The sequence below is a fragment of the Eisenibacter elegans DSM 3317 genome (assembly GCF_000430505.1).
GTDB lineage: Bacteria > Bacteroidota > Bacteroidia > Cytophagales > Microscillaceae > Eisenibacter > Eisenibacter elegans.
Window position 1 is genome coordinate 199,413 of sequence record NZ_KE387152.1, and the last position, 461,373, is coordinate 660,785.

Here is a 461,373-nt window from a genome sequence, read left to right on the forward strand (position 1 = left end):
GAGAACTGTTTGGGGCGGTATTCACCAGACTGCTCACCGTCGCGGCGCTTTGGTCTGAAATTGCGCTCTCCTTTGTTGTCAAAGCTTTTGGAGAACTGCTTTTTTCCTTTCCCTTCAGAGGATTGTCTGCCCGAAGTATTGGCTTTAGCCGAACGGCTCGGACGTTTGCCTCCCCCTCGGTTCGGATTTTGTGTGCTCATAGAAAATCAAATTAGGGCACAAAGATACACCCTATTTTCGGGAAGGCCACTACTCCTGCGTACTTTCTTCGCTTTCAGGGGTTTGGCTTTGGGGATTTTCTTCACTGTCTGTTTGGCCAAAATCGCGGGGCATTGGGAGGTCATCAATGCTTTTGAGGCCGAAATGTTCCATAAACTTAGGGCCAGTACCATAGAGTAGGGGGCGGCCTACGGTTTCGGCCTTACCTTGGATGGTAATCAGCTCTTTTTCGAGTAGGCGTTGGATGCTGTAATCACAGTTGACCCCTCGGATTTGTTCTACCTCGGTTTTGGTAACGGGCTGTTTGTAGGCAATGATGGCCAAGGTTTCGAGCGCAGCCTTAGACAGGCGTTTTTGGGATTTGTGTTTGAGCAAAATCGCCACTACGGCCTGATAGTCCGATTTTGTCAAAAATTGATACCCTTCTGCTATAGGGTAAATCCTGAAAGCATAATCGCCACGTTCGTACTTATGTACCAGCCTATCAATGGCCTGTTGAACATCAGTAGTGGGGACTTCTGTGCCGAGCAGCTCGGAGATACAGGTTTGAATTTCCCCTAACTGTAATGGCTCATTGGCACAAAAAATAAGGGCTTCGATATGGCTTTGTAAAAAATCCACGAACGTAACGATTTTGTGTATGCTATTGATTTAAACACCCAGCGCTATTTGCGCGCCAGCTTGGCCTCGATAGAGTGTTGTGTATGAGGCACTAGGCGCAGGCGCTCTTTAGGAATCAGCTTTCCGGTATCAATACAGACCCCGTAAGTACCATTTTTGATACGTATTTGAGCGTGTTCGAGCTGGGTTACATATTTTTGTAGGCGAGCTGCCAGCTGATTGAGTTGTTCTTTTTCGGCAGTATCTGCGCCATCTTCTAGGGTTTTGCTATTGCCGCCGGTGGTATCATCCGTGCCTGAGTCATTACGTCGCGAGATACTATCCTTGATAAAGTCCAACTCCTTGCGCGCATCCATAAGCTTTTTGAGGATGATTTCTTCAAACTCCTTCAAGTCGGCTTCAGAGTACCTTAGATTATCTTGCTTTTCCATGATTTCTTGAGTATGAGATTTAGTGATGCTTAATACTGATTTTTTAGATACTTTGTTTTGCCAAAGGCTCATAGACTCAGGGTAGCCCAAGCCGCTGCAAAACTAATCATTCGTCGAAAAAACAAAAATTATTTGCAAAGCAAAAACCTCTTTGCCCTCAGTTTCGTAAGCATTCTTATACGCTTATGTGGTATATTCGTTTCGTGGTTTGCCTTTTTGTCGAGTTTTTGGTTATTTGCCTAACGGTTTAACCTTGTTTCTTCATTCATTATTAATACAACGTATAAAGCCCCACAGGGTTTGATAACGTACTTCTCTCGAAACGACTATGCAACTGAAAGTGATATATGAGCCGCCCTATTCGATTATCGAAATATATGGAGAGGTAGATGCCTCCTCTTCTATTCAACTAGATGAGCAAATGAAGGCGATGATGCAAGAAGAAATAGAGGCCTTGTTGGTAGATGGCACAAACATTCAGTATATCTCCTCGGCGGGTTTGGGAGTGTTTATGTCGTATATACAAGAAATGAAAGACCGAAACATCTTCTTTGCCATTTTCGGCTTGGATGAAAAAACACTCAACGTATTCGAAATCCTAGGGTTACACAAAGTAATGCCGCTCCCGCCTACTAAAGAATCAGCTAAAAAATTGAAAGAAGGATGATTCATACCTATAAAGTATCTTGCTTGAAGGATAACCTTCGTCTTATACGGGAGTTTGTCAATGTAGTATTACAAAACTTCCAGTTATCAGAACTAGAAACCAACCAGCTCGTCTTAGCCGTAGACGAGGTCTGCTCAAACCTTATCATCTACTCCCACCAATGTAACCCTAGCGTCCATATCGAAATCAATATCCGCCAAAGCCCTGATGGGCAGCTCGTCTTTGAGATTATTGATTATGATGGCGATAGTTTTGATTTTGCCCAATACCAAGAGCCTAACCTTGATAAAATCGTCAAGGAGCGCCGAAAAGGAGGTATGGGGCTGATGCTCGTCAACCGTATTATGGATACTGTAGAGGTCATTACGGGCAAACAATTCCATATGTGGCGGCTCTGTAAAAATATCGCCGCAGCTCCGCCCCAAGTTTAGACCCAAAAGCCCCAAAAAGTCGAAAAAATCCCGCGTGTCTTATGAGATAACGCGGGATTTTTGTAAATTTACAAGTTCGTAAAAACATAAAACATGAGTGAGTTAACAGCAAAGACAAGCCTTAGTGCCAATACTTATTCTGAAGACAGCATCCGCGCACTGGAAGGCCTTGAAGCCGTTCGTATGCGCCCCTCGATGTACATCGGCGATGTAGGAGCACGCGGCCTTCACCACCTGATTTGGGAGGTAGTCGATAACTCTATCGATGAAGCCTTGGGCGGGCACTGCGACCTCATCAAGGTTACTATCCACCCCAACAACGCTATTTCGGTAGAAGACAACGGGCGCGGAATCCCAACCGGGATGCACAGCCAGTTCAACAAGTCTGCCCTCGAAGTGGTGATGACCATCCTTCACGCAGGGGGTAAATTTGACAAAGACACCTACAAGGTATCCGGAGGCCTACACGGGGTAGGTGTATCTTGTGTGAATGCGCTCTCTAGCCTGCTCGTGGCTACTGTTCACCGCGAAGGCAAGGTATTCCAACAAAAATATAGCACCGGCAACCCTCAGGGAGCTGTAGAAGTAGTAGGCCAAAGCGACCGTACAGGAACTACGATTTATTTCGAGCCTGACGCGACCATCTTTGCCACTACCGAATACAAATACGAGACTGTTTCGAAACGCTTGCGCGAATTGTCCTACCTCAACAAGGGTATCCGCCTGACATTGACAGACTTGCGCGAGACTGATGAGCAAGGCCGGCACCTTTACGAAGAGTTTTTCTCTGAAGGAGGCCTCAAAGAGTTTGTAGAACACCTCGACTCTACCCGCCAGCCCCTGCTGCCAGCTCCGATACACGTAGAAAAAACCGACGGCGACATCCCCGTAGAAGTCGCCTTGATATACAACAACTCTTACAGCGAGAACGTCTTCTCGTATGTCAATAACATCAACACCCACGAAGGCGGCACCCACGTATCGGGCTTCCGCAGGGCGCTGACCCGTACACTCAAGAGCTATGCCGACAAAAGCGGGATGCTCGAAAAGGCCAAGGTCGAAATCACCGGCGATGACTTCCGCGAGGGTCTTACTGCCGTTATCTCTATCAAGGTAGCCGAACCTCAGTTTGAAGGCCAAACCAAGACCAAACTAGGCAATAGCGATGCTATCGGCGCGGTAGACAATGCCGTGAGCGAAATCTTGGGCTACTACCTAGAAGAAAACCCCCGTGAAGCCAAGCTCATCATCCAAAAGGTTATTCTAGCCGCCCAAGCCCGCCAAGCAGCCCGCAAAGCCCGCGAGATGGTACAGCGCAAAAATGTGATGGGCGGTACCTCCCTGCCCGGTAAGCTTGCCGACTGCTCCGACACCAACCCCGAACGATGCGAACTCTACCTTGTGGAAGGGGACTCAGCAGGTGGTAGTGCCAAGCAAGGTCGTGATCGCTCTTTCCAAGCCATCTTGCCCCTCAGAGGTAAAATCCTCAACGTAGAAAAAGCACAGGAGTACAAAATCTACGATAATGAGGAGATCAAGAACATGATTACGGCTATGGGCGTAACTTTTGGTACTGAAGAAGACAGCAAAGCGCTGAACTTGACCAAACTGCGCTACCACAAAATCATCATCATGACCGATGCCGACGTAGACGGTAGCCACATCCGAACGCTGATCCTGACCTTCTTCTTCCGCTATATGCGCGAATTGATAGAGCAGGGATACCTCTATGTGGCCTTGCCACCGCTCTACCTCGTCAAAAAAGGTAAAGAAGAACGCTATGCCTGGAGTGATGCGGAGCGTGATGCAATCATCCGAGAGATTGCGCCCGAAGGCAAAGAAGACAGCGTGGGCATCCAACGATACAAAGGTTTGGGTGAGATGAACCCCGAGCAACTTTGGGATACCACCATGAACCCCGATAACCGTAACCTCAAGCGCATTACCATCGAATCGGCAGCCAATGCCGACTATCTCTTCTCGATGTTGATGGGCGACGAAGTTCCCCCGCGTAGGGAGTTTATTGAAAAGAACGCCAAGTACGCCAATATCGATATCTAGGCGATGCTTTGATGAAAGGTATCACATCAACCATCCTGCAATTTGCCGGATGGTTTTTTTTGTGCCAATGTTTGTCCGAAGCTCTTGATTATCAATAGCCTATGCGAAGACGAGTTGTTGATGCGCCGCTTTGGTTTTAAGATGGAGTGAAAGCCCCTTTCAAAATAGGGGGAATGACATCCCACTGGACATTTCTGGAAAAGCAGCTCGGAACTCCAGCTCCGAGACAAGCTGAGGCCTCATTTGGGGATAAAATAAGACTTAGCCCACAGTTTTGACTATGGAAGTGAAAAATGCCCACTGGTGTAGAGGAATGATATGTCAAAAGCCCTTGAACATCGAGAAGGCCTAAGACAAAAACCTAGATTCCAGTATATTAGTGAGAAACTTTACACGACTTGTCAGTACATTGGCGGCTCATTCGCCAATTGACTACGTGTGCGGCGGCGATACTTAATGCGCCGGCACTCGAAAAAACTACTTCTCCATAAGGGTGGAGGTGTTCAAATACCCAAAGCCCCAACCCAATCAAGACAAAGCCCAAACCAGCCATCAAGAGGGCATTAAGGCGGTGATGAACCTTAATATAACTAGGCCATAAGACACTGACCGCCAGCACGGCGCTCAGCCCAAGCATCGAAGACTCGACCCACCAGTGATGCCCAATATACGCGGCTCCTACAGTAGAGAAAGTAAATATAAATGGGGTTGCGAGGCAATGAAGAGCGCACAAAAAAGAGGCAGCAAAGCCGGCAAAATCCCAGTGGAAGTCAAAAAAGTCTTTACGTATCATTTTGAGTGTACTTGCAATTTTGTTGCAAATAATAACAAGGCTTGTCTCAATAAAGTTGCAAATATACCAAAAACTCCCCCAAGGGTAGGGCTAGTCCGAAGGGATGGGACATACCATTACAATAACGAACATTTCGGTTTTTTCGTTGACGTACTCATTTTGCCCCTAGGGATATAACTTGCCCGCAAAGGATATGCAAAGGAGGAATTGCTTTGTGGATTTTCGGAAGTCTTTAAGCCATGTTGGAAAACCTCCGGTGGCTTGGTATACCACTGTATATTTCTACGAGGCGGCTCTTCGTTTTGCATCCAGATAGGACTTCTGATAGGCTGTTTGTGTAGGGTGAGCGCCGCCATAGCGCGGCGCTTGGGTATAGGTGTGTGAGGCGGCTATTGAGAGCTCCAGCCTCCGTCCATTGGCAGGGTAATACCAGTTGTTTCGGAAGAGTATTCGGAGGCAAAAAACAAGGCGGCCTGCCCCAAGCTTTCGAGATTGATAAACCGCTTGATTGCTTGTTTGTAGAGCATAATTTTCTCTACTACCTCTTGTTCGCTGAGCTTATGGGCCTTGGCTTGGTCTGCAATTTGTCCTTCTACCAAGGGTGTTTTGACATAACCCGGGGCAATGGCATTGCAGGTGATATTGAAGGGCGCTCCTTCCAAGCCCAGCACCTTGGTTAGGCCTGTTACCCCGTGTTTGGCTGCCACATAAGCCGATTTGTATTCGGAAGCACGAATACCGTGGGCAGAGGTGATATTGATGATACGGCCAAATTGGCGGGCTTTCATTCCCGGCCAAACAGCTTTAGTAGTGTGGAAAACGGAGTTGAGATTGACCCCAATAATAAGGTTCCAACGGTCTTCGGGGAACTCATCGATGGGCGCTACAAACTGCACGCCGGCATTGTTAATCAACACATCAATCCCATCGAAGGCCTCTTCAGCCTCTTTGACCATTGCCTGAATCTCCTCAGGCTTCAGCATATTGGCTCCTGCAAAGCGGGTTTTTACCCCAAACTCCTCAGCAACTTGGGCGGCAATTTCTGCACCATTCGACTCCAGACCATTAAACATAATATTATACCCTGCTTTGGCAAACACTTTGGCCAAGCCAAGGCCGATGCCGCTGGTGCTGCCAGTAATGATAGCGCTCTTGTTTCTGCTCATAGTTTTTTGGGAAATAGGTGATAAATGAGGTTTAAAGCTGCCTAAAAATAAGCATTTTTTGCCAAATGCTAGCGCTTCAAAGTGTGTGAGATTGAAGAGCAGCAACGAATAACAGCACAACCCAAGAAAAAGCGACAAATCTTACCAATAGAGCAATTAATTCAACGTGATTGGCCTATTTTTTAGCACATTCACTAGGCAAAGTCAATAATTTGCCTATTTTTGTAGGCAGGGTTCTTCAGCAGAGCCAATCACTAATCGCCTATTTCACTTCCTAACCCATATACTTATGACTGTAGTACCATCTCTACTCCTCAAGCAACTCTATACCCACGGCAGCCTCAAGAATACAGAGCAAGGCCTGTCTTTTTCTATCAAAAACCGCTTGAGCGATGCCACCCTTTCAGGCATTTTTAGTATCAAAATCAATGGGCAAGAAGTATCCCTACAAGATGTTAGTATAGATTTGCTTGACCGTGTGTTGCGTCCGGCAGACATCAACGCCCAAAACCCTGTAGATTTTCCATTACGCAAGACCTTTAATGTCTTGATTAAGGCTGAGGCCTTACCCGAAGGCAAACATAGTTTGGAAATAGGCTTTGAAGTAAGCCCTTTTGGTAAGCTGGAGTTACAGGTAGATGATTCTATCAAAAAAGAAGACCAAAACCGTATCAAAATACCTCGCGACGACAAGGACGACTACAGCCCGGAGGCTATCAAAGCCCGGCAAAAGTTTGTAGAGGAATTTGCCGGGGTCAAACTCCAACATATTCCCCAATATTCTTTTGACCCTCACACGACTCAGGGCAACTGTGAGCACTTTACCGGAGTAGCACAAGTGCCTCTAGGCTTCGCTGGACCGTTGCGTATCAATGGCGAACACGCTCAGGGTGATTTTTTGATTCCCTTGGCTACCTCCGAAGGTACGTTGGTAGCGTCTTATAACCGAGGCATACAGGTGCTCAACGCCAGCGGTGGGGCGAAGTGTACAGTCATTGGCGATGCAATGCAGCGTGCCCCAGTGTTTGTGTTTGAGGATGCACGCGGTGCGCGTGATTTTGCCAAGTGGGTACAGGCCAATTTCACCAAAATAGCCCAAGAAGCTGAGGCTACCTCTAGCGTAGCCAAACTTTCAGACATTGACACCTACTTATCCAATAAATTTGCCTTCTTACGCTTCAATTACACTACTGGCGACGCAGCAGGGCAGAATATGGTCGGCAGAGCCACATTTGCGGCTTGTAGCTGGATACTAGACCACTACGAAGGCCAGCGCATCGTCAACTTCTACTTAGAATCTAACTTTGCTACCGACAAAAAAGCCTCACAAATCAATGTGATGCGTACTCGTGGCAAAAGGGTAGTGGCAGAGGCCATCATCCCAAGGGATGTGTTGATTCAAAAAATGCGTGTAGAGCCAGAGAAACTGGCCTATCACGGACTTATCGCCAACGTAGGCGCTATTCTTTCTGGCGCCAACAACAACGGCCTACATTCGGCCAATGCCATTACGGCGATGTTTATCGCCACAGGTCAAGATGTGGCCAATGTGTCGGAGTCGTCAGCAGGGGTGATTTATTCGGAGCTTACCCCCGAAAGAGACCTCTACATCTCCATTACCATTCCTTCGCTTATTATCGCTACCCACGGTGGAGGTGTTGGCTTGGCCACACAGAATGAGTGTTTGCAAGTATTGGGCTGCACCGGCAGGGGCTCTGTCAATAAGTTGGCCGAAATCATTGCCGGAACAGTATTGGCCGGTGAAATCTCCTTGGCCTCGGCTATTTCTTCATCTGACTGGGTGTCGAGCCACGAAAAATACGGACGCAATCGCTAAATTATAGGCAAGGCTTTCTGGGCTTGATTGCTCAGAGAGCCTATTTCATAACACCCACAAAACAAGACATATTTATGAGTACAGCACCAAATCGAGTCCCTTTCACAAGCATCATGATTGTTTGGGGAGCACTTATGGCCTCACAGGTGGGGATAATTGCTTTTTTGCTTTTTGTAATGCCACCAGCTACCGATGGCTCAGGCAATGAAGCCCTACAAGGCACGCTAGACATAGCCGCTGCAGTTTATATCTTGATGTCGTTGCCCTTATCGGTGGCAGTATTTCGTAAACTCATCCGCAAAGCCGAAAACACCCCTGATATGGCCGGCAAACTGAGCGAATTTAGCAAGGCTACCATCCTCAAAGGAGCAATTCTGGAGGGAGGTACTATGCTGGGCATCGTATCTTGGTGGCTATCTGGCTCAGACTGGCTGCTAGGCTTTGTGGCTGCTGTTCTCCTACTGATGCTCTTACAATTTCCGACGCGCCGCCAAGCGGCAGCTCAGCTGGGTATATCCGAGGAGAAGATTCCTTAGCATTTGTAGGCTTTCGGCTTTTTTTCGTAATTTTGTAAGCCCGAACACTCCAAAATAAGGGGGGTATTTTATTGCTTCTATCTCATAACCCTCCTTATGGACGCGCACAAACATCAAAAAATCATTATTTTCTCTGCCCCCTCAGGCTCTGGCAAAACCACCATCGTACGCCACCTACTTACCCAATACCCCGATCGTTTGGGTTTTTCTATTTCGGCCTGTACCCGCAGCCAACGTCCCAACGAAATAGACGGCAAGGATTACTATTTTTTAACTCCGGAAGCTTTCAGAACCAAAATCCAAGAGGAGGCCTTTGTCGAATGGGAAGAGGTATACGAAAACTCTTTTTATGGAACACTCAAGGCCGAAGTAGAGCGCATTTGGGCGCAAGGCAAAGCGGTGTTGTTTGATGTGGATGTGAAAGGAGGGATTTCTCTCAAAAATTATTTTGGTGCACAAGCGCTCTCTATTTTTGTGAAAGTGCCTTCTGTGGAAGTGTTGGCTGCCCGCCTACAAGAGCGCAATACCGATTCTGCCGAAAGCCTACAAAAGCGCATCGATAAGTTTACGTACGAATTGGGGTTTGCAGATAATTTTGACAAAGTCATCATCAATGAACACCTTGATCAGATGCTGGAAGAGGTCAGTCAATTGGTGGTAGATTTCTTGAATCAATAGTAGCTTTAGCCTTAGGTATATACCCACAGGAAGTTGGTTAGGGCAATGTCTAGTGGGGGGGCAAGGTATGTGCTGAAAATCACTGAATATTGGGTATAATGATGCTTTTTGATGTGGATGAGCTAAAAATCAGCGCTGTTTACATTTTTTGACTATCTTTACCCACAGCATCATCTTGGTCTAACCCTACGGCTGTTATGAGTGAACCAATACTCAAAGCAATTATTCAGTTATTAGCCATTTCGGCTAGTGTAGACGGCACAGTAACGGAGTCGGAAAAGAAGGTAACCTATGACTTTATCAGCGAAAACCTTAATTATGACGACGTTCCCCGCTTTCAGCAGTTATTTGATGAATACGCCTCTATTGCCCTACAAACCCAGCTTCAGATTCATAATATCGCCAAAAAAATAAATCAAGAGCTAGACCAGAAACAGAAAGTAATTGTGTTGATGCACTTGCTGGAGCTGGTCAGTGCTGATGGAGGGATTCACGAAAGCGAAGAAGAACTGGTAGATGAGTTGGCACAAGAGTTTAACATAGACAGCCACGAATATAGCATCATCAAAGCCTTTGTTACTAATGATGATGTGGTCAACTTGGGGCTATCCAACATCTTGATAATCAGCGGCAAGGAATTACCTCAAGGATATAATCACCTTTTCCGCGAAGGCTTTGGTGATTTGGTAGCTGTTTTGCGCATCCCGAGTATGGAGATGTATTGGCTGAAATTTTTCCAGCAAGACCACCACAACACCTTCCTCAATGGCGTGGTGATGAAAGATCATCATATTTACAGTTTTTCAAATGGCGGCTCTATTCGTGGGGAGCATCTTTCGCCGGTGTATTACAGCGATGTAGTCGTAGCATTCCTCAAAGACGCGCAGTCCACCCAGCGCATTAGTTTTGAAGCCAAACACATCACCCTGACTTTCCCGGGAGGGGTCATCGGTCTGCGCGATATCAACATTGCCGAAGAGGGGGGGCGCTTGATAGGGCTGATGGGGGCAAGCGGCTCTGGCAAGTCTACCTTGCTCAATGTGCTCAATGGTACAGCTACCCCCGTCGAGGGGCAGGTATTGGTCAATGGGATTGACATCCACGACCCCGTAGACAAAGACCGTATCGAGGGGGTTATCGGGTATGTTCCTCAAGATGATTTGCTCATTGAGGAGCTGACTGTGTACCAAAACCTCTACTATGCAGCCAAGTTGTGTTTTGATAGCTATACAGCAGCCCAAATCGACGAGCGGGTCAATAAAATTCTCCAAAACTTGGGGCTGTTCCAAATCCGCCACCTTAAGGTGGGCAACCCCTTGCAAAAGACCATCAGCGGTGGGCAACGCAAGCGCCTCAACATAGGGCTGGAGCTATTGCGCGAGCCGGCACTGCTTTTTGTGGATGAGCCGACTTCGGGGCTTTCGTCCAATGACTCCGAAAACATCCTCGACCTGCTCAAAGAGCTTTCTCTAAAAGGAAAAATGGTCTTTGTGGTCATTCATCAGCCTTCTTCGGATATTTTTAAGATGTTTGATAAGCTGGTCATTCTGGATGTGGGCGGTTATCAGATTTATTATGGCGACCCTATCGAGGCCATCACCTATTTTCGCTCTAGGGCTGAGCTCATCAACAGCCACGCAGCGGCCTGTATGACCTGTGGCAATGTAAACCCAGAGCAGATTTTTAATATCATCGAAACCAAACTCATCGACGAGTATGGGCGCTATACTTCGGAGCGGAAGGTATCGCCGGCAGAGTGGCGGCGCTTGTTTGACGAACACATAGAGGTGCCCGAAGTCCACACAGCCACGCACTTACCACCTTCTTCTTTGGACATTCCGTCGCGGCTCAAGCAATTTTGGATTTTTGGCTTACGCGACCTGATGTCGAAGTTGGGCAATAGCCAATATATGAGTATCAGCTTGGGTGTAGCGCCCGCCTTGGCGCTGATTTTGGCCTACATTGTGCGCTATTATCACATAGACCACGACAGCGACACAGCCTCGGTGTATAGCTTCTACGAAAACCTCAACATCCCTGCGTATTTGTTTATGAGCATTATTGTAGCGCTCTTTGTGGGGCTGACTGTCAGTGCGGAGGAAATCATCCGAGATGCCAAAATTCGGCAGCGGGAGGCGTTCTTACACCTGAGCCGCACAAGCTACCTGTGCTCTAAGGTGGGGATTTTGTTTGGTTTTTCAGCGTTGCAGATGCTGATGTTTGTACTCATTGGCAACAGCATTCTCGAAATTAAGGCGATGGGTTTCCAATATTGGGCACTCTTGTTTTCTACGGCTTGTTTTGCCAATATGCTAGGTTTGAACATCTCGGCTTCGTTCAAATCTGTCGTAACGATTTACATTCTCATCCCGGTGATGCTCATTCCTCAGTTGATTTTGGGAGGTATTGTGGTGCGCTTCGATCATGTAAACCCACACTTGGGCTCCGATACCAAGGTGCCTTGGGTAAGTGAGTTGATGGTTTCGCGCTGGGCTTATGAGGCAATGATGGTTACTCAGTTCAAGGACAATCCTTTCCAGCGCAGGCTTTACCCATTAGACCAAACAATGGCCATGTCCGAATACAACAAGGTCTATTATGTACCCCGTTTGTTGACCAAGTTGGCCTACTGTCGTACATACTTCAGTCATAAAACCCCTGAAACAAGGGCTTCGGTGGCCAATGCCCTGCTCTTGCTCAACAATGAGGTCAATACCTCACAAGTACACGTGCCTCAATTGAGCTATCCGGGTAAGTTACCCATCGACACCACTACTTTTGACCTTCAGCAGGCCAAGCTGCTCGAAAAATATTTTGACGATTTACGCAAGCATTACATCCGCCAATACAACTGGGCTTCTGCGGAGCGAGACCGCCTCGTATCGGCCTTGGTACAGACCCCCGAAGACCGCGAGCGCTATCTGGCGCAGATGCGTAAGTACCACAACAAGAGTGTAGCCGAAATTGTACAAGACCTCAACGAAACCAATCATATTGCCGAGATAGATGGGCGGCTGGTACAGAAAATATACCCCATATTTCAGACACCAGCTCGTGAACTAGAGGACTTTCTGGCTTTTCGTACGCACTTCTTCGCGCCACAAAAGCATTTTGCAGGGCTGTATATCGATACCTTCTGGTTCAACCTCTTGGCTATCTGGACAATGACGGCGGTCTTGTATCTGGCCTTGTATTACAATGCCCTCCAAGCCTTATTAAGCTTGGTAGAGTTTGGAAAAAAAAGGCGATAACTTGTCAGCCCCAACCACGGAAGCACCAAAATTGGTAGGAAAACACCTTGGTTTCTGCGCTAGAGGCTTTGAAAAACCATTGATGCCAACCCTGTGTATAGCTGTTTTTGCTTATCTTTACTCCCATTGGTTGGCCTTTGATTTGTAATAGATATAGCGTCAGAAGCACCATAGCAGGGAGATTGATGCCCTAAGAATCAAGGGAGCACCAAGTATACCTTGGCACAAAAGCCGGAAACGCATACGCAATACAACAAGAGAGATAAATGAAAATACTACATACCGCAGACTGGCACTTAGACAAGCGGCTCTATGGTATTGCCAGGCTCGAAGAGCAAGCACAAGTGTTGGAAGAAATTATTATGATTGCCGATGCCGAAGAAGTTGATGTGGTCTTGGTCGCCGGCGATGTGTTTGATACTTTCAATCCGGGGAATGATGCTGTACGCTTGTTTTACAACACCCTCAAGCGTCTTACCCGCGAAGGACAAACGGCGGTAGTGGTGATTGCGGGCAATCATGACTCCCCCGAGCGCGTCGAAGTGGCTACTCAATTGGCCTATGAGTATGGGATTGTCTTGGCAGGATACCCCTTTACTACCCCTCCTTCATTTGACCTATCTACCGGTCTACGTACGCTCCGCCAAGACAGAGGTTTTCTTGAAATCCAACTCCCTGCCTACGACTACCCGCTGCGGCTGTTGCTCAGCCCTTACCCTAACGAAGCCCGGATACGCGAATACCTAGGCAACCAGATGCGCGAGCAAGTCTTGAATGAACGCATCGAAAATCACTGGTATGATTTGGCCGAGCGCTACTGTGATACTCAAGGGGTAAACCTGCTCGTAGCCCACCTCTTTATGGCTGAACGCGACAGCCCTGAGCCTGAGGAGGCCGAAGAAGAAGAAAACCCCATACGCTACTTGGGTGGCTCTCAGCTATTCTTTGCCGACCAAGTTCCTCCCCAAATCCAATATGCGGCCCTTGGGCATATCCACCGCACCCAGGTCTTGAGTTTCAGCCCTTGCCCTGTGGCCTATAGCGGCAGCTTGTTGCCTTATAGTTTTACCGACGACTCGCTGCTCAAACACGTCTATGTCGTAGAAGTAGCCCCCGGGCAGGCATTGCGTACTAAGAAAGATATCCGTGCTGTCTCTTATAAAGTGCCGCGCCCGCTGATGCGCTACCGTGCTGCTGGCGTAGCCAATGCGCTCGAATGGCTTCAGGTACACCAAGAGGCTTGGGTAGAGCTGACAATCTTGACCGACACTTACCTCACTGCCCAAGAGCGTCAAGCTTTGGCCGAAGCACACCCGCGCATCTTGAGCCTCATCCCCGAAATGCGCAACCTAGATAGCTGGGATATAGATAGCCGCCCTACTATTGACCTTAATCGCGATATCCGGTCTCTCTTTGCTGACTATTTTGAAAGCCGAAAAGGTACACGACCCAACGAAGAACTGCTGAAACTCTTTGAAGAAGTACTCGGACGAAGAGGATAGGTGATTGACGATTTGGGATTTTGATGATTGATGAACTTCAAGCCTTATACGCTATATTTTCCGCCTGATACTTTCTGCTTTATACCGCATACTTTACAAACCAAATGATTCCGCAAAAGCTCATTCTACAAGGCCTCTATTCTTATACCCAACTTACCGAAGTAGACTTTGCCTCGCTCAGTCAGGCGCGGCTATTTGGTATTTTTGGAGCAGTGGGAAGCGGCAAGTCTACATTGCTAGACGCAATCACATTGGCGCTTTTTGGTCAAGTAGACCGGATGACTAAAGCCAATATGGGGTATAACTTGATGAACCTCAAGTCCGACAGGCTCTATGTCTCCTTTGAGTTTATAGGCGGCAGAACATCGCAACGCTACAAGTTTGAGGTCAGCTACCGCCGCAATAGCCGCAACTTTGCCGATGTTACCAAGCAAGAGAGCACGCGCTACTGCTATGATGTAGAAAGCAAGAACTGGCTTCCGACTGATTTGGAAGCAGAGGATATTTTGGGCCTTTCGTATGAAAACTTCCGGCGAGTGATGATTATCCCACAAGGGAAGTTTCAGGAGTTTTTGCAAATCGGTCATACTGCCCGTACTCGGATGCTCAAAGAGCTTTTTGACCTCCATCGTTATGATTTGTATGATGAGGTAACGTCCCTTATCCAAGAGACAAAAGAAGCCATTGCCAAAAACGAAGGAGAGATGCAGGGGTTGCAAGAAGTAGACCTGCCGATGATGGAGAAAATTCAGGCCGAAATAGATAATCTGCAAGAAGAACAGCATATTACCCAAGACAAACTACAAAAGCTCCGTACGGAGTACGAACAGTGGCAACAAGCCCGCCAATGGGAGCAAGAGTACCGTCAAGCCAAGGCGACACTTGATGGGCTAGAGGCGCAGCGCTATCAGTGGGAAGCCCGCAAACAATCGCTGGAGCGCTACGAAATAGCCAAGACTCAACTGGCAGACCTGCTCGACACCGAAGCGCAATTGCAAGCGCAACTACAACAAACCCAAACCCAGCGCCAAACCCAAACCCAGGCGTTACAAACCTTAACCCAAAATCTTGCCCAACAACAAGCCGCCCTCCACGACGCTACCCAAGTCTATCAACAGCGCGACCTTTGGCGGATACAGCTAGAGGACTGGCAGCGAATCGTGGCCATACAACAAACCAAGACCGAAATCGCGGAGCAACAAGAGCGTCTTGCCAAAGGGCAGACCAAGCTACAGGCCAACCAACAACAACAAACACGATTGGCCGAAGAAGCTCAAAAGTTGGCGGCTCAATTGACCACCCAAAAACAAGGCTTGCTCGATGAGCAAATCCTGAGCGATTACCGGCGCTGGTTTGACCAGCAGCAACTCCTCGAAGAACAATGGCAACAATATCGGATTCAAAGCCAAAAACAAGGCCAACAGTATGCGCAGATTCAAGAAACGATTGAAGCTTGGGCAAATGCACATATCGCCCCGCTCAACAGCAGTCTACAACATACCCCCGATTCTTGGGAAGAGACGCTCGAAGCCGCCATACGGCAAACCCAACAAACACTCGAACAAGCTTCTCGACACCTAGAGCACCTCCGTGTGCAGGCAGGCCTGGTGGCCTATGCCGAAAGCCTACAACCGGGTCGCCCCTGTCCGCTTTGTGGCGCTACAGATCATCCACACCCAATGGATATTCGGGAGGAGTTTGGGCCTGTGGTTGAAGCACAGACAGCTGAGCGCGATAAACTCCAAGACAAGCACACTTACTTGCTCGAGCTACAAAAGGAACTACGCGAAAAACGGGCTATGTTGCGCGAAAAGCACTCGCTGCGGCAAGAAAACATTCGGCAAGAGGCTGCTGTGGAAGAGCGCCTCCGCACCCATGCAACGCAATTTCCCAAATACGGACAGTTTAGTTTACAAAACAAACAAGCCTTTGAACAGGCCGAACAACAACAACGACAACAGCGACAAGCCCTAGAGCAAATCCGACAAGCCCTCGAAGACAAACAGGCCGCCCAAAAAGCCGCACAGGAGGATGCCCAAAAGTTTCAGGATTTGTATAAAGAAATTGAAATCAAACTAGCCACACTACAAGGCCAACTAGCTGACAGGCTCGCCGCCATACAACAGCTTCACCAACCCGAACATCTCCAACATCCTGACCCCACACAGATGCAGGCCGAGCTAAACACCCGGCTACAACAGGCCGAACAGACGTATACCCGCCTGCAAACTGAAGTACAAAAACAACAACAAGCCGAAGCTCACCTCAAGGGGGTGCTCGAAAGCCTAGCGCAGGTCGAAGAGAAAGACCAACAAGCGCTTGCTAAAACGAGCGCCATCCTGCAAGATCGCCTCCAAATCCACCAGTTTGCTGATAAAGCTGCCGTGAGGGAGCTATTGGCACAAGCGCTCGATACGGCTCAAGAGCGAGCCGCCCTGCAGGCTTTTGAGGCTCAGCTAGCCCAAGCTGCCGAAAACCTACGCCAACGCAAGAGCAAGCTGGATACCCTGCCCTATGACCAACAAGCCGCCAAAAATACAGAAGACAGTCTCAAACGCACCGAAGAACGCCAAAGACACCTCATCGAGCAACTAGCCACCGCCAAACAGCGTCTCGAAAACGCACGCAAAGACTGGGAAATAAAACAGCGCCTCCAGACACAGCTCACAAAACTAGAAGAGCGCCGCACAAATCTCAACGACCTCAAAAAGCTCTTCACCGCTGAAGGGTTTGTCAATTATGTATCGACTACTTTTTTGCAGAATATCTGCGCCCTCGCCAACGAGCGCTTCAGCAAGCTCACCAAGCAGCAGCTACGCCTAGAATATTATTTTGACCCTGAAGACAATGCCAAGGGCGAAATCATCATCCGTGATATGCTCAACGAAGGCCGTACCCGCATTACCAACACCTTATCGGGTGGGCAGACCTTTCAGGCCTCGTTGTGTTTGGCGTTGGCCTTGGTCGATAGCATCCAAGAGAAGCTACAGAGCAATCAAAAGTTTTTCTTTATGGACGAAGGTTTCGGCTCTTTGGATGAGCAAGCCATCCAGACCGTGTTTGAGACCCTGCGTCAGCTCCAATACGAAAACCGTATCGTTGGCATCATTTCGCACGTAGAGCAGCTCAAACGCCAAATCCCGGTCTACTTAGATGTTACTCGCGATGCTGAAAACGGTAGCCTCTGCCACCCCAGTTGGTAATCTGCCAGTGGTAAAGATTGCCTCGGCTGCGAAATAGCACCCAAGGCAAGCGCCGGCTTTCGGGGGAATATATTCCAAAATACGAAAAAGCAGGGCACAAAAAACTCCCGACACAATGTGCGGGAGATTTTCACACTTAACACCTATGAATGTATAGGAATACAAATCCAATCAAAAAAGAAATTTATTGACCAGTACCAACAGCTTTGGTGGTGGTGCTTACCGTTACATTTAGGATAGCAGCACGGTTTTCGCGAAGACTTTTGCCTTGTATCATCACCGAATAAGTACCAGCAGGCACTTCAGCACCGGCAGTAATGATGACCTTGTATTGGTCGTCGCCTGTAGGCTCGAAGCTTACTTCAATTCCTTGTGGGAGTTTGTTGGTGCTTACCTCTACTTTGGCTTTTTGGTAAGACTTGCTTTTGCTGATGGTTAGATCTACTGTGCTGGTTTCACCTGCTTGGAGGCTTACATCAGTAGTGGAGAATACAAGTTGGAAGACGCCATCGGCGGCTACTACTACACTGGCTAGCGCTACAAGAGCTACTACAAATATGCTTGTGATTTTTTTCATGATTGTTTAAATGAGAAGAGTTGTTGTTTAAATCGGTAAACTTACTTTTTGACTAATTTGTTTGATTGGTCAAATGTTGAATCAACAAAAAGCACTCTAAAAGTGCTGCACCGCGTGAACCGTACTGAATGCTAAGTAGTTTGAAGATTTTGAGACCTTCCAAAAGCGCATTGTTTAGGAACAAATACGCTACTTAGCACCTTTAAAACAGCTCAAATTTAGACTGTAAATCTGACTATTTCAACAAACCGTTCAAAATTAATGAAACAATCCTTGTTATTTTATACTCTATCTCTGTAAAGTCTACTTTCCGTTGTTTTTTTTCTAAAGCTTGGGCCAAGGCCTTAGTCAAGAGAGCGTCTTTCAGGTCAGAGATATAGAGGCCAATCTCTTGGGTATCACAGGGGGTAAACTGCCCGGCGCGAATACCGGCGGAAAGCTGGAGGTGGTAAAGTCGTATTTCTTGGGCTTGTATTTCCTTGAAGCGCTCGCGCAAGAGCGCCCGTGTGTCAACCAAGATTTTGATAGAGATTTGGTGTGTGGTAACTACTTGGCGGAAATGCCCCAACGAGGCCTTTACATAATACATAATGGCCTGATAGGGGTCCTCTTGGCTGTTGGCTTCCATCCTAAACTCCGCAAAAGCAGCTTTCCATTGGCCATAAAAGGCATCCATAAACAGCTGTTCTTTGTTGGTGTAGTAGTAGTAGAGTGCCGATTTGGCCATACCGAGTGTGTCGGCTATCTCGTGCATGGTGGTTTTGCTGTAGCCAGCCTGACTGAAAAGGTCGCGGGCGGCTTCTAGAATCTGTTCTTTTTTAAGTTCGGTTTTGAGCATAGCATTGGTAATCAATCACAATCATCCTTGCCCTCGCAAGGCATACAAAGGTATTAAAATTAACAAAACAAGGGCATAAAGCCAAAAATCAAGTGTTTAAGCCAGCCCCAAGGCTTGTATAGCCGCTGATTTTTTCGTTATTTTAGGCGCTTCTTAGCGTTTGCCAGTGTTTTTGGGTGCTTGGGTCTAATTAGTTTGTATACGCAAGCAGAGCAGCCAAACACACCTTAGGCAAGCATTTACTACCCTACTGCCTTTCACTTCTATACTTCGCGCACCCTCATGAAACACCGTGAACGCATTCGGGCGGCCAAAAAGACCTCAGAACCTAGGGCCGGTTTTAAGTTCAAAACCAAACCTCAGAATACTTACCTACTTTTGGGGGCATTGGTGCTTATCTTTTTGGCTTTGGCCTACAGCTTTAGCCGGGGCAAATCTAGCACTACCGAAAATACGACCGAGGCTACAGAGGCCGCTGTTCCTGATAATGCCACAACGGCAGATAGCACCGAGAACGCGCTCACAACGGTCATCGATACCTCTTTTAAGGAAAAACAGATGCGCTTTCCTCGGGTCAGGGATGCTTTTCGAGCCAAACGCGCCAACTTGCTCAAGTTGCTAGAAGAAAAGGGCATCCTGACTTTTTCAATAGATATCTACCTGAGGGTCTTCAAACAAGAACAACTTGTAGAAGTATGGGTACGCGATCGCGCCGATGCCCAGTTTCAGCTACTCATCACCTATCCTTTTTGCGCTACTTCGGGTACGCTAGGCCCTAAAACTACCAAAGGAGATGAGCAAATACCCGAAGGTTTTTATATCATAGACCGCTTCAACCCATCCAGTAGCTTTCATCTTTCGCTGGGAATCAACTATCCTAATCGGGCTGACCAACTGCGGAGCGAAGAAGGTGCAGACCTAGGCGGGGATATTTTCCTCCTCGGAGGCTGTACTAGTGTGGGCAGCATTCCCCTTGGAGATGATAAAATCAAGGAGCTGTATGTGTTGGCTGTGGAGGCCAAATCTGACGGCCAGCCCAAAATCCCTATCACTATTTTCCCCGCCAAAATGGACAAGGAAAGCTATGAGAAGCTCCAAGAACAGGCCAAAGATAATGAGCTTTTGCAAACGCTGTGGGCTTCGCTCAAACAAGGTTATGATTACTTTGACCTCTGCCACGACCTGCCTCGTGTTACCATTACGCCAAAGGGTAAATATATCGTTCAAGAAAAATGTAAATAAGGGGGTATTCAATAAAATTACCCCATCAATCGACCCTGTGGGTGGCGCAGGCTCAATACCCTAATATGCTATAAACATTGTACCCTTCGGGATGTGGAATAGATACATCACTACTTGACCTTTTTTGGAAATGGGTAAGTTACTGGTTGAATGGTTCCTAACCTTATTGGCTTCGACACTACAACTTCCAGCGTTGGGGTAGTTGACTTGAGGATTGACAAGAATTAATTTTCTTGATTATCAAGGATTTCTGGTGTTACATATTTCCCAAACTAATTTTAACTGGGTATAAGTAGTTATGAATCTTTAGTTTTGAGTGCTTAGTTGATATACTGACTTGATTTTCAATATATTGTACAATGACTCAAACACAAGCTATTTTTGCATAGGTACTTAATAGACATCAACAAGCATTTAGGAATACCAAGCCCTAGAGACGCGAACTTTATTTTGCGCCTTCTTGCAGCATTGGCGTTTGGCTGCTTATATTTACCCTCAAACGATAACCTATGGCATTTTCTCTACAAAAATCACTACGCCGTTTGGCTTTGACCTTAATCGGTATTTTTTTACTCTTGCTTTTGGTAGCCAGTGTGGTGCTCTATGTATACAAAGAGTCTATTGCCAATCGTTTGGCCGATGAGTTGGAGCAGTACTTGTCCTCAGAGTTTTCGGTCGGTCGGGTTGATTTTTCGTTTTTTCGTACGCCTGCCCGATTGACATTGACTTTTCAGAACTTCAAGGTTTTGGGTGCACATCCACGCAACAAGCAGCTGCTACTCAGTGCCGAGCGGGTACATTTCACCCTACACATCACCAATGTATTACGGCGCAACTACCAAGTAGAGCGGCTCGAAGTCGAGAATGGCGACCTTTATCTGACCACCGACGCACGTGGAGCGGCTAATTTTGCTGATGCACTGCGCTGGCCTACCAACAAAGCTGGGGGGCAAGCAGCAAGCATTCAGGCCTTACAGCTCAAGAATGTGCATATCCGGTATCAAAATCGCCAACGCAACGAACAAATACACAGCTTGGTGGGGGCTGCCACCATCAGCCTAGGCCACAACAAGGCCGGCAAGATTGCGTACCGCATACAAGCAAGCACCCAAACACTCAGCGTCGAAGCTGCCAAACAAACCCTACTACAGTACGACCGTTTGGTCTGGGATATGGAAGGGACTCTAGACCTGAACAGTTTTCAGGTACTGCTGACCAAGGGGGAGGTCAGCTACAAGCAAAGTACCCTGGCCTACAGTGGCGTGTTGCGCTTTGCGCAACACGGGCGCACAGAGGTCAACCTTGTCTTCCAGTCTCCAAAAAGCGATTTACAGGCGCTCATTGCCTTGTTGCCGCTTGAATATTACGAACAACTGATCGACTATAAGGCCGAAGGCGAAGTGTATCTCAAAGGCGCAGCCAAGGGGATGTGGTCGGCGCAAAGTAGCCCTGCGATTAATTTTGAATTTGGCTGCGACAATGTAGTCATCCGCTCGCCCAATATCAATCAATCTATTCAGAATATGAGCTTTAAGGGGGTTTTTAGCAATGGCAGCGCTCAATCCTTGGCCACCACCTCGTTGCGTATCCAGCCCCTGACAGGCAGGCTCGACAACCGCAAGTTTAGCCTAGAGTTGTATGTGCTCAATTTTGCTGACCCTTTCTTGGAATTACAGCTGGATGCCGGGCTGAATATGGCCGCGTTGACAGAATTTTTTGCTTTCGACCATATCCGCCAAGCCGACGGCCTAGTTGGGCTGTCGCTTAGTCTCAATGGCCAACTCTCGCAATTGCGCAAAGCGCAAAACCCGCAAAATATCAATCTGAGCGGCAAAATAGACCTCAATAAGGTCAGCTTTCAGTGGAAAAACTACCCGGCTCCCTTCCGACAGTTGCAGGGCACGCTCACACTCGATAAAAATACGCTTCAGGTCGAAGGCCTGAGTGGTTTTATTGGGCGCTCTTCGTTGAATATCCGCCAACTCCAACTCATTGACCTGCCCGCATACCTGCTGGCTCAGCAGCCGCTGCGCTTCCGTGGGCAGCTCAAAGCAGGTTTGTTAGATTTTGAGGAATTGCTGCACAAGGAGAGCTTCAGCGCCAATGCAGACCTTACCAATCTCCAGTCGCATCCCTATCTTTTTGTATTGCCGCCTCGCTGGACAGGCAGCCTGCGTATAGAGGCCGATACCTTGCGGTTTGCAGGCTTTAGGGGGCAGGGCTTCAGCGCTGACCTAGCGCTGCGCGACCAAGTGCTGCGTTCTGGCAATGTATCGATGCGTCTTGCTGATGGGCCGGTGGGGGGCCTGTTTGTCCTCAACGCACAACAACCTCACTGGATACGCCTCGATAGCCGCTGGCAACTCAACGAAGTGCCGGCAGATCAACTCCTGAGGATGTTCAACAACTTCGGCCAACAAAGTATTCAATATACGCAGCTCCGTGGCCAGCTACAGGCCGATGTCCAGCTCTCGCTAGTGCTCGACAAATACCTCCGTATCCAATGGCCACAGGTCGTGGCCGATGCAGCGTTGCGGCTTCGTAATGGCCGATTTGTCAATTTTGACCCCATCCGCCGTATTGTCAACTCCCTTAGTACCAGAAAAATAAAACTCAATCCTGAGCTGCCTTTTCAGGAGCTGCGCCATATTCTCCAAATCCGAAATCAGACGATTTTTATTCCCGAGTTAGAGATTATTTCTCCCGAAGCCACACTTTCTATCTTGGGATATGCTACACCCGACTCCAAGATAGACTACCGCATCCGCCTCCCTATGCCCCAAGAACGCAGGGGAGCTTTTGCAGCACTCAGCCCTGAGGAGTTCCGAAAAACCAATTTCTATCTCAGCGCCCAAGGGGTTACGCTAGGCGATTTCAAAGCCGGATTTGTAGAGTTTGGCTCCGCCCAACAGCTAGACCAGCAGTGGAAGCGCGAAAAGCAAATCCTGCTCAATTTGTTTGATAAAATGGCGCTCGAAACCAAACCTTTTCGCCTCGATACACTGACAGCGCCCTTGTTAGACTAAGAGCTTGTCTAAATTTTCGGCGCGGCACTCAAAACAGCTGATTTTTGTGCTGATACTAGGCAAAAAACGCAGGCGCTGGTTTAGCCCACGATTTTATACCCAATCACAATTGGTTTGGGAAATTTGCGCTTTGAAAATCCTTGATAATCAAGGAGATAAAATCCTGTAAATCTTCAAAGCTTGTGAATCTTGGTATAATCGTGGGAGGGCTACGGCGGGCATTTTTAACGAAGTAGCAGCCAAAAGGCAGTGTTTTGGGGTCGATGAAGAGAATTTTAGACAAGCTCACGCCACTGGACATTTGAGTAACTCGGAGTTCCAGCTCCGAAACAAGCTGAGGCCTCATTTTGAGGGTACAATGAGACTTAGCCCACAGTGTGAACGGTGGGGTTTGAAAATATCCAGTGGCGTGAGACAAGTTCTAATACCCAACGTAACGTAGTTGTTCCTTAGTTGATATATAGTCAAAACAAAATAGTACAACACGGGTTTTGATAAATACAATCAAACCCTTGTTGTCTATGCCAACTATACCCCACACAGCGCCTTTGTATGAGGCTAGTCTTGCCATCGTAGGCGGCGGCGGCGCTGGGATGCACTTACTGTATGCGCTACACCAGTCGGGGTATTTGGCAACACATCGGGTGTTGGTGTTTGAACCAACCCAGAAATGGGGAGAAAACGACCGGACTTGGTGTTTTTGGGCAGCATCAACCGACAATATTATCCGCGATTTGGCGCCGGCCATCAGTTATTCTTGGGATGCCGTAGCGTTGAAAGACCAAGACCAGTCCATCGCGCCCTTTGGGTATTATCACATACGCAGTGCTGATTTTTATGCCCAAGTATATGCTGCTTGTTGTCAATATACGTCTCTAAGCTGGATTGAAGCGCGTGTGAATACTTTGCAGCCTTGTATGGGTGGGTGGCAAATCTGCACCGATTCGGGCGAGGTGTATACAGTGTCGCAGGTCTACAACAGTAGCATGTTGGTACCCAAAAATTGGAATGCCAACCAAGCCGTGAGAGATATTCCTCTTTGGCAGTCTTTTGTAGGCTGGCGCATTCGGCTAGACCAACCTCGCTGGAAGGATAACCCTCGGGTGTTTCAACTGATGAACTTTGAGGTGGCGCAACAGGAGCAGTGCCAGTTTGTGTATGTATTGCCTTTTTCGGCTACAGAGGCATTGGTAGAGCTGACGCGATTTGGGGCGGCATTTCTTGACAAGGAGGGCGCGCAGCCCGTCTTGGATACTTGGATTCGCACGCACCTAGGGCCATATACTATCCTTGAAACAGAACTTGGGCGCATCCCGATGAGTACGGCGTTGTATGCCGACAACCACACGCAGCCATTGCCGGGCTATCAGCCCCTTGGGACGGTAGCAGGAGCCGTAAAAAGCACGACCGGCTATGCTTTTCAGACGATGTATACACACGCACAAGCCATTGCGCGTGCCCTACAATCACCGCAGGCACAAAGTGTTGGTTATCAGGCAATTAATCGCAAAAAACGGTTTGTATTCTATGACCGCCTGTTGCTCCATCTCTTGCTTTGTTTTCCGTCGCTGGGCAAACCTATCTTCGAGCGTCTGTTTGCAGGCGTTCCAGTATGGATGGTACTCAAGTTTTTGGATGAAAAAACCACCTTGCTTCAAGAGCTCCGTATCTTTGCCAGCTTGCCGCTGCGGCCCTTTTTATGGGCGCTATGGCAAGACTTGCTCCGGCCTCGGAAATGGCCTTCAGAACTGTTTTCAGCCTCGACAGCAGCGGTGTTGTTGGCCTTATATTGGGGAGCATTTGCCGGAGTATATGCAGCCGCCTTGGTAGCCCTAGCTATTGGATTTTTATTATTGGGAATACCCCATGGCGCTGTAGACCATCACTTGGCGCAGCAGGCTTCGGGTTGGAGATTATTACGGTTTGTAGGGCATTATCTGGGGGTGATGGCTGTGGTAGGGCTTTTATGGTGGCTACACACAGGGCTGGCTTTAGGGTTGTTTATAGCCTATTCTGCTTGGCATTTTGGCGAAACAGATTTGCGAAGGTGGCAAGCTTTTCATCCTTTGACCGCAGGCATATATGGCACTGCACTCTTGGCCGCACTATTGCTGCCACATCCCGAAACTTTGGGGGCTATTTTGGCGGCAATGGGTATGCCCTTAGGGCTTTCGCCAATACAAGCTAGGTGGGGAAGCATGGCGGCTTTTATGTTCTTGGGGGTGTTGTGTTGGATGATTCCCGGCCAACATCGCAGTGGCTATATACTCTTGCTTGTCCAGTTGGTATTGTCCGCGTTTTTGCCTCTTTTGGTAGCTTTTATGCTCTATTTCACCTTCACACACAGCCTTACAGGCTGGAGAGACATTCGCCAAAAGCTACGGCTAAGCAACTTAGAACTAGCCTATAGGGCGATGCCTTTTTCTTTGGGAGCTTATTTGCTGATAGCGTTGTTGTTGTATTCGATACAAGGCCACATCATCTACTGGACAAGCTATGCGGCCTATGGTTTTATGGCGCTGGCTGCCATCAGCCTGCCGCATATTTATTTTATGGCGCGCTTTTATAAACAATCGGAGAGGAGAGCTTCTTAGCACGCGATACCCAGTCAAAATAGGGTTGGGAAATGTATGGCCAAAAATCCTTGGACATTAAGAAAGTCACACACTATGTAGCTTTTTTTAGCAAACAGTTGAGAGCCGCAGATAAGCCCTGTTAAATTCTGTTAAAAGCCCGCAGAGGTCGAAGCCATATTGTATATTTGTTGGTATATCCAATCTTTAGTGTGATGAATCAACGACAATTGTATACCGTCGTAGCATTGATGAGTGTGGCCTTGGTAGGGTTGACGGGCTTACAGTTTTACTGGTTGAGTGTCGCCATTCGTGCCAATGAGCAGCAATTTCGACAGAGTGTACACAAAGCCCTACAAGCTACCGTCCGCAAGCTGGAGGCACAGGAGGCCATAGAAGTAACCCAACAAACCTTTGAGCGCTTTGCTGCCGCCGACAGCCGCTATCTAATCGCCTTAGACTCGCTGGAAGAGGCTATCCAAAACCCCAGAGCAAGACGGGGGTTTCAGCTCATCCAGACCAACCCCGACACCTTCTTGTTGGAGGCTTTCAGCCAAGGCCTACAAAACCTACCAAGCCAAGCACACCGAAACCTCCAAGCAGAGCAGCTGATAAAAATTGCCCGTAAATCAGACCTAATCTCGATAGTAGTGAGTGAGTGGGTACGCAACGAGCCCAACATCCAGAAACGCCTACAAAGTAGTGCGCTGCACGAGGTGTTGTCCCAAGAGCTGGGCAACCGTGGAATCAATATTCCTTTTGAGTTTGCTATCACCAATGCAACACAGGTCTTGCTCTTGGCCAGCAGCCCAGCCGCCCAACGGGAGGAGGTCTATACGCAGGGCTTCAAAGTACAGCTTTTCCCCAATGACATCTTGGGCAGCCAGCATACCCTACATCTCCATTTCCCTACGCAAGGCTCCTTTATTTTAGGCAAAATGGCGACGGTATGGCTTTCGTCAGTACTCTTGATTGGGCTGGCCATTGGGAGTTTTGGGTATACCGTCAGGTTGATGCTCCGGCAGAAGAAGATGTCGGAAATGACCAAGGACTTTATCAATAATATGACCCACGAGCTAAAAACACCCATTGCCACTGTTTCTCTAGCTACAGAAGCTTTACTGGATCCTGATTTACAGCAAATTAGCAAGCATCGAAATCGCTACCTCAATGTTATCAAAGAAGAAAACCAACGTCTGGCCCAACAAGTAGAAAAGGTATTGCAAATGGCCCGACTGGAGCGACAAGATTTCAAACTTCAATATACTGAGACAGACCTGCACGCGCTAATCCAAAAAGCCGCCCAACACATTGCGCTACAAATAGAAGACCGACAAGGGCAACTGATCCTTGACCTCCAAGCCCCCAATCCCGTCATACAGGCCGATGAAGAGCAACTGCTACATGTCATCAACAACCTGCTTGATAACGCCAACAAATACTCCCCCGATGCGCCACAAATTACTATCCGAACAGAAAATATAGGCGAAGGCTTTTTCATTACAGTCAGTGATAAGGGGCAGGGCATCTCAAAGGAAAAATTGGACAAGGTTTTTGATAAGTTTTATAGAGTTTCTACCGGCAATCTGCACGATGTCAAAGGATTTGGCCTCGGCCTCAGCTTTGTCAAATCAATTGTAGAAGCCCACGGCGGGCGTGTTTCGGTCAAAAGCGAGCTCGGAAAGGGCAGCCACTTTATGATATTCCTGCCCTTGATAAAACCCTAAATCGCCTAAAAAATATAGCAAACGCCCAAAACGACTGTTTTTATGGATATCAAAATTTTATTGGTAGAAGATGACCACAATCTGGGGGAAGTCCTACAGGAGTACTTGGAGTTGAAGGGGTTCCATACCACACTCTGTCGTGATGGAGAGGAGGGCTGGCAAACATACCAAACCCAAAGCTTCGATATGTGTCTGATAGACATTATGTTGCCCAAAATGGATGGCTTCGCCCTCACAGAGCGCATCCGCAAACAAGATAACCATACCCCGATTATTTTCCTGACGGCCAAGTCTTTGATTGAAGATACGCTCAAGGGTTTGCGCCTTGGCGCAGATGATTACCTGACCAAGCCCTTCAGTATGGAAGAGCTGCTCTTGCGCATACAGGCGATTTTGAGACGCGCCCAAAGCAACACCCCAAGCCCCAAACTGGAGGCAGAGCAGTATGTATTGGGTAAATTTTTGTTTGACTATACCGCCCAAAAACTCTTTGACGGGGAGGCCGCCCAAAAACTCACCTCCAAAGAGGCGGCGCTACTCAAAATGTTGTGTGATTATCAAAATCAAACGCTTGCCCGCAGTGAAGCGCTCAAGGCCATTTGGCACGACGATACCTACTTCAATGCCCGAAGTATGGATGTGTACATTACTAAGCTCCGCAAATATCTTAAGGGCGACCCTAGGCTCGAAATACTTAATGTACATGGGCAGGGCTTCCGCTTGGTAGTACCACAAGATGTGATAGGATAGCGCTTGCTGGATGTGGGGGCTGATTGCCTCCGCTGGCTCTCGACATATATTTCCTCAACCAGCTTTGATTGGCTACAGAAAATATCCAGCGGCGTAAGCTAGCTACAGCTTTGCTACAAATCCCTAGTGATATGGTTGTTAAACCCATCGCTAGGGATTTTTGTAAAAAAACAGTCTGAATACCGGGTCTATCGCCCTAATTTTGTTTCAGCAATAACAGAAACACCTTGTCTATTTCTCCCTCACGCATCGCTGGGTTGAGAAAGGGCAGCGTTAGGGTAGAGATGTGAAATTTGTCATACTGTTTCAATACCTCAACACTTACATTGGGCATCGCTTCTACCTCTTTTTTGGCCTCTATATCAGCATAGAGCCAGCAATTTCCTTGTTTTAGCTGGGCTCTTATGGCAACAGTATCGGGTAGGTCAGGGATGACCTGTGTGCTATAAAAATCTAGTGAATGAAGTTCTATATCACGATCATCACCGAAAACCCTTCTAAAGACAAACAGACGGTCTGCGGAGATATCAGTTTGATAACGAACATATTTGGCCAATACGCTACTTATTTGGTACTGAAAAAGTCTAGGGTATACGTGTCCGTTGAGCAAGGTATTGATGGCAATGATGCTGACTAGAGAAGGCACTAACACCCGTGCAATGGCTGTTTGGCCTCTCAAAGTTTGGTGTAAGGTATAGCCTAGTCCACCCAAGGCCACCGGCCACAGCCACCAAGCCGGAAAAGGAAAAGCCCACACACAAAGCGCCGAGGCCAACAACCAAAGTACTGTCCAAGTGAATACCTGTAGTCCTTTGACCCAAACCGGCGAGCGCCCACTGTTGAGCAACGGAACTAGCCACCGAGCGGTCAAGATAGCCCCTAGAGGAAATACCACATAAGTGTAATGCGGTAGCTGGTACTTGGATAAGGAAAGCGCTATAAAAGGCAATACAAAGCCGCCCAATGTCAGCCCTTCCTGCTCTTGGCGCAGACGGAAGCCCTGTAGCCATATTTGCCGCAAAGCCGCCCATAGCGCAGGGGGGAAGAGCAGTGTCCACGGAAGGAAACTCCATAAAAAGTTTTGTGCCTGAAAAAACAAGCCGGGGTTGTTGTTCCATTCACTCTCCCCCGTAATGCGCCCAAAGCTTTGTGTCCAATAATAGAAACGCAAACCCGAAACGCCTTTTTCAGGCTGCGCATCAAATTGCCAATACAGCCCCAGAGACATTGGCAAGAGCATCAAGGCGATGATGAGTATTGCCACCAACCATTGCCATTGGAAAAACGAACGCCACTGGCGCTTCAGCGCCCAATCTACCACAAAAGCCGCCCCGGGTACAATCAGCCCGATGGGGCCTTTGGCCAACATCGCCAGAGCTACCCCCACACTCCCCAAGACCAGAGGCAAAAACCGCCTTGTCTCCTGAAAATCAACCAGTTGCCAAATAGCAAAAACCACCGAGGCCGTCAGCATAGTGTCGGTGCGGACATCGTGGTTCATCAAGAAAAAAGCCTGTGTAGAGGCTATAATGACTGCTGCCCAATAACCCACAGACTCGCCATAATAGCGCTTGGCTAGCCTGTAGGTGCTATAAATCCCTAGTGCGGAAAACAGCATTGCCGGTAGGCGGTATACAAAATTCGACACCCCAAAGACTTTGAAAAACAACGCTGCCATCCAAAACAGTAGGGGAGGCTTGTCGAGGTAGTCTTTGTGGCGATTTGTGATTTGGAGGTAGTTGCCTGTCTCCATCATTTCCTTAGAAATAGAGGCATACTGTGCTGCATCTATTTCCATCACATCGAGTTGTGCACCCAGCAAGTATACCAAGCCTATCCCCACAAAGGGTAAGGCCTTGGGCAATATCCCACCCCCGGCAGGGGTATTATCGGTAATTGTCATATTGTGTCAGAAGGTTCAAAAATACGGTGATGAGGTCTTCAAAAGCTATTTGACTTTTGTTGGGAGCAAAGATACAAAACCCTGCCAATTAGCCGCGCCGGTAGAGCCGTGCCACCCAAGTCTCGGCGCAGCGCTCTGTTACTTGCACAAGCCCGCTGTTCAGTGCTAACTGATGGATTTCGGCATCATCCGTATCCGTAACACCGCCAGTCAGCAAATATCCCCCCGGGGCTACCTGTAAAGCACAGGCCGGTAGCGCTGTCCTCAAAACTGAGGCATTGAGGTTGGCCAACACCCAGTCAAAACGCTGTGCCTGTAGCTCAGGAAAATCTTCCAAATGGCCGGTGTACAGTGCCTGAGCCGTTTGTTGGTTAAGCTGTAGGGTATCTTCGGTAGCGGCTATGGCCCAGGGGTTGTTGTCGATACCGACAATAGCCTCGGCTCCCAAGCGTGCTGCCAAGAGCATCAATACACCCGTACCACAGCCAATGTCTAAGGCATTCCCTCTGAGGGGTGCTTGTGCCAATAGTAGCTGCATACATAGGCGTGTGGAGGGGTGTTGGCCATCGCCAAAGGCCATCGTTGGGCGAATGTGCAACCAGTATGGATACCCTGCGGATGGCGGTATATCGGGCGGCGCTATCGCACAATAATCATCAATATATACCACTTCCGCCTCTTGGGCGTGGGTTGTTTGCCATTGGGTAATACTGGCCTCTTGTATCAGATAGTGCAACTGATGAGTGGCAGCCAGTTGGCGTACGAGCTCCTCATCAAAAAGTGTCGCCGGGACATAGGCCGAAAGTTGGGTCTCCTGCTCCCAAAAAGACTCATACTCAGCTTCGCTCAAAGCAGCTATCAACAACTCTTGGAGCGTTACATTATCCGTAAAAAAAGTAACTTCTAACAGCATCTGAAATATTGTCAAGAACATAAAACCACATACCGCCGGCGCTTGTCATCCATACAAGCACAACGGCGGTTAGTTTGGGCATCAGTGGGTACGGGTGTACACACTCAATAGTATCGACTACCAATACTTTATCCTGGTATTGGGCAAATAATCTTGGAGTTTGTTTTTCTCGGCTTCCGAGAGTTTTTCATCTATGCTGAGGCGCTTGAGGTGTTTGAGTTGCTCAAATTCTTCAACCACTCTGAGTCCACAGCCTACCAAGGCCAGTTCTTCCAAACCCTTGATATTGGCAATATAGCGCAGGGCTTCTACTGGGTTGGCAAGGCTGTTTTGCGAGATTTGTAAGCGTTTGAGCGCTCTAATATGGCTGATTTGCTCGGGCAAGCGGACGAGCTGCCCCTTGTCTTGCATCGATACCATACTCAAACCTTGGAGGCTAGATGCCTGACTTAGTTGGGTGATGGTAGGCTCCCACGACATCGGGTTTCTACTCAAATCCAAGTGGATAGACGTGCTGATCTTGGCAAAACTTTCGGGTAGGCTACCCAATTGATTGCCGCTAAGGTTGAGCGTAACCAAGTTTTGGAAGTGCGTAAAAAAGTCATCCGGCAGGCTTACTATCTGATTGCTAGATAGTGATAAGGTCTGTAAAGATTTGAGTGACAGCGACTTTATATCAGGGGTACTGATTTGGTTATTGTCAAGCGAAAGCTCTCGCAACTGTTTAAGTTGCCCTAGTGATTTGGGGAAATCTTTGAGTTGGTTTTGGTCAAGCTCTAAGCTGTAGAGCTGTGTCAATGCGCCGAGCGCATCGGGTAGGTCAGTCAATTCATTACCCGAAAGACGCAGGCTTTGCAAGTGGGTGAGCAGCCCCAAAGATGCTGGTATTTCTTTGAGAGCATTGTTGCGCAGGCTCAATCGCTCTAGCTGTGTCATCTGCCATATTACACCGGGAACGTCTTTGAAGCCACACTGATCTAGGTTGAGTTTTTGGAGCTTTGGAGCCAGCTGCCCCAGCTCGGCAGGCAAACTAGCCCAAGAGATATTGCCGGCATTGAGTTCGCGCAAGTTTTTGAGTTTGTGGATGGCCTCGGGAAATGTTTTGAACTTGTTGTGGCTGATATCCAAGATTTGTAACTTCTCCAACTCTCCAAAAGTTGCCGGTAGCGAATCAAGGGCATTGCGCGATAGGACAAGCTCCTGTAGGTTGTTGAGTTTGAATATTTCGGAGGGGAATGTGGTCAATTCTTGTTTGCTGAGGTCTAACCTGTATACTTCTCGTGGTTTTTGTAGAGCCTCTTCCAAACTTCTGAACACAGGTGCACGGTACAGCTCCAACATAGTGAGCAGCCCGTCGGGGTTGGCTGGGGCGGCGGCAGTATCTGTGCCATAGGTATAGTTATCGTTGGCGCTGCCTCCGTCGCAAGCAGTAAAGATGCTCAAGAGACCTCCTAGGCACGCCAGTAGGTAGATGTAATATTTTTTCATAGAAAAGCTAAAAGTAGCCTGCTTTTGGGTAATGTTTTGGCTCAAAATGGCCAATATGGTATTGAGGCTTTTTTTGCTGCAAATATAGGGGATGTATAGGGTCAGTAGGTAGTTGTAAGGCGAAATTATTTTTTGTCTTTTTCGCTCTTGTCTTTTCGCCCAAATACAGATACGTTAATGTAGCGTCGTGGGTTTTCGCGCAGATCCTCAGCGAGCTTGTCGAGGCTTTCGCTTAGGTTCTTGAGGTTGTCGTAGAGGGCGCGATCCTGCATCAGGGCGCCTATAGTTCCATCAGGGTTGTTGGCTTTTTGCAGGGTTTCGTTGAGGCTGGCTAAGGCCTTGTTGGCATTGGCCACCGACTCTTGGAGTTCCATCGCGTTGAGTTTGTCAGCAAAGTTATTTGATTTGACCATCAAGGCTTTGAGCTGCTTCTCGGTATCTACAAAAGAGCGAGAAAGCTCTTGAAAGTTCGCCAGCGTGGTTTTGAGTGCTACCCTGTTTTCGCCAATCATCCCATTGGTATTTTCGGCAAGCCCTGCAAGGCTGCCCAACATATCATTGATTTTGGTGCCTGCACCTTGCAGCTCATCCAGTAACTTGTTGAATTTCAGCGCAATAGAGTCTACCTTATTGGCCAAGGGTTCGGCCTTGGACATCAGCCCCCCTGCTTTGGCCGTACGCAAGCTGCTACCCGAAGTCAGCGGCTTCTCAGGGTTTGTGCGCCCTAGTGTCAATAAAATAGCTTTGCCCCCTAATAGACCATTGTCGCCAAGCGTAGCAACGCTTGAGTCGCCCAAGGTGATTTTTTTGTTTATCTCCATTTCTACACGCATTACATACCTACCCGAAGAGTCGGTCTGTAGTTTGATAGCACTGACCCTTCCCACAGAAAGCCCATTGAGTATCACAGGGTTAGAAATCGTCAATCCTTCTACATTGTCATAATCAGCATAAAAGCGATTGGTGCGTGTCAGAAAGTCGGCACCTTTGAGAAACTGAAAACCAAAGTAGAGCAACACCAAACTAACAATGGTAAAAAGGGCTACTTTGATCTCTTTGGATATTTTCATGGGGCTATAAGTTGGTTTATGGAGATGGGTTGGGCGCAAAAGCGCTGCAATATAAATAAAAAATACAGCCCCAAAAAGTTACGCTTGTTTTCCCAGTACAATCTGTTGGGATTTACGGTTTACGATTTGGGATTTATGGTTTGTCCCTCGTCAATCATCATTCGTAAATCATCTCTCGTCAATTGTAATTCATCAATCATAACTCGCAAAATGAACTCTCAAGGGTGCTGGATGGTTAGTGAGGTACATACAGTCTTAAACGGCCAGCTCTTTGAGGCGCGATAGCGCGAGGATGGTTCAATTTTACTTGGTTTCTGATATTTTTTCGATGATTACGCTCCAAGAGGTATCCAAAACTTTCCACAAAGACAGCCCCCAAGAAGTCAAAGCCTTACAAAGGGTTTCGCTACACATCCCTAGGGGGCAGTTTGTGATTTTGATAGGCTCCAATGGCTCGGGCAAGAGTACCTTACTCAATACCTTGGCTGGTAGTGTCCGCCCCGACAGCGGGCAGGTGTTGTTTGAGGGTAGAGACGTTACCCGGCACTCAGAGCACCAACGCGCCCGGTGGGTCAGTAGGGTGTTTCAGAATCCTTTGCAAGGTACTGCACCGGGTTTGAGTGTGTTAGACAATTTCAGGCTGGCAGCCTTACGCACCAAGGGCAAACATCTCCGCTTGGGTATTGACAGGGCTTTTGTCAATGTCGTCAAAGAAAAAATAGCCCTCCTTGGGATGGGCCTTGAAGACAAGGTATTGCAGCCAATGGGGCAGTTTTCCGGAGGCCAACGTCAAGCGCTTACACTCGCGATGGCGGTTATGGATGAGGCTAAACTCTTGCTGATGGACGAGCCCACGGCGGCCTTAGACCCTAAATCTGCTGAAAACCTGATGCGCAAGATTGATGAGATTGTCAAACAGTTTGACCTCACGGCAGTGTTGGTTACACACAACCTCAAATACGCCCATCAATATGGTCAGCGTCTCCTTCAGATGCAAGAAGGACAGCTCGTGCGCGACCTCCAGCCCGACAAAAAATCCACCCTCGAAATCGAAACCTATTTCCAATGGTTTACCGTCTGATTGTCTCTATACTGGTAGTGTGGGCGATTGTTCCACGCAGCCCAATAGCTGCCCAAGGATATCGTATGCTTTTTGAAGCAGCCTATCAAGAATGGCGTGTTGCGGTGTTGGCCCAAGACAGTACACGCCTCAAAACATATCTCCACCCCAAGCTGGAACCACACATCCAGCGTAGGCTCTTAGAACAGTGTTTACAGCCCGAAACGCAAACCTTGGCAGCACGCTATTTTTTGCCCCCTCTGGCGCAGGCGGCTAGCAGCCGAAAAGCAAGTATCCACTGGCTGAGTGATCAGTATGATGCTCAGACTTGGTGTTTCAAGTATTGCAAACAACCTGATGGCCGGCGGGCTTGGATGCTCTACAAGACAAAAGCGTTGGGGGCAAGTTAGCGTATCAAGCGCCCTAAAAAAAATACCCTACCGGGCATTTTTCAAACCCTTGTGGACTAAGCGCTTTTTTATACTCAACCAAAATTGGTTTGGGAAATGTGTGTGCGGAGAATCCTTGAGCATCAAGAAAATCAACTCCTGTAAATCCTCAAATCTTGTGAATTTCAGTATAAATTTTCAGCGCGGCACTCAAAGCAGCGTTTTGGTGTCGATGAAGAGAATTTTAAACAAGCTCTAAGTCTTATTTTACCTCCAAATGAAGCCTCAGCGTGTCTCGGAGCTGGAGCTCCGAGCTACTTTTTCAAACCTGTCCGGTGGGGTGTGCTTATACCCAATCAAAATGAGCTGGGAAAAGGTACATATTGAAAACCTTTGAGAGTTACGAAAATCAAATTCTGTGCACGCTCAAATCAAGTGAATCTTGGCATACATTTGCAAAAGTCCTGAGGAAACTGCTACTTTGAATAACGGTGGGTATTGTGTGCATTTCGCAACTATTATGCGCTTGAATGAGCCATACAACATCACCATACCAATCATGATGCTCTCCTGACTACTATCTTCTATTATGCAAGAGCCTACCTGTATCATCGCCCTCGACCAAGGCACTACCAGTGCGCGTGCGCTCGCTTTTGACAAGCAAGGCCGCCTTTTGGGTATCGCACAGCGCACTTTTACACAATATTTCCCAGCAGCCAACTGTGTAGAGCACGATGCGCTCGAAATCTGGGATACCCAATGGGCTGTGTTCCAACAGCTGATTCGCCAACTAGGGGTTGCTCCTAGCCAGATTGCAGCTCTCGGCATTACCAATCAGCGTGAAACAACCCTACTTTGGGACAAAAAAACCGGAGAGCCGCTACATCGTGCCTTAGTATGGCAAGACAAACGCACCGCCGAGCACTGTGAGCGCCTCAAAGCCCAAGGCCTGAACCCCTACATTCGAGAGAAAACCGGCCTTGTGTTGGATGCGTATTTCTCGGCTACCAAGCTTGCGTGGCTGCTCGACAATATCCCCAATGCGCGCTCTAGAGCCGAAAGAGGTGAGCTTTGTTTTGGAACTATCGATACTTGGTTGCTTTGGAAACTGACCAAGGGAGCCATACACGCCACCGACTACACCAATGCCTCCCGTACGATGCTGTTCGATATACATCAACTACAGTGGGATGCGCAATTGCTCGAAATTTTTCAAATCCCCCCCGAAGTCCTGCCACAGGTCTATACATCAATGCATCATTTTGGGGATTTGGCCTATGATGGAAGCAATATTCCCATTACGGGCATCGCCGGAGACCAGCAGGCGGCGCTCTTTGGGCAGGGCTGCTGGGAAGCCGGTACAGCCAAAAATACCTATGGCACTGGCTGTTTTATGCTGATGCATACCGGTGAGCAGGCTGTGCGCTCTACCCAAGGCCTGATTACGACCTTGGCTTGTAGTACGGGAGCCAAACCCCAATATGCACTAGAAGGGAGTATCTTTATCGCCGGCGCAGCCATACAGTGGTTGCGAGATGGCCTACACCTAATCGATGAGGCCGCCGACTCAGCCTATTTTGCCCACAAAGCCCCCGAAGACCACGGTGTCTATGTAGTACCGGCCTTTGCCGGCCTTGGCGCTCCCTATTGGGATAGCTATGCCAAAGGGGCAATCTTTGGCCTAGGACGCGAAACAGGCAAGGAGGTGCTCATTAGGGCTACACTCGAATCCTTGGCCTACCAAACCAAGGATGTGTTGTTGGCGATGGAAATAGACGCACACACCCCCCTGCAAATGCTTCGTGTAGACGGAGGGGCTTGTGCCAATGATCTCCTGATGCAGTTTCAAGCCGACTTGCTCAATACCCCTGTCGAGCGCCCCGCGATGATAGAGTCTACCGCTGCCGGAGCGGCTTATCTCGCCGGTCTCCAAGTGGGTTTCTGGAACCTAGCCCAACTACGTCAAAACCGCGATATTGACCGTATTTTCAGCCCTAAAATGAGCGAAGCCACCCGACACCAACGCTACCAAGGCTGGCAAGAGGCCATCCGACGAACAATGGGCTGGGCAAGCAAACGCTGAGCAACACGTTGGGGTTTTTAACACTCTTTCACAAAGACGGCAGACATCAAGCCAAATATTTTACTTACTTTTGCCCTAAGCAATCACTGATTTATCATCTATGGCAAAGCAACCGACTAAAAAAGAACAAAAAGCTTCTACCACTACTCCTCAAACCGATACCATAACACCCAATACCGCTATGCCCTTTGGGACGATGAACTATGTGTGGATGGTGGCAGGGGTTGTCGTGATTTTACTGGGTCTATACCTAATGGGCATCGACAAAGAAACTTTTGGCTGGGGATTCCTCGGGCTGACAATAGGGCCTATCGTGCTGATGGCGGGTTTCTTGTTACAATTTGTAGCCATATTTTACCCTCAAAAAAAAGCCTAAGCAGGCCTTTCTCATCACTCCCCCGTACAAAAGCTGTGTTGCGCGGCATCACTATTTCTGACACATACTTATGACTTTTTTCCAAGCCCTTGTCTTGGCCATTGTAGAGGGCCTGACGGAGTTTTTGCCTGTTTCGTCTACCGGGCATATGATTATCTTTTCACACCTGATGGGTATTCATAGCCTTGAGTTTACCAAGGTTTTTGAAGTACATATCCAGTTTGGAGCCATCCTTTCGGTCGTGGTGCTTTATTGGAAACGCTTCGTTCAGTCGCTCGACTTTTATGTGAAGCTTTTTGTGGCATTCTTACCGGCGGCGGCTATTGGATTTGCCCTCAAAAAACAAATTGATTTACTCCTCGAAAACATTGTCGTGGTGGCTAGCTCCCTGCTTTTGGGTGGTATAGTGTTGGTATTTGTAGACCGGTGGTTCAAACAAAACCCCGACGACAGCGCCCCCGACCAGCCCATCAGCTACCGAACGGCCATCGCCATCGGTTTTTTCCAGTGTCTGGCGATGGTACCCGGAGTGTCGCGCTCTGCCGCATCAATCATCGGCGGGATGACCCAGCAGCTCAGCCGCCGCCAAGCCGCCGAGTTTTCTTTTTTCTTGGCCGTCCCAACGATGTTTGCCGCCTCTGCGTATAAATTACTCAAGGACTTGGCCGTCGTCCAACAAAGCGAAAACCTCTCCTTACTCATTTGGGGCAATGTAATTGCTTTTGTCGTGGCGATGGTGGCCATCAAAACATTCATTGGCCTACTGACACGCTACGGGTTCAAAGTTTTTGGATATTACCGTATCGCCCTAGGCTTGCTGATTCTGGGGATGTTGGCCATGGGCTATCAATTCACGCTCTAATATTGGCACTACTTATGATTATCTGGCGCACTATCATTACCCTCAGCTTTTGTTGGCTACTTGTGCCGGGCTTGCTCTCTGCCCAAGAGGCCGCCTCGACCTACAACCCTGCCGAAGCTCTCCAACAAAACAAAGCACTGCAAACTGCCGAACTTTCATTGGTCAAAAAAGTCCTTAGCTTTGATACCGTCCGAAAAGGGGATATCGTTCGCCAACACTTTTATCTCAAAAACACAGGTACAGAGCCGTTGTTGATTTATGAAATTCACGGCGGCTGTGAGTGTGTTTGGATAGAATGGGATAAAGAGGCTATCGCTCCCAATGCTACCTCCAAAATCACGGTGCTCTATGATACAGCTCACCCCAAGGAACGGGTTGATTTCAAACGCAAGGTCTTTGTCGTATTTTCTAATGCGCGTAACCCCGAAGAAAAGCTGGTGTTAGAAGGGAGGGTCATACACTAATCGGCTCTGTAAGCGTTATTGGGATGTTGCTCGATAACGTTTATTTTTTTGCCCAAACCCTTAGCGCTATGCGTACTTTAGCTTATGTTCTTGTTTTGACCCTGATGAGTTGGCTTGCCCCAGAAGTGTTACAAGCCCAAACAGAGATCCAGACTCAGGCCGAAAAACAACGGCAGGCGATGCTCAAATCACACACCAAAGCGGTAAAAAAAGCCCGCAAAAACGGTGAGATGACCAAGGCCGAACAAAACAAACGCCGCCAACTATCCAATACCGAACAACGCCGCCAAAAACACAGCAAATCCATCAACCAACAAGTAACCAAAGCAGAGCTGAGGCGGAAAAAAGAAATGCAAAACCGGCAGAAAATGCTGCGTAAGAAAGGAATAAAATAAACTATTGAGGAATAATGTAGCAGCACAACACCGGATATTTTTGACTTTCGTTGTGGTTGGGCTTTTTTATAACAAGATTCACAAGATTTGGGGATTTGATTTTCTTGATACTCAAGGATTTTTAGTGGACACATTTCCCAAGCCAATTGTGGTTTGGCATAACTGCAAAGGCCGCTCAAAAAGCTAGTGTGGCTGTGGGGACACAGCCACTAGCTAGGTTTATTGTGCTTTGGCTTTGTCACCAAATACTTCTTTGAATTTCTTGAGTTTAGGGGTAATGATGTATGCACAATACCCTTGGTTAGGGTTATTGTTGTAATAGTTTTGGTGATAATCTTCGGCTACATAAAAAATGCTGGCCGGGGTGATTTCTGTAACAACAGGTTTCTTGAACACCCCCGATGCATCGAGCTTGGTTTTGTAGGTTTCGGCTACTTGGCGCTGTTGTTCGGTATGATAAAAAATAGCCGAGCGGTACTGTGTCCCTACGTCATTGCCTTGTCGGTTGAGGGTTGTGGGGTCGTGGGTTCCCCAGAAGACCTCCAGCACATCCACCAATGAGACTACCTTGGGGTCAAAGGTCAACTGACATACTTCGGCGTGTCCCGTAAGACCAGTACATATTTCTTTGTAGGTTGGATTTTTGACTTGCCCACCCATATAACCCGATACCACACTATGTACTCCTTCAACACGTTGAAAAACAGCTTCAACACACCAAAAACACCCAGCTCCTAACGTGATGGTTTCGAGGCTATCTGTTGGGTTGTCAGTATTTGCGTTAAGGTTGGCGGTGGTCATAATATTTGCTTGTTGAGCGTTAGAAGATTGAAAGGTACAGGCAGAGAAAGCCCAAAAGCAAAAAGCTATCAAGCTGCTGTACATCAGAGAGTTTTGATAATTCATAGCCCTGTTTGTTGTGCTTTATAAATTTATAAAGCATAACTCTCCATAGGCGGAAAAAGTTTTATGGTTGGGCTTGTGTTGTTGGCGGGCTTTGTTCAAACAAGCGGATATAAGCCAAGCCTTTGGCTACATAATCGGGATCGTGGGTATGGCCGTTCCACATCACTGGGTGTGGCTTGCCTGTGTTGTGATAGTGAAAAGCATTGCGGTAGTCGCGGCGGTCAAGGTAGCGGGCATAATTTTTCTTACACCAAAGCATGCCATAGTAGAGCGCCTTGTCGCCGGTGAGGTCTTGTAGGCTCCAGCCAAAATGCAGGGTATGATAGCCCATAATCTGTAATGGCCCCCAAGAGGTAGCCAATGCTTCTAGGCGTTTGTCGCTCATTCCTTTGACCATTGCCGTCGTAATGCCACTGTATTTTTCCTCTTTCCCGTCGCGCACGGCCTGTAGTTTTTCAAATACTTTGGGTTCAAAGCGTGGCGATGCCGGTTTTTTGGCCGAGCATTCCAAGATGATGAGCGCCTTGATATATACCGCCGGAATTTGGAGGGTATCCGCAATGTTTTCTACCTGCTCGCCGTAGTTTTCTTGACAACGTGTTACCAAACTCGCCGACACCAAGGCCGATGGCTTGTGGTTGTGGTTGCCAAGATTGGTATTGAACAAAAAAAATCCTACCCCTACTGCCCCTATCAAAAGCCAAAAATATTTACGCATTGCTTGTTTGGAATGGTTTGTGGCCGCTTCTACCACTTTGATAAAATCCTTTTAGCGATGCCTTTGGCACCTAAAATCGCAGAAGAGCCGCCTTGGTGATGGAGCAAAGATAATTTTTTTTGGCAACCATACCCCAACTTAGCACTACTGGTATAGCAAATATTTTTGTCTTACTTGTTGGTACTCGGCCAAGGGTTTTTGCCAAGATTCGCGAATGGCCTTGGCCGACATTCCGGCTTGGATTTGTTGACGCAACTTGGCTGTGCCGGCTAGGGTGTCGAAGTAATTGTTGAAAAAGCGCGAAGGCTCAGGGTATTTCTTATAAAAACTGATGAGGTAGTCCAAATCCAATGCTTTTTCGGGCTGTATATAACGCAAGTCTACCCCATAGCAGCGCTTGTCTTGGTGTTTGGGTTGTTTGGCCATCCCTTGGATGCTTTGAGGAACAAACTCAAAGCTGCCCATACCTGCCATAGGATAGCCTAGCACCTGAAAAGGGAAATAGGTTCCACGCCCTACACTCATCACTGTACCCTCAAACAAACATAGAGAGGGGTACCAGCGGATAGCGTGTTGGTTGGGTAAGTTGGGCGAAGGTTTCACAGGGAGGGTATAGGGCTGCCAGCGGGCATAGTGCTTGACAGGCACAACGTAAAGCTCGCAGGTTTTTTCGGTTTTGAGCCAGTTTTCGCCGTTAATCATCAGGGCTAGCTCACCCACAGTGAGTCCGTGGACAATGGGGATAGGGTGCATCCCGACAAAAGAGCGGAAGGCCGGCTCGCAGATAGGCCCGTCGATATAGTCGCCGTTGGGGTTGGGTCGATCAAAGACCAGTACAATTTTATCTTGTTCGGCGCAGGCTTCCATCACATAGTGCATCGTGCTGATATAGGTGTAGAAGCGTGTACCTACATCTTGGATATCAAAAATCATCAAGTCAATATCTTCGAGCTGAGCCGGGCTGGGCTTTTTGGTTTTGCCATACAGTGACACAATGGGCAGCCCTGTGCGGGAGTCTACCGTACTGCTGACACTTTCTCCAGCGTCGGCATCGCCCCTAAAGCCGTGTTCGGGAACAAATATCTTCTTCACTTCAACCTGTAGGCTTAGCAGCGTATCGACGAGGTGTGTTTGGTTAACCAAAGAGGTATGGTTGACTACCAAGCCCACTCGTTTGCCTTGTAGTAGGGGGAGGTACAAATCCATCCTTGCGGCTCCTATTTCGACCATAGAGGCTGCTACCACGCTGTCGGGCGTGGTTTGGAGTGCCGCAATGTTGAGAGCAGGCATTTCTAGGGCTTGGATGCCTAGTAACCAGAAGAGCATTTTATACAACATATTTTTAAAACGGGTCAGCTCAGAGTGAAGTTATGCAGAGGTTTGTACGCAGGCCATAGTGAAGTGTTTTATAAAAAAGGCTTATATCTCCGTATTTTCCAAAAATAGCGCCAATTTTGATAGGTGATTTGATCTTTGAGCCAACTAAACACGCTGGTAGCGAAGTTTTTATGCAATATTCTTGTTTATTCTTGTTTGCCGGTTGTTTTTCATCAACGACACAAACACAGCACTGAGCCAAGACCAATAAATATTCACATACTACTCTTTATCGGGTATAGCATACCACTTCCTTGAATACTTTTTCGGTAATACTCAAGTTTTCTGTCAATTTCTTCTTGGGTTTGGGCCAAAAGCAAGGGGCTTGTAAAAAACAGGATTTTTGCTAAGATGAGCAGGGTTTTCATCAATAAAAAACGGTTTGATATTGGGTAAGAAGGATGTATTGGGGCTCAAGGAAGCTGGGCTATTTTTCCAAAAATGTTCAGTAAGTTGAAACAAAGCGTTTACTCTTACATCAGGGTAACGCCGCTATCGAGTTGTAGCCCTTCGGTATTGCAACTATCTTGTTTGAAGATGACCTTGATGAAATAGCCCTCCATCTCGGCAATCTGCCCTTGGCCTATCAAATGGTCGAGTGTGGTCAACTTGCTGTTTGCATCTTTTTTGTGCAAAAATGCGCTGCAATGCTTGTTTTTGCTGAAATACTGGTCGGCATCTGAGAGTACCGCATTGGCCTCAGAGGTAATAAGGACTTGGTTGTCTACTTCGGCCATCACCACTACCGTAGCCGTTAGGTAGGTGGGCATGCTCACAATTACGGACTTGTTTTTGGCTTTGTTTTTTTGCTTTCCCTTTTGGGCGTAGGCGGGAGCACATACAGCCACCAAGAGCAGGAGGGTAGGGTTTGATGGTGAATGTAGGTGTTATTGGCTGAAAACGCAAACAGGTAGGCATCGGTTGTTGCACCCTATCAGGGGTGGGTGTTTTGTGTATGCGTTTGCGTAATCCAGTCTTTTATCTTTTCGTATACTTCTGGTTTAGTCTGTATTTTGAAGTGGTTGGTTTCGGCGAACTCATAACAGTTTTCGGGGGGGAAGGCATAGGTCTGGTCTTCGTGGGCGCTGGCACTGTGAGTATTGACCAAAATATCGCCAAATAGGGTACTTACCCAATGTTTTTGTTTTTGGGTGAGCCTTGCGGCAATGACGTAATAGGCGGCATTTTCGAGTTTTTGGATGTTGTTTTGGTGGCGTTCGAATGCGCCTTCGGGTGGGTTTTGCCAATCCTCTTCTCTGAGGTAGCCAAAGCGGAGGTCTTTGATACCATCGCTGCGCAAGTCGATGGCCTTGCCGACGAGGCGTGTCTGCCAGTTGGGCACGCGCGCCAAGATATGGGTGGTAAGGTGGGCAAACTGTTCGAGGAAGGAGCCAAGGTGCGGCGTAGCCAGTAAGAAGATGAAGCGCACTTTGTGAGGCCATTGGTGGCCTTGTTCTTGGGCGTAGTGGCAGGCGCTGTGTACCAACAAGCCCCCCATACTGTGTGCTAGGAGGCATATTTCTTCTAGCGCAACGGGGTACTGTGTGTGGAGCTGCTCTAGGAGTTGGGTCAGTTTTTGCCCGTTTTCCGAAATGTGTAGCCCGGTGTTGTAGCGCAAGTAGAAAGGCACATGGCCGAAGTCTCGCTCTAGGAAAGTGCCGTAATTGCTGTTGTCGGGGAAGTTCCAGGCCATTTCGTTGTGGGTGAGGCCGTGTATCAGGATACAGACTTTGGGGCTGATGGTGGACGCTGCTCGTTGGCAATGGGCGGCAATGGCTTGTGGCTCTAGGGGGAGCTGGCGGTTGTCGGCATAAAAGCCCATTGGTACTTCGAGGAGACTGTTTTGCAGCTTGTCGCCTACAGCACCGTTTAAGATGCTAAGGGTGTGGCTGCCTACTTTTGAGAGGTTTTTTAGAAACTTGTGCATTGGCAATGGGGTTGAGCCCTCTTTCGGACGGTTATGTATCTTTTTTCTAAGCCCTCCCACGGTTAAAATCGTGGGCTAAGCATCACGCCTACGTTTTTTGCCTAGTATCAGCACAAAAATCATTCGTTTTGAGGGCGTGTTGAAAATTTATATCAAGATTCACCATATTTAGAGCTTGTCTAAAACTCTCTTCATCGATACCAAAATACTGCTTTGTGGCTGCTATGTCGTCAATAATGCTCGCCGTAGCCCTTCCACAGCTAAAATCGTGGGCTAAGCATCACGCCTACGTTTTTTGCCTAGTATCAGCACAAAAATCAGCTGGTTTTGAGAGCTACATTGAAAGTTTAAACAAGCTCCTAATTTCTAGGATAGGGCTTCTGCACCAAAATCAGGGTTATAACAGTTGTTTGATAGACTTTATATCCATTCGTGTATCCGTGGCGAAAGCCTCTCAAATAAACCTTGGTATCACTGATGTATTGTATAGACGACAAGCAGTACCCCTGTAGCACAAGCCTCACAATGAGGTATATAGGGGACAAATGGAAGGCCGCCATCCTCATACACCTCCACACACCACTGCGCTACAACAAGCTGCGCAAGGCGCTGCCCACCGTTACGGAGCGGATTTTGAGCCTTCAGCTCAAGGAGTTGGAGGCCGACGGGCTGATTTCGCGGTCAGTCTTGACCGAGAAGCCCCCGCTCAAGGTAGAGTATGCCCTGACAAGCTTTGGCCAAACCCTGCTTCCGCTGCTTCGCGCTATCGCCCAATGGGGGCAAGAGGCTGCCCAACACGAGCCGCGCCTGCATCATACCTCGTGTGAGGGCTGAGGATTACACGGCAATATTATAGCCCCAGCAGCCCCAAAACCACACAAAAATCTAGCTACTGTCAGGTTTAGCCCCCATAATTGCGGTATTGGGCAATATTTTGGGCTAATTGTACTATCTTTGTGCCTAAAAATCACCCATAATTGTTGAGCTAATGGCAACAACTGCAGACCTTTCAAGAGGTGCTTTTATGCGCTTCAACGGAGAATTGGTACAAGTAACAGAATACGAACACCGCACTCCGGGCAACTTGCGCGCTTTTTATCAAGTAAAAATGCGCAACGTGCGTAACGGCAAAAACCTTGAGCACCGCTTCCGCTCTGGCGAATCTATCGAATTTGTTCGGGTAGAAGTACGTGGCTATCAATACCTTTACCTCGACGGCGAAATGCTGATGTGTATGGATCCTGAGAACTACGAGCAAATCCCCATCGACAAAGCCTTGGTAGGCGATGCATTCAAGTTCTTGAAAGAGGGGATGAACCTCATCATCTCTTTTGAAGACGGCACACAGCCCATCATGGTAGAGCCTCCCCAAAGTGTAGAGCTAGAAGTTACTTATACAGAGCCCGGCCTCAAAGGCGATACCGCTACCAACACCCTCAAGCCGGCTACCCTCGAAACCGGCGCAGAGGTGCGCGTACCGCTTTTTGTCAATACTGGCGACAAAATCAAGGTCGATACCCGCACCGGCGATTATATGGAGCGTGTGAAATCATAAGCCCTCCAAGATTGTTATGCTTAATAATCTTGGCTGCTTTGTGAAGCGTCTCTATATCCAAACCCTCTGATTGGCAAGCGCTGTGCAATGCAAACGCACGGCGCTTCTTTTGATAATGCCGCACAAACCCTCCTACGGTAGCGGACTGACCCTCTGTCTTATGAAAAGAGAAGAATCTATCGATTATAACATCAAGGCCTGCTGGCACGCCATTGCGCGGATGTACAACACCCAAGCCGCGCAGTATGGCGGCACTATTTCTATCGGCTATATCTTGCTCAATATCGACAACGAGCATGGCACTCCCGCCACCAAAATCGCTCCGCTGCTAGGCTTAGAAGCCCGCAGCATCACCCGTACGCTCAAAAGTATGGAAGAGGACGGCTTTATCTACAAAGTACAAGATGCCAAAGATCGCCGCTGCTTCCGTATTTTCCTGACCGACAGGGGGCGCGAGGTGCGCGAAATCTCACGCATCATCGTCAAAAACTTCAACCATCACGTGCGCGAGGCCGTCCCCGACGACAAGCTGCAAGTCTTTTTTGAAGTCATCAACAAGGTACAGTCTGTCGTCGAAAAACAACTACAGCAAGTACAAGACGGCCGTCAACTCATAGAACTAGAGCCACTTGTGGAGAAAAATAAGGGGTGAGCGTTGGTTTAGTGCGTTGTACCGCCAAATAAAAAAGCCCCTCACATCTGCTTTTGGCAGGGGAGGAGCTTCTTCAATCAACCAATAGTTGGAGGGGTTCGATTAGATATGTAGGGCGCGGTTTTCGGTAGCGGCCAAGCAAGCTTCCTTAAACGCCTCTGAGTAGGTAGGATGTGGATGCGACATACGGGAGATGTCTTCAGCAGTGGCGCGGTATTCCATCGCCACGACCCCTTCCATAATCAAATCGGCAGCGCGTGCGCCGATGATATGTACGCCCAGAATTTCATCTGTAGTTTTGTCGGCCAATATTTTGACCAAGCCTTCAATATCGGTACTGGCGCGGGCTCGGCCTAGGGCTTTGAAGGGAAACTCTCCCGACTTGTAGGCGCGGCCTGCGTCTTTCAGCTCTTGCTCGGTATAGCCTACGCCGGCTACTTCGGGCCAAGTATAGACTACGTTCGGGATGAGCAAGTAGTTGATGTGTGGCTTTTGCCCGGCAATGGTTTCGGCCACAAACACGCCTTCTTCTTCAGCCTTGTGGGCCAGCATCGCCCCTTTGACCACATCCCCGATGGCATAGATGCCCGGCACGCTGGTTTGCAGGTGTGCGTCTACCGGAATGCGTCCGCGCTCGTCTAGTTTCAGTCCGGCGGCTTCAACATTCAAGCCCTCTGTATAGGGGCGGCGACCGATAGACACCAAGCAGTATTCGGCTTCAAAGCTGACCGACTTGCCGCTTTTGTCTTCGGCAGTTACTTTCACGCCCTTGTCGTACACCTCTACGGCAGTTACTTTATGGCTGAAGTTGGTCTTGATTTTCAGTTTTTTGACAGATTTGAGCAGCTCCTTGCCCATTGTTTTGTCCATTGTCGGAATCATGCCATCCATAAACTCCAGCATCGTTACTTCAGTACCAATGCGTGCATAGACAGAGCCTAGCTCTGCGCCAATCACGCCGGCACCGATGACAATCATCGACTTGGGGATTTCTTTCAGGCTCAGGGCTTCGGTAGAGGAGATGATGCGCTTTTTGTCGAAGGGTGCAAAAGGCAGGGGTGTAGGCTTGGAGCCTGTCGCGATGATGATATTTTTGCCTTGGATGGTTTCTTGTTTGCCATCTTTTTGGCTGATGACAACGGTATTTTTATCTTTGAAAGCGCCCACGCCTTCATATACCGTAATTTTGTTTTTGTCCATCAGGTATTTTACCCCATCACAAGTTTGCTTGACCACCTCATCTTTGCGGGCAATCATTTGGGGCATATCTACCGATAGGTCTTTGAGGTTGATGCCGTGCTTGGCAAACATCTTGTCGGCATTGTGGTAATGTTCGGACGAGTCGAGCAGGGCTTTAGAAGGGATACAACCTACATTGAGGCAAGTTCCACCGAGGGTGGGGTATTTTTCAATAATGGCTGTTTTGAGTCCTAGCTGGGCTGCTCGAATGGCTGCCACATATCCGCCGGGGCCGGAGCCTATCACAATCACGTCGTAGTTCATATAATCAGGGATTTAGATAAAATTGATTGGATAATGATACAAAGCTAAACAACAAAGAGGCCAAGTGTGTCCCCTTGGCCTTTGCTGAATGTCATCACGAAGTATTAGACTTGTAGGGCGTATGCGATGAGGCTACCCAATATCGCCTGCCCATCGGTATTGCCTAGGTGGGTGTGGATGGCGCGCTCGGGGTGTGGCATCATCCCAAACACATTGCGTCCTTCGTTACAAATACCGGCGATGTTATGGAGAGAGCCATTAGGATTGGCCTCTTCGGTATATTGGCCTTGGGCATCGCAGTAGCGGAAAAGCACTTGGTCTTTGTCTTGGAGCTTGGCTAGGGTATCTGCCGGAGCAAAAAAGCGCCCGTCGCCGTGGGCAATGGGGATTTTGTAGACCTCCTCGGTCGAAAGCCCTGCTGTCAGCGCTGTGCTGGTGTTTTGGGCACGGAGGTAAATATTTTTGCAGATATATTTCTGGCTATTGTTTTTGAGCAGTGCGCCCTCCAACAAGCCGGCTTCGGTCAGGATTTGAAACCCATTGCAGATGCCCATCACATAGCCCCCGTGTGCGGCGTGTGTGGCCACGGCAGTCATAATGGGTGAAAATCGGGCGATTGCGCCGGAGCGCAGATAATCGCCATAAGAAAAACCTCCCGGAACGATGAGCACATCGCAGCCTTGGAGGTCGGTATCTTTGTGCCAAAGTTTGACAGTGGGCTGGCCTAATACTTCGCCTAAGGCGTAGACCATATCGTCGTCGCAGTTGGAGCCGGGGAAAACTATTACGCCAAATTTCATAAATTTCTGGGCAGGTAACGTCAGGGTGGTGAGAAATGCTTACTTTTGGAGAACTGACAGCAAAAGTACTTAATTCGTACGATATTTCTCACTTTTTACGTCTGCATTTATGGTTCTTTCTATGACCGGCTTCGGTGCTGCCACACACGAAAGCGACGCGCTATCTGTTACTGCCGAACTCAAATCGCTCAATAGCAAATACATCGATATATACCTGCGTCTGCCTAGAGCTTTAGGCGCTGAGCGGGAGTTGCAAATTCGTAACCTCCTGACCGAAAAGCTACAACGAGGCAAAATCAACCTTCATTTAGAGCTGAAAGACAAAAACAAGTCGCTCCAAAACCAACTTCAGACAGAGGTGATTGCGGCCTACTACCAAAAGCTCCAAGCCGTAGCCCAGCAGGTGGGTGCGCCTACCGATCAGTTGTTGGGGATTGTGATGCAGTTGCCCGATGTGGTTGCGCCCGATGCCCGTGACGAAGCCGCCGAGGCTGCCCAGTGGGAGGCTGTATTGGCTACTATTCATCAAGCCATTGCCCAATGTCTTGCCTTCCGCAAAGACGAAGGCCAAAAGCTTGCCCAAAGCTTTGAGAACGATGTGCGCCATATCCAACAAAATTTGGAACAAATCATCGCCTATGACCCCAAGCGTGTGGCCAATATCCGGGAGCGTATCCAACAGCGTATCCACGACCTCAAAAACGATGAGGCTTTCGACCCCAACCGCTTCGAAATGGAGATGGTCTATTATATCGAAAAGCTTGACATCTCCGAAGAGAAAGTCCGTCTTCAAAGTCATATAGATCACTTTTTGGAGGCTTTGCGCCACCCCGAGCCTTCGGGTAAGAAGCTCAACTTCATTGCGCAAGAGATGGGACGCGAAATCAATACCATAGGTTCTAAGGCCAACGATGCGCAGCTACAGCGCTGGGTAGTGGGAATGAAAGAAGCGCTTGAAAAAATCAAAGAACAGGCACTCAATATTTTATAAACAATCTACAAAAGGACACCTTACGCCTAGGGGTACAATAAGCTTCTAATCTCCGGTCAGGGCTGGCCTTAGCGGCTATGGCCTATCATAATGCCGATGATGGTGATGTCGTCGCGAGTTCTGTCGGAGATACGTTGTTGAGCATCCTGAATAGAGCGTGGCTGGCTGGCTGGCTTGCCTGCTTCGCTTGTAGTGTGGATGTACAATTCCCGAATAAGCGCATCGCGTTGTTCTTCTACGGGGAGGTGGGCGATATTTTCGAGGAAGTAAAGCAGCTTTTGTGTACCGTAGTTTTTGCGTTCTAAGTTAGGGGTATCTACATAGCCGTCTGTAGTGAGATAAATCATATCCGATGGTTCTAAGATAAACTCTTCATTGGCAAAATCCTTGCCTTCGATGACCATTCCACCAATAGAGCGGCGTGTTCCCTTGAATACTTGGGCTTTGTGTTCGCGCACCAAGATGAGCGGGCGTTTTGCGCCGGCAAATACTGCAACTGGCTGTTCGTTACGGTCTTCTATGCGCAGCAGGCAGAGATCCATCCCATCGTTGTTGGCATCGACATTGTATTGTTTGAGGCGTGTAAACACACGGGCGTGCAGCTCGGAGAGAATCTCGGAGGGATCATAAATTTTTTGCTCATTGACCAGCTCATTGAGCAAAGAATAGCCGATGAGACTCATAAAAGCCCCCGGTACGCCGTGCCCGGTACAGTCTACCACAGCGATGAAATGATAAAATTTACCTTCGGCCTGTACCCGTGATTCCCAGTAGAAATCACCCGATACGATGTCCTTGGGTTGATAATAGACAAACTGCCCTGCTATCCAGCCGAGCTTTCCTTTTCGGATGACGGGCAGGATGGCTTCCTGAATTTTTTGGGCATATCGTATACTGTCGCGCACTTTGAGGTATACCTCTTCTAGCTCCTGCATAGTATGTTGGAGTTGGCTGTTGGTATCTTCTACAGCGCGTTTGCTGGCTTCTATTTCTTGTTTTTGTTGTTCGAGAATGCGTTTTTGTGCTTCTATTTCCTGATTTTTGGCAATCAACTCATCACGTTGGGCTTTGCGCCTGCGGGCAATGAGATATAGGATATATCCCACAATAAGAAACAACAACAAGACGGCTGCCAGGCCATAGATAATGCGTTGGCTTTGTTTGAGGAAGGCGTTTGTCTTATCAAGATTATCCTTCATCGAGTCTATCTCGGTACGGGCAATGGCCTGTGCTTGTTTGAAGGCAAGGTTGTTGGCTTCGAGTTGTTGTTCGAGCTTTCTGATTTGGTCAATCAAGAAGTTACGCTCTTCGTCGCTGATGTCTGGAGTATCTTGTAGTTTGCGCGAGATTTCCCGAATTTCGTTGGCAATTCGTTGGTTGCGGTCAATCATCTTACGCTGCTCATCTTCGAGTTTTTCGGTCAGGCTACTGATGTCTTTTTTGAGTGTTTCGGCATTGGTAGGCTGGTTGCGGTCAACGTTGAGGGCATTGATATTGGTAATGGCGGCCAGCCCTTGGCTTTGCATCTTCTTTACTTTCCCTGTTTTGGGGAGCAGCTGTACGGCGGCGAGTGTTCCCGGAACGGGCATATAGGTCGTATCACGGCGTAGCTTTTCGGCAGGAGGGAGAGCCGCCGTGAGTGGAGGATTGGTAACATTGGCCGCCGCCAATACCACTTCCTTCTTGGTGGGTACATTGGCCGCAATAACCTGAGTTACGGGAACTTTGATAAATTTAATTTGATCGTTATATAGGTTGACGATGGTGGGATAAATCTCGTCTTGGGGCAGCACATAAAGCTTAAAGCGCGCATTTTGGGGAATCTCAGTGGGGATATTGATAGCAAAATTCCCCTCTGCGTCGCTCAATACAGTATTTTGCTCAAAACCTTTGATATACACTTTGGCTCCTACCAAGATACGCCCGTCGTGATAGCTATATATCGAGCCTTGCAATTGTTTTTGGGCTGTAAGTGGAGCCACAGCCAAAAACGCCAGACCAATCATCATCAAAACAAAACGGAGCAGATGTGTCATAAAATGTTAAACCAAGGGCTAAGGGCAAATTTAAGCGAGTAAGGTGCAAAATGTATGCAAAACCATTAGTATTTTGATATTTCCTATCAAAATACTGTTCTGTGAATGAATATTAACGCCCGGGGCTGACTAGAATCACTTCTACACGGCGTAGGCTTTCGGCACTTTCGCCTGGGGGTGCAAAGGTGGAGGGGGGCAATAGTTTGATTTTGTCGCGGGGAATGCCCATAGTGAGCAATTCACGCACCACCTCCTCTGCCCGCACACGAGCCAGCATCCCGCGAGTAGCGGTGTGCTCCTCTTGGTCGCTATAACCGATGACTTGCAACAACATTTGAGGATTGACTTCGAGCCAATCTTGCATGAGTCTAAGTTGTGCTTTGGCCCGGGGCAAGATAGTCGTTTGGTAGGAATCAAAGCGCAACTCTTCGCTGCGTATTTCTACATAGACTGTCGCAAAGACTGTATCGATTTTTAGGGTAGAATCAGGCTTGATTTCGATGAGCTCACGGGGGTTGTTGAGTAGGGTATCTATTTTGGGCAAGGTATCTTCTTTGAGGTACTTTTTCTCGACTATGATGAGGGTGTCTTCGAGCAAGTAACTGACGGTATCGCGGCGCACATAACTCACAGGTGCTTCTTTGGGTGCGCCGGCGAGGGTGTCGCGCGGCAAAAACACATAGGTATTGATATTGACAGGGCGCGGGGCAGCTTTGCGGCGTAGCTTCAGACCGAGGCCTAACTCCCAAATATTGCCCCCTATAGGGTTTTGGTTGCCCAAGGCCATATCATAGCTGATAGAGGCAAAGAAATTGTGTTGTTCATAACTGACGGCTACTGTTGCGGCGCCATTGTTCCACCACCAAGCCCCTATGCGAAAGAGACTTTGGTCGGCATTGCTCAGCTGTCCCCATAGCCCCGGCTGTAGGAGTAGTTGTTGGCCAATCATCAAGAGGCGCATATTGGGATAAAGCCCCCATTGTTGGCGCTGCCACAACAAGGCTCCTGCGCTCAGGTGCAGCTGAGTCGACAGAGGTACAGATTGGTTGGGGTCTAGGGCGATGTTGGGGTTGTTGAGCAAACGCCCGCCAATGCCTGCAAAATAGCTGGGGTGTAGTTGTTCGCTGCGGTGTCGGTAGCTCCACATCAGGCCTGCGTCAAAGCTAGGGTAGCTTGTACTGAGGTTGTCAAAACGCTCATTGGGGTCTGCGCTAAGGTTGAAAACGCCATCGGCTATCTGGCTGTCAGTGGTGATGTTGTTGAGGTTGATGCCACGTTGAAAAAAGCCTCCTTGAAGACCAACAGTCACTTGGTGTTTGTCAAAATAGGTATGGTAAGAAAAACTCAGGCTAGCACCATTGGTTTGGACAAACCCTGCGATATTTTCGTTCCACACCGCCCCACCGATGACAGCTCGGGTTGCTTGGCCGCTGCGATTGAACAAAGGGTAATACCCCGAAAGCACTGCCGTTTGGATAGACTCGCCCGAAGGCAGGCGCTGGTTGCGGTAATGCAGCCCAATCCGACTGTGCTCATACCAACTCTGTTGCGCCACATTGCCCGTGCTCGGAGTGGCTGTGTATTGTGCCCAGATGCCTTCTTGGGCATACACGGCTGTCCTTTGGCAAAACAATGCTAGCAGCGTCGTGAGAGCGTATATTGTCCGAAATATGTAGGGGTGATATGTCATTGATTTGCAGAAAAGCAGGAGTGGATTATCGTGCCAGTTTGACCTCCCCCGATTTACGAATTTGTTGTCCGTCGTTGAAAGTGATGGCTATAGACCAGACATAGACCCCATCGGGGCTGTCTTGTCCATCCCAGCCTTGTTCAGTAGCGAGGCTTACATCATTGGTATTGAAAACAAGGTTGCCGTAGCGGTCAAAGATACGCCAATCCAAGGCGCTGATATTGCGGCTGCGTAAGATAAAGCGGTCATTGCGCCCATCGCCATTAGGGGAAAAGAAGTTGGGCAAAATGACCTCTACCACTACCGGCTCTACAAAGCGCTGCAATCCCCCGGCTTGAAGGTTAAGTGTAGGCGTAACGCCGCTAAGGTTGATGTCATTTTGGCCAAAAGCCTCTGCGCGAATGGTATTGCCTACAATTGCACGCTCGCTCAGGTCTATCGTCAGCCAAAAGTGGGCTGTTTGGTTGGCCGCTAAAGGGAGAGAAAGATTCTCAAAGCGCAGGGGCTGCCCAATAGCCACCACAGACTGGCTGCCGATGAGCGTAGCCGTACCTAGGTTGTTAGTGGTATTGTACCAAAGCCTAAAGCCCTCTGGAGCAATGTCTTCGGCAATATAATTGCCTCCTAAGGGGATATTAAGCCGCTGTAGGGTAGTGGGTTGGAAGCGCACCTCAGCGGTAAACTGGTAGATGGGGTGTTTGAGTGTGCCTTGTAACACGTCTTGGGCGGCTATAGCAACACTATTGAGGACTACCTCTAGGGGCGGCGCGACAAATCGGTGGAAATTCCCGTCGCTTAGGTTGTTGCTCACATTGCCTGCGGCAAAGACAGCTGTTAGGTTGCCCAAATCAGCGACACGTATGCGGCGTTCGGGGGTAGCCGTAGATTGTAAGTTGATACTCAACCAAAAGTATCCACTACTATTGACAGCAATGCCCCGGTTGATATTCTCAAAACTGATATTTTGCCCATTACCTACAGGGTTGCGCTCGCCTATCCGTACAGCGCCGGCAAAGTTGTCGGTAGTATTGAAATACAACTCAAATCGACTCAAATCGGTATTGCTGAAGTCGCCCCTGAGCGGAAGGCTCAGAGAGATGATGGTAGCATTGGCAATCGTAACATCGGCGCGCAATTGGTAGATGACGTGCCGGTTGGTTCCGCCTACTACATCTGCTGCGGCTACAGGGAGGGTGTGTAGGCTGATGGCAGGGGTGAGGTCACCACCTTGTACAAAGGTACGTATGCCTGCATCGGTCAAGGTGCCTACTACGGTACCCGAGGCAAAGCTGAAATCGCTGAGCGCCGGCGCCGGCACTTGGATAGTGCGCCCGACGGTTGCGCTGCTAGCTACATCGGCAGTCAGCCAGATGAAATACTCTGTATTGCGTGCGATGGCCTGTGATAGCCCTCCAAAGAGCAATACCGCGCCAGAAGCGGTGATGGCTTGGCTGCTCAACTCGGTGGCTGTGCCGAAGTTGTCGATGGTATTGATAAACAACCGGAAGCTGCCTGATACCAAGTCAGCAGGCTGGTAAGTGCCCGTAGGGCGAAAACTGAGCGACTGAAGGGTAGTGTTGAAGTCTTGATTTTGGATGCGCACACGATACAAAATATCTTGAATCGTTCCGGTATTGACATTGGCCGCAGGCACACTCAGGGCGCTAAGCCTGATTTCGTCCGAAGGAGCAACGATAGTCGTCGTTGCCCCCGGATTGGTAGAGGCGTTTTTAGTGCCGAAGTCAAAGGTAACATTGGCCGCTGTCAGCGCCTGTAACCTGAGCGTGCGTCCTATGACTGCCGTGGGCGCTATATCTGCCGTAATCCAGAAATATGCTTGGGTATTGGCCGCCAAGCTGAAGGGGAGTGCGCTGCCGGTATTGAATACAATATTACTTCCTGAGCCTACAGACACGGCGCTCTGCAACAGGACTCGCTGGCCTGTGTCCGCAAAATTATTGACAGGGCTATACCACAGTTTGAACCCATTGGCTTTGAGGTCGCTGGTTTGATAAGTTCCTTCAGATGCTATCTGTAGTCCGGTAAGGTTGGTGGTTCCGCCCGAAGGGAAGATAACAAAGCTATAGAGCGGATGATTGTCAGTGTCTTGTGCTACGGTAGCCTCTGATAGATTGATAGAGGCGATGGCGATGGTTACAGGGTCGCTGACGATGGTATGGGTTCCTCCGTTGAGGATGCTGCCTAGGGTTGGGCTGCCAAATACAAACCCGATATCGGCCCCTGTTGGCGCCAGCAGCCGGATGGTACGGTTTGGAGTGGCTGCCGGAGATACATCTACCGTAATCCAGTAGTAATACTGATAACCGCCCATTTGGTAGCTAAGCGTAGGATCAACAAAATTGACCAAGCCCCCGCTAGCCGGAATAGCTGTTTCGGTGGCCAGCAATTGCGCATCATTAAAATTCGGGCTTAGGCCATACCATAGTTTGATACTCTGGAGGTCTTCAGGTTGGTAAGTGCCTGCCGTACGGAAACTCAACTGATTGACACGGCCATCGGAGGGATTTTGGGCGGCACGCAACTCATAAATAATGTGGTTGGTACTCCCTCGGAGTACGTTCTGATCCGCAAAGGAGGCAGGGCTGGTAAAAGTAGCGGATGGTATGGTTTCGATGATGTTGAGCGTTGTATTGCTAGATTGGTTGGCCAGGCGCTGTATGATGCCCGAAGGCCAATTGATGCGGATGGAGTCTATGGTTGTAGTGCTTCCTACCCCAAAATGGGTAACCATACTTTCTTGGGAAGAGGTGCTGGTCTTGGGCATAATTTGGCGCAACTGTGTTTGGCTGCCAGTGCGCACCCTTACCGCAGCCCCGATGGCATTGGTGTTGGACACAACCCCTGTCAGCTTACACTTGAGGTAACGGTTGCCACTCGAAGCATCATTGCGCAATAAAACATTGCGGGCTGCGATGGTGCTAGGTAGTGAGCCGTGATCAATGGTCGCAAAAATATCGACAAAACCATCATTGTTGTAGTCGGCAGCAACAATACCGCTGAATCGCATACTGCTGGCTAGGGGTGGGTTAGCTACTGTACCATAATTGAGCGGAACACCGGGCTGGAAGGTACCACCATTATTGCGAAACAACACCAACTGACCGTTGCCACTCCCTACGACCAAGTCTAAAAAACCGTCATTATCGTAATCTATCCAGGCAGATGCCATCGGGTTAGACATCGCGTAGGTGTTGACATTTGCCGTCTCCGTCGGCTTGCGCGTAAAGCTCTCCCCGCCATTATTACGACAGACAGAAATGCCGTTGGCAGCGCTTTCTAGCACACAGACATCCATGAGGCCATCATTGTTATAATCACCCCAACAGGCTCCAAATCCAGTAATGTTGAGAGTGGTCAAGCCTGTAATGTTGCGCCTACTAAAACTAGTACCGTTATTGTTCCGAAAAAGGTAGTGGGGATGTGCCCCGATTAGGCTAGTAGTAAAGAGATCCATCCAGCCGTCGTTATTGTAATCTACCCAAGAGGCGATGTTGGGCAGAGGTGCTGCGGGCATAGAGGTGTCCGCCAAAAGCCCCGGCAAGGCAGCCACTGCAACCGTACTGAAACTCCCATCGCCATTGTTGCGATGCATCCGGTGGTTGGCGCTTCCACCTTGCAAGAGGTGTGCGTCTAGGTGGCCGTCGTTGTCATAATCTATCCAAGCTACAGAGTAAATATTCAGTCCTTCACTGACAATAGGATTGGGGGGGACTTGCTCTGTAAAATTGGTATTTCCCGGGCTATTTTGGTACAGAAGCCGAGTGGAGGCTATGCCGGAGGTCGCTATCAAAACACCCCAGCGGTTATTATTGGCAAAATAGCCCACACTTCCGCTGACATTGTCGTTGGTGGCGCGGCCGGGATCTCCCTGAGTAGGAGACACATTGCTGAAGCCCAAAGCCCCGTTATTCAAGTAGAACTCGATAGGTACTCCCCGATAAAAAACCACTAAATCCTCCAGTCCGTCGCTGTTAAGGTCTAGCCACGCGGCTCCATTTGCATTGGCTGTGCGGTTGACAGGGCTGTGTGGGCGCAGCGCAACCATAGGAAAGTTGATTCCATCAGTAATGCTCGTAAACTGGGCATATACAGGTTGTTGGATGCCGGCTAACCATAGCCACAACCCGAGGAATGTTACTATAAAGTCCCGCTCACGCATACCTCTTGAGAGGTTATGTAAGTTACAAAATCGCATAAAGTTCTCCAATATTTCAGGTGAAATACCCCGCAAACATTGCGCCTCGCTTAGATAAAGCCATCTACACAATTACAGACGAAAATGCTTGTAAAAGGTAGCAACTTTTTCGACAATAGGCAATATCAAACCCATAACCGACCTAAACCCAGCAATAAGCTAGTATGACAACATTGGTTGTGGAGAGTTATCGATTGCTAAATTAAAACAAAAAACGCTAATTTTATTACAAGAGTTAGGTCTGATTGAAAAATACTTATTTTATACTGATTAGGTAGCTCAATTGGGGGACTTGTGTTGGTATAGCAGGCTTTGCGCATACGCCACCATAGAGGTATTGACAAACAACTGATGCTTCCTGTGTTGGACAAGTGTTGCCGGCATTTCATATCGTAGCCCATCTTGCTGTAGGAGTTTATGCAATACCGGAAGGTCGTTGCGCCTATCTAAATAGGCAATACCCAACAACAAGCCCAAACCAAACCGCAGAAACCACTGCTTTAGTGTTTGACGTAGCCCATACACTAGATACCCTAGATACTGTAGATTCATTTGGCAAAAGTAGGAATATGGATGCAAAACTGGATACACAATACGAATATAGTGATTAATATTGGTTTATCGTATCGAAATCAAGGTCAGAAGTTATTATCTGCTAAAATAGTATAGCTGATAATGGTTTTATTATATTTCAATCCGATAGCTGGTAGAAAATTAAAGCCTGATTCTTGTACTCGAAAAATACAAACAGCCCCTTTGTTAATCCAACTCAACTTGATTTCTTTGAACTATTATGGCTTTTTTGACCTTGAAAATTCATAACCCGATTTTTCTTTAATAACTTTGCAACAGCATTAACCCAAAACATCCTAAAATATGAATAATACAAAAAATGTCTTGGACACCTTGTTCCAAGCTCAAACCAAAGCCGTCGAAAACTTTTTTGACACTACTAAAAAGGCAAGCACTACCTTCAAAGAAGAAGGGCTTACATTTGAAAAATCTTCTGCTATCTTGAAAGAGTGGTTTCAGAAGCAGCAAGAGATTATGGAAACAGCAGTCACCTCTGTACGCGAGCAAGTGAATTTTGAAAGCTATACTCCAGAGGCATTCAAAAGTGTACTGGAAACACAACGTGAGAACGTCGAGCGTTTGTTTAGCTCTGTCAAAGGGTTTGCACCCAACTATAGCGCTGAGCAGGCCATCAACGAATACCAAACACAAACGGACAAGGTATATGCCGCTTGGAAAGATATGCACGAGCGTCTAGTAGGCCAGCTTGGTAAGCCTTTCTCTGATCTTACTAACCCTGCCGAGGTTGCTCAAGAGATGAACCACCGCCTCATCGAAACGGTACGTGGCTATATCGCAAAAGAAAAAGAAGAAGCACCAAAAAGCACTGCCAAAGCCAAAACTAGCGATGCAGCGACACCTGCCGCCAGCACTGCCGAGCCCGCCGCTCCTAAAAAAGCACCTGTACGCCGCACTAAAAAAACCAGCCCTGCTCAAGACGCTGAATAAACTGCCCTTCAAGGCGGAATAGGTAAACACATACTTAACATCTATCATACATCTTTCAACAAAACGCCTTACAGTCAGATGGTTGTAGGGCGTTTGGCTTGGTATCATACACTTCTTGAGAATAGATTGTACCGTTGAGTGTTTTTGATTTTTGTGGATACATTGCCTCTCTAGCGCTTGGCGTATATGAAGATGCAAGGGAAGCCATTGTCAAGTTAGAAAATATCCAGAATTGTGGGGAATTGATGATTTATTGGGCACAGATAAAGCAGTTTTAGAAATAGACAAAATTAGCTAGCTTTGCCTGCCCGAACATCTACCCCCAGTCCTATGGAGACCTCCTTACAAACACACCCTTGGCTTCAAGCTACCCAAGCGTATGTACAGCAAACCTTGTCTGCTGCCGATGCCTCCCACGATTGGGAGCACATCCGGCGGGTTTGGGCAATGGCGCAACGCCTCAGTACATACTACCCGCAGGCCGATGGGATGGTCGTCTCGCTGGCGGCACTCCTACACGACATCGCCGATGCCAAATTTCACCACGGGGATGAAACGCTAGGTGCGACCACAGCTCAAGCTTTTTTGCAAAACCTTGGCGTTCCCGAAGCACTGAGGGCGCATGTAGGGCAAATAATCCTACACCTCTCTTTCAAAGGAGGGCAGGTACAGGCAGGGTTTTATTCTCAAGAGTTTGCCATCGTACAAGATGCCGACCGCCTCGACGCGTTGGGCGCGATTGGCATTGCCCGCACCTTTCACTACGGTGGGATGCGCGGACAGGCACTGTATGACCCCCAAATCGCGCCACGCACCCAACTCGACCCACAAACTTACCGGCAGCAGTTGGCGCCCACACTCAATCACTTTTACGAAAAGCTGCTCTTGCTCCAAGAGCGCCTACATACGCCCGAGGCAAAGGCCATTGCTGCTGAGCGGCACCAGCTGATGCAAGATTTTGTGAAGGCTTTCCTCACTGAGTGGCATTTTCCCGAAACCCAATTCCCACCTGCATTTGAATTATGAGTACGTTTCAAGCTTTTTTCGACCTAGGGCTGACCCATATCTTGGCGCTCGATGGTTTTGACCACATTTTGTTCATCGTTGTGTTGTGTGCGGTATACCCTCCCAAGGCTTGGCGCAAGGTCGTGATCTTGGTAACGGCCTTTACCTTGGGGCATAGTGTTACCTTGGCCTTGGCAGCGCTGGATTATGTACAGGTCAACAAGCCGCTGATAGAGCTGTTGATTCCGATAACGATTTTGGCCACTGCCATCAGCAATATTTTTGAAGACCCTAGCGACCTCAACCGTCCCCAAGGCTTGCGCTATTTGTTTGCCAGCTTCTTTGGCTTGATTCACGGGCTGGCCTTTGCTTCCGACCTCAAGGCGATGTTTAGCCTGATGGATGAGCGCATTACGGACAAGCTGCTGGCTTTCAATATCGGCATCGAAGTGGGACAGTTGGTTGTGGTGGCCGTGGTGATGTTGCTAGCTTGGGCGCTGAGTCGTCTATTGGGCGAACGCTGGCAATGGTGGAACTATGGCCTCTCAGGCTTTAGCGCCTTAGCAGCTCTGGGGATGATTGTGGGGAAAATCTTACAGATGAGCGGAATGTTGGGCTAATGCCTCAGTACGTTGCTTGAGCGCCTCGTTCATTCGCACAAAACCAGCCCGGGTTTGTTTTCCTATTTTGCGTAAGACATAGCCTACAAGTAAGCCTGAAAATGATTCTCCGTGGATGAGATTGACCTGATTTGGGGCAATCTCTTCAATCTTAAAGTAGTGCCTGCCATCGAACAAGCCTTTGATACCCAAGGAGCCAAGCCATTCAAAATACTCATTTTCAACTACTTGTGTTACTTTTGGTTTGAAGGTGATGGGGCTATCGCCATTTTTCATGGTATTTTTGAGCCTAGCGCCCAGCATTACTTTGCCCTCGCTCCGAATAATAAAGGGGTTCCACTCTTGGTAAGCCTCTAGGTTTGTCAGTACGCTAAAGACTTGCTCTTTTGGAGCATTGATGACAATTTCGGTGATAATCTGAGCCTTCATATACAACAAGGGGTTAGGTGATTTTGATAAGACAAAGGTAGCCCCCCTGTTGTGGCTTTGCATTAACAATTGTTAAGGTTTTCACGCCACTGGATATTTTTGGAAAAGTAGCTCGCAGCTCCAGCTCCGAGGCAAGCTGAGGCCTCATTTTAGGAGTACCATGAGACTTAGCCCACAGCTTTAACTGTGTTGAAAAACGTCCGGTGGCGTGAAAGATTTATACCTTAGTCAAAATTGGTTGGGGAAAGGTGTGCGCCGAAAATTCTTTAGAGCTTGTTTAAATTTTCAGCGCGGCACTCAAAACAGTTGATTTTTGTGCCGATACTATACAAAAAGCGCAGGTATAGCAGCGCCACGACGAGTATTTTTAACGACTTAGCGACCAAAAAGTAGCGGTTTGGTGTTGATGCAGAGAGTTTTAAACAAGCTCTTAGAGTCAAGAAAATCAAACCCTACGCATCCTCAAATCTTGTGAATCTTGGTATCGCCTTGGGCTTTATCTTGTAGCCTCCGCCTGATGCGGCTCAAAGAAACGGGTGTGATGCCCAAGTAAGAAGCGATGATATGGTGTGGCACACGCAAAAACAGGTCTCCGTGCTGCTCGATAAAATGTTGACACCGCTGCTCAGGGCTATCCAATAGAAACGAAGACAGGATTCGCTGCGCATTGATAAAGCGTTGCTCGGCGAGGCGACGGGTAAAGACATTGATTTTGGGCAGCTGCTGGTAGAGTAGATCTATCCGGGCCTTGTTGATAGCCAATAGTTGGCAATCCTCTAAGGTTTCGAGGTATTGGATGCTGGGGCTTTGTTGTAAAAAGCTCTCATAACAGCTGGCAAACAAGTGCTCTCGAAAGATAAAGCCGGTGATATGCTCGCCGTCTTTGTCATAATAGAGCCTCAGCAGTCCTTCATTGATAAAATAGATTTCTTTGGCGACCTGCCCGGCAGCCACCAGTGTAAACCCCTTAGGTACTTGTCGGAGGCTGAAGGCGCTTTCAAACAGTCGCTTTTCGGCGGCATTGAGCTGTACAAGCTGCGCTGTTAGTTGGTGTAGCGCGTCAAACATTGGGACAAGTGTTTTTAGGGATTTTTTTGGGCCAAGGCTTCGGCCAAGGCTCGAATCTGTAGGCGAACTTCGTAACTCCAGTAGCGTTGTTCGGCTTGTAGGCGTGTGATGGCCGCTGCTACCTGTTCGAGGTTTTGACCTTCGGCCACGAGCTGGCCGGCCATCTGAAGCCAAGCCTTGAGTGCGTCCTCCTCTAAGGTGTAGGGAGTGAGGGCTTGGCTTATCTTTTGCCAAGCCTGACGGCGGTGTAGGTCTCTTCCGTTGCTCATTTGAGGGTAATTTGGATGTTTTTGGTACCACCTTGGCAAACCACCTTGGCATCTTCAAACGACGGAGGACCGAAGGTTCCTCGCGCATTGTTCGAAAATCCGTATGCCTCGGTAGGCACGCCCATCAGATTTTTGTCGAGTTTGCCATTGCTGTTTTTGTCGTGATAACTCGACACGGCATAGTTGCCATTGGGTACTTCAAAAGTACAGCTCACCTGTGCGCTGGTTACATCGACTACTTTCCCCTGAAATACCTTATCTTCTTTGGGGAAATCGGCCTTGCTATTATACAAGCCTACATATACTTTCCCCTGAACAGGTGAGATATTTTGAATAGTAATTGTTAATTTTGTTTGGTTATGGTTGGGGGCGCTGTAAAAGAACAGGCTCAGCCACAGCATTGTCCAATGAAGAAGTAGCATCTTTTTGAGGGTTACATATGGATAGTTTGATAAAGATACACAATTCTCCGCAGATACCGGAGATAGAAGCTCAGTTAAAGAAACGGTTGCGGCATCCTTATGTTTGGGGACGCACACAAAACAATCACTATGATACGCTGACCAACTTTGTATACCATACTTTTTATTGGGATGATTTGCTCCATAAAATAGAGCACGATTTTGGGAATCGTAGCGATTTCGACGCATTTATGAACTATGCGATGAACCGCTGGTTCAACTTTTGGTCGGCTTATGGGGTAGAGCAAGTCTTCCAGCAGCAGCCCGGCATTCGGGCAGCGGCCAATGACCGTGACCGGTTGGTAGATTTTGAGCTACACGGCATCCACTTTGACCACAAAACAACGGTTTTTCCCAAGGCTTTTCCGCACTCACTTGAGCAGGCTCGCCAAAACCCACGCCTGCTTATGGAGTGGCTCTACCAAAACCAAAGCCGCCAAGGGAGATTCCACTTGCGCAACCGGCTTTTTGTGGTATTACATGCCCAAGACGGCCAACATTGGCAGCTTAAAGCCCGACTTTCGTGGCTACAAACACTCGTAGCCCAGTATGTAACACAGTTTGAGACCCAACAGCTTTACGATTTTTATTTTGACCAAGACCATCGCCTTACACTCAGCGATATTATATGGGCCATTGCCTGATGCTAGCCCAATGATGCTCTTGGCCTCATTCTTACCTCATTACAGAAGCGCAGCATTTTGAGTCAACAGCCCTGATACTTGACAATATGTGCTGGCAATTTAAAAAAAACTAATTAGCTTTGGCCTTACTCACCAATGCTAAAAACTCGTCGATTGCTGTTATGCGCCTGATATTACTGCAAGCCTCCCCTAGGGCGGTATTGGATAACTTTACCATCAGTGTTCCTTTTTTATGGCCGGAGCTGTTGTTGGGCTTACTTTTTTTGCTCTATCTTCTAGTAGACCTCTGCCGTCCACAATTTAGCCAACGGTATGGGCGTTTATTGGCGCTGGCAGGCTTGGTAGCGGTGTTGATAGCAGATATTTGGCAGCTGTGGGTGTGTACTTGTCAGATGCCCCGTGAGTTGTTGGTAGGTGCTTTGATGCTTACGCGTGAGGCGATGTTTTTTAAGCTATTGTTTGTTGTTGTGGCGCTGTTGACGGTTTGGCTCAGCAAGCCACACACCTATGCAGCCAAGCGGGGCGGCGAATATTTTTCGCTTTTATTTGCCCTGCTGATGGGTTTACACCTGCTGACAATGGCTACCAACTGGCTCAGTTTGTATATTTCTTTGGAGTTGGTCTCAATCAGCTCTTATATCCTGACGGTCTTCCGTCTGAACAAACAAGGCGCAGAAGGCGGGCTGAAGTACCTGATTTTTGGGGCTTTTGCTTCCGCAGTGATGCTCTATGGGATGTCTTGGCTCTATGGTTTTTCGGGCAGCTTGCAGTTCGCACACCCTGAGTTTATTTATGGCCTTGTGCAAGGCAATCGGATAGTAGTTTCGGTGGCGCTGTTGTTGGCTTTGGGTGGATTGTTGTTCAAGATGGCCACAGTACCATTCCACTTCTGGACTCCTGATGCCTATGAAGCAGCACCCACCCCCATGGTTGCTTTTTTCTCGGTGGCTCCCAAGGCAGCTGCACTGGCTGTATTGATACAGCTACAAACACTTTTACAATTCCCTTGGGTACAGCAGGTATTGGTAGTACTGGCCATTAGCAGTATCTTTTTGGGGAATTTGGCCGCTTTGCGCCAAACCAATCTCAAGCGGATGTTGGCTTACTCCTCCATCGCACACACGGGCTACTTGCTCATTGGGGTGCTCATCCCTGTGACGAGCAATGCGTCTTTTGCCCAACAAGCAATGCTTTTTTATTTGGTAGTTTATTTGTTGATGAACGTGGGAGCCTTTGCCTTGGTCAGCTTATTGGGGGATGCCGACGAAGACGCACAGGCCTATGAGCTGGAACGCTACAGCGGCCTAGGTTTGCAAGCTCCGCTTTTGGGGGTGCTGATGTTGGTATTGATGATTGCCCTGACCGGCCTTCCGCCAACAGCAGGCTTTAGCGCCAAGCTATTTTTATTCTCTGCCCTTTGGGAAAACTACCAAAGCAGTGGGCAATCGCTCTTCTTGTGGTGGTTTGTGTTGGGGCTTTTCAATACAGTGCCGGCGCTGTTCTACTATTTGCGCGTGCCGTTTTATATGTTTTTCCGTCCGGCGGCGCAACCTCGCCAACTTTCTATCCAACCGCTCGACTGTGCATTGCTCTGTCTGCTGGTGTTTGGGCTGCTTTTGTTATTTGTATGGCCTCAAGGCCTGATGGATGCCATCAGGGTATTGCTGGGGCAATAGCCCCGCCGATGCGCTCTTCTAGTGTAGTAGCCCTAAGCTGCGCAACTCTGCCTCGTTAAAAACCCGTGATTGGGTCAGGAAGCGTAAACCCAGCGGAATTTCGAGCGAGAAGCTGGCACCGCGCCCCGGGGCTATATGGACGATGATTTGGGTGTGTTTCCAATACTCATATTGGTCGGCGGCAATGTAAAAGGGACAGCCTTCGATATCGCCCAAGTACACATCGCTGTCGCCGGTACGGAACTCGCCCTTGACATAACACATTGGTGCGGAGCCATCGCAGCAGCCACCACTTTGGTGAAACATCAGGTCGCCGTGTTCGGCCTGTAGTTGCCGGATTACCTCGGCGGCCTCCGGTGTGAGGGTTACTTTTTGAACGGTGAGTGTAGTCATTGTATTGAGAAATGAGGGGGTGGAAAATATCTAAATAACAGTAAAACAAGCGCTTAGCAAACAGTGCAAGGATCCAGCCTTGCGATGTAGCTTCGTCTCAACGGCGCAGTGAAAGACACCAAATACGAGTTGAGTCAAAACACATAGCCAACAACACACAAGGTGCTGCCGGCATATGTTATAAACCAACTGTCAATTAGGTGCGGAATCTCTTAAAAGAAACCCATTGGGTTTTTGTCATAAGAGATGAGCATATTCTTGGTTTGCTGATAATGGTCGAGCATCATCTTGTGGGTTTCGCGCCCAATACCCGACTTCTTGTAGCCACCAAAGGAGGCGTGTGCAGGGTAGAGGTGATAGCAATTGACCCATACGCGGCCTGCCTGTATTTCGCGTGCCATACGGTAGGCTTGGTGAGTGTCGCGTGTCCAAACGCCCGCGCCTAGTCCGTAGAGGGTATCGTTGGCGATGGCCAGCGCCTCGGCCTCGTCTTTAAAAGTTGTTACAGAGACCACCGGGCCGAAGATTTCTTCTTGGAAGATGCGCATCTTGTTAGTGCCCTTGAACATTGTGGGCTGGATGTAATAACCGCCGTTTTTGCCGTAGTCGTCAGAGCTGCCGCCTACCAACACTTCTGCACCCTCTTCCCTGCCGATGTTGAGGTAGCTCATGATTTTCTCGTATTGGTCGTTGGAGGCTTGCGCTCCCATCATTGTGTCAGTATCGAGGGGGTTGCCGACCTTAATCTTCTTCACACGGTCTACCACACGCTCGATGAACTTGTCATAAATGCTTTCCTGAATCAGCAGACGCGAAGGGCAAGTACAAACTTCCCCTTGGTTGAGGGCAAACATCACGGCTCCTTCTACACATTTATCCAAAAACTCATCGTCTTGATCCATAATATTGGCAAAGAATACATTGGGCGATTTACCACCTAGCTCAAGCGTTACAGGGATGATGTTTTCGGAGGCATACTGCATAATCAAGCGTCCGGTAGTGGTTTCGCCTGTAAAGGCCACCTTGGCTACTCTCGAAGAGGAGGCCAGTGGCTTGCCTGCTTCAATACCAAAACCATTGACGATATTCACTACTCCGGCAGGAATAAGGTGCTGCACCAACTCCATCAGTACCAATATCGATGAAGGGGTTTGCTCGGCAGGCTTGAGTACCACGCAGTTGCCGGCGGCCAATGCCGGAGCCAGCTTCCAAACGGCCATTAGGATGGGGAAATTCCAGGGGATGATTTGCCCTACTACGCCCAGAGGTTCTTTGAGTTGAATAGACACGGTGTTGGCATCTAGCTCGGAGATGCTGCCTTCGTCGGAGCGGATACAGCCGGCAAAGTAACGGAAGTGGTCGATGGCGAGCGGGATATCGGCGGCGAGGGTTTCGCGTATGGCCTTGCCATTTTCCCAAGTTTCGACCCGAGCCAGTAGTTCGAGGTTTTGCTCCATCACGTCCGCAATCTTGAGCAACATATTCGAGCGCTCCGTTACCGACGATTTTGTCCAAGTTTTGGCCGCTTCGTGAGCCGCATCTAGCGCCAGCTCTATGTCTTCTTTGGTAGAGCGAGGAATGCGGGTGAATACCTTGCCGTCTACCGGAGAAGGATTTTCAAAATACTGTCCTTTGACGGGGGCTGCCCATTTGCCGCCGATGAAGTTCTCGTACTGAGCTTTGAAAGTTGGTTTGTCGTAAATCATAATATCTTTTGGGTTAAGAGGTTTTGGTTAGAATAAAATTCTCCTTGAAACGCTCTGTAAAGTTGAAGATTATTAGTAACTTACGCTTGCACTATATTGTCAAAAAGTAGAACTATTCTATCACCTATGCAGCACACAACCAACATCCCTACAAGCCTGTACCATCCTAAGCAGAAGATAGACCGGTTGGTGGAGAATAAGACCACCTTCCATACCGCTCGCATTGAGCTGAACTTGTTTGAGACCTTTGAGGTTGCCGAGGCGGTAGCGTTGCGGTTTGACAGTCCGGTGTTTGTGGCGATGATTAGTGGCAAAAAAGTGATGCACTTCGACGAAGGCCGGCGCAGTTTTCCCTTTCTGCCCCATCAATCTTTTGTATTGCCGGCAGGCAAGTCTATGACCATCGACTTTCCGGAGGCATCTATTGAGCAGCCTACGCGTTGTTTGGCCTTGGCCATCAGCGATGAGATGATTCAAGATGCCCTACAAAAAATGGAGCGCTATTTCCCCAAAGCGTCGCAAGAAGATTGGCAAGTGGCACAAGACCATTTCAGCCTTATCCATTGCGCCGAAATCAGCGCTACTATCGAGCGCCTGATAGAGGTATTGCGCCAACCTCAGGCCAACGGCACGGGACGCGCCTTTGCAGACTTAATTACCGAAGAGCTGATTATCCGGCTGATGCAGACAGAGTCAAAGCATTTTCTGCTCCAAAACCACCAACAGCTCAGCGACGGCCACCGACTTGCCCGCTTGATTACTTACATCCGCGACAATCTACACCAAGCCCTCACCATCGACAGCCTCTGCGAGGCCGCCCACCTGAGCAAGCCCAGTTTGTTTCGGCACTTTAAGAACGAAATGGGGCTGACACCAGTAGAGTTTATTCAGCAGGAGCGCATCCGCCTTGCCCAAAAACTCTTGCGCCAACCCCTGATGACCGTTACCGACGCTTGCTACGAAGCCGGCTTCAATAGCCTGAATTACTTTATCAAGGTCTTCAAAAAAATGACGGGCAAAACCCCCAAAGAATACCAGCAAAGCTGTTATTAGGGGTTGAGCAAAGCTCGGAGCTTGTTAGTCAGTACTTCGTTGATACGTTGGTAAGATTCGTGTGTCCAACCGGCTACGTGTGGAGTCAGGATGACTCTTGGATGCTGGGCAAGGCTTTCAAAATCAGCCTGTTGTTCTTCACTCAAGGCCATTATTTTTTCATTCTCAAGTACATCAAGACAAGCACCCAATACCTGACCCTGTTCGAGCATTTGGACTAAATCTTTGAGTATCACTACTTCTCCCCTAGAAGTATTGATGAGGTATATCGGTTTTTGGAAGCGAGCCAGATAGGCCGCGTCTACCATTCGGTAAGTCTCGGCGGTCAGGGGTACGTGTAGACTCAGGATATCGGCCTCGGCAAAAACCTGTTCCATAGAAGCCTCTTGAACAAAATCATCACCAAAGGCGCGGTCGTATTTGTCATAAGCCAGAATCCGGCATTCAAAATGGCGCAGGCGTTGCGCCACCGCCTGCCCTACGTGTCCATAGCCGATGATGGCTACAGTTTTGCCCTTGATTTCTATCCCTCGGTTGCCTTCTCTATCCCATATTTTCTGTTGTACTTGAGCGTGTGCCAGATGTAGTCGGTTGAAGAGCATCAAGAGCATCCCAAGGGTATGTTCTGCGACGGCATCGCGGTTGCCTTCGGGGGCATTGAATACTTGGATTCCCAAGCGAGAAGCCGCATCCATATCAATGATGTCCATCCCTGAACCTGCTCTTGCGATGAAGCGCAGGTGTTTGGCCTGCTGTAGCAGGGCTTCGTCTACATCAAACTTACTCCGAATGACCAGACCTTCATAGGCTTCGATAGCGGCCAGAGTTTCTGTACGCGTCCATTGGGGCTGATAGTCTACCACACATCCCAGTGAGGCAAACAATGGAGTGATAGATGGATGCATTTTATCTACAATCAGCACGCGGAGTGGTGGCATAATCTATTAGGCGACAAAGAGTGTGAGTATATGGTAATAAAGGGCGCAAGGAAACCGGCCACAACAATGTGGTAGAGGTTGGGCTCCAAAGGCCGCTATCCCTACGATATTGGTTGGGGGCGCGGTCTCAACAATCAGCCAGCCTCTTATTTAAAACACCAAATGCATTAGAAATATAACCAATGTGCCACTAAAAAGTATACCGTCAAGCCGATAATATCATTCGTCGTGGTGATGAATGGCCCAGAAGCAAGCGCAGGGTTTATCTTAAAATGGCTGAGTACCAAGGGAGTGGCCGTACCCATAAACGAAGCCAACTGTACTACTACAAACAAGGCAATAGCTACTACTAAGGCGAGTTTGAGATTGGCATAAAAGATAAAGGTAAACAAAAATACCACTGACGAAATAACCAGTCCGTTGATGAACGCCACCCAAAAAGATTTGAGAAAGCGCGCAAATACGCCCATATCCTTGATATTGTCGGAGGCCAAAGATTGCAAAACAATAGACGAAGACTGAATGCCGACGTTTCCGCCCGTAGCCCCGATGAGGGGGATAAAAAAGGCCATAGCCGGAATGACAGACAGATCGGCTTCAAAAAGGCCGATAATACGCGCTCCGGCGAGCCCTCCGGCCATCCCAATCAGCAGCCAGGGGAGGCGTGCGCGGGCAATGGTCAGGGCAGTATCAGTTTCTTCGACATCTTCGCTTACCCCGGCCATCATTTGACGGTCTAGCTCGGCCTGCTCTGTGATTACGTCTACGATATCGTCGATGGTAATGCGGCCTACCAGTTGTCCTCTTGGGTTTACGACAGGGATGGCTTCGAGGTCATATTTACGCATCAGCTCCACAACCTCTTTTTGAGGCTGATAAGTATAGACCGACACGAGGTCTTCTTGGTAAATATCTTCGACGCGGGTGTCGTCGGCGGCGAGGATAATTTTTTTGAGCGACACACGCCCCAGCAGACGGTTTTCGTCGTCTACTACATAAACAGAGTATATTTTCTCGACATTTTCGGCCTGTTGCCTGATTTCTTCGATACAGCGCAACACCTTCCAGTTGAGGTTGGCCCTGATGAGCTCCTTGGCCATCAAGCCCCCTGCCACATCCTCTTCATAGTGTAGCAGCTCTATGAGGTCATCGGCCTGTTGTGGGTCTTGTAGCGCAGCCAAGACCTCCTCCCTAAGCTGCACCTCAAGCCCATTGAGCATATCGGCGGCATCGTCAGAGTCCATTTCCATCACCCAGTTGGCAATCTGAACGCCTGAGAAATTGAGCAAAAAAGCCGTCCGATCCTCATCATCCATATTAGAAATAATTTCGGCGGCAGTGGCTGTATCCAAACACTGAATAATGAACACCCCCTCTTGGACTTCCAGCTCTTCGAGAATCTGAGAAATATCTTGGGCATACAGGTCGTCCAGTAGGGCACGGATACGCTCTACAGCTTTGGTTTCAACGGCTTCTTTCAGCTCTTCAAAAAAGTATACTGGTAGTTCTAATGGCATAGTGCTTTAGTTTTCGGAGTATAATGAGGATAAGGCTTGGCAAGTTACCCACAAGCCTAGTTTGCCCAAATATTTCGACAAAATTACAACAAAATATCATTTACTACGTCCTTTCATTTTATCCTATTGTGATACTTTGGGATAAATATCTTTCGGATAAAACAGCTAGGTTTGGCGCTAATTTTGATACCTACAGCCGTTATGCACAGCTCTCTAAAGTTTCATTTTATACTCAAAACCTACACCCTAAGCATTTGTTTGTACTTGTTGGTGATGCCTTTGTGGGCACAGCAACAAATCCGCATTGACAGCCTGATGCGGGAACTGGAAGATGCTGCCAACGGCAAACAAGCCCAACTCTACAATGCCTTGGCAGCGGAGTATCAGGAGGTGCAGCCTGCCAAGGCCAAACAATATGCACTGGAAGCCTTCAAATTGGCCAAAAAGCGCCAAGACCGCCGCGCCTTGTCGGATGCTTGCCGCCTGATAGGCGTATCGGCGCTCAATACCCAAAATTACCTCGATGCGCTCAAGTATACCTATATGGCCTTGGGTTTGGAAGAGGAACTGCGCCGTGACGACAACCGCGCTGCCCTCTTGCTGACCATTGCCAAGGCATATAAGGGGCGTGAAATCTATGGCCAAGCCATTGATTATTACATTCGGGCGGTGGAGCTTTATGAAAAACTAGGGCACAAGAAGGGCACGGTCGAGGTGCTCAATGATCTTGCTGATACTTACCTCTTGGTGGCTCGCTACAACAACGCCATCTATTATGCCTATAAAAGCCTAGAAATTGCGACCTTACAAGAATATCCCGAAGAGGTAAAAAAGGCCAGTCTGACTCTCTCCAAGATTTATGCAAAAGTAGGGGCATACCAACAAGCCTACGACTACCACCAGCTCTATACAGAGCTAAAAGACAGCCTGCTCAAACAGGAACGCCTCCAAGAGTTGACCTTGTTGGAGCAGAACATCAGCCATACCCAAGAAAAACAGCGCGCTCTACAGACGGAGAAAGAGCGAAAGATTCGCAATAGTAACTTGCAGTACTTGCTGATTTTTATCGTGTTTACGGCATTGTTTGGGCTGTTATTTTTTGCCGGCAATTTTGGGATTCCGGCCAACGTCATCCGTACCTTGTTGTTTTTGGCGCTGTTTCTGTCGGCGCAGTTTATTCTGCTGCTTATCCGCCCCAGCATCGAGCAATATACCGGCGGCTTGCCGCTATTTATGTTGGGAGTCAATGGGTTTTTTGCCCTGCTCTTTCTCTACTTCAACCGCAGTATAGAGACAAGGCTCAAAAAGCGGGTATTGGAACGTGCCGCACGCGCCGAACGTGTACGTGTGTTGACACGCGTAAGGCAGCAAAAGCGCAAACGCAAGCAGAGGCTCAAGCCTTCGTCCTCTGATAGCTGAACCTTGGCCAAGAGCGAAGGGGGGGCTGTGCTTGCGTAGGTGATTGGATTAATGGCTGCGCAATAATAAACCCTAAGCGGTATAAATAGGCACATTTATCTGCTATCACAAAAAAACTTGCGCTAAAGCTTTCGTGTGCGAATATATCACTTTGCCTCCGGCACTTGTGGAGCAGGGGGTGTTTCGAGGCCGCGAATAACCATATAAATCAGGCCGGCCACAGGTACATAAAAAGGCAACACTTGTGGGTTGTTGGTAAATACTTGCCAGATTTTTTGTAGCGCATCCTTGAAGTTAGCATCATCATACTCCTTCCGCTCGGCCAAGGCCTGCTCAAACACCTTTCCGGCTTCGTGATACTCCTTATAAAACTTCTCGTGTTCGTGAAAAATAAACGGCCAAGCAAAGGGGGCAAAATAAGCCGACTGCTTCCAGTTCATCAGGGCTAGGGTAAAAAACTCTTCCCAATCGTAGGGCTTTTGTCCATACTTTTGTACCGCCTCATCGAGGCGCGCCTGCATTTCGGTGTGGATTTCGTCCCGAATCTTGTATAAGTCCTCTTGGGTGATGTCCTCATAAGGTTTGTCAATCATTTCATAGGGGCGGATACGTCGCCCGCGCACAAAGGTCAGCTTGGCCGGAAGCGCAAAATAAAACATCCAAGGCTGTAAAAGAACAGAGGGCAACATAGGGCCGATGGGCAAAAACGGAATCCCCAACTTCTTGACCAAGTTATCTATTTCTTTGATAGAATAGCTATAAGGGTTGATATATTCAGCGTTTACCGTAGCAAAAGGAATAATATCTGTGCGGTATTTGATACTCATCCGCAAGGCCGAAGTAGACAGGCGCTGGATTTCGTACTTGTGGTTGAAACCCTTGCCAATACCTTGTACTCCTTCGGGGTATATCAACAAATTGGACTCGCCGTAGTGCATCATCGTCTCGAAGTTGAGCATGGTTGCGTCAATGGCTCCTGCTTTTTTCCAAAAATTAGGAATCAAGAAGGGGTTCATTAGGTTGATTTTGGAAAGGTAGGGGGTTACGAAAGCGCGGGTGGCTTTTTGGATATCATAATTGTGTAAGTCTAACAAGCCAGAGGCAAACACGACCGCATCCCAAGGGAAGGCCATCCCGGAGTGATTGCTGGCAAAAATCAATGGAAATGCAGGATTGTTGCGCTCAGGATACTCTTCGTCATCAAAACCTACAAAGGTGGCGCGGAAATAAAACTTGTTGAGCGGCTCCAGTACAAATTTGGCAAGGCTTTTGGCATAATCTAGGTTAAAATGCTCATAAAAAATATGGGTGTTATTCTTGGCCTCTACACTAATAGGGATATCTACCGGTGAGGGTACAGCGGGCTTCTTTGCCCTAACACTTCGTTTGGGTTGTGATTTGACTGCTGTCTCAGCTTTGGGAGACGTACTTTTGAGGTTGCTGCTTCGTGGTTTATCGGCGGCTTTGTCGGTCTTGCCATTCGACTCATTGGGTTCAGCCGATTGAACTTTTTGGGTAGATACTTTGGGAGTACTGTTGCGTGTAGTCATTAGTCAGATGAGGTTTATAGAGAAAAATGCGAACAAACCTTTAGTTAAGGCGCAATATACGAAGTGTTAGCCCTGAAATTCGCACAATTTTGTTGTTTTTTATCGTGATGCTTACAAAAGTAAGAGATTTTCACGAAATTTGCACCCAATAAACCTAACCAAGCCTTAGCGGCAGAAAGCAACTGTGTTGAAGATGAGTAACCAATCACTACGACAAACCCACTGGGAGCAGATTTCCCAAACAACCTACGACCTCATCGTAGTAGGTGGCGGCATTACCGGCGCGGGCATCGCGCTCGATGCAGCGTCGCGGGGTTTGCTTGTGTTGCTCCTCGACAAACAAGATTTTGCAGCAGGTACTAGCAGCCGCTCCACCAAGCTAGTCCACGGCGGGCTGCGCTACCTCAAGCAAGGCGAGGTAAAACTTGTACAAGAGGTAGGGCGCGAACGTGCCACCGTTCACCGCTTAGCACCACACTTGGTCGTGCCTGAGAAAATGCTACTCCCCCTCATCAAAGGAGGGAACTATGGGTATTGGCTCACTTCTTTGGGGCTGAAGGTATATGACATCTTGGCCAAGGTCAAAGGCGATGATAAGCGACGAATGTTGGGCAAAACACAAGCCCTTGCCCACGAGCCGCTGCTCCGCAGCGATATCCTCAAGGGCGCAGGTTATTATGCCGAATACCGTACAGATGATGCACGCCTGACCATCGAAATCATCAAAACAGCCCAACGCTTTGGAGCGCTAGCCCTCAACTATGCTGCCGTCAGCGAATTGAGCTACGACGAACAAGGCAAGATAAACGGGGTCTATATTGAAGACCAACTCAGCCCACAAAAAACCAAGGCCCTAGGCCGCTATGTGGTCAATGCTACCGGCCCTTGGGTAGATGAGTTGCGCCAATGGGATGGCTCCCGCCACGGCAAACACCTTTTTCTAACCAAAGGGGTTCATTTGGTCGTAGCACACGCTAGGTTTCCTATCCAGCAAGCAGTCTATTTTGACGCACAAGACGGGCGGATGGTCTTTGCTATCCCTAGAGGCAAAGTTACCTATTTTGGCACTACTGACACGGCCTACCAAGGCCCGCTCGAAGAGCCGGAGGTTACTCCCGAAGATGTACAATACCTGCTCCACGCCGTCAGGCACGTATTCCCTACCGTACGCCTTACCAATGAAGACGTGATTTCGTCTTGGGCGGGGCTGCGCCCACTTATTTATCAGATGGGCAAATCGCCTTCGGAGCTTTCCCGGAAAGATGAAATTTTTTGGTCTGATACCGGGCTGATTTCTATTGCCGGAGGCAAACTGACAGGCTACCGCAAAATGGCTCAGCGGGTGGTAGACGCAGTAGCGCAGCGCCTCAAAACAGAGGCCGCTATGCTGATTCCCCCCTGCCATACAGACAAAATCCCGCTTACGCCCAAGCCCCTTGCCGACTACTATGAGGTACAACAATATATCACTCAGCAGGTAGGACGCTTGCGCAATTTACAGGCTGACCTCTATTACGCCCCCTATCTGGTACACCTCTACGGCACACAAACGGAGCTGATTTGGGAGTATTTTGAAGAGATATATCCAGCCCAAACCACAGACATAGATTTGGCCATTATCTTGGCCGAACTGCGCTTTGCCATCGAACACGAGATGGTACAACAACCTCTCGACTTCTTGCTGCGTCGTACAAGCCGCCTCTATTTTGATACCGATACATTGCCTAGACTCCTAAAGCCTCTCTTGCTGACGATGCACGAAGCCTTCGGCTGGGATGATGATACCCTGACCAAACACCACGATGAGCTGCTTCAAAGCCTGCGGACACACGCCCTTAAGTATATCAAAACCTTGATTAGCAGCTGATTCATAGAGCCAAGGCATTGCCCCATTGACAATATGCGAAGGTTTGGTGTGTTGTTGGTTTGGCTCAACCCTCTGAATATTACAGAAAAAACACAAGCCCCACACCACTTGGAGGAGTCACTTTGGCCTTGGCTCTATGGCTGTGTAATCATACAAGGCTTTCCCAAAAGCTTCCAAAGCCCCAATATGTACGCCCCTTGCGTGTGCTTTGTGGCTAAATGTGCATTAAGAGCTTTTCTAAAACTCTCTTTATCGACACCAAAATGCCGTTTTTTGGCTGCTACTTCGTTAAAAAAGCTCGCCGTAGCCTTCCTACGATTAAAATCGTGGGCTATATGTAAGGTCTACGCTTTTTGCCTAGTATCAGCGCAAAAATCAGCTGTTTTGAGTGTCGCGCTGAAAATTTAGACAAGCTCTAAGAACCGAAGGAGCAAACTCTTCTGGCCTTGTCCTGTGCTTTGTAGTGCAAGTGTTGGTATTTTGAAGGCTGAAAATTCCGATGATGGGAAACCATTCAGGGGGCTTATTGCTTATCTAACTGGTATCTACTTTTCCGTTTTTTTTATGAGCTACACCCAACTATCCACAGCAGAGCGGCTAACGCTCAAAACTGTCGGCCAACTGCGTGCCGCAGGCTATCAGCCACGCAGTATCAAACGAGAGCTTCGCGACAACCTCATCGCGGCTATCCGCAGCAAACAGCCCATTTTTGAAGGTATCTGGGGTTATGAGCATACCGTCATTCCTGACTTGCAGCGGGCAATCTTGTCCCAACATCATATCAACCTGTTGGGCTTGCGTGGGCAAGCCAAGACCCGCATCGCCCGCCTGATGATTCGTTTGCTCGACGATTACATCCCTGTCATTGCGGGCACTGAGCTCAACGACGACCCCTTAGCGCCCATCTCCCGACAGGGGCTGGATTTGCTCGCCGCCCACGGCGATGATACGCCCATTGCTTGGTGGGCACGCGAAGAGCGCTATACCGAAAAACTCGCCACTCCCGATGTATCGGTGGCCGACCTTATCGGTGATGTAGACCCTATCAAGGCCGCTGCGCTCAAGCTGCCTTATTCCGATGAGCGTGTCATTCATTATGGCCTCATTCCACGCTCACACCGGGGTATTTTTGTCATCAATGAGCTGCCCGACCTACAGCCCCGCATCCAAGTGGCGCTCTTCAACATTTTACAAGAGGGCGACATTCAAATCAGAGGTTTCAAGCTTCGCCTACCGCTCGATATGCAGTTTGTCTTTACGGCCAACCCCGAAGACTACACCAACCGAGGCAGCATCGTTACGCCGCTCAAAGACCGTATCGACAGCCAAATCATTACCCATTATCCCAAAAGCATCGATATCAGCCGCCGTATCACGGCTCAAGAGGCCAAGGTATTGCCTGAGCAACGCCAACGTGTGCTGATCAATGAGTTGATGGAAAATATCGTAGAGCTGGTGGCCGTAGAAGCCCGACAAAGCGAGTATGTAGACGTAAAAAGCGGGGTCTCTGCCCGTCTTACCATCTCGGCCTACGAAAACCTCATCAGTGCCGCTGAGCGCCGTGCGCTCATCCACGGCCAAGACCAGACCCATATCCGTGTGGGGGACTTGGTGGGCATCATCCCGGCTCTCACCGGCAAGGTAGAGTTGGTGTATGAAGGCGAACAAGAAGGGCCGCTGATTGTAGCCCAAAACCTCATCGGTCAAACGCTGCGGCAGCTTTTCCTCGACTATTTCCCCAACCCCGAAAAGCTCAAAAAAGACAAAAAAGCCACCAACCCTTACCAAACAATCACCCAGTGGTTTGGAGAAGGCAACACACTCGACCTCTTCCACGACCTCTCCGACCAAGAGTATGCAGCCGCCCTACATAAGGTCAGAGGACTGCCCGAACTCATCACACAGTACCATAGCAAGGAGAGCCTGCCGATGCAGTTGTTTTTGATGGAGTTTGCCCTCCACGGCTTAGCCGAACACTCGATGCTCAGCAAGGGCACAATCGACACCGGTTTGCAGTTCAAAGACTTACTCAGCAGTATGTTCAAACTCCCTGACTTCGGAGAGGATGACGAAGAGGATTTTGATGAATAATAAAACGCTCCGCCCCAACTTTTTGTGACCCCCCAAAGATTTTCACACCACTGGATATTATTTGGAAAAACAACCCCTGAGCTGGCAGCTGCCTTTGGCACTGTTTCGAAGTTGGGCTGTAATTCTAGAGTGTCCGGTGGTGTGGTGTTTGGGGGTATGTCAAGTGAGTATTTTTGTGTATTTTCGATTTTTTACGGCGCGGCTCAGAGCCTGCGCATAACCACCTAAAACCTGACCATATTGATATGAAAAAAATAGCTGTATTTACTTCTGGTGGCGACTCTCCCGGGATGAACGCCTGTGTGAGGGCGGTTGTTCGGGCGGCTATAGCCCAGCAAATCGAAGTCTTTGGCATCATCAGAGGCTATGATGGAATGATTCGCCAAGACATCATTCCTTTGCAGTCGCCTTCTGTCAGCAATATCATCCAGCGCGGCGGGACAATCCTCAAGTCTGCCCGTAGTAAGGATTTTATGACCTATGAGGGGCGCAAAAAAGCTTTTGAGTCCTTGCAAGCCAAAGGCATTGAGGGCATTGTTGCCATTGGTGGCGACGGGACATTCAAAGGAGCACAGGTATTCTTTGAGGAGTTTGGAATTCCTACTGTAGGCTGCCCCGGTACCATCGATAATGACCTCTATGGCACAGACTACACCATCGGCTTCGATACGGCCATCAACACCGCCCTAGAGGCTATCGACAAAATCAGGGATACGGCAGACTCTCACGACCGCGTCTTTTTTATCGAGGTGATGGGGCGCGATGCCGGATACATTGCCATCCAATCGGGGATTGCCGGAGGGGCAGAGTTGGTATTGGTACCCGAAACCGAAACCAAAATCGAGCATATCATCCATACGCTCGAACAAGGCAAAGCACGCAACAAGACTTCCGAAATCATCGTAGTAGCCGAGGGTGATGAAGCCGGAGATGCTACCACCATCGCTGCGCAAGTCAAAGAAAAGCTCCCACACCTCGATATTCGGGTTAGTGTCTTAGGCCATATCCAGCGGGGCGGCTCTCCTACAGCCCGCGATCGCATATTGGCCAGCAGATTGGGTATCGCTGCCGTACAGGGCTTGGTAGAAGGGCGCAGCAATGTCATGGCCGGCATCATCAACGACGAATTGGTGTACACCTCTTTCCACGATACCATCCACAAGGCCAAACCCATCAAAGCCGAACTGCTCCAATTAATTGATATTCTGAGTCTGTGATCAATGAATACCCCCCCCTCCTCCAAAAAGCGTACAGGCGTAGCCCTGAGCTTGGTTTTTGTTACTGCTTGCTTTTGCAGTCTGATTATTTTGCTGGCTGCGATGAACGGAAGCCCTGAGCCTTACCACTGGGTCAGTGCCTTGGTGATGGTGATGGTTACTGCCGCGCTGGGCGTATACCTCCGCTATCAACAACAACACGGAATCCGGGCACAAGAGCAACAACATACACAACTATTGAAGGAGGGGCTTAGGAGGCCACAAGGCTGGACAGTAGCCGAAGTAACGCAGTTTTTCCCCAAACTAAATGCTACCCGAGCTCAGCAAATACTCTATGAACTAGCGGCCTTAGACATTGCCTACGAAACCCCCGACCCCGAAGCTCAAACGGTGCGCTATCGGTTTGCCAAACCCAATATCGGCTATACCACCCTGCCCAAAGTAAAGGCCGGCTGGCAACTCACCGAAGTATTAGGCCTCTTGATAGCCCTCCCTTTTTTGTTTTTTGGGCTGTTGTTTTTGGGAATGAGCTTTATGTTTGTAACTGACCAAGGCTTTAACGGTGCGTCAGTGGTAACCATTATTTTTTTGGGGTTGTTTCCAACAGCGGTCGGATGGTGGATAAGTACCAGCATCCAACAGGCGCGCCAAATGCGCCGCAATCGCCAACACCTACAGCAAGTCTTGGGCTATTGCCTACAACAGCCCGTCCTCAGCCCGGTAGATTTGGTGTATATCTCTCATCTTACGCTCCAAGAGGCGCTGTATCTCCTCGATAAGCTACACTACAAACAGCTGGCCACCAAAACGGTCGACGCTAATGGCAGGCTTTGTTATGATTTGAGCACCATCGCCCAGTCGGCTCAAGAACGACAAGAAGCGCAGCGGCTGATAGAAGAAAACTATATGCTGGAGCGCCTGTGGGCCGGCAACCAATACAGCGGCCTATGGATGATTGGGCGCTTCGCAGGGCGCAGCTCGCTTTCGGCCTTGATATTGCTTTCGGCGGTAGCGCTGTTTTTTTTAGGCTTGGCATTTACAATTATGGGAACTTTTGAGCTTGTTGGGCTGCCTGTAGACGACAAACTAGACCGAGAGCCTGTAGCAGCGCATTATCTGTTGATGCTGATTGTAGTGGGTGGGGGTGGTTGCCTGTTTTTGGCCTATCTCTGTTGGCTATATATTCAGAAGATGTACCAGAAAAGCCTGCGAGAATATCTACACCAGAGCTTGCTCAACCTCTTACAAACCCAACCAAGTGTGTTGGCCACTGATGTAGCCGCTGCCCTGTATATCACCACCGGAGAGGCTGAGTACCGCCTAGATGAGCTGCATTTGGCTGGCTGGCTGGAGCTGAAAATATCTCCCGAAGGGCAAAAGGTATATACAGCCAAGGCGCTGGGTTGATTACACCGGAAGTTATGATGTTAGGGCATTTTTTGAGGGGAATTTAGGACACACAAGGTTCGTATTCGAAATTTTGAAGGTGTCCAGACCCTTTGGGGCCTTTGTGATTAATGCAGACAATAGCAACAAAAAACAAAAATGGCCAGTGGTGTAGCGCTGGAGTGTATTTTAGGCTTATGGTCTTGAGTTAGCCCTTCAAACAATTGATTTTTCCACAAACATTTAAGATTTTTGCGTTTTACATCGGCCTGAGTACAGGCTACAATTACGCCCAATTATGACCACAGACTTTATAGCGGCCTTGCAATGGCGCGGGATGATACACGATATGATGCCGGGCACAGAAGCCCAGCTTCAAAAAGAAATGACGACAGCCTATATTGGTTTTGACCCTACTGCCGATTCTTTACATATAGGCAACCTTGCCACAATGATGTTGCTAAAGCACTTCCAACTCAGCGGCCACAAACCGCTCATCTTAGTGGGAGGGGCCACCGGCCGTATCGGAGATCCATCAGGCAAAAAAGCCGAACGCACCTTACTCGAACCCGAAGAAGTAGAGCGAAACATAGCAGGCCAACTAAGCCAGATGCGTAAGTTTCTCAATTTTGATGAGGGGGACAACCGCGCCGAAATTGTCAACAACTATGACTGGTTCAAGGATATTGGTTTTATAGACTTCTTACGAGAGGCCGGAAAGCACCTGCCTGTCAACTATATGATGGCCAAAGACTCGGTCAAGACGCGCCTTGAGTCGGGAGGGCTTTCATTTGCCGAATTTTCTTACCAATTGCTCCAAGCGTACGATTTTTACCATCTGTACAGTACCCGCAACTGCCGCCTGCAAATGGGAGGCTCGGACCAATGGGGTAACATCACCAGCGGCACAGAACTCATCAGACGCAAATGTGGCGGAGAGGCTTTTGCCCTTACAACCCCTCTTGTTACTAAGGCCGACGGCACAAAGTTTGGCAAATCTGAGCAAGGAAACGTGTGGCTGGATGCAGCACGTACCTCTCCCTATAAGTTTTACCAGTTTTGGATCAATGTCAATGATGCGGACTTGCCCAAACTCTTGCGCGTATTCACCTTGATGAGCCGAGAAGAAATAGAAGCGCTAGAGGCCCAAAATAACCCGCAACATACCAAACAGGTGCTGGCTGAATATATGACCACCTTCATACATAGCGCCGAGGAAGCCCAGCAGGTACAACAAGCCTCCCGCTTATTGTTCGATAAGAAAGCCAGCATGGATGCCTTTGAGGCGCTGCCGGATGCCTTGTTTGCTGATGTGGTGGAGGTATTGCCTAGCCGTAGTTTCACAGTAGAGCAGTGGGCGGCTTGCACCAGCACGGTAGACCTTTTGGCCGAAGCCCTAGAGATTTCTAAGGGGGAGGTGCGCCGCAGCATTAAGGCCAATGCCTTGAGTATCAACAAACAAAAAGTATCTGAAGCTCAAAGCAACGATAGCCCGGATGTGTGGCCACTAATCAAGGGGAAATACTTACTCCTTCAGAATGGTAAAAAACAACACATCGCCCAAAAACTAGCCTAAAATACCTCAAAAAAGCTTCCTACCTATGTGGTCAGGAAGCTTCCTTTTTCATCATCTCCCACCATTTAGCCTCAAAATCTATGTCGTTTTTTGCTGTTATTGCTCCTGAGTGGATGCCTGTTTTTTTGACTGCACCTTTTTTTGTGCGCCTTGCGCTTGCGTTGTTTTTAGCCATTCTATTTTTACAATCAGGCTTAGACAAGGTATTCCAATGGCAGGGGAATTTGGGCTGGCTTAAAGGGCATTTTGCCAAGACTCCTTTCAAAAATCAAGTTCCGTTGTTGCTGGCCACTATTACCTTGTTTGAGGTGTTGGCAGGGCTTTGCAGCGCCTTGGGGGTATTAGAGTTATTTTACTTCCAAGACCTCAACCGCGTAACTTGGGCCTTGGTAGGCGCAGAACTATCCGCCGTCAGCCTTTTGATGCTTTTCTTCGGCCAACGTATTGCCCAAGACTACCCCGGCGCTGCCACGCTTGTGCCCTATTTCTTAGTCGCCATTGCGGCTGTATGGATGTTTGGGATGGGGGGTTAAGAAGAGGAGATACGGCACGCCACTGGATATTTTTGGAAAAGTAGCCCGAAGTTCCAGCTTCGAGATAAGCTGAGGCCTCATTTTGGAGTACAATGAGACTTAGCCCACAGTTCTAGCTGTGGGATTTGAAAAATGCCCAGTGGCGTGAGCCTAAACCCAACTCTCAGCTTAACGCATTAACCTTTGGTATTTTTCCGAATGACCTGCTCTATGGCATCCCACATCTCGTTGGGAATCATCCTGAGGTGGTTCATCGAGCTAGCATTTTGCAGCCATTCGCCTCCATCGAGCGTGATAACCTCTCCTGTGAGATAGCCCGCATAGTCCGACATCATATACGCAGCCAAGTTGGCTAGCTCTTGGTGTTCGCCGTAGCGTTGTAGGGGGATGGCATTTTCGGGTTTGGCTTTTTCTACAAACTCTGGCGGCAGCGCCTCTGTGGGGAAGAGCCTATCCCAAGCGCCCTTGGTAGGAAAAGGACCGGGAGCAATGGCATTACAGCGGATTTTATATTTGCCCCATTCTGTCGCTAGGGAGCGTGTCAGGCCCAACACGCCAGACTTGGCCGTAGCAGAGGGCACGGTGTAGGCCGACCCTGTCCAAGCCCAAGCCACAATGATGTTGAGCATCGTGCCGGGCTGCTGCTGTGCGATGCAGTGTTTGCCAAAAGCCAAGGAGAAGTTATACGTTCCCCGCAATACAATATCGACAATGGTATCAAAGGCTCGGTGTGATAGCCGTTCGGTAGGGCTGATGAAGTTGCCGGCGGCATTATTGACCAAGCCCGTAACCTTGCCAAAGCGGGCTACTGTTTCTGCAATCACTTGGTTTACTGCGTCATAATCGCGCACATCACACTGTAGCGGCAGGATTTGCCCGCCAGTCTCGGCGGTTAGCTCTTCTGCAGCTTGGGTAAGCACATCGAGCTTTCGGCTGGTAATAACCACATTAGCACCCAAAGTGGCAAAGTAGTGGCTCATAGAGCGGCCAAGACCTGTGCCTCCTCCTGTTACGATAATGGTGTGGTTCTTAAGTGCGCCTTCGCGCAGCATTGGTTCGGTATGTTGCATCCTATTGTTTGGTTAGTTGTTTGTTGATGATTCAACTTTCTCCAAAAGATAAGGATAAACCAAAGATTTCGCAAGTAATTTGTACGTATACAATACAAACCCAAGATTTAGGGCTTTGACAACAACATAATTGGCGACAGCCCCTATGTGTACATATTTTTCAGGAGAGGTATCAGCGGCTTTGTCTGGATAATAAGATGGTTTTGTGGGGGTATTGATTGTCAAGGATAAGATTTGGGTAGGTAACGAGCTTTCAGACCTAACTGGCTATACCTTCAAACGTGTAGAGCATTTAGAGAACAGCTCTCTACCTTGCTATCGGCGCTACTTGGGTGGCTCAGACTTATGACTAGGTGGTGTGTGTGCCTTATCCACCGGCTGAGGCAGTAGCCGCCAAGGGCTGGGCACAAGGCTTAGCGGGGGAGTGAAGCTTCCTCCGAAACCTTCTCCCCCTACGGCGTGTTTGTGGAATAGACTAATAAAAGCAAATGCCTTATGCCCGGTTACCGATTCACCCAATACATTCCCCCTCAGACCAAGGAAGGGGCTGATTTTGACCGCCTACTGCAAGTACTGATGCAATTGCTCAACATCACGGGCGGCGATGTGAGCGAAGCGCTCAACTGGCTCAATAACCTCGACCAACGCTATCAACTCACTACGGATGACTATGGCATCGGCGATTTTATAGAAGACCTCAAAGCCAAGGGATACCTCAAGGAAGACGAATCAGCAGCGCGCCTCATCATGACCCCCAAGAGCGAAATGACCATCCGACGAACGGCTTTTGAGGAGATTTTTGGGAAGCTGAAAAAAGCCCGCCCCGGCAACCACAAAACCGGACAATCTGGCCAAGGCGACGAACACGGCACGGATTTGCGCAGTTATCAGTTTGGCGATGCGCCCGAGCACATTGCCGTTACGGAGTCTATCCGAAATGCACACATCAACCACGGCATCAATGATTTTCAGCTACTTGATAGCGACCTAGAGGTGGTCGAAACAGAGTTCCGCGCTCAAACCTCTACCGTGCTGATGATTGACATTTCGCATTCGATGATTCTCTACGGCGAAGACCGCATTACACCTGCCAAAAAGGTAGCAATGGCGCTCTCGGAGTTTATCATGCGCCAATACCCCAAAGATACATTGGATGTGATTGTGTTTGGCAATGATGCCTGGCAAATCCAAATCAAAGATCTGCCCTACCTCCAAGTAGGCCCCTATCATACCAACACCATCGCAGGGCTGGAGCTGGCGATGGACTTGCTACGCCGCCGCAAAAACCCCAACAAGCAAATCTTGATGATTACAGATGGCAAACCAACATGTATGAAGGTGGGCATCAAGTATTACAAAAATAGCTTCGGGATTGACCGCAAAATCCTGCGCAAGACCTTGACCTTGGCCGTGCAGTGTCGCAAGCTCAAGATTCCGGTTACAACCTTTATGATTGCCTCTGACCCCTACTTGCAGGCTTTCGTGCGTGAATTTACCGAGGCCAACCAAGGCCGCGCTTACTATAGCAACATCGATGAGTTGGGCAGCTTTATTTTTGAAGACTTTCAACGCAACCGCCGCAAAACAGTACGTTAGATAAACGAAGCAGACACCACTGGACATCTTCTAAAAAAACCGAAATATGGAGCTCTTTTGCGCCCTTTGCGGCTAACTAGTGCCAAGATCAAGCGGATAAAATGAGTACACCAACAACGAAAACCCAAAATGTCTGGTGGTGTGAACAAAACAATGACCCCAGCAGTCGCTAAAAGAGCGTACCTTTGTGGCTTTTATTGATTGAACGCTCTTGTTATGAGTTTAGATATTTGTGTGATTGGTGGTGGAGCAGCAGGTTTTTTTGCCGCCCTACAGTGTGCTGCTCACTACCCCGAACACCGCCTGACCATCCTCGAAAAAAGCCCCAAACTGCTCTCCAAAGTGAAAGTGTCAGGCGGGGGGCGCTGTAATGTAACCCACGACTGCCACCAACGCAAGGCATTGTTGGCAAACTACCCTCGCGGCACAAGCGCCTTGCGTCAAGCTTTTGGGCGATATATGCCTGCTGATATGCAGCAATGGCTCGAAGCAAGGGGAGTAACCCTCAAAACAGAACCCGACGGTCGGATGTTTCCTACTACCGACGATTCACAGACTATCATAGACTGCTTCTTGGTCGAAGCCCGTAAACTCAACATCCGTATCCGCACCCGAACAGCAGTAACACAGCTGACACCCCAACCCGACGGGCGTTTTGGGCTTCACCTCCAAGGAGACAATACCCTCCTACAGGCCGACCGTGTGATTGTGTGTACGGGTGGCCGTCCTCAATTGAGTGATTTTGCCTGGCTCGCTGACTTAGGCCACCCGATTGTACCGCCAGTGCCCTCGCTCTTTACTTTCAACCTCCCCCAGCATCCTATCTGTACCTTACAAGGGCTTTCTGTTCCCAAGGCACGGGTGCGTGTGCCTCATGCGGGACTTGCTCACGAAGGGCCTCTGCTAATTACCCATTGGGGGCTGAGTGCGCCGGCTGTGTTGCTGACCTCTGCTTGGGGCGCACGCTTACTTCACCAATGCCATTATGACTTTGAAGCACACATCCACTGGCTACCGGAGTATCACGAGGAATCGCTCCGGCAAGCACTGCTGACACAGAAGCAGTTATTGGCCAAACGAGCCGTTCACAATCGAAACCCCTTTGGGCTGCCGGCAAGGCTCTGGGAGTTTCTGATGAGTCAGGCTGGTATTCCTGCCGACCAACGCTGGGCAGATCTTTCCAAAGCGCACCTACATACTATGGTACAACACCTCGCTGCCTATACCTTGCGGGTAAAGGGAAAAACGACTTTCAAAGAAGAGTTTGTAACTGCCGGAGGTGTAGACCTAGAAGGCATTCAGCTCAAAACAATGGAGAGCAAGTACCATAAAGGCTTGTTTTTTGCCGGAGAAGTACTTGATATTGATGGGGTTACGGGGGGATTCAATTTTCAGGCTGCATGGAGTACAGCCTATGTTGCGGCATTGGCTGCCGGAGTGGAATAACCCGTGAACGACATAGCAGGATTTAATGGATTTAAGGGGATATACAGGATCTGATTTTGCCGGCTCCTTGCCTGAGCCTTTGTCTCCACGGGCACGAGATGTACTGTATTTGATTTTCTGCCCTCAAGAAAGAGAATTTTAAAAATTAAATCGAATCCGTTTTTAGCGAGGAAGTCCAACTCTACAAAAAATCATTATCTTTGAAAAGTATGATGTTGAGCTTGGCAGTACAGCCCGAGTTAGGTCAAGGGTGTGGGAAGGTATCGGAGAAGTCTTCCTCTAAGGAGACGCATCAGCGTTCAGGAAGCCAAAAAATCAGACGACCTTGTTAACAATGTAAAAATTCGATTTAGCACATAAGATATGAAGCACCTATCCTTTTTACTATACCTATGGGCTATCGGCTTGGCGGCATCACAAGGCCTCTGGGCGCAAGCTACTACTGCCATCCATACAGAAATGCCCGCTACTTTGATTGAGAACCAAGGGCAGTGGCCTGAGGAGGTACGCTTCAGGGTATCCTTACCCGGAGGGTTTATTTTCTTGAAAAACAACAGTTTGCAATACAGTCTATACGACAGCCGCGCCTTAGAAGCCATGCACGCCCCCTCACAACCCAACCGTCAAGCCCCCACCTTGGTAGCTGATGCGGTCAATGTAGCCCCGGGGCAGATTCAGGCACACGGTGTCGTTGTTGTGTTTGAGGGAGCCTCTCCAACACCGCGCCTTGTGGCTAAAAACGCCCACACTGTGAGCCATCATTTTTTATTGGGTCAAAATGCCACTCAGGCCAAGAGCGCCAAAGCCTATCAGGCTGTCCGCTACGAAGCTATATACCCCGGCATCTCTCTTGACTTTGAGCTGTCTGAGCAAGGCACACCCAAGTATACTTGGATGGTAGCGGCGCAGGCCGACCCCTCCCAAATCATCTTGAACTACCAACACAGCCAAGGTATTTATATTGCTCCCGATGGCACACTCCGGATTCGCACCGGCGTGGGCGAAATCGTAGAGGCCGCGCCGCGTAGCTTCCAAACTATCAACGGGCAGCGCCAAGCAGTCTCAACGGCCTGGGTATTGCTCGATGGCCAACGCGCCACCCTACAGCTCGGCAGCTATGATGCTGAGCATCCGCTGGAAATAGACCCTGAGCTGATTTTCTCGACCTACTCTGGCTCCATCCCCGACAACTGGGGCTCTACAGCTACCTTCGACTTGGTCGACAATTTTTACTTGGGGGGAATCGTCTTTGGCACCAATTTCCCAGTTACGGTAGGCGCTTTTCGGGTTAGTTTTAGTGGAGAGATTGATGTGGTGGTGATGAAATTTGACCCTACAGGCAGAACACTCCTCTATGCCACCTACCTAGGTGGCTCACAGGCAGAGTTTCCACACAGCCTCGTCGTAAACCAACAAAATGAGTTGGTCATCTTTGGGACAACCTCCTCGCTCAACTTCCCTACGACAGCCACAGCTTTTTCGCGCAATTTCCAAACCGGCACTGTTGGTGCCAATTTCCCAGTGATGGGGGGGATTAACTACCTCAATGGCAGTGATTTGTTTGTGAGCATCTTGAGCAGCAATGGGGCTAATTTGCGTGCCTCTACCTATGTTGGGGGGAATGAGAATGACGGGCTGAACCTCTCGGCGCAGGTCAGCATCCGGAACTACGGCGACCAATTTCGGGGCGAAGTCATCGTGGATGAGCAAAACAATGTATACATCGCCTCTACAACCAATTCTTTTGATTTCCCTACTTTAGGGGCATTCAAAACAACCCGAGAAGGCTTGCAAGACGCTGTTTTGCTCAAGCTTAATCCCGACTTGAGCGCACTGCTCTGGAGTACGTATTTTGGGGGGAATGGCTTTGATGCTGCCTACTCCTTGCGGCTGAGCAGCAACGGTGAGCTTTATGTAGTAGGCGGAACGCGCAGCACCAACCTGCCCACCCAGCCGGGCGCTTGGTTAAGCAATGCCCTAGGCAATGATGATGGCTATGTGTTGAGACTCAGCAATACCGGCACACTCATCCAGTGCTCGTACTTGGGTACCTCCGAAGCAGACCAAGCTTTTTTGTTAGACCTCGATGCGCAAGACAATGTGTATGTCCTCGGGCAGACACTGGGCAACTACCCGCGTGTTGGTGAAGTGTATTTCAACCAAAGGGGCAAACAGTTTTTACATCAGCTGGATAAAAACCTACAAAACACTGGCTTCAGTACTGTTTTTGGCGCTGGCCGCGATGTTCCCGACATCACCTTTACGGCCTTCTTGGTCAATGAATGTGGCAATATCTACATCTCGGGCTGGGGAGGTGCAATCAATGACAATGGGCGCGTTTCGGGTGTCCGCACTAATGGCCTGCCCACAACTATCGATGCCTTCAGGCGAAATACAGATGGAAACGATTTTTATTTGCTCATCCTCAGCGCTCAGGCTCAGCGACTGCTGTATGGCAGCTTCTTTGGGAGCGTAGGCGGAAGAGGTAACCACGTCGATGGGGGTACTTGCCGTTTCAACAAACGCGGTGTAATCTTTCACGCTGCCTGCGCTTGTTCGCCCTCTGGCAGCGCCAATACCAATGAGTTTCCGACTACGCCGGGTGTATGGTCACGCTTCAACCGCAGCACCAACTGCAATGCGGTGGCCTTTAAGTTTGATACTCAGGCCTTGGTGCCTGATTTTCAGATTATCAACCCCAATACCCTCAACCCCATCACTGCCGGGTGTTTGCCCTTGAGCGTGATTTTACGGTATACCGGCACATCTGCCAGCAGGGTTGTCTGGCGTTTGTCAGATGGAACAAGCCTAGGCTCAGGCAATGAAATACGCTATACCTTTACCGACCCCGGCACCTTTACCATTCTCCTCGATGCCTTCAATGATGCGGCCTGTGTTACCAATGCGCGTATCGACAAACAGCTGGTAGTCTTGGGGGCTGCTGTCAGCATTAGCCCCGACCAGGACCTGTGCCGAGGAGAGTCTGTACAGTTGGAAGCTTTTTCGCCCAAAGCCCTGAGCTACCGTTGGTCTCCAACAACGGGCTTGAGCAATCCGAATATAGCCAACCCGGTAGCGTCTCCTACACAAGACACCCGCTATACCGTAACGGTGCAAGATACCGACGGCTGCGATATTAGCAATACGGTCAATATCAGACTGATAGCCCCGGTAAGTGCCGATTTTGCTATCGTGGCAGAGGGTGAATGCGCCCAACAAACTGCCGTAACATTCCAAAATAATACGGATGCCGACACGTTTTTTTGGGATATGGGCGATGGCACTGTACTCAATGGCGCTGCACCCGAACGCTATGTTTATGCCCAAGGGGGCAATTATCAAATCCGCTTTACAGCCATTCGGGGCAACTGCCAAGATAGCTTCACACAAGAGCTCCTGATAGAAGACAATCTCAGCGCCTTACCCAATGTAATTACTCCCAATGGTGACGGCAGAAATGATACTTTTGTCTTACCCAATCGTTCGGGGTATAGCATCAAAATCTATAACCGATGGGGGCAAGAAGTTTTTAGCAGTGATGCCTACAACAATGACTGGGGAACCAATGCCAATACGGGTACTTACTACTATGTACTCCGCTCTCCGCAAGGGGTTTCGTGTAAGGGCTGGATAGAGGTCGTCAAATGAAGAGCAGCTCAGCGGTGTGTTAGGGAATTATATCCAATCAAAATTAGTTTGGAAAATGTATGTGCCACACTACACCACTGGACATAATAAGCTGAGGCCTCATTTTGGAGGTAAAATGAGACTTAACCCATAGGTTTAACTATGGGGTTTGAAAAACGTCCAGTGGCGTGTGCTGAAAGGCCTTGGCTATCAAAAAATCAACGTCAGTGAAGCCCCAAACCAAGTACACCTTGGTATAATGGCACAAAATACCTGTTTAAACACATAATGAACTTCTGATTTTATGACTACACTTCCCAAACTCCGCATCGATATTGTCTCTGATGTGGTTTGTCCGTGGTGTTATGTAGGGCGCAGGCGTATGGCCAAGGCGCTGGCACAGATCCAAACACCTTACGAACTACAGATTCATTGGCGGCCTTTCGAACTCAATGGCCAGTTGCCGGCCACAGGCCTTCCATTCAAACCATATATGTTGCAGAAGTTTGGCAGTGAGGCACAGCTCGAAGCGATGCTTGCTCAGATGACCCAAGTGGGAGAAACAGAAGATATTGACTTCCGCTTCGACCTTGTGGGCTATGCCCCCAATACTTTTGAAGCACACCGCCTACTCTGGTGGGCGGCTACTCATAACCAACAAGAGGCCTTGGCCGAAGCGCTCTTTGCAGCATATTTCACCCAAGGGCAAGATGTGGGCAATCGTGATACCCTCATCAGCATTGCGGCTGGAGTAGGGCTGACTGAAGCTGAAGCTTTTCTACAAAGCACAGAAGGCCTGCGTGAAGTTCGACACGAGCAACAGGCTTACCAACGGGCCGGTATCCGAAGTGTGCCGGCTTATATCCTGAATGAAAAATACTTAATCCAAGGAGCACAACCACCAGCACTCTTCTTAGAGACCTTTGAGAAGGTTTTGGCAGAATAAACCGATTTACGATTTGGGATTTGGGATTTACGATTTACAATTCGTCCATCGTCCATCCCAAATCATCAATCGTCCGTCGTTAGATTAGTTTGATTTCGAACTCCACCCTTCGGTTGATGCGGCGGTCATCCTCATTATTTTCCTGTACAATAGGTCGGGAGCTGCCATACCCTTCGGCCTCTATCCTGTCTGGGCGGAGCTTACCGCGCTCTACGATATAATCTCGGATAGCTTGCGCACGCTTCTGTGAGAGGGCTAAGTTGGCGTTAGGGTCTCCTGTACCGTCAGTATGGCCAGAGATTTTCAGCCCTAGGCGCGGATGGTCTACCAAGAACGTAACCAATTTATCGAGGTCGCGTTTCATTTCGGGTGTTACATCCCATTTCCCCCCTTCAAACTTGACTGTACTAAACTCCCACTTCTTAAATTTCATCGAAGGGGTAGACACATTGATGACCGTATCGCCTTTGAGCAAAAACTCCCGTTCGACCCTGAAAAAGTCTTCTCCTGTGATGATGATAAGATAATTGTTATTCTTAATCAGGTCAAATTGGTAAGAGCCATCAGGTCGGAGGTATTTGGGAGCCACTTCTATGCCATTGTCAAGGTCTATGATGGAGACAATACCGGTGAAGGCCTCACCCGTGATCGAATCCGTAACCACTCCGGCGATGGTTACATCGGCCAGTGGCTGGGCTTCCATCGGGAGCGGAAAGGTGTAGAGATTCATTGAGTTGACCGTATCCTTAAGCTCTTCGACATAAAAAGTATCAAGCTTGGCAAAGTAGAGGTACTCCGACCGATCGTCTATCGTAAAATAATATTCGTTGGTGGCTTGGTTGATAAGCGGTCCAGTATTGCGTGGCTCGTTCCAGTAGTGTATGGTATCTTTTGGGGTAATGAGGGTCGCCCTTCGGGAGAGGTAGATATCAAAATTACCAAACCCAAAAAGCTGGCCATTGGAACTAAAATAGAGTACGTGGTGCTTGGGGTGATAAAAGGGGCTGATTTCGCTTTGGCGCGTATTGATGACCGGTCCCATATTGCGCGCCCGCGCCCAAGACTTCCCGTCCCAAGAGCCATCAACAGCCCGCTGTTTGAAGGTATAATAAATGTCCGACATCCCGAAGCCCCCTAGGCGATCAGAGGCAAAGTAGAGGGTATCTTCTGAGTGGGAGAGGCTTGGGTGAGAGTCCCAAGTCATACTATTGACATTGCTGCCTAGGTTTCGCACATTGACCCACTGCCCCTTATCATTCAGCTCAGCCATATACAAGTCGCAGTTGCCGAAGCCGTCGGGCGCTTCGCAGCGCGAGAAGTAGATGGTCTTGCCATCCTTTGAGAGGCAGGCCGAACCTTCGTTATAGTCGGAATTGAGCGCTGTCAGGGGCTCTGCCCGTGTCCATTTGACGGTGTCAATGACGGAGCCTTCATCCGTTTTGACGATATAGGCCGTATCAGCCTTGGAGGAGATATAGAGGTCCTCGTCCATCCGACGACGCATATTCTGACGGTTGTTAGAAGCCACATCCATCACAGAGCCTTTGCGCTGAGAGGTGAAAATCAGGATAACACGGCCATCGGAGCGGCGGGTGATGGTGGGGCCATAGTCGCTGTAAGGCGAATTGACTTCCTTGCCGATGGCGTTTTGAATGCCCACAGGCACAAAAAGCGTATCGATAGCCTTTCGGGCCTGAATCATTTCGTAATAGTGCTCCAAGGGCAGGTAGCGGTCGCGTTCGTTGGTCGTGAGCGAGTCATAAAAACGCATCAATTTCTCAGGGTCACGGCTGCGGTGATGCTTGAGCACGTACTGATAACAACCCTTGGCTTGGGCAGTATAGCCCAAGGCCTCGGCGGCCTTACCCAAACGCCATAGCAGGTAAGTGTCTTTGTAAAAATTTTCAATCCCAAAATTGGCTACATAATCATAAAGCGCTGCGTGCATATTGACCAAATCGTCGGCTTTCTCAAACTTTTCGATGCTTTGCAGGCCAGCAGCAGACTGGTAGTAGTTCACCCGATTGAGATTGGGAAAGTGTACCAAGGGTTTGGTACGGTCGGTCAAAGTGGCAGATTTTAAGTCTACATCATCAGGCTGGTTTTTGGTTTTTTTCTGGGCATAGCTTGTCCCCGCTACCCCTAAGGCATAAAAAAAACAAGGCATATAAGCCATAATCGCTTCATTTCCATAGCGTTTGTGTCTGCTTAGCTGTTTTGGGTTTTGGTTTATTCTCTTCAATTAACGTACTTTGCATGCTAAAGTATACACAAAGTATCCGACCAAGCTGGGCAACTGCCAAAAGTACACATTTTTGTCCGAACATTGCTTTGGCACATCACTTGAGAAAACCGAATATGTATCAGGTGGTTTTGCTAAATTTATGCCAAAACCCATTAACGGCACGCAAATACAATATGCACAATTCAAAGAATTCATATTTCAACACCCTGCTTTTGAACGAAGATAACGAAGACACCCTCGACAATGTAATGCCTTTGCTCTCTTTTGATGAAGAAGATAGCGCCGACGACGAAGCGCTCAATGGTCTAGATCATCTACCTATACTCCCCCTCAAAAATGCGGTGCTATTCCCCGGAGTAGTGTTGCCGGTAACGGTTACCCGCTCTCGCGCCATCAAACTTATCAAGCAAGTATATAAAGAAAGCCGTTATCTGGGCGTAATTGCACAGCAAAACCCCCAACTCGAAGATGAACCCAACGCCAAAGATTTGTACCAAGTAGGTACGATCGGCTATATCCTCAAGATGTTGGTGTTGCCCGACGGCAACATCACGGTCATCCTTCAAGGCAAGAACCGCTTTGAGGTAGCCAAATTTTATGATGAGGGTAAGTTTATTGAAGCCGATATAGAGGCGCTTTCGGAGCAGTTTCCGGCCAAAAGCAACAAGCAAAACAAGGCCCTGATGCGCTCGCTCAAAGAATCAGCGCTCAAAATCCTTAAACTCAACCCCGAAATTCCGCAAGAGGCACAGATAGCCATCGAGAATATCGAGAACCTCAATTTCTTGACACACTTCTTGGCCTCTAATGTCAATGCCGAAACAAGCGAAAAGCAGGATATCCTCGAAACAGATGACGGCACCGAGCGCGCTACCAAGCTCCTAGGCTTGATGATGCGCGATATCCAACTGCTCGAAATAAAACAGGATATTCAGAACAAGGTCAACTCTGACATTGATCAACAACAACGCGACTACTTCTTGCGCCAACAAATACGCGTGCTCCAAGAAGAACTAGGCGACGGTGTATCAGCAGATGAAGAGCTAGCCTCACTCCGCGAGAAAGCCCGCAAGAAAAAATGGCCACGAGAAGTAGCCTTACATTTTGAAAAGGAGCTGGACAAGGTGCAGCGTATGAGCCCTATGTCTGCGGAGTATCCCGTAGCCATCAACTATGTAGAGCTATTGGTAGAGCTGCCTTGGAATCAGTACACAGAGGACAACTTCGACCTTGACCGAGCCAAAAAAATTCTGGATAAAGACCACTACGGTCTCGAAAAAGTAAAAGAACGTATCATTGAGTATTTGGCCGTACTCAAACTCAAAAACGACCTACGCGGCCCTATCCTATGCCTCTACGGCCCTCCGGGCGTAGGCAAAACCTCCTTGGGGCGCTCTATCGCCACTGCCCTTGGACGGAAGTATACGCGCTTGTCTTTAGGGGGGCTACACGATGAGGCCGAAATACGCGGCCACCGCAAAACCTACATCGGCGCGATGCCCGGGAAGCTGATCCAGAACATCAAACGGGCGCAATCCTCAAATCCTGTATTCATCTTGGACGAAATCGACAAGGTTTCGTCAGATATGCGTGGAGATCCAGCATCGGCTCTGCTCGAAGTGCTTGACCCAGAGCAGAATAACAGCTTTATGGACAATTACCTCGACCTACCCTACGACTTGTCGAAGGTGCTCTTCATTGCTACGGCCAACAGCCTCGATACCATTCACCCAGCCCTGCGTGACCGAATGGAAATCATTGAAGTTACGGGCTATACCCTCGAAGAGAAAATCGAAATAGCCAAAAAACACCTTATCCCCAAGCAACGCAAAGAACACGGTCTTCATCCCAAAGATGTCAAAATAGACAACAAGGCCATCCGCAAGGTCATTGAGGGCTACACCCGTGAGTCGGGAGTCCGTAACTTAGAGCGCCAAATGGGGGCTTTGTTACGAAAAGCAGCCAAATCGATTGTGATGGGCGAGAAATATGAAAAAACCATCCGCGAGAAAGATGTTCCCGTGCTGTTGGGGGCTGAGATATTTGACAAAGAAATCTACGAGACCGAAACCGTCGCCGGAATTGTTACGGGGCTGGCTTGGACACCCGTGGGCGGGGAAATATTGGTCATCGAGTCGAACCTCAGCCGGGGCAAAGGCCGCCTGATTACCTCGGGCTACCTAGGAGAGGTGATGAAAGAATCTGCCACTACAGCGCTTTCTTTCCTCAAATCTATCGCCGAAGAGCTCTCGATTGATTACCGCGTTTTTGAGCATTTTGACTTACACATACACGTTCCCGCCGGTGCTGTACCCAAGGACGGCCCCTCTGCCGGTATTACTATTCTGGTGTCTTTGGCCTCGGTCTTTACCCAACGCAAAATCAAAGAGCGCCTCGCAATGACTGGTGAAATCACCCTGCGTGGCAGGGTATTGCCTGTGGGTGGTATCAAAGAGAAAATCTTGGCCGCACGCCGTGCCGGAATTACGGAGATTATCTTGTGTAGCAAAAATAAACGCGACATCGAAGAAATCAACGCCGACTACCTCAAAGAGCTGACCATCCACTACGTAGATTATGCTCACGAAGTCCTCGAAATAGCCCTGTTGCCCGAAAAGGTGCAGAAAACCATCAATCTCAGCATCATAGAGCCCAATGCGGCGCTAAGCAAAACAGAGTAAGCAACAACAGCCTTTCTAAGCTTCCAAACTTAGAAAGGCTGTTTTATTTGGGCATCCCCAATCAAAATTGGTTTGGGAAATGTATACCCTGAAAATCCTCGATAATCAAAAAAATCAAATCCTGTCCATCCTCAAACCAAGTGAATCTTGGTACAAATGTGTGTTGGCATCAAGCACCATATCCCCTCAATCAATTACTTCAAACGAGAGTACATCAAGCAGTACATCATTGAAGATCACCTCTACCTTCCACGAGCCTCTGGGGCTATCAGGTTTGAGGTCTAGGGTGCTGTGTGCTCTATACCAGCCAAGGGCGATGGTCGGTTCTATCTTTAGGACAGGGTTGCGCTCTAGGCTGCCATCGGGGCGGAGCCAACGCCACTGTATTTTACCTGAGCGCTCCTTGGCAATCAAATCCCAAAAAGAATAGCTGATTACCCGTGTGTCTCGACTGATAGAAAACTGGGTTTTATTATTTTGGGGTGTTTTGCGGTCGTCTTTACCAAGGAGGGTGGTCAGCTGTGTACGGAAATGCCCATAACTGACTTTGAGCGGGGTGCTTTGTTTTTTGACCTCATCGACCAAAACATCAACGCGCCACCCATCGCTCACCGACATAGTCAGGGGCAAGGGCAGGACGAGTTGTGCGTAGACTGTCGTGCGGCTTCCGTCTTTATTGATTTCGCATTCGTGTCTGGTATAAAGTTGGCCTTGGGGGTCGTATATTTCTAGCGCCAGCGTGTGTTGTCGCTGTACCTTGGTCAGGCTGACGGCAATGCCGATAGAAGTTTGGAGGAACAGGCGAACTTCTTTGACGCTGGCTGTCATCACATTTGCCCCGGCTAGCTCTAAAACACCGGAGGGGTTGCGCGGGCTGAGCTGGTCGTTGAGCGCTACCTGTATCTGCCCGGCATAGGGCACAGGCTTGGAAGGGTTCAATACCTGATAGGCAACGAAAAAAAATAAGGGCGCAGCAACGGCCAATACCAGCAATAGGTTACGGCGTTGTGTGGCCTTGAGGGCTTTTTGTTGGCGCTCTGTTTCTAAAATTCTGTAAGCATCTTCCACCTTGGAAGGTTCAATACCGAGACCATCGGCCATACGCTTGACATCAGAAAGGTTGAGTTTTTGTTGCTCGTCTTGAGAAAGTCGGTGCGCCAACTCGATGATGCGTTGCAGGTCTTTGTCGTTGATTTGTTGAGAAGAGGGCATAGGCTCGTACAGTTAGTAGGGAGGTGAAAATAGGGTAGATGGTCAATAAAATAACACAAAAACAAATCCAATCAACCAGCGCTATACGATGGAGGAAAAGAGGTGCGGCGTTGGTGGGGATGTTACTAGGACGTTTTTTTGCGTACCTTTGTTTTGTATTTGTCCAGCGCAAACCGTCGGGGACAATAAGACACCCATATCAAATATCGATTAGTTCAAAAAACAGCTATATGAGTCGTACAGAATTAGGACAACTTGGGGAGTTTGGCTTGATAGACCGCCTTACCCAACAGCTTTCGTTTACACATCCACACACCACCTTTGGCATTGGCGATGATGCCGCAGTGCTTCAAAACGGCAGCGACAAACAAACGCTGGTGTCGACGGATATGTTGGTAGAAGGCATCCATTTTGACCTAAGCTATGTTCCCCTACAACACCTAGGCTACAAGGCCGTGGCGGTCAATGTATCAGACATTGCCGCGATGAATGGCACTCCCAAGCACATCACCATCAGCCTTGCGCTCAGCAACCGCTTTTCGGTAGAGGCCGTAGAGGCGCTTTATGCCGGAATATCGGCGGCCTGTCAGGCATATAATGTAGACCTCGTGGGGGGCGATACGACCTCGTCGCGCTCCGGGCTGGTGATTTCGGTAACGGTACTGGGCGAAGCTCCCGCCGACAAAATCAGCTACCGCAAGGGAGCCAAGCCCAACGACATCCTTTGCGTAACGGGCGACCTAGGGGCGGCCTATCTTGGGCTACAGATTTTTGAACGGGAGAAGCGCGTTTTTCTCGAAGACCCCGAAATGCAGCCCCAACTCGAAGGCAAGGAGTATATACTGGGCAGACAGCTCAGACCCGAAGCCCGCACCAATATCATCTATGAAATGGCCGACCTAGGCCTAGTACCAACGGCTATGATTGACATCTCGGACGGGTTGGCCTCGGAGCTGCTCCATCTCTGCCGGCACTCTCAGCTGGGAGCCGTATTGTTTGCCGACAAAATTCCCCTACACCAACAAACGCTCGAAGTGGCCGAATCGCTCAACTTGCCTGCCCTAACGGCAGCGCTTTACGGAGGTGAAGATTATGAGCTGCTGTTTACGGTAGCTCAAGCAGATTTTGCCAAAATCGAAAAACACGATTTTATCACGCCCATCGGCTATATGACCGACCAACACTCACAAGCTATCTTGCGCAGCGACGAAGGCGATATCGACCTCCAAGCCCAAGGGTGGAATCATTTTGGTAGCTAGCCTTTGGTAGATGAAGCGCTCGAATCTGCCTGTGGGAACACAGGCGCGGGCGGGATGGCAACCCCCAGCTTTGTAAGGCAAGCATATCCCTTATTTCTGTGGGGACACAGGTAAGGGGCATTCTGCCAACGTCAAACGCTGTTAGGTCAATCGAACTGTTTTATAGGCGATTGCGGTGTTTATTTTAAATAATAGCACTAACTTCGCCACCATAATTAACCCACCACAGCGCCCTGTATTATGTCAAAGCTTTATGCCAATATTTTAGCTTTATTTGAACCCTCTTCTCATCTAAATCTACTGCCTGAAAACCGCAAAGACTTTGCTGTTACCGCCCTCGCAGCAGTGATTGGGGCGGTGGCGCACAGCATATTTTTGGCGCTTTTTTGGGCTTTTGAAGTATCTTTTATGGTCTACTTCAACGTCGGCAGCATCCTGATTTTTATATGTATGTTTTTCCTCAATCGCTACACGGTTGGCAATTGGGGCGCATTGGTCAATCTGGCATCGCTAGAAGTGATTGTACACGCCATTTGTGCTGTGGTGATTTTAGGCTGGGACTCCAATTTTCATCTTTATCTTTTTGCTCCTGTATTGTTGCTTTTTCTGATTCTTCGGAGAAGCATTTTCAACCTATCGTTATTGGTGTTTGCGGGCTCTTCTGTGGCGAGCTATATTACCTTGGCACTGTATACGCACTATCATCTTCCGCTACAGGTCATTTCGGATGTGGGGATGGATATTTTCTCAGTGATGAATATCGTGAATGTGATGTTCATTCTGGTAATCATCACCGCATACTACAATTATGCGGCCAACAAGGCTGCGCAAGAGGTGGCGGTGAAAAATGAGGAGCTGATGTCGCTCAACGAAGAACTATTACAACAGGCCGATATGTTGCAAATACAAACGCAAGAGCTTGAATTAGCCAATCAATATACCAATGAAAGCATTCAATATGCCCTTCGAATTCAGCAGGCAACCCTCCCTTCGGAAACCGGCCTGAGCCGCTTGTTTGGCCAAGACCGGGTGATGGTGTTGTATAAGCCCAAAGATGTGATTTCGGGCGATTTTTATTGGGTTGGCGAAAAAAATGCCCTCAAAATCATCGTGGTCGCTGATTGTACCGGGCACGGCGTACCCGGTGCAATGCTGACGATGATAGGCCGAAGCTTGCTCAACCATATCATTATGGAGAAGGGCATTACAGCTCCCAACCTGATTTTGGATGCACTACAAGCGTATTTTTCCGACCTCTTCAGTGATACGCATAACATACGCGACGGTATGGATGTGGGCGTGGTCTGTATCGATGCCGAGACCAAAAGGCTTTATTTTGCCGGTGCTCGAATCCCGCTGACATATCTTCAGAATGAACAAATACACACTATTAGGGGCGATAAAATGGCTATTGGTGATGCGGGGGGAAAGCTGACTACCGTCGATAAGTTTACAACACACCAAGTCGATATTGCCGAGCCTACTATGCTCTATCTCTATACTGATGGATATCAAGATCAGTTTGGAGGGCCTAAAGACCAAAAGTTCTATGCTACACAACTTAAAGACTTATTTGTACAACTACACAAAAAGCCTGTTGACCAACAATATACCGAGCTATATGCTATTTTTGAGCACTGGAAAAGAGGGAATACACAAACAGATGATGTTACCATTTTGGGAATCCGTGTGGGCTAACCTGTAAGCAAGATAGGGATACCGCAGTAACAGACTTCTCAAAAACTTGGCTTCGAACACGCTACTGGATATTTTTGGAAAAGTAGCTCGGAGCTCCAGCTCAGAGACAAGCTGAGGCCTCAAATAAGACTTAGCCCACAGTTTGAACTGTGAGATTTGAAAAATGTCCAGTAGCGTGGGCTTCGAATGTATTTTTGATGACGATAGCGCCCCCCAAATCTTGTGAACCTTGACATAAACAAGCGCTAAGGCCTGCTTCTGATAAGGCTGCCGGTGCAAAAAAACGCCCAAGGTATCGCCTTTTGCGCCAAGATATGTATTTTTGCAGGGTATAGACTCATTTGCTTACCCCTCCCCGTCTTTAGTATATGACAAGCGTAGATACTGCCAAAGAATTGGGCCTATTGCCCGAAGAGTTTGAAAAAATCAAAGATATTTTGGGACGTGTGCCCAATTTTACCGAGCTATCGGCCTATGCCGTGATGTGGTCGGAGCACTGCTCTTACAAAAACTCCATCGTATGGCTCAAGAAACTGCCCAAAAGCTCGCCCCGTATGTTGGCTGAAGCCGGGCAGGAAAACGCTGGCTTGGTAGATATTGGCGACGGGCTTGCCTGCGCTTTCAAAATCGAATCACACAACCACCCCTCAGCACTAGAGCCTTACCAAGGGGCCGCTACCGGCGTGGGAGGTATCAACCGCGATATTTTTACGATGGGCGCCAGGCCTATTGCCCAGCTCAATACCCTGCGCTTCGGAGAGCCACAGCTCGACCATACCAAGCACCTGCTGCGCGGCGTGGTCAAAGGAATCGGGGACTATGGCAACGCTTTTGGCGTACCTACAGTAGGTGGAGAGGTGTTTTTTGACAAATGCTACAACACCAACCCGCTGGTCAATGCCTTCTCGGCCGGTATTGTGGAAACAGATAAAATCGCCAGCGCTATTTCGTATGGTGTGGGCAACCCTGTCTTTATTGTGGGCTCAGCCACCGGCAAAGACGGCATCCACGGAGCGGCTTTTGCCTCCAAAGACATTACCGAAGATTCTATCAAAGACTTGCCCGCCGTACAAGTAGGCGACCCCTTCCAAGAAAAACTCCTGCTCGAAGCCACGCTCGAAGTCATCGCTACCGGGCACGTCATCGGGGTACAGGATATGGGCGCTGCCGGTGTGATTTGCTCTACTGCCGAAATGAGCGCCAAAGGCGAGCACGGGATGGACATCCAGCTCGACAAAGTGCCCCTACGCCAAGCCAATATGCTGCCCTTTGAGATTCTACTCTCTGAGTCGCAAGAGCGGATGCTCATTGTAGTCAAAAAAGGATACGAGGCCGATATTTTACGTATTTTTGACAAGTGGGACCTGAACTGTGTACAAATCGGTGAAGTTACGGCTTCCAAAGAACTGCGCTTTTTTATGAATGGCGAGCTGGCGGCTCAGATGCCCGCCGAGTCATTGGTCTTGGGCGGAGGCGCTCCCGTATACCACCGCGAGTACCAAGAGCCGGCGTATTTTAAAGCATACCAACAGTTTGACATCGCACAAGTACCCGAACCTAAGACACTTGCCGAATACCAAAACATTGCCCGGCACTTGCTCAGCCACCCCAATATTGCCTCCAAGCGTTGGGTATATGAACAATACGACTCGATGGTCGGTACGGCCAATATGAACTCTTGCGAGCCTGCCGATGCGGCAGTAGTACGGGTAAAGGGTACTGACAAGGCCATTGTCATTACAGTAGACTGTAACGCACGTTATGTACACGCCCATCCAGAGGTAGGGGCAATGATTGCGGTCTGCGAATCGGCACGCAATGTGGTATGCGCCGGAGGCGAGCCCGTAGCCATTACCAACAACCTCAACTTCGGCAACCCCTACAACCCAGAGGTATACTGGCAGTTTGTAGGCAGTGTGCAGGGCATTATCAATGCTTGCGAAAAGCTGGGCACGCCCGTAACCGGTGGCAATGTGAGTTTCTACAACCAGTCTGCTACGGTAGACAAAAACGGCGGAAACGTAACCAATGCTGTCTTCCCTACGCCTACTATCGGGATGCTGGGGCTGATGGAAAATCTAGCGCACCGCACCACGCTCGACTTCAAAGCCGAAGGCGATGCCATCTATCTACTTGGCACACTGCGCAACGACTTGGCCAGCGCCGAGTACCTCTACAGTTATCATAACATTGCGGCCTCGCCCGCCCCGTTTTTTGACCTCGACGAAGAGCACAAGCTACAAGCCACGTTGCTCAAAGCCATTCGCGCAGGCTTGGTAGCTTCCGCACACGATGTATCCGATGGAGGCCTGTTTGTAGCCCTCACAGAGTCGGCCCTGCCTCGTCAATTGGGCGTAGAGGTTAGCCTGTCCTTACCACAAGGTCTGCGTAAAGACGCTGCCCTCTTTGGCGAAAGCCAGAGCCGGGTGGTCGTTTCGGTGAAGCCCGAAAATACCGTTGCTTTCGAACAACTGATGCAAGCCCAAGGCCAAGCCGCTGCGCGCATCGGCACGGTAAGAGGGAAGGCCATCCGCATCGATGGTGATGTCCTCATCGAACTGAGCGAAGCCGCCGACCTTTATGATAACAGCCTAGGCCGCTTGATGGCTTAAGCAAGGAAGGCTTAGCGAAAAACTAGTAAAAGCCGCGTTGAATTTATTCAGCGCGGCTTTTAGGGGTTTTTTTGTACAAAAGAGCTTATCGGCGATGTCCTTTCCAGCCTGAGGCCTGTCTTCTGCCTGTGCCTATGTCCCCACAGCTACGATAGGGGTATGGCAAAAACTTAATACTTGATATCGCAGCTATTTAAGAAAGCCCGCAGTACTTGGATTTGCTCCAAATCTATCTCGTTGTTGCTCAAATTGAGTACACTGAGATTTGTTAGCGACTCAAGGGCACTGATGTTGCGCACCTTATTTCCACTGAGATTCAGCACCTTGAGTTGAGTAAGGTGATGTAGTGGGCTGAGGTCTGTGATTTGGTTGTTGCTCAAGTCTAGGCTCTCGATGTTTTTAATCATACTGAGACTATTGATATTGGTGAGGCGGTTCTCGCTCAAATCCAAGGTCTTGAGTCGGGTAAGATAAATAAGCGAACTTGTTTCGGTGAGTTTATTGGCGTTGAGGTTGAGGGTTTCGAGGTTGACCATCTTTTTAAACGCCTTGGTATCAGTGAGTTGATTATGGCTCAAGTCGATGTGTTTGAGCGAAGAGAGGTCTTCGATAGCCAACACATCCATCAGGTATTTGCGACTCAGGTTGAGGTCATTATCAGTTAGTAGGCGTTTGAGGCGCTCGCCCGCCAGATATTGCCTATTTGCAGGCGCTCCAAGTTGCGGAAGCCCCGCAAGACCTTGAGGTCTTGGTCGGTGATTTTTTTGAGCGAGATATAGCGTACTTTTTTGAGCTCGCGGGCTTCGATTTCGTTGAGGTCGCGGCTGTCATCGTTTTTGCTGATTTTAAACTTGCCTTTGAGTGTTTTGGCTTCTTCAAAATACATTTCATCCAGAAACAAGGCGGCCTGCTCCATATTGTCGAAATCCATCTGTTTTTCAAACTCTACATTGTTGAAGGCTTCGAGCGCCAAGAAATACTCCAAGATAGATTTGTGAGAGAACTTATACTGCCCCTTGGCGTTACGATTGAGCAGGGAGCGGCTTTTGAGCTCTAGGTCGTTGAGGGTGATGCCGTGAGTATCGGAGAGCGGCTTGATTTCGTGGGGGTGGATGATAAAACCATTGCGCTCGCGGCGTTTGAGGTAAATATCGATGGCTACCGTTTTAGAAAATTTGTACAGATCTTGCTTGTAGGCCTCTTTTCCGGCGCTTCGGCGGTTCACCTCGCGGTCTATCCACTTGTCTATCAGCTCTTCATAGATTTGGTAAGTATACTTGTAGCGGCGGTTGCTCTGAAGTAGGTCATCGATATAGCTCAAGAGCATTGGCCGCACCATCAGGCTTGGCGATTGACGCACAATCTGAGTGGCTTTTTTCTTTTTAGCAAACTGAAAAAAGCTGTATTTCTTATCAAGGTACTTTTTGATGTCTTTGTCATCAAAAGGGGAGAGGTAAAGCTTTCTGAAGACAAACTCCTTGCCCCGGTCATTGATACTGATAATGCCAGTTTCCTTGGGTTCTTCTTCTTCGGAGGGGAAAAATTGCGTCCTACAAGTCAATACAACCTCTCTAAATTTCCCTACTTTGTCGAGAATATCACGCAAGCGGTTACGATAATCTTTGATGGCCTCATTGTCTTCATCAAAAGCATCGAGCAGGAGAATGGTTCTTTTCTGTTCCTCTTCTGGTATTCGGGTAATATCGTCCAACACATTGGGGTATCCCAGCGGAAAAAGGCGGATGATATAATCTTTCTGTTCCTTCATAAAGTTGAGGTACAGATTGATCATAAAAGTTGTCTTTCCCATTCCGGAGTCGGCCAAGATGATATAGAATTTATCAGTTTCTTTCTTGCCGTTGGATCGAAAGGCGTGTTTGGTAAAAAAAGGAATGAGGAGTTGTTTGGTGGCAAATGCGTGTGTACGCCCTGGCTCGTCTTCTTTGGAAGGGGCAATATTTTGGCATTTGCTCGCTATGTAATATTGAGTCGCCTTTTCTATTTCTTGGTCGGTATAATAAGGATGCAAAGCTTCCTTTAATTTGCGTGTCATCGCGCTCATAGATGTTTGGAACTATAAAGTGTATGTCGTCTGAGGAATGTAGTTTGGAGGGGCTGAAATGTGTAATAATTATGCTTGTTATGCAGAGCTTACAAAATTTATGCCTAGTTCTATATTGCCTAATGGTCTGTACCAAACTAACCCCAAAATCAATTCCGAACAACCCTACCAAGCAAGCTCAAAAACCTATGTTTTGGTGCAAGGTTGATACATCTTCGTATCAAAACGCACAAGCATTACTACTGATTGATAATGAGTCAAAACTACGCAAAAATCACACAAAAGCCAAGGACAAGCTCAATAGGTTTGCAACTCTGCTACACTTGCCTTATCTTGCTGACTTAGTATGACCAAGTGTTATTGAAGATATGTATCCATTTCGACACATAAAATTTTGGCTTTTGGTGCTCTGCTGCTGGGGGAGTTGTGCCCTTATCCTGCAAGCGCAGGCCGTATTTGTTACGCCTTATCCACAAGAGGCGGATATTCGGGTGTTCGTAACCAATAATCAGTTTCAGGCTGATTTGGTGGTTTTTAAAGTTCCTTTTATTACCGACATCACGCAGCCCGGATATTGGTATTTTGCTGAATATGAGTTTGATGCGCAGCGAAAAATCTGTTTTGTCAAAAATGTTTATGAGGCGCACTTGATTATTTATTACACCAAACATCGGGTAGAAGCAGGTTGGCGCAGGCCAGACAAGAGCTATCTTTTCCGTTAGAGATGCCCTGCCGCGTTTGTAGCAAATCAAAAGTTTTGCCTATTTTTGGCAGTGGCTGATGTGTGCCTATTTTGGTGATCTGCCTTACTTCTCCAAACCAATTTGCTTTTCCAACCCTTGTCCTGAGTTTTTGTGTGCTTATGCCCCAACAATCGCCCTCACACCGCCCCAATCCTTGGATTCAAGCCATTTTTTTGACCCTTATTGTCGGTTTGGTGGTCTTGCTAGCTATCCGATGGTGGTATGGCAGCCCGCTCAAAGGAATGTTTCGATGGAGTGGCGAGCTAGTCGTGGATACCCGTGATACACAGGCAGATACCCAGCCCAAACCCGCGGATTCGCTTGGCTTGCCTGTTGACAAAGACAAGAAGGTGGCGATGCAAGTGGAAACTTTTTATGATGGCATTGCTCGTTTCGAACAAGGGGGCAAGTATGGGTATATCCGAAAAGACAAACAGGTGTTGATTCCGGCACAGTTTGACAATGCCGATGTCAAGTTTGTGGAAGGAATGGCTTGGGTACGAAAAAACGACAAATATGGGTATGTTAATCAAAATACTGGAAAAATAGAAATTCCACCGCTTTATGATGAGGCAGGGCGCTTCTACCAAGGCTTTGCTACCGTACGGCTAGGCTCGCGTACGGGCAAACTCAACCAACAGGGCCTAGCCTATGGGATAGATGCACCGGCAGAGGATATTCTCAAAGACCCCTACTTCCGAGAGCGTTTTGAATACATTGGGGCTTTTAGGGGAGAGGGCGCAGAGGCCAGAGCGCGCATCCGCGATTTTGAAGGGCTTTGGGGCTTTATGGACAAACAGGGCACGGTCGTAGTGCCTCCTCAATACGATGCCGCCGATGATTATAACGGACGCACTGCTTGGGTACAATACCAAGGCCGATGTGGTTTGATAAAGCTCGATGGAGAGCCACTGCTGCCAATAGAGTATGAGGAAATTGCACCACGCTATTTTGCCGAGGCCTTGGTGCGTGTCCGACAAAAAGGCAAGTATGGGTTTGCCAACCAAGAGGGCCGAGTCGTTGCCCCGCCTATCTACGAGCAAGCCGGCTATTTCAGAGAGGGGCTGGCCGCTGTCCGCAAAAACAACAAGTATGGCTTTATCGACGAAAAGGGAACGCTGGCTATCCCGCTGCGCTACGACGAAATCACCTTCTATGAAACACATTATGGGTTTTATAATGGTAAGGCCAAGATGAGGGTAGGCAATCGGCAGGGATATGTATACCGCGATGGCTCGGAGTGGTGGTTTGAGTAGGCCTAGTCTGATTGCGCCTAAACAGGAAAGTACTGTATTTTTTTGGGTTTTTGCCGAATAAGCAAAGGCTATTTTGTAAATAGGTGCAATTTTAGTTTGCGAACTTGTTTAAAATGCTCTTCATCGATACCAAAACGCTGTTTTTTGACTAGTATCAGCACAAGAATCAGCTGTTTTGAGTGCCGCACTGAAAATTTAAACAAGCTCTAAGCAAACCCATTTCTCATACTTATCTGTCAACAATATGCGCCAGACCTTGCTGCGAGAAGGAGCCAACGAACTGAGCTACGAAATCCGAGGAATCGTCAAAAAAGCCGAGCAGTTGCAAGCAATGGGCTTGCCAATTTATTGGGAGAATATCGGTGACCCTATCCAAAAAAACAACCAAGTCCCACAATGGATGAAGGACATCGTGATGGCCTTGTTGCAAGACAACAACACTTATGGCTATTGTCATTCCAAAGGGGTATTGGCGACAAGGGAGTTTTTGGCTGCCGAAACCAATGCCTTGGGGGGCGTGCAAATCACCCCCGATGATATTTTGTTTTTCAATGGGCTAGGGGATGCTATTGGCAAAATTTATCAATACCTCCGCCCTACAGCACGTATTATTGGCCCCTCACCGGCTTATTCTACACACTCTTCGGCGGAGGCTGCCCACGCCAACCATCACCCACTGACCTATAAACTCGACCCCGACAACCATTGGTATCCCGATATGGACGACCTCTACCAGAAGGTCAAGTATAATCCCAATATCGTCGGTATTCTGATTATCAACCCTGATAATCCAACAGGGATGGTCTACCCGCCCGAAATCTTACGGCGCTTTGTGGAGATTGCGCGCGAGTTTTCGCTCTTCCTCATCAGCGACGAAATCTACCTCAATATCCACTATAATGGCCAAACTCCTTTGGCCTTGGCCCAGTTTATCCAAGATGTACCCGGGATTGCGATGCGCGGTATTTCCAAAGAAATCCCTTGGCCTGGTGCGCGATGTGGGTGGGTCGAATATTATAACCGCCAAGTTGATGCACAGTTTGCCCAGCTTTGCAACACCCTCGACAACGCCAAGATGATAGAAGTTTGTGCGACCAAACTCCCCCAGCTGGCGCTGCCCCTGATCAAACAAGACCCGCGATATGCTCCCTATCGTATGGCTGAAAATGCCAAGATAGGCCGCCGCAGCAAGATTATCGCCGACATCTTGGGCGGAGTGCCTGCGATTAAGTTCAACGAGACTTTTGGAGCTTTTTACAACACCATCATTTTCCGCGAAGGAACGCTGCGCCCCAGCGGCCAACAAAGGATGCATATTGCCCACAAAGGCGCGGCTGATTTGCTCGGTCAGTGGCTTCAAGCCCCCAATCTCGCGCCCGACAAGGCTTTTGTATACAACTTGCTGGCAGCTAAAGGGGTGTGTGTAGTTCCGATATCGTCTTTTTGCTCTGATTTACAAGGGTTTAGAGTCACACTTTTGGAAGAAGACGAAGCCTTGCTAACCCATATCTTTACCTCTATTCGTGCAGGCATCGAAGAGTATATCTATGGGTAGGATTTATGATTTCAGATTTGGGATTCAGGAAGTAGAATCGTAAATTCAAAAAATGATTAGCACAGTCAAGTTGTCAATCTCAAATCGTCAGTCCCAAATCGTCAATCTGAAATCGTAAATGGCTAAACACAAACCAACACTCGCACTCATTACCGGCGCTACTTCGGGCATAGGCTTGGCCATAGCCGAGCTATTGGCTTCCGAAGGAGTGAGCTTAGTCCTCTGTGGTCGTCGTCAGGATCGGCTGAATGCACTGCGTACCAAGCTCTCCGACCAAGTGCCTGTCCATACTTGCAACTTCGACGTACGTGATGCGCAGGCCGTTCAGGCAGCCATTGACAGCCTACCGGCGGCTTTCTGCCATATCGATGTATTGGTCAACAATGCTGGCAACGCACACGGGTTGGCACCGGTAGAGCAAGCTGATATTGCTGATTGGGATGCCATGATAGACATCAATGTGAAGGGGCTGCTCTATGTATCTAAAGCAGTGATGCCCCTGATGTTGGCACAACAACGCGGCCACATTGTCAATATAGGCTCTATAGCAGGCAAGGAGGTATACCCCAACGGCAGCGTATACTGTGCGTCTAAGTTTGCAGTAGATGCCCTTACCCAAGGAATGCGGATGGACTTGTTCAAACAAGGCATTCGGGTATCAGCAGTCAACCCTGGTCTGGTAGAGACAGAATTTTCTTTGGTGCGTTTCAAAGGCGATGCCACACGTGCCAAGCAAGTATACCAGGGAATAAATCCCTTGGTGGCCGAAGACATTGCTGATACAGTGTGGTATGTCATCACCCGCCCACCACACGTCAATATTGCCGAAATGTTGGTATTGCCCAGCGACCAAGCTGCCTCTACCTTGGTCAATCGGCGCTAGGAGAAGGCGCTTCAGGCAGCGAGGGGAGCTGTAGCGCCAATACAGTGCCTTGGCCAAGCTGGCTATGGATGTGTATCTTGCCTTGCATTTTGGCCACGGTCTGCTTGACGATATACAGCCCCAGTCCGGAGCCATCAGACTTTTCGGTGGCTCTATAAAACATATCAAACACCTTGTCTATCAGGTCTGCCGCAATCCCGACTCCGTTGTCGCGGATACTGATATGGGCTTGTGTGTTTTCGATATTGACTTCTACCTTGATGTAGGGATGCTCTTCGTAGGGATTGTGGTATTTGAGTGCGTTGGAGAGCACATTACGCAGCACAATGTTGAGCTTTTCGAGGTCGGTACGGAAGATGGAGCCATCAGTGTTGAAATAAACCTGCTTGTCGATTTTGGAAAACTGCTCCATATACTGAAAATCCTCCCAACATTCTTCGATTACGGCCACCACATCGGCTACTTCGGGGAGGGGCAGGGCGCGGTTGGCCTTGGCATAGTCCAACATAGACTTGACAAACCTGTCGAGCTTCTGTACACTTTGGGTAATGTGATCGAGGTAGCCATCCAGTTTTTCGGGTGCTCGGTCGAGGCGCATCACACTTACCAAGCCCAATACAGAGGCCAGCGGAGAGCGGATGTCGTGTGAAGTTTTGTAGACGAGCTGATCAAGCTCAAAATTCTTTTCAGACAGTTCAAAAAGCAGGTCTTTCAGCTCCTGTTGTTGGCCTACAAGCAAGTCATTCATTTCGGCCAAAGCCTGCTCGCGGGTCAATAAGTCTTCATTTTGTTGGATGAGCTTGTCGTTGAGTGCATTTAGTTCATCATTGATAGAGATGATATGTTCTTCGGCACGCTTGCGCTCGGTAATATCCAACACCGACCCCAAAACTACCCAAGACTTGCCGGTAGCGGTTTGCCTGAAGGACATTAACTTGTCGTAGAGCCATCGCCAGCCACCGTTTTTATGACGGACACGGTATTCGATGCTTTCAAAAGATTTGCCCGAGAGGTGGTATGCTTGTTCGTAGAAATGTGCCACAGCTTCAGATTCTTCAGGGTGAACCAATTCCAAGAACTGCTGTAGGGTCATTTGGTACAGTTCGTTGGCATCAAAGCCCGTAATTTGCGCCAAAGAGGCATTGTTATACACAAAAGCCTCTTCTAGGGTATCGTATAGATAGATATAGTTGGGGATGGTATTGAGCATCCGGTCATTGAGATAGCGGCTGCTTTGTAGCTCTTCTTCAATGGTTTTTTGGTTGGTGATATCCATCAAAAAAATCGCTGCGGCATATACATTACCGTGTTGATTGACAACAGGGCTATATTTACCCCTTACCCAAACGGCCTGCCCTTTGCGGTTGTAAAATTTCATTTCCCGCTCAAGGGTCTTACCCCTGAAGGCGACCTGGATAGTATCTTTCAGGAGCTCGCGTTCTTGCTTGTTGCGTGCAAAATCAGTGATAAAATCACGGTACTGGAAGGAGCGCCCAAAGATATCGATGGCCAGCTGGTTCATCCGTTCATTGGCGCGTACCACACGATAGTCGGGCCCGACAATAACGATGCCCTCGCTCATACTATCAAACAAGGCCTCTAGACTCAGGCTTTCTTCATAGCGTTGGTTGTTGAGCTGGCGTGTTTGGAGTACTTGGGTCAGCTTTTGCTCTGCCAGCGGAAACCAAGCGGTATTCATTGGCTGTGCGCCAAGAAAGCCAATGGCGCCAATCGTTTGCTCTGTGGAAGTATAGAGCGGGGTAAGCGAGAAACACCGGAAATTTTTGGAAAAAGCCTGCGTTATTGCGCTATCGGCCTTGTTGAGCGAGATGTACTCAGAAGCGGGGCGCACCTCACGCTCAAAACGATGTAGCGGAAAATGAGCTTGCCAATATTTGTAAGCAGAGTGTTGTTGTAGGGTATTGAGGAGTATTTCGTAATGTTTGGCAGATTGGCTATGGATTTTGAAAGGCACTAAGCGGTAGTGGCTTCCTGCTGCTGGAAAATAGCAAATGAAAGCAGCTTGAGCCTCAGACAAATGGCAGGCTGTACGCAAAAACATCTCCATCAAAGCCTCGGCCTGTTCGGTAGAAGCTGCCGATAGTTTTTTTAGACAATAAGTAAGCGTTCTGATGGGTTCTTCTCCCGAAACAAGGTGTTCGTGTTGAGACATCTGATGATAAAATGCTGTTGCGTTAGCCCATTTACAACAAAATACTAAAAAGGCCAAGATTTTACAAAACAAAGATACACTCATTTTGTGAGCTTTAATAAAGCTAACAATCCACCCCGAGGTATTTTATTACAATAACGAAAACTAATATCCTGAAATACAGGAGTATAAATAAGCGCTTGGCCTTCAAACAAATCTATACCAATTCCCAGCCGGGCTAGCTAGACTTGAACGTAATGGGGAGAGTACACTGCACCCTTACCGGCTTGCCGTTTTGTTTGCCTGGCTCCCACGCGGGGGCGCTTTTGAGCAGCCTGATGGCCTCGTTATCGTAGGCCGGCCCTAGTCCTTTGATGATTTGGTGATTGGTGGTTTGCCCGTTTTTTTCGACAATAAACCGTACAAAGACCTTCCCAGAGGCATTGTGAGGGTTGGGATAGCGCATATTTGCCCCAATAAATTTGTAAAGCCCCGCAAACCCTCCGTTGGGAGTGGGGTTGACTTCCACATTTACCAAAACCTCTTCTTCTTGTTGGGCAAAGCTCCACTGTGGGCTAAGCCATAATACCATCCCCAAAAGAGTTAAAAATGCGAATTTGCCCATTAGTTTCATAGATATTGCTACAATTAGTGTCGATATTAGGTTTTTGGATGCTTCTACAAACACTATTCCGTTTTTGAAGCTTGCTTCAAATTCTCTTCACAGGTATTACACATCGAGCTATATTGAGTCGGTGTATCTCACAAAAGCATTGGCCATAGCCCCGCAAGGCTATGGTGTTGCTTCGTGTAGGGGCGTGTTAGGTACTTGTATGGAAGTGCTTATGGCACAATCAGGAGTTCCCGAGCGCTGAATAACTACCACCAACCCAAACACAGACCGTTCTCCTAATTAGCCTAGGCTTATTTCATCCAAACCTCCGGCGGTGGGGAAGCGCTTGCTGCTGATAGTACCAGTACGTAAAATCTGTGTTACCTGAAAGCCTGCATTGGCAGCAGCCTCTAACTCTGCTTCTACATCTGACAAAAACAAGATGGCCTGTGGAGCTATGCCGATTTCTTGCGCAATGTTATGATAAGATGCTGTCTCGCGCTTGTGCCCAATGCGGGTATCAAAATAATGCGAAAACAACGGAGTAAGATTGCCCGAAGCCGTATGGCCGAAGAGCAGCTTCTGTGCTTCTACAGAGCCAGACGAGTAAATACCCAAGCCAATCCCTTGGCTGTGCCAGCGCTTTAATACAGAAGCTACCTCGGGGTATAAGTGCCCCTTGAGCGCGCCCTGTGCATAGCCATCGCGCCAAACGATGCCCTGAAGGGTTTTGAGCGGTGTGTCTTTGCGGTCGGCAGAAGTCCAGTGTGTCAAAAATTTAATAGCCTCTTCAGTCGTAATAGGCTTGGCCAACTCTTGACTCAAGGTATCAGCAATTTGGCTGAGCGCCTCGTGTACCTCAGGCTCGGCAAGGTGCGATTGGGCATAAGCCACGGCGTGTTGTTTGAAATAAGGAAACAGCGTGTCATAAACAAAACTGATAGAAGTGGTAGTCCCCTCAATATCAGTCAATACAAATTGGGTGGGAGTAGGCATACGGCAAGGGGGTAAGCGTGAAAATCAAGCCTTATCGGCAAAACGACTTAGCAAAAAAACAAAATTTTGGGCAAAGATTGCATGTCAACGCCTAAAAACATATCTTTGCACTCATTTTCAGAAAAAGTAACTCAGCATTTTCTTAGAAACATAACAAGCTAGAGCAGTGGATACTTTAAGTTACAAAACAATTTCGGCCAACAAAGAAACTGCCAACAAGCAGTGGGTCATTGTAGATGCCGAAAATGCCGTTTTGGGTCGCTTGTCGAGCCAAATCGCCAAAGTGCTGTTGGGCAAGCATAAGCCCAACTTTACTCCTAACGTAGATTGTGGAGACAATGTCATCATCATCAATGCCGGTAAAATCAAATTGACCGGTAAGAAATGGGACGACAAAGTGTACGTTCGCCACACAGGATACCCCGGCGGTCAGCGTTTTGCTACCCCTCGCCAGGTCAAAGCCCGCAAATCAAGCGCAGCCTTGATTGAAATGGCCGTAAAAGGGATGTTGCCCAAAAACCGCCTCGGTCGCCGTTTGTTCCACAACATGTTCATTTATGAAGGTGCCGAGCACCCGCATGAAGCACAACAACCCCAACCCATTACTTTCAAACTCTAACACATGGCAGACAACGTAATCAATACCATTGGCCGCCGCAAAAACGCTATTGCACGTATCTATATGAAGCCCGGCAAAGGCGACATCCGCGTCAATAACCGTGAGCTGGCTGAGTATTTCCCCGTAGATACGCTACAAACTGTAGTAAAGCAGGCGCTCACTACTGTAGAGCAACAAGCCAACTACGACATCCAAGTCAATGTAAATGGTGGTGGTATCACCGGCCAAGCTGAGGCTATCCGCCTTGCTATCTCTCGTGCACTTTGCGAAATCGATGCCGAGACCAACCGCCCTCCTTTGAAAAAAGAAGGCTTCCTTACCCGTGACCCACGCATGGTTGAACGTAAGAAGTATGGCCGCCGCAAAGCACGCCGCCGCTTCCAGTTCAGCAAGCGTTAATCCAACTCCTTATTTCGATTATTCATTCACACAATGACTAAAGTAGCTTATAAAGACCTCTTGGATGCCGGCGTACACTTTGGGCACCTTACCCGCAAGTGGAACCCCAAAATGGCTCCCTATATCTTCATGGAGAAGAATGGCATCCATATCATTGACCTCAACAAAACGCAAGTCGCGCTCGACGAGGCTTGCCAGGCCATTAAAAACATCGTAAGGTCCGGTCGTAAAGTGATGTTTGTGGCCACTAAGAAACAAGCGCAAGAGATTGTCAGCGATCAAGCCAAGCGCCTCAAAATGCCTTACGTTACCCAACGTTGGCTTGGCGGTATGTTGACCAACTTCGTTACGGTTCGCAAGTCGCTCAAGAAGCTTTCTTCTATGGAAAAAATGATGAAGGAAGAGTCTTTCAAAAACTTGGCTAAGCGTGAGCGCCTCACTATCGAGCGCGAAAAAGACAAGCTCGAAAAAGTACTTGGTGGTATTGCTGATTTGACCCGCCTGCCTGCCGCTCTTTTTGTGGTAGACGTGTTGAAGGAGCACATCGCCGTTACCGAAGCTCACAAGCTCGGTATCCCTGTATTTGCTATCGTTGATACCAATGCCGACCCCGACAGCGTTAACTATGCTATCCCAGGCAATGACGATGCGTACAAGTCTATCGCTCTGATTACCAAAACTATCGCCGATGCCATCGAAGAAGGGCTCAGCGAGCGTAAGCGCGATAAAGACGACCAGAAGCTGTCTGAAGAGGAAAACGCCAAGCGTGAAGTCGACCTCAACGAGGAATAAACGCCTCTCCTAATCCCATAGGAACACCGTACGAAAGTTGAACTGCCTAGCGCGTTCAACTTTTTTTGTACCAATACTCCCGCAACCCACAGGATATTTTGCCCACAGGCTTGTAAGCCAAGCGGCTTTCTTGTAATTTTGCAAAAACATTTTTCATAACACTTCTAACAAGCATACAATGGCTATTTCTGCACAAGACGTAAACAAACTGCGCCAAATGACTGGCGCGGGTATGATGGATTGTAAAAAAGCCTTGCAAGAGGCCAATGGAGACTTCGATGAGGCCATCACTATCTTGCGTAAACAAGGACAAAAAGTATCTGAAAAGCGTGCCGACAGAGAGGCCAACGAAGGTGTGGTATTTGCCTACACTGCCCCCGATGCTACCGAAGGCGTAGTAATTGCCCTCAAATGCGAAACTGATTTTGTAGCCAAAAACGAAGAGTTTGTTGCTCTTGGAAACAATATCCTCAATACTGCCGTAGCCCAAAAGCCTGCCAACATCGAGGCTTTGCTCGACCTAGCCATCGACGGCCTCGCTATCCGCGAGCACCTCATCGCTATGGTAGGCAAAATCGGTGAAAAAATCGAAGTAGGCGCTTACGAATATGCCAAAGCCGATACTGTAGTAACTTACATCCACTATGGTGCGAAGCTCGGTGTGTTGCTTTCTCTCAACGGTGCCAAAGGCGAAGCCGTAGTAGAAGCCGGAAAAGATGTATGCCTCCAAATCGCTGCGATGAACCCTATCGCCATCGACAAAGACGGCGTAGATGCTGATACCATCGCCCGCGAAATCGAAATTGGCAAAGACCAAGCCCGCCAAGAAGGCAAGCCTGAAGCCATTATCGAGAAAATCGCTATGGGCAAGCTGGAGAAGTTCTACAAAGAGCGTACGCTCCTACACCAAGAGTTTGTAAAAGACAGCTCTATGACTATCGCCCAGATGTTGAAAAAAGTAGATGCCAACCTTAGTATCACCAACTTCAAGCGCGTAAGCGTAGCCTAAGCGCAAGCCGCCTAAGCCACTGAATAGAAGGTCATCCCAAATTTATCGGGGTGGCTTTTTTTATGATATGACAAAAAGAGCATTCGGGCCTCTTTGGCTCATATTCAGGCAATGAAAGTGCTGCGTTGTGTGTAGACTTCTACCATATATACCTACGCGCATCAAGCCACTTCTGTGCGCAAGATAGCCAAGGGGCTGCGTTGCAAAATCCCACGGGTATTGAGCAAGCCAATGCTCATAATCAGTATTACAAATCCTGCATATAACCACAAAAGTGGAAGCCACTGCCAGTTGAATGGTACGAGAAAGACAAATTTTGCCAAAAGCGCGCTAGCTCCCAACGCTAGTATCAGCCCGGTAAGTGTAGCCGCATTGCCCAATAAGAAAAACTCAACTGCATAAATACGCAACAAAGTAGGGCGGCTGGCTCCGAGGGTACGCAGCAAGACCGACTCCCGAATACGCTGTAAACGGCTCATCAACAAAGAGCTAACCAAGACCACCAAGCCCGTCAGGATGCTGAAAAAGGCCATAAACTGAATTACAAACGAAATCTGCCCCAAAACTTTATCAGCTGTTTGCAAAATTAGGTCAAGATCAACAATAGACACATTGGGAAACTTAGCCACCAGCGCCTGCTGAAAAGTGGCTGCGCTGCGCTTGTCCGGCACACGGGTGATGAGTACGTGAAACTGCGGGGCTTTGTCGAGTACTCCCGACGGAAACACTACCGTAAAGCTGGTCTCAATACGGGTTAGGTTGAGTTGACGCAGGCTGCCAACATAAGTCTTCATTTGCACGCCTTGCACATCAAAAACCAGCTCATCACCCAACTTTGCGCCCATGCGGCGGGCGTGCACATCCGATAGTGATACAAAGATGCTGTCCCCTGCCCCACGATAGGGGTGAAGCCTGCCCGCAACAAGGGCTTCGTTGCCAGCTAGGGTATCCCGGTGTGTTACGCGGTATTCTCGCACCAACACGTCGCGGGGGATGTCGGCGGTGCTGTCTTCGAGCCATTGATTACGCTTGCGCCCCTGAAACTCTTCCAAACGCATCGTTACAATGGGCACCAGTTGTAGGACAGGAAGTTGGTAACTCTCAGTAAACTCCCGTACTTCTTTGAGCTGGGTACTTTGAATGTCAAACAAGATCATATTCGGCTGGTTGTCGCGGTCGGCTAGGCTGACCTGCCCCAGCAGGAGCTGCTGGATAAGATAAAGCGTACTGATGAGGGCAGTGCCCAAGCCCAAGGTCAACATAAGGGTCTGGGTTTGGTTGTTGGGTCGATAAAGATTGGCCAAGCCCTGCCGCCATACAAAATAGCCTTCAGCAGGTACTATCAGCCGCACCAAACGCATTACTCCCCACGCCGTAAGGCTCAACAAACCCCACATAGCCCCCAAGCCCAAGACAAAAAACATTGTTTCGCGCCAACGGCCTAGCTGGCTGTAGGTAAATCCGCTCACAAATAAGACAATCAGGCCATAGACTACGACCTTGGTCAGGGGCGCGCTTTGGGCGAGCGATTCCACACCGGCGCGGATTGTTTGTAGGGGAGAAACTTTGCGGACGGCCAGCAGAGGTAGGGCTGCAAACAACACAGATACTCCCACCCCAATCAAAATGCCGAGTAGCCAAGCGCTCAATACCGGACGGTAACTGACCTCAACTGGCAAGAAAGATTGCAATACTTGGGGCAATACCCACTGAATAAGGCTGCCTAGACTTGCTCCCAAAATAGCCCCTATCAAGCCTAGACCGATAATTTGAATAAGGAAAATGCCGAATACCTGTTGGCTACTGGTTCCTACACAACGTAACACAGCGACAGTACTCATTTTTTCTTGTAAATACACGTGTACAGCACCAGCAACGCCCACACAACCCAACAAAAGAGCAATAAAGGCCACTAGATTCAAAAAATTGCCCAAGAAGGCAAACACATTACCCAAGGTTTGTTTGCGCATTGCGACAGTTTCATAGCTCTCGTTGGCCTCTCGTAGTGTTGGGCGAAGGCTTTTGCCAAGAGCGTCTGCATCAATATTGGCAGGAAGGGCAAAATAATACTGACGCACCAGACGGCTACCCCGGGTGAGCAAGCCGGTGGCCTCAATGTATTCTAATGGCACATATACCGCCGGTGCAACCGTTGCCGCAATGCCTGCTTGGCCGGGCACCTTAGTCAATGCGCCGGCAATCACAAAATGCAGCTTGCCTACTTGGATACTGTCGCCTACCTCTGCCCCAAACTGCAACAACACGGTCTGCTCTACCAAGGCATAAGGACCTTGTCGGAAGCGAGAGGCTGCCGTTGTTGGCTCAGTTTCTAGTTTTCCATAAAAAGGGAAATCTCCCCCCAAGCCCCGTATTTGTACCAAGCGAGTGCCATTGCTTTTAGGAAAAAGCACCATCGAAGCAAAGTTGATTTCAGAGGCACTGCGTACGCCCTCAAGACTGCGTATAGAGTCCAATACGGACTCAACAGCCCCCTGAGGCTCCTGCCTGCAATTGACCACCAAGTCAGCTCCCAACAACTCATTGGCTTCTTGTTCAATAGATTCAGCCAAGTTGACCCCGAAAGACCAAATCGCCACCAAGGCTGCAATACCAACTACGATGGACGTGATAAACAACAACATACGCGCACGGTGGCGGCGGCTGTCACGCCAAGCCATCTGGCATAACCACAAAAAATTATCCATAAAGTACAAAGCAAGAAAGCCAAGTGACTGAACACTATACTTTAACCAACAATTTGAGGCTTCGGTTCAATAAATCCAGCTTTTTGGCGTTGTAAACAAGGTTCTGCCAAAAGCACAGCAACCTATTTTACGTAAAAACGTATGCATACCTTACATTGTGGTATTGCAGACAAACGCCCGAAAATCATCATAAGAGCACTTTTTGCGAAAAACATCTAAAAAAGTTACACTCAGCTGGTTACTTATAGGTTCGATAACGTATCTTTGTAACAGAATTAGTGTTCAGGTCTGATAATGGCGCTGAACCTTACGAGCCAATCAACTAATTCAACTTATCACTTTTTACTCGATGAATGCACAAAAATTAATCAAAGCTGTTGCTACCATACTTGTGGCAGTATTTGTGGGGATAGGCGTACACGCCTCCGCCAAAAAGCTTGATAAAAGCACTTGGCTACGGGTGTGGGCCGACAAGGTAGAGGAGACTATCCCTCAACTACCGCAGGCGTATCAATTTGTACAGGCAGTCTTTACCCCCAATCCCACAGAGGATTGCCAAATCTATTTGGCCAATCATACTAGTGGCATAAACAGCAAAATCTACACACTGACACCTAACGTAGAGGGCGGACAAGCGAGAACAACATTTTTTGCTGACCTGCCTTTTACAGATGCACACATCGCTCTGACACTCGACGGCTCCAAGCTGTTTGCTGTAAAGGGGTTTGACAACAACGAAATAGGCTATCTAGACATTGCCACCAAAACATACCACAAGCTCGGAGAGCTTTATTTGGGCAAAATCACACAAGCTTCGTTCGACCCTTACGGGCGTTTATTTTTGGCCACTAATAACACCAACAAGATATATGTCATCGAAGACCTCGAAAATGTTACACCTATCGACTGGGGTAAAATCACTTTCGAGGGCAAGGTATTGAATATCAGTGGCGCAGACCTAGCTTTCAGCGCTGAGGGCGAATTCTTCTTGTCGTCGGCAAGCTACAACGGCCAAATTTTTAAAATTACGGGTACTCAAGGTGATTTGCAAGCTGCTCCGCTAGGCGCTGCCCGCGACCAACACCTGACTGGCTTGGCCGTTCTGGATAATGGGCAGGGCAACTTGATTTACTCTGGCCAAAACAAACGTGAGGTAGCCATTATCAATCGCGAAAGCGGCGACTTGGTTACCAAGCTCAATCTTGTAGGAGATCTGACCCGCACCAACTTTGGCGATATGAGCACTGCTTGTATGCCTATCAATACCAACAAGCCTCCAGTGGGCGGTTGTACTGCTGCTGAGGTAGTAGCGTTTAGCCAAGGGCTAACTAACCGTGGCCGCGCTGTAGCCGCTGACCGTAGCGATCCAAGCCGCGCTCTAGGCCAACCTATCGGAGGAGATGCCAAAAACTCTTTTGTTTCTCTAGGATTTGGCGGACATATTGTCCTCAAGTTTGAACAAGCTATCATCAATGGCCCAGGCAATGATATTTTAGTGGTAGAAACCTCTTTCGGAGCACCTACCTGCAACAAATACCCTGAAAAAGTAGAAGCTTTCGCTTCACAAGATGGTCAAAACTTTGTCTCTCTAGGCATTGGCTGCCTCGACAGTGAGTTTGACCTAGGTGATTTGGAATGGGCACAATACATCAAGTTAGTAGATGTGTCTAACCCTGCTGACTTCAGGGGAGAAGTAGATGGTTATGACTTGGACGGTGTCGTTTGTCTCAATGGCTCTATGCCCGTACCACCACCTGCCGACGATGAAGATCCTATTTTGCCGATTGCTTGTGAAGACATTCAAATCAATCGCGATGCACAAGGCAATATCAGCATTACCAATGTACACCCTGAGCGTGAAGCTTATGTGGCATACAGCCTCTACCAACAAAATGCCGCTGAGCCATTTGAAACAAACTTCATCTTGGTCGAACCTAATACTACAGTCTATTTTGAAGGCGTAATCCCGGCCAAAGGGAAAGTAGTCTTCAATATGGGTGCAGAAGACCTTGAAGAGAGCTACACAGGCGAAGCTTGTGTGGTCAAAACAGGTACTAAGGTAATCGAAGTAGGAACCCGCATCGAGCAGTACGAAGTCTTCGAAGACCGTGTGTATGATGCCCGTAGCTGGAACTGGTTTGTACCCAAAGAACGCCAAGTATTGCGCGACCTCAACGGCAACACCGTTCAAGAAACTGACAAAGGGGTAAGCTTGCGCGATTTGACGGTGGGTACCAACGAAACCAATCTCCGCGTTGAGCTACAAACACGCGAAATGGGCTATACCCACGCTGTAGGGGTGTTCTTCATTGGAGAAGACGGCCTACCACACAGCCCGCGTATCTTGACTCCAAGCATTGCCGCACGCTCATACCTGGATACATTTATCCCTGGTACTATCGCCAAAGATACTCGTATGGGCTTCTTCTTGGTGGCGACCAATGCTAGCCAAAACCCCATCGTACAGAACCCAACAGCGCAAGTCCGCTTCCAAGGCACTACATTACAGTATTCTACCGACGAAGGCGCTACTTGGATCAATATCTCTCAGAATATCTTCGTAAGCACCATCCGCGAGTGGAACAAAAACAATACGGAGCAAGCCATTGCCGGTATCGAAAAGAACGACGAAGGAAAAGATGTGCTTCATATCGGCTTTGAAGACATTGCCGGCGGCGGAGATTGGGACTACGAAGACATTGTCATCATTGTACACTATACCGGCGTATCACACCTCAAAACCAAGGAGGTCAAGGAAACCAAAGAAGTAGATGTATTGGTACAAATCCCTTGTGGCTCTTGCAGTGTCAGCTTTGATGGAGCCGGTGCCAATGACCCTGAGCCGCTTTCTTGTGATGTGGTAGACTATACACAAGACGGAGAGGAAGTTACACTGACCAATACCGCAGAGTTCCCTGTAATAGTAAGCTATGGTGCTGAAACGGTAATGTTGGATGCTGCCGAAACGAAAGTCCTCAACATCCCCATCGTCGAAGGCCAACAGCTGGTGTTCAATGTGAAGTACCGCGATATGTTGCCTGTGGTAGATGAAGATCGCTGTGTGGTCAAAGTAGGGACTAAAACCGTAACTACTTCTTCACAAGTACCTATCTTGGTAAAAGTAAATGATAAAGTATATGATGCCCGCAATTGGGACATCTTCGACCTAGCCGAGCGCAAGTTCGTCTCTTTTGTAGGCGGAATGCAGCTCAACCCACTAGACTATGGCGTAAGCTTGGCTGACTTGACAACCATCACTGATGAGGTAAACCTCCGTGTTGATGGGCGTGTAGGTGGCGTAAGTAGCACCAATGTCGCCGGATGGTTTGTATTTGATGCTCAAGGCCAACCAACTAATCCAGAGGTCTTGTTTGTCGCAGACCGTAACCGTACGACTACCCTCAACTCGGTAGTGCCTAAAGGTACACGCATCGGTTTCTTTGTCATCTCTTACAAAGACAAAAGCCTATACAAAGCCAATGACCTGAAGTACCTCCGGTTTGTACCCAATACAGGCAAATTACAACGCTCTGCCGACAACGACAATTGGACGGATGTAGAAAATGGTAGCCGTGCTATTCAGATACAATATACCTTGGCGCAGTATAACCAGTATGGCAAAGAAATGGCCATCGCCGGAGTAGAAGAAGTCAATGGACGTGATGTGCTCAATATCGGGTTTGAAAACAACTACTACGATGATTGGGACTATGAAGATGTTATCTTGACTGTACACTTCTCGCCTGAGATGGTTTACAAAACCAAGACCGTCACCGAAACACGTGAGGTAGACCTCTTTGCCGAAACACCTTGCGACGGATGCTCATTTGTACTCGAAGGTACGGTAGCCCCTGTGTTGTTGGGCAATGTAACCTGCGCAGACGTGAAAATCACCAAGGATAGCGACGGCAATATCATCATCGACAATACCTCGCCTATCACGGCCATCGTAGAGTATGACGCTCCGCCGAGTGGTGGTGATGATGGCGGAAACGTACCCCTGAGTATCTCACAGCCTACGGTCATTGAAGTACCGCCGTTGAGTTATTTGGTCTTGAGCGACCGAGTGCCTGCCAATGGACAAATTACCTTCTATGTCTTCTTCCCAGGAGCTACCGAAAACGAAGGTGTTTGTACACTCGAACAAGCCAATGCCCAAGGCAAGATAGTGACCTATACCGTCCCTTGTGAGCCTTGTCAAATCACACTTTATGGTGATTTTGATGACCATAGCCCGTTGGATTTAACGCTAGCCATGACCCTCAGCGCTTCACGTGTAGCCATTGGCAACCCTGTTACGCTTACAGTCAGTGCGCAAAGTCTTGAAGGAGATGGCGAGAATGTTACCGTAGACCTAACCCTGCCTTATGGCTTGCAGGTGGGCGCTGTCAATGGCGCTGCCTATAACAACGGCATGCTTGAGTTTGGTGCACTACCAGCAGGAACTACCCAGACCGCCACGCTGGTATTGGTACCCCAAATAGAAGGATACTACGCTATCGCCGGAATGATTGCCAGCAGTGCTCACGAGATTGATATGAGCAACAACGCCGCAATGCTTCAACTAGAGGCTTATGTCAATGGCAATGGTGGCGACAACACCGAGTCTGTTGTGAAGAATGTTTACCCCAACCCATTCTCCACCCAACTCAATGTAGCCTTCGAACAACCGGTACACAATGAAGTAAGCATCCGCCTCATCAATAGCTTTGGTGCAGTGGTGTATAGCAAAGTACAGGTACTCAAGGGCGAAAGCAATATCAATATTGCTACAGCGCAGTTCCCCAATGGCTTCTACCACTTAGAAGTGCTTGTCAGCGGGCAACAACCGCAAATATTTAGATTGGCTAAGTTTGAATAAACAATCATAAAACTCATAAAACACAAAGCCTGTGCCCTACAAAGCACAGGCTTTGGCGTTTTTTATGTGGCTAAATTTGAACATACAACCAAAATGCCTTTGTGAATCTGAAAAAATGTAGCTATTTTGCCCTTAGTTCAACCCTTTTGCTTATACAAATAGGTTTGTTGCATGCTTTTTGTGGAGATATAATCAATTTGGTACGCTAACAATGGCACCCATGTCTATGATTCCCCCGTTTCCTGATGACGAAATTGAAAAGAAATATTACAGCATTTCGGAGGTAGCCAAAATGCTGGATGTCAACCCTTCGCTTATTCGATTTTGGGAGTCAGAGTTTGATATTTTGCGCCCCGTAAAAAATAAAAACGGAGAAAGACGCTTTACCAAAAAAGATATAGAAGACTTACAAGTGATTTATCACCTTGTAAAAGAGAAAGGCTATACCCTCGAAGGTGCCAAGGAATATATCAAACACGAGGCCAGCCTCGTGCGTGATCGCCTGCAAACCATCGATAAGCTCCGCAAGCTTCGTGATTTTTTGCAAAACCTACGTGATACCCTTACCTAATACGACCTATGCGTGTTCTGAAAACAATTCCTACCGATAACTTTAATATTACGCTCTTTACTTGGAACGAGAAATACCTACTCAAATTTGAACAAGGTGATTTGGAGCAAACCTATAAAGTCAGTGCGATGGAAGTAGTAGGAGAGCAGGCTATAGACGAAGTATTGGCTGATGAGATTTTTCTGAAAGAGGTACAACAACGCTTTGATGCCATGCGCGAAAGCTGGTATCAGCGGATTTATTAACCCATATGCGCCTATGCTCTTCTTTTGGCTTTATTGTGCAGCGGCAGTGCTCAACTTGAGCGCCTTGGCAACGGCTCATCCCTTCTTGGAATATGTCAGTAAGCCTCTACTAATGGTTTTTTTGGGGATTCACTTTTATCAAGGCAACCCCTTCAAGGCTAACCCTACTGCCCGTTGGGTGATGTTGGCCTTGTTAGGTTCTTGGGGCGGCGATGTGTTGCTCTTATTTGCAAAACATGACAGTGCTTTTTTTATTGGAGGATTGTCCAGCTTTTTGTTTGCACACTTGGCCTATATTCAAGCCTATCGCTATGCCGTAGGACACAGCAGCGAGCCTAGTTTGCTGGGGCGCAAACCTTGGCTATATGTCCCGTTTATGTTGCTCTATCTGACGCTCTATGGCTACCTGTACCCGCACTTGGGCGCGATGCAAATCCCGGTGGCGGTCTATGCACTCGCCATTGTAGGGATGAGCCTTGCGGCACTCAATCGCTTCAGGCTGACTTCGCCCCAAAGCTTTCAACTAGTTTTTGGTGGAGCATTGCTGTTTATGTTGTCAGATACCTGTATTGCCCTCAATAAGTTTGTCCAACCTTTTGAGGCCGCCGGTATAGTGATTATGAGTACTTATATCATAGCACAGTACCTTATTGTAAGGGGTATTTTGATACATCTCAAAGCTCAGATGACTGAGGGATAAGCTACAATCCTCATATCTGCTGATTTTATACCCAGTCAAAATTGGTTTGGGAAATGTATGTATTGAAAAATGCTTGAGCATCAAGGAGAGCAATGCCGGTGGATATTGGCATAAAAACAAAAAAGCCGGTACTCAATAAGTACCGGCTTTTCACATACTAAACCTTTTTCAAAACTAAACCTCAAATGAAAACCTTATGCTTTTGTCGTAAAGCAAAAGACCTTGGTGTTGTAACACAAAACTCTTTTACTTACATGACAAAGTTAGGGACTAGATGCTTGCATTACTATCGGGCAAAGTATGTAATTTGATTCTCTAAACCACGGATTTGTGATAGGGTAAAACCCTGACATGTGGTGTATAGCGTTTGCCGAGCATCACTGGCGTGCGCGCTCGTGCTAGCATATCTTTTTTCCAAAGACGGCAGTAAATCGTGTATTATCGAACTTCAAGCCAAGTTGGTCTTGGGGCTAGGCTGCCAAGCCTGTCAAGGGTTTTGCTTGACTGCTTGGTGCCTAATCGCATACCTTGGACTATATCAGGCTGGCACGCTGACCTTGTTGGTTCGAGGAGCTTTGCCAGTACGGTGTTTACGCATCTCCGCCTTGATGAGATTGATGTAAGGCTGAAAATCAACCTGTATAGTATGTCGGGCAGCCTGCTTGTATTGTTTGTTTACTTTTTGTGCAGCCGCATCAATATCTTTGCGCATTTGGGCTTCGGAGGGCAAGGCCACCTCGCCGGTCATCACTCGGGCAATCCATTCTGATTGTATTTCGGCCAGTGGCATAATGGCTCCCAAGGGCTGCAACAAACCAATAAAGTAGAGGTTGGGATAGTCAGGATGTACCACACGTTTGTAGAGCTGAATGTTGTTGCTTATTTCGACTTGACGGAAGAAATCCTCCTTGAAAAACGGGAAAGCGATTTTGTATCCTGTAGCATAAATCAGCACATCGGCCTTGAGGGTAGTGCCATCTTCGAGCAAAATATGGTCGCCACGTAGTTCTTTGATATTGGTTTGACGTACTTTGATACGCCCGTGTCCTGCAAGGTGCAGCAAGTCTGGCGAGATAGTGGGGTGTTCGGACAAGAGTGGACGCTTGGGTTTAGGGATACCATAGTCCTCTTGTTTGCCTCGGGCAAGCCATAGGTTAAGGGCGATGAGTTGGCGCTTCCAAGCCAACGGCAGAAAGCTGACATTGAGTTTGCCGAGCATATCAAAAGGTTGTCCCCAGATATATTTAGGGAAAATGTAAGCGCCACTACGGCTGATAATGGTAATGTCGGCGCTACCTACGCGGGCGGCCTCACAGGCAATATCCACCCCTGAGTTGCCAATACCCAATACCACTACGTGCTTGCCCGGGCCGAAAATCCCCTCAGGTGTTTTATAGTCGTGGGAATGCATCACTGTACCGTCGAGTGTACCGGGGAAGCCCGGCTCAGGATAACGAGCGCACCAGTGATGCCCATTAGCCACCATCACTGCCGCATAGCGCTCGGTATTCCCTTTGTCGGTAGTGATGGTGTAACTATTGTCAGCTTCACGTTTTACGTCGGCTACGCCGGTGTTGAAGATGATTTTATCCCGAAAGCCAAAGCGGTCTACAAAGCTCTCGAAGTACTCAAGCATCTGGAAGTGGCTAGGATAGTCGGGGTAATCATCCGGCATAGGAAAGTCGGAATAGGCCATCATTGCTCGGGAAGTATTGATATGGAGCGAGCGGTAGGCCGAAGACATTCCGTTGTCATTCATATAGCGCCAATTGCCGCCTATACCCGAGCCTTTTTCATAACAATCAAAGGGAATACCCTTTTCGTGTAAGACCTTGGCCGCAGCAATCCCTGAAGAACCAGCACCGATGATGCAAACTTTTTGTGGTGTATCCATGGCAGTCGAGCAGTTATAGAAGTTAGTTGGGGTAGATTAATTGTCTATTTTGAGGCTAAGATAGTGATTTTTGATGAAATTAGGCACAATGCCCTAATTTATTTTCCTTGTCATTCATCACGCCACCGGGCATTTTTGGAAGAGTAGCTCGGAGCTCCAGCTCCGAAACAAGCTGAGGCCTCATTTTGGGGTACAATGAGACTTAGCCCACAGTTTTACCTGTGGTTTGAAAAATATCCAGTGGTGCGGTCATTCATCTAATTCAAACGAACGATATAGCACTATTGAGGGCTGATTTTGAGCAACATTCCGGGGGTTTCGGTCAAGACGTAGATCAACCCATCGGGGGCTTGCCCGACCCAACGTACGCGGCCAATGCCATCTAGTAGGCGCTCTTGGCTTTGAATCTTGCCTTGTGCGTTGAGCTTGAGATAGCGCAAGTGCCTTGCGACCAAAGAGCCTAGCAAGGCATCGCCCTGCCACCCGGGGTAGCGGTCGCCTTTGACAATCAGCAAGCCACAAGGGGCAATGGCCGGGCTCCAGTGGATGATGGGGGAGACCATCCCTTCGCGCTCGGTCTCTTCGCTGATGGTAGTACCGTTGTAATTGATGCCAAAGGTAACCTCAGGCCAGCCGTAGTTGCCTCCTCGCTCAATGCGGTTTAGCTCATCACCGCCTTGTGGGCCGTGTTCGTGTGCCCATAAAATGCGGCGTGTAGTATCAAAAAACAAGCCCTGTGGGTTGCGATGCCCATAAGACCATATTTCGGGTTGGGCGTTGGGTGTTTGCACAAACGGGTTGTTACTCGGAATGCGCCCGTCGTCGTGTAGGCGGACGATAGTACCAATATGATTATTGATGGATTGCGATTGTTGGGGGGTACCCCTATCGCCAATGCCCATGTAGATAAACCCCTGGTCGTCGAAGGTGAGCCTAGCGCCAAAGTGCTGCCCTGCCGTACTGGAAGGCACACCTTGGAAAAGCACCTGAGTATCCTGAAGCTGTGTGCCTTGTAGTTTGGTACGATAAATCGCCGTATTGCCTCCTTGGCTGCTCGTGCGGCGAGCGGCTACAAAATAAATCCAACCGTTTTGGGTATATTGTGGATGTAGCTGGATATCGAGCAAGCCTCCTTGCCCCTGAACATAGATGTCAGAAGGCAGACCTGAAATGGGCTGCGGTGTGCCACCAGTATTGGGATTCCACAGCAGCAAATTGCCGGCACGCTCTGTGATGAGCAGCGCTCCGGTGGGTAAAAAAGCAGCACCCCAAGGGTTTTGCAAGTTGGTAAGCAGGGTATCTACCTTGAGCGTCCAGTCGAGCTGGGGCTGAGGGTCGTCCGAAGAGCGGCATTGCCAACATACAGTAGCCAACCCAAGAGTACAATACATCAGAGAGGCAATAAGCGATTTTTTCATAGCAAAGCACTGGGTTATATAGGTTTTACATACTGGATATTGAACTTTTCAACGGGAGCGAATGTTAAAAAGTTATTCGAGTGCAAAAATCTCTTATGTACAGAAAACACCTCCATATTATCGCCCCTTTATTGGCACTACAAGTGCTCTTGGGGGCAGTAGGCTTGGGTATTTGGCAGCATCACTGCCTGATGCTGGAGCAGGGAGAGGCTATGTTGGAGTCTAAGAGCTGCTGCGAAATCCCCCCTCCACCCACGGCTTGCTGCGAGGCTAAGGCATCACTAGTGCAGCTGACCCCGCTGCCAGATGAAACATCCAAGTGGGAAACATCCCCTTGCTGCCATATCACCACTACGTATCACCAAGGCATTACAGAGGCGCTGACACAAGCGCCTGAGGTACATCAGCTATGGCCTATTTTGGCCTATTGCGGGACTATTTTTGACTGGGCTTGGCCGCAGGGGCTTACAGACACCCTGCTGCGTGGCTATATCGCTGATAGCTCGCCCCCGTGGCTCTATCAGGGGGCGGAGCTGATTTTATTGATTGGAGTTTTTAGATTGTAATCACAAACACAATAGTTGTGAGGGTGCAATGTATTGGCTACATTGTCAGACTTACAACCACAAACGATGCCTACATACAAACAAGGCATTATTTGTCAATCTGTGTTTTTAGAAGAACGATTACAATTATTGACTCATATATGAACTCTACGTCTTATTTCCGATTACACCTCACAATCTTGTTGCTAGGATGGGGACTGGCTTTGCCACTATACGCCCAAAAGACCCTGCAAGGCACCATCACTGAGCAAGACGACTCCGGCCAACCACAACCACTGGTAGGCGCTACAATCTTTTGGGAAAATACCAATACCGGAGCCATCACCGATGCCGATGGGCATTTTGAAATCCCTTTTCACCCAAGTACCCGCCGCCTGGTGATCAAGTATGTAGGCTATGAGACAGTCAGCCTTCTAATCAATGAGACCACCTTTTACTTGACACATACGCTCAAGAGTGATGCCCAAAGCTTGGACGCTGTAACGGTAAGTGCCAGCAAGAGCTTGGATGTACAAACAATTCAGAGTGAGGTGATTACCAAGCGTGATTTGCAAAAGGCGGCTTGCTGCAATTTGTCTGAAAGCTTTCAAAACAATATCGCGGTCGATGTATCGTTGACAGATGCCGTATCAGGTACCAAACAAATCAAAATGCTGGGGCTGGATGGGGTGTATGCCCAATTGATGACGGAGAACGTGCCGGCTATCAGAGGGTTGAATGCCAAACAAGGGCTAACGTTTTTGCCCGGAACTTGGATACAGTCTATCGACATCAACAAAGGTGCAGGCTCAGTAGCCAATGGGTATGAGTCGATTACTGGGCAAATCAATATCGAGTTGGCTAAGCCGGATGATAGCGAACGGATGCTGCTGAATCTGTATGGCAATCATTTTGGCCGCCTCGAAGCCAATATCAATACGGCCCATAAACTGACCAACCGCTGGAGTACGGCCTTGTTGATGCACGGCAGTACCCAACAGCTCCGGCAAGATATGAACGGTAATGGTTTTTTGGATATGCCCATCGGCACCACACTTACCGCGCTCAATCGATGGAAGTATAGCGGCAAAAAGCTTATTGTACAGGCGGGTATCCAAGCATTGTACGACGACCGCCAAGCCGGACAGGCCATCTTTCGACTTGGGCAGGAACGCCGCACCGACCTGCCCTACGGAGTCATGCAACGCAATGAGCGCTTACAAGGCTTTTTGAAAGCCGGATGGCTCAACCCCGAAAATCCTACGCAGAGCATCGCTTTGATTAACAACGCGACCTACCACCGCTTTGCTGGCAGTTGGGGAATGAATGTTTTTGAGGCGCAAGAACAATTGGCACAAGTACAGCTTATTTATCAAAATAACCTTGGCTATCGGCACGAGCTGCGCACAGGACTGAGCTATCTCTACAACCGATTCGACACACAGTATCAAGAGATTCAACCCAATCGTAACCGCTTGTGGCTCGATACCCGTGAGGAGTCCGTACCCGGAGCGTTTTTAGAGCACACATTCAAACCCTCAGAACGCTTCGCCGCAGTTTCGGGAGTAAGGATTGATTGGCACAACCTGTATGGTACGTTTTTTAGTCCGCGCCTGCATCTCAAATACGATTTGAGCGATGCACTTATTTGGCGTGCTTCGGGAGGAAGGGGATACCGTGTTGCCAACCCCATCATCGAAAATATGGGCTACCTTATCAGTGCCCGTAGGGTAGACTTTGAGGGGGAGCTACTACCAGAACAAGCCTGGAATTATGGCACTAGCCTCTCCTATGCTTTCAATATCAACAACCAGCCCGGCTTGCTCAGCATCGACTATTACCGGACTGATTTTGAAAACCAAGTAGTAGCAGACCTCGACAGCGACCCACAACGTCTACGGTTTTATAACCTCGACGGACAGGCCTTTGCTAACAGCCTTCAGATAGCGGCCAACTATGAACCTTTCAAACGCTTTGATGTGAGCTTGGCTTACAAATGGTATGATGTACGCAGTACCATCAACGGCCAACTGCGCTCAATGCCCTTTGTACCTACCCATCGTTGGGCAATGAGCCTAAGCTATGCCACCAACTTTGACAAATGGCAGTTTGATGTCAATCTACAATATATGGGTACACAACGCCTACCCGATTGGGAAGGCCAAGCCTCCCGCAGCCCTGCTTTTGCCTTGCTGAACGCACAGGTTACCCGACGTTTCCGGCGTTTAGAACTATATGTAGGAGGCGAAAACTTGGGTAACTTTATGCAGCCTAACCCGATTATTGGCTTTGACAATCCCTTTGGGAACAATTTTGACGCAGGGCGTATCTATGGCCCTATTATGGGGGCTATGGCCTATGCAGGGCTGCGTTTTTACATCAAGTAAACAATGGATAAAAAATAATTTTCCACCCATAACACGTATTCAATTACCTAAACACTTTATTATTATGAAACATCTTCTTGGATTATTCGCTTTCGCCGCCCTTTGGACAATCGCCCCACAAGCTTTTGCCCAAAGCAACAATAAGTTGGCTACTGTCAGCATCCAAACATCTGCCCATTGTGGAATGTGTGAAGAGGCTATCACGGAAGCCTTAGCCTTTACGAAGGGGATAAAAGACGTAAAAGTAGACCTCAAAACCAAGATAGTAACTGTGGGGTATCAACCTAAAAAAACTAACCCCGAACAGATACGCGAGGTGATTGCCAAAACCGGATATGATGCCGACGACGTACTGGCTATTCCGACTGCATACGAAAAACTGCCGTCTTGCTGCAAAAAAGGTGGAGGGCACTAGAGCCAAACTACAGGGTGTCTTCGGTGGCTTGCCAACTATCAGGCAACACCGAAGGCATACCCTATTTCGGGTTATACTCAACCACAATTGGTTTGGGAAATCTTTGCACTGAAAACCCTTGACAACCAAGAAAAATCAAATCTTGTGAATCTTCACACCGCCGGATATTTTTAGAAAAGTAGCTCAGAACCCCAACTCCGAGACAAGTTGAGACCTCATTTTGGGGGTACAATGAGAGTTAACCCACAGTTTTAACTGTGGGATTTAAAAAACGCCCGGCGGTGTGGTGAATCTTGGTATAATTTGGCTCTAAAATAGGTTTTTTTGCAAACCACTGGGCTAACCCCGTGGGTTTGAGAAAGACCCAATGGGGTATTTGTTTGTTCGATAGTGAGACAAGTACAACAAATAATTGGGTTTAGGAGTATAACTTGTATCAACAAACCGAATCATTATTTATGAAACAATTCCAAATCTATGGCTTCTTAATGTTGGGGCTGTTATTAGGTGTATGGCCTCTAACATCTCAGGCGCAAGACTGGACTAAATATGGGTGGACAGATGCCGAAATCAAGCAGTGTCATACAGCCAGCGAGGCCAGCTACCTCAGCAAAGCAGAGCGCGAAGTGATTATGCTGATGAACTTAGCGCGGGTTTATCCACAAAAGTTTGTCAAAAACATGCAGGCTATGCTCAAGGCAGAGAGCAAGAACGATCAGTTTGGCTTTGCCTCACAAGACTTTCAGAGCAGCTACTACAAGAGCCTAGTGGCAGACCTCAATAAAACCACGGCTATGTCGCCTCTGTTGCCGCTCAAAGAGTTGCATCAGGCCTCGTTGTTACACGCCAAGGATATGGGTAAATCAGGAGACATAGGCCACACCGGAACCAACGGCTCCGAAATGCCCGAGCGGGTAGAAATGTACTACAAAGGAGACTATCGCCGAATGGGTGAAAACTGCGCTTATGGCTCTGATGCACCTATCGATATTGTGATGGACTTGCTCATTGATGAGGATGTTCCCAGCCTCGGACACCGTAAGGCCATCTTGAGCAAGGATTTTTCGCACGTAGGGGTGTCTATTCAGCCACACAAAGTTTATCGTAACAATACGGTGATGAACTTTTTGGGCGGTATAGAATAAATACCTGTGTAGAGGTGATGTACTAGTGGTTGATTTTGCCACGGGTGCACGAATTTCATTTTTATTCGTGTATTCGTGGTTGATTTCGTTACAGGTGCACGAATTTTATTAAATAGCAATGCACCTCTTGAGCATCTTCAGCTTAAAGACAATGAGAGGGTGTAGTGATGGGGTGTTGTTTATATCCAACCACAATTGGTTTGGGAAATCTGCGTACTGAAAATCCTTGATAATCAAGGGAATCAAATCCTGTAAATCTTCAAATCTTGTGAATCTTGGTATAAAATGTACAGTGGGGCAAGCTTTTACAAACCCGTAAGGCTGCTTCACAAAATATCTGAAGAAATATTTGGTGCGTTTATCTCCTAGCTGGGCTTGCCTTCTATACCAAATGCATAGGAAGCCGCACAGGAAGTTATATACCACATCACCCCAAAACCCAATCAATATGAAAAACCTAACACCAAGTACTCTGTGCGTTGCCCTGATGATGTTTTTAATAGGCGGCAGTGTCAGTGCTCAAACCATTACCAACCAAACTTGGTAGTTTGCCAGTGCCACTACACTTTCAGGCGATTTGGACGACGACTTCGTAATGAAACTTGGTAAAAGATTTTACGACTGTATGCTCTATTTCGAGGAAGAGGATATGATGGACATCAAGTTGCCATCTATCAACTATTATGTGGAGTAGGAGTACAATGCAGATACCAAGGTCTTTCTTGACAATGAACCTCGGTGACAAGGATAGAGACGCATTTCTGAATTTTTTGAGAGACTACGGATATAAGTGTTATCGACAGATGGAGGCGCTCATTTTAGAGTTTTTGCAAATTCCCAATGGCAAGGTAGACCAAAGTGCCAAGAGGATGTTTAATCTCATTTTCACCAAAAAATAGCAAGCTTATGCATTATTTAAAAACGTTACTGACAGCCTTGTTGTTATCAATCACTATTGGTGTTCAAGCGCAAAACTTTCAGGATTTTGTGGCGCTTTTTGAGCAGCTTCAAGCTCCGAAGACTTGGACTACCGAAGACATCAAACAATGGGCTGCCAAAAGCTCAGATGTACCGGCGCACCTAAAAAGTATTTTTTTCAGACCATGTAGAGGAGACTCCCAGTCAGTATCTGCCTTTGGCGCCGTATCGAGCAAGGCAATACGGTCATCATCTTGTTCAGCAGTTTTACGGAAGCGTATGACCCTGCTCAAAATAGAGAAATACACATTCATTTGCTTTGTTTTGATCGCCCCAAAGCACAACGCATAGGGGTAGACCAATCTTACATTTTTTCGGCAGGGGGTGGGGGGATTATAGACAACCTGTATGAAGGGAAGATGGAAACCGATGCCAAAACCTACTTGCGGGTTGAACTAAAAGGCGGCACTCCATCTGACAAGAAAGCCCAATACAAAATCACGAAAAAGGGGCTTGCGTTTGAAAAGTATTATTAAACCTCACACCACTGGGTATTTTTGGAAAAGGCGTGATTAAACCCGATAAAAATTGGAGGCCCTGTGTTCTTGAATTCTTGAGTACCAAGAAAGTAAAGCCTTGTGATTTTTGGTATAAATGAGCCAATACTAAAAAAACCCGTGAGTTGAGCACGGGTTTTTTAGGGTTACCAAAGTAACAGTCTTAGTGCAATGATTTTTCATTGATGCGCAAGATTCCGATAAAATGGAACAAGCGGATGATGGGGTATACCGGATCAAACTCGTACCATTTTACGGCAAAGTTGAGGCGGTTGGGGAGCTTGTGGTGGTTATTTTGGAAAAGCTCTCCAAGCATTACCACATCGGCAATAAGGGAGTTTTTAGAGTTGTCATTGTTGTCAAAGTTGCTGTAGCCATATTTGTGGCCACTCCAGTTGACAATAGCGCCGTGGATAGGCCCCATAAAGAAGTGTACTGGAAGCAATGCGAACAAATACCAAGGCATACCCATATACACATAAGCTGCAATGTATAGCAATGTATAGAAAGTACCCCAAGCTATGCGTGAAACCCAAGACTCACCCAATTTTTCGAGCATTTCCCAAGAAGGGTAGTGCATATCAAAACGGGGAGGGGTGGGAATACGACGCTTGAGCACTCCTACATAGATGTCCTTAGTTTTCCACATCATATGCCAAATATTCTTGGCGTGTACAGGAGAGTGTGGATCTTGTTCTGTGTCGCTATAGGCGTGGTGCATACGATGCAAGATAGCATAAGCACGTGGGCTTAGGTACGATGCACCTTGTGTAACATAGGTAAGGAAGCCAAAATAACGCTCCCAAAACTTGTTCATCGTGAACATCTGATGCGCAGCATAACGGTGCAGATAGAAGGTCTGGCAGAAAAGCGCCAAATACCAATGCACAAGGAAGAAAATTAGCACAAATAGCACGTCAATAATGAGTTAAGTGAATAAATAAAACAGGCGTGCAACAAACGCTTCAGTAGGGTGTTTGGGTTTAGGCAAGCGCGAATTGAATATTTCCAATTTGGTGTTGCACTGCATCATGCAAGATGGCAAATAAAGTAACATTATCCTACCTTTTGAATGATTAAATCTGAGTTGGTACAGATTACCCGACCAATAGCAAGATTTGACCTCTCAACAACCGTTGTTTAGTGATTTTGAGATGCGACCTACTGGGGTTTGTCGTGTGGTACACGATGGATAAACGCCACAAACGCACAAATTGGGGTAACAAGTAGTATCTTTGTTTGGAAATAAAATCAAGAGCGTGTGTTGCGTGTAGCCTTTGCCGTTTTTTTTATATTGGCCGGCCTATCGGCTTGTAGCTTTTGGGAGCCGTCGGGTAGCCTCAGGCAGGTCAGTGTTCCTACACAACGGGCAGTATTTGTCTTTGAAAAAAACGCCTTCACTACTAATGATACGCTACACCTTGGGGATAAAGTCATCCTGAATTGGCTGTTGTTACATTGTTTTGAAACACCTCTGCCCAACCCGCCTGTGGAGGTGGTTTATGAAGGTAGAATCCTGCTTTACAATAAGTACATTGCTGAGCCTCTGGCAGTGCTGGAATTTTCGTTGCAAACACCAGCGCATATCCGATACATCCTCAAAGGCAAGACCTACTACCGACAGATAGACCGTGCTGGGGTTGATTTCTTGCATACGGCCAAAACCCAAGGCTGGGTGTTTTCGCTCGAAGGCTTTTAGGGGGAATTTGGCAAAATACTTGTTTGAAGGATGACTCAATAGGTTATATCATAGTCTGTGTGTGCTGAAGGGTGAAGGGGTAGCTGCTTGGGTTACCGCCGAAAGCTGCTGGGTTTACTACCTTGAAGGAGGACATATGAGCCAAATAAGGCATATATCTGACTGCCAGGACTATAAATGTATTGTTTTGAAATCACTAAACCTTTATAATGATGCGAATAACTATTTTGTGTAATCTATGCTTGTTTGTGCTATTATTTGCAGAGACTGGTTTGTTGGCACAATCTACAGGAGAAAATCATTTTTACAGACACCTAAAGGGTAAGCTAGGAACTAAGAACATCACTTGGGAGTGGCATCAGCTGCCTGAGACGATGAGTGTAAAGATGTACCAAACAACAGTAGTGATGTGGGTGGAGGGAGCCGCTACACCGTACTACCTGCGGGGTAACGGGCTACAGGCAATGGGGGATAGCCTGTATCTGAAGGAATACCATACCCTGTTGATGGATGAGGCCGAGCCTAAAGCACATTGGAAACTGCGTTGGAATGCTGTCAATAATACGATGATTGGAGAGCGCATACCGACAGATTTGCCCAAACCGCAAGAGGTCAGCCTCAGGGAGCAGTACCCCAAAGGGGTGCTGCGGATGGAGCCCGAATGGTTGATGCGTCGTTCTAACAACGAACAGTCGAAGGCCGTGGCAAGCATTTGGGGTTTGGAGGTACGTAGCGGGAGCAAAAAAGCGCAAATGCGTATCAATGCGTGGCTACAAGACTCGCTCTACCAGCAGGCTTCGGTGTTTATGAATGGTTTTATTCAGAATTACGAAAACGATGCTGCCCTAGGGCTGACCCAAACCCACGAAGAGGCATATAAAAAAATACGCATCACTCATAATACCGACCAAACCTTGTCGGTCTTGTTGGAGCGGTTTATCAGCCACGGACTGGGGCAGCCCGAATACCAGCTCTCGGCCTATATTTTTGACAGCCACACCGGAGAGCTCATCCCGCCACAAGCGTTGTTTTTGCCACAAACGGAAGACACACTTGGGCGTTTATTGGCACAGACACTACGGCAGGTAGCCAAGGTGCCGCCAAGCCTCAGCTTGGCCGACTATGGGTTCATTGCGCCTGACGAGCGCCTCCCTGTCAGCCAAAATATCATCCTAGTAGGTGAGGGGCTTTGTTTTATCTACAATCCCTACGAGATTAGCTCTGCGGCAGCAGGTACCATCACACTCTACCTGCCCTACAAACAGCTCAAAGGGCTAATCCACACAGCCAAAGTCCCAAAGTTTCGCTAGTGTGGTATGAGGCGGCTATGGTGTGGGAAATAGTTGCGTTTTTTGTAGTTTTGTCAGTCAAAACAAGCTCCTAACCCCAACCCTTGGGGCTGGGTTCACGTTAGCGGGGGTGTGTTTTGTAGAAGATTCCTTATTCAGAAAAACGCAATAACTCAAATATCATAGTGATGATGTACCTATCCCGTTGGTGGAATTTTTGCCTATTTATTCATCTCATCGGCCTATTGAGCTTTGGCAACTGGCCACAAGCCCAAGCTGCCGACCGTGTCAAGAGCGCTTACAAAATGCTCGAAAAAGGCGAGTTTGACAAGGCCCGCGCCCTGATAGACAAAAACCTCGAAAAAGAACCCAACAATGCCGGGGCTTGGTATGTGTTGGCACGGTACTACCTATGGGAGGGCAACCCTGCTCTGCATCTGGATTCGTCGTATTTGGCCATCCTCCAAACGGCCAAATTCTATCCCGAAAGCGATGAAAAAGCCCGTAAGGGTTGGCTCGAAATAGGCCTAGACGAGCAGGCCATCGCCCAACACCGCAGCCAATGTGAGCAGATGGCCTTTAGCAAGGCGCAAAAGCTACATACCATAGAAGCTTACCAAGCTTTCATTGACCGCTATACGACAGCGCCCCAACTGCCTCAAGCACTGAGTGTACGCAATGCCCTAGCTTGGAACAAGGCCGAATTTGCCAATACCGTAGAGGCGTATGCCGCCTTTATGGAGGCTTACCCCGATGCCCAACAATATGCCAAGGCCAAAGAACGCTATGATGCTCTTGTATTTGCCAAAGCCACTGCTTCGGGCGACTTGGAAGCTTACCGCGCTTTTGTCAAAGAACACCCTAACAACGAATTTAGCCTAGAGGCATACAAGGCCATTTTTGATTATGAGACCTTTGCCAACACCCCGATAGTTTATACCAACTTTATCAGCCAAAATCCCCAAAACCCTTACATAAATTTGGCTTATGATTGGTTGCTGGCTTGGTACGAAACCAACGAATCTCTTGATGCTTTTGCTCAAGCATATCCTAATTATCCCGACGCAGCACGGCTCAAAAGCCTGCAAGAAGTGGATGTGTTGCAGTACCTGCCTATTTTTGAAAACAAACGTTACGGCTATGTCGATGAGCATGGGAAGCAACGTATTACTCCGCAGTACCTCTCCATCCCGACAGATTATCTCTGCGAAAGTGTGGCGACCAACTACCTCCTTATTACCGACCAAAACCTACAAGGAGTCATCGACAAGATGGGTAAAACCATTATTCCGGTAATGTATGATTATGTAGAACTGTTGGAGCTGGGTATTTTCAAAGTACACCTCGATGGCAAAGACGGCCTAATACACCGCAATGGGCTGACGCTGCTCAATACGGAGTATGACCTGATTGAGCGCTTCAGTGCACAGTTGGTCAAAATAAAACAAAGAGGACTGTGGGGGTTGGCTACCCACAGCGGGCGTGTGGTGTTGCCCTGTAAGTTTGAGGCCGTGGATATGATTGGTGGGAATTTTGTGCGGGTGCGCAATGGCCAACGATACCATATCTTGGGCTATGAAGCTTTGGCCAAGATGATGTTGCAAAAGAATTTGCAGCTAGAACTGCCCTACCAACACGTAGCGTTGTTGAGCGAAGACTTTGCCCGTGTGCGTATCGATAGCGGCCAAGTAGGTGCTATTGATGTATATGGCAAAACGATTATCGCTCCACAGTTTGTTGGGGTGGAGCAACTCGGAGAGGCGTTTTTCCTCACCCACGAGGGCAAACAAAAGGCTCTCTGGACACGCCAAGGTCAGGCAATTCTGCCCGGGCAGCCTATCCAAGAAGCTAGGGCTGCGGGTCAACTGATTGCCGTAAAGATGGACAACAAATGGGGGCTGCTCAATGATAAGGGGGCGATGATGTTTGATTTTATCTATGATGACATCCGCTTTCTTGAAACGCTGCCCCTCCTGAGCCAAGGAAAACAACGCTGGGTGCTTTTTGCCGGAGCCGAAGCGCTGGCCGACTTGAGCAATGCCACAGATTTTAGCCTCATCAGAGGCAACTACGAAGGAGCAAAGCCCTACTTGATGCTCACACAAAACAAGCGCAAGGCGCTTTATAGCTTCGACGGAACACTCTTGCTCAAACCACTTTACGACGACATCACCATTCTCGATGCAGAGGTACTCAGTGTCAAGATGCAGCAAAAAGTAGGCTTGGTAACCTTTGACGGCCAAGAGGTGTTGCCGGCCAAATACCAAGGGATAAGCTATATGCAACCGGGCTTTTATGGTATTTTGGCCAACAACCGTTTTGGTGTTTTTCACCGTCCTACAGGCACACTCATCCCCCCAAGCTACGACCGCCTGCTCAAGCCCTACCCCCTCAATGACAGCAACTACTATTTTGTAGCCGAAAAGGAGGACTATTACGGCCTTATCAATGCCAAAAATCAAGTTGTTTTACCTTTTGATTTTGAAGAAATAAAACCTTGGAACGCGGCCTTTGCCCTAGTCAAAAACGAGGAAGGACTGTATGTAGCCCAGCCGCTCCAAGCTTCCAAAGACAAAAACCAAGTGCTCGAAAGCCTGCTGCCTACTGAAGGCCTGAGCGAAATATACCTCCTACGCGAGAGCCCTCAAGAGCGCCTGCTCTTGGGCAAAGGCGAAACCGACAAGGGAAAGGCTGTGTATGGGGTGTGGTCAAGTGTGAGGGGTAATATTGTGCCAATGCAGTATGACCTCGTCTACAACCTTGGCATCAAAGGCAACCCCGTATTTTTCTTGCAGGAGTACAATGCCCAGCGCGACGAATATACCGTCATCTATCAACACTACAATGGCCGTCAAATTTGGAGCCGTACGATGAAAGAATACGATTTCAAGCGCCTTTTATGTGATTAATACCATTATTCCCTTGCAACCCCATTTCTAACACGACAGATACACTTATGTCAAACACACGCAAACGCAAAAGCCCCAATACCAACACCCAGCGACGCAAGAAAAGCGGCCCAGCCAAAAAGCGCCCCGTGCTCATCACGGTCATCATCGCCTTACTGGTAGGAGGGTATTGGGCATACGAAAACAACTTTCTTGACCTGCGCTCTCGATTGGCGGGTTTGGTACAGCCCGTAGGAGAAGAGACCATAGTGGTGGGCGATGAGGAGCAACAGGTGCGCGACGAGCGCCAATCTCCTGACGGCAACGCCAGAGGCAATCGTGGGGAGGGTTCTTTTGATATCAACCACCCCGACTTTGGCCTGCCCGCCTACTCCGACAAGGATGTAGTGGTGAGGCATAGTGCCTTTGCCCTCTCCTATAACGAAGCCCACGAGCAGGCCGATTGGGTCGCCTATCGTTTGAAGAAGAACAATTTGCGCGGTGGGGTAGAACGTACCGACGACTTCCGCCCCGATCCCAAAATCCCGACACAGTCCGCCACCCCTGCCGACTATCGCGGCTCTGGCTATGACCGAGGCCACCTCGCCCCCGCCGGTGATTTCAAGTACTCAGAAAAGGCTATGTCCGAAACCTTTTTTATGAGCAATATGAGCCCACAAGCGCCTGATCTCAATCGAGGTATCTGGCGCATTTTAGAAGAGCAAATCCGTACTTGGGTACGCCGCGACGGTGAGTACTTCATCGTTACGGGGCCAATCCTTAAAGGGGGGCGTTTCCAAAAAATAGGAAAAAACAACGTCAGTGTGCCTAAGGAATATTACAAGGTCATCCTTGACCCCAAGACTCCCAAGGCCATCGCCTTTATTATGCGCAACGAAGGCTCCGACAAAGACCTCCAAACTTTTGTCGTAACTATCGAAGAGGTGGAGCGCCGTACAGGCATCGATTTCTTCCCGATGCTGCCCAACGACTTAGCACAGGAGTTGGAGAAAAATAAAAGACCGGAGCTTTGGTTTAAAAAATAAGCGCTGCTCCGTCAAGGATATCAACCCCTGAAAACCTAAGTGCATCTTGGCATAATGTTGATTGGGTATATCTTCTTACACACCACTGGACATCACCCACTCCTTTGCACAGGTCAAGTACAGGTCAAGGGAGGACGCAGTGAGCAAAACAGCAATAAAGAGCAAAAATGTCCGGTGGTGTAACTTTCTCACAAAATTGTCTCCGCCTATGTTCAGAGTAGTTGTTTATTGTACCCTCGCCATCAGTCTATTGGCTGGCCGCCTTTTTGGGCAAGAGCGAATTATTCACTCGCCTTCTGGGGTAGAGGTGATTTTTGTATTGGAAGACAATATGTTTCCGGAGAGTTGGCGCAAAAGCCCTATCAATGCTGAAGCCCGCCCTATAGCTCCGGCAGAAGTCGCTCGTACGATTCGGGTGGTAGAGCAAGCGCTCGACAAATATCCCGCCGAGATGCTCAAGCGGCATCTGGGTAAGGTGTATGTTTGTGAGTACCTTGCCTTTTATGGCCAAACATTTGGCGGCACCAACTCCCGAACCAATGTGTACTTGAGCAACGGCGGTGTCAAAAAAGGCTATACCGACCATTGTATCGAACAACTTTTCCACGCCGAGTTTTCGAGTATCTTGCTGCGCAATCACCCCCAATTTTGGGATGAGAAGGGCTGGCTGATGGCCAAAGACCCTCAGACAGCCTACGGAAAGGGAAGTGGTGTAGAGGCTATCCGTGATGGAGTTAGCAGCACAACCTTCAGTCCAGAATGGCACAAAAGAGGGTTCTTGTATCAATATGCAAACTCTAGCATCGAGAATGACTTCAATTCTTTTGCCAAGCAGATTTTTTGCCCCGAAGCCAAATTTTGGCAAGTAGTAGAAGCATATCCTTATTTGGCGCAAAAAAACACCTTGGCAATCGCTTTTTATCAAAAAATTCATCCGCAGTTTACACACACTTACTTCAAAGCATTTGAGAAAAAATGAGTTTACCGAAGCTTTCAGTAATTATTGAAACTTTGATAAACCCAAGCCGTTTAATCCCTTAGGTTCAGTTGGTATTATTTTATAATCACAAGACCATGGAAAGACGAACTTGGCTTCGGATAGATTTTGGACTACAGCTATTAGTTATTGCGACACAAGCCCTGTTGGTAGTCCTTTGGGTGGCTACAGAGTTAGTTCAACGACCTTTTCCCCTGTTATTGATTTTGGCTTTGTTGCTGCTTATCCCCTTGGGTATATACCAAATGGGAATCAGTGCTGTCCTCTACTTTAGCCGCTTTGCGGCCAGTGCCGGCGGGGAGGTAAAGCGCTGGCGGCGGTATCACCTAGTGGCGGCAGGACTGGCCTTGGTGATTTGGGTAACCTTGTATACGATAGAAGTTGCGAATCCAAACAATGGATGGGCGTTTTTGACGGCGTTCTTGGCGCTGTGGATGGCCGGATGGGTAGGGGCTTATGCAACGTATGTACAGCTCAAAAACGAGTAGTTTGATACAGATGTATCATTGACACCACGAACGGGATTTTTTCATCAAAGCAGCCCTGACTTGGAGTTAGTGTCCCAACTTCCTGATTACAATGAAGAACAACTTCAACCAATGCTATTCGTTTAGTTGTCTAAGTATTGACTAACAAACTTTTATCATATGGGCATACGAAGTTGGCTTCAAATAGATCTTTGGACACAGGGCATCTTGATTGCACTTCAGGCGCTGTGCCTGACACCTTGGGTGATTTTAGAACTGACTCAAAAGCCCCTGCCCTTGTTGATGCTCATTTTTATGTTTTTGATGATTCCTTTGGGGATATACCAAGTAGGCATCAGCACCGTAATATACTATCTCAACGGGCATCAGCAAGCTCCTTTAGAGGTCAAACGCTGGCGATTGTACCATATCATAGCCATCGGGCTGGCCTTAGGGCTTTGGTGGCTGATATACAGTATAAGCTTCGGAGAAGGAGAATGGGCGCTGACAATAGGCTTTTTGGGCTTATGGCTGACTGCCTATATCTGTGCCTATGCTACCTATCTACATTTTAGGAGCTTGTAACAACAAAACACACCTTATACCCAATCACAATTGGCTTGGGAAATCTGCGCACTGAAAATCCTTGATAATCAAGGAAATCAAATCCTGTAAATCCTCAAACCTTGTGAATCTTGGTATAAATACACGCACTACAATGGCTACAGAACCCAAACCCGTTATTCTGAAAAAAATGCTTGCTGACATTGCCGAGCGTTTTCCCTTGCGGCTAGAGCAACGACAACAAGATTCGTTGATATTGGTTTTGACGGCGATGTGTGCACTGTCAGCGGGGTGAGTTATTTATACCGAATTTGCAATGTGGTTTTGGGGGTATTATTATGAGTACAGATACATATACTATCTTGGCCACGACATCGTGAGCATAGGGATGATATCCTACGCCATTGTTTGTTTAGGCTTGCTCGCTATTCCTAGGCTGCTCAAACGGCTGCGTAAGCAAGGACTGGGTACATATTTATTATGTGTTGTTGCTCAACTTGGCGTGAATTTTTATCCACGGCTATGGGCTTAATTATTTGATTTTTAGTTTGATGTGGCTGTATGCGGCGTTTCAGGTACGTGCCCTTTTCATAAAGACGTAAAGTGGCATAGTTCCCAAACTTATGAGGGGCGCCATCGTAAAACATAGGCATAGATAATTTATCAATATTCACTAAACCAAATGATTTATGTCTAACGAAGTTATTCTAGAGAAAGAACTCTCTACTTACCTCATTGAAAAAGCCCCTTACACCTTTGAAGACAACCTCAAAGAGGTATTTTTAAAGTGGATACCGATTATTTCCCTGATTATACTGATTATATCAGCGCCGTTTTTGTTGGTGTACTTTGGTTTGGGAAGCGTTTTGGGTGGGTTGGTCTTCTTGGGCGGTGCTAGCTCAGGGTTTGCTTATTGGGTCACTTTTATTCTGACCATTGTAGTGGTTGGGTTTCGAGTAATCTCACTACAGGGTTTGTTTGGCCGTAAACGTCAAGGCTGGGTATTTATGTACTACGGCTTGTTGACGGATGTTTTGATGGCAATACTTACTTTGAGCTTCTTTTCACTTGTTTTTGATGTAGTTTGGTTATATATTGCTTTCCAAATAAAGGACAAGTACAACTAAGTACATTGTTAGACAATCACTCTTTTTTTGGGGGTAGGTAGCGGCACTTTTAGCAGATGAAGAAAAACAAACGTGTGTCGTACAAAACCATCTTTATTTGGAACAAGAGCCCTCTAATTGGAGTTATATTCTAAATCGGTTAAAAGCCAATCCATTGGGTTGGCTGTTTTGTTTTAATTCCTAAATCACATCAATGACACTCAACGCTGTTTGGTTTTCTATACATCCTACTTTTGATGCTACACAAACACAGGATTTGATGCAAGTACTGTGTTTTTTAGGTATTCAGTTGGGTGGCTTGCTGATGCTTTTTGTACAAATGTCCTCCGTACATTATCCCCGCTTGTGGGGCAATGCGCGTGCGTTGGTGGTTTTTGCTACGTTTTGTTGGGTATGGTTGGCTGGTTTTTGGTGTTTGCCTATGTTGGTGTTTGCCGCATTTGCCCAACAGCGCCTGATGAGCCGAACCAAAGCCCAAGGGGTAGACAACCCCTTGTTGATGAGCCTACAGAGGAAGCTTGTAAGCCTGCTTTCGGTGGCTTTTGTGCTTGTGTTTGCTGTGGGGCCCTCGTTTCCGCTGGCTATTTTGTTGGGCATTGGGCTGCTGCCGGCAATGAGCTTTTATCTGATTATCCAAGCAAAACAGCTCGACACACACCCACATCAGAAAGCGATGCCCCTCTTTGGGATGATGGCCTTGTTGACTATGGCCTATGTATTGGTATGGCCGTTGGAGGCTTGGTTGCCCGCAGGTTTGGTTGCTTCTCAGATTTTTCTGATTATCTCCGCAGGATTATTATTTTTGGTTGGATTGGGGCTTTGGTGGCTAACTCCCAAGACTGCGCCTACCGCATAATCACATTTCCCAAAAAAGTAGCGATATCTTTCTCTAAGGCTTTGAGCGCCATAGCTACCTGAAGCAGTTCATCTTGGGCTTCGGGCGTGGTGGCGGCTTCGAGCGCCTGCATATTAAGGCGTATCTGCTCACGGATATGGCGGAGTTTGAGGTGCAGAATAGCCCTGTAAACCAAGCTACCCAGCATCTCCTCATCCTTAGGGATATATACCTCGTGTTTTTCGTACCAATTGTTGCTTACCTCTCGTTTTTGCGCCATCAATATAGCTACTTCACGACGTACTTCAGGGTCGGGGTGGGTTAGGAAAACCTCGGCTACAGGTACTTCTCCTTCGAGTAAATATTGTTTGTAAGTATCCGCAATTTTTTGATATATAGGATTTTGAAGCTTTAGGTCGGCTATTTCTTGCAAAAAATACCGGCAAAGTGTCAGGTCTTGCTCCAACTCATAGTGAGCATAGTAGAGCAACATTCGGATATTTTCGCGTTCTTGTTGGAGCAAGGCCGAAGGTAGCGCCTCTTCGGGTGGTTTGGGAAGAGGAGGAGCCTCCGGTGCTTCAGATTCTGGTGTGGGGGCGCTTTGTTTCTGAGCGGCTTTGAGCAAGAGCTTGTTTACCTCTGTCATAATGGTCTCTTCGCCAATGCGCATCCGCTCTGAGGTATGCTGTACCCACACAGCCCTGGCGATAGCATCAGGAATTTTGGCAATTGACTGAACAATCTCCCGCAGTACTTCGGTACGTTTGAGCGGGTCATTGCCTGCGTCTTGGAGGAACAACGCTGTTTTGAAGGTGATAAAGTCCGTTGCTTGGGTATCGAGATATTGGCGGAAAGCCTCTTCTCCCACGGCCTGCACATAGCTATCAGGGTCTTGGCCATCGGGCAACACCGCTACTTTTACGTTCAGCCCTTGTTCCAAAATCAAGTCTAGCCCGCGCAATGCAGCCTTGATGCCGGCAGCATCCCCGTCATATACCACGGTAACATTAGGCGTAAACCGCCCGATAAGTCGGATTTGTTCTACGGTCAGCGCCGTACCCGACGAAGAGACCACATGTTTGATACCCGCCTGATGTAACGAAATGACATCGGTATAACCTTCGACCAACAGGCATTCGTTGAGCTCACGGATAGCTTTTTTGGCAAAATACAACCCATAGAGTACCTGTCCTTTATGATAAATAGGTGTTTCGGGGGAGTTGAGGTATTTGGCCTGCTTGGCTTCCTTGGTCAGGAGGCGTGCACCAAAGGCGATGACCTTTCCGGCGAGATTGTGTATAGGAAACATCACCCGCTCGCGGAAGCGGTCATATGTCTTGCCGGCTTCATTGGTACTGCTCAGGCCGGCCTTGATGAGGGTTTCGAGCGTATAACCGTGCCCGAGGGCGTGTTGGGTGAAGGCATCCCAAGCGGCGGGGCTAAAGCCTAGCTCAAAGTGTTTGACTGTTTGGGGAAGGAAGCCACGCTCTTTGAAATAGCTTTGCCCAATACGCCCGTCTTCGTGCTCATAGAGGTGTTTTTGGTAATATTGCTTGGCATACTCCATCGCAATCAGCAGGCTTTCGCGAGCTTGAAGCTCGGCGCGGTGCTCGTCGGGCGAACCACCTTCATACTCCACCTCGATGTTGTATTTTTTGGCCAAATAGGCCAGTGCCTCAGGGTAGCTAAGCTGCTCGTGTTCCATGATGAAGGTGATGGCATCGCCCCCCGCGCCACAGCCAAAGCATTTGTAAATCCCCTTGGCCGGATTGACCGAAAAGGAGGCTGTCCGTTCATTATGAAAAGGACAGGGAGCCCACCAGTTGTTGCCCTTGCGCTTGAGCGAAAGGAAATCTTCGACCACCTCCAACACATTCATCTGTTGGCGGATGGTCTCGGCGGTATTTAGGGAGATGCGCATAGCTACAGTCAACAGTCAATATTTGGATAAAGGTAGGGCTTTCTGGCTGGAAGGACAAACAGATAAAGCCCAAAAATCAGCCAGATGCACCTGTGAGGTATAGGCTACAAAAAGCCATCCCGCATAACTGGGGATGACTTATGTTGGTATGTTTGGGGCTGTAGGTTATTTTTTACGCTTTTGTTGTGTGTAGTCCAGCGCCAGATGACACAGTGCCCGCAGCCCGGTTTTCATACCGGCTTCGTCTATATAAAAGTCAGGAGTATGGTGTGGAGGTGCTTTGGCGGGGTCGTTGCCTAGGGTCATTCCGCCAATGAAGAAGAACAGTGCGGGAATTTTTTCACCATAACACCCAAAGTCCTCTGCACCCGTAACAGCATTCATCAACAGCACCTTGTCAGCACCTGCTACTCTTTGCAGTGTAGGCAACATTTGGGCGGTAAGCTCTGGCTGGTTGTAGGTCAATGGAGCCGCTTTGATGATTTCGACCTCGGCCTCTGCGCCGGAGCTTTCGGCGATTTTGGTGGCCGTACGGTGAATATCAGCGTGAAGCTTGTCGCGCATCGAGGCATTGAGTGTGCGGATGGTGCCGGTGAGCATCACCTCTTCAGGAATGATATTGTTGCGCACCCCTCCGTGAATAGCCCCAATCGTAATGACAGCAGCCTCACGGGTTAGTTCGGTTTGGCGGCTGACGACTGTCTGCAAGCCCTGTATGATTTGGGCAGCGGCTACTACGGGGTCTACCCCGGTCCAGGGGGTGGAGCCGTGGGTTTGTTTGCCCTTGACCTTGATTTGGAGGATGTCTGCAGCGGCCATAATACCTTCCGGTTTGTAGCGGATAGTGCCTACCTCGGTAGCCGAGTTGATGTGTAGGCCAAACATGACCTCTAGCCCAAAGCGCTCTATCAGACCTTCTTCGACCATCAGCGCCGCGCCGCCCTTTTCGCCCGGAGGGGGGCCTTCTTCAGCAGGCTGGAAGACAAACACAATCGTACCGCTGAGCTCGTTTTTTAGCTGGCTCAGGATGTCGGCGGCGGCCATCAGGATAGCCACGTGGGTATCATGCCCGCAGGCGTGCATGACCCCCACCTCTTGGCCGTTGTATTCGCCAATGGCTTTTGAGGCAAAAGGCAAGTCTACACGCTCTTTTACGGGCAACGCATCCATATCGGCACGCAAGCCTACAGTAGGCCCGGGCTTCGCCCCTTTGAGCACCCCCACTACGCCGGTATGGGCAATTCCGGTATGTACCTCCAGCCCTAAGGAGCGCAGATGTGCGGCCACTTTTTCGGCGGTTTTAAACTCCCGGTTGGAGAGTTCGGGATTTTGGTGGATGTCGCGCCGCCATTCAATCATGCGCCCTTCGATGGCATCGGCCATTTGGGCTATCTTCTTGTCCACAGGGCTTTGTGCCCATAGTGATGTGGTACAAACCCAAAAGAACAATAAAGTCAATAAAGGTATGGGTCTAATCATTGTATCTGGAATAGAGGTTTGAAAATGAAGTTATCACAACTAAAGTTAAGCAAATATCCCGAACTTATGGGCAAAAGCCCCATATTGAAGGGGGGGCTTGTGCCAAGAGGCAAAAAATATGTATCTTTGCCCACAGGCAGTCCAGACCCCGTAGTTCAACCGGATAGAATAGAAGTTTCCTAAACTTTTGATGTGGGTTCGAGTCCCGCCGGGGTCACAATCACTTCTTAGAAAAGACTATGGCCGTTATTTTAATGCTTATTATTGCCGGCATCTTGGTAGCAGCCGGGTTTTTGTTGGCTTTTATTTGGGCAGTACGCAGTGGCCAATACGACGATACCGAGTCGCCGGCAGTACGCATCCTCTTTGATGACAAACCTAGGGGGCCACAAACAAATGCCAAAACACAAGAGAAAAAAACTTCCTAAAACCCAAGTATATCCAATAGGGTTGTTTATATTTGTGGCATATTCCAATATAATGAGCAAAATAATATGAAGACTTGGTTTGCCTGTACAGTCAAGTATGACAAAGAAGAGGGTGAAAAGGTACAAAAAGTAACCGAAAACTACTTGGTGGATGCCATCTCATTTTCGGAAGCCGAAACCCGTATGTATGAGGAGCTGGGCAGTGTCATCCGCTCAGAGTTTAAGGTACACAGCATCTCTCAAACAAAATTTGCCGATATATTCCCTTTTGACGATAGCGACCAGTGGTACCAATGTAAGATTTCGTATGTCAGCATCGACGAAAAAAGCGGCAAAGAGAAAAAAATCAGCCAAGTGATGCTGATTACGGCCACGGATGTCAAACAAGCGTATGAGCGCCTCGAAGAGCGCCTTAGCACGATGATTGTGCCTTATACCGTACACAGCATCTCTGAAAGTAAGATTCTCGAAATATTTGAATATGTCTCTTCCGAAGAGCGTCGCGTACGGCTTTTGAGCAAAGAAAGCGCAGAGGCATAACACAAGAAAATCAGCCATCCCATATGTTTGGGTTGGCTTTTTTCTTAGCACGCGCTCTTAGGGCGATTATTCCACAAACCAAGCGAAAGCGGCATCCCTATCAAGGAAATATTGCACCTGAGCTGGTGCCTCGCCTACAGTTTGCTCTGTAGACAAATGGGCAACCAAATCTTGTGGTACTACAATTGCAAACTTTTCTACACCCACACTAAGGCAAGCTTCTCAGCGATGTCTTGCATAGATAGGCCGTCAAAGTAATAATAAGTCATCACTTCCCTACAAGTTTTGCCCAAACTATGATTCATTTCGAGGAAATTTACTTTTCCTGATTTTATCAAAAATACAAATTTGAAACCTGAAAAAGGCTAATCAAGCTCTGTAGGTTTGTAGACAGAAGAACGGGGTTAGATAGGTGGTTGAGTATGTTTCAAGATTCGTTGGGTGTCGATTTGGTCTTGAGCCAGGGCGGTTTGCATTGCTTCAAGGCCATCAAATTTTTTATCCTCCCTGATTTTCTCTATAAACCATATCCGTGCTGATTTTCCGTATACATCTTGTTCAAAGTCAAATAAATGAGCTTCTATTTTGGTGGCTGTACCGTCTACAGTGGGGCGTTTGCCGATATAAAGCATAGCCTGATGTAGTTGCCCTTCGATGGCTACATATACGGCATAGATACCTGTTTGGGGAACAATCTTGTACGCAGCTTGGGGTTGGATATTGGCTGTTGGGAAGCCGATGGTACGGCCTATCTTGTCGCCGTGAACAATCGTACCTTGCAGGGTATAAGGAGCGCCAAGGTATTCGGCAGCCGTACGCACATCACCGGCCTGAAGGGCTTGACGAATTTTGGTGGAGCTTACGCCGATGTGGTCGATGTCTTGTCTTGGGATTTCTTCTACCTCAAAGCCAAAGCGCTGAGCATTTTGTTGGAGAAAATGGATATCGCCAGCGCGTTTCTGACCAAAGCGGTGGTCATACCCAATGACGATATGGCTGGTACCGATACCGTCTACATAGACTTTTTGCACATATTCTTCGGGAGAGAGTTGTGAGAACTCGGGTGTAAAAGGGATAATGACCAAGTGGTCGAGGCCGAGGGCTTCGAGACCTTGGGCTTTCTCTTCAATGGTAGAAAGCAGTTGGAGTGTTTCGCCGCTGGCGTGGCCTACTACCAAGCGGGGGTGAGGCCAAAAGGTAATCACGACGGTTTCGGCCTTGGGTTGGGCTTGCTTTAGCTCCAACAGGCGGCGGAAAATTTTTTGATGACCGATGTGTACCCCGTCAAAAGTACCGCTCGTTACGATGGCTTGAGATAAACGACTGAATTGGGATAAGCCTTGGTGTATTTGCATAAAAGATTCGGAGTCAAAGAAGCGCTAAGAAGTTTGCGCGGCTGCTGTTTTGGGGCGAGGGGCATATTGCCTTTCATTGAGGGCTTGGTAGGCAGAGGCGGGTATTTTGCTCTCAAAATCGCTGGGTTGTGGTTGTGGGGCTATCCAATCTAGGAAGCCTTTGACCCACGCATAGGCCAAGCCAAGCGCCAAGATACCTACAAAGATGAGGGCTTCTAATAAGGCAAACCAACCCCATCGGCCTTGGGTTTCTTGAATCAGGGTTTCGTTGCCAAATATCACTGCCCAAGGGAAGAGGCAGACCAGCTCTACATCAAAAAGCAGGAAAATCAGCGCTACCACATAAAACCGCACATTGAACTGCCCCCAGGCTGTTCCTACGGCTTCTTCTCCACATTCGTAGGCTTTATTTTTTTCTACATTAGGGCGGTGTGGGCGGATAATCCAAGCCGTTACCAGGCCGGCTACCACAAAAAACACGGCAGCGCCCAAAAAGAGCAAGATGTTGCCAAAAGCGGCTATGTCGGGAGTAAGCATCGTTTTAGGGTGTTAGTCGGTGTCTAATACACGTAAGATTTTAAACTCTGTTCGGCGGTTCTGTTCGTTGGCTTCTTGGGTATCAATGAGCAGTTCCTCTTCCCCATAGCCTCGTGCTACGATACGGCGTTCGTCTATCCCCTGATCGATGAGATAGCGCGTAGCCGATTCGGCACGCTTTTGAGACAGTACCAAGTTGTTGCGGTTCGTCCCGACAGCATCCGTATGAGAGCGGAGTTCGATGAATATTTCGGGATTATCTTTCAATATCTTGACGAGCTTGTCGAGCTCGGCGGCAGCATCGGGGCGGATGTCCCACTTATTGAAGTCATAGTTGATATTGCGCAAGACGAAAATCTCGTCTTTGATAATCTTCTTCAACTCTACTATCGCCTCTAGGGTAGTATCCGTAATGGCCTTGGTGAGCAGCTCTTCGGGGATGGCACGCCCGGCCATTGTAAAGTTTTCGGTTTTGAAGAAGAAGCCCTTTTTGCGTGCCGTGATGATGAGGTTTTGCGTAGCGGCAATGGGGAATTGGGCGTTGATACTACCGCGCTCGTCTGTCAGGAAGTTGTAGAGTAGTTTTTCATTGTTGTCATACACATTGACCTCCGCCCCGTCTACTGGCACAAGCGTGCTGTCAGCGCTGCCTTCTTCGATTGTCAGGATGGTGAGGAAATAGTTGACAATCTTGGTTTTGGGTGTTTGGTCAATGAATCGGTAGATATCGTCATCACCCTTGCCACCTTTGCGGTTAGAGGAGAAGTAGCCCGTACTGTCGGAGTCGAAAATGAGAGCAAAATCATCAGCAGAAGAGTTGAAGGGTACGCCTAGGTTGCGGATATTGATTTCTTTTCCGGTGCGGGTGGCCACAAAAAGGTCCAGCCCACCAAGGCCGGGGTGGCCATCGGAGGCAAAATAAAGCCGCCCATCATTAGCGATATAAGGAAACATATCGTTGCCCGGGGTATTGATTCGGGAGCCGAGGTTGCGAGCCCCGGTGATTTTGCCCAGCTCCTTTACGTCAGCCACGTAGAGGTCTATCCCGCCAAAGCCGCCTTTGCGGGTAGAAGCAAAGTACAAGCGTTTGCCATCGGGCGAGAAAAAGGGGCAGGCATCCCAGCCATCAGGATCGCTGATATCGAGGATTTTGGGCTCTGTCCATTCTCCCTCAAACTTGACACTGAAAAAAAGGTCTACATCTTCGGCCTCATCATCTTTGCCGCCACTGTTGCTGCGGGCAAAAACCATCATATTGCCGTCGGGGCTGAATGTAGGCGAAGACTCGTGTAGGCGGTCTGCATAGATATTATCTGTAAAAGGCTCAAAAAAACCACTGCACTTCTCTTGGTCTTTGAAGGTAAAAGCATAAATCCCCAGAAAGCCGGTGCCGGTAGTGTTATACACAGCGTCTTTGCGTGAGGAAGTGAAAAGCAGCTTGCCCTGATAAAACACGGGCGAAAACTCGGCAGCCGCCGTATTGAGCCCACCACAGTTGGTCAGTTTGATGAAGTGCTCCTGTTCGACGATTTCTTTGATAGTGGCCAAATGCTTTTCCTCTGCGCGAGCTAGCCGGATTTGGTTGGGGTCTTTGCCGCTGCGGATATAGGTTTTGAACTCGATGGCCGCTTCTTCATACTTGCCATTGATTTTGAGGGCTTGGGCATAATAAAAGCGGGCCTCGGTGGCTTCTTCGATATTGCCGTCAATGGCGGCTTTGTAATGTTCTTCGGCCAGTGCCAAGCGGTTTGAGAGGCGGTAGGCTTCGGCCAGTTGGTAGCTGATGCGCGCCTTGGGATAGCCTTTTTGGGCAGCTTGGTTATAAAGCTCGATGGCATCAGTAAATTCGGCTTTTTCAAAACTCTTATTGGCTTTGCGGTAAATAGCTCCGGCAGAGCCACAACCACTGAGCAGCAGCCCCAAGGCAGCGCAGGTTAGCAAAGAGATAAGTAAGCTTCTGTGTATCATTGGGTTGATATTTGAAAAAAGGCTCAAGACTGGTTGTGCCTGAGGGTGGTCTGATTAAAAAAGGCGGTTTGTAGGGTATAACACGAATGAGAAGACATTCGTTTGCCCGTAAAAATAGCATTTTTTTGCTTATTGGCACATTTTTACTCCTTTCTTTGGGGGAAGCTCTTGGGGCAGCAGCGGGTAGGGCACAATAAATACGTTTTTTCTTGTGCTTGCTTTGCTGTACTTTTGTTTGTTCTAAAAAAATACTCCAAACGCATGATTAGCCCACAGGAAGCCCCCCAACGTATTGCTGAGTTGAGCGACAAAATCAACCATTACAACCAACGCTACTATCAAGAAAACATCAGCGAAATATCTGATTATGAATTTGATAAACTACTTGAAGAGCTGATTTCTCTTGAAACACAATATCCTCATTTGCGCCAGCCTGACTCACCCAGCCAAAGGGTAGGGGGGGCGGTAACCAAAAACTTTCCGACGGTCAAACACCGCTACCCCATGCTCTCCTTGGGCAATACCTACTCTACGGAGGAGTTGTTAGATTTTGACAAACGCCTAAAAAAACTCCTAGGTCAAACCCAAGAGCTGACCTATTGCTGTGAGTTGAAGTTTGACGGGGTGTCGCTCAGCCTTACCTACGAAAAGGGGCTGTTGGTACGTGCTGTTACGCGTGGCGATGGGGTTCAGGGCGATGATATTACGGCCAATGCCAAGACCATTCGCTCAATCCCCCTGCGCATAGAAGCCCCTGATTTGCCCGAGGTATTTGAAGTCAGAGGAGAGGTTTTTATGCCCTTAGAGGTATTTGAGGCACTCAACCAACAACGCGCCGCCGAGGGCAAGGAGCTGTATGCCAATCCCCGCAATACGGCCTCTGGCTCGCTCAAGATGCAAGATGCTGCCGAGGTCGCCAAACGCAAACTCGATATGTACGCCTATTTCTTGTTGGGCGACAACCTGCCTTTCCAAACACACAGCGAGGCTGTGGCGGCTTTGGTGCGTTGGGGCTTTCCGGTATCGCCCACATACAAGGTCTGTGAGGGAATAGCCCAAGTACAGGCCTACCTCGACCATTGGGAACTGGAGCGCCTCAAGCTCCCAGTCGACACAGATGGAGCCGTTATCAAAGTCAACTCATTTGACCAACAACAAGAGCTGGGCTTCACTTCTAAAAGCCCACGATGGGCTATCGCCTACAAATACAAGGCCCAAGATGCGGCCACCCAACTGCTGAGTATCAGCTACCAAGTAGGGCGCACAGGCGCGGTTACGCCCGTAGCAGAGCTAGCGCCGGTACAGCTAGCCGGCACAACAGTCAAGCGTGCTTCACTACACAATGCTGACGAAATAGCCCGACTCGACCTCCACGAAGGCGACCACGTCTTTGTAGAAAAAGGAGGAGAAATTATCCCTAAGGTCACCCGCGTGTCGCTGGCATTGCGAGCGCCCAATGCCAAACCTATCCGTTTTATCAATCAATGTCCGGCTTGCCAGACCGAGCTGGTACGCCGCGAAGGAGAGGCACAGCATTTTTGCCCCAATGAAAAGGGATGCCCCCCACAAATTACGGGGCGTATCGAACACTTCATCCACCGAAAAGCGATGGATATCGACAGCCTAGGTAGTGAGACTATCGAACTGTTGTTTGAGAAAGGGCTGGTACGGAATGTAGCCGACCTCTATACCCTACAATACGATCAACTGATTGGGTTAGAGCGCTTTGCCGACCGGTCGGTGCGCAAATTATTGGAAGGCATCGAACAGTCCAAGGCCGTCGCTTTTGAACGTGTGTTGTTTGGCCTAGGCATCCGGCACGTAGGCGAAACAGTAGCCCGCAAGTTGGTAGCCCATTTCCGAACCTTAGAGGCGCTAGCTGCCGCAGACTTTGAGGCGCTCGTTGCTGTAGAGGATGTGGGTGAGCGAATTGCCCACAGTGTGCAGGCGTTTTTGGCTGACCCCGAGCAGCAAGCGCTGATTGCCCGACTGAAAAGCTACGGCCTACAGTTTGAAAGCCAAGCGCAAGAACCTACCAAAGAAAGTACCCGGCTCGAAGGTATGACCTTTGTGATTTCTGGTGTTTTTGAACGCTTCGAACGGGACGAACTCAAAGACAAAATAGAGGCCAATGGCGGAAAGGTAGCCTCGGGGGTTTCCAAAAAAACAAATTACTTGCTGGCAGGAGACAAAATAGGCCCCGCCAAACTCGAAAAAGCCCAAAGCCTTGGCGTAACTATCTTGAGCGAAGAGGCGTTTCTGGAGATGCTCAATGTCCTCTAAACCATACCAATGTACCACTAGCTACTAGGGCGATTTTGTCGCCCCAAAAGTGGGGGGTGAGTTGTCTTACCCTAGTTGTTCAAAAACATAAAATATATGCCCTACCAACACTTGTTATTTGACTTAGATGATACACTTTGGCACTTTGAGCGTAACGCCAACGAAACGCTCACTGACCTACACCGGCAGTATGGCTTGCAGGCAATCGAGTCTAGCCTGTCAGTAGAGGCTTTTTTGCAAGCCTTTCACCAAGTCAACAGGCAGCTGTGGCAACGCTACAATGTAGGCCAACTCGACCAAGAGACGCTGCGCACGCGCAGATTTGTACTGATTTTTGAAGCCTTGTCCATTCAAATACCAGAAGATATTTGCCTGCAATTGGCACACGAGTATGTGTTGATAGGACCCACCAAACCACACCTTATTCCGGGAGCCAAGGAACTGCTCGAAGAGTTAAGGCCGGACTATGGGCTGCATATCATCACCAATGGGTTTGTAGATGTACAGCGGGTTAAAATGGAGGCTTCAGGAATTGCACACTTTTTTGATACTGTGGTTACTTCGGCAGAGGCTGGCGTAAAGAAGCCCGACAAACAGATATTTGAGTATACCCTCAACACTGCCGGAGCTAAGGCCGGAGACTGCCTGATGATAGGCGATAACTGGGACACAGATATTGTCGGAGCAGCTACGGCGGGCATCGACTCGGTGTACTTTTGCCCACACCCCCCCCCACAAACGCAACACCCACGCATTATCCGACAACTGGCAGAGCTGAAACAGTATCTTTGATTTACGATTTATAATCGTTCATCCTCACTCGTCCATCGTAAATCGTCCATCCTCACTTGTTCCTCCGAATTTGCGCCTGTTTTTTGGCTGTAAAATATCAAAAAGCTTTGATAAAATAACATTTCGCTGTAATTTCGGAACGCATTGTCTAAAACAAGCCTTACTGATTGTTACGAAATTACCTCAAACACCTACTTCGCGATATTACTTATGAAAATTATCAGGCTCATTATTTCCCTTGCCCTTACAGTTGGACTTTTTTATGGCCTAGACAATAAGTTTGGAAGCTTGCCGCCAGTGGGCAAATTTTTCAATCCCTTCGCAGGGTTTTGGCAAAATGCGGAACCCCGTCAACCGGACCAGCAACTTTCGTGGCAGTTCCCGGAGTTGGAGGAGGAGGTCGAAATCATCATCGATCAGCGGCAAGTACCGCATATCTTTGCCAAAAATGACCACGACCTGTATTTTATGCAGGGCTATATCACGGCCAAGTACCGTCTTTGGCAAATGGAGTTTCAGACACACGCTGCTGCTGGGCGCTTGACCGAAATCTTGGGCAAAGGACCTGATGAGGTGCTTTTGCGTCTCGACCAACACCGCCGCCGTATCGGGATGGTATATGCTGCCGAGCGTGCCTTGGAGGAGATGAGCAAAGACCCCGAAATCAAGGCTGTTATGGAGGCTTATACCGATGGGGTAAATGCTTACATCCGGCAGTTGAGCGCCAAGGACTACCCTCTCGAATACAAACTACTTGATTATGAGCCAGAGCCTTGGACACCGCTCAAATCGGCCTTGTTGCTCAAGTATATGGCCTATGACCTGTCGGGGGCGAATGATGATGCAGAGATGACACAGATTCTCCAACAGATGAAAAACGGCTCAGAGGTGATTGCAGAGCTATTCCCAAACTATCCTACCCCACACGACCCCATTATCCCTGCCGGTACTGTGTGGGATTTCAAGAATGTAAAGACCATCAAGCCACCCAAAAACATAGTGGCTCCTCCTGAACAACAACCAAACCCCGACGGCAAAGCTGACAACCAAGATAAGCAAGATTTGGGTAGTAACAACTGGGCAATCAGCGCAGAGAAATCGGCTTCAGGCTATCCTATCTTGGCCAATGACCCACACCTCACCCTCAACTTGCCCTCGATTTGGTTTGAAATTCAGCTCGTAAGCGACAAGGTCAATGTCTATGGCGTGTCCTTGCCCGGCTCACCGTGTGTAACCATCGGCTTCAACCGGCATATCAGTTGGGGAGTAACCAATGTAGACCCTGATGTGCTCGATTGGTACAAAATTAAGTTTAAGGATGAGAGCCTTGCCGAATACTGGTATGAGGGCGAATGGAAGCCGACCACTAGCAGAAAGGAAACACTCTATGTGCGTGGTGGAGAGGTATTGGTGGATACTGTGATATATACACATCACGGCCCTGTAGTAGCCAAACCCGGCACTAAGGCCAACACAATGGGGGCTTCAACGGCGCTGCCCGGCCACGCGCTGCGCTGGTTGGCACACGACCCTTCCAATGAGCTACGCACATTCTATGAGCTAAATCGTGCCCAAAACTACAAAGACTATCGCGAAGCCTTGGTACATTATGTATGCCCTGCACAGAACTTTATCTTTTCAGATATCAACAAAGATATAGCCATTACCCCCAACGGCAAATTCCCACTTAAGTGGAAAGGCCAAGGGAAGTTTGTACTTGATGGTACTGATGCCAAACACGAATGGCAGGGCTGGATTCCGAACGAACACAACCCACACCTACGCAACCCGGCACGTGGCTTTGTTAGTTCGGCCAACCAATTCCCCACCGATACACTCTACCCCTATTACCTCAACTGGGAATATGCTACTTATGAGCGGGGCTGGCGCATCAATGAAGTGCTGGAGAGCGTGCAAAAAGGTACTCCGCAAACAATGATAGCCTTACAAAATGACAACCTCGGGCTACTGGCTAGAGATGTATTACCTGAATTGCTGAAGTACTTGGATGCAAACAAACTCAAAGGAGAAGGCCAAAAAGCGTATCAAGCCTTGCAAGGGTGGGACTTTATGTACGAAACCAAACACATCGCCCCGACAATATTTGAGGCCTGGTGGGATTTGCTCTACGAAGCTACGTGGAGCGATGATTTTGGAAACAAAGAGCGGGGCTTGCGCTATCCGGCTATCGACAAAACCGCAGAGTTGATTTTGCTCAATGACTCTATCCCTGTGGCTTGGTTTGATGATATCAACACCCCCGAAAAAGAAACACTTCAAGACCTAGCGCAACAAACTTTTGACAAGGCCATCAAGACCTTGATTGAAAAACACGGAGCCTATGGCGAAGCGTGGACTTGGGGCAAAACTAAGACAACCAGTATCTTACACCTTACCCAAATACCGGCCTTCAGCGTATTGAGCCTCCCTACTGCGGGCAACAAACGCATTGTCAATGCGACAGGCAAACGCAGCGGCCCTTCGTGGCGAATGGTCGTAGCAATGGGCAAAACCAATAAAGGATTTGGTATTTATCCCGGAGGGCAGTCTGGCAATCCAGGTAGCTTTTATTATGACAACATGATAGAGCCTTGGCTCAAAGGCGAACTGGCCGAGCTGACTTTTATGCGCAAAGTCAATGAAAATGTCCCCAACGCCCTTAGCCGCATTACTTGTAAGAAAAAATAGACCACCTAGCAGGGAGCAAGACAGCGCTCCTTGCTATTCTTTTTTAAAGCAAAATATGTTATCTTCGCGGCAGCACTAATCTTTTTGTGAATGCAGGTATCACTTTTGGCCTCCTTGCCCCATACTACCGCCGAAGCTTACGCGCAGGTGTTGGCTGCTTGTAAGGCACTTTTTGAGCAAAAAAACAAGGACTATGGAACGGCTTGGCGCATCTTGAGGCTGCCATCTATCACCGACCAAATATACATCAAGGCTAAGCGCATTCGTACTATCCAAGAGAAAGGTCAACAACGTGTGGCCGACAAAGTAGAAGAAGAGTTTGTAGGCATTATCAACTATTGCCTAATGGCGCTCATACAATTGCGCCTGCCGGCAGACGCGCCGCTAGAAATGGACTACCAAGCCCTAAGCACATACTACGACACCTGTGTGCAAGAGACTTGGGCACTGCTGGACAATAAAAACCACGATTATGGGGAGGCTTGGCGCGATATGCGCGTCAGTTCTATGACGGACATTATCTTGATGAAGCTACACCGACTCAAACAAATAGAAGACAACGAAGGCCAAACCCTTGTATCAGAAGGCGCAGCGGCCAACTATCAAGATATTCTCAACTATTGTGTCTTTTGCCTGATTAAATTAGCTATCTAAACACACTATGCATATATTCAACAAGCTATTGGCCTTTTTTGTAGGCGGCGTATTCGTCTTGTCGGGCCTAGTAAAACTCAATGACCCTCAAGGTACACAAATCAAACTCGAAGAGTACTTTCACGTATTCCAAGCCGACCAAACGATAGGGCTAGCCTCGATGAGTGGGCTGTGGGAGTTTTTGTTGCCTTATAGCCTTAGCTTAGCTGTATTGCTCAGTACAGCAGAGGTAGTTTTGGGAGCCAACCTGATTTTCTCATACCGCCAACGCAGCAGCCTGATGGCACTCTTGGCGCTCATCATCTTTTTTGGGATGTTGACCTTCTACTCGGCATACTTCAATAAAGTAACAGACTGTGGCTGTTTTGGCGATGCAATCAAGCTGACTCCTTGGCAGTCGTTCTGGAAAGATATGCTCCTCCTGATGATGGTAACCTTCTTACTCATTCAGTACAGCAGCCCACAACGAGCCCTCAAAGACCAAATGCCCAAACTTATCGGCTGGCTCAGCAGTACTGCCGTGTTGGTGGCATCCTTGATTTTGGCCTATTATGCCATCCATTATCTACCACCGATTGATTTTAGAGCCTACAAAATCGGCAATAGCATCCCCGAGCAAATGAAACCCTCCGAGCCGCTGCGCTATGAGTACCTGATGGAGAAAGACGGCAAAACACACCGCTTCACCGACTACCCCTCTGATACCACCTATGTTTACAAGGATATGCGTCTGCTCAACCCCAAGGCACAGCCCAAAATCACCGACTATGCCATCTGGAACAATCAAGGCGATATAACGCAAGAAAGCTTCAAGGGGCGCAAGCTCTTTATTGTCATTGCCGATATCGAAACCGTACACCTGCGCTATATATCTGAAATCAACGAGCTAGCCAAACAAGCCAAGAAAAATAAAATCACCCCAATGGTGCTTACCGGTACTGATGACCAAAGCTACCAAGCCTTCCAACGACGGGTAGGACTAAAAATACCCTATTATTTTGCCGACAAGACCGTCCTCAAAACAATGATTCGGGCCAACCCCGGTATCGTCTTGTTAGACAATGGGGTAGTGAAGGGGAAGTGGCATCATAATCGACTCCCAAGCGTAGAGGTCTTGCAAAAACTATAGCATCGTTTGCATTTCCTCCAAAAAATAAGCATCTTACCGATGCAATGGTGCACAGTTTTTGTACATAGATGCCCAAACAACCCAACAACACACTAAATCACAAACCCTGCACGACACTCTATGGCAAAGTTTATCAAATTTCTACTATATCGACTCATCAAAGGTATCGGGGTGATTTTAGGAATTGCAGTGGTGATTTTTTTCCTTTTTTTTACACTCCCCGGCGACCCCGTGAGTGTCATCAACCCTAAAGGTGATTCGCTCAGCCGAGCCAACACCATCAAAGAGCTAGGCCTAGATAAACCACTGCTGGTACAGTTGGGTTACTATCTCAATGACTTGTCTCCCGTCTCCTTTCACGAAAACACACCCGAAATGGAGAGCACCTATAATTATTTTGTAGCTATCCCGCTAGGGGGCAGCGCAATATTGATAAAATATCCATATCTCCGCCGTTCTTATGAAAACAAGCGGCCGGTGGCCGAAATTCTTTGGCAAGACCTAGGGGGTACCCTCGTACTGGCCATTACCTCGATGGTATTGGCAACATTGATAGGGGTATTTTTTGGCATCATCGCCGCGCTCAGACACAATACATGGGTAGATTACTCGCTCGTAACCATCTCGATATTAGGTATTTCTATCCCTTCTTTTGTGATGGCTATCGGTATCTCTCTGCTTTTTGGGCACTACCTCAAAGACTACACAGGCTTGGCTATGACCGGCTCGCTGTGGGGCAAGGCCGATATTTTCACAGGTAGGTCTTCGATTATGATTTCCAATTTGATTTTGCCTGCCTTTACGCTGGCATTGCGCCCGCTCTCTATCATCGTGCAGCTGACCCGCAGCTCTATGCTCGAAGTGCTTTCACAAGATTATATCCGCACAGCCAAGGCCAAAGGACTGTCCTTTTTTATGGTTATCTACAAACATGCTTTGCGCAATGCACTCAACCCGCTCATTACCACAGTTTCGGGGTGGCTTGCATCCTTGATGGCCGGAGCATTCTTCATTGAATATGTTTTCAACTGGAAGGGCATCGGCGCCACTACCATCAATGCCGTAGGACAAAAAGACTTGCCCATTGTGATGGGAGCAACTCTACTAATCGGGGTTATCTTTGTGGTAGTTAACGCCTTTGTAGATATTCTCTATTCCGTTATTGACCCACGCATTCAAATAGAAGAATAGCCCCAAAATACAAGATTATGAGTACCATCTGAGCGACCTGCTTGGATGGTGTTTTATTTTATGTCAAAATTTACTGAGTTGACAAATCAAGTCGCTTGGCGCTCTAGCCGAGACAAGCTGAGGCCTCATTTTGAGGTAAAATGAGACTTAATCCATAGTTTTAACTATGGGGTTGAAAAATATCCAGTGGCGTGGTCAGCAGACATATTTCTCAAATCAATTTTGATTGGGTATCATTTTGATCAGAGATATGATACCGGCTTTTTTTGTATCTTGAGCCAACCACCAAACATACCCTACTATAATGTTGAAAAAAGCATTGGCCGAATTGGCACGAAGGCAAGCGCAAGCCTTGGCAATGGGCGGCGCTGAAAAAATAGCCCGACAGCATAGTCTGGGGCGAATGACCGTCCGCGAACGCATTGACTACCTCCTAGACAGGGGCAGCTTCTATGAAACAGGCCTGTTGGCACAGAGTCAACTCCCCGAGGCTCGCGACAAAACCCCCGCCGACGGCAAGGTCTGCGGGTATGGTACTATCGAAGGGCAGACCGTAGGCATCAGCGCAGACGACGCTACGGTAATGGCAGGCGCGGGCGGGCGCATAGGCTACGAGAAGGCCTTCAAAATCCACCATTATGCCCAAGAAAAAGGCTTCCCAGCTATTCATCTGGGTGATGGGGGAGGGGCACGCATCCCTGACATTATGGGAGCGGTGGGAATGATGAACTTTACCTATGACATCTCACACGCGCCACGCAACCGTCAAATCCCCAAAATCACCGTCATTATGGGAGAGTGCTTTGGCGGTCCTACTTGGGAGGCTGCCAGCTCAGACCTGATTGTGCAGGTCAAGGGCAGTACGATGGCCGTCGCCGGCCCCGTAGTCTTGGCCGCTGCTACTACTGAGCAAGCCGAAAAAGAGCATTTAGGCGGTTGGGAGCTCCACGCCCACCATACCGGACTGGCAGACCATACCGCCGATACCGAGAAGGCCGCGCTTCGTTGGGTCAAGAAAGTGCTCACCTATTTGCCGCCCAACTACCAACAACTGCCGCCTACCCAAAGCCCGCCTGAAAGCACGCCTTTTCGACAGACCAGCCTGTATGAGCTGATTCCACAAAACGACAAGTATGGATATGATATGCACCCCGTGCTCGAAACCATCTTCGACAAGGGCAGCCTCTTAGAGCTGAAGCCGTTTTTTGATGGAAGCCTCATCACCAGCCTGGCGCGCCTCAACGGCCAAGTAGTAGGGGTATTGGCCAACAATCCTAAGGTCAACGCAGGAGCAATGGGCCCCGGAGCTTGCGAAAAAGCCACACAGTTTATCTGTTTTTGCGACTCGTTTCATATCCCATTGGTGTTTTTGCACGACACCCCCGGGTTTTTTGTAGGGCAAGCAGCCGAGCGGCGTAAAATGCCCGTACAAATTATGAACTTTATCCAAGCCTTGCAACAAAGCACAGTTCCAAAACTTTCGCTCATCTTGCGCAAATCGTATGGAATGGCACATTGCAATATGCTGGGTGCCAATATGGGAGCTGATTTTTTACTCGCCTATCCGCAGGCCGAAGTTTCTTTTATGGCTCCCGAAGTGGCCGCCAATATCGTGTTGGGGCGCAAACTGGCACAAGTTGCCAATCCTGAGGAAATCAAAAAAGCCTTTATGGCGGAGATGCAGCAAATCAATGCGCCTTGGGAGGCTGCTGCGGCCAACCTTATCGACAAAATCATTGACCCTGCCGATACCCGCCAAGAACTGATCCGATGCCTGAGCCTCGCCAAAAGCCGATACCCACAGGGCGGAATGAGCCAACGACGAATGACTAATTGGCCCAAAATGGCATAAAAAAAAGGCATTGCAGACTAAAAATTAGACCGAATGCCCGAACAAAAATGACACCAAAATTAATACCTAGTATTTATCAAGAATAGTGCCAGGTATTGGTGATAGCCCATATTTTTGGCTATCATTAGGAGATACTGATTTGGCGTAAAGCTTTTACCTTGGCTTCATCGCGCTTGGGTAAGTGTACATACAGCACGCCGTTTTCATATTTGGCAGAGATAGCCTCCTCGTCGACAGTATCGGGGAGGTTAAAGGCTCTCCGAAACGCCTGATAGCTAAACTCGCGGCGGGTATATTTACCTTGTTCTTCTTGGGTTTGCTCTTCCTTGCGCTCGGCGCTGATGGTCAGTACCTGCTTGTTGAGGTCGATATTGAAATCTTCCTTTTGCAAGCCGGGAGCGGCTACTTCTAGTTGAAAATGATCAGCCTCTTCCTTGATATTGACCGCTGGCGCGTGGCTACGGCTAAGTGGCAGGTCTTGCTCCAAGAAATTGTCGAGCAGGTGGGCTACAGTGTTTGGCCAGTGAGTGTTCCAACGTACAAGTGACATAGTTTTTACTTTTTTGGGTGATACATAATTGATAATAGAATGTCTTTGACTAGACCTTGGCAAGGGATGTACCAATCCGAGAAAAAGAGTTTTTTGGTGACATTTTGTCTTGTTTATAGCTTTTTTAGAAATCAAAAACTGACATTTTGTCTTTTTTAGAAAAATGCACCGCTGTTTTGACAGTTGTTGGCGATATAGAGATCCGTGATTTTGGCTTTAAGATGTATACTTAGCGGTGTAGGCGCTGTTGGAGCCATTCAAATTTATAAGCACGGTGTGTGGCACCGCCGCCATCGTGTTGGCCATTGGGATAGATTTTATAAGCTTTTGGAGCAATGATTTTGTTGTAGGCGGCGAAGGCAGTGGCGGGTGGGCAAGTACGGTCTTGCATCCCGACAGACATCAGTACCTGCGCCCGAATGCGGTAGGCGAAGTATTTGGCATCGAAGTAGCGCAGGTTGTCGGCCAGTAAGGTGAGGGAAACCTGCTGTTTGTCGGCGTAGTTGGCCACCGCTTTTTGAATCCAAGACGGATAACTGAGGTAGGTGTCAAAATCACACATAAAGGGCACATCGGGCATACAAAAAGCTACTTCGGGCACGAGTGCGGCCAAGATAAGGGCTAGTCCCCCGCCTTGGCTCATCCCCTCTACGATGATATTGCGTTGGTCAAGCTCAGGTTTGCTTCGCAAAAACGCCAGTGCTTGGAGGCCATCAGCAATGGCTCCTCGGTAGAAGTACTGCGTCTTGTCGTGGAGTTGGTGGGTGAATATCTGCCCTCCTTCGAGCGTGATTGCGTCCCTGCTGTTGCCGTGGGCTCGAATATTGAGCGCCAGCACAGCATAGTTGTCTGGTATGCCCCGAAAAGGGTCATCGTGTAGGGTTTTGGGTGGGTATAGGGCGCTGCCCATCCCGCCTAGTTGTAATACAACGGGGGCGTTCCAGTTGTTGCGCGGGATACGGTACCAAGCGCGGACGGTTACCTCGCCGAGGCTCGGTATTTCGACCAAGTACATCTTATAAGTCGGGGTGCTGAGAGAGTCTTGTGCCAGAATCCTGTACTTTGGGGCGATGGCAGCCAGCTCTTGGCGTGTTTGTTGCCAAAACAAGTCAAAATCTGGTGGGGCTTGACCAAGGCTAAAAATTTTTTCGACAGCATAGCCTACGGTGTAGTATTGTCTCAGCAAATCTTTGCCCCCCGAAGACCATACTGCCTCTACATCATAAAAATCAGCTTTATATACCTGAAAATCGACTTTTTGTGTATAATGGCTTTGTCCTTTGGGTGGCCAAAACTGCTGTTGGGCTATTTGTTGGCCTTGGCGGTTTTTGAGCAAGCAGGTCAGCGTTCCGGCAGTATTGATATTTTCGAGCCGAAGCTGTATCTGTAAAGGCTGCCCCCAAGCCGTACTGGTCTCAGTGGTTTGGATACGTAGTTTGGGCTGAGGCATTGCCCATTGAGGCCACAAACACAAAAGACCAATCCAAACAAAGAACAAATAAGGAGGTTTCATAGGTGTATGGTTTTTATACTCAATCGAAATGCAACCCAATCAAAATTATACCAAGATTCACAAGATTTGAGGATTTATAGGATTTGATTTTCTTGATGCTCAAGGATTCTCAGCACACACATTGCCCAAACCAATTTTGGTTGAATGTGTGGAAAATCCTTGGAAATCAAATCTAGTAAATTTATAAAATGCACAAAATGAGCGAATTAGTATTCGTTGGGCTGCCGAATTTTGTATAAATATGACATTGTTTTGCGCGTTTTGCGGCTGTGTTGCTTCCTCTGTGGCCAAAGTAAAAAACTTAGTTACCAATACGGAAGCCTAGGTGCGTGCCCTTTACTAACGTAAAATTGCCTAATTTTGCAAAATCAAGTTACCTTATCTATGCCTTCAGTGTATGTCTAGAACCCCCTCTTCGCCTCAATGCGCCCTGTATGTGTGTCAGGGCAAAGATTGTAAAAAAGCGGATAAAAAGCTTTTCAAAACGCTCAAAAGCGATGTCAAACGTGAGCGGCTTCGCCGTACTGAGGTTTTTAAGACCAAGTGTTTGGGGCGCTGCAAATTTGCCCCTGTAGTAGCCGTACAGCCTGCCAACCAGTGGTGTTATCGTACTGATGTAGACGAAGTAATCAAGACAATCAAAGGCAGTTGATAGCCCCAAGCTACTAGAAAGCCAAACTTTTTTGCGCCTTTCTTGATTAGTTATAAAGAATCTTTGCAACTTTGAAGCAGGTAGTCGGCCTTCGCAGCACTGCTTCCTTTCTCTCCAATCTAAGCCCTAACAAGCGACGATTATGCCCAAAAATCTTGTTATCGTAGAATCTCCCGCCAAAGCCAAAACCATTGAAGGATATTTAGGAAAAGACTTTGTGGTGAAGTCGAGCTACGGCCACGTACGCGATTTGCCCAAATCTGATAAAGCAATAGATGTTGAAAATGGCTTCAAACCTACCTACGAAATATCTGACGACAAGAAGAATGTGGTGTCTGACTTGTTTCGTACGGCCAAGCAATCTGATACAGTATGGTTGGCGACTGACGACGACCGCGAGGGAGAGGCCATCTCTTGGCATTTGTATGAAGCGCTAGGGCTACAAAATAAGGACACCAAACGCATCGTCTTCCGTGAAATTACGAAGAAAGCCATCCTCAATGCGATCGAAAACCCCCGTACCATCGACATAGACCTCGTCAATGCGCAGCAAGCCCGCCGGATACTCGACCGGTTGGTGGGGTTTGAAATATCTCCCGTGCTCTGGAAAATCAAAACCGGACTCTCTGCCGGGCGGGTACAGTCTGTGGCCGTACGGATGATTGTAGAGCGCGAGCGCGAAATCTTAGCCTTTGAGTCTAAAAGTAATTTCCGCATTCAGGCCAGCTTTGACCTCGAAAAGGGGCGCAAACTATTCGCCGACCTCAACGACAAACCCGAGCAGGAAACTGATGCACAATCTTTCCTCGAAAAATGTGTAGGGGCGGAGTTTTCTATTGCCAAACTGGAAACCAAGCCCGCCAAAAAATCACCAGCAGCGCCATTTACCACCTCTACTCTCCAACAAGAAGCCGCTCGCAAGCTGGGCTATGGCGTAGCACGGACAATGAGCTTGGCTCAGCGCCTGTATGAATCTGGGAAAATCACCTATATGCGTACCGACTCTACGAACCTCTCCGAAGACGCTGTGGCGCAGGCCTCACAGTCCATCCGGCAGAGTTATGGCAATGACTACGTACAAAATCGCAGCTACAAAACCAAGACCGAAGGCGCACAAGAAGCCCACGAGGCCATCCGTCCGACTGACTTTGGGGTGTCGAGCGCGGGCGGCGACCGCGACGAGGTGCGGCTCTATGAACTGATTTGGAAACGTGCTATCGCCTCACAAATGGCTGACGCACAGCTAGAGCGCACTGTAGCCACCATCGATATAGACCCTATACGCTACAATCAAGCCAATAATACCAGTGAAAAAATGCCTAACCTCATCGCTCGTGGTGAGGTAATCAAGTTTGATGGCTTTCTGAAGGTATACCTCGAATCATCTGATGACGATGACAACGACGAAGACGAAGCCACCAAGGGTATGTTGCCTCCGCTGACTGTGGGTCAACGCCTCGACCTCGACCAGCTCAAGGCGACCGAGCGCTTCCAACGCCACCCACCCCGCTACAACGAAGCCTCACTCGTTAAAAAGCTAGAAGAAATGGGCATTGGCCGCCCATCTACCTATGCCCCGATTATCTCGACTATCCAAAAGCGCGGCTATGTGGTCAAAGAAGACCGCGAAGGCAAGCAGCGGCAATACCGTGAGCTGATTCTGAAGGCAGAAAAAATTGAGGCTTTTGACCGTACCGAAAATTATGGTGCCGAAAAAGCCAAGCTCTTTCCTACGAGTATCGCCCTGACTGTCAATGACTTCTTGGTAGAGCGCTTTACCGAAATTATGGATTACTCCTTTACGGCAGCCGTAGAGAAGGAATTTGACGAAATAGCCGAAGGCCGCAAAGAGTGGGTCAAAATGCTGGATGCCTTTTACAAAGAGTTCCATCCTAAGGTCTTGGCCTCTAAGGATGTAGACCGCAAAGAGTTGTTCAAGCCCCGCACTATCGGCATTCACCCCGACAAAAACGAGCCGATTCTGGTCATTGATGGCCGATATGGCCCCTTTGTGCAGATAGGCGAAACCACTGACCAGAACCCCAAGCCCCAACGCGCCAGCCTCCGCTCGGGGATGAACCCCGAAGCCATTACGGTAGAAGACGCGCTCGAACTCTTCAAGCTACCCCGTATGGTAGGCACTTTTGAGGGCAAAGAAATGGTGGCAGCTGTAGGCCGATTTGGCCCCTACATCCGCCACGACGACAAGTTTGTATCTTTGCCCAAAGATGAAGACCCGCTTTTCGTTACCGAAGAGACAGCCATCGCCCTTATCATCGCCAAGCGCAAGGCCGATGCAGAGAAGTTTATCAAGACTTTCGACGAAAACCCCGAAGTACAAGTACTCAATGGTCGCTATGGCCCTTATATCAAAATGGGCAAGGTAAATGCCAAAATCCCCAAAGATAAAGAAGCTGCTGAGCTGACCCTCGAAGAATGCCTCGCCTTGGTAGAAGAAAGTAAAAATAAGCCTAAACGCAGCAGCAGCAGTGCTCGCAAAGGCAAGAAATAAAGTTGTTTTGATAACCCCTCCAATCCCCAAAGCCCTGCGCGGGTGTTGGGGGGATAAGCGGCCAAATAGACCTGTACACAAACCTTGTTTGTAGCCACAGTCCCAGCTTGAACACGGTGTATCTGTCTGATTTGAGGCCAAGCAATGTACAAAACCTAAACAAGCCCAGAAATCATCTGCATCAACATCTGACCCCAAAACACCAATATGCCTCTCCGTGCTGCATTTGTATCCCATTTCCGTATCTTTTTATTTGCCGGCCTTGGCCTAATGTTGCTGGCTTGCGACCGCTACGACCGTACCGACGACACCATCTATCAACTTCCGGCTACCAATAACTGGGGGTCAGAGGTAAGCCTAAAGCTTTTGCAAGACCAGTACAACAGCGCACCTCAAAACCCCGAGGTATTACAAAAGCTCTCACGATGGTACTTAGAACAGCCCGATGATACCCTAGCGCTACAGTATGCGCTCAAAGCCGTAGAAGCTACCCAAGAACAAGACCCCGCTGCACAACTACTGCTGGCAGAGGTATACCAGCGCCTCCAGCAGTATAGCAAGGCGCTTGATGCTGCCCGCAAAGCCCGCAAACTGGGGGCTTCGAATGCCGCAGCCTTGCTATTGATGAGCGAATTGTATTTGTCAGAAAAAAAATATACCGAAGCCCAAACCTATCTCAAACAAGTCGCTCAAATTATGCCTCAAGATGCGCGCATAGATTATCTACACGGAGCAGTAGCGCTTGGGAAATCTGATACAGCAGCGGCAGTAGTACACCTGCGCAAGGCCATCCAAAAACGCCCCAACTATCCTGATGCATACAATGCCTTGGGAGAAATGTATTTGCGCTACGAGATGTATCGGCGTGCGTTGGCACACTTTGATGAAGGGTTGTCGCAAAACCCTAACCACGATCGCCTCAACTACAACAAGGCCGAAACCTACCGCGCCCTGCGTTTTGTGTCGTATCAATACCTTGATAGCGCAGTGGTGTATTATCGTAAGGCCCTCGATGCCAACGCAGACCTCTATCAGGCAGCGTTCAACCTTGGTTTGTTGCTTTATAAAGCAGGTAATTGGAAGAAGGCCAAAGAATATTTTGAGTACACCTTGCGCTATAATGATGAAATCGCGGATGTACACTACTATCTCGGACTGTGTTATCGGGAGGAGGATAAGTTGGAACCCGCACTGGGGCAATTTGAAAAAGCCCTAGCGCTCGACCCTGTCAATTTTATGGCCCGAGATTATTATTGGGATACCAAGGCACGCATAGATTATCGCAAACAGCTCGCACGGCAAGATTCTATACAGAAAGCTTATCAAGAGCAACAGCGCAAAATGTGGGAACAATGGCAAGAGGAGCAGAAAAAGCAGCAAGAGCTTTACCAACAACAGTATCAGCAGCAATACAAGCCGCCTCAACAACAAACGCCACCACCATCCACAGAAGAACAAGAGCAAGGTTAAACCAAAGAATAACCTTAGAGCTTTGTTTATACCCAACTAAAATTGGTTTGGGAAATGTGTGTGCTGAGAATCCTTGAGCATCAAGAAAATCAAATCTTGTGGATCTTGGTATAAAAATCTCTTCAGCGACACTAAAACACTGTTTTTTGGCTATTATGTCGGTATAGATGCTCGTCGTAGCCCTCCCACAACTTTAATCGTGGGCTAAACATAAGGCCTACGTTTTTTGCCCAGTATCAGCATAAAAATCAGTTGTCTTGAGGGCCACGCCGAAAATTTAAACAAGCGCTTATAGGCCAAATAGACTCGATTTTTTGGACAAACAGCGCCCCCAACCAGATAGCCGGCTGCCCAAAAGCCTAGAGAAGTGCAAAAAAATCTTTATTTTTGCGTGTCAGCTGCCAAGCTAACCTGAAAGGTAGGCTTGGGGCTTGCTTTTTTCTTTGTTATTTTTGATGCATCAATTTCACAGACACAAACCAACTCAAGACAACAGATGGCATTGGTAGAAATTATTATGCCCAAAATGGGTGAGAGTGTCATGGAGGGTACCATCCTCAAATGGCTCAAATCAGTAGGCGAAACCGTAGAACAAGACGAACCCCTGCTCGAAATCGCCACCGATAAGGTAGATACCGAAGTTCCTTCCACACATAGCGGAGTCATCACGGAGCTACTCGCCCAAGAGGGGGATGTAGTGCAGGTAGGTCAGCCCATTGCCATCCTCGACGACCAAGGCGCTGACGGAAGCAACACCGGCAGCAGTACTACCACCAATACCCTAGCCGCTACCGCCGCTGCGATAGAAACCGAAGTAGCGCAGGCCGTCAGTACAGTCAGCACCCACAACAACGGCAGTGAGCGCCCCGCCGACAATCGTTTTTATTCTCCCTTGGTGATGAGCATTGCCCAAGCCGAGAATATTTCGGCAGCAGAGCTTGCCAACATCGCTGGCTCAGGCAATGGCCAAAGAGTAACCAAGAAGGATATTTTGGCGTATTTGGCAAATCGCCAACAGCCACAAACCACCCCTGCGTCGGTGGCTGCGCCTGCACAACCAGCTAACACACAGCCCATCCGACCTACGCCTAGCCCTCAAGTAGCACCTTCGGTATCGCTACAAGGCAATATAGAGATTGTAGAGATGGACAGAATGCGCAAAATTATTGCGCAGCGTATGGTAGAATCAAAGCAGATTTCGCCACACGTAACCACCTTCGTAGAGGCTGATGTAACCAATATCGTACTCTGGCGCAACAAGGTAAAAGATGCCTTCAAAAAGCGTGAAGGAGAAAATATCACTTTTACACCCATATTCTTAGAGGCTATCGCCAAGGCAATCAAGGACTTCCCAATGATCAACGCCTCGGTAGACGGTGACCGTATCATCATCCGCAAAGACATCAACATCGGAATGGCCGTAGCTACTGCCGATGGCAACCTGATAGTCCCTGTATTGCACGGTGCCGATCAATATAGCCTGCTTGGCCTTTCGAAGCGAGTCAATGACCTTGCCGCCCGTGGGCGTGTGGGCAAACTCAAAGCAGATGAGCTTTCGGGAGGTACTTATACCATGTCCAACATCGGCGGCTTTGGCAACGAAATGGGTACACCAATCTTGGTACAGCCACAAGTAGCCATTATGGCCTTTGGCGCAATCAAGAAAAAGCCTGCCGTAATCGAAACCCCTACCGGTGATGTCATCGGTATCCGACATATGATGTATCTCTCACACGCCTATGACCACCGCATCGTAGATGGTGCGTTGGGAGGGCAGTTTGTACGCCGAGTAGCCGACTATCTGGAGGCTTTCGATATCAATAGAGAGATATAATACGCTGATATATAACAACTTACCGTGCGATATTCTTGCTGAATACGCACGGTAAAATATTATCTGCATATACGGTTGTTCGCTGAATTTTTCTAATTTTGCCAACAATCATTGTTACAACAGGTATTACTTCCAAAAAACGAACATCCAATATCAATGTCAAAGCTGAAATCTCCGGTGGCAGTGCAAGCGTTTATGGGCACTAGTCCACTTTGGTATAAACAAGCCATATTGGCCTGCTTAATCATCAACCCTATCATTCTATTCACCCTAGGGCCAATTGTTACGGGTTGGGTCATTCTCGTCGAGTTTATCGCCACTTTGGCCTTGGCTTTGAAGTGTTATCCGTTAATTCCGGGTGGCTTGCTGGCGTTGGAGGCGGTGTTTATGCAGATGGTAACCCCCCACGCGATTTATGAAGAAGTCAAGCACAATCTTGAAGTAATCTTGTTGCTACTTTTTATGGTTGCAGGGATTCACTTTATGAAAGACTTGCTTGCTTGGATTTTCACCAAAATCATTGTTGGTATCCGCTCCAAAATTGGATTATCGCTCACATTCGCGTTTGCAGGCGCATTTTTATCCGCATGGCTTGATGCCTTGACAGTAACGGCAGTAATGATTGCGGTAGCCATTGCATTCTACAATATCTATACTGGCGCTTCATTGGAAGAAAAAGCAGCCAATATGGACAATCATAATGATCGCAAGCGGGTGGCCAAAGAAGACCTAGAACAGTTCTCGGGCTTCTTGCGTAACCTGATGATGCACGGAGTAGTAGGAACGGCGCTCGGAGGGGTATCTACTCAAGTGGGCGAACCACAAAACCTAATCATTGCTTCTAGTATGAAGTGGAGTTTTGTGGATTTTTATTTGGAGATAGTACACGTATCCTTGCCGGTCTTAGTCTTTGGACTTTTGACTACCATCGTAGTTGAGCGCCTACATATTTTTGGGTATGGCTATGCGCTTCCCGACAATGTGCGCCGCATTCTCGAAAATGAGGGCAAACGTATGCAAGAACAACTTGACTCGCGCAAGATTTATAACCTTATAGTACAAGGTTTGGTCGGGCTGTGGCTCATCATTGGCTTAGCGCTACACTTGGCCGAGGTGGGGTTGATTGGTCTTTCTGTGATTGTGTTGCTCACTGCGCTCACCGGCAAGATAGATGAAAACACCATCGGTCACGCTTTTGAAGAGGCCACACCTTTTACGTCGCTCTTGGTGGTGTTTTTTGTGGTAGTGGCCATGATTGAACAAAATCACCTCTTCACTCCTGTTATTCAAATGGCGCTTGATACCAGCCCTGAGATGCAGCCATACGTGTTTTTTGTGTTCTCAGGCTTGCTCTCCGCAATCAGTGACAACGTCTTTGTCGGGACAATCTATATCAAGCAAGCTGTAGCCAACCTCGGTTATGCCAGCGACCAAGCCCGTGCTGTTGCCGTTGCCATCAACGTAGGAACTAACATTCCCTCTATCGCAACTCCCAACGGCCAAGCTGCCTTCCTCTTTTTGTTGACCAATGCCATCGCTGTGCGCATCAAGTTGTCTTACTTGCGGATGGTTGTGATGGCCATCCCGTATTTCATTGTCTTGACAATCGTCAGCCTTATCTTCTTACAATGGTATTGGATTGGCGGGCATTAGGCCGAAAAGTAGATATACCCAATTAAAACGCTTGAGGATCAAGAAAATCAAATTGATGAGTAACCCCTCAAATCAGCCAAATATTGGTATAAAAAAGCCCACAAGCGCCTTTTCTACTATAGAAAAGGCGCTTGTATTTTGTGGCACAAGATGATTCTCAAAAAAGGCGCTTATTTGAACAAAAACCCTTAATTTTGAGCTGAAAATCTCAATGTTACAATTAATCAATCACTACCATGAAAATAGCTGTCGTTGGTACAGGCTATGTAGGGCTAGTTACAGGAACCTGCTTTGCCGAAACAGGAAACACAGTTACGTGTGTGGATATTGACCAAGAGAAAATATCCAAATTGCAGCAAGGTAAAATCACCATCTACGAACCGGGACTAGAAGCACTCTTTGAACGAAATATCAAGCAAGAGCGCCTTAAATTCACAACTAATCTGGCCGAAGGTATCAAGGGAGCACAACTTATCTTCTTGGCCTTGCCCACCCCTCCGGGCGAAGACGGCTCTGCCGACCTGAAATATGTCCTCCAAGTAGCTAGAGACCTAGGGCCATTATTGGAGGATTATACCGTAATTATCGATAAGAGCACTGTACCCGTAGGTACTGCCGAGAAGGTTCACGATGCTGTCGCTGCCCAAGCAAATGCACCTTTTGATGTAGTCTCAAACCCTGAGTTTTTGCGCGAAGGGGTGGCCGTTGAAGATTTTATGAAGCCTGATCGCGTTGTAGTTGGTACACGCTCGGAGCGCGCCCGCAAGCTAATGGAAAAGCTCTATGCACCTTTTGTACGCCAAGGCAACCCAGTTATCTTCATGGATGAGCGCTCAGCAGAAATGACCAAGTATGCTGCCAATGCCTTCCTAGCAACCAAAATCACCTTTATGAACGAAATCGCCAACCTCTGCGAGAAGGTAGGCGCTAACGTAGACGATATCCGACACGGTATCGGTACAGATACCCGTATCGGCAAACGGTTTCTCTTTGCCGGCATCGGCTATGGCGGCAGTTGCTTTCCCAAAGATGTACAGGCGCTCGCCAAAACAGCCCAAGAGTATGACTATGACTTCAGCATCCTCAAGGCAGTGATGGATGTCAACCAGCAGCAGAAAACCAAGCTCCTGCCGATGCTCAACGCATACTTCAACAATGACCTCAAAGGCAAAAAAATCGCCGTATGGGGGCTAGCCTTCAAACCCTACACTGACGACATCCGTGAGGCTCCCGCCCTCGAAAATATCAAAGCCCTACTAGAAGCCGGAGCCATTGTCAAATCCTATGACCCCGAAGGTATGGAGAATGTGCGCAAAATATTTGGCGATAAAATCGAATATGCCGAAGGCCCCTATGGAGCGCTTATCGAAGCCGATGCCCTGATGATTTTTACAGAGTGGCCTGTGTTCCGAAATCCTGACTTTGAAGTAATCAATACATTACTCAAAAACAAGGTCATCTTTGATGGGCGCAACCTTTTCGAACCCCAACAAATGAAAGACCTAGGCTATACCTACTATAGCATCGGAAGAGAGGTTGTAAAGCCCTAACTTCTCTTAAAAAGCCTGTCAGACTGAAGTCTGGCAGGCTCGGATGTATTATCCTTTTTGCGCTCAATCATTCTTATTCTCCCAAACTATCATGGCCGATAAAAAACGTGTTTTAATTACCGGAGCCGCCGGCTTCCTCGGTTCGCACCTTTGCGACCGCTTCTTGGCAGAGGGCTGCCACGTCATCGGGATGGACAACCTCATCACTGGTGATATGCGCAATATCGAGCACCTAATGCCTCGCGATGACTTCGAGTTTTATCATCATGACGTAACTAAGTTTGTACACCTCCCCGGCAAACTTGACTATATCATGCACTTTGCCTCTCCGGCCAGCCCTATTGATTATCTCAAAATACCCATCCAAACCCTCAAAGTAGGGGCTATGGGGACGCACAATCTCCTTGGCCTAGCCAAAGACAAAGGCGCTCGTATCTTAGTGGCTTCTACTTCTGAAGTGTATGGCGACCCGCTCATTCACCCCCAAACGGAAGAGTACTGGGGCAATGTCAACCCCATCGGCCCCCGAGGGGTATATGACGAAGCCAAGCGCTTTCAAGAGGCCATCACGATGGCTTACCATCGCTACCACGGTGTCGAAACGCGGATTGTCCGTATTTTCAATACCTATGGCCCACGGATGCGTGTGGACGATGGCCGCGCCCTGCCTGCATTTATGAGCCAAGCCCTCCGTGGCGAAGACTTGACTGTTTTTGGCGATGGCTCGCAAACACGCTCGTTCTGCTATGTCGATGATCTTATCGACGGCATCTACCGACTGCTGATGAGCGACTGCGCCGACCCAGTGAACGTAGGAAATCCGGATGAAATATCGCTCAAGGAGTTTGCTGACGAAATCATCGCGTTGACCGGTAACCGCCAAAAGATTGTGTACCACCCTCTCCCACAAGACGACCCCAAACAGCGCCGCCCTGACATTACCAAGGCCAAGGCCATTCTAGGGTGGGAGCCTAAAGTATCGCGCACAGAAGGGCTTCGTCGTACCCTCGAATACTTCAAAACAGTAGTCGAAGGCCAGCAATAACCCTCCTAATAGGGGCTTCCCCTGCGTAAGCGCGGGATTGCCCCCTAATAAGTTGCTGCGCTACCTCTATTAGGCTACAGGCAAACTCTGACCTCAGTATTGATACATTCTCAAAATGACGCTCCCAAATACTCCAGCGATTTTAGTAACCGGAGGTGCCGGGTTTATCGGCTCTCATACGGTTGTTAGCCTGATAGAAGCCGGCTTCAGACCGGTGATTGTGGATGATTTTTCTAACTCCAGCCCCAATGTCATCCAAAGATTGGAGCAGATTACAGGAAAGGCCATCGCATATTACACCCTAGACTGTCTCGACCTCCAAGGCTTGAAAACAGTCTTTGCGCAAGAAACTATCAGCGGAGTGATTCATTTTGCGGCACACAAAGCGGTAGGCGAATCTGTACAACAACCACTGAAGTACTACCGCAATAATCTTGATTCGTTGTTGAATGTATTGAGCTTGATGCAGGAGTATCAGGTACAAGACCTAGTGTTCTCATCATCGGCAACAGTATATGGCCAGCCCGATAACCTACCGGTAGACGAACAAGCGCCGCTAAAACCTGCCGAATCGCCCTATGGGTTTACCAAACAGGTAGGGGAGCAGATACTGCGCGATGCTTGTAAGGTTTCTGCTTTACGCAGTGTATTGTTACGCTATTTCAACCCTATTGGCGCACATCCTTCAGGCCTGATTGGAGAGCTGCCCTTAGGGCCGCCCAACAATCTTGTCCCATATATCATCCAAACAGCCGCAGGGCTCAGAGAGCGCTTGACTGTCTTTGGCAATGACTATGCTACCCCCGACGGTACCTGTATCCGAGATTACATCCACGTGGTAGACCTTGCGCAGGCACACGTACAAGCACTCAAGCATCTGCAAAAACAGACAGAGGCATCTTACTGTGAGGCATTCAATATCGGAACCGGAAAAGGTAACTCGGTATTGGAAGTAATACAGACCTTTATCCAAGAAACTAACCAAGGCCTGCCCTATACCATCGGCCCACGCCGTGCGGGCGATGTAACAGCCGTCTACGCGTCCGTTCAAAAGGCCGAAAAACAGCTAGACTGGCACGCAGAGCGGTCTTTGGCTCAGGCACTTGTGGATGCTTGGCGCTGGCAGTGTAGTTTGAAATAACCAGATGCAATGACCACATCCTTCGGTTATTTACTCAAGAAGGCAAAGCCACACAGGTAATTAGCAAAATCTTAGGACATTAGGGGCGTGCTTTTGTGGCTTTTTGCTGGAGCTTTCCGTATAGCTATACAGTTATTGTTATCTATACACTTATCAATAAAGTCTTATGAATCATATCATCATTCGTTTGTTTTTCTGTTTGTTGATTGCCGCAACGACTTCGACTGCCCAAGCCCAGTTTGTAACCTTTGGTTTCAATACACAACTCGGAGTCCCCGTTGGGCAATATGCCCGCAACCAAGACCAAGTAGGATTCGGGTTTGGAACCAAGTTTTTGGTTTCGCCTTTTGGGGGCTTTGTACACTTTGGGGCAGAGCTTGGGTATCAGATTTATAACCGCGATGTACAAGACTATGACATCGGTTTGTTTGGAAGCAGTACAACATATAAGCTCGTAAATAACAACAATATGTTGATGGGGCACTTGGTTTTGCGCTTGATGCCCAATATGCCCGGTGCTATTTTTCAGCCTTATGTGGATGTAATGGGCGGCAGAAGGCGCTTTTACTTGCGGACTAAGCTGCAAGAAACCACAACTACTAGGGTGGACTTTGATGATGACGAAACCCGCACCCGCACCCTTTCTGCCGAAACCAATTTTGCTAGCAGTGCATGGAGTTATGGAGGTGCAGTAGGAGGATACCTACGCTTGGGAGAGATGGTCAAGCTTGATTTACGCCTGCTCTACCTCTTAGGAAGCGAAGCTGAATATCTCAATCGTGATGGAATACAACAGGCACTGGCCAACCCTCGACCTGATGGAAGCGCTGATTTCCGCCGCTTCTCCGTAAAATCAGCTACTGATATGTATGCCGTACAGTTGGGGCTGGTATTTACCTTATAGAGGCTCAAAATTAGGAGATACGTGTTGTTGGATGAGCCGCCGCAAAGTCGGCACATCCAGCCACTGCGTGTTTTTTTCGGAGCTATAGGCGAAGTTCTTGGCTACAGGTTGCGCCTGATAGTGGGTACGATAGCGTGCCAAGGTCTGCTCATACTCCTCGATAAGGCTATGGGGGGCTATTACAAAATAATCTGCTGTTTCGAGTGTGTGAAGTGCGTCCGATTCGATAATCATTTCTTCGTGTAGCTTTTCGCCCGGGCGAACACCCACAATCCTGTGCTCGCAAGAGGGAGCAATGGCTTCTGCCAAATCGATAATGCGGAAAGAGGGAATACGAGGAACAAAAATCTCGCCTCCTAAGGCGTTTTCTAAGGCAAAAAGCACCGCATTGACACCTGCCTCAGGGGTGATATTGAAGCGGGTCATTGCTGGGTCAGTAATAGGCAACACGCCAGATTGGCGCTTTTCGATAAAAAAAGGAATAACAGAGCCGCTAGCTCCCATTACATTGCCATAGCGCACCACAGCAAAGCTGACCGGGTTGGCCGCACGCATATTATTAGCGGCAATGAAAAGCTTGTCTGCGCAGAGTTTGGTGGCTCCATAAAGATTGATAGGAGCTGCCGCTTTATCAGTAGAAAGGGCAATGACTTTTTTGACTCCTGTATCGAGAGCCGCATTGATGACATTTTCAGAGCCAAAAACATTCGTTTTGATGCACTCCATCGGATTTAGCTCTGCGATGGGTACGTGTTTGAGCGCCGCAGCGTGTATGAGGTAGTCTATCCCCAGACAGGCGCGGGTCAGGCGCTGTGCATCGCGTATATCCCCTATGACAAACTCCAGCGCGGGGTGATTGCCGTAGGGGGTGTGGTGTTGCATCTCAAACTGCTTCAATTCATCGCGGGAATAAATCACTACCCGCTTGACCTTAGGGTATGTCTGCAATATGGCAGCGACAAACTTTTGCCCAAATGAGCCTGTACCTCCGGTGATTAAAATGGATTTTCCGTTCAACATAAGTGTTTCTGTAGCCCTAAGCCTATTCCAAAATATACCAAGACTTGCTGGATTTGAGGGTTCACTAGAGTTGATTTTCTTGATTATCAAGGATTTTCAGCGCATATACTTCCCAAAGCCAGATTCGATTGGGGATTACTCCGAAGCAAAAATAGTTTTTTTTGGCTCAAAGCGGCGGCACAGGGGGGCTTGGCTATCATAAAAACAACACTGCACCTAGCGGTACAGTGTTGCAAGCAAAAGCAAAAGCGGGGTAAGTTTAGGCTGCCAACCACTTCATAGCGGCTTCGGCTTCGCTAAAGTAGGCAATTTCAAAAGCTTGCTCGCCTTTTTCTCCTTCCATAGTTTGCTCGATAGAAAGCTGTGCGATCATCTCTTCAGAAACAAGCAGGGCATATTTTTTTAGGCCTGCGGCAATAAAACGAGGAAAGACTTGCGTGTCAACCCACTCTTGAAGTTTTGGGGTAATGGGGAAAGCAAATTTGCTCGTATCATCCATAATACACTGAGCTTTGTGCTGCTCGGCGGTTTCGGCAATTTTTTCAACCTCGGATACAAAGGTTACCTCATCCATATTGAGGGTGTCGGGAGTCCATTGTTTGGCCATAATGCCTTGCTCGGCATAAAATCTAATAACCTGATAATCGCTTTTATATACTTCCATCGCAGTATAAGGGGTTTTTGAGGTGGAGAACAGTAAGTGCAGCTAGAATGACAAAGGTAGTATGAGATAAAGATTTTACGAATCCATAATTATCACTAAAACAACAAGTGTAAGGATTTCCAAATTTTAGCTGGATAGCTACTTGTGAAACGGGGTATTTTTATTAGTTTTGGAGACAGCACTGACAACAAAAGTGTTTCATTGATTAAAACTACAAAATATTTTCAAAATGACCAAACTTAAAGACAAAGTATGTATTATCACTGGTGGTGGTAGTGGTATTGGCCTTGCTTCGGCGCGTTTATTTTTAGACGAAGGTGCCAAGGTAGTCCTTTTTGGGCGCTCTGCTGCTAAGCTAGAGGCGGCTAAAGCCGAATTAGGAGTCGAAGAGCGCGTTTTGACTGTATCTGGAGATATTGCCCAAGCAGCAGATCGTCAAGCCTTGGTAGCCACAACGGTTGCTCATTTTGGGAAAATAGACGTACTTCACCTCAATGCAGGCATTGCCAAAGCTGCTTCCATAGAGCAAATGACAGAGGAAATGTATGATGAAGTATTGGCTGCAAACCTCAAAGGTCCGTATTTTTTAATTCAAGCAGCTTTGCCCGAAATGAATGATGGGGGAGCTATTGTATTTACAGGGTCTATTTCTAACCAAATCGGTCAACACTCGCTGAGCGCTTATGCGGCCAGCAAAGCAGGCCTGCGCTCTCTAGCACGCACCCTCTCTACAGAGTTGTTGCCCCGCAAAATCCGGGTCAATATGGTCAGCCCCGGCGTTACACAAACCCCAATATTGGATATGCCCGGTCTTTCGGCAGAGGTAGTACAAGAGATGATTGCCAGCCTAGCAGCCCAGAATCCAATGAAACGTATCGGGCAACCCGAAGAAATTGCAAAGGCAGCCTTGTTTTTAGCTTCTGATGATTCCTCGTACATCTTAGGAGCTGAAATTATAGCCGACGGAGGATTCACACAACTACAACTGACCTAGGTTGGATTGACGAGTTTGGATTGACGATTTAATCGTAGCTCGTCAATCGTAGCTCGTCAATCTTATTAGCCTTGAATCCACTCAATAGCTTTAGTTTCGCTATCAAAGTATTTGCTCAAAAACTGGGCAGCGTTATGGTCTTCAATGAGCTGCTCTACAGAAACTTGAGAAAAAATATCCTTGCTAACTACAATGGCTAACTTTTCGATACCGACTACTGCAAAGCTAGGGAATAGAAAGTCATTGTGCCACTCTTGTAGTGCAGGGGTGATGCTGTATTGCATCTCAAGCGTATCTGCCAGTATAGCACGAGGTTTGAAGGTTTCTAGTGCCTCCTTTTCCTTAGCAATCACCTGCTTGAAGTCTGCTTCTGTCATATCGGCAGAGCCTTCAAGCCATTGGATTTTGACAGCATTGTGTGAGGCGAGGTGCTCAATAGCGACAAAGTTATCTTGATAAAAACTCATAGTATTAAAAAATTAAGTATACCGTTGGACTTGGGCGTAAAAATACGGGAATGAGAGGTAGTAGAGGCCGTAGCGTAATAAAATTTTGTTTTTTGGATAAAAATAAAACACCATTCCGACTAAACACTTGATATTACGCTCTTAATCAGTGTTTAAACACGTTTTTAAAAGCATAATAATTCCCATATCAGATATTTTTGGACGTAGGTTTGCAACTACGTTTTTTAGTATTTATTTTGACACGCCTAACACACAAACAACCTACTAAACACATCCCCTTGTCATTACTACTTAACCCTCATACCGTCCGATTGATGCGCTATAGCTGCTGTAGTTGCTTATGTCTGCTACTCGTCCTTGCAGTAAGTCCTAAGCTTTGGGCGCAGCCAACACTCTTGCTCAAAAACGAAAAGGGCTACCTCAGCATACAGCCTGAGCATATTAAGCTGCTGGAAGACAAGCACAACGCCTTGACTTTTAACGAAGTATTGGTAGGGCAGAAGATGTTCTATACGCCGGGTAAACTCAACTTTGGCTTTAGCAGCACCACCTACTGGGTCAAACTCCGGCTTCGACGGCCTAGCCAAGGCTCTGACCGCATTGTAGGCCAAAGCAGTCAATGGTTTTTGTTGGTCGACTATGCCCCGCTGGATTCTATCAAGGTCTATTACCAAGATTACGACAAAAAATGGCGGTCTTATAGTGTGGGGGATATGGTACCGATCAACAAACGGAGTGTTTTTTTTAAGAGCGCTGTCATCCCTTTACACCTTATTGACGAAGGGGCACATAATTTTTACCTCAAAGTCCGCACCAAGGGCTCTGTACAGCTGCCAATCAGCATCCAGAGCGCCTCTTATTTTCAGCGTTATAGCCTGACGGTAGAGTTGCTCTATGGCGGTTTTTATGGTGGGCTATTCCTCATCATGCTTTACAACTTCTTTTTGTGGGTGGCTATTAGGGAGCGGAGTTACTTGATTTATTGCTTCTATATCACCAGCTTTATTTTGGCGCAGCTTTCGCTTCAGGGGCACGGTTTTTTGTATCTATGGGGTGCGTATCCTCGGGTTGCCAACCTGATGTTGCCTATTTCGATGACGATAGCCTCCGGTTTTGGGATTACCTTTGCGATGTATTTCCTTTCTACACATAAACAGATGCCCCGGTGGCATATTTTCTTATTGGGCATAGCCTTATTTTGTTTCTCCTTTGGCTTGCTCAGCCCCTTGCTCAACTACAACCTGACCATCTTGGTGGCAACCTCTTCTGTGATGGTGATGAGTGTATTGATGATCATTACAGGGGTCTTGAGCTGGATATGGGGCAATCGAAGTGCCAAGCTCTTTGTCTTGGGTTGGAGCGCGGCGATGCTGGGGATTTTATTGCTCGCCTTCAAACTTTCGGGCTACCTTTATTGGGCTTGGCTCGACTATGCCCCCCAAGGAGGAACCTTGCTACAGGTACTGTTGTTGTCTTTGGCCTTGGCTGATAAAATCAATATCTACCGCCAAGAGAAAGAAAAAGCCCAACAAGAAGCACTCATTGTTGCCCGCGAAAACGAACGCATTATCCTAGAGCAAAACCAAACCCTCGAAACACGGGTGCGTGAGCGGACAGAGGAGATTATGGTACAAAACGAAGAGCTACAACAACAGAGGGAGGAAATATTGGCACAACGCAACTTTATAGAAGCTAAAAATGCCGAACTCGAAAAAGCCTACGAAAATCTCAAATACAACAAAGACCAAATAGAGCAAAGCCAAGTTGCTGTACAACAGGCAAACGAACAACTACAAGAAAACAACCAAGTACTCGAACTCCAAAAAGCGGCGCTAGAGCAGGCCAATGACAAACTGAAGGAGTATAGCCAAGAGCTACAGCTCGTCCAAAAGGACCTAGAGGCCAAACACCAAGAGTTGGTTTTGCACGACAAAAAGCTGCAAAGCAGTATCGAAGCCGCCCTTACGATACAACAGGCTGTGCTGCCCTATGAAGAGAAGCTCAAGAAGCTATTGGGAGAATATTTTGTCATTTACCAACCAAAGGACATTGTGTCGGGCGATTTTTATTGGCTCAATGCCGTCGACGAAGAGGTCATCTTAGTGGTGGCCGACTGTACCGGCCACGGGGTTTCGGGGGCATTTATGACCCTCATAGGCCATACCCTTCTCGACCGCATTGTACGCTTTGGCCGCGCTACCAATCCTGCCGAAATCCTCAGCCGCCTACACCGCGATGTTCAGGTAGTGCTCAAGCAACGTCATACCCAAAACAACAGCGGGATGGATGCCGCTATCTGCAACATCTCGCCTACACAGTTCGACACGCACACACAGCTGGTCTTTGCCGGAGCCAAACACAGCCTTTATTATGTAGAGCCTAACGACCCCACAACACTCAAAGAGCTAAAAGGAACACGCAAAGGCATAGGGGGAATGCAAAACGAAGAGCGTGCTTTTGAGAATAGTGTCCTTATTTTGGAGCGTGGCACAATGGTATACCTACTCACTGACGGGCTACAAGACCAGAACAACCAGCAAAGACAGAAATTTGGCAAGCGTCGCCTGCAAGAGGAGTTGTTGGCCATACATCATTTACCCATAGATACCCAAAAACTATATCTCAACCAACTGATACAGGAGCATATGGGGCAAACCGAACAACGCGACGATATGTTGGTATTGGGCTTTAGGCTATAAATACAAATATTGCATCAGCCAAGCCGGAGAACCTTGCGCGCCGGGCTAGCCCAATAACAAATCGGCAAACCAAAAACCCGTATCCCAAGCCGGAGGGGTTTGGTTGGCTGGGGTGGGGTAGGTGCGGTATACTTTTTCGCCCACCACTACCGGGATGAACGCCGAAAAATAAGGTGCTTGGTATACAAAACTATGAAACTCTCCGTTTTCGCCGCAAGGGTCTACTTCGGGAGGCAGGGCTTGGACAAACTCGCGGTCGAGGTCGCGCCCTACAAAGCTTTGGTCAAGATAGCGCGCACTGACACAAACCACCTTGGCACGAAAACCCAGCGCCCAAAACTCTTCTAGCAAGTCTAAACTATCGCGCTGCCAGAGTGGGAAAACCCCTTGCAGATGTTGTTGTGCGAAGCGCTCTTCGCGGTATCGGCGGAGGTCTTCAAGAAAAATATCACCGCAAAGTACATGGCTGATTTGTTGCTCAGCCCAGTGTGTTTGTACGGCTTGCATCCGTTGGTTGTAGTCTTCCATCGAAGCCTCCTCGGGCAGGCGTACTGCCTGCCAAGGCAGGCCGATGACCTCTGCTTGGCGCCGTATCAAAGCTTCGCGTATGCCGTGCATCGACACGCGCTCGTGGGCTTCGTTACAAGTAGTCAGGAGTTGCTTGACCTCATAGTCGGGATTTTGTAGAGTATGATAAAGCGCTAGAGCTGCATCTTTACCCCCGCTCCAAAGGCAGGCGGTAGCATAGGGAGGGTGGGAAGTGTTAGTCATTGGCAGTGGTAGTGTCGATATTTTCGACCTGTTGCATAAAATCATCACTGGCTTCGAGCACCTCCCAAGTGCGGTCGGCCATCAGACGCACCTTGGCGCAATATTGGGCAAAAGGCATTGAGCGCCCCCATTCTTGCGGCGTTATCATCGAGAGCATATAGCCACCGTTTTTGCGTAGATAGAGGCAGTAGATATGGTTGATGACGGGCTCGAAGTTAATATCTGAAGCATAGATGAGCTTCGAAACCTCGGCGCGGAGCTTGATTTTGTGGGCTTGCTCGGCAAGGGTACGCATCTGCTCATAGATTTGGGTCATCTGGATGTCCGTCTGTTGTGCCATCGCCTCCAGAGATTGCGCACGGATAACCCCCTGCTCCGTAGGCTTGATGACAGCCCCCCCCGCAGTGTGTGCGTAGGGCAACAGCCCGGGGTTTTCGGCTACCTTGTCTTTATCAATTGGATTGACAAAATCCGCTCTTGGTTGTGATTGGGGTGTTTCTTGCGTGTTTTCGGCAGAATTACTCATAACAGCGTGTAGGGGTGATGGGAATGACAAACATAAACCTGTCTTATCAAAATCATATAGGCTTATCATTACAACAACCCAAAAGGGCGAGAATAGTTCGCCCTTGGGTGAAATTTTAGAGTGATGCCGCCTGTGCTTGAGGGGCTATTTTTTTGACCAAGCCTTGGAGCACCTTACCAGGACCTACCTCGACAAAGTTGGTAGCTCCGTCTTGCGCCATTTGCTGCACGCTTTGTGTCCAACGGACGGGGGCGGTTAGTTGGGCAATCAAGTTTTGTTTGATGGTTGCTACGTCTGTGGCCGGTAGGGCATTCACATTTTGGTATACCGGCGCAATAGGTTTGCGGAAGGGCGTTTGGGCGATGGCTTCGGCCAACTCTTGGCGGGCAGGCTCCATCAGCGGGGAATGGAATGCGCCCCCTACGGCCAGCTTAAGGGCGCGTTTGGCTCCGGCAGCTTTGAGGGCTTCGATAGCGGCATCGATGCCTTCGTTCGTGCCCGAAATCACCAATTGGCCGGGACAGTTGTAGTTGGCAGGTACTACCCCTTCGATACTTTGGCAAACCTCTTCTACCTTTGCATCATCAAGACCAAGCACTGCCGCCATCGTAGATGGGTTGGCTTCGCAAGCTGCCTGCATCGCAAGGGCACGCTTAGAGACCAAGCGCAGCGCATCTTCAAAGGCCAGCGCCTGATTGGCCACCAAGGCCGAAAACTCACCCAGCGAGTGGCCTGCCACCATATCGGGGCGGAAGTCGGGGGTAGTCAGTGCCAAAATAGCCGAATGCAGAAAAATAGCCGGCTGTGTAACCTTGGTCTGCTTGAGGTCCTCGTCTGTGCCCGAAAACATCAGGTCTGTAATCCGAAAACCGAGAATTTCGTTGGCTTGCTCAAAAAGCGCCTTGGCCTCTGGGCGGCTGTCGTATAGGTCTTGGCCCATACCGACAAACTGCGCGCCTTGGCCGGGGAAAATGTATGCATTCATAGGAGTATGTTTTTGGGTCTATGGCAAACGATAGGTCTGCAAAAGTACAACTCCTCGGCAGAGTATCCAAAAGTAACAGCCCAGCCCTGAAAACTAGAACGATACCCACACCACTGGATATTTTTGGAAAAGCAGCTCGGAGTGTCAGCTCCGAGACAAGCTGAGGCCTCATTTTTGGAGGTAAAATGAGACTTAGCCCACAGTGGGATTTGAAAAATGTCCAGTGGCGTGAACGATGCTTATCCCGCCATTCAGTGTAACAAATTGAAGACCAAGGGAGTTTATGATGGTATGCGAATAAAAGAATGTGATTTGTGATTTTTAAGGGTTGATAGACTGGTTATGTCAGTATTACAGGTATTCGTACCCAATCAAAATGGGGAATATATCTGTTGAAAGTCATTGATAATCAATAAAATAAGACCCTGTAAATTCCTAAATCTTGTGAGTCTTGGTACAATTTGGTAAACCCTTTGTCTTAGAATGTTATGCAGTATTTAAGGAAACCTTATTGCTGGGGATGCTTACTATGGGTCATCATCAGCCAAGTTGCTGTGGGGCAACAGCGCGCCTTTCCCAATGATTTGTCGGAACAACACAGCGCTATTTGGTCAAGCCTGACGGCTTCTGCTGGGCTACCACACCTAGAGCTGGCTATTCCTGATGGCTACCGCAACGCTGAGCGCCAATCACTATTGCTTACGGATAGCCCTTTGGCCAAATATCGTGTCCCTATGGGCAGGAACTTCTACATCACCCGTATTCATATACAACCCTCTAGCTATCAGGATGATGAAGGCGTACTTCGTCTGAACCAGAAGGAAGTGTTGCGTTTTAATGTAGGCAAGCAGCTTTGTAGCCGAACAAACCTGCGCCTCTCTAGCCCGCTTTTGATACGCGCAGGGACAGAAATAGCCCTCGTTGGTGAGCGCTCGCAAGTTTTGTTGGAAGGCTTTACAGTAGATGCCGAAGTGCAGCCGGTGTTTATTCCTGTTGGAGAAGATTATACACCCCCTGCCGGAAAAACACTCGTATTGACGCATTATGTACTCCAAAAACGCTGCGACCAGCCTTTCTATGGGGTTTTTGATTTTGAGGTACTAGAAAGCAAGGGGCTGAGCATCCCTATTTTTGTAACAGAAGGCGAGTCGGCACGTAAAGCATTGACGAATAAAGCGCTGGCTATTTTTGGCTACATCCAATAGCCCAACGGCTCTTTAGGCAGACCATTGGGCATTGCTGAAATGTCTGGTGGTCTGAAAATAGCTATTGTTTTTTACGCCACTGTATATTTGGCAACCTTAAATAAGGCCTCAGCTTGTCTCGGAGCGGGAACTCCGAGTTACTTTTTCAGAAATGTCTAGTGCTGTGTGTTGTTTTGGTGAAAGATAGGCTCAACGAACTACGCCTGAGGGACGACTATCCAAAGAAGGGAATCACTCATTTCCCAAAAAACTTGCCTACTATAAAATTAATGCTACGAAATTCTTTGTAAAATCACAAAATAAAAAATTTTTACGCATAAAGACTACTAAAAAGATAGACTAAGTGTTTTTTGAAATAAAAATCCCTCTAGCTTTGCCATCGTTAATGATTGGCTACGTTTATCTAAACTTTTATTTGTATGTGTATCCCCATTAGTCTGTCAATTGGAACCTGCGGCGAGCGACTAGTTCGCCTATGCAACGATTGTGATAAGAGAGCTTTACATCTCTTTCAAGTATTTGGTAATAAGCACTTTGTGTGTATGATGCTTTGTTGTATGTGTGCTATTACAGGGATTAATTTATAAAAATTTTAATACACAAAAAACAAAATGAAACTAATACAAAAAAACATATTATGGCTCTTGCTCTTGGCAGGGCAGTTATCAGGCGCAGGGCTTTGGGCGCAGGGCTTTGTGGTCAGTGGCCAACTGTTGGATGAGCAAAACGAGCCAATCGTAGCCGCCACTATAGTCATCAAGGGGACGGCCAACTATACCATTACCGACCAAGAGGGGCGCTTCAGCCTCAAAAGCGAAACCGCACCCCCTTTTACCCTACGTAGTAGTTTTGTGGGTTATGCGCCTCAGGAGACAGTCGTTACGTCAGAAAAGTTGGCACAACCCCTGACCATTAAGCTGCAAGGCGACCTGACCTTGGCCGAAGTAGTCGTAACCTCACGCCGCCGCAGCGAGGAAGTACAAGAAATTCCCATTGCGGTTTCGGTTGTTACAGGGGATTTTCTGGACGATGCAGGTGCTTTCAACGTCAATAGGGTCAAAGAATTGGTGCCTACGGTACAGCTTTACTCCTCCAATCCGCGCAATACAACACTCAATATCAGAGGGTTAGGCTCTACCTTTGGCCTTACTAATGATGGCATAGACCCCGGAGTAGGCTTTTATGTAGACGGGGTGTATTATGCCCGCCCCGCAGTTACGACACTCGACTTCATCGACATCGAGCAGATAGAAGTATTGCGAGGCCCTCAAGGGACGCTTTTTGGTAAAAATACCACTGCCGGAGCCTTCAACATCACAACCCGCAGGCCTAGCTTTGAGTCAGGCTTCAACTTTGAGTCAAGTTTTGGCAACTACGGTTTTGTACAGGCCAAGACCTCCCTTACCGGGGCTTTGAGCAATAAGCTGGCGGCACGCCTATCGTTTTCGGGTACTCAGCGCAACGGAGTGATTCAGAATGTGGCTACCAACAAGGCCGTCAACGACCTCAACAATCTAGGGCTTCGCGGGCAGTTGCTTTTTGTACCCAATTCACGGCTAGAGATTTTGTTGGCAGCAGATTACTCCACCCAACGCCCCGATGGCTATGCCCAAGTGTATGCAGGCGTTACCGAAACGCGCCGCCCTGCCTATCGGCAGTTTAACCAAATCATCTCAGATCTCAACTATACCCTGCCAAGTACCAACCCCTTCGACCGTATTATAGACCATGACACCCCGTGGCGCTCCGACAACGACCTAGGCGGGGTGTCGCTCAATATCGATGCCAAAATAGGGCAGGGGATGCTCACCTCTACCACTGCCTGGCGCTATTGGAACTGGGGGCCTTCTAATGACCGAGACTTTACAGGCCTGCAAGGGCTGCGCCTCTCTCAAGCTCCTTCGCGGCACAACCAGTGGTCACAGGAAGTACGTTATGCCGGTGATTTTGGCAAGCGCCTCAGTGGAGTGCTGGGAGTATATACCCTCTGGCAAGACCTGCGCGCCACACCCTACCATACCGAAGAAGCAGGGCGCGACCAGTGGCGCTTCTCACAAAGCTCGACCAGCCCCTTGTGGGCTACCCCCGGCCTGCTCGACGGATACGGGACACGCACCCGCAATCGTTTGGAGAGTTTCAGCGGAGCCGTGTTTGCACAGCTCGACTGGGGCATCACAGACAGGCTACACTTCTTGCCCGGTATCCGCTACAACTACGACGAAAAAGCCATCTTGTTTGACCGTGAAGTGTACGGAGGACTACAAACAACTGATCCTGCCCTGATTGCCTTGCAGCGCTCCGTATACAACGAGCAGTCATTTGAGGCCTTTGTGAGTGAGTCCAACTTCTCGGGGCAGGTTACCTTGGCTTATCGGCTCTCAGAGCGTTTCAATACCTTTGCAACCTATTCGACAAGCTTCAAGCCTGTAGGCATCAATCTTGGAGGCCTGCCACGCATCAATGGAGAAACGGCCATAGACTTGGCGCGCATTGAGCCGGAGTATGTGAGCCATTTTGAAGTGGGTATCAAGACCAAGCCCTCGGCTCGCAGTACCTTCAACATTGTATACCACAACACCGACATCAGCAATTTTCAGACCTTGGTACAAACCCCCGACCTGTCGGTCAATCGGGGGTATTTGGCCAATGCAGAGCGGGTGAATGTATGGGGAATAGAGCTAGACGCACAAGCACGAGTCAACCGTTTTCTGACAGCCTTTGGCTCCTTGGCCTATACTGATGGGCGGTATGTGAAGTTCACCAATGCACCCGTGCCTTTGGAAGAGACCGGTGGCGAAACCTTCAAAGACATTTCGGGCGGGGCGCTGCCCGGTATCTCACGATGGGCCGCTTCGCTCGGTGGCGAAGTATCGCACAAAGGGCGCTTCTTGGGCTACGAAGGCAAGTTCTTCTTGGCTGCTGACGGCTTTTACCGCTCCGGCTTCTCGTCTAGTCCCTCGCCTTCACAGGTGCTCAATGTGGATGGCTACGCCCTTGTCAATGCCCGAGTGGGCTTTAGAGGAGCTGAGGGCTTATCGATATTCGTATGGTCGCGCAACTTGCTCAACCAAGACTACTTCGAGTTTTTATTGCCCGGCGCAGGTAACGTAGGGCATTATGCTGGAGTATTGGGTGATCCCCAAACCTATGGCATTACCTTGCGTTATACGCTGTAGTCATTAGGCTACTACTCAAAAAAAACACCACCAAGTGCCCGAAAGGAACATTTGGCGGTGTTTTTTTGATGGTAATGTGCTGTCTATAGATTACGGCAACATATTTTTGAATGCTTGGTAGTTGATACCGCTTGGGCTTACACTACAGCTGATACTTTGCGCCTTGGTATTGATATCGCGTACGCGCTCATCAGAGGGGGGGTGTGTGCTGAGCCAGCGTGGGGGGGCGCTATTGCCGCCACCTTGTGCGGCGAGCATTTTTTCAAAAAATCCGGCGGCACCATTACATTGGTACTCCGTTTGGGAGAGGTAGATGACCGAGTATTCGTCGGCTTCGCGCTCAGCCCCACGGCCAAAGCTCAGCCCGGCTGCCGTGCCGGCCAACTGCTTGGCGATATTGCCCAACAGGCCTGTGTTGCGGCCAAAAACCACATCGAGCATCAGCGATACACCATACACACGGGTGAGGTTGGTGGTGGAGTGGCGGCGGTCGGAGTGGGCTATCTCATGCCCCATTACACCGGCCAGCTCGTCTTCTGTCTCAAGGTACTTGATAAGGCCTGTATAAAAATAGAGATACCCGCCCGGGGTAGCAAAGGCGTTGAGCACGTTGTCATCATTGATGATAAAGACCTGGTACTCAAAGCGGCCACGATAATCTACAGCATTGCTACGCAGCACCTTGTCGCGCAGGCCGCGCAGGTATCGGTAAGCTTCGGGATATTGGCTTTCGGGGAGAATGGGGTAGTTCTGAGGGTCAGCAGCGATTTCGGCCCGCACTTGCTGCCCTAGGTTGATGTCGTCTTGTACGGAGAACACATTGATCCGCCCGTCTTTGGTACAGGTAGTCAGGCTGAGCGCCAAAAAGGCCATACCCAACAAATGCCAGCGCATACGCATAAGCTTCATAAACATTAGAGTTAATAAACAGAAGATGATAGGCTGTACAAACTTACGAAAAAAGCAGGGCTTTCGTTGTGTGAAACGAGATGGAAGCCTCTTTTGAGGAAGCTGGAGGGTGAGAACTTATAAGATTTTGTGGACTGGGAACCTAGCGGGGCAATATGGGCTGTGGTCTAGTCTGTCAAACGGATTTCATCAATACGTTTGGTACGTTTGCGCAAATCAAAGGTCAGGAAGACATTGAGGCGGATGATATGATTTTGACCGTACTGAAAACCGGCGGGGTTCCGGCCTTGCCCAAGTGTCCACATATGGCCGCCAAAAAAGGTTACATTGTTGTTGAGGATATACCCTAGACCTGTATATACACGAAAGTCTTCCATAGGGTTGGCAACGATAGACTTGCCACTGTGTAAGAATATTTCGGCGCTAGGGGCGATGAAGAGCGTTTTGTTGCCAAGGGTAGGTTTGTTGAGTGGGATATAGGCAAAGATTTTGTAGCGATAGCGATCGGTGTATTGAAAGGGTGCACCGACATTGTTATCACGCTTGAAACGGTGTTCGAAGCGGAATTGGTGGTAGAGCTTTACCCGCCCCATATAAGGCATAATAAACAACCATTGATGCCACACACGTGGCTCTAGTACTACTTTTTCGAAATCAGGGTTGCCTGGCTCGGGCGTATAGTTGAAGACCAAGGTCGGCCCGATGGTAAATTCAAAATGTTTATTAAAAAGAAAATTGACTCCGTGACGGTTATAAATTTGCCCCATACGACCTACAAAGCTCATATTATTATCAAGGCTATTTCTGAAGCGTAGGTGTGTCTCGGAATAATAGTATATCTTTTTCGTCATTCGTAGCTTATTATAAACACCTATCCAAAGTCCAGAGTTGGGTTCATTGATAACGCTCTGATCTTGGGCTTGTGCTGCTTGCCACAAAAATATTGAAGCCAATATTACTAGGCTTTGTCGCATTAAATATTTCATGAGATAAATCGAGACCGTGTTTGTATGAAGTTGGGTGGGGGGAGTAGTGATTTAGAGGCTCAGACCGATATCAAGCTTACGGTTGAGCTTTTCGGCAGAGTCTCCACGCTTGATTTTTTGCTCCAGCTGTCTGGTGTTTTGGTTTTCAACACGTTGCATGTACTCTAGGAGTTTGTCAAGGTTGTCGGCAGTGTTGCTGATATTACCACACTCTAGCCTTGTGGTGAGGTTATCAATGAGCTCAGGATATAACACATTGTTGTAGGCGTTGTAAAGACGGGGTTTTTTGCGCTCTTCTACATCGGTGAAGGTGTATGGATTGAAACTTTGCTCCATATATAGGTTATCTAACATTTGGCGGCGCTTGGGCACATCTACTAGCCGGAGGTAGAGTGCCGAGAGTTCTTCAAAGCATTTGAGCAATCGCTTAGCCTCTTGCATGAGCTTCTCTTCTTTGGTCTTGGGGTCGTCTCTCAGGGCAGAAAAAGCACGTAATTCACTGCGAATCAGTGTGCCAACTGCTGGCGCGATACGCTCGTGTAGGTCATGGTATATCACACTAGAGTCTTGGCCGTTGAAGCGCTTGAGCGCCTCATCAGAAGCACGCAAAAATGCCTCTTCTTGGGCCACCAATTGTTTTTGCAGACCGGCTTTTTCCATCAAGATGCCTGTTTGACTGATTACATAATCAAGGGCTAGGTCTACTTTCTGGAAGTATTCGGACAGCCTGTGGAGCGATGAAACGTCAGTGAGTCCGTTGGTTTCAAAAAAGGCGCTAGATTCAGGTGGAAGCTTGAGACTGTCGGCCAAGTGATATAACTGCTGCTCGGCCTCTTGGAGGTCAAGCAGCAACTCTTGATAGGAGCGCTCGCGATCTGCATAGAGCCAAAAAGAGGATTCTCCTAGAACTAAATTTTCAAGATATTGGGTCTTTTCTACTTGGGACTGATAAAACTTCAGTACTCGTTGGTAGTTGGCTATTTGCTTGGAACTACTGCTACTAAGTCTAAATTGAGGATTATTGAGCGTATTTTCGATTTTTTGATGAAGGCTTTGAAGGTCTTGGTGTAGTGTTTGGAGACTTTGTAACTCTTGGTCGCTAAACTCATTTTTGAAAAAATAAATTTTGGGCAAGGCCAAGGGCTTCGCTTCGGGGATATTAGCAGCCGTAGCAATCAATTTGTCAAGAATCACAATCACACTGAAGGCAGTTTTATTGAGCAACTGCGCCTGTGGATTGCGTTGTATACTACTCTTGGTTTGTTCGTCTAGGTGAATGATTTCAAAATAAGCCTCTTCTAGGGGCAGCAGTTCTTTGTTACGGCTTTCATTGGGGCTATAATTGCGTTCTGTGAGAAGCTCATAGTTGCGGTATAATTTCGTTTTGCGCAACATTCCTTGCTCAAATACCCATTCCTTGCGCAATACCTTACCGTCAGGTTGGATGCTTGTAACGGCAAAGGTTCTATCCATCACGCCTTGGGAGTTTACAAATCCGCTAGCTTCAATGTTTTCTTTTCTATCAAAAAAGCGAAATGCGCCCGTAGGAATGTTTTTTTGGTAGCTTAGTTCAAAGTATTGCAAGGTATCTATTATTTGACCATTGCGGATTTTGAAATGAGCGTATTGGGCTACTCCTTGGGCTGCCCCATTTTGAAAATTTGCCTGAGTGCGTTTGTCTTCTCCGGTAGCGCCTAAAAGGATTTGGTAATTATCTGTGCCCTGTAGGGATGAAGGACTCAGCGTTTGTTCTGACAAAGTCCAAGTGCCTTGGGGAGCTTGATGTGCATAATGCCCTGTCCATTGCAATGCCTCCACGGGCGATAAGAGGCCAAGACTATCTTGTTTGGAGATAACAAATCGCTCAAAATGGAAATCGCCGTGCAGCACTTGTTCTCCATTTTTGACATAATATTGGTATGTCGCTTTGCCTTTAGTACCGTTTTGCAGACGATAAGCTGCATCTGTGGTAGTTTGTAGCGTTTGTGCGAAGCCAAAAAAACACCAAATAGATAGAAAAACTGTAAAACTATAGCAAATTGAAGAGCGCATGGAGTATGTATGGACTAGTGCTTTGATATAAAGAGGATAAAGAGGTCGATTTTGCACATTCACAATATACAAACAGGTCTTAAAACGTCTGATGACTATTAAGAATCGTATTTAGCGCATATATACAAAAGACCAAATGCCATTTTGATGAGCAAAACTAAGGCTTTTTTAGCTTTTACACAAGTGCTTCGTGTAACTTGCATAAGTGTTGCACGAAACTAGACTTGTATTTTTTTTACAAAACCATTACCTTTGTGCTATCGACAAATCATCAGCAAACAATAATTTATGAGGGATTTTCTACTGCCAAAAACAATCAAATACCCCCGCGTTCTTATTAGTAAAGCAGTGCTTTCAGAGCATCGTGCTAACCAGAGCGCATAGTTTTTTGCACACACCCAAATCCCTTGAAGTCTTTATGAAGCAGAAGCATTTTGTTATCGCAGCGGCCATCACTGGCATCATTGTCCTTGGTGTTGCCCTTCGGATGATTTACCACTACAAGCAGCAACTGACTACCCAAAAAGAGGTGCTTGCCCAACTCAAGCAACAACAAGAACACTACCAAGACAGCCTGCGCACACTAAATCGTTTGTTAGAAGCCGACAGCCTATTTATCAACCAAGCTTATGACGAGGCTTTCAGCATTTATAAAAGTCTTGGACTAGATACTAACTTCATCAATCGCCGCCAACACCGGTATACCATCAGCCTGCAACGACAGGAAGCCGTTGAGAAGGTCAATAACGTCCAAAATACGCTCGATGAAGAAAAACGAAAGTATGAGCAAGCCTTTATCACACAAGTTGCGAGGCTACAAGAGCTACAAAATCAACGTAATAATGCCAGTGAGCAACTTGACTCCCTCGAAGCCGCCCTTAGAGTACAACAAAGTAGTTTTGAACGTGCTTTACAGCAGCAAGCTGAGCAAATGCAGAAGCAATACAGCGAGAATTACGGACTCCTACAATTTACCACTCCCCGAGGTAACAAAGTCTACTACCTCGGCGAAACCAAGGACGGTGTAGCCAGTGGCAAAGGAGTAGGCATCTGGGATACCGGAAGCATCTATGAAGGACAGTGGAAAAACAATATGCGTCACGGTAAAGGGTTGTTCCGCTGGAAAGACGGAGAACGCTACGAAGGAGAATATTTTCAAGACAAACGCCAAGGGCTAGGGACTTATCATTGGACTAACGGTAGCCAGTATACCGGAGAGTGGGTCAATGACAAACGCCACGGGAATGGTAAATTCACCGATGCGAGTAAAACAGTATATGACGGGGATTGGAAGGACGACAAGTTTGTTGGGAACAACGGTGGCTCGTCAAACTATAGGGTCAAACCTGCCAACAACTGGCGCTGATGTATCGAACAGCAGGCTTTTGGGTAGCTTCTGTAACTCAAACACAAACACAACACTTAGGGCGCTCCTGTAATCTGAATGCCTTAGGTGTTGATGCGTTATACGCAATGCTTGAAAAGCCGCCACGCCACCAGACATTTTGGAAAAGTAGCTCGGAGTTCTGACTCCGAGACAAGCTGAAGCCTCATTTTTTTGGATGGGAATGAGACTTAACCCACAGTTTTAACTGTGGAATTTGGAAAATGTCCGGTGGTGTGAAAAGCCGCCCGATGTTGTTGCCAAACACCAAGAACTAGGATAATTTTTAATGGCTTGATTTATAGTGATTTGCTATTTTATCTGGCTGTATGCACAAGATTTATAGTTGTAAAATACAACAAGTTCGTAACTTTACCGTACCTATCAAGTGTTGTTTTTCAGCCAAATAGCCCTTGTGAGTAAAGTTTTCAACCAAATTTGTTTTCCAACGATGTTGAAGAAGAATCTTCTCTTGTGTTGTCTGCTCTTGGCCCTTGTAGCCGCCTGTAACCCTAAGGGAGAAAACATTGAGCCGGATGATGCAACCAATGTCCAAAAAATTGCGGGCAATGAGCTTGATCCCAATCTGATGCTTTCGCTCGTCAACCGATACCGCCGTGAAGGATGTACTTGTGGAAATGAAGTAAGGCCACCAGTAGCGCCGCTTACTTGGAATCGACAGCTTGAGGAAGCGGCATACTTGCATACCAAGGATATGCGCGACAATAGTTACTTCAGCCATACCAGCCAAGACGGTACTACGTTTGGAGCGCGTATCACACGTACGGGCTATCAGCATAACGGAACCGGCGAAAATATAGCCAATGGCCAACGCAGCGAGGAGGCCGTGGTAGAGGCTTGGATTAAAAGCGCAGGGCACTGCCGTAATATTATGAATGGTAACTTTACCGAACTCGGAGCTGCGCGTGTAGGTAACTATTGGACGCAGGTATTCGCCCGCCCACGATAAACGTCAATAGATGCGCTAGGATTTTCAGTGTATACACTTCTCGACTTTGTTGGGGGGTAAAAGCAAGGCCTGTCAAGACTACCACGTTTGACAGGCTTTGTACGTTCAGTGAGGGGATTATTCAATCATTAGGCGGACAAACACGCGCCGAGCGCCTCCACAAAATAGGTGGTAGCCTCTTCTGGAACGTTGAGTGGAGGCAAAAGACGCAAGGTATGGCTTCCCGAAACACCCGTAAAAATGTGAAACTCTTCTAACAAACGTTTGCGGACAGGGGCTACGGGATGGACTAGCTCCAAGCCAATCATCAGCCCAAGGCCTCGCAGCTCAGCGATACCCGGCAGGGCGGCAAGCGCTTGCATCCAGCTTTGCCCCAAGGCGGCGGCTTTGTCAATCAGCTGCTCTTGTTCGATAACTTCCAACACGGCCAGCCCTGCCACACAGGCCAAGTGATTGCCACCAAAGGTGGTGCCCAACATCCCGTGCCAAGGTTTGATGTGTGGAGCTATCAACACACCGGCTACGGGAAACCCATTGCCCATCCCCTTGGCTACAGTGATAAGGTCGGGGCGTATGTCGGCGTATTGATGCGCAAAAAAGCGTCCACTGCGGCCATACCCCGATTGTATTTCATCCAAAATCAACACAATACCGTGTTGGGTACAGAGGCGGCGCAAGGCCTGTAAGAAAGCAAGTCCGGGTATGTGAATCCCCCCAACGCCCTGAATCCCTTCAATGATGACTGCCGCCACATCGTTGTGTTGGGCTAGGTAGTCAGTGATGTAGGCTTCGTCGCCCCAAGGAGCAAAATGGGTATCGTGCACGGCATTGATTGGCGCGACAATCTTGGGGTTGTCTGTGGCGGCTACGGCAGCCGAAGTACGCCCGTGAAAAGCTTGTTTGAAGGCCACTACCTTCGGTTTTTGGGTATGAAAAGAAGCCAGTTTGAGGGCATTTTCATTGGCCTCAGCGCCCGAGCTACACAAGAACAGGGCGTAGTCATCATAACCCGATAGGCGGCCCAAGTGCTCGGCCAACTGAATCTGAAGAGGATTTTGTACTGCATTGGAGTAAAAACCCAACTGTTCTAGCTGTGCTGTCAAGCGCTGCACATAATGTGAGTGGGTATGGCCGATAGAGATGACGGCGTGCCCCCCGTAGAGGTCAAGATAGCGCTGGCCGTGCTCGTCCCAAAGGTATGCGCCTTGCGCACGAACCGGGGTGATGTCATAAAGTGGGTATACGTCAAAGAGCTGCATAGGGCAATTTTTGGAGCGATGTTGGGGAAGATGAATGAATGGGCGCAAATATACAGCTTTTCAATAAGCTCTTAGTCCTCAGGGGCCGCACTTTGGCCGGCATCAGGCTGTATTTTGACGGCGAAGGCCTCGGGGCTGTAGTCCTTGGGCAGATATTGGGGAGGGATACAGACAGCGCTCCCGTCGCGGATGGTTTGGTAGTGGGGCGACATAATCTCCACCCCATTCTCAAAAAAGACATCCTGAATGTGTTGGTTTAGCTCCGATTGTGTTTCGGGAATGGTTTTGGCATAACTCGTACAGGCGTTGATTTGGTAGCTGACGTACCAGTCGTCGAGGCTGGTTTGCCATACAAAAGGCTCTGGGTCTTTCATTACGGCCTGTGTGCGTTTGGCTGCCTCAATGAGCATCTCGTGTACTTTGCGCCACGGCACATCATAGCCGATGGTTACGGTAGAATGGATAATGTATTGTGAAGAAGAGGTATAGTTGATGGTATGCCCACTGAGAATGTTGGCGTTGGGGATGGTAATCTCTTCGTTTTTGATGGTGCGGATGCGCGTAACAAGCAAATTCTTCTCCCGCACATCGCCCAAGATATCGCCTATCTTGACCCTGTCGCCTATTTTGAAGGGCCTCATATACGTAATCACCAAGCCAGCCACAATATTGGAGATGGCCGAAGTAGAGCCCAGAGAAAATAAAATACCAAGGAACACCGAAACCCCCTGAAAAACAGGTGAGTCTGAGCCTGGCAGATAGGGAAATATCACCACAAACATAAAGGCGTAGAGCAGGGTGCGGATGATGTTGTAGGTAGGCCTGGCCCAGTCGGTATAAAATCCGGGGATGACAAGCTTTTCGTTTTCGATTTCCTGCGACAGAAACCCAATAAAACGCACGGTATATCGCGTAACGATGAAGACAATCACAATGGTAAACAAGTTGGGAATATAGCCAATAAATCCCCAAAATATCCGCTGAACAGGGTCTAGGATATAAGACAAAAGCAGCTCGGCGATGCCGCGTGTGGCCGGAAACAAGCCAAAAACGATGGGTAGCGTGAGGTACAACATCAGCAGGTGTATGGCCCATTTGACTGCGTCTTTGCCAAAGAGCAAAATCCTGAGCAGGCGCTCTGGCGTAACAGCTTCATAGTTGCCAATATAAAAACCTTTGAGCTGATGCCTACGGCTATAGATACGCTGGCGTACCCAGCGGAAGAGGCGGTTGGTCAGCCGGAAAAGTAAGTAAATTACCCCCAGTGCCAGCAAAGCCAATACGACTTCCAGCACTCTGTCACGCAGGGTTTTGGAGTCTAGGTACTCCCTGATGGCCGAACGGATAACCAGCAGGTGCGTTTCGGCTACTTTTTTGGCACTTAGGTTTTGCGCCAAGGCATCGTTTTCGGTGATGGTGAGCAGGAATCGTTCGAGGTGATATATTTCCCAAAACCCGTCTTGCTCGCGAAGGTGAAGCGAGTCAGCGTTGTAGTTGAGCGCGTGTGCCAGCTCGTGTATGCGCCGGCTGATTTGGGCGGCGCGCTCGGCAGCAGAAAGCCCCGCCAAGCCTTCGTAGACATAAAAGAGCGTGTCTTTGCGGAAAATAACCGGCTGTGCTTGGGCGAGCAAAGCCTGTTTGAGGGAATCTAGCCTTGCCTTTTCGCGTTGTTGAGCCACACCAGAATGAGTCTTGAGCGAGTCAAGCATTTGTTGCAGCCGCTGTGCCTCGGCAGCGATAGAGTCAGTTTTGGCCTCGATGAGTACTTGTTGGATAGAGTCGGCGAGGGCGATGGAATCTTGGCGGCTTGGTAAGTTGCCTTGTGCGAGCAGTGGGCAACTTTGGTAGAGCCAAAACAAAACGATATAAAACAAAATGGCTTTTCTCATAGGTTATCGGGGTAGTGCTATGATGGTGTTCAAATGCGGTATTGGCCGTGTTGTATCAATAATAAATCACCTGTAGGGTGTCTTTCTCTAGGCGTACTTTGAGAAGCTGCTTCAGATCTTGAGGATTGTAAAAGCCTGTTCCTCTGATGATAACGGTGGGAATGGTGTCTATTTTTCCGGTATTGGCATTGGCCACAATGGCATCATAGTAGGCAAAAGACTCTAGGTTTTTGTAAAGTACTTTAAGTTCCTTGGTGATTTGTGGTGTACGTATATCAGTGCGTTTGTACTTGGCCAGCTCTGTTTCTAGCAATCCTATTTTTTTGTCCTTATCCTTGATGAGTTCTTCATTGCGTTTATAAAGGTCTTCGATGATGCCCACGCGCAATTTTTGATTCAATTCTTGCTCTATTTCGGCATTGAAGCCCTGACTTTGGCGGATGATGAGCGAAGTTCCTGCCAGTCCATAAACAGGTAGTTTTTCTTTCAAGGCTTCCATTTGTTCAGATTTGAGCCCTTCGCCCATTAGGGTAATTTCAATCACAGAAGAATCTGCGTTGTAGTAACTGCTCTTGCTATCAATTACATAACTCTCCTTGAAGTTTGTATTTTCGGCCAAGAAGCGTTGTACATTGGTTTTGAAGACGGCCTGCTGCACCACTCTCCAACCTAAATATACACTAGGCACAAGGGTAATGATGGCAAAGGCTGTAATATAGATACGTACTTTGCGCTCGCTGCGAGGGTCTACGAGGTGTTCTTTTTCAAAGTTGAGCAGCCTCACCACTACAAAGGTAGACAGGCTGATGAAGACAGAGTTGATGAAGAATAGGTAAAATGCGCCCAAGAAAAACGGCCATTGCCCTGTGCCTAGGCCATAGCCCGCTGTACAAAGTGGGGGCATTAGGGCGGTAGCAATGGCTACGCCAGGGATGACATTACTCTTTTCCTTGCGCGAGCCCGCCACAATCCCGGCCAAGCCGCCAAAGGTGGCGATGAGCACATCAAAAATGGTGGGCTGAGTGCGTGCCAACAATTCGGATTGGGCTTCACTCAAAGGAGTAACGGCAAAATACAGTGCCGAAGTAATGACGCTGATGGCTACGGCAATGCCCAAATTTTTGACCGAACGCTTGAGCATAGGGAAGTCGTTGATACCGACGGCCAAGCCAATACCGACAATCGGCCCCATTAGTGGCGAAACCAACATCGCCCCAATAATGACAGCCGTAGAGTTGGTATTAAGCCCAACAGAGGCAAGGAAAATGGCAAAAATCAAAATCCAAGCATTGTGTCCCGTAAAGTTAATTTCCTTGCGGATACCTTGTTTGGTTCCTTCCTCATCAATCTCGCCACGAATGTCGAGCACCTTGAGCATAAAATCGCGGGTCTCTACAATAAGTTTTGCCAAAATTCGGCTAAGTTGTTTGATGGAATACTGCTTGTTACTGCTTTCGTCAGTAGGCTTTTCCGAAGGATTTACTTCAGGATTAGAGGGTGTGTGTTGCATAACAGGAATAGTTTGAAAGCCCCTAATTTGGGGTTATTCTATTACAAACGCAAATTATGGCTGTGGTTTGAGAATTTAGCAGGCAGGTTCTTGGGGGGAAGTAGGCGTGTTGTACTCAATCAAAATTGGTTTGGGCAATGTATCTGCTGAAAATCTTTGATAATCGAGAAAATCAAAGCCTATAAATTCTCAAATCTTGGGAATCTTGGCTTAACTTTGATATGACAAACACCCCTAAAAGCTTTTTTATGATACTCCTCAGTGCGTTAGATCTTAGCTTACCACTCAAAAATCCCATCCTGATTTTTGCCATCATTTTGTTTATCATCTTATTTGCGCCCCTTATTCTGAACAAGTTTAAGATTCCGCACCTGATAGGGCTGATTATCGCCGGCGCGGTTATTGGTCCCTTTGGTTTTGGGCTGATGGAGCGTGGCGACAGCATCAAGCTCTTTGGCACTGTAGGCTTGATGTACATTATGTTCTTGGCCGGATTGGAGATTGATTTGGTAGAGTTTAAGAAAAACAGCGGCAAAAGTCTCGTCTTTGGGATGTTTACCTTTCTTATTCCGATGGCTCTAGGTACTTTATCTGGGCTGTATGTCTTGAGCTTTGGCCTGCTGACTTCTATTTTGTTGGCCAGTATGTTTGCCTCACATACGTTGTTGGCCTACCCGTTGGTGAGTAAGCTGGGAGTGGCCAAGAACAGGGCCGTTACGATTACAGTCGGCGGAACGATGATTACGGATACCTTGGCGCTCTTGGTCTTGGCTGTGATTGTAGGAATGACCAAGGGCGAAATCAACCAAGCTTTTTGGATTAAACTCGGCGTATCAGTAGTCGTGTTTGCATTGGTAGTAATGTTGATTTTCCCGTTGATAGGCCGATGGTTTTTCAAACGCTTCGATGACAGTGTATCGCAGTATATTTTTGTGCTAGGGATGGTCTTTTTGGGTGCTTTTTTGGCTGAGTTGGCGGGCGTTGAGGGCATCATCGGGGCGTTTTTGGTCGGATTGGCGCTCAACAGGCTCATTCCCCATACCTCTGCCCTGATGAACAGGGTAGAGTTTGTAGGCAATGCATTATTTATTCCCTTTTTCTTGATAGGGGTGGGAATGTTGATCAATTATAAAGCTTTTTTCAAAGACCTCGATACCATCAAGGTGGCCTTGGTGATGTGTGTGGTGGCCACACTGGCCAAATTTTTGGCTGCTTGGCTTACCCAAAAAACTTTTCGTTTTAGTACAGATGAACGCCGCCTGATTTTTGGCCTCAGCAATGCCCAAGCAGCCGCTACCCTAGCCGCAGTGTTGGTGGGCTACGAGATTGTTATCGGCAAAACTCCGGCTGGCGAAGACATCCGGCTGCTCAACGAAAGCGTGCTCAACGGAACCATCTTGATGATCTTGGTTACCTGTACCATCGCCTCCTTTGTGGCGCAAAAAGGTGCACAAAATATTGCTTTACAAGAGGCGCAAGCAGGATCCGCAGAGGAAGAGGCTGGTAATAGTGCAGATAGCCAAGAGAAAATCTTGATAGCCCTAGACCACCCAGAGCTGGTGGAAGAGCTGGTGAACCTCAGCGTAACAGTAAAAAACAAGAAAAACCGCAGTGGCTTGTTGGCTGCACATATCATAGACAACCAAGAAGAGCGGGAAATAGCCGAAAAACGAGCCAAGAAAATTTTGCATCAAGCCGCTGTTACGGCTTCAGGCTCAGACAATGTGCTCTCAGAGCTGCTCCGCTACGATGTCAACCTCATCAACGGGCTTTCTAACCTTGCCCTAGAGCAACACGCCACTGATCTCGTCTTTGGCTTTAGCCAAGAAAAAGGACTGAGTATCTCATTTCTCAATACCCTTGATGGTATCTTGACCCGATGTAACACCACTACCTTGATATACAAACCTCTCCAGCCGCTCTCTACCATCAAAAGACACTTGGTCATTATCCCCGAAAATGCCGAGCGGGAGATTGGATTCCCGTTCTGGGTGATGAAAATCTGGAGCTTGGCCAAAAACACAGGTGCCAAAATGTTGTTCTATTGTACCGAAACAACAGAAGAGTACCTCCGTCAGGTATTGAAAAAGCACCCCATAGAAGCTGACTTCGAAACCTTCACCCAGTGGGAGGATTTTCTGATTATCCCACGAGACCTCAAACCCAATGACGGCCTGATTGTCGTGATGAGCCGTATTGGCGAACTCTCCTACAACAAGTATATGGCCAAGGTGCCGATGTATCTCAATAAATACATCAATCAAACAAGTGTGCTGCTGATCTATCCCATACAGCGCATCAACAACAGCGAAGGAGGGCTAAACTACAACCAACTCTCGCTCGAACCACTTCAAAACCACCTCAAAAGGCTGGATGATATTGGCAAAACTATCGTACAGATTTTTCGAAAACCCAAGGCGTAAGAGAGTATTTATACTCAACCAAAGCTCACAGTTTTCGCTGTGGGGATGAAAAATGTCCGGTGGCGTGGAATAATAACTAGGCATCAGATGTTCGGCAAGCCGAGTATTACCACGGAGTTAAATTTTTATCACCCCTGCAACACCCCTGCAATTGCTTTTAAATGGTTTGTGAATCAAGGCGGTAAGTCTTCTTTGGGGCTTCTAATGTCATTTTGAAGTTTAACATTCTACTCAAAATGAGTTCATTTTTGGGCTGTAGTATTGCACTCAGTTTATCGCCCAAGGGTGATAACAATCAACAATTAGTCAACTCCAAACCATTTCACAAAACCTTATGAAAAATAGCTTACTCCTATTGCTTTTTTGCTTGGGTAGCTTCTTTACGGCCTACGGTCAGAGCAATGGCTCGTTATCAGGCATAATCCAAGACGACAACGGTGAGCCTGTAGTAGGTGCAACAGTAGTATTGTTGGGCACTAACTACGCTACCATTACCAATACCACAGGGCGATATCAACTTAACAATGTAACGGCAGGCAACTATACCCTCGAAGTCCGTTTTGTGGGCTATGAGCGCGCCCAAACTACCGTAACAGTAACGGCAGGGCAGAATACCGAAGCCTCTCCCAAACTTCAAGAGAGTGCTGTCGTATTGAGCGGCTTGGTCGTTACGGCGCAAAAGCGTGAGCAGGTAACCCAAGATGTACCGGTGGCTATCAGCTCAGTAGACGCGAGCTTTTTGCGTAACAATGGTATTTTTGAAATCAACAACTTCTCGGAGTATGTCCCCGGCTTGCAAGTACAAGTACAGAGTGTGAATAACCCCGGCTTCGTAATTCGTGGCATTACCTCTGACAATGGCGCGTCGAATATCGAACCGCGTGTATCGGTATTTCAAGATGGTGTATCTATCTCTAAGTCAAGAGGTTCAGTGGTAGAGATGTTTGACTTTGAGCGTGTTGAAGTGCTCAAAGGCCCTCAGGGAACACTCTTTGGCCGTGGCGCTCAGATTGGTGCTGTCCACCTCATCCAAAACAAAGCCAAGAACGAAACCAGCGGCGAACTCACCATTGGCTATGGCAACCTAAACCAACAACTAGCCAACGGCTACCTAAACTTGCCCTTGGCCAAAGACAAGCTCTTCTTGCGCGTAGCGGGTATCTACAACTACCGCGATGGGTTTATTGAAAACCTTTCAGGAGGCAATCTCAACGGCAAAAATACAGCAGCCGGACGTTTGGCGATGCGTTGGTTGCCCGGACGCAACACCGTCGTAGACTTCATCTTCAACTACCAGAAGGACAACCCTCCGGGGACTTCGTTCAAGAGTGGTACTTTTGCTCCTGCGGGTGGCGATTTGAATCCGCGTAGTTTCGCTGATATGGAGCGTGGCCGTGACCTCTTCATCGACCGTGTAGTATGGGGCAATACCTTGCTCGTAAACCATACCTTCAGCGACCGCCTCGACCTGACTTCTACCACGGCCTACCGTGAGTTTGCCTCTGTAGAATCTTTTGATGCCGACGGCACTGCCGCTCCTGCACTTTGGTTTGCCGAAGAAGCCGAAGGCCGCCAATTTAGCCAAGAATTCCGCTTCAACTACCGCAACAACAAGTGGTTTTCGGGTTTTGCCGGTACGAGCTTCTTCTGGGAAGACGGCTCGCAAGGCGTACCCTTCGAAACCAACGAGCAGAGCTTGTATCCTTTGTTGACCCCCGTAATCAGAAATACGATTCAAACACTCCCGGGCTTGAGCCCAGAGCAGCGTGCCGGACTGTTGTTTTTAACACCTGCCGTTCCCTTGGTAGACAATAATGGCCGCCCCAATCTTGTTTCAAATATCCCTGTCAATCCCTTCTTTGCGCAAGCTGGTATTGCTGGCGCTCCTCTAAGAACATTACACAGAGAGAAGAATACAAACTTCGGAACTAACTATGCCTTTGAGGTATTTGCTGACGGAACCTTCAACATCAGCCCAAAACTAGACCTCACATTGGGCTTACGTGGTACTTATGAGAATATCACCAGCGGCTATCAAGTAGAAACCTCACAAACTCCTAGCCCACTAGGAGTGCTTACCAGAAACTTCCCCAATATCTTGTTCCGTCCTACAGGCAACCAACGTTTGGAAGCCAACCGTGAGTTTTGGTCAATGGTAGGCCGTGCGGCAGTGGTATACAAGGCTACCGACAACATCAACATCTTTGCTTCGGCAGCCAGAGGCCGCCGCCCGAATGTAGTACAGTTTAGAAATAACGAGCCTGAAGTACTCAATGCTGAAGTGGTATGGAGCTATGAATTGGGAGCAAAAACCCTTTGGCTCAACAACCGACTACAGGTAGATGTCAATGGTTTTTACTATGACTACTCCAACTTCCAGACTCAGATTGCAGAGCTGACCAATGAGGGCTTGCGCTTCTTCCCACGCGACGGAGGCGAAGCTAGCGCCATCGGAGGGGAAGCCAACTTCCAATATGCCATCAGCCGCAATTTCTCCGTATTCAGTAACTATGCCTACATTGATGCTAAGTTTGACGATACCGACAAAGACGGTAACCGACAAGAGCTGGCCGGCAACCGTTTCCGCCTGACTCCCGAACACTCTGTGTCTTTGGGTTTCAACTGGACAGTGCCCATTACAGATGATTTTACCTACTTCCTGACACCAAACTACACATACAAATCCAAAGTCTTCTTTGAAGAAGAAAACCAGCCCGGAGTAGAGCAAGATGGGTATGGGTTGTTGAATGTACGTACAGGCTTCCGCTGGAAAAACAAATACCAAGCGACCTTCTATATGTACAATGTCTTGGATGAAAACTATGTCATCGATGCAGGCAACACAGGTGGAGCTTTTGGTATTCCTACCTTTATCGCAGGCTTGCCTCGTTGGTTTGGCGTACAGCTCAACGCCCGATTCTAAACCATCGTTGCCAGATACTATTTTAGGATAGAGACCTCAAAACCGCCGGTGCCTTCGAGTATCGGCGGTTTTGTATTTGTGTTGGTTTCTTTTTGGGTTTTATAGCACCAAAAAGCATTTGAGTGCCTAACAAACACAGAAACCTTTTGCCCTACATTCGTCTTCAAAATCTAACCGTTGGCCGACAGGCTTTAGGGTATTCTCCCCAAAACCCTCAGGTATTTGTATGATAGGGGCTTGGCCAAATAGCACAAAAAATCAATAAAAAGCACGCCCCTAATAGATGTCTGACTATACCTAAATGCTTGATTCTGCGTTGATAGGGTTAAATTTGACACATTAAAATGACACACCCACCATACATCCAAACACTTATGTTGTCTATCGTTCGTATTTTTGCTTTGAGTGCTGCTTTGAGCTTGTTGTTTTTGAACAATGTCGCTGCTCAATCACGGATGCCCATCTTCGATGTAGCCATTGACTATGAAGGTGTCCCCACCTTGATGATGACCCTGATGGTAAGCCTAGAAAACCAAACCAAAGAAGTATTCATTACTACCAGTATCGATGGCCAACATTGGACAGCTTTGACAACCTTCTCTTTACAAGATTTTTCGTATAAAAGCTCTCACCAAAACACCCCGCTCAGTGTTGCTCTCGACGATTTTGAGGCCATCCTCAACCAACCTTGCGAGCGTTTGTACCTGAGAGCTTCTACCCGAAATGCCCAAGGGCAAGAACAACTCCTACACAACTCATCGCTAGCCGCACAAGAGTTGAGCGCTTTGCGTGAGCTGGTAAAAGATGTGCGTTAGGGAGAGGGCTACAAATTCAGTTCCTTCGCAACACGCAGCAGGTCTATGGTACGGTTGAGGTTAAACTTACGCAAGATACTGCTGCGGTGGTTATCTACCGTACGGGGGCTTACCTCCAATATTCGGGCAATATCCTTGGTAGAGTGACCCTCCACAATATATTTCATAATCTCCAGTTCGCGGGTGGTGAGGTGTACATTATGGCTGTTGATAGCAGCCTTGTAGTTGAGCATCATATCTGTGGCTGCTTGCGAGAAATACCGGTGGCCTTTGAAGATGCGCTCCAAGCCCGAAATGAGTTCATCTACGCCACCATCTTTTTGAAAATATCCATCCACCCCGGCTTCTACGGCTTTATTGACATAAAAACCCTCGTTGTGCATCGTCAGAATGGCTGTTTTGATGTGTGAATAGTGCGCCTTGAGCTGTACGGCCAAATCAACCCCGTTGGTATTGTCGGGGAGGTTGATATCAAAAATCACCAAATCAATCGGCAGATTTTGCTTGACGACTTGCTCTAGCTCTTCCCAGGCCGTAAAAGGCCCATCGGCCACCAAGGTGATATTATTTTTGGCAAACTGCTCACGCAGCGCATCTCGTATCAGGCGGTGATCTTCGAGCCAAATGATGCGGTATGGAGGGGCGGTAGTGTGTGTCATAGTGTCTTGGGTTTGGGAGGTATGTGCCACATAAATCCTCAATGTTGGCTTTGGCCAAGCAGTACAGCGTTTACCGGCAGATTACAAAAAATGTTTGTGGTTTTGCATACCCAATCAAAATTGGGAAATATATCCGCAAATCTTGTGAGCCTTGGTATAAAAAACACTGTAGGTGTGATGACTAAGCACTTGTGGGGTAAATTTATTTTTAGAAGGTGTTGATAAAAGTTTTGAGTAAAGCTTTTGTGCCAATTTATGGGTGATCAATACGAATTCCGTGTGTATCTCAAGATTTACTTGATTTGAGGGCTCACCAGATTTGATTTTCTAGACACCTCAAAGATTTTCAGCATAAACACTTCCCAAACTAGTTTTGATTGGGTTTGAGCAACAAAGCGAGTAACAAGACTTATTTGTTGCGAATCAATTGCGTCGATAGTTTTCGTATATCTGTACACAGATGAAGGTACCCTTGCCGGGATGACTATCAATAAAAATTTCAGCATCAATGGCCTTGGCGCGGTCGCTCATACTCTTCAGTCCTAGGCCTTTGGGGTTTTTCTGAAACAGGGTAGTGTCAAAACCCTTGCCGTCATCTTCGATAGTTAGTTCGAGATAGGTATCGTGTTCGATGAGTTGTACGAAGATATTTTTGGCTTGAGAATGTTTGAGCGCATTATTTACAGCTTCTTGCGCAATACGATAAAAAGCCAATTCAATTTCGGGCTCAAAGCGTTCTCCTTTATTTTTACAATGAATTTGGGTTTGCAGCTTGACGGGAGTTGTCTGTTGGAGCTCTATGGGCATTTGTTGGAGGGCATAGTGTAGGCCATAATCTGACAATACCGCTGGCATCAAGTTTTTGGAGATGTAGCGTACTTCCTTGATGGTTTCATTGAGGGTATTTTGCAGCTTCCCCATTACCTGCATTACTTCTGTGGGAAGGGTTTGTTGGAATGGCTGTAGCTCGCTCATTTGTAGGCGCATCAGGGAGAGCATCTGCCCCACACTGTCGTGCAATTCTTTGGCCACACGGGCACGTTCTTTCTCCTCCCCAATGATGAGTGCATTGGCTCGGGTTCGGGCATTGCGGATGGTATCCACGATTTTTTGGTTGGCAGCTAGCCGTTGCGATTCTTCTTGTTCTTTTTGGCTTTGAATATTTTTGATAAAATAGACCTTGCCGATGCTGCTTCCATCTTTTTGAATGCTATTGCCTGTGATTTCATACCAAATGGGTTGATTGTTGGTCAGCGTAATTTGGCAAGTATAGGTATAGTGTCCCTTCTGATGAACCAAGTTCTCAAAAGTCAGCCACTGGCTACGCTCTGGAGAGCTGTTCCCAATGGGCGGAACCTTCATCCCTTGCGAAGGCTTGATACCTAGAGCCTGCTCTACAAAATACTCATATTCACGATTGAAGAGCGTCAGGCGGCGATTATTATTGATTACACAAATAGCCTCTGTGATGCTGTTAAAAACTGACTGTAGGCGCAGTTCTTCGCGGCGCAGGAGATTTTCAGAAGATTTTTGTAGGCTGATATCTCTCAAAAAAAACACCACATACTGCGGTTTCCCACTTTTGAGATGCTCTTCGATGGTATGTGTTTTGACCTCACGCAATACTGAGCGGCCATTCATCATCTGGATCAACATCTCCTTAGGCCCTTTCTTGCGGTGGATAACCTCTGCCAAAAAGCGTTTCCAGCGCTTGCGCTCAGTACGATGTAGGTAGCGCGGGAGGTACATCCCGATACGTGGCGGCTCACCCATCAGGTTTTCGAAGAGCTTGGCAAAAGTGGCGTTATGAGAGACAAGCTTGACCTTAGAGTCAATCGAAAAAATAGCCTCAGAGGTATGGTCAAGCAGGGCCTGTAGTTGGGCCTCAGTTTGGCGCAACATATACTCCTGCTCGGCGTGTTTGGCTTGAAACTTAATTAAAAAAACGACACTATTAGTGCCATCTTCTTGAGGCCAGAGCAAGGTCTCTACCTCATAGTAGCGGTTGCGTTGCCCCAAGACTGGCTGTCGGAATACACCTCTATGGTAGCTCTGCCCCGACTGCTCTAGCTCGACGAGTTGTTGCTTGAATAGCCTGCTCTCACTTGGCGGAAAGCGCGAGAGCACTTCTTGGCCTACTGGTGGCAGTGTACCTAACATAGCCGTCAGGTAGCGCCGACCGTTGTCATTATAAAACTGCAAGCCGTGATGGCAATCTAACACAATCGCCGCCGTACGCATTTGGTTGAAGATATGTTGATACCACTGTTGGTCTTCTACTTGTGTTACTCCTAGCTGCAAGAGCCAGTGTTGCGCATCTAGCCGGCTCCAAGTGAAAGCACGCACATTGCCTCCAATCCAACATTTTTGCCCAAAATCCCCACAGTCTTCAGCACTTAGTAGCTCCGAAACCCCCTTGCTGTCAGCTGGTTGTAGATATTCCCAAAGTGTCTGTCCTGCTTTCAGCCCTAGCTGTATTATCGCCGCCTGATTGGCAGCCGTAACCATAAGGCTTGGTTGTACAATCAGCTGAGGCAAGTTGGCGCGGTCAAACACCTCGTGATAATTGAGCGGTATGGTAGCGTTTTTCATAAGACTGTTTGGTACTATAGGGCAATATACATACAAGCCCGTTTTTACGCAAATAGGTATCAAAACTGTCGTGAAAAATACGCCCCTAAAGCCGGAGTGTTTCAGGATGCGTACCTCCTGTTAAAAAACGTTAATCTGCCCCCTGACTTGAAACTAAAAAGCCCCCTTGTTCCGTTTTGCAATTGACTAACACAGACTTTTAAAAACTATACAATTATTGACTACTATGCGCAATTTATCATCTCAATGGGTCCCTTTGGTCGTAGTGGCACTTCTGGCCAGTACCTTGACCTTGGCAGCCAACTATTGGCTCGACAGTCGTCAGGCGGCTGTTGTTTTTTGGGAAGCTCCTGCCAAAGAAGTTGACACCAAGCTTGTCAATAGCAAAGGTGGTGCAACAATGGGCGAAGACTTTAGAGAGGCTGCCGCTCAGACCACCCGCTCCGTGGTACACATCAAGGCCACACAAGTGCGGACTGCCCGCCAACAACAACGTGATTGGAATCCCTTCGAAGAGTTTTTTGGGGAAGATTTTTTCCGGTTTCGCCAAGGCCCCGGCAATAACCGCCCCTCCCAATCTTCGGGCTCGGGAGTAATCGTAAGCAAAGACGGCTATATCGTTACCAATAACCACGTTGTGGCAGATGCCGCAGAGATAGAAGTGGTGTTGAACAATAAGCAGAGCTACACGGCTCGCGTGGTCGGTACAGATCCCTCCACAGACTTGGCCGTCATCAAGATAGAGGCCGCTGATCTGCCCGCAATCTTGATGGGCAACTCTGATGTGGTAGAAGTAGGAGAGTGGGTATTGGCTGTAGGCAACCCCTTCAACCTAGAATCTACCGTAACAGCAGGTATTGTAAGCGCCAAAGGCCGCAACCTGAACCTCCTCCGTGACCAAGCCCCAATAGAATCATTTATTCAAACAGACGCAGCAGTCAACCCCGGCAATAGCGGTGGCGCGTTGGTCAACACCCGTGGGGAGCTGATAGGCATCAACACAGCCATTGCGACACCGACAGGCACCTTTGCGGGCTACTCTTTTGCCGTGCCCGTCAACTTAGTCAAAAAGGTGCTCAAAGACCTCATTGAGTTTGGCGAAGTACAACGCGCCTACCTAGGGGTCTATATCCGAGAGGTAGACGCAGCCCTGACACGAGAGAAGAACATAGACATCAACCAAGGAGTGTATGTAGACAGCCTCGTAACCAATGGATCGGCCGCCGCCGCCGGTATCCGCAAAGGTGATGTGATTACGGCAGTAGGCGACAAAGAAGTACGTACTGTGCCTGAGTTGATGGAAGCCGTGGCTAGGTATCGCCCCGGTGAAAAAACCAATATCAAAGTACGCCGCAACAAACAGGAACAGACCATCTCTGTAACCTTCAAAAACCGTAGCGGAGGAGAGGAAATTGTCCGAAAAGAAACCGCCAAACCCCTACAAAGTCTTGGTGCTGATTTTGAGGAACTAGACGCTGCCCAAAAGCAAAAAATGCGCCTTAGCCACGGGGTTCGTGTACGTAAACTATACGAAGGCAAACTTCGCCGAGATACCAATATTCAAGAAGGCTTTGTCATCACAGAGATTGGCGGCAAACCTATCCGCAATATTGCTGAATTAGAGCAAGTGTTGAGCCGTACCAAAGGGGGTATTCTGATAGAAGGCTACTACCCCGATCAGCCCACCAAGTATTACTATGGTATCGGCCTAGAATAATCTTTAGGATCCTTCATCCCTTCCCGATACATCGGGCAATCAGTTATACCGCCGGAAATCCCTCCGGCGGTTTTTTTGCTAAATTTTCAGCGCGGCGCTCAAAACAGCTGATTTTTGTGCTGATACTAAGCAAAAGGCCTAGGCCTGATGTTCAGCCCACGATTGTAATCGTGGGAGGGCTACGGTGAGCATTTTTAACGACTTAGTAGCCCAAAAGCAGTGTTTTGGTGTCGATGAAGAGAATTTTAGACAAGCTCTTAAAACTTAATTGCCCCAATGGCCTGTATCGTCTCGCTCATACCATTAAAATATCCACCAACACTGTGGGAGAAGTCTCATTTTACCCCCCAAAATGAGGCCTTAGCTTGTCTCGGGGCTGAGGCTTCGAGCTACTTTGCCAGAAATGTCCGGCGGTGTGTGGTCATTTACCGCAAGCACCAAGTAGGATTGAAATACGTTAGGAGCACAAGCTCAGCCAAATTTTGTAGCTTTGTAACTTATTGTCAAAGTTATGAGCTATTGTGCTTATGTCAAAAGCCTCACTGAGGCTGACAACCTTCACAAAATCTACCACGACCAACACTATGGCTTCCCTATTCGAGAAGACGATGGTGCGCTTTTTGGGAGGCTTTTGCTCGAAATCAACCAAGCGGGATTGAGTTGGGAGTTGATGTTGCGCAAAGAAGCGCACTTTAGGCAGGCATACGCACAGTTTTCGGTGGCCAAGGTTGCTGCGTTTGATGCAGCGGATGAGGCAAGGCTTTTGGCCGACGCGGGGATTGTTCGCAACCGCCTCAAAGTAGCTGCTGCTATTTACAACGCCAAGGTAATCTTACAATTACAACAAAGCCACGGCTCGTTTGAGCAGTGGATATTGGCACACCACCCCCTCCCTAAAGAGCAGTGGGTGAAACTATTCAAGCAGCATTTTAAGTTTATGGGAGGCGAGATTGTGGGCGAATTTCTGATGAGTATCGGTATTTTGCCCGGTGCCCATCAACCAAATTGCCCCGTGTATGCCCAAGTATTGGCTGCTAAACCGGCTTGGGCCGAGCACACATAATAAAGCCCCTTTTTTTGTCAACAATAAAAATCAGCCTTAAACGAACAATGCCTGCTATACCCATCCTTTTTCGTTTTTGCCCGCTAAACGCGGTATATGTGTTGGCCTTGATATGTTTGGGTATGGTTAACGCCTACAGCCAAGCAGACTCAAGCAAGAAGTTACACAGCCACTTACACATAGATCTCGAAGATCCGCTGAAGGCGCTGAAAGGCAAACGGGCACTGATTTATGGCTTAGACAACCGTCAGACCCTCATCAGAGGGCAGGCCTCTACCATCTGGGGAGGCTACACAGGGGTCAGTTTTAGCAACAAACTACGCCTCAAAGCCGGAGTCAGTGTGGTATGGCTAGACCAAAACCTCGATACCGAAGAAGAGGGTATGAGACAACAAAGCACCCGATGGCTATTGACTACCTTGGGAGAAGAGTTTGATTTTCTCATCATCGGGCGGTTTCGGCTGACAGCCTACGGGCAGATGGGCCTAGGGTTTGATTTTCTCAGAAACCAAACTGCGCAAAACCCCGAGGCGGGCTTCGAACAAAATCCACTCATCACTCTGGAGTTGGGCAGCCATGCTAACTATTACGTCTGGCCTTGGGCAGCCCTAAAGGTGGGCGGAGGTTGGAGAGGTGCTGCTCCTAGGGCACAGCGCCACCTAGGCGGACTATACCTCAAGTTGGCCGTAGGGTTAGACACTACTTTTGTGTTGCGTAAGCTACACTTGGCTAAGCCCAAAGAAGAATGATAACAAAATTTACTTTATTACAGGACTAAGAGGGTTTATTTTATGGACAATCAACGGGTTTTAATACACATACTGCCCAAACCAATACCCTCAATACCATCACACATCACTGCTTATGCGCCATTTTCAGCCCACTTATGCTCCGCCTTCGCCTCAAGTCTTGCGGGTTGGCAATCACCTCCTCGACCTCAGCCGCCCCCTAGTGATGGGGATTCTCAATGTAACCCCTGATTCTTTTTTTGATGGAGGGCGCTACACCCAAACCGATGCGCTCTTGACTCAGGCTCAGCAAATGATAACTCAAGGTGCTGCCTTACTCGATATAGGTGCGTACTCCTCGCGCCCTCAAGCCGACAATATCAGCCCTGCCGAAGAGCTCAAACGTCTACTTCCCGCCATCGAAGCACTCCGAGCTACCTACCCGGAGGTACTCCTCTCGGTCGATACCTTTAGGGCTTCGGTAGCTGAGGAAGCCCTCAAAGCCGGAGCAGCCATTATCAATGACATCAGCGGCGGGCAAGCCGACGAACAAATGTATGCCGTGTTGGCCCGTTATCAAGTGCCTTATGTCTTGATGCATATGCGCGGCACTCCCCAAACAATGCAACAACTTACCCAGTATGAGCATCTACTACCCGAATTAGTAGCCTATTTCCAAAAAAAAATAGCTATCTTGCAGCACAAAGGTGTTTCCGAAATCATCGTTGACCCGGGTTTTGGCTTTGCAAAAACTATTCCCCAAAATTTTGCTTTGTTGAAACATTTGGCCACCTTGCATATACTCGAAAAGCCGCTTTTGGTAGGTATCTCCCGTAAGTCTATGATTTACAAAACCCTTGGCCACCCTGATGCAAGCACTGCCCTCAATGGCACTACCGCGCTACATAGCTTGGCCTTGCTTGGCGGGGCACACATTTTGCGCGTGCATGACGTACAAGCCGCGAAAGAAGTCGTTACACTGATGGAAAGCTTTTGGGAGGCAAGTTAAAATTAGGGTATCACCGATTTGAAAAGAACCACTGCGAATGACAATCATCAACTTTAGTATAGGATTCTTGGAGGTCTCGTGGGCAGATATACTTGATATTCTGCTGGTGGGGTTGCTTATATATAAAATTTATAAGTGGTCGAAAGGAAGCGTAGCTTCCAAAATCTTGATTGGCATTTTGGCGATATATGGTATCTACCTAGGGGTGGATGCGCTCGGAATGGAGCTATTGAGCAGCATTTTTGGGCAGTTTATCAATGTTGGTGGGATTGCAGCGCTTATTTTATTCCAACAAGAAATCCGCAAATTTTTACTTTTTGTAGGCAAGATTGAGTTTTTTAGACGCAACCAGTTTTTCAGAACAGTATTCAAAGGTACTTTTTTACAGGCCAGCCCTATTGATATTCAGGCGATTGTAGAGGCTATGCACGAAATGGCCACACACCACCACAACGGAAAGTTTGAGCCTATGGGCGCGCTGATGGTCATTGCACGCAGCTCTGACCTGAGCCACTATGTAGAGTCTGGTGATATGCTCGATGCCAATATCAACAAGCGCTTGCTGCTCTCTATCTTCAACAAGCTCAGCCCCCTACACGATGGAGCCGTCATCATCGACAAGAATGGGCGTTTGGTAGCGGCGCGTTGTATCTTGCCAGTATCCGAAAACCCTGAGATTCCCGCACAGATGGGGCTGCGACATCGGGCGGCTATCGGCGTTGCAGAGGTAACCGATGCCTTGGTTTTGGTAGTTTCGGAAGAACGCGGGAGTATGTCTTTGGTCAAAAATGGACAAATCCAGACCAATCTCACCGCAGAGCAGCTCTATCAAAAGCTTAACTTTGCCCTCAACGAAGAGCAACGCGACCAAACCGACCCCACTGCCACAGCCAGCACAGTAGCGCCTGAAGATAAGGTAACCGCCCCTGCCACCAGCCCCAAAGAGTAATTTTTTGTAAAAATATATGCTATGATTGCCTCGCCCTGCTGCTTGATATTATTGGGAATGCCGGCCTCGGGCAAGAGCACCTTGGGGCAAAGATTGGCACAAAAGCAAGGCTGGCATTTTGTGGATTTAGACCACGCCATCGCCACACACTATGGTGCAAGCATAGGCCAAATATTTGCACAAGAAGGAGAACAGGAATTCAGAAAGTTGGAAGCCCAAACGCTCAGAAACTTGCGCTTTGGCGACAATACCGTGCTGTCGGTAGGTGGGGGAACACCTTGCTTCCATCAAAATATCGCGTATCTCAACACCTTGGGTTACACAGTATTTGTAGATACGCCGCTGCCAGTGATTGTGGAGCGCACCTTGGCTGCCCCCGACGAGCGCCCTTTGTATCAAGGGCTTTCTGTAGATGCAGTAACACAAAAAGTAGACGCTTTGTATCAAGCAAGGCTACCGTATTATCTCCAAGCCCGATACCGCTACGTACCATAGGGGGTGTCCTTATCGATACGCTTGAACCAACCCTTGGATAACGCCAAACGAGAAGCCTCTACCCGATTGCTCACACCAAGCTTGCGGTAAATATTACTGACGTGCTTTTGTACTGTGCTGACGGCAATGTGGATATCGGCGGCCATTTCTTTGGCGCTCTGACCCGTAATCAGGCGCTGAAGCACCTCTTTCTCGCGCTCTGTCAATGGAATTTCTGACTCAGTTGCGTGGTTGCGCACCAAGTGCTCGCGGAGATACTTAAAAGTCGTACTCGTGATTTTGGGAGAGGTGTAGGAGTGTCCATCGGCCAAAGCCTGAATAATTTGTGGCAGCTCGTGTACCTGGATGTTATTTTTGAGGATATAACCGTTGGCTCCGGCATAGATACTGTCCAGAATATATTGTGCGCTCTCGTGTACACTCAAAATCGCCACCACAATGTCGCTGTGAAGCTTGAGTAATTGTTTAGTGGTATCAACACCATTCAACTCAGGCATCTCCAAATCCATCAAAACTACTTGGGGTTTCAGGGGAAGGGTGGGTAGCGCCTGCAAAAAAGCCTTACCGTCGGGGCTAGTCAATACCACGTCGAGTTGTTTGTACCCGGAGAGGGTTTTTTCTAAATATTCTCGGAAAGGTTGATGATCTTCTACGATGGCAACAGTCGTTTTTCTGTCGTCAGTAACTCTCATATATCAGCGTTGGGGTAAAATATCTTATGCTTGCAATTCAAACACAAACCGACAATCAAAAGTACAAAAAGCCCTCACAGGCATAAATACCTAAAAATATGTATTTTGACCTAAACTATGTTCCTACTTACATCCCTGCCTTGCGGCTGGACGGTCGTAAATGAATAGCAAGGGACATACAATCAGGTACTTAGTGCGAGCCTGTCTCGTACTTTGTACATTATTTAATAAGGAGGTTTGGTAGCAAGCCTTACGGCATTTCAGTACAAATTCTACCTGTGAAACAGTGAACTTACACCTAATGCGGCCGTGGCTTGTGAGGTTTGGCCAATCAGTGAGGGATGTTTCGAAGAAGGTGTTGAGGAGCCTCTGTAGTGAAGCCTTAGGAGTATGGCTAGGTAATATATAATGAAATGTGTGGTAGAATAAGCCTGCTTATCCAAAATAGGCACATATTCATTACTTCGTTATAAACGCAAACATAATACTTTGGGCTGGGAAAGCAGGTGGTTTTTAGAGGAATAGGCACTTTTGGACGATAAAAACAATGTTTGAACAGATAAAAGCAACCAGATGGTATTATCTCGGCTATTATTATGAGCCTATATTGCGCATCTGGTAAGAGTTTGCTAATTTTATAAAAATACGTCTCTCTTCTGCTTTGAAGTATGCACAAAAAACCTCAATTTTGCCCTTCAAATAATAGCCTCGTGAAGCACGACCCGTCTGTATGAAAAAACTACCCACTGTCTCCGAAGTATACGAAAACTGGTTTTTAGATTATGCCTCTTATGTAATATTGGAGCGCGCGGTCCCGGCCATCGAAGATGGACTAAAACCGGTACAACGCCGCATTTTGCACGCGATGTACAGTATGGAGGATGGGCGCTACCACAAGGTGGCCAATATTATCGGGCAAGCCATGCAATACCACCCCCACGGAGATGCCTCCATAGGGGAGGCCTTGGTCAACCTAGGGCAAAAAAACCTACTTATTGATACACAAGGCAACTGGGGCGACATCAACACCGGCGATAGCGCTGCCGCACCACGCTATATTGAGGCGCGGCTCTCGAAGTTTGCGCTCGACGTAACCTTCAATCCCAAAACTACACGCTGGCAGCAGTCGTATGATGGGCGCAAGAAAGAGCCTATAACCCTTCCCGTAAAATTTCCCCTGCTGCTGGCTCAAGGGGTAGAGGGGATTGCAGTGGGGTTGTCGACCAAGATTATGCCCCACAACTTCTGTGAGCTGATAGAGGCATGCATCGAGGTGCTCAAAGGCAAACCTACCAATATCTTACCTGATTTTCCTACCGGAGGCATCGTTGATTGTACGCAATACAATGGCGGTAGCCGAGGCAGCCGCATCAAAGTACGCGCCCGCATCGAAGAGCTGGACAAAAAGACCCTCGTTGTAAGAGATTTGCCCTTCGGAACAACTACTACCAGCCTCATCGACTCCGTCCTGAAGGCCAATGACGCTGGTAAAATAAAGATTAAAAACATTACAGACAATACTGCACAGGATGTCGAAATACTAATACAGCTCACCCCCGGCAGCGACCCCGAAGTAACCAAACAAGCACTCTATGCCTTTACCTCCTGTGAGATCAGTATTTCGCCCAATGCCTGTGTGATTGTGGATGATAAGCCTATGTTTATGGATGTCAACGATATCCTCAAGGCCAATGTAGACCATACTACCGCCCTCTTGGAACAAGAGCTGCGTATCCAAAAAGGAGAACTACAAGAGAAAATACTCTATGGTTCACTAGAAAAAATATTTATCGAAAATCGCATCTATCGCGATATCGAAGAAGCTGAAACTTGGGAACAGGTTTTGCAGATTATTGACAAAGGACTGACCCCTTACAAGGCGCAGTTTTATCGCGAAATTACCCAAGAGGACATCGTCCGCCTGACCGAAATCAAAATCAAACGCATCTCTAAGTTTGATACCTTCAAGGCCGATGAGCAAATGCGTGCCCACCAAGAAACCCTGACGCAAGTAGAAGATGACCTCCAAAACATTGTCCGCTATGCAACAAAGTACTTCAAAGAGCTGCTCAAAAAATATGGTAAAGGACGCGAACGCAAAACCAAACTGGATACGTTCGACAAAATCGACGCAACCGAGGTCATCATCAACAACCAAAAGCTGTATGTAAACCGTAAGGACGGCTTCATTGGCTATGGCCTCAAAAAAGACGAATTTGTCAGTGAGTGCTCCGACCTAGACGAAATCTTGGCTTTCCGTCGCGATGGCAACTATGTCGTCAAAAAAATCAATGAGAAGGTCTTTATGGGGCGCGAAATCATCTACACCGCTGTTTTTAACAAAGAAACACAGGGCTATTTTTATAATCTGATTTACAAAGACGGCAAAACAGGGCAGACCTTCGCCAAACGTTTCCAAATCAACACCGCCATCAGGGAGCGCGACTATGATATGACCCGCCGCAACCCCAACTCCGAAGTGCTCTACCTCAGCGTCAGCCCCGACAATAAGGGCGAAATTGTGTTGGTAGAGCTAGTTACAGGCTTTACCAAGCAAGACAAGGTGTTTGAGGTCAATTTTGATGTTATCGAAATTGGCTCCAAAACCAGCATCGGCAAGCGCATTACCAAATATCCTATCCGTGGGATAGAGCTTAGCCCCAAAAGCCTCCTCTCAATGAAGGGCAAAAAAGTATGGAGCCCTTGGAAACAAGAGGATGATGCGCTTTTTGGAGATGAGGACGAATAGCCTCTGCTGCCCATCACTAACCCGAAGTCCTCGAGAGTGCACCGATGCCTCTTGAAGGCTTTGTTGTTGGTAGACAATTCGCCGTACTTTTTGGCTTGACAATGCCAAAAGATGTGCCCAAACAAGGGTAGAAATACAAAGTTTTGTAACTTGGGGTTGGAATTATGTTTTTCAAACTAACTTACTCCAATGAACCAAATACCTCCTACTATGAAAGCTTTGGTGTTGCAAGACAACCCCGAGGCGCGTATCGAACTTAAGACCAATTACCCCACTCCTACACTCAAAGCAGGGCAGGCGCTCATAAAGCTCAAAACAGCAGCCCTTAACCACCGCGACCAATGGTGTAGGGAAGGAATGTACCCTGGGCTGCGTTATCCTTCTATCCTAGGCTCTGACGGCTGTGGTACGGTGGTGGCGGTAGCCGATGAGGCCGACCAACACTGGGTGGGTAAGGATGTACTGATGAACCCCAACGTCAACTGGGGGGACAATCCAGCCTTTCAGTCGCTCAATTATAGTATCTTAGGAATGCCTACCGATGGTACTTTTGCCGAGTATCTTGCCTTACCTGCTCACCGCCTACACGAAAAACCCGCCTACCTCAGCGACGAGGCTGCCGCCGCCATTCCCTTAGCCGCCCTGACGGCCTATCGGGCTGTGTTTACCAAAGGCTTGGCCGCCAATGGCAGCAAAGTACTTGTTACGGGCATTGGTGGAGGCGTGGCGCAGTTTGCCTTCCAACTAGCACAGGCCGCCGGAGCAAAAGTATATGTAACATCGGGCAGCGATGAAAAGCTCGACCAGATGCGCCAAGCCGGCGCTGCCGGAGCCGTCAACTACAAAGACCCTCAGTGGGTCAAGACCCTCATCAAAGCAGAGCCTATGGGCTTTCATACCATCATTGACAGTGCCGGAGGCGATGCTTTTGGGGAGTTGGCCAAAATGTTGGCTCAAGGGGGAACAATGGTCGTCTATGGAACTACCGCCGGCAAGCCCTCAGGAATTCACCTGCCACGCCTCTTTTTCTCTCAGGCCAGTATCACAGGTAGCACGATGGGCAACGACCAAGAGTTTGTCGATATGCTCGCTTTTATGGCAAAGCACCAAATTCAGCCGTTGGTCAGCTCTGTTCGCCCACTCGATGATATTGTCAGTGCCTTTGATGAGATGGATCAAGGCCGACAGTTTGGCAAGCTCGTCATCCGCATTAGTGAATAACGCACTGCCGCCTAAGGGCACCTTAAATATCTCATCAGATACATTCTTGAAGCCAGATGAGAATCATTAAGGAATATGGGATTTCAAAAAAAGCCCCTCCAAAACGACTTGGAAGGGCTTTTTGCATCATATAGGCTCTGCTTATCGTAGGGCGGGGAAGACCGCAGGGTCGGCTTCGTGCATCAGGCTGTAAGCCGCCTCAAAAACATCATCTACACTGGGCTTAGAGAAATAATCGCCATCGGAGCCATAGGCCGGTCTGTGGGGCTGGGCACTAATAGTGAGAGGCTTAGAGTCCAGCCAGCGATAGCCATCTTGCCCTTCGAGCACTTGTTGCATCATAAAGGCAGTAGCCCCGCCGGGTACATCTTCGTCCGCAAAAATCACACGGTTGGTTTTCCGTAGCGAAGCCACAATGCGGTGCTGTAAGTCGAAGGGCAGGAGCGTCTGCACATCAATCACCTCTAGCGAGATGCCTACCTCTGCGAGCAGCTCGGCGGCTTCCATCACAATGCGGCACATAGAGCCATAAGTAACCACAGTGATGTCGCTTCCCTCACGGATGACTTCGGGTACCCCCAGTGCCTCCGTAAATTCGCCCAAGTTTTCGGGCATCTTTTCTTTGAGGCGGTAGCCGTTGAGGCATTCTACGATGAGCGCCGGCTCGTCAGAGCGGAGCATAGTATTGTAAAACGCTGCTGCCTTGGTCATATTGCGGGGTACAAGTACGTGGATGCCGCGCAAGCTGTGCAAAATCATCCCCATCGGAGAGCCCGAATGCCAGATGCCTTCTAGGCGGTGGCCGCGTGTACGTATGATGAGGGGGGCTTTTTGGCCGCCCTTGGTGCGGTATTGTAGGCAGGCCAAATCATCCGACAATATTTGCAGGGCGTAGAGTAAGTAGTCGAGATATTGGATTTCGGCAATAGGGCGTAAGCCGCGCAAGGCTGCACCAATGCCTTGGCCGATGATGGTGGCTTCGCGGATACCGGTATCCATCACGCGCAACTCCCCGTGCTTTTCTTGCAGTCCGGCGAAGGCTTGGTTTACGTCGCCAATGCGGCCTACATCTTCGCCAAAGGCCATTACCAGTGGATTGTGGGTCAGGATATGGTCAAAATTGGCTTGCAACACCTCACGCCCATCGACCATAGGGGGCTCCGCCGCATAGCGTGGGCTGTTGGGGGCGATGGTGATGGCGGCTTCCTCAGATTCACTGAAGAGGTATGAGTTATAGTCTTCTGCGGCTTGGGCTTGTGCTTTTTCGAGCCAGCCAATCATCTTAGCACGGAGCGGGTGGGCGGCTGCGTGGCGTGTCCAGAGCAAGGTCTGGCGTACGGCGCTGATGCCGTCGCGCTTGAGTGGGGTAGGATTTTTAGCCAAAAACTGATGCAGGGGCTGTAGCTTGTCAGCTTGCTCAGGATATTGGTCGAGCGCCTCTTGCAGGAGTGCTACCGCCTCTTGGTGGATATCCTGTATGCTGCCGATAAATGCATTCCAAGCGGCTTTGCGGGCATCAGTGGCGGCTTGTTTGGCTTCTTTTTCGATTTGTGCCAGTGTTTCTTCCGAAGCGATATTCTCACCCAAAATCCATTCGCGCATCTTGCGGATACAATCGTGCTCTAGCTCCCATTCGAGGCGCTCCTTCGACTTGTAGCGTTCGTGTGAGCCGGAGGTAGAGTGCCCTTGGGGCTGGGTTACTTCCGTTACGTGTACCAACACGGGTACGTGCTCCGTGCGGCAGATATCGGCGGCCTGTTGGTAGGCCTCTACCAGCGCTGGGTAATCCCAACCGCGTACAGTGATGATTTCAAAGCCTTCTTCTTTCTTACTACGCTTGAAGCCGGCCAATACTTTCGAGATACTGCCCTTGGTCGTGTGGTATTCTTGGGGAACAGAAATGCCATAGGCATCATCCCAAACCGAAATCAACAGTGGAACCTGCAATACCCCGGCAGCATTGATGGTCTCATAAAACAGGCCTTCGGAAGTAGAAGCGTTGCCAATGGTGCCAAACGAAATTTCGTTTCCTTGGCGTGATAAGTTTGTAAACTGGTGTAGCTCAGGGTTTTGCCTGAAAAGCTTGGAAGCAAACGCAATGCCGAGCATACGGGGCATCTGCCCTGCGGTAGGCGATATATCAGAAGAGGAGTTGCGCAAATCGGCCAGCGGCTTCAGGGAGCCGTCGGGTTGGAGCATACGCGTACCAAAGTGGCCGTTCATCATCCGCCCGGCAGAGGCGGGGTCTGCCTCTACATCAGTATGGGCGTAGAGTTGGGCAAAATATTGTTGCAAGTTGAGCTCTTCGATGGCCAACATAAAGGTTTGGTCGCGGTAATAGCCGGAGCGGAAATCGCCGGGGCGGAACGCCTTGGCCATCGCTATTTGGGCCAGCTCCTTGCCATCGCCAAAGATGCCAAATTTGGCCTTGCCCATAAATACTTCTTTACGCCCGATAAGGCTAGCCTCGCGGCTTTCACAGGCCACGCGGTAGTCGTGTAAGACGGCCTCAGTACTCATAAGGGATGCAGCAGGAGTAGATGCTTCTTTGGTAATCATGGGCTTTGATGCTTTTATCGTGATGAATCGAGTTAAAGGGTTGATTATCAGCGTATAACTTCTTTTTTTGGGAAAAAGAGGTTTTTTGTGTGCAACAAAAATATACAAAAAAGGCGGCTAATTCAAATTGTCTTTTTTTTATTTTGCTTATAAAATTTCTGAGAAAACCCGCTTTTGGTATCATTTTAGCCTTTATTCTGAGCAAACAAACGGGCATTATTTGGCTAATCTGCCTGAAAACCAATAATTTCGCATTTCTCCAAAAAACCCTGATAAGGGATTGCCCCAGCCTCACCAATAGCGTATACTTGACACCCATAACCCCTTACCTGTATGTTTGCTTTACAACCCACAACCCTCAAAGCACTGATTGTAGGCTATCTGATAGCCTTGCCAGCCTTGCTCCAAGCTCAAGGAATAATGGTTTTTGAGCGCGAAATACACGATTTTGGTGTAGTAGCCGCCGGTACTATCGTTACCTACGAGTTTGGCTTTGTCAACAAAGGCAATGCTCCTATCCAATTGTTGGCAGTAGAGCCATCCTGTGGATGTACCTCTACTGATTGGACACGGGAGCCTGTGCCCGTCGGCAAAACAGGCTTTGTGAGGCTTAGCTTCAATACCAATGGATATGAGGGGGCTTTTGCCAAAAGTGTACTACTCAAAAGCAATGCCCGAGAGCCAATCAAAATATTGTTTATCAAAGGGTTATTGACCGAAAGAGCCTACAACACAGCTACCGCCGAAGGCATTGCTGTAGAGGGCGCAATACAGGAAGCTCCCTTCAATAACACTAAGCCCAAACTCGACTTCAGTCGGATGTTGTTTAGCCGAAATATGGTTGGCCTTACCCCCTATGAGCGCTAAGAGACACCAGTAGGAGCTAAAAAAGCAGCCGGAAGGCTTACTTTCCGTTTCAGATTCCGTATATAGCTGCATAACGCTCTGCCTATAAGATAAACCTGATTGTTTATGAAACGCACCCTCACCGTCGCCCTTTTGCTGTTGGTATTATTAATCCCAAACATATACAGCCAAGAACTAACCATCACACATACGGACTACAAGCCCAATTATCGCCAGTGGCAGAGTGCGTATATGATTGACAGAATCGACTATACCGATAACCGTATTATATTCCACTTCAGGTTTGTAGGCAGCTTTAAAATGGGAATTGCTACTTTTTATGGCCCCAAAGGAGAGTTCCCTTGGTATCTCGAAAACGCAGAGTCTCCCAATGACCCTATCTATGAGTTGCTCGAAATCCGCAATATCCGCCAAAATCAACTCCTAAAGGCCGAACGCCTCGTCGGGCTAAAAGAACTGGCCTTTAACTATACTACTGGAGATGTGTTTACTTGCGAAATTCATTTTGCCCGCCCCCACAAACACTTCAAACTAGCGCATTTGATAGAAGGTATCGGCCAACGCAACGAAACCAACCACTTCAACGCCTTCGACATCCGCCTCAAACCCGCCGACGACCCCCAACTGGGCAAAGAAGTCGATATGATTAATACCATCAACGCCTTTGTACGCAAACACAAGGGCAATCCTGCCAATTATCTCAACCCTGCTCAAGCTCGCGAACCCTCCCGACAACGCAGCGATGACCCCAAAAAACAACCCAAAATGGATGAGGGCGTAGCCGGAATGAAGGACTAACAGCAGCACAAAAATAGCAACATACCCCGCCAACGAAACTTTAACTCAACACTAAACCCCTATCACACATGCGCATTACTACCAAACAACTACTGCCCCTGATACTTGTCGGATGCTTATCAGTCGGCTGCGGTGCAGACAAAAAAACACAAAATCAACAAGAAAACGCTGAGGCTAATAGCTCTTCAGAAGAAAGTAAAAGCACTACCGCAGCTGCGAAAAGCTGTCTGATGGATTTGCGACAAAACAATATCCGAGAGTTGGTGAGTGTGCAAAAAGTAGCCGAAATCCTTGGAATTCCAGCAGACAAAATCAATGTAAGAGACAATAGCAACATCCATAAAACAAGCTTTGACCTGATTGCCTGCCTCTTTGAGACGGCCTCCGATACCCAAGAAGGCACTATCAGTGTAGGGCAAATCAAAGAAGAAGACCCAAGTATATTCAAGACCAAATACAACGATGAATATTATAGCAGCGATGGCCGCGAAGCGCGTTATCTTGAAGATAAAATAGGCGATGCTGCTGTGTACTTGTACGTCTCGGGCAACGTCATCCTGAATGTATTGCACGGCCAAGAAAGCTTCATTGTGCAGATATATGGCAATAAAAAAAGCAATGAGGATAACCTAGAGGTAGCCAAAAAAGTAGCCTTGGAAGTCCTCAAAAAATGCCAATAGTCTTACACCACTGGACATTTTGGAAAAGCAGCTTGGAGCTGGAGCTACGAGACAAGCTGAAGCCTCCTGTTGGGGGTAAAATGGGACTTCGCCCACAGTTTTAACTATGGGATTGGAAAAATGTCCAGTGATGTAATCAATGCCTGTATTGGCAAGGCCTAACACAACTCCCGCACGCAAGATTCATAACTACCTAACCACTCTCCCGCTGATGATTTATACCAACCGTATTGTGGATATGTATGTAGGCCTTGAACCTCCTTCGGCATTGTTTGTTGAGCACCTCAAACAACTGGCTGCACTCAGCCCCGAAGTACTCCTCCAACAAGCTGATGAAGGCGAGCAAAACCGCCACGGGGAGGTTGAATACATTTATTCGCACGAACAGCGCTTACTGCGTTACCTTATCTTGGTAACCCACCTCGACATCGGAAGCTCAGCCGAAACGTTACACAAAAAAACACGTAGCGCCTTAATTTGGGCGATGTACCATCAACACGAGCCCGTGCTCAGGATTATGTTTTGTGTCTATACCCACGAGCTCATCCGAGAGGCAATATGGTATAGTGCCAAAAGCTCCGAACGTGTGATGCACGCCCGCATTGGGTCGTTTAACCACCTGATGCGCGCTGCTGAGAGCATTCCCTATTGCCCGGAGGGCTTCTTGCTAGAGGCCGTACAGGTGTTGGAAATGCTTCAAACCCAACTCTCTCAAGAAATGGAGGCTGAACCCAACGCCCGTTGGATGCTCAAGGAAATGGATGAAGGGCAAAAAATTTTAGCCCAATTGCTCACAGCCGATAAAGCCCTGCCGCCAAAGCTTCCTTTGCCAACAGATTTTCTAACGAAATATGGTACCAACGATGGATAAATACGGGCAGAGACGAAGCTTATTCGGTACAATATTGCTGCTTTCTTGTGTAATCTCCGCTATTGAGCTATGGGCAATACACCTACAAAAGTGTAGATTCTGAACGAAAAGGCTTTTCCTTAGCGTGGGCGGGCAAAGACCTGTGTCCAGTAGTTTCCGGAGCGCCCTGCACCTATTTCGGTGAAATTGCCACTCATGATATTGCGGCAGTGCCCCTCGCTACGAATCCAAGAATCCACAACAGCTTGCTCGCTGGTTTGTCCACGGGCGATATTTTCGCCTGCGGCGTTAAATTGATACCCCGCTCGGGTGATGCGCTCCGTAAAGCGAGTACCGTCAAGGCTAGTATGGCTGAAATAGTTGTTGTCACGCATATCCTTGCTATGGTCTATAGCGGCGCGTTCTAATTTGTTATTCCAAGTTAGTGGTGGTACGGGCAACATCCGCGTAGTACCACAAGTACAACCTTGGGTACGATATTGGTTGACCAGCTCAAGCATTCGCTGAGGATTGAGCTCATTTTCTGTGGTAGCGCCAAGGACATCCGGCTGAATGTCTTCGGGTTTGCTACATGCCATCAATAGGCTACTTATCAATACATAGCATACTAAAAGTCTATTTCGGGTCATTTTTGATAAGCTTTTATAGGGGGAATCTCTAAACCGTGCTTTGTTATTACAAAGATACCTTCCAATACTGTCATGTACCAAACGTTTATAAGACGTATGCTTACCGACGTAAGTTTATCAAGAACAAAAATATGGCGCAACAACAGTTGAGTATATCAACAAATGTTTCTGTAATTCCAACCTCTTCGATGAGTCGCTGGAAGCCATAGACTAAGGTTTAGAAATTATAGACCAAAACACAGCGAAGAAGCCCTTGACAGTACTAATCTGCCAAGGGTAAAAAACCAAACAATGGTTTTTAGCTTGTAATAAGTAGGGCTAATTGATAGACAGCCCCCCATCTACGGCCAAAGATTGACCATTTACATACGAAGACTGAGGGGAGCTGAGGTACAAAATCGCGTCGGCAATCTCTTCGGGCTTGCCAATGCGGCGGGTAGGGTTGATGTAAGCCAGCTTGTTGAGCTTGTCGGGAGTAGTCGATACGGCGTTGAAAACCATGGGTGTCTCGGTAAATCCTGGGCAAACAGCATTGACCCTGATGCCATATTTGGCATATTCTACGGCTGCCGTGCGTGTCAGGCCGATTACGGCGTGTTTGCTGGCGGCATAGGCCGAGTGCCCGTGAAAAGCACCCAAGCCTGCGATAGAGGCTGTGTTGACAATCACACCCTCTTGTTGCGCCAACATAAAGGGCAGCTGCGCCCGCATACAGTACCACACGCCCTGTACATTGATTTGCATGACTTTGTCAAACAAATCGAGCGGGTATTCGTGCGTTTTGAGGTCTGTTCCATCGATACCGGCATTATTGATGGCAATGTCTATGCGGCCAAAACGTTGGGCAATATCCTTTACCCAAGCCTCTACCCCGGCAGCGTCAGTTACGTCGAGGGTATGAAAAATGGCTTGTACGCCGGCTTTTTGAATGCTTTCAGCCAAGGCCTGTCCGGGCTCAGTTTGGATATCGGCCAGTGCTAAGATAGCACCTTGCTTGGCAAAAGCCAGCGCTGTTGATTTACCGATGCCCGAAGATGCCCCTGTAATGAGCACTACCTTATCTTTGAAAACGTATTCCATCTCGTGGTTAGTTTATATGAACAATTGATTTTGTGCAAAAGATAAGGCATTGAACTCACAAAACAAAGTATGATTCTTTTAAGATTTTAGTAGATGAAATTTTTAGACCAAATACAGCCGTGCTAAACTGTAGACATTATACGCGCCTGCGGCTGTGTCTCCACAGGCGCACGAATGTCAGGAGAGTTCAAGATATTTTATTTGAGGTAAAACACAAACTCTCCTCCTTCATTGCCTACGTTTTTCAGCGGATTGCCAATGGGCGTTTGGTCGGTGTTGTCAGCTACAGCAACCTTGACATACTGAATCAGCTCTGTTACGGAGAAGCGATCCTTCAGATTTTCGTTCAAAAACTTGAGCAGGTAGCGAGCAAAAGGGCTGTTTTCCCCCTCCTTACCATCCGACACAAACTCTACGTTGCCCGACGAAAGTCCCCAGCGCGATTTGAGTTGCTCTACCTTGTCGAGGTAGCCACGGTTGCCATCGGCAAACATAGAACCCGAAAAGCAAGCATCGGCCACCAGAAAGGTATGGCGTGAATCGATGGCACGGATATAATTCAAGATATTGGTGTTGGGGATATAGGTCGACACCTGCCCGATTTTGCCGTCGTAAGGAATCCAGTAACCCTCATCAAACGACGCGTCGTAGAAACCGTGTCCTGAGAAGTAAATCATCAGATTGTCATTAGGGCCAATAGAGGCTTTCAGTTTTTCAAACATTGCCCGAATACGTTCAGCAGTTACGTTGTCATCATATATTTCGTACACATTTTTGGGATCAAAACGATATCGTTTGACCAAGGCACTCTTGACATCATTGGCATCTTTCACCGCATTTTTGAGGGGCTTCCAGTAGGTGTATTTGTCCACTGCGATGATGAGCAAGTAGTTGGTTGCGTCGGCCATCAAGTCATAGAGGTTATCGAGGTTTTCTTCTGTCTTGAGATAAGACAGGTCGAAGCTCATACTAGGCGTATCAATGTGTTGGGTATTAATTTTCTCTTTCTTAGGCTTTTTTTTCTGCGCTTGTAAGGGCATCGCCCAACAACCCACCAACAACAACACAAAAAACCAGATATTGTACTTTTTCATCTCTTTAAGTGGTTTAAGTTTTATTTGAATAGCCCTGTGTATTTCCAGTGTTTACTCCAATTCGGCATTGATACGCACCAACCATACCTGTGAGCCATTGGCGGCTTGTCGGCTACCGATGATGAGGTACTGGTCTACACCATTGCGGTAAATACGAAAAGCTTGTTCGTTACGTCGGCTTCCCAAGAGGCGCACCTTGCCCAACTGCCCTTCGGCAGTGTATTGTCCTACTAGCAAATCACTCCCACTCAGGGGGTTGCTATGTGTGCCCAAGGTGATAATTCGCTGCCCTGAGGCTTGTGCTGCGTCATAAAAAGCTTCTCTAAAAAGCCGTAGTTGTTCTTGCCATATTTCGGTACTACCTCCATTACTGATTTTGGACAAGAAGGCATTGGTCGAATCTGCCGAAATATCTTGTTCATTGGGCACAACAAAGCCCGATAGCAGGAAATTGAAATCGCCCAATTCGCGAATAGACAAGGCCTTGCCGCGTAGTTCAAGCCGTCTGTTCCAAGAGAGTTGGCCATCAGACGAATACCGAATCAGCATGGGGTTGCTGCCTTCATTGGCGGCAATGGCAATACCACCATCAGAGGTAAAGATAGCATCGGTGGCGTTCCAAGTATTGCCCTCCAGCTCCGACTCGGCTAGTTGACCATTGGCCTCATAGACAGTAAACCAGACAGAAGAGCGTCCACGGTCTTCTACAGAGCCAATCACGATATACTCATTGTTGAGTTCTTTTACACGGCTGAAGGCCTCGCGTCTTGTGGTGGTGGCCACAGTCCTGCGCCATACTTCTTGGCCGTTGGCATTGATTTTCAGGATGAATGCATCTGTATCGACAGCATCGTAGAAGTAATACCCCACGACTACAAAGCCGCCGTCGGTCGTGGCGATGATGTCTTGGGGGAAGAGCTGCCCGCTGGCGATATTGGTAAAATTACGTGTCCAGACAGCCTCTAAGTTATTGTTAAGCCTGAAGAGCACCAAGCCATTGACATTGCGTTTGGCCGCTATGACCACCCCTCCGCCGGGGAGCAAGGCTGCGGCATAGCCTACATCTTGGCTGCCGTTGAGGTTGGGCAAAACAGTTTGGTTGGCAGGGTCTATCAAGGCAGGGAGCACCCGTATCACGCGGGTGGCGGTATCTTGTGTAATGCCGTCGGCCTTGGTAGCGACCATCCGAACGGTATAATTGCCTATGGCAGTGTATACGTGACGTGGCTCGGCTTCAGTGCTTTGGGTTTGATCTCCAAAATCCCACGAGAAGCTGCGGGCTACTTCGGTAGCCGCCTGCCGAAATCGGACAGTATCGCCCAAAAAAATCAGGTTAGCCGAGGTTTCGATACCAGCCTGAAGTGGTATGAAGGGAATCTCTGTCAAAGGACGGCAGTTGTAGAGTAACAGCCCTATCAAGAGGGTCGACAGTAAGTGAAGTATCGTATTTGTTCTCATATCAAAAGCGTCAGACGCTTATTTTTCTCAGAAAGGAGTTGATAGTTAAAATTTCCAAACCAGCAGTAGGCCATTGTCTTGGTAAGGACCCATATATGGCTGGACATTTGGCCTGAAGCGCTGCCAGCCTTGGTTGTGAGCGGTATTGCCATCGGCATTGTCAGTATTTTTGGGGAAATACTTTTTGCGATTTTGTCGACCTTTGAGGTATACCCCCACCACATCACCGAGCCATATCGCTGCGCTGGCAATAAGCAAGGCATTGCCAGTACGGTCGAGGCTATTGGCTTGTCTGAAGAGGCGGCGGTGCTCTTCTTCGGTGTTGGGCACACGGTCAGTATAGTTACGATAACGTTGGCGGGCAATGAGTTTTGTCCCCAAGCCGGCTCCCAGCAGCCCATATGTAGCCACCCCGATGCCGGCATAGTTATAGCCATTGCGGACGGCAGCATCGCCCAAGCCCGGTATCAGTAGCGACCAGAGGGCGTTGATTTCAGTGCCTTTGGCCTCCTTAGGGATTTCGGTCGCCTCGATACGGAAGCTGATATTTTCACCATTGAAGTAGGGGTTATCTTTCAGAAAAGCCCAACGAACCTCCTTGCCACTGCCTACAAAGGTACTATCGCCCGTATCGCCTTCGAGCGCCCGCAGCGGTCCTTTGAAGGAGTTTCCGTTGTTGTTGGAGTAGTAAAGGCGCGTGATGTAGGCGCGTCGTTTGCTGCCGTGAAGGTCGTAGCGTATCCGAATGATATTGTCTTCGGGCAATAACTCTGCACCACCAAACTTCACTTTCAGAGGTGGAGAATAAAGGCTGTATTGTAAATTTTGAGCTTGCAGGGATAAGCAGGTGCTCAATAAAAGCACGAGTCCGAAGGTCAGCCTGCCAAGGTGTGTGTAGTGGTGTTGCATAGGTAAAAAGGCGAAATCTTGCGTGGGCAATAATCAATCAATATTAACACCAAAAATACGAAACAGCAGTGCTTTTTTTACCAATGAACGGATTGCTTTTATCAAAGTTGGCCTTTGTTTCTTTAGCACCTAATTGCCGGCATACTGGCTGGCTGCTTCGTCTTCTGTGGCCCAGCGCTTGAGGCAAAAATACTGTAGGTTGTGTGCCCTTCCGGTAGAGGCCGTAAACCCCCAGATGACCTTGGTTTGGCCTCTGAAAATATCATTGATGAGGTCGCGCCGCCCTTGATGTACGATAGCACCATCGAGCCAAACAGTGATTTGCTGTGTGTCGGGCTGCCACCGAAACTGAAAAGTGTGTAACATCCCATCTTCCAGATTGTAGTTGGGGTCATTGTCGTGCCAGTATTCGGTGTGGTAGTTGGTACCATTTTCGAGATAGGCCACGTGGTCGTAGGGAGGGTCGTTTTGGCGATAGTTTTGGTAGGTGTCAAACTCAATCGCAATCGAAGGAGCGATATAATCACCGGCGAGGTAGTTTTTGCTCCAACGCCCATAGCCCATACACTCTCCCCAAGTACCATAGGCATTGAAGCCGCGTGGGTCGTTATGGATGACAAAGGTGATGCCGTCGGCTCCGTTGTCATCTTCCCCTAAAAAGATGTCGAAGGTAATCTCAAAAAAATTGTTCAAATCGAGTTTGGTGGTATGGTAGGCCAGCCCCTCCTGAAACTGCTTGTCAGGGGTGAGCAGGATACAATCGCCAGGCATATAGTTGGCGCTGCCCATCAGCTGAAAGCTGCCCTGTGCCCACAAAGAAACACAGGCACAAAGCCATAATAAAACACCTAAACCAAGGCTTCGGAAGTAGTGATAGGAATGCATGGCGTAAGGTAATCTGTGTGAAAGACGAATTTCCTACCTAATAAGCACAAAAATCAATCGTTTTGTTTGCCCAAAGTGAATAAATTTGAAATAGATGTTACTAAGAAAGCAGTGTGTGCAAAAAACGTACATTTCGGCATAGCTTGGGGCTTTGGGATTCTGCTGGTTTATTTTTTTGAACGCTCCACCACCATTCTGAAAGACCAAAGACTTGGCAGTCTGATTACTTCTAATCTAACAAGTTTGTGAAAGCGAACTATGACAAGCATTTGAGATTTTTTTTACTTAAACAGCAGCTGGAAGAGATTGTGGACTTTGGAGAATTGCCTGTTTTTGACGAAGCAGCTACGTTTCCGGCCATCTATACTTTTCAGATTTGATACTGTAGAAAATGTCGTCCAACAATCGTTTGAATACTTGCCAGAAGAAGCTTTTGGTAACGATTTTTGGAGCTTGGGACACGCCAAAGTCAACGCTATCTTGGCCAAAATGAGTGAAGTAGGAACTCCTTTGGGAGAGTATGTAGATGGGCAGATGTATCGAGGAATTCTTACAGGGTTTAATCAGGCCTTTATTATTGATGAAGCCAAGAAGAATGCCTTAATCGCAGCAGACCCAAAAAGCGCCGAAATCATCCATCCCTTTGCCATAGGAGACGATATTCGATACTATCACATCAGGGGTAAGAAGCGGTATATTATCTTGACCAAAATAGGCATAAAGATTACCTGTTACCCTGCTATATTAGAGCATTTGAAAAAATATCAGAAACAACTTGAAAAACGATGGGATAAAGGTACGCATTGGTGGGAACTGAGAGCTTGTACGTACTATGAGTTCTTCGAAAAGCCCAAGATTGTGTACCTTGACATAGCCAAGGAAAGTAGGTTTAGTTTATCTAAAGATACCTTATATCTTGGTAACACCTGTTATTTCCTGCCCATCAGTAACAAGAGCTTGCTTGCGATACTCAACTCAAAATTGATTTGGTTTTATTGCTCTCGAATTGCTGCTGTTTTGGGAAATGCGCAAAAAGGAGGCAGACTTAGATGGTTCAACCAAGATGTGATGAAAATTCCCATAGTGCTCAAAAAGGATAAATTATCAAAAAAGCTTGATTATGAGGTGGATACGTCAGCAATCGCTGCTCAGATTGAACAGTTGGTGTATGCACTTTATGGTTTGACAGCAGAGGAAATCCAGACTGTAGCAGGTAGCATATAATAAGGATGTATCCAAAAAAACTGCCCAAAGTTGGTCAAAGACACATGCCACTGAGCATTTTTGGAGAAGTAGCACAGAACTCCAGCTCCGAATTTTAGGGGCAAAATGAGACTTTGCCTATGGGATTTGAAAAATATCCAGTGGCGTGATAACCCCTAATCTTGCAAAAAGGGGTTATATTGTTTTTCGTAGCCAATCGTAGTTTCGAGACCGTGACCGGGATATACACGTAGGTCATTGGGGAGGGTAAAGAGTTGGGTACGGATGCTGTTGAGCAGGTCTTGGTGGTTGCAACCGGGAAAGTCTGTCCGTCCGATGCTCTGCCGGAAAAGTACATCACCTCCAATGACGAAGTTTTGCTCTCGCGAGAGGAAAGCCACGTGTCCGGGGGCGTGTCCGGGTACAAAAAGCACCTCCAAGGTCGAGTTGTTGCCGAAGTTAATCACCTCACCAGCCTCCAGAAAACTATCAGGAGTAGAGGGTACAAATGGTCGAATGTTGTACATCTGAGCGGCTATTTGGGCAGCTTGTAGCGTAGGGAGGTCAAGTTTATGGATTTGCAGCCCTACTTGGTAAGTATCTTTGACAAACTGATTGCCAAACACGTGGTCTACGTGGCAGTGGGTATTGAGTAGTCCGACTACTTTGAGCTGATTTTGTTGGACAAACTCCTGAAAGTGTGCTTGTTCGGCAGGGCTTTGCATCCCAGGGTCGATAACGAGCGCCTCTAGGCTTTCGTCATAGAGCACATAGGTATTTTCGGCAAAAGGGTTATAAGTCAGGAGGGCTATCTGTATCATACGTTAGTGCAGGGTTTCGGTAGCGGGGTTTGTAAGCGAGCGGATGAGCAATTCGAAATAGTGGTTGAGTAGGTCGTCAGACTTGATGCGGTAATGAAACGAGATGATGCGCATCTTGCGTTGGATGACCTGTAGTAGCCCTGTGATTTGGCTCCAAAGGACGAACGCGGTTTCTACAGGTTGGATATGGGGTAAGATACTCCTATCGTCGATACCCTTTTCGATGGCGTGAATCAGCACCCCAATGACAGCATTGCCACCCTCCAAGGATTTGATAGATACCCCATTGAGGTCGCCACTGTCGAACATGTCGTTTTGGTACAACAAAATAGCATTGAAGTACCCCAAATGTTCATTGGCAAAGGAGATATAGGCCTGTGAGATGGCCTTCACATTCTCCAGCCCTGAGTCTTGGGGGAGGGCAGCTTCTTTGAGCTTGCGACGCAGGGCAATGAAGCCGCGCAATACTACTGCTTTGAAAAGGTCTTCTTTATTCTTGAAATATAGATATAGTGTCCCCTTGCTTAGCTCAGCTTCTTGGGCGATTTGCTCCATAGAGGCACGCTCCAGTCCTTGGCTAAAAAAAACACGCTCTGCTGCGTCTACGATCGCATTTCGGCGTTCTAACTTTTCTCTTTCTTTGCGTTCGCTAACGCCCATAATAATGACTTAAAAAAACAATATTTGCAAAAATGCTATTTTTTTTTGAATTATCCCACACGCCAATAGGCTAGATGGCGATTTATTCCTAGTCTATATTGACGACACAGCACCCACTCCACGGGGGAATAGATGCTGTGTAGGTTTTGGCAATGTGAAACAACATTGACAGGTTATTGGGCTTGTGTTAGCGGCGTTTCTTTTTCTTGCTACCGCCCATTAGCGAGCCACCCATTGACATTTTATTGACTTTTTTCATCATCTTTTTCATCTCCTCAAACTGCTTGAGCAGGCGGTTGAGGTCTTGTATTTCGACTCCGCTGCCTTGGGCGATGCGTTTGCGGCGTGAGCCATCGATTATCTCAGGATTGGCACGTTCGGTAGGGGTCATCGAAAAAATCATGGCTTCTACTGATTTGAAAGCATCATCGGGTACATCCACATCCTTCATCATCTTGCTCATACCCGGAATCATCGACATCACATCCTTCACCCCGCCCATTTTTTTGATTTGCTGAATCTGCTGCAAGAAGTCGTTAAAATCAAACTGATTTTTACGCATTTTGCGGTTGAGTTCTTCAGCCATTTTCTCGTCGTAGACCTCCTGCATCTTGTCGACGAGCGTAAGCACGTCGCCCATATTGAGGATACGGCTGGCCATACGGTCGGGGAAGAACTGCTCGATGTCATCCATCTTTTCCCCACGGCTGTTGAACTTGATAGGCTTATCTACCACTGCACGAATCGAAAGTGCTGCTCCACCACGGGTATCTCCATCGAGTTTGGTCAAGACCACTCCGTCGAAGTTGATGCGTTCATTAAAGGCTTGTGCGGTATTGACAGCATCTTGCCCGGTCATCGAATCGACCACAAAAAGTGTTTCGGAGGGTTTGATGGCAGCTTTGACGGCGGCAATCTCATTCATCATCTCCTCATCTACGGCCAAGCGACCGGCAGTATCGACGATGACCAACTTCTTCTTGTTGGCCTTTGCATAGGCGATGGCATTGGTGGCAATGCTGACAGCGTTTTTGTTTTCGGGTTCTGCATACACCTCTACGCCAATTTGTTGGCCGAGGGTTTGGAGCTGGGCAATAGCCGCCGGACGGTAAATGTCACAGGCTACCAACAAGACATTACGGCCTTGTTTTTTGTAATAGTTGGCCAGCTTACCTGAGAAGGTTGTTTTACCCGAACCTTGCAAGCCCGACATCAGCACGACCGCAGGGTCGCCTTCAAGCTTTACTTCGCTCTTGTCTTGCCCCATCAGGCGGGTGAGCTCTTCGTGTACGATTTTGACCAGCATCTGCCCGGGCTGTACATCAATCAAAATCTTACGCCCTAGGGCTTCTTGTTTGATGCGGTCAGTTACTTCTTTGGCTACTTTATAGTTTACGTCGGCCTCTACCAAGGCGCGGCGGATTTCTTTGACCGTAGAGGCTACGTTGATATCGGTAATGCGACCCTGCCCTTTGAGGGTCTTCATGGCTTTGTCTAGCCTATCACTGAGATTTTCAAACATATCGTATGATGATGAGGAATGGGGTAATCTTTTTGAGTACAAGCGCCGGGAGGGGTGTTCCTCAGCGCTTTTTAGCACTTGTTGTGGCTTGTTATACCACTACGTTGATGATTTTCTTAGGTACTACAATCACCTTTTTGGGGGCTTTATCGGCCATCCAGCGGCGCACGGTCTCGTCGGCGAGGGCACGCTGCTCTATCTCGGCGGGGCTGAGGTCAAGCGGCAGGCTGAGCTTGGTGCGCATTTTTCCGTTGATAGACACGGGGTACTCGAAGCTGTCTTCGGCCAAGTACTGCTCGTCCCAGATAGGGAAGGGGGCAATGTGGATGCTTTGTATGTGTCCCATTTTGGCCCAAAGCTCCTCGGTGATATGTGGCGCATAAGGCGCAAGGAGTTGTAAGAAGGGTTCGAGAATAGCCTGCTTGTGGCATTTGAGCGTATTTAGCTCATTGACCGCAATCATAAAGGCGCTGACAGGCGTGTTGAACGAAAGGCGCTCGATGTCTTCGCTGACTTTCTTGATGGTTTTGTGCAACACTTTCCACTCCTCGGCGCTGGGAGCGGCATCGCTGAGCTGCCATTCGTCTTGCTCATTGTAAAACAAGCGCCAGAGTTTGCGCAAAAACTTTGACACACCATCGATGCCTTGGGTATTCCAAGGTTTGGAAAGCTCTATAGGCCCCAAAAACATCTCATACAGGCGCAGGGTATCCGCCCCGTACTTGGCGATTACTTCGTCCGGGTTGACGACATTGTACTTCGACTTCGACATCTTCTCGACCACACGCTCGCAGCCCAGTTGCCCGTTGGCATCGGGGATAAACTTGGCGTTTTGGTATTCAGGTCGCCATTGTTTGAAAGCCGCTGTGTCGAGCTTGTCATGTGCATCGACTAAGCTGATGTCTACCCGCACCGGAATTGTCTCTGCATCTGTCTGTAGTGGGAAGCTGACAAAGGTGTTTTCGTCTTTGAGTTTGTGTACCAAGGCCGAAACGCCCTGAATCATGCCTTGGTTGAGGAGCTTTTGGAATGGCTCTTCGAAGCCGATGTACCCCCGGTCAAACAAGAATTTGGCCCAGAAGCGGGAGTAGAGCAAATGGCCTACGGCGTGCTCGGTGCCGCCTATGTAAAGGTCTACACTGTTCCAGTAGTCGGTGGCGCTGCGCTCGGCAAACGTTTGGTCGTTTTGGCTATCCATATAGCGCAAGAAGTACCACGACGAGCCGGCCCATCCGGGCATGGTAGTCAGCTCATAAGGGTATTGGCCTTGGTATTTCCAGCCTTCGGCACGTGCCAAAGGAGGCTCGCCGTCTTCGGTGGGCTTGTAAGCCTCGATGTCGGGCAGGGTAAGGGGCAGTTGGTCTTGGGGGATGAGGTAAGGCAAACCTTCTTTGAAATAGACCGGCACCGGCTCGCCCCAGTAGCGTTGGCGGCTGAAAACTGCGTCACGCAGGCGGTAGTTGACCTTGGCCTTGCCGATATTTTTTTCTTCTACAAAGGCGATGGCACGTTGGATAGCTTCGGGTACTTCGAGGCCGTTGAGGAAGTCGGAGTTGATCATTCGTCCGCTTTTTTCGCTGTATACTTCCAGCACCTTGCCTGACTCATCCACCGGGGTTTTGTCGATGATGGGCACTATAGGAAGGCCAAAGTGGGTAGCAAAGCGGAAGTCGCGCTCGTCAGAAGCAGGCACCCCCATCACTACGCCCGTACCATAACCGGCTAGGACATAATCGGCCACCCAAATCGGGATTTGTTGGCCATTGAAAGGGTTGATGGCATAAGCTCCCGTAAAAGCACCCGAAACGGTTTTGACCTCTGTTTGCCGCTCACGCTCACTACGGTTTTTGGCCATTTGTACATAGGCTTCTACCTCGGCGCGGCGCTCCGGCGTGGCGAGTTGGTCAATCACCTCGTGTTCAGGAGCCAAGACCAAATAACTTACCCCATAGATGGTATCGATACGGGTAGTGAAGGCCGTCAGGGCGTGTCCAAGGGCGGGTACTTCAAATTGCACCTCACAACCATAAGATTTGCCAATCCAGTTGCGCTGCATTTCTTTGAGGGCTTCGGACCAATCGAGGCGTTCAAGGTCGTTGAGCAGGCGCTCGGCGTAGGCCGTGATGCGCATCGACCATTGTTTCATCTTTTTGCGCTCTACGGGGTGGCCGCCGCGCTCCGAAAAGCCGTCTTTCACCTCATCGTTGGCCAATACGGTACCCAAGGCCGGACACCAGTTTACGACAGACTCGGCCAAGTAGGTCAGGCGGTAATGCAGCAGGAGCGTATACTGTTTTTGAGCATCGTAGCCCTTCCAGTCGGAGGCGCTGAAGAGTGGAGTATCCTCATCACAAGCGGCTTTCACCCCGTGGTTGCCTTCGACTTCAAAAATCTGCACCAACTCGCTGATGGGGCGAGCTTTTTGGGCGTTGAGGTCATACCAACTGTCAAAAATCTGCTGAAAAATCCACTGTGTCCAGCGGTAATATTGGGGAGCGGAGGTCTGTACCTCGCGGCTCCAGTCGTAAGAAAAACCAATTTTGCCCAGTTGTTGCTTGAAGGTAGCAATGTTCTGGGCAGTGGTGATGGCAGGATGTTGGCCGGTATCGATGGCATATTGCTCGGCAGGGAGGCCGAAAGAGTCAAAGCCCATCGGGTGCAAGACGTTGAAGCCCTGCATACGCTTATAACGCGCTACAATATCAGAAGCGATATAACCTAGCGGATGCCCTACGTGCAGTCCTGCTCCCGAAGGATAAGGAAACATATCGAGGACGTAGTATTTGGGTTTATCTGAGTGATTGGGCGTATGATAAATCTGTTGCGCTTGCCAGTACTGCTGCCATTTCTGCTCAATGGATTGGGGTTGGTATTCCATAGGTTTTTGTGTCCGAATGGGATTGACATAAAAATTTGGGAGCAAAATTAAGCAATAAAACTGACTTTTGATAGCCTTGAAGGAGATAGGCCGATGTGCCATTTGTGCTTCAGGGGCTTTTTGGCTACCTTTGCAAACATTTTTCATTTTTACTAACACTTTGCTGAAACAAAGAGCGTTATGAGCACCATTGCCACGCATCCTTACAGGGTATTGTTGTATTATTGCTATACCCCTATTGAAGACCCACAGGTTTTTAGAGACCAACACCACCTCCTTTGCCTAGAGCTGAATTTGCTAGGCCGCATTATTATTTCGGAAGAAGGGCTAAATGGAACTATTTCTGGATTAGCCGCTGATTGTGAGGCGTATATGGCTGCCGTAAAGGCTGACCCTCGCTTTGCTTCAATTGATTTCAAAGTAGAGACACACGCCCAACACGCTTTCCAAAAGCTACACGTGCGCTACAAGCCTGAAATTGTACACTCCGGCCTGACACACCTCAACCCCAATGAGCGTACAGGCAAACACCTTTCACCGGCAGAGTTTAAAAAGCTCAAAGATGACCCCGATGTTGTGTTGGTAGATATGCGCTCCAATTATGAACACAGTGTGGGCAAGTTCAAAAATGCCATTACTTTCGACATAGAGCACTTCCGTGATATGCCCCAAAAAGCACCCGAAGTACTCGCCCCCTACAAGGATAAAAAAATCATTACGTACTGTACGGGTGGTATCAAGTGTGAGAAAGCCAGTGCTTTTTTGCTGGAGCAAGGTTTTGAGGAAGTGTACCAATTACACGGAGGCATCATCAAATATGCCATCGAGGAAGGAGGAGAAGATTTTGAGGGCAAATGTTATGTGTTTGACAATCGCGTGGCCGTAGAGGTCAATCGTGTGAATCCGACGATACGCTCCAAATGCCACGTTTGTGGTACAGCCACAGAACGGATGGTCAACTGCGCTAATCCACATTGTAACCTCCATACCACTATTTGCGAGACCTGTGGCGAAGCGCTCGACGGAGCTTGTTCGGAGCCCTGCCGCGACCACCCCGACAAACGCCCCTACGACGGAACTGGGTATTATGCTAAGCATCTAAACGGCTATGACCCCAAAAGCGGGTTTTATCAAAATAGCCTCGAAATGGCACGCAGGCTAGGACAGACACCAACACTGTCAGAATAAATTGTGGCAAAAATCTTTAGCGCTAGTGTTTGCAAACCTAGCGCTAAGGAGTTGCCCCAAAGTTGTGGAAAGGCTACTTTGCCTCATAAAAATCAACAAAAACCTGAACAAACTGTGCTTAGTCGTCGTCTTTCATCTCCGCGAGCCCTTCATTTTGTTCCAAAACAGGAGGGGTAGTTGTTGAGATGAGATAGTTGTCAGACCTGCCCTTGTTTTTGAGCATAAAAGCATTGAAAGCCTGAATCATATCGAGTTGGCTACCTAGGGTAGGGTCAGAAGAGGGTTTGAGTTGAATATTGAAGGCGTTGAAGTGATTGATTTTGTGGCTTTGGCCTTTGCCTTCTATCAAATTGACGGCTCGGATTTTTTGCCGGGAAGGCTGAAATGAATCTCACAGGCAAACACATCAGCAAGATTTATTGACACAGCTTGTAGCATAGCCTTTGGCTTTTCAACATAGGCTGTAGCCTATGGTAGGCATATTTCCCCAAACTACCCCTCATCTTCTGACCACCAGTGTACAGTACTGCGTTGTTGTTTGAGCCACTGGCCGATGATTTTCTGAATGTCGCGGTTGTCGTCGGCAGCTGTGATGTAGGGTTTTATTTGTGCCCAATCGTGTAGCGACAGCTTACGCGGGGCATAGCCCCAGCCCAAATAGCGCCCCTGCCTGACTACAGCCAGCACCTGCTCTTCGGGTTCGCGGCCTTTGTCGCGAATCACAAAACTGTGTGTTTTGTAATGACTGAAACTTTCGAGTGCGGCCAAGGCGCGGGTGTTATAGGTTTGAGGTGCTTCTTCTGCCACACAAGCGCCTTGGCAGACTTTGACTTGGTAATCGAAACAAGCGCCGGCACTGTCGTACAGCCCACAGAGCTTGAGGCAGAGCTGATGCTCCTGTGCCTTGCGGTACAAGATGGCCTTGGCCGACGGCAGGCTGGCTGTAGCCGCCAAGGGGATTTTGTTGGGTTGATTTTGGAGCTTATCCACAAAAAACTTGAGATAGCCCTCGCGCCCATTACGGCTAAAAACTCCGTATTGGTGGCGTGTGCGTCGTTGTTGGCGGTTGAAGAGCGGCTTCCAGCGCTTGATTTCGGCTGACTCCAACAGCAGGGCGGCCAACTCGCTGCCCGTCAAGATGTAATTGATGGACGCTACTTGGTTTTTGAACTCGATGGTCTTGGGGCTGTGCAAATTGGTGCTAAAGTGAGACGCAATCCGCTTTTTGATGTTCTTGCTCTTACCTACATAGATAATCCGCCCGGTTTCATTGAGGAAATAATACACCCCGGTTTCTTCGGGAAGCCATTCAAATACCTGCATACTGACCTTGGGCGGCCATATTTTGACACTAATCTCATTTTCGACTACCTGCTGTGTTACTTTCTCGGTATTTTTTTGAAGTAGTTGCTGCAAGAGGCTCACGGTGGCCGTAGCATCGTCGAGGGCGCGGTGGTGGGCTTCGAGCCGGATGCCGAAGTGTATGCAGAGATTTTTGAGTGAATAAGAAGGAAGCTTGGGGAATAGCTGCCTAGATAGGCGAAGGGTACAGAGTGTTTTGCGTACAAACCGGAATCCTAGGCTGTTGAACTCTTGCCGCAAGAACGAGTAGTCAAAATAGGCGTTGTGTGCCACCAGAATCCGCCCTTCGGTAAGGGTAACAATGTCCTTGGCTACTTCATAAAACTTGGGCGCATCGGCCACCATCGCGGTCGAGATACCGGTTAGTTGGGTGATAAAATCAGGCACCACCCGTTCCGGATTGATGAGTGTATGGAAGCGTTCCGTTACCTGTGTTCCATCGTGTAGCAGGATGGCGATTTCGGTAATGCGGTCTTCGTTGAGTCTGCGTCCGGTGGTTTCGATATCGACGATGGCGTACAAGATACAGGGTTATTTTATGGGTGAGAGTTGTAGGGGCAGGGCTTCTTCATCAGGTAGCTGGTAGGTTCCCTCCCAATTCTCCTCCTTGGTGTTGAGGGTCATTAGCGCTGTTTTTTGGTCATCAATAGCGACGCTGAGCGTCAAGGTTTGGCCTTTGCGCTGCCCTTCGACCTTGAGTTTTTCCTTACCCAAGAGCAGTGCGCCACTATACCGGTCGTCGTCTTGGGTTACCAAGAAAAGCTGCACCAAGGTTTGCCCATTGAGAGTGCCTTTATAGAGTGCCTCATTAGGGGCGCTAGGCTGGGGCAGTTCTGGAAGGTTGACTGGAATGTCAGTTACTTTTTCGGGGTTTTCGGGAATCTCTTCGTGCAAGACTACTTCTGTGCCTAGAAAGTCGCTTGGTTCTTGCGCTGATTGGGTATTCCCGCAGGCCCAAAGCCCAAGGCAGGCCGCCAACCCAAACAAAGAGGTACGGATGTTGGAAAAGTGGTGCATAGATACCGAGGGGTTTGTATCACAAATAACGCCAAAATAGCCCAAAGCTGCAAGTTTGCGCTTGACGGGCGAAAATCGTACTTTTATAGCCGGCTAACTAAGTTTATTGCCGTTTCAAGCTTATGCTGAATACTCCCGTTTTATTTTTGGTGTTCAATCGTTTGGAGCCTACGCAGCGTGTTTTTGAGCGCATCCGTGAGGCTAGGCCAAAGCAACTCTTCATCGCCGCCGATGGCCCCCGCCCACAGCACCCCACCGATGCGGAGCGCTGCCAAGCTGTGCGCGAGTACCTCCTAGCACACATCGACTGGGACTGCGCGCTACACACGCTCTTCCGTGACCAAAACCTAGGCTGTGGCCAAGCGGTCAGCCAAGCCATTACTTGGTTTTTTGAGCACGTCCCCCAAGGCATCATCCTCGAAGATGATACCCTGCCCGACCCTAGTTTCTTCTACTTCTGCCAAACCTTGCTCCACCATTACCAAGACGATGAGCGGGTGATGCATATTGCAGGTACCAACTTCCAGTTTGGACGGCGTATCAACTCTTATGCCTATTATTTCTCCAAGTATATCCACGTTTGGGGCTGGGCCACTTGGCGGAGAGCCTGGCAGAAATACACATTTGAGATTACACCCGACACCCCTCAGTGGGAGGGATATTTGGGGACTTACCACCTCAGCAAAGCCGAAAAAAATTATTGGTTACACATTTTGCAACAACTCAAAACCATCGATACTTGGGATTACCAATGGTTTTTTTCTATTTGGAGGAATAATGGTCTCAGTGCTGTCAGCAATCACAACCTCATTACCAATATTGGCTTCGACCAAGAGGCAACACACACCAAGATAGCCAACAATACGGCTTTCTTGCCCACAAAGCGCCTAGACAGCATCATACATCCACAACTTGTATTGATTGATGAAGTCGCTGATAAGCACACTTTTACACGCGCCATAGCCCCAAACCCAACGCTAAGTACCCGCCTCAAACACCGCTTTAGCCAAGTATTCCGAAATGCAACAAATTTTAGAAAAAATCAACCATAAGTATCGATTGGCGTTTGACAGACGCTATGCAGAAATACACCGCCTGACTTACCTGCCCCGATACCAAACCACCACCACTTTCCTCTTGAATAAGGCTCAAGAAATACGGATTGCAGACGGAAAATCATTTTTGGCCGGGTATGAGGAGATTTATCAGCGTGAAAACTACCGCTTCAAAGCCAGTCGCCCACAACCCATCATCATTGACTGTGGGGCAAATATAGGCCTGAGTGTCATTTATTTTAAAACGCTGTATCCCGATGCGCAAATATGGGCCTTCGAGGCTGACCCTGACATATTCCAGCTGCTTGCATACAATACAGAAGCCCTTGCGCTCAAAGAAGTAACGTTACAACAGTGCGCCATCTGGCACAAAAACGAGCCGATTTTGTTTGTACAAGAAGGCGGGTTTTCGGGGCAAGTCTTGACGGATAGCCAACAAAAAGACCAGGCAACGACTGTAGAGGCCGTCAGGCTGGCAGATTATTTGGCCGACTTTGAGTATATTGACTTTCTAAAAATCGATATTGAAGGAGCAGAGTATGAGGTTGTTAAAGATTGTGTTGACCAACTCCACAAGGTAGCACATTTGTTTATAGAGTACCATTCCTCCTTGATGCACCCACAGAGGCTAGGCCAAATGTTGGACTTATTGAGCAACTGTGGCTTTCGGTATATCGTTAAAGAAGCATTTGCCCCCAAATACCCATTTTTGGATGGCGAAATTCCACCTTTTGATTTTCAAGTAGAAATATTTGCCAAAGCAAACAGATGAATGAAGTAGTTGTTGTTATTCCAATTTATAAGGCAGTCCCTAGTCTTGCCGAGCTACAATCTTTTAAGCAGTGTTTACACGTTTTACAACAACATCCTATCATAATGATTGCGCCCCAAGGGCTAGACCTCACCGCCTATTTGGAGGTAGCCCCAAGGCTGAAAGCGGTTTTTTTTGACAGCAGTTTCTTTACATCTACCATAGCCTACAGCAAATTGCTGTTGTCAGCGTTTTTTTATCAGACCTTTGCCCAATACCAGTACCTACTTATTTATCAGTTGGATGCATATGTATTCAAAGACGAGTTGTTGTATTGGTGTCGACAAGGGTATGATTATATAGGTGCGCCTTGGCTGAGCCCCGAGAGTATTACCAAAAACAAATTACATTATTTTCAAGCCACCTACTCGACTGTCAAGCCTATTCGGTTTATCAAAAAACGCTTCAATTTCTCACAGGGGCGTAAGATTTTTGTAGGTAATGGCGGATTTTCGCTGCGCAATGTCAAAACACATTTTAAAGTCTGCCAAAGCCTCAGACATATCGGCATCTATCTCGACACCTTAGAGCATAATGAGGACATTATCTGGAGCATCTATGTGCCTTGCTATTTCCCATTTTACAAAATTCCACATCAAGAAATAGCGCTACAGTTTGCCTTCGAAGAGCTACCACAAGATGCATACAAACTGAACAAAGATGCATTGCCTTTTGGGGTACATGCGTGGGAGAAATATGATCCTGTTTTTTGGGAAATGTTTATCCAAACCCTGTCCTGAGTGCAGGGTGTGTGCTCCAAAGGATAAGTCATGGGCAGCCGTTACAGCGCTGTATTTTTAGAGCTTGTCTAAATTTTCAGCGCGGCACTCAAAACAGCTGATTTTTGCGCCGATACTAGGCAAAAAGCGCAGGCGCTTGTTTAGCCCACGATTTTAATCGTGGGAGGGCTACGGCGAGCATTTTTAACGAAGTAGCAGCCAAAAAGCGGCGTTTGGTGTCGATGAAGAGAATTTTAGAAAGCTCTTAGGGCGGAAATTCTTCAAAATGGTACAACAAAAACGTTAATCGAAGATATTTGCGTATATTGCCTCATTGTAGTGCTGTTCGTGGATTTTTCGTAATGATATACCCAATCAAAATTAGTTGGGGAAACGTAGATGCTGAAAATCCTAGAGAATCAAAAAAACGAATCCTGTGAATCCTTACATCATATGGATTTGGGTATAATCTCCGAAGCGCTTGCTTAAAAGCTATGTTGACAAGTCCCCTCTTATTTTTGGTGTTTAATCGCCCAGAGCCTACACAGCGCGTTTTTGAGCGCATCCGTGAGGCTAGGCCAAAGCAACTTTTTATTGCCGCCGATGGCCCCCGCCCACAGCACCCCACCGATGCGGAGCGTTGCCAAGCCGTGCGCGAGTACCTCCTAGCACACATCGACTGGGACTGCGAGCTATACACCCTTTTCCGCGACCAAAACCTAGGCTGCGGCCAGGCGGTCAGTCAAGCCATTACTTGGTTTTTTGAGCACGTCCCCCAAGGCATCATCCTCGAAGACGATACCCTGCCCGACCCTAGCTTCTTCTACTTCTGCCAAACCCTGCTCCACCATTACCAAGACGATGAGCGGGTGATGATGGTCAGCGGCTACAACGCACTTGGATTGTATGAAGCCACAGAAGCAGATTATTTCTTTTCTCGGATTGGGGCTATCTGGGGCTGGGCTACTTGGCGGAGGGCTTGGCAACATTATACACAAGATCCAGAGGAATGGGAAGAAGCCAAACGTCAAAAACTGATTGAGCAGCTATTCATCAAAGACCCTAATCAGGCCGCACACAGGCAGCTGGTTCTAGAAAAAACTTTTAATAAAGAAATCGATACATGGGATTACTACTGGACTTTTACCCGCTTGAGCCAATCAGGACTTAGTATTTTACCTAAGGCCAACTTGGTACAGAATATAGGCTTTGGAGAAGATGCTACACATACCAAGACTGCTGACCAAGCCGTAGAAAACACACCCGTCTATACTTGGAAAAACACCAACAGACACCCTCGATACATCACAATCAGCGAGTTTTTTGATGATGAGGTTTTTTATCAGTTTATCAATTACCGTATCAACCCCTCACGGGAAACACTCGCAAGAAGGGTATTGGCAAAAATTCTTCACAAACGATGATTAGTAGAATCGCAGCGGCTTTTCGCCTATTTCGGCAACAAACCGACAAAAAACTCAACAACACCCAAGCTGGGGTTGTACTGAATGGCTTATTGGCCCAAGGGGTATATTTGCCCCTGACTTCGTCGGCCTTAGACTTGGTCAATATGGCCATTGTACTAAATGACATTGTCATCAATGAGCGCAAAACCATTGTAGAGTTTGGCTCGGGTGCGTCTACAGTGCTGATAGCAAGGCTTTTGAAAAGAAATGGAATAGATGCACGAATCTATACCATAGACCACGACGAAAAATGGCTGGCCGTGGTACAGCGGTTGCTACAGCAAGAAAACCTATCCAGCTATGTAACCCTAATCCCAGCCCCACTAACGGCCAACAACATCAGCTTGGAGCATCATCAGTGGTATGATACCACAGTATGTGATGTGGCTTTGAGCGGCTTATCCGTTGATATGGTGATTGTAGACGGGCCTCCGGCTTGGGATAAATCAATTGCCTTGGCCAGATACCCGGCAGTTCCGTATTTGAAAAGCCGCTTGTCTGAAAATTGTGTCATTTATCTTGATGATGCAGGGCGAATAGGAGAGCAGCAGATACTTCAAAGTTGGGCGCAGCTTTTGGGTGCGCCTTTCCGTATTGTAGGCAACGATTTCGGAGCGATACCCCAAGGTTCGTTTTTCAACCCTTACGTATAGATGCACATCGTTTTTTTTCATCATAGCAGCGCCCTCTATGGCGCAAGCCGATCGTTGTTGGGCTTGGTTCAGGCTTTAAGCGCGCAGGGCTGCCGTTGTACAGTAGTGGTAGCCGAAGAAGGGGAGTTTACCACCCAGCTAGAGGCTGTTGGGGTGGCTTATATGGTCTTCCCATTTCGTTGGGCTATGCAATATGAATGGTATTCGCGTTATGCGCTCAAAAGATGGCTCCAAAAACTGTATTACCGAAGGCAAGCTGCAAAAACCAAAAGATACCACCTCAAAATACTGCCTGAGCTATGTGCCAAGGTAGCCAGCCTAAAGCCGACACTGATTCATACCAACTCTTCAGTCATCAATATCGGGGGAAAGGTAGCTGCCGCACTCGGTATACCGCATATATGGCATATCCGAGAGTTTGCAGACTTACAGTATTACCTGACACCCATCAAACCGCGAGACCAATACTTCAATCAAATCTACCAAGCCGATAAAATCATCTGTATTAGCAAGGCCATACAAGATGCACACCTTACAACACAATATCTGTACAAAAGCAAGATTGTGTACAATGGTGTGTTTTCAGAAAAAGTTTTTTTACAATTGGGCGCATTAGGAGAGCAAAAAGTGCGCTTTGCTGACGATAAACAGTATACTTTTGTCATTGTAGGGCTGATTCACCCTCACAAAGGTCAATCAGAAGCCCTGAAAGCCTTGGCTCGTATGATGATCAAATATCCCCAAGCCAGATTGCAGGTAATAGGCGGCGGTGATACACAGCCCTTGAAAGCCTTGGCTCAAAAGCTCAAAATCGCTCAAAATGTTACATTTTTAGGGGAAGTAGCCAATGTCCATCAATATCTGTTAGAAGCTGATGCTTGCTTGGTGTGTGCCCGAAACGAAGCTTTTGGGCGTGTTACTGTTGAGGCTATGGCATGCCGATGCCCTGTTATAGGGTTCAAATCTGGAGGTACTGCCGAAATCATCCGGCACGAGCACAATGGCCTGCTATATGAAAAAGGGTCTGAGCAATTGGCAAAAGCAATGGAGCGACTCGTGCGCGAACACGAGTTGTGTCAGCAAATGATACACAAAGCTTGGCAAGAAGCTTTTCGGCAATATACCGACGAAGCTTGCTTGTCCCAAATATTGACTGTTTATCACGAGCTACACCCCAACAAAAAACCCCAACCATAGCTGATTGGGGTATGTTTTGTAGAAGTGTGTTGTATTGGTATTATCCGATAACGGATTCGGCCAATACGATGACTTCATTTTTACGAACTTCGACCACACCACCTTCGATTTGGTAGCGAGTTTCGCTGCCATTGGCTGTTTTGAAGCTGAGCGTACCAGTGTCTAGCAAGCTGATGAGGGGCGCGTGGTCTTTGAGGACTTCAAAGCTCCCTTTGCTTCCGGGCAGTTTTATCGACAGGGCTTCGCCTTCGAATACGCTTTGGTCTGGAGTAATGATTTTTACGAGCATACGCAAATATGTTAGCGCAACCGCCCCCTGTGTGTTACAAGAGGGCGGGATTGCGGTTTTTTTTATCGGTTAGCGGCGTCCTTCATCATTTTCTCGCCTTTTGCGATGGCTTCTTCGATAGTACCTACCAAGTTGAAGGCCGGCTCTGGGTATTTGAGCAGTTCGTCGTCGGTGAGGAGCATCTTAAAGCCTTTGATGGTATCCTTGATGTCTACGAAAGCACCTTTCATACCCGTAAACTGTTCGGCTACGTGGAAAGGCTGCGACAAGAAACGCTGGATACGGCGGGCGCGGTCTACAGTCTTGCGGTCTTCTTCAGAGAGCTCGTCAAGGCCAAGGATGGCGATGATGTCTTGCAAGTCGTTGTAGCGCTGTAGGGTTTCTTTTACAGCTTGGGCGGTGTTGTAGTGGTCGTCGCCCAAGATGTCCGGAGTCAAGATACGCGAAGTAGAATCGAGTGGGTCTACGGCAGGGTAGATACCCAAGGCCGCTAGTTTACGCGACAATACCGTGGTGGCATCCAAGTGAGAGAAGGTTGTTGCCGGAGCAGGGTCAGTCAAGTCGTCAGCAGGAACATATACGGCCTGTACTGAAGTGATAGAGCCACGCTTGGTAGAAGTAATACGCTCTTGCATCGCACCCATTTCGGTAGCGAGTGTGGGTTGGTAACCCACTGCCGAAGGCATACGACCAAGAAGAGCCGATACTTCTGAACCAGCTTGGGTGAAGCGGAAGATGTTGTCAATAAAGAAGAGGATGTCACGTCCTTTGCCTTCGCCATCACCATCGCGGAAGTACTCTGCGATAGAAAGTCCTGAGAGCGCTACGCGGGCACGGGCTCCTGGAGGCTCGTTCATCTGGCCAAACACAAAGGTAGCCTGTGATTTGAGCAACGCCTCTTTGTCTACTTTGCTCAAGTCCCAACCGCCTTCCTCCATCGAGTGCTTAAATTCATCACCATATTGGATGATACCGGCTTCGATCATCTCACGGAGGAGGTCGTTCCCTTCACGGGTACGCTCACCTACCCCGGCAAACACCGACATACCCGAGTAAGCCTTAGCAATGTTGTTGATCAATTCTTGGATCAATACCGTTTTTCCTACCCCGGCACCACCAAAAAGACCGATTTTACCACCTTTTACATAAGGCTCCAGCAAATCGATTACTTTGATACCGGTGTAGAGTACCTCGGTAGAGGTAGAAAGGTCTTCAAACTTAGGTGCGTGGCGGTGAATAGGAAGCGAAGCCTTGTTGTCGGGCTTGCTGATACCATCGATAGGGTCACCGACTACGTTGAACAAGCGACCGCGGATTTCCTCGCCGATAGGCATAGAGATGGGCGCACCCAAGTCCAATACGTCTGTACCGCGCTGAATACCTTCGGTTCCGTCCATTGCAATGGTACGCACACGGTCTTCGCCAAGGTGCTGTTGGCACTCAAGGATGACTTTCTGACCGTTAGATTTCGTAACTTCTAAGGCACTATAAATCTTTGGCAGCGTGGCTGTTTCTGCGTCGAAGCTCACGTCCACAACCGGCCCGATAACTTGGGTAACTTTACCGATGTTTGCCATGGTGTTCTGAATAAGTTGCTTATTTATCTGCTAGGCAGCGTTGAATATATACACTAGGGGGAATGAAGGCACAAACTTAGAGGTTTTATTCTTATTTTCTAAACCTTGTGTCTTTTTTTTTCGTGCAACACTGCCCTAATAGCGCTCTATTGGACAAAGTACAGAAAACTTATTCTTTCGTCTACGCGTTTATTAGCCATAGGTAAGGTTTTTGTACGAACTTTGTAGAGGCTAGCCCAATACAATAGTATCTATCTTTATGTTGCCCCTTTTGGGTAGCATCCGGCTTGTAAGCCAAAAAAGATTTTGTGCTTCCGCCTTTCTTTTTGTGGCAAAAAAGTGATAATATCACTCCACATCAATACTACTAACAAACTACCGCTCAAAAAATTGTGTAACCCAGAGGTTACGCTTTCACTTCTAGCTGTATAAACGACTACACTGTGGCTCTTTTTGACAAAATAAAAGACGCTGGCCTCATCGAACGCATAAAAAGAGGTGACGAAACGGCTTTGGATCTCGTATACCAAAAAAACTACCGTACCATCGTCCGTATGATTATGCGTAATAGTGGCACAGAAGATGAGGCCAAGGATATTTATCAAGAGGCTGTCATTATCTTTTGGCAAAAAGCATTGCAGTCAGATTTCGTACTCTCCTCCAAAATCAGTACATATCTGTATGCCATCTGCAAAAACTTATGGCGAAAGGAGCTAGAGCGCAAATCACGCCTCAAAGATGATGCAGAGGCTGATGGAGAGGAGCTGATTGACTTTGAGTCAGAAGAGCGCCAAACCATCATCCACCAATGTATCAACAGCTTGGGCAAAACTTGTAAGGAAGTGCTGACTTATTATTACTTTGACGGCCTATCTATGCAAGACATCGCTGAGAAGCTTGGCTTTGCCAATGCGGATACAGCCAAAACAAAAAAGTATAAGTGCAAAAAACAACTATACGACTTAGTTAAATCAAAATACAAAGCAACCGACTTTCTGGACTGAGAAAACCATGAACCAAGATTTGATAGACGCTTACCTCACCGGCAAGCTTTCGCCGGAGCAGCACCAGCAGTTCAGCCAAGCCCTTGAGCAAGACCCTACCCTGCGCGCCGAGGTAGAATGGCAGCAAGATGTGGCTCAGGCAGCAAGGCAATTTCGAAAAGCAGAGCTAAAAGCCCGCCTCAATGCCTTGCCTGTCCAAAGTCCTCAAACAAGTACCCCAACACATTGGGTATATCTGAAGGCCGCAATGGGTACGGCAGCGGTTGCTGGTACGGCTTGGCTCGGAAGCATCTGGCTTCAACCCAATCCGGAGCCAATCCCCCAACTGGATGAAGTAGCGGCTTATTATAATCCCGCAGTAGTAGAGGCTGTAACAGAAACAACACCCCTCCCAACAACAGCAGAGGAGGACGAGCGCAAAGCCGCCACTACAACAACACAGACCCAAGCACAATCCACCACTGCGAATGCAGTACAAAAACAAGCTACAACAACTCATCAAAATCTCTTAGATGAGCAAACCAAGGCTATTGTGCTTACTCCAGAATCACCCGACAAGTTGAGCTATCAATATTATAACAACCGACTTTTCTTGTACAACAATACGTCGCGGGGAATCATGTACTCTTTGGATATTAACGGCGAGAACCGTAAATTCTTATACTATGAAGGTGATTTCTATGAGCTAAATAGCCATCAAGTAGAGAAAACGGAAGCGCTACAGGTATCGGATTCGCTGATTTTGAAGCAACTACTCCAGCTTCGCGAAGGAGTGCAAAAAACCAGCTACTCTGATAGCTCTCTCAAAAAATAAATAAGGTCTACACACGCTACTGGACATTATTGAAAAAATTGCCCGGAGCTACAGCTCCGAGGCAAGCCGAGGTTTTATTTGGGGATAAAATAAGACTATTAGTGCCTGTGCAGACACAGGCTTGTGCTTAAGGATAGTATGCGCTATTTTGACCTAATAGTAATAGCCTGCTATACTGCATCATTATTGCGCCAGCAATTCCTTTGCACTGAGTATCGCACTTTCGGAGGGCGTAGCACCACTAATCATTTGAGCAATTTCGTAAACACGCTCTTCTTCACTCAATTGTTTCATCCGGCTGATGGTACGCTCGGCACTGTCATCTTTATACACAAAATAGTGGTGGTTGCCCTTAGCGGCAATTTGGTGTAAGTGGCTGATGGCAATGACTTGGTGCTTGGCCGACATTTCCTTCATCATTTTACCCATTTTGAGGGCAATTTCGCCAGATATACCGGTGTCTATTTCGTCGAATATGATTGTTGGCAGCGCTGTATGTCCTGCCAAAATGTATTTGATGGCCAACATCAGACGCGAAAACTCACCCCCTGAGGCTACCCTGCCAATTTCTTGTGGCGCAACGCCTTTGTTAGCGCTGAAGAGGAAGTTGATTAAATCTATACCATCGGGTAGGGGTTCGGTCTCTTGTCTTACCACGCGCAGGACGGCGTTGGGCATCCCTAGGTCGGCAAAAAAAGCTTTCAGTTCTGTTTCAATTTGCGGAATCACTGCTTGGCGTTTGTCTGAGAGCTGTGTAGCTGCGTTGACTACCTGTTGGTAGAGGGCATCACGTTCCTTGGCTAGTGTTTGGATTTCGTCATCAAAGTTAAGTACTTGGTTGACTTTTTGCGCCAGCGTATCCTGTATTTGGAGTAGTTCTTCGACTGTACTTACGCCGTGTTTTTTTTGCAATTGGAACAGCAAACTTAGGCGTTCCTGAACAGTTTGTAGGCGCAGTGGGTCAAACTCTACCTGCTCCTCTGCGCGCCCCAGCTCTCCGTGGAGGTCTGCTAGTTCGATACGGCAACTTTCGAGACGCTCATACAGCTCGTTATAGGGGCTTCCTATGTGTGCAATCTGGGCTAAGGCTTGGGCAGCACTGGCCAAGCCATTGAGCAAAGCCGCCTCCTCGTTGTCGCCCAACAGGCCAAGCGCCCAGTGGAGTTTGGCCTTGATTTCCTCTGTATTATCGAGCAGGGAGGCTTCGGCTTCGAGCTGAGTTTGTTCATCGGCCTGAAGATTGGCTTGTTCCAGCTCATCGAGCAAAAACTTGTGATAGTCCAGTTCTTTTTGCGCTTCTTGGTACTCGCGTTGCCGCTCAAGATAGCGATTTTCGGCAAGGCGGTATTTTTTGTATAAGTGTTGATAGGCGAAGGCCTCGGCCTGTGTACCGGCGCAGGCATCTACGACCCGCAGTTGGAAGCGATTATCGCCCAACATGAGGTTGTCGTGTTGTGAGTGGACATCAATGAGTTGTGTGCCAATCTCGCGTAACACTTCTAGGGTTACAGGTGTATCATTGACAAAAGCGCGGGACTTGCCCGAGGGCGAGATTTCGCGGCGGATATTGGTCTCTTCCGAGAAGTCCAGCTCTTGTGCTTCGAAAATAGGCCGCAGGTTATTGGCATAGGCGCGCACATCAAACCAAGCCTCTACAATGCACTTCTCCTCGGTGTTGAAGAGGGCTTTCATATCGGCACGGTTGCCTAACAGCAGGCCGATAGCTCCCAACATAATAGACTTACCTGCGCCGGTCTCGCCGGTGATGATGTTGAACGCTTGGTGGGGCGCAATCTCTAGGTGCGTAATCAACGCATAGTTTTTAATCAACAATTTGCTCAGCATCGCTTGTGTAGGGCTTTTGGTATGCTTAATATTTGGCTGGACTGGTGGCAATCACTTCCCAAATCTCGGCCAGTGGCTTGTGATGTAGGCGGCCATAGGTATCGCGAATGTGGAGTAGGGTGGTGCCGCTATCGTTTAGGCTATGTTGTTCCAACCTGCCATACAAAGTTAAGCCATTTTTTGAAACAAAATGCAAGGGTTTGCCCATAAATTCGCTCAACCTGTTGGCAAACGCTATGTTTTTGAGCCTTGTTTGTCGTGTACCCATATATGGATGCTTTTTTGGTGAATTGTGTGCAATGTACGATTTATGATTGACGATTTGGGATTGACAAAGTAAGGTCTAAACTAACAAACAACAACTCACCACTCATAATTCACCACTCGTAAATCATAAATCCTTACCTTTGCGGTCAGAACAATGCTAAAAAAAATTTTGATGCAATTTGATTTGGTAGGGCAAGACCCACAAAGTAGCGCCCGTGCGGGGCAACTCCATACCGCCCACGGAGTGATTGAGACCCCAATTTTTATGCCCGTTGGCACCGCTGGTGCTGTAAAAGGCGTACATGCCCGCGAGCTGGTCGAGCAGGTAGAGGCGCAGATTATCTTGGGCAACACCTACCACTTATACCTGCGTCCTGGTTTAGAGGTGTTGTATAAGGCGGGGGGGCTACACCGTTTCAATGGTTGGCAGGGACCCATCTTGACCGATAGCGGTGGCTACCAGGTCTACTCCTTGGCTGCCAACCGTAAAATCAAGGAAGAGGGCGTTACTTTTACCTCACACATCGATGGGTCGAAGCACGTCTTCACGCCTGAGCGGGTGATGGACATCCAGCGCATCATCGGGGCAGACATCGTGATGGCCTTCGATGAGTGCCCTCCTTATCCTTGTGAGTATAGCTATGCGCAGAAATCGTGGGAGCTGACTTGGCGCTGGCTAAATCGCTGCTGTGAGCGTTTTGACAGCACGGAGCCGCATTATGGCTATGCTCAATATCTTTTTCCGATTGTGCAAGGGGGCTGTTTCAAGGATCTGCGCCGACAGTCGGCAGAGCAAATCGTGTCGCTCGATCGCGCCGGCAATGCCATCGGCGGTCTTTCGGTAGGAGAGCCTGCCGAGCTGATGTATGAAATGACCGCCCTTACCTGCGAGATATTGCCCGCCCACAAACCTCGCTACCTGATGGGCGTAGGCACGCCCGAAAATATTTTGGAAAGCATTGCCCTAGGAGTGGATATGTTTGATTGTGTGATGCCCACACGCAATGGCCGCAATGGCATGCTCTTTACCACGCAGGGTATTATCAATATCAAAAACAAAAAATGGGAAGAAGATTTCAGCCCCCTCGATGAAACGTTAGGAGGCTATGTCAGTACACATTATAACAAAGCCTACTTGCGACACCTCATCATCAGCAAAGAAATATTAGGTGCACAAATTGCCAGTATTCATAACTTACGCTTTTATTTGTGGTTGGTAAGACAAGCCCGCCAACACATCCTCGCCGGCACTTTCAGCACTTGGAAGCCACAGGCCGTCCGACAATTGATGCAACGCCTATGATGAAGCTACTCGACCGATACATCCTGTTCAAATATCTGACTACTTTTGTCTTTGTAGTCGTGCTGCTCATTGCCGTGTTGGTAGTGATTGATATGACCGAAAAGATAGAGGACTTTAGCAGGATGCCTATCAGCTCTTGGCAGATTTTTGAGGAATATTACCTCAATTTCATTCCTTATTATGCCAATATGCTTAGCCCGATTATCGTCTTTATTGCGGCGGTATTCGTAACAGCACGCTTGGCCAGCCATACCGAAATCATCGCGATGGTGGCTAGCGGTATCAGCCTTTTGCGCTTGCTGAGACCCTATTTCATAGGCTCTTCGATGATTGCGGTCTTGGTATTTTTCTTGATTAACTGGGTCATCCCGAAGGCCAACAAAATACGCATCAACTTCGAAAACACATATATTAAGGACAAGTATTACTTCAATCAGCGCAATGTACACTTTCGTATCGGCCCAACAACGTATGCTTATTTTGAAAGCTACGACAACACGGCTCACGTCGGTTATCGATTTACACTCGAAGAAATCAATGGGCTGGACTTGGAGCAGAAGTTGGAGTCGCCCAAAATCTCTTGGAATGCTGAAAAAGGAAAGTGGACGATGGAGGAGTACAAACTGCGAACTATCAAGAATGACCGTGAATCGGTGTTTTTTGGCCGTGATTTGGACACTGCGCTCAACATCAAACCCAAAGATTTCGAGAGTAAGTATATGCTCAACGAACAGCTGACCCTGACAGAACTCAACGCATACATCGACGAGATGATGTTGCGAGGGGCTGACGATATGGAGGTTTATATCATTGAGCGCTATGAACGCTTTACCTACCCCTTTGCCATTATTATCCTGACCATCATCGGGGTGATTGTATCGGCTCGCAAAACTCGCGAGGGCTCCGGCGTACAGATAGCTTTTGGCTTTGTGTTGGCCTTTGTTTATGTGTTGTTTATTATCCTGAGCCGTAATGTCGGTAAACAAGGAAATATTCCGCCGCTGTTGGCTGCGTGGATGCCTAACATCATTTTTTGTATTATTGGATATGTGATGTACCGCCGTATCCCGAAATAACCCCATAATAAATACATATATTGACAGCCATTGTTGAAAAAGCAACCCAGAGCTCCTGCTCCGAGGCAAATAGAGTCCTTATATGGGGATAAAATGAAACTTAGCCCATAGTGTCAACTGTGGGATTTGGAAAATGTCCAGTGGTGTAATCTTGTTATAAATACAGGTAGTTATCCTGTCTGTACTGAAATAAACAAAAAAACAGACTTTATCAACCCTCAATACCTGTGTATACGTATAAAAGGCATCGCCAAACAAGGTTTTATGCCCGATGAGTAGCGTTATTTACTCGACCAGTGTAGCCCAACCCTATGCAATATCTAGGTGAAATTACGAATCGTATAGCTTTTTGAGTAATGTAAGGGTTGGTAAATTACACTTTCGTAACAATTGCCATTGGCGCAAGTTAGTTTTTCTACCTGAAAATAAGTTACTTTACTAAACCCCACCTCAAAAAAGCCAACAGATATGCAGACTTCACAAATTCTAGTGGTAGATGATTTCAAGGGCATCCGTTATGTGGCCAACTTAGTGCTCTCACAGGCCGGCTACAAAGTTATCCTCGCCAACAATGCAGAAGATGCGCTGCGGGTATTATCGGACAATGCCATCGATCTTGTGATTGCCGACCTGAATATGCCCGGAATGAACGGGGTAGAGCTTTCTCAACGTATCCGCCATCAATACACCAACTTGCCTATCTTGATAATGGCCTCTGTGCCCGAGATGCAGCGCAGGTCGATGAAACAAGCCATCGAGCAACTACTCCGCAAAACCGATGTAAGCGGTTGGATGTACAAGCCTTTCCAAACACAGGAGTTGTTGGGTAATGTGCGGGCTGTTTTGGGATAAGCTGTGGCTTCTGTGATGTAAGGAGGCCAACGGCAACACAACCACTGAATATTTTTGACTTTCGTCGTTGTTGTACTCCTGTGGCTTCCTTGTTATGGAAATATATTTGACCACAAAGGACGCAAAGTATGCGCCAAGAGCGCAAAGGAGCACAAATATGGGAGACTTTGTGAACTTGTCGAAAGCCCTTATGTGGTGAAGCAACTTGTTGATTCAAAGCCGAATTAGAAAATGTCCAGTGGTGCGCAACGGCAACATACGTTTCTTAAGCAATAGGTAGTTTGAAAAACCAATCGCGCAGGAGGCACACCAAAGCTAGGGAAGGGGTCATTTTGATAAAAATTTCAAATCTTCTGGGAGATACGTATCTTGCAACATCGGCCTGTTTGTAACCATCCTTACAAGCCGGTGTATTGCTTATGATGACCTCTATTCGTGCGTATCAGGTTGCGGAGAGTATCCACATCAAAAATTTTAGGCAGGCCTTTGCGGCTACCATCCACTCAGGCAATAATTCGGAGTTATTTTATGTGCTTGAAGGGCAACGCTTCCTCTATGTGCTCAACTATGGGGTCATTGTGATGGCCGGTTATGATGAGGTAGAGATGAGCAAAATGCGCAACTTTGTAAAAGATTATGCCGAAAACTGGATAGACAATACGGCCATCTGGGACGACTTCGCCATCCAATGGGATGCTACAGTCAGCAAGGCAGTGTTTCAAGACAATTACGTGCGCCTGTCGCCCCAAGCCGACCCGCTCTATGTCCGTATCGTTATGCTCAACATCGGCCAGTCTGTCGGTTTAGATTATTACGAAAAGCTGACGGACGAAATTCTCCAAAGCACCCAAGGCTATACCAAAGACTTGGAGCGCTTGGGGCGCATCCCTTTGCCCAAGAAAAAGCTACTGAAGTTCATTGGCCGCACGCTCAATGTCAAGAACAGTATCGCCGATAATCTCTATATTCTTGATGATCCTGCCATTGTATGGGAAGACCCTGCGCTCGATTTTTTCAATAAACACCTCAAAGAGGCTTTCGACACCTATCCCCGCTTCAAAGACCTCGACTATCGCCTCAAGATTGTAGAAGATAATCTTCGACTCTTTACCGAAATCTTACAACACCGTGAAAGCAGTCGGCTGGAGTGGATTATCATCGTCTTGATTTTGATAGAAGTCCTGAACCTGATTTTTAAGGAATTGGTGGGCAAATCTTAAACCCCAGCCTAAGTTTGCCCGTTATCACCCATTATTTATTTCTCACAAACTATGTGGTTACACTATGCCCAAGGGGGCGGCTTGGGGCATTTGACCCGTGCCGTAACCTTTTGGCAACAACAACAGTTGCCCCCTGATGACATCTGCCTGATGAGCGCCTCGCCCTATGCGCGTGCGCCCTATATCCCCGATAATATCCGGTTGCTCAATGTACCCCAGTCTTTGGCCTATAGGCCGGAGCAGTACCGCCAGTGGCTGGTAGAGGCAATGGATCGGATGGCCATCCACACACTCTGTATCGATGCTTTTCCTTGGGGTTTGATGGGAGAATGGGCGGGGCTGAGCCAGTGGTTGCCCCAAGTCAAGGTGGTACATCTGGCGCGCCGCTTGCGCTGGGAGGCATATACCCGCGCCCTTCCACCGGCAGCAGACTTGATGCTTGATACTACTTGGTTGCTCGAACCACTGGAGGCAGCGCACGAGGAATGGCTGAGGGCGCACAGCCGCCACTGTATACCGTTTGACTTACACTACCCTGTGCCCGATGTACTCCCCCCAAACATTGCCCAAGAACTGGAAGAGCTACCACACAATGCGCCATTGTGGCTGATTGTACACAGTACCCCTGCCGACGAAGTAGCCTTGCTTTGCCAGTATGCTACCCAAATGGCACAAGAGGAAAATCAACAGCCCGTGTTGCGGATTGTCAGTACGGAGCTGCTGCCTAGCGCTTTGCCGCCGGCTTGGGATTGTTATCCGGCCTCGGCGTTGTTTGCCCGCGCCGACCGCATCTTCACTGGTGGTGGCTTTAACAGTATGCGCCAAATGGCTCCCTACCGCGACAAGCACTACGCGCTGCCCTTCCCCCGGCGCTACGACGACCAACACTGGCGTGTGGCTCATTATCTGCCTTTCAGGCCCAAATCTACCCTAGAGCCGCCCGAAGCGGATGTGTATTTGTGAAGAGAGAATGGCTAAAATTTTCGTAGCTTTGCCCGTGTCATTTCAGAACAACACCCTATGTCCGAAATCGTCTTAAAGGTCGAAAATGTTTGGAAACAATACCGCCTCGGGCTTACAGGCACAGGCACACTGCGCGATGATGTGGCTCGTACATGGGCGCGCTTGCGTGGTAAGGAAGACCCCACCTTGCGCATAGGCGTAGCCAATGACCACCAAAGTACAGAGGGAACCTATGTATGGGCCTTGCAAGACCTCAACTTTGAGGTGCGGCAGGGCGAAGTACTGGGCATCATCGGAAAAAACGGGGCAGGTAAATCAACCTTGCTCAAAATACTTTCTAAAGTAACAGCCCCTACCCGTGGCCATATCAAGGTCAAAGGAAGGGTAGCCTCCTTGCTGGAAGTAGGCACAGGCTTTCACCCCGAACTGACGGGGCGCGAAAATATCTACCTCAACGGGGCTATCCTCGGCATGCGTAAGCGGGAGGTCAAAGCCAAACTCGACGAAATCATCGACTTTGCCGGCGTGGCCAAATACATCGACACCCCCGTCAAGCGTTATAGCTCGGGGATGTATGTGCGGCTGGCATTTGCCGTAGCCGCCCACCTCGACCCCGAAATACTAATCGTAGACGAAGTACTGGCCGTAGGCGATGCCGAATTCCAGAAAAAAGCCCTCGGCAAGATGCAAGATGTCTCCAAAGGCGAAGGACGTACCGTCCTCTTTGTGAGCCATAGTATGGCGGCGGTCGAAAACCTTTGTAGTCGAGTGTTGGTGATGCAACAGGGGACTTTGTCGTTTTCGGGCAACTCTACAGCAGCTATAAGTCAATATATTAGCAGTACTTCGTTTGAAGCATCATCCCGATTGTTTCAAAATGATAGTTTGCGTGCAGGCAGTGGAGATGTCAAAGTGGTAGCCATTGAATTTCGAAATGAAAACAATGAGCCTGTAGAAGCGATACCGGCGGGAGCTGCCTTGCAAGTAGTCTTGCGATTTGTGAATTATCACCCTGAGAAAAAATATAAAATAGTACCGAGCATATCAATTAAGTCATTCACAGACCAAGGGGTAGCCTTGCATCATAGTCGCCTGATTGGCAAAACATATCAAGATTTACCTACTCAGGGAGAATTTAAGCTTATCATACCCAAGTTGCCTCTGGTTCCAAACACATACACATTATCTTATAGTATTATGGATGACGGGCAATTAGTGGATACGTTTGATGCTTCGCTGAGGGTAAATGTACAAGAAAGTAACTTCTATGGGCACGGAGAAATAGTCCCTGCATCACATGGGTTGGTTTTGTTAGAAGGGGATTGGCACATAAATTAAGCTTGAGACCATGATTTTTAAGAAAAAGAAGATTCAGCTTAGTCCTGAGGCTATTGCTAAAAAAGAATACTTATTTTATCTCAATAATATCAACACTGGAGATATTGTGTTTGATGTGGGGGCTAATATTGGAGAGTTGACTTTGTATTATACCAAGTTGGCGGGGGTTGCCGGACAAATACATTCGTTTGAACCTCCCCCCGAAACGTTTCAAAAGCTGCAAACACTTGTCGGTATCATAGCCGCTGACAATGTGTATCTCAATAACATTGCGGTATCAGATAAACAAGGTTTCATAGATTTTCATTTGTATGAAGAGGCATACGCAAGCTGGAATACCTCTGCAATACGGCCATTAGAAAAATATGGAATAGCAGTAAAACCGATTAACAGTATTCAAGTACCTAGCAATACCTTGGATGCGTATTGTGAAGCACATCAAATCACGCATATTGATTTGTTGAAGATAGATGTTGAAGGAGCCGAAATCAATGTCTTGAAAGGCGCAGAGCGGTTATTTAGCGAAAAAAGCGTTAAGTGTTGTTTATTTGAGTTTGGCCAAACTACTCATGATATGGGCTATGAGGCTCAAGACTTTATACAGTTTTTTAAAAAGCATCATTATCAAATAAAAAATATACACCCTGAGCAAATAAGCTTCCCTGTTGGTAACAACGGGATGGCTCAGTTTTCTATCCACATAGCTACACCAAAATAAGCGGATGATCGAAAAATTAAAAAATATCCTAAGGGTTTTACTCCGGCTGCCAGTAGCTGCCGAAATGTTGAAAGCCTATGATAAGATGCTGCTTCAACAACAGCAAGAAATCCCATTATATGAGTCATTTTATGCTGATTTAGAGCAGTTTAATAGTATGGCCAGCCCTGAACAAAAGGCATCAAAAGAATGGCTATACCCTTGTATATATGACAAAACAGACACAACAGGTATAGACCCTACTTATTTTTATCAGGACGCTTGGGCTTTTGAGAGAATCGTTCATAATAAGCCCACCGAGCACGTAGATATAGGCTCACACCATAAGTTTGTAGCACATTTATCCAAAGTGTTGCCTCTGACAATGGTGGACATCAGGCCGTTATCATTGCCGATGGAGAGCATCAAGTTCATCAAAGGCTCAATACTAGACTTGCCATTTGAGAGCAACAGCCTGTCTTCGATATCAAGTTTGTGTGTGGTAGAGCACATCGGGCTGGGTAGGTATGGAGACCCTATTGACCCACAAGGCCCTCAAAAAGCGCTAGCAGAAATTTTAAGAGTATTAAAGCCGGGGGGAGTATTTTATTTGTCTGTCCCTGTTAGCAATAAATATATCACACGGTTTAACGCAGGAGTGATATTTGAACTTGAGTCATTCAAGAAGGAACTGACCCAAAATTATCATATCAATGATTTGAAGTTTATCGTAGGCAATACATTTGGCAATGAGTTTGCCCCGAATGACTATTTTGCAACTACAGGGCTTTTTGAACTTATAAAAAATTAACAACTATGGTGGTTGAAGATTATGTATTAGAATTGCTTCCCAAATTACTCAGACACATAGACAGTAGCAAGAAAGGCTGGTGCATAGATATTGGAGTTGGAACAGCCAAGTTTTATTTTAAGACAATGGCTGTGTCAGGGTACAAGACTCTTGCTGTAGAGCCTTTGCCCATAGCGCAAGTCCGTGAATTGGCAATGGCATTACCTCATACTGTTTTGGAGCAGGCTTGTGTGTGGCATACGGACGGGGAAGTACCTATTTATACAGGGGTTTTTCAAGAAAAAGAACTGCTGGATGTATCCTCTATCCATCAGGATTGGTGGGGAGTAAGCAAAGACAGCAAACAGAAGATGGTACCTGCAATGACGCTCATACATCTGTTGGAAAAACATCAAATAAAATCAGTTACATACCTAAAAGTTGATACAGAAGGGTCTGAATACGAAATACTTACTCAGTTATCAAAGCTTTCAGAAGCCTTACACCCTGCTGTGGTGGAGTTTGAGTATGGCGGTGGAGGCACTAAACAACAAGGGGTAGGGGGCTGGGAGGACAAATATTTCGCCTCAACACTACAGATAATGCGTGAGCTTTTTGAGCTGGGATACCGACACCTATCCATATTTGAACGTGAAAATGATACCTATGTCCAAAAGTATCTCGCGAATACGCAAAGCCTTGAATCTATATTTGAAGCACACTTCGTGTATGGCAATATTTTGATGCACAAAGCAGCAATTGACATTGCTACTATTCAGTCCCCGAGTGTATTTCAAAGAATGTTAAATAAAATCAATTCTCGTAAATGATTGGGGTAAAGTTAAACGGTCGTTTAGGAAATCAGATGTTTCAATATGCTTTTGCGTATACTCAAGCCAGAAAATTTAGAACGTTGTTTTTTTTAGACAAAACACCTCCAAAGCCATCAGATTATCAGCTTGATAGATACTTCACCTTGCGATTAGCAGATGCATTGCAAATGCGTATTGCTAGGAGTCTGTATTGGCGCTTATACCGAACGAAATCTGATTATTCGGAACTCTTACAAACTGGTGATGATGCTCCCGCTGATATTTTAAGCAAGTCGCAAAGAAATGTGTTCTGGAATGGCTTTTTTCAATCAGAGGTATACTTTGATAAGCCTAAAATCAAAGAGTTATTTAAAATAAAAAAAAAGTATAATAAAAATTTTTTAATAAAATACAAGCAGCGCTTCTCCGAACAGAAAACGATTGTTTTGCATATACGCCGAACAGATTATCTAACCTATGGAAGTGAGGAGTTGGGAGGCTTAGACCTAAGTTTGCCAATAAACTACTATACCAAATGCTTGGCCCTGATACCTGATTTATCACAATACACCATCTATGTAATCGCTGATGACATAGATTTTGCTCGCCAAAATCTACAAAACCTACCCAATGTTTATTTTGAACATAATGATGAAATAACTGATTTACAGTTGCTCATCAATGCCGACATACTCATTATCTCCAATAGTACATTTGCTTGGTGGGGGGCTATTCTGAATAAGAAAGCTCATAAACAAATTTTCGCACCTAAGTATTGGCTTGGGTTTAAAGTAAATCGCGAATACCCCATAGGGATTACCTCTCAGGAGTTTATTACAATTGATGTGTATGACTAAGCTAGCCCCCATTGTCTTATTCATCTACAACCGTCCGGAGACCTTGCGGCGCACCTTGGCTTCGTTGCAGCGCAACCCATTGGCCAAAGACAGTGTGTTGTATGTGTTTGCAGATGGTGCCAAGCCGGGAGCAAGTCCACTCGACCTAGCCGCCATCGACGAAGCCCGGCAGTTGGTAACCGCCGCGCCTTGGTGTGGGGAAGTAAAACTCCTCACAAGGGCAGACAACCTAGGGCTGGCACAGGCTATCTATCAGGGAGTTACAGAAGTGATTGAACAATACGGGCGGGCGATTGTGCTGGAAGATGATCTAGAGCTATCTCCTTTCTTCTTAGATTATATGAATGAGGCGTTAGACTGCTATGCCGTTGAGCCTCGTGTATGGAGCATTGGGGCTTGTAATTTCTTCTCTACTCAAGACCACACTCCCGATACTTTTTTTATCCCCATTCCTGATTGCTGGGGATGGGCTACTTGGGCGAATCGCTGGCAGTATTTTGAGCCAGATGCGACCAAGCTTTTGGCGCAACTTCAGGAGCAGCAGCGCTTACTCGACTTTGACTTACACGGTGTTTACAACTTTACCCAAATGCTTCGGGCACAAGTCAAAACAGGCGGCAGCTCTTGGGCAATTCGTTGGCAGGCGCAGGCATACTTACATCGAGCTTTGTCCTTGTATCCAAAGTATGCGCTAGTCAATCACCTGGCCTCATCCAAGGCTACACACGCCAATAATCTTGACCTCTCAGATTACGTAACCTTTCCCACAGCACCGATTCCCGTGTATCGACAGCCTGTGGAGGCCTTGCCCGAAGTGTTACAGGATATGTACCAACGTTATCAGCTGATTTTTAATCAAAGCTTTGTTTATCAAGGGGATAGCGATGCGAAAACAAAAAAAACAATGCTCAAAACCCTCCTCAAAGACTTAATTCCTCCATTGGCATTGAAGCTATACCACCGCTTGCGGGGTACTGCGGCCAAGGAGCAGGCCTTGGTGCAGCAAAAGCGTGCCGCTACGGTCTATTGGCAGGGGAGCTACCCCTCGTGGCAGGCCGCCCAAGCCGCTGCCGAAGGTTACGATGCCCCTCATATTTTGCAAAAGGTACGAGAAGCCACCCTCAAAGTGAAGCGTGGAGAGGCGGCTTATGAGCGCGATTCAGTGGTGTTTGACACCCCGGCGTACAACTGGCCGCTACTGGCCAACTTGCTACACATTGCTCACATCCAAGGTCAGGCGCTAGAGGTGTTGGACTTTGGGGGCGCGTTGGGTAGTGCATACTTTCAGCATCGGCGTTTTTTTGAACCCCTCAAAACCTTGCGCTGGTCAGTAGTAGAGCAAGCGCATTTTGTGGCTTGCGGCCGCAGTGATATTGCCGATGAGCACCTACAGTTTTATGATACCATGGAGGCCGCCTGTCAAGCGCACTCGCCTACGGTGCTCTTTGCTTCTGGGGTGATGCAGTGTTTGCCCGAGCCTTATGCTTGGCTGAAGGAATGTATGGCGCTGGAGCTGCCCTATATCATCTTGGATCGCACGGCGTTTATGATAGATGGTGCAGCGCGGTTGACGGTGCAGTATGTCCCTGCTCACATTTACCAAGCGTCTTATCCGGCTTGGTTTTTAGACTATGCACAGGTTTGCGCGCTGTTGAGCAGCCGCTATTCACTCCTCACTACTTTCGACAATGGCATCACGCCCCCCTTTGTGTTTGAAGACGGCACACGCGGACATTGGCTTGGTATGATTTGGAAAAAACAATGACACACAAACTCCCTTATCTCAATCTTGGCTGCGGCGAGCGCTTTCACCCTACTTGGGTCAATGTAGACTTTCAGTCCAACCACCCTGCTGTACAGGCTCACAACCTCTTACAAGGCATTCCTTTTGCTGATGCCAGCTTTGAGGCCGTATACCACGCCCACGTATTGGAGCATTTTGCCCCCCACGACGGGCAGCAGCTCATCCGCGAATGTTACCGTGTGTTACGCCCCGGGGGTGTTTTGCGGGTGGTAGTACCCGATTTGGAGCAAATCATCCGCCAGTACCTCTTGCAGCTCGAAGCTGCCCTAGCCGGAGACGAGGCCGCCGCCCAACGCTACGACTGGATTATGCTGGAGTTGTACGACCAAGCCGTCCGACACCGTAGCGGTGGGATGATGGCCAAATACCTTTTTCAGGACACCCTGCCACAAGAGGAGTATGTTTTTGAACGCATTGGCGAAGAGGGGCGCTTGTTACGTGCGCGCCATTTTGCCGCTCGTCAAGCACAGCCTGCCGCCGCTCCGGTGGCTTCGTCAAGGCCCAATCCTATCAGGCAACTGCTGAGCAAGGCCAAACAAGCCCTCAAGCGGCTGCTTTTCAAAACCGAGATAGACTTCTACGCCCAACAGCAGGCCTTCGCTGCTGTGGGGAAGTTTAGGCTAGGAGGGGAAGTACACCAATGGATGTACGACCGCTATTCCCTAGGGCGTTTGTTGGCTGAGCAAGGCTTTGGCGATATCAGGGTCGTAACGGCCTTTGAGAGTTACATCCCCAACTGGAATGACTATGGGTTGGAAAGCCATCAAGGGCAACTACACAAGCCCGATTCGTTGTTTATGGAAGCGAAAAAAACAAGTTAAGCCCGTCGATGCGTTATTTTTGTACTTATTTCAATCAAGGGTATCTGTCGAGAGGGCTGTGCCTTTGGGAGTCGCTAAAGGCACAACTCCCCCAAGGTTTTCGGCTATACATCTTGGCACTCGACGAAGAGGTGGAGCGCTTTTTTGCCCAAAACCCCTTTGAGGGGGTTGTGGTCGTGCCTCTGGTGGCTTTAGAGGCGCATTACCCCGAGCTGCTTCAAGTAAAGCCCACCCGCACAACGGTAGAGTATTATTTTACCCTTACGCCCTGCTTGCCCAACTACCTGCTGACAACATATCCCGAAATAGACCTCATCACCTATGTGGATGCGGACATTTACTTCTTCGCCTCGCCGGAAGTGATTTTTGAAGAAATGGGCGAAGCCTCCATACTGCTAGTACCCCACCGTTTTTCGGAAGCCAAAAAGGGGCTGGAAGTTTATGGCCGTTACAATGTGGTATTTAATAGCTTTCGGCGCGATGCCGACGGCCTGCGCTGCCTGCAATGGTGGCAAGAGCAATGCCTTGCGTGGTGCTACGATAGGGTAGAAGAGGGAAAGTTTGCCGACCAAAAATACCTGGATTACTTTGAAACCTTGAGCCAAAAAATAGTCGTTACGGCTAATAAGGGCGTAAACTTGGCCGTCTTTAATGTAGACAATGGACAACTGAGCCGCCAAAAAGGACGTTATCTGGTGGATGAAAATCCATTGGTGTTTTATCATTATCATCATTTGAGGGAAATACATCAATATGTTTTCGACATAGGCGTAGACAATGAGGTGTTTTACTTTAACCCTGTTCTTGTGTCGATTTATAAGAGGTATATTCAATCGATGTATAAGTTGACTAAAAAGTATAGTATAAAACCAACAACAAATGTTCGTTATCATTCAGTAGGCTTGTCAGGAGCCAAACTACGAGATAGGTTGATTTATGGTTACTCACTGGTGGTACATCCTTTGTATGCGGGTGGAGTACATTTGCAAAAGCCCTATGAGCGGTATCTGAAAATAAAAAAAATGTTTGCAAACAATGGCAAAACTACTCAACCTTAAAACCTTTACAGATGCGCGGGGCAACCTGACTGTCATCGAAAAGGTGATTCCCTTTGATGTCAAGCGGATTTTTTATATTTACGGAGTAGACGACTCGGTGCGTGGTGGTCATCGGCATCATCAAACGATACAGGCGGCGGTGTGTATTCAGGGGCGGTGTACGATTTATAACCACGATGGTCAAGCAGAGGTCGAATACCTGCTCGATGCGCCGCACAAATGCCTGATTTTGGAGCCTAAGGACTGGCATCAGATGTATGCCTTCAGTCCTGATGCGATTCTGATGGTGCTGGCTTCTACCCATTTTGACCCCAACGACTACATCTATGCGCCTTATTGAGTACGAAAACCTCGCCAAGCTCAACGCCCCCTTCGAAGACGCATTCCGCACGCAGTTTGAGGCCGTGCTGCAAAGTGGGTGGTATATCTTGGGGCATCAGGTGCAGCAGTTTGAGCAGGCCTTTGCCCGCTACTGCCAAGCCGAGCACTGTGTGGGGGTGGCCAATGGTCTCGAAGCCCTCGTATTGGCACTCAAGGCCTATGAGTTTCCGGCGGGGAGTGAGGTCATCGTCCCTTCCAATACCTATGTGGCCACGGTCTTGGCCGTATTGCAGGCAGGGCTGCACCCGGTGTTGGCTCCGCCTGATATGGCAACCTATAACCTTGACCCACAAGCCCTCCCCCAATACATCAGCCCGCGCACGGTGGCGCTGATGCCCGTACACCTCTATGGCAAGCCCTGTGATATGCCCGCGCTCTTGTCCATTGCCCAAGCTTACGGCCTGAAAGTAATCGAAGATGCAGCCCAAGCCCACGGTGCGAGCATCAGCGGGCAGAAAGTGGGCAGCTTTGGCGATATGACCTGCTTTAGCTTTTACCCTACCAAAAACTTGGGGGCGTTGGGTGATGGCGGCGCTATCACAACCAACGACGCTGCCCTGGCCGAGCGACTGCGCACCTTGCGCAACTATGGCTCTCAGCAGAAGTACTACAATCAACTACTGGGGCACAACTCTAGGCTGGACGAACTACAGGCCGCTTTTTTGGCCGTCAAACTCCCCGAACTTGACCGTATCAATGCCCACAAACAAGCGCTCGCAGCCCGCTACCTAGAAGGGCTGAAGGCTGACTTTATCAAGCCTGTACTACAAGAGGGCTATACCGATGTGTTTCATATCTTTGCCGTGCGGCATCCGGAGCGCGACCGCCTGCGGCAGTACTTGCTCGATAGGGGCATCAAGACCGAAATACACTACCCCCTGCCCCCGTTTAGGCAAGAAGCCCTCCAAGGGTACTTTGACCCCGAGGCGCACCCCCTTGCCGATACCATTCACCGAACGATTCTGAGCCTGCCCTGTTCCTTTGCCCACCACCCGGAAGAAATCGAACAGGTCATCGAGGTGATGAATGCGTTTTGAGGTAATACGTGTTTATTTGTCATTGTATCATCAAGTTATATACTTATCTCTAATGGCTATAACATACCCAAAAATATCCATTGTTACACCTAGCTATAATCAAGGGAAGTTTATTGAAGAGACCATTTTGTCAGTGCTGAACCAGAACTACCCTAATTTGGAATATATCATCATTGATGGAGGTAGTACCGATGAAACAATAGATATCATCAACAAATATGCGTCTAAACTGAGTTATTGGGTGAGCGAACCAGATGGCGGAATGTATTATGCAATACAAAAGGGCTTTGAAAAATCTAGTGGCGACATTATGGCTTGGATTAACTCAGATGACAAGTATCACCCAGGAGCATTTGACATTATTAGACAAGTATTTGAGCAATTTCCTATGGTGGAATGGCTCACAGGTATTCCCACGGTGTGGAATGAAAGTGGCCTCTGTGTAGCCGTAAACCCGCTATATAATTGGTCTAAGTATGAGATGTATTCAGGAGAATACTATCAACAACAGCGTTGGATTCAACAAGAGTCTACTTTTTGGCGGCGTTCGTTATGGGAAAAAGCAGGAGGGTACATGAATACAGAGCTGCAGCTGGCTGGAGATTTTGAATTGTGGCTGCGATTTTTTCAATATACGAAACTATATCCTTTACAAGCTTTAATCGCAGGGTTTAGGATACAAGCAGAACAACAGACCGCCATAAAGTATGACAGCTATCTCAAAGAAGCTTATGAGTGTCTCCAACACAAAATCACCCACTTAGATGACCAAACAATACGTACAATGAAGCAAATCAAAAGCTATAACCGGTGGCTAGAGTGGACTAGTAGAGTAAATGTATATCGCTGGCAAGAACAACGTTTAAGGCTGCTCGATTACCCGCCAAGGGTATGTTACAATTTTAAAAAGAAGCTTTTTGATATTGCCCCGATAGTATGACACCCCCTCTAGTTTCCATCATCATCCCGACATACAATGCGTCAGCGACCTTGTCCAAAACGCTGGAAAGTATTGTGCAACAGACATACCCTCAAATAGAAGTATGGATTGTAGATGGACAGTCTACCGACCATACCCTCGAAGTCATCCAACAATATACGGAACAGCATAGTTATATGCAGTGTGTTTCTGAGGCGGATAAAGGTATATTTGATGCCATGAACAAAGGAGTAGCTTTGGCAACAGGTGAATGGCTCTATTTTTTGGGGGCAGATGATGTGCTTTTACCTAATGGTATTACAGATGTTTTTGGGCAGTGTGATTACCAAAACCTCGACTTTGTATATGGCAGTATCATCAGCCAAAGCAGCAACAAGGTGTATGATGGCTTTTTTTCCTTGGCTAAGATTATGCGACAGGGCATCTGCCATCAGGCTACTTTTACCCGAAAATCGCTGTATGATACCATTGGCCTCTTTGATTTGCGTTACAAAGCCGCCGCCGATTGGGATTTCTCTTTGAAGTGCTTTGCCAACCCCCAAGTACGCATACAATATGTGGAGGCGACAGTGGCTGTTTATGGTGCCTCAGGATTTAGCAGCTATTACTATGACACTACTTTTCGGAATCAGAAAGAACAACTATTGCTGAATTATTTCCCAAACAAAGACAAAGCGTTTTACTGCGCTTTCGGGGACTTAGTGTTTAACTTATACAAAACAAGAAACTATCGACACGCACTGTATGCCAGCTTGTTTGTGGCAAAATCCACCGGACAGTGGGGGTATTATCTTAAAAATGCCGCATACTGGCTAAAAACATCCATATTTACCAAGTATGACACCGTCTAATGCCTCTATCCCCTTAGTCTGCACCATCAATGCGGCCTATGCGCAACACTTCGGGGTGATGTGTGTATCCTTGTTTGCCCATAGCCCCAAGCAGCGGTTTGAGGTGTACCTTGTCTGTAGCGATTTGTATGAGGCTGACCGCCGCAAGCTCCGGCGGCTTTTTGACCAAGGCGGGCATCAGCTCCACGTATTACCTTTTCAAGAAACGCTGGTAGCTCATTTTCCCCTGAGTGCGCACGCACACTATGCCAATTATTACCGCCTGTTTTTGGCCGATTTGCTCCCCCCGCAGCTCGACAAGGTGCTGTACCTAGACTGTGATATGATATTCCAAGGCGATATTGCCCCGCTTTGGCAAACCGACCTTGGCAACTACTGGGTGGCGGCTGTAACGGATGTGAGCGTAAATAACCCACAAGCCCGTCTGCCAATGAAACAAGAGCGCTATTTCAACTCAGGTCTGATGCTGGTCAACCTTGCCAAATGGCGGACAGAAAAACTCAGCCGCCAAGCGACAGCCTTTGTAGAAAGCTTTGAAGGCACACTCAACAGCTGGGACCAAGACGTATTGAATGTCCTTTTTGATGGCCATTGGCTCAGCCTAGACCTACACTGGAACGTACAGTCTTATTTTTATGACATCCCTGACGAACTACTCACACAAAAGCCTGACAAAAACGCTATCTTAGCTGCTAGGGCACGCCCGGTAGTAGTACATTATACGGCAAGTATTAAACCATGGCAGCCTCATTCTACACACCTCAAAAAACAGTTATACCAGCATTATCAACAGCAAAGTCCTTGGCGACAAACCCGTTGGCAAAGTTGGTATCAAATGCTTAAAAACCGCATCCCTGTATTATGAAACAGGCCAAAACTTCTGCTCCGATTATCTTCATACATTATGGCAATTCGCCGTATTTGAAGTATACATTACGCTCAGCCCAATTGAGCAATCCAGATAAAGAGGTGGTGCTGTTGGGCGATGCAGACAATCAGCACCTCCGGCAAATGGGGATTAGTCATTATCTGTTGGAAAATTACGCCCAAGGCAAAGAAATTGAACTGTTTCATCAAGTATATCGACACGTAGCAGGCAAAAAACATATGGCCAAAACCTTTGCAGATCGCTGGCTGAAGTTTGTTTTTGAGCGCTGGTTTATGATGTATACCTTTATCAAAACGAAAGACATCCAGCAGTTTTGGACTTTCGACTCTGACAACCTCTTGCTTAGCTCTTTGGCTCAGTTTGAGTCTCAGCTGTCGGCATATGACTGTACCACACAGTGTATGGATACTTGTATGAATGGCTTGATTAATAACCAAAAGGTCGTAAAAGGGTACATCGACAAAATCAATGAGTTGTTTCAACGAGAAACTTATTTGGCTCAGCAACAAGAAGAGTTTGATACCAAACATCCTGACTATGCCTTTACAGAAATGAGGGCTTTCAAAATTTATCGTGATGAAACGGATATTCAGACCTTCCGACTTCAGACGATTGTCGACCAAAGCGCCTTTGACGAATGTGTGGCCTGTACCCATCACGAGATGCGGATGCACCCCCAAGCACTATCCAACGGGCAAAAAATGAAACAGTTGTTTATCAACGCGCAAAAGGAAGTCTTTTCTTACTATGAGCCGGAGCAGCGCTATATCAAACTCCATAACCTGAATATGAGCTGGATACCACAGTACTTGACCAAACGTGTGTATGACTATGTGTTTGAGAAACCGCTGCGCTTCGAGCACGCAGAGGAGCTAAAACTGATTCCCGTTAACGAGCCCATTGGTGTTAGCATACAGCGGCAGTCAATGGCATTTTGGAATAAGGGGAAGCGGCGACTTCTTAAGATTATATCAAAATAAGTATGTTAGGAAAAACACTCCATAGACTTCGGGTTTTGGCGGCTTGTCTGGGGCTTCGCGATGGATGGCGTGTCGCTTATCATCACTGGTGGCGCAGGGATTTGCACAAACATCACCCCTTCCTTTTTCAGGAATTGGTAGTGTTGTTACACCTTGCCGACCAAGGGGCGCATATCCACAGGCAAGGAGGCTATTGCCTCATCAATACGCAGCTGAATGGGCAGGCCTTTAGCATACGCCTGCGCAAGCATACCAGCGACTTTTTTATCTTCGCCCAAATCTGGATTCGCCAAGACTATGCTGCGTTCATCCGGCAGGTGTGCCAAACCCAAAGCCCCGCACCTCAATACATTATAGACGCTGGCGCCAACATAGGACTGGCAGCACTATATTTTACGGCCTATTTCCCCCAAGCGCATATTATCGCTCTGGAGCCGGAAAGCGCTAATTTTGCACAGCTCCAATGGCACTGCCGGCACAATCCATCGGTGCATATTCAGGCATTACAAGCCGCACTTTGGCATCAGGATACACACCTATATCTCGACCAATCGTTTCGAGATGGCTCCCATAGTGCCTTTGCCGTAACTACAGTCCCCACAACGGCGCTAACACCCACACAGGCTTTTAGCCCCAAAACATTATGGGCGCAGCACCAATGGCCAAGGATAGATATTTTCAAAATAGATATCGAGGGAGCCGAAAAAGAACTCATCAAAGCCTCCGATGACTTCTCGGACTGCCTAGCCCACACGCAATGGTTGGCCATAGAAGTACACGAAGAACGCATCTCACTCGCCGAGGTAAGGGCTTATTTGGAAGCGCGTCAATTCCAGATAGCCCACAGCGGCGAATACCTCATCGCCCAAAAAAACACCTAACAATATGAAATCCATGCTCAAAAAAATATTGCCCGGTACAGTCAAACGCGGCATCAAACGTTTGTTGGGTATTCCTATCCCCGAAAACATCCACAAAGAAGTATACAGTGCCTATGCCGGCAAAACAATCCAAGAAGGGCAGGCTGCCGGCGACATTATTTATGAGCAGTTGGCTTCCGGTAGACCTTTGATGGTAGCACGCATAGGCAGCACAGAGCAAAGCTGCCTTACCAACTACATCCACTTGCGCCAAGGCAAGGCCAAAGAATGGAACCCTGTGGTAGTCGCCGAAATGTGGCACGCATCCGGTTTTTTTTCCAATACCCCACCTATGCTGGAACGGTTTTGTGAGCTTTTCGAACAATCGCTGACCACGGTAGATACCCTCGGGGTTTGGTTTTTGCCCGGCGAGCGCTATATCTGCGAAAATATCTGCCCTCAAGCTTCCTTCATTCATCTCAAAGACATCGAGCCTTACTACCACCCACAACCTTGGAGCCGTATTTTGGAAGGCAAAAAGGTGCTTGTAATCCATCCTTTTGCCCAAACCATTGCCCGGCAGTTTGCCCAAAACCGTACCAAGCTCTTTGCCAACCCTGCCGTATTACCTCCCTTCGAGCTACAAACCATTACGGCTGTACAATCGATTACTTACAACAGGCCTGAGTTTGCAACTTGGTTTGATGCCCTCGACCATATGAGCAACCAAGCCGCTGCCCTCGATTTTGACATAGCCATTATTGGCGCCGGCGCTTACGGACTGCCCCTGGCAGCCCGTATCAAGGCAATGGGCAAGCAGGCCATCCATATGGGCGGAGCCACACAAGTATTGTTTGGGGTAATGGGTCGGAGGTGGGAGCAGATGCCTTTTTTCCAGCAAATGATGAACGAGTACTGGGCGCGTCCTACTGGAAGCGAAAAACCGCCAAAAGCTGACACGATGGAGGGAGGCGCTTATTGGTAAGTTTTTGGGCTACCCCTCTTGTAGCTTGCGGAGCGCTTGACGGACGGCACTTTCTATTTCTTCGTCCAAGAGCCAATGGTAACGCAACAGTGTTTTACCGTAGCGTTCCTCATACACCTGAGCATCGTAGCGGGCAATGGCAAGCAGGGCTTCGGGCTGGTTGATGGTACGGAGTTTGGCAAAATAAGGCTGGGCAATAGAGGGGTTGAGCGAAGGCACACGCACCAGCATCAGCCAAAACCAACACAACAATGCTTGATACTGACTAGGAGTGAGGCTGTCAGGTGTAGGGAGTTTGAAAACACGCAAGGCCTGATGCCAGTAATCTGCTATGCGGGTAGTAGTGAGCGAGAGTTGGCGCATTTGCTGAAAGCATTGTTCATACACCCGTTTGTTGTGGGTGATGAGGTTGATTTGAAGGGTTTGATACAACACATCTTCGGGGTTAGCAAAGCCCACCTTGTGGGCAAAATCCCGACAGAGGTCAAACTCCTGTTTGTGGATGCGGCGGTCGGCAGCCACCATTTTTACAATATCCTCAAGCTGTGCTTGTTTTTCGGCATCCGTTCGGGGCAATACTAAAGGGAGTTCGCCTTCGTGTTGTAAAATCCCGATGACATCCATTCTCGAAAGCCCTAGCAAGACCATTAGTTGAGAGAGGGTTTCGCGCTCTTCATCCACCATCTGGTTGTCGGCCATAGCGGCAATGAATACATTCTGAAAATAATCGATGCGCTGGGTTTTGTTGAGTGTTGTGGACATAAGCTGAGATTGGGTGATAAATGCTGGCAGCCACCAATTTGGCACGAAAAAGGTGTGTATTGCTTTGGCCTATAGCAATTGGTGAACCCTTGAAATTTGAAAATTTTCGTACATAAGACTAGAACGTCAAAATGACATCATCACGCACTGAGAAACAAAAATCTTACCACAAAAAACTCCTAAGCAATAGCGCTTAGGAGTTGGGAGGCATTAATCTAAGGCCAAAAAGCGGTCGGGGTAGTCCGTAATCAGACCGTCTACCCCCATTTGGCGCATCTTACGCATATCGTCTGGTTCGTTGACTGTCCAAGGGATGACCTTCATCCCCTTGGCTTGGGCCAGACTGACTACGGAGGCATCGAGCAGTTTGAAGTAGGGGCTGTAGACCTGTGGGATGAAACCTAGACGCTCAAGGTTGGCATCGAGTCCGTCTTGGTTCTCTACCAACAACACCAGCGGCAGGCTCGGCGCTAGCTGACGCATCGCTTGGAGAGTGCGCACATCAAAAGACTGTACAAAGGCATACTCCTCTAGGCCTAGCGCCTTGATTTCGGCATAGAGCAAGGCTGCAAAGCGGTTGGGGCGTGGGTGGTACAGGTCGTCGCCTTGGGGCAGCGACTTGGTTTCGATGTTGAACAAGGGCAACGGGCGTTTTTGGGCTTCGCAATACGCTTTTACGGCCTCTACCACTTCGCGCAAGGTAGGCTTGGCGGCTTTTTGGGTTTGCTGCTCGGGGAAGCGCGGGTTTTGGATGCTGCCACAATCGTAAGCCTGAATGTCGGCCAAGGTCATTTGGTAGATATTCAACTTGGTACCGGCGAGACTGTCGAGGGGCTTGCCCTGTGGGTCGGTACAGATAGTGGCATTGAACCAAGGCTCGTGTGAGACGACCAACTGGCTGTCTTTGCTCACCACTACGTCCAGCTCCAGTGTATTCACGCCCAGCTCCAGCGCCTTGAGGAAGGCCGGAATGCTGTTTTCGGGCAACAAGCCGCGTGTGCCTCGATGGCCTTGGAGGTCAAAACCGGCGGTGGCTTGTGTGGTGCTGTCGGTAGTATCGGTATCGGTAGTTTGGGTGTCTGTCGTTGATTGACAAGCACTTAATGCCAAGCATAGTCCCAAAATACTTGCAATAAAAAAGGAATGAAGGTATGCCATAAGGTAGTGTTGGGTGTGTGTAGATGGTGTGTTTTGGTTAAAATTCACACTTTTCACCCAAATATGCGCAAAGCCAAGGTCAAACTTGTTTTATCAAATTGTTACGATGCTACCAACGTGTTCGCATTCTACCAACGTATCGCAACTACGTTGGTAGCCCTTATGGACGAATTCTCAAAAATACGCTGCTTTGAGTCGGAGGCCGGTATCCTCGGGCAGACCAAACATCAGGTTCATATTCTGCACGGCTTGTCCTGAGGCACCTTTGAGCAGGTTGTCTATCATACTGATGATGAGGAGCTTGCCCTGGTGTACTTCTAGGTGTAGCAGGGTTTTGTTGGTATTGACTACTTGCTTGAGGTCGGGGTTTTGGGCGACGAGGTGCACCTGTGGGCTGTCGGCATAAAAGGCTTTGAAAAGCGCTTCGGCCTCGGGGCGGTCTGCTTCCCAGTGGGTGTAGAGTGTGGCCATAATGCCCCGCGTAAAGTTGCCCCGCATAGGGATAAAGTTGAGCGCCTTTTGGAAGCCGGGTTGTAGCTGCCGCAGGCTTTGCCCTATTTCGGCCAGGTGTTGGTGTTCGAAAGCCTTGTACACCGACACGTTGCTGTTGCGCCAGCTAAAGTGGCTGCTAGGGCTGAGTTTTTGACCTGCACCGGTAGAGCCGGTGATGGCGTGGATATGCACCTCGTCGTGGAGTGCTCCGGCCTGTGCCAGCGGCAGCAGTGCCAGCTGAATGGCCGTCGCAAAGCAGCCGGGGTTGGCGATGTATTGCGCCTCGCGCAGGGCAGGACGGTTTAGCTCTACCAAGCCATAAACAAAGCGGTTGTCGGGGCTGTGGAGACGGAAATCTTGGCTCAAATCAATCACACGCAGGGCGGCAGGCGGCGTATTTTGGGCCATAAAGACTTCGGCCTCGCCGTGGCCTACACACAAAAAGAGCAGGTCGATGGCCTCAAAATCAAAGGTTTCGCAAAAGCGTAGGGCGGTATCACCGAGCAGGTCGCGGTGGGTGCAGGCTACCAGCTGCCCCGATTGACTCTTGCTATGTACCCAGACCAGCTCGGCCATAGGGTGGATGAGTAGCAGGCGGATAAGTTCGCCCGCCGTATAACCGGCGCCGCCAACGATGCCGATGCGGATGGGGGTATTGGGGTTGTGCATTATTTCTGAAGGCTTTGGTAAATCTTGAGTTGGTTGGCCAATATCTTGGTGAAGCCTTTTACGTCTTCGCCGCTCCAGGCGCTGTTCATCTCGCCATATTGACCAAAAGAAGACTGCATTAGGTCATAAGGCGACTCGATGCCCTCTAACACAAAGCGGTGAGGGTGTAGCTGTACCCATACCGTACCACTGACGCGGGTTTGGGTATCGGTCAAGAAGCTCTCGATGTTGCGCATCACGGGGTCGAGGAAGAGCGCCTCGTGGAGCATCATCCCGTACCAGTTGGCCAGCTGTTCTTTCCAGTGTTGTTGCCACTTGGTGAGTGTATGTTTTTCGAGCAGGTGGTGCGCCTTGATGAGGATAAGGGGGGCGGCAGCCTCAAACCCTACCCGGCCTTTGATGCCGATGATGGTGTCGCCTACGTGGATGTCGCGCCCGATACCGTAGGGCTGAGCCAAGGCTTGAAGAGCTTGAATGGCCTCTACGGGGCTGTCGAAGCGTTGTTCGTCGAGACCTACTAGCTCTCCCTGTTGCCAGTGGAGGGCTACCGTGCGGGGTTCGGTTTGGGTGAGGGGCGTAGGATAGGCCGCATCGGGCAGGACTTGGCGCGAGGTCAGGGTTTCGCGTCCACCAACGCTTGTACCCCATAGACCTTGATTGATAGAGTAGGCGGCCTTTTCCCAGTTATCGTGTACGCCGTGGGCTTGCAGGTAGGCAATCTCGGCTTCCCGAGAGAGGCGCTGCTCCCGAATGGGGGTCAGAATCTGAACCTCTGGAACCAATACTTGAAACGCCAAGTCGAAGCGTACTTGGTCGTTGCCAGCGCCTGTGCTGCCGTGGGCAATATAGGCAGCGCCTAGCTGCTTGGCGTATTCGGCAATGGCTAGGGCTTGGAACATCCGCTCGGCACTCACCGACAGCGGATAGGTTTGGTTGCGCAAGATATTGCCAAACAACAGGTACTTGACACACTGCTGATAAAAGGCTTCGGTTTTGTCGAGTGTGGTATGGGAGGCTACCCCAAGGGCATAGGCTTTTTGCTCAATCCGCGCCAGCTCTTCTACACTGAACCCGCCCGTGTTCACAATGGCCGTATGTACGGTCAGGCCGCGCTCTATGGCAAGGTATTTTACACAATAAGACGTATCGAGGCCGCCACTAAAGGCCAGTACTACGGTGTTGTTGGCTGTTTGGGACATGGGGTGTAAGGGTTAGGGGTCAATGGGTGGAGTAATTGATGTTGTATGGGTAGGCGGGCGTAAGCGGCTTAGGGGCTGAGCCAAGTAGCCTTGCGGCTTGCCGCAAGCTACAGGTGAAGACCCGACCCGAAGGGGAAGCCCCAAGAAAAACGCGTAAGCCGTGCAATTTTTGTATGGAAGAGGGGGCTAAAAAAGCCGCAGGCGCTCCCGTAGGCTTAGCACGCCGCCAGAGCCGGCACGGCTGCGCTTTTGCTCTTTTTTCTCTTGGCGCTTTTGTTTGGTTTCTTGTACACGTATCAGCACATGTTGCTTGAAGCGCAACCAGCGCTCATATACTTTAAACTTACGCCACTTGCTTTTATTTTCTTTTTGTTGGTCTTTTTCTTTGGGGTCGAAGAGCATCCCGGTACAGAGGCAGTGCTTGCGCTCGGTGCGGGTGAGGATGTCAAAATTGATACAGCTTTGGCAGCCCTTCCAGAACACATCGTCTTGGGTAAGCTCCGAAAAAGGGACGGGTTTGTAGCCCAGCTCAGAGTTGATTTTCATGACGGGCAGGCTTGTGGTGATGCCGAAGATTTTGGCATCAGGGTATTTCTTGCGCGATAGCTCAAAGACCTTGGCCTTGATGTTGCGGGCTACGCCCGTGCTACGGAATTCGGGGTTGACAATCAGCCCAGAGTTGGCCACATACTGCCCGTGGCTCCACGTTTCGATATAACAAAACCCTACAAAGGCTTCGCCGGCCAAGGCAATCACCGCCTTACCCTCCAGCATCTTGCTGACGAGGTAGTCCGGGGAGCGCTTGGCGATACCGGTTCCTCGAATGCGGGCCGATTCTTCCATCATGGCGCAAATCTCTGCGGCGTATTGTGTGTGCCCCTCGTGGGCAACAAAAATTTGAATGCCTTGCATAGGTATAATAGGGTAGGGGGTGGAAGAGAAACAAAACTGAGGAATGAAATCGACCAGGTAGGTTTTTTGGGGAAACCGTCTGAACCTACGCTTGCCACATAATGCCGCAGCCTCGGGTCAACAAAACAACCTGATATAGGAAGGGAGCAGTAGCAGTTTGTATAAATGACTATCCGTAGCCACTCAAATCAACCAGAAAATGTGGGTCAAAAACTGCAACGAGAAGAACAAGTCCTGCAAAGAGGATAGGTGTGTATTACGCCCTACGACGAAGACGCAAGTGCCGCCTGACAGCGAGCAACGGAAAAATACACGGGACTTGTTGTGGTTTCATAATGGCGACAAATTTAGCGAACTTTCGCTATGTTCCAAACTTTTGAAGGAAGATTTTTTTAAAGTTTTATAAAATACATTATGTTTAGTTTTTTGAATCTAAACCAACAATGACTACGCACTATCAAATACCGAGTATGCACAAAAGCCCCCTTGCCGGACTAAGAAAGGACTGAGCTGACTTGTTGAGTCAGTAACGAGGCTATAGATTTGACCTACAGTTTGAGCTGTAGGCTTCAGAAATATCCAGTGTAAGTTTTTTCAGCCTTTATAATTTGAATTTTTGGAAAGAAATCACACAGTGAGTTATCTTTTTTTGATGCTAGGCATCTTACTAAAGAATACACCAAGGTAGCTCAGATAGCATTGTTGCAAATATGGGGATATTATTGTAGTTGTTGTTTGTTTTTTAGCATTTCAAAATTTGTGTGGATTTGCTAATAATCCACCAGCAACTGCTATGAGCATATTGCTGTGCTTGTGTGTATATTTCTATACTCTCAAGCTGCGGGTTTTTGAAAGATAAATCCTCAAGTACGGGGTATTTTGTTGTTGATACTGGCATTTTGCCTCAATCACTATCTCTAGAGATGATAGAGAGAAGGGGGCTACTGATTGGACTTCAGCCAGCGGCCTCCCGTTGCTTATTTAGGGTATTTCAGAGGCTGTAGGGAGCTTTTCATACGATGGTGGCCATCTTTCAGGGGTATAACCACTGATGCTGAGTGGTATGGGTTATACTATATCCAATCAAAATTGGTATAGGAAACACGCCAATGGATATTTTTAAAATCCCATAGTTAAAACTGTGAGCTAAGTCTCATTATACTCCAAAAATGAGGCCTTAGTTTGTCTCGGAGCTGTTTGTCCAAAAATGTCCAGTGGCGTGTATAGGAAATGTATCTATTGAAAATCATCAAGAATCAAATAAATCTTGGTATATTTTGGGGGCAGGGTCTTGGTGTTTGACATAGGTGGATGGCTATGGCCGATAGGAAGCCAATCCAGCGACAAAAAAGCACTATCAGCGAACCAAAACATCGCCCTGCCCGTAAAGTCTATCACGCTAGCCTACTTGTCAATACTGACAAACTCCCTCACAGGCCAAAGGGTGTAACAGTCTATAGATAGATACCCCCCGGCATAGCCAAAAAGCTTTTATGAACACAAGCATCAGTACTTATAGCGTCTCTAGGTTAGTTATTGGGTTGGTTGTATGGTTTTTTGTAGCCCCTTGTTATGGCCAAGTGACCTCTTCACGAGTGGTAGTCGTAGGCGATTCAGCCAAGGATTTCAACAACCCCTCCAAGTTGGTAGATTATTATTTGCACCAAGCTGAGGTACTTTTTTGGCTAGATGTGTTACAGAGTGAACAGTATGCCCAAAAAGCACTAAACCTAGCCCTAAGACTCCAACTGCCCACAAAGGAGGCGCAAGCTTATCTCTGGTTGGGGCAGATTGAGGCCTTTCGAGACCCGGCCATTGCTGCCCGATACTATGCCAAAGCCGAGAAAAAAGCACTAGAACAAACCAAAGATTTTGGTTTACATGCCGAGGTATACAGGCAATTGGCCAATTTTTATCTCAAATTGGAGCAATATGACCTTGCCATACAATATCTGCAAAAGTGTAATCTTTTGGCCAAACAACATAGACCTGATATCACGGTCTATGGGATAATGGGACATATTTATGCCAAGCAAAAAAATTTGCCGGCAGCCATCGAGGCCTATCAAAAACAGCTTGCTTTTCAGAAAAGAAACAAAAATTGGAGTGCCTTGCCCTCTACATTGAGCGAAATGGGCAATGCTTATTATCAAGTAGGCAACTTCGACCAAGCGCGAAACTGCTACCTCCAAGGGATACAAATTGCCCAAAAATATGGAGATCATCGCAGCCTAGGATTTTTGAAAGATAATGTAGGCTTGTCTTTTTTTAAACAAGGGGAGTTCAGTCAGGCGCTAGTGTGGCAACAAGAGGCTGTCGAACATCGACGCTCCGTAAACAGTGAGTCGGAGCTGGCTGTTGGGCTTAACAACATAGCTTCTACCTTGCTATCACTTGGCCAGCCCCAGGCTGCCATTCAGACCTTGGTAGAGAGCTATCCGTATACATTGCATCCCAAACACATCAGGCTACGCCAGGAGGCCAGCCAGCTTCTAGCCAAAGCATACGAACAGCAAAAACGTTATGATTCAGCGTTCTTTTATATGCAAGTAGCCCATACTTGTGGAGACACCCTACGTCAGCAGGAGCGAGAGCGAGCCCTGAAAGGCACTGCTGCCATCATAGAGGTACAACAGCAAAAGTATGAAAACACCATATTGCTCCAGAAAAACAGGCAGTGGTTTTGGGTAAGTCTCTTACAGGGGGTTGCTGTATTGCTGGTACTTGGGATTGTTTTGCTGCTCATCAGACAAGGCCGCATAAGCAAGGGGAATCTAGATAAGGAGCGTATCGTCAATCAGACCAAAAACCGCCTATTTGCTATCGTCAGCCACGACTTACGCTCACCTATCAACTCTTTACTGGGGCTTTTCAGCTTGTTCGATAACAACAACTTATCCAACGAGGAGTTTCTCCACCTGACCCGGCGACTCAAAACTAATGTCGAGACGATGAGTTTTACGCTTAACAACCTGTTATATTGGGCCAAAAGCCAACTCGAAGGCATAGAAACAATCCCTAAAAAACACAACTTGGCTACATTGTGTAATGAAAACATCGTACTACACGAAAGCCAAGCTGTCCAAAAACAAATCAACATCAAGCACCAAGTCCCGTCAGACCTCTTTTTTTGGGGTGATCTGGAGCAAATCAACCTCGTACTCCGAAATTTACTGGTGAATGCTATCAAGTTTAGTCCCATAGGTGGAGAAATACAGCTGCATGCCTGCACCGATGGACAATTTCTACTTGTTTCGGTCAAGGACAAGGGTGTGGGGCTAAGTCTTCAACAACAGGAGGCGCTCTTTACCCAAGCCCTCGCAAGTACCCCCGGAACCGCCCGCGAAAAAGGTACAGGGCTAGGGCTGATGCTCTGCAAAGAATTTGTAGAAAACAACGGGGGGCGTATCTGGGCCGAAAGCCAAATGGGGCAAGGCAGCATCTTTTATTTTACAACTCCGCGTTTTTGGCCTTGATTTAAGCGGCTTCACCTGCCACGAGACTTAAACCACAGTTTTAATTGTGGGCTTTAGAAATGTCTAGTGGGGTATGTCGAGAGCTTGGGGGCAAAATGAGGACAATAGCGGCCAAAACCAAAAATGTCTGATGGCGTATCGGCTTCATACAAAAACTACCCACTTTGGTTAAGTAATCAGGTGGTTTCGGCAAGTATTGCACAAAAAATAAACCGTATAAGACCTGTAATACGTATTTATGCGCACATAGTTATCAACCCATTACAAGCCCTAAAAAAGATGACATCATTCCAAAAACTCCTACATTAGCCGGACTACTGTATATCGCAAGCAACAGTCCACTACAAGCACAAACTGTTAATAAAGAAAAAGCTAGACAATTGATAGACGAATTATGCAATTGTTTTGAGGCCTTTATCAACGGCCTTGACCCTGCTGTCAAACAATATATGTACGATGTAAAGGACTTGGGGATGGAAAAAGCCCGCGACAAATTTGGGAAGTTCGCCGGTATCGTTCCCGAAGCCCGACAAAGACAAATCTTTGAAGACCTGATGCGGATACAAAAGTTTGATGAGGAGTTTAACGCATTTGGCTGTGATTACAAACAGTTCCAAACCCTTGAGGTAGAGGGAGGTGCATACCACATCGTAAGCGAATACCTGCGATACAGCCCCAAGTGCGCACTGATGAACCTCGTATTCGCAGCCGGTGGCCGGTAGGGTTTAATAATCTACGGTGAGGTAGTGGTTGTGAAAGGTAAAGGTACATTGCCTTTCTTCGTAGCATATTGGAAACTAAGCCCTTATTATTTTGGTTTAGCTAGAAGCTAAGGGCTCAATTGCAGATGTATTCAATACCTCTATTACCTTATTATCATTAATTTTATGCTACAACAAGTAAGTGTGCGCTGGGCTTTAGCTCTCTGCCTGTTATTAATCCAAACGGCTACCTATGCCCAGACGCTTTACCCTTTCCCCAATGACGACGGACTTTGGGGCTATGTAGACCACACAGGGGCGTATCAGATTGCCCCACAGTATTTGGGAGCTTCGCTTTTTGTGGAGGGGCGGGCTTTTGTAACCCTGCCCAGCGATGTTAATCAGGACTTATACCTGTCCCAAATCACTTGTATCGACCACACCGGCAAGGTGTATTACCAATGGCCTATGGCCGGCAATACAGCGGGCATGCTGCTCCTCAATATAGGGCGCTACTTGATGCCCGGCGCTGGACTCATCACCAAGCCCTATGTTTCTGAAGAGACTTCTGTCAATCAGCAGTATGTCTATTATGACTACAACAGCGGCATGCTACGCCTGAGCATTACCACTGAGTGTACATATATGTGTTATGCTACAGCTTTTGATAGCGGAAGGGCTTTCATCGGGCTAAACGATAGTACCAAGGCCTGTATCGACTTGGAGGGAAACATCCGCTGGACAGTCTCAACACCTGCCAACGGCGTGGGAGACTTGTATCAAAGTGCCTTCGATGGCGGAATAGCAGTACAACATATAGAAAAGGCTGAGTGGGGCGAATGGCAAATTATTGATATAGACGGAAAAGTAGTTTTTTATCCATTGGATACCACTCAGTGGCATATCGACGAAATCAGCCACCCTTCTGAGGGCTACTGTTTTGTGGTGGCTTATGCCAAAACTCCTTCTAACAAGGAGCTTGATTACACCGAATTGGCGTATTTTATAGTCAACCTCAACACCCGACAAGTTAGCCCACTAAAAGACCTAAAGCTACACTATAGCTCGCCCATTACATATGTGATAGGCTATGAGTTTAGTGAAGGCTTGGCCTTGGTACAAACATACTCTGGCGAGCTTACTAACGGCATACAGCAAACATATATCCGACCGGATGGCTCTCTGGTCGAATTTGATCCTACTACTGATGCGCTAGGGTATCCTCAAAAAACACTGTTTCAGCAAACCGAGTACGAAAACGCAAACCTCATCGGAGGGCTATATAAGGACGGGCTTGCGCCTTGGGTGGTGTATAGGTATACCGATACTAACACAGAATACAAGGTTTTTTATATCGATAATCAGGGAAAAGCAAAGTTCGTATCAGGGTGGCTAAAAGAATAGCCTGATGGTACACTGTTGGATATTTTCCAAATTCCACTGTGGACTAAGCCTCACATTGGGGTAAAATGAGACTTAACCCACAGTTTTAACTGTGGATTTGAAAAATGTCCAGTAGCGTGTTTGGGAAATGTGTGTGCTGAGAATCTTTGAGAATCAAGAAAATCAAATCCTATAAATCCTCAAATTTTGGTATACCTTCGGTAAATCTGCAACAACTCATTAGCTGCGTGGCTTGGGGAGCGTAGGCCTTCAGACACTTCCTTACTCAATGCTTTGAGCAAGGTTTGTACCTGTGGGTGATCATAGAAATCACTTTCCAGCTTGTGGCTAATGCTGCGGTACATCCAGTCGAGGTTTTGGGCTTGGCGGCGTTGTTGCCAATAGCCGTTGGCTTGGGTGTGGGCTTCGTAAGCCCGTACCTGCTCCCAGAGCTCGGCAATACCTGATTGCTCCAATGCCGAACAGGTAAGTACTTGTGGCCACCAACCAGAAGCTGCCGGAGGGAAAAGATGCAGCGCATTTTGGTATTCCAGTTGGGCGAGGCGTGCGGCGGCGAGATTTTTGCCATCGGCTTTGTTGATGGCCAAGAGGTCGGCCATTTCCATAATCCCCTTTTTGATACCCTGTAGCTCGTCGCCGGCTCCTGCCAAGAGCAAGAGCAGGAAAAAGTCGACCATTCCGTGTACCATGGTCTCTGACTGGCCTACGCCTACTGTTTCGATAAACAATACTTCAAATCCGGCGGCCTCACAAAGCAACATCGCCTCTCTGGTACGGCGTGCGACCCCCCCCAAGGATTTGCCCGCCGGCGAGGGGCGAATATAGGCTCTTGGGTTCATCCCGAGTTGCTCCATCCGCGTCTTGTCGCCTAAGATACTGCCCCTGCTACGCTGGCTGCTGGGGTCTATGGCCAATACGGCTAGATGATGCCCCAAGGTATCGGTCAGGTAGGTGCCTAGGGCTTCGATAAAGGTACTTTTCCCCACTCCCGGCACGCCCGTAATGCCAACCCTGATAGCCTTGCCAGTATGAGGCAAAACCTGCTCCAAAATTTCCTGAGCCAAGGCTTCATCACTGGCCAAGGTACTTTCTACTACTGTAATGGCTTGGCTGAGCAATACGCGGTCTTGAGCCAAGATACCGTCGATATAAGTTTGGGCGCTATGTCGTTTGGGTGAAGACACTTATATAGGTAATGTATTTTTGAGTTCTTGAGGGATAAATAAGGTATTAAGGATTCAAAAATACCCATTCTCAGCACATCAAGCACAAATTCTGGATTAATTTTTAGGATAATCAGGACTGTTATTGTCACTTCAAGCAGTATGGGCAATTCCCAGAAAACATAAGCACTAGAAATACACAAGCCTTTCCGAGTCTGTAAGCGACAGGGAAAGGCTTGTTGGTAGGGCTTAGGCCAAAAACTCTTTGAGGTCAAGATTGTCTAAGAAGGCGGTCGTATAATCGCCGGACTTGAACTGCTCGTTTTCCATCAGCTTGATGTGGAACGGGATAGTTGTCTGTATTCCTTCAATGACAAACTCTTCGAGGGCACGCTTCATCCGAATCAGCCCCTCTTCGCGTGTTTGGGCACTGACGATGAGCTTGGCAATCATCGAGTCGTAGTTGGGTGGAATGCTATAGCCGGCATATACGTGGGTATCGACACGCACACCGCGCCCTCCGGGGATATGGAGATTGGTGATTTTGCCTGGCGAAGGACGGAAGCCGTTGGCAGGGTCTTCCGCATTGATACGACACTCAATGGCGTAGAGTTGAGGATAATAGTTTTTGCCCGAAATGCGTTCTCCTGCGGCAAGCTTGATTTGCTCCTTGATAAGGTCAAAGCTAGTAACTTCCTCAGTGATAGGGTGTTCTACTTGGATCCGGGTGTTCATCTCCATAAAATAGAAGTTTCGGTATTTGTCTACCAAAAATTCTATCGTACCCACACCTTCATATTTGATGGCTTCTACGGCTTTTACGGCGGCTACGCCCATCGCTTCGCGTAGCTCATCGGTCATAATAGGAGAGGGGGTTTCTTCCACCAGTTTTTGGTGGCGGCGCTGAATGGAGCAGTCCCTTTCTGACAAGTGGCAGCCATTACCGTATTGGTCGCCGGCTACTTGTATCTCAACGTGGCGCGGCTCTTCTACAAATTTTTCAAGATAAATACCTGCGTTGCCAAAGGCAGCTTCGGCCTCAGTACGGGCGCTGTTCCAAGCTTTTTCAAACTCGCTGTCTTCGCGGATGATACGCATCCCACGACCACCACCACCGGCAGTAGCCTTGATAATAACAGGATAGCCTACTTCTTTGGCCAGAGTGCGCCCCTCTTCGAGGGAGCTGAGCAAGCCATCGGAGCCGGGAATCACAGGCACACCAGCAGTTTTCATTGTATCTTTGGCCGTGGCTTTGTCGCCCATTTTCTCAATCATTTCTGGCGATGCCCCAATGAACTTGATGTTGTGTTCGTGGCAAATGCGCGAAAATTCGGCGTTTTCGGAAAGAAAGCCGTACCCAGGGTGAATCGCATCGGCATTGGTGATTTCTGCCGCCGCAATGATGTGCGGGATATTGAGATAAGATTGCTTGCTGGCTGGACCGCCAATACAGACAGCCTCATCGGCAAAGCGCACGTGGAGGCTCTCTTTGTCGGCAGTAGAATATACTGCCACGGTCTTGATGCCCATTTCCTTGCAGGTACGGATGATGCGCAGGGCGATTTCTCCTCGATTGGCAATGAGTATTTTCTTGAACATTGGTGTTGTTGTTGGGTGGTCAATCACAAAAAAGCAAGCCTGACGCTTGCTATCGAGAAAATAGAAAATGAGCGCGCTTAGATTGGCTCAACCAAGAACAGCGGCTGGTCATATTCTACAGGACTGGCATTGTCTACCAATACTTTGACAATGCGGCCCGAAACTTCTGATTCAATTTCGTTGAAGAGCTTCATAGCCTCCACAATACAAACTGTCTGACCAGCTTTCACCTCGTCGCCTACATTGACAAAAGAGGGGGATTCCGGGTTAGGAGAACGATAAAAAGTACCTATCATCGGCGACTTGATGGTCAGCAAGTTTGCTTCGCTGGCCGCAGGAGCTGCCGGAGTGGTGGTAGCGGGGGCGGCTACTGTTTCAGCAGGGGCGGCTACTGTTACGGGGCTGCTGGCTACTGGAGCCACGGCTTTAGGCGCTTCTACCAAAACAGCGCTGCTGCTGCGCTTTACGCTGATTTCAAAACTTTCGGTTTTGATGCTTACCTCATCGAGGCCGGACTTAGAGATAAAGTCTATGAGGTCTTGAATATCTTTTGGTTTCATAAGATTGGATTACAACAGTGTGTTAAGAGAAGTAGGAAGTACAAGGCTGGGGACTATTGGCTGTCGTAAGCCCACTTGAGATAAACAGCACCCCAGGTAAATCCGCCGCCAAAGGCTGCCAAGACGAGGTTTTGGCCGCGCTTGAGCTGTGGTTCGTAGTCGTGTAAACAGAGCGGAATGGTTGCGTTGGTCGTATTGCCATATTTGTGAATGTTGAGCATCACTTTGTCGGCAGGCAAGCCCATATGTTGGGCAGTGGCATCAATGATACGCTTGTTGGCCTGATGTGGTACGAGCCAAGCAATATCTTCGGCTCGAAGCTGGTTACGCTCCATAATAGTACCGCTGGCCTCGGCCATACGCTTGACAGCGTGCTTGAATACTGCTGCGCCCTCTTGGTATACAAAGTGTTCGCGGGCGGCTACGGTCTCGGCATTGGGTGGGCGGCGGCTGCCTCCGGCTTTTTGGTGGAGGTGAACCCAGCCGGCACCGTCTGATTGGAGCACAAAGTCCAGCACGCCATAAGGTTCTTCACTGGCTTCGAGCAAGACCGCTCCCGCGCCATCACCAAAAATGATGCAAGTTGCACGGTCGGTATAGTCTATGATAGAAGACATCTTGTCTGCGCCTACTACCACTATTTTCTTATAAGTCCCTGCTTTGATAAACTGCGAGGCGGTAGAAAGGGCATACAAAAAGCCCGAGCAAGCCGCTTGCACATCATAACTGAAGGCATTGCGGATGCCCACTGCATCGCAGATAAGGTTGGCCGTAGCCGGAAACACAAAGTCGGGGGTCGTAGTGGCGCAAATGAGCAACTCTACCTCCTCAGGAGCGGTATTGGTTTTGGCCAACAACCCTTTGACGGCCTCGGTAGCCATATGAGACGTACCCAAGCCCTCTCCTTTGAGAATACGGCGCTCCTTGATGCCGGTACGCTCGGTAATCCAAGTGTCGGTAGTGTCTACCAGTTTTTCCAGCTCTTGATTCGTCAGGATATACTCCGGGGTATAGGTATGAACCCCGCTGAGGCGTGCGTAGGTTTGAGTCATGGCTTGAGGGGGCCTTTCGGTTAGTTATTCTGTTCTTTGAGCGAGTGTTGTATTTTTTGGTACAACTCTGCTTGTGTCAGCCTTTCAGACAGCATAATGGCGCTACAAATAGCCTTATCATTAGACACGCCGTGTGCTATCACGACATTACCATTGATACCAAGTACGGGGCTTCCTCCGATGACTTCATAGTTGAAGTTATCAAAGAAGGGGTTGCTGTACTGTTGTTTTTTGAGAATTTCGTAATACGATTCAGCCATCTTGATGACCACATTACCCACATATCCGTCACAGACAATCACGTCGGCAGATTCGTTGAAGAGGTCACGCCCTTCGATATTGCCTACAAAATTGAGGCGCTCGTTTTTCTTGAGCAGTTGGTGCGCGGCTTGTGTGTGGAGATTGCCTTTTTGCTCCTCTTCTCCGAGGCTTAGCAAGGCTACTTTGGGGGTGTCTGTCTTGAAGACGTGTTGGCAATACATAGCGCCTATTTCGCCAAACTGCGCCAATACTTCGGGCTTACAGTCGGTGTTAGCGCCTACATCTAAGATGATGCCGTAGCTTCCGTCGAGTTTGGGTACGTGGCTGATAATAGTAGGGCGCAATACGCCGGAGATTACCTGTACACTAAAAATAGCGCCTACCAACATAGCGCCCGTATTACCGGCGCTGCAAAATGCGTCTACCTCTTTGTTTTTGAGGAGTTGGTAGCCAATACTGATGCTCGATTGAGGCTTTTGTGAAAGGGCTTTGGTAGGGTGCTCGGCCATCCCAATTACTTGGGGAGCATCTACAATTTCGACATTAGCCGGAATACCCTCCGTAAATTCGGCACGGATGGCCTCTTCTTGTCCGACTAAAACTAAGGTGGTGTCTTTACTGACTTCTTTGGAAGCCAGTAAAGCGCCTTGAACTACAGCTTTGGGGGCAAAATCGCCGCCCATTGCGTCGAGTGCAATTTTCATTAGATGACAGTTGTGGTGAGCAATACTACAGCTTTCGCTAAGATTCGACCAAGTTACGCAACTGACACGAATTCTTCAACTACTTTCTTGCCTTTGTAGTACAAATCACCATCTACTACGTAAGCGCGGTGGCGCAAATGAGGCTCGCCGGTTTCGGGGCATAGCACTACATTTTTGGCAGTAGCTTTATAGTGGGTGCGGCGTTTATCGCGGCGGGTTTTTGATATTTTACGCTTAGGATGTGCCATATCTCAACGCTGTTTTAAATTGTTAGAACTTATTTATATACTTGAAAATCAATTGGATTGCGAGTTTTTAAGCTTGCGAAGCGCTTCCCAGCGGCTGTCTATAGGGCTATCCTCGTCTGGGCTAGCAGGGGTGTTTTCGGAGCTATAGATGAGGGTCTCCTCTACGGTGTCATCATCGGCTTCATTACGGAAGCGAGGGTGCAGCTTTTTCATCGGAATGGCCAAAAGCACAAACTCATAAACAGGCTGTGATACATTGATGACAGCTGTTTGGCGGTCAATAATTTCTAGCTCATCAGTAATGGTCTCGGGAGTATCCCCAAACTGCCATATCAACTGCTGTTTTACCGCAATGGAATGCTCAAACGGCTCTAGGCTGCGGTCGCAGAGCAAAGTCAAACTGCCTTCTATATTGAAGTGGAGGTGCAGCATGGTTTCGCTTTTATCCAAAACCAAAGCGATTTTGAGCTGCGCTTTTTCTACAGAAGTATGCGCAGTACCCTCAAACAATGTCTCATCAGCAACGAAACTGAATTCGTGCTGGGTATTCTTGAGGGTGCTGATGGTAATATCAAAAGCCGATGCTTTCACTTGCTTCAATAATTGATGCTTTCAAAAATAGAACTGCAAAAGTAGACAGTTATTTTCAATTTTGAAAGTCTTGCAAGTGATTTATTTGGGTTTGGGCGTTGGTGCTTAGGCAGAAGGCAATATATACCCAATCAGAATTGTTTGGGGAAATATAGGCACTCAAAATTTTTAAACATCAAGAAAATCAAAGCCTGTAAATCCTCAAATCAAGTGAATCCTAGTACAAAAAAATAACCCCCGACCTTGGCCGAGGGTTTGCAAAGACAATATTGCTTAATAGCGGTTATTGTTACGGGGAGAGTAAGAAGACTGGCGGCTTTCGCGAGGTTCAGCTACTTTCACTACGATTGTTCTGCCATCCAATTGAGTGTTATTGAGGGCATTGATAGCGTTTTGACCATCTTGGTCGTCCATCATTTCAACAAAACCGAAGCCTTTTGAAGTACCGGTGAATTTGTCGATGATGATTTTAACAGATTTTACTTCACCATAAGATTCAAACAAGGAGCGAAGGTCGCTTTCTTGGGTCTCATAATTCAGTCTTGCTACGAAAATGTTCATTGTAATATAAAATTAAGAAATAAAACACTGCTGAGGATTTTGTGAGAAAACAGGAAGAAGTAGCAGAAAACGGAAATTACTAAAAGACCTAAAATCTTGCTATTCAGCTATTTGTGAACAAAACACTCAATCAACACAGTAAAACTAAAGATAAAATTCAGGGTTTGCAAATTTTAGTACAATTATTTTGGGCTGTTTACGCTAAACCCTGTATTGTTGTGGTAAGTTTGGCGATAGGTTTGTATAGCTTCTTCGAAAAGCCGCCGGCCTTTGTCAGAAAGCAGTGGGCGATAGCAGTTGTAGAAAAGCTGTAGATAATATTCAACACGTTCATTTTCAGAACCTTGATGGAAAATCTCCGCATCAGCAATCCAAGAATGCAAAATGATTTGGAGGTTATGAATCGTAAAATCGTATTGCCCTGAATATTGTTCTGGTGTAAGATAACCCTCCCGAATCAAGAAGTCGGCAATTTTGCGCATCATCTCCCTTCGTTTGTTGAACTGCATCTGTGCGTGTTCCTTAATTTCACTAAAATGACGCGCTACTTTGGTGATGCCCAAGTAGATAAACTTGTATTTGTAGAGTATTTCGAATATCTGCCGAAGGCTGGCCATCATAAAGGCTACGCCAAAAATTTGTTTTTCGACATAGCCAAACTGTTCATCTAGCTCTGTTTGCATATTGAGATACAGCTGACGGATGATGTCATCTTTTTTAGGAAAATGATAAGTTAGGTTACCATAGCTGATACCCATAGCTTCACTAATGTCGCGACCCGAAATGGCCGTAATGCCGTGTGTATTGAAAAGCTCTAGAGCCGTGGACAAGATTTTATCGCGTGTTTTCATAATGGGGTGAGTTGCAAAAATTAGTCCTCTGTGCCTAAAATTAGAAAATTATTTTTATTTTTGACTCAAGACCTGTGTGATTTTTGGCGCAAAAGCCCAAAAGTGCCGTGTCAGTATGGGTACGAAGCCTTATCAATAAACGCCAAACACAAAAACACCTGTGAAGGTGTTTGTATAACATCGACTCAGTAATGCATCAATACATTCAATACACATATCTAACCGTACTATCTTATGGACGCATATTATTTCAATGAAGAGCACCGCCTGTTTAGAGAGGGCGTGCGTCAGTTTTTGGCCAAGGAGGTCATCCCACACGTAGACCAGTGGGAGAAGGATGGGCGTGTGCCCAAGGAGCTGTGGCTCAAATTTGGTGAAATGGGCTATCTGGGGCTGAATTTCCCAGAGGAGTATGGCGGCATGGATGCCGATTTTTGGTATTCTGTAGTATTTCTGGAAGAGCTGGCGCGGTGTTTCTCAGGCGGCCTCGCAATTATCCCTACCGCACATCAGTATATGGCCTTGCCCTATATTGCCAAGGTAGGCAGCGAATTCCTGAAAGACAAGTACCTGCGCAAGGGCATCAGTGGCGAGTGGCTCAGTTCGATAGCCATTACGGAGCCATCGGCAGGCTCAGATGCAGCGGCCATCAAAACTACTGCCCGCCGCGAAGGTGATTATTATATCGTCAATGGCTCTAAAACCTTTATTACCAATGGAGTATATGGCGACTTTCTGATAACGGTAGTCAAAACCAACCCCGCAGCCGGCAGCGCAGGGGTGAGCCTACTGGTGATTGACCGCCACGCCGAGGGGGTATCGGCCAATAAACTTAATAAGCTTGGCTGGCATGCATCGGACACAGCAGAGTTGTTTTTTGAAAATGTAAAAGTGCCGGTCGAAAACCTCATCGGAGAGGAGGGCAAGGGTTTTTATTATCTAATGGGTGGTCTTCAGTTGGAGCGCCTTGCAGGTGCGGTGGCAGCTACAGCAGCCTCAGATTTCGCCCTGAAATATGCCCTAGAATATATGGGACAGCGGGAGGCATTTGGCCGTACTATTAATAAGTTTCAGGCGCTACGCCACCGTGTGGCCGATATGGCTGCCGAGATTGAAAGCACCAAATACTTTGTATACCACGCCTGTCGGATGCACAGCGACGGGCATTATGCCGTCAAGGAGGCTTCGATGGCCAAATTGTTGGCTACCGAGCTATCGGACAAGACGATGTACAAGGCCTTACAGTTTTTTGGTGGTTATGGGTTTATTGAGGATTACAAAATTGCGCGAATGTTCCGTGATAGCCGTGTGGGCACTATTGGCGGGGGAAGTTCCGAAATTATGCGGGAGATTATCGCCAAGATGGTCATCGACGATGTCCAGTACGATAGCGCTATTGGCAAGCCTAAGGCCGACAAGCCTGTATATACGGCGGCGCAAATCATGGAAGGTCTGCCCAAACGTTTCAAATCTGAAAAGGCCGCACAGTATGAGGGCGTTTTTCATTTCGACCTCCAAGGCGAGGGCGGCGGGCAGTTTACGGTAGTGCTCAGCAAGGGTGATTGCCGGGTAGAAAGTGGTCTCCACGGCAGCCCCAACTGTGTGCTCCAAACCGAGGCCGGGGTGTATGTAGCCGTAGAAACCGGACAGATAAACGCGCAAGAGGCGTTTATGAGTGGCAAAATTAAGGCTTCCAACCCGATGGAAATGATGACTTTTGGAGGGCTGTTCAAAAAACTATAGGCCGCAAACAGGGTGAGGTAGGAGAGCGTCAATGAAGCACTATGGCTCGCCTGCTTCGCCTTTAGCGCAAAAATCGGCATTTATTCTGGGCGGGCAAAAAGGTCTCTATCCGCAGGAAAATCCCTGATAGTTTGAAGCCCCCTCCGCATGATGCCTTGCAAGTCATACACAAAGAATGGCCCCCGCCAAGGGCCTGTGTTGGTGATGATAGCCCAACTGATACCATTGGGCAGACGACAAACGACGGCAGAAGTGCTGGCTAGACTTCCGGTGCGCACCCACTGTTCGGGGGCACATTGTTTCCAGCCAAGATAAATCCGCTGGGTAGTATCGCGTGGCGTTACCATCCGCTCAATAGAGGCTGGAGAAAGAATCTTGGTTCTTGGGTTTTGAGGGTCTATGGCCGCTACTAGGCGCAGCAGGTCTGCCGGTGTAGTTACCCACCCACCAGCAGGCAGAAGCGCCTCCATGTAGGTTCCTTCATACACCCGAGAGGCCGAGTCACCGGTGCCATAAACCGATAGACGCTTAGGAGCGCCTACTTGTTCGTAATAGTAGGTTTCGAGCGGGTGGAGTTGCTCGGCGCGTGTTTTGCCGGCGTGTGTTTGAGCAGCGCCAATAGGTTTGAGCACTGCTTTTTGTACAAAATCATCGTAAGACATTCCACTGACTTTGGCCACTATTTCGCCCAAAAGCGAGTACCCAAAGTTGGAGTAATCATAAAAAGCACCGGGAGCGGCAACGAGTTTCTCACCCAACATGAAGCATATAGTCGTCTCGAAATCTGCCGGAGGCGGTACTCCCATTGCCTGGGCTACTTCGAGGTTTTTGAACATAGGGTCGGAGCGAAAGCGGTTGCGCCAGCCACCAGTGTGCTCCAACAGGTGTACGACCTCCAAGTCATAGATACGCTCATCGGCAATGGCTGTTTGGTATTTGAGGTCATTTAGGATTCCGTCTTTCCCAAAAACCTTGGTATCGAGTGTGATTTGCTGCTGTTCTACTAGTTTCATCACGGCTACTGCTGTGATGAGCTTGGATACACTGGCCACCCTGAGGCGGTGGTATGGCTCCATCGCCAGCTTTGCGAGACTATCAGCATAGCCAAAGCCTTGGGCATAAACCAAGCGCCCGTCTTTCATTACGGCGACCGAAAGACCAGCGAGCTGATTTTGTTGGGTAAATTGCGCCAACATCCGCGTCATTTGTTTGAATTCGGGATGTGCGCCCTGTGTATTGTGTAAGAGGGTATGTTTGAGGATAATGCCCAAGTGCTCAGGAGCATTTTCAGCTATTTGATATTGTGGAGGGCGCTCCGCCGAAGCCCCTGTTTGGCAAGACCAACAGCTTAGACACAACAAAAGCACGAAAAGTAAGGGTAAACGAGGCATAAATCTGGGGAGATAGTGCACGCAAAGCTAAGAAAAAATGTGCTAAGTATATCGGAGCATGGGTTTTTGGCAGGACTTGCTGCCCGCAAACTACTGATATCACTTAGGGTGCTTCGAGGATGGGTGTATAATTAAGGCACTCAAAAACCGATGCACTCGATTGCTGTGGAATATTTTACTGCCGAAGCCCCAGCCAAGACACAAGAATATCATACCACTGGATATTTTCTGATTTGGCTTTGATTCAATAAGCCGCTTAACCACATAGGGGCTTTCGAAAAATTTGCAAAGCCCTCAACATTTGCGCTCCATCGCGCTTAAGTGTATGTCGAGAGCTTGGAGGGCAGGAGCACAACAACGACGAAAACCAAAAATATCCAGTAGCGAGCAAGATTTTCGTATCTTTGTTGGATAAGCGATTATTCCTGATTCATACTCCTGACCAATGAGCACACTCAAACAAACCGTTCATACACTAGCCCGCCAACTCCGCGACACCTTAATACAAGACCGCCGCCACCTCCACGCCCACCCAGAGCTGTCTTTTGAAGAGCACGAAACGATGCGCTTTGTGGCTGAGCGCCTACAAGCCGCCGGTATCGAAGCGCACGCAGGCATAGCAGACACTGGCTTGGTAGCCTATATCAAAGGGCGTAACCCCGAGAGCCGTACGGTAGCCCTACGCGCCGATATGGATGCGCTGCCGATAGTAGAGCAGAATGATGTCCCCTACAAGTCTACCCACGAAGGGGTGATGCACGCCTGTGGCCACGACGTACATACGGCCTCGCTCTTGGGTGCAGCGCGTATCCTGAACCAAGTAAAAAATGAGTTTGAGGGAACAGTCAAGCTTATTTTCCAACCCGGAGAAGAAAAGTTTCCCGGAGGAGCCTCGCTGATGATTAAAGAAGGGGTACTGCAGGCCCAACACCAAACCCCCGCACCACATAGCATCGTAGGCCAACACGTCATGCCGCTGATTCCGGTAGGAAAGGTAGGCTTCAGAGAGGGGATGTATATGGCCAGCACGGACGAGATTTACCTGACTGTGCGCGGCAAAGGAGGCCACGGAGCTATGCCCGAAATGTGTATAGACCCAGTCCTGATTACAGCACACCTCATCACCGCCCTACAGCAAATTATCAGTCGCAATAGCAACCCTAAAATGCCCTCTGTATTGAGCTTCGGTAAGGTCATTGCCCAAGGAGCCACCAATGTCATCCCCAATGAGGTACACATCGAGGGCACTTTCCGTACCTATGACGAGACTTGGCGCTATGAAGCACACCGACGTATCCGACAGATGGTCGAGGGCATCGCTGCGTCGATGGGGGGGGAAGCACTGCTTGACATCAAGGTGGGCTATCCACATCTCAAAAACCATCCTGAGCTGACACGCCGCGCCCGTGCTGCTGCTGTTGGGTATCTGGGAGAAGAAAACGTCGTAGACCTCGACCTATGGTTGGCAGGAGAAGACTTCGCGTATTATTCTCAGCAAGTTGACGCTTGTTTTTACCGTCTTGGCACCCGTAACGAGGCCAAGGGCATTGTCTCTTCCGTACACACCCCCACCTTTGATATTGATGAGGACGCACTCGAAATCGGTGCCGGCCTGATGGCTTGGATTGCCCTCGAAGAGCTACGGCAAAGCCAATGTTAAACTTTTGTTATGTAGACTTTATATTAGTTTCAAGCTTTATCAAAGCCATAGGGAGCAGTCATAATTAACGTATTTTTGCGGCTTAGTTTGTTGGATAAACCCTATGGAAAGCCCCTTAAAGACATCAGTAACTAACACAAAACCAAGCTTTTTGTCTGTTTCTCAAACAAGACAATACGGATGGTCGGTTTTGTGCTTTGCTTTGCTGTTGTTAACATTCTTGACAGCCCTGCAAGTGATGATTGCCGCCTTCAAAATCTTAGGGAGAGATACCCTAGAGCAGGTCGTTATCGCCACATATAACCCCTTCGTAGGCTTATTCATAGGGCTTCTGGCCACAGCAGTAGTACAAAGCAGCTCTACTGTTACAACTACTGTTGTGGTGTTGGTTGCTTCGGGAACGGTTGCGCTCGAAAATGCGGTTTTTATGGTGATGGGAGCCAATATTGGCACTACCGTAACGAGCACAATGGTAGCTATGGGGCACGTAACCCGCAAGAAAGAGTTTCGAAAGGCTATTGCTGCGGCCACGTTACACGACTTCTTCAACATCTTCACGACACTCATCCTGCTTCCGTTGGAGTATTACTTTAGACTACTTTCGCGCCTAGCCACCTTTATCACCGCACAAATCACCTTCAACCCTACACAAAGTGCTTATATCAATCCCATACATACCTTCATTACGGGGGGGACTGATTGGCTGGTACATCAAATGTCGGGGTATGTCGGGCTGGTGTTGTTTTTGGCTTTTGTCCTTATCTTTACTTCATTGCGTTTGATAGGCTGGCTCTTTAAGCGGATGCTTGATGTAAAAAATAGTGCCTTCCTGAGCGACCGAATGTTTGCCACACCTGCGCACGCTCTCGGGTTTGGAGCGCTGATTACGGCGGTGTTTCAGTCTAGCTCCTTAACTTCTTCTCTGATAGTCCCTCTGGTAGCCCACAACCGATTGCCGCTGCGGAAGGCTTTCCCATTCATCATGGGGGTCAATGTTGGCACGACCATTACAGCCCTGATTGCCGCCACTTCGGCTTTTTCAGAAGCCTTTAGCATCGCCCTGACACACTTGCTCTTCAACCTTATTGGAGTGCTAATCTTATTTCCCATTCCGGCCATTCGCAACTTACCCATCCGCCTAGCAAGAGAGCTGGGAAAAGCCACCTTGCGCAGCCGGTTTGTAGGCTTCAGCTATATTCTAGCCCTGTTTTTCTTACTTCCCTTCTTGTTGATTGCCTTCAACAAAAATAACATCACTGTCAAAGAACACATCTATACCGAAGATAGCCATCAATTGGCACAGCTCAGCAGCGCAGTACAGTTTATCTATCCTAAGGCGATGCTGGAAGCGCAAAAACTGCTCTACCGCCAACAGATTTACGTCCCCAAGGAGTGGGCTTTGGACAATACGCTGTTCCAAGATGTGCTCTACAGTCACCGCGAATCAGACACACTGTATATCAATAATATCCCCTTGTACCTTACACAAGACGGCTCCTGTATGGGATATGAAGACACACAGCGCCAGTATGAGTATTGTGTAGAAAGTGTACAATACAACTTTGTGCTCCGTCCGGATTTGAAGTTTGATACTTGCTTTATTGTCCGACGAAGGATGTTGGAAGCACCTTACCATACCCAGCGTATTTTTATAGCCCCAACCCAACGCTGGATTTTACGATGGGAACTCTATAACCGTGACGAACGCCTGCTGGGATTCAAGGAATTAGCCACTATCCGATAGCCTAGGCCTGTATCAGGAAATAGCACGAACGCGCCACACAGTCTTACTGTGATTGGAAACAGCCCACCCTCCTCCAAAAAACATACCCCTGTAGTCAATGACCACAGGGGATGCGTCTTAAACGTCAATAATAAACAACACTGTTGAGAAGGCTATTTTGGTAAATAGCTATAGATTCGTAGAATTTTTTTGAGATTTTGGTTAGATTCGAATATTCATATATTTCAAATAACCAAATATATACTATGCTCTTACATAAAAACCATACTTATCACGCATTGTTGCTGCTCTTTGCCTGCTTCTTAGGCAGCAGTGCTTGGGCACAAGCCAGCTTTGACCCACGCATCCCCGACGGAATTGTCAAACCTAAGTCCTACCGCATCAGCCTCCAAGGTAAGGGCAATACCTTTACCGTACCCGAAGGGCGCAACTTATACATCACACGGCTTACGGTATCTCCTTCATCTGTGATGAGCGATACCGGATTTCTGACCATCGATGGGATGCCCGTGATGAGCTTCAACAAAGGCCTAGACCTCTGTGGTATTGGCCTAGACTAATACCTCGCCACGCCGTTATTGGTGGGCGAAGGTAGCAAATTGGCCGTTGAGGGGCACGGAGAGCTACACCTACAGGTCTTGACGGTAGAGGCCAAGGTGCCAGTGGTGATTTTCAAGGCCAATGAGCCTATGAAAATCCCCGAAGGCAAGACTTTTGTCTTGATGCATACCATTCGTGAGCGTACTTGTGATGTGGCCTACAAAGGTACATTTACCTTTGGGGAGATTGATGCGCTGCATTTTCCGGAGTTTTTTGATGACCTCAGCGAGATTAAGACAGAGGCCGACAATCGCATCCGTTTGGGCTATCTATATTGATTGCCCTGTATGTATACCCAATCAGAACCAGTTTGGGAGATATATACGCACGGAAAATACTGGAGAATCAAGAAAATCAAATCTTGTGCATCTTGGTGTATTTTTCCTAAAAACCCTTGCCAGCTGACCCAGCCGCAAGGGTTTTTGACGGTATATATATATGGCAAAGCAACGCTTTGATTTGGTTTAGCAAAGGTACACAAGCTTGATATATCGAACAAATTGATAATACAAATAGAAATATAATCAAAAACTATCATCACAAATAAATAGCCCCCTCTTCGGGGTCGCCATATATTTCGGCCAAACCTTGCTGATAATGGTATGCACCAAGCCAGGCCAAGAGCGCATCGACCTCATGCCAAGTACTGGGCAAATTTCCCCAGTGGAGCTCAGGATAAAGGGCTTGAATCGCTTTCAGTACATCAGCCATACTGTCTAGTGATTTTTTGTAGCCCAAAGGTTTGAGCCCAAGGCGCTCGGCTTGCGCGCCCGGGTATGTTTCAATCAGAGGGCATACTTCGCCCAAAGCATAGCGCAAGCGGATAGCCCGAGCTGTAAGACCACCCAGAAACATAGGCGACATAGCTTGTAAGGCCTTATCACCCACACGGTAAAAGAAATCAGCTGTAGCATCTGCTTCACCAAGGCGCTGATACACCTTTGGCAAAGACAAGGGCGCATCAATAAAAACAAGCGCCGGTTGTAAGTAATGTAGTCTATCCAGAAGCCACTGGTCTGCATCTTTTTTGGCGGCAACAAGCTCCCAGCAACATTGCCCGTCGGGCAAACGATAGAACAAGGCCGTGGTTCCGGCTAGCTTTGCGCCATAATCCACACCTACCAAAAGCGCGTCGGGTGAAAGCTCAGTGGGGAGGGGTCGCATCTGCGAGAGGGTTATTTTATTTTTTTGGGAAAATAGCGCCTCGGAAACTCAAAAAAGACTTGATTGGCGGCCTGTTGGTCGTTGAGCGCTGCCCAATGTTCTTGTTGAAAATCAAGCCTTACCAAGCCTGTTGTGGGGATATTGGGCAGCGGCGTACTGCTCCAATAATTGTGCAGTTGGGTCAACTCGGGGTTGTGTCCTATGATAAGAGCCTCACTCCATTCATCAGGAAAACTACTAACGAGCTGTATTTGGTCTTCGAGAGTCCCATAGTAGAGGCTGTCGTTGTAGTGAATTCGTGTTTTATCTAACTGCAATACATTGACAAAACTTAGCGCGGTAAGTCGGGTGCGTTCAGCCGGGCTTACTATCATCGCATCCAGTTGGGGGTGTCGTTGTAGCAGTATTTGCGCCATAAAAGGCGCATCGCGTTTACCCCGCTCATTAAGCGGGCGGTAGAAGTCATCCAGAGAACTGTCTTTCCAACTCGATTTGGCGTGTCTCAAAAGATAAAGTGTCTTCATAGAACCTGTGCTGGCCTATCAGCAAAAAGTAAGCGCATCAAAGCAGGGGCTGATAAGTACCAATTAGTGTGTGGGGCTAATGATTGAACGCAAAGATACAACTTATACCAAGATTCACTTGATTTGAGAATTTACAGGATTTGATTTTCTTGACGCGCAAAGATTTTCAGCATATACATCGTCCAATCACGCCACTAGACATTTTTCAAATCCCATAGTTAAAACTATGGGCTAAGTCTTGTTTTGGGGGTAAAATAAGGCCTCAGTCGGAGCTGGAGCTCCGAGCTACTTTTCCAAAAATGTCCAATGATGTGTCGTCCAAACCAATTTGATGGCTATATCTCGGTTTTCTGATAATCCTTGGGTGAAAATATCGCCGAATGTATGCACCCGGCACAATGGCCTAGAGCTTGGCCTTGGTAGGCGGCTTGACCATAAAGTCTTTGAGATAATAAGGCTCAAAGTAGGCCAAGTCTTCCCATTGTTGGTCTTGGTAGGCGGCAGCGGCAAGTGTACCCATAGCCGCCGCATTGGGGTAGAGCTGGGGGAGAAACACCGCATTGGGTTGCGCTGTCTTGAGTGGGGCAAACTTAGCCGCACCATTGCCGCCAAAGTAGATGGGTGCTTGCGCCAGATACTCGTCAAACGTATCAGGCTCCAGAATGAGGGCTTGGGTAGGGCTTACTACCGTGTGGTCTTTGGCGTAGAGCGCACAATAGACCTCCATTCGGCGGGCATCAATCATAGGGCAAGCATAGGGCGCTTGTGGGTTTTGAATAAAAATTTGTTCTGCCATGGCCTGTAATGTATCCACAGCTACCAACGGGATATCTAGCCCGAAGGCCAAGCCCTTGGCCGTAGCCACTCCGATGCGCAGGCCGGTATAAGAACCGGGTCCTTTGGAAACAGCTACAGCCGCCAAGTCTTGGAGGGTATAGTCATTGTGTAGCAATAAACCCTCTATCATCAGGGTCAGCTGTGAGGAGTGCGATTGCTGCCGATGTAGCTCTGTAGCAGCCAAGAGTTGTGTGTCTTGGTGTAGGGCTACGGAACACACATGGGTAGCAGTTTCGATACTAAGAATAAGTGCCACAGGCAAAAGGGTAAGGGTACAACAAAGGCCGAGTCCTTCGGTCTATTGGGCGCAAATCCTTAGCGATAGGTTTCCAAACACTATCGCTAAGGAGCTGGCAACTAAGCATAACGCTCAAATTACAGAAGAGCCAAGGGCGCAAAAATACGCAACTATCGGTTCTTGCCCAATATTTTGTTGTATTCTGAGCTATTGTTGAGTACTTCTAGCGAGCGCTGTATGTCAGGGTCATTTTTGAAGAGGTACTCACGCTGGCCTTTTTGGTAATAATAACGTGCCACGATTTCGTACTCCAAGTGGTACTTGATTTCGTCTTTGAAGGTCATTAGGTCAGCCTCTTTGTTGTGCGAAATTTGAGCTTTCAGTTGTTTTAGCTGCTCCTTGATTCCTTGGTAATAGGCCTCCTCTTTGGCGCTGGTTTCGAGCTTGACAAACTGTTTTTCCACATCTGTAGTGTAGTCATAGTCTTTGTCTTTGAGCCACTGTACAAATGCTTGATATTCGGCATCGCTAAGCTTGAAATTATCAGCACTACTGATTTTAGGATTTTTGCTCGCAAAGAGAGTGGCATAATCAAAAATCAAGTCCTTGTCAAGCAAGCTTTGTGTAATGGGTTTAGGGTTGCTGTTGTCTACGTTGATGTCAGGAGCGAGGCCATTACCATCATACACCACCCGACCGTTTTTGGTTTTGTAGGCCATACGCAAGGAGTCGGCCAGCTTGCTGGCTTGGCCGTTTTCGTCGCGGGCGCTATAGTCTATAGCCTGAATACAGCGCCCACTAGGGATGTAGTATTTGGCGGTGGTGATTTTGACCTGAGCGTTATAAGACACTGGGCGAGTGGTTTGTACCAGGCCTTTACCAAAGGTATTGCGCCCTACAAGCACGCCTCGGTCGTAATCTTGGATAACACCCGAAACGATTTCGGAGGCCGAAGCGCTGCGCTCATTAATCAACACTACCAAGGGCATTTGAGTGTCAATAGGCGAGGCATTGGCATAGTAGGTTTTGTTCCAATCTTCGATTTTGCTTTTGGTAATGACGACTTCGCCCCCTTTGGGTACAAACAAGTTGGAGATATCCACGGCCTCATTGAGTAAGCCCCCCGGGTTGCCACGCAGATCCAGAATCATCTTGGTGGCTCCTTTTTCTTTGAGTTCGTTGAAGGCGCGGGCTACTTCGCGAGAAGCTCCGCTGGTAAAATCTGTTAATTGGATATAGCCCACCTGCGCATTGATCATTCCATAATAAGGCACATTGTTGATTTTGATGTTTTCGCGATTGAGCGTAATATCAAGGGGTTGTGCTTGGCCAATACGTTTGACACGAAGCTTGAGCGATGACTTGGCTTGTCCTTTGAGTAACTTGCTGATTTCGGCAGAGTTGGTTTTGTTGGTAATGGCCACTCCATCTATCTCGATGATTTCGTCGCCAATACGCAGCCCGCTTTCGTAGGCAGGGTATCCTTCATAAGGCATCAGGATCAACGTACGCCCGTTGCGTGTGCCTACCATCGCCCCTATACCGCCATATTCGCCGGTAGTCATTGTTTGATAGTCTTCTATTTCGTCTTCGGAAATGTAATTGGTATAAGGGTCAAGCGATTTGAGCATCGCATCAATACCTGTTTTCATCAGCTGGTTGGGATTCAGCTCATCAACATAGTAGGTGTTTATTTCGCGGAAAAGCGTGGTGAAAATATCTAGGTTTTTAGCTATCTCAAAATACTTGTCCTTGGCTGCGCTGCGCTCGCGAGCAGCGTCTTCGGGAGAATAAACGGACTGGGCAACGGCGCTGGTAAGCCAGAAAAGCCCAACGAAGAGCAGGGTAACAAAACGATATTGCTTCATAAGACAGAAATTTGGTATAGTGAAAATGGCTCGTACAAACAAGAGGGCTGGTTGGTATAATCTAGGCTAGGGGCTGTTTGCCGAGAGATATTTTCAATATAACGATTTTTTAACACACAACGTTGGTCTTGTAAAGATATTTATGCGGGGGCTTTTTTGTGCAAAGCTGACAAATGTCATCAAATATTGACAATAGAGGCGCTACCTTTATTGTCGAAACCTAACTCTTCTGCTTATGAATACCAAAGAAGCAACCAAATTGTATGTGTTTATTGGGCTGATTATTTTGATGTTCTTGTCGGGCTTGTTGATGACAGGACTGATGATTGTCGGAGCCAATGCCTTGGGCGAAGTAATGCTATATGCCTCTATTGTTATTTCGCTGGTGTTTGTGGCCGCTGCAGGGTTTTTCAGTAGTGAGTCTAAACAAAGCCACTAAGGCCTCATAAATCCATACAAAACGCTTATTATGGTCATTGCCTCCCGCGCTATTTCAGGCGTAGGGAGGTTTTTGCGTATCTGAGCGGCGGGAATATCGTACAGTATTTGTATAGGGGTGATTTTTTAGTTTTGGCTAAAAAACAGTACTTTTGATTTTCAAAAAAGAACAACACTTAGCCTGCATTACGTATGACCCTACATCCCAACGACCCCTCTCTACGCTCTTGGGTAGCAGTAGCCCCAGAGAGTGATTTCCCAATACAAAACCTTCCCTTTGGCATTTTTTCACCTCCGGGAGGGGCTGCGCCTCGCGCCGGAGTAGCTATTGGCAATCAGGTACTAGACCTGAGCGTGTTGGTGGAGTATGGCCTGATGGAAAGCCTCAACCTCCCCGACCCCAGTGTGTTTCACGAATATGTACTCAATGATTTTATTGCCTTGGGCAAGCCCTATTGGCAAGCAGTGAGGGCGCGGCTCTCTGAGCTATTGCGCGAAGACCATCCCGAGCTTCGCGACAATGCGGTGCTACGCCAAGCCGCGCTCTATCCTATGGACAAGGTAGAGATGCACTTGCCGGTACGTGTGGGCGACTACACCGATTTTTATTCCAGCATCGAACACGCCACCAATGTAGGGAAAATGTTTAGGCCTGATGGCGACCCGCTGTTGCCCAATTGGCGACACCTGCCTGTAGGCTATCACGGGCGTGCTTCGTCTATCATCCCTTCGGGCATTCCGCTACACCGACCTAAGGGCCAAACGCGACCCAATGAACAAGAGCCGCCTGTTTTTGGCCCTTCTAAGAGAGTGGATTTTGAGCTGGAGATTGCTTTTATCACCGGCGGGCCTACTGCCCTAGGAGATACTGTCAGCACAGCCCAAGCCGATGATTTGGTCTTTGGCTTTGTGCTCTTCAACGACTGGTCTGCCCGCGACCTCCAAAAGTGGGAATATGTGCCTCTAGGGCCTTTTTTGGGTAAAAACTTCGGTTCTTCTGTCTCCCCTTGGATTGTTACGCTCGATGCGCTGGAGCCTTTCAGAGTGGCTGGCCCTACCCAAGAGCCGGTAGTATTGCCCTATCTGCAATACCAAGGCAAGAACAACTTCGACATCGCGCTTGAGGTAGATATCAAGCCACAAGAAGAAGCCCCTACTACTATCTGCCGTTCCAATTACAAGTATATGTATTGGAACTATGCCCAACAACTGGCACACCATACCGTCAATGGCTGTAACATCAACCCTGGCGATATGTATGCCTCAGGCACAATCAGCGGCCCTGACAAAGGAAGTTATGGCAGTATGTTGGAATTGAGTTGGGGTGGTAAAGAGCCTATTCCCTTGGCAAATGGCAAAACCCGGACGTTTGTAGAAGATTACGACACAGTCATCATTAGAGGCTTCGCTCAAAACGCACAAGTGCGTATTGGCTTTGGAGAAGTAAGTTGCCAAATTCTACCAGCAAAATAAGGCTCTTATATCGGGTTGGTTTTAGGATTGCAGACACTAATGCCCTTCATACGCCACTGGACATTTTTCAAACCCCATAGTTAAAACTATGGGTTAAGTCTCATTTTGGGAGTGAAATAAGACTTAGTCACAGTTTTAACTGTAGTGTAGGATTTGAAAGATGTCTCTCTTCATCGACATCAAAACATTGTTTTTTTCGATTGTTGCGTTCAAATGCTTAAAAAAGGCCGGGAATTTCGGCTGAGATGAAATAATGTATTTTATTTGATTTTTTAATCTTTTTAACGTTTGGCAAGGCCTTTATGTGTTGAATCAAGGCTTTTTCAGAGAGCTTGGTGTTTATTTTCTCTCGTATTTGCTTGGGCGTTAGGGCTTGATTTTGGAGCAAAATCGCTATTTGTTGCGCTATGTCCTCTGCTGTCTCATTATTGGCAGGGGCCTGCTTGTCTGTAGGATTTGACACGATGGGATAACCCTCAAAATCAACGGCTTTAGCTCCTTTATCAATCAGGAGTTGGTTGGCGTTTTGTTCCCCTTCTTGGGGCTGTCGCACGCATACACAACGGTTTTTTTTGAGGCCGTCCAATGCCCCCGTCCACGTGCCGCCGCTATCAGCAGACTGAGCTACATAAATTTCGCTTGCCAAGGCATAAATAATAGGGTTGCGCGCCATTGCCAAGCCCGTAGCCCAGACAGCCTTGGGTGGGAAAATGCTCAGTACCAAAGCGTCGCCGGCGGTGATGGCCTGATAGTATTTCTTGATACCGGAGCCAAACGTCATAATCCCTTGCGGCAACACAATGATACTTTGACCCCTGTATTTCAAGGCGCTGTCTAGGGCTTGTTTGTCTACTCCTCTGGCAAAGCCACTCACCACTACTTGGTATTGTTCGGAGGCTTTCTTGGCGATATTGTCTGTAAACTGTAAGGATACTTCGTCGGCATTGCGGCTACCGACGATGGCAATGCTGTTTTCCTGCATTATCTGTTTGTTGCCCTTGACATACAAAACAGTTGGAGCTTTCACTTTGAGGTTGTTTTTCAGGGTTGGGGAGTACTCAGGACTGCTAATCGGAACAAGCTCAAAGCCCTGCGAGAGCAGGTCTTCTGCCAAAAAAGCAGTGTTTGGCAGCTCGGTTTTGGCTTGTATCAAGTCTTGGACTTGAGCCTCTGATAGTTCAAAGTCAGTTTGCCAAGCTTCTTGGGCCTCAAAAAAATCTGCCAAGCCCATTTGTTTTTCGTGAATGATTTTGACAACCAACCGGTTGATTTTCTCTGCCCCCCAACGGGGCAAATGCGCTAAAGCAATCCAGTAAGTTGTTTCACATTGTGAGGTCATACGTGGTATTGTTTGATGATATCCAAAATTTCTTGCCCATACTCCTTACTTCCCAATAGGTCGAAGACTGTCTGCCGCCATTATCTTGTGCAGGCTCAATATATCACTTTTTATCACGTCTATCAAACGGGCATATTTTTGAGCATCAGGCCGTGCTTATTCGATAAAGGACAAGGTTTTGTCTGCTTCAGGATTATAAAACAAGACAATGTAAGCTGGTTTACCAGCACGTCCGGCGCGGCCTATCTCTTGGTAATAATGAATAGCCGATTCGGGTATTTGTGTGTGTGTACTACGAAGCGCACATCCGGCTTGTCGATTCCCATTTCGAGAGCGTTGGTACTGACAACACACTTCTTGTAGTTGTTGTTCATCAGGTTTTGCTCGATGAAGGCCTTGGTAGCAGGATCTATACTAGCGTTGTAGCAGGCTGCCACGATGCCTGTGGGCTCAAACCATCGTGCATACAATGTTGTATTGACCCTAGTTCCGGCGTATACTAGACCTTTGCCGTCTATCTTGGGTAGATTTTGTGCCAGCCAAACCATTTTTTCATCTTCTGAGCCTACTGCTATGACAAACAAGTGGAGGTTAGGGCGGAGCAAATTGCCCCGGATGGTGTGGATATTTATACAATGGGCTTCATCTACTACGACCATCGCAATCTTGAGGGCGGAGTCGCGGATAGCCGAGCTATTGGGGTGGACAAAATAACAAGCAGACACAGAGTTAGGAAAGCTCTCAGTCTTTTTTGAGGTTTGAAGTCAGGCCAGAAGAAGCACTAACAGATATTAGATGTTTGTCTTAGGGTTTGAATGGATGTTTAGCTCGTGGTTATTATAAGACACCGTGAGACTATGATCATCTCAAAACTATGGCTTACTACGCACAATGACGAAGAGATAACCGACAAATGTGCTGAAAAGGTGTTTTTTTGTTTTGTTTCGAAATTTGGATACCAAAGCACAAGGTTTTTCGTGATTTGAGCATCAGCAAGACCGCCTTTTTCCAAATTACAATGAAGTAGCAAACATACCCAATCAGTTGATTGAACCAGTGGGACAAGTCTGGCAAATTTATTAGCAAATTCTATACGCTTTATACTTACATAGTGGTTATTTGTCATCAAATAGTTGATCAAATCCCAAAAAATACCGAACAAACATCCAGCCAACAGAACTGCTACTAGGTGGGGGCATACCATCAAAAAACCCACCAACAGGAGCTGTTGTGGGCTTTTGGCAAACCTTGGAAGAGGGGGTAGATATATCGTAAAAGAAATCGATTACAACATCTTCAACACCATCACTACTAGGATATAAAACCAAGAAAAAATACCTCGTCGGATAGAAGAACCATAGTCCATTTGCTTAAAAGCCCACCACGCACCCAAGAAGGGCAACACAGCAAAGAGGCCATAGCCGATAAACTGGATGATTGTCCAAGTACGGTTTACCGAAAAGGCACTGAATCCTAAGGATCCAAAAAGAACCAGAGAACCAATGACAAAGGCCGTAGAATTGAACATCAACATTCGACGGGCTTGAGCGTGTTTTGCTAAACTCATATCTATTGTGGGTTAAAGAGGTTTCACCATTGAGGAATATTATTGAGCAAAGCGCTCAACATAGCTTTACCCTTTATTCGTGTTTCAAATTAAAAAGGTTTCGTCAAAGCAGCAAAAACTCCGCTTACTTTTTTAGAAAACAGAATTTTTTGAGGGATAATTTGCACAAGTCCCGTTTTTTATCGTTTTTTTGCGTACCTTTGTTCACTTAAACCACAGCAATGTATCAACCATTGATGATTTCTGTATTAACCACCTCTTGGCCTTAACAGACCTCTTCTACATCACTTTGCCTGCCAAAGACAATGTAAAAGCAGAAACGGTCGTCAAGAGCCGTTTTTTTTATTGTACACTGTTTTCACTCATTACAACCTATCACGTATATGGCAAAAGTTTCGTATTACACACCCGAAGGACTACAGAAGCTCAAGGACGAGCTGCAATTCCTCCGCACCAAGGGTCGTGCCGATATTGCCCGTCAGATAGCCGAAGCCCGAGACAAAGGCGACCTCTCCGAAAATGCCGAGTATGATGCGGCCAAGGATGCTCAGGGCTTGTTGGAGCTAAAAATTGCCAAACTTGAAGAGCTACTAGGCAACGCCCGACTCATCGACGAGTCGAGTATCGATACTTCTAAAGTTTCTATCCTGACGCAAGTCAAAATCAAAAACCTCAAAACCAAAGCTGTCCAAACCTATACTCTAGTATCAGAGGAAGAGGCTGACCTCAAGCTGGGACGCATTTCTGTGCAGTCACCTATCGGGAAGGGTTTGTTAGGAAAAGCTGTAGGAGAAAAAGTAACAATTCAAGTTCCTGCTGGAGCGTTGGATTTTGAAGTATTGAGCATCGACCGCGCTAACATATAGTGCTGTATGCAATTACCGGGGGCTTGTGTAGCCGTCAAATTTATTTGTATCTTTATGCCCTATCGTGCTATCTCAACCCCCGGAACTTATGGCATCTGTATTTACCAAAATTATCAAAGGCGAGCTACCATCGCATAAAATCGCCGAGAACGAGCATTTTTACGCATTTCTGGATATTGCCCCCATCGTACCCGGGCATATGCTCGTTATTCCTAAGCAGGAAGTAGACTACCTCTTTGACCTCGACAATCAGACCTTGGCCGCCCTACACCTCTACTGTAAGCCCTTGGCGCAAGCCCTGCAAGCGGCCACGGGCTGTGTGCGGGTCAGTACGATTGTGGCAGGGTTTGAAGTGCCACACGCACACATACACCTCATCCCCTCCAACACAATGGACGACCTCAGCTTTGAGCGCAAACAGCCAGCTAGTGCAGAGGCGTTGGCTGCTATGGCTGAGCGTGTTCGCCAATACCTGCCCGACAATATGCGCTAAGCAGGCATCAATTCTATCAGCGGTTTTAGCACAGAAAGCCTGATTTTGACACAAAACGAAGGCTTTCTATTCCACTCATTGCCAGTGTACTACACTTGTCGGGCGAAGTGGTTATTCGCGCTCCAAAATCATTTTTTGGTCGGGAGTTTGGGCATACCCAATCACAAGCTTTTGGGGGCTTAATTCATAAATCCGAATAAGGCGTTCTTGAGCCAGATTATTGATACGGATATTGTTGCCCTGTAACTGCCAATTGCCTGTAAACAAATTTTGCCCTTCGCCCAACACCACAACACCATTGGCTTGGAAGTTGAAAAACGGGAGTTTTTGGCGAAGTGCTTTTTGCTCTTGGGGGCTGAGGTTGTAGTAATCGTGGTCAAACGTTTGGCGCGAGCTTGCGTTCATCGAAGCACGCACCTGCTCCAAAGAAAGTATCCACTTCCCAGCTAGTTGTGTGGGAGTATAGTTTTGTTGTTGAGCCCAAAGGGAGCTGTGTGTTACGAACAACAGCAGCATTGCCCCGAGCTGTCCCAAGAGGAGAGCTGATTTTTTCATAAAGCTAAAAGTGTTTGGCGTTTTGAGGCTGCCAAACTAGCCAAAGCCCCTGACAATTGAAAGCAGGCCAGCCGAATTTTCTGTTTAGGCTCGCTCAACCGGCCTGCCAATATATTTGGTCTTGCTGTTGTCGCAGCCAGCCCTCTTCAGCCCCTTGGTGTAGGAGGCGCTGTAGCTTCTCCTCGGTCAGCCCCAGCAAAGGCCTCAAAAGCTGAACCTGCAGGCCAGATACTGTTTTGGAGGTCGATTTTTCGGGCTGGACAAGCGCTTGTAGGAGCTGCTTCAGGATAGCATCCGGAGGTTGGTTAGCGTTTTTGAACAGCATGGTTTCCGTTCGGCTGACGTGCTGGCAGAGCTGTTGTAGCCATTGCATTCGGGCCAAGGGTTGGCTATCGAAAAGCTGCTTGGCCAACCCAAAGGGGACAGCCATTACTTCTACATCGCCCAAGGCCGTAGCCGTAAGGCCATAACGTTGGCTTTGGAGGGCTTCTAGCCCTATGGGCAGTTGTGTGTCAGACATCCCCAGCCACACGCTCCGTCCGGCTTTATGGGTAAATAACGCTACTTGTCCCCTGCTGACCCAGTAGATATGGTCGGCTTCTGCCCCTTCGTGGCAGATGACTCCTCCCATACTAAAGGTCATCCGAAGCTGTGATTTTTGCAATAATGAATTTAATGATGTATTCACGCGCTTGATAGGTGTTATTGAGAAAGGTGTATATCTGGTATAAACGCTACCAATGTGTGAGTTGATGGTAAAATAGTGTTAGATAACCTATGCTTGAGATGATACCATAAAACTACACAGGACTGCATTGCTACGCTATGATATACGTCATCTATTGAAAGAAGTATGCAAGGGTTTTTTGGAGGCCGAAATGCCAAATTAAATAGGGTATTTTTAAAAAAACAAATCTCTACAGCGAATGTTTACACAGGAACATAGGTTGCCAAATATAATGGCATAAGCGTATTTTATGAATATTTTCGGCTCATATTTTTGACTAAAGTTTGTTTTTCAGTTATTTTTGGGCACTATATCCACCATAACAAACGGTATTTATGCAAAGAATCTCAAACATTTGGCGGCATTCGGCCTACTTTTTTCTATTATTAGTTTTGATGGTGGTAGCCTGTCGCCCACAAAAACTCCCACAACCTTTGGAGCTGGGGCGTGATCCACACCTTACCCTAGGCAACCCCAGCCGGGCAACTACGGTTGTCCAACAACCCAACAACTACCTCATCGAGCGCCCGGAATATGCGCTAGCCTATCATCGCGATCGAGGAACGCCCAACTGGGTTTGTTGGCATCTGAGCCGTGCTTGGATAGGGGAAGCCGATCGACAGGATAATTTCCGTATAGATGACAGCCTGCCTGAAGGCTGGTATCGGGTACGCCCAACTGATTACCGCAATAGCGGCTTCGACAGAGGGCATCTATGCCCATCGGCAGACCGTAGCGCCACAGAGGCCGAAAACGCCGCTACTTTTCTGATGACCAATATGGCTCCACAGGCTCCCAATCACAACAGAATCGTCTGGAATGCGCTTGAGCAATATTGCCGCCAGCTAATAGACGAGGGGATGGAGATGTATATCATTGCCGGAGTACACGGCCAAGGTGGAGAGGGCAGCAATGGCAGTGCGCAAGCTCTGGCTGATGGGCAGGTGATAGTGCCAGCTACATTCTGGAAAATCATCGTAGTACTGCCCGAGGGCGAGGACGATTTGCGCCGAATCAACACCGACACCCGAGTAATAGCCGTCAACATACCCAATACACAGGCAGCTAGCCAACAACGCTGGGAAAACTACCGTGTGAGTGTACGCGAACTGGAAGCCTTGACGGGTTACGACTTCTTGAGTAGCCTCCCTAGCCGCCTACAAGACCAGCTCGAAACACGTATTGATCATCTTCCGATACGTTGATGTGTGTTAGGATTTCCTTGATTCTTGGGCGCTTTCAGCGAAGTACATTGGTTTTAATATATAGCCGAACCTCTGTAAAAGCCTCATTCGTTCAAAGAAACAAGCGACATCCAATATCCCCATTGTTCCTCAACACGATGAGCTTAAGCCATCAAAGAAGCCTCTTCTAGCTCTGTTTCCTCAGTAGGAGCGCCGGAACCATCTATGGGGAGTGTTACCAAGGGGGGTAAATCTAGGGGCATATTTTCCCAATCTACCCCTAAGCCTCCTTCTCCATCGTCATTGCTATGGGGTTTGGTTTGGTAGCTTTGGCGCAAAATAAACCAAGTAATAATGGGGAAAAACACCCATTGAAATAGTGTAATCGCAACTAAAAGCATCGCATTCTAAACGGATTTGTAATTGTCCAAAAACACCAACTCAACAACAGAATTCTCAAACAGGATTCTTGACAAACAGGGGGCTTTTAGCCAAAATAAAATTTGGAAAAATCCCCTGCACAGCGGAGTTTATTCTATTCGCATTGCTTTTGTATAAAGCTTGTTAAGTAAGCAAACGGATATTTTAGAGCTACTGTTTAGCCAAAAGCCGAAAAAAAGCCTGTTTTTTCAGACAACTTTAGCGCTTTACACTTCGTTTGTAGGACAGGCGTTGTATTTTTGTGCCTTCTTTTAGAATCGACTACCCCTCTTGCGCTATATAATATATGACCCAACTCACCATTGCCGGAGCCACGCTCAACCAAACCCCTCTCGATTGGGAAAATAACCTACGAAATATTCGCCAAGTATTGGCTGCTGCACGCGCTCGCGGGGTGGAGGTACTTTGTTTGCCGGAGTTGTCTATTACGGCCTACGGCTGTGAAGATTTGTTTTTGGGAGAATGGCTGCCACAAAAAGCATTAGAGGCATTATGGTCGCTATTGCCAGACTGTGAAGGGCTGCTCGTTACCTTGGGGCTGCCTTTGCGCTTTGAAGGCAAGGTATACAACTGTGCCTGCGTGGTGGCCGACGGACAGATTTTGGGTTTCACAGCCAAGCAATTTATGGCCTTAGATGGGGTACATTATGAGCCTCGCTGGTTTACACCTTGGCAGCCCGGCAGAGAGGCCGTCATTCATCTCAAAGGGCAAGATTACCCCTTAGGTGACTTGGTGTATGACTGGAAAGAAGTGCGTATTGGTATTGAGATTTGTGAAGATGCTTGGCACGGAGAAGAACGTCCCGCCATCAGGCACTGCCAAGAACGCGGAGCACAACTGATACTGGGACTCAATGCCAGCCATTTTGCCTTTGGCAAACACCTACAGCGCCTGCAGTTGGTGCGAGATATAGCCCAACGTTTTCGGGTAGCATATATATATACCAACCTATTGGGCAATGAGGCCGGTAGAATGATTTATGATGGCGATATCATTATTGCCCAAGGCGACTATTGGCAACAGAATGATAAAGGTCGCCTCTCGTTTGAACAATGGCGCTTGCAAACAAACAAGCTCAACTTTGGAACTCCTCTGCCACCAGCAAGCCGACCACCGGCTGCGTATACCGTTGAGCAAAAGTATGAAGACTTTACCAAAACCCTGAGTTTGGCGCTGTTCGACTATTTGCGCAAGAGCCGTAGCCGTGGCTTTGCGCTTTCACTTTCGGGTGGGGCAGACTCGGCGGCCTGCGCCGTACTCGTGGCTGAAATGCTGCGCAGGGGGGTGGCCGAACTAGGGTTGGAGCGTTTTGTACACAAATTGGGCGTTTTCTCAGAAGCCCAACAACAGGTTTTGTTGCAACAACCTAAAGAGGCTCCGGCCTTGCTGATGCGCCAGCTCCTAGCCTGTGCTTATCAAGCCGCCGACAACTCCTCAGAGGCTACACTTCACGCAGCACGCACCTTGGCCGAAAGCCTCAACGCCACGTTTTATGACTGGAATATCGGCCAAGAGGTCAATACCTATACCCAAAAAATAGAAACTGCCCTACAGCGCCAACTGACTTGGGAACAGGACGATATCGCGCTGCAAAACATTCAGGCGCGCGCCCGCTCACCAATCATCTGGATGCTGACCAATGTCCATAACTATTTGCTGATGGCTACCTCCAACCGCAGCGAAGGCAGCGTAGGGTATGCTACGATGGATGGTGATACCTCGGGCAGTATCTCGCCCATTGCCGGCATTGATAAGCCCTTTTTGCGGGCTTGGCTGCAGTGGGCAGAGAGCGAGCTGGGTTACAAAGGGCTGGCTCCCGTCAATGCGCTTGTACCTACTGCTGAGCTGCGCCCCCAAGAACAAGCCCAAACGGATGAGGTTGACTTGATGCCATACCCCATCTTGCAAGCCATCGAATACCTAGCCATTAGGCAATACAAATCTCCGGTAGAGGTGTTTGTTGAACTGCGCACGCAAGACCTTGTGCCCGACACACAATTGAAAGACTATATCACTAAGTTTTTCAGACTCTGGAGCCGTAACCAGTGGAAGCGTGAGCGCCTAGCCCCATCTTTTCATTTGGATGAATACAATCTTGACCCACGTAGTTGGTATCGCTTCCCCATCCTTTCTGGTGCCTTCAAAGAAGAACTAGAGGCCTTAGCTAGATACGTGTAGGGTGGAACCTGAGGTATTTGCGGAAGTATACTTATACCCAATCAACATTGGTTTGGAAAATCTGCGCACTGAAAATCCTTGATAATCAAGCAAATCAAATCCTGTAAATCTCCAAGTCTTGTGAATCTGGTATAGAACTGTGGGCTAAGTCTTATTTTGCCTCCAAATGAGGTTTCAGAACCCTCAAACCAAGTATGTCTTGGTATAAAAACTTTGCGGTGGCCTTTCCAAAAGCCCCCATTTCGCCTCAGAATAGGAGGCTTTTGGGTTATTTTGAAGCGCCGAAGGGGAGGAAGTTATCGCTTATTTCAAACAAAATTCGAACGGAAAAAGTTAATTAGTTGTTACAACACAAAAGCATTTTTTGACCATTTATCCCTAATTTTTAATACTATAATGATGACCGATTTCGCCAACACAACAGAGACACTTCTCGAAAATAATTATGCCAAGGTATACCACATTGCCAACAGCAATACGGTGGTGTGTGAGGCCAAGACTGCCTTTATTCCTAAAACTGCTTTTATGGCCTTGTTTGAGGATATAGCCAAGCATGCGGAACGTTTATTTGTTACGAAGTTGATTTTTGATAAGCGCGCCCTCCAAACTTTCGATCAAGCATCAATGACGTGGTATCACGTAACTTGGAAGCCTAAAATGGCTCGGCTAGGGCTGAAAACCTACCGCAAGTTGCTGCCCAACGACAAGGTATTTCAGATGAGTGTAGAAATTGGCCGTAAACGTATTGCCGACGAGCACCCAACCTTCAAGTTTGAAGACTACGATATTCAGTATTGCAATACTATAGAAGAGGCTCTGACCAAGTAAAGATATTTTTCTAAGCACCCCTCTGTTGTTGCGGGGTGTTTTTTTGTTCTTGAATTCGAACATTTTTGCCAGTGTATGGTTGCTTGATTGAAAATTGACAAGCATTTTTACGTTATCACAATACCTTATGCCACATTTGCAACACTACCATCTTGAAGATTTTGAGGGGATGGAGCAGCTTTTCCGCCGCAACCTCATCAATTCCTTGAGCGGGTTTAAGAGCGTTAACCTTATCGGGACAGTCAACCCTGAACAGGTTACCAATTTGGCGATTTTTAGCCAAGTATTTCATATCGGGGCTAGCCCGGCGCTGATGGGCGTATTGGTGCGCCCTGATGTGGTTGCGCGTCATACTTTGGCCAATATTGAGGCAACCGAGGTATTTACAATCAACCACATACCTGTGGCTTATTACCAGCAAGCGCATCAGACCTCGGCGCGCTACGAAGGCTCAGAGTTTGAGGCTACCGGCCTTACTCCGTGGTATTCGGAGCGGCTCAAGGCACCTTATGTGGCCGAATCACAAATTCGTATTGGCTTGCGGCTGGCAGAACGTATCAACTTGGCTATTAATGGCACTGTACTCGTAATAGGAGCGGTGGAAGAAATTTTTGTGCCTTCGGACTGCCTTAGCGCCGACGGTCTCATTCACCCCGATAAAGCCCAGAGCATTACCTGCGCCGGCTTAGATGCGTATTACACCGCCCAACCCCTAGAGCGGCTGAGCTATGCCAAGCCCGGAAAGCCTCCGGTGGCCATTCCTTTTCAGCCCTTATTTCCCGAATAACAGGCTCAGAATTGACTTTGGCACTGAATTGGCAAACGAGTAAGCGTACTAAAGCTACGCCCTCGTTTTTTTTGTTTGAAAAAATAACTATTATTGTCTGCCAATGACCCAAGCACCTTATGAGCGAGCGCAAACGAACTAGAAATTACCTCATTAAGATAGACTTTTACAGCGTCCAAGGAACGCTCACTGCCGCCTTTGTATTGGTGGTGTTAGCCGGTTTTTTTGTAGCGTTATATACCCATCAGGCTTGGCGTGGAGTGATTCAACAAAAAGTGGCTACCGAGTCTGTTATCATTCCTGTCAGGCAATATACCCAAGCACTGCTCTTAGAAATCAAACAGTCACAGGTCAATCTGAGTCAGTATTTGCTACTCAATGAGCCAGACTACAAGAAAAATAACCGCCAACTTTGGCTCGTAACTATCCCTACTTATAAAGACTCACTATACCACTACGTAGCGCAGTCAGAACACGAAGAAACCCGTGTGGCGATGCTCAATATGAACAAGCGCATCAATGAGCTAAAACAGCTAGAGCTAGAGGTAGAGAGTATTTATGAGAATAACATTGACAAGGCTCAGCTGCGCAAGCTCTTACGCTATGACATTGCCAACGCGATGCAGATCATCAACCAAGAGGCCAAAAACCTGATTCGGATTCAAAACGAACGTTTAGATGAAAGTCAAGAAACTTTTCTAACACAAAAAAAACAGATTCAGTATATAGCGCTTTTGTTGGGCTTGGTGGGAATGGCCGTGGCCTATACACTCAGTGCGTTGTTGATACTGCGGGTGTTTCGTAAGATTCGTGTTGTCCGCAAGCTGCTCAAGTCGCTGCGCTTGGGGCATTTGTCAATAGATGTGCCCGAACAGCGCGACGAATACCGAACCTTGCTCTACGAAATAGAAAACCTCAAAGCGGCTATGCTTAGCATTCAAACCTATGCCGAAGCTATCGGCGATGGGCGCTTTGACACCAAGGTGCTCACGATTGATCCTGATAGCGAACTAGGGCGCTCGTTTGCCCAAACCGAAACCAAGCTGCAAAAAGTATATGAAGAAGACCGCCAGCAAAGCTGGATTACGGCGAGCTTGGCCAAATTCTCGGAAGTCTTGCGCAGCAATACAGACAGCATCGAAGAGTTATGCCGTAACCTGATGCAGAACTTAGTCAAACACTTGGACTTGATGCAAGGGGGGCTATTTTTGTTAGAACAAGAGGATGAGCAAAGTCGCCCCTTGGCAGAGCCATACTTCAACTTGGTGGCGGCTTATGCCTATGGCAAAGATCGGTACTTGGAGCGAAAAGTACCTGTTTATGAGGGACTTATAGGGAGGGTATATCAAGAAAAACAACTGGTATATTTGACTACCTTGCCCGAAGATTATATGTTTATTTCTTCGGGATTGGGCAAAACACAACCTAAGGCCTTGTTGATACTGCCACTCGAAAGCGAAGGCCGCATAGAAGGGGTGATAGAGCTGGCCGCAATGAAGCCCTTTGCGTCTTTTGAGATAGACTTCTTGCGCCGCCTCAGCGAAAGTGCTGCCGCAACTATCATTGCTACAATCACTAGTGAGCGCAACAACCGACTCTTGAGTGAGGCTCAACAAATGGCGCAAACCCTGCGCGCACAAGAACGCGAACTGCGCAAGAGCTCTCTAGAAGTGCTCAACACACAAGAGGCTATCGAACGCCAATTGGTAGAAGCCGACTATGAGCGCACGAAGTTCAAGGCGATTCTCGACAGCAGTATCAACCCTATTATCATTTCGGATGAGCGGGGGAGCATCAAGCTCTTCAACAAGGCCGCCGAGCAGATGTTTGGCTATACACAAGCAGAGGTGTTGGATAAAAACATTGCTATCCTGATGCCACTGCCCTATAGCCGAGAGCACGACCTCTATATGAGCCGCTATCTCCAAACACGTGAGGCACACGTAATGGGTAAAGGAAGAGAGGTAGAGGCCCTGACTAAGAACAAACAAAGGGTGAAAGTTATCCTCAATCTGAGTGAGGTACAGCTCGAAAAAGAGCACCTCTTTGCGGCGATGTTACAACCTGTTTGAGATACTCACTGCTAAGCCTAACCTAAATGATGCAATACTATGTCGGCTTATGTTTATGTTATGCCAAAATACTCCTCTATGGGTGGCTTTTGTTGTGCCCTTGGTTGAGTTGGGCACAGACAGAGGCCGCCGAAGAGCGCGTGTATGAGGATATCAAGCTGAGACTGATGTGTAGAGCTACCCAACTGCTGATTAAAGGAACACGCCCCACTGGCGAAGTAGCGGAGTTGCCACACCCCGATTGTCAGAGTATCAGGGCCTTAGAAGCCAGTCTTACCGAGGCGCGTACGCAGCGCTTTGTGGCGCTTTTTAAAGACAAATACTACCGCAGTTATGGCCGTAACAAGCTCCGCCAACGCTTGGACAAACTCATCGATGATATGGTGGCCTATTTGCGTAGCATCGACCGCAATGATGCGGTATGGGTAGAAAGCGTGCGGGTATTGGCCATAGAGCTGCGCACACTCAAAGACGACAGCCTCTACCAAATCACCCAGCCAAACGATAGTATCCAAGCGCAAAATAATATACCCCCCCATTCTCCCGCTCGTAAGCAAGCCCAAAGTTCCAATCCTATGATTGTATACATTATTTTACTCATCTTGGCCGCCTGTGCCGGTTTTCTGGCCTACCAAAACCAACAGCTCCGCAAGCAGTTGGAAGGACTGGAAGCTGATTTTCAGGAAAAGTATAGCCGCCTCGATAACCGCCTCGATACAATGACTCCTATCAAGGAGCATAAAGCCTTGATTCTCAGGGTAAACTATATCAGTGAGCAGATCAATGCCCAACAACAAGAGCTGGATTATTTCTTACAAGGCAATACTCCAGCCCAAAAACCTCAGCCCCCTACCGACTACCCCCAAGAAGAGCAGCTCAAGGCTACCCCTCAAGCCCCTGCACCTCAACCTATCGAAGTGCTAGACCTGCACCCTGAGCGCCAAGTGTATTATGGGGCTCCTCAAGAGGATGTGTTTGATTCCAAAAGGTTTTTGACAGAGCCTGATGCTCTACACTGCTATAAAATCGAAATAGATCTCCAAAATCCAGAGCTGGCTTCTTACACTATCGTAGCAAGACCGGAATACCAACAACAAGTGCTTAACCATCCAGAGGAGTTGCTCTCCCCTTTTTGTGAATATACCCACCAACCAGAGGAGGCGCGTCGTGTGCTAAATCTCGAACCGGGAACTCTCGAAAAACAAGATGGCCACTGGAGGGTTATAAAAAAAATAAAGGTGGCTTTTGAATGATAATTTACGAGTTACGATTTATGGTTTAAACCTTAATTCGTCAATTCTAACAACACCCTACTTCACACATTGTACAGGCAGTCTTGATGATGAAAAACCATACTATTTTTTATTTCCGTTATGTGTTATTAAGTTGCTTTGTATGGGCTACGGCTACATTGCAAGCCCAAGCACCTGAGCAGCTACACGCCGGTGAGTTGCTATTGGCACTCAAAAAAATGAATACCCTTGGTTCGGTACTTTATTGGGCTGCACACCCTGACGATGAAAATACGGCGGCCATTGCATATTTTGCCAATGACCGAAAACTACGAACTGGCTACCTTTCACTTACTCGGGGCGATGGAGGTCAAAACCTTATCGGAGCAGAGCAAGGGGCACTTTTAGGCCTTATCCGTACGCAAGAGTTGTTGCAAGCACGCCGTACTGACCGAGGCGAGCAGTTTTTTACCCGTGCCAATGATTTTGGTTTTTCGAAACACGCTGAAGAGACCTTTGAAAAGTGGGATAGAGAGCAAGTCTTGGCAGATGCGGTATGGGTCATTCGGCAGTTTAGGCCGGATGTGATTATCACACGTTTTCCGCCTAACCGCGAAGCTGGGCACGGCCATCACGAGGCCTCTGCTATTTTGGCTTTAGAAGCTTTTGAGGCAGCAGCTGACCCTACGCGTTTCCCCGAACAACTGGCCTATGTACAACCTTGGCAAGCTAAGCGGGTACTTTGGAATGCGTACTCTCGCCGTCGGGGGCAGTTTACCAACATCCCTCCAGATTCTACGCTCCATACCTATCCTGTAGATCTTGGCCGCTACAGCCCTCTCTTGGGCAAGTCGTATCAAGAGATAGCCGCCGAGAGCCGTAGTATGCACAAAAGCCAAGGCTTTGGTAGTGCCAAAACAAGAGGCGAACGCATAGATCATTTTGTACATATGAAAGGCGATGTAGCGGATGGAGATATGTTTGAAGGTATCGACTTGACTTGGGAGCGCCTGCCCAACAGTCAGGCGATTGCCAATAGCTTGGCTCAAGCAGTCAACGCCTTTGACCCCGAACAGCCTGAGGCTGTATTACCTTTTTTGTTACAGGCCTCTGCTGCGATGGAAACCTACCTTCGGGCGAGCAATGTGCAACCCGAAGCCCAATATTGGATACAGTATAAAAAGCAGGCACTCGAAGACTTGATTTTGCAGTGTGCCGGTTTGTGGTGTGAGGCAAATGCACAGACCTTTGCCGTTAGCAATAAAGACAGCTTGAAGCTGAGCGTAGAGGTATTTCAAGGGAATAATGCCGAGGTAATGGTACAAAGGATTGATTTTGAGGATGCTACAGGGAAAATAATTCCAGAATGGAGCCTGAGTGCTACCCAAACCAAACTCCCGACCTTACGGCAAGGCCAACAATGGAAGCACCTCCATCAAGTGTGGCTAGAACAGTTTCCCATCACACAGCCCTATTGGCTGCGCTCGCCTACAACCAATGGGCTTTTTGATGTCAAGGAACAACAGCTCATTGGCTTGCCCGAAAATCTGCCGCCTTTGACGGCTATTTTTACTCTCCAACTACAAGGCCGAAGTCTGCAAATCCGCCGCCCAATAACGTACAAATGGGTACGCCCTGACGAAGGGGAACTGTATCGCCCGCTCGAAATCACCCCCGAACTAATGGTAAGCCTTGACCATCCCGTTTATGCTTTTGCCAACGAACAAGCCCAACAGATTAACCTTACCCTCAAGTCGGGAAGGGCAAAAGTAAAAGGAATCCTACAACTGGAATTGCCCACAGGCTGGCGCGCTGAGCCTGCCGAATTGCGCTTTGACATCAACGAGAAAGACGTGGAACTGCCTTTGAGTTTTCGGCTATACCCTCCCAGCCGCGCTCAAGAAGGAGGGCTGCGCATTTGGGTAGCGTTGGAAGGCCAAGCCCCAGTTCCGGCGTATGGCTACACTAGCCTAGAATATCGCCATATCCCTACCCAAACCCTGTTTCCGGCTTGCGAAGCCAAGGTACTGCGCCTTGACTTACAAATCGTAGGGCAACAAATAGGCTATATCCAAGGCGCGGGCGACAATATCCCGACCTACCTCCGGCAAGTAGGCTATCAAGTAACAGAGTTACAAGAGGCAGAGCTGAAAGGTGATTTACAACAATATGATGCGATAGTAGTAGGGGTGAGAACTTTTAACATCAGCGGGCGGCGCAACAAATACTATCACCCCAAGTTGTTGGAGTATGTACGGCAGGGGGGGACGCTCTTGATGCAATACCATACGTCTTATGAGATGAAAGTAGATAGTCTGGGGCCTTTCCCCTTTGAAATTAGTCGTGGAGACCGCGTAACAGTAGAGGAGGCACCGGTAGAAATATTACACCCCGAGCACAAGCTAATGAACTACCCCAACAAAATTACATATGCTGATTTTGAGGCTTGGGTGCAAGAAAGAGGGCTGTATTTTGCCAAAACTTGGGACAAACGCTACACCGCATTACTAAGCACCGCCGACCCCAACGAAGAATCACTCTCTGGAGGGCTGCTCTACACCAACTATGGCAAGGGGCAATTTATTTATACCGGCTATGCCTTTTTCCGGCAATTGCCCGCAGGAGTGGGTGGCGCTTACAGGTTATTTGCCAACCTGATAGCACCCCTAGTCAAACCATAGCAGTTAACGCTTCTCTATGAAAACCTTAAAAATCACTACTTCACAAAATGTAGACCTAGAGTACCGCTTGGCCAGTATTGCTGACCGTATACTGGCTTATTTGATAGATATGGCGATTTTGTGGGCATACATTTATGTCTTGATTTATGGGATGTTTGGCTTGATTTACCTGCTGGCTTCTTCAGCAACTGGAGACAATCAGACGATAATGACAGATTTTTATCCTCTAATACTGATTATACTAGTTATCTTGTTGCTTCCTGCCCTACTCTACAATTTTTGGATGGAAACGTTTTTCAACGGGCAGACTATTGGCAAGATGGCTACCAAAATCTATGTAATTTCTCAAGATGGGAATAAGGCAAGGTTGTCGCAATACTTTTTGCGGTGGATTCTAGGATTGGTAGATTTTTCACTCTTCGGTCTAGTAGGGCTGATTACAGCGCTAGTAACTGCCCACCAGCAGCGCGTCGGAGACTTGGTGGCAGGCACTATTGTCATCAAAGGAGTACTGACCCCATTACAGGCACAAACCGTTGACAATTTACTTCAATATGCAGATAAGCAGCCCGCCCCTCTGGAGCCAATCACACCAATACCTACCCAAAACTACATACAGGGCATATACACACACCAACAGGAGCTAAAGTCTTTGAAAGAAGACGAAATACAACTGATAAAACTATTCTTGAGCGAATATAACAGCACCAATACTGCTGGCGTTTCTATGCGGAGGTTGCTCGAAGACCTCAGTAAACGATTTGGCATCCAAGCCCAACCTGGCGAAGAAGGGTTGGTGCTCCAACAGATACTCGATACACACCATGATTTCCAAAGCCACCCGCCAAACCAAAGCACAGTATCTCCAACCTATCAGGAGTACGTACCCAAGTACTATGAGGCAGGTTCTTTGAATACTACTGATGTACAGATGTTGAAGATGCTGCTGAATCAATACAAAGAAACCCGCATCATCAACACTGCAGCATATACACTGCTCAATGACATTGAAAAGCGGTTTGGTATCCAAACTACTCCCGGAGAGGAGTTGCAAACGCTCGAACAACTACTGAATGATTATCAGTATCTACAAAACAGGCATTAGCAGCCCAATGCCCAAGATAAAGTCAGGCTTGCTAAAAGTGCTTAATAGGATGCACGGCCTCTGATATGTGTAGGTGAAAAAAACTGAATTAGTGATAAATATGTTATCATAAAAATATTTATATACACAGAGTTATCTATATTTGTGTGGTAAATTTTACAATATACGATAGAAATAGAGTTTCTGTAAGAGTTACTCGATGAGTATGACCGATACCAAATCAAGGAAGATAGTGTCGCTATTCAGGTATTGGTCGATGATTTCAGCGCGTATTTGGGTGTCAATGCGATAGCACACCTCAGCGAAATACAATTGTTGCGGATAGTCTTGAAGGACTACAAGCATTTAAATGTAAAATAAGCCTTGGTACTTCTAAAACTTTAGGAGTACCAAGGTGTACTTTAGGCCAACAGTTGACGGCGTACCCCTTCAAATTGGAGGATAAAGTCAGCTCCAAATGCTTTGGAAGGGGTCAAAAAACCTTCCAAAGTATCACCCTGAAGCATTCTAAGTGCTATTTCGAGCGCGGTTTGCGCGGTAAGGGCATAGCCTTCGGGGGTATGGAGTAGGGCGCTGTATGATTGTCCTTCCGCATTGGTTACTTTGCCCCAGAGCACACTATGGCTGTTGTTGCGGTGATGTTCATCGGGGCCTGTGATACGCTTGCGTACGTAGTTTTTGAGGAAATTTTGCACAAACCCCAGCCCTAAGATAGGAGCTGTGTAACGGCTCAGGCGCATTCCTTGCAAAAGTCTCGATGGTACTACCATATAGACCGTAATATTGGGAATACCCGTACTGTGGAAGGCCGTAGATACATCGCCCCAAGGAATAGCGACTGCTGGGTGTTTGGGGTCGAGCTCAGGGATGAGGCGCACTTCGTGGGCAGCGCCAACGGTCTTTAGTAGGCTGTTTTGGCGTATCATTCCTCCTTTGGGCAAGTTTTCGACCATTGTCAGCGTAGTGCCTCTCGACATTTGCCCGATGGCCTTAAATCCAAGCTCAAGTGTATGGGCATCAGGGAGTTGACTATATAAAAAGGCCGCTAAACAGTCAGAGGGTACCACATCAAAACCCGCACCCGGCAACAAGCTGATACCGGCCTTTACGGCGCGGGCGTGTTGTTGGGCAATCCACTCAAACACGGCAATTTCTCCAGTGATATCCAAATAATGCGTTTTGGTATGTAGGCAAGCCTCTACCATTGGCTGGGCAGTGGCCGAAAAAGGCCCGGCGGCGTGGAGTACCGCTCCGACCTTCCCTAGAGCTGCTTCGAGGGCTTGGCTATTGCGCAAATCAAAAACACTGTAGGGCATATCTAGCCGCTCGGCCAGCGCAGCAGTACGCGCTTCATCGCGCCCGGCCAAGTGTAGGCGCAACCCTTTTTGATGCGCCAATTGAGCTATTAGCTCGCCCGTGTAGCCATATGCTCCGTAGAGTAAGAGGGGAATATCCATCAATTCAGCATTGTTTGTGAGTACTTTCAAACTTATACCAAGACCTACTTGACTTGGGAGTGTACTCGATTCTCAAGGGTCTTCGAGCATATATTTCCCAAACCAATTTTGATTAGCATACAATACTGCAATATATCAAGCATCAACGGTTTTTTGAAGCTTTGTGCGGATATGTTCTAGCATTTCGGCTACCATAGCCTCTAAGTCATATTGTGGCTGCCATCCCCATTCTGCTTGAGCCACGCTATCGTCGATAGAAGCCGGCCAAGAATCAGCAATTTGTTGTCGGAAATCAGGTTTGTAGCTGATGGTAAAGTCTGGTAAGTGTTGTTGGATGGCCTTGGCTAGCTCAGCAGGGGAGAAACTCAGCGCGGTAAGGTTGTAGCTGTCGCGGGTGCGGATATTGTCCGAGGGTGCTTCCATAAGCGCTACCGTAGCACGGATAGCATCGGGCATATACATCATCGGCAGGTAAGTGTCGGGTGAGAGGAAGCATTCGTAGCTACCTTGTTGGAGGGCTTTGTAGAAAATATCGACAGCATAGTCTGTAGTGCCGCCGCCGGGCAGGGTTTTGTAGCTGATGAGGCCGGGGTAGCGCAAGCTACGGATATCCAGACCATAACGCTTGAAATAATACTCGCCCCAGCGCTCACAAGCTTGCTTGCTGATGCCATAGACCGTACTTGGGTTCATCACGCAAGCCTGAGGTGTATTTTGTTTGGGGGTATCAGGCCCAAACGCAGCGATAGAACTAGGGACATAGACCTTGTGTAGTTGTTTTTCGCGGGCTACTTCGAAGACATTGAGCGTGCTGTCCATATTGATTTTCCAAGCCCAAAGCGGGTCTTGCTCTCCACGTGCCGAGAGGATGGCGGCCAAGTGGTAGATTTGCGTAATTTTGTGTTTGGATACCAATTCGGCTAAGCGAGGCGCATCAGTCGCATCGAGGGTCTCAAAAAGCGCCACCGTGTGGTTTTCGGGCTTGCGCACATCGGTGAGCAAGATATTGTCTTCGCCATATTGTGTGCAGAGGGCTTGGTATAGCTCGCTGCCTACTTGTCCTAGGCCTCCGGTGATAAGAATACGTGTGGGTGTTGTCATTATATTTGGGGGGAATGGCTATTTCAGAAAACGGTGTGTTTGTTCACAGAGGCAAAGGTACAAAAATAGCACGAAACAAAGATAAAGTGTAATCTATCATAGTTTTGTTTCGGGTGAATATTTGTTTTTCCTGACTATTTGGCATATTTAATTTTGAAACTTCCCCAAGGATTATCTCAAAACACTATGGATTTTGAAGAATACTTATCACAAAAAAAAATAGACGCTAAGCGTTTCAAAAGCGACGAACCCGAGCTTTGGCAAGAATGGGCGCAGCTATTTATGCAGCTTCATCCGGAAAGCTTTACGATGCAGAAAAAGTTTTTAATCAATGCCCTGCGTCGCGAGTATCCGCTCCAGCCTACGCCAAGCAAGGAGCAAACCAGTTGACTATCAGCTTGTTTTGCTAGGGATATTCAACAAATAATGGGGCAGTTTTTTTGAATTCCCCTTATTGAAAGCCTCTCTCAACAGTCCCTCCACCGGTAGCCCTCTTCTGGTTATGGTTTTTGGACGATTAATGCCCATAAGATTTTGAAAACCTTATGGGCATAATCTTCTGCATCTTGAATCCTATCACATCAAAAATAAGTTAGGAAGCCCCCCTCAAGCTCCATAATACATTGTTGTACAGTTATTGGGGTGGAGATATTGCTGAGCCGCTTGGTGGATGTCAGCAGTATTGACAGCCTGAATCTGTTCGGCTTGTTGGTTGATGGCTTCGGGGGAGCCTAGATTGGCAAAAAACGCCAAGCCCATTCCCCGATTGAGTAGCTCTATTTGTTCAAACAAAAGCGTAGACTCGCTTTGGTTTTTGACCTTTTGCAATTCCTCTTCGCTGGGAGGGGCAGCTATCAAATCAGCCACTAGTGCTTGCACGGCTGCATCGGCAGTTTCGAGTGTAATGCCCTCATTGAGCTTGCCATTGATGACCAGCAGCCCAGGCTCTACCGAACCCGTTACATAGGCTTGTAATTGACTGAAAATCTGATTTTTTTGAACCAACTCTCTATAGAGCCGCGAGGATTTGCCCCTACCCAAAATATCGCTCAACAGATCGATGGTGTGGTATTGTGCGTGCATACGTGCCGGCATATGATAGGCTTTGTAGAGCGCGGGGCTAGGCACATTGGCCTGTACTTCCAAGTGTCGGGGAGCTGTTTGGGGTGGTTCGGTAGGCAGCTGACGGCGATAAGGCGCGCCGGCAGGGATATCGCCAAACCACTTCTCTACCAAGCGCTTGGTGTCTTCAATTCGGACATTGCCCGCGATGACCAACACAGCATTGTTGGGGCGATAATAGCGGAAGAAAAAATCCTGTACATCGTCCATAGTCGCGTTTTCGATATGACTGATATCCTTGCCGATAGTAGCCCATTGGTAAGGATGTATTTCATATACTGCCGGACGGAGCTTGAGCCACACATCGCCATAAGGTTGATTGAGGTAACGTTGTTTGAACTCTTCGATGACAACACTGCGTTGTACTTCGAGCACCTGAGGGTCAAACGAAAGGCTTAGCATTCGGTCTGACTCTAGCCAGAGCGCGGTTTCGAGGTTTGCCGCCGGTAGGGTGATGTAGTAGTTGGTCAGGTCAGGAGAGGTAAAAGCATTGTTTTCGCCACCCACACGCTGCAAAGCCGCATCATAAGAAGGGATATGCTTGGAGCCTCCAAACATCAGGTGTTCGAACAAATGCGCGAACCCCGTTTTATGAGCTTGCTCATCTTTAGAGCCTACATTGTAGAGCACATTCACCGCAGCCATCGGCGTGCTGTGGTCGGGATGGATATATACCTGAAGGCCATTGGCCAATGTAAAATGCTCGAAATAAATCATAAGATATAGCGATAAGGTAGATGTTTTTTTGGCAAAGCAGGGATAGATACACAAAGTACCAGAATTTTCATCGGATACGAAGGCTAACCCGCGAAGTGGTGATTTGGTTCGGGAAGTGTTAAACTTTTGTGTTTTATCGTCTTTATCCCTTGAATATACCATAATTTGCACATTATTTGCAAATGAAAAATCGCCACTACGTATTGGCAAGCGAATATTTTATTGACCCAAAGCTAGACTCGAGTATCGCCACACACCTAGTGGTGTAGCTAAACATCGACCTTTTTTGACTGTATGACTAAACCAACTCTTCGGCATTCGCTCTACTGCCTTGTATTGTCTGCTCTTTGGGTGCTATCGTTGTTGGTATGGGAAAACAGCCAGGCCCAATCCGCAGAGCTTACCATTGGGCTAAGGCCACACAAAACAGTTTCGCAATATCTGATTGACCACTGGAAGCGCGATCGGGGGCTGCCACAAAACAGCGTTTTTTCTATCCTACAAGACCAGCAGGGCTTTTTGTGGGTTTCTACTTATGATGGCATTGCCCGCTTCGATGGTACCAAGTTTGAAGGCTACAATACCGAAAATGTGCCTGAAATGAAGGCCAATACGGTTTGGAAAATCTTTGAAGACCGCGAAAAACGATTATGGTTTGGCACACAAGACGGCGGAGTTACCTACCTGCAAAATGGGGTTTTCAGAACCCTTAATACCAAGGACGGACTGATAGACAATATGGTCTATGACATCGCCCAAACACCGGACGGTAGCCTGTGGATGGCCACTCGAAACGGGCTCTCGCGCTTCAAAGACGGGAAATTTCGTAATTACACCAAGGCCGATGGCCTGATTGCCAACCAAATCAACAGGCTTTTGCTTGATAAAGATGGCAGCCTCTGGATTGGGACTACCCACGGACTACAACGCTGGAAAGCAGAGCAATTTGAAGATTTCAGCCGCCAACTCTTACTCATCAGCCGCCATATCAATGTGCTGATACAAGACTTAGAGGGCGCACTATGGATTGGCACCAACGATGGTTTGGTATGCTGGAATCCAACAAAATTTATCCAAACGACTTTCAACAGCCAGCCGCAAGTCCTCAAGGGCAGACAAGTTACTTGCCTATGGCAAGACCGCCACGGCTCGGTATGGGTAGGCACACAAAGCGAGGGGCTGTACCGTTACCTGCCTCAGACCCAAATTTGGGAACAACTAACCACTAACAAAGGCTTGGCCGCCAATCATATACTGACGCTATGCGAAGACCAAGAGGGCAGCCTATGGGTAGGTCTGAGCCGAGGAGGGCTGAACCGCCTGCGAGACGGGAAGTTTACGAACCTCAGCAAGACTGAAGGGCTGTCGGATAATTTCGCCAACTGTATTTTCCAAGACCGCCAAAAGCGCGTCTGGGTAGGCACTACCAATGGCGGGGTCAATATCATCGAAAACCAACAAGTGGTTCGTAAGATAGATACCACCCAAGGCCTGAGTGGGCAGTATGTACGCTCGGTTTTTCAGGATAATAATGGGGATATATGGGTGGCTACTTACGGACAAGGGCTGAACCGCCTGCGCCTCGAACAAACCCAAGAGCATCTACAAATCAAGGTGTATACCAAGGCCGACGGCCTGGCCGACAATGTGTGCCGGGCGGTGATTGGCCGCAAAGCCGGTGGTATTTGGATTGCCACGCGCAATGGCCTTAGTGCTTGGGATGGGCAAGAGTTTAAAAACTACACCACTGCCGAAGGCCTAAAAAGCAACAATCTCATTACTTTGCTCGAAGATCGGTTCCAACGCCTCTGGATTGCGACCGACGGCGCAGGCCTGATGGTACGGTACCCCAACGGACAGGTAGACCAGTTTCGGATGAAGGACGGCTTGGCCGATGATCTCGTCTTTAGCCTCTACGAAGACAAACAAGGAGCCATCTGGATTGGCACCAAAAACGGCCTCTCACGCTGGCACGAAGGCAAGCTCCAAACCATTACTTACCGCAATGGATTGGCACACAATGCCGTGCATAGCATTGCTGAAGACAGCCAAGGCCGCCTCTGGTTTTCGTGTAGTGATGGGGTATATTATGTGGCCAAAAAAGATATTCTGGACTTCTGGGCCGGAAAGCGACGCAAAATCAGCTGTACACTCTACGATGAATACGATGGCTTGGCCAGTAGTGATTGTGCGGCATCGGCTACGCCCAGTGTGTGTCAGGATGTCAATGGGCAGTTGTGGTATCCTACTACAGAGGGCATTTCTTTTATTCAGCCTACCGCTCCTGTGCGCAATACAGTAGTGCCTCCGGTAGCTATACAGCGGCTGATAGCGAACAATGTGGCCTATGAAGTATATCCCAATACGACGATGTTGCGGTTTAAACCCGGAACAACCAAGTTTGAGTTTGACTTTACAGCCCTGAGTTTTTTGGCTCCCGAAAGGGTTCAATTCCGTATCAAGCTACAAGGATTTGACAAAAACTGGGTTGATGTAGGCCAAAAACGTGAAGCTTATTACACCAATCTGCCTCCGGGAGAATATACTTTCTGGGTTCAGGCGGCCAACAACGATGGCCTCTGGAATGAGGATGGCGCTTGGGTGAAGTTTTATGTAGCACCGTTTTTCTACCAAACACTCTGGTTTTATCTCTTGGTGGGGATAGGGATTGTGTCGAGCGGGGGAGGAGTCTACTATTGGCGGGTACAAAATTTGCAAAAAAACCAACAACGCCTTGAGCAAGAAATCCAAGAACGAACCAAGCAAATCACGGCACAATATGAGCAAATTACCCGCCAAACGGAAGAGTTAGAACGGATGGATGCAATCGTACAGGCCATCAATAGCAAACTGACGCTTGAGGGGGTGTTGCAGGCACTCCTAGCGCAAGGCGTACAGCTATATCACCCTACTAGGCGGGGAATGCTCTGGATTTGTGATCCACAGCTGGAGCGATTTGTATTGGTAGCTCACAAAGGCGACATCCCCGAAGATATTCAACACTATAGCCCCAAACCTGAAGTCATTTATGGGCATCTACAGCAGGCCAAACAGCTTGATGAAAACATTTATTTGCTCGCTCCCAAACAAGCGGCCAATGTCTTTGCCGACAACCAAGTGTATCCTACTTGTGCAATTACCATCTGTACGGATGGGGTAATAGAAGGCTTGCTGATTTTGGAATCTAATGCTTTTGCTCAGCTTAACCCAAAGGAGCTGAGTAAGCTACAGCGATTCAACCAGCACGCGATGTCGGCTTTTAGCAAAGCCCGTATCTTGCAAGAAATAGAAGATAAAAACAAGGCCATCGAAAGCTCCTTCCGCAAGATGGAAGACAGTATGCAATACGCCAAACGCATTCAAGAGGCCATCTTTGTCAGGCCAGAGGAAATCAAGAAACATTTCCCGGATGCCTTTATTTTTTATAGCCCCAAGGATATTGTAAGTGGAGATTTTTACTGGTTTGCCGAAACCTTACCCGAGCCTATCTACAGCATCATCGAAACAGAAGAGGGGCGCGAATCGGTGTTTAGTGGGTTTTCTGAAACCAAGAAAATTATCGCAGCGGTAGACTGCACCGGACATGGAGTTCCGGGCGCACTGATGACGGTTGTAGGCAATGACTTGCTCGATAATATCGTCAAAGAAAAACAAGTACAGAAGCCCTCAGCAATCTTACGACAGTTGGACATGGGGATAAAAACTTATCTACATCAAGAAGAAGGGACGGCAGCCAATGATGGAATGGATATGGCTCTCTTGGTCATTGATGAGGTAGAGCAGAAGGTGGAGTTTGCCGGTGCCAAAAACCCTGTCATACATATCCGTAACGGAGAGCTGAAGGAAATCAAAGGAGTGAAATACCCCATCGGTGGGATTCAGATCAAGAATAAGGTTTTTGAGCGACATATTATCCCATATCAGCCCGGAGATGTGTTTTATATCTATTCGGATGGCTTTCAAGACCAATTCGGCGGGGAACACGACCGCAAGTTTGGAGTTAGAAAGTTTCGTGAACTCCTACTGAGTATCAGTCATTTGTCTATGGATGAGCAAAACGAAGTTTTACAAAAAACTTTTGATGAGTGGAGAGGCCCGCAACGCCAAACAGATGATGTGCTGGTTATTGGTATTAGACTTTAAGGACGATGTTAGATTTATGATGTACGATTTCAGATTTACGATTTCAGCCCTTACTTCGTCAATCGCAAATCCCAACTCGTCAATCCCTTTGCGCTAATTTTGAGGCAGCTATACTGACAACAAAGATTTGGAAGGCGTGAAAAAGCATCAGAGGGAGCAAAATCATTCCTACAGGAAAAGATACGGGGAACAAAATTTTAGAAAAAACCACGCCGTGTACCAGTGATTTTTTTGTACCACAAAACTGCGCCGTAATTTGGTCTTCAAGACTAAACCCAAGGTAGGCCGACAGCCAGCTTGTGAGGTAATACATCACATAAAAAACTGCGATGGCCCCTACAGAAACCAGCAATAACTCATCAAGCCCTACGGTGCTAAAGACCTTGTTTTCAAAAGAGGTCGCAAAACTTTTAAAGATGATGAGCAAGATGATGGTTTTATCAAAAGAAGTCATCTGCTTGCCATATCGGACAGCGAGAGCGCCGAGGTACTTTTGCAAGAAAAGCCCCAAGCCTACAGGCAGCAGGATTTCGGCTATTAGTTTGATATATACGACAGATAAATCAAAATCCCCGCCTGATTGTTGTAAAAACAGACCCATCCAAAGGGGCGTAATCACAATGCCAATTAGCCCTGAGATACTAGCATTGAAGATAGCCGCCGGAAGATTGCCTTTGGCGATAGAAACCATCACCACCGACGAGGATACGGTAGAAGGAAGCGCTGCCAAAAACAAAAACGAGAGCCAAAGCGCTTGGTAGGATGTGTTATGGACTAGGGGGTAACATAGCAACATCAACAAAGGAAAAAAGAGAAAGGTGGAGAGCTGAATAAGGCTATGGAGCTTCCAGTTTTGTAAACCAGCTTGTATCTTTTCTGGACTTAACTTGAGACCATAAAAGAAAAAAATCAGTGAAACGCCCACACTGCCAATCGTATCGAGTGGGATAGGACTGCTTGGGCTGCCCAACTGGGGAAAACAATAGGCCAGTATCACCACCCCTATGATGAACAACACAAATTTGTCGATGTTGAACACAGTATATACAGCTAGTTATGGATAGTTGTCTAATAAATTACGCCAAGACTCACAAGATTTGAGAATTTGATTTTCTTGATTCTCAGCACACACATTTCCCAAACCAATTTTGCTTGAGTATGCACCAAGATGGATTCCGGCCTGTATTTGATGGATTGTCAACAACCAAATCGATCCCAAATCCCAAATCGTCAATCAAATTCCCATTCCCAGCAGCTCTGCCATCAGGATATAGCGTTCTACTTCGGGGATATCGCGCAAGAGCAACAATCCGAAAGCGAAAGAATTGTTGGTAGCAGGTATTTTGAGATCAGTACCGATGCCATCAACATCGATGATACGCTCCTTGTACTTGGTTTTGCCCAGCTCACGGCCTTCAAAATAAATGAAATAGTGGTTAGGGTCTTGTTGTTTGATTTCGAAGGGGTTAGCCCCTTCAGGGTCTTTACTGATTTTTACTTTTTGGTCTTTGATTTTGGCCTGCCAACGAAACTCCTCTGTGCCAGAGAGGAGTTTGATTTTGTCGGGTCGTATTTTAGCAATGATGAGTAGGTCGCCATTGTTGTCAAGATAAGTTGTTTTACCGGTTTTGCGTTGACCCATCAGTACACGGTCTCGAAAGCGGATGACATATTCGGCCTCCCCTAGGTCAAAGCTGACGAGGGTATTGCCTTGTTTGTCATTAATGCTAAATTTTTGCAGCCCACGAATAGCTTGTTTGCCTACACTCAGGGCAATACTATCGGCTTGGGTGAGGGTTTGGTCAGTGTCAGACCGACCACTACCACAAGCGCAGAGCAGGCTGATACAGATGATAAAGGAAAGCACAAACAGTGGGGATTGTTTCATAAGTGATAGGCTTTGTGCGATGCGTATGAATGATAAGAATGGCGATACCTAAACACCTCAGGCACAAAGGCCCGAGGGGTAAAATATGTCAGGAAATCGAGAGATAACGGCAAAACATAAACCCAACCTCTAGGCCTCAGGGAATAGCCCTTGTAGCCCGGCAGCAGTAGCAGGGCAAACGCCGCGCTCTGTGATGAAACCTGTGATAAGGCGCGCAGGAGTTACATCAAAACCATAGTTGAGCGCAGGGCTTTCGGCAGGTGTCAACAGTACTTTTTGAAGTTCGTGCCCGTTCCATCCCCAGATATACTTGACCTCATCAGGGCTACGTTCTTCGATGGGGATTTCGCGGAGGCCGTCGGCTATTTCCCAGTCAATAGTAGTAGAGGGAAGCGCCACATAAAAGGGCACTTGGTTGTCGTTGGCCGCGAGGGCTTTGAGGTAAGTACCGATTTTGTTGGCCGCATCGCCCTGTCGAGTTACGCGGTCAGCACCCACCAACACAATATCGACCATACCGTGTTGCATCAAATGCCCGCCGGTATTGTCAACGATAACCGTATGTGGGATACCGCGCTGGCTCAGCTCCCAGGCAGTCAGGTTAGCCCCTTGGTTGCGTGGGCGAGTCTCGTCTACCCATACGTGGAGATTCATCCCTTGCTCAAAAGCTTGGTAAATGGGAGAGGTGATCGTTCCCCATTCGACACAGCCCAAGCGCCCGGCGTTGCAGTGGGTCAGGATATTGACTGTAGCGCCTTGCTTGGTTTGGCTTATTTGCTCCAACAAAGGGAGGCCGTGTACGCCTATTTGGCGGCAGAGTTCCACATCTTCTTCTACAATCTGATGGGCGGTTTGGAGGGCTGTTTGTACTTTAGCTTCCCATTGGGGAACAGTACTGAGAGCCTGCTCCATTCGTTTGAGTGCCCAAAATAGGTTGACAGCCGTAGGGCGTGACTGGCGCAGCGATTCCATCGAACGGGCGAAATGCGCTTCGCGGCTTTGGGCTGTTCCAAAAACAAGGGACTCGCGCAAGGCAAAATATACGCCATAGGCTGCCATAGCGCCAATGAGAGGCGCACCCCTGACAACCATCTCCTGGATAGCCCAGACGACTTTGTCGGTGCTGCTCAAGTCCTGAACAACTACTTCGTGAGGGAGGCGGCGTTGGTCTAATACTTGGAGGGTATGTGGGTCTTTGAGCCACAGGGTACGGTTGGTATTGATATTCACAATTGATAGGGCAAAAGTTAGGAAGCAAATTTGTACAAAAAGCCCCAAACATCCAAGTTTGGGACAGTTTATGCTAACATTCGGCCACGCTGACGGGTACGTGTACGGCCAATCCGCCTTCGGAAGTTTCTTTGTATTTTTCGTTCATATCCTGTGCTGTTTGCCACATCGTTCGGATAATACCATCGAGAGAGACTTTGGCATCGGCTGGATTGCTCTCTAGGGCGATATTGCAGGCAGTAATGGCCTTGATAGCGCCCATTGTATTGCGCTCAATACAAGGAATCTGTACCAACCCCTTGATGGGATCACAGGTAAGGCCGAGGTGATGCTCCATAGCAATCTCGGCGGCCATCATGGCTTGCTCAGCGCTACCACCAAGACGCTCGGTGAGGGCTGCTGCGGCCATTGCCGACGACACCCCAATCTCGGCTTGGCAGCCTCCCATAGCCGCCGAGATAGTAGCTTTTTTCTTGAACAGGCTGCCAATCTCGCTAGCAGTCATCAGGAATCGGATAATGTCTTCTTGGCTAGGCTGACCACAGAAGCAGGTGTAGTACATCAGCACTGCCGGAATCACCCCGGCAGCACCATTGGTAGGCGCTGTAACAACACGGCGGAAAGCTGCATTTTCCTCGTTCACAGCCAAGGCAAAGCAGCTGACCCACTTGAGTATTTTCTGAAAATCGGCTTGGCCGTAGCGGATGACTCGCATCCACGTATCTTCGTCTTGGTATTGGGGTGCGTCTGTACCCAGTAGTTTTTTGTTAAGCTCAATAGCCCTTCGGACTACACGCAGCCCGCCGGGCAACTCCCCCTGACTGTGTGCTCCGTGATATACACAGCTCAACATTGTTCGCCAGATGCGCCAAACTCCGGAGCGGATTTCAGCATCGCTGCGCAAGCTGAGTTCGTTGCGCCAAACGATTTCAGAGATGCTACAGCCCTGCTGCGTTGTCCAGCGTTTGAGGTCTTCGCCCACTTCTATGGGATAGGGAAATGCTCCCTGTACGGCTTGGGTAGAAGTATTTTGCTCGTTTTCGCGCACGACAAATCCGCCGCCTATTGAAAAGTAAGTGGCTTCAAAAGCTTCAAAGTCAGCCCCTTGTGCTATCAAGCGCATGCCATTAGGATGGAAAGGCAGGCTTTCTTTGAAGAGGAAGGTGATGTGTTTGTCAGGGTTGAAGGGGATACTGCGCTGCCCGCCCAAGGTCAAGGTTTGGCTATCATAAATCTGCCAGATATAGGTATCCAGTTGTTGGGTATCGATGGTTTCGGGGTCTTCGCCAGCAAGGCCCAGCATCACAGCGATGTCTGTGCCGTGGCCGCGCCCTGTTTTGGCCAGAGAGCCATAGAGCAATACCTGCACTTCGTGGATATGCGTGGCGGGTAAGCCTGTGGCCTCCTGAAAATCTTTCAGAAAAAGCTGGGCTGCCCGCCAAGGCCCCATGGTATGGGAACTAGAAGGGCCTACGCCTATTTTGAAAATATCGAAAACACTAATAATCTCCATAGGTATTGTATTTTTGTGTTGTTGGGTGGTGGGTAGTGTCAAATACGCCTGTCGACGTTCCCACAAATATACGTATCTGTTTGAGGATGCGACCTATCACTAGATATTTCTCCGTGGCGGGGTACTCCACTAGGTGTTTTTGTAAAAAATCAGCCCCGACCGCACAACAGTGCCTAAGGCACACGCCGAATTTGGGGATTTACAGGATTTGATTTCCTTGATTATCAAGGATTCTCAGTGCGCAGATTTCCCAATTTTGGTTAGGTATGACTATGGGGTTTGAAAAATGTCCAGTAACTTGGAATAGGCTCTTAACTGTGGGCTGGGGAAGTTATCTGGTGTGTAAGTGTTTACCAAAAGATACAAGACCGTACTACGGGGTGTTTTCGACATAACTCAACTCCACGCTAATACGACGGCGGCCGGGGCTGACTTTGAGTCCTTCAAACACTGTAGGCGAAAGTCTGACAATCAGCTTGGGGTCAGAAGAGACCTTGGGCAACTGCCCGATAACCCTTACAAAGACCGAAACATTATTTTCGGTATTGTGTACCTTCAGGACAGTGCCTATCGGCACGCTGGGGTGGAGCGCGATATATTTGTTGCTATCAGGCACATTGTCGATACGTTCGGCAAAACCTACTTCGGTCTTGGAGCCTCTTGTTTGGGCATACGATAATTGTTGGCAACATACCAAAAGCAACACCAAAATACATAGGTGTGCAGGGGCAGTAATCGTTTTCATGAGCGGTGTGTGTTGTTGAAAATAGTTAATTTTTTTGAGTATTAATGATAGCGCAAAATCCATACAGATTTTGGTATTCACCTTGCGGAAAGCGGCTTTGTAGCCAACGCAACATATCATAAAAATAGAGCAGCTCTTCGAGCCTGAGGCGCTGTTCTTCTTTGGCCAAAAAAAGTTGTTCGAGTAGCGCGTCGGCAGTATCTTTTTGCCACTGTAGGCGTTCGTCGTTGAGCAACTCTACGCTCACAAAGCGCGTCAGGTCGCGCCCAGCTTTGGCCATCTTGCTTGACTTGAGCGCAAGGCTTTCGAAATAATCATATGATTTGGCAAACACATCGGCCAGTTGCTTTTGTAGGCCGTTGATGGTGCGAAAGTCCTGTTCGGAGAGTTTTTGCCAAGCCTTGGGCACATCCGTTTCGAGGCTGTCTATGGTTTCAATTTCTCGCAAGACTTGGTGATAGTACAGATATACATTTTCAAAGGCTGTTACGGAGTTTTCGGTATTTTCGACCAGTATCAGCTCAAAAAACTCAATATCATCATCGAGTCGATTTAGTTCGGCAGACAGTTTTTGGGCCTTGGGTTGTTTGTGTAGGTTGATTTGGAGGAGTTGGTCGTAGAAGCTCTGTAGAAAGCTCAGGATAGCCCTCAGGTTTTGCCCAAAACCTTCTAGTTGGTAGGGCTTACTTTGGAGCAAGGTTTTGAGTTGTTCTATATAGGTATGGTTGTTGTGTAAGAAAAAGTGATTTTGCTTGCGGTATAGCCGGACTACTGTTTGGAGGTTGGCAATCTGCTCAATGCTCAAATGCCCCGTACGCAGGTTGAGCCCCTTGAGCACATATGCGGCATAAATGTGTAGGATATGGGTACGTTCACTGGCGGCCACATGTGCGGGAGCCAATAAGCACACACTACAGCCAGGCAGCCCAAAATACCGTGCTTCACGTTTCCCAAATGACAAAATCACGTCGATAGCCCGCCCCTGCAACGCCGAAAGAGAAGCCGCATCAGGGTTAACTTCCTCAAGCCAATAAAAATGACGGTTGGCCAAGGGGATATCTGCCTGAGGCTTAGTTTCGTGGCGTAGCATATCGAGGCTGAGCTTGGGGTATATTTCTATCAATAGTGCGTGAAGCAACTGCAAGATAGAGTCAGATATGGAGGAGTTTGGAAGGCTATGCATAAGGTCTAGATTATTTAAACTCCAAGTTATGAAATTTTAACAAGTTTAAGAAAAGCCAATGCCCGAAAATTAGCAACCCACACAGCCAGACTTCTGCTAAGAAGGGGTAAAACCAAAAATTAACAAATAGCCAAGTGTATAGACTATAGACAAGGTTAAAAATTTGGAGAACCACGGTGCTCATGCTATCTTTACGAGTAAGGAAAAAACTGTCGGTCTTTATCTTACAAAATCTGTTCAGCATAGACGATTTTAATTGATGGATATTCGCAATACTATAGCCAGTAGATTTACCCGCAATAAAAACTTGACGCTCTACACCCTCTGGGGCGTATTGTTTGGGATATGTTTTCCCTTGGGGGCTTGGGCTTTTGATTTTATTTTTATCCACGATTTGCCCATCAGTTGGGTCAATTTGGCCTATATCCATCAATCTAACCCCCTACACTACATCATCGACACGGCACCGCTGTTCTTGGGCTTGGCCTTTGGTTTGGCCGGCTTTGAGCGCGACAAGCTTGTCCACCTCGACGAGCGCTTGCAGGCTCTGAGTCTTGAAGCCTCTCAAGCAGTACAACGCCGCCAGCTTTTGCGCCTAGGCTTTTTCAATTATCTGGCGCTAGGAATTATCTTAACGCTAATCATCATCGCCCAAATATTGGTGCGTAATTCCTTTAGTGACACCCGAGACGATAGTGTAGTGGTCAACCTTGCCGGCAAACAACGGATGTTGAGCCAGCGGCTAACCAAGGTCAGCGTTTTGCTCTCCATGTATGCCAGCCTACCCGACACAGTAGCCCGCTACCGCGCCGAGGGGCAACAAAGTCTGGCGCTCTGGCGACGCATACACCGGGGGCTACAGCTTGGCGATGACAGCCTAGGCCTGCCGGCCAATCACAACAGCCCCGAGGCCTTGCGTTTATTAGAGCGTATTACTCCTCACTTTGAGGTGCTTAGCAAATCTTTTGACCTACTCCTAGACCCCGATACCGAAGCCAATCAGCGGAGTTATGCTTTTAGGGAGGTTTTGTTACACGAGGAGTTGTTCTTAGTGTTGATGAATGACCTCACCTATCAATACAGCCAAGAAGCGCGCAGCAAGATCGCCCAATTGAGGGTGATGTCGTTGTTTATAAACTTGGGCATATTGCTGCTGATAGTCATCTTAGGCTTGTTTATCTTCCGCCCACTGCTCAACCGCTCCGTATTTTATCTGCAATACCTGGCTGACCAAAATATTGCCCAAAAGCGTGTCAATGAGGAGATGCAAGCCCAAGAAGTGGAGCTGCAACAGACTATCGAGTATATGAGCGCCTTGCAAAATGAGTTGCAAGTACAAAACAACGACATCCTTCAAAGCCGAATGCAGATAGCCCGCAACAACGCATACCTACAGTCAGTATTGGATGCCTTGGACGAAAGCGTCGGGATTGTCATTACGGATATGGAAGGAGTGGTCGTCAGGGTCAATCCTCGATTTGAAGAAGTAAGCGGCTACAATAGCACCGAAATCGTAGGCAGTGGTATTCATATCCTCAAATCTGACAGACACGAAGAGGCTTTCTGGCAAGAAATGTGGCAAACCGTAATCGGCGGCAACCCTTGGCGCAATGAGGTCTGTAATCGGGCACACGACGGGCATTTGTATTGGGTCGATACCGTTATCACACCAATCTACGATGAGCAAGGGAGGGTTTACCAATACCTATCACTTCAGACAGACATTACCAAACGCAAAACCACTGAGCAACAGCTCCGCAACACCCTCCAAACACTGGGCGATGCGCAGGAGATTGCACGCTTGGGCTCTTTTGAAATCAACTTCAAAAAACAAGAAGTGATCTGGTCTACGCTGATGTACAGCTTCTTCGAGCTGTCGCCCACAGAGGCAGCACCCTTTGGTGATGCGTATTACCAATACCTTCACCCCGATGATTTGGGCAACTTCAAGCTAGCCGTCGCTACCCTGATTCAAGAAGGGGAGATCAACTTTGATCACCGCATCCTAACCCGCAGCGGGCAAACCCGCTATCTCCTCATTCGGGCAACTGTACGTAAAAGTCCAAAAACCCAAAAAGTGGTCTATGCCCAAGGGGTGGCATATGATATCACGGATAGAAAACTGGCCGAAGAACGTATCAAAGAGCAAAATCAACTGTTGGATAACCTGCTCAAAAACCTACCCATCATATTGTACAAAGCAGGCGCTGATGGCGTAGTAAACAGTATTGCCGGCAAAGGAATGGAGCGTATTAGTGCAACACTTGAGGCCAACGGACAAATACACCTCCAACAACTCCTAGCGCAAAAATATGAACGGGTAGGCAGGGTGTTTGAGGGAGAGCAGTTGCACTTTACGGTCAAACAAGAAGACCGTACCTACTTCGAACACTACCTCTTCCCCGATGCCGTACATGAGCAACAACTTATCGGCTTTGCCCTCGATACCACAGAGTTGGAGCTGGGCCGAAGAGAATTGCAAGCCGCACAAAAACACAGCCAAGAGCTGCTCGATAATCTCTTACAGAGCATCAATTACGCCAAGCGCATTCAGAAAGCTGTACTCCCGCCTATGGAATTGTTCCAACAGAGTTACCCCGACAGCTTCTTGCTCTTTAGGCCACGCGACGTAGTCAGTGGAGACTTTTATTGGTACTACCAACAGTGTAGCCGCTACCAGAATATGCTGGGCAAAACGGTGCTCGTTGTCGGCGACTGTACCGGCCACGGAGTCCCCGGTGCTTTTATGAGCCTCATCGGGATAGAATTACTCCAGCAGATTGTCGAAAGTAGACAAAATACCAGCCCCGATATGATTTTGTATGGGATGAATGAACATCTCCTGCGCCTCCTCAATTCCGAACAGAGCAATATCCGAGATGGAATGGATATGTGTGTCATTACCATAGACCATATCGAAAACCGCTTGGAATATGCCGGAGCCAATATCCCGCTGTACCTCATTCAAGATGGAGTATTGGAGGAGCTCAAACCTACCAAGCTGCCCATAGGGGGGCAGCAGGTCGAAGGAAGGGAGCATTATTACGAAAAACAGTCCATACAATTCGACCAGCCAATCACGCTCTACTTGGCCAGCGATGGTTACCAAGACCAGTTTGGCGGGCCTGACAACCGCAAGTTTATGCGCAAACAATTGCGTGATACGCTACAACAACTGCATCAGCGACCCTTTGCAGAACAAGCCCAAACCCTCAACGATTTGTTGGAGGCGTGGATGAGCCAAAGTCATCAAAAACAAATTGATGACATTACGCTGATTGGATTGAAGGTAAACCCAAAAGTATTTGAGTAATACTTTCTGGACGATATCAGCAAATAAAACCCTTCAAGGGTGGGATTAGCTGAGTATTTCGAAAGTAGTGCCGTGGCGGCGTATCACCACAAGTATGACCAATCGAAATTGGTTTGGGAAATCTTTGCACTGAAATTCCTTGATAATCAAGAAAATCAAATCCTAAATCCCCAGATCTTGTGAAGCTTGGTATAAATTCTGTGAGTTTTGAGATAAGCGCTAGCGTTGGTTATGCGCAGACTGATTCATTAGCAAAACCCCTGCTAGACCAAAAATAATTCCATCCACACACATCACTATGCAGCGCAAAGCGGATTGGGAGTCCTGTAATTGGTAGCCGTCTTCAGAGACTAACGCAATACCCATAGCTTTCTTACCTATGGTTTGCCCCATTGTTCGTGCTTTCTAAAAAAACAAAGTATAGCAAGGGCAGTGGTGGGGATAGAATATACACAAGTATAAGCACAAAATGAACAAAAATTATAAAATTGATTATAAAAAATTACAAATATATCTATGTCGGCTGCAACATAGCGTTGCCCGGCTGTGGCGGGAATATAGTTTACCAAAGTGTTTCAGGCGTTAAGAAGACGAATATATGACGCAATATAGTGGATTTGGTGAAAATTTTTGAATAAATGATGATTGCGAATCGCAGAGTATTTTGAGAACAAAGGGCTAAATCAAAGAGGCTTGTGTTATGTTTACGAACATACAAAATACAAATAGCAAAAAATACCTCAGATAACAAAAAGACCTCCAGTTTGTTGGAGGTCTTTTATATAAAGCTGTAGACTGTTTGATTATACCCAGTCAGCGGATTTAAACAAACCTTCGTTGAGCGCATTGAGCGCATCGGACTTATAGGCCGTTGGGATAAGAATAGAGATATTGTAGTGGCTGCCACCAAAGGAAATCATCCGGATGGGTATTTGCCCCAACGAGCGGAAAATCAGCTCTGCTGTGCCGGTTTCTTCAGTAAGCCGATGCCCTACAATACAGACAATAGTTTGGTCTTGATCGATTTCTACCGTACCAAAAATCTTCAGCTCATCTAAGATTTGGGGTAAGTGGGTTTGGTCGTCTATGGTCAATGACACGGCTACTTCTGAGGTCGTAATCATATCGATAGGTGTACGGTAGCGCTCAAAGACCTCGAAAACTTTTCTCAAAAAACCATAGGCCAAGAGCATTCGGCTCGACTTGATTTTGATGGCCGTGATACCGTCTTTGGCAGCGATGGATTTGACGATATGCTCGTCTGAAGAGGTGTTTTTGATGATTGTCCCCTGAGCTTCGGGCTGCATTGTATTGAGCAGGCGCACAGGGATATTGTATTTTTGAGCAGGGTGAATGGTGGCAGGGTGTAGGATTTTGGCACCAAAATAGGCTAACTCTGCCGCTTCATCAAAAGACAGCTCTGCCACAGGGAAGGTATTTTTGACAATGCGAGGGTCGTTATTGTGCATACCATCAATATCCGTCCAGATTTGCACTTCCTCTGCGCGTATGGCAGCCCCTAGGAGCGAGGCCGTATAGTCGCTCCCGCCGCGTTTGAGGTTGTCTACATCGCCTTCGGCATTCTTACAGATGTACCCTTGGGTGATATAAATATTGTAGCGCTCATATTTTTGGAGCTGCTTGGCTAGCCCTTCTTCGATGGCGGTTAAATCGGGCTCATTGTCAGGGTCAAGCCGCATAAATTCCAAAGCAGGCATCAAGACTGCCAGCTGCCCTTGCTCCTCAAGGTAGATATGGAAGAGTTTGGTAGACATCAGCTCGCCCTGTGCCAATAGAATCTTCTCTTCTGTCTCAGAAAAGTCGATTACTTCGGCAAAGCTTCTGATGTAGTCGAAGTGATCTTTGAGCATCTGAGCGGCCTGCTGCATACTCTGCTCGGCGCTGTAGAGACCTTTTATAAAGCCTTCGTAGTGTTTTTCGAGGGCTTTGATGCGGTTGAGAGCACTATTTTTATCGTTTGTACTGAAGGCCTGGTTGATTTCAACCAAGGCGTTGGTAGTCCCTGACAGGGCCGAGAGCACTACAATTTTATGTTCGGCGGGGTCTTGGCATACTAGCTCGGCTACTGCCTGCATACGCTCAGGTTTGCCCACAGAAGTTCCTCCAAATTTTAAAACTCTCATAAAACTATCTTGGTAATTTGTGTGTGGGGAATCAATTAAATTATACGTAGTTATGCGTTGGAAAGGGGATAAAATCCCAGCATTTTGATGGCGGTGATGGCGGCCTCATCCCCCTTGTTGCCGTGTTTGCCCCCGGCACGGTCTTCGGCTTGAGCTTGGGTATTGGGGGTGAGTACACCGAAAACGGCGGGTTTGTTGTATTTCAAGCTCACCGCTGTAATGCCTTGGGCTACGGCGGCGGCGATAAAGTCGAAATGGCGGGTTTCGCCCTGAATGATACAACCTAAACAGATGACTGCATCAATATCAGATTCTTGTGCCAACCATTGCGCCCCTAACGACAGCTCGAAGCTGCCGGGTACTGTCTGGACTAGGATGTTGCTCTCCTGTGCCCCGTGTTTGAGTAAGGTCTGGTAGGCTCCTTCTAAGAGTTTGTTGGTGATGGCATCGTTCCATTCGGCCACGACGATACCAAATTTTTTCTGACTAATGTCGCTGATGTTGCGCGCAGAATATTCGCTGAGATTTTTGAGTGCAGAGGCCATATATGGTTAGTTGTTAGTTGTGATTTACGGAGTAAAATTTAAAGTTACAATCATCAATCAGGTATGGGTCTAAAAAAACTTCAACTACTGTGCCGCCTTACACGACAAGTAGTTGAAGTCATTACATTCGTACGGTCTTGGGTGTAAGACTACTTGTCGGTACTTGCCTCTAGTTTGGCCTTGTATTTCTTTGCGCTCGTTACCTCTACAGCCGTAGGGAACTCGGTGATAATACGCTCATAGCTGCTGAGAGCAGACTTTTGGTCTCCCTTCAGTTCATAGGCCAAAGCAAGTTTCATCAAATACTGTGGAGTAAAGCTTTTGTTAGGCTTGTAGCCTGCAGCTTTCTTGTAGTAGTCGATGGCTTGGTCTACTTGATTTTTTTCCAGATGAGCATCTCCCAACAACACATAGGCACGTGCTTGGAGGAGTAGGTCTTTGGAAGAGAATTTTTTGAGGTGCTTGATAGCCTCATCAAACTTACCTAATTTGAGTTGCGCCACGCCTGCATAGAAGTGGGCTAGGTTTGCGCTACTGCTCATAGGGTAGTTGTCAATGATATCAAGGAAGCCAAGATAGTTGCCATCTCCATTGAGGGCTTTGTTGAGCGAATCAGCCTCAAAATAATATACTGCCGCAAACATTTGCTTGTCGGCTTCAGCCTCTTGGCTGCCTTTCATAGATGTATAAATGAGTGTACCTACAATGGCTACCAAGGCTACGGCAGCAATAACGATGAAGGCGGTACGGTTTTTTTGGAAAAAGTTATCCGGCCCCAAGAGACGCTCACGCAATACATCAGGGTTTTCGATGATGCCAATCTCAGAGGGGTTGCCTTTGGGTTCTTTGAGTTGTTGATTGCCTTTTTGCTTATTTTTCGCCATGTCTGTTAAGTTTAAGGAGTGCAAAGTTAGCAACAATACCTTATTTTTTGAAAAAAGTGCTATTTTTTTCTCTTCAATGTCTAATGTCTTGATTTTTAGGGGCTAACTGGCTGAAGTGCCGGCGGCCTCGGGCAAAATACTGCCATACGATGCTTCCCGGGTAATATCCATGTAGTGAGTTGGGGTGTTTTTTTGTGGGGGCATAGCGCCTCCATGTACGCCATTGGCGGTAGGCGTGTAGGTAGGCACGCCCGACAGCGCGCAACATAGGCCACTGCCCTTGAGTGGCAAATCGGGCTGCGGCCACAGCATCTAAGACCAGCCTACCACCTAGTATGCTGTATACTTGTGGCGTGGGGAGGTTTTTGGCCAACATCGCGAGGTTGTTCCGGAAGTTGAGGTAAGTTTTGGTAGGGCTGGCCTTGGGCAGTGTGCCGCCACCTACGTGGTATACAGTGCTGCTACCTACATAGTAAATGCCATATCCTTGGCGTTGAAGCCGCCAACAGAGATCAATCTCTTCCATATGGGCGAAAAAACGCGCATCGAAGCCGCCTATTTTGTGGAAACAATCCGCTCGGATACAAAGCGCTGCGCCGCTGGCCCAAAATACCGGCACGGTATCGTCATATTGCCCTTCGTCGGCTTCGAGGGTATCGAAAATGCGCCCACGGCAAAAGGGATACCCCCAGCGGTCTATCCATCCGCCGCCGGCTCCGGCATACTCAAAGTGGGTGGGTGTGTGTGTGGCTTTGATTTTGGGCTGACAAGCGGCTACTGTAGGGTGGCTTTCGAGATGCGCTACCAGTGGGTCGAGCCAGTGTGGAGTAGTAGCCACATCGGAGTTGAGCAAAACATAGTATTGGTACTGTCCTTCGAGCTGGCTCAGGGCTTCGTTGTATCCTTGGGCAAAGCCCCCATTGTGGAGCAGGGTAATCAGCCGCACTTCGGGGTGCTGGGTATTGAGCCATGCAACGGAGTGGTCGGTGGAGGCGTTGTCGGCTACAATCACATGTGCCAACATAGGAGGTGTGTGGGCCAGTACTGTGGGCAGAAAGCGTGCTAAAAAAGGCTGGCCATTGTAATTTAAAATCACAACAGCCGTAGAGGGAGTACTCACAAGAAATCGATGTTAGGCCAAGATTGATTTTTCACCAAGATGTACTTGGCTTAAGGGTGCGGAGGGTTTTGTTTTCTTGATTATCAAAGGCTTTCAGCGCATACATTTCTCAGACCAGCAGACATCTAAGTAGCCTACACTGCGAAGCAGCACCGTAGGCTACCTGAAGCTTGGGGAAAACAAGGAACACGATTTTGACACAAAAATGGAGTTTTTATAGCATTGACCTATGGTGTGAACCAAGGAAGGGGTGTCATCAATGTCCAATGGTGTGAAACCGAGCTAGGAGCTAGCTGCCTAGCTGGTTGGTATGGTGGGTTATTTCAGCCCCCCAAAATCAAAACCCGGAGGCATCATATTGGGGTCTATCAAGCCGGAGGTAGCCTGTTGCATTGCTTCTTGGGCTTTCTCTTCTACGGCCTCTATGGCCTTGTTGATGGCGGCAATGGTCAGGTCGCGGAGCATTTCCTTCTCCTCAGGCTTGAGCAGGCTTTCATCGATTTCGAGGCCGACAACTTGTTTTTTGCCATTGACCACTGCTTTGACCATTCCGGCACCGGCTTCTGCCTCTGCGGTGATGTTGACCAACTCTGCGCGGGCGGCTTCTACTTTTTCCTGAAGCTCTTTTACCTTGCCCATAATATTCTTGAAATCAAACATAAGTGGGGTATCCAAATTAATCGTAAGACTTTCCTATAACTGAATTATAAAGCACTTAGGCTTTGTTTGTTTAGGCTAAGTTATCTCTTTTTGAGCAGAAACACAAATGGCATTGGGTTTTGATGGTGTTGCTGCGCCAAAAGCAAGCAATCGAGTGGCCTCTGGCTATAGCCTCCAGCCAATACCAAACTCCAGATGGTCTACACTTCCCTCTTGTGTACGCAGGCCGAAATAGCCAAAGCTATTGGGGTGGAAATAATATTTCCAACCATAGCGTTGGTACCAAGCATCATCAAAGGGGTGTGGTTTGTAGAGATAGATACCGGGCTGTACCATAATCCCAAAACGCCCCAAAAGTAGTTCAATGCCCACCACAGTACTCAAACGCCACGGCGACCAAACCTCCACTTCAAAAGCCCTATGATAACTGCGGTACATCCGGTGGTGTAGCAGCTCTAGGCCTGCGTGTGCTTTGAGGCGGGGGCTGAGGTGTCGACTGAGGTAATTGTTTAGGCTAAACATCGCATATTTGTTCCCTTCGGTAGGGTATTGCTCTACCCATCCGCCACTGAGAGAGCCTTCCCAATGCCACCGCGCTAAGAAGGGGGCGTGTATGGGAGGGATAGGGGTTTCTTGGGCGTGAGCTTGTCGTGGAGCTTCTGTACCGATGGATAGGCCGGTGTGTAGGGCTGCAATATTGATACCTCGGTTGGGTAGGCGTGTGGCTCCGTTGGAGAGGTGTGTCAGCCCCAGACCGATATAGCCACGGGTGTCTCCAAAAAGCCGGTGTTCATACACCAGCCGCATGCTGAAGGCCGCATTGAGATGGCTGCCAAACATCACATTTTTGTAATTGCCTATGCGCTCGTAGCGCTCTGATACCCACCCGATACCACCGCTAAAAATACCCCGTAGGCCATTTTGCCGTAGGCCTTTAAACATTTTAAAATTTCCGTTCAACATCAAGGCCAAGCCCTGCCCGAGCAAGGGTTGGCCAAAATCAAAATAGGTCAGGCTCAAGCCATACCGAGGTTGGTGATAGGCTTGTTGCCAAGGGGCGCTGCCGTCGGTGCTGTGCAAGAGGCGCAGCTCGGCCATTTTAGGAGTACTTTGTAAGTGTACAGTAAAGGCAGGGTCTACTAGGCTAAATCCGGTGGCATATTCGCCCTCCCAAACCCAAGTGCCTTTCAGGCGCTCCTGGGCTGCTAGGGCAAAAGCAACACTGCAAAACCCTGCCAAAAAGCATAAAAAACGTAGCAAACTCATCATAGCGGTCAAAGATACAACATTTTTCAGAGAGCAAGGAAGGGCAAAAAAATAGCAATAGGAGCAGGGGAATGCCTCCTGCTCCTATACTGCCCAAGACTTACTTGACTTCTACAGTTGTTTCGGCTTGTTGAGTGCCTGCGCTCAGACGTAGGGTATAAGTACCCTTGCCTACGTAGTTGTCCTTATTGGTTTTGAGGTTCCAGCTAGTATGTTGGAAGCCCGGCTGTGGGCTGTCAATCGTCCAATTACGCAACTCTTTGCCGTCCTTATCCAAAATCTGTGCTCGGATGCGTTGGCCTGTTTGCCCAAGGTAGAACATCCAAGTCAGCTCCGGAGTAATGACGGGGCTATAGCTACGGGGCTTTGTTCCCCAACGCTCATCGAAGCGGATGTCAGCGGCTGGATATACCACGATGGCTACATAGGGCTTGAGCGACTGGAAGGGTTTCACATCCATCACATAGATGCTGCGCCCGTGAGTGGCGATTACCAACTCGTTTTCACGCGGGTGTACGATGAGGTCATAGGTGGCTACGTTGGGGAAGTCGCCTGCGATGTTGTGCCATCCTTTGCCACCATCCCAGCTGAGGTATGCGCCTTGGTCTGTGCCGAGGTATAGTAGGTTGGGGTTTACGGGGTCTTGAATCAAGATATTGACAGCCTCGTCGGGGAGGTTGCCCTTGAGCGAAGTCCAGCTCTGACCATAATCATCGGAGCGGTAAAGGTAGGCCGTGATATCGTCGTTGCGGTATCCGGTAAAGGTTACAAACACAGTACTCTCAGCGTGTGGCGAAGGGAATATACTGCTCACCCATCGGTCTTTGGGGAGGCCATTGCCCAGCTCTTGCCAATCAGCGCCACCATTGCGGCTGACGTGTAGGCGGCCATCGTCTGTGCCAGCATAGAGCAAGCCAAACACCAAAGGTGATTCGGCCAGGCTACTGATGGTCGAGAAGGGCACATCACCCGTAGAGCGGTCTTGTGTCAGGTCGTTGCTGATAGCCTGCCAGTCGGCACCTCGGTTTACGGACCGGTATACGCGCTGAGCGGCAATGTAGAGGATGTCAGGGTTATGTTTGCTAATCAGCAAAGGAGTGCGCCAGTTGAAACGCAGCGGGGCTTCGCCAATTTCGTGCTTGGGTGTGATGTACTCAAACTCGCTGCGGTCTTTGCGTAGGCGATAGTAATTGCCAAACTGATAGCCGGTGTACACCAAGTTAGCATCGCGAGGGTCTACCTGTACATACATTCCGTCGCCGCCCATCAACGACTCCCAGTCTTTGCTGCGCTTAGGCACAGACTTCGAAGAGCCAAAGTAAACGCCGTTGTCTTGTAGCCCACCGTAGATATTGTAGGGTGTTTCCATATCGACAGTAACGGTGTAAAACTGCCCTACGGCAACGTTGTTGAGGTGGTCAAAGTGTTGGCCACGGTCATAGCTGACATAAAGCCCGCCGTCGTTGCCCAAAATCAGGTGATTACTGTTCTTGGGGTTGATGAGCAGCACGTGGTGGTCAACGTGTACGCCGCTCTGGCTATAAGGAGCCATCTCTGCCCAAGTTTTACCGCCGTCGGCAGACTCTAGGCTAGGCACACCAAATATGTAGAGTCGGTTGGCATCGTTGGGGTCTACCCGTACTTGCCCAAAATAGTAACCATAGGTAAAATACACACCTTCGAGCGGTTCTTGGTGTGTCTTGCGCCATGTTTGCCCAAAATCGTCGGAGCGGTACACCTCTGCTCCTACTACGTCGGTATCAAAAAGCGCGTCATTGGCATTGCTGAAATAATTGGCTACCTGCTTGGGAGTATAGCGCCCCGCTTGAAGGTCTTGTTTGACACGGTCGGCGGTATACTTGGCCGGATAGCGCAGGGTGCGGAGGAAAGTCTCCCACTCTTGGTTGCTCTTGGCAAGAGCTTGCGCTACACTCATCGTCGACAAGGCCTGCGGGGTGAAAGGCAGCCTTGTGTCGGGCTTGCGTTCTTTTTGGGTGGCTTGTTGATTGTCCAAAATCATGTACACTACATTGGGCTGTGTGGCACACACATCCAGCCCTATACGCCCCATATGTTGGGTATTGGGCAGACCATCGAGGCGTTTGCTCCACGTATTGCCCCCATCGCTAGAGGCGTAGATGCCCGACCCCGGGCCATTTTCCTCAAAATCCCAAGCCAGACGGTGGCGCTGCCAAGCGCCGGCCAACAGTTGGTCGGGGTTTTTGGGATTGACCACAAGGTCTATCACCCCCGTATCTTCATTCACAAACAGGGTCTGTGTCCAAGTTTTGCCTCCATCCGTGGTTTTGTAGATACCACGTTCTTTATTTTTGGTATACAAAGCCCCGATACTGGCCACCCAAGCCGTGTTGGGGTCGGTAGGGTGTGCTACGATACGCCCGATGTGTTGGGTGTTGTAAAGGCCGGTATGTGTCCACGTATTGCCCCCATCAGTACTGCGGTACACGCCCAATCCGGCATAGCTAGAGCGGCTGCTGTTGTTTTCGCCAGTACCTACCCAAATCACCTGTGGGTCTGCCGGCGATACGGCAATGTCGCCGATGGTGAGGCGCTCCTGATTGTCGAAAATAGGCTCAAAAGTACCACCGTTGTTGGTTGTCTTGAATACCCCACCCGAGGCATAGGCCACATAGTAGGTATTGGGGTCAGAGGGGTGCCAGTCGAGGTCTACCACACGCCCACCCATCACGGTAGGCCCCACACTGCGTACGGGATAGTGCTTCAACATTGATTGTTGGCGCATCGCTGCCGAGGCTTTGGCAGCCGCCAGTAGTTCGGCTTCGGTACTTTGGGCATGGCCAACGGCCAACCCGCCATGTAGCGCCAACCAGAGTCCTACAGCCCAAAGCTTGAAAGTAGATAGAGGTGAGTGCATAAAATTGAAGTAAGGTGAAGCTAATGATTTGTATTACTAACCTAAAGCAAGTCCAAAATAAAGCTTTTTTGCCCTATAAGCCATCTTTTTTGCCCAATGTCGTTAAGCACAAGACGAAAAGCGTCTCTCCGTCTTTTTTTTGAGGGAAAACAGAAGCAGATTGACAAGTTACGATTTGGGATTGGCGGGGATAGTAAGGTCATATATGGACATTTTCCAAATCCTATGGTTAAAACTGTGCGCTAAGTCTGATTTTACCCCCAAAATAAGGCCTCAGCTTGTCTCGGAACTAGAACTCCGAGCTACTTGTCCAAAATATCCAGTGGTGTACAACATCGCCGTGTGCTGTAGGCTGTCAACGGCATCGCTCCTCTGGGGAACTTTTTGTGATTGTGTATCGATTGTCTACCGATGAAACACCCCTCTGGGGGTTTTTTTAGCAATGTAGTTGCGATATCATAGGTAGAAAAAGGAAGGTATCTTTTCGTCTTTTGTAGCATCTAGTGCAATAGGTTTGATGCCGTAATTTTTGAGGTCTTGCATTTTGTCTATCCTAAGTGCAGCCCCATACACATTGTAGCCGTTTTGTGCTCACAAAATAGCCGTTGCTTTGCCAATTCCTGCCGAAGCTCCAGTAACTAAAACTGTCTTTGCCATTTTCTTTTTGCTTTAAAGTTTGATAGCGCAAAGGTAACTCAAGTCAAAAAGTTAAGGTTTTTCGAAAAGTTCAAAGTTGTTTGTTGAAAAGTCTACTTACTGGATGGGGTGGTCGCCCTACAATTATCACCAACGGAAAATGCGTGCGAAGGTGGGTTTTTAGCACTAACTTGACTAGATGCATAAAGCTTGAATTTGGCACTTCACTTTCATAGAAGCACGAATTGAAAATCAGCGCAGCTAATTGAAAATCAGCGCAGCTAATTGAAAATCAGCGCAGCTAATTGAAAATCAGCGCAGCTAATTGAAAATCAGCGCAGCTAAACCCCCGCTTTTGCAAAACGGCTGTTGTGCGTTCGTTGTTTTTTTGTATGTGTCTATTCAATTCCAAGTATAATGTTTTTCTGTTCTGTTGTAACTTGTCCTACCATAACCTTCAATCAATTTACCCGCTTTGTTCATTTGAGTGTTCCAATCTTGCCTATCTTCTTCTGAAACCGCAGAGTTAAATTTTGTATTCAGGGTTTTCACCTGTTCTTTTATCTCGTCATATTTTTTATCGCTCTCCATTTTAATTTTAAATAGAATTTAAAACAGCGATTATATCATATCCAAATTTTGCAATTTTCCGTCCGCCAAACCCTTTAATTTTTGAAAGTTCGTCTAATGTCTGAGGTTTAATTTTGGCAATTGTCAAAAGTTCTGTGTTGTGGCAAACCATAAAGTTTGGGATGTTAAGTTGTGATGCTTTGTCCTGTCGCCACTGTCTTAGAGATTTAAAAATTCTTTTCTCTTCGTCTGTTAGTTTGCTCTCGTCTGTTATTGAGATTTTGTCCGAAGTTTTTTCTTGTTTCTCTATTTTTTGGCCGTCATAAAAAACTAAAATAGACCAAAAGTTAGGCTGTCCGTTTATGAGTTCGGTTGCAGTCTTTTTAACTGTCACGCTGTCCAAGAAGTTGTTCAAGCTGTCTTGGTCACTTTGTAAGTTCTCTTTTGTAAGTCTGATATGAAAAACTTTTACTTTCATAAAAGTAGTTTATAAAATATTCGACTCATTCGTCAAATGTATCGCAGACGACTTTTTTGTCGTCCGATACAATGCCGCATAACGACAGTCTGTCCAAAAACCAACTCTTGCGAAGATAGCAAAAAGCCAAGAAAAATCCACAGCTTAGGGAATGAAATTTATACTTGTAAAAACAGGGCTACTTAGCACCTCGCAGACCCGCTGGAAGCACTCATTTCGCCCGACAATGTGGTGCGGCGTATAGACCTTTTTGTAGAAAACTTGTACTTGGCCTCTTTGGGTTTTTGTGGTTGATTATGAACCGTTTTACCGAAGATATTTTGTGTTTTTCAAAGTATTCGTACCCAATATGCGTCTCGCTACGAGCTTGTATCGCCTTGGTACAGCGTGTTTTAACGGGTTTTTGGATAGATTGACGGTTCGCGGCTTGGCGAAGGTGGCGGATTTCGGAGCACAAAACTTCCTACGAAGCACTGCACCCGCCATTACACCAAACCGCTGTTAGCACCAGTTGTTCTTGTCCACCAGTCAAAGTTGTCGGAAATAATTATTTCGTTCTTCTCCAAATGATGTGTCGTTTTCATTGGTATTGTTCGGAAAGCTAAATGGTATTTGTTTGCTAATACTCTGATTTCTTCTGTGTCGTCATATGTCAACATAAACTTCCCCTGAATTTTGGATGTCAAGTAAAAAAGTTGTTCGTGGTCTATGTTGAAATATGTATAAAGCCGTTTACCTGCGATAGTGTATGGCGGATCTATAAAAAAATAAGCGTTTTTATTGTCGCTGTTTCGCTCAATTACTTTGAAAGCGTCTGTCTGAAGGAATTGAATTTTATGTTTGACGAAGTTTATTGCTCTAATTCTGTCGGCAAGCGTTTTTGCATACCATCTCGAAGCAATACCTTTTCCATTCTCTCCGTTTTTAAGCATTCCAGAACCTTTGGCAATAATACCACCGTGAAAAACTCTGTTTTTAAGAATGGTGCAAAAAGCAATGTCTTTAATTTCTTTGTTTGGATTACTAAGTTCCTTGTTTACGTTTTCGTGTGATAGTTCAAAATTTAAAATTCTGTCAGCAAGCCATTCATTTTTACCGCTAAGGATTATTTCCCAAACTGCTGAAACTTCTTCGTCTAACTCAACCATCGTTATATGGTCAGCAAGATTTTCAAATGCGGCTGTCAAGCTAACAATACCACCACCCGCAAACGGTTCAATTAAACTCTTTTTGTTGTTGTCTTGACGAAGCCATTCTCTAACAGTAGGTATTAACCAAGTCTTTCCACCCGGATAACGAAAAGGGCTTCTTTGCGGAACAGATGCAACATTGACAACTTGCGTTTGCTGTTTTTTAACTGTAGCTTTTTCAAATATAGTTAATTGCTCACCCATCTTAACTGCTGATTATATCGGTTAAACTTGGTGTATCAGGCGAATAGCCTTCTAATCTTTCATCAAGCCTGTCCTGAAGAATATTGATAAAATCTTCCAATTTTCCAGGTTCAGGGGTTGTAACTCTAAACAATGCCGCTTCAAAGTCCGTGTAAACTGTTTCAACCAAAGTTAGGTTATATTGATTGGTTTCTTTGTCAAGAACCAAGTCATATAAAAACCAAGCAATATCTGCTTTCTCTTTACTGACTGTGGGTAATTTCGGTAACGTGTCAAAGAAAGATTTTTGTAAAGCGACTGTTTGTTTCTTTTTCCAAGTTTGGAAAATCCCGCCTTTGTAAAGCATTTGCGGGATTAATCGCTTCCTTGAAGAAGAAAGATAGTCAGGCTTTGGTGAGTTGTAACCAGTTGTCCAAGCGAATTTACTTGTCGGTTTGTTTATGTAACTGTCAAATGGATTACGAAGATTACCAGATATGTAAACACCTTGAACTTCAAGAGAAGCAAAGTCAATAAGCTGTCCCTTGTCGTTATATGCAACTAAAACAAAGTCAATGTTGCCAGCCGATTGCCCATTCTTGTCAAGTAATTTAATTTCAGAAAGTGATGTCCATTTGGTTTTTTCGTCAAAAGCAAATTTTGCAGCATTTTCGATTATCAACCAGTCTTCACGAAACCTTGTCGGGCAAGTGATTACAGGATTATTGTTATGAAACACAACACACTACAAACTCCCAATGGGTCGTTTGCCTTGTCTTTGGTGCAATTTGGAACCTTGTTGTTAAAAGGACAGAGCTTCTTGTCACGGTAGCGTTTTGCTTTAGCCGTTTCATTGATAATTGGGAAGCCAAAAACTTCTCCTAATGGATTATTATTTTTTCCTTCTATCGCCATTGTGCAAATTTACAAATTATTTCTATCGGCCGATAGGTTTTTGTCCACCGTTTGATGATGGTCGGCTGTCTTTTTACAATTGGTGCTAACGTCCAGCCTATCCAAAAACCAACTCTTGCGAAGATAGCAAAAATCCAAGAAAAATTCATAGCTTAGGGAATGAAATTTATACTTGGTAAAAACAGGGCTACTTAGCACCTCACAGACCCGCTGGAAGCACTCATCTCACCCGAAAATGTGGTGCGGCGTATAGACCTTTTTGTAGAAAACTTGTACTTGGCCTCTTTGGGTTTTTGTGGTTGATTATGAACCGTTTTACCGAAGATATTTTGTGTTTTTCAAAGTATTCGTACCCAATATGCGTCTCGCTACGAGCTTGTATCGCCTTGGTACAGCGTGTTTTAACGGGTTTTTGGATAGATTGACGGTTCGCGGCTATACGCAAGCAGGGATTTTAATCACTGAACTTCCTACGAAGAACTGAACTTTAAATTTACTACTTTCCTGTCCTACGAAGCAGCACCGCAGGTAAACCCCTACTTGCGTATAGGTGATGTTAGCGGTTTGGCTTTCTTGTCTGTCGTTTATTTTTTATCGTGGCATAAATAAAATTATCATTGCTCCAACAATACAAACACTTGCACCGATAATATCCCACTTGTCAGGCGTGTTGTGTTCTACAAAATAAAGCCATAGTAACGAAGCAACAATATATATTCCACCGTAAATAGCATATGCTCGTCCAGCAAATTCAGTTTGGACTTTTGTCAATAAGTAGGCAAAAATGATTAGTGAAAATACTCCCGGAATTAACCAATAGAAAGACTTGTTGGTTCTAACATATGACCAAAAAGCAAAACATCCAAAGATTTCAAAGAATGCCGCTGATATAAATATGATTATGTCTTTCATCGTAAGTTTTCTGTTAGCGTTTCAGTTTTCTTTTCGGTCATATTTTTTACTTTGAGGTCGTTACCGAAAATAAAAAGAATCATTTTAATATTTTTTTATTCTGTTTCTATGTTATTTTTAATATGTATTGTAAATTTTAATAAGTAAAAATATTTTTTAATTTTTTTTATAACCAATATTACTTAGCCCGTTTTCCATCCAAAACTCACTGCCAAGCAGAAAAGGCATACAACGGATTTGGTGGAGAACCAGAAAACCGAGAACAAGTACTTTTGAGGAGATTTGACTGCTTTTGTCCGAAATATTTAGTATGCTCATTGTAAGTAGTTGCTATTTTTTAATATTGAGCGTTTATTTGATGTATAAGATTAATTTTCAGTCTATTACACAACAACTAAAACACAAACTGTTTTTGCTTTGGTACTTCGCTCGTTGTAAACTAATAAATTATTATTTTGGAGATAATCCGAGGTTCCATGTCTTTGCTCTCGAGCCTCCTTTCCATAATAGCATAGGGTTTGCAAACCCTACGCTATGGAAAATGAAAATAAAGTAGTTTATTTTCTTTCCGGTGTACTTAGTGAATTAAAAAGCATATAAAGGTACTTGCATTGAGTCAGTTCATTAATATTTTATGAAAAATCTCTAAAAATAATCAGAATGAAAAGCCTTGTCTTTATTCTTGAGAGAATACTCACCTACCCATTCAATATACCGCATGCCCGGCTTTACTTCTATCATCAAGCCGAGTTGATAGGTGTTTTCAGGTATCAGATTAGATTGTTTTATGCTTGTATTAAAACCGGACTCGGAAAGATTGAGGCCTTTGTATTTGTTTTCAAACAGCATCCAAACATCTAAGCGTGTTTCTCTTTCAGTTGAAACAATAATATCTTTTCCGCTTTCTTCTCTAAAAACAAGAAAGCTTTTACTTGTCTCTGCACTCATGCCTTTCACAAATCCCCACCCTCTTCTTACCATCAATAAATTGTCGCAATGTTTTATCTCGAAATTATACTCCATAGAGGTTTGCGCAGCATTAATCTTCTCTTGTGATATTTTAGATTGGAATACTGCCTGATAGCTGCCGTCATTTTCTAAATCATAGTATTTGCTGATAATTTTCACGTCAGGTTGAAATCCATAATGAGCCGTACTGTCAGAAAAAAATCTAATAGACTTGATTTTTGTTTCATGGGTCGGTAAACAGGTTTGCTTGGAAGACCCGAAGGAAAACAAATAAAAAACCTGATCCAAGGCCTCAAGATGTTTTACGGCAAACAGATCATTATTAAGGATGTAGTTGCTGACAAGTAGTCCGGTATTGAGTATAGAAACAGGCACTCTAATTGTTTCACTTTGCTTATCTTCGGTAGTAATTTGCATAAATAAAGCCGGCGGTTGAACAAAAAAGCGCTGTATTTTACCCAACCAACTGTATCGTATTTGCACATCCCAGTAAACAATTTTGTCGGTTTTTGGCAGAGCAATAGAATCCCCCATTTTGCAAGTAAATTCTTTTGTTTTTAACAATTCCAATCTTCTTTTGATTTTTCTTTTCTTAAATAAAATCCATTTACCTTCTTTTTGCACTATTTCATAGTTTTGCATCAAGGCGCGTTTAGTTTGAGACTCATCAAAGAACGCATATCTGTTGTCTATGGTATAAAGCGTGAAAATAACATATTCGGGTGCGCTTACACTCAGATACTTATCGGCATTGATTTTATCCAGGTACTCGTCATAAGCCGAATAAGACTGTATAACAGGACGAGGGTTGTAATTAAGTTTGTGTTTGTAAATCAAATAAATATCACAAGGGATTATATCAACACTTTTCCGGTCTATTTCTTTGAGAAAGGCATCCGGCAAGCTCTCAGCTGTTTCATGTATAGTCAGATAGCGTTGATCTATTTTCCCGAATACTTGTCCCGTAACTGTGACAATTGCTTCAAACTGTCCTATAAAAACTTTGCCCTGAACAATATCCTTAAACAAATTAAACCTGTTGTCATAAAAAGAAAAACCAAACATCAACACAATCAAAACAATCAACCTTGCAAAATTGAGCATTGCAGGAGTTGCAAAATAATACAACATAAGTACAGGCATCAAGATCAAAGAAAAATAATAAATTGTATGTCCTCGTGTAAAATTATGCTTAAAAATAAGATATGAAAGCCCTATGGCAGACAATATAACAAATACATGTACAAGAGTCAATTGCCGAGATTGCTTACGGGCATTTATCTGTAAGTAATAAAATAAATAAACAAGCATTAAAATTAAGACTAAAGCTGCTTCATAGAGTATATACACCTTGCTTTCTTCAAATACTTCAGGGGTAAACATAGAATCATTATAAGCATTAATGATATGCCAACTGCCTTGAATATAGGGGATGATGTCTACACGCCAAATCCAAGAAAGAAACAGAAGTAGGAGTATGTATGAAAGAGCACCAATAGAAGCTTCTTTTAGGGAAATGCGATCTAAAAAATAAGCAAAAGGAATAAATATGAGTATATACAACATTGCCACAATTCCCGAGTTGGCCTTTACAAAAAAAAGCAGCAAAGCCAAGGCAATACTAATAATAAAGTGTACACGTTTGTTGGCATCTTCATGGAGAACCAATGCAGAGATAAACAAACAGTAAAAAAACCAAATTTGAGTATCATAAGCTAAGCGAAATATCAATGCGCCGCTGATTATAGCAAGCCCGTTAAATAAATTGAGTGTGTATTTTTTAAAAAAAAGTTTTAAAATATAAACAATAAAGGTAAAAAAAATCAAATAGTATAAAACATACACCCACTTACTTACCCCAAAAACAAGTCCTGTGTTCAAAAAACCCAAAGGCCCGTAAGTAAACAAGAAATCAGTTCCAAAATGCATATTTTTTTCTAGAGCCAATTGTAATCCAATCGCCCAAGAACCATCTAAGGAATTGTTTACATAATTGTAGAGACGCGGTGGGAAAAAAAGAAAAAGAACGAAAGCTATCACCCAAAAATCAGGGTGAATTACTGCTTTTTTTAATTGAACAATCATTTCTTAAGTGCTGATTTTAAAGTAGATAAGTATTAAGAACAAATTATTTACTAGTATTTTGTGTCTTAGCCCCAAAAAACGTATAAGTCGAGTTTTAACAATTAGTTTGACATCTGAGCAAGAAACAGAACTTTATTAACTGGAGTTACGGACAGTTACAAAAGATTTCCAAACATGGGTAAAGACAGCCTGTCCAAAAACCAACTCTTGCGAAGATAGCAAAAAGCCAAGAAAAATTCATAGCTTAGGGAATGAAATTTATACTTGGTAAAAACAGGGCGACTTAGCACCTCGCAGACCCGCTGGAAGCACTCATCTCACCCGACAATGTGGTGCGGCGTATAGACCTTTTTGTAGAAAACTTGTACTTGGCCTCTTTGGGTTTTTGTGGTTGATTATAAACCGTTTTACCGAAGATATTTTGTACTTTTCAAAGTATTCGTACCCAATATGCGTCTCGCTACGAGCTTGTATCGCCTTGGTACAGCGTGTTTTAATGGGTTTTTGGACAGATTGACGGTTTTCGCCAGACCAATGTTGGCTGAATTTGTTATTCTTTCGGTGCGTAGTTATCCCAATATTCTCTCGGTGTCAAGATTTTGGTGTACTCAAACTCTGTTATTGTGAAGTCAAGCGTATTGCCTGTTGTCAAATAGTCTGCTGCACTTACCGCTGCCAACTCCAAAAACTTGTTGTCGCTTGTATCTGTCAAAACTTCAATTTTTCGGTCTGTTTGGTAAAAAGTAGCAATTTCTCTCAGTCTATTCAACACAACTTCGGCTTTGGTTTTGAAATTAGTGAATTTTGAGAACTTCTCCCTGTTCAACACTTCTAAATATTCAACCAATACTTCTTCCGAAAGGCAAATCTCTACTTTTTCAGTCAGTACCAATTCGTACAAAATTTTGCTCGGAATAGAACTTGAAATGAGTGCAGAAACGATAACATTTGTATCAAGAATGAGTTTTTGCATCTCTTACGGCTTTAATTTCAGCATTGATTTCGTCCATTGTCATTTTAGAAAGCCCAACCTTTTCAGCTATTTCATTACACTCCAACAACGCCTGTCGTGCGTATTCACGACTAATTAAATATACCAAATCAGTAAACTTAATTTCACCACTCCCTAAATTATACTTTTGGAAGTCGGTTTCGCTTACTTTTATCTGAACTGTCCGCATAGTTTTATTTTTTTTGAGTTTTCGGTTCTTACAATTTTAGCCAAAATCAAGCTTTACGCAGTGTGAGCGCAGCGAGCATTGTCGTAAAGGGGATGTTATGAGCGCGTTTTCTGGAGCACCGCATTGTCGTAAAAACGGGTTTTTACGCAGTGCCAAATGTCCGTTTAACTTGATGGGAAACATTCGTGAACACGTGAACAAGTTCCTTTCGTTACCTGTTAAGTTAAACTACACAACGGACATTTGCAAGTGTGGAGGGCAAAAATTTCTCATAACGACAGTCTGTCCAAAAACCAACTCTTGCGAAGATAGCAAAAAACCAAAAAAATCCATAGCTTAGGGAATGAAATTTATACTTGGTAAGAACAGAGCGACTTAGCACCTCACAGACCCGCTGGAAGCACTCATTTCGCCCGACAATGTGGTGCGGCGTATAGACCTTTTTGTAGAAAACTTGTACTCGGCCTCTTTGGGTTTTTGTGGTTGATTATAAACCGTTTTACCGAAGATATTTTGTACTTTTCAAAGTATTCGTGCCAAATATGCGTCTCGCTACGAGCTTGTATCGCCTTGGTACAGCGTGTTTTAATGGGTTTTTAGACAGATTGACGGTTTGCGGCTTGGCGAAGGTGGCGGCTTTTCAGTACAAAACTTCATACGAAGTACTGAACCGCCACTTTTGCCAAACGGTTGTCAGCGGTTCAGTTTTTATTCATCTTCAATTTTTTAACTCGATATCTAATTTCATTCTTTAAGTTTGTACAAGTAATAATATCCAAAATCTGGATAGTCAAATTATGGAATGGTTCTTTACTTTACGATTAGCGAGTTATGAAGTAGCAACCCTAATCATCCACCCAAAATCATCTATTCCTTAATTAGGCATTCGAACTTTGATGATGATAGCTGAGGCGACTGTAAGCCCGCCAATGAGTGCTATGGCGTAGCCTACCCCAAAAAAATCGGCAGTAACTCCCGAGATTACTGCGCCGAAAGCATAGCCTAAGTCCCTCCAAAGGCGGAAAGTACCGATGCTTTCAGCCCGTTGGAGCGGGGTGGTTGCGGCGGCAATGGTAGCCAAAAAGGTGGGGTATACCAAGGCTGTTCCTAGCCCCAATACTGCGGCCAGCATAGCCAATGCGGCAAATGAGCTGACAAAAGGAATAAGCAAAATAGCAGCTCCTTGTAAGAGCATCCCCCAGAACAGCAGGCCCTTTTTGGGGTAGAGGTCGGCCATTTTCCCTGTAAACAACTGTCCTAGGCCCCATACTGTCGGGTAGATAGCGGTGATATACCCTGTATTTTCGGTATTGTAGCGTAGCGAGAGTAGCAGGATGGGCAACAGCCCCCATATCATACCATCGTTGAGGTTGTTGACTAGGCCGGTCTGTGTTACGGCGCTCAGGGTTTTGTTTTTGAATGTAGTTTCTACAAACACATTCCTCAGGGACTTGGTGTTGTTTTGGGTGCTTTCTTGGTTCACAAACACTTGGGTGTCTTTTACCCACAAGAGGGTGAGCAGCAGCCCTCCAACCGACAAAAACACGCCGATATAAAACGGGTATGGCGTAATGCCATAATGATTGGCCACATATCCGGTAAAAAAAGCCACCAGACCCACGGCAAAGTAGCCTGCGAATTCGTTTAATCCCATCGCTAGGCCTCGCTCTTTTTCGCCCACGAGGTCAATCTTCATCACGATAGTACTGCTCCACGTCAGCCCTTGGCTCACACCCAACAACATATTGGCTACGATTACCCACGCCCAATTGGGCGCATATATCAGCATAAAGGGAATAGGGATGGCCAGTATCCAACCAAACAAGAGCAAGCACCTGCGGCCAAACTTGTTGGCCAAGCGTCCTGTGTAATAGTTGGCTGTGGCCTTGGTAAGGCCAAAGGCAGTGATAAAAGAAAGGATGGCCGTTTTGGAGGCCACCCCAAAGGTTTGTTCTGCAAATTGAGGGAATATCGTCCGCTCCATCCCAATCATCCCCCCGACAAAAGCGTTGACGATGACAAGCAAGGTAAATTGTTTCCAGTTTTCTCTCAGCCCGAGGCGGGTATTGTTGTTCATTGTGTTGGGTCCAAGTAGAGGCCACCGGACATTTTGGGTTTGCCTTGTGGTGGTGCGTGCCTATTTTGCCTTCCGAGCGCTCGGGGCATATTTAACCGCAGCAACTTGTTGAATCAAAGCCAAATTAGAAAATGCCCGGTGGCGTGGTTAAAGTGGCAAAATTATGCCATCATCGACAACTTTTCTGTGTCAAAAGTTACCCAACTGATAATACCGGAGGCGGTGCTGCGTCAAAACTTAAATCCTACATTGAGATTCAGCACGTGTTTGAACTGTACGGCCTGAATCTGTCGGCCATCGGCTTGCGCTATCAGGATGTTGTGGTCGTAGAAGAGCTGGGTGGTAAAACTGGTAAAGAAAAACTCGTTGATTTTGAAAACCAGCAAGTTATCCCAATTAACCGTAACGATGTCCGGCGTGCGGTAGTCCGAAAACAGCACGAGAGTGCTTTTGAGTGTTACGTTTTTCATCAGTTCCAACTGCCCAACAGCGTTGAGGGTATAGCCAAACTCCGAGCGGAGCCTTTTCCCGGGCTCTACACCAAAAGCGCCTGCTGCCGACAGCTCGTCCGAAAGCACAAAAGTCAGGCGGCTAGCTAGGGGAGAGATAGTGGCCTGTAGGTGTTTGTTTTGGTACTTAAAACCGATATTGGGCACAAGGAAGGCAGGCGCAAAGAAATCAGAAATACGCTTGTCGACAAATTCACGCCCAAGCGAGTCGCGGTCAAAAGTATAGCCCGGAGCCATCTGAGTCCGCAGCTCCACAGCCGCATTCAAGCTCCAAGCCTTCGAGAGCGTGTAGTCGTAGTTGCTGCCAAGGATGAGCTGGTCATCAGTTTTTTTGAAAATATTCGTTCCGTCATTTTCTCCCAGTCGCGCTACCCCAAAAGCTGCATTGATATAATTTCTCCATTGGCTGCGTGCTGTTTTGCGGGTAATGTTGCCATCGAAGAGCACTCCCAATGAAAGCGAGCTCTGCCCGCCTCCCTGCCAGTTTTGCAGGCCTACATTGGCAAGGCTAAAGCTGAGCGAGCCTTTGCGACTCCAAATGCCAGGGGGGGCGGCCTGTGTGAGGGTATCGGCGGCATTGTCAGCCTCTTGGGCCGACAACTGCCCAAAAAAACACTGTAGCACCAGCAGCGCTACAGTCAGGAGATAGGCGTTTTTGAACATTTTGTGTTTGTGTTTTGTCAAAATAATCACGCCACAAAGGTAACATAGTTAGGGCTTTATACCAAGATTCATAGGACTTGAGGGTTTGCAGGATTGGATTTTGAGATAGTATCTCACACCAAAATAAGCAGAGGCCTTATGTTGATATACAATGAGACTTGGCTCCACGGTTTTATACCCAACCAAAATTGGTTTGGGAAAGCTGTGTGCTGAGAATCCTTGGCCATCAAGAAAATCAAATCTTGTGAATCTTGGTATAAACCCTTGAGAGACAGCGTATCCAAAAGGGGATTAGAGAGCGTCCTGAATTTCTTTGAAAGCCTTCAGTGCTTCGGCCTCGTCGTGGAAAGGCAACTCGACATAGTACTTCTTCTTCTTACTGATATTTTCGGCAGAGAGGTAATAGGAGGCCTCTTCCACACATTGCACCCTGCCCCCATTACAGCCTATCACGACAGCGTATAAGGTATCATTGACATAATAACCATTTTCTTGTTTTACAACCCCATCCTCGGTGGTAGTTTTATTGATTTTGGCCTTATCTACTGTATAGACGCTGATGCCCCCGACGGTATTGTCGGCGTTGAGGTCTACTACACTGATGATAATCTGGGTACTGGTTTGGTGCAGATATGCTTTGCGCATTCCGCCCTCGGTGTCGGGCAGGGTGCTACACAAACGGCCTTCTATCTTGAGCTTGGTATCATCGTCGAAGGCGAAGGTATCTTGTGCCTGAGCGCTCCATAACATTACAAAACAACACAGGACTGTCAGGGTAAGGTATCTCATTGGGCTATGGGTTTATGTTTGAGAAAATAAACACTTTGCCCGTACTAACGGCCAGTTTCTGACACAGTTAGGGTATTTTTTAGGGATGGTTATTTTGGGAGTATCAGGCGTGCATTTGGGTTGATGAATGGGATAACGCCTTAGACAAGCTCTTGATGGTATCATCGGTGGGGCTCATCAACTTAAAACGAAGACTCATAAAATATGAAGGCACTTTGTGTAGTCTACAGTGGAAATTTTGCGTACTCAGGGATACAGTTGCTTACTATTCTCCTCAAACCCCTCAAACCTATGTCAAATTCCTACACAGAAGTCTCTCGTCAAGGCTTTTTCTCCCGCCTAGGTGGCGCTACAGACACTGAGCCGCTACCGCACCAAAAACGGTAATGGCATTTTTTTGATAGAAACGGGCACACACAGCGCCGCCGATATGTTCAAAGCCGCCCAAGACGGCAACAACGCCCTGACTTGGATACTGCGTGTGGTAGGATATATGATGATGGCCATCGGCCTAGGAATGCTGTTCCAACCGTTGGTCATCTTGTCTAATATTTTACCATTTTTGGGCAATATTGTTGGCGGAGGTGTGATGATTTTCTCCGGCCTGATAGCCCTTGTCCTGTCCATCACGACAATTGCCATTGCGTGGATATTTTACCGCCCAATATTGGGCATCATCTTATTGTCAGCAGCCGCTACAGCGCTCTATCTTTATTTTCAAGCCAAAGGCAAGCGCCAAGCGTCTCTGGGATGATGATGGGTTGTTGAGCCGGTTTAGTTGTTGCGAAGCCTATGCCTTGAGTGTAGGCTTCGGCATTTTTAGGTTAGGATGGAATGATGTTTGTGCCTCTAGTGATGACTACAGCCTATGTCCCAATGAGTGAAAAAGTCTACTATCGCCTTATAAGTCTGCCCCATATGCTCTTACTTTTAGCGGTGGCAGCTGTTTATTATGCGTTTATTGAACCACCGCTGAGGCATTCCAAACCACGTCGGTGGGTGGTGATGGTGGCGCTTATGGTGTTGACAGGGGTGGCTAGTGCGCTGCTTAACCATTTTTTATTCTTGTACCACCCTAGTTGGCCTCACACTACACATACTGATTTGTATTGGTGGGGGTTTGTGTTGATGAATCCTACATTGTTAGGAATTATGTTCTGCACCTATTCTCCCCAAAATACAGCATAAGTCAACGCCACGGGGATTTTCTCATACACTAGATATTTTTGGAAAAGTAGTTCGGAGCTCCGACTCCGAGACAGGTTGAGGCTTTGTTTTTGGGAGCAAATAAGACTTAGCTCACAGTTTTAACTGTGGGATTTGAAAATGTCCGGTTGCGTGGGATTTTCTAATACGTTCTTGATGCAACAGGTTTCTCAACGACGACAAAAACCAAAAATGTCCAGCGGCGTGGCATAAGTTGTAATATAGGCTTCAACCTACGTATTTATTTGAAAGCTACAGCCTACAAGGTGATGTTGCCATAGGCGTTCATCAACAGAGCGAATTGTTTTGGGGCATAAGCCTTATGTAAGGGCTTTTTAGCGAATGACGGTGTGGCAAAATTTCCTATATTTGCCCCTGCATACCGATGCTTCAACGTCGGATTGGCTTACCAAACCCTGCAAGCTTTTGAAAACGAACTACTTAACAGACGATAGTATCCATCAGTTTATTGTCAGTGCGCTGCACGAAGACGTGGGCGAAGGCGACCATTCTTCGCTGGCCTGTGTGCCGGCACAAGCACGACGCAAGGCCCAGCTGTTGGTCAAGGATGAAGGTATTCTGGCCGGGGTAGCGCTAGCCTACCGTATTTTGCGCCACCTCGACCCCGAGGTCAGCATTACACCTATGCTCAACGACGGCGATTCTATCAAAAAAGGAGACGTGGCCTTTGTGGTCGAAGGCAATGCACAGGCCATCTTGCAGGCAGAGCGCCTCCTGCTCAACTGTATGCAGCGGATGAGCGGCATCGCCACTTATACCCAAAAACTGGTACAGCTTGTTGCCCATACCAAAACCAAAATACTCGATACGCGCAAAACCACCCCCAATTTCCGAATGATGGAAAAATGGGCTGTAACGATTGGCGGCGGTACCAATCACCGATTTGGGCTTTATGATATGATTATGCTCAAAGACAATCATATTGCCTACGCCGGCGGGATTGCCAACGCCATCATCCGTACACAGCGCTACCTCGAAGGCTTGGGCAAACACCTTCGCGTCGAAATCGAGACCCAGTCCTTGGCCGAAGTCCAAGAAGTGCTCAACATAGGTGGAGTGCAAGTCGTGATGCTCGACAATATGAGCATCGACGAGATGCGCCAAGCCGTGCAACTCATCAACGGGCGCTTTATCACAGAAGCCTCCGGCGGCATTACAGAAGACAGCATTGCGGCCATTGCCGAAACCGGCGTAGACTATATCTCGGTGGGAGCGCTCACACACTCCGCCGGAAGCCTCGACCTCAGCCTCAAAGCCTGCTAAGATTCATACCATTACGGACGTATTATTTACCGATTTTATGATTGTAAAAACAAAAAAGTACCAATTAGAGCCCAACACCTATGTGCGTGTGGCAATGCGCAATCTCCTCAGCACCCAATGGTGGGTGCCTGTGGCGATTTTTTTTGGGGTCATCGTGCTGAACTTACTCCTCAACTTGGTCTATAGCAACCTCTGGATTTATTTCTTTGCGCCCATCGGTGCGGGTTTGTATTTTCTGTTTTGGTACATCCAGTTTTATGGAGCCACCAAACTAGAACAACACCAAATTATTTTTGAGCGCTACAGCTACGAAATCGATTCTCGTGCTATCCTGATGAAGGTCAATAGCAAGGAGGGGATGCAAATCCAGTGGAATATGATTCAGAGTGCTAAGAAAGAAAAAGACCATTACCTGCTTGTCATCTCCAAGGGGCAGTTTATTTATCTTCCCTTCAAAATCTTTAACAGTGATAACGACCTGCGTTTTTTTGAGAGCATTCTCAAACGCAAGCAGTTGCTGGCTGAGGCTAAATAACTCGGTGTTGAGGCTAGGGCTAGAGCCCGTGCGATAGCACTGAAAGTTTATATCTAATCAAAATTTGTTTGGGAAATATGTCCGCTGAAAATCCTTGAGAATCGAGAAGATTAAATCCTCTAAACCCTCAAATCTTGTGAATCTTGGCATAATTTTCAGTCCAGTAATCCCCACTATGATATGCAAAACAAAGTAGTACTCATCACTGGAGGTTCTTCGGGTATCGGCAAGGCTTATGCTCAGGCATTTGGGTTGGCCGGTGCCAAGGTAGTCATCACTGGCCGCAAAGAAGGGCCTTTGCAAGAGGCAGCGGCTTGGCTCGAAGAGCAGGGCATCGAGACCTTGGCCGTAGTAGCAGATGTAGCCCAAGAGACTGACTGCGAGCGGATGGTTGCCTTGGCCGTAGAACGCTTTGGACGCTTGGATATACTGATTAATAATGCAGGCATCTCCATGCGGGCGCTCTTTGCGGAGGCCGAGCTGAGTGTGATTCGCCAATTGATGGAAATCAACTTTTTTGGAACGGTGTACGCCACCAAGTATGCCCTGCCCCATATCTTGGCCAGCAAGGGCAGCATCGTGGGGGTGTCGTCTATCGCCGGATACCGAGGCCTGCCCGCCCGCACAGGCTACTCTGCGTCTAAGTTTGCCATGCGAGGCTTTTTTGAAGCCCTGCGCACGGAGCTGCGCTATACCGGTGTACACCTGTTGCTAGTGTCGCCGGGCTTTACAGCTTCCAACATCCGCCAAACAGCCTTGGCCAAGGACGGCAGCGCCCAAGGGGAAACGCCACGCGACGAGGGCAAGATGATGAGCGCCGAAGAGGTAGCCCAACATACACTCAAGGCCGTACAGCGCCGCCGCCGCGACCTCGTCCTTACGGGGCAGGGCAAGCTGACGGTTATCCTCAATAAGCTCTTCCCCGCCCTAATGGACAAGCTGGTGTACAACGCCATGGCCAAGGAAAAAGATAGCCCGCTGAAGCGGCAGTAAATTTTTCTCTCTGATAATCAGCTTGTAAGATACTTGCAAATAGCAAAAGTATCAAAAACAACTATTTGAATTTGGTCTAAATAGAGTTAGTACTTAGCTTTGTACCATCATCTTATAGTCAAAATATTTTCTCCAATTCTGGCAATAGGTAAGTGTAAATAGACCTTTTAATAGTAGGCTGTATTTTATACTACTCAGACATACCAGACTCAAGTTTTTCTTGTGTCCTCGGGGGATTTAGTTTTGACTGTAATTTATACTAAGACTAATTAAGTTTAAATATCTACTCAAAAAATTATGAACAAGTCTGTCGTTATTGCACTATTAGTGTTATTATCTTTTGTACAGTTCTCTTGTAGCAAGAAAGAGCCCGCCACTCCTGCGCTACAAATCCCTCAGGAGTATGATGGAGCTAGCTTTGTAGCCAATGCGGCTACGCAAACGGCGGTACTTGATAGGCTTGCTGCGCTTACTTCAGAAGCACAAAAAGGGCGCACATCGGGCACAGTAGTTACGCGTGCGGCTTTAGATCAGCTCTTCACAACAGGAACCCCCAGCTTGGCTACTGTCATTACGCCATATTTCAGAAGCCGCTTAGAAGGAGACGGTGGTTGGTTTGATGAGCTTGCCAAAGCCAGCGGCGGCACATATACTCCTGGCCCACCTACCGGACAAGGTGGTGTATTGGGGGGGTATCTCTTCGATGAGAATGGCCTTGAGCTTGAGCAATTGGTAGAAAAAGGACAGTTTGGCGCAACGTTATACAACCATGCTGTCAGCCTGTTTTCGGGCAATATTACTACAGCTACTGTAGACCAGCTCGTAGCTATTTATGGAGCTAAACCAGCTTTTGCCAACTCGGGTTCTAACAATGTAACAGCTGCAAACAGAGACAGGGCTATGGCCAACTATGCTGCCCGCAGAAGTGATATCAATGACAATAACAGCCTTTATGTGCAGATGAAAAACCAGTTCATCAAGCTTCAGGCGGCTGTTAAAGGTGGAGATCAATACACTCGTGAACGCGACGAGGCCTTGGCCGAAATCAAACTTATCTGGGAAAAAATCAATGCAGCAACCATCATCAACTACTGCCACAGTGCCATCAGTACTTTGAGCCAAACCGCTCCTACAGACAGCCAAAAAGGGTCTGCCCTACACGCATATGGCGAGGCTGTTGGGTTTTTGCACGGCTGGCGTACCATCAATCAAAATCATAAGCGCATCACTGATGCCCAAATTGATCAGATTTTGGTATTGCTCAATGCACCACAAAACGGCACCCCCACATCATACAAGTTTGTAACCGACCCTGTCAACGAACTTCCCAAATTGACGAGTGTGATCAATCAGTTGAAAAGTATTTACGGGTTTACAGATGCACAGATAGAGAGCTTCAAAGTAAACTTCGTGAACACACAAAACCGATAGTTTGACCCTTTGGTAATGTGAACGCAATACCCTTAATGACAGGCTCGAAATCCTTGTCATTAAGGATTTGCCCTAAGTTGGGTGAGGCGCTCAAGCACTGAAACTAGACCAACAGCAGCCGTTTCTTTGTGATTAAAACTGTGTCTATGTTGGGGGGAAACTCAGGAGCTTCGCCCCTAGATTGATTCAGGGCTTTGGGAAGTACCCTCAACAAGTGATTTCAGGGTGTTTGTACCCAATCAAAATGAGGTGGGACAAAAACCCTTGAGCATCAAGAAAAGCAAACCCTGTAAGTCCTCAACTCCATATCACCCTTGGTATGGAATGCGCTTAGGGCGTTTGTTTATCTATTTATCAATCCACCCAACAAGCGGTTTTGTCGAGAACAAAAGCGTTCGTCTAAGTTTTATTTAGTCTAATCCTATTATTTTTGCAACTCCAAAATAAACATACCCGATGAAGAAGCGATTTAGTTATGTGTTTTTGTGTATAGGGGTATTTACCCTCCTAGGTTGTACAGATGCTGGAACAGAGATAGGCTCGTCTTTTGAGCGTAGGCAAATGCTGGAAAATATGGCTCAAAACCTGATAGTGCCGGCTTACCAAGACTTACAGCGTTCTGTGAATAACCTCAAAACCAGCGCCGATAACTTTGCGCAAAACCCTACAGGACGCAATCTGACCGATCTCCAAACAGCTTGGGAAGAAGCCTATATTCAATGGCAGTATGCCAACGCATATAATTTTGGCCCAGCTGGAGAAGAGGGTATACGCAAGGGTTTGATAGAAGAAATAGGCACATTCCCGGTATCAACAACCAAAATTGAAAATACCATCACAAACAACAACGCAAACTTCAATGATTTCAACCGAGATGCCCGTGGGTTTCTGACCTTGGAATATCTGATATTTGACCTGAACAATGATGATGCGGCTATTTTGAGCAAATTCTCCTCTCAAAATCGCAAAGTATTCTTACAAGCGGTAGCTAGCGACATCAAAACGAGGGTAGATGCTGTTGTGGCTGCTTGGAACACCAGCTACAGAGAGCAGTTTGTGAGCAATACAGGAACAGATGTAGGCAGTAGTACAGCCCAACTGTACAATGAGTTTGTCAAGAGTTTTGAGAGCATCAAAAACTTTAAGGCAGGCTTGCCCTTAGGCCGCCGCCCCGGGCAACTACAGGCCGAACCCACCCGTGTAGAGGCATATTATTCTGGCAAAAGCCGTCAGATGATGGTCGAACACCTCAAGGCAATTGAAAATATCTGGTATGGGCGCTCTAAAAGTGGGCAAGATGGAGTTGGCTTCAAAGAATATCTCGCCAGCGTAGAAGGAGGGGCAGCCTTGATTACAGCCACAGAGGCGCAGTGGGCGGTGGTCATGAACAGCCTCAATGCAGTACCACAAACCCCCAGAATCGCCATCCAAATTCAAAATACTCCCGCAGCTTTTGACAACCTGCATACAGAGTTGCAGCGTCATACCCGCTTCTTTAAAAGCGATATGAGCTCTTTATTGGGAATCGCGATTACGTTTAGTAGTGGAGACGGTGACTAATCAAAAATTTGCATTTGGTAACTAAACGGTATCATTTCATGCCCTTACGTCGGTATTTTCAACAAAACACCTCCGCCTATCCTTTGGGGGTGTTTCGTTTTGCTTTTGGTGTAGTGATGGCCTTTGGGACTCTACGGTTTGTGTACCTAGGCTGGATTGAAGATCATTATGTCAACCCCGTTTTCCATTTTAAGTATTGGGGGTTTGCGTGGATATCGCCATTTTCTGTGGAGGTACTCTATCTATTACATTTCATTATGGCAGCAGCAGCGCTCGGTGTCGCACTGGCTACGGGGTGGCTATACAGGCTTTCAGCAGTGTTGTTGTTTTTGATATTTACCTATACCGAACTCATAGACCTGACCTACTATCTCAATCACTATTATTTTGTTAGTGTAATCAGCTTATTACTTTGCCTAATACCTGCGCCACCTCCACCTTTCAAGAAGGAACAGCAGGTACCCCGATGGGTGATAGATATGTTTAAGCTCCAAATCAGCATCGTGTATGTTTATGCTGGCTTGGCCAAAATCAACTATGACTGGCTGGTGTTAGCTTTACCCCTCAAAATATGGCTGCCTGCACATGACCAAATGCCGCTGATTGGCGCAATGTTTACTTGGAAAATTACCCCGTATCTGTTCTCTTGGTTTGGGATGCTTTATGACTGTACCATTCCTTTTTGGCTGATGTGGCGCAGAACCCGTCCGCTGGCTTATCTGGCCGTCATTGTGTTTCATGTGTTGGTAGGGCTGTTGTTCCAAATTGGAATATTCCCCTTGGTGATGATAGGAGCGACCTTGATATTTTTTGATTTTGAATACACGAAAAAACATTATCCAAGTCTACCGAGAACCTTAACCGGTTTTCAGGGGCTACTGAGCCAGTTGCGGTTAGCGTTTTTGGTGTTGTTTTTTTTGTTTCAATTGCTGTTCCCCTGGCGGTATGTGTTGTACAAAGGCGATATCTTTTGGACAGAGGAAGGGTATCGGTATGCTTGGAGGGTGATGCTGATGGAGAAGGCCGGAACAGCTACTTTTTATGTGAAAGATACCAAGACGGGCCGCGAAGGAGTGGTCGATAATAGCGAATTCCTGAACCCTCACCAAGAAAAACAAATGGCCATGCAGCCTGATATGATTTTACAGTTTGCACATTTCTTGGCCAAACACTATGCGCAAGAAGGAGTACATGCCCCCCAAGTAAGGGCAGAGGTATATGTTACACTGAACGCTAGACCTAGCCGACTACTGATTGACCCGAATGTAGATTTGACAAAAGAACGAGATGGCTTCGCCCCTAAAAAATGGATTTTACACTATGAAGATTAAGCAGCGTCAGATTTTTGAGGATGGGTCAAATACCAAACCTATCACTCAACAGGCGAGTGATGGACCTGCAAACCTATCACTAAGAACTTATACAAAAGTTATGCAAGTGCCAAAATCAAGCATCAAGTTACTGATGGGGATACTTTTGATGGTATTTGGCACAAGCTATCAACATTTGTTGGCACAAGAATTTACAATATCTGGAAAAATCATAATAGAAGAATCTGCCGAAGTTTCTCAAGGGGTAGTGGCTATAAAGGGTACTTCAATCTATACCAAAACGGATTCTCAAGGCAACTTTCAGCTCGACAAAGTGCCTGCGGGTACGCATACCCTCGTCGCCTTCTGTTTGGGCAAGGCCATTCAAGAGCGAACACTCAGCGTAGACCGTAATATTGTTCTTGAGTTTGAGCTACAAGACTTAGACCAGACACTTGATTTGGTAACTATCCAAGCCGCCCGCGAGGCCGAATTTGGGCTTACTAGGTTACAGGCCGTAGAGGATTTTGGTATTTATGAAGGCCGTAAGTCAGAGGTCATCATACTGAAAAACTTGGTAGCCAACCTCTCTACCAACAATGCTAGGCAAGTGTATGCCCGCATTACGGGCTTGAATATCTGGGAAAGCGACCAAGCAGGCCTTCAACTGGGTATTGGTGGTAGAGGGCTAAACCCCAACCGCAGCTCTAACTTTAATGTAAGGCAAAATGGGTATGATATTGCCGCAGATGCGCTTGGCTACCCCGAATCTTATTATACCCCTCCGGTGGAGGCACTAGAACGCATTGAAATCGTTAGGGGAGCAGCTTCCTTACAATATGGCACACAGTTTGGCGGGCTGCTCAATTTTAAATTCAAAACAGGCCCTAGAGATAAAAAAATAGCCCTAAACGCACGGCAATCGGTCGGCTCTTGGGGGTTTTTCAATACCTTTAACAGTATCGGGGGAACGGTAGGTAAGTTAAACTATTACACCTACTACCAGTACAAACGCAGCGATGGATATAGACCCAACTCAGGCTTTGACTCTCACAACTTTTATGCCTCGCTCAATTATGAGTTTAGCCCAAAGTTTTCGGCCAATATCGAACTCACCAAAATGCACTATTTGGCTCAACAAGCAGGCGGCTTGACAGATCGGCTCTTTCAAGAAAATCCACGACAATCTATCAGAACACGAAACTGGTTTAAAGTAGATTGGAATTTGCTGGCCCTTAACCTGACGTACAATATCACACCCAATACCAAGCTAAATATGCGCAACTTTGCGCTCGATGCCCAACGCTTGTCAGTGGGCAATTTAGAGCGTATCAACGTAATTGACTTTGGGCAAGAACGAACCCTTATCGATGGGCAGTTTCAGAATCTTGGACACGAAACGCGCCTATTGCATAGTTATAACCTCGCCGGCCAACACAACACACTCCTTGTAGGCCTGAGGCTTTACCAAGGCACAACCTACGCACGGCAAGGGTTTGGCTCGGCAGGGAACGGCCCCGATTTCAGGTATTTGAACCCCGGTGATTTGGAAGACTCTGACTATGTTTTTCCAAACCAAAATACGGCCGTGTTTGCAGAAAGTATATTGAACATCAATGAAAAATTGAGCTTTACACCCGGTATTCGATGGGAGCGTATCTGGACGTTTGCCAAAGGATACTACAAACAGTATGTGATTGATGCTGCTGGAAATATCATCGTGAATAACCGAATAGACGAACGACTGAGCCGTAGTCGCGATTTTATACTCCTAGGCCTAGGAATGAGCTATAAGGTTGATAAAAGTTTTGAACTATATGCCAATGTATCTCAAAATTATAGAGCAATTAATTTTACCGATTTACGAATTAACAATCCAAACCTACGGGTAGACCCCAACATACAAGATGAGAGAGGATATACTGCTGATATCGGCATTCGGGGTAGAAATAATAATGTATTCAACTATGAGGTAACACTGTTTTTTATAAATTATTATGGGAAAATAGGCCAAGTGCTTCGCACAGATACCGTGCTTTTTAATGATTTCAGATTTAGAAGCAATATTGCTGATGCACGAAATATTGGGGTAGAGGCCTTCACTGAGGTATCGCTCCTAGAGCTATGGAAGAGTCGTCCAAAGCATTGGCAGTGGAGTCTGTTTGCCAATGTGGCCTGGATTGATGCACGATATACCAACACCCAAGATAATGCTATTCGAAGCCGCTTGGTAGAAATGGTGCCGCCGGTCAATATCAAAATCGGTAGTGTATTGCGGTATCAATCATTCAATACTACCTTGCAATACAGTTATGTGGGGGCTCATTTTTCTGATGCTTCCAATACCCGCCGCACCGCTACAGCCATCGAGGGGCTGATTCCGACCTACCAAGTGCTAGATTTCTCTATTGTATATCAATCTAAAAGTTTTTGGCAGATTGAAGCCTCTTGCAACAATCTCCTTAACGAACAGTACTTTACACGAAGAGCGGAAGCATACCCGGGCCCCGGAATTATCCCTGCCGACGGCAGGGCGTTTTATCTAACATTACAATTGAAAATGTAGCGCCTAGCTTGCCTGGGTACAATTGATGGTTACTTCTAGCGGACATAAAGACTAGGAAGAACAGGGTTTGGTTGTTGAAGTGTGTTTTGGTATATAAACCCGAACTTACCACACACAAAAAGGCATAATCTCAACAATTTGTCTATTTTTGTGTTTAGAGACTAAACACCCCACCCTTAGTACTTGCATCCTATGTCAAGCGATTTTTCTGCTTCCCTCTCTCCTTTATTGGAGCATTGGCGCTATGCCAGCGCTCTAACGCAATACCAACGCCGCCAAACCATCGAAGTGGCCATCGGTGATGTGCCTTTGGGGGGCAACAACCCCATCAGGGTGCAGTCGATGACCACCGTAGACACGATGGATACCCTCGGCTCCGTGGAGCAGGCCATTCGGATGATAGAGGCTGGGTGCGAATACGTGCGCATCACGGCTCCCAGCCTCAAAGAAGCCCAAAACCTCGAAAACATTAAGAAAGAACTGCGCAAGCGTGGCTACAACACCCCGCTTGTGGCCGATATTCACTTTACGCCCAACGCCGCCGAATTGGCCGCCCGCATTGTTGAAAAGGTACGGGTCAATCCGGGCAACTATGCCGACAAAAAACGCTTTGAAGTCATCGAATACACCGATGCCCAATATCAAGAAGAACTTGAGCGCATCCGCGAAAAGTTTGTACCCCTGATTCGTATCTGTAAGGAATATGGTACGGCCATGCGCATTGGTACTAACCACGGCTCGCTTTCTGACCGCATCACCAGCCGCTACGGCGACAATCCCGCCGGAATGGTAGAGTCTGCCCTAGAGTTTATCCGTATTTGTGAAGACGAAGGGTACTACAATCTCGTCGTGTCGATGAAATCATCGAATACGCAAGTGATGGTACAAGCCTACCGACTGCTAGTCAATAAGTTAGATGCCGAAGGCCTAAAGCCCTACCCCCTACACTTAGGCGTAACCGAAGCCGGAGAAGCCGAAGACGGACGTATCAAGTCTGCCGTAGGCATTGGCACCCTACTCGCCGACGGCCTAGGCGATACCGTCCGGGTATCGCTGACCGAGGAGCCGGAGTTTGAAATCCCCGTAGGCCGCAAGTTGGTCGCCCGATACGCTTCCGAGCCCTCATACCGGCAGCCTGTCGCCATTCCTTTGGCCGAGGCCGAAGCCCCCTTCAAAAATCCCTTTGCGTATCAAAAGCGTCCAACATACGAAGTCTTCAACTTGGGTAAGGACAATGTGCCGCGTGTGATGACAGACTTCAGCGCCATCAAAGACATCGCGATGGCCGACTTCAAAAGCTTTGGCTACAGCTACCTCCCCGCGCTCGACAAGTGGGGTAGCAACGATACCGCCGCCGACTTTGTCTACCTTGGCGATACCCAAGTACCCTTTATGATGCCCAACGGGCTAAAGGCTGTTTGCCGACACGAAACAGCTTGGATGGCCGAAGATGACAGCATGTGGAGCTACCCGCTCTTTGAGCAAAGCGACATTTTCTACCCTTACCCCAAATCTTTTGCCGGCGGGGATGAAGGTCTCAACTTTATACGTTTGGATGCCGCCGATGTATACAACGACGAAGTATGGGAGGCTTTCAACAAAAAGGGCTTTCTCAAAAAAAGCGCTACTGATGCCGATGCAAAAAACTTTGTCATCATACTCTCTACCCAGCAGCCCAACGCCCTACAGACCCTGCGCAATGCCATCCAGCATCTGATGCGCAAAGATATTCAGATTCCGGTGCTCATTCATCGCACCTACTCCCACACCCTCGACGCCGAGAGCCTCCAGCTGCAAGCCGCTACAGATATGGGCGGATTGTTGATTGACGGCCTAGGCGATGGTGTGATGCTGAGCCTCGACAAATACTCCGACGATAAGGCCGAAGCCCTCGAACAAGTCAAGATGCTCAACGCCCTCTCTTTTGGTATCTTGCAAGCCGCCCGCACCCGGATGACCAAGACCGAGTACATCTCCTGCCCCAGCTGTGGCCGTACCCTCTTCGATTTGCAAGAAACGACCGCCATGATACGCAAACGTACCGACCACCTCAAAGGCGTAAAAATCGGTATTATGGGATGCATCGTAAATGGTCCCGGCGAAATGGCCGATGCTGATTACGGCTATGTAGGCTCCGGAAAAGATAAAATTACCCTCTACCGAGGAATGAACGTCGTCAAACGCGCTGTCCCTTCTGACAAGGCAGTCGATGAGCTAATCGCGCTCATCCGCGAAGACGGCAAATGGATAGAACGCCCCTCTGAAACCCCAGAAGAGGCATAACACAAAGCTTATGAACAACTCAAAAGAACAAAAAAACGACCTGAAGGATTACTTCAAGTTTGGCGAATTCTTCGGATATTTCCTCCGCGTATTCCGCCCCCACGATAGCCGCTACCCCAATAGCTTCAACCTACGGATGATGCACGGCATCAACAAAATCTCCATCTTGATGTTCTTAATCTGTCTGATTGTTATCATCGTCCGAAGGGTGATGTGGTAGTTTACGATTTGGGATTGACGATTTGCGACATATGATTTTGAACCTACGATTAATCGTCAATCTGAAATCATCAATCCCAAATCGTCCCTCGTCAATCTGAAATCGTCAATCCCAAATCATCAATCCCAAATCGTCAATCCCAAATGCGTTTGTACTCTCTCCTCATTGCTTGGATGTTGCTGACTTCGGGTTTGCTTAGCGCCCAAGAGCTAAACCTAGTAGTAACCGTAGATGCCACCCGTCTGATTACCCAGCAAGCAGCAGAGCGGCAGATTTTTGCCGATATGGAAAAAGCTATGTCCGATTTCATCAACAAACGAGAGTGGACAACCGACCGCTTCCAAGCCCAAGAGCGCATTCAAGGTAAGCTACAAATCACCCTGACCGAGTCTCCTAGTCAAGGTTTTTTTAAGGGGACAGCACAGTTGCAGGTTACGCGTCCGGTGTTCAATACTACTTTTGAGACCGCTACCCTCAACTATATCGACCGCAACTTCGACATCCAATACCTCCAAGGCCAGCCGCTGATATATAATGAAAACAGTTATACTGATGACCTTACTTCGATGTTGGCCTTTTATGCCTATGTTGTGTTGGCTATTGATTATGATACTTTTAGTGAACTAGGTGGCGAACCTTGGGCACAAAAGGCCTTCGATATTGCCAACATCGCCCAGCAGTCGGGCAATATAGGGTGGCGCAGGGGGCAAGACAACCGCTCGCGTTTTTGGTTGGCCGAAAATCTGATGAGCCAACAACTCCGACCTTTTCGGGAGGGCTTGTACAAATATTACCGCCAAGGCTTCGATCGCTGGCTGCTATACCCCGACAAGGCTCGCGAAAAAATGGCTGAGTTTATCTTTGATTTAGAAGAAGTCAACCGCTTGCGTCCCGATGCAGGATTGGTAAACAGTTTTTTTGAATTCAAGACTAGCGAACTGCTCAATGTTTTTAAAGATACTCCGCTCGAAACCCGCAAGGAGCTGGTACGTGTGCTCAGTATTGTAGATCCGGCGCGTACTGCCAACTGGGCGACCTTGGCGCAGGGTTTTTAGTCTTGGGTTCTATTTTTGTAATGTTTATTTTCAAGACACACTTAAGCTGATGTTATATGAACTACTGGCTCGTAAAATCCGAACCTTATAAATATGCTTGGGCTGACTTGATACGTGATGGTCAAACCTTCTGGGACGGTGTTCGCAATTACCAAGCCCGCAACAACCTCCAAGCAATGAAAGTAGGTGATTTGGTGATGTATTACCACAGCAACGACGGAAAAGAAATCGTTGGCTATGCCAAAGTTGTCAAAGAGGCTTATCAAGACCCTACTACCGACGACAACCGTTGGGTAGTGGTAGATCTTGCCCCGGTAGAGGCATTGCCCAAACCTGTAACTTTGGAGCATATCAAAAATTCTGATAAATTAGGGGATATTGCACTCATCAAGCAGCCACGCCTATCGGTAATGCCGCTCAAACAAGAAGAATTTGATGCCATCCTCGAAATCTCTAATCATTTGTAGCCTACTATCCATTTTAGGACAATTTGGAGGGGCAGCGCTCAGCGCACAAACACAGGCCGACAGCAGCGAGGCCTTACCCTACAAACCCCGCATAGAGTTTGTGCTCAACAATACGTCGAGCTATGAGCTGATGCCTACCGATACTGTGGGTTGGGTGCTGATGCAGCGTCAAACTGCTCGGCAGTATCAGTTTGCCAAATATGATCGTTCGCTTAACGTCTTGTGGGAGACAGCCCTCCAACTCCCACACGATGCGTCTTTTATAGGCCATAGCTATCACGCGCCACACCTTTGGCTGCTTTATGAAGATAGTTGGCGGCGCACCAAATACTGTGTCCGCATCAATACAGAGTTGGGTTCTTTGCAAGTAGAAGCGCTCAACCTTACACGCGAAACTAGTATTGAGCAGTGGCAGGCCGTAGACGACGGTCTGTATCTGCTGGCTTCTCTGCGCAATCAACCGCTTTTGATTTATTTGCCTGAAGACAATCTGGGGGAGGCCAAGTTGAATCATCTTGAACACAAAGGCAACTTACAGGTTCATACAATCCAACGCGACGAACAAACAGGATACCTTCTCCTGACGGCAGCATATAGCTACCGTGTGCGCGAAACCGGTCTGATTTTTAGGGCATACCAAAACGGCGCTTTGCGCCACGAGCAAACATTGGTTTCTGATGACGAACATCATCTCCTGAGTGGCTATTGGCTTTTTTTTCCACAGTTGGGCAAGGTTATCTTGATAGGTTTATATGCGCAAATGCCTCGGGGCGCTGCCCAAGGTGTTTTCTTTGCCGAAACCAACAATCCCGAACAAGCCCCCCGATTCCGGTACTTTCACTTTGATGATTTTGTACAGTATTTTGCCAATATGCCCACCAAACGCTATGCATCAATGCGCAAAAAAATCCAACAAAAACGCGCCAAAGACAAGCATCTACTCTATACCTTGGCTACCACGATGACCCGGCCACAGGTGTCGGGTAATCATTTGGCCGTTCAGATGGCCTTTGCCCGAAGGGAGCAACGCCGTGTGCCGGTGTCGGGTACTTTGTCGCGCAGCCCCCTGTCATTGGTGTATGAGTGGCGCTTTAGTCACGCACTGATAGGCATTTGGCACACACAGACTGGCAGGCTCGAAGCCGAAGCCAATACCCCTCTTGGTGAGGCCATTTACCCCGAGCTCGAAGCTATCGCCGCTTGGGACTTTAGAGGGCTCGAAAGCTATACCCTCTACCATAACCTGAATACTTATTATTGGCAGCACAACCTGCCCGAAAAATCTATCATCCGAAAGCGGCCAATGGATGGCAACAGTGTTGGTGAGAAGGCTATTGCTCTCAATTATATCAAAATGCACCCACTAGGAGCGGGGACATTTTTGTGTTGGGGGGAACAACAGATACGCAGGGGGCAAGACAAAAAGGTGTTTTTTGTAGAATTGATTCAGTTTTAATCTAGCTTTGTAGCCGGAAGAGCCCTTATTTGCTGCAAGCCACACACGCGTATCACCAAAACAGGGTACTACTAGAAGCTACTGCCCCTGTTGCCACGAACAATACTGATCAAAATACTGTTGGGCATTCGTATAGCCTAGGCTGATGGCCTTGCGCCAATCATCACAGGCTTCGGCCTCGCGCCCTGTGGCTACCAACGCTACCCCACGGTTGAAATAGTTGATGGGATCTGTGGGAGCAAGGACAAGGCAGTACTCAAAATCTTCTAGGGCTTTGGGATAATTTTTGAGCATATAGTAAGCATGTCCACGGTCGAGGTAGGCCATCGTATAATCATCTTGTAGGCTGATAGCCCTGTCAAAATCCTCGATTGCTTTTTCGTATTGTTTGGAGGAGGAGAGCATCCGGCCACGGGTGTAGTAAGCCACGGCTCTGTTGGGTCTTATGTTGATATAGTTTTGCAATGCTTGTAGGCCAGCAGCACGATTGCCGAGGCTGTATAGCAAACTGGCGCGGTTGAGGGTAGCAGGTTCATTGTCTGCTTGGAGCGAAAGCGCCTTTTCATAGTCAGCGAGCGCTGCGCTGTCTTTTTGGAGCAACTCATAATTATAGCCCCTTTGCACATAAGCATCGACATAGTCTGGCTTGATGGCCAAGGTCTGGTGTAGGTACTTGATAGCCTCCTGATAATCTTCCTTACGATTGGCCACAAGCGCCATATTGAAGCGGGCGGCATACGCCTCAGGGTCTTGGCTCAAGATTTGCCCATAGAGCTGTGCGGCCTTGTCATAGTCTCCGGCTTCGAAGGCATCGTTTCCTTCTTCATATAGCTGTTGGAACAAGGCTTCTTTGTCTTCGCCCGGCTTACAAGCGCCTACAAATAAGACTAAAAGCCAAAAACATCCCAAAATACGGATTGTGTTTGCGGCAGAAGTTAGGATGGACAATGCTTGGGAATAGTGCATAAGTGCGTGGTTTTTTATTATTTTGTATGAGCGAAGCCAAAAAGCCTCCAGCGGGATAATCAATGGCAGGAGAGTGTCTGAAAATCAGTGGGTTGAATTTGGGCGCAACCCTACATACAACCATCAACAGGCCTAAGCCTTGTCTCATTGAGCCAGCCCTGTAATGCAAAAATACAAAGATGAGCTTATCTACAAAAAAAGCCCCCATAGTCTTATTACTAATTTTGGCCCTTTGGGCTTGTGAAGAACAGACTTCCCCCCCGAAAATTTCGGTGGAGACTGTGCGTGCGCCTTTGCGCCCTAGCGATACCTTGGGGCTAGACACAGCCCTACGAATAAGTGCTCCGGCGGCGCTCGACACGATGAGTGTATCTTTGCGAAGGCGCTACTGGAGCTACCTACAAGATGGCTTTGAAGCGCTGCGAGAAGAAGATTTTGAGGCAGCTATACAAGCTTATGATTCGGCTTTGGGGATTTTGCCAACGGCTGTAGGGTACTTCAACAAAGGGTATGCCCTGAAAAAGCGCAATAAATTCCCCCAAGCAATCGAATCTTTTGGGAAAGCCTTGGCCTATGATAGTACTTATGTCGACGCATATTACAACAGAGGCTTGGCACAAGAGGGGCTCAAACAATGGGAAAAAGCCCTTGACGACTATGGGGCGGCCTTGCGCTATAACCCGGAATACAGCGCTGCTTGGTTGCGCAGGGGGGATGTTTGGATGCAAATACGCCCGCCACGCCCCGATAGTGCCTGTGCTGCTTGGCAACAAGCGGCAAGGCTGGCGCATCCCCAGGCAGGCTCACGTCTCAAAAGCCAAGGATGCCGGTAACACGCGCTCGAACTATGCTTTATCGACACCAAAACACGATTTCTATATGCAAACACTCCTTTATTGCTTGTCCGCCTTGTTTTTATTTGCCTCCACACCCGACAATACTGAGGCCGAGCTTCGCCGTTTTACTTACCTGATGTTGGGCTCTTTTGTGATAGTGGCTGCTGTCTGGTTGATTGTATGGTTGCGTAGGCGCAGATAAACGCCCGCCGCTAGTGTAGTTATTCGGCAACAGCCTTGAGCTGACAGCTCAGCACGCCTTTGATTTGCGCCTGCCCATCCTTTGTTTGTAGGTCTATCGTGCCACAGAGATAGGTGTCGCTGAGGTAGTGTACATAGAGTTGCCCCTCTTGCTCAGCGAGGATATTGGTGCCGCTTTTGTTCCTAAAGCTGGCAACCGCAGTAGGTGTTTGTCCTAGGGTAGGGGTATAAAACCTAAAAGCATAGCTTCCTATTGATAGGGGAGCTTGGTGTGTGCCGCGTATAGTGAGTGTCAGAATCGCATCTTCAGGGTTGGCGGGTAGGTTGTAGGGGCGGTCGCGGAAGTTGGCCATCAGTAGTGTCAACACAGGATAGCCCTCGGTATCGCTGAGGTTGACATCTACTGCGCCAAGCTTGAATTCGTGATTGCTCCAATAACCTAGTTTGAGTGCCAAATCTGTTGCCACACAATGCTCGGCCTGTCCTTGGGGTTGAGTGGGCAAGCCAAGTGGTGCATTATTGACAATGTTGAGGGTATAGTAGCTCAGGTCAGTGGCTGGATAAATGATATTAGCTTCATCTTCTTTGGCCTTATCGACCTCCTTGAGATTCAGATAAAGGCTGGCAATAGGATAGCCCAAGAGCAAAATACCCCAGACGGGCACAATGACCAACCCGCTGGTAAATTCTGGCCCCAACACCACTACAGCCTCATCGCGCAGCCCCTGAAGCTTGAAGGAGTTGATATAAAAATAGCAGGTATTGACAAAGGCCAAGCCCATCGGCAGCCACCGATACCAAGGCAAGCTGAGGATACGATGCCAAGCCTCGTAGCCATACATAGTGAAATTGAGTAAGATACCACAAACCACCAAGTAGCCCACAACTACGTCTGCTGTCAATTCGGAAGTAGATTGGGTATTGAAAAATACCTTGAAAATCAGCATGCCTATCCACAAGGCGTTCATCTCAATCACAAAAGCCATCACACACCCCGACCAAAAGTCAAACTTGACTCCCATCCAATACATCAACAGTAGCAACACCGGGGTGTCGACAATGGCGATAAAAATCCAAAAATCATTTAGAGGCGCTGTGGCCAGACGAATGGTAAAGAAGGCGAAGGCACTCATAAACATCATCACAAGTGCGGCAAAGACAATATTCCCACCGTCTGGAAAAGGGATTCGCCCACGAAGATTGGACAAAAAATACCCCAAAACAGTCAAGCCGGGCAACAACGCAATATTGAGGTAATAGAAAAATTTGAGCGTATGAGTCATTGAGGTTTAGCTTAGAGGTGTAGACTTGAGGTTTATACGCAGCACTGAGCACAGAGGTTTGTTGTTTAGGAGGGCTTGTCATCCCTTCCTAAATTATGTACCTTTGTAGAGCTACTTTTTTTTGTAGCGGCAACTTGCCAACTACCAAACCTTCTAAGTTGATATGCGCTACTGTTGTAAAGTTTTTGCCATTGTATTTTTGATGACCTTGTGGCTTGCTACCGAGCTGAAAGCCCAAAAGCTCCCCATAGACCCGGCGCGCCAACAAGCACAGCTCAGCAGCCCTTATGAGACCACGTATAGTTTTTTGTATTTTTTGCAAAGCGATAGTTATCAAATAGAAGAGGCTCTGCGAACACTCAACAAACCCGATGGCTTTACACAGCGTGAGGTAGAGCTATTGGCCAAACAATTGCGGGAAATTTTAGAAGACGAACGTATTTACCAACAACTCGACAGCTTCCCCAAAACTGCGGATTATTACGACAGCCTCAGCAGAGTACGGGTATTTCGCCCTTTCGATTCTCTTCCAGAAATCTATCTTTTCCGCAATGCTGGTAGCGAAGACTGGCTTTTTTCGGCCAATACTTTGCGTGCAGTGCGGGGGATGTACCGTCAGAAATTCCCCGACCGAGCCCGCCAACGAGAAGCCGGTATAGACCTCAGCTCCCCATATCATACTTTGTATACCTTTGTCAGCAATTTGAGGGTCGAAGACTTTGAGCCTGATGTGGCGGCTTATGCCCTAGATGCAGATGAATATTCGGAGCGAGACCGAATGCGACTGGCTGTCAAGCTCAAGCAAATTCTGGATGGTAAGGGTATCGTGATTAACCTAGAAAAAATACCGCGCCAGCCCCACTACCGAGATACCGTTAGGGGGCAAGAGGTATATGTTATCAGCAATTTGATACCAGATGTATACCTTATCAAAAAAGATCGGCGATGGCTTTTTTCTGCCGAAACAGTAGCACGTATCGACCGCCTACACAACGAGGTATACCCGTTTGGCCTAGACACCTTGCTCTCGATAGTACCCAAGAGAGGGCATTATAAAATCTTAGGAATAGAGCTTTGGAAGTATATCGGTATCGGGATAATGTTGCTTGGAGCGCTGTTGTTACACAAGGCGCTTAACTATCTGTTTGGGTTTTTGATTGTAGAGTTTTTGCATAGGTATGTCAAAATTCATTTACTCAAGCGCTTTATAGCAGACATCACTAGGCCGCTAAGCCTGTGGATTTTGTTTCAGATATTGTATGCACTGATTCCTATCTTCCAACTGCCGGTCAATCTGACCTTCTACCTGATGCTCTTCTTGCGCATCTCGCTGCCTATCTTTGTGGTGATGATTCTCTACAATCTCATCAACGCCCTCAGTGCATATCTGGAGCGCATTACGGCCAGAACAGCCAACACGCTCGATGACCAACTCTTGCCGCTGGCACGCAAAACACTGAAGATAATTGTGGTATCGGGAGGGGTGCTTTTTGTCTTAGACCTGCTGAACTTCAATATCACAGCCCTGCTCGCCGGTCTGTCTATTGGTGGTATTGCTTTTGCACTTGCCGCCCAAGATACCATCAAAAACCTCTTTGGTTCGATTACTATTTTTGTAGATCGCCCTTTCCAAGTAGGCGATTGGATTGTGGGCGACAGGGTCGACGGCTTGGTCGAAGAGATTGGTTTTCGCTCCACAAGGGTGCGGACTTTCAACAACTCGCTGATTTATATCCCCAATGGGCGCTTGGCCGATATGACTATCGACAATATGGGGATGCGGATTTATCGCCGCTATAACACTAAACTCGCTATTACTTATGACACACCGCCTGAGCTGATAGAAGCATTTGTGTATGGATTGCGCAAGCTCATTGAGCTACACCCCCAAACGCGCAAGGATCTCTATCACGTGTATTTCAATGAGTTTGGCAGCGACTCGCTCAACATCTTGTTTGTTACCTTTTTTCCCGTACCTGACTTCACCCAAGAACACACTGCCCGACAGGATCTGAACCTTTCTATCCTCAAGTTGGCCAAGGAGTTGGGAATCCGATTTGCTTTCCCAACACAAACGCTCCACATCGAAGAAGTACCCGGGCAAGAGAGTCTTACACCACAATACGGCGCATTGGAAAATAACGCTTTGCGCCAGCAGGTAGACCAATGGATTACGGTAGTACATCAGCAGAATGGCAAAGGAAAGACAGCATAGCAGGCCACTGGACTTTCGTCGTTGTGTGCTTATTTTGCTCCCTTGTTATTGAAACTGAGGCCTTATTTTTTTGGGGGAGAATAAGACTTAGCCCGCAATTTCACACCAAGATTCACAAAATTTTGGAATTTGCAGGATTTGATTTTCTTGATTATCAAGGACTTTCAGTGCAAAGATTTCCCAAACCAATTGTGGTTCAGTATAACCGTGGGCTTTGAAAGGTCTCCAGTGTTGTGGCCGTGGGCTTTGAAATGATTTGGCAGACGGAGCAATCTGGCTGTCTCAAACTTTAGGGCTGAGGCTAATGCAAGTTTTCAAGCTCTTCGGCTAGCTCGGTTTGTGCCTGCATAAAAGCCTTGCGCAAGTTTTTGAGCTGTTGTTGTACCCAAAGGTTGTTGGGCATAGCCTCAGTACTGAGATGATGTTCCAATTGGGTGATGATTTTTTCGGTACTATACATTCCCATCATCCGAATATTGGATTTCATCTTATGCAACACATCAGCCAGTTGTCGCCAATGTTGGTTATGGAAGGCTTCGTCAATATTACGCAGCTCCAGTTTGGACTGGGTTTCAAATAGCTGTGCGGCATCTCGGAGAAATTGGTGGTTGTCGAGGGCTATTTCGCGCAGATAAGAGGTATCGATGAGGCGGCGGAAACGCGCCGGGAGGAGCTTGCAAAGCGTGTCATAAAGGTCTGCTTTGGCAAAAGGCTTATCCAAGAAGGCATTGAAAAACTTACTGTCTGGGTGTTGGTTGGCTCCATCACCAAAGGCGCTCAGCCCGATGATAGGCAACGGATATTCGGGATTTGGCTTGTCGTGCAGTACCCGGGCCACTTGCCAACCATCGACTACAGGCATCTGGATATCGAGCAGGAGAGCGTGGTAGGTTTGTCGTCGAAGCTTTTCGAGCGCACATTGGCCGTCAATGGCTGTTTCTACCATACAGCCCCAGTCTTGTAAGACCTTCTGGGTGTAGAGCAAATTGACCTCGTTGTCATCTACCAACAATACCCTAGGGCTATTTTGAAATGGCAGGAAGCGTTCGTCGGTAGCGAGTTTGGTGTTCAGCTTGGGGTGGGTTTCTATTTCGGCCACCTCTGTTTCGGCCATAACAAAAGGCAGTGCAAAGTGAAAGTTTGTTCCTACCTGTGGAGCGCTGTATACTTCGATGAAGCCGCCTTGCATTTCTACCAATTGCTTGACGATTGTAAGCCCCAACCCTGTACCTCCAAAAAGGCGGGTGATGCTGTCGGAGGCCTGCTGATAAGGTGTGAAGATATGGGGCAATTGAGCAGGGGCTATGCCAATGCCGGTATCCTCAATGGCTACTTCGAGCCAAAACTTAGCATCATTGACCGGAATATGGTTCGGCAGCCCTACTTGTACCCTGATATAACCTTCTTGGGTAAACTTGACGGCATTGCCCACCAAGTTGAACAAAATCTGCGTAAAGCGTACCTTGTCACCAGTGAGCTGGTCAGGAATCAGTGGGTCAATATCATACACAAAACGAAGCCCTTTTTCTAACAGCTTGGGCCTGAAAGAGAGCTTAATATACTCCAGTACCTCTGAGAGGCTAAAGCTGACACGCTCAAAGGAAAGCTTTCCGGCCTCTATTTTCGACACATCCAACACATCATTGAGAATAGTCTGCAAATGCTTGCTCGAAGAGCGGATAGCACGGATGTAGGAGACCTGTTTGGCATCGTTGATGACCTCAAGGAGCAGCTCCGAAAGCCCGATAATGCCGTTGAGGGGAGTGCGTAATTCGTGGCTTACTTCTGAGAAAAAGTTGGTCTTCAGGCGTTCCAAGCGCTGAAGTTCTTCATTTTTGACAAGTAGGTTGTCCTTTTCGATACTGGTCTCGCGCCGTTGTTGTTGGAGCGTTGTCATATATCGGTGCGCCTCTTCGTTGTGCTCTATTGTACAGAGCAGCAGCCCCTCTTCGATGGCGTGGGGGAGCGGCTCTATCACAAAATCAAGCAGATAGGGACGGTGGGTGGGGTCGAATGGGAAACTAAATTCAACCCTAGGGAGTTTGAAAGCTGTGTGTAGGTTGCGTGTAACTTCGTTGACGTGCTCTTGTACACTCTCCAAAAACGGGAATAGGGCATAGAAGCTCAGACTTTTGTATGGCCGTAAATCCACAATAGTGTGGCAGCTATCGAGCACAAGTGTTGATTGGGCATCAAACACAATGTACTGGCAACGCTGAGCCAACAAGGTGGTTTTGTATTCGTGGAGATTTATGCTTGTATGCTTGGAGGTCATCTTAGCGATTAAGAGTAACTTTACAGCGCTTGGGTGGCTAAGGAATCCTTTTGCTTGAAAGGGAGTTACCCAACCATACGTAATATAACGTCAAAATATGTTTGCAATTTAACGAAATAGCCAAGTAATATGAACAAAGCTTTTGTTTTTTTTGCCCTTACTTTGAGTTTTGCCATTTTGGGGCAAGCCTGCCAAACGCCACAACCCAGCCAAGTAGTAGAGGATAGCGCAAACACATACTTTCCCCTCAGTGCGTTCGTCCAGTCGCAAGTTAGCGCATTGCGCGACAATGGAAGTACAAAGGTAGCCAAAAAGGTTATTTTTGACGGCAAAGTGGAACGCCAAAAGCTACAAATTAAAGATTGGGAGAAAGAGCTGGGTGTATTTATGAAGGCCGACATCAATAAGGCGGGGCTGCGCAATAGTTACCAGCGCATTGATTCGGTTACCAGCCAAGGCGCATACAAAATTTACCGTGCGCTCGAACCACAACTCAAGGTGCGAGAATTATGTGTTTTGCAGAATCTGAACGGGGAAGTAGTAGACATACGGGCTGATGTTCGGCAGCAAAATGCACTTTATTCCGAAAAACAAACTCTGGTCTTACATTGCAAACCCGACAAGCAGGGGCGCGCTCGGTTGGCATCTTACCGTATCGAGAGTATCCAAGACATCGCTCTGAAAGCGCCCAATACTTTTGTATTGGAAGCTGATTTGCTTGATTGATTGCGGCCATTAACGCAAACGGAAGCCAATCATCAGTACATCATCGGTTTGTTCTTTGTTGCCTTTCCATTGCTCAAATTCGTGTTCCAGGTAAGCTTTTTGCTCGCGCATAGGAAGGTGATGCAAGCTGAGTAGCAGCTCCCGAAGGCGTTTGGTCATATATTTACGATCGGTAATCTCCCCAAACTGGTCTTGGTAGCCGTCGCTGAAGATATAAAAAGCATCGTCAGGCTGGGGGATAATGGTATGGCAATCGTAGTATTTGTCCTCAGTATTAAGGTCTACACCGCCAATAGAGAATTTGGCACCACGGATTATATGAAGCTCTCCGTTGCGGATGAAGATAAGCGGGTTTTTGGCACCGGCAAAATAGAGCCTGTTGGCCGTTTTGTCCCACATACACAAGGCCATATCCATCCCATCATTGACGCGGCGGCGCTCTATCAGGTGTGTTTGCCCTTTGTTAAGGCGTTCTGTTACGCGGTTGTTGAGCTGTAGCAATATCTCGTCGGGGTGTAAGATACCATCTTTGTTGACGATATCGCTTAGGAAGTCATTGCCAATCAGGGTCATAAAAGCGCCGGGCACGCCATGTCCAGTACAGTCTACAGCTGCAATGATTTGGTAGTGCCGTTGGTCGTGAGTATGTTCGGTGGCCCAATAGAAATCCCCCGATACAATATCTTTGGGGCGGAAGAGCACAAAAGCCTCCTTGTAGTGTTGTTCTATTTGGTCAATTTCGCCCAAGACAGCCTCTTGTATGCGCTGTGCATAGCGTATGCTATCAGTTATTTTGTTGTAAGCAGCCTCTACTTCAGCAGTCTTGAGTTGCAAAGCCTTCTGTTGGTCGAGGATGTATTCGTTTTGCTGTTCCAGCTCTAAGTTTTTCTCCAAGATTTCGTCTTTCTGCTGCTCTATTTCCGCTGTGCGCGCTTTTACCTCAGCCTCTAGGCGCTCGTTTTGGGTAGCAAGTAGCTCTTGTTTTTCTTTCTCTTGTGCCAGCGTTTTGTCCGAAAGCTCCTGAATCTGAACAATCTGCATCGACAAGAGGCGGTTGGTATAGGCAAAATTACTGGCCAAAAATATGGACATCACACTAGAGATAGCCAGTACGCCGGTATAGCGGATGAATGTCCTCGTCCACTCAGGAATAACCGGCGCAGCAATCAGGCCTAGCGACGCGGCATAAATGAGTAGAAATAACATGCCTACAATCACGCCGCCGCTGATAAACCAAGCCAGCCTTTGCTTTTGTACAATGGCCATTACAGTAGCCCTGATAACCTCCAAGATAGCCAAGCCATAGTAGGCCTCCATCAGGGTAGAGTTGAGCTTTTCGTCGAAGGCGGTCAGGCTGGCCAATATCGCCGCCCCCACTAGAATATAGTAGTTGAGGGGCAGGTGTCGGGAAAAGATAGTATAAAACACCCGCATCAGCAGCAAGGGCAGCACAAACATCAGCGCCAAATTGGTCATATTGAGGTAAATGACATAGTCAATCTGGTGCGCTTGCCGGTGAACGTATTCGATATAAAATGTAAGTCCAACCCCTACCGAAAACAAACCGTAGAACAGATTGGCCTGCTGCCTTGGGTAGAAGAAAAACAGGCAGAGGTGTAGTAAGCCCAAGGCCATCAGTATCCCAAATTGGCTGACATTTTTGAAAGCATAGTTTGTCTTGTCGGTTACGTGCTTTCGTACACTCTTGGTCATATCGCCCAAAACCACCCTGAAACCGGCAGTACGTGCAAAGCGGCCATAGTTATTGTAAAGCTGCCAGGCATTGCTGTTGGAGTAGCGGACGGAGAGTGTTTGGAGGGGGCGGCCTCCAAATTTTAGGGCAATGGGGTCGCCAAAGGGGTTGTATTTGCGCTCCTTATCGGGGTTGGTACTGACTTCGCCGATGGTTTCTATCAAGCGCCCATTGAGATAAATTTCCCCTGCGCCCCGCTGGAAGAGCATCAGGGCAATGGTATGATGAAACAGGGTGCTGTCGATGATGAACTGTACTTGAAACCAGCCCAATCCCGAAAACGCTTCTTGAGGCAGGCTATCAAGCCAAAGCCTTGGGTTGATGCTTTGCCATTGGTCGAGGCCTTGGCTGCGTTCCCAAGGAGCTACGTCTAGCTTGCTGTAGCGCCAATAGTGAGAAGGAATCTCAAAGGCTCCTTCTTGAAGTTTGGCTAAGGATAGGTGCAATGCCGTATCACATGTGGATGTTTGTGCATACCCTTTGCCAGTGCTCAGCACTAGGCTCAGCAAACCAGTTATTATCCACAAATAAGCTCGGCAAGGTTGCATAATAAAAAAATCAAGAGTATCACTCAAAAGCTGCCCGCCTTTTGGATGGGGGCGGGCAGCGCTCAGTCAACTTATTTTTGCTTTCGGCAAACCAACACGCTGGTGTTGTCGGTGTTCCAATGATAGCCATAGGTGAAATTCAGCGGGCGTACTTGTTGGGTACTATCGCGGAAGGCTTGTGCTAGGGCGTTTTGGTAGGTATAGCCTCCAAAGTCAGCAATAGGGCGGGCATATTTACCATAAAGTTGTACACTCCATCCGGCCTCTTGGTAGACTTCGTAGCGGATGCCGGTATCGTCTTGCAAGACAGCCTTGGTGTCTTCCAAAATCAGGTTACGGATGGTCGAAAACTCTCCGCTATGTAGGGTATAAGAGGCTGACTTTACGAAGGTAACCTTGTTGGGGAAGCTCTTGATAAAGGCCACTAGCTCTTGTTTGCCGGCCATAGCGCCATCTACCACATCAGTACCGATGTACCACATACGCTGTGTTTTTTTGCGCTTTGGGTTATAAAACTCAATAGAGAGGCCGTTGAGCTGCTTGGTGTCTATCTTGTCGTTGGTGTAGGGCTCGAGTTTGAAGCTACCGTCTTTCTCGATATAGAAGCGATCGATACTTACGATTTGGTTGCCAGTGCGCGCCATAAAGGTCATCACGATAGGCAGCACACCTTTGCCCGACAAATCTCCACCCATAAAGCTGGTAATGAAGTAGTTGCGTTTGAAGATTTCGTTCAGCGCCTTGCGGATACCCATCAGGTACTGGTTGTCTACGCGGGCTTTGTTGGGCATAAAACCTGCTGGCTCAAGGCCGAACATCAGGTAGTTGTCGCAGTTGGGGAAAAACTCGTAGGCGTTCAGAAAATCAGGGCCGCTAAAGGGATAAAAGAGGTTGTTACCATCTTGTTGGAAGTCTTTCAACTCACTATCACGCCATTCGCGCATTTTGCCGAGGCGTTGCTCTTCGAGGGGTTTCCAGCTTTCTTCAAAGGCCTTGTAGTGTGTTTTGGCCCATTCGGTATCTAGGAGCGAGTCAAAGCCATTGGTATTGGGCTTTAGCGCCAAGCCACCCATAAAAGTAGCGATTTGTGTAAGCGTGGTATCGATAGTAAACTTGGGCAGTGCTTCGGCTATAGAGTCTACAGAGGCAGTATCAGCGTTGTTATCATTGCGTTGGCCGTTGCCACCACCGCAAGCCATCATACTTCCTGCTATTGCAAAGCCGAGAAGGGAAGAGGCGATTTTGTGAGCTAATCTCATTAGGGTATTTCAGTTGATTTTGGAGAATGTAAGCGCAAAATAAGGCGAAACAATGGTTTTGCCAAAAATTTGGACAGCCTAAAGGTGAAATTTTGGGACAATGCCTCAAAGTGTCAAATTTAGTCTTGTAAGAGCTGGTATAGCGCAGCTTGGGCAGAGAAGATACGGTTACGGGCCTGTACTTGCACCAAGGAGCGCGGCCCATCAATGACGGCATCTTCTACCACCAGATTGCGCCTTACGGGCAGGCAGTGCATAAAGTAGGCCTGGTCGGTAAGCTCCATATCTTTGGCGCTGAGAGTCCATTGGCGGTCAGCGTGAAGAATCTGGCCATAGTGAGTATATGATGCCCAGTTTTTGGCATAGACAAAGTCTGCGCCTTCGAGGGCGGCGTGTTTGTCGGCTTCATAACGAACACCCTGCATCATCTCTGGGGCTAGGTCATAGCCTTGGGGGTGTGTAACGACCACCTCGTAGTTCATTGCGGCAGTCCATTGCAAGAAGGAGTTGGCTACAGCCTGCGGCAAGGGCTTTACGTGGGGAGCCCAAGTCAGCACTATCTTAGGGCGGCTTTTGGTTTTATGGGCTTCGATGCTGAGCACGTCAGCAAAGGCCTGTAGCGGGTGTTGGGTGGCACTTTCGAGATTCAGGATAGGCACGCCGGCGTGTTGGCAGAAGCCTTCCAATACAGGCTCGGCATAGTCGAGGCTGCGGTCTTGTAGGCCGGCAAAGGCGCGCACCCCAATCAGGTCACAGTATTGCCCCATCACTCCGATGGCATCGCGGATATGTTCGGCCTTGTCGCCATCCATCACCACGCCGTCCTTGGTTTCGAGTTGCCAACCCTCTGCGCCCATATTCATCACAATCAGCTCCAAACCAAGCTGTTGGGCGGCGCGCTGAGTGCTCAGGCGGGTACGGATACTGGGGTTGAAAAAGAACAGCCCTAAGGTCTTGCGGCGGCCCAAATCTGCCGACTGCCAAGGGTCTTGCTGGAATTGCTGTGCTAGTTGTACCCAATCAGCAAGGTTGGGCACATCGGCCAAAGAACAGAAGTTTGTAGGCATTATGGTCTGTGTGGGAGATTATGCTTGATGAATCGATTTTTGGGAGAGGCCATAGGCACTCAAAATACCAATGTGATGCAAAGTTAGCATCTTTTGCAAAAGCCGAAGCCGCCTAAGGGATACAATATTGAGTCTGTGGTGGTATCTAACCAAACAACCCCCACAGAATGCGGGGGTTGCGGGCTAAACACCCAAACAGCAAACGCTATTGGGGTTGCGGCGGGCGATGAGCCTGTGGCTCAAAAATGGCTAGACATACACCGAAATATCGCCCAAACCTTCACGGACTACCTCGAAAAGATCATTGCTACAATCGACCACCGTAGAGGCGATATTGTTGCCATAGCCTCCGTCGATAATGTAGTCAACCTTGTCCTTAAATTTCTCATAAATCAACTCAGGGTCTGTAGAATATTCTATCACCTCATCATCGTCGCGGATAGAGGTGGTAATGATAGGGTTGCCTAGTTCTTTGACAATCGTGCGCGGAATGTTGTTGTCAGGGATTCTAATACCCACAAATTTTTTCTGGATATTGAGCACCTTGGGTACTTTGCTGCTGGCATTGAGAATAAAGGTAAAAGGCCCGGGAAGTGCTTTTTTCATTACCTTAAAGGTCTCTGTGCTGATTTTGGCATATTCTGAAATATGGCTTAGGTCATAGCAGATAAAAGAGAGGTTATTTTCTTTGACAGGAATCCCCTTGAGCTGGCAGATTTTTTCGATTGCCTTGGGGTTGTTTATATCGCAACCGATACCGTATACCGTGTCTGTGGGATAAATCACCAAACCACCGTTGCGCAAGCTCTCTACCACTGTAAGGATTTTGCGCATTTCGGGGTTTTCGGGGTAGATGCGAAGAAGCGTTGCAGCCATAAGAATAGGGAGTTAAGTAGACAAATGGGACAAAACAGCCCTGACTTCCAAAAGGCTGAAAGCACAGGGCTGTTTTTCAAAGCTAAACTTTTTTGGGGGATTTTAAAACTTTTGCCGCTTTTTATTTTTGGTAAATGACTCCAAACGCCAATACCATATCTGGACACTTGCCGACGTAAAATAACAGTTCATCCGCTTCTTTATACAGTTCATCCACCAAAAAAGGGAGCTCACCCTACTATGAAAGGCCGATGTTAGAGAATGGCTGTTTAAACAGCATATTTAGTGTACTACTCACTCAACTCAAAACCACTCTTTTTATGAAACAGCTTTTTTTTAATCTCCGCTTTTTGATGTATGTAGGTGTCAGTGTGTTGGTATTGGCTAGCTGCCGCAACAACGATGATGAGGTAACTCCCACGCCCGAGCCTACCATTGCCGAGATTGCCGCTGGCAACCCCGACTTTAGTCTCTTGGTGGCTGCTGCGGCCAAGGTCAGCAACGAGACCAGTGTCAATGTATTGAACTTGCTTTCTGACCCCAACCAGCGCCTTACAGTGTTTGCCCCCACCAATGCCGCTTTTGCTGCGGCAGGCTTTGCCAATGTGGCTGCCATCCAAGCGGCTAGCGCCGAGACTTTGTTGGCCGTATTGAGCTATCACGTCTTGACATCGGTTGTACCTGCCTCTGCAGTGCCTGCCGGACCTAATGCCGCCGTGCCTACATTCGATGGCGTGCGCCAAGTGTTTGCCACACGCAACAGCGCAGGGGTGTTTATCAATGGCATCCGTGTTACTACAGCAGATATCAATGCCTCCAATGGTGTGATTCACGTAGTAGAGCGTGTGTTGTTGCCTCCCGCAGGCAATATTGTAGAAGTAGCACAAGGCAACCCCGACTTCAGCCTCTTGGTAGCGGCGGTATTGCGCGCTAGCCAAGGCACTACAGATGTGGCAGCTGTATTGTCGGGTACTAATCCGTTTACGGTATTTGCCCCTACCAACGCAGCGTTCCAAGCAGCCGGTTTTGCAGATGTAGCGGCCATCAATGCTGCTGACCCCAACACACTGGCGGGTATTCTGACTTACCACGTTGTCAATGGTCGTGTGTTTTCGTCTGACTTGAGCAATGGCGCAACGCCTGCCACTTTAGCAGGAGCTACCGTAACCATCAATTTGCAAGGCAATAGCGCCCGCGTAACCGGCCAAGGCAACGGTGGTGAGGCATCTAACATCACTGCTACCAACATTATGGCCACCAACGGAGTTGTACACGTGATAGACCGCGTGTTGTTGCCACCGGCAGCAAACTAAAGACTGTTTTGTTTCTCGGTTTTTTTGATTGTTAGGGGTCAAACAGCCCGAAGGTTTTCGGGCTGTTTCCTATCCTGACGCGCAGACAAAACCTAATCTGACGGGGATGATGCTACAATTGTTCGGCCACCGCCACCGCCTCTGGATAATGCTCGCATTGGGGACATACTCTTACCTCAATACCCGATTTACCGAGGTGTATACCTATTACCAAATTGACACGCCGCCGTTTTGGACTTGGCTGACTTTTACCCTCATCACGGCCTTGATTTGGGAGGGAAACCTGTGGCTGGCGCGGCTAGCTGTATATTGCAAACAGCGGTTCAAAGGGCTGAACCCCTTACTACTGTTACTCATTATGAGTTGGCTGCCTACGTTTTTTTTCAGCTTGTTGCCCACGTATGCGATTGGGATTTTTATTTTGGGGTACACCTATGCTCAGTTGGCGCTGCCACTTAAGTTGTTGGTTGCTTTTGGCTTTAGAATCAATTTGTTTTTACACGGGCTGAACAGTATTTTTTATTATGCTGAAAAATTCAGAACCAAACATCTTGAGGCCGAAGCACTCAAAAAAAGCACGGCTCAGGCTCAGCTACAGGCGCTACGCCAACAGGTCAATCCACACTTTTTGTTCAACAATCTTAACGTGCTCTCTTCTTTGGTCATCAAGGACAGTCACCGGGCAGAGGAGTTCATTGAAGCTTTTGCGCAAGTATACCGGTATTTGCTCCGCAATAACGAGAAAGAGCTGGTGAGACTTTCCGAAGAGCTAGGTTTTATCCGAGCGTATGCCTATTTGCTAGAGCAGCGCTTTGGCGAAGGGTTTAGGCTTGTGGTTGACTGCCAAGGGTTGGATACCAAATCCGTGTATACCATTCCTTCGGCTTTGCAGATGTTGCTAGAGAACGCGCTCAAGCACAATATCGCCTCACAGAAACACCCTTTGTTGGTAGAAATATGCCTCGAAGAAGACCAGCTTGTTGTGCGCAATACCCTACAACGTAAGCCCGTAAAACCAATAGATTCTACCCAAATCGGGTTGCAGAACATCCGGCAACGCTATGATTTTTTGCACCAACCCTCTGTTACTGTAATAGAAACAGAAACCCATTTTGTTGTCAAATTACCACTTATTCAACTGCTTAAACCTCATGAAGACTATCATTATTGAAGACGAACCCTTGGCCGCAGAGCGGCTGGCTTGGCTGCTCAAACAATACGACAAGAGCATCGATATTATGGCCAGCCTCGATTCGGTAGAAGAGGCCGTTGCTTGGCTCAACACCAATCCCAGCCCAGAGCTTATCTGGATGGATATCCAATTGGCTGACGGACAGAGTTTTGAGATTTTTGACCAATGTGTAATCGATGCACCAGTGATTTTTACGACGGCCTACGACCAGTATGCCTTAGAAGCTTTCAAAGTATATAGCATCGATTATTTGCTCAAGCCGATTCAGCCACAGGCCTTAGCACAAGCCTTACAAAAATGGCAGCGTCTCAGTCGGTTTAGCCCGCAGTCTTTGGAGCAAATCAGGGCCGCATTTCAGCCGCAAAGACGCTACAAATCTCGCTTTTTGGTGAAAGTAGGAGATAAGATGATCTTCAAAGCCATCGAAGAGATTGCCTATTTTTATGCTGAAGACAAAACGGTCTACCTTGTGAGCCAAGAAAACAAGCGCTATGTCATCGATTATACGCTTGAAACGCTAGAGAGCCTGCTCGACCCAGAGTTGTTTTTTAGGCTCAACCGGAAGTTCTTGGCCCGCTATGAGGCCATCAGCGAAGTCAGGCATTATAGCAACAGCCGCCTCAAAATCTCCCTAAATCCTCGCGCTGCTTTGGAGGTCATCATCAGCCGTGAGCGGGTTTTGCCCTTCAAACAGTGGGCAGAGACATAGGCCATCAGACCTTGGATTTTGACATTGTCCAAGGTTGTATTTTGGGCACACTATACATAGCGGTAGTCTTTGATGAAGCCCATAATATGTTGCCAAAGCCATTCGTAAGGCATTACTTCGATATACTGGTTGTCTGTACTGAAGCCAGCCTTGGTTTGTTGTAGGCTTTCCCACAGCTTTGTGCTGGCTTTGTGGGTGTTATAATAACGAAAATCTTGCTGTTTGAGTGTTTGGAGCAAGTGGATAAAGCACTCGCTCCGATACAGTCGGTCGCGCTGTGGTGTGCGGCGTGTATACAGGCTGAGCAGGTCTATACAGCGCTCTGTACCCGAAATATCCTGTTTTTCGAGGTGTGTAATGATTTGTAGGCTTAGGCGGGCAATGTTTAGGCCGCGTTGTTGTTTATCGTATTCGGGGCTGAGCTGAATATAGTCGCTCATCTTGAGCGCCAACTTTGATGTTTGTATATTGGGTTGTATATCAGATACCTGCATTGATTTGCCTATGTGCATCAGGTATGCCTGAAAGGTTTGCCATCGGCTACGCACAGAATCACTTTCTTTACGAAAGATATTGAGGCTGACCGTGTCATTGAATATCTGTGCGCTGTTGATATATTGGTGGCTGTGTAGGCTGGCCAACATCCGCAACTCTTGTAGGCTGAGCCAGTTAGGGCTATCGGGGTGGATGATGGGTTGTTGGATGATTTTTTGCTCTATCTCGCTCCAGCGCTCTAGGTTGGCTAGGGCGCGTATCTCATCCAGATAGATATGCTCTTGCAGCTGTCCGCAGCTAAACAACGGATTGATTTTGAGAAACACCCGCTGCTCGGAGAGCACCTTGAGTTGGTCTTCGTAGCGTTCTTGGTATTGGGCTTGGAGAGCCTGGAGTTGCAGCCCGGCTAGTGCCATCACGGGCGACTGATATTGGTCTAAAGGAATGATAGCAAGCTGACGGTAGTGGGCAAATTTCTCGTCTATCTCCTTGCTTTTGACAGGTGAGCGCGTATTGTCTACAAGGGCGCGAAGCTCGTCTAGGCCTTGCTGTATTTGCCGCTCTAATTGCCATTGTTGTTGCGCCTCTGTGGCGAGGGTTCTAAACGACTCCATCTTGCGCAGGTCTTGTTGTTCGGCATAATACTGTGCCAACAAATGGCCAAACAGACTTACACCTTCGGCAGAGGGCAGCTCTTGCGCTTTTTTGAAGGCCTTTTCAATCAGGGGCAGCCCTACCTGATAGCTACGCTCCAACATCAGGGTTTGGGATTGGTACAAAACCCGGCGTAGTTCGTTGAGGGTTGCGTCATATTCCGAAATATAGCGCCCGGGTTGGATGCTCAAGAAAAAAACAGTATTCAAGATCTTTTGCTTGAGCCTACTTTTGAGGATAAGGTATTTTTTTTCGCTGGCATCACATTGGTAAATATCCTCGGCGGCCTCTTGGTCGGTCAGGTATTTGCCCGAAGTTATGCCATAGAAAAGTTTGTAATAATTGCTTTGCTTGCTACGGCTGCGCTCATCAAACAGTTCTACTTTTTTGATCCTCTTTTGGTTGATGAGGTCTATGAGTTCGGTCAGGGTTTCCATAATTCAACAGGGTGTTTGCGGTGTATGCGGGCGCGTCTAAGGAAGGTATCGACGAGAGACTATGATAAACAAGAGGACGATGTGCGTGTGTGGAACGGAAGCAAAAAAATACTTGGCCATATCATACAATGTACAATGTAGCGCTAAGACCAAGTGGCAGAAGCAGTTCATACTAGGGCAAACAGAACAAAACAAACAATGATTCCTAATTGTTTTGTTTTTTTGTTGTATCTGTAAAAAAAACATAAAAAATGCGTAATCCCAACAAATTACGCCGCTTTTTTTAAGTATTTTGCGCCAATAATGCCTGACATACCCAAGCCAAGGCAAAGTACCATTGACCATCAAACCAAAGATTATGGCAAGAATTTTAACCGGTATCCAGAGTTCGGGAGAGCCACACCTAGGCAACCTTTTGGGGGCTATCCTGCCTGCTATCACACTTTCCAAAGCAAAAGACAATGAGTCTTTTTTCTTTATTGCAGACCTTCACTCCTTGACTACTATCAAGGAGGCCGAGCAACGCCTGCAAAATATCCGTGCGGTAGCGGCTACTTGGCTGGCCTGTGGGTTTGATACCGAGCAAAATACTTTTTACAGACAATCACACGTGCCCGAAGTTACGGAGTTGGCTTGGTATCTGAACTGTTTTATGAGTTTCAACCGCCTTAAGCTAGCACACTCCTTCAAAGATAAATCTGAAAAGCTAGGCGAAGACGGAATCAATGCAGGCCTGTTTACCTATCCGGTATTGATGGCGGCTGATATTCTGTTGTATGATGCCGATATTGTGCCGGTAGGCAAAGACCAAGAGCAGCACCTCGAAATCACCCGAGACATCGCCACTCGTATCAATAACCACTACCAAGAAGAGGTGTTTGTGATTCCCGAAGCCCAAATCAGCGAGGATGTTAAGACCATCCCCGGTACCAATGGTGAGAAGATGAGCAAGTCATACAACAATGTCATCAATGTGTTTTTGCCCAAAAATCAGCTCAAAAAGCAAGTAATGAGTATTGTTACAGACAGTACCCCCCTCGAAGAGCCCAAAAACCCTGATACTTGCAATGTGTTTAAGCTCTACAGCCTATTGGCTTCGGAGCCACAGATAGCAGCTATGCGCCAGCAATATCTCGCGGGTAACTATGGTTATGGGCACGCCAAAACGGCCTTGTTGGAGTTGTTGCTGGCTCATTTTGAGGCCGAGCGTGAGCAATACACATATTATATGGCGAATATCGATGCACTGGAAGCACGCCTTGCAGAGGGCGAACAAAAAGCCCGTGAGGTAGCGCAAACGGTACTCCAGCGGGCACGCAAAGTGATGGGCTTCCGAGCCTAGCCATACCCCTCGACAATACGTCAAGGCCTAGTCAATCGCCCTGATGGTCTCTAGGCTGTCAGGGCTTTTTCGGGGCATCACGCCACTGGACATTTTTGGTAAAGCAGCCCGGGGCTCCAGCTCCGAGACAAGCTGAGGCCTTATTTCACACCCAAAATGAGACTTAGCCCACAGTTTTAACTGTGGGATTTGAAAAATATCTAGTGGCGTATCGGGCTATTTACAAGAGATGCTCCCAATCTAGGGTGAGCGTGAGGGTATTGCGCCCTCCAGCAGGATGAAGCGCCCCTCGGGCATAGTTGAGCTGAAACTTGCGGGTGTGTAGCCTAAAGCCACCAAAAACCCCACTGCTGCCTGCCCGCTCGCTGGGACGTAAGGTTTGCCTTACCAAGGGGTTGTATCCTATCATCAGCCCAAAATTTTTGTGGGGCAATAGCTCTGCGCCCAATACCATAAAACGCAAGGCTGAAGATACAGCGTTGCCGCTCAACTCTGTAGGTACTGGAGGCATAGCATTGGGCAAATGCCGGAGGGTGAAGTGAAAACGCAGTGGCATATGTTGAGGCTTGAAACTCGCGCCAAGCCGCAGTTCCAAGGGCAGGGGGGCAATGGCCGCGTCGCCGCCCAAGCCGGCACCGATGTTGGCTATGGTCAAGCCCAACTGAAAGTCGCGATCAGGATGGCGAAAAACCCCTCCTAGGGTACCGGCCAAGGCATATTGACCATATCCGGCGATGTGGCTACCCAAAATCTGAACGCTTCCCCCTAGCCGAAATACGCCCAGCCGGTGGCTATAAGCCGCGCCAATACTCCAATCGGCAGCCTGAAAATCGCCCTGTGTTTGGCCTCCAGGGTCGGTATCGGGTATTGTCCCATAGTGTAGGTACTGAACCCATAGCCCTAGGGCGGCGCGCTCTCCGCGAGGCAAGGCCACCGCTACTTGGCTGTGGAGTATGTCTGCATACCAAGGTTGTACGGAAAGGCTCGCCCTGCGGGCCGCTTCTGGCTGCAATAAGGCCGGGTTTTGGGTTATCATACTAGGCTCTGGCAAGGCGCTCGACACCTGTACTCCGCCCAAAGCAATGGCCGTAGCGCTATTGGGCAAACGCAAAAGATTGAAAGAAGTATACGGAAGGCTTTGGGCAGGCAAAATATTGCCCAGACCGAGCATAAGCCATAGCTGATAATAGAGGAAGTAACTATTTTTCATCGACCAAGGTACGATACAAGAAGATTAGGCGTTATTTTTTGGCGACAAACAGCCAGCTTATTGAAAGTATTGGCGTGCATTTTGAGTACCTTACTTCATACAACAGGCAGACCCTCATCCCTAATATTCAAAATTAAGATTTTTATGAAAAAACGTAAGCCTATTCCTCAAAGCACTTGGCAAAAAAATCCTGAAAAGCTTCAGCAACACCTCGATAGACTCATAGGGCAGGCCTTTAATGCCATCAATGAGATGGATAGCATCTTGGAAAAACAGGTAACCCAAGAAAAACCCAAACCCGACAAACCAGAATAAGTTATAACAAGATTCACAAGATTTGGGGACTTACAGGATTCTATTTCCTTGATTATCAAGGATTCTCAGTGTGCAGCTTTCCCAAACCAATCTTGGTTAGGTATAAGTGTAGATGAGGAAGCTAGAGCAGTTCTAGCCCCAACACATCCTTGAGCTTTTCTAGGGCAGGGTAAGCCTTGCGCAGCGCTTCCCAGCGTTTTTGGGGCGAATCTTCTCCTTCAGGAGCAAGTATTTCGGCCTCAGATAGTTCTATCTTAGGAACGATGGCCGGCACAGCAGCCAAGTGCGTCTCCCAAGCTGGGAGATACTTCGTTACGACAGCCTTATGAGAGGGTTGCCTGGGAACAAGCCGGAGTAAGGGCGGTTCTTGAGCATCGAGCAGCAAATCTACCTGTAACAAGAGCTGCGTATCTGCCGTAGATTTTTGCCCCAGTCGATTACAAAAGCGCTTCCACTCATAGCGTAGCTGAGGTTCGTCTAGCAATACCGGAGGTTTGGCTATAGGGTTTTGAGCATTGCTCTTGAGCTCTTCGGCAGTAGGTAGCTTGGGTGTACTCATCACCTTGGGCTGCGCTACTGCTGGAGCTTTAGGAATATCGACAGGCTTGGCCTCTACAGGTTCTTTAGAAGCGGCTGCATTGTCCGAGTCTGGTTTAGGCTGCGATTTTAGTTTTTTTTTTGAGCAATCAAGCTTGGCAAATGCGCCATCTTAAACAAATGCAACTCTACCAGCAGGGTAGGGTGCTTACTGTTTTTGTAGGCCAAGTCGCATTGGTTCATCAAGTTGAGCGCATTCAACAAAAAGCCCGAAGTAGCCGCCTGAGCCTGTAATTGGTAACGTTCTTTGGCCTTACCCGAAACAGATAAAAGGCTGACAGTCTGAGGGTCTTTACACATTAGTAGGTTGCGTAGGTGCTCGCCCAACCCAGCCACAAACAAGTGTGCATCAAAACCCTTGCGCAGTATTTCGTTGAAAACCAATACCGCACGGCTGCTGTCTTGTGCCAATAATGCATCTGTGATTTTGAAGTAATAATCATAATCCAAGATGTGTAGGTTGTCGATGGTAGCGCTGTAGGTAATGCGCCCATCGCCGGAGAAGGTGCTGACAAGGTCAAAAAGTGAGAGCGCATCGCGCAGACCGCCATCAGCCTTGCGGGCAATGAGTTCGAGGGCTTCTGGCTCTGCTTGGATACCTTCGCGGGTGGCTATAGAGGCTAGGTGTTGGGCAATGTCATCGGTTTCGATACGCTTGAAATCAAAAATCTGACAACGCGACAAGATGGTAGGGATAATCTTGTGTTTTTCGGTAGTAGCCAGAATGAAAATAGCATACGAGGGCGGCTCTTCCAAGGTCTTCAAAAAAGCATTGAAAGCGCTATTGGAGAGCATATGCACCTCATCGATGATGTAGACCTTCTTCTGACCTGAGGTAGGCGGATAACGTACTTGCTCAACGAGGTTGCGGATATCATCCACACTGTTGTTAGAAGCCGCATCTAGTTCGTAGACATTGACACTGCTGTTTTTTTGAAAAGCCAGACAAGAGGTGCACTCACCACAGGCCTCTCCCTCTGCTGTAAGGTTGGTGCAGTTGATGGTTTTGGCCAAGATACGGGCACAGGTAGTTTTGCCTACCCCACGAGGGCCACAAAACAAAAAGGCTTGCGCCAAATGTTTGCTCTTGATGGCATTTTTGAGGGTGTTGGTAATATGTGATTGCCCTACAACACTGTCGAAGAGTGCAGGACGGTACTTACGTGCCGAAACGAGGAAGTTTTCCATACAAGGGGCAAGTTAGTAATTTTTGCGGAATCAAAATAGCACCAGCATACGGGAATTTATGCCCAACCAAAGTTAGTTTGGGAAATGTATGTGCTGAAAATCCGTGAGCACCAAGAACATCAGCCACTTTGAGCCCCCAACCAAGAACACTTTGGAATAAGTTTACGCCGCTGGACATTTTTGGAAAAGTAGCTCGGAGCTCCAGCTCCGAGACAAGCTGAGACCTCATTTTGGGGTAAAATAAGACTTAACCCACAGTGTTAACTATGGGGTTTGAAAAATATCCAGTGGTGTGAACAAAACCCTAACTCAAAAGTGAGTCTTCGCTCATTTCTGTTGGGGGGGCGATACCCATCAAGTCTAGGATGGTTGGGGCGATATTGCCGAGCTTTCCACTGCCTTTGAGGGAGCCTTGGTAGTCATTGTCTACCAAGATACAGGGAACGAGATTGGTGGTGTGTGCGGTATGGGGTGTACCATCAGGGTTGCGCATATAGTCGGCGTTGCCGTGGTCGGCAATGACCAACACACTGTACTGCTGCTTGAGAGCAGCCTCAATTACTTGTGCGGCACAGTGGTCTACGGTTTCGCAGGCTTTGACAGCCGCCTCAAACACGCCCGTATGGCCTACCATATCGGGGTTGGCAAAGTTGAGGCAGATGAAGTCGGCGCTTTGTGCTTCGATTTCGGGTACGATGGTGGCCACAATCTCGTGAGCACTCATTTCGGGCTGTAGGTCGTAGGTAGCCACCTTGGGAGAGGGGCAGAGTAGGCGTTTTTCACCCTCAAAAGCAGCCTCACGCCCACCGGAGAAGAAGAAGGTTACGTGAGGGTATTTTTCTGTTTCGGCAATACGGATTTGGGTTTTTCCGGCCTTGGCCAGTACCTCGCCGAGGGTGTTAGACAGGTTGTCCTTGTCGAATAGAGGGGTTACGCCTACGAAAGTCTCGTCGTAGTTGGTCAGGGTGAGGTAGCGCAGGGGCAGGGTTTGCATCCCTTGTGCGGGCATATCCTCTTGGGTCAGTACTTGGGTGATTTCGCGCCCTCGGTCGGTGCGGAAGTTAAAACACAGCACCACATCACCTTCTTGGATGGTGGCCAAGGGTCGGCCTTGTGCATTGGCAATGAAAGAGGGCGGTATAAACTCATCAGTAACATTTTGCACATAAGCACTTTGCACAGCCTCAGCAGCCGAGCCAAAGGCAGCGCCCTCTCCCCGCACGAGTAGGTCATAGGCTAGTTTGACGCGCTCCCAACGGCGGTCTCTGTCCATGGCATAATAGCGCCCAATGACGGAGGCGATGCGTGTGCTGCGGCCTTGTAGATGTGCTTCGAGGTCTTGGACGTAGCCCAAACCACTTTTGGGGTCGGTGTCGCGCCCGTCTGTAAAGGCGTGTACAAACACTTCGTACAGTCCTTCGGCTTCGGCTATATCACAAAGTGCTTTGAGGTGCTCGATGTGGGCGTGTACACCACCATCAGAAAGCAAGCCGATGAAATGTACTTTTTTTTGATTTTTTTTGGCATATTGCAACGATTCCAACAGCGTCGGGTGTCGGTGTAGTTCGCGTTGGGCAATGGCCTGATTGATGCGTACCAGTTCTTGGTATACCACACGTCCGGCACCGATGTTGAGATGGCCTACTTCGGAGTTGCCCATCTGCCCGGGCGGTAAGCCTACCGCCAAGCCCGAGGCTTCCAGTTGGGTGTGTGGATAGCGGGCAAATAAGCTATCGATAAAAGGCGTTTGGGCGTGTTGGATGGCCGATACCTCCGGCTCAGTACCAAGACCCCAGCCGTCGAGAATCATCAGCAATACTTTCTTATTCATTATAAAATAGCGCTTGATTGAAATACAGTGTTGGTAATTAAAGGCCAAAATTACGAAAAAAACTATGAGAACTGCCGCCCCGTTTTTGTACTGCCTGCTCTTGTTCAGTGGGTTTATTTTTTGCCCTGCCACTTCTAGTGCGCAAACCAGCTTGCTCAGCCTTGAAGAACTGGCCAATGAGGAGGTGTATACCAAGCTACAGGCGGCAATCCGTGACTCGACCAAGGCCTTGGTACTGAGCCTCAAAGGGGACTCTCTCACACAGTATCCACAGGAGCTGCGCCACTTGCGCCGCCTACAAGTACTGGATCTTAGCCTTAACCCCTTGGAGGAGTTGCCGGCTGCCATTGCCCGCCACCCCGACCTACAAGTGCTTGACTTGTGGGGCTGTGGCCTCAAGCGCCTGCCAAAAGAGATAGGTCGCCTTCAGCACTTGCGCTACCTCTACCTCGACTATAACCAACTCGAAACCCTCCCGCGTGAAATCAACCAGTTGCAAAAGCTCGAAGTGCTCGACCTCGAGGGCAACCAACTTACCCGATTCGACACGGCGTGGTGTCGGTGGGAGCGCCTCGAAGTACTCGACCTTGAAGGCAACCAACTTACCCAACTGCCCCCACAAATTGCCCAGCTCAAACGTCTCAAGACACTTGACCTTTCGGGCAATCAGCTCGATTCGCTCCCACAGCGTCTGGCGGAGTTGGAGCGCCTCGAATACCTTTATCTTGACCGCAACCGCCTGCAATCTTTGCCCGCCGACCTTGGCAATATGCGCGACCTCAAGTTTGTGTACTTGGCCAACAACCGCTTCCGAGAGCTACCCAAAGGGCTGGAAACCTTGCAAAATGTGGAGATTTTGGATCTTTCGGGCAATCAGCTTAGCAGCCTCCAACTCAATTGGCAGCAACTCAAGCGCCTACATACACTCAAACTCCAACAAAACAAGCTGACTGAGCTGCCCACCGAACTACTCCAGCTCCCCGACCTCGAAACGCTTGATCTTTCGGGCAACCAACTCAGCTACTTACCTGATGACTTGTCAGCTTGGAAAACACTCAAAGAGCTGAATATTAGGGGAAATCCACTATCAGACAAGCGCAAAGAACCGACACAAGAGTCGGCCTCGGCCTCTGGCGACGAATCGGAGCTAGGGCGTATTCGGCAGCAACTTCCCCAAACACAAGTAAAGTTTTAGCCAATGCGCTGGTGGCCCGACAAATCACACCGCGCCTATCGCCGTCAGTGCCGCGAAGGCAAAGCCCCGGCGTGGCTCTGCGATTGGTATTGGCAATATCGAGCCCCAGACCCTCGTCAGCGCATTATCGATGCTACCTTTGTGGTGTTTGATGTAGAAGCCACCGGGCTCAATCCTGCCAAAGACTGCATTCTGAGCTTGGCTGCGGTGCGGGTGCAGGGTGGGGTGATAGACCTCAGCGGCGCTATCGACTTCAGGGTACAACAAGCCAATGCGCAAGGGGCTGAGGCAGTGCTTATCCATCAGATTTTACCCCAAGAAAGCCGTCAGGCCGATATCAGCGAAACTGCGATGTTGCGCTATTTTTTACAGTTTTGTGGCAGCAGCATCTTAGTAGCCCATCACGCTGCGCTCGACTGTGGCCTGCTCGACCAAGCGCTCCAACGACATCACCAAGTAAGCCTGCTCAATCATACGCTCGATACGCTCGTTTTGGCGCGGCGACTGGCCGGCAACCCTTCTCCCGAACAAACAAGCCCCCAACAGTTTACCCTCAACAGCCTATGCGCCCAATATGGTATCGCCCTGCCCCGCCCACACGAGGCCGCCTCCGACACCTTAGCTACTGCCCAACTCCTCTGCCACCAACTGCATCAAGCTCAACGACGCGGACTGCGTACCCTTGGAGAGTTGGGGGTAAGTTGATGGCTGAGATGTTGTAGATTATAGGGTGTATTTTGCGCACTTATGTATTTTTTGTAAAGTATTTCAGATGCCTGATTTTTTCCGGATTTCAGATTGGAGGGTGTCAAGAAAGGGGTTATTTTCAATGTGTAATTCTTTCAAAAGGGGGAGATGCTCCAAGCTTGAAATATCAGAGAGCTGATTGTTGTTCAAATGCAGTGATGCTAATCGTGTTAAGCTTTGTAGGGGAGAGAGGTATTGTATCTTGTTGAAGCCCAAACTTAAGGTTTGTAACTGCGTCAAGGTTTTTAAGTGTGAGAGGTCTTGAAGTTGATTCCAATTCAAGCTTAATGATTGCAATTGTGGTAAACCTTGCAAAAAGGCAATATCGCGTATTTTATTATCCTACAAGCTTAGCGTGTGTAGTTGCCTAAGGCTTTGTAAAGGGAGAAATCTTAGGATATAATATTATTCAGGTCTAGGGATTGTAATTGTGTCAACCTTTCCAAAACAGCAATGTCTTGAATTTTATTATTCCATAAGCTCAGCGATTGTAGCTGGCAAGGTTAAATCCGAGAATTGTAACCATTCTAAACCCGATGGGAAAGCAATCTTGTGTATTTGGTTTCAGCTCAAGTTTAGAAATCGTAGCTGAGGCAAGTCTTTCAAAAAAGACACGTCCTGTATTTGGTTATAGCTTATGTCTAAATATCGTAAACCCGTTAAGCTTGAGACGAAGGAGGTATCTTGGATGTGGTTCTGGCGCAGATTTAGGATTTGTAACTGCGTGAGTGCTTGCAAAAAAGAAGCGTTTTGAAGTTGGTTTGTGCTGATGTCTAAGAATATTTACGAGGTTATTTTCTTCCCTTGTTTTGGCTTTGATGTCTCTTCTGTTCTTGCCGTTTTTCATCAAACGTATACCATAGGGCCTGTCTAAATTTTCAGCGCGGCACTCAAAACAGCTGATTTTTGCGCTGACACTAGGCAAAAAGCGCAGGCTGATATTGAGCCCACGATTTTAATCGTGGGAAGGCTGTACCCAAAAATCAGTTTTTTTTGGCTGATGAAGATGATTTTAGACAAGCGCTAATGTAAGATGCCAGCTAGCGATGCTCTTCCCAGACTAGATTGGCTTCGCTGCGCAGTTGTCGCAGCATGGTACGGGTGCGTAGGTCTTCGTAGTTGGTAGGTATGGTGTCAAGCAGGGCATCAGCACAGAAGAAAATCACCTTGGTTTTGGCGCGGCTGATGGAGACATTGAGGCGGTTAGGCGAGTACAAAAACTCACTTACTTGGGAGAGGTAGTCGGCTTCGGTAGCAGTATAGGAGACCATCACCAACTCTACACTTTGGCCTTGCAGCTTTTCGACCGTATCGATTACGGGCAGCGCGGGCAAGGTAGGGTAGTGGGTGCGCAATGCTTCGATGATACGCAGGATTTGTTTGCGAAAAGGCGTTACCACGGCCATATCCTGTGCAGGCCAGCCCTGTGTACCTATCAGGTAGCCGATGATGTGAGCTATCTTGAGGGCTTCGTAGGGGTTTTCTTGTGTACTTTGGTTGTCGGGGGAACAAACCCAAACCATCGCCGCGTCGGGCTGCAATACCGTCTGCAAGAAGGCATCCTGCTGCCCCAGCCCTTGTAGGGTCGGGAAAGGGCGGTTATGGCTGTGTTGGAGGAAGGTCTCGCCGGAGGAGCCTTGGGGCTTGGGGTAGAATAGCGTCCCGATGAGGTGTGTCAGGGTGGCGTTCATCCGGTAGGTGGTGTCGAGCGCCATCAGCTGGTGGGGCAGATGGTTTTCGATATGCGCCAAGATAGAGCACGAGAGGGGATGCGTTTGCAAGGACTCACGGAAAATGGGCGGCATTTGTCGTTGGTCGCCGAAGAGCAAGATGCTTTTCGCACCCATCCCTCCCAAGAGCACGGCCAGTGGCAGCGGCACTTGTCCGGCCTCATCCACAATGACAACCTCAGGGGTGTAAGGCGATTGGTCTTTGAGCAAATTGAGCAGCGCGGTGTAGAGGCTCGTTCCGACGATGCTCCCCCCTTGACTGAACAGTTCGGTGGGCAGGTCGGTAAACTTATGGATGGGGATATTGGGCAGCAGGTTGTCGCGTTTGGCGGCATCGCCGGCCTTGAAAATCTCCAGCCCGGGGGCGTGGTCATAAATCTCGTTGAGGGCGTGGTGTACGGCCTGATGGGTATGGGCGACTAAGAGCACACGCCGCCCTTCTTCGGCCAATTGGGTGGCCACCTGTGCCAGTACCGCCGTTTTGCCTGTACCCGGCGGCCCTTGGATGGCCAATATGGGCGGCAAACGCAAGCAGGCCGAAAGAGCAGCCTGTTGAGAGGGATTCAGGCGCTGTGCTGCCTCCGAAAGGGCAGGGGCAGGGCGCAAAGGAGCTGATAGCGAAGCCTGTCCAAAAAGTTGGCGAAAAAACAAATGCCCACGCCCACCGGCTTGCAGGCTTGTTTTGGCAAGTTGCCCTACCCGCTTCATCATATCGAAGGGTGGGGCTTCGAGCCTAGCCTCGCTGAGTGTATGTAGCGATGCTTGCCAATTGCGGGGATATACGGGAGCCAACCACAGTTCTTTGCCTTTTACCCTGAAGAGACTTACTTGATGGGAAACCTTGCCATAATGCAGTGCGAGCGTCTCGCCTTCTTTGAACTTGGTGCGGTTTTGGGCAAAGCGGAAGTGTGCCAACATCTTGCCTTGGTGCTCTACCAGCCCTCCAAACTGCAGCTGAACGATGGCCAAGCCGTTGGCCTCCTTCCCCTCGTCAGAGAGTAGGCGGATGGCTTTTTGCTGGTCGTCTTCATCCAAAAATTCTTGCCAAAAATAACGGGCGATTTCTTCGGGGGCGAGCATTGTGTCAGTGGGTGGGTAAGGGTGATGCCTTTGGCGTAGTTTAGTATTTGAGGAGGCTATGGTTTATTGGGGCTTGCGAATGGGGGAGATGCGCTTTTCGGGCAGGGCTACGTGGAAGAAGGCCACCTTTTCCATCGCATGGCAGGCATTGCACTGTAGGGTAAGGTTGCGCATTTCTTCTCTGAAAACAGCGGTGTCTTTAGCGGCAATGGCTTTTTCGACGGCAGGCAGCCCTATGGTCATAAAGGTTTCGGCAGAAGCTTGGCGCAAGGGGCGGCGCTCGAAGCCTTGTTTGAGGGTCAGGTTGATTTTCTCGATTTGGTACTGGGCATAGTCCCAGTTTTGGTCTTCTCCAGCCCAGTGCAGCTCTTGGTAACGGTAGCCGGTTTCGACCATCGCGTGGTCAAAGCCCCTAAATTGCCGCTCGATGGTTTGTATTTGTGTTTCGGGATTGCCTGTAATCCATTCGCCTTGGGGCAGGGTGGTTTGGTTGTTTTGGCAAGAGACGAGCAGGCAGAGGTTAGCGAAGCATATCAGTTGGAGTAGAAGAGGGAGGCGAAAGCTAAGGCAAGTCATGGTGTTTTGTGGGTTAGTGAGCAGGTTTGCGGTGATGTATGGCCGACACCAAAGCTTTTTAACCGCATTTTGCAAGCAAAGATATAAAAAACTCTTCATACGGTGTTTTTGACGATTTCAAGGTAAGAAGCAGTTGGAGATAATTGTACTAAAATCACGCGCCACCGGATATTTTTGAAAAGTGTCTCGAAGCCGAAGCCCCGAAACAAACTGAGACCTCATGTTTTTGGGTAAAATAAGGGGTTTGAAAAATACCCGGTGGCGTGCTAAAATCACAAAGCGCTCTTAGCGTGTATTTATGCGAAGCCCAGCAACTGCGGAGGCTGCTCTTCGAAGTGGATTCCCTGCGTTGCAAGTTCGGCTAAAAGGGGTTGGTATACTTCGGGCTGGAGGGGGCGCTGTACCCCACGGATACTGAACTCACCCTTTAGGCAGCGAACAGCGGCCATCGCCAGAGGCAAACCAACCGTTTTGGCCATAGCCGTACGGGGTGAAGGCTCTCCCACGAGGCAGAAGTCGCTTAGTTGCTGCCAAGTTTGTCCTTGGAGTTGGTATACGACTTTGTGTTGCATCACCACGAGGTCGAGGTCTTCGGGGTGGAGCTGCCAGAGGGTTTCGAGCCGTTGCTGTAGTACTTGTGCCGGGCTGCCCTGCGAGAGACCAAGGGGATGGTTTTGGTGTAGACCGAGCCAAGCCACCGCCTCCATCGCTTCAGGGCTTGCCTCCGCCTGTCGTGCCCAGCGCGTGAGCAGTGGCTCTTGGGGGCTTCCTTCGTGTATAAATCTTTCGAGCCACTCGCCATAGGTTTGCTCAGGGCTGTAGTTGGCCTGCCAAGTATCGTCTGTCAGGCCGGTACGCAAGAGCACCTGCCAAGCCTGACAAAAGCCCCGACGGCGGAGTGTACCCCGAATGAGGGTGTCGGCTGTCTGAAGGCCGTACAGCTCGCTATATTGCAAAGAATCACGGTTGGCATAGCCATCAAAACTACCCCATCCGGCTACTTCTATCGGCTGTGTGTACTCAAAGAGGCTGCTGTAAGGTAGGTACTTTACCAGCCCTTGGTGGCGAAAGCGTGCCGGCCCACCTTGGCCTGCCAACACAACATTGCGCGGATTCCAAGTAAACTTATAGTGCCAAGGGTTGTCTACCGATTGGGGGGCAATCAGCCCTCCGGTGTAGGAGTAAAAAGCGGTGATGTGGCCGCCCTGTTGACGGATATGGTCAAGTAGCTGCATCGCCGACATATGGTCGATGCCCGGGTCTAGGCCTATTTCGTTGAGCAGCAGTACGCCTTTAGCCACAGCTTCAGCGTGGAGGGCTTGCATTCCTTCTGACACATACGAAGCCGAGAGAAAGTGCTTGCCCTGCATCACACACTGTGCGGCCACAGAGACGTGTGCATCCGGGGGTAGCAATGATACCACGATGCTCGCCGGTGATAGAGCGTTGGCCAAGGTGTCGGCGTTGAGGTCGAGGGTTTGGGTCAGGATGCCCGGGTATTGCTGCTGACGCTGCGCCAACAGCGTTTCGTCGCGGTCGGCTACACAAAGCCGCCACCCTTCACGCTGGGCGGCTTGCGCCAGATATTCGATGGCATAGGGGGCAGAACGGCCTGCGCCTAATAGTAGGATTTGTGTCATAGGTTTAGGTGTTTGGGTGGAGGGACTAATACCAACTTGGAATCAAAAGTATACCAATATTCACAAGATTTAGGGATTTCCAGGATTTGATTTTCTTGACTCTCAAGTATTTCCAACGCCTATATTTCCCTATTTTGATTGACTATAAGCATTTTACGATGCCTTCACGTGCGAAGGATGCGGGCGCTAGCCCTGCACGTAGCCTTGCGGCTGGCCGCCTAGTGATAGCCCTAACCCGCGCCCCAAAAGGCAACCAAGGCTTAGAATACAAGCGCTATGGAGGTTATTCGCCTTCTTTGACGGCTAGTTGGCCACAGGCAGCGTCAATGTCTTTGCCTCGGCTGCGGCGTACATTTACTACCAAGCCTTTCTGCTCCAAATGCCGCTGAAAGCGCAACAGGGTGTCTTCATCAGTGTTGAGGAAGGAGGCATTGGCGATGGGGTTGTACTCGATGATGTTGATTTTGCAAGGCACTTTTTTGCTGAAGCGGTAGAGTTCGTCAGCGTCTTGGGTGGTGTCGTTGAAGCCATAAAAGAGGATGTATTCCAGCGTGATTTTGTTTTTGGTACGCTGATAAAAATGTTGCAGCGCCTTGGTCAGTGCGGGCAGGCTATTGGTCTCGTTGATGGGCATAATCTGATTGCGTTTCTGCTCATTGGCGGCGTGTAGGGAGAGGGCAAGGTTGAACTTCACCTCGTCGTCGCCCAGTTTTTCAATCATCTTGGCAATGCCCGCCGTGGAGACCGTGATGCGCTTGGGCGACATACCCAAGCCCTCGGGAGAGGTCAGTAGCTCTACGGACTGGAGTACGTTTTTGTAGTTTAGCAGGGGTTCGCCCATACCCATATACACGATATTGGTGAGGGGTTGGCCATAGTTCTCTTCGGCTTGGCGGGCTATCTGTACTACTTGGTCGTAGATTTCGGCAGCGTCGAGGTTGCGCTTGCGAGCCATATAGCCTGTGGCGCAAAACTTACAGGTCAGCGAGCAACCCACCTGTGACGACACGCAGGCCGTCATCCGCTCGGGCGTAGGAATAAGCACCCCTTCTATCAGGTGGGTATCGTGTAGTGAGAATGCTGTCTTGATAGTGCCGTCGTTACTCTTCTGTGTTTGCGCAATACGGATAGGGCGGATGCTAAAATGCTCGGCCAGGCGCTGGCGTGTGGCTTGGGAGAGATTGGTCATCTGCTCAAAATCAGTGGCTGATTTTTTCCAGAGCCACTCATACACCTGTTTGGCGCGAAAGGGCTTCTCACCTATTGATACAAAAAAATCTTTGAGTTGCTCAAGGCTGAGGGTGCGTATATCGGTCTGAGAGAGGGTATTCATATCGTTGTTACTCCAATGGAAATGAGACAAAAGCTGTGATTGTCTGTGATTTGTAGCTGCAAAGATACGACTTCCTCCCGACGATGGAAGGGTTGCGCACGAGTTTCTCAAGTAGAGGAGCGATGTGTGGAGCGGCGGACTATCTGCTACACACAATAATTTGGTGTTGTTGTTATTTTCGTGTGCTAGGATACAACCATAAAAGACACAAAGGAGAGGATGAATATCGGTAGCTTTGTGAGCTTTATTATGATGATAGCCCTGTTGAGTTGAACCCAAGTTAGCCAATGTCCAGTAGCGTGTTATCTAGTGGTGCAGCGTGTATACAAAGCAGGCGCTTTATATAGGGCACATTTTTTTTTGAGCGCCCTTTGAAAAATAGCGGGGAAGTGTTACCTTTGCAGTTCCGAAAATTTGAGGGTACAGATATAGTCAAAAAATCAGTGATAAATGCCTACCATTCAACAATTAGTCAGAAAAGGACGCAAGCAGCTGACCAGTAAGTCAAAGTCTCCGGCCTTAGACAGCTGCCCCCAGCGCCGTGGTGTATGTACCAGAGTATATACTACTACGCCTAAAAAGCCAAACTCAGCCATGCGTAAAGTAGCGCGTGTACGCCTTACCAATGGCAAAGAAGTCAACGCCTACATCCCAGGTGAAGGCCACAAGTTGCAAGAGCACTCTATCGTATTGATTCGCGGTGGTCGTGTGAAGGACTTGCCAGGCGTTCGTTACCACATCGTTCGTGGAGCTTTGGATACCGGTGGAGTAGACGGTCGTCGTCAAGCCCGCTCTAAGTATGGAGCCAAACGCCCCAAAGAGGCCAAAGCCAAAAAGTAATCCCTATTGATTCGTAGTCAAGCATTTTCAGATAACCATGAGAAAAAGAAAACCACCCAAGAGATACGTCCTTCCTGATCCTAAATTTAGCGACGTACAAGTAACCAAGTTTGTAAACAACTTGATGGAGCGCGGCAAGAAAAACCTTGCTTACAACATCTTCTACGGCGCATTGGAAATAGTAGAAACCAAGACAGGCGAAAATGGCCTCGAAACTTGGCGCAAGGCTTTGGGCAATGTAATGCCCGGCGTAGAAGTACGCAGCCGTCGTGTAGGTGGTGCTACTTTCCAAGTACCTAGCGAAGTGCGCCCTGAGCGTCGCGAATCTCTCGGCATTAAATGGTTGATTAACTACGCACGCAAGCGTGGCGAAAAAACAATGCAAGAGCGCCTAGCCGGTGAAATTATCGCCGCCGCCAAAGGTGAAGGAGCTGCCGTGAAGAAAAAAGATGATACCCACCGTATGGCAGATGCCAACAAAGCCTTCTCTCATTTTAGATTCTAATTATCAGATACGTTATCATCGAGCCTTGCCAAGAAATTGCTATCTTTGCGACATATTCTGGGTAAGTAACTCATTAAGCAATTCAATACAATGGCTGACTTAGTTCATCTGCGCAATATCGGTATCATGGCGCACATCGATGCCGGTAAAACAACCACCACCGAGCGCATACTTTATTACACTGGTCTGACTCACAAAATCGGTGAGGTTCACGACGGTGCTGCTACCATGGACCACATGGTGCAAGAGCAGGAGCGCGGTATTACTATTACCTCTGCTGCTACAACAACCCGCTGGAATTATCCTACTGTACAGGGCGAACTTATCCCTGAAAGTAAGGCTTACCGTATCAACATCATTGATACTCCAGGCCACGTGGATTTTACAGTTGAGGTAGAACGTTCTTTGCGCGTCTTGGATGGTGCAGTTGCCTTGTTTTGTGCCGTATCTGGTGTAGAACCCCAGTCTGAAACCGTATGGAGACAAGCGGACAAGTACCACGTACCACGGATCTGTTTTGTAAACAAAATGGACCGCTCAGGTGCAGACTTCTTCCGTGTTGTTGAGGATATCCAAAATACCCTGAAAGCCAAAGCCGTACCGATGCAAGTACCTATCGGCGCTGAAGAAACTTTCAAAGGCGTGGTAGACTTGGTAACGAAGAAGGCTGTTATTTGGGATGAAGCTTCTCAAGGTAAAAAGTACGACCTAGTTGATATCCCTGCCGACCTCGTAGAGACTGTAGCCGAATGGCGACAAAACCTCATCGAGAGCGTAGCCGAGTATGACGAAGCGCTGATGGAGAAATTCTTCGAAGACGAAGACTCTATCACTGAAGAAGAAATCCGCGCTGCCGTTCGCAAGGCTGTTATCGATATGGCCTTCTTCCCTGTGTTCTGTGGCTCTGCCTTCAAAAACAAAGGGGTTCAGGCAGTACTCGATGCTGTTTGTTCTTACATGCCTTCACCTCTTGACCTTCCCCCTGTAACAGGTACTAACCCTGACAGCGGAGAAGAAGAGGTGCGTAAGCCTGACAACAATCAGCCTTTTGCCGCCTTAGCTTTCAAAATTGCCACTGACCCCTTCGTTGGCCGTCTTTGCTTTATGCGTGTGTACTCTGGTACGCTCGACTCAGGCTCTTACGTACTCAACAACCGTACTGGTAAGAAAGAACGTATCTCTCGCCTGATGCAGATGCACGCCAACAAGCAGAACCCTATCGATAAAATCGAAGCTGGTGATATCTGCGCAGGTGTTGGATTTAAGGACATCAAAACCGGTGATACTCTCACCGACGAGAAACACCCGCTCGTATTGGAGTCTATGAGCTTCCCAGAGCCCGTTATCGGATACGCTATTGAGCCTAAAGCTCAGGCTGACGTAGACAAGCTCGGCTCGGCGATTGCCAAACTAGTAGAGGAAGACCCTACCCTACGTGTAGAAACTGACCAAGAAACCGGCCAGACAGTTATGCGTGGTATGGGTGAATTGCACCTCGAAATCATCCTTGACCGCCTACAGCGCGAGTTTAAGGTTGAAGTAAACCAAGGTGCTCCTCAAGTAGCTTACAAAGAGTCACTTACAGGTACTGTAGAACACAAAGAAGTCTACAAAAAGCAAAGTGGTGGTAAAGGTAAATTCGCCGATATCGTGTTCGAACTCGGCCCCCGCGAAGACAACCAGCCTGGCTTGCAGTTTGTAAACGACATCGTGGGTGGTGTGATTCCTCGCGAATTTATCCCCGCTATCCAGAAAGGCTTTGAACAAGCTTTGGCCAACGGCCCTCTTGCCGGATACCCGGTAGAAGGTGTGAAGGTGCGCTTGTTCCACGGTTCTTTCCACGATGTTGACTCTGACTCACTCTCGTTCGAATTGGCCGCCCGTATGGGCTTCCGTGAAGCTGCCCGCAAAGCCGCTCCACGTCTGAAAGAGCCTATCATGAGTGTAGAGGTAGTAACTCCTGAAGAGTTTACAGGCCCCGTAACAGGTGACCTCAACCGTCGTCGTGGTATTATGAAAGGAATGGATACTCGCGGTGGTGCGCAAGTAATCAAAGCTGACGTACCTTTGTCAGAGCTATTTGGTTATGTAACCGACCTCCGTACCATCTCTTCTGGTCGTGCTTCTGCCAACCTTACATTCTCTCACTATGAGTTTGTACCGCAGAACATCGCCGACGATGTTGTCGCTAAAAGCAAAGGTACTCCCGTACGCTAGTCGGCGGTAAGTCCCTATACCATATACTACCTACCGACCCACTGCGGTCGGTAGTTTTTTCGCCGATATATTTTCATATCCAAGAACATGACGCAAAAAATCAGAATAAAACTAAAATCATACGATCACAACTTGGTAGATAAATCTGCTGAGAAAATCGTAAAGGCAGTAAAACAAACTGGTGCTGTTGTGAACGGCCCTATTCCACTGCCTACCAAGCGCGAAATCTTTACTGTATTGCGCTCGCCACACGTAAACAAAAAATCACGTGAGCAATTCCAACTCAGCACCTACAAGCGCCTTGTAGATATCTACTCTACTAGCGCCAAAACTGTAGATGCACTGATGAAGCTCGAATTGCCTAGCGGTGTAGACGTAGAAATCAAAGTCTGAGGAACTACCTACACAACCCTACTCGCAGCGGCTTGTACTCCATACTTTGGAGTGCAAGCCGCTTGCTTGTGAGATATACGCACCACTGGATAGCCTCAGCCACTAGATATTTTTGGTTTTTGTCGTTTCGTGCGCATTTTAGGGGACATTAAAAAAAGCTAACCCATTAATCGACCCCGTAGAAGCCGCAAACTCAACGCCCCTTTGGGGCTTTTTGTGGTTGCGTATTGATAGTCTACCGATGGAACACCCCTCTGGTTTTTTTAGCAATTGGTTGTGGTGGCAACATCGGTAGAAAACCTGCCCTACACTCAATAAAAAACCCACAAAATCACGAAGGCTTTGCAGGTTTTTGGGGAGGTGAAGAGGGGTTATCCTCGTTTCCATTTGCTTTCGAGATAGAGCTGCTGCGATTTTTTGACGGCAGCAATGGCGGCCTTCTCATCGTCCCAGCCTTCTACGCCTACTTTTTTCTTTTCGAGGTTTTTGTATACTTCAAAGAAGTGCTCGATTTCGAGCTTGAGGTGGGGGGCGATTTGGTCGAGGCGGGTGATGTGATTCCAGATAGGGTCTTGGGCAGGCACACAGAGAATCTTCTCATCAGGGCCTTTCTCATCACGCATATTGAACAAACCGATGGGGCGTACCTCTATGATGCAGCCAGGGAAGGTAGGCTCCGTAACCAAGATGAGTGCATCAAGCGGATCGCCATCGAGGGCAAGCGTTTCGGGGAAAAACCCATAATCACTGGGGTAGTGTACCGACGAGAAGAGCATCCGGTCGTAGCGAATCATGCGACGCTCGTAGTCGTACTCGTATTTGTTGCGGCTACCCTTAGGAATCTCTACAATAGCATCTATCAAGAAATCCTCTTTTGGCTTATCAGTCATATAGTTAGGGGGTTATGGAGATAAAACAATCTATACAAATTTTGCAAAGATAAAGTTACAAAAACTTGCGCACTTGTATGGGAGCGCAAGCGTTAAATTTTGGTTAGCAGTAAAATTGTGGGCTTAGTTGGTAATCTTGACCGGCAGGCTTTCGTTGTGTAGGCGATCTAGGGCTGTAACACAGTAGGTATAGACCTTACGGGTTTGTGCCGGTGTCTTGTCTAAGAATACAGTATCTTGCTGAATGGCAAGCAAGTAGCGCATATCTTTGATGTCTTGGGCAGTGTTTTGAGGAAAGCGGTAAACGGCATAGTAGCGCGCTGGTTCGCGGTCGGAGGCCAATAGTGGGGGTTTCCAAGAGATGCGCACTTGTGTGGGAAACTCTATCAGCCCTAGAGCTTGGGGAGGGTTGGGGGGGATATTATCCTTCCAAGGCATGGGCGGGATAAGCGCCGGCAGGCGGTAGTATTGTTGCCTGATGGCTGTAGTAGCATTGTGTGGGTTGGCCAATACATCACTACTGCCAAAGAACACCTGCCCCAAGACCCCGGGTGTTTGACGGTTGAGCATCATCTGTTCTATCAGCTCTTCCTTAGGCCATTGCTTTTCGGGGTCAGCATCGCGCAGCTTGTAGTAGCCCATCCCGACATAAAGGTGTCGGCCATAGGTATGCCTGCTCCACCAGTCAAGTAGCGTACGATAGTCTGCGTTGGTGTTATGCGCCGAGAGGTAGAGCTGAGGAGCTACATAATCGAGCCAGCCTTGTTCGAGCCAGTGGCGGATGTCTGCAAACTGGTGGTCGTAGGCCGTGATGCGCCCGTGGGTGTCGGAACCTAGCGGGTCTTGACCTTTGTGTCGCCAGACAGCCGTCGGGCTGATGCCAAACTTTAGGTAGGGGCGCATCTGTTTGAGCTTGATATGAATACCTTCTACAAATTGGTTGAGGTTGTCGCGTCGCCATGCTTTTCGGTCTTCAAAGTTGCCTTTGTAGAGCGCAAAAGAAGAATCGTCGGGAAAGGGATGCTGCGCCGTTTCGACCGGATAGAAGTAATCATCGAAGTGGATGCCATCTACATCATAGCGCAGCGCCACATCAAGCAAAATCAGCGTTACATAGCGCCGTACTTCGGGTAGGCCGGGGTCTAGGTATTGGTGTTTGCCGTGGGTTACTATCCAGCGGGGATAGAGCTTGGTTACGTGGTTCTCGACCATCATACCTGTAGGGTTGCCCAAGCTCGCCCGAAAGGGGTTAAACCACGCGTGTATTTCCATATTTCGCTCGTGGCAAGCCTTTACCCAAGCGGCAAGCGGGTCGAAAAAAGGCATAGGAGGCTCACCCGGGATGCCCGTCAGCCACTCTGTCCAAGGTTCTACACGGCTGGGGTAGAGCGCATCTGCCGCTACCCTCACCTGCAAAAACACCGTATTGATGCCCTGGCGTTGGAGCTGGTCTAGGGTTTCGTGCATCTCGTGTAGTAGCCATTTGTTGGGTAAGCCACGCTGAGAGGGATAATCACGGTTGTAGGCAGTAGCTATCCAAACAGCCCGCACCTCACGCTTAGGCGCTTGTGGGTTGCTTAATTCGGTATTGTCCGAAAAATAAGCCCACAAAAACGCCGCACCTAAGAGCAGCAACACGAAGCATATCAGTACAAATAAGTATCTACGCATACAACTTTACCAACACCCGCACCGCAGGTAAGGCGCAAAAGTACGGAGAAGGGCGCATAGTTTCAAATTTTGATACGTAGTTGGGTGCTTTTGGCAAGCTGATTGGGCAAGCTTCCAATAATATATACCCAATCCACACCATTGGACATTTTTGGAAAAGCAGTGCGGAGCTCCAGCTTCGAGACAAGCTGTGGTCTTATTTTGGGGTAAAATGAAACTTAGCCCACAGTTTTAACCGTGTGGGTTGAAAAATGTCTAGTGGCGTGTACCCAATCAAAAGTGCTTGGGGAAATATAACCCCTAAAAATTCTTGAAAAACAAATCCTTAATTCCTAGTACAAAAACCGCCGCCGAAGGCAGCGGTTCAATCAAATACTTGGCGGCAAAGCCTACAGCTCAAAAGGAATCAAGTTGAAAGGCACATCCGCTTCACGCGAATAGTCTTCACCATACTCGAGCATATCGGTATCATCTTCTTCATAATACCAGTTGATGGTTACTTGCCCTTTGCCACTGTTGTAGTAGTTGTTGAGCTTCTCAATGATTTTCTGAAAGCGCGAGGAGGTACTCGTGTTGAAATAGTCGAGGCGGAAGTTGAAGGTGATATTGTGCCCTTCGGTTTTGAGATATTCATCGAGCCACTTCATCACAGGAGCATAAATTTCCTTGGTGTATTCGGGATAAGAGCTTTCAGAAATCTCGAGTACTCCGGTTTGGGCGTTAAATTCGATGCGGGGGCGCTCTTCAAATCCTTCGATAAAGAGGTTTTCCATAAAGGCTATGTGTTAAATTTTGGGGATAAGTCATCAAAATGCGCAGGTTCACGGCTCGAGCAACAGCCACAAGATTCGTGCAAATCGACCATTGGCACAACAATTTACCGAAAAAAATAGGCTTTAGACAAGCTTTAGCCCATAATTTTTTGACTAGCAAAGACTGACCAACTTCTGTGGGGCTTCCTCCCCCCATGGCTGTGGAACATAGCCACAACCCAAAGAGGCGTATATAGGGGTAGAGAAAACCGAAAGCTCACGCCACTGGATATGTTCCAAATCTCTAGTTAAAACTGTGGGCTAAGTCTTATTTTTATGCTTGCGATATTTCGTGTTGTGTATTCATTACAAAAGGGCCTTGAGCCACAATGGGCTCATCATAGCGTTCGCCGCCAAAGAGGAGAAGGTCTATAGGCTCCTGTGATATATTGGCGACTTCAATCTCTCCTGCTTCTGTTTTCTCAGAGAAAGGCACGGCAAACTGCTGGCCGGCTTCGAGATGGATATGATACAGAAACTGCGCGGTGTAGTTCGGAATACTAGATTGGAGCTGCTCATAGTTACTCAGAATAACCTTGACCCAGCTACGGTTGTCGGGTAATAGTTGTTGGGGAACTTCATTGGCTTGGATAGCCATGTACTCGGGCTGTTCGGCCTTGATATGTGGAGGAAGGTTGATCCAAAATTGGAATCCATGCATAGCCGGATTATTGGTTTCAGTATTCAGGTTGGCTATTTCATCATGGATGATTCCATTTCCTGCTTTCATCCACTGGATACCGCCAGACCGAACAGTAGCATGATTGCCCGCGCTGTCGAAATGCTCAGATTGGCCAATGGGCTATACCCATCGTTGGTACATCTTGCCCCTTCGGGGTTGTTAATGAAATGCCCTGAAAGGATGTAATATCTCAGTTTTTGTTACTTCTATATTTTCTAGGTTGTGCAAGGGGGCTTTGAATCACACCGCAAATTAACACACAAGTTGCGCCAAAAGACCCAATTAGAAAGAGGTTATCGCTTTCAGAAAAGTATATGCTTTGAATAAAGGCAATGATGCCTACACCGAAAAACGCGCCTATAAAAGACCAAAACTTTTCGCGATAATCAACAAGTGTTTCTTTGTATGCAACGTATTTACCAACTCTGTAAGCGCGTTTTAACCGATGTTTTACCATAATTCAAATCAATACCAAGGATTTATGATTGACGAAGTAGAATCCAAATTCGCCACTCGTCTACGCCACTGGATATTTTCCAAGCCTCACGACGGGCTAAAATTTATTCTATCCCCAAATAAGGCCTCAGCTTGTCTCAGAGCTGGAACTCCGAACTATTTTTCCAAAAATGTCCAGTGACGTGTAACTCGTCAATCCCCAGTTGTCAATCAATCTTTGGCTTCAGGAACCTAGCCGTATGGTTATTGGGGAGTAGGCAGAGGTCTTCGGGAGTACCTGCAAAGCAGAGCTGCCCCCCTTGGTGGCCGCCATCGGGGCCTAGGTCTATGATCCAGTCGGCAGACTTGATGACTTCGGTGTTGTGTTCAATCACGATGACGGTATGTCCTTGGTCTACAAGGGCTTGTAGCGCACCGAGGAGCTTGCGGATGTCGTGAAAGTGTAGGCCGGTTGTAGGCTCATCAAAGATGAAGAGCGTGCGCCCCCGGTCGGCGGTGCTTTGGTCCAAAAACGAGGCCAGCTTGAGGCGCTGCGCCTCTCCGCCCGAGAGGGTGGCGGTAGACTGCCCCAAGCGCACATAGCCCAGGCCTACAGTAGCCAGCGGTTGTAGGAGGTTGGTGATTTTGGGCTGCCCTTGGAAGAAAGTCAGGCTGTCGTCGATGGTCATAGCCAGTACATCGGCCACGGTTTGGCCTTGGTAGGTTACGTCGAGTATTTCGCGTTTGAAGCGTTTTCCTTGGCAGCTTTCACAGGTCAGGCGGATGTCGGCCATAAACTGCATCTCAATGGTGAGGTAGCCATCGCCTTTGCAAGCGTCGCAGCGCCCTTTGTCGGAGTTGAAGGAGAAGTGCCCGGCTTCGTAGCTGCGTTGTTTGGCCAGGGTTTGGTCGGCAAAGAGCTGCCGGATATGGTCGTAGGCCTTGGTGTAGGTGGCTGGGTTGGAGCGCGAGGATTTGCCCACGGGGTTTTGGTCTACAAATTCTACAAACTGTATTTGCTTCCAGTCGCCGCTGAGTTGGCGGTATTTGGCCTTGGTATCGTGGTATTGGCCTAAGCTTTTTTGTAGGGCCGGGTAGAGCAGGTCTGTGATGAGGGTTGATTTGCCCGAGCCACTCACGCCTGTTACCACGGTCAGCACACCTAGCGGAAAATCTACCGTAATGTTTTTGAGGTTGTTTTCGGTAGCGCCTTCTAGGGTGATACGTTGCTTCCACGAGCGCCGCTGCTCAGGGAGGGGAATGCTATCAAGCCCTTCCAAAAAGCGGTAAGTGTGGGATAGTTGGAGGTTATGAGCGCCGTTTTGGCCGTTGGCCTTGCTGTGGAGTGCTGTACCGGCCAGCAGCTCCCAAGCCCCTTGTTGGATATTGCCTTGCAAGACCAGCTGCCCGCCTTGACTGCCGGCTTCGGGCCCGATGTCGATGATTTGGTCAGCGGCACGCATCACCTCCTCTTCGTGTTCGACCACGATGACGGTATTGCCCAAGTCCCGCAGTTCTAACAACACCTCTACCAACTTGGCCGTATCGCGAGGGTGTAGCCCGATGCTGGGCTCATCGAGCACATACATAGAGCCTACCAAGGCGCTGCCTAGGGCTGTGGAGAGCTTGATGCGCTGGTATTCGCCCCCAGAGAGCGAAGAGGTAAGGCGGTTGAGGGTCAGGTAGCCCAGCCCTACTTTGTCGAGGTAGTGGAGGCGGTTTTGGATTTCGATGAGTGGGCGCTGGGCGACCTTCTGCTCGTGTTCGGGCAGGGTGAGCTGGGCAAAAAAGGTCATCAATTCCGTAACGGGCATCAGCACCAAGTCGCTGATGGAGTGGTCGGCGATTTTGACATATCCCGCATCTTGGCGCAGGCGTGTCCCCCTACATTCGGGGCAGGCCACCCGCCCTCGGTAGCGCGACTGCAACACACGGTACTGGATTTTGTGAGCCTGTTCGGCTACGTGGGCAAAAAACTGGTTGATGCCCTCTATCTTTCCATTTCCATTCCAGAGTAGCTCCCGCTCGGCTTTGTTGAGGTGCTCGTAAGAACGGTGTACGGGGAAATCAAGGGCAAGTGCCTGACGGACGAAGGCTTTTTGCCAGGCTTCCATTTTTTCGGTACGCCATGGTGCCACCACTCCTTCATAAACCGAGAGGGTCTTGTCAGGAATGACAAGGTCTTCGTCGATATCGAGCAGGTTGCCAAAGCCTCCACATTTTTTGCAGGCTCCGTAGGGGTTGTTGAAGCTAAAAAAAGCGACCGAGGGGGTCTCAAAGCTGATGCCGTCGGCCTCGAAGCGGTCAGAAAAATGGGTCAGGGTGTCGTTGTCGGGTAGGTGGAGGGTACAGGTACCGTGCCCTTCGTAGAAGGCTGTCTGCACCGAATCGCCGATGCGGTAGCGGTTTTCCTCACTTTCGTGTTGTACAGTGCCCCGGTCTATGAGCAGGTAGAGGTCTTTGACCTTGGGCAAGTCCTTGGGTTTCAGCTCCAGCAGTTCTTCTATAAAAATCAGGCTCCCCCCTTGCCAGAGGCGCGAAAAGCCCTTCTGAAAAGCCACCTTCAGCTCGTCGCTTAGGTTGCGTCCTTCCCCGATGGTGAGTGGCGCAAGGATGACAAATCGCTGCCCTTCAGCAAAAGAGTGTAGGTAATCGCTCACATCGGCCACGCTGTGTTTCTGTACCAGCTGCCCCGAAATGGGCGAGTAGGTCTTGCCAATGCGCGAGAAGAGCAACTTTAGGTAGTCATAAATCTCCGTGGTAGTGCCCACCGTAGCGCGGGGGTTGCGGCTGTTGCCTTTTTGCTCTACCGCGATGGCCGGGGCAATGCCCTTGATGTACTCTACCTCGGGCTTTTCCATCTTGCCCAAAAACTGCCGCGCATACGCGCTCAGGCTCTCCACATACATCCGCTGGCCTTCGGCAAAGAGCGTATCAAAAGCCAAGGAAGACTTGCCCGAGCCCGAAACACCCGTGATGACCACCAGCTTGTCGCGGGCAATGGCCACAGATAAATTTTGGAGATTGTTTACTTTAGCACCCTTGATGATGATGTGCTCGCGAGGGTCGAGCGTTTCTAGTTGGTAGGGCTTGGGGGCAATGACTTTCTTCATGTGGGTAGAAACCGCTCAACGGCGAGCGATGTTTGGACGAATTGCCAAAAATACGACATATCCCCCGCAGCCGCAAACAGGCTCGACAAAAGAAAAAGATAGCAGATAGCTTGGTGTTTGTTTTTTTGTACTTTCGTAGGGCTGAACTTTAAAGCACGATGGGCTGGCCAGTAATGACAATTGTATATGAATGTAATGCTGACAGAGCAACACCTGTCGAGTAGCTTTGCCAATGTGGTCAGTGGAAGGGGAGTATCGGGTAAATTCGTCGCCTTTGAAGTTTTTTATGATATACCCATATACAGAAACCTGAATGCAGGATTAAACATCGGGTATTATCACGACTACTATCAACATACCCTCAGCAAAGAGTCTGTACAAAACCAATCGCCTACTATTGGTTTTGAGCTAAACTACAGAGAACAAGACCTTTTCAAATTAAAGGGACTTTACTTTACATTCGCAGTGCCGTTTCGGTTTTATATACAGCCACTCGAAAAAACCCAACTCAACAATGCGACTGTCAACAGACACTTTTTTGAAAATAATATTTGGTTATTTGTTGGCTACCAGTTCTGAACCAGCCAGCAATCACAGCGCACACAACGGAGTGTGATTGACTGATATGTGGCAAAAAAGATGTTTTAGAGAGATTTGTTAATATTTTATCTTGTATTTCATCCAAAAAACAATACTTTACGTTAGTGTTCTGTGAAAGATAGACGCTCGTGTGCTTGTGGAAAGTGTGTGCTAGGCCAAAACAATTATTTTGTAAGGTCCACGCCTATATACACATTTTGCAAACCAACGTAGGGTCTGCTTTTTAAAACAATACAGTTTAAGGATTACCCACTCTACTAACACAACATTACTATGAGAAAACCACTTTTCACACTCACTTGGGCGCTGGCCGTACTGTCTCTATCTCTTCTGACAGCTTGCGGTGGCAAAAAAGAGCTGAAAGTTTCTGACCAAGCCCAAAAGCTAATGAAAAATGCTTGGAAGTATGATGTAAATGCCAATCTGAAAAAAGGCTCAGAAAGCACAGAAAGCCAGACCGGTATCAAATCCGACGTGCAACTACAAGGAGATTTAGGAAAAATGGCAGACTTTGCCGCAGAGACCCTTACCCTAGGCCGAGATGGCAATGACCCAATGAAGCTTTCGTACAAGAAGCAAGTGGGCGAAGGAATGCTCTCTCTTTCTGTAGTAGGCTGGTGGGAGCTAGAACCCGATGACAAAACCCTTGTGCTGAAAGAGTGGGACAGCAACGCCGGCAAAGAAAAGGACCCCGTAAAATACACCATCGATGAGCTTAGCAACGAGCAACTGGTGCTGGTCAAAGAAGGAGAAACACAAAAGAGGATTTATAAAAAGAAATAAACGCCAAACTACTACCAGAGCCTAATCTGCTTTATTGTGCATAAAAAGAAACACACAAAGCCCTGACTTGACAGCATCGCCGTTGATTTGGCAACGGTGGTGCTGTTTGTTTTATGTAAGGACACACCCCTAGACATTTTGGAAAAGTAGCTCGGACCTCCAGATCCAAGACAAGTTGAGACCTCATTTTTGGGGGTAAAATGAGACTTAGCCCACAGATGTAAGGACAACCTAATAGCAACCAACGCCTAAGACAGGCAAAACAATGATGAATTTATAAAATTTTATTGCGAAGTACTTTTGTGTATTTTATTGTTGATTTTACGAACCGTCGAGATGCTTGCTAGGGCATTTATAGTTTGTTTTTGTTGATTTGTACCCACAAAACGAGCACTGGTCTAAGGAGCGAATCAAATGTCCAAAACTTGTCAGATGATGTCCCATAAACCACTTCAAGGGTTTGGTTTATTGATATAAAACGTTTTTATTACGTTTTCGTTAATAGAGGCAAAGCCGCCGGTTCCTGCCGTGTGTCTAGAGACATAATGGTATTTGATAAACTTTTTGCGCAATCATTTCGTATAGTTAAAGTTAAGCACAAAGAAATCAATACTATTATCACCCCCCCCCAACTATCAACATCATTCGAAAGACACCTCCCCAAATATGTATCCAAGACTGCGGACATATTTAGCTGATTATTGTTGCGCTAGGCTCACAAAACGTTGGGTGTTGGGTTTGGCACTGTGGCTACTGTGTTGGCAGGCCACACAGGCGCAGACCTACCAAAGGCTGCGGTTTCAACAACAAATAGACAGCCTGCTAGGCATACTCGAAACCAAGAACAACTTGCGAGAACGCCTACCTATTTGGCTAGAGTTGGGCAAACGGTATCCACGCATCAACCCCAAACAAGGCGTTGAGGCGACGAACCAGTTGTTTAGCTTACAAGCCCGCCCACTACTAGATAGCAATACCAGAGCAGAGGCCCACTTCTGGCGGGGTTTCAATTATATGATGCTCGGCGTATATGCCTTGAGCCTAGAAGATTACCTGGTTAGCTTGAAGTTTGCCGAAAAGATGCAAAACAGCACCCTAGCAACTCAGGTGCGCAAAAATATCGGCAACTTGTACACGGCAATGGGCAGCCATCACGAAGCCATCGGCCACTTCTCTAGAGTGCTCCAAGAGGCTATCAGAGCGCAAGATACGGCGATGATTGTGTCGTGTTATAATAACTTAGGTGTCAATCACTATGAGCTAGGACAGTATACCATCTCTCTACAGTATCACGAGTCAGCCCAAAAACTGATTCGTCCCACAGATACCCTGATGTTGTGTTATTCTAAGGCCAATCAGGGCAAAGCACAACTACGTAAAGGCTTGGTAGAGGAAGCCGCCACAAACTTGCTACAGGCATTAGTAGTCTTCAAACAATACCAAAATGAGCGCGACTTGGTAGAGCTTTATATCGCACTTTCGGAGCTTGGAGAAGCCCGCAAACAGCTCAATATCGCCGCCGCCTACATAGACTCTGCTTATACCCTGGCACAAAAACTCGACACACGCCCAATGCTGGCAGAGGTGTACTGGCAACAAGCACAGATATACAAAAAACAAGGACGTACAGAACAAGCCATTGCCAAACTGGAAGCTTACGCAGTGCTGCGTGATACCTTGCTACAAGAGCAAAGTACGATGCAGATGTTGGAACTCAAATTGCGTTATGACTTACAGCTACAGGATCGCTCTAATTTTCTGAATCAAAAACAAGCTGAGCAGATGCGCTTGGAACAAGAACAACAGCGCCGTACTATCCAACGCCAATACTTGGTTGCTGTAGTGATTTCGCTGCTGCTGGCAGTGGCTGTTGTTTCATTGTTGTTCCTTTTCAAAACACAACGCGACCGCAACCGCATCCATCAACTCCTGCAAGAAAAGCACGAAGAAGTGTTGGCACAGGCCGAAGAGCTGCGCCAAACCAATGACTCACTCAAACAGGCTCATGACCAAATCAACGAGATCAACCACAACCTAGAGCGCCTGGTCGATGAACGCACCCAACAGTGGCAGCGAGTCAATAAAGAACTGGATATGTTCCTTTACAGAGCCTCACACGATATGCTCAGGCCCATCACCTCACTCAAAGGATTGACCAATTTGGCACACCTAAGACTGAAAGACCCGGAGGCCTTGGAGATTTTCAAACAAGTAGAAGATACCTCCAACCAAATGGACAAAATGGTACTCAAACTCATTATGGTCAGCAATATAGGGGATGCAGAGCTGAGCTGTGAGTATGTGCCAGTAGGCCGAAACATCAAAAAAATCCTGCAAGGGTTTACAGACCTTATCGAAAGCAAGCAAATCCGAGTACAATACGATATCGACCGCAAGGCAAAGGTGTTTTCTAATGACACACTCCTACACTATATCCTCTATAACCTGATCGAGAATGCAATTCAGTTTATGCCTACTGAGCGCGAAAACCCTGAAATTCTGATTGATTTCCGGCTTGACAGCAACGACAGGATAGAAATGTTGAGCATTGAAGATAACGGCAGTGGTATTTCGGTCATACACCACGACGAAGTATACGATATGTATTTCCGGGGGCACGAATATTCTCAAGGCAACGGCCTAGGGCTATATGTGGTACGCAAATGTGCCGAAAAACTCGGTATAGGCATCAAACTGAGCAGCCAATTGAACCAGTATACCCGATTCGAGTTGCATTTTCCTCAGCCAGAAGCACAGCAGCGCACACAGCCCAGACCCGCTCCGGCGCTGAAAACCAAGGGATAAGGAGCTATCCAATAAATAAATCACTTATTTCCAAAGAAGATTCTCTAATCACCCCCTTCAGGTCTTTTTTAGCAAGGTAGTTGCGACACCATAGAGAAGCTAAGGGTATCGCTCCTCTGGAGCTTTTTGTGATGCTGTATTGATTGTCTACCGACGGAACGCCCCTCTGGGGCTTTTTTAATACAATGGCCTGTGGGGGGTATAGGGCTGGGGCACAGGAAAAATATTCGTGCATCCGAGGCAAAAAATCGGCCACTAATACACGAATAAAAACCAAAAATATCCGCTACTATAATCTAATGCGGGCAGAGAGTTTGAGCCCCCAAGGTTGAGCAGCAGGACGGTCGAGGTAGGTCAGGCGATGAAACACGTGTACCCGCAGTACTTTAAAGATATTTTCCAGCCCATAGTTTAGTTCTAAATAGGGCAAGCCCATCTGCATCTGCCCTTCTTGTGTGAACGCAAAAGGTCGGTTGGCCTCCGGAATGAGGGCGATACTCTGTGAACTGATACCCCCATACAGCGCGTCAAACATCATAAAAGCACGCCATTTGAGCTTCCTTATCAACGGGATATGATTGGTAATGAGCCCGTTGAAGTAGTGTTCATAATGAAAACTGATATAACGGTCCTGAATAAATTCGGCAAAGCCCATCATCCCAAAAGCTGATTGGCTGTATAGCGAGAAGGGGTTTCCGAGTTGTACGAAGAGCATCGGGTAGGGCAGGGGGGAGTCTGTATAGCCGGCCGAAAAACTATATTTACCATCGCCCAGAGTACCTAGGCGTACCTTTTGGCTGATATTGAACCAAAACTTGTGGTACTCAAAATTATTGCCCAGCAGTCCGGGTACACCCCAGTGGTATCGGAAAGTAAAGACTGGAAACCTTGTGCCTAGGCTGATGCGGCGGTTACCATCACGGATAAGTACTTCTTTGGGTGCATAGCGCCATTCGGCCACCAGTTCAGCTACTTCAAAATCTTGTTCTATGACAGGGTCAAAACTTTGGGGGTCTTTAAAGAAGTTGAGCTGTGTTAGGTTGTCGATACTTTCAAAATACCGGTGTTGTATACTCAGTTTCTGTGTAAACCCTCGCAGTAGGTCTCGCTGTATATAGGCTTGGCTTTGCCGGAGGTAGTAGGGCTGTCGTTTGCGCATATCTCCCCAGAACAGCGCTGCTTTAAAAAGCATCGAGACGTTGAGGATATCCTCATCAAAAACAATCTGCGCTATGTCAAAGCGATGTGTCAGCCCGATTTCTGTCCAAGGTTTTCGGCCTATAATCCAGCGAATATCGCCCCCATATTTCCAACGTTGATCGAGGGTACCGTAAGCGCCATAGCCTTCTAAGACAATGTGTTTGCTGAGACTTTCGTTGGTACGTGCCCCAAAACGCACCCGATGCCCCTCATAGGTGTTGTAGGCATAGGTGTAGAGATAATTACCAATATCTATTTTGCCGACAGTCTTGTAGCCAGAGGTCAGGATATCGATTACTTCGACATAAGACTTGACCACCCGTACATTTTTGATGGTGTCAATCATGGCAAATACCTGTAAATCTCGGGCAGAAAGAGGCTCGTGGCGGTGTGTTTGCCAGTAGGCCGCATCACTTTGGTAGGCATCGTCGGCGCGGGTAATGCGCTCGTCGAAGAAAGAGAGCGGATACTCTTGATTTACTTCGTGGGCTTGGTTGGAGAGATAAAACTTGGCCAGTATGCCTGCGGCCTTGCGGTTGAGCGCGGCCACATCGATGATGATACGGCTTTTGTTGGTCAGCCAAGCGCCTGTAGGAGTCTGTATGGCTGTTTGCTGGATTTTGATTTGGTTGACATAGTTGATATTGGCCTCACGAGGAATATACAAATCCAGTTGTTTGAGCGCATAGCTCTCCGAATCTATCCAGATAGTGCCACGGAAAGCCAAATCTTGTGGGCGTTTGGGCTCTAGCTCTATCTGATAGCAAAAATGTTGGTCAATAAAGCTACTATCAATCAGGTAGTACTCATAATACAACCGCCAGCTATCAGCAATAGGCGAGACAAACTCTTTCTCGACGAGCCGAATCCAGTTTTGATAGAAGTTATAGTCTTGAAAAGAGCCGACGACCAGCTGTGACAAGACCCCATCTTCGCGCACACCTACACCCTGTGTTTTATTTTTGAGGATGATTTCTTTTTGCTTTTCAGGGTTTTGGTTATGATAATAGCGTGAGACTGTTTCGGACACGAAGATAGGCACCAGGCGTTTGCCCTCATCATCGTTGAGGAAGCCGATACTATCAATGGCCTGAATGATGCTGCGCATATCTCGCCGCCCTTCGAAGCGCTCAGTGATGTTGTTGATATCGAGTTGTGCGCGGCTGTAGCTTTCGTAAGCATAGCTTTGGAGTGAGCGGCGGTCGTTGGTATTTTTGTTTTTGACAGCCTTGCGGATGATGTCCCAGGCTGGGTTTTCACCCATTGTAATGACGATTTCGTTGAGACTTTGATTTTCGGGCTCAAGCTGAAAAAACACTGTTTGCTGAGCCTGCCCTTGTTGGAGGGGCTTGCTACGTTTATAGTAGCCCACATAAGAAGCCGTAAGGCTGTCTTCGAGTTGGTCTGTACGGATGCTGAAGTTGCCATCAAAGTCAGTTGTAGTGCCTTTGCGGTTTTGGGGTAGGTATACATTGGCAAAGGGAATCCCCTCACCTGTTTCGCTATCAGTTACTTTGCCCTCAATAAGATAGCCTTGAGCGCGTAATGCTTCTGCATAAACGGCCAAAATGCTACACAAACATAGGCCATAGCAAAAGCATCGTATACAAGCAAAAGCCAGTACATAAAAAGATGAATACATAGCGCGGTATTGTTGCTAAAATGATATGGTTGAGTGTAAGAGGTCAAGTAGGTGTATAAAGGAATGCAAAACTATAGAACACTTAGGCAATATAACAAGAAACCCTCCTTTGTTTGGCAAAAAGTTAAGAACTATTTTCAAAACAGCCTTACGTGTGTGGTCATCAATTTGTTGGATAACCTGTAGGGGCAAGCAGAGAACTAGAAATTATTCGGCAAAAAAGAGTACTTTTGCTTCAAGCGATTTTACCTTGCCATACCCACTGCCTATGCCCGTCAACAAAAGCGCCTATGCTCGTTATCGTATCATAGATGACATTCTGAACTACAAAAAGATAGCAGACCTCCAGTTTTTGCGCGAAGCTTGCGAGCGCCGCCTCGACACGACTTTCTCAGAGCGGACTATCAAGAAAGATATCCAAGATATGCGCCTCGACTTTGATGCCCCCATCGTCTTTGATCATTACCACAAGGGCTATTGTTATACACACCCCTTCAGTATGCAGACTACAATGCCCTTACAAAGCAGCGATATTTCGGCCTTGCAGTTTGCGGTAAGTACCTTGAGCCAGTTTCAGGAAATGCCGGTTTTTGAGGATTTTAAAGAGGCAGTAGATAAAATCATCAAGGCGCTCAAGCTCAAAGCCGACAACCAACACAGCAATTTTATCCAGTTTGAACGAGTACCTTTTTATAAAGGTAGCGAATGGCTTAGCCCGATAGCACAGGCTATCGAAGCCCGGCATCCTTTGCGCTTGCAATACCGTTCTTTTGAGATGGAAGAGGCGCAAACCCGCCTACATCACCCTTATTTGCTCAAAGAATACAAACACCGGTGGTATGTGATTGGCTATGATGAGCAGCGCGAAAGCATCCGCATATTTGCCCTCGACCGGATAGAAGCCCTAGAGCCACAAACCGAACACCGCTATTTCCGCCTCGAAGGCTTCGACGCAGACGCATATTTCAAATATGCGCTCGGCATTACTGTCTTGGCCGACCAAGCCCCCCAAGACATCCTCCTCTGCTTTGCCCCTTTGCAGGGCAAATATATCGAAAACCAACCCCTGCACCCTACCCAAGAAACCCGCCAAACAGCGCGGGGCTTAGAAGTAAAACTGAGGCTTGTACCCAGTTATGAACTCATTGCAGAGATATTGAGTTATGGAGAAAGCGTCAAAGTGCTGGCTCCCAATAGCTTGAGAGAAAGAATAGCCGAAATCTTGGATAAGGCTACCAACCTTTATCGAAGTTAAAATACCGTTGGTCGGAAAAAATTCGCACAAAAACCTTATTTTTGCACAGATTGGTTTTATGTTTGTGCATATAGCCTACACTTATCAAACTGCATTGAACTGAACTACATGTATTGGCTTTTGAGTATCGGCATCAGTATTTTTTCCTTTGGCCTTGGGCTATGGGGCGGAGGCGTGTGGATGCGCCGCCAAACGGCCAATGAAGCAAGCGAAGCCAATCTCCCACCACGGGAACAGGCATCGCCCATTGCCCCAAACACACACCAGTATGTCGTACACGAAGAAACACCAGTGCTCGAAGTACGTAAGGAAACCTCCCGTGATTTGTATTATCGCAAACTCTTTGAAGAGGTTACAAAGTTCAATATCAGTAGCGATGGGCTGGACTATGAAAACCTGCAAATGCTGGCCGATTCGCATTCCAAAATCGGAAACCTAGACGAAGCCATCAAGCTCTATGACTCAGCCATCGAACGCTCGGTAGCCGCTATTGTCAAAGATAAGGCCATTATGCTCTATCGTGCCCAAGCCTATGGGCGGGTAGTCCAGACCTTGGCCGAGTTTCCGGCGCACATGTATGAAGAGGAAGCCCGCGATGGTGACAACTCCCTGATTTTGGCTTATGCCAATAGCCACATCAAACAAGGAAACTACTCAAAAGTGATTGACTTCTTGGAAAAACTACTGCCCCACTTCCAAAACCTAAGCAAGGAGCTGCGCTATGTCTTGGCTTCGGCTTATGAAGGGCAACAAAGTAAGGAAAGCCTGCAAAAAGCGCTAGACTATTACCAGCAAATTTATCTTGAAGATACTAGCTTTCGAGATGTACGCGAAAAAATTGACACGCTCTCGCCTTGAGTAAGCAAGGACACACTCCCCCTTGCTGATGCAAAAGCCTATGAACTATCTTTCAAAAACTGATTTTAATACAGCCCGTAGTTGTCCTACAAAGTTGTATTACCGTAAACAGTTTTACCCTAGTGCTAGGGCCGAAGACCCTACCCAGCTCAATCTGGCCAACGAGGGTTATGTTGTCGGGAAATTAGCCACCTTGTATTATCCTGAAGGTATCGAAATCAATACTGGCAACAACCACGAGGCTGCATTGGCTCAAACCAAAGCCCTGCTCGACGCACACGAAGAGGTAACTATCTTTGAGGCCGCTATCGCCAGTCAGGGCAAATGGGTGCGCATCGATATCCTCCGAAAACGCGGCCAACATTTCGAGCTGATAGAAGTCAAATCCAAAAGTTATACCCACCATAAAAGCCTGCATCAGCAAGGACTGGAGAGTTACCTCGAAGACCTATGCTTTCAGTATTGGGTACTACAAGAGGCCTATCCCGACAGCCAAATTGACCCGTATTTGTTTTTGGTAAATAAGGATGTAAAAGCACCACAAGATGGCCTGAGGCAATGTTTTGAAGTAACAGAAGGGGACAAAACCGGCAACTTTAGAAACATTGAAGTGCGTGTAGATGAAGCAGCCATAGCGCCTTGGCTTACACCCCAAATGCCACGGTTTTTGGCGCTTGTACCCGTAAAGCAGGCCTTAGCCAAAAGGCTGCCTACTGTAAAGGCCGCCGCCGTCGATATGCTCAACTCACTGAGCACCGACCCAATAACCTGTATTCCCCCAAAGCTCGAAAACGCCTGCCTCAATTGTGAGTTTAGTCTACCACACCCCAAAACAGGGCTTAGCGGCAGACAAACTTGCTGGGGGGATAAGTTTGATATAGAAGACTTACACTCCGTCCTGCGACTCAATAATGCCTCGCGTAGCAAGGCTTGGCAGAAATGGCTCGAACAAGGCCGCACCCATTTGCAAGACCTAGCAGCCGAAGAGCTTCAACAAACCGACCGCAGTGGCCGCGCCTACATACAGTGGAAACATACCCTGAGCCAAGAAGAATGGATTTCGGATAGCTTGGCTACTGTGATACAAAAGGTCAGATATCCGCTGTATTTTATTGATTTTGAGGTGTTAAGACCGGCTCTGCCACTTTTTGCGCACAATCGCCCCTATGCGTCTGTGCCATTTCAGTGGAGTTGCCATAAGCTTGATAAACCTGATTACAATCACCTGACACACAAAGGGTTTCTTGGCCTACCAGATAGCTTCCCCGGATTTGAGTTTGCACAAAGTCTGCTCGAATGTTTGGGGCAAGAGGGGACTATCCTGATATGGTCATCATACGAAAAAACAGTACTCAAAGAAATACACCAACAAGCCTTGCAGCAAAACTTACAGGCTATCTGGATAGAACAACTCGACAACTTGCTGCATCAAGAAGAGCGTTGGCTCGATATGGAGAAAATAGCCAAAAATCACTATTTTCATCCACTGATGTACAACCGCACCAGCATCAAGGTAGTGCTACCGGCGGTATTGCGCGCTACCAAAGACCCACGCATTACCCAAACATTAGCACAATTTGAGCCGCAGCTTTCGCTCTTGGCCTATGACGAGCAAGGCCACTTGCGCAACCCTTATGACCTACTTCCGGCTATCAATCACCACCTCAATAATGGGCGCCAAATCAATATCAATCAAGGGCTTGATGCCATGCAGTCTTACTATTCGTTCATCCACGACAGCCCCGACAAAGAGGCAAGGGTGCAAGCCTTACTACGGTATTGTAAGCTAGACACCCTCGCTATGTGGATTATTTGGCAACATTGGACGCAGTGGGCTTGATACCCAAGCACCACAAGTGAGCACGTTATATTTTAAACATCACAGCCGTTTCGATAGTGCTGTCTTGGGTCAGTTTAGCCTCACAGTGCCCTACAAGCGTAAAAGGGATGTAGGCAATCAACTCGTTCATATTCGTGAAGTACTCAGTCCCGTATTGCTGTGTTCCTTTGTAAAAAACTTGATTAATCAGAAGGTATTTACCCTTAAATTTCGAAGAAAGAGTTTGCAGTATCGATTCTAAATCATCTAAAATATACCACATAATTTCAGAAAACAACACGCAATCATAGGCGGTGTACTTATCCAAGTCCTTAGCAATATCTGCAACTTCAAAATCAAGGTGAGGGAAAAGTATTCTGGCTTTTTCGATGGCTACCTGCGAAATATCCACACTTTTGGGAACAATACCAGTAGCCTGATGTATCCAGTCAGCATAATACCCTAACCCACAGCCACACTCCAATACAGAGCGGATATTTTGCTCTTTTAGATGTGTAATCCCTGCCGAACGAGAAAACCTATTGGGCTGCTCAGATTGCCGCCAAGGATCTGAAAAGGCTGTGTACATTTCATCAAACTGTCCAATGAACTTACCGTCTTTGATAACATAGTCGTGATAAGATTTTTTTTCAAAAGTCATAATCTGTTTTTTTAGTGTATTTGCGTTAAAGGCTATGGCCTTTGAGCTGGTTTAGCTAATAGTATGACTTCGATATAATCATAAAAAATATCAAATAAATTAACAAAGGCAAATTTATAAAATTTTATTAAGTGCAATTTTTTGCGTGTGTAATTAGTAGTCAATAATTAAAAATACCGTGCTCTTATTGATAAACCCATAAAGCCAAGCGTTTGTTCATTTTGGGCTAGATATCTAATCGACGGTTCTTGTGTGGGTTAGTGTTGAATAAGAGCAACTATTTTATTTGGGGATAAAATGAGCCTTGACCTATAGTTGTAACCCTGCGATTTGGAAAGTGGCCAGTGATGTGTAGGTCAATCGAGAGAGAATGCTCGGGCAATTCGAGGGCGGCAAATACCGTTATAAGTGGTGAAATCTCCCCCGATAAGCACCTTGCCATCGGGGGTTGAAGAACAATGGACACAATCGAACCACTCGTCTCTATTTGCCCTAGGCTATGTCTTTACAAGCCGTCTTCAACATCCGCACATCCGTGGCAAACGCATTTAACCGCAAAGGACGCTAAGTGAAAAAACATCCGCACATCCGTGGCAAAAAATCATACCATTACAGCGGTTGTTGGGTGCTTTGTCGCTCCGGCAATAATGGACGGCCTTGCAGTGCCTGCACCAAGGTGAATGTGGCCAGCAGGGCATAGAGCAGCCCCGCCGCTAGGGTGAGCTTGGTGTTTTTGAGGACATAATACGACAACAAGGGCAGGCACTGTATGGCGTGCATCCCCACAAAATGGGCTATACGCAAGTCTCCGGCGCGTCTGCTCCAGCCTACAATCCAGAGGGAGGAGTTGTCGTTTTGAAGCCCTACGGTATGGCTCATCTGCCCGCCCATCAAAAAGCCCTCAAAAGCGAATACAACAAAAATCCAGATGCCCAGCCGGATGGCCCAGACGTAGTGGTTGGGCAAGGCCGGGAAGTCGTACCACATAAACAACAGGCCCACATAGGCGATGTACAGCGTGGCCAAGGTGGCGGCCAAAGCCATCAACGAAAACAGCAAGGCATACAAAGGCGTACTGTTGTTGTAGTGCGAGGGCTGGCCTTTGCTTGCCTGTAAGGCGATGTAGCCAATCTCAAAGCCCAACAACACCACCATCGACCAACTAAATAATCTGGTGTTGAAGTGGGGCAGATGGTACACATACCACGCTATCGCCCACACCAGCAGGAAGGTCGAAAACGCAAACTTGAAGGGCTTGTACCACGCATTGACTCCATAGAGCTGCGTTTGGGTGGTCTTGGTAGCCACTAGGCAGGCCAGCGCAAAGGCCAGACAAACCAAGCCGTAGTAAAACAGCACCTCATTGCGGTGCTTGAGGGTCAGCAGGAAGTAACTCATCGGGATAGGGGGAATCTGTTTGAGGGTTAATTGTCTTTGATACTCGCCAGATTTTTCTTGATGTTCATCATCATAAAATCAGGCATTACGCGGGGCAAGTTCGACAAGAACCAGTTCATCGAACCAGCCAACTTCTTGCCCTTACCCTTGAGCAGGAGTTTGACACCCATAGCGGCCACCACCTGCGCCGACATCGGCTTGTTGGCACTCATCGCATTGGTTTTCCGCATTTCGGGAGTGTGAAAAGGTGTTTCGACTGTTCCCGGGCAGAAGGTCGTTACGACCACGCCCGAACCCTTCAGTTCGGCTGCAATCGTCTCCGAAAAAGCCAAGACAAAGGCCTTGGTCGCCGAATAGACCGAGTAGTAGGGAAAGGGCAAAAACGACAACAGCGAGGCTACGTTCATAATCCGCCCATTTTGGCGCTTGAGCATCTCCTGCGCAAAGAGCTTGGTCAGTACTACTAGGCTGCTGATGTTGAGCTGAATCATCTCCAGCTCCCGTGTCAGGGGGGTTTCTACAAAATGGCCATAGCCGCCAAATCCGGCGTTGTTTACCAGATGGCTCACCACCAGTTGCGCCTCCTTTACCTCTTGGTAGAGTGCCAGCGCCTGCTCGGTGTCTGACAAGTCCTTCACAAACACCCGCACCTCTATCCCGTGTTGGGCGCTGAGGTTTGTTTGCATTTGGGTGAGCTTGTCGCCGCTTCTCGCCACCAAAATCAGATGGTATTTTTTTGCAGCAAGTTGTTGCGCCATTTCATAGCCTATGCCTGATGAGGCGCCAGTGATTAAGATGTACTCTTTCATTTTTTGTTTAATTTTTTCTACTTAATACCAAAACAAAGCGCTATGCGCGAAATAAGAGCGCTACTGTTTATAGCCAAACGCTAGGCTAGGCATCCGACCCCGTCGGGGTCGTACCCAACCCGACAATATTTCTATAAACATTCCATCCCTTCAGGATGCCTTGCGTCTGCACGCCATAAGGAGTGTCTACATCAATTGATTTTTGTCCAGGTTTCGGTTCTGCCGAAGAGCGAGACCCCGACATAGCCCCTCACATCCAGTTTGTTGCCCGATTTGAGCGTGAGCATACAGGAGTAGGTCTTGCCATTTTTGGGGTCGTAGATAGTGCCACTGCCCCATTTGTCTTTACCCTCAAAGGTAAAATTATTGAGAATCACCAGACCCACTACTTCACGGCTTCTGAGTTTGGGGTCAGGGTTATTGACATCTTTGCTTTCACCGCCTGTTCCCCAAATCACTTTGCCGTAATACTTCGAGTTAGATGCCTTGTAAATCTTAAACTTGGCATCTCCTGCTTCGTTGACCCATTCGCCCACAATGGCATCAGGGTTTGACTGCGCGTGGAGCGAATGAAAGCCCAACAACACGGCGATAAAAAATACATACATTGCCTGTTTCATGATAGTGATGAGATTTGGTTTGAAAAAATGTTTGAAGTCCTGAATGGCTCTTTGCCCGCTTGTCTGCATTTTGAGTGCCCTTACACCATTACACATCTTTGGTTTTTGTCGCTATGGTGCTTTTTTTGCCCTCTGTTGCGCCCCCTTGCAAGGCCAGTCCTCCCCTACCCGAGCGGGGGCGCGGCCTGTGTGATTTTTGGGGGGATGAGTTTGTACATTACGGGGGTTACGATGCGTGAGAGAATCGTAGAGCTAATCAAGCCTCCAATCAAGACAATCGCCAAGGGAGAAATTTGGGGATTAGGATTGACAGCCAGCGGAATCAAACCACCAATAGCAGTGAGCGAAGTCAGCACTACGGGCAGAAAGCGTAGCTCCCCGGCCTGCTCGATGGCGGTGTTGAGGGCTACGCCCTCTTGTCGGAGTTGGTTGGTGAAGTCTACCAAGAGAATCGAGTTTTTGACTTCTATCCCGGCCAAACCAATAAAGCCAATGATGGCAATGAACGACATCGGGTTACCGGTAAGCCAGAGCAGGCTTACCCCGCCAATAACCCCAAGCGGAATGACCGACAGGACAATCAGCATGCCTTTGAAGGTCTTGAATTGCAGAATAAGGACGGCAATGAACAGAAATAACGTCAGTAGAATCACCGTAACAAAGCTGCCGCCGAAGGCATCGCCCTCGCTCTCTGCTTCGCCGGCCAGCTTGTAGCTGTAGCCTTTGGGCATATTGAGCGCATCTAGTTGGGGGATGACTTCTTTGAGCACATCGTTGGCCAGCACCCCCTTTTGGGTGGAGGAGGTGATTTTGACAAAGCGGTTTTTGTTGAAATGGTTGATATTGGTGGGGGAGGTTTCAAAATCAATGCTTGCAATTTGGCTCAGGGGAATGGCCGTGCCTACGGCATTGTTTACAAAGAGATTGTTTAGTGAGGCAAGGGTGGCAAATTTGTCCTTCGGCCCATTGACGGTGATATTGTATTCTTCGCCCTCTTGGTCGGTATAAGTACCCATTTGTAGCCCTGCTACGGCCAGGCGGATGGTTTTGTCTACCTCGGCGCTAAAGACCCCTAGCGTACGGGCTTTTTCTCGGTTGAGGTTGATTTTGATGTCTGTTTTGAGGGTGTTGAGCTCATTATTGACATAGAGTGAGCCTGTGTGGGTTCTCAAAATTTTTTCTACCTCAAAAGATAGATTCCGAAGGGTGTCCAAATTATCGCCTATCACCCGGATAGAAATGGGGGCTTCTATGGGTGGGCCTTGCTCAAAGTCTTTGACTTCGACCTTGGCATAGGGAAAATCGGCAAACTGTGTGCGTAAGCTGTTGATGAGCTGTGTTTTGGCTACAGGCTTGGTGTCTTGTGCAAGTTGTATGAAGACTTGGGCGAAGTCAAATTTTTCCTCTTGCTGCGGTACGTTGTAGTATATCTGTGGGTTGCCCTTGCCCACATTGCTCGTAAAATGGGTAATGAGCGGGTGCTTGCTGAGGCTGTCTTCTACCATCTTGGCAATGCGGCTGCTTTCTTGCAGGCTTGTCTGCAAAGGCATCTTGATATTCATCAAGAAAATAGGCTTTTCGGACGTAGGGAACAGCTTGAAGCCAATCACGGGAAACAGAGCCAGGGAGCCGACAAACATCCCAAAAGCCAGCCCTAGGGTGAACACAGGATTGCGGAGCGCCACCTTCATCACCTTGGAATAAGTCGCCCCGATAGCGCCTTTGAGCAATCTCAAAAAGATATTGCCTTCGGGGTTTTGGTGCTCTTTCAAGAAATTACTCGCCAAAAATGGTACTAACGTCAATGAGACCAAGCTCGAAGCCATTACACTTGTAATAACGGCCAAGGGTAATCCTCTCACAAATTCGCCCGGCCCGCCGGGCAAAAACACCAAGGGCAGGAAGGCAATCACGAGTGTGGCCGTAGTGCCCAATACGGGAATGGTAATCTGCGCCGTGGCTTTGATGGCCGCCTCTTTACGTTCATAACCATCTCGTAGCCAGCGCTCTATGTTTTCTACCACGACAATGCTATCGTCTACCAGCAGCCCTAGCGAAACCACCAAGCCCACAATACTCAGTTGGTTGAGCGAGATGCCAAAGGCATTTAACCCTACCAAGCCCAAGGCCAGCGAGAGCGGAATGGCAATCATCACCACCAAGGAGGCGCGAAAGCCCAAGGGGGCGAGCGTAAAGAGCACCAGCACGATGGCAATCATAAAATCTGTTCCCAAACCCGATAGTCTTTTGGCTACATTGTCGGCTTGGTCAAAATGTTTGTAGAGTTTGATGTTGGGGGGCAGTGTGGTTTCAAAATTGGCCACAATCGGCTCATACTTGGCTTGGGTGCTTGCGATATTGCTGCCTACTTTTTGGGCGGCATTGACCAACACACAGCGCCTGCCGTTGAGGCGGGTGAGGTGTTTCTCTTGCGCATTTCTAAAATCTATCGTCGCGACTTCTTGCAAGAGGATAGCCTTGCCGTTGGCACTGCTGACAACAATGTTGGCGATTTGGTCGATGTTGTCAAACTTCCCACTTGTTTTGACATTGAAGGTCTTGGTGTTGGCCGTCAGGCTGCCGCCGGGGATGTTGAGGGCCTCGCTCTGAATGCTGCCCAAGACGGTGTTGAGGGGGATGTTGTATTCGGCCAATTTATCCAATTGTAAATCGATCCTGACCTCCTCGTCGGGCACGCCCGAAACCTTGACTTTTTTCAAGTCCACTACTTTTTCGAGTTGGTTTTTGAGGTTTTCGGCTTCCTTTTTCAGCTGTCGGTAAGAGGCATTTTCGCTCACCAAGGCCACCTGCAAGATGTTGACATCACTTGGGTCTACCTTTCGGATTTCGATGCTGAAAATATCTTCGGGTAGCTCGTTTTGCAGGACATTGACCTCCCGCACGACCTCTTGGTATTTGTTGTCTACATTGACCCCATACTTAAACTCCGCCCGGATGATGGCAATCCCATCTTCGATGACCGTAACGATGCGGTCGATATTTTCCAGCTCATAGATTTTGTTTTCGATAGGCTTTACAACCAGCTCTTCCATATCTTGGGGGCTAGTGCCCGGATACACCACCACGATGGGGTAGGTAGGCGGGTTGATTTGTGGGTCTTCGGCCCTAGGCATCGTCAGCATCGTAACCAAACCTACCACGGCCACCATCAAGAACATCACGAGGGTGAACTGATAGTTTTTGACTGAAAATTGGGTGATATTCATTGGTAGTATTACTTTACGATTTTGATATGGGAGTCCTCATTCAGAAAAGCGGAGTTGCTGCGTACCACCTCCCTGACTCCTTCGAGCCCGGAGCGGACGCGTACCTGTTCGTTGTCAAAGCTCTCTATTTGGATTGCCTGCTTGCGGACGCGCTTTTGGTCAATGGGCACAAACACAAAGGCGTTTTTGCCATCGGCTTCTATGAGCGCATCATAAGGAATGGTGATGTACTCGCTGCTTCGGTTGGTGGCGATGCTTGCTTTGCCAAACATCCCGAGGGCAGGTTTGATATTGGCGGTATTGATTTTTATTTCTACCTGAAAAGAACCCGTGCCTTGCTCTGCGGCGGGCGATTTTCTGAATACCTCTCCCTCAAAAACTTTATCAGGAAAGGCATCTAACACTACTTTACAAGGATTGCCTATCTCTACCAAAGCCCACTCCCTGTCCGACAGCCCGACTCTGAAGTCCCAGTCTTGTGAGCGGCTTTCGTTGATGGCCAACACGGGCATCCCCCCACTGACGACCTCTCCTTTGCTGGCCAATTTTTTACGCACAAACCCGCTATTGGCCGCATAGATGTAGGCGTATTGCCTGTTGAACGACACGGCTTCGAGCTGCTTTTTGGCTATCTCCAGAGCTGTTTGGGTATTTTGGAGTTGCTCCAAGGTCGCCACACTATCGGCATAGAGGTTTTTAACCCGTTGGTGGTCGCGGTGGGCTTTTTCTAAAGCCAGCTGCGCCTGCACCTCCCCCGACGACACTTCTGTCAGCTTGAGCGTAGCCAGCAATTGCCCCCGGCCAAACGCCTGCCCCTCTTCCACCAAAATTCGGTCAATCACCCCTCCGATTTTGAAGCTGTAGTTCGCCTGATTTTGGGTAGACAAGATGCCCGTGGCCACCAATACCGCCTTGCCATTGGCCACCGCAATGGGGTGCGTTTTGACCGCGATGACCTCGCCCTCTGTGAGGCCGGAAGCCTTGTTTTTGGCATTGCACGCCGCCAAGGATACAAGCCCGATGAACAACAGGCCGCACCAAAAGTTTACTCTAGTCATTGTTGTGTTGATTTAGTTGATATCCTGAGTTTACCCTTTCTACCTCAGCCGCCTGAATGTGTGTGTCAAACAAGGTGATGCTGAGTTGTATTTCTGCCTGTATGAGCTGATGTTGTGCCTCCAGCAGCTCAATAAAAAGCACTTGCCCCTCTTTGTACATTTTGAAGAGGTCGTCGCAGTATTTCGACAAATACTCCTGCATACTCTTGTTGGCGCGGTATTGTGCCAGAGCGGTGTTGTACGCATTGGTCGTGGTGAGGCGTTGGAGTTGGAGTTGCTGCTCGACATAGTCGTTTTGTGCTACCAGCGACTGCTGCGCTATCTTGAGCTGCTTGGTTTTGTGTTTGTGCTCCCTAAAGCTGAAGATGTTCCACTCCAGCGAAACCCCAAAAAAGTAGTATACCGTCTTGTTGTTGAGCTGCCAATCAAAGCCCTGTGAGCCAAGATCCAAAAAGGCACTGAGTTTGGGCGCTTGCTCCGACTTGACCAAGCCCGCCATTTCAGAATTGATCTCTCGTGCAATCCGCAGTTTGCGCAACTCCTCCCTGCCCCCAAGGTCAAGCGCTGTATTGGGCAAAGACGCTACCTCGGTATAGGCTTGCTCACTGACAATTTCGGCCTCCAGAGGACGGTTGAGCAAAAAGTTGAAATAAGCCTGCGCATTGCGGGCATTGTCGGTAGCGGTAGCTGCTTGGGCGTGCAACTTCACCAGCTCGTGCTCTGCACTGATGAGCGCCGTACGGTTGGCCTTGCCATTTTTGAATAAAGACTCATTGACGGCCTTGTTGCGCTGCGCCAGTATGAGTGCCTCTTCGTATATCCGAATGGCACCGAGTGCTTGCAAGTAGCGGAAATAAGCCGTTTTTACCTCCTTTACCAACTCCCGCTTGTACAAGTCTACCTCTAACTGCTGAAGCGAAACCTGATGGTTTTTGATCCGCTGATTATGGCCAATCTCTTGGTTGAGGAGCGGTATGGTCGTGCGAAATCGGGCATCATAAAAGTTGTGGGGATTCAGCAGAATGCTTTGATTTTCGAGCTGCGGAAAATTACTGCTTTGTGTCAATTGGTTGAGCGTATTGTAGGTCGGGTTGAGCAAATCGCCGGCAGGAAAATCTACCGTACGCCCCCCGCCGGCCAAGAAGTAGTTGGTCAGAAAACTGACCCGTGGCAAAAACAAGGTCTTGGCCTCTTGTAGCGCATACATACTTTGCTCTAAGGCAAACTGCTGCTGGGCAATGCTTTGGTTGTTGGCCAGCGCTTCCTCGACATACTGCTCAAGCAGGCCTTGACCATAGCCCTGAATCAGCCACATCCAAAAAACCAAGGTGGAGATGAGTGTTCTCATTTGAATTGTGTTTAAAATTTGAACGATGTTCAATTTTTGATTAAAAAAATATAGCGTACCCTATATTTGCTCCCGAATCATCAGGACAAAAGCCTCATAGGCTTGATTGATAATCACTTCCGGCTCCATAAGATTGACTCCTCTGGTGCGTTGGCTGATATGCAGCGAGGCCATCCCGTGTACCATACTCCAGATGGCAAAAGAAAGCGGCTCCAGCGCCTGCCCCTTAAAATAACCTGCCTCAAGACACTGTGCCACGTTTGTCCGCAGGACATCAAAAGTGGCCTTGCCCTCATTCCAGCACTCTTTGTGAGAAGACTCCAAAAACTCGATAGGTGCTCGGAGGCTAAACATCAACTCATACATATCCGGGTTTTCCAGCGCAAACTTGATGTATACCTTCCCTAGCGCAATCAAACGCTCCATCGGCTCGGCGATGGTATGCAAAGTCCGCATCTCATTGCCAAGTTGGCCAAACCCCTGTGTATGTAATGCGTGCAGTATGTCATTTTTGTCCTTAAAATAGACATAAACCGTCCCAACGCTATAATCAATCGCGGTGGCAATCTTGCGGATTGTTGTTTGCTCTATGCCTTTCTGCACGAAGAGGTCTCTTGCAGCCTTTAAAATAAGCCCCCTCAATTCGGCCTTTTCTCTGTTCTTGCGCTCGGCTGTTCCCATAGTATTTGAGGTTATAACGCAAAAATAATGAACAGTGTTCAAAATTTAACAAAAAAGGCTTGTTTATTTTTAATATGGATTTTAAAATACTGTAAATCAAGTGATTAAACAGGATGGAAGAATCATTGGAGTATAGCCAAAGGAGGTGGGGCTTACACCGTATCCATAAAATTACGCTCTACTCGGTTGAAAAGCACGAGGCTGAGGAGCAGTATGACCACCGTAACCACAGCATTGTAGAACAACATAGAGGCGTTGAACACACCCGTGCCCAGAAAGGCATACCGAAAGGCTTCTACAATAGGGGCGATAGGGTTGAAGGCCATTACCTGTTGCCAGCGTGGCGAGAGCGAAGACATTGGGTAGATGACTGGCGTAGCATACATCAATAGCTGCACACCAAACCCTACTAGCTGGGTCAGATCACGGTATTTGGTCGTGAGGGACGAAATCAGAATCCCCAAGCCCAGCCCTAGCAAGGCCATCATCAACACCAAGTAAGGCAGGGTCAGCAGCCACCAATTGGGCTGCAATGCTTCACCGCGCAGCGCAAAAAAGGCATACAAACACAGAAAAACGCCTAGTTGAATACCGAAGGCCAACAAGCCCGAAATAACATTGGCAAGAGGCACGGCCATCCGAGGGAAGTATACTTTTCCGAAGATAGCAGCATTGTCTACAAAGGTGCTGGAAGTGCGGTTGAGGCAGCCCGCAAAGTAGTTCCAAATCGTAACCCCGGCCATATAAAACAAAAAGGCCGGTTGCCCATCCGTCGATAGCCCGGCAATATTGCCAAATACTACCACAAACACCACGGTCGTGGTCAGGGGCTGGATGATATGCCAGAGTGGTCCGAGGATAGTCTGTTTGTATACCGATACAAAGTCGCGCCAGACGAAGAGCAGTATCAAATCGCGGTAGCGCCACAGCTCGCCCAAGCGCAGATCCCACCAAGGGGCGTGTGGGGCGATGACTTCAGTCCAGCCTTGCTCTGAGGGCAAGACTTCGGCTTGGGGAGAGGTATCGGTATGTTGCATATCCTATAAAGTATCAGACCACAAAGATATAAGAGCTTGGGCAAATTTTGCAGTATGAAGCTCAAAACCGACATTTTTGATTTTGGGGTAGGTCTTTCAACCAAAAAACAAAGCCTAAACCAACCGAAAGGTCAGCTTACACTGAGGTAGGTGTGTTTCAAAGGCTTTTAGCCAAGCTTTACGTTCTTCGAGTGGCATTGGTATTTCGCGGCTTAGCTCTAACAAGCGCAGCGATTTGAGCTGTAATAAACTTTGGGGCAGCTGCTGGATGGGGTTTCCCAGTAGGGTGAGTTCCTCTAGGTATTGGAGCTGGCCGATGCTTTCGGGCAGGGTCGACAGCTGATTCCAACTCAACTGTAGATATACTAATTGTGAGAGCTCGCCTATCTCTTCGGGCAGACTTTGGAGCTGGTTCCAGTCAAGTTGTAGGCGTTGTAGCTTGTGTAGTTGCCCAATACTTGAGGGCAGCGCTTGGAGTTGGTTCGAAAAAGCCCAAATCATCCGTAGTTGAGACAATTGCCCTATATTTTGGGGCAAATGCGCCAGTTGGTTATTATAAATACTCAACTCCTCTAGGCTTGCGAGTTGTAAGATATTTTGGGGCAAATGCGTTAGCTGAGTTTCAGCAATCCGGAGTTTGTTGAGCCCTTGTAGTTGGCCTATTTGTTCGGGCACATCTTTAAACTCATTGCCCTCTATGCGAAGGTATGTCAGGTTGGGTAGGCTGAATACAGGGCCTTGGGGGGCGAGTACAGCTTCGGGCTTGCCTCCCAGAATCTCCAACCTTGTGATTTGGGGATGTGCCCGCATTTCTTCGGCCAGTGGATATTCTATTGCCTGCAAAAACAGCGTTCCTTCATAACTTTGGGCGGTTTTGTCTTGGAGTACCTTGTCAAAAAACCGCCCCCCGACATGTAGGATATAATCTCCCCCCCAATGAGCTACTTGGTAGAGCCGTTCTACAAAGTAGAGAGAGTCGAGCTGAGCTTCCCTCAAGACCCACTCCATCAGGCTTCTGCGCCCGGCACGCTGAAAAGCCTTATTTTGTTGTTTGCTGGCATTGAAGTAGCCCATCAGCTGATACTGCGTTTCGGCATCATAACAACGCCAAAAAAGCTTTAGCGCCTCCTTACGAATCAGTGGGTCGTTGCTGAAGAACGTATAGGTCAGTACATCGAGGCAGCGTTTTGAGGGGAGCCTATAGGGCTGTAAGAGCTGTAGGCCAATACGGATGTTGACAGCTTGGTTACTGTCAAAGAAAGCCTGAATTTTCTCAGAAGCATTATCGTCTAAGGGTTGCCAAAAACCAGCTTGGTCAATGGCCTTGGTAATGCGATATTCTAAGAATATGGGCAAATGTGGCATTTTGTAGAGTGCCTCTTGTATGGTAGCACTGACACGCCCGCCGGCCAAGACGTGAGTAACCTTGGGGCTGAGTTGGTGGCTGAGGGTGTAGCCCTGTTGTTTGAGGAATTGTTTGAGAGCCTTGGCCGAAAAACGCCTGAATTGCCCGACCACATACAAGACTGCGCCGCTATCGGGTGTGGGCCAAGGGGTAGGCGGTTGTATCAGGTGGCCGAGCCAATCCAACCCTGCCTGAAAATAGGGAAAGTCCAAGTCCATCAGTGGCAATAAGTCCGCGCAAGTCAACGGGGGCAGGTGCTCAATCTCCAAGTTACCCATCCAGAGGGCAAAAGCCCACTGTCGGAGCGCCGGACGATTATCAGCCATACGATAGAGTTTATTCAAAAAACGCTTGTGTACCCGTACGTTCAGGGGTTTGTTGTCATCAAGGGAGAGCCCCTCCAACACCAAGGGGAGGTACATCAGGCAACGGGGCAGCTCCTCAAATAAGTTATGTGCAAGATTCAACCTCCGCAACTGGCTACAGTGGCGTAGGCTGTCGGGCAGATGGCGTAGTTGGTTGTGTGACAAGTCCAGTGTTTCGAGTGTTTCAAGCCTACAAACCCATTCGGGCAACTGCTGAAAACCGCAGTGGTCCGCAATCAGGTGTTTGAGTCTAGGGAGCTTGGCCACTTCATCGGTATGGGCACCAAATTGGTCAAACCGCAGTGTTTCCAAAGCCCTCAGTTTGGCGATGTTGAGAGGCAGGCTTTTGCAGGTATTGTGTAGGTCGAGGGAGCGCAGCTGAGGTAGTTGGGACAGCAGCTCAATACTGTGCTCAACATCGAGCGAAGTGTTGTGGCTGAGGTTAAGGTGTGACAAGTTGCGCAGGCGCTTAAACTCATCGGGCAATTGTTGGATATGACAGTTGGATAAATCAAGGCTGAAAGCCTGAGGCAGGGAGGCCAATACCAAACACATCTGAGAAAGGTCGAGCAGGTGGTTGCCTTGTAAGTCGATAGCCCGCAACTCCGGCAGATGCCCCAAGGCCTGAGGTAGCTCTACCAGTTCATTGGAGCGCAGATTGATAGATTCCAAAGCTTGCAACTGAACAATATCTTCGCTGAGCTGCCGGATTTTATTGAATCGCACATCCAATACCCGTAGCCGCTCCAGCCTATAAACAACTGCCGGCAGATGGTTTCTGAAATAATTATTACTGATATCAAGCGATTCGAGTTCGAGCAGCGCCCCCAAGCTTTCGGGCAAAGTCTTCAGGCGGTTATAGCTCACATTGAGCAGCCTCAGCCCCTGTAAGCTGCCCAACTCTTCGGGCAGGCTACGACAATCTTTACGCGTATAAACCAAGGTATGGGTATCGGAAAGCGCTGCTGCAAGAACGGCCACAGTGGGGTGTTGTTCCATAAAAACCTGAGGGGTAGGTTGGAAAGTGCGCTACTATAAGGCTGGTAGATGTACCCAAAGGTAAGGCTTTTAAGCCCAATTATCAAACAAGAGTGCGCCGTACTCTGGTCTTTTGCCCTAACTTTTTTAACTTGCACACAACAAATCACCTCTTGCTGTCTTATTTTTCACAAAAACCCTCTTATGAAAAGAGCCCCTTATTTCCTGTTGTTGTTTGCCTCATTATGCTTGGCGGGGGTCTTGTCGAGCTGCAAACGCAACGAGCAAAACCGTGAGAAGAACACGCTCAGTATCGAAAGTCGTGGTGGCTTTCACGAGATTGTCGTGGTGGCTGACAGCCTTACTTGGACAGGCCGCCCCGGCGAAGCCCTACGTGAGGCGCTCTATGATATTATCCCCGGTCTGCCGCAGCCCGAAAACCGTTTCAAGCTCATACACATCTATCCTTCGGCGCTTCAAAGCTTTCTCAAACTACATCATAATGTACTGTTTTTGACTAGCTTTGACAACAAAAGCACCGAAAACAGGCGTAACCTTGCGCGCCTCAAACCCGAAACTATTGAGGCCGCTAAAAAAGACCCAACGCAGTTTATGTCTTTGAGCAAAAATCTCTATGCCAACGGCCAACAAGCGCTATTCGTTTACAGCCCCACCCAAGAGCAGCTAGCCAATAACATTCGCCAATACCAAAACCGCCTCCGCCAACACTTTCACGACTTGGAGCGGGAGCGTGTAGGCACCAAAATGTACAGTGCCCAAGAGAACAAGAAGCTCGGTAAGTTCATCACCAACCACCACCCCTTTGCCCTACGTGTACCGATGGCTTACAAGCTTGTCAAAAATGAAGAAAACTTCATCTGGCTACGCTTCCTCGAACAGCGCGTCGACAAGAGCATCTTCATCGTACGCCTGCCCTACAATAACCCCAAGGTGTTTGAGCTAGAGCAGTTTGTGAGCCTGCGTGACTCTCTTGGTTTTCAGTATTTTAATGATGGTAAGCGCGCCATCTTGCCCGATTCTTATATCATCACCGAAAACGATAATATGGAGGTCGAAGCTACCAAACTCAATTTCAACGGCCTTTACGCAGTCGAGTATAGAGGACTTTGGCTACTCAAAAACCAATCGAGGGGAGGTCCATTCTTGGGCTATCTTATGGTAGACAAAAGCAACAAGGAACTCTACTACATTGAGGGCTTTATCGATGCGCCCGGCGAAGACAAACGTGCCCATATTGTAGAGTTAGAAACCATTATACGTACCTTTGTGCTCCAAGAGCAAGCTCAAAAAGCTTCCTAGCTGCATATGTCGAAGTTTTGGGGGCTTCCCCTCCCTGCGCAAGCGTAAGGCTAGGCGACCGTACTCCTCGTACTGAGGGCTATACCCGTATCCTGTGCACTTTCGCACTCGGGTGCCCCTAAGCCGCTTGCGTATGCATATACCCAAACCAAAAAAGCTTAGGCTATTTCAAACCTACCATCACAACAACAAACAACAAAAAAGTACATTTACAATACAAGAACCAACTAAACACCTGACTCTATGGCTATTAAAGTCCGTAAAGAAGATGCGCTGAGCTACCACGAACAAGGGCAGCCCGGCAAAATAGAGGTTACGCCTACCAAGGCGCTCACCTCCCAACTCGATCTTGCCTTGGCGTATTCGCCCGGTGTGGCAGAGCCGTGTAAGGCCATCGCTGAAAACCCCGAAGATGCCTACCGCTATACGGCCAAGGGCAATTTGGTAGCCGTTATCTCCAATGGCACCGCTGTTCTTGGTTTGGGGAATATTGGCGCTTTGGCCTCCAAACCTGTGATGGAAGGCAAGGGTGTGTTGTTCAAAAAATTTGCCGGCATCGATGTGTTCGATATCGAAATCGACTGCGAAGACCCACAGGAGTTTATCCGCATTGTCAAATCCCTTGAGCCAACCTTTGGCGGCATCAACCTCGAAGACATCAAAGCCCCCGAATCTTTTCTCATAGAGCAAACCCTGCGTAAAGAGATGAATATCCCCATTATGCACGATGACCAACACGGCACGGCCATCATCTCAGGCGCGGCTTTGCTCAATGCGCTCGAATTGGTGGGCAAAAAAATAGAAGACATCAAAGTCGTGGTCAATGGCGCAGGGGCTTCAGCCATCGCCTGTTCTAACCTGTATATAGACCTTGGGGTGCGCCGCGAAAACCTTATTATGCTCGATAGCCGTGGCGTATTGACCACCAAGCGCACCGACCTCGACGAATACAAATCGCGTTATGCCCGCGACCTCAACATCGAAACCCTAGAGCAGGCCATCGAAGGTGCCGATATGTTCTTGGGTCTCTCCAAAGCCAATATCTTTACCCCCGAGATGTTGCGCAAAATGGCCGACAAGCCCATCGTGTTTGCCCTTGCCAACCCCGACCCCGAAATCGAGTATGAGCTGGCGATGGCTACTCGCAATGATATTATTATGGCTACAGGACGCTCCGACCATCCCAACCAAGTAAACAACGTACTGGGCTTCCCCTATATCTTTCGAGGGGCGCTGGACGTACGCGCCACTACCATCAACGAGGCAATGAAACTCGCCGCTGTCCGTGCCATTGCAGAGCTGGCCAAGCAGCCCGTGCCCGATGCTGTCAGTCAAGCCTACGGAGATCAAGCCCTGCAATTCGGGGTTAATTACTTGATACCCAAGCCATTAGACCCTCGTCTCATCACTACCATCTCGCCTGCGGTAGCCAAGGCTGCAATGGAGTCAGGCGTAGCCAAAGCCCCCATCACCGACTGGGCGGCCTACGAGCTAGAGCTCCAAAAACGCATCGGAATAGAGCAACGCCTCACAGGGCGCTTAATCGAAACTGCCAAAAAATCACCCAAGCGTGTGGTATTTGGCGAAGCCGACAACATCAAAATTCTCCGTGCTGCCCAAATCGTACGCGACCAAGGCATCGCCGAACCCATCTTGCTAGGCAATGAGGCCCGTATCAGAGCGTTGATAGAGGAAAATATGCTCGAACTGAGCGACTGCCCTATCTTCGACCCGCTGACCTTGCCCGAGCGCTGTGCTGATTATGCCCAAAACCTCTATCAACGCCGCCAACGCCGTGGCATTACCCTCTATGATGCCCAAAAGCTCATGCGTGACCGCAACTACTTTGGCTGCGCAATGGTCGATAGGGGAGAGGCGGATGTGTTTCTTTCGGGCCTTACCAAACACTACCCCAAGGTCATTCGTCCAGCCTTAGAGGTGATAGGCGTACACCCCAAGGCCGAAAAGTTGGCCGGAATGTATATCCTTGTCAAAGACAATGAGCCTCTGTTTCTGGCCGATACGACCATCAACCAAAACCCGAGTGCAGAGGAAATCGTCGAAATCATTGGTCTGACTGCGGAGTCTGTGCGCTTCTTTGGCTTCGAGCCACGTATCGCCACGCTTTCTTACTCCAACTTTGGCTCTGCCGAAGGCGAAGACGCGAGCAAGATGCAGGCAGCGACAGCCCTTGCCCAAGAGCGTTATCCTGATTTGCTCATCGATGGAGAGCTACAGCCCAATGTAGCCCTCGATCAACAGCTGCTCAAGGACAACTACCCCTTCAGCCCCTTGGCCGAAAAGGGGGTTAATACGCTTATTTTCCCCAATCTCTCTGCCGGTAATATTACCTACAAAATGCTGCAAGTATTTGGCACAGAGGCCATAGGCCCTATTGTAATGGGCTTGCGCAAACCCGTACACGTGTTGCAATTGGGCAGCTCAGTACGCGAAATCGTCAATATGGTGGCGGTGGCCGTCGTACAGGCACAGCGCCTCAAATAAAAACAACAGCCCTCGCGAAGCCTCAAGTAGCGAGGGCTTGTTTGTCTCTGACCAAAAAGCCTCAACACCCGACAACTGTGAAAACGCTCAAATTACTCAAGATACAGTTCGGTGCAGTGCTGTTATCTCGTGAAATACCAGCTTTTCGAGGAGCCATTATCCACAAGGTAGGCCAACAAGACACCCTGCTTTTTCACAATCACCTAGATGACCAGCGCTACCATTATGCCTATCCTTTGGTACAGTACAAGGTGCTAAACACCCATCCTTGGTATGTTTGGGAGAAGGAGTGGATGAAATCCATAAGTTTTTTGAAAAGCGCAACTGGCATATCCGTATCGACGAACGCCGCGTCCCTATGAGCATTCATAAGCTCGATATGCAACAATGGACACTGCAAACAACCGGAACAACGACACCCCATACCAAATTCGCAACTGGCTACCCATTACCAAAAAAATCACGCCGAGTTCAACGCCCTTGCTTCGGTCAAAGAACGCATTAGTTTTTTAGAACACAAGCTTGTTGGACATCTACTGGCCTTTGCCAAGGGGCTTGATTGATGGGTAGAAGAAGAACTGAAAGTAGCCCTACTCGATTACCAAGCGCCACATATTGTCCGGCTAAAAGGGGTAGGTCTTCAAGCATTCGATACCATATAGATTTAGGCAAAAGCGTCAGCCTTGGCTTTGGAACACTTTGGTCGATACGCACATCATAGCTTGAAGTATTGTTGGCTGTATTGGCCAGTTTCTCGTTGATAGCTGCGTTCTACCAAGGTCAATCGCCCAGCAGTATCTTGCAACAACACCGTAGAGATGGTGGTGCCATAGTCTGGGCTTTGGATAAACATTGGCGCAAGCATCCGCTCTTTGTCCAAGGGCAGCCCAGTTTGTTGGATATCGGTCTCTTGGCTAGGCAATTGGGTATCTCGAAACATATCTAGCAAACTATCAGGGCTACAGTCTCCTTGGTTGAGCTGTTGTTCGAGCAAGGCTTTAGCCCGTGCTACTTTGTGCCAAGGGGTATCGAGTAGGTGATTGCTCAGGCCAAAAACACCCTGCATAGGCAACCGCCGTACTTCTTGAGCATAATTGGATAAATAAAAAATATCTTCCCCATCACTAACCAACAAATTGAAGCCGTTATACTGCTGCGCTTGAGAAGACAGTGCTTGTAGGTATTGTTGAGGCTGTGGGTGGGTAAGGCGCAAGTAGTTGGCGGTCAAGTCGCCTCTTGAAGGCGCATTGGGTTTGATATTTTGCAAATCCCTATAGTTGGTGATGGCCGTCCAGTACCCATCAGCACGAGCGCCCAGCCAAGTACCCCCAGCTTGTAGGTCTTTGCCTGCCACAATAACCGGCTCAGTATCTGGCCAATAGTGAGCCGTTTGGGTAGGGCGGGCATAAAACTCATCTCGATTGCTGACCAATATCAGGGGGTATTGGGGGTGGCGCTGGCGCGCAAAAACAATCAAACACATTGGCTAGTAATTTTTGTATTTTCAATCTCAACATTTAGCAAGCAGTATCCTGCACGGCTTCGTCTCAACAATTCGTAGAACTGTAACGCTACTGGATATTTTTGAAAGAGTAGCTCGGGGCTTCAGCTCCAAGACAGACTGAGGGATCATTTTTTTTTGGGGGGGGGGTAAAATGAGGCTTAGCCCATAGTGGGGTTTGAAAAATGTCCAGTGGCGTAACAAACGCTTATACCCAATCAACATTGGGTTGGAGAGTGTATGTGCCGAGAATCCTTGAGAATCAAGAAAATCAAACCCTGTAAGTCCCCAAATCTTGAGAACCTTGGTATAAAACCTTGGGATTCTGAAGCGTAGGACAAATTTACAAAAGCTGTATTTTTGTACCAAAGAACGCCCTCTGTTGAAGTGAAGCGGCGGCGCTACCACACACTATTTTTCTACAAATATCCAGCAGTGTGTAGAACGGTCTTGCTACAAAATCAATAAAAAACCCTTTGAAAGCCTATAGCCACCAAAGGGTACAAAACCACTGTCAAACTTTTAATTATCGTTTGAAAGCCAAAACACCGCCAGCGCAGTAGTTGTTGGTTTTGTCAAAGTGGTATTCCAAATAATAGATACCGGTTGTGTTGCAAGTATATGCCAAGCCTTTGAGGTATTCTTTACCGCCGCCTGATAGCGTACTGGCTACTTCTTTTTGGCTAGAATCTTTCAAACGCAAAAACACACCATTGGGAGCTGTATCGTCGGTATTGTTGGCTATGCGGATGAAATAGTTCATTCCTTTACTAAACACATAGCTGAAGCGCACCATTTTTTTAGCTCCATTCTCTCCATTGATAGGGTAGCTCTTCAAAAAAGTGTACCCTTGGGGTAGCTTGCTGATGCAAAAGTCGATGTAGGGCTTGGCATTGCAGGTAGCTTCTGCTAAACTGGCTTGTGGAGCTTCGCTATGGGCAGGGCTGATAAAGCTCAAAAGCGAAAAAAGCAGGGCGGCAGATAAGTTTAGAATCATCATAGTTATGTTGGTGTTATGTTGATGCAAAAAATACAAACAACAATCGTTTACAAGATATGGCTAAATGTTGAGGTAAGTAAGCAAACTCGATACAATAATCACAAATATAGGTTTTTTCTCAAAATAATCCCCGAAAATTTTTCGACGTAGATATTTCAGGCCTTAGTTCGGCTCTTGCAACAAATACATCTCCATTCGATAGGGGTCTAATTGCTGCATCAACATAACGAGGAAATCGGGATTATTGATACAAAAATTGAGAAAATTATCGTAGCGCTCTTGTAGGCCGCCATTGGGGAAGAGTTTGTCATACAGTGTTTGGAGTTGATTTAGGCTGGTTTCGGCCTTGCGCTCTTCTGTTTTTTTGAAGCGTTTTTTTATATTTTCTAAGTTCTTTTGCGCCTTTTGTTCTTCGGCGCGCAACCAACCTTCAAGCGAAGGATCTAGGGCTTTGCCCTTTTGCACTAGTTGGTCAAACAATTGGTGCAACAAGCCCTGCTCTTGGTCAAGTGCCAAGGAGACGGCGGCTTCTTTTTCTAGAAAATGCTGCTTGACCTGATGCCACTCTCCAAACAAGGCTGTAGGGCTGAGGCCAAGTTTTTGAAGGCGTTTGCTGTGGGTTTTGTTGATATAAGTTGCAAAATTACGGGGCATCAGGATGGGGAATGGTGTTTGATAATGTGCAAACATCGCTTTCAGCTGTAACCAGTAGGCCAGCTCGCCGGGTCCCCCGATATAACCTAGGTTGGGCAGAATATGCTCTTGGTATAGCGGGCGCATCA

382 protein-coding genes, 1 tRNA gene and 2 pseudogenes (1 of these 385 cut by a window edge) are annotated in these 461,373 nt (G+C 47.9%); 207 read left to right on the forward strand and 178 right to left on the reverse strand.

All coding sequences use genetic code 11. The annotated features are described in order from the left end of the window. The 3 genes from G499_RS22020 to G499_RS0111125 all read right to left on the reverse strand — a co-directional run. On the reverse strand, positions 1 to 200 hold a 200-nt coding region (locus tag G499_RS22020; RefSeq protein ID WP_035727282.1), incomplete at its 3' end, for a hypothetical protein. 49 nt (positions 201 to 249) lie between these two features. Further along, positions 250 to 840, reverse strand: coding sequence for an SMC-Scp complex subunit ScpB (gene scpB, locus G499_RS0111120; RefSeq protein WP_027000007.1), 591 nt, complete (start codon positions 838 to 840; stop codon positions 250 to 252). Positions 841 to 884: 44 nt separating this feature from the next. Next, positions 885 to 1,271 carry a TraR/DksA family transcriptional regulator gene (locus G499_RS0111125; RefSeq protein ID WP_027000008.1) on the reverse strand — a complete coding sequence of 129 codons (387 nt, stop codon included), beginning with the start codon at positions 1,269 to 1,271 and terminating at the stop codon, positions 885 to 887. A gap of 328 nt (positions 1,272 to 1,599) precedes the next feature. On the opposite strand from G499_RS0111125, the gene G499_RS0111130 reads away from it, so the two are divergent. The 3 genes from G499_RS0111130 to gyrB all read left to right on the forward strand — a co-directional run bounded on the left by G499_RS0111130 (position 1,600) and on the right by gyrB (position 4,430). Then, complete coding sequence (locus G499_RS0111130; RefSeq protein ID WP_027000009.1) at positions 1,600 to 1,938, forward strand: STAS domain-containing protein; 339 nt, start codon at positions 1,600 to 1,602, stop codon at positions 1,936 to 1,938. Continuing rightward, positions 1,935 to 2,369 (forward strand): ATP-binding protein, encoded by a 435-nt coding sequence (locus tag G499_RS0111135; RefSeq protein ID WP_027000010.1) that lies wholly within the window; start codon positions 1,935 to 1,937, stop codon positions 2,367 to 2,369. Before G499_RS0111130 ends, G499_RS0111135 begins: the two co-directional genes overlap by 4 nt. A gap of 93 nt (positions 2,370 to 2,462) precedes the next feature. After that, the gene (gyrB, locus tag G499_RS0111140; RefSeq protein WP_027000011.1) at positions 2,463 to 4,430 is read left to right on the forward strand and encodes a DNA topoisomerase (ATP-hydrolyzing) subunit B; all 1,968 of its coding nucleotides are present in this window, start codon (positions 2,463 to 2,465) and stop codon (positions 4,428 to 4,430) included. A 376-nt stretch (positions 4,431 to 4,806) separates the two neighbouring features. Here gyrB and G499_RS19680 read toward each other — a convergent pair whose 3' ends face one another. Further along, positions 4,807 to 5,223, reverse strand: a complete 417-nt coding sequence (locus tag G499_RS19680) for a MerC domain-containing protein (RefSeq protein ID WP_051296178.1) — start codon at positions 5,221 to 5,223, stop codon at positions 4,807 to 4,809. 389 nt (positions 5,224 to 5,612) lie between these two features. After that, on the reverse strand, positions 5,613 to 6,389 hold the full coding sequence (locus G499_RS0111150) for a 3-hydroxybutyrate dehydrogenase (RefSeq protein ID WP_035727285.1): 777 nt from the start codon (positions 6,387 to 6,389) through the stop codon (positions 5,613 to 5,615). 289 nt (positions 6,390 to 6,678) lie between these two features. On the opposite strand from G499_RS0111150, the gene G499_RS0111155 reads away from it, so the two are divergent. The 6 genes from G499_RS0111155 to G499_RS0111185 all read left to right on the forward strand — a co-directional run bounded on the left by G499_RS0111155 (position 6,679) and on the right by G499_RS0111185 (position 17,396). Further along, positions 6,679 to 8,226, forward strand: coding sequence for a hydroxymethylglutaryl-CoA reductase (locus tag G499_RS0111155; protein ID WP_027000013.1), 1,548 nt, complete (start codon positions 6,679 to 6,681; stop codon positions 8,224 to 8,226). Positions 8,227 to 8,300: 74 nt separating this feature from the next. Further along, complete coding sequence (locus G499_RS0111160; RefSeq protein WP_027000014.1) at positions 8,301 to 8,762, forward strand: hypothetical protein; 462 nt, start codon at positions 8,301 to 8,303, stop codon at positions 8,760 to 8,762. Positions 8,763 to 8,858: 96 nt separating this feature from the next. Next, positions 8,859 to 9,440, forward strand: coding sequence for a guanylate kinase (gene gmk, locus G499_RS0111165; RefSeq protein ID WP_035727289.1), 582 nt, complete (start codon positions 8,859 to 8,861; stop codon positions 9,438 to 9,440). 197 nt (positions 9,441 to 9,637) lie between these two features. Next, positions 9,638 to 12,691, forward strand: a complete 3,054-nt coding sequence (locus G499_RS0111170; RefSeq protein WP_027000016.1) for an ATP-binding cassette domain-containing protein — start codon at positions 9,638 to 9,640, stop codon at positions 12,689 to 12,691. 266 nt (positions 12,692 to 12,957) lie between these two features. Beyond that, a complete protein-coding gene (locus tag G499_RS0111180; protein ID WP_027000017.1) occupies positions 12,958 to 14,193 on the forward strand; it encodes a metallophosphoesterase family protein in 1,236 nt (411 codons plus the stop codon). Between the two features lie 104 nt (positions 14,194 to 14,297). Continuing rightward, a complete protein-coding gene (locus G499_RS0111185; RefSeq protein ID WP_027000018.1) occupies positions 14,298 to 17,396 on the forward strand; it encodes an AAA family ATPase in 3,099 nt (1,032 codons plus the stop codon). Positions 17,397 to 17,580: 184 nt separating this feature from the next. Here the strand turns inward: G499_RS0111185 and G499_RS0111190 are convergent, their stop codons facing one another. Both G499_RS0111190 and G499_RS0111195 read right to left on the reverse strand, forming a co-directional pair. After that, the gene (locus tag G499_RS0111190) at positions 17,581 to 17,973 is read right to left on the reverse strand and encodes a hypothetical protein (protein WP_027000019.1); all 393 of its coding nucleotides are present in this window, start codon (positions 17,971 to 17,973) and stop codon (positions 17,581 to 17,583) included. A gap of 235 nt (positions 17,974 to 18,208) precedes the next feature. Continuing rightward, positions 18,209 to 18,811, reverse strand: a complete 603-nt coding sequence (locus G499_RS0111195; RefSeq protein ID WP_035727291.1) for a TetR/AcrR family transcriptional regulator — start codon at positions 18,809 to 18,811, stop codon at positions 18,209 to 18,211. 282 nt (positions 18,812 to 19,093) lie between these two features. Between G499_RS0111195 and G499_RS19685 the strand changes: the two genes are divergently transcribed. The 5 genes from G499_RS19685 (at position 19,094) to G499_RS0111220 (ending at position 28,129) form a co-directional block, all read left to right on the forward strand. Then, positions 19,094 to 20,053, forward strand: coding sequence for a L,D-transpeptidase family protein (locus G499_RS19685; protein WP_051296179.1), 960 nt, complete (start codon positions 19,094 to 19,096; stop codon positions 20,051 to 20,053). Between the two features lie 509 nt (positions 20,054 to 20,562). Beyond that, the gene (locus G499_RS0111205; protein WP_027000021.1) at positions 20,563 to 23,079 is read left to right on the forward strand and encodes a DUF748 domain-containing protein; all 2,517 of its coding nucleotides are present in this window, start codon (positions 20,563 to 20,565) and stop codon (positions 23,077 to 23,079) included. Positions 23,080 to 23,600: 521 nt separating this feature from the next. Then, positions 23,601 to 25,673, forward strand: coding sequence for a beta-carotene 15,15'-dioxygenase, Brp/Blh family (locus G499_RS0111210; RefSeq protein WP_027000022.1), 2,073 nt, complete (start codon positions 23,601 to 23,603; stop codon positions 25,671 to 25,673). Positions 25,674 to 25,867: 194 nt separating this feature from the next. Next, positions 25,868 to 27,379, forward strand: a complete 1,512-nt coding sequence (locus G499_RS19690) for a sensor histidine kinase (RefSeq protein ID WP_027000023.1) — start codon at positions 25,868 to 25,870, stop codon at positions 27,377 to 27,379. Positions 27,380 to 27,421: 42 nt separating this feature from the next. After that, entirely contained in the window at positions 27,422 to 28,129 is a 708-nt protein-coding gene (locus tag G499_RS0111220) for a response regulator transcription factor (protein WP_027000024.1), read from the forward strand. 196 nt (positions 28,130 to 28,325) lie between these two features. Here the strand turns inward: G499_RS0111220 and G499_RS0111225 are convergent, their stop codons facing one another. From G499_RS0111225 to G499_RS19695, 4 genes are all read right to left on the reverse strand, one after another. Next, a complete protein-coding gene (locus G499_RS0111225) occupies positions 28,326 to 30,032 on the reverse strand; it encodes an ArnT family glycosyltransferase (RefSeq protein ID WP_051296180.1) in 1,707 nt (568 codons plus the stop codon). 88 nt (positions 30,033 to 30,120) lie between these two features. Next, positions 30,121 to 30,966 carry a 50S ribosomal protein L11 methyltransferase gene (locus G499_RS0111235; protein ID WP_027000026.1) on the reverse strand — a complete coding sequence of 282 codons (846 nt, stop codon included), beginning with the start codon at positions 30,964 to 30,966 and terminating at the stop codon, positions 30,121 to 30,123. A 96-nt stretch (positions 30,967 to 31,062) separates the two neighbouring features. Then, positions 31,063 to 32,433, reverse strand: a complete 1,371-nt coding sequence (locus G499_RS0111240) for a leucine-rich repeat domain-containing protein (protein WP_154658417.1) — start codon at positions 32,431 to 32,433, stop codon at positions 31,063 to 31,065. Between the two features lie 125 nt (positions 32,434 to 32,558). After that, on the reverse strand, positions 32,559 to 33,503 hold the full coding sequence (locus G499_RS19695; protein WP_035727294.1) for an MlaD family protein: 945 nt from the start codon (positions 33,501 to 33,503) through the stop codon (positions 32,559 to 32,561). Between the two features lie 292 nt (positions 33,504 to 33,795). Here G499_RS19695 and G499_RS0111250 point away from each other — a divergent pair, with 292 nt between their 5' ends. The 7 genes from G499_RS0111250 to G499_RS0111280 all read left to right on the forward strand — a co-directional run bounded on the left by G499_RS0111250 (position 33,796) and on the right by G499_RS0111280 (position 39,132). Continuing rightward, a complete protein-coding gene (locus G499_RS0111250; RefSeq protein WP_211231612.1) occupies positions 33,796 to 34,584 on the forward strand; it encodes an ABC transporter ATP-binding protein in 789 nt (262 codons plus the stop codon). Further along, positions 34,569 to 34,973 (forward strand): hypothetical protein, encoded by a 405-nt coding sequence (locus G499_RS0111255; RefSeq protein ID WP_027000029.1) that lies wholly within the window; start codon positions 34,569 to 34,571, stop codon positions 34,971 to 34,973. Before G499_RS0111250 ends, G499_RS0111255 begins: the two co-directional genes overlap by 16 nt. Positions 34,974 to 35,541: 568 nt before the next feature. Then, positions 35,542 to 37,035, forward strand: a complete 1,494-nt coding sequence (glpK, locus tag G499_RS0111260) for a glycerol kinase GlpK (protein WP_027000030.1) — start codon at positions 35,542 to 35,544, stop codon at positions 37,033 to 37,035. A gap of 100 nt (positions 37,036 to 37,135) precedes the next feature. Further along, entirely contained in the window at positions 37,136 to 37,411 is a 276-nt protein-coding gene (locus G499_RS19700) for a DUF3098 domain-containing protein (RefSeq protein WP_154658418.1), read from the forward strand. 70 nt (positions 37,412 to 37,481) lie between these two features. Continuing rightward, a complete protein-coding gene (locus tag G499_RS0111270; protein ID WP_027000031.1) occupies positions 37,482 to 38,273 on the forward strand; it encodes an undecaprenyl-diphosphate phosphatase in 792 nt (263 codons plus the stop codon). A 14-nt stretch (positions 38,274 to 38,287) separates the two neighbouring features. Then, on the forward strand, positions 38,288 to 38,737 hold the full coding sequence (locus G499_RS21195) for a DUF1573 domain-containing protein (protein WP_051296181.1): 450 nt from the start codon (positions 38,288 to 38,290) through the stop codon (positions 38,735 to 38,737). 68 nt (positions 38,738 to 38,805) lie between these two features. Further along, complete coding sequence (locus G499_RS0111280; RefSeq protein WP_154658419.1) at positions 38,806 to 39,132, forward strand: hypothetical protein; 327 nt, start codon at positions 38,806 to 38,808, stop codon at positions 39,130 to 39,132. Between the two features lie 219 nt (positions 39,133 to 39,351). Here the strand turns inward: G499_RS0111280 and msrA are convergent, their stop codons facing one another. From msrA to G499_RS19715, 6 genes are all read right to left on the reverse strand, one after another. Then, a complete protein-coding gene (msrA, locus tag G499_RS0111285) occupies positions 39,352 to 39,933 on the reverse strand; it encodes a peptide-methionine (S)-S-oxide reductase MsrA (RefSeq protein ID WP_245576733.1) in 582 nt (193 codons plus the stop codon). Between the two features lie 166 nt (positions 39,934 to 40,099). Further along, positions 40,100 to 40,756, reverse strand: a complete 657-nt coding sequence (locus G499_RS0111290; RefSeq protein ID WP_027000034.1) for a hypothetical protein — start codon at positions 40,754 to 40,756, stop codon at positions 40,100 to 40,102. A 144-nt stretch (positions 40,757 to 40,900) separates the two neighbouring features. Further along, entirely contained in the window at positions 40,901 to 42,082 is a 1,182-nt protein-coding gene (locus G499_RS19710; protein WP_245576734.1) for an exo-beta-N-acetylmuramidase NamZ family protein, read from the reverse strand. 266 nt (positions 42,083 to 42,348) lie between these two features. Beyond that, a complete protein-coding gene (locus G499_RS21815; RefSeq protein WP_154658420.1) occupies positions 42,349 to 42,501 on the reverse strand; it encodes a hypothetical protein in 153 nt (50 codons plus the stop codon). A 105-nt stretch (positions 42,502 to 42,606) separates the two neighbouring features. Beyond that, positions 42,607 to 42,909 carry a hypothetical protein gene (locus G499_RS0111310; protein WP_154658421.1) on the reverse strand — a complete coding sequence of 101 codons (303 nt, stop codon included), beginning with the start codon at positions 42,907 to 42,909 and terminating at the stop codon, positions 42,607 to 42,609. A 158-nt stretch (positions 42,910 to 43,067) separates the two neighbouring features. After that, complete coding sequence (locus G499_RS19715) at positions 43,068 to 44,060, reverse strand: lipase family alpha/beta hydrolase (RefSeq protein ID WP_051296182.1); 993 nt, start codon at positions 44,058 to 44,060, stop codon at positions 43,068 to 43,070. 525 nt (positions 44,061 to 44,585) lie between these two features. Here G499_RS19715 and G499_RS0111320 point away from each other — a divergent pair. The 3 genes from G499_RS0111320 (at position 44,586) to G499_RS19725 (ending at position 46,267) form a co-directional block, all read left to right on the forward strand. Next, positions 44,586 to 44,894 carry a winged helix-turn-helix transcriptional regulator gene (locus tag G499_RS0111320; protein WP_035727300.1) on the forward strand — a complete coding sequence of 103 codons (309 nt, stop codon included), beginning with the start codon at positions 44,586 to 44,588 and terminating at the stop codon, positions 44,892 to 44,894. A 154-nt stretch (positions 44,895 to 45,048) separates the two neighbouring features. Next, on the forward strand, positions 45,049 to 45,615 hold the full coding sequence (gene efp / locus G499_RS0111325; RefSeq protein WP_027000037.1) for an elongation factor P: 567 nt from the start codon (positions 45,049 to 45,051) through the stop codon (positions 45,613 to 45,615). A gap of 160 nt (positions 45,616 to 45,775) precedes the next feature. Further along, entirely contained in the window at positions 45,776 to 46,267 is a 492-nt protein-coding gene (locus G499_RS19725) for a MarR family winged helix-turn-helix transcriptional regulator (protein WP_051296183.1), read from the forward strand. Positions 46,268 to 46,369: 102 nt separating this feature from the next. Here G499_RS19725 and lpdA read toward each other — a convergent pair whose 3' ends face one another. Continuing rightward, positions 46,370 to 47,770 carry a dihydrolipoyl dehydrogenase gene (gene lpdA / locus G499_RS0111335; RefSeq protein ID WP_027000038.1) on the reverse strand — a complete coding sequence of 467 codons (1,401 nt, stop codon included), beginning with the start codon at positions 47,768 to 47,770 and terminating at the stop codon, positions 46,370 to 46,372. Positions 47,771 to 47,874: 104 nt separating this feature from the next. Continuing rightward, on the reverse strand, positions 47,875 to 48,570 hold the full coding sequence (gene purQ / locus G499_RS0111340) for a phosphoribosylformylglycinamidine synthase I (RefSeq protein WP_027000039.1): 696 nt from the start codon (positions 48,568 to 48,570) through the stop codon (positions 47,875 to 47,877). Between the two features lie 109 nt (positions 48,571 to 48,679). Here purQ and G499_RS0111345 point away from each other — a divergent pair, with 109 nt between their 5' ends. Continuing rightward, positions 48,680 to 49,561 carry a YicC/YloC family endoribonuclease gene (locus tag G499_RS0111345; RefSeq protein WP_027000040.1) on the forward strand — a complete coding sequence of 294 codons (882 nt, stop codon included), beginning with the start codon at positions 48,680 to 48,682 and terminating at the stop codon, positions 49,559 to 49,561. 68 nt (positions 49,562 to 49,629) lie between these two features. Here G499_RS0111345 and G499_RS0111350 read toward each other — a convergent pair whose 3' ends face one another. The 4 genes from G499_RS0111350 to G499_RS0111365 all read right to left on the reverse strand — a co-directional run bounded on the left by G499_RS0111350 (position 49,630) and on the right by G499_RS0111365 (position 58,055). Next, a complete protein-coding gene (locus tag G499_RS0111350; RefSeq protein ID WP_027000041.1) occupies positions 49,630 to 51,597 on the reverse strand; it encodes a PP2C family protein-serine/threonine phosphatase in 1,968 nt (655 codons plus the stop codon). A 112-nt stretch (positions 51,598 to 51,709) separates the two neighbouring features. Then, complete coding sequence (locus G499_RS0111355; RefSeq protein ID WP_081413770.1) at positions 51,710 to 53,287, reverse strand: PorP/SprF family type IX secretion system membrane protein; 1,578 nt, start codon at positions 53,285 to 53,287, stop codon at positions 51,710 to 51,712. Positions 53,288 to 53,312: 25 nt separating this feature from the next. Continuing rightward, on the reverse strand, positions 53,313 to 57,467 hold the full coding sequence (locus tag G499_RS0111360) for a T9SS C-terminal target domain-containing protein (protein WP_027000043.1): 4,155 nt from the start codon (positions 57,465 to 57,467) through the stop codon (positions 53,313 to 53,315). Between the two features lie 315 nt (positions 57,468 to 57,782). Beyond that, positions 57,783 to 58,055, reverse strand: coding sequence for a hypothetical protein (locus G499_RS0111365; protein ID WP_154658422.1), 273 nt, complete (start codon positions 58,053 to 58,055; stop codon positions 57,783 to 57,785). A gap of 324 nt (positions 58,056 to 58,379) precedes the next feature. Here G499_RS0111365 and G499_RS0111370 point away from each other — a divergent pair, with 324 nt between their 5' ends. From G499_RS0111370 to G499_RS0111380, 3 genes are all read left to right on the forward strand, one after another. Further along, positions 58,380 to 59,024: a hypothetical protein gene (locus tag G499_RS0111370; RefSeq protein ID WP_027000045.1), complete on the forward strand. Its 645-nt coding sequence runs from the start codon at positions 58,380 to 58,382 to the stop codon at positions 59,022 to 59,024. 330 nt (positions 59,025 to 59,354) lie between these two features. Beyond that, entirely contained in the window at positions 59,355 to 60,050 is a 696-nt protein-coding gene (locus G499_RS19730; protein ID WP_051296184.1) for an HD domain-containing protein, read from the forward strand. Then, entirely contained in the window at positions 60,047 to 60,649 is a 603-nt protein-coding gene (locus G499_RS0111380) for a HupE/UreJ family protein (protein ID WP_027000046.1), read from the forward strand. The genes G499_RS19730 and G499_RS0111380 overlap by 4 nt, the downstream gene beginning before the upstream one ends. Here G499_RS0111380 and G499_RS0111385 read toward each other — a convergent pair. The 4 genes from G499_RS0111385 to G499_RS21820 all read right to left on the reverse strand — a co-directional run bounded on the left by G499_RS0111385 (position 60,623) and on the right by G499_RS21820 (position 62,837). Next, entirely contained in the window at positions 60,623 to 61,078 is a 456-nt protein-coding gene (locus tag G499_RS0111385; RefSeq protein WP_027000047.1) for an SRPBCC domain-containing protein, read from the reverse strand. The two genes, G499_RS0111380 and G499_RS0111385, sit on opposite strands and share 27 nt — an antisense overlap. Positions 61,079 to 61,540: 462 nt before the next feature. Next, the gene (locus tag G499_RS22025; protein ID WP_051296185.1) at positions 61,541 to 62,146 is read right to left on the reverse strand and encodes a Crp/Fnr family transcriptional regulator; all 606 of its coding nucleotides are present in this window, start codon (positions 62,144 to 62,146) and stop codon (positions 61,541 to 61,543) included. Positions 62,147 to 62,160: 14 nt separating this feature from the next. Further along, positions 62,161 to 62,415 carry a hypothetical protein gene (locus tag G499_RS22030; protein ID WP_027000048.1) on the reverse strand — a complete coding sequence of 85 codons (255 nt, stop codon included), beginning with the start codon at positions 62,413 to 62,415 and terminating at the stop codon, positions 62,161 to 62,163. Beyond that, a complete protein-coding gene (locus tag G499_RS21820; RefSeq protein ID WP_211231613.1) occupies positions 62,412 to 62,837 on the reverse strand; it encodes a DUF2141 domain-containing protein in 426 nt (141 codons plus the stop codon). Before G499_RS21820 ends, G499_RS22030 begins: the two co-directional genes overlap by 4 nt. A 17-nt stretch (positions 62,838 to 62,854) precedes the next feature. Between G499_RS21820 and G499_RS0111405 the strand changes: the two genes are divergently transcribed. Both G499_RS0111405 and G499_RS0111410 read left to right on the forward strand, forming a co-directional pair. After that, entirely contained in the window at positions 62,855 to 63,520 is a 666-nt protein-coding gene (locus G499_RS0111405) for a hypothetical protein (RefSeq protein WP_161627738.1), read from the forward strand. Between the two features lie 161 nt (positions 63,521 to 63,681). Then, a complete protein-coding gene (locus G499_RS0111410) occupies positions 63,682 to 65,196 on the forward strand; it encodes an NADH-quinone oxidoreductase subunit N (RefSeq protein ID WP_051296188.1) in 1,515 nt (504 codons plus the stop codon). Between the two features lie 18 nt (positions 65,197 to 65,214). Here the strand turns inward: G499_RS0111410 and G499_RS0111415 are convergent, their stop codons facing one another. After that, a complete protein-coding gene (locus G499_RS0111415; protein WP_027000052.1) occupies positions 65,215 to 65,589 on the reverse strand; it encodes a DUF779 domain-containing protein in 375 nt (124 codons plus the stop codon). Between the two features lie 212 nt (positions 65,590 to 65,801). Then, on the reverse strand, positions 65,802 to 67,295 hold the full coding sequence (gene exaC / locus G499_RS0111420; RefSeq protein ID WP_027000053.1) for an acetaldehyde dehydrogenase ExaC: 1,494 nt from the start codon (positions 67,293 to 67,295) through the stop codon (positions 65,802 to 65,804). Between the two features lie 126 nt (positions 67,296 to 67,421). Here exaC and G499_RS0111425 point away from each other — a divergent pair, with 126 nt between their 5' ends. Next, positions 67,422 to 68,348 carry an AraC family transcriptional regulator gene (locus G499_RS0111425; RefSeq protein ID WP_051296189.1) on the forward strand — a complete coding sequence of 309 codons (927 nt, stop codon included), beginning with the start codon at positions 67,422 to 67,424 and terminating at the stop codon, positions 68,346 to 68,348. Here the strand turns inward: G499_RS0111425 and G499_RS0111430 are convergent. Both G499_RS0111430 and mgtE read right to left on the reverse strand, forming a co-directional pair. Then, a complete protein-coding gene (locus G499_RS0111430) occupies positions 68,345 to 69,286 on the reverse strand; it encodes a 2-hydroxyacid dehydrogenase (protein ID WP_027000055.1) in 942 nt (313 codons plus the stop codon). The genes G499_RS0111425 and G499_RS0111430 overlap by 4 nt on opposite strands. 167 nt (positions 69,287 to 69,453) lie before the next feature. Further along, positions 69,454 to 70,803 (reverse strand): magnesium transporter, encoded by a 1,350-nt coding sequence (gene mgtE, locus G499_RS0111440; RefSeq protein ID WP_027000056.1) that lies wholly within the window; start codon positions 70,801 to 70,803, stop codon positions 69,454 to 69,456. A 201-nt stretch (positions 70,804 to 71,004) separates the two neighbouring features. Between mgtE and G499_RS0111445 the strand changes: the two genes are divergently transcribed. Beyond that, complete coding sequence (locus G499_RS0111445) at positions 71,005 to 72,222, forward strand: tetratricopeptide repeat protein (RefSeq protein WP_035727301.1); 1,218 nt, start codon at positions 71,005 to 71,007, stop codon at positions 72,220 to 72,222. 146 nt (positions 72,223 to 72,368) lie between these two features. On the opposite strand, the gene G499_RS19740 is transcribed toward G499_RS0111445, so the two are convergent. Beyond that, entirely contained in the window at positions 72,369 to 73,772 is a 1,404-nt protein-coding gene (locus G499_RS19740; protein ID WP_051296190.1) for a lysophospholipid acyltransferase family protein, read from the reverse strand. A 193-nt stretch (positions 73,773 to 73,965) separates the two neighbouring features. Here G499_RS19740 and G499_RS0111455 point away from each other — a divergent pair, with 193 nt between their 5' ends. The 6 genes from G499_RS0111455 to G499_RS0111480 all read left to right on the forward strand — a co-directional run bounded on the left by G499_RS0111455 (position 73,966) and on the right by G499_RS0111480 (position 82,442). Next, positions 73,966 to 75,639, forward strand: coding sequence for a glycerol-3-phosphate dehydrogenase/oxidase (locus G499_RS0111455; protein WP_035727302.1), 1,674 nt, complete (start codon positions 73,966 to 73,968; stop codon positions 75,637 to 75,639). Positions 75,640 to 76,203: 564 nt separating this feature from the next. Then, entirely contained in the window at positions 76,204 to 77,730 is a 1,527-nt protein-coding gene (locus tag G499_RS0111460) for a magnesium chelatase ATPase subunit I (protein WP_027000059.1), read from the forward strand. A gap of 245 nt (positions 77,731 to 77,975) precedes the next feature. Continuing rightward, the gene (pfkA, locus tag G499_RS0111465) at positions 77,976 to 78,947 is read left to right on the forward strand and encodes a 6-phosphofructokinase (protein WP_027000060.1); all 972 of its coding nucleotides are present in this window, start codon (positions 77,976 to 77,978) and stop codon (positions 78,945 to 78,947) included. A gap of 3 nt (positions 78,948 to 78,950) precedes the next feature. Then, positions 78,951 to 80,354: a hypothetical protein gene (locus G499_RS0111470; RefSeq protein WP_027000061.1), complete on the forward strand. Its 1,404-nt coding sequence runs from the start codon at positions 78,951 to 78,953 to the stop codon at positions 80,352 to 80,354. A gap of 277 nt (positions 80,355 to 80,631) precedes the next feature. Then, a complete protein-coding gene (gene tyrS, locus G499_RS0111475; RefSeq protein ID WP_027000062.1) occupies positions 80,632 to 81,909 on the forward strand; it encodes a tyrosine--tRNA ligase in 1,278 nt (425 codons plus the stop codon). An 80-nt stretch (positions 81,910 to 81,989) separates the two neighbouring features. Further along, positions 81,990 to 82,442, forward strand: a complete 453-nt coding sequence (locus G499_RS0111480; RefSeq protein ID WP_245576735.1) for a DoxX family protein — start codon at positions 81,990 to 81,992, stop codon at positions 82,440 to 82,442. A gap of 176 nt (positions 82,443 to 82,618) precedes the next feature. Here the strand turns inward: G499_RS0111480 and G499_RS0111485 are convergent, their stop codons facing one another. After that, complete coding sequence (locus G499_RS0111485; protein ID WP_027000064.1) at positions 82,619 to 83,512, reverse strand: SDR family oxidoreductase; 894 nt, start codon at positions 83,510 to 83,512, stop codon at positions 82,619 to 82,621. Between the two features lie 495 nt (positions 83,513 to 84,007). Here G499_RS0111485 and G499_RS0111490 point away from each other — a divergent pair, with 495 nt between their 5' ends. The 4 genes from G499_RS0111490 to G499_RS0111505 all read left to right on the forward strand — a co-directional run bounded on the left by G499_RS0111490 (position 84,008) and on the right by G499_RS0111505 (position 91,127). Then, positions 84,008 to 85,108 (forward strand): vWA domain-containing protein, encoded by a 1,101-nt coding sequence (locus G499_RS0111490; protein ID WP_027000065.1) that lies wholly within the window; start codon positions 84,008 to 84,010, stop codon positions 85,106 to 85,108. Positions 85,109 to 85,324: 216 nt separating this feature from the next. Beyond that, positions 85,325 to 86,554: a BaiN/RdsA family NAD(P)/FAD-dependent oxidoreductase gene (locus tag G499_RS0111495; protein ID WP_027000066.1), complete on the forward strand. Its 1,230-nt coding sequence runs from the start codon at positions 85,325 to 85,327 to the stop codon at positions 86,552 to 86,554. A 363-nt stretch (positions 86,555 to 86,917) separates the two neighbouring features. Beyond that, the gene (locus G499_RS19745) at positions 86,918 to 90,202 is read left to right on the forward strand and encodes a DUF7948 domain-containing protein (RefSeq protein WP_051296191.1); all 3,285 of its coding nucleotides are present in this window, start codon (positions 86,918 to 86,920) and stop codon (positions 90,200 to 90,202) included. Positions 90,203 to 90,485: 283 nt separating this feature from the next. Continuing rightward, the gene (locus G499_RS0111505) at positions 90,486 to 91,127 is read left to right on the forward strand and encodes a DsbA family oxidoreductase (protein ID WP_027000067.1); all 642 of its coding nucleotides are present in this window, start codon (positions 90,486 to 90,488) and stop codon (positions 91,125 to 91,127) included. A gap of 79 nt (positions 91,128 to 91,206) precedes the next feature. On the opposite strand, the gene G499_RS0111510 is transcribed toward G499_RS0111505, so the two are convergent. Beyond that, positions 91,207 to 93,303 carry an OmpA family protein gene (locus G499_RS0111510; protein ID WP_154658424.1) on the reverse strand — a complete coding sequence of 699 codons (2,097 nt, stop codon included), beginning with the start codon at positions 93,301 to 93,303 and terminating at the stop codon, positions 91,207 to 91,209. Positions 93,304 to 93,545: 242 nt separating this feature from the next. On the opposite strand from G499_RS0111510, the gene lon reads away from it, so the two are divergent. Then, positions 93,546 to 96,053 carry an endopeptidase La gene (gene lon, locus G499_RS0111515; protein ID WP_027000069.1) on the forward strand — a complete coding sequence of 836 codons (2,508 nt, stop codon included), beginning with the start codon at positions 93,546 to 93,548 and terminating at the stop codon, positions 96,051 to 96,053. A gap of 186 nt (positions 96,054 to 96,239) precedes the next feature. Here the strand turns inward: lon and G499_RS0111520 are convergent, their stop codons facing one another. Further along, on the reverse strand, positions 96,240 to 97,265 hold the full coding sequence (locus tag G499_RS0111520; protein ID WP_027000070.1) for a hypothetical protein: 1,026 nt from the start codon (positions 97,263 to 97,265) through the stop codon (positions 96,240 to 96,242). A gap of 230 nt (positions 97,266 to 97,495) precedes the next feature. Between G499_RS0111520 and thiL the strand changes: the two genes are divergently transcribed. From thiL to purL, 3 genes are all read left to right on the forward strand, one after another. Further along, positions 97,496 to 98,524, forward strand: a complete 1,029-nt coding sequence (gene thiL, locus G499_RS0111525) for a thiamine-phosphate kinase (RefSeq protein ID WP_027000071.1) — start codon at positions 97,496 to 97,498, stop codon at positions 98,522 to 98,524. A gap of 240 nt (positions 98,525 to 98,764) precedes the next feature. After that, positions 98,765 to 100,222 carry a PP2C family protein-serine/threonine phosphatase gene (locus G499_RS0111530; protein WP_027000072.1) on the forward strand — a complete coding sequence of 486 codons (1,458 nt, stop codon included), beginning with the start codon at positions 98,765 to 98,767 and terminating at the stop codon, positions 100,220 to 100,222. A gap of 368 nt (positions 100,223 to 100,590) precedes the next feature. Then, entirely contained in the window at positions 100,591 to 102,834 is a 2,244-nt protein-coding gene (purL, locus tag G499_RS0111535) for a phosphoribosylformylglycinamidine synthase subunit PurL (protein ID WP_027000073.1), read from the forward strand. 170 nt (positions 102,835 to 103,004) lie between these two features. Here the strand turns inward: purL and G499_RS0111540 are convergent, their stop codons facing one another. Both G499_RS0111540 and G499_RS19750 read right to left on the reverse strand, forming a co-directional pair. Continuing rightward, complete coding sequence (locus tag G499_RS0111540) at positions 103,005 to 103,454, reverse strand: leucine-rich repeat domain-containing protein (RefSeq protein ID WP_211231614.1); 450 nt, start codon at positions 103,452 to 103,454, stop codon at positions 103,005 to 103,007. A gap of 41 nt (positions 103,455 to 103,495) precedes the next feature. After that, positions 103,496 to 104,887 (reverse strand): NACHT domain-containing protein, encoded by a 1,392-nt coding sequence (locus tag G499_RS19750; RefSeq protein ID WP_154658425.1) that lies wholly within the window; start codon positions 104,885 to 104,887, stop codon positions 103,496 to 103,498. A gap of 377 nt (positions 104,888 to 105,264) precedes the next feature. Between G499_RS19750 and G499_RS0111555 the strand changes: the two genes are divergently transcribed. From G499_RS0111555 to G499_RS0111575, 4 genes are all read left to right on the forward strand, one after another. Further along, entirely contained in the window at positions 105,265 to 105,618 is a 354-nt protein-coding gene (locus tag G499_RS0111555; RefSeq protein ID WP_154658426.1) for a 7(1) septoil knot domain-containing protein, read from the forward strand. 140 nt (positions 105,619 to 105,758) lie between these two features. Then, the gene (locus G499_RS0111560; protein ID WP_027000077.1) at positions 105,759 to 106,895 is read left to right on the forward strand and encodes a WG repeat-containing protein; all 1,137 of its coding nucleotides are present in this window, start codon (positions 105,759 to 105,761) and stop codon (positions 106,893 to 106,895) included. A gap of 244 nt (positions 106,896 to 107,139) precedes the next feature. Further along, positions 107,140 to 108,450, forward strand: coding sequence for a pyridoxal phosphate-dependent aminotransferase (locus G499_RS0111570; protein ID WP_027000078.1), 1,311 nt, complete (start codon positions 107,140 to 107,142; stop codon positions 108,448 to 108,450). 118 nt (positions 108,451 to 108,568) lie between these two features. Beyond that, entirely contained in the window at positions 108,569 to 109,333 is a 765-nt protein-coding gene (locus G499_RS0111575; protein ID WP_027000079.1) for an SDR family NAD(P)-dependent oxidoreductase, read from the forward strand. Here the strand turns inward: G499_RS0111575 and G499_RS0111580 are convergent. From G499_RS0111580 to mtnC, 3 genes are all read right to left on the reverse strand, one after another. Further along, on the reverse strand, positions 109,320 to 111,506 hold the full coding sequence (locus G499_RS0111580; RefSeq protein WP_161627739.1) for a sensor histidine kinase: 2,187 nt from the start codon (positions 111,504 to 111,506) through the stop codon (positions 109,320 to 109,322). The two genes, G499_RS0111575 and G499_RS0111580, sit on opposite strands and share 14 nt — an antisense overlap. Before the next feature lie 217 nt (positions 111,507 to 111,723). Then, entirely contained in the window at positions 111,724 to 112,077 is a 354-nt protein-coding gene (locus G499_RS19755) for an energy transducer TonB (RefSeq protein WP_161627740.1), read from the reverse strand. A 321-nt stretch (positions 112,078 to 112,398) separates the two neighbouring features. Then, positions 112,399 to 113,094 (reverse strand): acireductone synthase, encoded by a 696-nt coding sequence (gene mtnC / locus G499_RS0111590; protein ID WP_027000081.1) that lies wholly within the window; start codon positions 113,092 to 113,094, stop codon positions 112,399 to 112,401. Positions 113,095 to 113,260: 166 nt separating this feature from the next. On the opposite strand from mtnC, the gene rplM reads away from it, so the two are divergent. The 4 genes from rplM (at position 113,261) to tsf (ending at position 115,913) form a co-directional block, all read left to right on the forward strand. Further along, positions 113,261 to 113,713 carry a 50S ribosomal protein L13 gene (gene rplM, locus G499_RS0111595; RefSeq protein ID WP_027000082.1) on the forward strand — a complete coding sequence of 151 codons (453 nt, stop codon included), beginning with the start codon at positions 113,261 to 113,263 and terminating at the stop codon, positions 113,711 to 113,713. 3 nt (positions 113,714 to 113,716) lie between these two features. Continuing rightward, positions 113,717 to 114,112 (forward strand): 30S ribosomal protein S9, encoded by a 396-nt coding sequence (gene rpsI, locus G499_RS0111600; protein WP_027000083.1) that lies wholly within the window; start codon positions 113,717 to 113,719, stop codon positions 114,110 to 114,112. 33 nt (positions 114,113 to 114,145) lie between these two features. After that, complete coding sequence (gene rpsB / locus G499_RS0111605; protein WP_027000084.1) at positions 114,146 to 114,904, forward strand: 30S ribosomal protein S2; 759 nt, start codon at positions 114,146 to 114,148, stop codon at positions 114,902 to 114,904. 178 nt (positions 114,905 to 115,082) lie between these two features. Beyond that, entirely contained in the window at positions 115,083 to 115,913 is an 831-nt protein-coding gene (gene tsf / locus G499_RS0111610) for a translation elongation factor Ts (RefSeq protein WP_027000085.1), read from the forward strand. A gap of 161 nt (positions 115,914 to 116,074) precedes the next feature. Here the strand turns inward: tsf and G499_RS0111615 are convergent, their stop codons facing one another. Beyond that, positions 116,075 to 118,618, reverse strand: a complete 2,544-nt coding sequence (locus G499_RS0111615; RefSeq protein WP_027000086.1) for an ABC transporter permease — start codon at positions 118,616 to 118,618, stop codon at positions 116,075 to 116,077. A 349-nt stretch (positions 118,619 to 118,967) separates the two neighbouring features. Between G499_RS0111615 and G499_RS0111620 the strand changes: the two genes are divergently transcribed. The 4 genes from G499_RS0111620 (at position 118,968) to G499_RS0111635 (ending at position 124,995) form a co-directional block, all read left to right on the forward strand. Next, positions 118,968 to 123,479: a DUF4114 domain-containing protein gene (locus tag G499_RS0111620; protein ID WP_027000087.1), complete on the forward strand. Its 4,512-nt coding sequence runs from the start codon at positions 118,968 to 118,970 to the stop codon at positions 123,477 to 123,479. 220 nt (positions 123,480 to 123,699) lie between these two features. Beyond that, positions 123,700 to 124,050 (forward strand): MerR family transcriptional regulator, encoded by a 351-nt coding sequence (locus G499_RS0111625; protein ID WP_051296195.1) that lies wholly within the window; start codon positions 123,700 to 123,702, stop codon positions 124,048 to 124,050. Between the two features lie 8 nt (positions 124,051 to 124,058). Further along, on the forward strand, positions 124,059 to 124,295 hold the full coding sequence (locus tag G499_RS0111630) for a hypothetical protein (RefSeq protein WP_027000089.1): 237 nt from the start codon (positions 124,059 to 124,061) through the stop codon (positions 124,293 to 124,295). 13 nt (positions 124,296 to 124,308) lie between these two features. Continuing rightward, on the forward strand, positions 124,309 to 124,995 hold the full coding sequence (locus G499_RS0111635; RefSeq protein ID WP_027000090.1) for a lysoplasmalogenase: 687 nt from the start codon (positions 124,309 to 124,311) through the stop codon (positions 124,993 to 124,995). A gap of 538 nt (positions 124,996 to 125,533) precedes the next feature. Here G499_RS0111635 and G499_RS0111640 read toward each other — a convergent pair. Then, complete coding sequence (locus tag G499_RS0111640; protein ID WP_027000091.1) at positions 125,534 to 126,889, reverse strand: flavin-containing monooxygenase; 1,356 nt, start codon at positions 126,887 to 126,889, stop codon at positions 125,534 to 125,536. 281 nt (positions 126,890 to 127,170) lie between these two features. Further along, complete coding sequence (locus G499_RS0111645; RefSeq protein WP_027000092.1) at positions 127,171 to 128,307, reverse strand: PQQ-dependent sugar dehydrogenase; 1,137 nt, start codon at positions 128,305 to 128,307, stop codon at positions 127,171 to 127,173. A gap of 95 nt (positions 128,308 to 128,402) precedes the next feature. Here G499_RS0111645 and G499_RS0111650 point away from each other — a divergent pair, with 95 nt between their 5' ends. From G499_RS0111650 to G499_RS0111690, 6 genes are all read left to right on the forward strand, one after another. After that, positions 128,403 to 128,873, forward strand: a complete 471-nt coding sequence (locus tag G499_RS0111650) for a hypothetical protein (RefSeq protein WP_027000093.1) — start codon at positions 128,403 to 128,405, stop codon at positions 128,871 to 128,873. 140 nt (positions 128,874 to 129,013) lie between these two features. Further along, entirely contained in the window at positions 129,014 to 131,239 is a 2,226-nt protein-coding gene (locus tag G499_RS0111655; RefSeq protein ID WP_035727304.1) for a TonB-dependent receptor, read from the forward strand. Positions 131,240 to 131,303: 64 nt separating this feature from the next. Continuing rightward, positions 131,304 to 131,654 (forward strand): heavy-metal-associated domain-containing protein, encoded by a 351-nt coding sequence (locus G499_RS0111660; protein ID WP_035727305.1) that lies wholly within the window; start codon positions 131,304 to 131,306, stop codon positions 131,652 to 131,654. Between the two features lie 458 nt (positions 131,655 to 132,112). Continuing rightward, positions 132,113 to 132,799: a CAP domain-containing protein gene (locus tag G499_RS0111665; protein ID WP_027000096.1), complete on the forward strand. Its 687-nt coding sequence runs from the start codon at positions 132,113 to 132,115 to the stop codon at positions 132,797 to 132,799. A 728-nt stretch (positions 132,800 to 133,527) separates the two neighbouring features. Next, a complete protein-coding gene (locus G499_RS21825; protein ID WP_154658427.1) occupies positions 133,528 to 133,698 on the forward strand; it encodes a hypothetical protein in 171 nt (56 codons plus the stop codon). A gap of 273 nt (positions 133,699 to 133,971) precedes the next feature. Next, positions 133,972 to 134,253 (forward strand): hypothetical protein, encoded by a 282-nt coding sequence (locus G499_RS0111690; RefSeq protein WP_211231615.1) that lies wholly within the window; start codon positions 133,972 to 133,974, stop codon positions 134,251 to 134,253. A gap of 184 nt (positions 134,254 to 134,437) precedes the next feature. Here the strand turns inward: G499_RS0111690 and G499_RS19760 are convergent, their stop codons facing one another. After that, positions 134,438 to 135,190: an acyl-CoA desaturase gene (locus tag G499_RS19760; protein ID WP_035727306.1), complete on the reverse strand. Its 753-nt coding sequence runs from the start codon at positions 135,188 to 135,190 to the stop codon at positions 134,438 to 134,440. A 345-nt stretch (positions 135,191 to 135,535) separates the two neighbouring features. Here G499_RS19760 and G499_RS0111700 point away from each other — a divergent pair, with 345 nt between their 5' ends. The 10 genes from G499_RS0111700 to G499_RS0111750 all read left to right on the forward strand — a co-directional run bounded on the left by G499_RS0111700 (position 135,536) and on the right by G499_RS0111750 (position 145,207). After that, positions 135,536 to 135,973, forward strand: coding sequence for a hypothetical protein (locus tag G499_RS0111700; protein WP_027000100.1), 438 nt, complete (start codon positions 135,536 to 135,538; stop codon positions 135,971 to 135,973). 209 nt (positions 135,974 to 136,182) lie between these two features. Continuing rightward, the gene (locus tag G499_RS0111705; RefSeq protein WP_154658428.1) at positions 136,183 to 137,283 is read left to right on the forward strand and encodes an RsiV family protein; all 1,101 of its coding nucleotides are present in this window, start codon (positions 136,183 to 136,185) and stop codon (positions 137,281 to 137,283) included. A gap of 167 nt (positions 137,284 to 137,450) precedes the next feature. After that, positions 137,451 to 140,171, forward strand: a complete 2,721-nt coding sequence (locus G499_RS0111710; RefSeq protein ID WP_027000102.1) for a WG repeat-containing protein — start codon at positions 137,451 to 137,453, stop codon at positions 140,169 to 140,171. A 47-nt stretch (positions 140,172 to 140,218) separates the two neighbouring features. Then, entirely contained in the window at positions 140,219 to 141,196 is a 978-nt protein-coding gene (locus G499_RS19765) for a DNA/RNA non-specific endonuclease (RefSeq protein ID WP_051296197.1), read from the forward strand. Between the two features lie 208 nt (positions 141,197 to 141,404). Then, entirely contained in the window at positions 141,405 to 142,175 is a 771-nt protein-coding gene (locus G499_RS0111720; RefSeq protein WP_027000103.1) for a hypothetical protein, read from the forward strand. Positions 142,176 to 142,270: 95 nt separating this feature from the next. Then, entirely contained in the window at positions 142,271 to 142,681 is a 411-nt protein-coding gene (locus tag G499_RS0111725; RefSeq protein WP_027000104.1) for a hypothetical protein, read from the forward strand. Between the two features lie 159 nt (positions 142,682 to 142,840). Then, positions 142,841 to 143,245, forward strand: a complete 405-nt coding sequence (locus G499_RS0111730; RefSeq protein WP_027000105.1) for a hypothetical protein — start codon at positions 142,841 to 142,843, stop codon at positions 143,243 to 143,245. A gap of 133 nt (positions 143,246 to 143,378) precedes the next feature. Then, positions 143,379 to 143,519, forward strand: a complete 141-nt coding sequence (locus G499_RS21830; RefSeq protein WP_154658429.1) for a hypothetical protein — start codon at positions 143,379 to 143,381, stop codon at positions 143,517 to 143,519. A 394-nt stretch (positions 143,520 to 143,913) separates the two neighbouring features. Then, positions 143,914 to 144,351, forward strand: a complete 438-nt coding sequence (locus G499_RS0111745; RefSeq protein ID WP_027000107.1) for a hypothetical protein — start codon at positions 143,914 to 143,916, stop codon at positions 144,349 to 144,351. Positions 144,352 to 144,544: 193 nt separating this feature from the next. Further along, entirely contained in the window at positions 144,545 to 145,207 is a 663-nt protein-coding gene (locus G499_RS0111750) for a hypothetical protein (RefSeq protein ID WP_027000108.1), read from the forward strand. On the opposite strand, the gene dnaG is transcribed toward G499_RS0111750, so the two are convergent. Both dnaG and G499_RS0111760 read right to left on the reverse strand, forming a co-directional pair. Further along, complete coding sequence (gene dnaG, locus G499_RS0111755) at positions 145,197 to 147,107, reverse strand: DNA primase (RefSeq protein WP_027000109.1); 1,911 nt, start codon at positions 147,105 to 147,107, stop codon at positions 145,197 to 145,199. The two genes, G499_RS0111750 and dnaG, sit on opposite strands and share 11 nt — an antisense overlap. Before the next feature lie 165 nt (positions 147,108 to 147,272). Continuing rightward, complete coding sequence (locus G499_RS0111760) at positions 147,273 to 148,511, reverse strand: amidohydrolase (RefSeq protein WP_342663936.1); 1,239 nt, start codon at positions 148,509 to 148,511, stop codon at positions 147,273 to 147,275. A gap of 219 nt (positions 148,512 to 148,730) precedes the next feature. On the opposite strand from G499_RS0111760, the gene G499_RS0111765 reads away from it, so the two are divergent. From G499_RS0111765 to G499_RS19770, 3 genes are all read left to right on the forward strand, one after another. Further along, positions 148,731 to 148,803 (forward strand) — tRNA-Arg (locus G499_RS0111765). A 22-nt stretch (positions 148,804 to 148,825) separates the two neighbouring features. Further along, positions 148,826 to 149,014, forward strand: a complete 189-nt coding sequence (gene ccoS / locus G499_RS0111770) for a cbb3-type cytochrome oxidase assembly protein CcoS (protein ID WP_027000111.1) — start codon at positions 148,826 to 148,828, stop codon at positions 149,012 to 149,014. 66 nt (positions 149,015 to 149,080) lie between these two features. Beyond that, on the forward strand, positions 149,081 to 149,554 hold the full coding sequence (locus tag G499_RS19770) for a DUF4494 domain-containing protein (protein WP_051296198.1): 474 nt from the start codon (positions 149,081 to 149,083) through the stop codon (positions 149,552 to 149,554). A gap of 404 nt (positions 149,555 to 149,958) precedes the next feature. Here G499_RS19770 and G499_RS0111785 read toward each other — a convergent pair whose 3' ends face one another. Genes G499_RS0111785 through G499_RS19775 form a run of 3 tightly spaced genes read right to left on the reverse strand, consistent with a single transcriptional unit; the run spans position 149,959 to position 153,414 of the window. Next, positions 149,959 to 150,909, reverse strand: a complete 951-nt coding sequence (locus tag G499_RS0111785) for a bifunctional riboflavin kinase/FAD synthetase (RefSeq protein ID WP_027000112.1) — start codon at positions 150,907 to 150,909, stop codon at positions 149,959 to 149,961. A 24-nt stretch (positions 150,910 to 150,933) separates the two neighbouring features. Then, a complete protein-coding gene (locus G499_RS0111790; RefSeq protein WP_027000113.1) occupies positions 150,934 to 151,446 on the reverse strand; it encodes an NADH-quinone oxidoreductase subunit A in 513 nt (170 codons plus the stop codon). 12 nt (positions 151,447 to 151,458) lie between these two features. Next, positions 151,459 to 153,414: a CHU_0125 family OmpA-like outer membrane integrity protein gene (locus tag G499_RS19775; protein WP_051296199.1), complete on the reverse strand. Its 1,956-nt coding sequence runs from the start codon at positions 153,412 to 153,414 to the stop codon at positions 151,459 to 151,461. Between the two features lie 261 nt (positions 153,415 to 153,675). On the opposite strand from G499_RS19775, the gene ligA reads away from it, so the two are divergent. The 7 genes from ligA to G499_RS0111830 all read left to right on the forward strand — a co-directional run bounded on the left by ligA (position 153,676) and on the right by G499_RS0111830 (position 164,003). Then, positions 153,676 to 155,697 carry an NAD-dependent DNA ligase LigA gene (gene ligA, locus G499_RS0111800; protein ID WP_035727317.1) on the forward strand — a complete coding sequence of 674 codons (2,022 nt, stop codon included), beginning with the start codon at positions 153,676 to 153,678 and terminating at the stop codon, positions 155,695 to 155,697. Positions 155,698 to 155,793: 96 nt separating this feature from the next. After that, on the forward strand, positions 155,794 to 156,489 hold the full coding sequence (locus tag G499_RS0111805; protein ID WP_035727319.1) for a YjjG family noncanonical pyrimidine nucleotidase: 696 nt from the start codon (positions 155,794 to 155,796) through the stop codon (positions 156,487 to 156,489). 210 nt (positions 156,490 to 156,699) lie between these two features. Next, entirely contained in the window at positions 156,700 to 159,177 is a 2,478-nt protein-coding gene (locus tag G499_RS19780; RefSeq protein ID WP_035727321.1) for a penicillin acylase family protein, read from the forward strand. A 90-nt stretch (positions 159,178 to 159,267) separates the two neighbouring features. Next, positions 159,268 to 159,831, forward strand: coding sequence for a DUF1599 domain-containing protein (locus G499_RS0111815; RefSeq protein WP_051296200.1), 564 nt, complete (start codon positions 159,268 to 159,270; stop codon positions 159,829 to 159,831). A 7-nt stretch (positions 159,832 to 159,838) separates the two neighbouring features. After that, complete coding sequence (locus G499_RS0111820; protein WP_027000117.1) at positions 159,839 to 160,960, forward strand: BT_3928 family protein; 1,122 nt, start codon at positions 159,839 to 159,841, stop codon at positions 160,958 to 160,960. Between the two features lie 120 nt (positions 160,961 to 161,080). Further along, positions 161,081 to 162,151 carry an ABC transporter permease gene (locus tag G499_RS0111825; RefSeq protein ID WP_027000118.1) on the forward strand — a complete coding sequence of 357 codons (1,071 nt, stop codon included), beginning with the start codon at positions 161,081 to 161,083 and terminating at the stop codon, positions 162,149 to 162,151. Between the two features lie 304 nt (positions 162,152 to 162,455). Then, positions 162,456 to 164,003, forward strand: coding sequence for an acyl-CoA carboxylase subunit beta (locus G499_RS0111830; protein ID WP_035727323.1), 1,548 nt, complete (start codon positions 162,456 to 162,458; stop codon positions 164,001 to 164,003). Positions 164,004 to 164,127: 124 nt separating this feature from the next. Here the strand turns inward: G499_RS0111830 and G499_RS0111835 are convergent, their stop codons facing one another. Continuing rightward, positions 164,128 to 164,553 (reverse strand): Hsp20/alpha crystallin family protein, encoded by a 426-nt coding sequence (locus tag G499_RS0111835; RefSeq protein ID WP_027000120.1) that lies wholly within the window; start codon positions 164,551 to 164,553, stop codon positions 164,128 to 164,130. Positions 164,554 to 164,782: 229 nt separating this feature from the next. Then, positions 164,783 to 166,066 (reverse strand): acetylxylan esterase, encoded by a 1,284-nt coding sequence (locus G499_RS0111840; protein WP_027000121.1) that lies wholly within the window; start codon positions 166,064 to 166,066, stop codon positions 164,783 to 164,785. A 397-nt stretch (positions 166,067 to 166,463) separates the two neighbouring features. Here G499_RS0111840 and G499_RS0111845 point away from each other — a divergent pair, with 397 nt between their 5' ends. The 9 genes from G499_RS0111845 (at position 166,464) to G499_RS0111885 (ending at position 178,827) form a co-directional block, all read left to right on the forward strand. After that, positions 166,464 to 166,718, forward strand: coding sequence for a (2Fe-2S) ferredoxin domain-containing protein (locus G499_RS0111845; protein ID WP_027000122.1), 255 nt, complete (start codon positions 166,464 to 166,466; stop codon positions 166,716 to 166,718). A 142-nt stretch (positions 166,719 to 166,860) separates the two neighbouring features. Further along, on the forward strand, positions 166,861 to 169,230 hold the full coding sequence (gene topA / locus G499_RS19785; RefSeq protein WP_035727327.1) for a type I DNA topoisomerase: 2,370 nt from the start codon (positions 166,861 to 166,863) through the stop codon (positions 169,228 to 169,230). Between the two features lie 207 nt (positions 169,231 to 169,437). Continuing rightward, a complete protein-coding gene (locus tag G499_RS0111855) occupies positions 169,438 to 170,700 on the forward strand; it encodes a tetratricopeptide repeat protein (RefSeq protein WP_027000123.1) in 1,263 nt (420 codons plus the stop codon). Between the two features lie 496 nt (positions 170,701 to 171,196). Further along, entirely contained in the window at positions 171,197 to 172,534 is a 1,338-nt protein-coding gene (locus G499_RS0111860) for a dihydrolipoamide acetyltransferase family protein (protein WP_027000124.1), read from the forward strand. A gap of 156 nt (positions 172,535 to 172,690) precedes the next feature. After that, positions 172,691 to 174,187 carry a sodium/proton antiporter NhaB gene (nhaB, locus tag G499_RS0111865; RefSeq protein ID WP_035727329.1) on the forward strand — a complete coding sequence of 499 codons (1,497 nt, stop codon included), beginning with the start codon at positions 172,691 to 172,693 and terminating at the stop codon, positions 174,185 to 174,187. A 236-nt stretch (positions 174,188 to 174,423) separates the two neighbouring features. After that, entirely contained in the window at positions 174,424 to 175,737 is a 1,314-nt protein-coding gene (locus G499_RS0111870) for a UDP-glucose dehydrogenase family protein (protein ID WP_027000126.1), read from the forward strand. Between the two features lie 91 nt (positions 175,738 to 175,828). Beyond that, positions 175,829 to 176,782: a UDP-glucuronic acid decarboxylase family protein gene (locus tag G499_RS0111875; protein ID WP_027000127.1), complete on the forward strand. Its 954-nt coding sequence runs from the start codon at positions 175,829 to 175,831 to the stop codon at positions 176,780 to 176,782. 115 nt (positions 176,783 to 176,897) lie between these two features. Then, on the forward strand, positions 176,898 to 177,923 hold the full coding sequence (gene galE, locus G499_RS0111880; RefSeq protein WP_027000128.1) for a UDP-glucose 4-epimerase GalE: 1,026 nt from the start codon (positions 176,898 to 176,900) through the stop codon (positions 177,921 to 177,923). 166 nt (positions 177,924 to 178,089) lie between these two features. Continuing rightward, positions 178,090 to 178,827, forward strand: a complete 738-nt coding sequence (locus tag G499_RS0111885) for a hypothetical protein (RefSeq protein WP_027000129.1) — start codon at positions 178,090 to 178,092, stop codon at positions 178,825 to 178,827. Here G499_RS0111885 and pseB read toward each other — a convergent pair. Continuing rightward, a complete protein-coding gene (gene pseB / locus G499_RS0111890; RefSeq protein WP_035727332.1) occupies positions 178,822 to 179,847 on the reverse strand; it encodes a UDP-N-acetylglucosamine 4,6-dehydratase (inverting) in 1,026 nt (341 codons plus the stop codon). The genes G499_RS0111885 and pseB overlap by 6 nt on opposite strands. Positions 179,848 to 180,106: 259 nt before the next feature. Continuing rightward, positions 180,107 to 180,511: a hypothetical protein gene (locus tag G499_RS0111895; protein ID WP_027000131.1), complete on the reverse strand. Its 405-nt coding sequence runs from the start codon at positions 180,509 to 180,511 to the stop codon at positions 180,107 to 180,109. 229 nt (positions 180,512 to 180,740) lie between these two features. Between G499_RS0111895 and G499_RS0111900 the strand changes: the two genes are divergently transcribed. Then, positions 180,741 to 181,505 carry a glucose 1-dehydrogenase gene (locus G499_RS0111900; protein WP_027000132.1) on the forward strand — a complete coding sequence of 255 codons (765 nt, stop codon included), beginning with the start codon at positions 180,741 to 180,743 and terminating at the stop codon, positions 181,503 to 181,505. 65 nt (positions 181,506 to 181,570) lie between these two features. On the opposite strand, the gene G499_RS0111905 is transcribed toward G499_RS0111900, so the two are convergent. Further along, positions 181,571 to 181,972 carry an STAS/SEC14 domain-containing protein gene (locus tag G499_RS0111905; RefSeq protein ID WP_027000133.1) on the reverse strand — a complete coding sequence of 134 codons (402 nt, stop codon included), beginning with the start codon at positions 181,970 to 181,972 and terminating at the stop codon, positions 181,571 to 181,573. A 278-nt stretch (positions 181,973 to 182,250) separates the two neighbouring features. Between G499_RS0111905 and G499_RS0111910 the strand changes: the two genes are divergently transcribed. After that, positions 182,251 to 184,671 carry a 7TM diverse intracellular signaling domain-containing protein gene (locus G499_RS0111910; protein ID WP_154658430.1) on the forward strand — a complete coding sequence of 807 codons (2,421 nt, stop codon included), beginning with the start codon at positions 182,251 to 182,253 and terminating at the stop codon, positions 184,669 to 184,671. 45 nt (positions 184,672 to 184,716) lie between these two features. Here G499_RS0111910 and G499_RS0111915 read toward each other — a convergent pair whose 3' ends face one another. The 3 genes from G499_RS0111915 to fabD all read right to left on the reverse strand — a co-directional run bounded on the left by G499_RS0111915 (position 184,717) and on the right by fabD (position 186,953). Next, complete coding sequence (locus G499_RS0111915) at positions 184,717 to 185,442, reverse strand: Dph6-related ATP pyrophosphatase (RefSeq protein WP_027000135.1); 726 nt, start codon at positions 185,440 to 185,442, stop codon at positions 184,717 to 184,719. Continuing rightward, positions 185,435 to 185,968 carry a DUF2452 domain-containing protein gene (locus tag G499_RS19795; protein ID WP_051296201.1) on the reverse strand — a complete coding sequence of 178 codons (534 nt, stop codon included), beginning with the start codon at positions 185,966 to 185,968 and terminating at the stop codon, positions 185,435 to 185,437. Before G499_RS19795 ends, G499_RS0111915 begins: the two co-directional genes overlap by 8 nt. Before the next feature lie 115 nt (positions 185,969 to 186,083). Beyond that, positions 186,084 to 186,953: an ACP S-malonyltransferase gene (gene fabD, locus G499_RS0111925; RefSeq protein WP_027000136.1), complete on the reverse strand. Its 870-nt coding sequence runs from the start codon at positions 186,951 to 186,953 to the stop codon at positions 186,084 to 186,086. Between the two features lie 488 nt (positions 186,954 to 187,441). On the opposite strand from fabD, the gene G499_RS0111930 reads away from it, so the two are divergent. Then, positions 187,442 to 188,158 carry a hypothetical protein gene (locus G499_RS0111930; RefSeq protein WP_027000137.1) on the forward strand — a complete coding sequence of 239 codons (717 nt, stop codon included), beginning with the start codon at positions 187,442 to 187,444 and terminating at the stop codon, positions 188,156 to 188,158. Positions 188,159 to 188,769: 611 nt separating this feature from the next. After that, on the forward strand, positions 188,770 to 191,334 hold the full coding sequence (locus tag G499_RS0111935; protein ID WP_035727337.1) for a TonB-dependent receptor: 2,565 nt from the start codon (positions 188,770 to 188,772) through the stop codon (positions 191,332 to 191,334). A gap of 90 nt (positions 191,335 to 191,424) precedes the next feature. On the opposite strand, the gene G499_RS0111940 is transcribed toward G499_RS0111935, so the two are convergent. The 3 genes from G499_RS0111940 to G499_RS0111950 all read right to left on the reverse strand — a co-directional run bounded on the left by G499_RS0111940 (position 191,425) and on the right by G499_RS0111950 (position 195,281). Continuing rightward, positions 191,425 to 192,243 (reverse strand): M48 family metalloprotease, encoded by an 819-nt coding sequence (locus G499_RS0111940; protein ID WP_027000139.1) that lies wholly within the window; start codon positions 192,241 to 192,243, stop codon positions 191,425 to 191,427. Between the two features lie 167 nt (positions 192,244 to 192,410). Continuing rightward, positions 192,411 to 193,229 (reverse strand): DUF2490 domain-containing protein, encoded by an 819-nt coding sequence (locus G499_RS0111945; RefSeq protein ID WP_027000140.1) that lies wholly within the window; start codon positions 193,227 to 193,229, stop codon positions 192,411 to 192,413. Between the two features lie 51 nt (positions 193,230 to 193,280). After that, positions 193,281 to 195,281: a hypothetical protein gene (locus G499_RS0111950; protein WP_027000141.1), complete on the reverse strand. Its 2,001-nt coding sequence runs from the start codon at positions 195,279 to 195,281 to the stop codon at positions 193,281 to 193,283. A gap of 418 nt (positions 195,282 to 195,699) precedes the next feature. Here G499_RS0111950 and G499_RS21200 point away from each other — a divergent pair, with 418 nt between their 5' ends. Both G499_RS21200 and G499_RS0111965 read left to right on the forward strand, forming a co-directional pair. Next, on the forward strand, positions 195,700 to 196,647 hold the full coding sequence (locus G499_RS21200) for a hypothetical protein (RefSeq protein ID WP_051296202.1): 948 nt from the start codon (positions 195,700 to 195,702) through the stop codon (positions 196,645 to 196,647). A 469-nt stretch (positions 196,648 to 197,116) separates the two neighbouring features. Beyond that, entirely contained in the window at positions 197,117 to 197,635 is a 519-nt protein-coding gene (locus tag G499_RS0111965; RefSeq protein WP_035727536.1) for a CAP domain-containing protein, read from the forward strand. 128 nt (positions 197,636 to 197,763) lie between these two features. Here G499_RS0111965 and G499_RS0111970 read toward each other — a convergent pair whose 3' ends face one another. The 3 genes from G499_RS0111970 to G499_RS0111980 all read right to left on the reverse strand — a co-directional run bounded on the left by G499_RS0111970 (position 197,764) and on the right by G499_RS0111980 (position 202,293). Beyond that, the gene (locus G499_RS0111970) at positions 197,764 to 198,894 is read right to left on the reverse strand and encodes an aspartate aminotransferase family protein (RefSeq protein WP_027000143.1); all 1,131 of its coding nucleotides are present in this window, start codon (positions 198,892 to 198,894) and stop codon (positions 197,764 to 197,766) included. A 71-nt stretch (positions 198,895 to 198,965) separates the two neighbouring features. Next, positions 198,966 to 200,783 carry a mechanosensitive ion channel family protein gene (locus G499_RS19805; RefSeq protein WP_051296204.1) on the reverse strand — a complete coding sequence of 606 codons (1,818 nt, stop codon included), beginning with the start codon at positions 200,781 to 200,783 and terminating at the stop codon, positions 198,966 to 198,968. Positions 200,784 to 200,838: 55 nt separating this feature from the next. After that, on the reverse strand, positions 200,839 to 202,293 hold the full coding sequence (locus G499_RS0111980; protein WP_081413777.1) for a DUF389 domain-containing protein: 1,455 nt from the start codon (positions 202,291 to 202,293) through the stop codon (positions 200,839 to 200,841). A gap of 248 nt (positions 202,294 to 202,541) precedes the next feature. On the opposite strand from G499_RS0111980, the gene G499_RS0111985 reads away from it, so the two are divergent. From G499_RS0111985 to G499_RS0111995, 3 genes are all read left to right on the forward strand, one after another. Continuing rightward, entirely contained in the window at positions 202,542 to 204,716 is a 2,175-nt protein-coding gene (locus G499_RS0111985; protein WP_027000145.1) for a cation:proton antiporter, read from the forward strand. A 334-nt stretch (positions 204,717 to 205,050) separates the two neighbouring features. Next, positions 205,051 to 207,639 (forward strand): TonB-dependent receptor, encoded by a 2,589-nt coding sequence (locus G499_RS0111990; RefSeq protein ID WP_027000146.1) that lies wholly within the window; start codon positions 205,051 to 205,053, stop codon positions 207,637 to 207,639. A 344-nt stretch (positions 207,640 to 207,983) separates the two neighbouring features. Continuing rightward, positions 207,984 to 208,454 carry a hypothetical protein gene (locus G499_RS0111995; protein ID WP_161627741.1) on the forward strand — a complete coding sequence of 157 codons (471 nt, stop codon included), beginning with the start codon at positions 207,984 to 207,986 and terminating at the stop codon, positions 208,452 to 208,454. Between the two features lie 8 nt (positions 208,455 to 208,462). Here the strand turns inward: G499_RS0111995 and G499_RS0112000 are convergent, their stop codons facing one another. Further along, on the reverse strand, positions 208,463 to 209,113 hold the full coding sequence (locus G499_RS0112000) for a response regulator transcription factor (protein WP_027000148.1): 651 nt from the start codon (positions 209,111 to 209,113) through the stop codon (positions 208,463 to 208,465). Positions 209,114 to 209,536: 423 nt separating this feature from the next. Then, the gene (locus G499_RS0112005) at positions 209,537 to 211,705 is read right to left on the reverse strand and encodes a histidine kinase (RefSeq protein ID WP_027000149.1); all 2,169 of its coding nucleotides are present in this window, start codon (positions 211,703 to 211,705) and stop codon (positions 209,537 to 209,539) included. Positions 211,706 to 211,931: 226 nt separating this feature from the next. On the opposite strand from G499_RS0112005, the gene G499_RS0112010 reads away from it, so the two are divergent. The 6 genes from G499_RS0112010 (at position 211,932) to G499_RS19810 (ending at position 217,666) form a co-directional block, all read left to right on the forward strand. Beyond that, a complete protein-coding gene (locus G499_RS0112010) occupies positions 211,932 to 213,422 on the forward strand; it encodes a Do family serine endopeptidase (protein WP_035727340.1) in 1,491 nt (496 codons plus the stop codon). Positions 213,423 to 213,933: 511 nt separating this feature from the next. Further along, complete coding sequence (locus tag G499_RS0112015) at positions 213,934 to 214,485, forward strand: DNA-3-methyladenine glycosylase I (RefSeq protein WP_027000151.1); 552 nt, start codon at positions 213,934 to 213,936, stop codon at positions 214,483 to 214,485. A 47-nt stretch (positions 214,486 to 214,532) separates the two neighbouring features. Further along, positions 214,533 to 215,234: a hypothetical protein gene (locus G499_RS0112020; protein WP_027000152.1), complete on the forward strand. Its 702-nt coding sequence runs from the start codon at positions 214,533 to 214,535 to the stop codon at positions 215,232 to 215,234. Positions 215,235 to 215,349: 115 nt separating this feature from the next. After that, on the forward strand, positions 215,350 to 216,222 hold the full coding sequence (gene folP, locus G499_RS0112025; RefSeq protein WP_051296205.1) for a dihydropteroate synthase: 873 nt from the start codon (positions 215,350 to 215,352) through the stop codon (positions 216,220 to 216,222). A gap of 37 nt (positions 216,223 to 216,259) precedes the next feature. Further along, positions 216,260 to 217,171 carry a diadenylate cyclase CdaA gene (gene cdaA, locus G499_RS0112030; protein ID WP_027000154.1) on the forward strand — a complete coding sequence of 304 codons (912 nt, stop codon included), beginning with the start codon at positions 216,260 to 216,262 and terminating at the stop codon, positions 217,169 to 217,171. Positions 217,172 to 217,192: 21 nt separating this feature from the next. Continuing rightward, on the forward strand, positions 217,193 to 217,666 hold the full coding sequence (locus G499_RS19810) for a shikimate kinase (protein ID WP_051296206.1): 474 nt from the start codon (positions 217,193 to 217,195) through the stop codon (positions 217,664 to 217,666). Here G499_RS19810 and G499_RS0112040 read toward each other — a convergent pair. After that, the gene (locus tag G499_RS0112040) at positions 217,654 to 218,358 is read right to left on the reverse strand and encodes a response regulator transcription factor (RefSeq protein ID WP_027000155.1); all 705 of its coding nucleotides are present in this window, start codon (positions 218,356 to 218,358) and stop codon (positions 217,654 to 217,656) included. The genes G499_RS19810 and G499_RS0112040 overlap by 13 nt on opposite strands. A 730-nt stretch (positions 218,359 to 219,088) precedes the next feature. On the opposite strand from G499_RS0112040, the gene G499_RS19815 reads away from it, so the two are divergent. Together G499_RS19815 and G499_RS0112050 are read left to right on the forward strand one after the other, a co-directional pair. Next, positions 219,089 to 221,107, forward strand: coding sequence for a DNA gyrase/topoisomerase IV subunit A (locus G499_RS19815; protein ID WP_051296207.1), 2,019 nt, complete (start codon positions 219,089 to 219,091; stop codon positions 221,105 to 221,107). Positions 221,108 to 221,296: 189 nt separating this feature from the next. Continuing rightward, on the forward strand, positions 221,297 to 222,328 hold the full coding sequence (locus G499_RS0112050) for a quinone oxidoreductase family protein (RefSeq protein ID WP_245576738.1): 1,032 nt from the start codon (positions 221,297 to 221,299) through the stop codon (positions 222,326 to 222,328). Between the two features lie 141 nt (positions 222,329 to 222,469). On the opposite strand, the gene G499_RS0112055 is transcribed toward G499_RS0112050, so the two are convergent. Beyond that, positions 222,470 to 224,887, reverse strand: a complete 2,418-nt coding sequence (locus tag G499_RS0112055; protein WP_027000157.1) for an alpha-ketoacid dehydrogenase subunit alpha/beta — start codon at positions 224,885 to 224,887, stop codon at positions 222,470 to 222,472. 333 nt (positions 224,888 to 225,220) lie between these two features. Between G499_RS0112055 and G499_RS19820 the strand changes: the two genes are divergently transcribed. The 4 genes from G499_RS19820 (at position 225,221) to G499_RS0112080 (ending at position 228,103) form a co-directional block, all read left to right on the forward strand. Beyond that, positions 225,221 to 225,754 (forward strand): DUF1573 domain-containing protein, encoded by a 534-nt coding sequence (locus G499_RS19820; protein WP_051296208.1) that lies wholly within the window; start codon positions 225,221 to 225,223, stop codon positions 225,752 to 225,754. 105 nt (positions 225,755 to 225,859) lie between these two features. Beyond that, positions 225,860 to 226,552 carry a hypothetical protein gene (locus G499_RS19825; RefSeq protein ID WP_051296209.1) on the forward strand — a complete coding sequence of 231 codons (693 nt, stop codon included), beginning with the start codon at positions 225,860 to 225,862 and terminating at the stop codon, positions 226,550 to 226,552. Positions 226,553 to 226,620: 68 nt separating this feature from the next. Beyond that, positions 226,621 to 227,232, forward strand: coding sequence for a hypothetical protein (locus G499_RS0112075; protein WP_027000158.1), 612 nt, complete (start codon positions 226,621 to 226,623; stop codon positions 227,230 to 227,232). Positions 227,233 to 227,443: 211 nt separating this feature from the next. Then, entirely contained in the window at positions 227,444 to 228,103 is a 660-nt protein-coding gene (locus G499_RS0112080) for a hypothetical protein (protein ID WP_027000159.1), read from the forward strand. A 119-nt stretch (positions 228,104 to 228,222) separates the two neighbouring features. On the opposite strand, the gene G499_RS0112085 is transcribed toward G499_RS0112080, so the two are convergent. The 6 genes from G499_RS0112085 to G499_RS19830 all read right to left on the reverse strand — a co-directional run bounded on the left by G499_RS0112085 (position 228,223) and on the right by G499_RS19830 (position 234,158). Next, positions 228,223 to 228,681 carry a CAP domain-containing protein gene (locus G499_RS0112085; RefSeq protein ID WP_211231616.1) on the reverse strand — a complete coding sequence of 153 codons (459 nt, stop codon included), beginning with the start codon at positions 228,679 to 228,681 and terminating at the stop codon, positions 228,223 to 228,225. 369 nt (positions 228,682 to 229,050) lie between these two features. Next, positions 229,051 to 229,812 carry an SDR family NAD(P)-dependent oxidoreductase gene (locus tag G499_RS0112090; protein ID WP_027000161.1) on the reverse strand — a complete coding sequence of 254 codons (762 nt, stop codon included), beginning with the start codon at positions 229,810 to 229,812 and terminating at the stop codon, positions 229,051 to 229,053. A 197-nt stretch (positions 229,813 to 230,009) separates the two neighbouring features. After that, positions 230,010 to 230,906 carry a caspase family protein gene (locus G499_RS0112095; RefSeq protein ID WP_027000162.1) on the reverse strand — a complete coding sequence of 299 codons (897 nt, stop codon included), beginning with the start codon at positions 230,904 to 230,906 and terminating at the stop codon, positions 230,010 to 230,012. A 51-nt stretch (positions 230,907 to 230,957) separates the two neighbouring features. Then, a complete protein-coding gene (locus G499_RS0112100; RefSeq protein WP_081413778.1) occupies positions 230,958 to 232,364 on the reverse strand; it encodes a PKD domain-containing protein in 1,407 nt (468 codons plus the stop codon). Positions 232,365 to 232,409: 45 nt separating this feature from the next. Then, entirely contained in the window at positions 232,410 to 233,273 is an 864-nt protein-coding gene (locus tag G499_RS0112105; protein WP_027000164.1) for a hypothetical protein, read from the reverse strand. A 129-nt stretch (positions 233,274 to 233,402) separates the two neighbouring features. Then, the gene (locus tag G499_RS19830) at positions 233,403 to 234,158 is read right to left on the reverse strand and encodes an L-type lectin-domain containing protein (RefSeq protein WP_051296210.1); all 756 of its coding nucleotides are present in this window, start codon (positions 234,156 to 234,158) and stop codon (positions 233,403 to 233,405) included. 245 nt (positions 234,159 to 234,403) lie between these two features. Here G499_RS19830 and G499_RS22420 point away from each other — a divergent pair, with 245 nt between their 5' ends. Next, the gene (locus tag G499_RS22420; RefSeq protein WP_281171871.1) at positions 234,404 to 234,538 is read left to right on the forward strand and encodes a hypothetical protein; all 135 of its coding nucleotides are present in this window, start codon (positions 234,404 to 234,406) and stop codon (positions 234,536 to 234,538) included. A gap of 37 nt (positions 234,539 to 234,575) precedes the next feature. Next, positions 234,576 to 235,382, forward strand: a complete 807-nt coding sequence (locus tag G499_RS0112125; protein WP_027000166.1) for a TaqI-like C-terminal specificity domain-containing protein — start codon at positions 234,576 to 234,578, stop codon at positions 235,380 to 235,382. A 155-nt stretch (positions 235,383 to 235,537) separates the two neighbouring features. Here G499_RS0112125 and G499_RS0112130 read toward each other — a convergent pair whose 3' ends face one another. The 4 genes from G499_RS0112130 to leuS form a co-directional block, all read right to left on the reverse strand. After that, on the reverse strand, positions 235,538 to 236,182 hold the full coding sequence (locus G499_RS0112130) for an MBL fold metallo-hydrolase (protein ID WP_027000167.1): 645 nt from the start codon (positions 236,180 to 236,182) through the stop codon (positions 235,538 to 235,540). A 3-nt stretch (positions 236,183 to 236,185) separates the two neighbouring features. Further along, positions 236,186 to 236,842 (reverse strand): TetR/AcrR family transcriptional regulator, encoded by a 657-nt coding sequence (locus G499_RS0112135; RefSeq protein ID WP_027000168.1) that lies wholly within the window; start codon positions 236,840 to 236,842, stop codon positions 236,186 to 236,188. A 187-nt stretch (positions 236,843 to 237,029) separates the two neighbouring features. Continuing rightward, a complete protein-coding gene (gene ffh, locus G499_RS0112140) occupies positions 237,030 to 238,364 on the reverse strand; it encodes a signal recognition particle protein (protein ID WP_027000169.1) in 1,335 nt (444 codons plus the stop codon). A 91-nt stretch (positions 238,365 to 238,455) separates the two neighbouring features. After that, positions 238,456 to 241,242, reverse strand: coding sequence for a leucine--tRNA ligase (leuS, locus tag G499_RS0112145; RefSeq protein ID WP_027000170.1), 2,787 nt, complete (start codon positions 241,240 to 241,242; stop codon positions 238,456 to 238,458). Between the two features lie 180 nt (positions 241,243 to 241,422). Here leuS and trhO point away from each other — a divergent pair, with 180 nt between their 5' ends. Continuing rightward, positions 241,423 to 242,430, forward strand: coding sequence for an oxygen-dependent tRNA uridine(34) hydroxylase TrhO (gene trhO, locus G499_RS0112150; RefSeq protein ID WP_027000171.1), 1,008 nt, complete (start codon positions 241,423 to 241,425; stop codon positions 242,428 to 242,430). 118 nt (positions 242,431 to 242,548) lie between these two features. Here the strand turns inward: trhO and G499_RS0112155 are convergent, their stop codons facing one another. The 3 genes from G499_RS0112155 to G499_RS0112165 all read right to left on the reverse strand — a co-directional run bounded on the left by G499_RS0112155 (position 242,549) and on the right by G499_RS0112165 (position 244,809). After that, complete coding sequence (locus G499_RS0112155; protein ID WP_027000172.1) at positions 242,549 to 242,779, reverse strand: hypothetical protein; 231 nt, start codon at positions 242,777 to 242,779, stop codon at positions 242,549 to 242,551. Positions 242,780 to 242,922: 143 nt separating this feature from the next. Beyond that, positions 242,923 to 244,314: an exonuclease domain-containing protein gene (locus tag G499_RS0112160; RefSeq protein WP_027000173.1), complete on the reverse strand. Its 1,392-nt coding sequence runs from the start codon at positions 244,312 to 244,314 to the stop codon at positions 242,923 to 242,925. Positions 244,315 to 244,323: 9 nt separating this feature from the next. Further along, positions 244,324 to 244,809, reverse strand: a complete 486-nt coding sequence (locus tag G499_RS0112165; RefSeq protein WP_027000174.1) for a hypothetical protein — start codon at positions 244,807 to 244,809, stop codon at positions 244,324 to 244,326. 122 nt (positions 244,810 to 244,931) lie between these two features. Here G499_RS0112165 and G499_RS19835 point away from each other — a divergent pair, with 122 nt between their 5' ends. The 6 genes from G499_RS19835 (at position 244,932) to G499_RS0112195 (ending at position 250,710) form a co-directional block, all read left to right on the forward strand. After that, positions 244,932 to 245,861, forward strand: coding sequence for a hypothetical protein (locus G499_RS19835; protein WP_051296211.1), 930 nt, complete (start codon positions 244,932 to 244,934; stop codon positions 245,859 to 245,861). Next, on the forward strand, positions 245,830 to 246,636 hold the full coding sequence (locus G499_RS0112175; protein WP_027000175.1) for an FkbM family methyltransferase: 807 nt from the start codon (positions 245,830 to 245,832) through the stop codon (positions 246,634 to 246,636). The genes G499_RS19835 and G499_RS0112175 overlap by 32 nt, the downstream gene beginning before the upstream one ends. A gap of 104 nt (positions 246,637 to 246,740) precedes the next feature. After that, positions 246,741 to 247,415: a DUF5672 family protein gene (locus G499_RS0112180; protein ID WP_051296212.1), complete on the forward strand. Its 675-nt coding sequence runs from the start codon at positions 246,741 to 246,743 to the stop codon at positions 247,413 to 247,415. Between the two features lie 473 nt (positions 247,416 to 247,888). After that, positions 247,889 to 248,818, forward strand: a complete 930-nt coding sequence (locus tag G499_RS19840; RefSeq protein WP_035727344.1) for a hypothetical protein — start codon at positions 247,889 to 247,891, stop codon at positions 248,816 to 248,818. Next, positions 248,815 to 249,513 carry a class I SAM-dependent methyltransferase gene (locus G499_RS19845; protein WP_051296213.1) on the forward strand — a complete coding sequence of 233 codons (699 nt, stop codon included), beginning with the start codon at positions 248,815 to 248,817 and terminating at the stop codon, positions 249,511 to 249,513. The genes G499_RS19840 and G499_RS19845 overlap by 4 nt, the downstream gene beginning before the upstream one ends. Further along, positions 249,514 to 250,710 carry a glycosyltransferase gene (locus G499_RS0112195; protein WP_027000177.1) on the forward strand — a complete coding sequence of 399 codons (1,197 nt, stop codon included), beginning with the start codon at positions 249,514 to 249,516 and terminating at the stop codon, positions 250,708 to 250,710. A 40-nt stretch (positions 250,711 to 250,750) separates the two neighbouring features. Here the strand turns inward: G499_RS0112195 and atpC are convergent, their stop codons facing one another. Both atpC and atpD read right to left on the reverse strand, forming a co-directional pair. Continuing rightward, on the reverse strand, positions 250,751 to 250,999 hold the full coding sequence (atpC, locus tag G499_RS0112200) for an ATP synthase F1 subunit epsilon (RefSeq protein WP_027000178.1): 249 nt from the start codon (positions 250,997 to 250,999) through the stop codon (positions 250,751 to 250,753). 62 nt (positions 251,000 to 251,061) lie between these two features. Then, positions 251,062 to 252,576 carry a F0F1 ATP synthase subunit beta gene (gene atpD / locus G499_RS0112205; RefSeq protein ID WP_027000179.1) on the reverse strand — a complete coding sequence of 505 codons (1,515 nt, stop codon included), beginning with the start codon at positions 252,574 to 252,576 and terminating at the stop codon, positions 251,062 to 251,064. Positions 252,577 to 253,019: 443 nt separating this feature from the next. Here atpD and G499_RS0112210 point away from each other — a divergent pair, with 443 nt between their 5' ends. Both G499_RS0112210 and G499_RS0112215 read left to right on the forward strand, forming a co-directional pair. Then, the gene (locus G499_RS0112210; protein ID WP_342663937.1) at positions 253,020 to 253,580 is read left to right on the forward strand and encodes an RNA polymerase sigma factor; all 561 of its coding nucleotides are present in this window, start codon (positions 253,020 to 253,022) and stop codon (positions 253,578 to 253,580) included. A 7-nt stretch (positions 253,581 to 253,587) separates the two neighbouring features. Then, positions 253,588 to 254,394 (forward strand): anti-sigma factor, encoded by an 807-nt coding sequence (locus tag G499_RS0112215; RefSeq protein WP_027000181.1) that lies wholly within the window; start codon positions 253,588 to 253,590, stop codon positions 254,392 to 254,394. Positions 254,395 to 254,577: 183 nt separating this feature from the next. On the opposite strand, the gene recN is transcribed toward G499_RS0112215, so the two are convergent. Together recN and G499_RS0112225 are read right to left on the reverse strand one after the other, a co-directional pair. Further along, entirely contained in the window at positions 254,578 to 256,239 is a 1,662-nt protein-coding gene (gene recN, locus G499_RS0112220; RefSeq protein WP_027000182.1) for a DNA repair protein RecN, read from the reverse strand. A gap of 25 nt (positions 256,240 to 256,264) precedes the next feature. Continuing rightward, on the reverse strand, positions 256,265 to 256,507 hold the full coding sequence (locus tag G499_RS0112225) for a hypothetical protein (protein ID WP_027000183.1): 243 nt from the start codon (positions 256,505 to 256,507) through the stop codon (positions 256,265 to 256,267). A gap of 171 nt (positions 256,508 to 256,678) precedes the next feature. Here G499_RS0112225 and tgt point away from each other — a divergent pair, with 171 nt between their 5' ends. The 21 genes from tgt to G499_RS0112335 all read left to right on the forward strand — a co-directional run bounded on the left by tgt (position 256,679) and on the right by G499_RS0112335 (position 277,020). Then, positions 256,679 to 257,809 (forward strand): tRNA guanosine(34) transglycosylase Tgt, encoded by a 1,131-nt coding sequence (tgt, locus tag G499_RS0112230; protein WP_027000184.1) that lies wholly within the window; start codon positions 256,679 to 256,681, stop codon positions 257,807 to 257,809. Further along, complete coding sequence (locus G499_RS0112235; RefSeq protein WP_342663938.1) at positions 257,806 to 258,885, forward strand: LptF/LptG family permease; 1,080 nt, start codon at positions 257,806 to 257,808, stop codon at positions 258,883 to 258,885. Before tgt ends, G499_RS0112235 begins: the two co-directional genes overlap by 4 nt. Positions 258,886 to 259,353: 468 nt before the next feature. Beyond that, on the forward strand, positions 259,354 to 259,737 hold the full coding sequence (locus G499_RS0112240) for a response regulator (RefSeq protein ID WP_027000186.1): 384 nt from the start codon (positions 259,354 to 259,356) through the stop codon (positions 259,735 to 259,737). Positions 259,738 to 260,156: 419 nt separating this feature from the next. Beyond that, positions 260,157 to 260,957 carry an RMD1 family protein gene (locus tag G499_RS21525; protein ID WP_245576739.1) on the forward strand — a complete coding sequence of 267 codons (801 nt, stop codon included), beginning with the start codon at positions 260,157 to 260,159 and terminating at the stop codon, positions 260,955 to 260,957. A 51-nt stretch (positions 260,958 to 261,008) separates the two neighbouring features. Then, entirely contained in the window at positions 261,009 to 261,920 is a 912-nt protein-coding gene (locus tag G499_RS19850; RefSeq protein WP_051296214.1) for a hypothetical protein, read from the forward strand. A gap of 57 nt (positions 261,921 to 261,977) precedes the next feature. Then, positions 261,978 to 263,258 (forward strand): ABC transporter ATP-binding protein, encoded by a 1,281-nt coding sequence (locus G499_RS0112255; RefSeq protein WP_027000188.1) that lies wholly within the window; start codon positions 261,978 to 261,980, stop codon positions 263,256 to 263,258. A gap of 10 nt (positions 263,259 to 263,268) precedes the next feature. Then, the gene (locus G499_RS0112260) at positions 263,269 to 263,976 is read left to right on the forward strand and encodes an FkbM family methyltransferase (RefSeq protein ID WP_027000189.1); all 708 of its coding nucleotides are present in this window, start codon (positions 263,269 to 263,271) and stop codon (positions 263,974 to 263,976) included. 4 nt (positions 263,977 to 263,980) lie between these two features. After that, complete coding sequence (locus tag G499_RS21205) at positions 263,981 to 264,766, forward strand: DUF268 domain-containing protein (protein WP_051296215.1); 786 nt, start codon at positions 263,981 to 263,983, stop codon at positions 264,764 to 264,766. Between the two features lie 5 nt (positions 264,767 to 264,771). Then, on the forward strand, positions 264,772 to 265,575 hold the full coding sequence (locus G499_RS0112270) for an FkbM family methyltransferase (RefSeq protein WP_027000190.1): 804 nt from the start codon (positions 264,772 to 264,774) through the stop codon (positions 265,573 to 265,575). Beyond that, positions 265,572 to 266,414, forward strand: a complete 843-nt coding sequence (locus G499_RS0112275) for an alpha-1,2-fucosyltransferase (RefSeq protein WP_027000191.1) — start codon at positions 265,572 to 265,574, stop codon at positions 266,412 to 266,414. Before G499_RS0112270 ends, G499_RS0112275 begins: the two co-directional genes overlap by 4 nt. Then, positions 266,407 to 268,179, forward strand: a complete 1,773-nt coding sequence (locus G499_RS21210) for a methyltransferase, TIGR04325 family (protein WP_161627742.1) — start codon at positions 266,407 to 266,409, stop codon at positions 268,177 to 268,179. The genes G499_RS0112275 and G499_RS21210 overlap by 8 nt, the downstream gene beginning before the upstream one ends. Further along, a complete protein-coding gene (locus G499_RS0112290; protein WP_035727346.1) occupies positions 268,176 to 269,039 on the forward strand; it encodes a class I SAM-dependent methyltransferase in 864 nt (287 codons plus the stop codon). Before G499_RS21210 ends, G499_RS0112290 begins: the two co-directional genes overlap by 4 nt. Before the next feature lie 8 nt (positions 269,040 to 269,047). Next, positions 269,048 to 270,097, forward strand: coding sequence for a hypothetical protein (locus G499_RS19870; RefSeq protein ID WP_027000193.1), 1,050 nt, complete (start codon positions 269,048 to 269,050; stop codon positions 270,095 to 270,097). Further along, positions 270,075 to 270,437: a sugar 3,4-ketoisomerase gene (locus tag G499_RS0112300; protein ID WP_027000194.1), complete on the forward strand. Its 363-nt coding sequence runs from the start codon at positions 270,075 to 270,077 to the stop codon at positions 270,435 to 270,437. The genes G499_RS19870 and G499_RS0112300 overlap by 23 nt, the downstream gene beginning before the upstream one ends. Beyond that, complete coding sequence (locus G499_RS0112305; protein ID WP_027000195.1) at positions 270,424 to 271,515, forward strand: DegT/DnrJ/EryC1/StrS family aminotransferase; 1,092 nt, start codon at positions 270,424 to 270,426, stop codon at positions 271,513 to 271,515. Before G499_RS0112300 ends, G499_RS0112305 begins: the two co-directional genes overlap by 14 nt. Positions 271,516 to 271,567: 52 nt before the next feature. Continuing rightward, positions 271,568 to 272,455 carry a glycosyltransferase family 2 protein gene (locus tag G499_RS19875; protein WP_051296217.1) on the forward strand — a complete coding sequence of 296 codons (888 nt, stop codon included), beginning with the start codon at positions 271,568 to 271,570 and terminating at the stop codon, positions 272,453 to 272,455. Beyond that, positions 272,452 to 273,306 (forward strand): glycosyltransferase family 2 protein, encoded by an 855-nt coding sequence (locus G499_RS19880; RefSeq protein ID WP_081413780.1) that lies wholly within the window; start codon positions 272,452 to 272,454, stop codon positions 273,304 to 273,306. Before G499_RS19875 ends, G499_RS19880 begins: the two co-directional genes overlap by 4 nt. Beyond that, on the forward strand, positions 273,293 to 274,171 hold the full coding sequence (locus tag G499_RS0112320) for a glycosyltransferase family 8 protein (RefSeq protein WP_027000196.1): 879 nt from the start codon (positions 273,293 to 273,295) through the stop codon (positions 274,169 to 274,171). The genes G499_RS19880 and G499_RS0112320 overlap by 14 nt, the downstream gene beginning before the upstream one ends. Continuing rightward, complete coding sequence (locus tag G499_RS0112325) at positions 274,168 to 275,175, forward strand: hypothetical protein (protein ID WP_027000197.1); 1,008 nt, start codon at positions 274,168 to 274,170, stop codon at positions 275,173 to 275,175. Before G499_RS0112320 ends, G499_RS0112325 begins: the two co-directional genes overlap by 4 nt. Before the next feature lie 2 nt (positions 275,176 to 275,177). Further along, a complete protein-coding gene (locus G499_RS0112330; protein WP_081413781.1) occupies positions 275,178 to 276,056 on the forward strand; it encodes an FkbM family methyltransferase in 879 nt (292 codons plus the stop codon). A 4-nt stretch (positions 276,057 to 276,060) separates the two neighbouring features. Beyond that, the gene (locus G499_RS0112335) at positions 276,061 to 277,020 is read left to right on the forward strand and encodes a hypothetical protein (protein WP_154658432.1); all 960 of its coding nucleotides are present in this window, start codon (positions 276,061 to 276,063) and stop codon (positions 277,018 to 277,020) included. Positions 277,021 to 277,029: 9 nt separating this feature from the next. On the opposite strand, the gene G499_RS0112340 is transcribed toward G499_RS0112335, so the two are convergent. The 5 genes from G499_RS0112340 to G499_RS0112360 form a co-directional block, all read right to left on the reverse strand. Next, positions 277,030 to 277,782 (reverse strand): hypothetical protein, encoded by a 753-nt coding sequence (locus G499_RS0112340; RefSeq protein WP_027000200.1) that lies wholly within the window; start codon positions 277,780 to 277,782, stop codon positions 277,030 to 277,032. A 210-nt stretch (positions 277,783 to 277,992) separates the two neighbouring features. Further along, positions 277,993 to 278,940: a glycerophosphodiester phosphodiesterase gene (locus tag G499_RS19885; RefSeq protein ID WP_035727348.1), complete on the reverse strand. Its 948-nt coding sequence runs from the start codon at positions 278,938 to 278,940 to the stop codon at positions 277,993 to 277,995. A gap of 174 nt (positions 278,941 to 279,114) precedes the next feature. Then, positions 279,115 to 280,101 carry an N-acetyl-gamma-glutamyl-phosphate reductase gene (gene argC, locus G499_RS0112350; RefSeq protein WP_035727349.1) on the reverse strand — a complete coding sequence of 329 codons (987 nt, stop codon included), beginning with the start codon at positions 280,099 to 280,101 and terminating at the stop codon, positions 279,115 to 279,117. Continuing rightward, positions 280,101 to 281,300 (reverse strand): argininosuccinate synthase, encoded by a 1,200-nt coding sequence (locus tag G499_RS0112355; protein ID WP_027000202.1) that lies wholly within the window; start codon positions 281,298 to 281,300, stop codon positions 280,101 to 280,103. The genes argC and G499_RS0112355 overlap by 1 nt, the downstream gene beginning before the upstream one ends. 186 nt (positions 281,301 to 281,486) lie before the next feature. Beyond that, positions 281,487 to 282,212 carry an N-acetyltransferase gene (locus tag G499_RS0112360; protein WP_027000203.1) on the reverse strand — a complete coding sequence of 242 codons (726 nt, stop codon included), beginning with the start codon at positions 282,210 to 282,212 and terminating at the stop codon, positions 281,487 to 281,489. Positions 282,213 to 283,705: 1,493 nt separating this feature from the next. On the opposite strand from G499_RS0112360, the gene G499_RS0112370 reads away from it, so the two are divergent. The 3 genes from G499_RS0112370 (at position 283,706) to G499_RS0112380 (ending at position 287,793) form a co-directional block, all read left to right on the forward strand. Beyond that, positions 283,706 to 285,688, forward strand: coding sequence for an ATP-binding protein (locus tag G499_RS0112370; RefSeq protein ID WP_027000205.1), 1,983 nt, complete (start codon positions 283,706 to 283,708; stop codon positions 285,686 to 285,688). A gap of 380 nt (positions 285,689 to 286,068) precedes the next feature. Then, a complete protein-coding gene (locus G499_RS0112375) occupies positions 286,069 to 286,410 on the forward strand; it encodes a hypothetical protein (protein WP_027000206.1) in 342 nt (113 codons plus the stop codon). A 165-nt stretch (positions 286,411 to 286,575) separates the two neighbouring features. After that, positions 286,576 to 287,793: a WG repeat-containing protein gene (locus G499_RS0112380; protein WP_027000207.1), complete on the forward strand. Its 1,218-nt coding sequence runs from the start codon at positions 286,576 to 286,578 to the stop codon at positions 287,791 to 287,793. Positions 287,794 to 287,972: 179 nt separating this feature from the next. Here G499_RS0112380 and meaB read toward each other — a convergent pair whose 3' ends face one another. The 9 genes from meaB to G499_RS21215 all read right to left on the reverse strand — a co-directional run bounded on the left by meaB (position 287,973) and on the right by G499_RS21215 (position 295,383). Further along, positions 287,973 to 288,977 carry a methylmalonyl Co-A mutase-associated GTPase MeaB gene (meaB, locus tag G499_RS0112385; RefSeq protein ID WP_027000208.1) on the reverse strand — a complete coding sequence of 335 codons (1,005 nt, stop codon included), beginning with the start codon at positions 288,975 to 288,977 and terminating at the stop codon, positions 287,973 to 287,975. A 228-nt stretch (positions 288,978 to 289,205) separates the two neighbouring features. Next, a complete protein-coding gene (gene accC / locus G499_RS0112390) occupies positions 289,206 to 290,555 on the reverse strand; it encodes an acetyl-CoA carboxylase biotin carboxylase subunit (protein WP_027000209.1) in 1,350 nt (449 codons plus the stop codon). Between the two features lie 77 nt (positions 290,556 to 290,632). After that, a complete protein-coding gene (accB, locus tag G499_RS0112395) occupies positions 290,633 to 291,115 on the reverse strand; it encodes an acetyl-CoA carboxylase biotin carboxyl carrier protein (RefSeq protein ID WP_027000210.1) in 483 nt (160 codons plus the stop codon). A 53-nt stretch (positions 291,116 to 291,168) separates the two neighbouring features. After that, a complete protein-coding gene (locus tag G499_RS0112400) occupies positions 291,169 to 292,167 on the reverse strand; it encodes a beta-ketoacyl-ACP synthase III (RefSeq protein WP_027000211.1) in 999 nt (332 codons plus the stop codon). Positions 292,168 to 292,187: 20 nt separating this feature from the next. Next, positions 292,188 to 293,132, reverse strand: a complete 945-nt coding sequence (gene plsX, locus G499_RS0112405) for a phosphate acyltransferase PlsX (protein ID WP_027000212.1) — start codon at positions 293,130 to 293,132, stop codon at positions 292,188 to 292,190. 53 nt (positions 293,133 to 293,185) lie between these two features. After that, positions 293,186 to 293,380 carry a 50S ribosomal protein L32 gene (rpmF, locus tag G499_RS0112410; RefSeq protein ID WP_027000213.1) on the reverse strand — a complete coding sequence of 65 codons (195 nt, stop codon included), beginning with the start codon at positions 293,378 to 293,380 and terminating at the stop codon, positions 293,186 to 293,188. A gap of 48 nt (positions 293,381 to 293,428) precedes the next feature. Then, positions 293,429 to 293,971 carry a YceD family protein gene (locus G499_RS0112415; RefSeq protein WP_154658433.1) on the reverse strand — a complete coding sequence of 181 codons (543 nt, stop codon included), beginning with the start codon at positions 293,969 to 293,971 and terminating at the stop codon, positions 293,429 to 293,431. Positions 293,972 to 294,244: 273 nt separating this feature from the next. Next, positions 294,245 to 294,532 (reverse strand): RNA recognition motif domain-containing protein, encoded by a 288-nt coding sequence (locus G499_RS0112420; protein WP_027000215.1) that lies wholly within the window; start codon positions 294,530 to 294,532, stop codon positions 294,245 to 294,247. 182 nt (positions 294,533 to 294,714) lie between these two features. Further along, the gene (locus tag G499_RS21215; protein ID WP_027000216.1) at positions 294,715 to 295,383 is read right to left on the reverse strand and encodes a TetR/AcrR family transcriptional regulator; all 669 of its coding nucleotides are present in this window, start codon (positions 295,381 to 295,383) and stop codon (positions 294,715 to 294,717) included. 234 nt (positions 295,384 to 295,617) lie between these two features. Here G499_RS21215 and G499_RS19895 point away from each other — a divergent pair, with 234 nt between their 5' ends. Further along, positions 295,618 to 297,126, forward strand: coding sequence for an acyl-CoA dehydrogenase family protein (locus tag G499_RS19895; RefSeq protein ID WP_051296219.1), 1,509 nt, complete (start codon positions 295,618 to 295,620; stop codon positions 297,124 to 297,126). A gap of 80 nt (positions 297,127 to 297,206) precedes the next feature. On the opposite strand, the gene G499_RS19900 is transcribed toward G499_RS19895, so the two are convergent. Beyond that, positions 297,207 to 298,517, reverse strand: a complete 1,311-nt coding sequence (locus G499_RS19900; RefSeq protein WP_051296220.1) for a serine hydrolase domain-containing protein — start codon at positions 298,515 to 298,517, stop codon at positions 297,207 to 297,209. Positions 298,518 to 298,962: 445 nt separating this feature from the next. Between G499_RS19900 and G499_RS0112445 the strand changes: the two genes are divergently transcribed. From G499_RS0112445 to G499_RS0112460, 4 genes are all read left to right on the forward strand, one after another. Then, positions 298,963 to 300,177 carry a M20 metallopeptidase family protein gene (locus G499_RS0112445; protein WP_027000217.1) on the forward strand — a complete coding sequence of 405 codons (1,215 nt, stop codon included), beginning with the start codon at positions 298,963 to 298,965 and terminating at the stop codon, positions 300,175 to 300,177. 151 nt (positions 300,178 to 300,328) lie between these two features. Further along, entirely contained in the window at positions 300,329 to 301,921 is a 1,593-nt protein-coding gene (locus tag G499_RS19905) for a Na/Pi symporter (protein WP_161627743.1), read from the forward strand. Between the two features lie 245 nt (positions 301,922 to 302,166). After that, complete coding sequence (locus G499_RS0112455; RefSeq protein WP_027000218.1) at positions 302,167 to 302,481, forward strand: hypothetical protein; 315 nt, start codon at positions 302,167 to 302,169, stop codon at positions 302,479 to 302,481. 21 nt (positions 302,482 to 302,502) lie between these two features. Beyond that, positions 302,503 to 302,799 (forward strand): hypothetical protein, encoded by a 297-nt coding sequence (locus tag G499_RS0112460; RefSeq protein ID WP_154658434.1) that lies wholly within the window; start codon positions 302,503 to 302,505, stop codon positions 302,797 to 302,799. Between the two features lie 259 nt (positions 302,800 to 303,058). Here the strand turns inward: G499_RS0112460 and G499_RS0112470 are convergent, their stop codons facing one another. From G499_RS0112470 to G499_RS19910, 4 genes are all read right to left on the reverse strand, one after another. Beyond that, positions 303,059 to 303,685: a DUF429 domain-containing protein gene (locus G499_RS0112470; protein WP_027000221.1), complete on the reverse strand. Its 627-nt coding sequence runs from the start codon at positions 303,683 to 303,685 to the stop codon at positions 303,059 to 303,061. Positions 303,686 to 303,696: 11 nt separating this feature from the next. Further along, the gene (locus tag G499_RS0112475; RefSeq protein ID WP_027000222.1) at positions 303,697 to 304,209 is read right to left on the reverse strand and encodes a SixA phosphatase family protein; all 513 of its coding nucleotides are present in this window, start codon (positions 304,207 to 304,209) and stop codon (positions 303,697 to 303,699) included. A 403-nt stretch (positions 304,210 to 304,612) separates the two neighbouring features. Continuing rightward, the gene (gene tsaB / locus G499_RS0112480) at positions 304,613 to 305,302 is read right to left on the reverse strand and encodes a tRNA (adenosine(37)-N6)-threonylcarbamoyltransferase complex dimerization subunit type 1 TsaB (RefSeq protein WP_027000223.1); all 690 of its coding nucleotides are present in this window, start codon (positions 305,300 to 305,302) and stop codon (positions 304,613 to 304,615) included. A gap of 152 nt (positions 305,303 to 305,454) precedes the next feature. Further along, the gene (locus G499_RS19910; RefSeq protein ID WP_035727353.1) at positions 305,455 to 307,152 is read right to left on the reverse strand and encodes a S41 family peptidase; all 1,698 of its coding nucleotides are present in this window, start codon (positions 307,150 to 307,152) and stop codon (positions 305,455 to 305,457) included. Positions 307,153 to 307,387: 235 nt separating this feature from the next. Between G499_RS19910 and G499_RS0112490 the strand changes: the two genes are divergently transcribed. Next, on the forward strand, positions 307,388 to 307,591 hold the full coding sequence (locus G499_RS0112490; RefSeq protein ID WP_027000224.1) for a hypothetical protein: 204 nt from the start codon (positions 307,388 to 307,390) through the stop codon (positions 307,589 to 307,591). 191 nt (positions 307,592 to 307,782) lie between these two features. Further along, positions 307,783 to 309,063 carry a fumarylacetoacetase gene (gene fahA, locus G499_RS0112495; protein ID WP_027000225.1) on the forward strand — a complete coding sequence of 427 codons (1,281 nt, stop codon included), beginning with the start codon at positions 307,783 to 307,785 and terminating at the stop codon, positions 309,061 to 309,063. 217 nt (positions 309,064 to 309,280) lie between these two features. On the opposite strand, the gene G499_RS19915 is transcribed toward fahA, so the two are convergent. The 3 genes from G499_RS19915 to G499_RS0112515 all read right to left on the reverse strand — a co-directional run bounded on the left by G499_RS19915 (position 309,281) and on the right by G499_RS0112515 (position 311,969). Then, on the reverse strand, positions 309,281 to 310,402 hold the full coding sequence (locus G499_RS19915; protein ID WP_051296223.1) for a DNA-processing protein DprA: 1,122 nt from the start codon (positions 310,400 to 310,402) through the stop codon (positions 309,281 to 309,283). Between the two features lie 242 nt (positions 310,403 to 310,644). Next, positions 310,645 to 311,127 (reverse strand): helicase-related protein, encoded by a 483-nt coding sequence (locus G499_RS0112505; RefSeq protein ID WP_027000226.1) that lies wholly within the window; start codon positions 311,125 to 311,127, stop codon positions 310,645 to 310,647. 560 nt (positions 311,128 to 311,687) lie between these two features. Continuing rightward, on the reverse strand, positions 311,688 to 311,969 hold the full coding sequence (locus G499_RS0112515) for a hypothetical protein (RefSeq protein ID WP_154658435.1): 282 nt from the start codon (positions 311,967 to 311,969) through the stop codon (positions 311,688 to 311,690). A gap of 383 nt (positions 311,970 to 312,352) precedes the next feature. Between G499_RS0112515 and greA the strand changes: the two genes are divergently transcribed. After that, the gene (gene greA / locus G499_RS0112520) at positions 312,353 to 312,835 is read left to right on the forward strand and encodes a transcription elongation factor GreA (RefSeq protein WP_027000229.1); all 483 of its coding nucleotides are present in this window, start codon (positions 312,353 to 312,355) and stop codon (positions 312,833 to 312,835) included. 88 nt (positions 312,836 to 312,923) lie between these two features. Further along, positions 312,924 to 313,328, forward strand: a complete 405-nt coding sequence (locus G499_RS0112525; protein WP_027000230.1) for an HIT family protein — start codon at positions 312,924 to 312,926, stop codon at positions 313,326 to 313,328. 111 nt (positions 313,329 to 313,439) lie between these two features. On the opposite strand, the gene G499_RS0112530 is transcribed toward G499_RS0112525, so the two are convergent. Then, a complete protein-coding gene (locus tag G499_RS0112530) occupies positions 313,440 to 313,883 on the reverse strand; it encodes a hypothetical protein (protein WP_027000231.1) in 444 nt (147 codons plus the stop codon). 94 nt (positions 313,884 to 313,977) lie between these two features. Beyond that, positions 313,978 to 314,571 carry a Crp/Fnr family transcriptional regulator gene (locus G499_RS0112535; protein ID WP_154658436.1) on the reverse strand — a complete coding sequence of 198 codons (594 nt, stop codon included), beginning with the start codon at positions 314,569 to 314,571 and terminating at the stop codon, positions 313,978 to 313,980. A gap of 374 nt (positions 314,572 to 314,945) precedes the next feature. Between G499_RS0112535 and G499_RS0112540 the strand changes: the two genes are divergently transcribed. Further along, the gene (locus tag G499_RS0112540) at positions 314,946 to 315,815 is read left to right on the forward strand and encodes a DNA/RNA non-specific endonuclease (RefSeq protein ID WP_051296224.1); all 870 of its coding nucleotides are present in this window, start codon (positions 314,946 to 314,948) and stop codon (positions 315,813 to 315,815) included. Between the two features lie 143 nt (positions 315,816 to 315,958). Here G499_RS0112540 and G499_RS0112545 read toward each other — a convergent pair whose 3' ends face one another. Then, positions 315,959 to 316,195, reverse strand: a complete 237-nt coding sequence (locus tag G499_RS0112545; protein ID WP_027000234.1) for a hypothetical protein — start codon at positions 316,193 to 316,195, stop codon at positions 315,959 to 315,961. A 326-nt stretch (positions 316,196 to 316,521) separates the two neighbouring features. On the opposite strand from G499_RS0112545, the gene nadE reads away from it, so the two are divergent. The 7 genes from nadE (at position 316,522) to G499_RS21225 (ending at position 327,119) form a co-directional block, all read left to right on the forward strand. Further along, positions 316,522 to 318,414 (forward strand): NAD(+) synthase, encoded by a 1,893-nt coding sequence (gene nadE, locus G499_RS0112550; protein ID WP_027000235.1) that lies wholly within the window; start codon positions 316,522 to 316,524, stop codon positions 318,412 to 318,414. A gap of 396 nt (positions 318,415 to 318,810) precedes the next feature. Continuing rightward, complete coding sequence (locus G499_RS19920; RefSeq protein WP_051296225.1) at positions 318,811 to 319,242, forward strand: hypothetical protein; 432 nt, start codon at positions 318,811 to 318,813, stop codon at positions 319,240 to 319,242. Between the two features lie 127 nt (positions 319,243 to 319,369). Then, positions 319,370 to 320,029 carry a flavin reductase family protein gene (locus tag G499_RS19925; RefSeq protein ID WP_035727359.1) on the forward strand — a complete coding sequence of 220 codons (660 nt, stop codon included), beginning with the start codon at positions 319,370 to 319,372 and terminating at the stop codon, positions 320,027 to 320,029. Between the two features lie 119 nt (positions 320,030 to 320,148). Beyond that, a complete protein-coding gene (locus G499_RS21220) occupies positions 320,149 to 322,101 on the forward strand; it encodes a PAS domain S-box protein (protein WP_027000236.1) in 1,953 nt (650 codons plus the stop codon). 26 nt (positions 322,102 to 322,127) lie between these two features. After that, complete coding sequence (locus G499_RS0112575) at positions 322,128 to 323,354, forward strand: hypothetical protein (RefSeq protein WP_027000237.1); 1,227 nt, start codon at positions 322,128 to 322,130, stop codon at positions 323,352 to 323,354. Positions 323,355 to 323,440: 86 nt separating this feature from the next. After that, entirely contained in the window at positions 323,441 to 326,014 is a 2,574-nt protein-coding gene (locus G499_RS19935) for a PIG-L family deacetylase (protein WP_035727361.1), read from the forward strand. Between the two features lie 16 nt (positions 326,015 to 326,030). Then, positions 326,031 to 327,119, forward strand: a complete 1,089-nt coding sequence (locus G499_RS21225) for an RDD family protein (RefSeq protein ID WP_051296227.1) — start codon at positions 326,031 to 326,033, stop codon at positions 327,117 to 327,119. 192 nt (positions 327,120 to 327,311) lie between these two features. Here the strand turns inward: G499_RS21225 and G499_RS21835 are convergent, their stop codons facing one another. From G499_RS21835 to G499_RS0112600, 3 genes are all read right to left on the reverse strand, one after another. Continuing rightward, positions 327,312 to 327,464 carry a hypothetical protein gene (locus G499_RS21835; protein ID WP_154658437.1) on the reverse strand — a complete coding sequence of 51 codons (153 nt, stop codon included), beginning with the start codon at positions 327,462 to 327,464 and terminating at the stop codon, positions 327,312 to 327,314. A gap of 56 nt (positions 327,465 to 327,520) precedes the next feature. After that, positions 327,521 to 328,576: a saccharopine dehydrogenase family protein gene (locus tag G499_RS0112595; RefSeq protein WP_035727363.1), complete on the reverse strand. Its 1,056-nt coding sequence runs from the start codon at positions 328,574 to 328,576 to the stop codon at positions 327,521 to 327,523. Between the two features lie 135 nt (positions 328,577 to 328,711). Next, on the reverse strand, positions 328,712 to 329,677 hold the full coding sequence (locus tag G499_RS0112600; protein ID WP_027000239.1) for an NAD-dependent epimerase/dehydratase family protein: 966 nt from the start codon (positions 329,675 to 329,677) through the stop codon (positions 328,712 to 328,714). Between the two features lie 186 nt (positions 329,678 to 329,863). On the opposite strand from G499_RS0112600, the gene G499_RS0112605 reads away from it, so the two are divergent. Then, on the forward strand, positions 329,864 to 330,067 hold the full coding sequence (locus G499_RS0112605) for a hypothetical protein (protein WP_027000240.1): 204 nt from the start codon (positions 329,864 to 329,866) through the stop codon (positions 330,065 to 330,067). Between the two features lie 216 nt (positions 330,068 to 330,283). Here the strand turns inward: G499_RS0112605 and G499_RS0112610 are convergent, their stop codons facing one another. Next, entirely contained in the window at positions 330,284 to 331,516 is a 1,233-nt protein-coding gene (locus G499_RS0112610) for a M16 family metallopeptidase (RefSeq protein ID WP_027000241.1), read from the reverse strand. A 294-nt stretch (positions 331,517 to 331,810) separates the two neighbouring features. Between G499_RS0112610 and G499_RS0112615 the strand changes: the two genes are divergently transcribed. Continuing rightward, positions 331,811 to 335,659, forward strand: coding sequence for a two-component regulator propeller domain-containing protein (locus tag G499_RS0112615; RefSeq protein WP_081413783.1), 3,849 nt, complete (start codon positions 331,811 to 331,813; stop codon positions 335,657 to 335,659). Between the two features lie 79 nt (positions 335,660 to 335,738). On the opposite strand, the gene G499_RS0112620 is transcribed toward G499_RS0112615, so the two are convergent. From G499_RS0112620 to G499_RS0112645, 6 genes are all read right to left on the reverse strand, one after another. Further along, complete coding sequence (locus tag G499_RS0112620) at positions 335,739 to 336,677, reverse strand: bile acid:sodium symporter family protein (protein ID WP_245576740.1); 939 nt, start codon at positions 336,675 to 336,677, stop codon at positions 335,739 to 335,741. 216 nt (positions 336,678 to 336,893) lie between these two features. After that, a complete protein-coding gene (locus G499_RS0112625; protein WP_027000244.1) occupies positions 336,894 to 337,547 on the reverse strand; it encodes a hypothetical protein in 654 nt (217 codons plus the stop codon). Positions 337,548 to 337,676: 129 nt separating this feature from the next. Further along, positions 337,677 to 338,777: an S-methyl-5-thioribose-1-phosphate isomerase gene (mtnA, locus tag G499_RS0112630; RefSeq protein WP_027000245.1), complete on the reverse strand. Its 1,101-nt coding sequence runs from the start codon at positions 338,775 to 338,777 to the stop codon at positions 337,677 to 337,679. A gap of 73 nt (positions 338,778 to 338,850) precedes the next feature. After that, positions 338,851 to 340,290 (reverse strand): L-serine ammonia-lyase, encoded by a 1,440-nt coding sequence (locus G499_RS0112635; RefSeq protein ID WP_035727365.1) that lies wholly within the window; start codon positions 340,288 to 340,290, stop codon positions 338,851 to 338,853. Between the two features lie 373 nt (positions 340,291 to 340,663). Beyond that, entirely contained in the window at positions 340,664 to 341,035 is a 372-nt protein-coding gene (locus tag G499_RS0112640; protein WP_154658438.1) for an RlpA-like double-psi beta-barrel domain-containing protein, read from the reverse strand. 25 nt (positions 341,036 to 341,060) lie between these two features. Further along, positions 341,061 to 342,218, reverse strand: coding sequence for a hypothetical protein (locus G499_RS0112645; protein WP_154658439.1), 1,158 nt, complete (start codon positions 342,216 to 342,218; stop codon positions 341,061 to 341,063). 259 nt (positions 342,219 to 342,477) lie between these two features. Here G499_RS0112645 and G499_RS0112655 point away from each other — a divergent pair, with 259 nt between their 5' ends. Continuing rightward, on the forward strand, positions 342,478 to 345,531 hold the full coding sequence (locus G499_RS0112655) for a PAS domain S-box protein (protein ID WP_027000250.1): 3,054 nt from the start codon (positions 342,478 to 342,480) through the stop codon (positions 345,529 to 345,531). A gap of 219 nt (positions 345,532 to 345,750) precedes the next feature. On the opposite strand, the gene G499_RS22525 is transcribed toward G499_RS0112655, so the two are convergent. The 19 genes from G499_RS22525 to G499_RS0112765 form a co-directional block, all read right to left on the reverse strand. After that, a complete protein-coding gene (locus tag G499_RS22525; RefSeq protein WP_081413784.1) occupies positions 345,751 to 345,924 on the reverse strand; it encodes an RDD family protein in 174 nt (57 codons plus the stop codon). Between the two features lie 410 nt (positions 345,925 to 346,334). Further along, positions 346,335 to 347,675 carry an aspartate kinase gene (locus tag G499_RS0112670; RefSeq protein ID WP_027000252.1) on the reverse strand — a complete coding sequence of 447 codons (1,341 nt, stop codon included), beginning with the start codon at positions 347,673 to 347,675 and terminating at the stop codon, positions 346,335 to 346,337. A gap of 50 nt (positions 347,676 to 347,725) precedes the next feature. Then, positions 347,726 to 348,220 carry a 6,7-dimethyl-8-ribityllumazine synthase gene (ribH, locus tag G499_RS0112675; protein WP_027000253.1) on the reverse strand — a complete coding sequence of 165 codons (495 nt, stop codon included), beginning with the start codon at positions 348,218 to 348,220 and terminating at the stop codon, positions 347,726 to 347,728. A gap of 149 nt (positions 348,221 to 348,369) precedes the next feature. After that, positions 348,370 to 349,104 carry a YfgM family protein gene (locus tag G499_RS0112680; protein ID WP_051296228.1) on the reverse strand — a complete coding sequence of 245 codons (735 nt, stop codon included), beginning with the start codon at positions 349,102 to 349,104 and terminating at the stop codon, positions 348,370 to 348,372. 73 nt (positions 349,105 to 349,177) lie between these two features. Then, positions 349,178 to 350,224: a glycosyltransferase family 2 protein gene (locus G499_RS0112685; RefSeq protein ID WP_027000255.1), complete on the reverse strand. Its 1,047-nt coding sequence runs from the start codon at positions 350,222 to 350,224 to the stop codon at positions 349,178 to 349,180. A gap of 318 nt (positions 350,225 to 350,542) precedes the next feature. Next, the gene (locus G499_RS0112690) at positions 350,543 to 350,884 is read right to left on the reverse strand and encodes a YbaB/EbfC family nucleoid-associated protein (RefSeq protein ID WP_027000256.1); all 342 of its coding nucleotides are present in this window, start codon (positions 350,882 to 350,884) and stop codon (positions 350,543 to 350,545) included. Between the two features lie 165 nt (positions 350,885 to 351,049). Further along, positions 351,050 to 352,153 (reverse strand): acyloxyacyl hydrolase, encoded by a 1,104-nt coding sequence (locus G499_RS0112695; RefSeq protein ID WP_027000257.1) that lies wholly within the window; start codon positions 352,151 to 352,153, stop codon positions 351,050 to 351,052. 97 nt (positions 352,154 to 352,250) lie between these two features. After that, complete coding sequence (locus G499_RS0112700) at positions 352,251 to 355,046, reverse strand: VPS10 domain-containing protein (protein ID WP_027000258.1); 2,796 nt, start codon at positions 355,044 to 355,046, stop codon at positions 352,251 to 352,253. A gap of 1,038 nt (positions 355,047 to 356,084) precedes the next feature. After that, the gene (locus G499_RS0112710; protein ID WP_027000259.1) at positions 356,085 to 356,273 is read right to left on the reverse strand and encodes a hypothetical protein; all 189 of its coding nucleotides are present in this window, start codon (positions 356,271 to 356,273) and stop codon (positions 356,085 to 356,087) included. A 7-nt stretch (positions 356,274 to 356,280) separates the two neighbouring features. Then, a complete protein-coding gene (locus tag G499_RS0112715; RefSeq protein ID WP_027000260.1) occupies positions 356,281 to 356,730 on the reverse strand; it encodes an HRDC domain-containing protein in 450 nt (149 codons plus the stop codon). Between the two features lie 485 nt (positions 356,731 to 357,215). Then, positions 357,216 to 358,124, reverse strand: coding sequence for a DNA adenine methylase (locus tag G499_RS19945; RefSeq protein ID WP_051296229.1), 909 nt, complete (start codon positions 358,122 to 358,124; stop codon positions 357,216 to 357,218). A gap of 1 nt (position 358,125) precedes the next feature. Further along, a complete protein-coding gene (locus G499_RS19950; RefSeq protein WP_211231617.1) occupies positions 358,126 to 358,842 on the reverse strand; it encodes a NotI family restriction endonuclease in 717 nt (238 codons plus the stop codon). Between the two features lie 767 nt (positions 358,843 to 359,609). After that, positions 359,610 to 359,930, reverse strand: a complete 321-nt coding sequence (locus G499_RS0112730) for a YnfA family protein (RefSeq protein ID WP_027000261.1) — start codon at positions 359,928 to 359,930, stop codon at positions 359,610 to 359,612. Positions 359,931 to 360,575: 645 nt separating this feature from the next. Then, complete coding sequence (locus G499_RS0112740) at positions 360,576 to 362,984, reverse strand: hypothetical protein (RefSeq protein ID WP_154658440.1); 2,409 nt, start codon at positions 362,982 to 362,984, stop codon at positions 360,576 to 360,578. Between the two features lie 550 nt (positions 362,985 to 363,534). Next, positions 363,535 to 363,957: a putative toxin-antitoxin system toxin component, PIN family gene (locus G499_RS0112745; protein WP_081413785.1), complete on the reverse strand. Its 423-nt coding sequence runs from the start codon at positions 363,955 to 363,957 to the stop codon at positions 363,535 to 363,537. After that, positions 363,938 to 364,165, reverse strand: a complete 228-nt coding sequence (locus tag G499_RS0112750) for a hypothetical protein (protein ID WP_027000264.1) — start codon at positions 364,163 to 364,165, stop codon at positions 363,938 to 363,940. The genes G499_RS0112745 and G499_RS0112750 overlap by 20 nt, the downstream gene beginning before the upstream one ends. A gap of 874 nt (positions 364,166 to 365,039) precedes the next feature. Continuing rightward, positions 365,040 to 366,242, reverse strand: coding sequence for an MFS transporter (locus tag G499_RS0112755; protein WP_027000265.1), 1,203 nt, complete (start codon positions 366,240 to 366,242; stop codon positions 365,040 to 365,042). Between the two features lie 230 nt (positions 366,243 to 366,472). Next, on the reverse strand, positions 366,473 to 367,414 hold the full coding sequence (locus G499_RS19955; RefSeq protein ID WP_051296230.1) for a DUF3078 domain-containing protein: 942 nt from the start codon (positions 367,412 to 367,414) through the stop codon (positions 366,473 to 366,475). Positions 367,415 to 367,705: 291 nt separating this feature from the next. Next, entirely contained in the window at positions 367,706 to 368,203 is a 498-nt protein-coding gene (locus G499_RS0112765; RefSeq protein ID WP_027000266.1) for a hypothetical protein, read from the reverse strand. A 343-nt stretch (positions 368,204 to 368,546) separates the two neighbouring features. Between G499_RS0112765 and G499_RS0112770 the strand changes: the two genes are divergently transcribed. The 14 genes from G499_RS0112770 (at position 368,547) to G499_RS0112835 (ending at position 384,569) form a co-directional block, all read left to right on the forward strand. After that, the gene (locus tag G499_RS0112770; RefSeq protein WP_027000267.1) at positions 368,547 to 368,957 is read left to right on the forward strand and encodes a TMEM43 family protein; all 411 of its coding nucleotides are present in this window, start codon (positions 368,547 to 368,549) and stop codon (positions 368,955 to 368,957) included. Positions 368,958 to 369,079: 122 nt separating this feature from the next. Then, positions 369,080 to 369,391 carry a hypothetical protein gene (locus G499_RS22035; RefSeq protein WP_161627744.1) on the forward strand — a complete coding sequence of 104 codons (312 nt, stop codon included), beginning with the start codon at positions 369,080 to 369,082 and terminating at the stop codon, positions 369,389 to 369,391. Between the two features lie 444 nt (positions 369,392 to 369,835). Continuing rightward, on the forward strand, positions 369,836 to 370,693 hold the full coding sequence (gene nadC / locus G499_RS0112780) for a carboxylating nicotinate-nucleotide diphosphorylase (RefSeq protein ID WP_027000269.1): 858 nt from the start codon (positions 369,836 to 369,838) through the stop codon (positions 370,691 to 370,693). 37 nt (positions 370,694 to 370,730) lie between these two features. Continuing rightward, complete coding sequence (locus tag G499_RS0112785) at positions 370,731 to 371,228, forward strand: YcxB family protein (protein WP_027000270.1); 498 nt, start codon at positions 370,731 to 370,733, stop codon at positions 371,226 to 371,228. Between the two features lie 180 nt (positions 371,229 to 371,408). Further along, positions 371,409 to 372,221: an SDR family oxidoreductase gene (locus G499_RS0112790; protein WP_027000271.1), complete on the forward strand. Its 813-nt coding sequence runs from the start codon at positions 371,409 to 371,411 to the stop codon at positions 372,219 to 372,221. Between the two features lie 297 nt (positions 372,222 to 372,518). Continuing rightward, a complete protein-coding gene (locus tag G499_RS0112795; RefSeq protein WP_027000272.1) occupies positions 372,519 to 373,652 on the forward strand; it encodes a hypothetical protein in 1,134 nt (377 codons plus the stop codon). A 456-nt stretch (positions 373,653 to 374,108) separates the two neighbouring features. Next, positions 374,109 to 375,212 (forward strand): imelysin family protein, encoded by a 1,104-nt coding sequence (locus G499_RS0112800; RefSeq protein ID WP_027000273.1) that lies wholly within the window; start codon positions 374,109 to 374,111, stop codon positions 375,210 to 375,212. Between the two features lie 38 nt (positions 375,213 to 375,250). Further along, entirely contained in the window at positions 375,251 to 376,543 is a 1,293-nt protein-coding gene (locus G499_RS0112805) for an HTTM domain-containing protein (RefSeq protein ID WP_027000274.1), read from the forward strand. A 100-nt stretch (positions 376,544 to 376,643) separates the two neighbouring features. Next, a complete protein-coding gene (locus tag G499_RS0112810) occupies positions 376,644 to 379,088 on the forward strand; it encodes a TonB-dependent receptor (RefSeq protein ID WP_161627745.1) in 2,445 nt (814 codons plus the stop codon). A gap of 192 nt (positions 379,089 to 379,280) precedes the next feature. Continuing rightward, positions 379,281 to 381,371 carry a (E)-4-hydroxy-3-methylbut-2-enyl-diphosphate synthase gene (gene ispG / locus G499_RS0112815; RefSeq protein ID WP_051296231.1) on the forward strand — a complete coding sequence of 697 codons (2,091 nt, stop codon included), beginning with the start codon at positions 379,281 to 379,283 and terminating at the stop codon, positions 381,369 to 381,371. Positions 381,372 to 381,381: 10 nt separating this feature from the next. Further along, positions 381,382 to 381,591 (forward strand): DUF6728 family protein, encoded by a 210-nt coding sequence (locus tag G499_RS0112820; RefSeq protein WP_027000277.1) that lies wholly within the window; start codon positions 381,382 to 381,384, stop codon positions 381,589 to 381,591. Between the two features lie 143 nt (positions 381,592 to 381,734). Further along, positions 381,735 to 382,646 (forward strand): type IX secretion system protein PorD, encoded by a 912-nt coding sequence (gene porD / locus G499_RS0112825; protein ID WP_027000278.1) that lies wholly within the window; start codon positions 381,735 to 381,737, stop codon positions 382,644 to 382,646. Positions 382,647 to 382,702: 56 nt separating this feature from the next. Continuing rightward, complete coding sequence (locus tag G499_RS0112830) at positions 382,703 to 383,113, forward strand: EVE domain-containing protein (protein WP_027000279.1); 411 nt, start codon at positions 382,703 to 382,705, stop codon at positions 383,111 to 383,113. After that, entirely contained in the window at positions 383,082 to 384,569 is a 1,488-nt protein-coding gene (locus G499_RS0112835) for a hypothetical protein (RefSeq protein WP_027000280.1), read from the forward strand. The genes G499_RS0112830 and G499_RS0112835 overlap by 32 nt, the downstream gene beginning before the upstream one ends. A 78-nt stretch (positions 384,570 to 384,647) precedes the next feature. On the opposite strand, the gene G499_RS0112840 is transcribed toward G499_RS0112835, so the two are convergent. Next, a complete protein-coding gene (locus tag G499_RS0112840) occupies positions 384,648 to 385,535 on the reverse strand; it encodes a tetratricopeptide repeat protein (protein ID WP_154658442.1) in 888 nt (295 codons plus the stop codon). A 179-nt stretch (positions 385,536 to 385,714) separates the two neighbouring features. Here G499_RS0112840 and G499_RS21230 point away from each other — a divergent pair, with 179 nt between their 5' ends. Both G499_RS21230 and G499_RS21840 read left to right on the forward strand, forming a co-directional pair. Continuing rightward, on the forward strand, positions 385,715 to 386,368 hold the full coding sequence (locus G499_RS21230; protein WP_081413788.1) for a tetratricopeptide repeat protein: 654 nt from the start codon (positions 385,715 to 385,717) through the stop codon (positions 386,366 to 386,368). Between the two features lie 46 nt (positions 386,369 to 386,414). Next, positions 386,415 to 386,573, forward strand: a complete 159-nt coding sequence (locus G499_RS21840; RefSeq protein ID WP_154658443.1) for a hypothetical protein — start codon at positions 386,415 to 386,417, stop codon at positions 386,571 to 386,573. A 19-nt stretch (positions 386,574 to 386,592) separates the two neighbouring features. On the opposite strand, the gene G499_RS0112860 is transcribed toward G499_RS21840, so the two are convergent. Continuing rightward, the gene (locus G499_RS0112860) at positions 386,593 to 387,855 is read right to left on the reverse strand and encodes a hypothetical protein (RefSeq protein ID WP_027000283.1); all 1,263 of its coding nucleotides are present in this window, start codon (positions 387,853 to 387,855) and stop codon (positions 386,593 to 386,595) included. 163 nt (positions 387,856 to 388,018) lie between these two features. Between G499_RS0112860 and G499_RS0112865 the strand changes: the two genes are divergently transcribed. Further along, positions 388,019 to 390,070 (forward strand): mechanosensitive ion channel family protein, encoded by a 2,052-nt coding sequence (locus tag G499_RS0112865; RefSeq protein ID WP_051296233.1) that lies wholly within the window; start codon positions 388,019 to 388,021, stop codon positions 390,068 to 390,070. Positions 390,071 to 390,371: 301 nt separating this feature from the next. Here G499_RS0112865 and G499_RS0112870 read toward each other — a convergent pair whose 3' ends face one another. After that, on the reverse strand, positions 390,372 to 392,345 hold the full coding sequence (locus G499_RS0112870) for an ATP-binding protein (RefSeq protein WP_027000285.1): 1,974 nt from the start codon (positions 392,343 to 392,345) through the stop codon (positions 390,372 to 390,374). 129 nt (positions 392,346 to 392,474) lie between these two features. Here G499_RS0112870 and G499_RS0112875 point away from each other — a divergent pair, with 129 nt between their 5' ends. Next, positions 392,475 to 393,071, forward strand: coding sequence for a hypothetical protein (locus G499_RS0112875; protein ID WP_027000286.1), 597 nt, complete (start codon positions 392,475 to 392,477; stop codon positions 393,069 to 393,071). Between the two features lie 9 nt (positions 393,072 to 393,080). Here G499_RS0112875 and G499_RS0112880 read toward each other — a convergent pair whose 3' ends face one another. The 4 genes from G499_RS0112880 to G499_RS0112895 all read right to left on the reverse strand — a co-directional run bounded on the left by G499_RS0112880 (position 393,081) and on the right by G499_RS0112895 (position 398,574). Beyond that, positions 393,081 to 395,270 carry a SpoIIE family protein phosphatase gene (locus G499_RS0112880; RefSeq protein ID WP_161627746.1) on the reverse strand — a complete coding sequence of 730 codons (2,190 nt, stop codon included), beginning with the start codon at positions 395,268 to 395,270 and terminating at the stop codon, positions 393,081 to 393,083. A gap of 173 nt (positions 395,271 to 395,443) precedes the next feature. Next, positions 395,444 to 396,631: a hypothetical protein gene (locus G499_RS0112885; protein ID WP_027000288.1), complete on the reverse strand. Its 1,188-nt coding sequence runs from the start codon at positions 396,629 to 396,631 to the stop codon at positions 395,444 to 395,446. A 119-nt stretch (positions 396,632 to 396,750) separates the two neighbouring features. Then, positions 396,751 to 397,698: an N-acetylornithine carbamoyltransferase gene (locus G499_RS0112890; RefSeq protein ID WP_035727368.1), complete on the reverse strand. Its 948-nt coding sequence runs from the start codon at positions 397,696 to 397,698 to the stop codon at positions 396,751 to 396,753. 249 nt (positions 397,699 to 397,947) lie between these two features. Then, entirely contained in the window at positions 397,948 to 398,574 is a 627-nt protein-coding gene (locus G499_RS0112895) for an L-threonylcarbamoyladenylate synthase (protein WP_027000290.1), read from the reverse strand. A gap of 320 nt (positions 398,575 to 398,894) precedes the next feature. Between G499_RS0112895 and G499_RS0112905 the strand changes: the two genes are divergently transcribed. From G499_RS0112905 to G499_RS0112915, 3 genes are all read left to right on the forward strand, one after another. Beyond that, the gene (locus tag G499_RS0112905; protein ID WP_027000291.1) at positions 398,895 to 399,887 is read left to right on the forward strand and encodes a fasciclin domain-containing protein; all 993 of its coding nucleotides are present in this window, start codon (positions 398,895 to 398,897) and stop codon (positions 399,885 to 399,887) included. A 106-nt stretch (positions 399,888 to 399,993) separates the two neighbouring features. Beyond that, positions 399,994 to 401,058 (forward strand): sensor histidine kinase, encoded by a 1,065-nt coding sequence (locus G499_RS0112910; protein WP_051296234.1) that lies wholly within the window; start codon positions 399,994 to 399,996, stop codon positions 401,056 to 401,058. Next, positions 401,039 to 401,788 (forward strand): LytR/AlgR family response regulator transcription factor, encoded by a 750-nt coding sequence (locus G499_RS0112915; RefSeq protein ID WP_027000293.1) that lies wholly within the window; start codon positions 401,039 to 401,041, stop codon positions 401,786 to 401,788. Before G499_RS0112910 ends, G499_RS0112915 begins: the two co-directional genes overlap by 20 nt. Positions 401,789 to 401,838: 50 nt before the next feature. Here G499_RS0112915 and G499_RS0112920 read toward each other — a convergent pair whose 3' ends face one another. After that, positions 401,839 to 403,374, reverse strand: coding sequence for a hypothetical protein (locus tag G499_RS0112920; protein WP_027000294.1), 1,536 nt, complete (start codon positions 403,372 to 403,374; stop codon positions 401,839 to 401,841). 358 nt (positions 403,375 to 403,732) lie between these two features. Between G499_RS0112920 and trpS the strand changes: the two genes are divergently transcribed. Next, positions 403,733 to 404,716, forward strand: coding sequence for a tryptophan--tRNA ligase (gene trpS / locus G499_RS0112925; protein ID WP_027000295.1), 984 nt, complete (start codon positions 403,733 to 403,735; stop codon positions 404,714 to 404,716). Positions 404,717 to 404,936: 220 nt separating this feature from the next. On the opposite strand, the gene porQ is transcribed toward trpS, so the two are convergent. Next, a complete protein-coding gene (gene porQ, locus G499_RS0112930; RefSeq protein ID WP_027000296.1) occupies positions 404,937 to 405,926 on the reverse strand; it encodes a type IX secretion system protein PorQ in 990 nt (329 codons plus the stop codon). Positions 405,927 to 406,070: 144 nt separating this feature from the next. Here porQ and G499_RS21845 point away from each other — a divergent pair, with 144 nt between their 5' ends. Then, on the forward strand, positions 406,071 to 406,241 hold the full coding sequence (locus tag G499_RS21845; RefSeq protein WP_154658445.1) for a hypothetical protein: 171 nt from the start codon (positions 406,071 to 406,073) through the stop codon (positions 406,239 to 406,241). 121 nt (positions 406,242 to 406,362) lie between these two features. Here the strand turns inward: G499_RS21845 and G499_RS0112940 are convergent, their stop codons facing one another. The 3 genes from G499_RS0112940 to gpmI all read right to left on the reverse strand — a co-directional run bounded on the left by G499_RS0112940 (position 406,363) and on the right by gpmI (position 409,857). Then, a complete protein-coding gene (locus G499_RS0112940) occupies positions 406,363 to 406,800 on the reverse strand; it encodes a hypothetical protein (RefSeq protein ID WP_027000297.1) in 438 nt (145 codons plus the stop codon). Between the two features lie 107 nt (positions 406,801 to 406,907). After that, complete coding sequence (locus tag G499_RS0112945; protein ID WP_027000298.1) at positions 406,908 to 408,026, reverse strand: DNA polymerase III subunit gamma/tau; 1,119 nt, start codon at positions 408,024 to 408,026, stop codon at positions 406,908 to 406,910. Between the two features lie 304 nt (positions 408,027 to 408,330). Continuing rightward, positions 408,331 to 409,857 carry a 2,3-bisphosphoglycerate-independent phosphoglycerate mutase gene (gene gpmI, locus G499_RS0112950; RefSeq protein ID WP_027000299.1) on the reverse strand — a complete coding sequence of 509 codons (1,527 nt, stop codon included), beginning with the start codon at positions 409,855 to 409,857 and terminating at the stop codon, positions 408,331 to 408,333. A gap of 64 nt (positions 409,858 to 409,921) precedes the next feature. Here gpmI and G499_RS19965 point away from each other — a divergent pair, with 64 nt between their 5' ends. Continuing rightward, positions 409,922 to 411,052, forward strand: coding sequence for a leucine-rich repeat domain-containing protein (locus G499_RS19965; protein ID WP_051296235.1), 1,131 nt, complete (start codon positions 409,922 to 409,924; stop codon positions 411,050 to 411,052). 3 nt (positions 411,053 to 411,055) lie between these two features. After that, entirely contained in the window at positions 411,056 to 411,757 is a 702-nt protein-coding gene (locus tag G499_RS0112960) for a 3'-5' exonuclease (protein WP_027000300.1), read from the forward strand. A gap of 63 nt (positions 411,758 to 411,820) precedes the next feature. On the opposite strand, the gene G499_RS22530 is transcribed toward G499_RS0112960, so the two are convergent. The 7 genes from G499_RS22530 to rlmN form a co-directional block, all read right to left on the reverse strand. Next, positions 411,821 to 412,114, reverse strand: a complete 294-nt coding sequence (locus G499_RS22530; protein WP_161627747.1) for a leucine-rich repeat domain-containing protein — start codon at positions 412,112 to 412,114, stop codon at positions 411,821 to 411,823. Between the two features lie 77 nt (positions 412,115 to 412,191). After that, positions 412,192 to 412,284 (reverse strand): leucine-rich repeat domain-containing protein, encoded by a 93-nt coding sequence (locus tag G499_RS22535; protein WP_081413808.1) that lies wholly within the window; start codon positions 412,282 to 412,284, stop codon positions 412,192 to 412,194. A gap of 79 nt (positions 412,285 to 412,363) precedes the next feature. Continuing rightward, complete coding sequence (locus G499_RS22540; RefSeq protein ID WP_161627748.1) at positions 412,364 to 412,537, reverse strand: leucine-rich repeat domain-containing protein; 174 nt, start codon at positions 412,535 to 412,537, stop codon at positions 412,364 to 412,366. Positions 412,538 to 412,839: 302 nt separating this feature from the next. Then, on the reverse strand, positions 412,840 to 414,609 hold the full coding sequence (locus tag G499_RS0112965; protein WP_027000301.1) for a DEAD/DEAH box helicase: 1,770 nt from the start codon (positions 414,607 to 414,609) through the stop codon (positions 412,840 to 412,842). 63 nt (positions 414,610 to 414,672) lie between these two features. After that, the gene (locus G499_RS0112970; protein ID WP_211231619.1) at positions 414,673 to 415,185 is read right to left on the reverse strand and encodes a hypothetical protein; all 513 of its coding nucleotides are present in this window, start codon (positions 415,183 to 415,185) and stop codon (positions 414,673 to 414,675) included. A 296-nt stretch (positions 415,186 to 415,481) separates the two neighbouring features. Beyond that, positions 415,482 to 416,825, reverse strand: coding sequence for a saccharopine dehydrogenase C-terminal domain-containing protein (locus G499_RS0112975; protein WP_027000303.1), 1,344 nt, complete (start codon positions 416,823 to 416,825; stop codon positions 415,482 to 415,484). 283 nt (positions 416,826 to 417,108) lie between these two features. Continuing rightward, on the reverse strand, positions 417,109 to 418,158 hold the full coding sequence (rlmN, locus tag G499_RS0112980) for a dual-specificity RNA methyltransferase RlmN (protein ID WP_027000304.1): 1,050 nt from the start codon (positions 418,156 to 418,158) through the stop codon (positions 417,109 to 417,111). 450 nt (positions 418,159 to 418,608) lie between these two features. On the opposite strand from rlmN, the gene rpsL reads away from it, so the two are divergent. The 4 genes from rpsL to rpsJ all read left to right on the forward strand — a co-directional run bounded on the left by rpsL (position 418,609) and on the right by rpsJ (position 422,113). Continuing rightward, the gene (gene rpsL, locus G499_RS0112985; protein WP_027000305.1) at positions 418,609 to 418,998 is read left to right on the forward strand and encodes a 30S ribosomal protein S12; all 390 of its coding nucleotides are present in this window, start codon (positions 418,609 to 418,611) and stop codon (positions 418,996 to 418,998) included. Between the two features lie 37 nt (positions 418,999 to 419,035). Beyond that, positions 419,036 to 419,503: a 30S ribosomal protein S7 gene (gene rpsG / locus G499_RS0112990; RefSeq protein WP_027000306.1), complete on the forward strand. Its 468-nt coding sequence runs from the start codon at positions 419,036 to 419,038 to the stop codon at positions 419,501 to 419,503. Positions 419,504 to 419,593: 90 nt separating this feature from the next. Next, positions 419,594 to 421,720 (forward strand): elongation factor G, encoded by a 2,127-nt coding sequence (fusA, locus tag G499_RS0112995; RefSeq protein WP_027000307.1) that lies wholly within the window; start codon positions 419,594 to 419,596, stop codon positions 421,718 to 421,720. Between the two features lie 87 nt (positions 421,721 to 421,807). Beyond that, positions 421,808 to 422,113, forward strand: a complete 306-nt coding sequence (gene rpsJ / locus G499_RS0113000) for a 30S ribosomal protein S10 (protein ID WP_027000308.1) — start codon at positions 421,808 to 421,810, stop codon at positions 422,111 to 422,113. 371 nt (positions 422,114 to 422,484) lie between these two features. Here rpsJ and G499_RS0113005 read toward each other — a convergent pair whose 3' ends face one another. The 6 genes from G499_RS0113005 to uvrA form a co-directional block, all read right to left on the reverse strand. Then, a complete protein-coding gene (locus G499_RS0113005) occupies positions 422,485 to 423,003 on the reverse strand; it encodes an inorganic diphosphatase (RefSeq protein ID WP_027000309.1) in 519 nt (172 codons plus the stop codon). Positions 423,004 to 423,126: 123 nt separating this feature from the next. Next, the gene (locus G499_RS19970) at positions 423,127 to 424,674 is read right to left on the reverse strand and encodes a glycoside hydrolase family 10-like protein (protein WP_051296236.1); all 1,548 of its coding nucleotides are present in this window, start codon (positions 424,672 to 424,674) and stop codon (positions 423,127 to 423,129) included. Between the two features lie 389 nt (positions 424,675 to 425,063). After that, positions 425,064 to 425,447 carry a DUF1987 domain-containing protein gene (locus tag G499_RS0113020; RefSeq protein WP_027000310.1) on the reverse strand — a complete coding sequence of 128 codons (384 nt, stop codon included), beginning with the start codon at positions 425,445 to 425,447 and terminating at the stop codon, positions 425,064 to 425,066. Positions 425,448 to 425,760: 313 nt separating this feature from the next. Then, positions 425,761 to 426,285, reverse strand: coding sequence for a pirin family protein (locus tag G499_RS19975; protein WP_281171872.1), 525 nt, complete (start codon positions 426,283 to 426,285; stop codon positions 425,761 to 425,763). Between the two features lie 73 nt (positions 426,286 to 426,358). Then, a complete protein-coding gene (locus G499_RS22545; RefSeq protein WP_425387253.1) occupies positions 426,359 to 426,625 on the reverse strand; it encodes an HPP family protein in 267 nt (88 codons plus the stop codon). A 205-nt stretch (positions 426,626 to 426,830) separates the two neighbouring features. Further along, complete coding sequence (gene uvrA, locus G499_RS0113035; protein ID WP_027000311.1) at positions 426,831 to 429,716, reverse strand: excinuclease ABC subunit UvrA; 2,886 nt, start codon at positions 429,714 to 429,716, stop codon at positions 426,831 to 426,833. Between the two features lie 186 nt (positions 429,717 to 429,902). Here uvrA and G499_RS0113040 point away from each other — a divergent pair, with 186 nt between their 5' ends. The 3 genes from G499_RS0113040 (at position 429,903) to G499_RS0113050 (ending at position 433,904) form a co-directional block, all read left to right on the forward strand. Next, on the forward strand, positions 429,903 to 430,295 hold the full coding sequence (locus G499_RS0113040) for a hypothetical protein (protein ID WP_027000312.1): 393 nt from the start codon (positions 429,903 to 429,905) through the stop codon (positions 430,293 to 430,295). Between the two features lie 294 nt (positions 430,296 to 430,589). Next, positions 430,590 to 431,099: a hypothetical protein gene (locus tag G499_RS0113045; protein WP_027000313.1), complete on the forward strand. Its 510-nt coding sequence runs from the start codon at positions 430,590 to 430,592 to the stop codon at positions 431,097 to 431,099. 738 nt (positions 431,100 to 431,837) lie between these two features. Next, positions 431,838 to 433,904 carry an ATP-binding protein gene (locus G499_RS0113050; protein WP_161627750.1) on the forward strand — a complete coding sequence of 689 codons (2,067 nt, stop codon included), beginning with the start codon at positions 431,838 to 431,840 and terminating at the stop codon, positions 433,902 to 433,904. A 289-nt stretch (positions 433,905 to 434,193) separates the two neighbouring features. Here the strand turns inward: G499_RS0113050 and G499_RS19985 are convergent, their stop codons facing one another. Beyond that, entirely contained in the window at positions 434,194 to 436,746 is a 2,553-nt protein-coding gene (locus G499_RS19985) for a DUF5686 and carboxypeptidase-like regulatory domain-containing protein (RefSeq protein WP_035727370.1), read from the reverse strand. Between the two features lie 268 nt (positions 436,747 to 437,014). On the opposite strand from G499_RS19985, the gene G499_RS0113060 reads away from it, so the two are divergent. The 3 genes from G499_RS0113060 (at position 437,015) to G499_RS0113070 (ending at position 440,699) form a co-directional block, all read left to right on the forward strand. Further along, positions 437,015 to 438,001, forward strand: coding sequence for a helix-turn-helix transcriptional regulator (locus G499_RS0113060; protein ID WP_027000315.1), 987 nt, complete (start codon positions 437,015 to 437,017; stop codon positions 437,999 to 438,001). Between the two features lie 120 nt (positions 438,002 to 438,121). Further along, the gene (locus tag G499_RS0113065) at positions 438,122 to 438,859 is read left to right on the forward strand and encodes a tetratricopeptide repeat protein (RefSeq protein ID WP_154658446.1); all 738 of its coding nucleotides are present in this window, start codon (positions 438,122 to 438,124) and stop codon (positions 438,857 to 438,859) included. A gap of 40 nt (positions 438,860 to 438,899) precedes the next feature. Further along, positions 438,900 to 440,699 (forward strand): DUF2779 domain-containing protein, encoded by a 1,800-nt coding sequence (locus G499_RS0113070; protein WP_027000317.1) that lies wholly within the window; start codon positions 438,900 to 438,902, stop codon positions 440,697 to 440,699. Positions 440,700 to 440,724: 25 nt separating this feature from the next. Here G499_RS0113070 and G499_RS0113075 read toward each other — a convergent pair whose 3' ends face one another. From G499_RS0113075 to G499_RS0113120, 11 genes and pseudogenes are all read right to left on the reverse strand, one after another. Further along, positions 440,725 to 441,339, reverse strand: coding sequence for a class I SAM-dependent methyltransferase (locus tag G499_RS0113075; protein ID WP_035727372.1), 615 nt, complete (start codon positions 441,337 to 441,339; stop codon positions 440,725 to 440,727). A gap of 356 nt (positions 441,340 to 441,695) precedes the next feature. After that, positions 441,696 to 441,776: pseudogene (locus G499_RS22550) on the reverse strand (hypothetical protein); the annotation flags it as partial. Positions 441,777 to 441,948: 172 nt separating this feature from the next. Beyond that, the gene (locus G499_RS0113080; RefSeq protein ID WP_027000319.1) at positions 441,949 to 442,737 is read right to left on the reverse strand and encodes a hypothetical protein; all 789 of its coding nucleotides are present in this window, start codon (positions 442,735 to 442,737) and stop codon (positions 441,949 to 441,951) included. 26 nt (positions 442,738 to 442,763) lie between these two features. After that, positions 442,764 to 443,546: an SDR family NAD(P)-dependent oxidoreductase gene (locus G499_RS0113085; protein WP_035727373.1), complete on the reverse strand. Its 783-nt coding sequence runs from the start codon at positions 443,544 to 443,546 to the stop codon at positions 442,764 to 442,766. Between the two features lie 191 nt (positions 443,547 to 443,737). Next, positions 443,738 to 444,166 carry a DUF2147 domain-containing protein gene (locus tag G499_RS0113090; protein WP_027000321.1) on the reverse strand — a complete coding sequence of 143 codons (429 nt, stop codon included), beginning with the start codon at positions 444,164 to 444,166 and terminating at the stop codon, positions 443,738 to 443,740. Between the two features lie 164 nt (positions 444,167 to 444,330). Continuing rightward, positions 444,331 to 447,393 carry an efflux RND transporter permease subunit gene (locus G499_RS0113095; protein WP_027000322.1) on the reverse strand — a complete coding sequence of 1,021 codons (3,063 nt, stop codon included), beginning with the start codon at positions 447,391 to 447,393 and terminating at the stop codon, positions 444,331 to 444,333. 8 nt (positions 447,394 to 447,401) lie between these two features. Continuing rightward, complete coding sequence (locus tag G499_RS0113100) at positions 447,402 to 448,451, reverse strand: efflux RND transporter periplasmic adaptor subunit (protein WP_027000323.1); 1,050 nt, start codon at positions 448,449 to 448,451, stop codon at positions 447,402 to 447,404. After that, positions 448,444 to 449,799 (reverse strand): TolC family protein, encoded by a 1,356-nt coding sequence (locus G499_RS0113105; RefSeq protein ID WP_027000324.1) that lies wholly within the window; start codon positions 449,797 to 449,799, stop codon positions 448,444 to 448,446. Before G499_RS0113105 ends, G499_RS0113100 begins: the two co-directional genes overlap by 8 nt. A 60-nt stretch (positions 449,800 to 449,859) precedes the next feature. Next, complete coding sequence (locus G499_RS0113110) at positions 449,860 to 450,480, reverse strand: TetR/AcrR family transcriptional regulator (RefSeq protein ID WP_027000325.1); 621 nt, start codon at positions 450,478 to 450,480, stop codon at positions 449,860 to 449,862. Positions 450,481 to 450,632: 152 nt separating this feature from the next. Further along, complete coding sequence (locus G499_RS0113115) at positions 450,633 to 451,517, reverse strand: ABC transporter permease (protein ID WP_051296238.1); 885 nt, start codon at positions 451,515 to 451,517, stop codon at positions 450,633 to 450,635. 114 nt (positions 451,518 to 451,631) lie between these two features. Then, positions 451,632 to 454,286: a leucine-rich repeat domain-containing protein gene (locus G499_RS0113120; protein WP_027000327.1), complete on the reverse strand. Its 2,655-nt coding sequence runs from the start codon at positions 454,284 to 454,286 to the stop codon at positions 451,632 to 451,634. 183 nt (positions 454,287 to 454,469) lie between these two features. Between G499_RS0113120 and G499_RS0113125 the strand changes: the two genes are divergently transcribed. The 3 genes and pseudogenes from G499_RS0113125 to G499_RS22555 all read left to right on the forward strand — a co-directional run bounded on the left by G499_RS0113125 (position 454,470) and on the right by G499_RS22555 (position 458,595). After that, on the forward strand, positions 454,470 to 455,585 hold the full coding sequence (locus G499_RS0113125) for a DUF4837 family protein (protein WP_027000328.1): 1,116 nt from the start codon (positions 454,470 to 454,472) through the stop codon (positions 455,583 to 455,585). 243 nt (positions 455,586 to 455,828) lie between these two features. Beyond that, positions 455,829 to 458,090 (forward strand): NADP-dependent malic enzyme, encoded by a 2,262-nt coding sequence (locus G499_RS0113130; RefSeq protein WP_027000329.1) that lies wholly within the window; start codon positions 455,829 to 455,831, stop codon positions 458,088 to 458,090. A gap of 116 nt (positions 458,091 to 458,206) precedes the next feature. Then, positions 458,207 to 458,595 (forward strand): annotated as a pseudogene (locus tag G499_RS22555) (hypothetical protein). Between the two features lie 210 nt (positions 458,596 to 458,805). Here the strand turns inward: G499_RS22555 and G499_RS0113140 are convergent. The 3 genes from G499_RS0113140 to bshC form a co-directional block, all read right to left on the reverse strand. Continuing rightward, a complete protein-coding gene (locus G499_RS0113140) occupies positions 458,806 to 459,573 on the reverse strand; it encodes an NRDE family protein (RefSeq protein ID WP_027000331.1) in 768 nt (255 codons plus the stop codon). 544 nt (positions 459,574 to 460,117) lie between these two features. Next, on the reverse strand, positions 460,118 to 460,591 hold the full coding sequence (locus tag G499_RS0113145; protein ID WP_051296239.1) for a hypothetical protein: 474 nt from the start codon (positions 460,589 to 460,591) through the stop codon (positions 460,118 to 460,120). A gap of 162 nt (positions 460,592 to 460,753) precedes the next feature. Next, positions 460,754 to 461,373 carry the final stretch of a bacillithiol biosynthesis cysteine-adding enzyme BshC gene (bshC, locus tag G499_RS0113150; RefSeq protein ID WP_027000333.1) on the reverse strand. It continues 943 nt past the right edge of the window, so only the last 620 of its 1,563 coding nucleotides appear in the window; the start codon falls outside the window, past its right edge; its stop codon occupies positions 460,754 to 460,756.

Bases quoted from the DNA above. Each gene is read 5' to 3' on its own strand.
- G499_RS0111805 (WP_035727319.1), top strand. From the start codon at position 155,794: ATGCCCTACCAACACTTGTTATTTGACTTAGATGATACACTTTGGCAC.
- G499_RS0112320 (WP_027000196.1), top strand. From the start codon at position 273,293: ATGACACCGTCTAATGCCTCTATCCCCTTAGTCTGCACCATCAATGCG.
- G499_RS0112330 (WP_081413781.1), top strand. From the start codon at position 275,178: ATGTTAGGAAAAACACTCCATAGACTTCGGGTTTTGGCGGCTTGTCTG.
- G499_RS0113120 (WP_027000327.1), bottom strand. From the start codon at position 454,286: ATGGAACAACACCCCACTGTGGCCGTTCTTGCAGCAGCGCTTTCCGAT.
- G499_RS22030 (WP_027000048.1), bottom strand. From the start codon at position 62,415: ATGAGCAACGGAAGAGACCTACACCGCCGTCAGGCTTGGCAAAAGATA.
- G499_RS22525 (WP_081413784.1), bottom strand. From the start codon at position 345,924: ATGGGGCAAACCATAGGTAAGAAAGCTATGGGTATTGCGTTAGTCTCT.
- G499_RS0112355 (WP_027000202.1), bottom strand. From the start codon at position 281,300: ATGTCCCAAACAGCCAACAACACCGTAGTACTGGCCTTTAGTGGCGGC.
- G499_RS0112740 (WP_154658440.1), bottom strand. From the start codon at position 362,984: ATGATTGTTCAATTAAAAAAAGCAGTAATTCACCCTGATTTTTGGGTG.
- G499_RS0111425 (WP_051296189.1), top strand. From the start codon at position 67,422: ATGCAGCACACAACCAACATCCCTACAAGCCTGTACCATCCTAAGCAG.
- G499_RS21830 (WP_154658429.1), top strand. From the start codon at position 143,379: ATGGCTACAGAACCCAAACCCGTTATTCTGAAAAAAATGCTTGCTGAC.
- pseB (WP_035727332.1), bottom strand. From the start codon at position 179,847: ATGTTGAACGGAAAATCCATTTTAATCACCGGAGGTACAGGCTCATTT.
- G499_RS0112970 (WP_211231619.1), bottom strand. From the start codon at position 415,185: ATGACTTGCCTTAGCTTTCGCCTCCCTCTTCTACTCCAACTGATATGC.
- G499_RS0111255 (WP_027000029.1), top strand. From the start codon at position 34,569: ATGGTTTACCGTCTGATTGTCTCTATACTGGTAGTGTGGGCGATTGTT.
- G499_RS0112165 (WP_027000174.1), bottom strand. From the start codon at position 244,809: ATGCACCACTTTTCCAACATCCGTACCTCTTTGTTTGGGTTGGCGGCC.
- G499_RS22035 (WP_161627744.1), top strand. From the start codon at position 369,080: ATGAGTGAAAAAGTCTACTATCGCCTTATAAGTCTGCCCCATATGCTC.
- G499_RS0111240 (WP_154658417.1), bottom strand. From the start codon at position 32,433: ATGAAAAAATATTACATCTACCTACTGGCGTGCCTAGGAGGTCTCTTG.
- G499_RS19935 (WP_035727361.1), top strand. From the start codon at position 323,441: ATGATGAAAAACCATACTATTTTTTATTTCCGTTATGTGTTATTAAGT.
- G499_RS0112040 (WP_027000155.1), bottom strand. From the start codon at position 218,358: ATGAGAGTTACTGACGACAGAAAAACGACTGTTGCCATCGTAGAAGAT.
- G499_RS21230 (WP_081413788.1), top strand. From the start codon at position 385,715: ATGAGCTTATCTACAAAAAAAGCCCCCATAGTCTTATTACTAATTTTG.
- G499_RS0111900 (WP_027000132.1), top strand. From the start codon at position 180,741: ATGACCAAACTTAAAGACAAAGTATGTATTATCACTGGTGGTGGTAGT.
- G499_RS0111640 (WP_027000091.1), bottom strand. From the start codon at position 126,889: ATGGATACACCACAAAAAGTTTGCATCATCGGTGCTGGTTCTTCAGGG.
- G499_RS0111830 (WP_035727323.1), top strand. From the start codon at position 162,456: ATGTTGAAAAAAGCATTGGCCGAATTGGCACGAAGGCAAGCGCAAGCC.
- G499_RS0112095 (WP_027000162.1), bottom strand. From the start codon at position 230,906: ATGAAAAAGTACAATATCTGGTTTTTTGTGTTGTTGTTGGTGGGTTGT.
- G499_RS0112090 (WP_027000161.1), bottom strand. From the start codon at position 229,812: ATGGAATACGTTTTCAAAGATAAGGTAGTGCTCATTACAGGGGCATCT.
- G499_RS0112215 (WP_027000181.1), top strand. From the start codon at position 253,588: ATGAACCAAGATTTGATAGACGCTTACCTCACCGGCAAGCTTTCGCCG.
- G499_RS0112020 (WP_027000152.1), top strand. From the start codon at position 214,533: ATGCCTGCTATACCCATCCTTTTTCGTTTTTGCCCGCTAAACGCGGTA.
- nhaB (WP_035727329.1), top strand. From the start codon at position 172,691: ATGTCAAAGCTGAAATCTCCGGTGGCAGTGCAAGCGTTTATGGGCACT.
- G499_RS0113115 (WP_051296238.1), bottom strand. From the start codon at position 451,517: ATGCAACATACCGATACCTCTCCCCAAGCCGAAGTCTTGCCCTCAGAG.
- G499_RS19775 (WP_051296199.1), bottom strand. From the start codon at position 153,414: ATGATACACAGAAGCTTACTTATCTCTTTGCTAACCTGCGCTGCCTTG.
- G499_RS19680 (WP_051296178.1), bottom strand. From the start codon at position 5,223: ATGATACGTAAAGACTTTTTTGACTTCCACTGGGATTTTGCCGGCTTT.
- G499_RS0111655 (WP_035727304.1), top strand. From the start codon at position 129,014: ATGAACTCTACGTCTTATTTCCGATTACACCTCACAATCTTGTTGCTA.
- G499_RS0111410 (WP_051296188.1), top strand. From the start codon at position 63,682: ATGCGCCTGATATTACTGCAAGCCTCCCCTAGGGCGGTATTGGATAAC.
- G499_RS0111155 (WP_027000013.1), top strand. From the start codon at position 6,679: ATGACTGTAGTACCATCTCTACTCCTCAAGCAACTCTATACCCACGGC.
- G499_RS0112745 (WP_081413785.1), bottom strand. From the start codon at position 363,957: ATGCAAAAACTCATTCTTGATACAAATGTTATCGTTTCTGCACTCATT.
- G499_RS0111455 (WP_035727302.1), top strand. From the start codon at position 73,966: ATGAGTAACCAATCACTACGACAAACCCACTGGGAGCAGATTTCCCAA.
- G499_RS0112335 (WP_154658432.1), top strand. From the start codon at position 276,061: ATGAAATCCATGCTCAAAAAAATATTGCCCGGTACAGTCAAACGCGGC.
- G499_RS19750 (WP_154658425.1), bottom strand. From the start codon at position 104,887: ATGACACGCAAATTAAAGGAAGCTTTGCATCCTTATTATACCGACCAA.
- trhO (WP_027000171.1), top strand. From the start codon at position 241,423: ATGAGCACCATTGCCACGCATCCTTACAGGGTATTGTTGTATTATTGC.
- G499_RS0113140 (WP_027000331.1), bottom strand. From the start codon at position 459,573: ATGTGTTTGATTGTTTTTGCGCGCCAGCGCCACCCCCAATACCCCCTG.
- G499_RS0111510 (WP_154658424.1), bottom strand. From the start codon at position 93,303: ATGGCTTATATGCCTTGTTTTTTTTATGCCTTAGGGGTAGCGGGGACA.
- G499_RS0112840 (WP_154658442.1), bottom strand. From the start codon at position 385,535: ATGCACTATTCCCAAGCATTGTCCATCCTAACTTCTGCCGCAAACACA.
- G499_RS0111995 (WP_161627741.1), top strand. From the start codon at position 207,984: ATGACACACCCACCATACATCCAAACACTTATGTTGTCTATCGTTCGT.
- G499_RS0112915 (WP_027000293.1), top strand. From the start codon at position 401,039: ATGAAGACTATCATTATTGAAGACGAACCCTTGGCCGCAGAGCGGCTG.
- G499_RS0111135 (WP_027000010.1), top strand. From the start codon at position 1,935: ATGATTCATACCTATAAAGTATCTTGCTTGAAGGATAACCTTCGTCTT.
- G499_RS0111150 (WP_035727285.1), bottom strand. From the start codon at position 6,389: ATGAGCAGAAACAAGAGCGCTATCATTACTGGCAGCACCAGCGGCATC.
- G499_RS0111360 (WP_027000043.1), bottom strand. From the start codon at position 57,467: ATGCGTGAGCGGGACTTTATAGTAACATTCCTCGGGTTGTGGCTATGG.
- G499_RS0112600 (WP_027000239.1), bottom strand. From the start codon at position 329,677: ATGACAACACCCACACGTATTCTTATCACCGGAGGCCTAGGACAAGTA.
- G499_RS0112380 (WP_027000207.1), top strand. From the start codon at position 286,576: ATGCTACAACAAGTAAGTGTGCGCTGGGCTTTAGCTCTCTGCCTGTTA.
- G499_RS21215 (WP_027000216.1), bottom strand. From the start codon at position 295,383: ATGAAAACACGCGATAAAATCTTGTCCACGGCTCTAGAGCTTTTCAAT.
- rpsB (WP_027000084.1), top strand. From the start codon at position 114,146: ATGACTAAAGTAGCTTATAAAGACCTCTTGGATGCCGGCGTACACTTT.
- G499_RS0112050 (WP_245576738.1), top strand. From the start codon at position 221,297: ATGAACCAAATACCTCCTACTATGAAAGCTTTGGTGTTGCAAGACAAC.
- G499_RS19965 (WP_051296235.1), top strand. From the start codon at position 409,922: ATGAGAACTGCCGCCCCGTTTTTGTACTGCCTGCTCTTGTTCAGTGGG.
- folP (WP_051296205.1), top strand. From the start codon at position 215,350: ATGCGCCATTTTCAGCCCACTTATGCTCCGCCTTCGCCTCAAGTCTTG.
- G499_RS19710 (WP_245576734.1), bottom strand. From the start codon at position 42,082: ATGCTCTTCTGGTTACTAGGCATCCAAGCCCTAGAAATGCCTGCTCTC.
- lon (WP_027000069.1), top strand. From the start codon at position 93,546: ATGCACAATTCAAAGAATTCATATTTCAACACCCTGCTTTTGAACGAA.
- G499_RS0111490 (WP_027000065.1), top strand. From the start codon at position 84,008: ATGCCCGGTTACCGATTCACCCAATACATTCCCCCTCAGACCAAGGAA.
- G499_RS21210 (WP_161627742.1), top strand. From the start codon at position 266,407: ATGACTAAGCTAGCCCCCATTGTCTTATTCATCTACAACCGTCCGGAG.
- G499_RS0112695 (WP_027000257.1), bottom strand. From the start codon at position 352,153: ATGATGAGTTTGCTACGTTTTTTATGCTTTTTGGCAGGGTTTTGCAGT.
- G499_RS0111350 (WP_027000041.1), bottom strand. From the start codon at position 51,597: ATGACACATCTGCTCCGTTTTGTTTTGATGATGATTGGTCTGGCGTTT.
- G499_RS21845 (WP_154658445.1), top strand. From the start codon at position 406,071: ATGAAAAAACGTAAGCCTATTCCTCAAAGCACTTGGCAAAAAAATCCT.
- G499_RS0111620 (WP_027000087.1), top strand. From the start codon at position 118,968: ATGAATGCACAAAAATTAATCAAAGCTGTTGCTACCATACTTGTGGCA.
- gmk (WP_035727289.1), top strand. From the start codon at position 8,859: ATGGACGCGCACAAACATCAAAAAATCATTATTTTCTCTGCCCCCTCA.
- G499_RS0113070 (WP_027000317.1), top strand. From the start codon at position 438,900: ATGAACTATCTTTCAAAAACTGATTTTAATACAGCCCGTAGTTGTCCT.
- ffh (WP_027000169.1), bottom strand. From the start codon at position 238,364: ATGTTTGAAAATCTCAGTGATAGGCTAGACAAAGCCATGAAGACCCTC.
- G499_RS0112805 (WP_027000274.1), top strand. From the start codon at position 375,251: ATGCCCTTACGTCGGTATTTTCAACAAAACACCTCCGCCTATCCTTTG.
- G499_RS21820 (WP_211231613.1), bottom strand. From the start codon at position 62,837: ATGCTACTTCTTCATTGGACAATGCTGTGGCTGAGCCTGTTCTTTTAC.
- G499_RS0111625 (WP_051296195.1), top strand. From the start codon at position 123,700: ATGTCTATGATTCCCCCGTTTCCTGATGACGAAATTGAAAAGAAATAT.
- G499_RS21825 (WP_154658427.1), top strand. From the start codon at position 133,528: ATGAACCTCGGTGACAAGGATAGAGACGCATTTCTGAATTTTTTGAGA.
- G499_RS22545 (WP_425387253.1), bottom strand. From the start codon at position 426,625: ATGGTAAAACATCGGTTAAAACGCGCTTACAGAGTTGGTAAATACGTT.
- G499_RS0112275 (WP_027000191.1), top strand. From the start codon at position 265,572: ATGATTGGGGTAAAGTTAAACGGTCGTTTAGGAAATCAGATGTTTCAA.
- purL (WP_027000073.1), top strand. From the start codon at position 100,591: ATGACAAGCGTAGATACTGCCAAAGAATTGGGCCTATTGCCCGAAGAG.
- G499_RS0111195 (WP_035727291.1), bottom strand. From the start codon at position 18,811: ATGCTCAAAACCGAACTTAAAAAAGAACAGATTCTAGAAGCCGCCCGC.
- thiL (WP_027000071.1), top strand. From the start codon at position 97,496: ATGAGTCGTACAGAATTAGGACAACTTGGGGAGTTTGGCTTGATAGAC.
- G499_RS19740 (WP_051296190.1), bottom strand. From the start codon at position 73,772: ATGACTACACGCAACAGTACTCCCAAAGTATCTACCCAAAAAGTTCAA.
- G499_RS19715 (WP_051296182.1), bottom strand. From the start codon at position 44,060: ATGCACAAGTTTCTAAAAAACCTCTCAAAAGTAGGCAGCCACACCCTT.
- G499_RS19920 (WP_051296225.1), top strand. From the start codon at position 318,811: ATGATGACCGATTTCGCCAACACAACAGAGACACTTCTCGAAAATAAT.
- G499_RS0111650 (WP_027000093.1), top strand. From the start codon at position 128,403: ATGTACAGAAAACACCTCCATATTATCGCCCCTTTATTGGCACTACAA.
- G499_RS0112270 (WP_027000190.1), top strand. From the start codon at position 264,772: ATGGTGGTTGAAGATTATGTATTAGAATTGCTTCCCAAATTACTCAGA.
- G499_RS19690 (WP_027000023.1), top strand. From the start codon at position 25,868: ATGAATCAACGACAATTGTATACCGTCGTAGCATTGATGAGTGTGGCC.
- G499_RS0112340 (WP_027000200.1), bottom strand. From the start codon at position 277,782: ATGTCCACAACACTCAACAAAACCCAGCGCATCGATTATTTTCAGAAT.
- G499_RS0113060 (WP_027000315.1), top strand. From the start codon at position 437,015: ATGCCCGTCAACAAAAGCGCCTATGCTCGTTATCGTATCATAGATGAC.
- G499_RS0112610 (WP_027000241.1), bottom strand. From the start codon at position 331,516: ATGATTTATTTCGAGCATTTTACATTGGCCAATGGCCTTCAGGTATAT.
- G499_RS0111745 (WP_027000107.1), top strand. From the start codon at position 143,914: ATGTCTAACGAAGTTATTCTAGAGAAAGAACTCTCTACTTACCTCATT.
- G499_RS0111985 (WP_027000145.1), top strand. From the start codon at position 202,542: ATGATACTCCTCAGTGCGTTAGATCTTAGCTTACCACTCAAAAATCCC.
- G499_RS0112195 (WP_027000177.1), top strand. From the start codon at position 249,514: ATGCACATCGTTTTTTTTCATCATAGCAGCGCCCTCTATGGCGCAAGC.
- G499_RS0113075 (WP_035727372.1), bottom strand. From the start codon at position 441,339: ATGACTTTTGAAAAAAAATCTTATCACGACTATGTTATCAAAGACGGT.
- G499_RS19945 (WP_051296229.1), bottom strand. From the start codon at position 358,124: ATGGGTGAGCAATTAACTATATTTGAAAAAGCTACAGTTAAAAAACAG.
- G499_RS0111225 (WP_051296180.1), bottom strand. From the start codon at position 30,032: ATGACAATTACCGATAATACCCCTGCCGGGGGTGGGATATTGCCCAAG.
- G499_RS0112790 (WP_027000271.1), top strand. From the start codon at position 371,409: ATGCAAAACAAAGTAGTACTCATCACTGGAGGTTCTTCGGGTATCGGC.
- G499_RS19880 (WP_081413780.1), top strand. From the start codon at position 272,452: ATGACACCCCCTCTAGTTTCCATCATCATCCCGACATACAATGCGTCA.
- G499_RS0112835 (WP_027000280.1), top strand. From the start codon at position 383,082: ATGCCATCCTCGAAATCTCTAATCATTTGTAGCCTACTATCCATTTTA.
- G499_RS0111725 (WP_027000104.1), top strand. From the start codon at position 142,271: ATGGAAAGACGAACTTGGCTTCGGATAGATTTTGGACTACAGCTATTA.
- G499_RS0112490 (WP_027000224.1), top strand. From the start codon at position 307,388: ATGAATACCAAAGAAGCAACCAAATTGTATGTGTTTATTGGGCTGATT.
- G499_RS0112540 (WP_051296224.1), top strand. From the start codon at position 314,946: ATGCAAAGAATCTCAAACATTTGGCGGCATTCGGCCTACTTTTTTCTA.
- ccoS (WP_027000111.1), top strand. From the start codon at position 148,826: ATGGCCGTTATTTTAATGCTTATTATTGCCGGCATCTTGGTAGCAGCC.
- G499_RS0111970 (WP_027000143.1), bottom strand. From the start codon at position 198,894: ATGCAGCTCTTTGACGTATACCCACTTTATGACATCACCCCGGTTCGT.
- G499_RS0112700 (WP_027000258.1), bottom strand. From the start codon at position 355,046: ATGCACTCACCTCTATCTACTTTCAAGCTTTGGGCTGTAGGACTCTGG.
- G499_RS0112800 (WP_027000273.1), top strand. From the start codon at position 374,109: ATGAAGAAGCGATTTAGTTATGTGTTTTTGTGTATAGGGGTATTTACC.
- G499_RS0112605 (WP_027000240.1), top strand. From the start codon at position 329,864: ATGGATTTTGAAGAATACTTATCACAAAAAAAAATAGACGCTAAGCGT.
- G499_RS0113125 (WP_027000328.1), top strand. From the start codon at position 454,470: ATGAAAAGAGCCCCTTATTTCCTGTTGTTGTTTGCCTCATTATGCTTG.
- G499_RS19895 (WP_051296219.1), top strand. From the start codon at position 295,618: ATGGACGCATATTATTTCAATGAAGAGCACCGCCTGTTTAGAGAGGGC.
- G499_RS0112690 (WP_027000256.1), bottom strand. From the start codon at position 350,884: ATGTTTGATTTCAAGAATATTATGGGCAAGGTAAAAGAGCTTCAGGAA.
- G499_RS0112445 (WP_027000217.1), top strand. From the start codon at position 298,963: ATGAGCACACTCAAACAAACCGTTCATACACTAGCCCGCCAACTCCGC.
- cdaA (WP_027000154.1), top strand. From the start codon at position 216,260: ATGACAATCATCAACTTTAGTATAGGATTCTTGGAGGTCTCGTGGGCA.
- tgt (WP_027000184.1), top strand. From the start codon at position 256,679: ATGCAATTTGATTTGGTAGGGCAAGACCCACAAAGTAGCGCCCGTGCG.
- G499_RS0111180 (WP_027000017.1), top strand. From the start codon at position 12,958: ATGAAAATACTACATACCGCAGACTGGCACTTAGACAAGCGGCTCTAT.
- uvrA (WP_027000311.1), bottom strand. From the start codon at position 429,716: ATGAAGAAAGTCATTGCCCCCAAGCCCTACCAACTAGAAACGCTCGAC.
- G499_RS0111665 (WP_027000096.1), top strand. From the start codon at position 132,113: ATGAAACAATTCCAAATCTATGGCTTCTTAATGTTGGGGCTGTTATTA.
- topA (WP_035727327.1), top strand. From the start codon at position 166,861: ATGCCCAAAAATCTTGTTATCGTAGAATCTCCCGCCAAAGCCAAAACC.
- plsX (WP_027000212.1), bottom strand. From the start codon at position 293,132: ATGAAAATTGCACTCGACGCAATGGGCGGCGATTTTGCCCCCAAAGCT.
- G499_RS0112260 (WP_027000189.1), top strand. From the start codon at position 263,269: ATGATTTTTAAGAAAAAGAAGATTCAGCTTAGTCCTGAGGCTATTGCT.
- G499_RS19780 (WP_035727321.1), top strand. From the start codon at position 156,700: ATGAAAATTATCAGGCTCATTATTTCCCTTGCCCTTACAGTTGGACTT.
- recN (WP_027000182.1), bottom strand. From the start codon at position 256,239: ATGCTGAGCAAATTGTTGATTAAAAACTATGCGTTGATTACGCACCTA.
- G499_RS0111990 (WP_027000146.1), top strand. From the start codon at position 205,051: ATGAAAAATAGCTTACTCCTATTGCTTTTTTGCTTGGGTAGCTTCTTT.
- G499_RS0112680 (WP_051296228.1), bottom strand. From the start codon at position 349,104: ATGGCGAAAAATAAGCAAAAAGGCAATCAACAACTCAAAGAACCCAAA.
- G499_RS0111280 (WP_154658419.1), top strand. From the start codon at position 38,806: ATGCGTACTTTAGCTTATGTTCTTGTTTTGACCCTGATGAGTTGGCTT.
- G499_RS21195 (WP_051296181.1), top strand. From the start codon at position 38,288: ATGATTATCTGGCGCACTATCATTACCCTCAGCTTTTGTTGGCTACTT.
- G499_RS0112470 (WP_027000221.1), bottom strand. From the start codon at position 303,685: ATGCGACCCCTCCCCACTGAGCTTTCACCCGACGCGCTTTTGGTAGGT.
- G499_RS0111895 (WP_027000131.1), bottom strand. From the start codon at position 180,511: ATGGAAGTATATAAAAGCGATTATCAGGTTATTAGATTTTATGCCGAG.
- greA (WP_027000229.1), top strand. From the start codon at position 312,353: ATGGCAAAAGTTTCGTATTACACACCCGAAGGACTACAGAAGCTCAAG.
- G499_RS19755 (WP_161627740.1), bottom strand. From the start codon at position 112,077: ATGGTATTATGGCTTAGCCCACAGTGGAGCTTTGCCCAACAAGAAGAA.
- G499_RS0112730 (WP_027000261.1), bottom strand. From the start codon at position 359,930: ATGAAAGACATAATCATATTTATATCAGCGGCATTCTTTGAAATCTTT.
- G499_RS0112015 (WP_027000151.1), top strand. From the start codon at position 213,934: ATGAGCTATTGTGCTTATGTCAAAAGCCTCACTGAGGCTGACAACCTT.
- G499_RS0112635 (WP_035727365.1), bottom strand. From the start codon at position 340,290: ATGGAGATTATTAGTGTTTTCGATATTTTCAAAATAGGCGTAGGCCCT.
- tsf (WP_027000085.1), top strand. From the start codon at position 115,083: ATGGCTATTTCTGCACAAGACGTAAACAAACTGCGCCAAATGACTGGC.
- fusA (WP_027000307.1), top strand. From the start codon at position 419,594: ATGGCTGACTTAGTTCATCTGCGCAATATCGGTATCATGGCGCACATC.
- G499_RS0111635 (WP_027000090.1), top strand. From the start codon at position 124,309: ATGCTCTTCTTTTGGCTTTATTGTGCAGCGGCAGTGCTCAACTTGAGC.
- G499_RS0112240 (WP_027000186.1), top strand. From the start codon at position 259,354: ATGCAGACTTCACAAATTCTAGTGGTAGATGATTTCAAGGGCATCCGT.
- G499_RS0112420 (WP_027000215.1), bottom strand. From the start codon at position 294,532: ATGAACATTTTCGTAGCAAGACTGAATTATGAGACCCAAGAAAGCGAC.
- G499_RS0111430 (WP_027000055.1), bottom strand. From the start codon at position 69,286: ATGCCACCACTCCGCGTGCTGATTGTAGATAAAATGCATCCATCTATC.
- G499_RS0112820 (WP_027000277.1), top strand. From the start codon at position 381,382: ATGAACAACTCAAAAGAACAAAAAAACGACCTGAAGGATTACTTCAAG.
- G499_RS0112595 (WP_035727363.1), bottom strand. From the start codon at position 328,576: ATGGATATTCCCCTCTTACTCTACGGAGCATATGGCTACACGGGCGAG.
- G499_RS0111560 (WP_027000077.1), top strand. From the start codon at position 105,759: ATGCCCCAACAATCGCCCTCACACCGCCCCAATCCTTGGATTCAAGCC.
- G499_RS19795 (WP_051296201.1), bottom strand. From the start codon at position 185,968: ATGAGTAATTCTGCCGAAAACACGCAAGAAACACCCCAATCACAACCA.
- rpsI (WP_027000083.1), top strand. From the start codon at position 113,717: ATGGCAGACAACGTAATCAATACCATTGGCCGCCGCAAAAACGCTATT.
- G499_RS0112135 (WP_027000168.1), bottom strand. From the start codon at position 236,842: ATGGGCGTTAGCGAACGCAAAGAAAGAGAAAAGTTAGAACGCCGAAAT.
- G499_RS0111980 (WP_081413777.1), bottom strand. From the start codon at position 202,293: ATGCAACACACACCCTCTAATCCTGAAGTAAATCCTTCGGAAAAGCCT.
- tyrS (WP_027000062.1), top strand. From the start codon at position 80,632: ATGACCACAGACTTTATAGCGGCCTTGCAATGGCGCGGGATGATACAC.
- G499_RS0111965 (WP_035727536.1), top strand. From the start codon at position 197,117: ATGTTGAAGAAGAATCTTCTCTTGTGTTGTCTGCTCTTGGCCCTTGTA.
- G499_RS0111750 (WP_027000108.1), top strand. From the start codon at position 144,545: ATGACACTCAACGCTGTTTGGTTTTCTATACATCCTACTTTTGATGCT.
- ispG (WP_051296231.1), top strand. From the start codon at position 379,281: ATGTCAAGCGATTTTTCTGCTTCCCTCTCTCCTTTATTGGAGCATTGG.
- G499_RS0112625 (WP_027000244.1), bottom strand. From the start codon at position 337,547: ATGAAACAATCCCCACTGTTTGTGCTTTCCTTTATCATCTGTATCAGC.
- G499_RS0113020 (WP_027000310.1), bottom strand. From the start codon at position 425,447: ATGGAAAACCTCTTTATCGAAGGATTTGAAGAGCGCCCCCGCATCGAA.
- G499_RS0111870 (WP_027000126.1), top strand. From the start codon at position 174,424: ATGAAAATAGCTGTCGTTGGTACAGGCTATGTAGGGCTAGTTACAGGA.
- G499_RS0112765 (WP_027000266.1), bottom strand. From the start codon at position 368,203: ATGAGATACCTTACCCTGACAGTCCTGTGTTGTTTTGTAATGTTATGG.
- G499_RS0112830 (WP_027000279.1), top strand. From the start codon at position 382,703: ATGAACTACTGGCTCGTAAAATCCGAACCTTATAAATATGCTTGGGCT.
- atpD (WP_027000179.1), bottom strand. From the start codon at position 252,576: ATGGCAAACATCGGTAAAGTTACCCAAGTTATCGGGCCGGTTGTGGAC.
- G499_RS0113095 (WP_027000322.1), bottom strand. From the start codon at position 447,393: ATGAATATCACCCAATTTTCAGTCAAAAACTATCAGTTCACCCTCGTG.
- G499_RS21815 (WP_154658420.1), bottom strand. From the start codon at position 42,501: ATGAAAACCCTGCTCATCTTAGCAAAAATCCTGTTTTTTACAAGCCCC.
- G499_RS0112475 (WP_027000222.1), bottom strand. From the start codon at position 304,209: ATGAAGACACTTTATCTTTTGAGACACGCCAAATCGAGTTGGAAAGAC.
- G499_RS0111915 (WP_027000135.1), bottom strand. From the start codon at position 185,442: ATGACTAACACTTCCCACCCTCCCTATGCTACCGCCTGCCTTTGGAGC.
- rpsG (WP_027000306.1), top strand. From the start codon at position 419,036: ATGAGAAAAAGAAAACCACCCAAGAGATACGTCCTTCCTGATCCTAAA.
- G499_RS0112055 (WP_027000157.1), bottom strand. From the start codon at position 224,887: ATGATTACCAAAGAAGCATCTACTCCTGCTGCATCCCTTATGAGTACT.
- G499_RS19765 (WP_051296197.1), top strand. From the start codon at position 140,219: ATGTCAAACACACGCAAACGCAAAAGCCCCAATACCAACACCCAGCGA.
- G499_RS0113110 (WP_027000325.1), bottom strand. From the start codon at position 450,480: ATGGGAACAGCCGAGCGCAAGAACAGAGAAAAGGCCGAATTGAGGGGG.
- efp (WP_027000037.1), top strand. From the start codon at position 45,049: ATGGCAACAACTGCAGACCTTTCAAGAGGTGCTTTTATGCGCTTCAAC.
- lpdA (WP_027000038.1), bottom strand. From the start codon at position 47,770: ATGAACTACGACGTGATTGTGATAGGCTCCGGCCCCGGCGGATATGTG.
- G499_RS0112100 (WP_081413778.1), bottom strand. From the start codon at position 232,364: ATGAGAACAAATACGATACTTCACTTACTGTCGACCCTCTTGATAGGG.
- G499_RS0113145 (WP_051296239.1), bottom strand. From the start codon at position 460,591: ATGATGATTCTAAACTTATCTGCCGCCCTGCTTTTTTCGCTTTTGAGC.
- G499_RS0111905 (WP_027000133.1), bottom strand. From the start codon at position 181,972: ATGAGTTTTTATCAAGATAACTTTGTCGCTATTGAGCACCTCGCCTCA.
- G499_RS0112530 (WP_027000231.1), bottom strand. From the start codon at position 313,883: ATGAAAAAATCAGCTCTCCTCTTGGGACAGCTCGGGGCAATGCTGCTG.
- G499_RS0111840 (WP_027000121.1), bottom strand. From the start codon at position 166,066: ATGAAACCTCCTTATTTGTTCTTTGTTTGGATTGGTCTTTTGTGTTTG.
- fahA (WP_027000225.1), top strand. From the start codon at position 307,783: ATGACCCTACATCCCAACGACCCCTCTCTACGCTCTTGGGTAGCAGTA.
- G499_RS21200 (WP_051296202.1), top strand. From the start codon at position 195,700: ATGAAGCAGAAGCATTTTGTTATCGCAGCGGCCATCACTGGCATCATT.
- gpmI (WP_027000299.1), bottom strand. From the start codon at position 409,857: ATGAATAAGAAAGTATTGCTGATGATTCTCGACGGCTGGGGTCTTGGT.
- G499_RS19845 (WP_051296213.1), top strand. From the start codon at position 248,815: ATGATTAGTAGAATCGCAGCGGCTTTTCGCCTATTTCGGCAACAAACC.
- G499_RS0112795 (WP_027000272.1), top strand. From the start codon at position 372,519: ATGAACAAGTCTGTCGTTATTGCACTATTAGTGTTATTATCTTTTGTA.
- G499_RS0111470 (WP_027000061.1), top strand. From the start codon at position 78,951: ATGAATACCCCCCCCTCCTCCAAAAAGCGTACAGGCGTAGCCCTGAGC.
- G499_RS0112325 (WP_027000197.1), top strand. From the start codon at position 274,168: ATGAAACAGGCCAAAACTTCTGCTCCGATTATCTTCATACATTATGGC.
- G499_RS19840 (WP_035727344.1), top strand. From the start codon at position 247,889: ATGTTGACAAGTCCCCTCTTATTTTTGGTGTTTAATCGCCCAGAGCCT.
- G499_RS0111385 (WP_027000047.1), bottom strand. From the start codon at position 61,078: ATGAAGGCTCAGATTATCACCGAAATTGTCATCAATGCTCCAAAAGAG.
- nadE (WP_027000235.1), top strand. From the start codon at position 316,522: ATGACCCAACTCACCATTGCCGGAGCCACGCTCAACCAAACCCCTCTC.
- G499_RS0112715 (WP_027000260.1), bottom strand. From the start codon at position 356,730: ATGAAAGTAAAAGTTTTTCATATCAGACTTACAAAAGAGAACTTACAA.
- G499_RS19955 (WP_051296230.1), bottom strand. From the start codon at position 367,414: ATGTTCAAAAACGCCTATCTCCTGACTGTAGCGCTGCTGGTGCTACAG.
- G499_RS0112895 (WP_027000290.1), bottom strand. From the start codon at position 398,574: ATGGCTGCAACGCTTCTTCGCATCTACCCCGAAAACCCCGAAATGCGC.
- G499_RS0111130 (WP_027000009.1), top strand. From the start codon at position 1,600: ATGCAACTGAAAGTGATATATGAGCCGCCCTATTCGATTATCGAAATA.
- G499_RS0111170 (WP_027000016.1), top strand. From the start codon at position 9,638: ATGAGTGAACCAATACTCAAAGCAATTATTCAGTTATTAGCCATTTCG.
- G499_RS0111580 (WP_161627739.1), bottom strand. From the start codon at position 111,506: ATGTCTCAACACGAACACCTTGTTTCGGGAGAAGAACCCATCAGAACG.
- G499_RS0111790 (WP_027000113.1), bottom strand. From the start codon at position 151,446: ATGCTTACTCCCGACATAGCCGCTTTTGGCAACATCTTGCTCTTTTTG.
- G499_RS0111570 (WP_027000078.1), top strand. From the start codon at position 107,140: ATGCGCCAGACCTTGCTGCGAGAAGGAGCCAACGAACTGAGCTACGAA.
- trpS (WP_027000295.1), top strand. From the start codon at position 403,733: ATGGCAAGAATTTTAACCGGTATCCAGAGTTCGGGAGAGCCACACCTA.
- galE (WP_027000128.1), top strand. From the start codon at position 176,898: ATGACGCTCCCAAATACTCCAGCGATTTTAGTAACCGGAGGTGCCGGG.
- G499_RS0111825 (WP_027000118.1), top strand. From the start codon at position 161,081: ATGGCAAAGTTTATCAAATTTCTACTATATCGACTCATCAAAGGTATC.
- rlmN (WP_027000304.1), bottom strand. From the start codon at position 418,158: ATGAATACCCTCTCTCAGACCGATATACGCACCCTCAGCCTTGAGCAA.
- G499_RS19915 (WP_051296223.1), bottom strand. From the start codon at position 310,402: ATGACCTCACAATGTGAAACAACTTACTGGATTGCTTTAGCGCATTTG.
- G499_RS0112515 (WP_154658435.1), bottom strand. From the start codon at position 311,969: ATGAGTTTAGCAAAACACGCTCAAGCCCGTCGAATGTTGATGTTCAAT.
- G499_RS0111930 (WP_027000137.1), top strand. From the start codon at position 187,442: ATGCAGTATTTAAGGAAACCTTATTGCTGGGGATGCTTACTATGGGTC.
- ribH (WP_027000253.1), bottom strand. From the start codon at position 348,220: ATGGCCTCTGCACTCAAAAATCTCAGCGAATATTCTGCGCGCAACATC.
- G499_RS0112645 (WP_154658439.1), bottom strand. From the start codon at position 342,218: ATGCATAGCCTTCCAAACTCCTCCATATCTGACTCTATCTTGCAGTTG.
- G499_RS0112640 (WP_154658438.1), bottom strand. From the start codon at position 341,035: ATGAAAACGATTACTGCCCCTGCACACCTATGTATTTTGGTGTTGCTT.
- G499_RS0112920 (WP_027000294.1), bottom strand. From the start codon at position 403,374: ATGGAAACCCTGACCGAACTCATAGACCTCATCAACCAAAAGAGGATC.
- G499_RS19870 (WP_027000193.1), top strand. From the start codon at position 269,048: ATGCGTTATTTTTGTACTTATTTCAATCAAGGGTATCTGTCGAGAGGG.
- atpC (WP_027000178.1), bottom strand. From the start codon at position 250,999: ATGCTCGTAAAAATCATTACTCCAGACCAAAGCGTATTCGAAGGCGAA.
- accC (WP_027000209.1), bottom strand. From the start codon at position 290,555: ATGTTCAAGAAAATACTCATTGCCAATCGAGGAGAAATCGCCCTGCGC.
- G499_RS0112785 (WP_027000270.1), top strand. From the start codon at position 370,731: ATGATTGTAAAAACAAAAAAGTACCAATTAGAGCCCAACACCTATGTG.
- G499_RS0112545 (WP_027000234.1), bottom strand. From the start codon at position 316,195: ATGCTTTTAGTTGCGATTACACTATTTCAATGGGTGTTTTTCCCCATT.
- G499_RS21205 (WP_051296215.1), top strand. From the start codon at position 263,981: ATGATCGAAAAATTAAAAAATATCCTAAGGGTTTTACTCCGGCTGCCA.
- G499_RS0113040 (WP_027000312.1), top strand. From the start codon at position 429,903: ATGAATGTAATGCTGACAGAGCAACACCTGTCGAGTAGCTTTGCCAAT.
- G499_RS19825 (WP_051296209.1), top strand. From the start codon at position 225,860: ATGAAACGCACCCTCACCGTCGCCCTTTTGCTGTTGGTATTATTAATC.
- G499_RS19970 (WP_051296236.1), bottom strand. From the start codon at position 424,674: ATGCGTAGATACTTATTTGTACTGATATGCTTCGTGTTGCTGCTCTTA.
- G499_RS0112085 (WP_211231616.1), bottom strand. From the start codon at position 228,681: ATGGCATGTAGCAAACCCGAAGACATTCAGCCGGATGTCCTTGGCGCT.
- G499_RS19925 (WP_035727359.1), top strand. From the start codon at position 319,370: ATGCCACATTTGCAACACTACCATCTTGAAGATTTTGAGGGGATGGAG.
- G499_RS19900 (WP_051296220.1), bottom strand. From the start codon at position 298,517: ATGCCTCGTTTACCCTTACTTTTCGTGCTTTTGTTGTGTCTAAGCTGT.
- G499_RS0111575 (WP_027000079.1), top strand. From the start codon at position 108,569: ATGGCTAAACACAAACCAACACTCGCACTCATTACCGGCGCTACTTCG.
- G499_RS0112455 (WP_027000218.1), top strand. From the start codon at position 302,167: ATGCTCTTACATAAAAACCATACTTATCACGCATTGTTGCTGCTCTTT.
- G499_RS0112865 (WP_051296233.1), top strand. From the start codon at position 388,019: ATGCGCTACTGTTGTAAAGTTTTTGCCATTGTATTTTTGATGACCTTG.
- pfkA (WP_027000060.1), top strand. From the start codon at position 77,976: ATGAAAAAAATAGCTGTATTTACTTCTGGTGGCGACTCTCCCGGGATG.
- G499_RS0111405 (WP_161627738.1), top strand. From the start codon at position 62,855: ATGGATAGTTTGATAAAGATACACAATTCTCCGCAGATACCGGAGATA.
- G499_RS0113090 (WP_027000321.1), bottom strand. From the start codon at position 444,166: ATGAAACAGGCAATGTATGTATTTTTTATCGCCGTGTTGTTGGGCTTT.
- G499_RS0112370 (WP_027000205.1), top strand. From the start codon at position 283,706: ATGAACACAAGCATCAGTACTTATAGCGTCTCTAGGTTAGTTATTGGG.
- G499_RS0112810 (WP_161627745.1), top strand. From the start codon at position 376,644: ATGCAAGTGCCAAAATCAAGCATCAAGTTACTGATGGGGATACTTTTG.
- G499_RS0112890 (WP_035727368.1), bottom strand. From the start codon at position 397,698: ATGCCTACAAACTTCTGTTCTTTGGCCGATGTGCCCAACCTTGCTGAT.
- exaC (WP_027000053.1), bottom strand. From the start codon at position 67,295: ATGATTTACGACAAACCAACTTTCAAAGCTCAGTACGAGAACTTCATC.
- G499_RS0111820 (WP_027000117.1), top strand. From the start codon at position 159,839: ATGCATATATTCAACAAGCTATTGGCCTTTTTTGTAGGCGGCGTATTC.
- G499_RS0112000 (WP_027000148.1), bottom strand. From the start codon at position 209,113: ATGACACACACTACCGCCCCTCCATACCGCATCATTTGGCTCGAAGAT.
- G499_RS0112010 (WP_035727340.1), top strand. From the start codon at position 211,932: ATGCGCAATTTATCATCTCAATGGGTCCCTTTGGTCGTAGTGGCACTT.
- G499_RS0112075 (WP_027000158.1), top strand. From the start codon at position 226,621: ATGCGCATTACTACCAAACAACTACTGCCCCTGATACTTGTCGGATGC.
- G499_RS0112305 (WP_027000195.1), top strand. From the start codon at position 270,424: ATGCGCCTTATTGAGTACGAAAACCTCGCCAAGCTCAACGCCCCCTTC.
- G499_RS0111845 (WP_027000122.1), top strand. From the start codon at position 166,464: ATGTCTAGAACCCCCTCTTCGCCTCAATGCGCCCTGTATGTGTGTCAG.
- G499_RS0113080 (WP_027000319.1), bottom strand. From the start codon at position 442,737: ATGAGTTACTTCCTGCTGACCCTCAAGCACCGCAATGAGGTGCTGTTT.
- G499_RS0112960 (WP_027000300.1), top strand. From the start codon at position 411,056: ATGCGCTGGTGGCCCGACAAATCACACCGCGCCTATCGCCGTCAGTGC.
- G499_RS22025 (WP_051296185.1), bottom strand. From the start codon at position 62,146: ATGTTTGACGCGCTACACCAACTAACAGCGCAGCTTGTACAGCTCAAT.
- G499_RS19885 (WP_035727348.1), bottom strand. From the start codon at position 278,940: ATGGCATACCTTCATTCCTTTTTTATTGCAAGTATTTTGGGACTATGC.
- G499_RS0111630 (WP_027000089.1), top strand. From the start codon at position 124,059: ATGCGTGTTCTGAAAACAATTCCTACCGATAACTTTAATATTACGCTC.
- G499_RS19815 (WP_051296207.1), top strand. From the start codon at position 219,089: ATGAAAAAACTACCCACTGTCTCCGAAGTATACGAAAACTGGTTTTTA.
- G499_RS0112750 (WP_027000264.1), bottom strand. From the start codon at position 364,165: ATGCGGACAGTTCAGATAAAAGTAAGCGAAACCGACTTCCAAAAGTAT.
- G499_RS0112875 (WP_027000286.1), top strand. From the start codon at position 392,475: ATGAACAAAGCTTTTGTTTTTTTTGCCCTTACTTTGAGTTTTGCCATT.
- G499_RS0112965 (WP_027000301.1), bottom strand. From the start codon at position 414,609: ATGCTCGCCCCCGAAGAAATCGCCCGTTATTTTTGGCAAGAATTTTTG.
- G499_RS21835 (WP_154658437.1), bottom strand. From the start codon at position 327,464: ATGCTTGTAGTCCTTCAAGACTATCCGCAACAATTGTATTTCGCTGAG.
- rpmF (WP_027000213.1), bottom strand. From the start codon at position 293,380: ATGGCACATCCTAAGCGTAAAATATCAAAAACCCGCCGCGATAAACGC.
- G499_RS0111485 (WP_027000064.1), bottom strand. From the start codon at position 83,512: ATGCAACATACCGAACCAATGCTGCGCGAAGGCGCACTTAAGAACCAC.
- G499_RS0112175 (WP_027000175.1), top strand. From the start codon at position 245,830: ATGCAACAAATTTTAGAAAAAATCAACCATAAGTATCGATTGGCGTTT.
- G499_RS0112655 (WP_027000250.1), top strand. From the start codon at position 342,478: ATGGATATTCGCAATACTATAGCCAGTAGATTTACCCGCAATAAAAAC.
- G499_RS19725 (WP_051296183.1), top strand. From the start codon at position 45,776: ATGAAAAGAGAAGAATCTATCGATTATAACATCAAGGCCTGCTGGCAC.
- G499_RS0111555 (WP_154658426.1), top strand. From the start codon at position 105,265: ATGTATCCATTTCGACACATAAAATTTTGGCTTTTGGTGCTCTGCTGC.
- G499_RS0112670 (WP_027000252.1), bottom strand. From the start codon at position 347,675: ATGAGAGTTTTAAAATTTGGAGGAACTTCTGTGGGCAAACCTGAGCGT.
- G499_RS19730 (WP_051296184.1), top strand. From the start codon at position 59,355: ATGGAGACCTCCTTACAAACACACCCTTGGCTTCAAGCTACCCAAGCG.
- G499_RS0113005 (WP_027000309.1), bottom strand. From the start codon at position 423,003: ATGACTGATAAGCCAAAAGAGGATTTCTTGATAGATGCTATTGTAGAG.
- G499_RS0111125 (WP_027000008.1), bottom strand. From the start codon at position 1,271: ATGGAAAAGCAAGATAATCTAAGGTACTCTGAAGCCGACTTGAAGGAG.
- G499_RS0112300 (WP_027000194.1), top strand. From the start codon at position 270,075: ATGGCAAAACTACTCAACCTTAAAACCTTTACAGATGCGCGGGGCAAC.
- G499_RS0112080 (WP_027000159.1), top strand. From the start codon at position 227,444: ATGATTTATACCAACCGTATTGTGGATATGTATGTAGGCCTTGAACCT.
- gyrB (WP_027000011.1), top strand. From the start codon at position 2,463: ATGAGTGAGTTAACAGCAAAGACAAGCCTTAGTGCCAATACTTATTCT.
- G499_RS0111855 (WP_027000123.1), top strand. From the start codon at position 169,438: ATGCCTCTCCGTGCTGCATTTGTATCCCATTTCCGTATCTTTTTATTT.
- G499_RS0112105 (WP_027000164.1), bottom strand. From the start codon at position 233,273: ATGCAACACCACTACACACACCTTGGCAGGCTGACCTTCGGACTCGTG.
- purQ (WP_027000039.1), bottom strand. From the start codon at position 48,570: ATGAAATTTGGCGTAATAGTTTTCCCCGGCTCCAACTGCGACGACGAT.
- G499_RS0111205 (WP_027000021.1), top strand. From the start codon at position 20,563: ATGGCATTTTCTCTACAAAAATCACTACGCCGTTTGGCTTTGACCTTA.
- G499_RS0112180 (WP_051296212.1), top strand. From the start codon at position 246,741: ATGATTGCGCCCCAAGGGCTAGACCTCACCGCCTATTTGGAGGTAGCC.
- G499_RS0111660 (WP_035727305.1), top strand. From the start codon at position 131,304: ATGAAACATCTTCTTGGATTATTCGCTTTCGCCGCCCTTTGGACAATC.
- G499_RS0111505 (WP_027000067.1), top strand. From the start codon at position 90,486: ATGACTACACTTCCCAAACTCCGCATCGATATTGTCTCTGATGTGGTT.
- G499_RS0111935 (WP_035727337.1), top strand. From the start codon at position 188,770: ATGAAACTAATACAAAAAAACATATTATGGCTCTTGCTCTTGGCAGGG.
- G499_RS0112885 (WP_027000288.1), bottom strand. From the start codon at position 396,631: ATGAGATTAGCTCACAAAATCGCCTCTTCCCTTCTCGGCTTTGCAATA.
- G499_RS0111860 (WP_027000124.1), top strand. From the start codon at position 171,197: ATGGCATTGGTAGAAATTATTATGCCCAAAATGGGTGAGAGTGTCATG.
- G499_RS19850 (WP_051296214.1), top strand. From the start codon at position 261,009: ATGTGGTTACACTATGCCCAAGGGGGCGGCTTGGGGCATTTGACCCGT.
- G499_RS0112005 (WP_027000149.1), bottom strand. From the start codon at position 211,705: ATGAAAAACGCTACCATACCGCTCAATTATCACGAGGTGTTTGACCGC.
- G499_RS0111355 (WP_081413770.1), bottom strand. From the start codon at position 53,287: ATGACATATCACCCCTACATATTTCGGACAATATACGCTCTCACGACG.
- G499_RS0112905 (WP_027000291.1), top strand. From the start codon at position 398,895: ATGAAACAGCTTTTTTTTAATCTCCGCTTTTTGATGTATGTAGGTGTC.
- G499_RS0111615 (WP_027000086.1), bottom strand. From the start codon at position 118,618: ATGGATAATTTTTTGTGGTTATGCCAGATGGCTTGGCGTGACAGCCGC.
- G499_RS0112615 (WP_081413783.1), top strand. From the start codon at position 331,811: ATGACTAAACCAACTCTTCGGCATTCGCTCTACTGCCTTGTATTGTCT.
- G499_RS0112225 (WP_027000183.1), bottom strand. From the start codon at position 256,507: ATGGGTACACGACAAACAAGGCTCAAAAACATAGCGTTTGCCAACAGG.
- G499_RS21525 (WP_245576739.1), top strand. From the start codon at position 260,157: ATGATGACCTCTATTCGTGCGTATCAGGTTGCGGAGAGTATCCACATC.
- ligA (WP_035727317.1), top strand. From the start codon at position 153,676: ATGATTAGCCCACAGGAAGCCCCCCAACGTATTGCTGAGTTGAGCGAC.
- G499_RS0111220 (WP_027000024.1), top strand. From the start codon at position 27,422: ATGGATATCAAAATTTTATTGGTAGAAGATGACCACAATCTGGGGGAA.
- G499_RS0111480 (WP_245576735.1), top strand. From the start codon at position 81,990: ATGTCGTTTTTTGCTGTTATTGCTCCTGAGTGGATGCCTGTTTTTTTG.
- G499_RS0112360 (WP_027000203.1), bottom strand. From the start codon at position 282,212: ATGCAAGGCATTCAAATTTTTGTTGCCCACGAGGGGCACACACAATAC.
- G499_RS0113045 (WP_027000313.1), top strand. From the start codon at position 430,590: ATGAGAAAACCACTTTTCACACTCACTTGGGCGCTGGCCGTACTGTCT.
- G499_RS0112945 (WP_027000298.1), bottom strand. From the start codon at position 408,026: ATGGAAAACTTCCTCGTTTCGGCACGTAAGTACCGTCCTGCACTCTTC.
- G499_RS0112860 (WP_027000283.1), bottom strand. From the start codon at position 387,855: ATGACTCATACGCTCAAATTTTTCTATTACCTCAATATTGCGTTGTTG.
- G499_RS0111785 (WP_027000112.1), bottom strand. From the start codon at position 150,909: ATGCAAATACACCAAGGCTTATCCCAATTCAGTCGTTTATCTCAAGCC.
- G499_RS0113105 (WP_027000324.1), bottom strand. From the start codon at position 449,799: ATGAGAACACTCATCTCCACCTTGGTTTTTTGGATGTGGCTGATTCAG.
- G499_RS0112910 (WP_051296234.1), top strand. From the start codon at position 399,994: ATGATGCTACAATTGTTCGGCCACCGCCACCGCCTCTGGATAATGCTC.
- G499_RS0112400 (WP_027000211.1), bottom strand. From the start codon at position 292,167: ATGACTCAAACCTACGCACGCCTCAGCGGGGTTCATACCTATACCCCG.
- G499_RS21225 (WP_051296227.1), top strand. From the start codon at position 326,031: ATGAAAACCTTAAAAATCACTACTTCACAAAATGTAGACCTAGAGTAC.
- G499_RS0111370 (WP_027000045.1), top strand. From the start codon at position 58,380: ATGAATAATACAAAAAATGTCTTGGACACCTTGTTCCAAGCTCAAACC.
- G499_RS19875 (WP_051296217.1), top strand. From the start codon at position 271,568: ATGGCTATAACATACCCAAAAATATCCATTGTTACACCTAGCTATAAT.
- G499_RS0111950 (WP_027000141.1), bottom strand. From the start codon at position 195,281: ATGCGCTCTTCAATTTGCTATAGTTTTACAGTTTTTCTATCTATTTGG.
- G499_RS0111945 (WP_027000140.1), bottom strand. From the start codon at position 193,229: ATGAAATATTTAATGCGACAAAGCCTAGTAATATTGGCTTCAATATTT.
- G499_RS0111185 (WP_027000018.1), top strand. From the start codon at position 14,298: ATGATTCCGCAAAAGCTCATTCTACAAGGCCTCTATTCTTATACCCAA.
- G499_RS0111520 (WP_027000070.1), bottom strand. From the start codon at position 97,265: ATGCCCTCTTCTCAACAAATCAACGACAAAGACCTGCAACGCATCATC.
- G499_RS19700 (WP_154658418.1), top strand. From the start codon at position 37,136: ATGGCAAAGCAACCGACTAAAAAAGAACAAAAAGCTTCTACCACTACT.
- G499_RS0112235 (WP_342663938.1), top strand. From the start codon at position 257,806: ATGATGAAGCTACTCGACCGATACATCCTGTTCAAATATCTGACTACT.
- G499_RS0112130 (WP_027000167.1), bottom strand. From the start codon at position 236,182: ATGATACAGATAGCCCTCCTGACTTATAACCCTTTTGCCGAAAATACC.
- G499_RS0112575 (WP_027000237.1), top strand. From the start codon at position 322,128: ATGATGCAATACTATGTCGGCTTATGTTTATGTTATGCCAAAATACTC.
- G499_RS0112255 (WP_027000188.1), top strand. From the start codon at position 261,978: ATGTCCGAAATCGTCTTAAAGGTCGAAAATGTTTGGAAACAATACCGC.
- G499_RS0111365 (WP_154658422.1), bottom strand. From the start codon at position 58,055: ATGAATCTACAGTATCTAGGGTATCTAGTGTATGGGCTACGTCAAACA.
- accB (WP_027000210.1), bottom strand. From the start codon at position 291,115: ATGAAACCAAAAGATATTCAAGACCTCATAGACTTTATCTCTAAGTCC.
- G499_RS0112870 (WP_027000285.1), bottom strand. From the start codon at position 392,345: ATGACCTCCAAGCATACAAGCATAAATCTCCACGAATACAAAACCACC.
- glpK (WP_027000030.1), top strand. From the start codon at position 35,542: ATGCAAGAGCCTACCTGTATCATCGCCCTCGACCAAGGCACTACCAGT.
- leuS (WP_027000170.1), bottom strand. From the start codon at position 241,242: ATGGAATACCAACCCCAATCCATTGAGCAGAAATGGCAGCAGTACTGG.
- G499_RS19695 (WP_035727294.1), bottom strand. From the start codon at position 33,503: ATGAAAATATCCAAAGAGATCAAAGTAGCCCTTTTTACCATTGTTAGT.
- G499_RS0113085 (WP_035727373.1), bottom strand. From the start codon at position 443,546: ATGAAAGAGTACATCTTAATCACTGGCGCCTCATCAGGCATAGGCTAT.
- G499_RS21220 (WP_027000236.1), top strand. From the start codon at position 320,149: ATGAGCGAGCGCAAACGAACTAGAAATTACCTCATTAAGATAGACTTT.
- G499_RS0113130 (WP_027000329.1), top strand. From the start codon at position 455,829: ATGGCTATTAAAGTCCGTAAAGAAGATGCGCTGAGCTACCACGAACAA.
- porQ (WP_027000296.1), bottom strand. From the start codon at position 405,926: ATGAAAAATAGTTACTTCCTCTATTATCAGCTATGGCTTATGCTCGGT.
- G499_RS0111290 (WP_027000034.1), bottom strand. From the start codon at position 40,756: ATGCGTAAATATTTTTGGCTTTTGATAGGGGCAGTAGGGGTAGGATTT.
- G499_RS0112755 (WP_027000265.1), bottom strand. From the start codon at position 366,242: ATGAACAACAATACCCGCCTCGGGCTGAGAGAAAACTGGAAACAATTT.
- G499_RS0111235 (WP_027000026.1), bottom strand. From the start codon at position 30,966: ATGTTCTTGACAATATTTCAGATGCTGTTAGAAGTTACTTTTTTTACG.
- rpsJ (WP_027000308.1), top strand. From the start codon at position 421,808: ATGACGCAAAAAATCAGAATAAAACTAAAATCATACGATCACAACTTG.
- rpsL (WP_027000305.1), top strand. From the start codon at position 418,609: ATGCCTACCATTCAACAATTAGTCAGAAAAGGACGCAAGCAGCTGACC.
- G499_RS0111815 (WP_051296200.1), top strand. From the start codon at position 159,268: ATGCAGGTATCACTTTTGGCCTCCTTGCCCCATACTACCGCCGAAGCT.
- msrA (WP_245576733.1), bottom strand. From the start codon at position 39,933: ATGACCACCGCCAACCTTAACGCAAATACTGACAACCCAACAGATAGC.
- G499_RS19810 (WP_051296206.1), top strand. From the start codon at position 217,193: ATGATTGCCTCGCCCTGCTGCTTGATATTATTGGGAATGCCGGCCTCG.
- G499_RS0112940 (WP_027000297.1), bottom strand. From the start codon at position 406,800: ATGAGTACACCCAAGCTACCTACTGCCGAAGAGCTCAAGAGCAATGCT.
- G499_RS0111495 (WP_027000066.1), top strand. From the start codon at position 85,325: ATGAGTTTAGATATTTGTGTGATTGGTGGTGGAGCAGCAGGTTTTTTT.
- G499_RS19685 (WP_051296179.1), top strand. From the start codon at position 19,094: ATGAAACACCGTGAACGCATTCGGGCGGCCAAAAAGACCTCAGAACCT.
- G499_RS0111705 (WP_154658428.1), top strand. From the start codon at position 136,183: ATGATGCGAATAACTATTTTGTGTAATCTATGCTTGTTTGTGCTATTA.
- dnaG (WP_027000109.1), bottom strand. From the start codon at position 147,107: ATGCGCATCTCCCTAAATACCGCCGAGACCATCCGCCAACAGATGAAT.
- G499_RS0111345 (WP_027000040.1), top strand. From the start codon at position 48,680: ATGGTTCTTTCTATGACCGGCTTCGGTGCTGCCACACACGAAAGCGAC.
- G499_RS19985 (WP_035727370.1), bottom strand. From the start codon at position 436,746: ATGTATTCATCTTTTTATGTACTGGCTTTTGCTTGTATACGATGCTTT.
- G499_RS0111160 (WP_027000014.1), top strand. From the start codon at position 8,301: ATGAGTACAGCACCAAATCGAGTCCCTTTCACAAGCATCATGATTGTT.
- G499_RS0111320 (WP_035727300.1), top strand. From the start codon at position 44,586: ATGAGGTATATAGGGGACAAATGGAAGGCCGCCATCCTCATACACCTC.
- G499_RS0111730 (WP_027000105.1), top strand. From the start codon at position 142,841: ATGGGCATACGAAGTTGGCTTCAAATAGATCTTTGGACACAGGGCATC.
- G499_RS0111445 (WP_035727301.1), top strand. From the start codon at position 71,005: ATGCACAGCTCTCTAAAGTTTCATTTTATACTCAAAACCTACACCCTA.
- G499_RS0112710 (WP_027000259.1), bottom strand. From the start codon at position 356,273: ATGGAGAGCGATAAAAAATATGACGAGATAAAAGAACAGGTGAAAACC.
- G499_RS0111710 (WP_027000102.1), top strand. From the start codon at position 137,451: ATGATGTACCTATCCCGTTGGTGGAATTTTTGCCTATTTATTCATCTC.
- G499_RS0111250 (WP_211231612.1), top strand. From the start codon at position 33,796: ATGGTTCAATTTTACTTGGTTTCTGATATTTTTTCGATGATTACGCTC.
- G499_RS0111940 (WP_027000139.1), bottom strand. From the start codon at position 192,243: ATGAAGCTTATGCGTATGCGCTGGCATTTGTTGGGTATGGCCTTTTTG.
- G499_RS0113100 (WP_027000323.1), bottom strand. From the start codon at position 448,451: ATGACTAGAGTAAACTTTTGGTGCGGCCTGTTGTTCATCGGGCTTGTA.
- G499_RS21840 (WP_154658443.1), top strand. From the start codon at position 386,415: ATGCAAACACTCCTTTATTGCTTGTCCGCCTTGTTTTTATTTGCCTCC.
- G499_RS19830 (WP_051296210.1), bottom strand. From the start codon at position 234,158: ATGCATTCCTATCACTACTTCCGAAGCCTTGGTTTAGGTGTTTTATTA.
- mgtE (WP_027000056.1), bottom strand. From the start codon at position 70,803: ATGCCATTAGAACTACCAGTATACTTTTTTGAAGAGCTGAAAGAAGCC.
- G499_RS0111645 (WP_027000092.1), bottom strand. From the start codon at position 128,307: ATGAAAAAATCGCTTATTGCCTCTCTGATGTATTGTACTCTTGGGTTG.
- G499_RS19835 (WP_051296211.1), top strand. From the start codon at position 244,932: ATGCTGAATACTCCCGTTTTATTTTTGGTGTTCAATCGTTTGGAGCCT.
- G499_RS0111460 (WP_027000059.1), top strand. From the start codon at position 76,204: ATGAGCTACACCCAACTATCCACAGCAGAGCGGCTAACGCTCAAAACT.
- argC (WP_035727349.1), bottom strand. From the start codon at position 280,101: ATGCACAACCCCAATACCCCCATCCGCATCGGCATCGTTGGCGGCGCC.
- G499_RS19820 (WP_051296208.1), top strand. From the start codon at position 225,221: ATGTTTGCTTTACAACCCACAACCCTCAAAGCACTGATTGTAGGCTAT.
- porD (WP_027000278.1), top strand. From the start codon at position 381,735: ATGCGTTTGTACTCTCTCCTCATTGCTTGGATGTTGCTGACTTCGGGT.
- G499_RS19745 (WP_051296191.1), top strand. From the start codon at position 86,918: ATGAAGCACCTATCCTTTTTACTATACCTATGGGCTATCGGCTTGGCG.
- G499_RS0111720 (WP_027000103.1), top strand. From the start codon at position 141,405: ATGTTCAGAGTAGTTGTTTATTGTACCCTCGCCATCAGTCTATTGGCT.
- G499_RS0111875 (WP_027000127.1), top strand. From the start codon at position 175,829: ATGGCCGATAAAAAACGTGTTTTAATTACCGGAGCCGCCGGCTTCCTC.
- G499_RS0111415 (WP_027000052.1), bottom strand. From the start codon at position 65,589: ATGACTACACTCACCGTTCAAAAAGTAACCCTCACACCGGAGGCCGCC.
- fabD (WP_027000136.1), bottom strand. From the start codon at position 186,953: ATGAATGCATACATTTTCCCCGGCCAAGGCGCGCAGTTTGTCGGTATG.
- G499_RS0111210 (WP_027000022.1), top strand. From the start codon at position 23,601: ATGCCAACTATACCCCACACAGCGCCTTTGTATGAGGCTAGTCTTGCC.
- G499_RS0111885 (WP_027000129.1), top strand. From the start codon at position 178,090: ATGAATCATATCATCATTCGTTTGTTTTTCTGTTTGTTGATTGCCGCA.
- G499_RS19910 (WP_035727353.1), bottom strand. From the start codon at position 307,152: ATGAAGCAATATCGTTTTGTTACCCTGCTCTTCGTTGGGCTTTTCTGG.
- G499_RS0111835 (WP_027000120.1), bottom strand. From the start codon at position 164,553: ATGTCACTTGTACGTTGGAACACTCACTGGCCAAACACTGTAGCCCAC.
- G499_RS0112525 (WP_027000230.1), top strand. From the start codon at position 312,924: ATGGCATCTGTATTTACCAAAATTATCAAAGGCGAGCTACCATCGCAT.
- G499_RS0111380 (WP_027000046.1), top strand. From the start codon at position 60,047: ATGAGTACGTTTCAAGCTTTTTTCGACCTAGGGCTGACCCATATCTTG.
- G499_RS0111270 (WP_027000031.1), top strand. From the start codon at position 37,482: ATGACTTTTTTCCAAGCCCTTGTCTTGGCCATTGTAGAGGGCCTGACG.
- G499_RS19770 (WP_051296198.1), top strand. From the start codon at position 149,081: ATGAAGACTTGGTTTGCCTGTACAGTCAAGTATGACAAAGAAGAGGGT.
- G499_RS0112975 (WP_027000303.1), bottom strand. From the start codon at position 416,825: ATGACACAAATCCTACTATTAGGCGCAGGCCGTTCTGCCCCCTATGCC.
- G499_RS19805 (WP_051296204.1), bottom strand. From the start codon at position 200,783: ATGAGAAAAGCCATTTTGTTTTATATCGTTTTGTTTTGGCTCTACCAA.
- G499_RS0111190 (WP_027000019.1), bottom strand. From the start codon at position 17,973: ATGAAAAAAATCACAAGCATATTTGTAGTAGCTCTTGTAGCGCTAGCC.
- G499_RS0112290 (WP_035727346.1), top strand. From the start codon at position 268,176: ATGACACACAAACTCCCTTATCTCAATCTTGGCTGCGGCGAGCGCTTT.
- G499_RS0111530 (WP_027000072.1), top strand. From the start codon at position 98,765: ATGTCAAAGCTTTATGCCAATATTTTAGCTTTATTTGAACCCTCTTCT.
- mtnC (WP_027000081.1), bottom strand. From the start codon at position 113,094: ATGCCTACTCCCACCCAATTTGTATTGACTGATATTGAGGGGACTACC.